At 65.6% G+C, this 457,834-nt stretch carries 417 protein-coding genes, 4 tRNA genes and 2 pseudogenes (2 of these 423 cut by a window edge); 229 read left to right on the top strand and 194 right to left on the bottom strand.

The genetic code is table 11. The annotated features are described in order from the left end of the window. The 4 genes from OKW87_RS06255 to OKW87_RS06240 all read right to left on the bottom strand — a co-directional run. A protein-coding gene (locus OKW87_RS06255; RefSeq protein WP_265543158.1) for a DUF808 domain-containing protein crosses the window boundary here: on the bottom strand, positions 1-373 show its 5' portion. It extends 569 nt beyond the left edge of the window; only the first 373 of its 942 coding nucleotides appear in the window; its start codon is at positions 371-373; its stop codon lies beyond the left edge, outside the window. A gap of 96 nt (positions 374-469) precedes the next feature. Beyond that, complete coding sequence (gene rplL / locus OKW87_RS06250; protein WP_265543156.1) at positions 470-847, bottom strand: 50S ribosomal protein L7/L12; 378 nt, start codon at positions 845-847, stop codon at positions 470-472. Positions 848-900: 53 nt separating this feature from the next. Then, entirely contained in the window at positions 901-1,416 is a 516-nt protein-coding gene (rplJ, locus tag OKW87_RS06245; protein ID WP_265543154.1) for a 50S ribosomal protein L10, read from the bottom strand. A gap of 267 nt (positions 1,417-1,683) precedes the next feature. Continuing rightward, positions 1,684-2,742: a serine hydrolase domain-containing protein gene (locus OKW87_RS06240; RefSeq protein ID WP_265543152.1), complete on the bottom strand. Its 1,059-nt coding sequence runs from the start codon at positions 2,740-2,742 to the stop codon at positions 1,684-1,686. A 94-nt stretch (positions 2,743-2,836) separates the two neighbouring features. Between OKW87_RS06240 and OKW87_RS06235 the strand changes: the two genes are divergently transcribed. Together OKW87_RS06235 and OKW87_RS06230 are read left to right on the top strand one after the other, a co-directional pair. Then, complete coding sequence (locus OKW87_RS06235; protein WP_265543150.1) at positions 2,837-3,652, top strand: hypothetical protein; 816 nt, start codon at positions 2,837-2,839, stop codon at positions 3,650-3,652. A 486-nt stretch (positions 3,653-4,138) separates the two neighbouring features. Next, positions 4,139-4,753 (top strand): hypothetical protein, encoded by a 615-nt coding sequence (locus OKW87_RS06230; RefSeq protein ID WP_265543148.1) that lies wholly within the window; start codon positions 4,139-4,141, stop codon positions 4,751-4,753. 331 nt (positions 4,754-5,084) lie between these two features. On the opposite strand, the gene OKW87_RS06225 is transcribed toward OKW87_RS06230, so the two are convergent. The 3 genes from OKW87_RS06225 to rplK form a co-directional block, all read right to left on the bottom strand. After that, on the bottom strand, positions 5,085-5,486 hold the full coding sequence (locus OKW87_RS06225) for a hypothetical protein (RefSeq protein WP_265543146.1): 402 nt from the start codon (positions 5,484-5,486) through the stop codon (positions 5,085-5,087). A 110-nt stretch (positions 5,487-5,596) separates the two neighbouring features. After that, a complete protein-coding gene (gene rplA / locus OKW87_RS06220; RefSeq protein ID WP_265543144.1) occupies positions 5,597-6,289 on the bottom strand; it encodes a 50S ribosomal protein L1 in 693 nt (230 codons plus the stop codon). Positions 6,290-6,293: 4 nt separating this feature from the next. After that, positions 6,294-6,725: a 50S ribosomal protein L11 gene (rplK, locus tag OKW87_RS06215; RefSeq protein ID WP_265543141.1), complete on the bottom strand. Its 432-nt coding sequence runs from the start codon at positions 6,723-6,725 to the stop codon at positions 6,294-6,296. 375 nt (positions 6,726-7,100) lie between these two features. On the opposite strand from rplK, the gene OKW87_RS06210 reads away from it, so the two are divergent. Further along, positions 7,101-8,489, top strand: a complete 1,389-nt coding sequence (locus OKW87_RS06210) for a hypothetical protein (RefSeq protein ID WP_265543139.1) — start codon at positions 7,101-7,103, stop codon at positions 8,487-8,489. Here OKW87_RS06210 and OKW87_RS06205 read toward each other — a convergent pair. Further along, positions 8,486-9,862, bottom strand: a complete 1,377-nt coding sequence (locus OKW87_RS06205; RefSeq protein WP_265543137.1) for a glycoside hydrolase family 88/105 protein — start codon at positions 9,860-9,862, stop codon at positions 8,486-8,488. The two genes, OKW87_RS06210 and OKW87_RS06205, sit on opposite strands and share 4 nt — an antisense overlap. Before the next feature lie 121 nt (positions 9,863-9,983). Here OKW87_RS06205 and OKW87_RS06200 point away from each other — a divergent pair, with 121 nt between their 5' ends. The 3 genes from OKW87_RS06200 to OKW87_RS06190 all read left to right on the top strand — a co-directional run bounded on the left by OKW87_RS06200 (position 9,984) and on the right by OKW87_RS06190 (position 11,019). Then, positions 9,984-10,160 carry a hypothetical protein gene (locus tag OKW87_RS06200; protein ID WP_265543135.1) on the top strand — a complete coding sequence of 59 codons (177 nt, stop codon included), beginning with the start codon at positions 9,984-9,986 and terminating at the stop codon, positions 10,158-10,160. A gap of 68 nt (positions 10,161-10,228) precedes the next feature. Then, positions 10,229-10,708 carry an SRPBCC domain-containing protein gene (locus OKW87_RS06195; protein ID WP_265543133.1) on the top strand — a complete coding sequence of 160 codons (480 nt, stop codon included), beginning with the start codon at positions 10,229-10,231 and terminating at the stop codon, positions 10,706-10,708. Then, entirely contained in the window at positions 10,705-11,019 is a 315-nt protein-coding gene (locus tag OKW87_RS06190; protein WP_265543131.1) for an ArsR/SmtB family transcription factor, read from the top strand. Before OKW87_RS06195 ends, OKW87_RS06190 begins: the two co-directional genes overlap by 4 nt. A 231-nt stretch (positions 11,020-11,250) precedes the next feature. Here the strand turns inward: OKW87_RS06190 and nusG are convergent, their stop codons facing one another. The 7 genes from nusG to OKW87_RS06155 form a co-directional block, all read right to left on the bottom strand. Beyond that, on the bottom strand, positions 11,251-11,787 hold the full coding sequence (gene nusG, locus OKW87_RS06185; RefSeq protein WP_265543129.1) for a transcription termination/antitermination protein NusG: 537 nt from the start codon (positions 11,785-11,787) through the stop codon (positions 11,251-11,253). Positions 11,788-11,796: 9 nt separating this feature from the next. Beyond that, the gene (gene secE / locus OKW87_RS06180) at positions 11,797-11,994 is read right to left on the bottom strand and encodes a preprotein translocase subunit SecE (protein ID WP_265543128.1); all 198 of its coding nucleotides are present in this window, start codon (positions 11,992-11,994) and stop codon (positions 11,797-11,799) included. A gap of 253 nt (positions 11,995-12,247) precedes the next feature. Then, positions 12,248-12,508: a hypothetical protein gene (locus OKW87_RS06175; protein ID WP_265543126.1), complete on the bottom strand. Its 261-nt coding sequence runs from the start codon at positions 12,506-12,508 to the stop codon at positions 12,248-12,250. A gap of 102 nt (positions 12,509-12,610) precedes the next feature. Then, positions 12,611-13,189: a YqaA family protein gene (locus OKW87_RS06170; RefSeq protein ID WP_265543124.1), complete on the bottom strand. Its 579-nt coding sequence runs from the start codon at positions 13,187-13,189 to the stop codon at positions 12,611-12,613. A 30-nt stretch (positions 13,190-13,219) separates the two neighbouring features. After that, a tRNA-Trp gene (locus OKW87_RS06165) sits at positions 13,220-13,296 on the bottom strand. A gap of 100 nt (positions 13,297-13,396) precedes the next feature. After that, positions 13,397-15,754, bottom strand: a complete 2,358-nt coding sequence (locus OKW87_RS06160; protein ID WP_265543122.1) for a putative bifunctional diguanylate cyclase/phosphodiesterase — start codon at positions 15,752-15,754, stop codon at positions 13,397-13,399. Between the two features lie 91 nt (positions 15,755-15,845). Beyond that, entirely contained in the window at positions 15,846-17,615 is a 1,770-nt protein-coding gene (locus OKW87_RS06155) for a fatty acyl-AMP ligase (protein WP_265543120.1), read from the bottom strand. A gap of 115 nt (positions 17,616-17,730) precedes the next feature. Between OKW87_RS06155 and OKW87_RS06150 the strand changes: the two genes are divergently transcribed. The 6 genes and pseudogenes from OKW87_RS06150 to OKW87_RS17460 form a co-directional block, all read left to right on the top strand. Then, positions 17,731-18,273 (top strand): regulatory protein RecX, encoded by a 543-nt coding sequence (locus OKW87_RS06150; RefSeq protein WP_265543118.1) that lies wholly within the window; start codon positions 17,731-17,733, stop codon positions 18,271-18,273. Between the two features lie 65 nt (positions 18,274-18,338). Further along, entirely contained in the window at positions 18,339-18,923 is a 585-nt protein-coding gene (locus OKW87_RS06145; protein WP_265543117.1) for a cold-shock protein, read from the top strand. 4 nt (positions 18,924-18,927) lie between these two features. Then, positions 18,928-19,431, top strand: a complete 504-nt coding sequence (locus OKW87_RS06140; protein WP_265543114.1) for a DUF192 domain-containing protein — start codon at positions 18,928-18,930, stop codon at positions 19,429-19,431. Positions 19,432-19,433: 2 nt separating this feature from the next. Further along, positions 19,434-19,916 carry a DUF192 domain-containing protein gene (locus OKW87_RS06135; RefSeq protein WP_265543112.1) on the top strand — a complete coding sequence of 161 codons (483 nt, stop codon included), beginning with the start codon at positions 19,434-19,436 and terminating at the stop codon, positions 19,914-19,916. 49 nt (positions 19,917-19,965) lie between these two features. Next, positions 19,966-20,358 carry an NADH:ubiquinone oxidoreductase subunit NDUFA12 gene (locus OKW87_RS06130; protein ID WP_265543110.1) on the top strand — a complete coding sequence of 131 codons (393 nt, stop codon included), beginning with the start codon at positions 19,966-19,968 and terminating at the stop codon, positions 20,356-20,358. Then, positions 20,355-20,786 (top strand): annotated as a pseudogene (locus OKW87_RS17460) (DUF2155 domain-containing protein); the annotation flags it as partial. The gene OKW87_RS06130 and the pseudogene OKW87_RS17460, both read left to right, overlap by 4 nt. Before the next feature lie 35 nt (positions 20,787-20,821). Here OKW87_RS17460 and aat read toward each other — a convergent pair. The 7 genes from aat to OKW87_RS06090 all read right to left on the bottom strand — a co-directional run bounded on the left by aat (position 20,822) and on the right by OKW87_RS06090 (position 25,487). After that, positions 20,822-21,574: a leucyl/phenylalanyl-tRNA--protein transferase gene (aat, locus tag OKW87_RS06120; RefSeq protein WP_265543109.1), complete on the bottom strand. Its 753-nt coding sequence runs from the start codon at positions 21,572-21,574 to the stop codon at positions 20,822-20,824. 7 nt (positions 21,575-21,581) lie between these two features. Further along, a complete protein-coding gene (locus OKW87_RS06115; RefSeq protein ID WP_265543107.1) occupies positions 21,582-22,313 on the bottom strand; it encodes a ParA family protein in 732 nt (243 codons plus the stop codon). A 93-nt stretch (positions 22,314-22,406) separates the two neighbouring features. Further along, on the bottom strand, positions 22,407-22,712 hold the full coding sequence (locus OKW87_RS06110) for a hypothetical protein (protein ID WP_322740336.1): 306 nt from the start codon (positions 22,710-22,712) through the stop codon (positions 22,407-22,409). Between the two features lie 192 nt (positions 22,713-22,904). After that, the gene (locus OKW87_RS06105; RefSeq protein ID WP_265543103.1) at positions 22,905-24,236 is read right to left on the bottom strand and encodes a DNA polymerase Y family protein; all 1,332 of its coding nucleotides are present in this window, start codon (positions 24,234-24,236) and stop codon (positions 22,905-22,907) included. A 116-nt stretch (positions 24,237-24,352) separates the two neighbouring features. Beyond that, positions 24,353-24,847: a DNA-deoxyinosine glycosylase gene (locus OKW87_RS06100; RefSeq protein ID WP_265543102.1), complete on the bottom strand. Its 495-nt coding sequence runs from the start codon at positions 24,845-24,847 to the stop codon at positions 24,353-24,355. Beyond that, entirely contained in the window at positions 24,844-25,233 is a 390-nt protein-coding gene (locus tag OKW87_RS06095) for a type II toxin-antitoxin system VapC family toxin (protein ID WP_265543100.1), read from the bottom strand. The genes OKW87_RS06100 and OKW87_RS06095 overlap by 4 nt, the downstream gene beginning before the upstream one ends. Beyond that, positions 25,230-25,487 carry a type II toxin-antitoxin system VapB family antitoxin gene (locus OKW87_RS06090; RefSeq protein WP_265543098.1) on the bottom strand — a complete coding sequence of 86 codons (258 nt, stop codon included), beginning with the start codon at positions 25,485-25,487 and terminating at the stop codon, positions 25,230-25,232. The genes OKW87_RS06095 and OKW87_RS06090 overlap by 4 nt, the downstream gene beginning before the upstream one ends. A gap of 69 nt (positions 25,488-25,556) precedes the next feature. Here OKW87_RS06090 and OKW87_RS06085 point away from each other — a divergent pair, with 69 nt between their 5' ends. The 21 genes from OKW87_RS06085 to OKW87_RS05985 all read left to right on the top strand — a co-directional run bounded on the left by OKW87_RS06085 (position 25,557) and on the right by OKW87_RS05985 (position 49,982). Next, positions 25,557-25,886: a DUF962 domain-containing protein gene (locus OKW87_RS06085; protein ID WP_265543096.1), complete on the top strand. Its 330-nt coding sequence runs from the start codon at positions 25,557-25,559 to the stop codon at positions 25,884-25,886. 402 nt (positions 25,887-26,288) lie between these two features. Next, the gene (locus tag OKW87_RS06080; protein WP_265543095.1) at positions 26,289-27,281 is read left to right on the top strand and encodes a cysteine synthase A; all 993 of its coding nucleotides are present in this window, start codon (positions 26,289-26,291) and stop codon (positions 27,279-27,281) included. After that, complete coding sequence (locus OKW87_RS06075; RefSeq protein ID WP_265543094.1) at positions 27,281-27,637, top strand: hypothetical protein; 357 nt, start codon at positions 27,281-27,283, stop codon at positions 27,635-27,637. Before OKW87_RS06080 ends, OKW87_RS06075 begins: the two co-directional genes overlap by 1 nt. A 341-nt stretch (positions 27,638-27,978) precedes the next feature. Continuing rightward, positions 27,979-28,464, top strand: coding sequence for a division/cell wall cluster transcriptional repressor MraZ (locus tag OKW87_RS06070; protein ID WP_265543093.1), 486 nt, complete (start codon positions 27,979-27,981; stop codon positions 28,462-28,464). After that, positions 28,461-29,408 (top strand): 16S rRNA (cytosine(1402)-N(4))-methyltransferase RsmH, encoded by a 948-nt coding sequence (gene rsmH, locus OKW87_RS06065; protein WP_265543091.1) that lies wholly within the window; start codon positions 28,461-28,463, stop codon positions 29,406-29,408. The genes OKW87_RS06070 and rsmH overlap by 4 nt, the downstream gene beginning before the upstream one ends. Beyond that, on the top strand, positions 29,408-30,007 hold the full coding sequence (locus tag OKW87_RS06060; RefSeq protein WP_265543090.1) for a hypothetical protein: 600 nt from the start codon (positions 29,408-29,410) through the stop codon (positions 30,005-30,007). Before rsmH ends, OKW87_RS06060 begins: the two co-directional genes overlap by 1 nt. Then, on the top strand, positions 30,004-31,701 hold the full coding sequence (locus tag OKW87_RS06055; RefSeq protein ID WP_265543088.1) for a peptidoglycan D,D-transpeptidase FtsI family protein: 1,698 nt from the start codon (positions 30,004-30,006) through the stop codon (positions 31,699-31,701). Before OKW87_RS06060 ends, OKW87_RS06055 begins: the two co-directional genes overlap by 4 nt. Beyond that, positions 31,698-33,113: a UDP-N-acetylmuramoyl-L-alanyl-D-glutamate--2,6-diaminopimelate ligase gene (locus OKW87_RS06050; protein ID WP_265543087.1), complete on the top strand. Its 1,416-nt coding sequence runs from the start codon at positions 31,698-31,700 to the stop codon at positions 33,111-33,113. Before OKW87_RS06055 ends, OKW87_RS06050 begins: the two co-directional genes overlap by 4 nt. Continuing rightward, positions 33,110-34,501 carry a UDP-N-acetylmuramoyl-tripeptide--D-alanyl-D-alanine ligase gene (locus OKW87_RS06045; protein ID WP_265543086.1) on the top strand — a complete coding sequence of 464 codons (1,392 nt, stop codon included), beginning with the start codon at positions 33,110-33,112 and terminating at the stop codon, positions 34,499-34,501. Before OKW87_RS06050 ends, OKW87_RS06045 begins: the two co-directional genes overlap by 4 nt. Further along, the gene (gene mraY / locus OKW87_RS06040; RefSeq protein ID WP_265543085.1) at positions 34,489-35,559 is read left to right on the top strand and encodes a phospho-N-acetylmuramoyl-pentapeptide-transferase; all 1,071 of its coding nucleotides are present in this window, start codon (positions 34,489-34,491) and stop codon (positions 35,557-35,559) included. Before OKW87_RS06045 ends, mraY begins: the two co-directional genes overlap by 13 nt. After that, positions 35,556-36,968, top strand: a complete 1,413-nt coding sequence (murD, locus tag OKW87_RS06035; RefSeq protein ID WP_265543084.1) for a UDP-N-acetylmuramoyl-L-alanine--D-glutamate ligase — start codon at positions 35,556-35,558, stop codon at positions 36,966-36,968. The genes mraY and murD overlap by 4 nt, the downstream gene beginning before the upstream one ends. Next, the gene (locus OKW87_RS06030) at positions 36,965-38,188 is read left to right on the top strand and encodes an FtsW/RodA/SpoVE family cell cycle protein (protein WP_265543083.1); all 1,224 of its coding nucleotides are present in this window, start codon (positions 36,965-36,967) and stop codon (positions 38,186-38,188) included. Before murD ends, OKW87_RS06030 begins: the two co-directional genes overlap by 4 nt. Further along, entirely contained in the window at positions 38,185-39,348 is a 1,164-nt protein-coding gene (murG, locus tag OKW87_RS06025) for an undecaprenyldiphospho-muramoylpentapeptide beta-N-acetylglucosaminyltransferase (RefSeq protein WP_265543082.1), read from the top strand. Before OKW87_RS06030 ends, murG begins: the two co-directional genes overlap by 4 nt. Before the next feature lie 12 nt (positions 39,349-39,360). Beyond that, the gene (murC, locus tag OKW87_RS06020; RefSeq protein WP_265543081.1) at positions 39,361-40,779 is read left to right on the top strand and encodes a UDP-N-acetylmuramate--L-alanine ligase; all 1,419 of its coding nucleotides are present in this window, start codon (positions 39,361-39,363) and stop codon (positions 40,777-40,779) included. A 43-nt stretch (positions 40,780-40,822) separates the two neighbouring features. Beyond that, the gene (gene murB, locus OKW87_RS06015) at positions 40,823-41,725 is read left to right on the top strand and encodes a UDP-N-acetylmuramate dehydrogenase (RefSeq protein ID WP_265543080.1); all 903 of its coding nucleotides are present in this window, start codon (positions 40,823-40,825) and stop codon (positions 41,723-41,725) included. Between the two features lie 119 nt (positions 41,726-41,844). Then, positions 41,845-42,768 (top strand): D-alanine--D-alanine ligase, encoded by a 924-nt coding sequence (locus OKW87_RS06010; RefSeq protein ID WP_265543079.1) that lies wholly within the window; start codon positions 41,845-41,847, stop codon positions 42,766-42,768. After that, on the top strand, positions 42,765-43,667 hold the full coding sequence (locus tag OKW87_RS06005) for a cell division protein FtsQ/DivIB (protein ID WP_265543078.1): 903 nt from the start codon (positions 42,765-42,767) through the stop codon (positions 43,665-43,667). The genes OKW87_RS06010 and OKW87_RS06005 overlap by 4 nt, the downstream gene beginning before the upstream one ends. Before the next feature lie 3 nt (positions 43,668-43,670). Next, entirely contained in the window at positions 43,671-44,933 is a 1,263-nt protein-coding gene (gene ftsA / locus OKW87_RS06000; protein ID WP_265543076.1) for a cell division protein FtsA, read from the top strand. A gap of 108 nt (positions 44,934-45,041) precedes the next feature. Further along, positions 45,042-46,526: a cell division protein FtsZ gene (ftsZ, locus tag OKW87_RS05995; RefSeq protein WP_265543075.1), complete on the top strand. Its 1,485-nt coding sequence runs from the start codon at positions 45,042-45,044 to the stop codon at positions 46,524-46,526. A gap of 137 nt (positions 46,527-46,663) precedes the next feature. Further along, positions 46,664-48,772 (top strand): SPOR domain-containing protein, encoded by a 2,109-nt coding sequence (locus OKW87_RS05990; protein ID WP_265543072.1) that lies wholly within the window; start codon positions 46,664-46,666, stop codon positions 48,770-48,772. Between the two features lie 43 nt (positions 48,773-48,815). Continuing rightward, positions 48,816-49,982, top strand: a complete 1,167-nt coding sequence (locus tag OKW87_RS05985) for a deoxyguanosinetriphosphate triphosphohydrolase (RefSeq protein ID WP_265543070.1) — start codon at positions 48,816-48,818, stop codon at positions 49,980-49,982. 39 nt (positions 49,983-50,021) lie between these two features. Here OKW87_RS05985 and OKW87_RS05980 read toward each other — a convergent pair whose 3' ends face one another. Continuing rightward, complete coding sequence (locus tag OKW87_RS05980; RefSeq protein WP_265543068.1) at positions 50,022-50,300, bottom strand: hypothetical protein; 279 nt, start codon at positions 50,298-50,300, stop codon at positions 50,022-50,024. 172 nt (positions 50,301-50,472) lie between these two features. On the opposite strand from OKW87_RS05980, the gene OKW87_RS05975 reads away from it, so the two are divergent. From OKW87_RS05975 to tatC, 10 genes are all read left to right on the top strand, one after another. Then, entirely contained in the window at positions 50,473-51,984 is a 1,512-nt protein-coding gene (locus OKW87_RS05975) for a DUF1800 domain-containing protein (RefSeq protein ID WP_322740335.1), read from the top strand. A 4-nt stretch (positions 51,985-51,988) separates the two neighbouring features. Continuing rightward, positions 51,989-53,140, top strand: coding sequence for a DUF1501 domain-containing protein (locus tag OKW87_RS05970; protein ID WP_265543066.1), 1,152 nt, complete (start codon positions 51,989-51,991; stop codon positions 53,138-53,140). A gap of 167 nt (positions 53,141-53,307) precedes the next feature. After that, positions 53,308-55,032, top strand: coding sequence for an arginine--tRNA ligase (argS, locus tag OKW87_RS05965; RefSeq protein WP_265543064.1), 1,725 nt, complete (start codon positions 53,308-53,310; stop codon positions 55,030-55,032). A 1-nt stretch (position 55,033) separates the two neighbouring features. Further along, positions 55,034-55,756, top strand: coding sequence for an SPOR domain-containing protein (locus tag OKW87_RS05960; RefSeq protein ID WP_265543062.1), 723 nt, complete (start codon positions 55,034-55,036; stop codon positions 55,754-55,756). Positions 55,757-55,815: 59 nt separating this feature from the next. Next, a complete protein-coding gene (gene nagZ, locus OKW87_RS05955) occupies positions 55,816-56,823 on the top strand; it encodes a beta-N-acetylhexosaminidase (RefSeq protein ID WP_265543060.1) in 1,008 nt (335 codons plus the stop codon). A 68-nt stretch (positions 56,824-56,891) separates the two neighbouring features. Beyond that, on the top strand, positions 56,892-57,626 hold the full coding sequence (locus OKW87_RS05950; RefSeq protein WP_265543059.1) for a segregation and condensation protein A: 735 nt from the start codon (positions 56,892-56,894) through the stop codon (positions 57,624-57,626). After that, positions 57,623-58,195: an SMC-Scp complex subunit ScpB gene (gene scpB / locus OKW87_RS05945; RefSeq protein ID WP_265543057.1), complete on the top strand. Its 573-nt coding sequence runs from the start codon at positions 57,623-57,625 to the stop codon at positions 58,193-58,195. Before OKW87_RS05950 ends, scpB begins: the two co-directional genes overlap by 4 nt. Positions 58,196-58,280: 85 nt before the next feature. Continuing rightward, a complete protein-coding gene (locus OKW87_RS05940) occupies positions 58,281-58,532 on the top strand; it encodes a twin-arginine translocase TatA/TatE family subunit (RefSeq protein WP_265543055.1) in 252 nt (83 codons plus the stop codon). Between the two features lie 61 nt (positions 58,533-58,593). Continuing rightward, positions 58,594-59,028: a Sec-independent protein translocase protein TatB gene (gene tatB, locus OKW87_RS05935; RefSeq protein ID WP_265543053.1), complete on the top strand. Its 435-nt coding sequence runs from the start codon at positions 58,594-58,596 to the stop codon at positions 59,026-59,028. After that, the gene (gene tatC, locus OKW87_RS05930; protein ID WP_265543052.1) at positions 59,025-59,792 is read left to right on the top strand and encodes a twin-arginine translocase subunit TatC; all 768 of its coding nucleotides are present in this window, start codon (positions 59,025-59,027) and stop codon (positions 59,790-59,792) included. Before tatB ends, tatC begins: the two co-directional genes overlap by 4 nt. A gap of 58 nt (positions 59,793-59,850) precedes the next feature. Here the strand turns inward: tatC and OKW87_RS05925 are convergent, their stop codons facing one another. From OKW87_RS05925 to OKW87_RS05915, 3 genes are all read right to left on the bottom strand, one after another. Next, entirely contained in the window at positions 59,851-59,985 is a 135-nt protein-coding gene (locus OKW87_RS05925; protein ID WP_265543051.1) for an entericidin A/B family lipoprotein, read from the bottom strand. 299 nt (positions 59,986-60,284) lie between these two features. Continuing rightward, positions 60,285-61,853: a sensor histidine kinase gene (locus OKW87_RS05920; RefSeq protein ID WP_265543050.1), complete on the bottom strand. Its 1,569-nt coding sequence runs from the start codon at positions 61,851-61,853 to the stop codon at positions 60,285-60,287. 9 nt (positions 61,854-61,862) lie between these two features. Continuing rightward, positions 61,863-61,991, bottom strand: a complete 129-nt coding sequence (locus OKW87_RS05915) for a NepR family anti-sigma factor (RefSeq protein ID WP_265543049.1) — start codon at positions 61,989-61,991, stop codon at positions 61,863-61,865. Between the two features lie 310 nt (positions 61,992-62,301). On the opposite strand from OKW87_RS05915, the gene OKW87_RS05910 reads away from it, so the two are divergent. From OKW87_RS05910 to OKW87_RS05900, 3 genes are all read left to right on the top strand, one after another. Next, the gene (locus OKW87_RS05910) at positions 62,302-63,099 is read left to right on the top strand and encodes a response regulator (RefSeq protein WP_265543048.1); all 798 of its coding nucleotides are present in this window, start codon (positions 62,302-62,304) and stop codon (positions 63,097-63,099) included. A 71-nt stretch (positions 63,100-63,170) separates the two neighbouring features. Then, positions 63,171-63,308, top strand: coding sequence for a hypothetical protein (locus tag OKW87_RS05905; protein ID WP_265543047.1), 138 nt, complete (start codon positions 63,171-63,173; stop codon positions 63,306-63,308). Between the two features lie 89 nt (positions 63,309-63,397). After that, positions 63,398-64,063: a sigma-70 family RNA polymerase sigma factor gene (locus OKW87_RS05900; RefSeq protein ID WP_265543046.1), complete on the top strand. Its 666-nt coding sequence runs from the start codon at positions 63,398-63,400 to the stop codon at positions 64,061-64,063. A gap of 15 nt (positions 64,064-64,078) precedes the next feature. Here the strand turns inward: OKW87_RS05900 and OKW87_RS05895 are convergent, their stop codons facing one another. Beyond that, complete coding sequence (locus tag OKW87_RS05895; RefSeq protein ID WP_265543045.1) at positions 64,079-64,210, bottom strand: hypothetical protein; 132 nt, start codon at positions 64,208-64,210, stop codon at positions 64,079-64,081. A gap of 131 nt (positions 64,211-64,341) precedes the next feature. Between OKW87_RS05895 and OKW87_RS05890 the strand changes: the two genes are divergently transcribed. The 9 genes from OKW87_RS05890 to OKW87_RS05850 all read left to right on the top strand — a co-directional run bounded on the left by OKW87_RS05890 (position 64,342) and on the right by OKW87_RS05850 (position 71,787). After that, positions 64,342-67,017 carry a bifunctional [glutamine synthetase] adenylyltransferase/[glutamine synthetase]-adenylyl-L-tyrosine phosphorylase gene (locus OKW87_RS05890; protein WP_265544015.1) on the top strand — a complete coding sequence of 892 codons (2,676 nt, stop codon included), beginning with the start codon at positions 64,342-64,344 and terminating at the stop codon, positions 67,015-67,017. 11 nt (positions 67,018-67,028) lie between these two features. Next, positions 67,029-67,502, top strand: a complete 474-nt coding sequence (locus OKW87_RS05885; RefSeq protein WP_265543044.1) for a peroxiredoxin — start codon at positions 67,029-67,031, stop codon at positions 67,500-67,502. After that, positions 67,499-68,293 (top strand): ferritin-like domain-containing protein, encoded by a 795-nt coding sequence (locus OKW87_RS05880; RefSeq protein WP_265543043.1) that lies wholly within the window; start codon positions 67,499-67,501, stop codon positions 68,291-68,293. The genes OKW87_RS05885 and OKW87_RS05880 overlap by 4 nt, the downstream gene beginning before the upstream one ends. A 116-nt stretch (positions 68,294-68,409) precedes the next feature. Beyond that, complete coding sequence (locus OKW87_RS05875) at positions 68,410-69,588, top strand: M23 family metallopeptidase (RefSeq protein WP_265543042.1); 1,179 nt, start codon at positions 68,410-68,412, stop codon at positions 69,586-69,588. An 86-nt stretch (positions 69,589-69,674) separates the two neighbouring features. Beyond that, a complete protein-coding gene (gene relB, locus OKW87_RS05870; protein WP_265543041.1) occupies positions 69,675-69,869 on the top strand; it encodes a type II toxin-antitoxin system RelB family antitoxin in 195 nt (64 codons plus the stop codon). Continuing rightward, positions 69,844-70,116: a type II toxin-antitoxin system RelE/ParE family toxin gene (locus OKW87_RS05865; RefSeq protein WP_265543040.1), complete on the top strand. Its 273-nt coding sequence runs from the start codon at positions 69,844-69,846 to the stop codon at positions 70,114-70,116. Before relB ends, OKW87_RS05865 begins: the two co-directional genes overlap by 26 nt. Positions 70,117-70,156: 40 nt before the next feature. Beyond that, positions 70,157-70,498, top strand: coding sequence for an iron-sulfur cluster insertion protein ErpA (gene erpA / locus OKW87_RS05860; protein ID WP_265544013.1), 342 nt, complete (start codon positions 70,157-70,159; stop codon positions 70,496-70,498). A gap of 2 nt (positions 70,499-70,500) precedes the next feature. Next, entirely contained in the window at positions 70,501-71,274 is a 774-nt protein-coding gene (gene xth / locus OKW87_RS05855) for an exodeoxyribonuclease III (protein ID WP_443025082.1), read from the top strand. A 231-nt stretch (positions 71,275-71,505) separates the two neighbouring features. Then, the gene (locus tag OKW87_RS05850; protein ID WP_265543039.1) at positions 71,506-71,787 is read left to right on the top strand and encodes a hypothetical protein; all 282 of its coding nucleotides are present in this window, start codon (positions 71,506-71,508) and stop codon (positions 71,785-71,787) included. A 45-nt stretch (positions 71,788-71,832) separates the two neighbouring features. Here the strand turns inward: OKW87_RS05850 and OKW87_RS05845 are convergent, their stop codons facing one another. Then, positions 71,833-72,984 carry an N-acetyltransferase gene (locus tag OKW87_RS05845; protein WP_265543038.1) on the bottom strand — a complete coding sequence of 384 codons (1,152 nt, stop codon included), beginning with the start codon at positions 72,982-72,984 and terminating at the stop codon, positions 71,833-71,835. Between the two features lie 142 nt (positions 72,985-73,126). Here OKW87_RS05845 and OKW87_RS05840 point away from each other — a divergent pair, with 142 nt between their 5' ends. Then, entirely contained in the window at positions 73,127-74,221 is a 1,095-nt protein-coding gene (locus tag OKW87_RS05840) for a fatty acid desaturase family protein (RefSeq protein WP_265543037.1), read from the top strand. A 46-nt stretch (positions 74,222-74,267) separates the two neighbouring features. Here OKW87_RS05840 and lptG read toward each other — a convergent pair whose 3' ends face one another. Both lptG and lptF read right to left on the bottom strand, forming a co-directional pair. Continuing rightward, entirely contained in the window at positions 74,268-75,365 is a 1,098-nt protein-coding gene (gene lptG, locus OKW87_RS05835; RefSeq protein WP_265543036.1) for an LPS export ABC transporter permease LptG, read from the bottom strand. Beyond that, the gene (gene lptF, locus OKW87_RS05830) at positions 75,362-76,564 is read right to left on the bottom strand and encodes an LPS export ABC transporter permease LptF (RefSeq protein WP_265544010.1); all 1,203 of its coding nucleotides are present in this window, start codon (positions 76,562-76,564) and stop codon (positions 75,362-75,364) included. The genes lptG and lptF overlap by 4 nt, the downstream gene beginning before the upstream one ends. A 175-nt stretch (positions 76,565-76,739) precedes the next feature. Between lptF and obgE the strand changes: the two genes are divergently transcribed. From obgE to OKW87_RS05795, 7 genes are all read left to right on the top strand, one after another. Beyond that, positions 76,740-77,789, top strand: a complete 1,050-nt coding sequence (gene obgE, locus OKW87_RS05825; protein ID WP_265543035.1) for a GTPase ObgE — start codon at positions 76,740-76,742, stop codon at positions 77,787-77,789. A 30-nt stretch (positions 77,790-77,819) separates the two neighbouring features. Then, positions 77,820-78,374 (top strand): Uma2 family endonuclease, encoded by a 555-nt coding sequence (locus tag OKW87_RS05820; protein ID WP_265543034.1) that lies wholly within the window; start codon positions 77,820-77,822, stop codon positions 78,372-78,374. Between the two features lie 48 nt (positions 78,375-78,422). After that, on the top strand, positions 78,423-79,529 hold the full coding sequence (gene proB / locus OKW87_RS05815) for a glutamate 5-kinase (protein WP_265543033.1): 1,107 nt from the start codon (positions 78,423-78,425) through the stop codon (positions 79,527-79,529). A gap of 220 nt (positions 79,530-79,749) precedes the next feature. Further along, entirely contained in the window at positions 79,750-80,655 is a 906-nt protein-coding gene (locus OKW87_RS05810) for an NAD-dependent epimerase/dehydratase family protein (RefSeq protein ID WP_265543032.1), read from the top strand. 62 nt (positions 80,656-80,717) lie between these two features. Then, the gene (locus tag OKW87_RS05805) at positions 80,718-80,960 is read left to right on the top strand and encodes an acyl carrier protein (protein WP_265543031.1); all 243 of its coding nucleotides are present in this window, start codon (positions 80,718-80,720) and stop codon (positions 80,958-80,960) included. A 76-nt stretch (positions 80,961-81,036) separates the two neighbouring features. Next, on the top strand, positions 81,037-82,227 hold the full coding sequence (gene spt / locus OKW87_RS05800; RefSeq protein ID WP_265544008.1) for a serine palmitoyltransferase: 1,191 nt from the start codon (positions 81,037-81,039) through the stop codon (positions 82,225-82,227). A gap of 53 nt (positions 82,228-82,280) precedes the next feature. Further along, positions 82,281-84,245 (top strand): ATP-binding protein, encoded by a 1,965-nt coding sequence (locus OKW87_RS05795; protein WP_265543030.1) that lies wholly within the window; start codon positions 82,281-82,283, stop codon positions 84,243-84,245. Here the strand turns inward: OKW87_RS05795 and OKW87_RS05790 are convergent, their stop codons facing one another. Next, positions 84,246-84,833: a TetR family transcriptional regulator gene (locus OKW87_RS05790; RefSeq protein ID WP_265543029.1), complete on the bottom strand. Its 588-nt coding sequence runs from the start codon at positions 84,831-84,833 to the stop codon at positions 84,246-84,248. A gap of 53 nt (positions 84,834-84,886) precedes the next feature. On the opposite strand from OKW87_RS05790, the gene OKW87_RS05785 reads away from it, so the two are divergent. Then, on the top strand, positions 84,887-85,726 hold the full coding sequence (locus OKW87_RS05785) for a metal-dependent hydrolase (RefSeq protein ID WP_265543028.1): 840 nt from the start codon (positions 84,887-84,889) through the stop codon (positions 85,724-85,726). A gap of 121 nt (positions 85,727-85,847) precedes the next feature. On the opposite strand, the gene OKW87_RS05780 is transcribed toward OKW87_RS05785, so the two are convergent. The 3 genes from OKW87_RS05780 to rplU form a co-directional block, all read right to left on the bottom strand. After that, entirely contained in the window at positions 85,848-86,408 is a 561-nt protein-coding gene (locus OKW87_RS05780) for a GNAT family N-acetyltransferase (protein WP_265543027.1), read from the bottom strand. Positions 86,409-86,582: 174 nt separating this feature from the next. Beyond that, positions 86,583-86,852, bottom strand: a complete 270-nt coding sequence (rpmA, locus tag OKW87_RS05775) for a 50S ribosomal protein L27 (protein WP_265543026.1) — start codon at positions 86,850-86,852, stop codon at positions 86,583-86,585. Positions 86,853-86,879: 27 nt separating this feature from the next. Next, positions 86,880-87,260 carry a 50S ribosomal protein L21 gene (gene rplU, locus OKW87_RS05770; RefSeq protein ID WP_265543025.1) on the bottom strand — a complete coding sequence of 127 codons (381 nt, stop codon included), beginning with the start codon at positions 87,258-87,260 and terminating at the stop codon, positions 86,880-86,882. A gap of 194 nt (positions 87,261-87,454) precedes the next feature. On the opposite strand from rplU, the gene OKW87_RS05765 reads away from it, so the two are divergent. Continuing rightward, complete coding sequence (locus OKW87_RS05765) at positions 87,455-88,000, top strand: GNAT family N-acetyltransferase (RefSeq protein WP_265543024.1); 546 nt, start codon at positions 87,455-87,457, stop codon at positions 87,998-88,000. A 219-nt stretch (positions 88,001-88,219) separates the two neighbouring features. Beyond that, a complete protein-coding gene (locus OKW87_RS05760; RefSeq protein ID WP_265543023.1) occupies positions 88,220-90,892 on the top strand; it encodes a TonB-dependent receptor plug domain-containing protein in 2,673 nt (890 codons plus the stop codon). A 43-nt stretch (positions 90,893-90,935) separates the two neighbouring features. Here the strand turns inward: OKW87_RS05760 and hspQ are convergent, their stop codons facing one another. Next, a complete protein-coding gene (gene hspQ, locus OKW87_RS05755; protein WP_265543022.1) occupies positions 90,936-91,316 on the bottom strand; it encodes a heat shock protein HspQ in 381 nt (126 codons plus the stop codon). 124 nt (positions 91,317-91,440) lie between these two features. Here hspQ and OKW87_RS05750 point away from each other — a divergent pair. The 4 genes from OKW87_RS05750 to OKW87_RS05735 all read left to right on the top strand — a co-directional run bounded on the left by OKW87_RS05750 (position 91,441) and on the right by OKW87_RS05735 (position 95,697). Continuing rightward, positions 91,441-91,530, top strand: a tRNA-Ser gene (locus OKW87_RS05750). A 565-nt stretch (positions 91,531-92,095) separates the two neighbouring features. After that, on the top strand, positions 92,096-93,532 hold the full coding sequence (locus OKW87_RS05745) for a DNA modification methylase (protein WP_265543021.1): 1,437 nt from the start codon (positions 92,096-92,098) through the stop codon (positions 93,530-93,532). A 27-nt stretch (positions 93,533-93,559) separates the two neighbouring features. Continuing rightward, the gene (locus tag OKW87_RS05740) at positions 93,560-94,192 is read left to right on the top strand and encodes a DUF5681 domain-containing protein (RefSeq protein WP_265543020.1); all 633 of its coding nucleotides are present in this window, start codon (positions 93,560-93,562) and stop codon (positions 94,190-94,192) included. Continuing rightward, entirely contained in the window at positions 94,189-95,697 is a 1,509-nt protein-coding gene (locus OKW87_RS05735) for a phage terminase large subunit family protein (protein WP_265543019.1), read from the top strand. The genes OKW87_RS05740 and OKW87_RS05735 overlap by 4 nt, the downstream gene beginning before the upstream one ends. Before the next feature lie 385 nt (positions 95,698-96,082). On the opposite strand, the gene OKW87_RS05730 is transcribed toward OKW87_RS05735, so the two are convergent. From OKW87_RS05730 to OKW87_RS05700, 7 genes are all read right to left on the bottom strand, one after another. Then, complete coding sequence (locus OKW87_RS05730; protein WP_265543018.1) at positions 96,083-96,748, bottom strand: PDZ domain-containing protein; 666 nt, start codon at positions 96,746-96,748, stop codon at positions 96,083-96,085. Positions 96,749-96,759: 11 nt separating this feature from the next. Beyond that, positions 96,760-97,464 carry a PDZ domain-containing protein gene (locus OKW87_RS05725; RefSeq protein ID WP_265543017.1) on the bottom strand — a complete coding sequence of 235 codons (705 nt, stop codon included), beginning with the start codon at positions 97,462-97,464 and terminating at the stop codon, positions 96,760-96,762. Continuing rightward, positions 97,461-98,672 (bottom strand): hypothetical protein, encoded by a 1,212-nt coding sequence (locus OKW87_RS05720; RefSeq protein ID WP_265543016.1) that lies wholly within the window; start codon positions 98,670-98,672, stop codon positions 97,461-97,463. Before OKW87_RS05720 ends, OKW87_RS05725 begins: the two co-directional genes overlap by 4 nt. A gap of 547 nt (positions 98,673-99,219) precedes the next feature. Beyond that, the gene (locus tag OKW87_RS05715; protein WP_265543015.1) at positions 99,220-100,539 is read right to left on the bottom strand and encodes a hypothetical protein; all 1,320 of its coding nucleotides are present in this window, start codon (positions 100,537-100,539) and stop codon (positions 99,220-99,222) included. 8 nt (positions 100,540-100,547) lie between these two features. Continuing rightward, complete coding sequence (locus OKW87_RS05710; protein WP_265543014.1) at positions 100,548-101,468, bottom strand: restriction endonuclease; 921 nt, start codon at positions 101,466-101,468, stop codon at positions 100,548-100,550. Then, entirely contained in the window at positions 101,465-101,776 is a 312-nt protein-coding gene (locus tag OKW87_RS05705; RefSeq protein WP_265543013.1) for a hypothetical protein, read from the bottom strand. The genes OKW87_RS05710 and OKW87_RS05705 overlap by 4 nt, the downstream gene beginning before the upstream one ends. Beyond that, on the bottom strand, positions 101,773-104,076 hold the full coding sequence (locus OKW87_RS05700) for a hypothetical protein (protein WP_265543012.1): 2,304 nt from the start codon (positions 104,074-104,076) through the stop codon (positions 101,773-101,775). The genes OKW87_RS05705 and OKW87_RS05700 overlap by 4 nt, the downstream gene beginning before the upstream one ends. Between OKW87_RS05700 and OKW87_RS05695 the strand changes: the two genes are divergently transcribed. Beyond that, the gene (locus OKW87_RS05695; protein ID WP_265543011.1) at positions 104,038-105,723 is read left to right on the top strand and encodes a hypothetical protein; all 1,686 of its coding nucleotides are present in this window, start codon (positions 104,038-104,040) and stop codon (positions 105,721-105,723) included. The two genes, OKW87_RS05700 and OKW87_RS05695, sit on opposite strands and share 39 nt — an antisense overlap. A gap of 395 nt (positions 105,724-106,118) precedes the next feature. Next, entirely contained in the window at positions 106,119-107,381 is a 1,263-nt protein-coding gene (locus OKW87_RS05690) for a hypothetical protein (RefSeq protein WP_265543010.1), read from the top strand. A gap of 476 nt (positions 107,382-107,857) precedes the next feature. Here OKW87_RS05690 and OKW87_RS05685 read toward each other — a convergent pair whose 3' ends face one another. The 9 genes from OKW87_RS05685 to OKW87_RS05645 all read right to left on the bottom strand — a co-directional run bounded on the left by OKW87_RS05685 (position 107,858) and on the right by OKW87_RS05645 (position 120,977). Continuing rightward, entirely contained in the window at positions 107,858-108,604 is a 747-nt protein-coding gene (locus tag OKW87_RS05685) for an IclR family transcriptional regulator (protein WP_265543009.1), read from the bottom strand. A gap of 40 nt (positions 108,605-108,644) precedes the next feature. Further along, entirely contained in the window at positions 108,645-110,561 is a 1,917-nt protein-coding gene (locus OKW87_RS05680) for a hypothetical protein (protein WP_265543008.1), read from the bottom strand. Between the two features lie 102 nt (positions 110,562-110,663). Continuing rightward, complete coding sequence (locus OKW87_RS05675; RefSeq protein ID WP_265543007.1) at positions 110,664-112,574, bottom strand: hypothetical protein; 1,911 nt, start codon at positions 112,572-112,574, stop codon at positions 110,664-110,666. Between the two features lie 103 nt (positions 112,575-112,677). Then, positions 112,678-115,896 (bottom strand): TonB-dependent receptor, encoded by a 3,219-nt coding sequence (locus tag OKW87_RS05670; protein WP_265543005.1) that lies wholly within the window; start codon positions 115,894-115,896, stop codon positions 112,678-112,680. A gap of 94 nt (positions 115,897-115,990) precedes the next feature. After that, positions 115,991-116,974, bottom strand: a complete 984-nt coding sequence (locus tag OKW87_RS05665; RefSeq protein WP_265543003.1) for a FecR family protein — start codon at positions 116,972-116,974, stop codon at positions 115,991-115,993. Next, positions 116,967-117,518, bottom strand: coding sequence for an RNA polymerase sigma factor (locus tag OKW87_RS05660; RefSeq protein ID WP_265543002.1), 552 nt, complete (start codon positions 117,516-117,518; stop codon positions 116,967-116,969). Before OKW87_RS05660 ends, OKW87_RS05665 begins: the two co-directional genes overlap by 8 nt. Before the next feature lie 723 nt (positions 117,519-118,241). Beyond that, positions 118,242-119,477, bottom strand: a complete 1,236-nt coding sequence (locus tag OKW87_RS05655; protein ID WP_265543001.1) for a rhamnogalacturonan acetylesterase — start codon at positions 119,475-119,477, stop codon at positions 118,242-118,244. Positions 119,478-119,626: 149 nt separating this feature from the next. Further along, positions 119,627-120,559 carry a polysaccharide deacetylase family protein gene (locus tag OKW87_RS05650; protein WP_265542999.1) on the bottom strand — a complete coding sequence of 311 codons (933 nt, stop codon included), beginning with the start codon at positions 120,557-120,559 and terminating at the stop codon, positions 119,627-119,629. Between the two features lie 34 nt (positions 120,560-120,593). Further along, positions 120,594-120,977: an EF-hand domain-containing protein gene (locus OKW87_RS05645; protein WP_265542997.1), complete on the bottom strand. Its 384-nt coding sequence runs from the start codon at positions 120,975-120,977 to the stop codon at positions 120,594-120,596. Between the two features lie 114 nt (positions 120,978-121,091). Here OKW87_RS05645 and OKW87_RS05640 point away from each other — a divergent pair, with 114 nt between their 5' ends. Beyond that, on the top strand, positions 121,092-121,916 hold the full coding sequence (locus OKW87_RS05640; RefSeq protein ID WP_265542995.1) for a sialate O-acetylesterase: 825 nt from the start codon (positions 121,092-121,094) through the stop codon (positions 121,914-121,916). 278 nt (positions 121,917-122,194) lie between these two features. Here the strand turns inward: OKW87_RS05640 and OKW87_RS05635 are convergent, their stop codons facing one another. Beyond that, on the bottom strand, positions 122,195-122,329 hold the full coding sequence (locus OKW87_RS05635; RefSeq protein WP_265542994.1) for a hypothetical protein: 135 nt from the start codon (positions 122,327-122,329) through the stop codon (positions 122,195-122,197). Positions 122,330-122,534: 205 nt separating this feature from the next. Between OKW87_RS05635 and OKW87_RS05630 the strand changes: the two genes are divergently transcribed. The 3 genes from OKW87_RS05630 (at position 122,535) to OKW87_RS05620 (ending at position 125,389) form a co-directional block, all read left to right on the top strand. Beyond that, entirely contained in the window at positions 122,535-123,245 is a 711-nt protein-coding gene (locus OKW87_RS05630) for a DUF899 family protein (RefSeq protein ID WP_265542993.1), read from the top strand. A 36-nt stretch (positions 123,246-123,281) separates the two neighbouring features. Continuing rightward, the gene (locus OKW87_RS05625) at positions 123,282-123,908 is read left to right on the top strand and encodes a glutathione S-transferase family protein (protein ID WP_265542991.1); all 627 of its coding nucleotides are present in this window, start codon (positions 123,282-123,284) and stop codon (positions 123,906-123,908) included. A 248-nt stretch (positions 123,909-124,156) separates the two neighbouring features. Further along, a complete protein-coding gene (locus tag OKW87_RS05620; RefSeq protein ID WP_265542990.1) occupies positions 124,157-125,389 on the top strand; it encodes a hypothetical protein in 1,233 nt (410 codons plus the stop codon). Positions 125,390-125,952: 563 nt separating this feature from the next. Here OKW87_RS05620 and OKW87_RS05615 read toward each other — a convergent pair. After that, positions 125,953-127,089, bottom strand: a complete 1,137-nt coding sequence (locus tag OKW87_RS05615) for a GGDEF domain-containing protein (protein ID WP_265542988.1) — start codon at positions 127,087-127,089, stop codon at positions 125,953-125,955. Between the two features lie 461 nt (positions 127,090-127,550). Here OKW87_RS05615 and OKW87_RS05610 point away from each other — a divergent pair, with 461 nt between their 5' ends. Continuing rightward, complete coding sequence (locus OKW87_RS05610; RefSeq protein ID WP_265542987.1) at positions 127,551-127,742, top strand: hypothetical protein; 192 nt, start codon at positions 127,551-127,553, stop codon at positions 127,740-127,742. A gap of 316 nt (positions 127,743-128,058) precedes the next feature. Here OKW87_RS05610 and OKW87_RS05605 read toward each other — a convergent pair whose 3' ends face one another. The 5 genes from OKW87_RS05605 to OKW87_RS05585 all read right to left on the bottom strand — a co-directional run bounded on the left by OKW87_RS05605 (position 128,059) and on the right by OKW87_RS05585 (position 133,050). After that, entirely contained in the window at positions 128,059-129,729 is a 1,671-nt protein-coding gene (locus OKW87_RS05605; RefSeq protein WP_265542985.1) for a recombinase family protein, read from the bottom strand. Beyond that, entirely contained in the window at positions 129,726-130,139 is a 414-nt protein-coding gene (locus tag OKW87_RS05600) for a DUF2924 domain-containing protein (RefSeq protein ID WP_265542983.1), read from the bottom strand. The genes OKW87_RS05605 and OKW87_RS05600 overlap by 4 nt, the downstream gene beginning before the upstream one ends. A 1-nt stretch (position 130,140) precedes the next feature. Further along, positions 130,141-130,647 (bottom strand): DUF3489 domain-containing protein, encoded by a 507-nt coding sequence (locus tag OKW87_RS05595; protein WP_265542981.1) that lies wholly within the window; start codon positions 130,645-130,647, stop codon positions 130,141-130,143. A gap of 277 nt (positions 130,648-130,924) precedes the next feature. After that, positions 130,925-132,169 (bottom strand): acyl-CoA dehydrogenase family protein, encoded by a 1,245-nt coding sequence (locus OKW87_RS05590; protein WP_265542979.1) that lies wholly within the window; start codon positions 132,167-132,169, stop codon positions 130,925-130,927. An 11-nt stretch (positions 132,170-132,180) separates the two neighbouring features. Continuing rightward, on the bottom strand, positions 132,181-133,050 hold the full coding sequence (locus OKW87_RS05585; protein WP_265542977.1) for a crotonase/enoyl-CoA hydratase family protein: 870 nt from the start codon (positions 133,048-133,050) through the stop codon (positions 132,181-132,183). 121 nt (positions 133,051-133,171) lie between these two features. Here OKW87_RS05585 and OKW87_RS05580 point away from each other — a divergent pair, with 121 nt between their 5' ends. Together OKW87_RS05580 and OKW87_RS05575 are read left to right on the top strand one after the other, a co-directional pair. Further along, a complete protein-coding gene (locus tag OKW87_RS05580; protein WP_265542975.1) occupies positions 133,172-133,975 on the top strand; it encodes a crotonase/enoyl-CoA hydratase family protein in 804 nt (267 codons plus the stop codon). A gap of 1 nt (position 133,976) precedes the next feature. Next, positions 133,977-136,136: a molybdopterin-containing oxidoreductase family protein gene (locus OKW87_RS05575; protein ID WP_265542974.1), complete on the top strand. Its 2,160-nt coding sequence runs from the start codon at positions 133,977-133,979 to the stop codon at positions 136,134-136,136. Here the strand turns inward: OKW87_RS05575 and OKW87_RS05570 are convergent. From OKW87_RS05570 to OKW87_RS05545, 6 genes are read right to left on the bottom strand one after another with little or no spacing between them, the layout of a single operon-like run. After that, on the bottom strand, positions 136,133-137,338 hold the full coding sequence (locus tag OKW87_RS05570) for a CoA transferase (protein ID WP_265542971.1): 1,206 nt from the start codon (positions 137,336-137,338) through the stop codon (positions 136,133-136,135). The genes OKW87_RS05575 and OKW87_RS05570 overlap by 4 nt on opposite strands. After that, the gene (locus tag OKW87_RS05565; protein WP_265542969.1) at positions 137,338-138,516 is read right to left on the bottom strand and encodes an acyl-CoA dehydrogenase family protein; all 1,179 of its coding nucleotides are present in this window, start codon (positions 138,514-138,516) and stop codon (positions 137,338-137,340) included. Before OKW87_RS05565 ends, OKW87_RS05570 begins: the two co-directional genes overlap by 1 nt. After that, positions 138,509-139,717 carry an acetyl-CoA acetyltransferase gene (locus tag OKW87_RS05560; protein ID WP_265542966.1) on the bottom strand — a complete coding sequence of 403 codons (1,209 nt, stop codon included), beginning with the start codon at positions 139,715-139,717 and terminating at the stop codon, positions 138,509-138,511. The genes OKW87_RS05565 and OKW87_RS05560 overlap by 8 nt, the downstream gene beginning before the upstream one ends. Continuing rightward, positions 139,717-141,168 carry a hydroxymethylglutaryl-CoA synthase family protein gene (locus tag OKW87_RS05555; protein WP_265542964.1) on the bottom strand — a complete coding sequence of 484 codons (1,452 nt, stop codon included), beginning with the start codon at positions 141,166-141,168 and terminating at the stop codon, positions 139,717-139,719. Before OKW87_RS05555 ends, OKW87_RS05560 begins: the two co-directional genes overlap by 1 nt. Further along, complete coding sequence (locus tag OKW87_RS05550) at positions 141,165-142,001, bottom strand: MaoC family dehydratase (protein WP_265542962.1); 837 nt, start codon at positions 141,999-142,001, stop codon at positions 141,165-141,167. The genes OKW87_RS05555 and OKW87_RS05550 overlap by 4 nt, the downstream gene beginning before the upstream one ends. Then, positions 142,001-142,912 carry an SDR family NAD(P)-dependent oxidoreductase gene (locus OKW87_RS05545; protein WP_265542960.1) on the bottom strand — a complete coding sequence of 304 codons (912 nt, stop codon included), beginning with the start codon at positions 142,910-142,912 and terminating at the stop codon, positions 142,001-142,003. The genes OKW87_RS05550 and OKW87_RS05545 overlap by 1 nt, the downstream gene beginning before the upstream one ends. Positions 142,913-143,094: 182 nt before the next feature. Here OKW87_RS05545 and OKW87_RS05540 point away from each other — a divergent pair, with 182 nt between their 5' ends. Continuing rightward, positions 143,095-143,964: an SDR family NAD(P)-dependent oxidoreductase gene (locus OKW87_RS05540; protein ID WP_265542958.1), complete on the top strand. Its 870-nt coding sequence runs from the start codon at positions 143,095-143,097 to the stop codon at positions 143,962-143,964. On the opposite strand, the gene OKW87_RS05535 is transcribed toward OKW87_RS05540, so the two are convergent. Then, entirely contained in the window at positions 143,961-144,665 is a 705-nt protein-coding gene (locus OKW87_RS05535; protein WP_265542957.1) for an SDR family oxidoreductase, read from the bottom strand. The two genes, OKW87_RS05540 and OKW87_RS05535, sit on opposite strands and share 4 nt — an antisense overlap. 1 nt (position 144,666) lies before the next feature. Beyond that, positions 144,667-145,089: a GlcG/HbpS family heme-binding protein gene (locus OKW87_RS05530; RefSeq protein ID WP_265542955.1), complete on the bottom strand. Its 423-nt coding sequence runs from the start codon at positions 145,087-145,089 to the stop codon at positions 144,667-144,669. 135 nt (positions 145,090-145,224) lie between these two features. Between OKW87_RS05530 and OKW87_RS05525 the strand changes: the two genes are divergently transcribed. From OKW87_RS05525 to OKW87_RS05510, 4 genes are all read left to right on the top strand, one after another. Then, positions 145,225-147,672, top strand: coding sequence for a TonB-dependent receptor (locus OKW87_RS05525; protein WP_265542936.1), 2,448 nt, complete (start codon positions 145,225-145,227; stop codon positions 147,670-147,672). A gap of 74 nt (positions 147,673-147,746) precedes the next feature. Further along, positions 147,747-149,009, top strand: a complete 1,263-nt coding sequence (locus OKW87_RS05520; protein WP_265542934.1) for a spinster family MFS transporter — start codon at positions 147,747-147,749, stop codon at positions 149,007-149,009. Further along, entirely contained in the window at positions 149,006-149,767 is a 762-nt protein-coding gene (locus OKW87_RS05515) for an SDR family oxidoreductase (RefSeq protein WP_265542932.1), read from the top strand. The genes OKW87_RS05520 and OKW87_RS05515 overlap by 4 nt, the downstream gene beginning before the upstream one ends. A 69-nt stretch (positions 149,768-149,836) precedes the next feature. Continuing rightward, positions 149,837-150,499 carry a GntR family transcriptional regulator gene (locus tag OKW87_RS05510; protein ID WP_265542930.1) on the top strand — a complete coding sequence of 221 codons (663 nt, stop codon included), beginning with the start codon at positions 149,837-149,839 and terminating at the stop codon, positions 150,497-150,499. A 7-nt stretch (positions 150,500-150,506) separates the two neighbouring features. Here the strand turns inward: OKW87_RS05510 and OKW87_RS05505 are convergent, their stop codons facing one another. The 6 genes from OKW87_RS05505 to OKW87_RS05480 all read right to left on the bottom strand — a co-directional run bounded on the left by OKW87_RS05505 (position 150,507) and on the right by OKW87_RS05480 (position 156,105). Next, positions 150,507-151,487 (bottom strand): alpha-ketoacid dehydrogenase subunit beta, encoded by a 981-nt coding sequence (locus OKW87_RS05505; protein WP_265542928.1) that lies wholly within the window; start codon positions 151,485-151,487, stop codon positions 150,507-150,509. After that, complete coding sequence (locus OKW87_RS05500) at positions 151,487-152,467, bottom strand: thiamine pyrophosphate-dependent dehydrogenase E1 component subunit alpha (RefSeq protein WP_265542926.1); 981 nt, start codon at positions 152,465-152,467, stop codon at positions 151,487-151,489. Before OKW87_RS05500 ends, OKW87_RS05505 begins: the two co-directional genes overlap by 1 nt. A gap of 4 nt (positions 152,468-152,471) precedes the next feature. Then, complete coding sequence (locus tag OKW87_RS05495; RefSeq protein ID WP_265542924.1) at positions 152,472-152,705, bottom strand: biotin/lipoyl-containing protein; 234 nt, start codon at positions 152,703-152,705, stop codon at positions 152,472-152,474. A gap of 21 nt (positions 152,706-152,726) precedes the next feature. After that, positions 152,727-153,122, bottom strand: coding sequence for a hypothetical protein (locus tag OKW87_RS05490; RefSeq protein ID WP_265542922.1), 396 nt, complete (start codon positions 153,120-153,122; stop codon positions 152,727-152,729). Positions 153,123-153,135: 13 nt separating this feature from the next. Beyond that, the gene (locus OKW87_RS05485) at positions 153,136-154,623 is read right to left on the bottom strand and encodes a flavin-containing monooxygenase (protein ID WP_265542920.1); all 1,488 of its coding nucleotides are present in this window, start codon (positions 154,621-154,623) and stop codon (positions 153,136-153,138) included. Positions 154,624-154,773: 150 nt separating this feature from the next. Next, positions 154,774-156,105: a spinster family MFS transporter gene (locus OKW87_RS05480; RefSeq protein WP_265542919.1), complete on the bottom strand. Its 1,332-nt coding sequence runs from the start codon at positions 156,103-156,105 to the stop codon at positions 154,774-154,776. A 208-nt stretch (positions 156,106-156,313) separates the two neighbouring features. On the opposite strand from OKW87_RS05480, the gene OKW87_RS05475 reads away from it, so the two are divergent. After that, entirely contained in the window at positions 156,314-158,050 is a 1,737-nt protein-coding gene (locus OKW87_RS05475) for a thiamine pyrophosphate-binding protein (RefSeq protein WP_265542918.1), read from the top strand. A gap of 59 nt (positions 158,051-158,109) precedes the next feature. Here OKW87_RS05475 and OKW87_RS05470 read toward each other — a convergent pair whose 3' ends face one another. Genes OKW87_RS05470 through OKW87_RS05460 form a run of 3 tightly spaced genes read right to left on the bottom strand, consistent with a single transcriptional unit; the run spans position 158,110 to position 161,322 of the window. Continuing rightward, entirely contained in the window at positions 158,110-158,514 is a 405-nt protein-coding gene (locus OKW87_RS05470; protein WP_265542917.1) for a hypothetical protein, read from the bottom strand. Then, a complete protein-coding gene (locus OKW87_RS05465) occupies positions 158,498-160,222 on the bottom strand; it encodes a class I adenylate-forming enzyme family protein (protein ID WP_265542915.1) in 1,725 nt (574 codons plus the stop codon). Before OKW87_RS05465 ends, OKW87_RS05470 begins: the two co-directional genes overlap by 17 nt. Continuing rightward, positions 160,219-161,322 carry a phosphotransferase family protein gene (locus tag OKW87_RS05460; protein ID WP_265542912.1) on the bottom strand — a complete coding sequence of 368 codons (1,104 nt, stop codon included), beginning with the start codon at positions 161,320-161,322 and terminating at the stop codon, positions 160,219-160,221. The genes OKW87_RS05465 and OKW87_RS05460 overlap by 4 nt, the downstream gene beginning before the upstream one ends. Before the next feature lie 177 nt (positions 161,323-161,499). Here OKW87_RS05460 and OKW87_RS05455 point away from each other — a divergent pair, with 177 nt between their 5' ends. Continuing rightward, on the top strand, positions 161,500-162,936 hold the full coding sequence (locus tag OKW87_RS05455) for an NAD-dependent succinate-semialdehyde dehydrogenase (RefSeq protein ID WP_265542911.1): 1,437 nt from the start codon (positions 161,500-161,502) through the stop codon (positions 162,934-162,936). After that, positions 162,926-164,170, top strand: a complete 1,245-nt coding sequence (locus OKW87_RS05450; RefSeq protein WP_265542910.1) for a CaiB/BaiF CoA transferase family protein — start codon at positions 162,926-162,928, stop codon at positions 164,168-164,170. Before OKW87_RS05455 ends, OKW87_RS05450 begins: the two co-directional genes overlap by 11 nt. Positions 164,171-164,200: 30 nt before the next feature. On the opposite strand, the gene OKW87_RS05445 is transcribed toward OKW87_RS05450, so the two are convergent. From OKW87_RS05445 to OKW87_RS05435, 3 genes are read right to left on the bottom strand one after another with little or no spacing between them, the layout of a single operon-like run. Continuing rightward, on the bottom strand, positions 164,201-165,079 hold the full coding sequence (locus tag OKW87_RS05445) for a hydroxymethylglutaryl-CoA lyase (protein WP_265542909.1): 879 nt from the start codon (positions 165,077-165,079) through the stop codon (positions 164,201-164,203). Next, complete coding sequence (locus tag OKW87_RS05440) at positions 165,076-166,221, bottom strand: acyl-CoA dehydrogenase family protein (protein WP_265542908.1); 1,146 nt, start codon at positions 166,219-166,221, stop codon at positions 165,076-165,078. The genes OKW87_RS05445 and OKW87_RS05440 overlap by 4 nt, the downstream gene beginning before the upstream one ends. After that, complete coding sequence (locus tag OKW87_RS05435) at positions 166,221-167,237, bottom strand: acyl-CoA dehydrogenase family protein (RefSeq protein ID WP_265542907.1); 1,017 nt, start codon at positions 167,235-167,237, stop codon at positions 166,221-166,223. Before OKW87_RS05435 ends, OKW87_RS05440 begins: the two co-directional genes overlap by 1 nt. A 196-nt stretch (positions 167,238-167,433) precedes the next feature. Between OKW87_RS05435 and OKW87_RS05430 the strand changes: the two genes are divergently transcribed. From OKW87_RS05430 to OKW87_RS05420, 3 genes are read left to right on the top strand one after another with little or no spacing between them, the layout of a single operon-like run. After that, positions 167,434-167,979 (top strand): molybdenum cofactor guanylyltransferase, encoded by a 546-nt coding sequence (locus OKW87_RS05430; RefSeq protein WP_265542906.1) that lies wholly within the window; start codon positions 167,434-167,436, stop codon positions 167,977-167,979. Next, positions 167,967-168,623 (top strand): carboxymuconolactone decarboxylase family protein, encoded by a 657-nt coding sequence (locus OKW87_RS05425; protein WP_265542905.1) that lies wholly within the window; start codon positions 167,967-167,969, stop codon positions 168,621-168,623. Before OKW87_RS05430 ends, OKW87_RS05425 begins: the two co-directional genes overlap by 13 nt. Then, on the top strand, positions 168,620-169,990 hold the full coding sequence (locus OKW87_RS05420) for a spinster family MFS transporter (protein ID WP_265542904.1): 1,371 nt from the start codon (positions 168,620-168,622) through the stop codon (positions 169,988-169,990). Before OKW87_RS05425 ends, OKW87_RS05420 begins: the two co-directional genes overlap by 4 nt. On the opposite strand, the gene OKW87_RS05415 is transcribed toward OKW87_RS05420, so the two are convergent. Continuing rightward, complete coding sequence (locus OKW87_RS05415; protein ID WP_265542903.1) at positions 169,939-170,709, bottom strand: SDR family NAD(P)-dependent oxidoreductase; 771 nt, start codon at positions 170,707-170,709, stop codon at positions 169,939-169,941. The genes OKW87_RS05420 and OKW87_RS05415 overlap by 52 nt on opposite strands. Positions 170,710-170,977: 268 nt before the next feature. On the opposite strand from OKW87_RS05415, the gene OKW87_RS05410 reads away from it, so the two are divergent. The 4 genes from OKW87_RS05410 (at position 170,978) to OKW87_RS05395 (ending at position 176,697) form a co-directional block, all read left to right on the top strand. Beyond that, complete coding sequence (locus tag OKW87_RS05410) at positions 170,978-173,290, top strand: TonB-dependent receptor (protein WP_265542902.1); 2,313 nt, start codon at positions 170,978-170,980, stop codon at positions 173,288-173,290. Between the two features lie 22 nt (positions 173,291-173,312). Then, on the top strand, positions 173,313-175,121 hold the full coding sequence (locus OKW87_RS05405; RefSeq protein WP_265542901.1) for a flavin-containing monooxygenase: 1,809 nt from the start codon (positions 173,313-173,315) through the stop codon (positions 175,119-175,121). 424 nt (positions 175,122-175,545) lie between these two features. Further along, complete coding sequence (locus tag OKW87_RS05400; protein WP_265542900.1) at positions 175,546-176,433, top strand: hypothetical protein; 888 nt, start codon at positions 175,546-175,548, stop codon at positions 176,431-176,433. 93 nt (positions 176,434-176,526) lie between these two features. After that, on the top strand, positions 176,527-176,697 hold the full coding sequence (locus tag OKW87_RS05395; RefSeq protein ID WP_265542899.1) for a hypothetical protein: 171 nt from the start codon (positions 176,527-176,529) through the stop codon (positions 176,695-176,697). A 17-nt stretch (positions 176,698-176,714) separates the two neighbouring features. On the opposite strand, the gene OKW87_RS05390 is transcribed toward OKW87_RS05395, so the two are convergent. Beyond that, a complete protein-coding gene (locus OKW87_RS05390; RefSeq protein WP_265542898.1) occupies positions 176,715-176,969 on the bottom strand; it encodes a hypothetical protein in 255 nt (84 codons plus the stop codon). Positions 176,970-177,210: 241 nt separating this feature from the next. Here OKW87_RS05390 and OKW87_RS05385 point away from each other — a divergent pair, with 241 nt between their 5' ends. The 6 genes from OKW87_RS05385 to OKW87_RS05360 all read left to right on the top strand — a co-directional run bounded on the left by OKW87_RS05385 (position 177,211) and on the right by OKW87_RS05360 (position 185,518). Continuing rightward, positions 177,211-177,906: a FadR/GntR family transcriptional regulator gene (locus OKW87_RS05385; RefSeq protein ID WP_265542897.1), complete on the top strand. Its 696-nt coding sequence runs from the start codon at positions 177,211-177,213 to the stop codon at positions 177,904-177,906. 144 nt (positions 177,907-178,050) lie between these two features. Beyond that, positions 178,051-178,662, top strand: coding sequence for a TetR/AcrR family transcriptional regulator (locus OKW87_RS05380; RefSeq protein ID WP_265542896.1), 612 nt, complete (start codon positions 178,051-178,053; stop codon positions 178,660-178,662). A gap of 404 nt (positions 178,663-179,066) precedes the next feature. After that, on the top strand, positions 179,067-179,480 hold the full coding sequence (locus OKW87_RS05375) for a hypothetical protein (RefSeq protein WP_265542895.1): 414 nt from the start codon (positions 179,067-179,069) through the stop codon (positions 179,478-179,480). Further along, complete coding sequence (locus OKW87_RS05370; protein WP_265542894.1) at positions 179,458-180,729, top strand: efflux RND transporter periplasmic adaptor subunit; 1,272 nt, start codon at positions 179,458-179,460, stop codon at positions 180,727-180,729. The genes OKW87_RS05375 and OKW87_RS05370 overlap by 23 nt, the downstream gene beginning before the upstream one ends. 92 nt (positions 180,730-180,821) lie before the next feature. Continuing rightward, positions 180,822-184,001, top strand: a complete 3,180-nt coding sequence (locus tag OKW87_RS05365) for an efflux RND transporter permease subunit (RefSeq protein WP_265542893.1) — start codon at positions 180,822-180,824, stop codon at positions 183,999-184,001. A 104-nt stretch (positions 184,002-184,105) separates the two neighbouring features. Then, positions 184,106-185,518, top strand: coding sequence for an efflux transporter outer membrane subunit (locus OKW87_RS05360; protein WP_265542892.1), 1,413 nt, complete (start codon positions 184,106-184,108; stop codon positions 185,516-185,518). A 125-nt stretch (positions 185,519-185,643) separates the two neighbouring features. On the opposite strand, the gene OKW87_RS05355 is transcribed toward OKW87_RS05360, so the two are convergent. From OKW87_RS05355 to lldD, 4 genes are all read right to left on the bottom strand, one after another. Further along, entirely contained in the window at positions 185,644-186,825 is a 1,182-nt protein-coding gene (locus tag OKW87_RS05355; protein WP_265542891.1) for a dipeptidase, read from the bottom strand. 213 nt (positions 186,826-187,038) lie between these two features. Further along, the gene (locus OKW87_RS05350; protein ID WP_265542890.1) at positions 187,039-189,333 is read right to left on the bottom strand and encodes a hypothetical protein; all 2,295 of its coding nucleotides are present in this window, start codon (positions 189,331-189,333) and stop codon (positions 187,039-187,041) included. Next, positions 189,261-190,724, bottom strand: coding sequence for a Gfo/Idh/MocA family protein (locus OKW87_RS05345; protein WP_265542887.1), 1,464 nt, complete (start codon positions 190,722-190,724; stop codon positions 189,261-189,263). Before OKW87_RS05345 ends, OKW87_RS05350 begins: the two co-directional genes overlap by 73 nt. Positions 190,725-190,769: 45 nt before the next feature. Then, positions 190,770-191,927, bottom strand: a complete 1,158-nt coding sequence (gene lldD, locus OKW87_RS05340; protein ID WP_265542885.1) for an FMN-dependent L-lactate dehydrogenase LldD — start codon at positions 191,925-191,927, stop codon at positions 190,770-190,772. A 358-nt stretch (positions 191,928-192,285) separates the two neighbouring features. Here lldD and OKW87_RS05335 point away from each other — a divergent pair, with 358 nt between their 5' ends. The 4 genes from OKW87_RS05335 to OKW87_RS05320 all read left to right on the top strand — a co-directional run bounded on the left by OKW87_RS05335 (position 192,286) and on the right by OKW87_RS05320 (position 198,798). Next, positions 192,286-195,420, top strand: coding sequence for a TonB-dependent receptor (locus OKW87_RS05335; RefSeq protein ID WP_265542884.1), 3,135 nt, complete (start codon positions 192,286-192,288; stop codon positions 195,418-195,420). A gap of 137 nt (positions 195,421-195,557) precedes the next feature. Continuing rightward, complete coding sequence (locus OKW87_RS05330; protein WP_265542882.1) at positions 195,558-196,280, top strand: SapC family protein; 723 nt, start codon at positions 195,558-195,560, stop codon at positions 196,278-196,280. A gap of 5 nt (positions 196,281-196,285) precedes the next feature. Next, positions 196,286-197,317, top strand: coding sequence for a cupin-like domain-containing protein (locus OKW87_RS05325; RefSeq protein ID WP_265542880.1), 1,032 nt, complete (start codon positions 196,286-196,288; stop codon positions 197,315-197,317). Then, a complete protein-coding gene (locus tag OKW87_RS05320) occupies positions 197,314-198,798 on the top strand; it encodes a tryptophan halogenase family protein (protein WP_265542878.1) in 1,485 nt (494 codons plus the stop codon). Before OKW87_RS05325 ends, OKW87_RS05320 begins: the two co-directional genes overlap by 4 nt. 66 nt (positions 198,799-198,864) lie before the next feature. Here the strand turns inward: OKW87_RS05320 and OKW87_RS05315 are convergent, their stop codons facing one another. Then, entirely contained in the window at positions 198,865-199,284 is a 420-nt protein-coding gene (locus OKW87_RS05315; RefSeq protein WP_265542876.1) for an RcnB family protein, read from the bottom strand. A 170-nt stretch (positions 199,285-199,454) separates the two neighbouring features. Here OKW87_RS05315 and fabD point away from each other — a divergent pair, with 170 nt between their 5' ends. From fabD to mltG, 7 genes are all read left to right on the top strand, one after another. Continuing rightward, a complete protein-coding gene (gene fabD, locus OKW87_RS05310; RefSeq protein ID WP_265542874.1) occupies positions 199,455-200,390 on the top strand; it encodes an ACP S-malonyltransferase in 936 nt (311 codons plus the stop codon). A gap of 42 nt (positions 200,391-200,432) precedes the next feature. Further along, positions 200,433-200,759, top strand: coding sequence for a GxxExxY protein (locus OKW87_RS05305; RefSeq protein WP_265542873.1), 327 nt, complete (start codon positions 200,433-200,435; stop codon positions 200,757-200,759). A 17-nt stretch (positions 200,760-200,776) separates the two neighbouring features. Then, a complete protein-coding gene (gene fabG, locus OKW87_RS05300; RefSeq protein ID WP_265542870.1) occupies positions 200,777-201,514 on the top strand; it encodes a 3-oxoacyl-[acyl-carrier-protein] reductase in 738 nt (245 codons plus the stop codon). 28 nt (positions 201,515-201,542) lie between these two features. Then, positions 201,543-202,070, top strand: coding sequence for a hypothetical protein (locus tag OKW87_RS05295; RefSeq protein ID WP_265542869.1), 528 nt, complete (start codon positions 201,543-201,545; stop codon positions 202,068-202,070). Positions 202,071-202,171: 101 nt separating this feature from the next. Next, on the top strand, positions 202,172-202,420 hold the full coding sequence (locus OKW87_RS05290) for an acyl carrier protein (RefSeq protein WP_265542867.1): 249 nt from the start codon (positions 202,172-202,174) through the stop codon (positions 202,418-202,420). 135 nt (positions 202,421-202,555) lie between these two features. Continuing rightward, on the top strand, positions 202,556-203,815 hold the full coding sequence (fabF, locus tag OKW87_RS05285) for a beta-ketoacyl-ACP synthase II (protein WP_265542866.1): 1,260 nt from the start codon (positions 202,556-202,558) through the stop codon (positions 203,813-203,815). Between the two features lie 43 nt (positions 203,816-203,858). Continuing rightward, entirely contained in the window at positions 203,859-204,821 is a 963-nt protein-coding gene (gene mltG / locus OKW87_RS05280) for an endolytic transglycosylase MltG (protein ID WP_265542864.1), read from the top strand. Positions 204,822-204,826: 5 nt separating this feature from the next. Here mltG and OKW87_RS05275 read toward each other — a convergent pair whose 3' ends face one another. The 9 genes from OKW87_RS05275 to OKW87_RS05235 all read right to left on the bottom strand — a co-directional run bounded on the left by OKW87_RS05275 (position 204,827) and on the right by OKW87_RS05235 (position 213,961). Beyond that, on the bottom strand, positions 204,827-206,134 hold the full coding sequence (locus tag OKW87_RS05275; protein ID WP_265542862.1) for a cation:proton antiporter: 1,308 nt from the start codon (positions 206,132-206,134) through the stop codon (positions 204,827-204,829). Positions 206,135-206,219: 85 nt separating this feature from the next. Continuing rightward, positions 206,220-206,804 carry a bifunctional 4-hydroxy-2-oxoglutarate aldolase/2-dehydro-3-deoxy-phosphogluconate aldolase gene (gene eda / locus OKW87_RS05270; RefSeq protein WP_265544006.1) on the bottom strand — a complete coding sequence of 195 codons (585 nt, stop codon included), beginning with the start codon at positions 206,802-206,804 and terminating at the stop codon, positions 206,220-206,222. Between the two features lie 14 nt (positions 206,805-206,818). Continuing rightward, complete coding sequence (gene glk / locus OKW87_RS05265; protein ID WP_265542861.1) at positions 206,819-207,787, bottom strand: glucokinase; 969 nt, start codon at positions 207,785-207,787, stop codon at positions 206,819-206,821. Positions 207,788-208,013: 226 nt separating this feature from the next. Further along, positions 208,014-209,834: a phosphogluconate dehydratase gene (edd, locus tag OKW87_RS05260; protein WP_265542859.1), complete on the bottom strand. Its 1,821-nt coding sequence runs from the start codon at positions 209,832-209,834 to the stop codon at positions 208,014-208,016. Positions 209,835-209,957: 123 nt separating this feature from the next. Further along, entirely contained in the window at positions 209,958-210,665 is a 708-nt protein-coding gene (gene pgl / locus OKW87_RS05255) for a 6-phosphogluconolactonase (RefSeq protein WP_265542856.1), read from the bottom strand. A gap of 53 nt (positions 210,666-210,718) precedes the next feature. Next, complete coding sequence (gene zwf, locus OKW87_RS05250) at positions 210,719-212,176, bottom strand: glucose-6-phosphate dehydrogenase (protein ID WP_265542854.1); 1,458 nt, start codon at positions 212,174-212,176, stop codon at positions 210,719-210,721. Between the two features lie 183 nt (positions 212,177-212,359). Continuing rightward, positions 212,360-213,301: an N-acetyl-gamma-glutamyl-phosphate reductase gene (gene argC / locus OKW87_RS05245; RefSeq protein ID WP_265542852.1), complete on the bottom strand. Its 942-nt coding sequence runs from the start codon at positions 213,299-213,301 to the stop codon at positions 212,360-212,362. Further along, positions 213,298-213,555, bottom strand: coding sequence for an SH3 domain-containing protein (locus OKW87_RS05240; RefSeq protein WP_265542851.1), 258 nt, complete (start codon positions 213,553-213,555; stop codon positions 213,298-213,300). The genes argC and OKW87_RS05240 overlap by 4 nt, the downstream gene beginning before the upstream one ends. 52 nt (positions 213,556-213,607) lie before the next feature. Further along, a complete protein-coding gene (locus OKW87_RS05235; protein ID WP_265544005.1) occupies positions 213,608-213,961 on the bottom strand; it encodes a MarR family transcriptional regulator in 354 nt (117 codons plus the stop codon). A 220-nt stretch (positions 213,962-214,181) separates the two neighbouring features. Here OKW87_RS05235 and secG point away from each other — a divergent pair, with 220 nt between their 5' ends. From secG to OKW87_RS05215, 4 genes are all read left to right on the top strand, one after another. Next, the gene (secG, locus tag OKW87_RS05230; RefSeq protein ID WP_265542850.1) at positions 214,182-214,583 is read left to right on the top strand and encodes a preprotein translocase subunit SecG; all 402 of its coding nucleotides are present in this window, start codon (positions 214,182-214,184) and stop codon (positions 214,581-214,583) included. A gap of 96 nt (positions 214,584-214,679) precedes the next feature. Continuing rightward, positions 214,680-216,311, top strand: coding sequence for a CTP synthase (locus OKW87_RS05225; protein ID WP_265542849.1), 1,632 nt, complete (start codon positions 214,680-214,682; stop codon positions 216,309-216,311). A 124-nt stretch (positions 216,312-216,435) separates the two neighbouring features. Then, the gene (locus tag OKW87_RS05220; RefSeq protein WP_265542846.1) at positions 216,436-217,272 is read left to right on the top strand and encodes an alpha/beta hydrolase; all 837 of its coding nucleotides are present in this window, start codon (positions 216,436-216,438) and stop codon (positions 217,270-217,272) included. Between the two features lie 46 nt (positions 217,273-217,318). Continuing rightward, a complete protein-coding gene (locus tag OKW87_RS05215) occupies positions 217,319-217,969 on the top strand; it encodes a peptidylprolyl isomerase (RefSeq protein ID WP_265542845.1) in 651 nt (216 codons plus the stop codon). Here OKW87_RS05215 and OKW87_RS05210 read toward each other — a convergent pair. Both OKW87_RS05210 and OKW87_RS05205 read right to left on the bottom strand, forming a co-directional pair. Beyond that, a complete protein-coding gene (locus OKW87_RS05210; protein WP_265542843.1) occupies positions 217,966-218,541 on the bottom strand; it encodes a PAS domain-containing protein in 576 nt (191 codons plus the stop codon). The two genes, OKW87_RS05215 and OKW87_RS05210, sit on opposite strands and share 4 nt — an antisense overlap. Before the next feature lie 143 nt (positions 218,542-218,684). Continuing rightward, positions 218,685-219,149 (bottom strand): Hsp20 family protein, encoded by a 465-nt coding sequence (locus OKW87_RS05205; protein WP_265542841.1) that lies wholly within the window; start codon positions 219,147-219,149, stop codon positions 218,685-218,687. Between the two features lie 244 nt (positions 219,150-219,393). Between OKW87_RS05205 and OKW87_RS05200 the strand changes: the two genes are divergently transcribed. The 4 genes from OKW87_RS05200 to OKW87_RS05185 all read left to right on the top strand — a co-directional run bounded on the left by OKW87_RS05200 (position 219,394) and on the right by OKW87_RS05185 (position 224,698). After that, the gene (locus OKW87_RS05200) at positions 219,394-221,820 is read left to right on the top strand and encodes a TonB-dependent receptor (RefSeq protein ID WP_265542840.1); all 2,427 of its coding nucleotides are present in this window, start codon (positions 219,394-219,396) and stop codon (positions 221,818-221,820) included. A gap of 442 nt (positions 221,821-222,262) precedes the next feature. After that, positions 222,263-223,513, top strand: a complete 1,251-nt coding sequence (locus tag OKW87_RS05195) for a lipoprotein-releasing ABC transporter permease subunit (protein WP_265542839.1) — start codon at positions 222,263-222,265, stop codon at positions 223,511-223,513. After that, positions 223,506-224,225, top strand: a complete 720-nt coding sequence (locus tag OKW87_RS05190; protein ID WP_265542838.1) for an ABC transporter ATP-binding protein — start codon at positions 223,506-223,508, stop codon at positions 224,223-224,225. Before OKW87_RS05195 ends, OKW87_RS05190 begins: the two co-directional genes overlap by 8 nt. Beyond that, positions 224,222-224,698: a glutathione peroxidase gene (locus tag OKW87_RS05185; protein WP_265542837.1), complete on the top strand. Its 477-nt coding sequence runs from the start codon at positions 224,222-224,224 to the stop codon at positions 224,696-224,698. Before OKW87_RS05190 ends, OKW87_RS05185 begins: the two co-directional genes overlap by 4 nt. A gap of 45 nt (positions 224,699-224,743) precedes the next feature. On the opposite strand, the gene OKW87_RS05180 is transcribed toward OKW87_RS05185, so the two are convergent. Continuing rightward, entirely contained in the window at positions 224,744-225,157 is a 414-nt protein-coding gene (locus OKW87_RS05180) for a hypothetical protein (RefSeq protein ID WP_265542835.1), read from the bottom strand. Between the two features lie 202 nt (positions 225,158-225,359). Here OKW87_RS05180 and dnaE point away from each other — a divergent pair, with 202 nt between their 5' ends. Next, positions 225,360-228,911 (top strand): DNA polymerase III subunit alpha, encoded by a 3,552-nt coding sequence (dnaE, locus tag OKW87_RS05175; protein WP_265542833.1) that lies wholly within the window; start codon positions 225,360-225,362, stop codon positions 228,909-228,911. Between the two features lie 179 nt (positions 228,912-229,090). Further along, positions 229,091-230,692, top strand: coding sequence for a long-chain fatty acid--CoA ligase (locus OKW87_RS05170; protein ID WP_265542830.1), 1,602 nt, complete (start codon positions 229,091-229,093; stop codon positions 230,690-230,692). Between the two features lie 109 nt (positions 230,693-230,801). Here OKW87_RS05170 and OKW87_RS05165 read toward each other — a convergent pair whose 3' ends face one another. Beyond that, the gene (locus OKW87_RS05165; protein WP_265542828.1) at positions 230,802-233,423 is read right to left on the bottom strand and encodes a M1 family metallopeptidase; all 2,622 of its coding nucleotides are present in this window, start codon (positions 233,421-233,423) and stop codon (positions 230,802-230,804) included. 149 nt (positions 233,424-233,572) lie between these two features. On the opposite strand from OKW87_RS05165, the gene OKW87_RS05160 reads away from it, so the two are divergent. Then, the gene (locus OKW87_RS05160) at positions 233,573-233,866 is read left to right on the top strand and encodes a hypothetical protein (protein ID WP_265542826.1); all 294 of its coding nucleotides are present in this window, start codon (positions 233,573-233,575) and stop codon (positions 233,864-233,866) included. Between the two features lie 76 nt (positions 233,867-233,942). Here the strand turns inward: OKW87_RS05160 and OKW87_RS05155 are convergent, their stop codons facing one another. Then, positions 233,943-235,142, bottom strand: coding sequence for a GGDEF domain-containing protein (locus OKW87_RS05155; RefSeq protein WP_265542824.1), 1,200 nt, complete (start codon positions 235,140-235,142; stop codon positions 233,943-233,945). 118 nt (positions 235,143-235,260) lie between these two features. Here OKW87_RS05155 and rutB point away from each other — a divergent pair, with 118 nt between their 5' ends. From rutB to OKW87_RS05130, 5 genes are all read left to right on the top strand, one after another. Beyond that, positions 235,261-235,986 carry a pyrimidine utilization protein B gene (gene rutB, locus OKW87_RS05150; RefSeq protein ID WP_265542823.1) on the top strand — a complete coding sequence of 242 codons (726 nt, stop codon included), beginning with the start codon at positions 235,261-235,263 and terminating at the stop codon, positions 235,984-235,986. 137 nt (positions 235,987-236,123) lie between these two features. Further along, positions 236,124-236,507 carry a pyrimidine utilization protein C gene (rutC, locus tag OKW87_RS05145; RefSeq protein WP_265542821.1) on the top strand — a complete coding sequence of 128 codons (384 nt, stop codon included), beginning with the start codon at positions 236,124-236,126 and terminating at the stop codon, positions 236,505-236,507. Positions 236,508-236,637: 130 nt separating this feature from the next. Further along, a complete protein-coding gene (rutD, locus tag OKW87_RS05140) occupies positions 236,638-237,417 on the top strand; it encodes a pyrimidine utilization protein D (RefSeq protein WP_265542819.1) in 780 nt (259 codons plus the stop codon). A gap of 3 nt (positions 237,418-237,420) precedes the next feature. Then, positions 237,421-238,485, top strand: coding sequence for a pyrimidine utilization protein A (gene rutA / locus OKW87_RS05135; protein ID WP_265542817.1), 1,065 nt, complete (start codon positions 237,421-237,423; stop codon positions 238,483-238,485). A 26-nt stretch (positions 238,486-238,511) separates the two neighbouring features. Beyond that, entirely contained in the window at positions 238,512-239,741 is a 1,230-nt protein-coding gene (locus tag OKW87_RS05130) for an SGNH/GDSL hydrolase family protein (RefSeq protein WP_265542815.1), read from the top strand. 120 nt (positions 239,742-239,861) lie between these two features. Here OKW87_RS05130 and OKW87_RS05125 read toward each other — a convergent pair whose 3' ends face one another. Then, entirely contained in the window at positions 239,862-240,932 is a 1,071-nt protein-coding gene (locus OKW87_RS05125) for a PA0069 family radical SAM protein (RefSeq protein ID WP_265542813.1), read from the bottom strand. A gap of 47 nt (positions 240,933-240,979) precedes the next feature. Here OKW87_RS05125 and OKW87_RS05120 point away from each other — a divergent pair, with 47 nt between their 5' ends. Further along, positions 240,980-241,330 (top strand): VOC family protein, encoded by a 351-nt coding sequence (locus OKW87_RS05120; protein WP_322740334.1) that lies wholly within the window; start codon positions 240,980-240,982, stop codon positions 241,328-241,330. A 69-nt stretch (positions 241,331-241,399) separates the two neighbouring features. Then, a complete protein-coding gene (locus OKW87_RS05115; RefSeq protein WP_265542811.1) occupies positions 241,400-241,891 on the top strand; it encodes a YbjN domain-containing protein in 492 nt (163 codons plus the stop codon). Positions 241,892-241,987: 96 nt separating this feature from the next. Here OKW87_RS05115 and arsH read toward each other — a convergent pair whose 3' ends face one another. The 7 genes from arsH to OKW87_RS05080 form a co-directional block, all read right to left on the bottom strand. Continuing rightward, positions 241,988-242,758 (bottom strand): arsenical resistance protein ArsH, encoded by a 771-nt coding sequence (gene arsH, locus OKW87_RS05110; protein ID WP_265542810.1) that lies wholly within the window; start codon positions 242,756-242,758, stop codon positions 241,988-241,990. Between the two features lie 40 nt (positions 242,759-242,798). Beyond that, on the bottom strand, positions 242,799-244,085 hold the full coding sequence (locus OKW87_RS05105; RefSeq protein ID WP_265542808.1) for an arsenic transporter: 1,287 nt from the start codon (positions 244,083-244,085) through the stop codon (positions 242,799-242,801). After that, positions 244,085-244,513, bottom strand: coding sequence for an arsenate reductase (glutaredoxin) (gene arsC / locus OKW87_RS05100; protein WP_265542806.1), 429 nt, complete (start codon positions 244,511-244,513; stop codon positions 244,085-244,087). Before arsC ends, OKW87_RS05105 begins: the two co-directional genes overlap by 1 nt. Before the next feature lie 11 nt (positions 244,514-244,524). Next, a complete protein-coding gene (locus tag OKW87_RS05095; RefSeq protein WP_265542804.1) occupies positions 244,525-244,857 on the bottom strand; it encodes an ArsR/SmtB family transcription factor in 333 nt (110 codons plus the stop codon). A 281-nt stretch (positions 244,858-245,138) separates the two neighbouring features. Beyond that, positions 245,139-245,666 carry a molybdenum cofactor biosynthesis protein B gene (gene moaB, locus OKW87_RS05090; RefSeq protein WP_265542803.1) on the bottom strand — a complete coding sequence of 176 codons (528 nt, stop codon included), beginning with the start codon at positions 245,664-245,666 and terminating at the stop codon, positions 245,139-245,141. After that, complete coding sequence (locus tag OKW87_RS05085; RefSeq protein WP_265542801.1) at positions 245,656-247,404, bottom strand: lytic transglycosylase domain-containing protein; 1,749 nt, start codon at positions 247,402-247,404, stop codon at positions 245,656-245,658. Before OKW87_RS05085 ends, moaB begins: the two co-directional genes overlap by 11 nt. A 44-nt stretch (positions 247,405-247,448) precedes the next feature. Then, positions 247,449-248,174, bottom strand: a complete 726-nt coding sequence (locus tag OKW87_RS05080; protein WP_265542799.1) for a uracil-DNA glycosylase family protein — start codon at positions 248,172-248,174, stop codon at positions 247,449-247,451. 127 nt (positions 248,175-248,301) lie between these two features. Between OKW87_RS05080 and OKW87_RS05075 the strand changes: the two genes are divergently transcribed. From OKW87_RS05075 to OKW87_RS05045, 7 genes are all read left to right on the top strand, one after another. Beyond that, entirely contained in the window at positions 248,302-249,951 is a 1,650-nt protein-coding gene (locus OKW87_RS05075) for an electron transfer flavoprotein-ubiquinone oxidoreductase (protein WP_265542797.1), read from the top strand. 6 nt (positions 249,952-249,957) lie between these two features. Further along, positions 249,958-250,779: a 4-(cytidine 5'-diphospho)-2-C-methyl-D-erythritol kinase gene (locus OKW87_RS05070; RefSeq protein ID WP_265542796.1), complete on the top strand. Its 822-nt coding sequence runs from the start codon at positions 249,958-249,960 to the stop codon at positions 250,777-250,779. 444 nt (positions 250,780-251,223) lie between these two features. Continuing rightward, on the top strand, positions 251,224-252,117 hold the full coding sequence (locus OKW87_RS05065) for a phytanoyl-CoA dioxygenase family protein (RefSeq protein WP_265542795.1): 894 nt from the start codon (positions 251,224-251,226) through the stop codon (positions 252,115-252,117). A gap of 76 nt (positions 252,118-252,193) precedes the next feature. Further along, the gene (gene ilvD / locus OKW87_RS05060) at positions 252,194-253,915 is read left to right on the top strand and encodes a dihydroxy-acid dehydratase (RefSeq protein ID WP_265542794.1); all 1,722 of its coding nucleotides are present in this window, start codon (positions 252,194-252,196) and stop codon (positions 253,913-253,915) included. Next, on the top strand, positions 253,896-254,300 hold the full coding sequence (locus OKW87_RS05055) for a hypothetical protein (protein WP_265542793.1): 405 nt from the start codon (positions 253,896-253,898) through the stop codon (positions 254,298-254,300). The genes ilvD and OKW87_RS05055 overlap by 20 nt, the downstream gene beginning before the upstream one ends. Beyond that, the gene (locus OKW87_RS05050) at positions 254,297-255,703 is read left to right on the top strand and encodes an NAD(P)H-hydrate dehydratase (protein WP_265542791.1); all 1,407 of its coding nucleotides are present in this window, start codon (positions 254,297-254,299) and stop codon (positions 255,701-255,703) included. The genes OKW87_RS05055 and OKW87_RS05050 overlap by 4 nt, the downstream gene beginning before the upstream one ends. After that, the gene (locus OKW87_RS05045) at positions 255,694-256,890 is read left to right on the top strand and encodes a class I SAM-dependent RNA methyltransferase (RefSeq protein ID WP_265542789.1); all 1,197 of its coding nucleotides are present in this window, start codon (positions 255,694-255,696) and stop codon (positions 256,888-256,890) included. The genes OKW87_RS05050 and OKW87_RS05045 overlap by 10 nt, the downstream gene beginning before the upstream one ends. Positions 256,891-256,905: 15 nt before the next feature. Here the strand turns inward: OKW87_RS05045 and rmuC are convergent, their stop codons facing one another. The 3 genes from rmuC to recR form a co-directional block, all read right to left on the bottom strand. Beyond that, complete coding sequence (gene rmuC / locus OKW87_RS05040) at positions 256,906-258,291, bottom strand: DNA recombination protein RmuC (RefSeq protein WP_265542787.1); 1,386 nt, start codon at positions 258,289-258,291, stop codon at positions 256,906-256,908. 191 nt (positions 258,292-258,482) lie between these two features. Further along, positions 258,483-259,010 (bottom strand): peptide deformylase, encoded by a 528-nt coding sequence (gene def / locus OKW87_RS05035; RefSeq protein WP_265542785.1) that lies wholly within the window; start codon positions 259,008-259,010, stop codon positions 258,483-258,485. A 285-nt stretch (positions 259,011-259,295) separates the two neighbouring features. After that, the gene (gene recR / locus OKW87_RS05030; RefSeq protein WP_265542784.1) at positions 259,296-259,892 is read right to left on the bottom strand and encodes a recombination mediator RecR; all 597 of its coding nucleotides are present in this window, start codon (positions 259,890-259,892) and stop codon (positions 259,296-259,298) included. A 136-nt stretch (positions 259,893-260,028) separates the two neighbouring features. Here recR and fmt point away from each other — a divergent pair, with 136 nt between their 5' ends. Next, positions 260,029-261,033 carry a methionyl-tRNA formyltransferase gene (gene fmt / locus OKW87_RS05025; RefSeq protein WP_265542782.1) on the top strand — a complete coding sequence of 335 codons (1,005 nt, stop codon included), beginning with the start codon at positions 260,029-260,031 and terminating at the stop codon, positions 261,031-261,033. Then, a complete protein-coding gene (gene truA, locus OKW87_RS05020) occupies positions 261,030-261,770 on the top strand; it encodes a tRNA pseudouridine(38-40) synthase TruA (RefSeq protein ID WP_265542781.1) in 741 nt (246 codons plus the stop codon). The genes fmt and truA overlap by 4 nt, the downstream gene beginning before the upstream one ends. Positions 261,771-261,885: 115 nt before the next feature. Here truA and OKW87_RS05015 read toward each other — a convergent pair whose 3' ends face one another. Genes OKW87_RS05015 through OKW87_RS04990 form a run of 6 tightly spaced genes read right to left on the bottom strand, consistent with a single transcriptional unit; the run spans position 261,886 to position 266,552 of the window. Further along, the gene (locus OKW87_RS05015; RefSeq protein WP_265542778.1) at positions 261,886-262,689 is read right to left on the bottom strand and encodes a TrmH family RNA methyltransferase; all 804 of its coding nucleotides are present in this window, start codon (positions 262,687-262,689) and stop codon (positions 261,886-261,888) included. Then, entirely contained in the window at positions 262,689-262,961 is a 273-nt protein-coding gene (locus tag OKW87_RS05010) for an HPr family phosphocarrier protein (RefSeq protein WP_265542777.1), read from the bottom strand. Before OKW87_RS05010 ends, OKW87_RS05015 begins: the two co-directional genes overlap by 1 nt. Then, on the bottom strand, positions 262,958-263,365 hold the full coding sequence (locus tag OKW87_RS05005) for a PTS sugar transporter subunit IIA (RefSeq protein ID WP_265542775.1): 408 nt from the start codon (positions 263,363-263,365) through the stop codon (positions 262,958-262,960). Before OKW87_RS05005 ends, OKW87_RS05010 begins: the two co-directional genes overlap by 4 nt. 16 nt (positions 263,366-263,381) lie before the next feature. Further along, positions 263,382-264,302 (bottom strand): RNase adapter RapZ, encoded by a 921-nt coding sequence (rapZ, locus tag OKW87_RS05000; protein ID WP_265542773.1) that lies wholly within the window; start codon positions 264,300-264,302, stop codon positions 263,382-263,384. After that, the gene (locus tag OKW87_RS04995; RefSeq protein ID WP_265542771.1) at positions 264,299-265,876 is read right to left on the bottom strand and encodes a sensor histidine kinase; all 1,578 of its coding nucleotides are present in this window, start codon (positions 265,874-265,876) and stop codon (positions 264,299-264,301) included. The genes rapZ and OKW87_RS04995 overlap by 4 nt, the downstream gene beginning before the upstream one ends. Further along, positions 265,845-266,552: a response regulator transcription factor gene (locus tag OKW87_RS04990; protein WP_265542769.1), complete on the bottom strand. Its 708-nt coding sequence runs from the start codon at positions 266,550-266,552 to the stop codon at positions 265,845-265,847. Before OKW87_RS04990 ends, OKW87_RS04995 begins: the two co-directional genes overlap by 32 nt. Positions 266,553-266,730: 178 nt before the next feature. Between OKW87_RS04990 and OKW87_RS04985 the strand changes: the two genes are divergently transcribed. Both OKW87_RS04985 and OKW87_RS04980 read left to right on the top strand, forming a co-directional pair. Next, positions 266,731-268,344, top strand: a complete 1,614-nt coding sequence (locus tag OKW87_RS04985) for a phosphoenolpyruvate carboxykinase (protein ID WP_265542767.1) — start codon at positions 266,731-266,733, stop codon at positions 268,342-268,344. 122 nt (positions 268,345-268,466) lie between these two features. After that, positions 268,467-268,937 (top strand): hypothetical protein, encoded by a 471-nt coding sequence (locus tag OKW87_RS04980; RefSeq protein ID WP_265542765.1) that lies wholly within the window; start codon positions 268,467-268,469, stop codon positions 268,935-268,937. A 14-nt stretch (positions 268,938-268,951) separates the two neighbouring features. On the opposite strand, the gene OKW87_RS04975 is transcribed toward OKW87_RS04980, so the two are convergent. From OKW87_RS04975 to mtaB, 3 genes are read right to left on the bottom strand one after another with little or no spacing between them, the layout of a single operon-like run. Further along, positions 268,952-269,572, bottom strand: a complete 621-nt coding sequence (locus OKW87_RS04975; protein ID WP_265542763.1) for a septation protein A — start codon at positions 269,570-269,572, stop codon at positions 268,952-268,954. Further along, positions 269,565-270,503 (bottom strand): signal recognition particle-docking protein FtsY, encoded by a 939-nt coding sequence (gene ftsY / locus OKW87_RS04970; protein ID WP_265542762.1) that lies wholly within the window; start codon positions 270,501-270,503, stop codon positions 269,565-269,567. Before ftsY ends, OKW87_RS04975 begins: the two co-directional genes overlap by 8 nt. After that, positions 270,500-271,756, bottom strand: a complete 1,257-nt coding sequence (gene mtaB / locus OKW87_RS04965) for a tRNA (N(6)-L-threonylcarbamoyladenosine(37)-C(2))-methylthiotransferase MtaB (protein ID WP_265542760.1) — start codon at positions 271,754-271,756, stop codon at positions 270,500-270,502. The genes ftsY and mtaB overlap by 4 nt, the downstream gene beginning before the upstream one ends. Between mtaB and OKW87_RS04960 the strand changes: the two genes are divergently transcribed. Continuing rightward, entirely contained in the window at positions 271,756-272,334 is a 579-nt protein-coding gene (locus tag OKW87_RS04960; protein WP_265542758.1) for a DUF924 family protein, read from the top strand. The two genes, mtaB and OKW87_RS04960, sit on opposite strands and share 1 nt — an antisense overlap. On the opposite strand, the gene OKW87_RS04955 is transcribed toward OKW87_RS04960, so the two are convergent. Next, the gene (locus tag OKW87_RS04955) at positions 272,309-273,943 is read right to left on the bottom strand and encodes a putative bifunctional diguanylate cyclase/phosphodiesterase (RefSeq protein ID WP_265542756.1); all 1,635 of its coding nucleotides are present in this window, start codon (positions 273,941-273,943) and stop codon (positions 272,309-272,311) included. The two genes, OKW87_RS04960 and OKW87_RS04955, sit on opposite strands and share 26 nt — an antisense overlap. 269 nt (positions 273,944-274,212) lie before the next feature. Between OKW87_RS04955 and ffh the strand changes: the two genes are divergently transcribed. From ffh to rimM, 4 genes and pseudogenes are all read left to right on the top strand, one after another. After that, entirely contained in the window at positions 274,213-275,700 is a 1,488-nt protein-coding gene (ffh, locus tag OKW87_RS04950; protein WP_265542755.1) for a signal recognition particle protein, read from the top strand. Positions 275,701-275,798: 98 nt separating this feature from the next. Then, a pseudogene (rpsP, locus tag OKW87_RS04945) lies at positions 275,799-276,233 on the top strand (30S ribosomal protein S16); the annotation flags it as partial. A 186-nt stretch (positions 276,234-276,419) separates the two neighbouring features. After that, the gene (locus tag OKW87_RS04940; protein WP_265542751.1) at positions 276,420-276,569 is read left to right on the top strand and encodes a hypothetical protein; all 150 of its coding nucleotides are present in this window, start codon (positions 276,420-276,422) and stop codon (positions 276,567-276,569) included. A gap of 62 nt (positions 276,570-276,631) precedes the next feature. Beyond that, positions 276,632-277,105, top strand: coding sequence for a ribosome maturation factor RimM (gene rimM / locus OKW87_RS04935; protein WP_265542749.1), 474 nt, complete (start codon positions 276,632-276,634; stop codon positions 277,103-277,105). 46 nt (positions 277,106-277,151) lie between these two features. Here rimM and OKW87_RS04930 read toward each other — a convergent pair whose 3' ends face one another. Further along, positions 277,152-278,057 carry an NAD(P)/FAD-dependent oxidoreductase gene (locus OKW87_RS04930; protein WP_265542747.1) on the bottom strand — a complete coding sequence of 302 codons (906 nt, stop codon included), beginning with the start codon at positions 278,055-278,057 and terminating at the stop codon, positions 277,152-277,154. 35 nt (positions 278,058-278,092) lie between these two features. On the opposite strand from OKW87_RS04930, the gene trmD reads away from it, so the two are divergent. The 4 genes from trmD (at position 278,093) to ybaL (ending at position 281,586) form a co-directional block, all read left to right on the top strand. Beyond that, the gene (trmD, locus tag OKW87_RS04925) at positions 278,093-278,821 is read left to right on the top strand and encodes a tRNA (guanosine(37)-N1)-methyltransferase TrmD (RefSeq protein WP_265542745.1); all 729 of its coding nucleotides are present in this window, start codon (positions 278,093-278,095) and stop codon (positions 278,819-278,821) included. Between the two features lies 1 nt (position 278,822). Beyond that, entirely contained in the window at positions 278,823-279,215 is a 393-nt protein-coding gene (rplS, locus tag OKW87_RS04920) for a 50S ribosomal protein L19 (protein ID WP_265542743.1), read from the top strand. Between the two features lie 107 nt (positions 279,216-279,322). Beyond that, complete coding sequence (locus tag OKW87_RS04915) at positions 279,323-279,706, top strand: hypothetical protein (protein ID WP_265542741.1); 384 nt, start codon at positions 279,323-279,325, stop codon at positions 279,704-279,706. A 260-nt stretch (positions 279,707-279,966) separates the two neighbouring features. Further along, a complete protein-coding gene (gene ybaL / locus OKW87_RS04910) occupies positions 279,967-281,586 on the top strand; it encodes a YbaL family putative K(+) efflux transporter (RefSeq protein ID WP_265542740.1) in 1,620 nt (539 codons plus the stop codon). A 3-nt stretch (positions 281,587-281,589) separates the two neighbouring features. Here the strand turns inward: ybaL and OKW87_RS04905 are convergent, their stop codons facing one another. Continuing rightward, positions 281,590-282,042 (bottom strand): PA2169 family four-helix-bundle protein, encoded by a 453-nt coding sequence (locus tag OKW87_RS04905; RefSeq protein WP_265542739.1) that lies wholly within the window; start codon positions 282,040-282,042, stop codon positions 281,590-281,592. Between the two features lie 165 nt (positions 282,043-282,207). On the opposite strand from OKW87_RS04905, the gene OKW87_RS04900 reads away from it, so the two are divergent. Both OKW87_RS04900 and OKW87_RS04895 read left to right on the top strand, forming a co-directional pair. Continuing rightward, on the top strand, positions 282,208-284,433 hold the full coding sequence (locus tag OKW87_RS04900; protein ID WP_443025080.1) for a DPP IV N-terminal domain-containing protein: 2,226 nt from the start codon (positions 282,208-282,210) through the stop codon (positions 284,431-284,433). 122 nt (positions 284,434-284,555) lie between these two features. After that, positions 284,556-285,581, top strand: coding sequence for an aspartate-semialdehyde dehydrogenase (locus OKW87_RS04895; protein ID WP_265542738.1), 1,026 nt, complete (start codon positions 284,556-284,558; stop codon positions 285,579-285,581). Positions 285,582-285,759: 178 nt separating this feature from the next. On the opposite strand, the gene OKW87_RS04890 is transcribed toward OKW87_RS04895, so the two are convergent. The 3 genes from OKW87_RS04890 to OKW87_RS04880 form a co-directional block, all read right to left on the bottom strand. Continuing rightward, on the bottom strand, positions 285,760-287,355 hold the full coding sequence (locus OKW87_RS04890; protein ID WP_265542736.1) for a DHA2 family efflux MFS transporter permease subunit: 1,596 nt from the start codon (positions 287,353-287,355) through the stop codon (positions 285,760-285,762). Between the two features lie 103 nt (positions 287,356-287,458). Next, positions 287,459-288,565, bottom strand: a complete 1,107-nt coding sequence (locus OKW87_RS04885) for an HlyD family secretion protein (RefSeq protein WP_265542735.1) — start codon at positions 288,563-288,565, stop codon at positions 287,459-287,461. Continuing rightward, the gene (locus OKW87_RS04880) at positions 288,558-289,004 is read right to left on the bottom strand and encodes a MarR family winged helix-turn-helix transcriptional regulator (protein WP_265542733.1); all 447 of its coding nucleotides are present in this window, start codon (positions 289,002-289,004) and stop codon (positions 288,558-288,560) included. Before OKW87_RS04880 ends, OKW87_RS04885 begins: the two co-directional genes overlap by 8 nt. Positions 289,005-289,089: 85 nt before the next feature. Between OKW87_RS04880 and OKW87_RS04875 the strand changes: the two genes are divergently transcribed. Genes OKW87_RS04875 through OKW87_RS04865 form a run of 3 tightly spaced genes read left to right on the top strand, consistent with a single transcriptional unit; the run spans position 289,090 to position 292,169 of the window. Beyond that, positions 289,090-289,533, top strand: a complete 444-nt coding sequence (locus tag OKW87_RS04875; RefSeq protein ID WP_265542731.1) for a GFA family protein — start codon at positions 289,090-289,092, stop codon at positions 289,531-289,533. Then, positions 289,514-290,275 carry an alpha/beta fold hydrolase gene (locus tag OKW87_RS04870; protein ID WP_265542728.1) on the top strand — a complete coding sequence of 254 codons (762 nt, stop codon included), beginning with the start codon at positions 289,514-289,516 and terminating at the stop codon, positions 290,273-290,275. The genes OKW87_RS04875 and OKW87_RS04870 overlap by 20 nt, the downstream gene beginning before the upstream one ends. A 52-nt stretch (positions 290,276-290,327) precedes the next feature. Further along, entirely contained in the window at positions 290,328-292,169 is a 1,842-nt protein-coding gene (locus tag OKW87_RS04865; RefSeq protein ID WP_265542726.1) for a M2 family metallopeptidase, read from the top strand. A gap of 3 nt (positions 292,170-292,172) precedes the next feature. On the opposite strand, the gene OKW87_RS04860 is transcribed toward OKW87_RS04865, so the two are convergent. The 4 genes from OKW87_RS04860 to OKW87_RS04845 form a co-directional block, all read right to left on the bottom strand. Beyond that, positions 292,173-292,313 carry a hypothetical protein gene (locus OKW87_RS04860; RefSeq protein WP_265542724.1) on the bottom strand — a complete coding sequence of 47 codons (141 nt, stop codon included), beginning with the start codon at positions 292,311-292,313 and terminating at the stop codon, positions 292,173-292,175. A gap of 58 nt (positions 292,314-292,371) precedes the next feature. Continuing rightward, entirely contained in the window at positions 292,372-293,826 is a 1,455-nt protein-coding gene (locus OKW87_RS04855; RefSeq protein WP_265542723.1) for an AMP nucleosidase, read from the bottom strand. Between the two features lie 75 nt (positions 293,827-293,901). After that, positions 293,902-294,165 (bottom strand): hypothetical protein, encoded by a 264-nt coding sequence (locus OKW87_RS04850; protein WP_265542721.1) that lies wholly within the window; start codon positions 294,163-294,165, stop codon positions 293,902-293,904. Positions 294,166-294,235: 70 nt separating this feature from the next. Further along, positions 294,236-294,718, bottom strand: a complete 483-nt coding sequence (locus tag OKW87_RS04845; protein ID WP_265542719.1) for a peroxiredoxin — start codon at positions 294,716-294,718, stop codon at positions 294,236-294,238. Between the two features lie 95 nt (positions 294,719-294,813). Between OKW87_RS04845 and OKW87_RS04840 the strand changes: the two genes are divergently transcribed. The 16 genes from OKW87_RS04840 to trxA all read left to right on the top strand — a co-directional run bounded on the left by OKW87_RS04840 (position 294,814) and on the right by trxA (position 312,512). Then, complete coding sequence (locus OKW87_RS04840; RefSeq protein WP_265542717.1) at positions 294,814-295,374, top strand: YqgE/AlgH family protein; 561 nt, start codon at positions 294,814-294,816, stop codon at positions 295,372-295,374. Positions 295,375-295,492: 118 nt separating this feature from the next. Next, positions 295,493-296,446, top strand: coding sequence for an IS1595 family transposase (locus tag OKW87_RS04835; protein WP_265542715.1), 954 nt, complete (start codon positions 295,493-295,495; stop codon positions 296,444-296,446). 173 nt (positions 296,447-296,619) lie between these two features. Then, positions 296,620-297,777 (top strand): XRE family transcriptional regulator, encoded by a 1,158-nt coding sequence (locus OKW87_RS04830; RefSeq protein WP_265542713.1) that lies wholly within the window; start codon positions 296,620-296,622, stop codon positions 297,775-297,777. Beyond that, a complete protein-coding gene (locus tag OKW87_RS04825) occupies positions 297,761-298,216 on the top strand; it encodes a DUF4411 family protein (RefSeq protein ID WP_265542711.1) in 456 nt (151 codons plus the stop codon). The genes OKW87_RS04830 and OKW87_RS04825 overlap by 17 nt, the downstream gene beginning before the upstream one ends. Then, positions 298,203-298,340, top strand: coding sequence for a hypothetical protein (locus OKW87_RS04820; protein ID WP_265542709.1), 138 nt, complete (start codon positions 298,203-298,205; stop codon positions 298,338-298,340). The genes OKW87_RS04825 and OKW87_RS04820 overlap by 14 nt, the downstream gene beginning before the upstream one ends. Before the next feature lie 44 nt (positions 298,341-298,384). Beyond that, positions 298,385-298,531: a hypothetical protein gene (locus tag OKW87_RS04815; protein ID WP_265542707.1), complete on the top strand. Its 147-nt coding sequence runs from the start codon at positions 298,385-298,387 to the stop codon at positions 298,529-298,531. A gap of 311 nt (positions 298,532-298,842) precedes the next feature. Next, positions 298,843-300,261, top strand: a complete 1,419-nt coding sequence (gene ahcY, locus OKW87_RS04810) for an adenosylhomocysteinase (RefSeq protein ID WP_265542706.1) — start codon at positions 298,843-298,845, stop codon at positions 300,259-300,261. Positions 300,262-300,372: 111 nt separating this feature from the next. After that, positions 300,373-300,609, top strand: a complete 237-nt coding sequence (locus OKW87_RS04805) for a hypothetical protein (protein WP_265542704.1) — start codon at positions 300,373-300,375, stop codon at positions 300,607-300,609. Between the two features lie 3 nt (positions 300,610-300,612). Next, complete coding sequence (locus OKW87_RS04800; protein WP_265542702.1) at positions 300,613-300,876, top strand: hypothetical protein; 264 nt, start codon at positions 300,613-300,615, stop codon at positions 300,874-300,876. A 78-nt stretch (positions 300,877-300,954) separates the two neighbouring features. Next, complete coding sequence (locus OKW87_RS04795) at positions 300,955-303,294, top strand: sensor histidine kinase (protein WP_265542701.1); 2,340 nt, start codon at positions 300,955-300,957, stop codon at positions 303,292-303,294. 142 nt (positions 303,295-303,436) lie between these two features. Continuing rightward, entirely contained in the window at positions 303,437-303,883 is a 447-nt protein-coding gene (tsaE, locus tag OKW87_RS04790; protein WP_265542700.1) for a tRNA (adenosine(37)-N6)-threonylcarbamoyltransferase complex ATPase subunit type 1 TsaE, read from the top strand. Positions 303,884-303,888: 5 nt separating this feature from the next. Beyond that, positions 303,889-304,869 (top strand): aminoglycoside phosphotransferase family protein, encoded by a 981-nt coding sequence (locus OKW87_RS04785; RefSeq protein WP_265544000.1) that lies wholly within the window; start codon positions 303,889-303,891, stop codon positions 304,867-304,869. Further along, positions 304,866-305,618, top strand: coding sequence for a nucleotidyltransferase family protein (locus OKW87_RS04780; protein ID WP_265542699.1), 753 nt, complete (start codon positions 304,866-304,868; stop codon positions 305,616-305,618). The genes OKW87_RS04785 and OKW87_RS04780 overlap by 4 nt, the downstream gene beginning before the upstream one ends. Positions 305,619-305,632: 14 nt before the next feature. Beyond that, a complete protein-coding gene (gene addB / locus OKW87_RS04775; protein ID WP_265542698.1) occupies positions 305,633-308,566 on the top strand; it encodes a double-strand break repair protein AddB in 2,934 nt (977 codons plus the stop codon). Positions 308,567-308,697: 131 nt separating this feature from the next. Then, the gene (addA, locus tag OKW87_RS04770) at positions 308,698-312,138 is read left to right on the top strand and encodes a double-strand break repair helicase AddA (RefSeq protein WP_265542696.1); all 3,441 of its coding nucleotides are present in this window, start codon (positions 308,698-308,700) and stop codon (positions 312,136-312,138) included. A gap of 53 nt (positions 312,139-312,191) precedes the next feature. Beyond that, complete coding sequence (trxA, locus tag OKW87_RS04765) at positions 312,192-312,512, top strand: thioredoxin (protein WP_265542695.1); 321 nt, start codon at positions 312,192-312,194, stop codon at positions 312,510-312,512. A 118-nt stretch (positions 312,513-312,630) separates the two neighbouring features. On the opposite strand, the gene argJ is transcribed toward trxA, so the two are convergent. After that, entirely contained in the window at positions 312,631-313,854 is a 1,224-nt protein-coding gene (argJ, locus tag OKW87_RS04760) for a bifunctional glutamate N-acetyltransferase/amino-acid acetyltransferase ArgJ (protein ID WP_265542694.1), read from the bottom strand. Between the two features lie 79 nt (positions 313,855-313,933). On the opposite strand from argJ, the gene OKW87_RS04755 reads away from it, so the two are divergent. The 4 genes from OKW87_RS04755 to secA all read left to right on the top strand — a co-directional run bounded on the left by OKW87_RS04755 (position 313,934) and on the right by secA (position 317,809). Next, positions 313,934-314,248: a type II toxin-antitoxin system Phd/YefM family antitoxin gene (locus OKW87_RS04755; protein WP_265542693.1), complete on the top strand. Its 315-nt coding sequence runs from the start codon at positions 313,934-313,936 to the stop codon at positions 314,246-314,248. Beyond that, complete coding sequence (locus OKW87_RS04750) at positions 314,232-314,606, top strand: type II toxin-antitoxin system VapC family toxin (protein ID WP_265542692.1); 375 nt, start codon at positions 314,232-314,234, stop codon at positions 314,604-314,606. Before OKW87_RS04755 ends, OKW87_RS04750 begins: the two co-directional genes overlap by 17 nt. Positions 314,607-314,694: 88 nt before the next feature. After that, positions 314,695-314,955 carry a hypothetical protein gene (locus tag OKW87_RS04745; RefSeq protein WP_265542691.1) on the top strand — a complete coding sequence of 87 codons (261 nt, stop codon included), beginning with the start codon at positions 314,695-314,697 and terminating at the stop codon, positions 314,953-314,955. 109 nt (positions 314,956-315,064) lie between these two features. Continuing rightward, positions 315,065-317,809 carry a preprotein translocase subunit SecA gene (gene secA / locus OKW87_RS04740; RefSeq protein ID WP_265542690.1) on the top strand — a complete coding sequence of 915 codons (2,745 nt, stop codon included), beginning with the start codon at positions 315,065-315,067 and terminating at the stop codon, positions 317,807-317,809. 42 nt (positions 317,810-317,851) lie between these two features. Here secA and OKW87_RS04735 read toward each other — a convergent pair whose 3' ends face one another. The 3 genes from OKW87_RS04735 to OKW87_RS04725 form a co-directional block, all read right to left on the bottom strand. After that, positions 317,852-318,466, bottom strand: a complete 615-nt coding sequence (locus OKW87_RS04735) for a CC0125/CC1285 family lipoprotein (protein WP_265542689.1) — start codon at positions 318,464-318,466, stop codon at positions 317,852-317,854. A gap of 132 nt (positions 318,467-318,598) precedes the next feature. Continuing rightward, positions 318,599-319,120, bottom strand: coding sequence for a phosphoribosyltransferase (locus tag OKW87_RS04730; protein ID WP_265542688.1), 522 nt, complete (start codon positions 319,118-319,120; stop codon positions 318,599-318,601). After that, positions 319,117-320,133 carry an adenosine deaminase gene (locus OKW87_RS04725; protein ID WP_265542687.1) on the bottom strand — a complete coding sequence of 339 codons (1,017 nt, stop codon included), beginning with the start codon at positions 320,131-320,133 and terminating at the stop codon, positions 319,117-319,119. Before OKW87_RS04725 ends, OKW87_RS04730 begins: the two co-directional genes overlap by 4 nt. 65 nt (positions 320,134-320,198) lie before the next feature. Between OKW87_RS04725 and OKW87_RS04720 the strand changes: the two genes are divergently transcribed. Further along, positions 320,199-320,396, top strand: a complete 198-nt coding sequence (locus tag OKW87_RS04720; protein WP_265542686.1) for a KTSC domain-containing protein — start codon at positions 320,199-320,201, stop codon at positions 320,394-320,396. 61 nt (positions 320,397-320,457) lie between these two features. Here OKW87_RS04720 and OKW87_RS04715 read toward each other — a convergent pair. From OKW87_RS04715 to moaA, 3 genes are all read right to left on the bottom strand, one after another. Further along, positions 320,458-320,532, bottom strand: a tRNA-Asn gene (locus OKW87_RS04715). Between the two features lie 48 nt (positions 320,533-320,580). Beyond that, entirely contained in the window at positions 320,581-321,348 is a 768-nt protein-coding gene (locus OKW87_RS04710; protein WP_265542685.1) for an NAD kinase, read from the bottom strand. Further along, positions 321,345-322,358, bottom strand: coding sequence for a GTP 3',8-cyclase MoaA (moaA, locus tag OKW87_RS04705; RefSeq protein WP_265542683.1), 1,014 nt, complete (start codon positions 322,356-322,358; stop codon positions 321,345-321,347). The genes OKW87_RS04710 and moaA overlap by 4 nt, the downstream gene beginning before the upstream one ends. Positions 322,359-322,438: 80 nt before the next feature. Here moaA and OKW87_RS04700 point away from each other — a divergent pair, with 80 nt between their 5' ends. Then, positions 322,439-324,424: a putative bifunctional diguanylate cyclase/phosphodiesterase gene (locus OKW87_RS04700; protein WP_265542681.1), complete on the top strand. Its 1,986-nt coding sequence runs from the start codon at positions 322,439-322,441 to the stop codon at positions 324,422-324,424. A gap of 59 nt (positions 324,425-324,483) precedes the next feature. Beyond that, positions 324,484-325,707 (top strand): glycoside hydrolase family 172 protein, encoded by a 1,224-nt coding sequence (locus tag OKW87_RS04695; RefSeq protein ID WP_265542680.1) that lies wholly within the window; start codon positions 324,484-324,486, stop codon positions 325,705-325,707. A 213-nt stretch (positions 325,708-325,920) separates the two neighbouring features. Here the strand turns inward: OKW87_RS04695 and mfd are convergent, their stop codons facing one another. Next, on the bottom strand, positions 325,921-329,376 hold the full coding sequence (mfd, locus tag OKW87_RS04690) for a transcription-repair coupling factor (RefSeq protein ID WP_265542678.1): 3,456 nt from the start codon (positions 329,374-329,376) through the stop codon (positions 325,921-325,923). Positions 329,377-329,472: 96 nt separating this feature from the next. Beyond that, a complete protein-coding gene (locus OKW87_RS04685; RefSeq protein WP_265542676.1) occupies positions 329,473-329,739 on the bottom strand; it encodes an FAD assembly factor SdhE in 267 nt (88 codons plus the stop codon). Between the two features lie 72 nt (positions 329,740-329,811). Between OKW87_RS04685 and recG the strand changes: the two genes are divergently transcribed. Next, complete coding sequence (gene recG / locus OKW87_RS04680) at positions 329,812-331,863, top strand: ATP-dependent DNA helicase RecG (protein ID WP_265542674.1); 2,052 nt, start codon at positions 329,812-329,814, stop codon at positions 331,861-331,863. Here recG and OKW87_RS04675 read toward each other — a convergent pair whose 3' ends face one another. From OKW87_RS04675 to OKW87_RS04665, 3 genes are all read right to left on the bottom strand, one after another. Continuing rightward, positions 331,864-332,184, bottom strand: coding sequence for a PilZ domain-containing protein (locus OKW87_RS04675; protein ID WP_265542671.1), 321 nt, complete (start codon positions 332,182-332,184; stop codon positions 331,864-331,866). A gap of 108 nt (positions 332,185-332,292) precedes the next feature. Beyond that, positions 332,293-333,519 (bottom strand): tyrosine--tRNA ligase, encoded by a 1,227-nt coding sequence (tyrS, locus tag OKW87_RS04670; RefSeq protein ID WP_265542669.1) that lies wholly within the window; start codon positions 333,517-333,519, stop codon positions 332,293-332,295. Then, entirely contained in the window at positions 333,516-333,932 is a 417-nt protein-coding gene (locus OKW87_RS04665; RefSeq protein ID WP_265542667.1) for a hypothetical protein, read from the bottom strand. The genes tyrS and OKW87_RS04665 overlap by 4 nt, the downstream gene beginning before the upstream one ends. 114 nt (positions 333,933-334,046) lie before the next feature. Here OKW87_RS04665 and OKW87_RS04660 point away from each other — a divergent pair, with 114 nt between their 5' ends. Then, the gene (locus OKW87_RS04660) at positions 334,047-334,541 is read left to right on the top strand and encodes a DOMON-like domain-containing protein (RefSeq protein ID WP_265542666.1); all 495 of its coding nucleotides are present in this window, start codon (positions 334,047-334,049) and stop codon (positions 334,539-334,541) included. A gap of 13 nt (positions 334,542-334,554) precedes the next feature. Here OKW87_RS04660 and OKW87_RS04655 read toward each other — a convergent pair whose 3' ends face one another. Both OKW87_RS04655 and OKW87_RS04650 read right to left on the bottom strand, forming a co-directional pair. Beyond that, the gene (locus OKW87_RS04655; RefSeq protein ID WP_265542664.1) at positions 334,555-334,731 is read right to left on the bottom strand and encodes a hypothetical protein; all 177 of its coding nucleotides are present in this window, start codon (positions 334,729-334,731) and stop codon (positions 334,555-334,557) included. 18 nt (positions 334,732-334,749) lie between these two features. Next, positions 334,750-335,250: a DUF4126 family protein gene (locus tag OKW87_RS04650; protein WP_265542662.1), complete on the bottom strand. Its 501-nt coding sequence runs from the start codon at positions 335,248-335,250 to the stop codon at positions 334,750-334,752. 83 nt (positions 335,251-335,333) lie between these two features. Here OKW87_RS04650 and OKW87_RS04645 point away from each other — a divergent pair, with 83 nt between their 5' ends. The 4 genes from OKW87_RS04645 to OKW87_RS04630 are packed head-to-tail and all read left to right on the top strand — an operon-like array spanning position 335,334 to position 340,323. After that, positions 335,334-336,530 carry an exo-beta-N-acetylmuramidase NamZ family protein gene (locus OKW87_RS04645; RefSeq protein WP_265542659.1) on the top strand — a complete coding sequence of 399 codons (1,197 nt, stop codon included), beginning with the start codon at positions 335,334-335,336 and terminating at the stop codon, positions 336,528-336,530. A 56-nt stretch (positions 336,531-336,586) separates the two neighbouring features. Then, complete coding sequence (locus tag OKW87_RS04640) at positions 336,587-337,762, top strand: hypothetical protein (RefSeq protein ID WP_265542658.1); 1,176 nt, start codon at positions 336,587-336,589, stop codon at positions 337,760-337,762. A gap of 36 nt (positions 337,763-337,798) precedes the next feature. Next, positions 337,799-338,920 carry a DUF2336 domain-containing protein gene (locus OKW87_RS04635; protein ID WP_265542657.1) on the top strand — a complete coding sequence of 374 codons (1,122 nt, stop codon included), beginning with the start codon at positions 337,799-337,801 and terminating at the stop codon, positions 338,918-338,920. After that, positions 338,917-340,323, top strand: a complete 1,407-nt coding sequence (locus OKW87_RS04630; RefSeq protein WP_265542656.1) for a sensor histidine kinase — start codon at positions 338,917-338,919, stop codon at positions 340,321-340,323. The genes OKW87_RS04635 and OKW87_RS04630 overlap by 4 nt, the downstream gene beginning before the upstream one ends. Positions 340,324-340,329: 6 nt before the next feature. Here the strand turns inward: OKW87_RS04630 and OKW87_RS04625 are convergent, their stop codons facing one another. The 3 genes from OKW87_RS04625 to gltX are packed head-to-tail and all read right to left on the bottom strand — an operon-like array spanning position 340,330 to position 343,317. Next, the gene (locus OKW87_RS04625; protein WP_265542655.1) at positions 340,330-340,536 is read right to left on the bottom strand and encodes a hypothetical protein; all 207 of its coding nucleotides are present in this window, start codon (positions 340,534-340,536) and stop codon (positions 340,330-340,332) included. 29 nt (positions 340,537-340,565) lie between these two features. Beyond that, positions 340,566-341,849 (bottom strand): citrate synthase, encoded by a 1,284-nt coding sequence (locus tag OKW87_RS04620; protein WP_265542654.1) that lies wholly within the window; start codon positions 341,847-341,849, stop codon positions 340,566-340,568. Positions 341,850-341,874: 25 nt separating this feature from the next. Beyond that, the gene (gene gltX / locus OKW87_RS04615) at positions 341,875-343,317 is read right to left on the bottom strand and encodes a glutamate--tRNA ligase (RefSeq protein ID WP_265542652.1); all 1,443 of its coding nucleotides are present in this window, start codon (positions 343,315-343,317) and stop codon (positions 341,875-341,877) included. 79 nt (positions 343,318-343,396) lie between these two features. On the opposite strand from gltX, the gene OKW87_RS04610 reads away from it, so the two are divergent. Then, positions 343,397-345,517: a ComEC/Rec2 family competence protein gene (locus tag OKW87_RS04610; RefSeq protein WP_265542651.1), complete on the top strand. Its 2,121-nt coding sequence runs from the start codon at positions 343,397-343,399 to the stop codon at positions 345,515-345,517. Further along, a complete protein-coding gene (gene bla / locus OKW87_RS04605) occupies positions 345,514-346,362 on the top strand; it encodes a subclass B3 metallo-beta-lactamase (protein ID WP_265542650.1) in 849 nt (282 codons plus the stop codon). Before OKW87_RS04610 ends, bla begins: the two co-directional genes overlap by 4 nt. Here bla and lexA read toward each other — a convergent pair. The 4 genes from lexA to OKW87_RS04585 form a co-directional block, all read right to left on the bottom strand. Beyond that, positions 346,356-347,030, bottom strand: coding sequence for a transcriptional repressor LexA (lexA, locus tag OKW87_RS04600; RefSeq protein ID WP_265542649.1), 675 nt, complete (start codon positions 347,028-347,030; stop codon positions 346,356-346,358). The genes bla and lexA overlap by 7 nt on opposite strands. 56 nt (positions 347,031-347,086) lie before the next feature. Then, a complete protein-coding gene (locus OKW87_RS04595; RefSeq protein ID WP_265542647.1) occupies positions 347,087-348,268 on the bottom strand; it encodes a molybdopterin molybdotransferase MoeA in 1,182 nt (393 codons plus the stop codon). Between the two features lie 42 nt (positions 348,269-348,310). Continuing rightward, positions 348,311-349,264, bottom strand: coding sequence for a PilZ domain-containing protein (locus tag OKW87_RS04590; RefSeq protein WP_265542646.1), 954 nt, complete (start codon positions 349,262-349,264; stop codon positions 348,311-348,313). Between the two features lie 86 nt (positions 349,265-349,350). Continuing rightward, positions 349,351-350,004 carry a glutathione S-transferase family protein gene (locus OKW87_RS04585; protein ID WP_265542645.1) on the bottom strand — a complete coding sequence of 218 codons (654 nt, stop codon included), beginning with the start codon at positions 350,002-350,004 and terminating at the stop codon, positions 349,351-349,353. A 53-nt stretch (positions 350,005-350,057) separates the two neighbouring features. Here OKW87_RS04585 and OKW87_RS04580 point away from each other — a divergent pair, with 53 nt between their 5' ends. Then, positions 350,058-350,615, top strand: coding sequence for a DNA-3-methyladenine glycosylase I (locus OKW87_RS04580; protein WP_265542643.1), 558 nt, complete (start codon positions 350,058-350,060; stop codon positions 350,613-350,615). Positions 350,616-350,885: 270 nt separating this feature from the next. On the opposite strand, the gene moaC is transcribed toward OKW87_RS04580, so the two are convergent. The 3 genes from moaC to trpD all read right to left on the bottom strand — a co-directional run bounded on the left by moaC (position 350,886) and on the right by trpD (position 353,285). After that, positions 350,886-351,341, bottom strand: coding sequence for a cyclic pyranopterin monophosphate synthase MoaC (gene moaC, locus OKW87_RS04575; protein WP_265542641.1), 456 nt, complete (start codon positions 351,339-351,341; stop codon positions 350,886-350,888). A 142-nt stretch (positions 351,342-351,483) separates the two neighbouring features. Further along, complete coding sequence (trpC, locus tag OKW87_RS04570) at positions 351,484-352,293, bottom strand: indole-3-glycerol phosphate synthase TrpC (RefSeq protein WP_265542639.1); 810 nt, start codon at positions 352,291-352,293, stop codon at positions 351,484-351,486. Next, complete coding sequence (trpD, locus tag OKW87_RS04565) at positions 352,290-353,285, bottom strand: anthranilate phosphoribosyltransferase (RefSeq protein WP_265542638.1); 996 nt, start codon at positions 353,283-353,285, stop codon at positions 352,290-352,292. The genes trpC and trpD overlap by 4 nt, the downstream gene beginning before the upstream one ends. 92 nt (positions 353,286-353,377) lie before the next feature. Here trpD and OKW87_RS04560 point away from each other — a divergent pair, with 92 nt between their 5' ends. The 4 genes from OKW87_RS04560 to OKW87_RS04545 all read left to right on the top strand — a co-directional run bounded on the left by OKW87_RS04560 (position 353,378) and on the right by OKW87_RS04545 (position 355,588). Beyond that, the gene (locus OKW87_RS04560) at positions 353,378-354,031 is read left to right on the top strand and encodes a hypothetical protein (RefSeq protein ID WP_265542637.1); all 654 of its coding nucleotides are present in this window, start codon (positions 353,378-353,380) and stop codon (positions 354,029-354,031) included. 97 nt (positions 354,032-354,128) lie between these two features. After that, the gene (locus OKW87_RS04555; RefSeq protein WP_322740344.1) at positions 354,129-354,680 is read left to right on the top strand and encodes a GbsR/MarR family transcriptional regulator; all 552 of its coding nucleotides are present in this window, start codon (positions 354,129-354,131) and stop codon (positions 354,678-354,680) included. Positions 354,681-354,762: 82 nt separating this feature from the next. Further along, entirely contained in the window at positions 354,763-355,143 is a 381-nt protein-coding gene (locus OKW87_RS04550; RefSeq protein WP_265542635.1) for a hypothetical protein, read from the top strand. Between the two features lie 52 nt (positions 355,144-355,195). After that, on the top strand, positions 355,196-355,588 hold the full coding sequence (locus tag OKW87_RS04545; protein ID WP_265542634.1) for a hypothetical protein: 393 nt from the start codon (positions 355,196-355,198) through the stop codon (positions 355,586-355,588). 16 nt (positions 355,589-355,604) lie between these two features. On the opposite strand, the gene OKW87_RS04540 is transcribed toward OKW87_RS04545, so the two are convergent. Continuing rightward, entirely contained in the window at positions 355,605-356,189 is a 585-nt protein-coding gene (locus OKW87_RS04540; RefSeq protein WP_265542633.1) for an anthranilate synthase component II, read from the bottom strand. Positions 356,190-356,297: 108 nt separating this feature from the next. Here OKW87_RS04540 and OKW87_RS04535 point away from each other — a divergent pair, with 108 nt between their 5' ends. Beyond that, positions 356,298-356,699 carry a hypothetical protein gene (locus OKW87_RS04535; RefSeq protein ID WP_265542632.1) on the top strand — a complete coding sequence of 134 codons (402 nt, stop codon included), beginning with the start codon at positions 356,298-356,300 and terminating at the stop codon, positions 356,697-356,699. Positions 356,700-356,843: 144 nt separating this feature from the next. Here OKW87_RS04535 and trpE read toward each other — a convergent pair whose 3' ends face one another. Both trpE and OKW87_RS04525 read right to left on the bottom strand, forming a co-directional pair. Beyond that, on the bottom strand, positions 356,844-358,406 hold the full coding sequence (trpE, locus tag OKW87_RS04530; protein ID WP_265542631.1) for an anthranilate synthase component I: 1,563 nt from the start codon (positions 358,404-358,406) through the stop codon (positions 356,844-356,846). Further along, positions 358,351-360,297, bottom strand: a complete 1,947-nt coding sequence (locus OKW87_RS04525; RefSeq protein WP_265542630.1) for a peptidylprolyl isomerase — start codon at positions 360,295-360,297, stop codon at positions 358,351-358,353. The genes trpE and OKW87_RS04525 overlap by 56 nt, the downstream gene beginning before the upstream one ends. Before the next feature lie 115 nt (positions 360,298-360,412). Here OKW87_RS04525 and tpiA point away from each other — a divergent pair, with 115 nt between their 5' ends. Next, on the top strand, positions 360,413-361,168 hold the full coding sequence (gene tpiA, locus OKW87_RS04520; protein ID WP_265542629.1) for a triose-phosphate isomerase: 756 nt from the start codon (positions 360,413-360,415) through the stop codon (positions 361,166-361,168). On the opposite strand, the gene OKW87_RS04515 is transcribed toward tpiA, so the two are convergent. Then, positions 361,131-362,498, bottom strand: coding sequence for an MFS transporter (locus OKW87_RS04515; RefSeq protein WP_265542628.1), 1,368 nt, complete (start codon positions 362,496-362,498; stop codon positions 361,131-361,133). The genes tpiA and OKW87_RS04515 overlap by 38 nt on opposite strands. Before the next feature lie 83 nt (positions 362,499-362,581). Between OKW87_RS04515 and OKW87_RS04510 the strand changes: the two genes are divergently transcribed. Next, positions 362,582-363,622: an alpha/beta hydrolase gene (locus OKW87_RS04510; protein ID WP_265542627.1), complete on the top strand. Its 1,041-nt coding sequence runs from the start codon at positions 362,582-362,584 to the stop codon at positions 363,620-363,622. Here OKW87_RS04510 and OKW87_RS04505 read toward each other — a convergent pair. The 7 genes from OKW87_RS04505 to OKW87_RS04475 form a co-directional block, all read right to left on the bottom strand. Beyond that, positions 363,610-365,004 carry a leucyl aminopeptidase family protein gene (locus OKW87_RS04505; protein ID WP_265542626.1) on the bottom strand — a complete coding sequence of 465 codons (1,395 nt, stop codon included), beginning with the start codon at positions 365,002-365,004 and terminating at the stop codon, positions 363,610-363,612. The genes OKW87_RS04510 and OKW87_RS04505 overlap by 13 nt on opposite strands. A 163-nt stretch (positions 365,005-365,167) precedes the next feature. Next, a complete protein-coding gene (locus OKW87_RS04500; RefSeq protein ID WP_265542625.1) occupies positions 365,168-365,500 on the bottom strand; it encodes a TFIIB-type zinc ribbon-containing protein in 333 nt (110 codons plus the stop codon). A gap of 3 nt (positions 365,501-365,503) precedes the next feature. Continuing rightward, the gene (locus OKW87_RS04495) at positions 365,504-366,142 is read right to left on the bottom strand and encodes a Bax inhibitor-1/YccA family protein (protein ID WP_265543998.1); all 639 of its coding nucleotides are present in this window, start codon (positions 366,140-366,142) and stop codon (positions 365,504-365,506) included. Positions 366,143-366,234: 92 nt separating this feature from the next. Continuing rightward, positions 366,235-366,441 (bottom strand): DUF465 domain-containing protein, encoded by a 207-nt coding sequence (locus tag OKW87_RS04490; RefSeq protein ID WP_265543996.1) that lies wholly within the window; start codon positions 366,439-366,441, stop codon positions 366,235-366,237. A 231-nt stretch (positions 366,442-366,672) separates the two neighbouring features. After that, on the bottom strand, positions 366,673-367,023 hold the full coding sequence (locus OKW87_RS04485) for a hypothetical protein (RefSeq protein WP_265542624.1): 351 nt from the start codon (positions 367,021-367,023) through the stop codon (positions 366,673-366,675). Positions 367,024-367,100: 77 nt separating this feature from the next. Then, a complete protein-coding gene (gene astD, locus OKW87_RS04480) occupies positions 367,101-368,516 on the bottom strand; it encodes a succinylglutamate-semialdehyde dehydrogenase (RefSeq protein WP_265542623.1) in 1,416 nt (471 codons plus the stop codon). A 68-nt stretch (positions 368,517-368,584) separates the two neighbouring features. After that, a complete protein-coding gene (locus tag OKW87_RS04475; protein ID WP_265542622.1) occupies positions 368,585-369,937 on the bottom strand; it encodes a protein adenylyltransferase SelO family protein in 1,353 nt (450 codons plus the stop codon). An 18-nt stretch (positions 369,938-369,955) separates the two neighbouring features. Here OKW87_RS04475 and OKW87_RS04470 point away from each other — a divergent pair, with 18 nt between their 5' ends. The 3 genes from OKW87_RS04470 (at position 369,956) to OKW87_RS04460 (ending at position 373,584) form a co-directional block, all read left to right on the top strand. Then, positions 369,956-370,825, top strand: coding sequence for an alpha/beta fold hydrolase (locus OKW87_RS04470; protein ID WP_265542621.1), 870 nt, complete (start codon positions 369,956-369,958; stop codon positions 370,823-370,825). A gap of 155 nt (positions 370,826-370,980) precedes the next feature. Beyond that, positions 370,981-372,114 (top strand): glycosyltransferase, encoded by a 1,134-nt coding sequence (locus OKW87_RS04465; protein WP_265542620.1) that lies wholly within the window; start codon positions 370,981-370,983, stop codon positions 372,112-372,114. 66 nt (positions 372,115-372,180) lie between these two features. Next, positions 372,181-373,584 carry an NAD(P)H-dependent flavin oxidoreductase gene (locus tag OKW87_RS04460; protein ID WP_265542619.1) on the top strand — a complete coding sequence of 468 codons (1,404 nt, stop codon included), beginning with the start codon at positions 372,181-372,183 and terminating at the stop codon, positions 373,582-373,584. Between the two features lie 33 nt (positions 373,585-373,617). Here OKW87_RS04460 and OKW87_RS04455 read toward each other — a convergent pair whose 3' ends face one another. Beyond that, positions 373,618-374,613, bottom strand: coding sequence for a 2-hydroxyacid dehydrogenase (locus OKW87_RS04455; RefSeq protein WP_265542618.1), 996 nt, complete (start codon positions 374,611-374,613; stop codon positions 373,618-373,620). Positions 374,614-374,704: 91 nt separating this feature from the next. On the opposite strand from OKW87_RS04455, the gene OKW87_RS04450 reads away from it, so the two are divergent. Next, positions 374,705-375,181 carry an SH3 domain-containing protein gene (locus OKW87_RS04450; protein ID WP_265542617.1) on the top strand — a complete coding sequence of 159 codons (477 nt, stop codon included), beginning with the start codon at positions 374,705-374,707 and terminating at the stop codon, positions 375,179-375,181. 137 nt (positions 375,182-375,318) lie between these two features. On the opposite strand, the gene OKW87_RS04445 is transcribed toward OKW87_RS04450, so the two are convergent. Next, a complete protein-coding gene (locus OKW87_RS04445) occupies positions 375,319-376,506 on the bottom strand; it encodes an acetyl-CoA C-acyltransferase (RefSeq protein WP_265542616.1) in 1,188 nt (395 codons plus the stop codon). 83 nt (positions 376,507-376,589) lie between these two features. Here OKW87_RS04445 and OKW87_RS04440 point away from each other — a divergent pair, with 83 nt between their 5' ends. From OKW87_RS04440 to OKW87_RS04405, 8 genes are all read left to right on the top strand, one after another. Then, entirely contained in the window at positions 376,590-376,850 is a 261-nt protein-coding gene (locus OKW87_RS04440; protein ID WP_265542615.1) for a hypothetical protein, read from the top strand. After that, positions 376,837-377,589, top strand: coding sequence for a prepilin peptidase (locus OKW87_RS04435; RefSeq protein WP_265542614.1), 753 nt, complete (start codon positions 376,837-376,839; stop codon positions 377,587-377,589). The genes OKW87_RS04440 and OKW87_RS04435 overlap by 14 nt, the downstream gene beginning before the upstream one ends. 77 nt (positions 377,590-377,666) lie before the next feature. Then, positions 377,667-379,073 (top strand): coniferyl aldehyde dehydrogenase, encoded by a 1,407-nt coding sequence (locus OKW87_RS04430; RefSeq protein WP_265542613.1) that lies wholly within the window; start codon positions 377,667-377,669, stop codon positions 379,071-379,073. A 195-nt stretch (positions 379,074-379,268) separates the two neighbouring features. Beyond that, the gene (locus OKW87_RS04425; RefSeq protein ID WP_265542612.1) at positions 379,269-379,724 is read left to right on the top strand and encodes a MarR family winged helix-turn-helix transcriptional regulator; all 456 of its coding nucleotides are present in this window, start codon (positions 379,269-379,271) and stop codon (positions 379,722-379,724) included. Between the two features lie 68 nt (positions 379,725-379,792). Continuing rightward, positions 379,793-381,886 (top strand): malate synthase G, encoded by a 2,094-nt coding sequence (locus OKW87_RS04420; protein WP_265542611.1) that lies wholly within the window; start codon positions 379,793-379,795, stop codon positions 381,884-381,886. An 89-nt stretch (positions 381,887-381,975) separates the two neighbouring features. Next, entirely contained in the window at positions 381,976-384,120 is a 2,145-nt protein-coding gene (locus OKW87_RS04415) for an autotransporter assembly complex protein TamA (RefSeq protein ID WP_265542610.1), read from the top strand. After that, entirely contained in the window at positions 384,120-388,340 is a 4,221-nt protein-coding gene (locus OKW87_RS04410) for a translocation/assembly module TamB domain-containing protein (protein WP_265542609.1), read from the top strand. Before OKW87_RS04415 ends, OKW87_RS04410 begins: the two co-directional genes overlap by 1 nt. Before the next feature lie 44 nt (positions 388,341-388,384). After that, positions 388,385-389,851, top strand: coding sequence for a flavin-containing monooxygenase (locus OKW87_RS04405; protein ID WP_265542608.1), 1,467 nt, complete (start codon positions 388,385-388,387; stop codon positions 389,849-389,851). Here OKW87_RS04405 and OKW87_RS04400 read toward each other — a convergent pair. The 5 genes from OKW87_RS04400 to OKW87_RS04380 form a co-directional block, all read right to left on the bottom strand. Further along, a complete protein-coding gene (locus OKW87_RS04400; protein ID WP_336390208.1) occupies positions 389,848-390,390 on the bottom strand; it encodes a MaoC family dehydratase in 543 nt (180 codons plus the stop codon). The genes OKW87_RS04405 and OKW87_RS04400 overlap by 4 nt on opposite strands. Positions 390,391-390,414: 24 nt before the next feature. Next, the gene (locus OKW87_RS04395; RefSeq protein WP_265542606.1) at positions 390,415-392,280 is read right to left on the bottom strand and encodes an acetyl/propionyl/methylcrotonyl-CoA carboxylase subunit alpha; all 1,866 of its coding nucleotides are present in this window, start codon (positions 392,278-392,280) and stop codon (positions 390,415-390,417) included. Beyond that, positions 392,277-392,585: a DUF3088 domain-containing protein gene (locus tag OKW87_RS04390; protein ID WP_265542605.1), complete on the bottom strand. Its 309-nt coding sequence runs from the start codon at positions 392,583-392,585 to the stop codon at positions 392,277-392,279. Before OKW87_RS04390 ends, OKW87_RS04395 begins: the two co-directional genes overlap by 4 nt. Then, positions 392,582-393,082 (bottom strand): nuclear transport factor 2 family protein, encoded by a 501-nt coding sequence (locus tag OKW87_RS04385; RefSeq protein WP_265542604.1) that lies wholly within the window; start codon positions 393,080-393,082, stop codon positions 392,582-392,584. The genes OKW87_RS04390 and OKW87_RS04385 overlap by 4 nt, the downstream gene beginning before the upstream one ends. Before the next feature lie 257 nt (positions 393,083-393,339). After that, positions 393,340-394,941, bottom strand: a complete 1,602-nt coding sequence (locus OKW87_RS04380; RefSeq protein WP_265542603.1) for a carboxyl transferase domain-containing protein — start codon at positions 394,939-394,941, stop codon at positions 393,340-393,342. Between the two features lie 120 nt (positions 394,942-395,061). Here OKW87_RS04380 and OKW87_RS04375 point away from each other — a divergent pair, with 120 nt between their 5' ends. After that, positions 395,062-397,134: a M13 family metallopeptidase gene (locus OKW87_RS04375; RefSeq protein ID WP_443025079.1), complete on the top strand. Its 2,073-nt coding sequence runs from the start codon at positions 395,062-395,064 to the stop codon at positions 397,132-397,134. A gap of 132 nt (positions 397,135-397,266) precedes the next feature. Here OKW87_RS04375 and OKW87_RS04370 read toward each other — a convergent pair whose 3' ends face one another. From OKW87_RS04370 to OKW87_RS04345, 6 genes are all read right to left on the bottom strand, one after another. Continuing rightward, the gene (locus OKW87_RS04370) at positions 397,267-398,415 is read right to left on the bottom strand and encodes an isovaleryl-CoA dehydrogenase (RefSeq protein ID WP_265542601.1); all 1,149 of its coding nucleotides are present in this window, start codon (positions 398,413-398,415) and stop codon (positions 397,267-397,269) included. Positions 398,416-398,427: 12 nt separating this feature from the next. Continuing rightward, on the bottom strand, positions 398,428-398,781 hold the full coding sequence (locus tag OKW87_RS04365; protein ID WP_265542600.1) for a Rieske (2Fe-2S) protein: 354 nt from the start codon (positions 398,779-398,781) through the stop codon (positions 398,428-398,430). Positions 398,782-398,934: 153 nt separating this feature from the next. Beyond that, on the bottom strand, positions 398,935-400,212 hold the full coding sequence (hmgA, locus tag OKW87_RS04360; RefSeq protein WP_265542599.1) for a homogentisate 1,2-dioxygenase: 1,278 nt from the start codon (positions 400,210-400,212) through the stop codon (positions 398,935-398,937). 160 nt (positions 400,213-400,372) lie between these two features. Further along, complete coding sequence (gene hppD, locus OKW87_RS04355; protein WP_265542598.1) at positions 400,373-401,413, bottom strand: 4-hydroxyphenylpyruvate dioxygenase; 1,041 nt, start codon at positions 401,411-401,413, stop codon at positions 400,373-400,375. A 179-nt stretch (positions 401,414-401,592) separates the two neighbouring features. After that, entirely contained in the window at positions 401,593-402,936 is a 1,344-nt protein-coding gene (locus OKW87_RS04350; RefSeq protein ID WP_265542597.1) for an FAD/NAD(P)-binding protein, read from the bottom strand. 1 nt (position 402,937) lies between these two features. Further along, entirely contained in the window at positions 402,938-403,204 is a 267-nt protein-coding gene (locus tag OKW87_RS04345) for a DUF6356 family protein (protein WP_265542596.1), read from the bottom strand. Between OKW87_RS04345 and OKW87_RS04340 the strand changes: the two genes are divergently transcribed. Together OKW87_RS04340 and OKW87_RS04335 are read left to right on the top strand one after the other, a co-directional pair. Continuing rightward, a complete protein-coding gene (locus OKW87_RS04340) occupies positions 403,190-405,016 on the top strand; it encodes an ATP-binding protein (protein ID WP_265542594.1) in 1,827 nt (608 codons plus the stop codon). The genes OKW87_RS04345 and OKW87_RS04340 overlap by 15 nt on opposite strands. 195 nt (positions 405,017-405,211) lie before the next feature. Next, positions 405,212-405,835 carry a PilZ domain-containing protein gene (locus OKW87_RS04335; protein WP_265542592.1) on the top strand — a complete coding sequence of 208 codons (624 nt, stop codon included), beginning with the start codon at positions 405,212-405,214 and terminating at the stop codon, positions 405,833-405,835. Here the strand turns inward: OKW87_RS04335 and OKW87_RS04330 are convergent. The 3 genes from OKW87_RS04330 to OKW87_RS04320 form a co-directional block, all read right to left on the bottom strand. Further along, positions 405,832-407,064 (bottom strand): MFS transporter, encoded by a 1,233-nt coding sequence (locus OKW87_RS04330; protein ID WP_265542590.1) that lies wholly within the window; start codon positions 407,062-407,064, stop codon positions 405,832-405,834. The genes OKW87_RS04335 and OKW87_RS04330 overlap by 4 nt on opposite strands. Positions 407,065-407,270: 206 nt before the next feature. Continuing rightward, positions 407,271-407,540 (bottom strand): helix-turn-helix domain-containing protein, encoded by a 270-nt coding sequence (locus OKW87_RS04325; protein WP_265542589.1) that lies wholly within the window; start codon positions 407,538-407,540, stop codon positions 407,271-407,273. Between the two features lie 196 nt (positions 407,541-407,736). After that, the gene (locus OKW87_RS04320; protein ID WP_265543994.1) at positions 407,737-408,234 is read right to left on the bottom strand and encodes a gluconokinase; all 498 of its coding nucleotides are present in this window, start codon (positions 408,232-408,234) and stop codon (positions 407,737-407,739) included. A 253-nt stretch (positions 408,235-408,487) separates the two neighbouring features. On the opposite strand from OKW87_RS04320, the gene OKW87_RS04315 reads away from it, so the two are divergent. The 6 genes from OKW87_RS04315 to OKW87_RS04290 all read left to right on the top strand — a co-directional run bounded on the left by OKW87_RS04315 (position 408,488) and on the right by OKW87_RS04290 (position 420,902). Next, positions 408,488-411,466, top strand: a complete 2,979-nt coding sequence (locus OKW87_RS04315; protein WP_265542588.1) for a glycosyl hydrolase family 28-related protein — start codon at positions 408,488-408,490, stop codon at positions 411,464-411,466. 131 nt (positions 411,467-411,597) lie between these two features. Then, a complete protein-coding gene (locus tag OKW87_RS04310; RefSeq protein WP_265542587.1) occupies positions 411,598-414,579 on the top strand; it encodes a TonB-dependent receptor domain-containing protein in 2,982 nt (993 codons plus the stop codon). Between the two features lie 75 nt (positions 414,580-414,654). Beyond that, positions 414,655-417,717 (top strand): glycosyl hydrolase family 28-related protein, encoded by a 3,063-nt coding sequence (locus OKW87_RS04305; protein ID WP_265542585.1) that lies wholly within the window; start codon positions 414,655-414,657, stop codon positions 417,715-417,717. Positions 417,718-417,816: 99 nt separating this feature from the next. After that, positions 417,817-418,908: a LacI family DNA-binding transcriptional regulator gene (locus OKW87_RS04300; protein ID WP_322740333.1), complete on the top strand. Its 1,092-nt coding sequence runs from the start codon at positions 417,817-417,819 to the stop codon at positions 418,906-418,908. 261 nt (positions 418,909-419,169) lie between these two features. Further along, positions 419,170-419,601: a DUF2231 domain-containing protein gene (locus OKW87_RS04295; protein WP_322740332.1), complete on the top strand. Its 432-nt coding sequence runs from the start codon at positions 419,170-419,172 to the stop codon at positions 419,599-419,601. Beyond that, positions 419,598-420,902 (top strand): PQQ-dependent sugar dehydrogenase, encoded by a 1,305-nt coding sequence (locus OKW87_RS04290; RefSeq protein WP_265542579.1) that lies wholly within the window; start codon positions 419,598-419,600, stop codon positions 420,900-420,902. The genes OKW87_RS04295 and OKW87_RS04290 overlap by 4 nt, the downstream gene beginning before the upstream one ends. An 18-nt stretch (positions 420,903-420,920) precedes the next feature. On the opposite strand, the gene OKW87_RS04285 is transcribed toward OKW87_RS04290, so the two are convergent. From OKW87_RS04285 to coxB, 3 genes are read right to left on the bottom strand one after another with little or no spacing between them, the layout of a single operon-like run. Next, positions 420,921-421,238 carry a hypothetical protein gene (locus tag OKW87_RS04285; protein WP_265542577.1) on the bottom strand — a complete coding sequence of 106 codons (318 nt, stop codon included), beginning with the start codon at positions 421,236-421,238 and terminating at the stop codon, positions 420,921-420,923. Next, positions 421,235-423,688, bottom strand: coding sequence for a cytochrome c oxidase subunit I (gene ctaD / locus OKW87_RS04280; RefSeq protein WP_265542575.1), 2,454 nt, complete (start codon positions 423,686-423,688; stop codon positions 421,235-421,237). Before ctaD ends, OKW87_RS04285 begins: the two co-directional genes overlap by 4 nt. Beyond that, complete coding sequence (coxB, locus tag OKW87_RS04275) at positions 423,685-424,473, bottom strand: cytochrome c oxidase subunit II (RefSeq protein WP_265542573.1); 789 nt, start codon at positions 424,471-424,473, stop codon at positions 423,685-423,687. Before coxB ends, ctaD begins: the two co-directional genes overlap by 4 nt. Here coxB and OKW87_RS04270 point away from each other — a divergent pair. Beyond that, a complete protein-coding gene (locus OKW87_RS04270; RefSeq protein ID WP_265542570.1) occupies positions 424,375-424,887 on the top strand; it encodes a DUF2231 domain-containing protein in 513 nt (170 codons plus the stop codon). The two genes, coxB and OKW87_RS04270, sit on opposite strands and share 99 nt — an antisense overlap. On the opposite strand, the gene OKW87_RS04265 is transcribed toward OKW87_RS04270, so the two are convergent. From OKW87_RS04265 to OKW87_RS04255, 3 genes are all read right to left on the bottom strand, one after another. Further along, positions 424,854-425,354, bottom strand: coding sequence for a CopD family protein (locus OKW87_RS04265; protein WP_265542569.1), 501 nt, complete (start codon positions 425,352-425,354; stop codon positions 424,854-424,856). The two genes, OKW87_RS04270 and OKW87_RS04265, sit on opposite strands and share 34 nt — an antisense overlap. Next, positions 425,351-426,049 (bottom strand): cytochrome c oxidase assembly protein, encoded by a 699-nt coding sequence (locus OKW87_RS04260; RefSeq protein ID WP_265542567.1) that lies wholly within the window; start codon positions 426,047-426,049, stop codon positions 425,351-425,353. Before OKW87_RS04260 ends, OKW87_RS04265 begins: the two co-directional genes overlap by 4 nt. A gap of 362 nt (positions 426,050-426,411) precedes the next feature. Beyond that, entirely contained in the window at positions 426,412-428,196 is a 1,785-nt protein-coding gene (locus OKW87_RS04255; RefSeq protein ID WP_265542566.1) for a glycoside hydrolase family 2 protein, read from the bottom strand. A gap of 504 nt (positions 428,197-428,700) precedes the next feature. Here OKW87_RS04255 and OKW87_RS04250 point away from each other — a divergent pair. Then, entirely contained in the window at positions 428,701-431,544 is a 2,844-nt protein-coding gene (locus tag OKW87_RS04250; RefSeq protein ID WP_265542564.1) for a TonB-dependent receptor, read from the top strand. 11 nt (positions 431,545-431,555) lie between these two features. Next, positions 431,556-433,133 carry a sulfatase gene (locus tag OKW87_RS04245; protein ID WP_265542563.1) on the top strand — a complete coding sequence of 526 codons (1,578 nt, stop codon included), beginning with the start codon at positions 431,556-431,558 and terminating at the stop codon, positions 433,131-433,133. A 23-nt stretch (positions 433,134-433,156) separates the two neighbouring features. Here the strand turns inward: OKW87_RS04245 and OKW87_RS04240 are convergent, their stop codons facing one another. Then, on the bottom strand, positions 433,157-433,894 hold the full coding sequence (locus tag OKW87_RS04240) for a FadR/GntR family transcriptional regulator (RefSeq protein WP_322740331.1): 738 nt from the start codon (positions 433,892-433,894) through the stop codon (positions 433,157-433,159). A gap of 238 nt (positions 433,895-434,132) precedes the next feature. Between OKW87_RS04240 and OKW87_RS04235 the strand changes: the two genes are divergently transcribed. From OKW87_RS04235 to OKW87_RS04215, 5 genes are all read left to right on the top strand, one after another. Further along, positions 434,133-435,341, top strand: a complete 1,209-nt coding sequence (locus OKW87_RS04235; RefSeq protein WP_265542562.1) for an MFS transporter — start codon at positions 434,133-434,135, stop codon at positions 435,339-435,341. Positions 435,342-435,702: 361 nt separating this feature from the next. Next, the gene (locus tag OKW87_RS04230; RefSeq protein WP_265542560.1) at positions 435,703-437,175 is read left to right on the top strand and encodes an alkaline phosphatase family protein; all 1,473 of its coding nucleotides are present in this window, start codon (positions 435,703-435,705) and stop codon (positions 437,173-437,175) included. A gap of 101 nt (positions 437,176-437,276) precedes the next feature. Next, positions 437,277-439,880 carry a TonB-dependent receptor gene (locus OKW87_RS04225; RefSeq protein ID WP_265542559.1) on the top strand — a complete coding sequence of 868 codons (2,604 nt, stop codon included), beginning with the start codon at positions 437,277-437,279 and terminating at the stop codon, positions 439,878-439,880. Between the two features lie 224 nt (positions 439,881-440,104). After that, on the top strand, positions 440,105-441,280 hold the full coding sequence (locus OKW87_RS04220) for a serine/threonine protein phosphatase (RefSeq protein WP_265542557.1): 1,176 nt from the start codon (positions 440,105-440,107) through the stop codon (positions 441,278-441,280). Positions 441,281-441,306: 26 nt separating this feature from the next. After that, positions 441,307-442,875 carry an alkaline phosphatase D family protein gene (locus tag OKW87_RS04215; RefSeq protein WP_265542555.1) on the top strand — a complete coding sequence of 523 codons (1,569 nt, stop codon included), beginning with the start codon at positions 441,307-441,309 and terminating at the stop codon, positions 442,873-442,875. A 383-nt stretch (positions 442,876-443,258) separates the two neighbouring features. Here OKW87_RS04215 and OKW87_RS04210 read toward each other — a convergent pair. From OKW87_RS04210 to OKW87_RS04180, 7 genes are all read right to left on the bottom strand, one after another. Then, positions 443,259-443,333, bottom strand: a tRNA-Glu gene (locus OKW87_RS04210). A gap of 57 nt (positions 443,334-443,390) precedes the next feature. Beyond that, the gene (gene recJ, locus OKW87_RS04205) at positions 443,391-445,154 is read right to left on the bottom strand and encodes a single-stranded-DNA-specific exonuclease RecJ (RefSeq protein WP_265542552.1); all 1,764 of its coding nucleotides are present in this window, start codon (positions 445,152-445,154) and stop codon (positions 443,391-443,393) included. A gap of 159 nt (positions 445,155-445,313) precedes the next feature. Next, positions 445,314-446,045 (bottom strand): prolyl hydroxylase family protein, encoded by a 732-nt coding sequence (locus OKW87_RS04200; RefSeq protein ID WP_265542550.1) that lies wholly within the window; start codon positions 446,043-446,045, stop codon positions 445,314-445,316. A gap of 103 nt (positions 446,046-446,148) precedes the next feature. Beyond that, positions 446,149-447,039 (bottom strand): RcnB family protein, encoded by an 891-nt coding sequence (locus tag OKW87_RS04195; RefSeq protein WP_265542548.1) that lies wholly within the window; start codon positions 447,037-447,039, stop codon positions 446,149-446,151. Between the two features lie 371 nt (positions 447,040-447,410). Next, positions 447,411-447,947: a (2Fe-2S)-binding protein gene (locus OKW87_RS04190; protein WP_265542546.1), complete on the bottom strand. Its 537-nt coding sequence runs from the start codon at positions 447,945-447,947 to the stop codon at positions 447,411-447,413. A 158-nt stretch (positions 447,948-448,105) separates the two neighbouring features. Further along, positions 448,106-448,864: a class II aldolase/adducin family protein gene (locus OKW87_RS04185; protein WP_265542544.1), complete on the bottom strand. Its 759-nt coding sequence runs from the start codon at positions 448,862-448,864 to the stop codon at positions 448,106-448,108. A gap of 190 nt (positions 448,865-449,054) precedes the next feature. Continuing rightward, on the bottom strand, positions 449,055-450,455 hold the full coding sequence (locus OKW87_RS04180) for a helix-turn-helix domain-containing protein (RefSeq protein WP_265542542.1): 1,401 nt from the start codon (positions 450,453-450,455) through the stop codon (positions 449,055-449,057). Positions 450,456-450,720: 265 nt separating this feature from the next. Here OKW87_RS04180 and OKW87_RS04175 point away from each other — a divergent pair, with 265 nt between their 5' ends. The 7 genes from OKW87_RS04175 to OKW87_RS04145 form a co-directional block, all read left to right on the top strand. Beyond that, positions 450,721-452,247: an acyl-CoA carboxylase subunit beta gene (locus OKW87_RS04175; protein ID WP_265542540.1), complete on the top strand. Its 1,527-nt coding sequence runs from the start codon at positions 450,721-450,723 to the stop codon at positions 452,245-452,247. Then, a complete protein-coding gene (locus OKW87_RS04170; RefSeq protein WP_265542537.1) occupies positions 452,228-452,581 on the top strand; it encodes a hypothetical protein in 354 nt (117 codons plus the stop codon). Before OKW87_RS04175 ends, OKW87_RS04170 begins: the two co-directional genes overlap by 20 nt. 9 nt (positions 452,582-452,590) lie before the next feature. Then, the gene (gene mce, locus OKW87_RS04165) at positions 452,591-453,010 is read left to right on the top strand and encodes a methylmalonyl-CoA epimerase (RefSeq protein WP_265542535.1); all 420 of its coding nucleotides are present in this window, start codon (positions 452,591-452,593) and stop codon (positions 453,008-453,010) included. A gap of 129 nt (positions 453,011-453,139) precedes the next feature. Then, positions 453,140-453,913, top strand: a complete 774-nt coding sequence (locus tag OKW87_RS04160; RefSeq protein WP_265542533.1) for an enoyl-CoA hydratase-related protein — start codon at positions 453,140-453,142, stop codon at positions 453,911-453,913. Positions 453,914-454,061: 148 nt separating this feature from the next. Further along, positions 454,062-456,314: a methylmalonyl-CoA mutase gene (gene scpA, locus OKW87_RS04155; protein WP_265542531.1), complete on the top strand. Its 2,253-nt coding sequence runs from the start codon at positions 454,062-454,064 to the stop codon at positions 456,312-456,314. Continuing rightward, positions 456,311-457,405 carry a biotin synthase BioB gene (bioB, locus tag OKW87_RS04150; protein ID WP_265542529.1) on the top strand — a complete coding sequence of 365 codons (1,095 nt, stop codon included), beginning with the start codon at positions 456,311-456,313 and terminating at the stop codon, positions 457,403-457,405. The genes scpA and bioB overlap by 4 nt, the downstream gene beginning before the upstream one ends. Before the next feature lie 127 nt (positions 457,406-457,532). Then, positions 457,533-457,834: the 5' end (the start) of an acetyl-CoA carboxylase biotin carboxylase subunit gene (locus tag OKW87_RS04145; protein ID WP_265542527.1), read on the top strand. Its footprint extends 1,678 nt past the window's final position; 302 of the gene's 1,980 nt are visible here — the first part of the coding sequence; the start codon lies at positions 457,533-457,535; its stop codon lies beyond the right edge, outside the window.

Here is a 457,834-nt window from a genome sequence, read left to right as displayed (position 1 = left end):
CCTCGGCATGGCCCGCGCCGCCCAGCGCCTCGATGACCTTTTCGGCGCCCTCGAAGCAGAGATAGGCGCCGCCCAGCATCAGGATCGGGGTGATCGCCCAGGGCGCGAAGGCGCTCAGGATCAGCGCAGCGGGCAGCAGGATCAACAGCTTGTTGCGCAGCGATCCTATCGCGATCTTGGCGATGATCGGCAGCTCGCGCGCGGGCGTCAAACCGACGACGTAGCGCGGGGTCACCGCGGCGTCGTCGACCACCACGCCGATCGCCTTGCTCCCCGCCTTGCCCGCCGCGGCGCCGATATCGTCGAGCGAGGCGGCCGCCAGCTTGGTGATCCCGGCAATGTCGTCGAGCAGCGCTACTAGTCCGGAGGGCATGGCAATTCCTGTCAGGCGGGGATCGGGGCTGGGAACGCACGAAAAGGGCGGCCCGTTGCCGGACCGCCCCTTTTGCTAATGCCGTAAGGCAGAAGCTTACTTGATCTCGACGGTCGCGCCGGCTTCTTCAAGCTGCTTCTTGACCTTCTCGGCCTCTTCCTTGTTCACGCCTTCCTTGACGGCCTTGGGAGCCGACTCGACCAGCGTCTTCGCTTCGGTCAGGCCGAGACCCGTCAGGGCGCGGACTTCCTTGATGACGTTGATCTTCTTGCCACCGTCGCCGGTGAGGATCACGTCGAACTCGGTCTGCTCTTCGGCAGCAGGCGCGGCGCCGGCACCGCCGCCGGCGGCGGGGGCTGCGACAGCGGCAGCAGCAGAGACGCCCCACTTCTCTTCGAGAAGCTTCGACAGCTCGGCGGCTTCGAGAACGGTCAGCTCGGAGAGAGCGTCAACGAGCGAATTAAGGTCAGCCATGATATACTCCAGTCAAATCAGATGATGGTTGTGGTCGCGAGAAAGGGCACCGCTCAGGCGGCTTCCTTCTCCGCATATGCCGAAAGAACACGCGCAAGCTGTGCTGCCGGCGCCTGGGTGATGGTTGCGATCTTGGTCGCGGGTGCAACGAGCAGCCCAACGATCTTGGCACGCAGTTCATCCAGCGACGGAAGCGTCGCGAGCGCCTTCACGCCCTCCGCGTCGAGCAGCTGCGCGCCCATGGCTCCGCCGACGATTTCGAGCTTGTCGTTCGTCTTGGCGAATTCCGCGATGACCTTGGCCGCAGCCACGGGATCGGCGGACGTGGCGAGCGCCGTCGGACCTGTCAGCAGGTCCGCAAGCACCGCATAATCGGTGCCCTCAGCGGCAATCTTGGCAAGCTTGTTCTTCGAGACCCGATAGCTCGCACCGGCGGCGCGCATCTTGTTGCGGAGGTCCGTCGATTGCTTGACGGTCATCCCGAGATTGCGGGTGACAACCACCACGCCAACCTCGCCAAAGGTGCGGTTCAGCTCGGCTACGGCGTCGGACTTCTGGGAACGATCCATGCCGGTCTCCTCCTCATGAAGCCCCCTTGCGGGCGCTTCGGTTACAACTTGTCCGAGGGGCTGGATCGTCGCGACCGAATAGCATCGGCGTGACCCGGACGCTCCCGCAGCTAAGGGGGAGACGGCCGAAAAAAATCTGTCCCCGTCTTGGCGAGAAATCAAGACCGGCAAATCCCGGTCACTCGCTGTCTCGGACGGAACGCAGGCGAGGCAAGCCCCGCATGCGAAGGCGCGCTCATAGCGCGAATCGGGGGGAAGTCAATCGATCTAGGCGCCCGCCACCGCGGCGGGAACGATCCCTTCGGCCAGCAAGGCGTGCAGCGCATCGATATGCCCGCCGTCGCGCGCGGCGCCCGATTCGGAGGTCATCACCACGGTCAGCTTCAGGCTGGGCAGGATATAGACCATCTGCCCGCCATAGCCCCAGGCGAAGCGCACGGGATGGCCGGCGGCTTCGCCGACGAACCAGCCATAGCCATAGCGCCCGCCGCTCCACGGCGAGACGGCGCGAGGAGTCCAGCTTTGCTCGATCCAGGCGGCGGGGACGATGCGGCGGCCGTCGATCGCGCCGCCCAGCCGATAGAGTTCGCCGAATCGGGCGAGCGCGCGCGGGCTCATCAGCATATCGTTGCCGCCGAAATAGACGCCCTGCGGATCGCGCGGCCACTGGGGAATGGAGATACCGAGCGGCCCCGCCAGCCACTCCTGCGCCAGCGCATGCGTGCTGCGGCCCGAGGCGCGGGTGAGCATCGCCGAGAGCAGATGCGAGCTGCCGGTGGAATAGAGCATCCCCCCGCCGGGCTCGTCGACGAAGGGGCGCGACAGGGCGAAGCGCACCCAGTTCGGGCTCGAGACCCAGCGGCCATAATTGGGCCCCGAGGTGCGATCGAGCCCCGCCTGCATCGACAGGAGATTGCCGACGGTGAGCCGCTGGAGCCGTGGATCGGGACTGGCCGGGGCATCGGCGCGCAGCACCGACAGCACCGGCTGGTCCGCCCCCTCCAGCACCCCGCGCTGGATGGCGATGCCGACCATGGCCGAGAGCACCGACTTCGACGCCGACTTGATGTTGACCGGCCGATCGAGCGGCGGCCCGCCGTTGAAGCGATGCTCGGCCAGCGTCTCGCCATCGCGCAGCACCACCAGCGAGCGCAGCCGCGGCAGCCGCTGCGCCGCCTCGACCGTGCGCGCCATCGCCGCGGCGTTCAGGCCCTGGGTGGCGACGGGCGTCTCGACCTGAGCCTGCGCGGGGGCGGAGGATTGCGGCGCGGCGCCGCAGCTGGCGAGCAGGAGGAAGGGTAGAGCGACCAAGGTACGTTGTTGCATCCTGCGCCATGTAAGGTGCGGAAGAGGCTGGATAAAGGGCAAGGGTGCCGGGCAGGCGGGGGCGGCGGCGGGCGCGCGGCTTGACTAGTAGGATTTGAGCGGCAAGCTCTTCGGGCTCCATTCGCCGGAAGAGGAGCAGATCGTGGCCGCGATGACCCGCGAACAGGCGCTGGAATGCGCCAGGTTCCTGAGGGAACTGCGCCGCACCGCCAATGTGAGCCTGGCGGCCGAGCAGGCCGGGGTCCATCGCAACACCCTCGACAAGCGCCGCCGCCGCCATCCCGACTTCGCCAGCGACTGGGATGCGGCGCTGGCCTTTGCCCAGGTGCGGCTGGCCGAGGGGGGCGCGATCCGGCCGACCGGGGAGGGGGTGCGCACCGAGGGCGGCGAATATAGCGTGCGCGCCAGCCGCGGGCGCCAGATCCAGGTGCGCCGCGCGAAGCCGGGGCTGCTGACCCCGGCGGGCGAGCGCACCTTCCTCGCGCATCTCGCCGCGACCGCCAATATCCGGCTTTCGGCGCAGGCGACGGGGATTGGCTGGAGCGCGATCTATGCGCGCCGCCGCATCTCACCCGAATTCGAGCAGGCGATGGATGCCGCGCTGGCGGAGGGCTATGACCGGGTCGAGCTGGCGCTGCTGGAGAGCGCCACCCACGGCCTGGCCCCCGACGGCGGCGACCGCGACGCCTGGCGCGACGACGCGGCCGAGCTGCCCAACCCGCTGACGCGGATGACCTTCGAAGATGCGAGGCTGCTGCTGGCGATGCACTTCCGCAATGTGAAGCGCACGGATGCCTTCGACAAGCGGCGGGTCTATCGGGCGACGCGGGAGGAGACGAATGCGGCGCTGAAGAAGGCGATCGCGGCGGCGCAGAAGCGGATGGCGCGGGCTGCGGCGCGGGGGGAGTGAGGGGAGAGAACGGATGCGGACCGGCAGCCCATAAAAGCCGAACTTCGAAAGAGGGAGGTTACTGCGGCTGGCACCCGCCGCGCCAGAGGTCGTCTCGAAGCACGCCTTCAAGCGAGCTCACATGCCCGCAGAAAACTATCTCGCGGATTCAAAGCTCTGCCTAAATAAGCTTGACTCTACTGGCCTAAGTCACGCTTGATCATCAATAGTCAGTTCTGAGTCGGGGGCAAAGCTATGTTTCGTTCAGTAGTATTTCTATCGTCTGCGTTGCTTGCTCTCACGGCCTGCCAGGGTCCTAAGATCCTGGGTACAAAAATGAGCAAAGCGGTCGTGTGCCCTAACGCTGACACATCGAAGTGTGTTCAGTCGGCGGGCGGGAATACACCGCTCTACATTGAGAAGCCTCAACGTCTCCTTGGATTGGAGGCAGATGGCACCCCGAGATACTGGGATGTTCTTGGGCATGAGTTTGACCCCGGGGGTGATTTGAGCACGCCTGTTTGCGGCGGTGACCCATTTAACATTCCATTTCAGAAGCTCGCAGCGGCGCGCAAGATCAACCCGCTCAATTCTACGGCTGAGCGAAAGTTCAGTTTCTCGCGGAAGGCCAGCACCCGATGGGGCGTCGCCGATACCGGTGCCGATGCCACTGCAATTTTGGCCGCCGCCGGAGTACCGCCGACTGTCGGACCGATAAACGTGAAGGCAGAAGTAAAAGGCGCTCTTGATCGCTTTAAAACCACAACCGTCAACATGACGGGCACGTACTACTTCGTCGTAGTCGATCTTCGCATCGTCCAATCGCTCCGAAACCCAGAGACCGCTCCGGAACTTGCGACTTGCAATGCGTGGCTTCGGAAAGCCCCAAGCAACAGTGTAATCACATCGCTTACCGGAGTGAAGATCGAAACAGCGACCGACAGCGGGTCCTTGGCGAGCACGCTAACTGCAGGGCTTGATGCCAAACTAGCGACGGCGTTAACTAACACTCAGTTTGCCAATTTGAAGGCCGAGATGGAGCGAAAGGTGAATACAGACTACTCTGGAGCATTTGCCCCCACGTTCCAGATTTTGTCGATCGGCCACAATTCATTGAAATAACCTGGCCTAGTGCTTCTTTGTGGCTAAGCAGATAGTGTCACTGCGGCGATAGTCGAACATACCTCGCGCCTGTCCCCTCTACGGAGGCAAAGCAAATCGATTACACAGTGCGCTGTTACAGACCCATACGGGAGCTGTATTATAGGAGGCAATTGGCTGTGACCGATCGCTTTTGGCGGACGTCCATTGGCTCGTGCTGTCGAGGCGGTCGAAACTGGTTCGAAGTTGGCTTTAAAGGTGATCGCGCGATGCTCACTGACAGCTAAAGCGGGGCGCACAAATTGCCGCTATGAGGCAATTGCCCAACTTTGGGGGTTAGCCCAACGCCCCGTCACTCCCCCCGCTTGACCTTCGAATAAGGCACAAACTTCCCCAGCATCACGAACCCGCGCGGAAACTGCGCCCCCCGGTCCACCAGCTGCACCGTATCGATACTGCAGAGTTGCGAGCCGTTGGTACGGGTGACGAGCACGTCGTCGTCGCGCAGGGTGCTGGCGCCCGATCGGGGCTCGTTGACGTAGAGGCGGTTGCCGGAATGGTAGACGATCGCCTTGCCGTCGATGATCTCGCTGGAGCGGGTGGTGCTGAGATTGATGCAGTCGACCGGCGCGCCGGCGGTGCGGCCCTCGAGCAGCTTCGCCAGCTTGACCTCCGGCGTGTCGCGCTGCGCGAGCGCGGCGGGGGTGGCGAGAAGGGCGGTGCCCAGTGCAAGGGCCTGGAGGAGCTTGGTCATAGGGGACCTATGCACGGCCGCGCATGAACGGGGGCTGACCGCACGCCCAAAGCGAAAGGGCCGGAAGTTTCCTCCCGGCCCCTTTTGCTTGGTCTGGCGAAGGAGGAGGCTTACGCCGCGGCGACTTCCGCGGTGTCGACCTTCACGCCCGGTCCCATCGAGGACGACAGCGCAACCTTGCGGACATATTTGCCCTTGGCGCCGGCGGGCTTCGCCTTGACCACGGCATCGACGAGCGCGTCGAAGTTCGCGCGCAGGTCTTCCGCCGGGAACGACACCTTGCCGATGCCCGAGTGGATGATGCCGGCCTTTTCGACGCGATATTCGATCTGGCCGCCCTTGGCTGCCTTCACAGCCTCGCCGACGGCCATCGTGACCGTGCCGAGCTTCGGGTTCGGCATCATGCCCTTGGGACCCAGGATCTTGCCGAGGCGACCCACCAGGCCCATCATGTCGGGCGTGGCGATGCAGCGATCGAAGTCGATCGTGCCGCCCTGGATGGCTTCCATCAGATCCTCGGCACCGACGACGTCGGCGCCGGCTGCGGTGGCTTCGTCGGCCTTGGCGCCGCGGGCGAAGACGCCGACGCGGACGGTCTTGCCGGTGCCCTTGGGCAGGGTGACGACGCCGCGGACCATCTGGTCCGCGTGGCGCGGATCGACGCCCAGGTTGAGCGCGACTTCGACGGTCTCGTCGAACTTGCTCGTCGCGTTCGCCTTGACGATGCCGATCGCCTCATCGACGCCGTGCAGCTTCTCGCCGTCGACGGCCCAGTTCTTCTGCTTCTTGGTCAGCTTTGCCATGATATCAGCCCTCCACAACCTGAAGGCCCATCGCGCGGGCAGAGCCCTCGATGATCTTCGTGGCTGCCTCGATGTCGTTTGCGTTCAAATCCTTCATCTTCGCCTCGGCAACCGCCTGGACGGCCGAACGCTTGATGGTGCCCGCGGACACCTTGCCCGGCTCCTTCGAGCCCGACTTCAGGTTCGCGGCCTTCTTGAGCAGATAGGTCGCCGGCGGGGTCTTGGTCTCGAACGAGAAGGAACGATCCGCATAGACGGTGATGACGGTGGGGAGCGGGGTGCCCTTTTCCGTATCGCCGGTCTGGGCGTTGAACGCCTTGCAGAATTCCATGATGTTCACGCCGCGCTGACCCAAAGCAGGGCCGATCGGGGGCGAGGGGTTTGCAGCGCCCGCGGGCACCTGCAGCTTGATATAGCCGGTAATCTTCTTTGCCATGTCACTCTCTTTCGCTGGGCCTGGCGGCCCGGATCAAGTTTAGCGGTCCAGACGGGCGCTGGTTGAAGGCGCCCTCCCGCAGGATTCCATCGCTGTCACGCTGGAAGGGGGCGCCGTTAGCCTAAAGCGGGGGAAAGTGCAACGGCCGCGCTACTTGCGCCGCTCCCTGAAAGGGAGGGGCTGGGGGTGAGTGCGCGCGTCAGCGCGCCTGGAAGACTCATCGGCGTCGCGCAGGACAGCATCGGCGAGGCATCGCGCTCGCCCGATGCTGGACCCACCCTCTAACCTCTCCCTTGCAGGGAGGGGAATGAATTTCCGAAATCGCTTAAGCCAATCTTGGCGGGTTGTTGGTAGTGGGCCCGGGGAGTTTGGGGAGTGACAATGCGCCTTGGCTGGCTCGATAAGGGGACGATCGCGCTGCTGGCGTTCGCGCTGGCGGTGACGGCCTATCTTTGCTTCGCGGGCGCCTTGTTCAACGATGGCGATACCAGCTGGCATCTGGCGGCAGGACGGCTGATCCTGGCGACGGGGGCGGTGCCGCAGGGCGATCCCTTTTCCTTCACCTTTGCCGGACATGCCTGGACTGCGCATGAGTGGCTGGCCGAGGTGGTGATGGCGGGGGTGTATCGGCTGGCCGCGTGGGGCGGGCTGGCGGTCTTGTTCGCGGGGGCGGTGGGGGCGCTGATCCTGCTGTTGGGCGGCGCGCTGCGCCGCTGGCTGCCGATGCGGCGGGTGGTGATCGCGCTGACGCTGGTGGTCGCGATGCTGGCCCCGTTCATTCTCGCGCGCCCGCATGTTCTCGCTTGGCCGCTGCTCGCGGGGTGGACGATCCTGCTGCTGCGCGCCCGGGAAGAAATGCGGCCGCCGCCGATTCTTGCCGCGCTGCTGATGGTGGTCTGGGCCAATCTGCATGCGAGCTTCATCGTCGGGCTGGGGCTGGTGGGGGTCTTCGCGCTCGAGGCGCTGATCGACGAGCCGGACAAGCGCCGGGTGGTGCTCGGCTGGGGCGTCTTCGGCGTCACAGCGCTGGCGGCGTCGCTGCTGACCCCGCACCTGGGGCAGGGCCTGCTCTATCCGCTGCAGGTCAGCGGGATGAAGGCGCTGCCGCTTATCCAGGAATGGCGGCGGACCGATCCGGCGCAGGACTGGCTGTTCCTGGCAGTGGTGGCGGGGACGGTGCTTCTGGTGGCGGTGCGGCGCCCGCGACTGGCGGTGGTGCGGTGGCTGCTGCTCGCCGCGATCCTGTATTTGGCTTTCGCGCATGTCCGCCATCAGCCGCTGGTGGCGATCCTGGGCGTGCTGCTGCTTGCCCGGCCCCTGGGCTCAGCAGCCCCACCGCATTCCGCCCGCGCGTCTTTGCTGGGCTTCGCGCTGGGACTGCTGCTCATCGCCGCGATCCGCGTGCCGCTGGCGCTGCCGCGGCAGGATAGCGAATCCAACCCCGTCACCGCGATCGCGCAACTCCCAGCCGAGCTCCGCGCACGGCCTCTTCTCAACAGCTACGGCTTCGGCGGCCCGCTGATCCTCGCCGGCATCCGTCCCTACATCGATGGCCGCGGCGACATGTATGGCGACGCTTTCCTGTTCGAGCACCAGCGCATCGTCGACGGCGACGCCGCCGCCTTCGCCCGCGCGGTCCGGCGCTGGGGGATCGGCTGGACGATGCTGAGCCCCGATGCCCCGCTCGTCGCCGCGCTGGACCGCGCGCCCGCCTGGCAGCGCATCTATGCCGACCGCTGGGCAGTGGTGCACGTCCGCCGCTAGAAGCTCACCGCGCCGCCGCTGTTCGGCCGCGGCCCGGGGCTCTTGAGCATCGTGAGGATCTCCGCCCCCGCCAGCAGCACCGGGCCGTAGCCGTGCGCCGCGCGGACATGGACCGGGCGGTAATAATAGAAAGCCGGATCGAACCCCATGCCGGTGCCCACGCATACATCCTCGACTTCGCCTGCCGGATTCACCTTGGTCGTCACGCCGTTCCACGCCAGCATCGCCACCGGTCCATAGGCGCTGCGATCGATCCAGCCGCGATTGACCGAGCGTGCGATCGCGAAGGCGAAGATCGCCGTCGCCGAGGTCTCCTTGTAGCTATCGTTGCGATCGAGCAATTGGTGCCACAGGCCGGTGCCCGACTGCAGCCGCGCCAGCCCCGCGACATGCGCGCGCAGCAAGGCGAGGATCTTGCCGCGCCCCGGATGGTCCGCCGGCAGCACGTCGAGCAGCTCGACCATCGTCATCACCGCCCAGCCATTGGCGCGGCCCCAGAAGAAGCGCGGATGCGGGTCCATCCCCTGGACCCAGCCATGCATGTACAGCCCGATCTCGGGCACGAACATGCGATCGGAGAATTGCACCACCTGGCGCACCGCATCGTCGAACCAGCGCCGCTCACCGGTGAGCGCGCCCATCTGCGCTAGCGCCGGCACGCTCATATAGAGGTCGTCGAGCCACAGCGTGTCGGGATAGGGCCGCTGGCGCGCCAGCGTCCCGTCCGCCAGCCGGAACTGCTTGTTGCTGACGAAGTCGAGCCAGATATCGATCTGCGGTCGCACGGCGGCGCCCGCCAGCCCGGCGCGCTGCGCCTTGATCAGCGCCGCTGCCATCGCCCCGGAATCGTCTAGCGATTCGGGCGCGTTCATCGCGCGGATCTGCCGGTTCTCGGGCCGCCCGCCCAGCGTGCGATAATGCGCCGCGACATCGGCGACGAAGTTGATCCGGTCGGCGGCATAGCGTGTGTAGCGCGCGTCCCCGGTCACTGCGCCCGCCAGCATCGCCCCCGAATAGGTCACGCCCCATTCGTAGCTCACCAGCCGATAATGGCCCGGCGCGAAAAGGCTGGCCAGCCCCGCCGCCTGACGCCCGGCAAGCGCACCGCCATCGGCGCGGACATAGGCCATCGGCGTGCTGCCCTCGATATGGGTCAGCACCCGATCGAGCACCGCCTTGACGCTTGCCGCCTCGGTGCCCGGATAGGGGATCGGATAGCGGGGCGGGTTGCGGTGGATCGGCGCTTCGCTGGCGGCGACCCCGGGGGTGGCGACGGCCTGTTGCGGGGCCGGGGCCTGGGCCGCCGCCTCGCTGGTGCAGAACCCCAGCATCAGCGCCCCCGCCGCGATCGTGCGCAATCGTCTTTGCCGCATGTCATCCTCCCCATTTCGGCTGTGCCGCTAGGCGCCAGAAGGCCGGATCGCGCGCGCGAAGACAAGCGAATTCCGCCGCGCAGCGCCCACCGCGCCGGGCCCTTGCCAAATAGGATTTCGCTTGGGGCGCCGTCCCCATGCCGCGCCGCTCAATCGCCGCCACCAGCTCGCGAACCAGGCCTTCCTGAAGGCGCTGCGCCGCACCGCCAATGTCCGCCTCGCCGCCGCCGCGGCGGGCTTCTCGCACTCGGCCTTCTACCAGCGCCGCAGAGCGTGCAGCAATCGCCCGAGAAACTGAAGTCCGGACTTGACTAATGCAGCGAGTCGAATACAGAAGCAGACACTTCAGTGTTCAGGAGAAAGACGTTGAACGATCCAGCCGTAACGCATGCCACTTTTGTCCTCGAACGCAGCTTCAAGGCCGAACCATCGACGGTGTTCGCGGCACTGACCGACCCTGCCATCAAGCGAGGCTGGTATGCCGAGAACAACACGCACGAGGTGCTCCAGTTCGACAGCGATTGCCGCCCGGGCGGCGCCGACAATCTGCACTACCGCTTCGGCGAGAATACGCCCTTTCCCGGCGCGATCCTCGCCAATGATGGTGCGTATCAAGACGTCGTGCCCGACGCGCGTATCGTCACGACCAGCACGATGTCCCTCGGCGGTCGAGCGATCTCGGTGTCGTTGACGACGTTCGAACTGGTACCGACCGAATTGGGGACCGACCTGATCTGCACGAACCAGGTGGCATTCTTTGCGGGATCGGATGGTCCGGTCATGCGCGAGGAGGGTTGGCGCATCCAGCTCGACAATCTTCGCAAGGCGATCGAAGGCAAGGCATGAGCAAGGGCGTTGATCGGCTATTCCACGCGCTCGGCGATCCGACACGGCGTGCGATAGTCGATCAGCTGACGGCCGGCCCGCTGTCCGTGTCGGGCTTGTCGGAACCGCTCGGAATTACCCTCACTGCCGTTTCGCAACATCTGCGGGTGTTAGAAGAGTGCGGCGTGGTCGCGACCGAAAAGCGTGGCCGCGTCCGCGTGGCAAGCCTCGTGCCGGACGGGCTCGTCCCGCTGGAGGCCTGGGCGCGACAACGGCGTTCGACGCTGGAGCGGCAGCTCGATCGCTTGAGCAAACTGCTCGACGAGCACTGAGGACGGCCATCTTCTTTAGTCAGGCAACTATCCTCTCAATCGCAGTCGTCCCACGCGGCTTCCGTCCAGGCCGATCGTCGCCCCTTGGTTCGGTTTGAACGGACGTCCGTTTCTTGGAATCTTCGAACAAGCCGCCGACGGCGCGAACCGGGCGCGAAGCCGTCGGTGCCGACGAAAAAGGCCGGGGCGCTTCCACCCCGGCCTCCCATATTCCAGCAAAAGGCGAAAAGCCTACTTCACGCGCTCGACATCCTCGAACCCCAACTCCAGCGGGGTCGCGCGGCCGAAGATCGAGATCGAGACCTTGACCCGGCTCTTGTCGAAGTCGAGCTCCTCGACCACGCCCGAGAAGGTCGCGAAGTTGCCGTTGGTGACCTTGACGGTGTCGCCGATGTCGAAGTCGACGCTGACCTTCTGCTTCGGCGCGGCGGCGGCTTCTTCCTTGGTGTTCAGGATGCGCGCGGCCTCGCCTTCACTGATCGGCTGGGGCTTGCCCATCGATCCCAGGAAGCCGGTGACTTTCGGGGTGTTCTTGACGAGGTGATAGACGTCGTCGTTCATGTCGAGCTTCGCCAGCACATAGCCGGGGAAGAATTTGCGCTCGGACTGGATCTTCTTGCCGCGGCGGACCTCGGTGACAGTCTCGGTCGGCACTTCGACCGATTCCACGAAGCGCTCGAGCCCCATGCGGGTCGCGTCGGCCATGATCTGGTCGCGGACCTTGCCCTCGAAGCCGGAATAAGCGTGGATGATGTACCAGCGCGACATTGGAATTCCTTACTGGGCCAGCGAGAGGAGGAAGCGGACCAGCGCGTCGAAGACCGAATCGACCCCCAGGAAGAACAGGCCCAGCAGCGTGGCCATGATCAGCACCATGACGCCGGTCATGATCGTTTCCTTGCGCGACGGCCAGACGACCTTCGCGGTCTCGGCGCGCACCTGGCGCATGAATTCGAGGGGACTGGTCTTTGCCACGTGTCGGCTCTCGCTTTGAAAATGATCGCCCTCCAGCGGGGCATGGGTCCGCTGCCCGGTCCTTCGGAAGGAACCGGCGCTTTTCCATCACGCTGTCGGATTGGCTATCGTATCTAGCGACGGCCCGGGGGAAAGGCAAGCGGCGCGGCGGGGCAGGCGACATGCGGGCGCGCGGACGAGCAAAAGGCGCCCCGGCAGGGCCGGGACGCCTTTTCCTTCGCTGGCCGGGGCCCGTGGGCCCGGGCCGGAACGGTTAGGGGCTGTCGGGCGAATCGTCGCCGAAGATGTTGATGACTTCGGTCAGCTCGAGCAGCGCGACGATGCCGACGACGCCCAGGATGAGGAAGAGCGGGCTGCCCGGTACCAGGCTGCTCTCTTCGGTGGTCGCGACCGTCGCGGCGCGTGCGGCCGGCGCATTGCGCAGGCTGAGCGACGATGCCGAAGCGGCATGTGCTGCAAGCGGGGCGAAGGTCATCGTGGTTGCTGCGGCGATGACCGCGATTTTCTTGAACATAATATTCCCTTCAATCCATGCTCGCGATGCAGCGTGCACTCCGAAACCTGTTAGCTCAGAATATGCTGCAATGCAACATGCCCAAGTAACGACAAACGACGGCTAAATCAACGCGATCAGTGCGAAGCCGCCAACCAGCAATGCTAGAAAGATCCAGGCGAACAGGTTCAAGCGTTTTTCGATGAACGCCTGCACCGGCTCGCCGAAACGTTTCAGCAAGGCCGCGATGATGAAGAAACGCGCTGCGCGGGTGATGGTTGCGAGGATGACGAATAGCGGGAAGTTGAAGGCGAAGAACCCGCTGGCGAGCGTGACCAGCTTGAACGGGATCGGCGTGAGCCCCTTCAGCAGGATGATCGCGGCGCCATATTGGTCGTAGCCGTGGCGCAGCGTCTCGATCTTGCTCTCCATATGGTAGAGCCGAACCAGTCCCTGGCCGACGCTGTCCCACAGGAAATAGCCGATCGCATAGCCGAAAATGCCGCCGAGGATCGAGGCGACGGTGCAGACGGCGGCGATGCGATAGGCCTGGTCGCGGCGCGCGAGCACCATGGGGACGAGCATCGCATCGGGCGGAATCGGGAAAAAGCTGCTTTCGGCGAACGAAACCGCGGCCAAAGTGCGCATCGCGTGGCGATGATGCGACATGCGCAGGACCCAGTCGTACATTGCGCGGAACATGAGCGTCTCCGGACGGCAGACTGGGGAAAATGGCAGGGGCGCTCGGATTCGAACCGAGGGCCTTCGGTTTTGGAGACCGACGCTCTAACCAACTGAGCTACGCCCCTATGCGGTGCGCGGATGTAGCTTGGGGTTGGGATTCGGGCAAGAGCGCACAGCATCTGCCTGAAACATGCCACGACGCAGGCCGCAGCTCGGGCGCTTGGCTCAGGCGGCGACGCTTCCTTCGGCCGGGCGCACCGTGAGCGCGCGTGCCTCCAGAACCGGGAGGGGCCGGCCGAAATAATAGCCCTGGACCTTCGTGCAACCGAGCTTCTGGATCATCAGATGCTCCTCTTCGGTCTCGACGCCTTCCGCTGTGGTGGCCATGCCGAGGCTGTCGGCGAGCGCGACGACGGCGCGGATGATCGCGATCGCCTCCTTGACCCCTTTCGACGCGCTCTGGACGAAGCTGCGGTCGATCTTGATCGACGAAAAGCGGGTGTGGGCGAGATAGCCCAATGAGGAATAGCCGGTGCCGAAATCGTCGAGGCTCAGACGGATGCCGAGATCGAGGATCTTCTCGAGCACCTGGATCGCGGTGGTGCCCTCGCGCATGAACACGCTCTCGGTCACTTCGAGCTCGAGGCGATTGGCGGGTAGGCCCGACTGCGCCAGCGCCTGCGCGACGACGTTGACGAACGAGGGGTTGAGCAGCTGTTCGGGGCTGACATTGACCGCGACGCGCGCTGGCGATTCCCAGCGGGCAGCCTCGTCGCACGCCGTACGGAGGACCCACTCGCCGATCGGGCCGATCAACCGCGCCTCTTCGGCGAGCGGCACGAACTTGGCTGGGGAGATGTTCCCCATTTCGGGATGCGTCCAGCGCAGCAGCGCTTCGAACCCGGTGAGCTTGCCCGAGGCGGCATCGACGACCGGCTGGTAGTTGAGGTGCATCTCGCCCTTTTCGACTGCCTGACGCAGGGCGATTTCGAGGACACGGCGCTCTTCGGCGGCCATGTGGAGTTGGGGCTCGTAGGAATGGAAAACGCCACCGCCGGCATCCTTCGAGCGATAGAGCGCGAGATCGGCCGAACGGATCAGCATTTCCGCGGTGCGGCCGTCGCGCGGGCCGACCGCAAGCCCGACCGAGCAGCCGATATAGAGGGTGTGCTGATCGACTTCATAGGGTTTGGACAGCGCGTCGATGATCGTCTGGGCGAGCGCTTCGGTGCGTTGGGTGTCGCTGGCGTCGCGGACGACGACGGCGAATTCATCGCCGCCGAGCCGTCCGATCATCTCATTGTCCGACATGAGATATTTGAGCCGTTCGGAGACGCGGCCGAGCAGGCGATCGCCGATCGGGTGGCCAAGTGTGTCGTTGACTGCCTTGAAGCGATCGAGATCGATCATCATGAAGGCGCAGCGCGATCCCCATTTTTCGGAATCGGCCATCGCGCGGACGAGCGCCTCGTTAATCAGCAGGCGATTGGGCAGGCCGGTGAGCGTATCGAACCGCGCCATCTTGTTGATCTTGTCGGCCGACTTGCGCGCCTCGGTGACGTCCGAGCCCACGCCGCGGAAGCCCATGAAGGCGCCGCCCTCGTCGAAGCGCGGCGATGCCGACATCTCCCACCAACGCTCGTCGCCATTGACCTGCACCGGAAGCAGCAGATCGTGGAACGGTTCGCGAACCTTCAGTTTCTCGGCCAGATCGCGGAGTCCGGCGGCGAAGTTGCCGGCTTCCCAGGTCGGACCGGCTAGCACCTGAAGGAAGGGCGTGCCGTTGATCGTCTTCGGATCGACGCCGAGCGACACGGCGAATCGCGAATTGGCGCGCTTCACTCGGCGCTGCGCGTCGATCTCCCAAAGCCAGTCGGCGGCATGTTCCTCGGTTTCGCGCAGGAGCAGGCTCACCGTCTCGTCGCGTTCGGCCAGCGCGATCTCGCTCGCGCGGATGACTACCAGCGCCTTGCCGCGACCGTAGGTCGACATGGCCAGCAGGACGGTGAAGATCGCTCCGGCGCCTGCGAGTACCGGCGAGGCGACCAGCCCGAGGGTCGTCACGATAGAAGCGCCGACGATCGTTACGAAGGTTATCGTCGCGAGCGGCAGTGCGGCCATCGCCACTGCCGATGCGGTCATGAGCAAAGAAAGCACGATCCACAGTCCGAGCGCCGCGTTGGCGTTCGCGAGGTGACCGAATGCGAGCGTGGGAATCGACCAGACCGCACCGAGCGCAATGCCGTCGAGCACGGTATCCTGCACGTCGCGGAGCGTCGCATTGACGGCGGCACGATGTCGCTTCGACAGGCGCCGGAACGCGACCGCGCAGCCCACCGCTGCGACTAGCGCGCTCCAGCTTGCCATTTGCCATAGCGGCACCACCGGCGCGAGAATCATTGTGACCAGCAGCGCGCCGACCAGATTAGCCGCCAGCATGAAAAGCGCGAGCTGGCTGCCGGCGTGGAGTTGGGCCGCGCGAATTGGGCCCCAATCGGTGGTATCCGCGGGGTCGTACAGGCCGAGCAGCGCGCGCGCGTCGATGCGTGGCTTGGCGAATTGCGAGGTAATCTGACTAGTCACCGGACAAGGATAACCTGGCGGAGGTTAGCGAGAGGTTAGGCCCGGGGGAATATGACCGAAAATTCTCACGTCCTACGCCGATCCGCGGGGTTCAGGCTGCCAGGTCGTAGGGCTTGATGTCGCCGTTGAGATACAGGTTGCGGGCCTTGGCGCGGCTGAGCTTGCCCGAGCTGGTGCGCGGCAGGGTCCGGGGGGGGACCAGTTCTATCACGCAGTTCATCCCAGTGACCGAGCGGACCCGCTCGCGGATCTCATCCCGCAGGCGCACGCGCTCCGCCTCGTCGGACGTACGACACTGGACTAGAACGGCGGGGGTCTCTTCGCCGCCGGGGGTGGTGATCGCGAAGGCGGCGATGTCGCCCTGCTTGAAGCCGGGCAGCTGCTCGACCGCCCATTCGATATCCTGCGGCCAATGGTTGCGGCCGTTGATGATGATCATGTCCTTGGCGCGGCCGACGATGTAGATGTAGCCATCCGACAGATAGCCCATATCGCCGGTATCGAGCCAGCCGTCGACCAGGCAGGCGTCGGTCGATTCCTGATCGCGGAAATAGCCCACCATCACCGACGGGCCCTTGCACCAGACCTTGCCGATCGCGCGCTCGGGAAGCGGGGTGCCGTCTTCCTCGCGGACTTCGATCACCATGTCGCGCGCGGGCTTGCCGCAATTGACGATGGCGCGGAAACGCTGCGGGCGATCGGCGCGCGAGGCGCCGCCCGAAAGCTGGGTTTCCTCGACGAGCTCGACGACGATGCCTTCGCCCGGGGGCATGATCGACACGGCGAGGGTTGCCTCGGCGAGACCGTAGCTCGGCAGGAAGGCCGACGCCTTGAACCCGGCATCGGCGAAGGCGTCGACGAAGGACTGCATCACGTCGGGGCGGATCATGTCGGCGCCGTTTCCGGCGACCCGCCAGCGCGAGAGATCGAAGCGGTCGCTCGCCTTGGTCTGGCTCGACATGCGGCGCGCGCAGATATCGTAGCCGAAGGTCGGCGAGTAGCTGAGCGTGGTGCCGGGGTTGCGGCTGATCAGATCGAGCCAGGCGAGCGGGCGGCGGGCGAAATCCTCGGTCTTGAGATAATCGGTCGAGACCTGGTTTGCGATCGGCGAGAGCAGGCAGCCGACCAGCCCCATGTCATGATACCAGGGCAGCCAGGACACGCAGCGATCGCCCTCCTCGACCTGCATCCCGATCGAGTGCGCGGCGAGATTCGAGAGCAGTGCGCCATGGGTTATGGCGACACCGTGCGGGAAGCGAGTCGAGCCGCTGGAATATTGCAGATAGGCGATGTCGTCGGTCGCGGCCTGGGGGAGGACTGCCCCAAGGGCATCGCGCGTGACGAATTCGGACCAGTCGATCCCCTCGACGTTCGAGACGCGCGCAGCTTCCGCGCACATCGCCCCGATCTCCGGCGGATAGATCAGCATCGTCGGATCGCAGCTGTCGAGCTGGACGCGGAGCTGATCGATATAGGATTGCGCGCCGCCGAACGAGGTGGGCAGCGGCAGCGGCACCGGCCAGGCGCCCGCATAGACGACGCCGAAGAACAGCGATGCGAACTCCGGTCCGGTCTCCGCGATCAACGCGATGCGATCGAGCGGCTTTACGCCGGCGGCGATCAGACGATCGGCCTGCGCCAGCGCGTCTGCCCTAAGCTCGGCGAAGCGATAGGGACGCACCAGATTGCCGCGGGCATCGTGGAAATTCAGGCCGCGCGCGCCCTTGGCGGCATAATCCAGCGCTTCGCCAAGCGTGGCGAAGTCGGCGAGACGACGCGGCAGGCGGTCCTCGGTCGGCGTGGGGGCGAGCTTTGCCGCTTCCGCCTTGCTTTCGAGCGATACCGAAACGTCCAATTCCATTCTTTCTCTGCCCTGCGCGCCGCAGCCCCAGGCGTCGTCCGTGCAAAAATATGCCGTCCGCTCTGCTACGCACTGTCGTTCAAAATCGGTTGCTACTGTGGCACAATCATGGCGCATGCCCCGTCCATCCCGCATCCTCCCCCCGCTCACGGCAGCCGATCTCGACCGGTTCGCGCTGCGTTACGTAGAGCGCTATGCGACGACTCGGGCGAAATTGTCCGATTATCTGCGCCGCAAGATTCGCGAGCGCGGCTGGGCCGATGAGAAGGCGGCGGACACCGTGGCGCTGGCCCAGCGTATGGCGGACCTGGGCTATGTCAACGACCGGCTGTTCGCCGAATCGAAGGCAGGAGCGATGGGGCGGCGCGGGTTGGGCGCGCGGCGGGTTAGCGAGGCGCTGCGCCATGCCGGGATCCGGACCGAGGATGCTGAGGCTGTCGCCCCCGTGGTCGAGGCGGATGTGGCGGCGAGTGCGGTGGCATTTGCGCGGCGCAAGCGGATCGGCCCCTTTGCCCGCGAGGCGGCGGACGCACCGCTGCAGCAGAAGCATCTCGCGGCAATGCTGCGTGCCGGACACGGTCTTACATTGTCACGCACGATCGTCCGGATGGCGCCCGGCGACGAGGTCGAATCGCTGCTCGACCCGTATCGGGACTGAGCCGCACAAAGCGATTCCATTTTAGGACAAGCCTGTGTTAGCATCGATCCTTGGGGGAAACGACTATGCGTGCTGACCCACAGCTTGCGTCCAGCGACTTTGCCGTCGCACCGTCGCAGAGGCAAGGCTTCGATGCGGATGACGCGTCGGAGGGTCAGGTCTATTCCGGCGTGGTAAAATGGTTCGACGTGACCCGCGGGTTCGGCTTTCTGGTAGCCGACGGGCCCGAAGCCGGCGATATCCTGATCCACTTCACCGTGCTTCAGGAGCATGGCAGGCGCAGCCTGCCCGAAGGCGCGCGAGTCGAATGCGTCGCCGTACACCGGCAGCGCGGGCTGCAGGCCAAGGCGATACGGTCGATCGACCTGAGCGAAGCGGTCGAGCCGCCCAAGCGGCAGAGCGAGCGCGGCGATCGGCTGAGGCTGATCGTCGATGCCGGACCTTTCGAGGCAGTCACGGTCAAATGGTTCAATCGGCTCAAGGGCTACGGATTCCTGGTGCGCGATGCCGACTCGGCGGATATATTCGTCCATATGGAGACGTTGCGCCGTGCCGGAGTCGACGAAGTCGAGCCCGGCGAGCCGTTGCAGGCACGCATCGTCGAAGGCGATAAGGGGCCTCTCGCGGTAGAGGTCGAAAGGACCAGCTGAGACGATGATCGTGAAGCGTACGATGATGGCGGCCCTGGCTGCCACGATGCTGCTCATGTCGAGCGCATGCAATGGCGATACCGGCGCGAATGCTGCCGGCGTAGAAACCGTCGCGGGCAAGCTCGCGGTTACCGTCCAGACCAGCGCCGGGCCGAAGCTGTTCAACGTCGACGTCGCGCGCACCGCGGCCGAGCAGGAGCGGGGGCTGATGTTCCGCACCGATCTGGCGCCGGACGGAGGCATGATCTTCACGCCCTATCCGGCGGAGGGTGGCGGACCGCGCGAAGCGAGCTTCTGGATGAAGAATACGCCGACCGCGCTCGACATTCTCTTCATACGCCCCGACGGTTCGATCGCGGCGATCGCGGAGAACACCGTGCCTTATTCGGAAGCGCCGGTTAAATCGGGCGAGCCGGTTAGCGCGGTGCTGGAGATACTGGGCGGCAGGGCAGCCGAACTGGGTATCGCGCCGGGGGATAAGGTGACCTGGCCGAGCCAGGGGAAATAAGCGTGCGACGCGGGATCATCGTCGCAGGTCTGCTGACGCTTGGCGCTTGCCAGGGCGGCGGCAGCGCGGTTGCGGGAGAAACTGCGGTCGCCGCGAAGGTGGTCGTCACGGTGCATACGGCCACGGGCGAGCACAGGTTCAACGTCGACCTGGCCGAGACCGAGGCCAAACAGCGCCAGGGGCTGATGTATCGCACCAGCCTGGCCGCCGACGGCGGAATGCTGTTCGCGCCGTATCCGCCCGAGGGCGGCGCCCCTAGGGAAGCAAGCTTCTGGATGAAGAATGTGCCGATTCCGATCGACATAATTTTTATCCGGGCGGACGGCACGATTGCACGGATCGCGGAAAATGCGGTGCCTCTGGTGGAGGATCATATCCGGTCGGGAGAGCCCATCGCGGCCGTTCTGGAGATCGCGGCCGGGCGATCGGCGGAGCTTGGCATTTCCCCCGGCGATAAAGTGAGCTGGCCGGGTCAGCGCAAGTAAGCGCATTCGCGCGTTGCAAGGCGCGGCAAGGTCACGCTAAGGGGCGGGCATGGGTCTTTTGATGTCGATCTTCACCTGGTGGGAAGGTGCCACCATCGGCACCTCGTTCGGGCTTCGCGGCAAGTCGCGGATGGGCGAGGATTCGCTCGGCAACGTCTATTATGCGGGCGGCAGCGACGCCAACGGCATCACCCGCCGCTGGGTGATCTATAACGGCCCCAACGAGGCCAGCCGCGTGCCGGCCGAATGGTTCAGTTGGCTGCATCACCAGATCGAGGACGTGCCCGACCAGGCGCTGCCGGCGCCGCGGATCTGGGAAAAGCCGCCCGAACCCAACCATACTGGGACGCGGCTTGCCTATCGCCCGTCCGGTGCGCTGGAGGCGGGCGGACAGCGCGCGCGCGGCACCGGCGATTACGAGGCCTGGACTCCCGACGCATGACCCTGCGCGCCGGACAGGCGGCGGGGGCGGCGCTTCTGCTGCTGGCGCTGGGCGCGTGCAACGGCGACCCCGAGGTCGTCAACAATAGCGCCGACGATATCGTCATCACCCCAGGCGCCAGCGCGTCCTCGGGGGGCGCCGAAGTGGTTTCGGTGAATGTCGACCGGGGGGTGATCGATGCCGCCGCGACGCCGATGAACGAGCGAGTCGCGGTGCTCGGCTTCCTCAACAAGCGCAACGGCGAGTCGCGCGAATTCAAGCTCAAGCCCGGTACCGCGGTGCGGATCGGCGACGTGATCGTGCGGCTGCGCGCCTGCGACAAGACGGCGCCGTTCGAGACCGACCAGCTGACCGGCGCCTTCGTCCAGGTCGATGTGCTCCAGCTCGACAAGCGCTGGCATCGGGTCCATTCGGGCTGGCTCTACAAGGAGCGGCCGGCGCTCAACGTCGTGCGCCACCCGATTTACGACGTCTGGCCCAAGAGCTGCGCGATGACCTTCCGCGAGAGTGGGCCCGAAACGGTTCCTGCGCCTTCGGCGGGCGGATCGGCGGGCGGCAAGTCGAGCGCGAAGAAGTCTCCGTCGACCAGCGGCACCCCGAGCGCGAGCCCGGCCGAGGTTTCCCCGAGCGCGGCGCCCAGCAACGCGACATAATCGTCGCGCGGGACTTCGACCGCGCCGAGCGAAGCGAGATGCTCGGTCTGGAACTGGCAATCGAGCAGCGTGAAGCCCCCCGCCTTCAACCGCGCGACGAGATGCGCGAAGGCCACCTTGGAAGCATCGCGGACTCGGGTGACCATTGATTCGCCGAAGAAGGCGCGGCCCAGTGCCAGCCCATAGAGGCCGCCGGCCAGCCGATCGCCGTCCCAGCATTCGACCGAATGGGCGAAGCCGCGCCGGTGAAGTGCGACGAAGACTCGCTCGATCGGGCCGTTGATCCAGGTATCCTGCCGGTCGCTGGCGGATTCGGCGCACAGGCTGACGATGCGCTCGAATTCGGTGTCGACGGTGACGCGGAAGCGATCGGCGAGGATCGTCTTGCGCAGCGAGCGCGAGAGACGGAAGCGATCGAGCGGCAGGATGCCGCGCAGCTTCGGCTCCACCCAATAGACGCTGGCGGCGCGGCGATGATCCGCCATCGGGAACACGCCCATCGCATAAGCGCGCAGCACCAGATCGGGATCGAGATCCAGTGGCGGCGGCAGCGGGGGGCTCATCGCCTGCTCAACGCCGGGCGGCGAGGCGGCGCTCGATCGCCTGCCACAGCGTGGCGAAGGCGCGCGCGCTTGCCGACCGCGCGGCGAACTGGCCGACCGGAAGCCGGCGCACCGCCATGGTCTCGACGATGCTCGCCATCGGAATGACCGGCCAGTCGGGATGCGCCTCCAGCGTGGCGGCGTGAAGCTTGCGCCGGCGATCGACCATCGAATGGACCGGCATCAACGGCGTCTTGTAGCCCCTGCGCCCCAGATGCGCAGCGGCTTCGTCGAACGCGCGCGTCGACAGCGGGGAGGGGTTGACGGGAACGACGATCAGGTCGGCGGCGCGCATGACCTGTTCGCTGGTCTCGCTCAGCCCCGGGGGGCAATCGATGAGGATGCGATCATAGGCTTTGCCGAGGTCGCCGGCTAATTTGGCCAGCCGCTTTTTCTTGTCGAGTTCGTGGAAGAGGCGGTCGAGCGAGCGCAGCGACGTATCGGCCGCGATCAGATCGAGCCGATCGATCCGGGTGCGCCGAACCAGCCGGGCCGGCGGGAGATCGCGGGTGAAGATGGCCTGCGCCTGGTCCGACGATCCGGTGGTGGGGCCAATAAGCAAGGTCGACGCGGCCTGCGGATCGAGATCCCAGAGCAAGGTGCGGCGGTTGGACAGGGTCGCGGCGGCCCAGGCGAGATTGACCGCCAGCGTCGTCTTACCGACGCCACCCTTCGGGCTGTAGATCGCGATCGCGGCCAATCGATTCCTTCCTCTTGGTAACCGACAGGCTGGCATGAAAAAGGGCCGGCGGGAATGCCCGCCGACCCTGGGGAAATCGAAAGGAGAAGGCGATCAGGCCTTGCAGGTCTTCGCCGACTGGCCGGGCGTGGTCACGCTGACCGACTCGGCGTTGCCGGTGAGCGAATAGCCACCCTCGGCGACATAAGGCTGGCCGGCCTCGGGCGCCTTGAGCATCGTCGCGACGCCGCCCTTCTGGGTGCGAAGATTGACCTGCTTTTCGCCCTGGAAGAAGTCGACATAGATCAGGCTATTGTCGCCGCAACGCAGCGTAGCGCTGGACGAGATCGCCGGCGGCAGCTCGACGGGCGCAGCATTTGCGAGCTGCGACGCCATCGGATCGGGAGCAGTGCTGCTCACTTCCTCGGGGGCGTTTTGACAAGCGCTCAGGGCAAGGAACGCGGCGGCGGTTGCGACAATATGGATATTTTTCATAGCGAGGCGTGCTTTCGGGCAGAGGGCAATAATCGTCAAGCCGATTCCGGCTAGCGGGTCATAACATTCTTGTGCGCCGCAATGTAACAATCGGCTTGTTACGCCATGATGAACCGTTCACTCATGAAATTCATTCATTTCGGGGATGCGGCCGAAAGCGATCTTGGTGCCCACGGCATCGACCCGCCCGCCGTTCAGCGGGCCGACGCTGACCGCGTGGCGACCGAACTTCTCGTTGATTCGATCCATTGCCCGGCTGAGCGCCAGCGTGCGCGTTTCGCGGGCGAGCGGATCGTCTGGATCGAGCGCGGCGAACAGCGAGCCCTGTTCGCCCTCGACCGCCTCGATTTCGGACAGCGTGACGCCGACCATGCGCAGGCGGAAGCCGCCGGGGCGCTTGCGACCGGCCTCTGCCAGGCGCGGAAAGAGCGAATCGAGCGCCGCCAGGATGACGAAACTATCCTCGGTGCAGGGCAGCTTGATCGCGGCGCGCCAGTTGCTCTTGTCGTCCTCGAACTTGCCGTGGAGGACGAGCAGCCGGCTGCGATAGCCCTTGCGCCGCAAGCGGCTGGCGCATTTGAGTGCGAGGCGGCGCGCGGTGACGCGGGTGGGCTCGAGCGCGCGCTTGTTGGGCGAGAGGACGTGGCTATGGCCGATGCTACGGCTCTGGCTGGGCTTTTCGGGCAGATCGACGCCGTGCAGCTGATACCAGAGCCGATCGCCGTTGGTGCCGCCCCAGGCCGTGCCGGCGTCGCGCGGGCGGCGTTCGCAATATTGGCGGATATCGAGGATGCCGTCCTGCGCCAGCCGGCGCTCCATCTTGGCGCCGATGCCGGCGATGTCGCGCAGCGGCATGTCGAACAGGCGATGGGGTAGCTGGTCTTCGGTGAAGACGATCAGGCCGTCGGGCTTCTGCATGTCCGATGCGAGCTTGGCGAGGAGGCGATTGGGGGCGATGCCGACCGAGCTGGTGAGACATTCGCCGACGTTCGCGCGGATGCCCGCCTTGATCCGCCTGGCCAGCGCTACCGCGGCTTCCCTGCTATTCTCGTTATCGAGCAGGCGGCAGGCGACTTCGTCGATGCTGCAGACATGGGTGACGGGGATGTGGCGCCAGATCTCGGCGACGATCGCGTCGTGAAACTCGACATAGCGTGCATGGCGGGCGGGGGTGACGATGATGTCGCGGCATATTTGCTTCGCCTCCCAAACCGGCGTGCCGGTGGAAATGCCGTAGCGCTTTGCCTCGATCGAAGCGGCGATGGCGACGGTGGTATCGGCATCGACCGGCGCGACGATGATCGGCTTGCCGCGCAGCGCGGGATCGAGCTGCTGCTCGACGCTGGCGAAATAGGAATTGAGATCGAGGAACAGCCAGCGCAGCGGTCGCGGGGGGAAAGCGAGCAGGTTCGCGGGCTTAGCTTCCCACTTTTCCTGTGTTTTCGGCAATAGAATTGCGCGTTCGGGTTCGTTCGTTGCGTGCGTCGCAAAGCGCACGTGGGGAGCGATAGGCAGCGAACGACTCATGACTGGAACATTACCAGAACAAGGCGCTGTAGGAAAGTTTAGGCCGAGTAGGTGGCGAGCGCCCGCCAAGCGGCAAGCTTGGCGGCGAGGCCGACGGTGTGGAGCGGGCTGCTCGAGGGAAGGGCGATGATCGCGTAGCGGTGCGCGGCCGATCCCAGCTGCTTGACGCCCTGCTTGTGCGCGGTGGCGCCGTTGAAGGCGATCGCGCGCAAGTCCGGCAGGCTTGCGGCGAGCCCTGCCACGTCATGACCCTCCGCATCGCGGATCGCCGCATCGGTGCTGCCGGCGCGGGCGGCGCTGGCGATCACGTCCCACAGCCCGATATGCGCTTCGAGCAATGCGGTCAGCCGGGCTTCGTAGGGGAGGGCGGCGAGATCGCGGCCGGCGGCGGGGGAGAGCAGGTGCCAGAATTGGTTCTGTGGATGGGCATAATAGCGATGCGCCGCGAGCGAGGCCTCGCCGGGGAGCGAGCCCAAGACGAGCAGGCGGACGTCCGGATCGACGACGGGGGGAAAGCTGTGCTTGCGGGTCACGCGGCGGCGATATCGGTCTGCGCGAAATCGCCGCCCTTGAAGAGCAAGGGTTCGTTGGTGGCCTTGGCGAGGGCATAGGCGAAACAGTCGCCGAAGTTGAGGCGGGCGGGGTGGTTGCCCTTGCCATAGGCGCAATAAGCTTGGCGCCCGATTTCGGCCTGCTCTTTGGTCACAGGCACAATCTCGACTGCGAATGCCTTGATCAACGCATCGAACCGGGCGCTCAATTCGGCGCTGCCGTTGCGATCGATCACGATCGTGGCCTCCAAATAGTTTGCAGCAGACAGCCTTATGGCTCCCCAATGATCGGCGAGCGCTTCTATCAAGGTCGCGGCTTCGGGCTCTTCCTGGAGAATGGCGACCAGGACCGAGCTATCGAGGATCATCTGGGGAGACCGCGCTCATCATATATGAGGTCATCCAGATCGGCGTTCAGATATTCCGGCTTCCAGAGCGAGCGTGCGTCTCGCACAATCTCTCGCAGTTGCTCCATACGTTCGGCGCGCTCGGCCTCGGTTGCGCGTAGTTCGCGTTCGAGTGCCCGACGGATCGCCTTGGTGACCGGCTGACGGGTTGCCTCGGCAAGCGCATGCGCGAGACGGACGGTCTCGGCATCCTTGATGTTGAGCTGCGCACCCATCGTCTACCTCCGCCTCGATGCCTTCTACCATGGCTTGCGCAGGGGCGAAAGAAGCGTAGCATCGGGGCCATGGCGCGCACGATCACCCGCTATCGCGACTTCTGGCCACATTATCTGCGCGAGCATGCCAAGCCCGAGACGCGGCGGCTGCATTATATCGGGACGGCGCTGACCTTCCTGTTCCTGATCGTCGCGCTGCGTTCGGGGGGCTCGTGGTGGCTGCTGGTGCCGCTGGCGGGATATGGCTTCGCCTGGGGCGCGCATTTCGGCGTGGAGAAGAACCGGCCGGCGACCTTCACCTATCCGCTCTGGTCGCTCGTTTCGGACTATCGGATGTTCTTCCTGTGGCTGAGTGGGCGGCTGGGGCCGCACCTCAAGCAGGCAGGGGTCGCGGCTTGAAATATTCACGCGAGTCGCTTAAGTAGCGGGTGCTACGTTCATTGGTTTCCAATGCTCTGACACGAGCCCCGGCTGTTGTAGCAGCCGGGGCTCAAATCGTTTGGGGGATGCGTTGTAGCGCACCCCCCGCCCGGTACGCTACTTCTTGCGAGACACTTCCACGACCTTGAGAATCAAGGCCGCGAAGGCGCACATCGCAACAAGGATCGCGCACAGCTCTGCTACATTCATACGTCTCCTTTGCTCCGACGACGGCACGATTGCCGTCGGGTGCTTTGGATCAGCAATGAAAGTGCCGCGCAAGCTGGGCGCGCTCGTAGAGAGGGTCTCTACAAGCGCGGCTCCCAAGCCTGACAGCATCGCTTGCTTGCGATGCGCGGGCGGGCACCCCTATCTAGGGCGATGCATGTGACATCCGATACGCTGGGCCTGATCGGCAACACCCCGCTGGTGCGCCTGAAGGGGCCGAGCGAGGCGACCGGCTGCGATATTTACGGCAAGTGCGAATTTGCCAATCCGGGGGCGTCGGTGAAGGACCGGGCGGCCTTGTTCATCCTGCTCGACGCCGAGGAGCGTGGGCTGATCGCGCCCGGTGGCACGATCGTCGAGGGGACCGCGGGCAACACGGGCATCGGCATGGCGCTGGTCGCCAATGCCAAGGGTTACAAGACGATCATCGTCATGCCCGAGACCCAGAGCCGCGAGAAGATGGACACGCTGCGCGCGCTGGGCGCCGAGCTGATCCTGGTGCCGGCGGCACCCTATTCGAACCCCGGCCATTTCGTGCACACCTCGCGGCGGATCGCCGAGGAGACGCCGAACGCGATCTGGGCGAACCAGTTCGACAATATCGCCAATCGCCGCGCGCATATCGTTGGCACCGCCGAGGAGATATGGAGCCAGATGGACGGGCGGATCGACGGCTTCACCTGCGCGGTGGGCACCGGCGGAACGCTGGCGGGCGTCGGGCTGGGGCTCAAGGCCAAGGACGAGAATGTCTGCATTGCGCTGAGCGATCCCTATGGCGCCGCGCTCTATGATTATTATGCGCATGGCGAGCTCAAGAGCGAAGGGTCGTCGGTCGCCGAAGGGATCGGGCAGGGGCGGATCACCGGCAATCTCGAAGGCGCGCCGGTGGACACCCAGTTCCGCATTTCCGACGAGGAAGGGCTGGAATGGGTCCGGCGGTTGCTCTCCGAAGAGGGGTTGTGCCTGGGGCTGTCGTCGGGGATCAATGTCGCCGGCGCGGTTCGGCTCGCGCAGCAATTGGGGCCGGGCAAGCGGATCGTCACGATCCTGTGCGACACTGGATTTCGCTACCTCTCGACGCTCTACAATGCCGATTGGTTGCGCGCCAAGGGCCTGTCGGTTCCGGAGCCAAGCGAGGCGGGCTGATGGCTCGGCTCGACAAGGCGCGATTTCGCCGTTACATTTATATCACAGGTATGAAGTCGGGATCGCATCAGGACTCTGCCCAGGCCATCCAGCGAGTTCGCGTCGGCATGACGGGGCTGGCGATGGTACTGGTGCTCATCGGGCTCGCGAGCCTGATCTTTTCGTCGGCCAATCGCGACGCGCCCGTCACTGCGATCGGCGCCTCCAACGCCACCGTCGTCGCCAACATGACCGAGGAAGATGCCGTCCGCGCCAAAGCGAAGGACGAACCGCTCGCGGCGCTTGGGGTGGCACCCAGCACCTCGTCGACGAATACCCCCGTCGACGAGGGTTCGGGAAGCGCGACGCCGCGCTAAGGCCCCTCCTCGGGCGCAACGCTTCGCTCCGCGCGGCCATTCGTCCGCGCCTGCATCTATTTCGAACATCTTCGTCGGGATGTGCGCTTCAGCCTGCGCGCGTCGAAACAGAGCGAGAACAAAGCATAAGCATATGCAAAACATCGCCGAGCAAGTAGTGAAAGTGGGGGTTTTTCCCGTGAAATCCCCATTTCACCCGTTGTGTCCCCACGGCATCTATGATTAAACGCGATCCTTAAGGGGGCACTCACCCTTCCACCGTCGATTCAAGGCCGGTTTTTGCGGCAGGGAAACCGCGATTCCGGAGACGGGGAAGATGTGCCCAAAGGGGATTGGGGCAATTGGCGGACAGGGAGCTCTTCGAGGGATTTGCGCTCCAGGCGGTGGACCTGAAGGGTCGCGTCGCCATTCCCGCCGACCTCCGCGCCGCCGCCGAGCGCAATTCGGACATCCGCCAGATCGTCGTGGGATACCGCGCCGAGGATGGCTGCCTCTCCGCGCATGATCTCAGTTGGTCCAAGGAAAAATATGAGCGGATCGATCGCCGCGAGCAGATCGCGGTCGATCGCGGCGACGAGGCCGATCGCAGCGCCAAGCGCCGCGCCTTCGGCCAGGTCGAGAAGGCGCCGTTTGACGATTCGGGGCGCTTCGTGATTCCGCCTTTCTTCAAGATGAAGGCGGGCATCCAGAAATGGGCCTTCTTCAACGGCAATGGCGAGACGTTCGACATCTGGGCGCCCGAAGTGCTGCTGAAGGACGATCGCGCCGATCCGGGCCTGCGCGAAATCTGCGAATTTCTCTGCCATTCGAAGGGGGTGAAGCTGTGAGCGACGCCCCGCATATCCCCGTCTTGCTCGACGAAGTGATCGATGGGCTCGCGATTCTGCCCGGCGAGCGCCATGTCGACGCGACCTTCGGTGCGGGCGGATATACCAGCGCCATCCTCGCGCGGGGTGCCGAGGTGGCCGCTTTCGATCGCGACTCGTTCGCGATCGAAAGCGGCCGAACCCTCGTCGCCGCGTCCGACGGACGGCTGATCCTGATCGAAGCGCCGTTCAGCGCGATGGAAAGCGAGCTGGCGCAGCGCGACCTGGTCCCGGTCGACGGCGTCACGATGGATATCGGCGTGTCGTCGATGCAGCTCGACCAGGCCGACCGCGGCTTTTCGTTCCAGCAGGACGGTCCGCTCGACATGCGGATGAGCCAGTCGGGGGTTACCGCCGAGGAATGGCTGAACAGCGCCGAGGAGGAAGAGATCGCCGATATACTCTTCCAATATGGCGAAGAACCGCGTTCGCGGCGGGTGGCGCGGGCGATCGTCTCCGCACGACCCCTTAAGCGGACGACCGAACTCGCGAACGTGGTTAGGAAAGCGTTAAATCATAAGGCGCACGAGAAGAAGGACCCGGCGACTCGGACCTTCCAGGCGATCCGAATCCATCTCAACCGGGAGCTCGACGAGCTGTCGGAAGGGCTGGCAGCGGCTGAGCGCGTCCTTAAGCCTGGCGGAAGGCTGGCGGTGGTTACGTTCCACAGTCTCGAGGACCGCATTGTGAAGCGCTTCTTCCGCGAGCGCAGCGGCAGCGAGCCGGCCGGCTCGCGGCACCGCCCTACTATCGGCCCCCGGGCTGAACCTAGTTTCGAACCGCCCGCCAAGGCCGTGAAGCCTGGCGAAGCGGAGATCAACCGTAACCCGCGCGCACGTTCAGCGACGCTTCGGGTGGCGCGGCGCACCGCCGCTTCTGCCTGGTCGAGTGAGGGAGTGAACTGATGGCAGTGCAAGGATTCAAGGGGCTGGGCTGGTTCCTGTGCGGCGTCGTGGTCGCGCCGGCCTGTTATCTGGTGAACTCGAACGGCGCCGCCGAACAGGCGAAGCTGAACGCGACGAAGGCGGCGATCGTCCAGGCGCAGCGCGATATCCGCGCGCTGGAGACCGAATTCAACACGCGCGCCAACATGGCCCAGCTCGAGCGTTGGAATGGCGAAGTGCTGGCGCTCGCCGCACCGTCGCCGCAGCAATATCTGGCGAACGAGCTGGCGCTGGCGAGCCTCGGCGCGCCCGGCGCCGACGCCGAGATCCAGATGGCGTCGCTGGTGGTGCCGGCAGGGGTTCCCGTTGCCGCGCCGGTCGCTCCGGCTCCTGCGGTCCAGACGGCTGCGGTTGAGGCGGCTCCGGCCAAGCCTGCCGTGCAGACTGCCTCGCGCGACCCGGGCGCGGCGGTCGCCGCCCGGCAGGACAAGGAATTGCGCAAGCTGATGAAGCGGGCCGACAAGCGCGCGGTGGCGATGGTCGGCGATGGCGTGCTGAGCGCCTCAACGATGAGCGACCTGCAAAAATTGGCGAAGCGCGAGCAGCTGGCACTCCGTTGATCCTGGTGGTGGCCCCGCCGGCGCGATCGCGCCGTTCGGGCGGCGCCCGGCAGGCGCTCGTCGCCGTTGCGCAGGTGCGGCTGATGATCCTGAGCCTGTTGTTCGGATTCGGCACGCTGGTGCTGGTCGGCAAGCTGGCGCTGCTCGCGCTGTGGGCCGAGCCGGCGACGGCGCGCAACCTGAACGCCGTGCTGCTGCCGCCACGCGGCGACATCGTCGATCGGCACGGCGCGCCGCTCGCGCGATCGATCGACGCCTGGGCGATCGCGGTGCACCCCAACCAGGTGATCGGCGACAAGACTGCGCTGGCGCAGAAGCTCGCCGCCCTCATCCCCGAACAGAGCGCAGGCCATTATTATGCGATGCTTAACTCGGGAGGCAATTTCGGCTATCTGAAGCGCCGGGCGATGCCCGAGCTGGTCAATGCAGTGAATGCGCTGGGCGAGCCGGCGATCGAATTCCAGCGCGAGCCCGATCGGCTCTATCCGCAGTCGGCGCTGGCGGCGCATGTGCTCGGCTTCCTCGACGTCACCGGCCACGGCAAATATGGCATGGAGCGGGTGCTCGACGCGCAGCTGACCGATCCGGCGCGGCGCGGACAGCCGGTGCCGCTGTCGCTCGACCTGCGCGTGCAGGCGGCGCTCGAAAATGAGCTGGGCTCGGCAATGGCGTCGTTTCAAGCGGCGGGGGCTGCCGGGGTGATCCTGGACGTGCGCACCGGCGAAGTGATGGCGATGGTGTCGCTTCCCAGCTTCAACCCGAACGCGATCCAGGGCGAAGTGCCGCGCAACAATGTGACGCAGGCGCGCTACGAGCTGGGCTCGACCTTCAAGCCGCTGGCAATGGCGGCGGCGATCGACAGCGGCACGGTCACGTCGATGGCGCGGCGTTTCGACGCCACGGCGCCGATCCGGATCGGGCGCTTCTCGATCAGCGACGATCATCCCCAGCGCCGGTTCCTAAATATTCCCGAGACGCTTATCTATTCGTCGAACATCGCGACTGCGCGGATCGCGGACCTGATGGGTCAGGCGCCTATGGAGGCCCTGTTCCGCCGCCTGGGCTTCGACGCGGCGCCCGAGGTCGAGATCGAGAAAGCGGGTACCTTGTGGCCGAGCCATTGGGGCCGGTTGACGACGATGACGACCGCTTATGGCCATGGCATCGCAATCACGCCGCTCCAGCTGGCGACCGCCTATGCGGCGATGATCAACGGCGGCATCCACCGCCCGGCGACGATGCTGAAGGTGGACAAGACACCGACCGGCACGCGCGTCTTCAGCGAATCGACCAGCGCGCGGATGCGCCAGTTGCTGCGCCTGATCGTCACCGACGGCACCGGCAAGAAGGCCGACGCGCCGGGCTTTCGCGTGGGCGGCAAGACCGGCACCGCCGAGCGCCCAGGCAAGGGCGGATATTCGGCGAACATGAACGTCTCGACCTTCGCGGCGGCTTTCCCGATGGACGCACCGCGCTATGTGGTGATCGCTATGCTCGATTCGCCCATTGGCAACGCCCAGTCCGCTGGCCAGCGGACCGCAGGCTGGACCGCCGCGCCGGTGGTCAGTCGCGTCGTGATGCGCACCGGTCCGCTGCTCGGGGTGATCCCCGACTCATCGCGCGACGTCGACCTTTCCGAACTGAAGCGCCTTATCTGGACCGGCCCGCACGGCGTCGTGGCCTCCGATCGATGAAGCTGGGCGCGCTGACGGGCGGTGACGAGACCGCCATCGTCACCGGGTTCGCGATCGACAATCGCAAGGTGGCGCCGGGAACGGTGTTCGGCGCGTTCCAGGGGCTGCAGGTCAATGGCGAGGACTATATCCCCGCCGCGGTGCAGGCCGGCGCGATCGCCGTGGTCGCGCGGCCCGAGGCGTTGGTCGAGGGTGCGGTGCATATCGCGCACGACAATCCACGCGAGTGTTTCGCCCGGTTGGCGGCACAATATTTCGCGCCTTTTCCCGCCACTGCGGTGGCGGTGACGGGCACAAACGGCAAGACCTCCACCGTCGAGATGACGCGGCAGCTGTGGCGGATGGCGGGGCATCACGCCGCGTCGATCGGCACGCTGGGGGTGACGACTGCCGACGATACGGTGAGCACCGGGCTGACCACGCCCGACGCGGTGACCTTCCTGGCGAATGTAGCGGGGCTGGCGCGCGAGGGGGTGACGCATGTTGCGTTCGAAGCGTCGTCGCATGGCCTCTCGCAATATCGCACCGAGGGGCTGCCGGTCCGCGCGGCCGCCTTCACCAATCTCAGCCGCGACCATCTCGATTATCATGGCGACATGGCGACCTATTTCCATGCCAAGCTGCGGCTGTTCGCCGACGTGCTCGACATGGACGGCGCGGCGGTGGTGTGGGCCGACGACCCCAATGCGATGCGGGTCGAGGATCTGGCGCGCTCGCGGGGCAACCGGTTGGTGACGGTGGGCGAGCATGGCGATACGCTGCGCCTCGTCGCGCGCGATCCGACCCTGCTCGGGCAGGGGCTGACGATCGCGGCCGAGGGCCGAACCTTCCAGGTGATGCTGCCGCTGATCGGCGCCTACCAGGCCGCGAACGCGCTGACCGCGGCGGGGCTGGTGATCGCGACGGGCGGCGAGGTGCCTGCCACGATCGCGAACCTGGCCCGGCTGCAGCCGGTGCGCGGGCGGCTGGAGCGCGCGGTGATCACGCGGACCGGGGCGCCCGTCTATGTCGATTATGCGCATACCCCCGATGCCCTCGATGCGGCGATTGCGGCGCTGAAACCGCATACCAGCGGGCGGCTGATCCTGGTGTTCGGCGCCGGCGGCGACCGCGATCCGGGCAAGCGCGAACTGATGGGGCAGGAAGCGGCGGCGGGCGCGGACGTGGTGATCGTCACCGACGACAATCCGCGCGGGGAGGACCCGGCGCTGATCCGAGCCGGGATATTGAAGGGCGCGCCTGGAGCGACCGAGATTGGCGGGCGGCGCGATGCGATTGCCGCGGCGGTGGCGATGGCCGAGGCCGAGGATATCGTGCTGATCGCCGGCAAGGGGCATGAGCAGGGGCAGATCGTCGGCGATCGCATGCTGCCGTTCGATGATGTGAGCGTTGCGCGGGAGTGCGCGGCGTGAGGGACGCTGCGACGCTTTGGACCTCCGAGGAGATCGCGCTCGCGACCGGCGGAACCGCTTCGGCTCCGTTCGACGTTTCCGGCGTCACCTTCGATTCGCGCGAAGTCGGGCCCGGGGACCTGTTCCTCGCGCTCAAGGGCGAGGCGACCGATGGGCATCGCTTCCTCGACCAGGCGTTCGCGCAAGGTGCGGCGGGGGCGGTGGTTTCCGAAGCCGCGGCGCATCCGCATGTGCTGGTTAGCGACACGATTGCCGCGCTCGACGCGCTGGGAATTGCCGCGCGGGGACGCTGCGCCGCCAAGGTGATCGGCGTCACCGGATCGGTGGGCAAGACCGGGACCAAGGAGGCATTGTTCGCGGCGCTCGATCGCCCCGAGCCGGGGACCGCGCACCGTTCGGTCAAGAGCTACAACAACCATACCGGCGTACCGCTGAGCCTGGCGCGGATGCCGCGCAGCGCACGGTTCGGCGTCTTCGAGATGGGGATGAACCATGCGGGCGAACTCGCCGCGCTGACTCGGCTGGTGCGGCCGCATGTCGCGATGGTGACGACGATCGCGCCGGCGCATATGGGCTTTTTCGAGAGCGAGGCCGCGATCGCCGACGCTAAAGGCGAAATCTTCCAGGGGATCGAGCCCGGCGGTACCGCGATCATCCCCTTCGACAGCCCGCATCGCGACCGGTTGATCGAAGCGGCCAAGCCCTATGCGGGCGCGATCATGACCTTCGGCAACGGCGACGGCGCCGACTATCGCGCGGTTGAAGCGATGCGGACGCGTACCGGGGGGACTTTCGTCACGGCGCGCTTCGGCGTGCGCGAGCTGAGCTTCACGATTGCACAGCCCGGCGCGCACTGGGTCTCGAACGCGATGGGGATCATCGCCGCGGTGGATGCCGTAGGCGGCGATCTGGAGATGGCGGGGCTGGCGCTGGCCGAGATGGGCGGGCTCGCCGGGCGCGGCGCGCGGTTCCTGGCGCGGCTGCCCGAAGGCGAAGCGTTGGTGATCGACGAAAGCTACAATGCCAACCCCGCTTCGATGCGCGCGACGCTGGACGTGCTGGCGCAGGAGCCGGGTCGCAAGATCGTCGTACTGGGCGAGATGCGCGAGCTGGGCGACCATTCGCAAGCCTTTCATGCCGAGCTTTCCGGGCCGATCGAGGCGGCTGGCGTCGGCTACGCCATTCTGGTCGGCCAGGACATGGCGCCGCTGGCCGAAGCGCTTGAGGGGCGGATCGATTTCGTCCATGTGGCCGACGCAGACACTGCCTTGGCGCGCCTCGAATCGATACTGGCGCCGGGCGACGCCGTGCTCGTAAAGGGATCGAACGGCGTGCGGCTTTCCGCGGTCGTCGCCGCGCTTGGGACACTTCGAACATGCTCTACCTGATCGCCGAGCAACTGGGCTTTCCGGGTGTCCTGAACCTCATCCGCTATCTGTCGTTCCGCACCGGCGCGAGCGTGGCGACGGCCCTGTTCCTCGGGCTGCTGATCGGGCCGAAGTTCATCGGCTGGCTGCGGCTGCGGCAGGGCAAGGGCCAGCCGATCCGCGCGGACGGGCCGCAGAGCCATCTCGCCAAGCGCGGCACGCCGACGATGGGCGGGCTGATGATCCTGACCAGCCTGATGCTTGCCGTCTTGCTGTGGATGGACCTGCGCAACCCGCTGGTCTGGGCGTGCATGTTCGTGACCTTCGGCTTCGGAATGATCGGTTTCCTCGACGATTATGACAAGGTGCGCAAGGCGAGCACCGCGGGCGTATCGGGCAAGGTCCGGCTGCTCGGCGAGTTCCTGATCGCGGGCGCCGCGGCGTGGATCATCGTGTCGCAGACCGGCACCCAGCTCTACGTGCCCTTCTTCAGCTGGATCCATCCCGATCTCGGCTATTTCTACATCCCCTTCGCCGCCTTCACGATCGTCGCCTTCGGCAATGCGGTGAACCTGACCGACGGGCTCGACGGGCTGGCGACGATGCCGGTGGTGATCGCGAGCATGGCGTTCATGCTGATCGCCTATGTCGTCGGCAACAAGGTGTTCGCGACCTATCTGGGCATCCCGCACGTTCCGGGCGCGGGCGACCTGGCGATCCTGTGCGGCGCGATCGTGGGGGCCGGGCTGGCGTTCCTGTGGTTCAACGCGCCGCCGGCGGCGGTCTTCATGGGCGATACCGGCAGCCTGGCGCTGGGCGGCGCGCTGGGCGCGATCGCGGTGGCGGCGCAGCATGAGCTGGTGCTGGGGATCATCGGCGGGCTGTTCGTGATCGAGGCGCTGAGCGTGATCATCCAGGTCTTCTTCTTCAAGCGCACCGGCAAGCGCGTCTTCAAGATGGCGCCGATCCACCATCATTTCGAGCAGCTCGGCTGGTCCGAGCCGACGGTGGTGATCCGTTTCTGGATCATCGCGTTCGTGCTGGCGCTGGCGGGGCTCTCGACGCTGAAGCTGCGGTGATTACGGGCTCGGCCTTTGACGGAAAGCGGTACGCGGTGCTCGGGCTTGCGCGGTCGGGGGGGGCGACGGTGGAGGCTTTGCTGGCTGGCGGGGCCAGCGTTGTTGCGTGGGATTCGAACGAGGCTGCGCGGAACTCGCTCCTCCCCGGCACGGGGAGGGGGACCGCGCTCGAAGAGCGTGGTGGAGGGGGGGCGCCACAAGCGACTTCCGATGAGGAGAGCCCCCTCCACCAGCCTTCGGCTGGTCCCCCTCCCCGTGCCGGGGAGGATCTGGTGGTTGCCGATCCGGCGGACCTCGACCTCGCCGGCTTCGCAGGGATCGTCGTATCGCCCGGCGTGCCGCTCAACCGGCACCCGATCCGGGCGCAGGCGGCCACCGCGCGCGTCCCGATCATCGGCGACATCGAGTTGTTCGCGCAGGCGCGCGCGGAGCTTCCGCCGCACAAGGTGGTCGGGATCACCGGCACCAACGGCAAATCGACCACCACCGCGCTGATCGAGCATATCTGCCGCACCGCAGGGCTGCCGGCGCTGGCTGGGGGGAATATAGGACTGCCGATCCTCGGGCGCGATCCGCTGCCGGCGGGGGGCGTCTATGTGCTCGAGCTTTCGAGCTATCAGATCGATCTCACGCACAGCCTGGACTGCGATGTCGCGATCCTGCTCAACATCACGCCGGATCATCTCGACCGTTATGACGGGTTTGCGGGCTATGCGGCGTCGAAGGGGCGGCTGTTCGGGATGCAGACGCCCGGGCATGCCGCGATCGTCGGGATCGGTGACGAGGCGTCGGCGGCGATCGCCCGCGAGGTGGCGGTCGGGGGACGATCGCAGGATCTGACCAAGATCGCGCCCGGCGTCTGCATGGACCAGTCGCGCTGGCCGGCGCTGCAGGGGCCGCACAATGCCCAGAACGCGCTGGCGGCGATCGCGGCGTGCGAGGCGCTCGGGATCGGCAGGGACGCGATCGATCGCGGGCTGGCGAGCTTTCCGGGGCTCGCGCACCGGATGGAGCGGGTGGCCAAACGGAACGGCGTTTTGTTCGTCAACGACAGCAAGGCGACCAACCCGACCTCGGCCGCGCCGGCGCTGGCGGCGTTCGAGCGGATTCACTGGATTTTGGGCGGGGTCGCCAAGACCGACGAGCTCGATGCGTGCCGGCCGGGCTTCGGCAATGTCGTGAAAGCGTATACGATCGGCGAAGCGGGCGACCTGTTCTCGAGCATTCTCGAAGGCGAGATGCCGGTCGAGCGTTCGGGCACGCTCGAGGCGGCGGTGCGGAGCGCTGCTAGCCAGGCGAAACCGGGCGAGACGGTGTTGCTGTCGCCGGCCTGCGCGTCGTTCGACCAGTTTCGGGATTATGAGGCACGCGGGGCGGCATTCCGTGCGGCAGTGGAGGCGCTCGGATGAGCGAGGCCGCCGAAGTGGAGCCCGTCGAGGCGAGAAGCCGGGTCGGCAACCAGCTGGGCCGGGCGAGCACGACGCGCGCGGGCATGTGGTTCTGGGAAGTCGATCGAGTGCTGCTGCTGCTGGCGCTGCTGCTGATCGCGATCGGGCTGGTGGCGGTGGCGGCGGCATCGCCCGCTACCGCGCGGCGCTATTCGGACGCGACGCATATCGTGCCGCCCATGTATTATTTCTGGCGGCAGCTGATGTGGGTCTGCGTTTCGGTGCCGATCCTCATCTTCGTCTCGATGCTGCCGATCACGCTGGCGCGGCGGCTGTCGCTGATCGGGGCGGCATTCTTCCTGCTGCTGCTGGTGCTGGCGCCGGTGATCGGGAAGGAAGTGAACGGCGCGCGGCGTTGGATCGATGTCGGCGTTTCCGACCTGCAGCCTTCGGAATTTCTAAAGCCGCTGTTCATCGTCGCGACGGCGTGGATGCTGTCGTTCCGCGCCAAGGATCCCGAGCTGCCGGTCTTGTTCGTCACCGGAGCGATGACCGCGCTGATCGGGGTGCTGCTGATGCTGCAGCCCGATTTCGGGCAGACGATGGTGTTCGCCGCGGTGTGGCTGATCCTGCTGACGCTTTCGGGCATATCGGGGGTGGCGATCGGCGGGCTGATGGGCACCGCGGTGGCGGGGGTGATCGCGGCCTACATATTCTACGACACCGCGCGAATCCGCATCAACAGCTTCCTCTTCCCGACCAAGGAAGCGGCGCTGGCCGATCGCTACCAGATCGAGATGGCCCACGACACGCTGACCGCGGGCGGGCTGACCGGAACCGGGCCGGGCGGCGGCCAGGTGAAGTTCAAGCTGCCCGAGGCGCATACCGATTATATCTTCTCGGTGATCGGCGAGGAGTTCGGGCTGCTCGCCTGCGCGGTCATCGTTATCCTCTATGCCGCGATCGTGATCCGGGTGTTCATGAAGCTGCTCGACGAAGAGGATGCGTTCCGCTTGCTCGCGGCGGCGGGGCTGGCGGCGCAGTTCGGCGTGCAGGCGCTGATCAATATGGCGGTGAATACGGGGATCGCGCCTTCCAAGGGGATGACGCTGCCGTTCATCAGCTATGGCGGCTCCTCGATGATCGCGCTTTCGGTGGGGATGGGGCTGCTGCTCGCTTTCACGCGGCGAAACCCGTATCTGAAGCGCTCTCCTTACACGGGGCGGTGGAGCAAGACATGAGCAAGGCGCGCAGCTACGTTTTGGCGGCAGGAGGTACCGGCGGGCATATGGTGCCCGCGGCGGCGCTGGCGGTGGAGCTTGCCAGCCGGGGACATCATGTCGCCTTGGTGAGTGACGATCGCGGGGTGCGCTTTCCCGGCCTGTTCGAGGATGTCGAGACGCATGTCTTGCCGGCCGGACGGCTGGGCGGAGGGCCGCTCGGCTATCTGCGCGCGGCGGGCAAGATGATGGCCGGGCGTTCGATGGCGCTGCAATTGTACAAGGGCTTGAAGCCTTCCGCAGTGATCGGCTTCGGCGGCTATCCGGCGCTGCCGGCGCTGCTCGCGGCGTTTCGCGCGGGCATCCCGACGATCGTCCATGAGCAGAATGCGGTGCTGGGGCGGGTGAACCGCTTCGTCGCGGGGAAGGTGGATGCGATCGCGACCTCCTATGCCGATGTCGAACGGCTTAAGGACAGTTGGAAGATCAAGACGCATCTGGTCGGCAACCCGGTGCGCGAGGCGGTGCTGGCGCTGCGCGACCGGCCTTATCCGGTGCTCGACGAGGACGGCATCTTCCGCGTGCTGGTGACGGGCGGGAGCCAGGGGGCGTCGATCCTGAGCCAGGTGGTGCCCGATGGGCTCGCGCTTCTGCCGGTGCATTTCCGGCGCCGGCTGCAAGTGACGCACCAGGCGCGGATCGAGGATATCGACGCTGTGCGCGCCAAATATGCGGCGCATTCGATCCCCGCCGATCTGGCGACCTATCTGCCCGATCTGCCCGAGGCGCTGGCCTGGGCGCATATCGTTATCGCGCGCGCCGGCGCCTCGACGATCGCCGAGCTGACCGCGGCGGGGCGTCCGGCGATCCTGGTGCCGCTGCCCAGCGCCACCGACGATCACCAGACCGCCAATGCGCGCGAGATCAGCAGGGCCGGTGGCGCGCGGACGATCCCGCAGCGCCTGTTCACCGCGGCCGAACTCGCCAAGCAGATCCAGAAACTGGGGCTCGACACGCAGGGGCTGGAAAATGCGGCGGCGCGGGCGCGCGAATGCGGCCGTCCGCACGCCGCACGCGACCTGGCCGACCTGGTCGAATCGATCCACGCACCGAAGGCGCCGATCGGATCGACCACGAAGCGCCGTGCCGTCGTCCAGACCCAGAAGCCGTCTTATGCATAAGGAATTTGGCGCATGAGGGGCGTCGCCACCGACATCGGCACGATCCATTTCGTCGGGATCGGCGGGATCGGCATGTCCGGCATCGCCGAGGTGATGCACAATCTGGGCTATAAGGTGCAGGGATCGGACGTGGCCGAGGGCTATGTGATCCAGGGCCTGCGCGCGCGCGGCATCCAGGTGACGATCGGCCACAAGGCCGAGAATCTGGGCGATGCAGCGGTAGTGGTGACCTCGACCGCGATCGTGCGGACCAATCCCGAAGTCGAGGCGGCCTATGAGCGGCGCGTGCCGGTGGTGCGGCGCGCGGAAATGCTCGCCGAGCTGATGCGGCTGAAGTCCACCGTCGCGGTGGCGGGCACGCATGGCAAGACCACGACGACCTCGATGATCGCGGCCTTGCTCGACGCGGGCGGGGTCGATCCGACCGTGATCAACGGCGGCATCATCAATCAATATGGCTCCAATGCGCGGCTGGGCGACAGCGAGTGGATGGTGGTGGAGGCCGACGAGAGCGACGGCAGCTTCCTGCGGCTCGACGGCACGATCGCGGTCGTCACCAACATCGATCCCGAGCATCTCGACCATTATGGCAGCTTCGATCGGGTGAAGGATGCGTTCGTCGAGTTCGTCGAGAATGTGCCTTTCTATGGCGCGGCCTTGCTGTGCCTGGATCATCCCGAGGTGCAGGCGATCATTCCGCGCGTGCGCGACCGGCGGATCGTGACCTATGGCTTTGCCGCCAGCGCCGATGTGCGCGGGGTCAATGTGACGCCGCATGCCGGGGGCAATCGCTTCGAGGCGATCATCCGCCAGCGCGACGGGACGACGCGATCGATCGAGAATATCGAGTTGCCGATGCCGGGGCGGCACAATGTCCAGAATGCGCTCGCCGCGATCGGCGTGGCGCTCGAGCTCGGCATCCGGGATGCTACGATCCAGAAGGGCTTCGCGATGTTCACGGGCGTGAAGCGGCGCTTCACCAAGGTGGGCGAGACGCAGGGCGTGACGGTGATCGACGATTATGGCCACCATCCGGTCGAGATCCGCGCGGTGCTCTCCGCCGCGCGCGAGAGCGCCGAGGGGCGGGTGATCGCGGTGATGCAGCCGCATCGCTTCTCGCGGCTCGAGAATCTGATGGATGATTTCGCGCAGGCGTTCAACGACGCCGACATGGTGCTGGTGACGCCGGTCTATGCCGCGGGCGAGGCGCCGCGCGAGGGCGTGGATGCCGAGGCGTTGGTCGAGGGGGTGAAGCGGCGCGGGCATCGTTCGGCGGCGGTCGTGGCTGATGCGGATGCTTTGGCGCGGGTATTGGCCGAAGTGGCGGTGCCGGGGGACATGGTGGTCTGCCTGGGGGCAGGCGATATTACGAAGTGGGCGGCGGGGCTGGCCGAGGGGATTGCTGCCGCCCGGGTTGAGGCGGTGGCGTGAGCCTGCGCCATTTTTCTCCCCTCCCCTTCAGGGGAGGGGTTTTATGAGTAGCGTCTGCATGGCCTTGCCGCCACTCCGGGGCACCTCCCAGCCTCAGGGCAGCCTCGCCGACTTCATCTGGTTCCGCACGGGCGGGCCTGCGGAGTGGCTGGTGCGGCCCGACGACGTGCAGTCGCTTGCGGCCTTCCTCGCGGCGCTCGATCCCGAAACCCCTGTGCTGCCGGTCGGCGTCGGCTCGAACCTGATCGTGCGCGACGGCGGGGTGCCGGGGGTGGTGGTGCGGCTGCCCAAGGCGATGGCCAAGGTTTCGATCGAGCCCGGAAATCGGGTCCGGGCGGGCGGGGCGGCGATGGGGATCAGTGTTGCCAGTGCCGCGCGGGACGCGGGGATCGCCGGACTCGAGTTCTTGCGGGGCATCCCCGGAACGGTCGGCGGTGCTGTGCGGATGAATGCCGGCGCTTATGGCCGCGACACATCGAATATATTGGTCGAAATCACGCTGGTGACTCGCGATGGGACAGTCGAGACCTGGCCGGCGGCGCGATTGGGCTATACCTATCGCCATTCGGAGCTTCCCGAGGGGGCGATCGTGGTCGAGGCTTTGTTCGAGGGCGTGCCCGGAGACCCCGCCACGATCGGCGCGGAGATGGACCGGATCGCGGCGGAACGCGAGGCTTCGCAGCCGCTTAGGTCGCGCACCGGCGGCTCGACCTTCAAGAATCCGGAAGGCCACAAGGCCTGGGCGCTGATCGATGCGGCGGGCTGCCGCGGTTTGCGGCGAGGCGATGCGCAGGTCAGCGAAAAACACTGCAATTTCCTGCTCAATCTGGGCAATGCTTCCAGCGCCGATATCGAGGCGCTGGGCGAAGAGGTCCGCGCGAAGGTGAAGGCGCATTCCGGCGTGGAGCTGGAATGGGAAATACAGCGGATCGGGGTTTTGAAGTGAGTTTCTTTTTCCGTTCCCCGGCGAAGGCCGGGGCCCAGCCCGTCAACAAGCTCGTGCGCGGTAGCGCATTCGGCGCTGCGCGCCGAGTCTGGGCCCCTGCCTCCGCAGGGGAACAATAGATGTCGGCTTCACCCCTCCACATCGCCGTGCTGATGGGCGGCTGGTCGGCCGAGCGTGAGGTTTCGCTGATGTCGGGCGCGGGGATCGCCGATGCGCTCGAGAGCCTGGGGCATCGCGTCACCCGCATCGACATGGGCCGCGACGTGGGCGTGAAGCTGGCCGAGGCGAAGCCGGACCTGGTTTTCAACGCGCTCCACGGCACCCCCGGCGAGGACGGGACGGTGCAGGGCATGCTCGACCTGATGGGATTGAAATACACGCATTCGGGGCTGGTCACGTCGGTGATCGCGATCGACAAGCAACTGACCAAGCAGGCGCTGGTGCCGCACGGCATCCCTATGCCCGGCGGGCGGATGGTGCGCAGCGCGGACCTCTACGAGCGCGATCCGCTGCCGCGGCCTTATGTGCTCAAGCCGGTCAACGAGGGCTCGTCGGTCGGCGTGGCGATCGTCACCGACGAGGGCAATTACGGCAATCCGATCGGGCGCGACGTGCGCGGGCCGTGGCAGGAATTCGACGAACTGCTCGCCGAGCCGTTCATTCGCGGGCGCGAGCTGACGACCGCGGTGCTGGGCGATCGGGCGCTCGGCGTGACCGAGCTTAAGCCCAAGAGCGGCTTCTATGACTATGACGCCAAATATACCGACGGGCTGACCGAGCATGTCTTCCCGGCCAACGTGCCCGACGACATTGCCGATGCCTGCAAGCGGATCGCGCTCGACGCGCACCGGCTGCTCGGCTGCAAGGGCGCGTCGCGTTCGGACTTCCGCTGGGACGATGGCCAGGGGGTCGACGGGCTGTTCCTGCTCGAGGTCAACACCCAGCCGGGGATGACGCCACTCAGTCTTGTACCGGAGCAGGCGCGGCACCTGGGAATAGGCTATGCCGAGCTGGTGCAACGCATCGTGGAAGACGCTCTGTGAGCAGAAGGCCCGCCCAGCGGACCGCGACGCGGCGCGGAGCGAGCCCAGCGAAACGCAAGGCCGCGTCGCGCCGTCCGAAGCGGCCTAGCCTGCTCGACCAGGCAGTCGCGGCGCTGCCGTTCAGCCAGGCGACGCTGCAGAAAATCGCGACCTGGGGCATGGTGGGCACCGCCGCTGCGGTGGCGCTCGGTATTGCCTTGTGGTTGGGGCTGCCGGGGATGGCGGGGGTCGCGGCGTCGCAGGTGGTCGGCGAGGCCGGGCTGCGGGTCGACGAGATCCAGATCGACGGGCTCAAGCGGATGGACCGGATGACGGTCTATCAACAGGCGCTAGACCAGGATTCGCGGGCGATGCCGCTGGTCGACTTGGCGCTGGTGCGCGAGCGGCTGCTCAAATATCCGTGGATCCAGGATGCGCAGGTTTCGCGCAAATTGCCCAATACGCTGCGGATCAACATCATCGAGCGCGAGCCCGCGGCGATCTGGCAGAGCAATGGCCAGTTGATGCTGGTCGATCCCAGCGGGGTGCTGCTCGAGCCGGTTTCGCGTGAATCGATGCCCGATCTGCCGCTGCTGATCGGCGACGGCGCCAATGCCCAGGAGCCCGCGCGCGCCAAGCTGCTCGACGAGGCGCCGGCGCTCAAGCCGCTGGTGAAGGCGGCGACCTGGATCGGCAATCGGCGCTGGGACCTGATCTTCGATACCGGCGAGAAATTGCAATTGCCCGAGGGCGAGATCGAGGCGGCGTCGGCGCTGCGCAAGTTCGCCGATCTCGACGCCAAGCAGCGGCTGCTGGGCAAGGGCACGATCAAGTTCGACATGCGCGTTGCAGGCAATATGGTGATGCAGCGGCCGGCGGCGGCATCCGCCCCGCTGGTCGCGGGTGAGACAGGGGAATAAGCGATGGCCAAGGTAGCACCCGAGGGACTGATCACCGCGCTCGACGTCGGCTCGTCCAAGGTATCGGCGCTGATCGCGCAGAAGGGCGATGCGGGCGAGCTGATCGTGCTCGGCACCGGCCAGCGCGAGAGCCGCGGCGTCAAGCGCGGCTATGTCGCCGATATGGGCGCGACCGAAATCGCGATCCGCGAGGCGGTCGAGCAGGCCGAGCGCATCGCCGGGTTCAACATCGAGGATGTCTGGGTCAGCTTCTCGGCGGGCGGGCTGGTCTCCGACATCGTCAAGCTCGAGGCCGATCTGGGCGGACACCGGGTGGAGCAGGGCGATATCGACGAACTGCTCAAGGCCGGGCGCGGCGCGATCGATCCGCAGGGCAAGATGGTGCTGCACGCGCAGCCGACGCGCTACACGGTGGACGGGCTTTCGGGGGTCAAGCGGCCGCTGGGGCTGCATGCCGATCGGCTGGGGGTCGACATCCATGTGGTGTCCACCGACGGTTCGCCGGTGCGCAACCTCGATCTGTGCGTGCGATCGGCGCATCTCGAAGTTCGTTCGATCATCGCCGCGCCGGTGGCGACCGGGCTGGCGACGCTGACCGATGAAGAGCGTGAGCTGGGCGTGGCGTTGGTGGAGATCGGCGCCGGGGTTACCAACGTGTCGGTGTTCGCGGGCGGCGTGCTGGCGGGGCTCGCGTCGATCCCGATGGGCTCGGCCGACATCACCGACGATATCGCATCCGCGTTCGGCACCGCCCGGCACTGGGCCGAGCGGACCAAATGCTTCCACGGGTCGGCCAATCTGAGCCCCCGCGACAATCACGAGATGATCGACGTGGTGCCGGCGATCCCCGACGATAGTACGGAAGGGGCCAAGATCACCAAGACCCAGCTCAACACGATCATCCGCCAGCGGCTCGAACGGCTGATGGCCGAGATCACCCGCGAGTTGAAGAAGCTCGGTTTCGCGGATCCGGTCGGGCGGCAGATCGTGCTGACCGGCGGCGGCGCGGAGCTGAAGGGCGTGGCCGATTATGCGCAGCAATCGCTGGGCAGCGCGGTGCGTGTCGGACGCCCCAAGGGACTGATCGCGCTGCCCGAGGCGCATTCGGGACCGGCCTTTGCGACGCTTGCGGGACTGGCACGCTTTGCCGCGTCGAATCCGATCGACCTGCGCGCGCTTGAGCCGAGCCACCACCAGATGGTCACCAAGGCGAGCCCGGGCGCGGTATTGCAGCGTCTGATGGCGGCATTTCGAGCCAATTATTGAAGAAATGCGACATCCGGGCCTCTTTATACTAGAGTCGTCCCAGTGCTTGGTGCAGATACGGGTTCAAGCTGCCGCTCTACCGCGTAGGCGGCGCCAGGGAGACATGGAATGAGTATCGATTTTCTTCCCGCCGAGGTGGATGAGCTGGCCCCCAAGATCACCGTGATCGGGGTCGGCGGCGCGGGCGGCAATGCGATTGCGAACATGATCCGCGCAGACGTGCAAGGGGTCGAGTTTCTCGTCGCCAACACCGACGCGCAGGCGCTGAAGCAATCCTCGGCCGGACATCGCATCCAGCTGGGCGCGAAGATCACCCAGGGGCTGGGCGCAGGCTCGCGGCCGGAGATCGGGCGCGCAGCTGCCGAAGAGACGATCGAGCAGGTCCAGAAGGCGCTCGAAGGCGCGCATATGGTGTTCATCGCCGCCGGCATGGGCGGCGGCACCGGAACCGGCGCGGCGCCCGTGATCGCCAAGGCGGCGCGCGAGATGGGCATCCTGACGGTGGGCGTGGTGACCAAGCCTTTCGCCTTCGAAGGTCGTCGTCGTGCGCAGAGCGCCGAGGCCGGCATCGAAGACCTGCAGAAATATGTCGATACGCTGATCGTCATTCCGAACCAGAACCTGTTCCTGATCGCCAACGCCAACACTACCTTCAAGGAAGCGTTCGAGCTGGCCGACGAAGTGCTCCAGCAGGGCGTGCGCGGGATCACCGACCTGATGGTGATGCCCGGCCTGATCAACCTCGATTTCGCCGATATCCGCGCCGTGATGCAGGAAATGGGCAAGGCGATGATGGGCACGGGCGAGGCCGATGGCGACGACCGCGCCCTGGTCGCCGCGCAGAAGGCGATCGCCAATCCGCTGCTCGACGGTGTCTCGATGAACGGCGCCAAGGGCGTGATCGTATCGATCACCGGCGGCGAGGACATGCGCCTGCTCGAAGTCGACGAAGCCGCGAACCATATCCGCGAGCTGGTCGATCCCGATGCCAACATCATCTGGGGTTCGGCGTTCAACCCGGACCTGGAAGGCCGCATCCGCGTGTCGGTGGTCGCGACCGGCATCGACGCCGATGCCAAGGCGCGGCCCGCCCCGGCTGCCGAGCAGCCGCGCGTCTTCTCCTTCTCGACTCCGCGCCGCAGCGGCAGTGTCGATCCGGCGCCGGCAGCAGCCAGCGAGCCCGAGCCCAGCTATGAGCCGGCCCCGGAAGCCGAGCCCGTTAGCGAGGAAGTGCGCGTCCCGGAGCCTTATGAGCCCGCGCCGGCAGCGCCCGAGCCCGTGATCGAGGCAAGCGAGCCCGACGAACTTCTGCTCGGCGAGGACAATGCAGTGCCGGAGGCGCCTGCCGCTCCGCAGCCGGCCGCGGCGGCCGAGCCTGCGCCGGCGCCCGAATTCGGCAGCCGCCGGCGTTGGCTGACCGGGGCGAGCGACGATGAACCCGAGCCCGAGGCGAAGCCCGCAGGCCGCAGGGCCGGCGGCACCTTGTTCGAGCGGATGGCATCGGCATCGCGCGGAGCCCCGAAGCCGTCGGACGACGACGACAAGGATCCGCTCGATATTCCGCGTTTCCTGCGCAGCCAGAACAATCAGTAACGCCAAACTGGCGTTCGTCGCCGGCGTGTCTCGCTTCGGCGAGCCGCCGGCGATGCGTCATTGGCGGTTCACCCAAAGTCGCGTCTAGGCTGATCCACATGCAGCAGATTCGCTTCTTGCGTTCGATTTCGCTGGCAATGGCTCTTGCAGCCGGAGCGAGCGGCATCCCCGCCGCCGCCCAGTCGCAATTCGTGCCTACCGCCAATCCCGACGTGGACAAGCTCGCCCAGGAAATCCGCGTGCTGGCGGCGGATCCGCGCAACGTGCGCGCGTTGCTCGAGGCCGGCTTGCTGAGCGCGCGGCTCAACGATACCGCGGCCGCCTTCGCTTTCTTTGCGCGCGCCGAGGCGCTCGATCCAACCAATCCGCGGATCCTGGCCGGGCGGGGCTCGACGCTGGTGCGGATGGAGCGGCCCGGCGAAGCGCTGCGGCTGTTCCAGGCGGCCGAGGCCAAGGGGCTGCCCCCTCGCGAATATGCGTCGGATCGCGGCTTCGCTTATGATCTGCTCGGCCAACCGGGACTCGCGCAACAGGATTACAAGCTCGCGCTGCAATCGCAGCAGGACGAGGAAACGATCCGGCGATACGCGCTGTCGCTCGGCGCGACGGGGCGCAGCGACGATGCGATGCGCCAGCTCGATCCGCTGCTTCGTCGCAGCGACCGTGCGGCGTGGCGGGCGCGCGCCTTCATCCTGGCGATGAACGGCGATATTGCGGGGGCCGAGCGGATCGCCGCCAACATGATGCCGAACAATATGGGGGCGTCGTTGACACCCTTCTTCCGGCGGCTGGGCGGTATGGCTCCCGCAGACCGCGCCTTTGCGGTGCATTTCGGTTCGCCCTCGGCGACGCAGGCGCGACTTGCCGATGCCCGGCTCGCGCCGGCGCTCCCGCGCTATGTGCCCGATATCCGGCCGGTGCAGCTGGCCGCAGCGCAGCCGAACCGCGCGGCTGCCGAAAAGCCTAAGGACCGGCGATCGCGCCGCGAACGCGAGCGTGACGAACGGGCGGCGCGCGAACGCGCGGAGCAATTGGCCCGCGACGCGCGCGATGTCCGCGAACGCCAAGCGCGCGCAACGCAGGCGCGAGAAGTGCAGGAAGCGCGTCAGCGCGAGGTCCAGGAAGCGCGCCAGCGCGAAATTCAGGAGGCGCGCCAGCGCGAGGCGGTTCGGGTGGCGGCGGCTCGACAGGCGGCCGTGCAGACCGCTGCCGCATCGCTTCCCGTCGTACCGCGCACTATGCCGAACCCGGTTCGGGAAGCGCCGCCTGCGGCAAATCCGGTCGAGACCGCGCTTGCCGCACGTCTGGCGGCGCGGGATGCCGGCCCTCGGCCGGTGCCGACCGTGCAGGCGGCCCAGGGTGGGCCCGCGGCTATCGCGACGACGCCTCAGCCGCCCCTCCCGGCGCCTACCCCTGCTCCTGCACCGGCCGCCCCTGCCAGTGCAGCGCCCGTCGTCACAGCGAGCGCGGCCCCCACCGAGCCGGTCGATTTGCCCGCGACTGCACGTCCGGAAACGGCAACGGTCGCCGCCGCACCGGAGCCGGAGCCCGCACCGCCCGGGCCGGCGCGTGTCGGGCAGGAGGATTCGGTGCTCGCCTCGATCGTCGCGGGAATTACCATCCCCGGCGAAGAACTCGCCGTCGTAACCGCGCCGCCGCTCGATCCGGTGCTTGCGCCTGCAGGGGAGCCGGAGCCGGTACCCGTGCGTGCCGAGGCCGTTGCCCCGGCGGCAGCCGCGCCGGTCAAGGCCCCCACGAAGCCCGAAGCGAAGGCGAAGCCCGAGGTCAAGAAGCCCGACGCGACGGCCGTGGCTGCCGCCAAGGCAAAGGCCGACGCAAAGGCGAAGGCAGACGCCAAGGCAAAGGCCGACGCAAAGGCGAAGGCAGACGCCAAGGCCAAGGCAGATGCCAAAGCAAAGGCCGAGGCCAAGGCCAAGGAGGCGGCCAAGGCCAAGGAGGTCGCGAAAGCCGATGCCAAGCGGGTCTGGGTCCAGGTAGCCGGCGGCGCGAACGAGGTCGACCTGCCCAAGGCGTGGAAGGCGACGGTTGCCAAGGCGCCGGCCGCATTCAAGGGCAAATCGGGGTGGTGGACCCCGCTGCGAGCCACCAACCGGGTCCTGGCGGGGCCGTTCAAGACGTCTGCCGAGGCGCAGGCGTTCGTCAACGTGATCGGCAAATCGGGCATTTCGGGCTTCGTATTCACCAGCGACGCCGGGCAGAAGGTCACCAAACTTGCCGCCAAGTGACTTGGCTTCGACAAGGCAGTCGTGACGCGGTAGGGGCGGCGCGGTGAGAGAGATTTCCCCCTGGGGCTGCACCGCCGAGGCCAGTCGCGGTCGTTTGCATCCGGAGCGCGACGGCACGGTTCGCGGGCCGCGCGACGCCTTCCAGCGTGACCGTGACCGGATCATCCATTCGATCAGCTTCCGCCGGCTGCGGCACAAGACGCAGGTGTTCCTGGCGCCCGACGGCGACCATTTCCGGGTGCGGCTGACGCACAGCCTGGAGGTCGCGCAGATCGGGCGGACGGTGGCGCGCGCGCTGGGGATCAACGAGGACCTTACCGAGGCGCTCTGTCTGGCGCACGATATCGGCCATCCGCCCTTCGGCCATGCCGGCGAGGATGCACTGAAGGCGGCGCTCTCCGCGCAGGGCGGGTTCGACCATAATGGCCATACGCTGCGGACGCTGACCAAGCTGGAGAGCCCCTATCCGGCGTGGGACGGGCTCAACCTGACCTGGGACATGCTGGAGGGGCTGGCCAAGCACAACGGCCCGATCGCCGCGCCGCAATGGGCGCTGGCGGCGGCGGATGCCGAATATCCGCTCGAGCTGGAGCGCTGGCCGTCGCTGGAGGCGCAGGTCGCGGCGCTGGCGGACGACATCGCCTATGACAATCACGATATCGACGACGGGCTGCGCGCCGGGCTGCTGACGCTGGATCAATTGCTGGCGGTGCCGATGATCGCCGAGGGCTGGCGCGCGGTGGAGGCGAAGTTTCCGGGGGTTGCCCCCAAGCGGCTGATGGGCGAGTTGATCCGCGCGCAGATCGGGGCGATGGCCAACGATCTGATCGCGAATACGCGTGCGGAGTTGAGCGCCGCCGATATCGGATCGGTCGAGGATGTGCGCGCGGCCGGGCGCTGCCTGGCGCGCTTCTCGGACGGAATGCGCGAGGCCGAGCGCGACCTGAAGCGCTTCATGTACGCCAATCTATACCACCATCCGGCGCAGCTTGCCGCGGCGGAGGCGGCGCATGCGGTGGTGGCGGGGCTGTTCGCGGCTTATGCAGGCGATCCGGCGCTGATGCCGCAGGAATGGCGCGATGCGCTGCCCGATGCCGAGCCATGGCGGAGCCGGCACATCGCCGACTTCATCGCCGGGATGACCGATCGCTATGCCGTCACCCGCTACCGCGACGTGATCGGGCCGATCGACTTGCCCGAGGGCTTCTGAGGGAAGGAGCCCCCGCCCGCAGGCGGAGGCCCCTTGATCTCAGCGCTGTGCGAGCGTGACGGGCGCGGCCGACTTGGGCGCGCGGAACGATACGCGGGCGTTGCCGGCATAGCCGCTCACCCAGCCCTTGCGGACGGTGAGGCGGAACTTGCCGCCTTCGGACGCCGAGCCTTCGAGGATCGTCGCATCGCCCTTGGGGGTGGCGGTGTAGGCATAAGTGACGCCCTCATGCGTGAAGACGCGTTCGGCATCGCGGGCAAGTGCCGGGCCGGCGAACAGGATCGAGGCGGCGGCAGCTGCGGTAAGAATGCGGATCATGGTCACTACTCCTTCTGGTTGATCGAAAGAGCCCGACCTGCATCCCCTCTTCTTGTTCGATGCGGCCATCCTGCTGCGATGCAACATAAGCGGCAAACGCAAAGGACGATGCCTGCGCTTGCAGCGGACGCATCGCTTGCGAAAAGCTGATGCTGACAAACTTCTGCGACAAGTGACGGCTATCGCTGGCACGCTGGTCATCGAAGGACATGCCGTGGCAGACGCTAGTATCGCGCTGAATCGTTTCGGCCTCGGCGGTCGGCCTGGCGAGGATCCGGGGGCGAACCCCAGAGCATGGCTGCTTGCACAGCTCGACAAATATGCGCCACGGCCCCCGGCGATCGCGACCTTGCCCTCGAGCGGCACGATCGCCGCCGAGTTGAGCGACTATCTCCAGGAGCTGCGGATGCTGAGGCGGGAGCAGGCGACTGCGCCGATGCCGGCGGAGCCCGTGGCTATGCAGGACATGGCAGGCTCGGCGATGACCGAACCGGTGCGGCGTCGCGACCGCAGCGATCCCGTGGCACAGGCGCGGCGAGAGTCGCGGCAGCAGGGGCGCGACCATTATGGCGCCGCGGTTTCGGCAAGGGCGCTGACCGCGGTGACCTCGCCGGCGAGCTTCGTCGAGCGGCTGGTACATTTCTGGGCGAATCATTTCGCGGTCTCGGCCGACAAGATGACGATGATCGGGCTGGCCGGCACGCTCGAGTTCGAGGCGGTGCGGCCGCATGTGCTCGGGAAGTTCGGCGACATGCTCCATGCGGTGGAGCGGCATCCGGCGATGCTGGTCTATCTCGACCAGGCGCAATCGGTGGGGCCGAACAGCGTCGCGGGGCTGGCCGCCGGACAGCGCGGCGGGAAGGCCGGGCTCAACGAGAATCTGGCGCGGGAGATCATGGAGCTCCACACGCTGGGGGTCCGATCGGGCTACAGCCAGGCCGACGTGACCGAATTCGCGCGGGCGATGACCGGCTGGACGGTGGCGGGACTCGGACGGGGCAAAGCGGTGCGCCGCGGCGAGCCGGGCGGCTTCGCCTTCGCGCCGCGCCTGCACGAGCCGGGCGCACGGACGATCCTGGGTAAGAGCTGGGCGCAGCAGGGCGAGGGCCAGGCGGCGGCGGTGCTCGATATGCTCGCGGTGCATCCGGCGACGGCGAGGCATGTCGCCACGAAGCTGGCGCGGCATTTTGCCGGCGACGAGCCGCCCGCGACCCTGGTCGGCACGCTGGAGACGGCCTTCCTGCGATCGGGGGGCGACTTGCCGACCGTGTATCGCGCACTGGTCGAGGCGCCCGAATGCTGGAGCGCGGCGCCGGCCAAGTTCAAGTCGCCCTGGGAGTGGACGATCTCGGCGATGCGGGGGCTCGGCACCCAGCAGATGCCGCAGCAATCGATCCAGGGACTGATGACCCAGCTCGGCCAGCCCGTGTGGCGGCCGGGGTCGCCCGCGGGCTGGGACGATGTCGCGGCGACCTGGGCCGGGCCCGACGCCGTGATGCGGCGTGTCGAGGCGGCGGAGCGGATGGCGCAGCGGACGCGCGACACGGTGGATGCGCGGGCGCGGGCGGCGGAGCTGTTCCCGGCGGCGTTGAGCAATTCGACGGCGCAGGCCATCGCGCGGGCGGAAAGCCCGGGGCAGGGCGTCGCGCTGATGCTCGTCGCCCCTGAATTTATGCGGAGATAGCAGCATGTTCACACGCAGAAGCTTCGTGGCGCTGGGCGCCTCCGCGATCGTCAGTTCGGGGCTGGGCGCCAAGATGGTGCTGGCGCGCGCCAATACCGAGCGGCGATTCGTCTTCATCATCCAGCGCGGCGCGGCGGACGGGCTGGGGACGCTGGCCCCGGTCGGCGATCCGGCCTTCGTGGCGCAGCGCGGGCTGCTGGCGCAGGATTTCGTCAACGCGCCCAAGCTCGACTCGATGTTCGCGCTGCATCCGTCGATGACGACGGTGAACGGGCTGTATCGCGCGAAGCAGGCGCTGTTCGTGCATGCGGTGGCGTCCCCCTATCGCGATCGATCGCATTTCGACGGGCAGAATGTGCTCGAGACGGGCGGGAGCGCGGCTTATGCGCTGAAGGACGGCTGGCTCAACCGGCTGCTGTCGCTGCTGCCCGCCGACGAGAAGGCGATCGCGCTGGCGGCGACGATCCCGATGGCGCTGCGGGGCAAGGTCGAGGTGGCGAGCTATGCGCCCTCGGCGCTGCCCGACGCCTCGGACGATCTGCTCGCGCGGGTGACGGCGATGTATCAGGGCGATCCGCAGCTCCACGCGGTGTGGGAGCAGGCGACCGCGACGCGGATGCTGACCAGCGACATGGCCGCCGACAATGGGCGGAATGCCGCGGCGACGGGGTCGCTCGCCGCCAAGCTGCTCGCGGCAGAGGGGGGCGCGCGGATCGCGATGATCGAAACCGGGGGCTGGGACACGCATGCGCAGCAGCGCGGGCGGCTCGGCGCGCAGCTCAAGGGCCTCGATGCGATGATCGGCGCGATCCAGTCTGGGCTGGGGCCGCTTTGGGCGAACACGATGGTGGTGGTCGCGACCGAATTCGGGCGGACGGTGAAGGTCAACGGGACGCAGGGGACCGATCATGGCACCGGATCGATGGCGATGCTGCTGGGCGGCGCGGTCAATGGCGGGCGCGTGGTGGCGGACTGGCCGGGGCTTTCCGACGCGGCATTATATGAGGGGCGCGATCTGAAGCCCACGGTGGGGCTGGATACGGTGCTCAACAGCGCGGTGGCCTCGCATTTCGACCTGTTGCCGGTGCGCAGCGCGGCGAAGCTGTTTCCGGATATGCGAAGCGCGCGGGTGATGGGGGATTTGGTGCGGGCCTGAGCCGCGCCGTCGCCCCGACCCCCACCGTCGTCATCCCCGCGAAGGCGGGGATCCAGGGTCAAGCAGGACTGGCGGGGCAGAGTCATCCTGGAGTCCCGCCTTCGCGGGGATGACGGGGAGGGGGCATTGGGCTAATGGCCGCGGTTCCTTCTGAAGCTGGAACCCCGATGACGCTCTATACCCGTTTCGCTGCCCATCTCGACGCCGCGCTCGATGCCCTTGTGGCGTCGGGCGACCTGCCCGCCGGGCTCGAGCGCCGCGCGGTGACGGTGGAGCCGCCGCGCGACGTGACGCATGGCGATCTGGCGACCAACGCCGCGATGGTCCTCGCCAAGCCCGCGGGCACCAATCCGCGCGCGCTGGCCGAGAAGATTGCCGCCGAGCTGGAGAAGCTGGCCGAAGTCGCGTCTGTGGGCGTGGCGGGGCCGGGCTTCATCAATCTGAGCCTGACCGACGATACGTGGCGCGGCGAGCTGAGCGAAATCCTCACCGCCGCCGACGATTATGGCCGCTCGGCGATCGGCGCGGGGGTGAAGGTCAATGTCGAATATGTCTCGGCCAACCCGACGGGGCCGATGCATATGGGGCATTGCCGCGGTGCCGTCGTGGGCGACGCATTGGCGACCCTGCTCGAATATGTCGGGCATGACGTGGTGCGCGAATATTATGTCAACGATGCCGGCGGGCAGGTCGACGTGCTCGCGCGCTCGGCGCACCTCCGTTACCGCGAGGCGCTGGGCGAGACGATCGAGATACCCGAGGGCCTCTATCCCGGCGAATATCTGAAGCCGGTGGGCGAGAAGCTTGCGGCCGAATTTGGCGACAGGTACGTCGATGCGCCCGAGGACGAATGGCTGGCCTTGTTCCGCACCGAGGCGGTGGCGGCGATGCTGGTGATGATCCGCGCCGATCTGGCCTTGCTGGGCATCCACCACGATCTCTTCTCGTCCGAGGCCGAATTGCAGGCGGCGGGCAAGCCCGAGGCGGCCGAGGCGTGGCTGCGCGAGCGCGACCTGGTCTATGACGGCGTGCTCGAGGCGCCCAAGGGCGAGATGCTCGACGACTGGGAGCCGGTCGAGCTGCCGCTGTTCCGCTCGACCAGGTTCGGCGACGACCAGGATCGACCGATCAGGAAATCGAACGGGCAGTGGACCTATTTCGGCGCCGATCTGGCCTATCATTTCCAGAAGGCGCAGTCGGCCGACCAGCTGATCGACATCTGGGGCGCCGACCATGCCGGGACGGTCAAGCGGATCGTCGCGGCAGTGCAGGCGCTGACTGAGGGCAAGACGCGGTTCGACGTCAAGCTGGTGCAGATGGTGCGGCTGCTGCGCGCCGGCGAGCCGGTGAAGATGTCCAAGCGCTCGGGCAATTTCGTGACGCTGGCCGATGTCGTGAACGAAGTCGGCAAGGACGTCGTCCGCTTCACGATGCTGACCCGGAAAGCCGATGCGCAGATGGACTTCGACTTCGCCAAGGTCGTCGAGGCGTCGAAGGACAATCCGGTCTTCTATGTGCAATATGCCCACGCCCGGATCGCCTCGCTCCACCGCAAGGCGGCGGAGGCGGGAATCGACTGTCCCGATGCGGCACTGTCCCTGCTTGATACGGAAGAGCTGGCGGTGGTGAAGCTCGCGGCGCAGTTCCCGCGGGTGGTGGAAAGCGCCGCACTGGCCCGTGAGCCGCACCGAATTGCCTTCTATCTCTATGACTTGTCGGCAAGTTTTCACGCGCTGTGGAATGCCGGCAACGATCGGCCCGATCGCCGCTTCCTGCTGACCGACCAGCCCGAGCTCACCTGCGCACGGCTTTTCCTGGCGCGCGCAATCGGGCAGATTGTCCGCAACGGCCTGGCCCTGATGGGCGTCGAGGCCGTGCAGGAGATGCATTGAGATGAATATCGGCGCCGCGGACACGGATCGCTCGGACGACGATCGGCTCCCCTGGCTGGAGACGGTCGACGAGGACTATCGCGAGGGCTCCTCGATCGGGCGAACGCTTTTATACGTTCTGCTCGGGCTCGTGCTGATCGCGGCGGCGGTGTTCGGCTATAGCTGGTATCGCGGACAGCAGGGCGCGACCGGCAATGGCGAGCTGATCGCGGCGCAGGAAGGCGATTACAAGGTCAAGCCCGACGAGCCCGGCGGGATGAAGGTCGACGGCGAGGGCGACAGCGTCTTCGCGACCAGCCAGGGTGCGGCGAGCAACGCCAGCATCAATGTCGGCGCGCTGCCCGAGGCACCGGTCGAAGGCACGCGGGCCAAGACGGGCGCAGGCGCGGAAGGTACCAAGAATGCCAAGTTGGCGGTTCCGGCCGCTACCAGCGCGCCCACGCGGGCTGCCGCGCCGGTGCGCGCGCCGGCTGCGGCCAGCGCCGGATCGGGCGCGCTGATCCAGCTCGGCGCCTTCCCGAGCGAAGGGCGCGCGAACGTGGCATGGGCGCAGCTCTCGAAGCGCTTCGCCTATCTCGCCCCGCTGGGAAAATCGATCGAACGCACGGAACGCGACGGCGAGACCTTCTATCGCCTGCGGGTGAATGCCGGCAGCAACGGCCAGGCGCGCTCGCTGTGCGGGCGGCTCAACGTCGCGGGCGAGAGTTGCTTCGTCGCCAACTAGGGCGGGTGGTCGACGGAGATTCGGCTTTAATTTGCCGGTGCGCTCGTTAAGCCGCGCGCATGAAACCTGTAATCTTCGGCATTTCCGGGGCCACGCTGAGCGCCGACGAGCGCGCCTTCTTCCGCGACGCGAATCCGCTCGGCTATATTCTGTTCAAGCGCAATTGCGTCGACCGCGGGCAGATGAAGGCGCTGACCGACAGCCTGCGCGATCTTTCGGGGCGTGACGATCTGCCGGTCCTGATCGACCAGGAGGGTGGACGCGTCTCTCGGATGCAGCCGCCTGAATGGCCCGACTTCCCCGCCGGGGCTGCCTTCGACGCGCTGTATGAGGTCGCGCCGATCTCGGCGATCGAAGCGACACGAGCGAGCGCGCAGGCGCTGGGGATGATGCTGGCCGAGGTCGGCGTGACGGTGAACTGCGCGCCGTTGCTCGACGTGCGGCAGGCCGACGTGACTCCGGCGATCGGCGATCGCGCCTTTGGCGGCGAGCCGATGCGGGTGGCGGCGCTGGGGCAGGCGATGCTCGAGGGGATGCGCCGCGCGGGCGTCGTCGGCGTGGTCAAGCATATGCCGGGGCATGGCCGCGCGCTGGTCGACAGCCACCATGCCCTGCCGCACGTTTCCGCCGACGCGGCGGCGCTGGACGTCGATCTGGAGCCCTTCGCGAGGCTCAAGGACGCGCCGATGGGAATGACCTGTCATGTCGTGTTCGAGGCATGGGATGCCGAGCGGCCGGCGACGCTCTCGCCGACGGTGATCGGCGACATCATCCGCAAGCGAATCGGCTTCGACGGGCTTCTGATGTCCGACGATATCGACATGAAGGCGCTGTCCGGCACTGCCGGGGAGAAGGCCGTGGGGGCGCTGGCCGCCGGGTGCGACGTGGTGCTCGATTGCTGGGCGCGGATGGACGAGATGGTGGAGATTGCCGGGCTGTTGCCCGATGCGAGCCCGGCGTGCCTGACGCGGCTGGAGCGGGCGATGGCGACGGTTTCCGGTGGGGGCGAGGCGGGGGACTTTGCCGAGCTGGTCGCGAAGCGGGATGCGTTGCTGGGGTTGGTCTGAAAAGCCCTCTCCCCTCCGGGGAGAGGGAGCGTGACAGCCGCTCCCTGGGCTGCTTAATCTCCCACGAGATGACCGACGATCCCGCCGAAACCCTCAAACTCGACATAGACGGCTGGGAGGGCCCGCTCGACCTGCTGCTGGCGCTCGCCCGCAACCAGAAGGTCGACCTGCGCCAGATCTCGATCCTCGAGCTGGTCGAGCAATATCTTACCTTCGTGAACGACGCGCGCGAACTGCGGCTCGAGCTGGCGGCCGATTATCTGGTGATGGCCGCATGGCTTGCCTATCTCAAATCGGCGCTCCTGCTGCCGCGCAACCCCGAGGAGAGCCCGAGCCCCGAGGAGCTGGCGCTGCGGCTGCAGCTGCGGCTCGAGCGGCTGAATGCGATGCGCGAGGCTGGCGCGCGGTTGGTGGCGCGCGATCGGCTGGCGCGCGACGTGTTCCTGCGCGGCGCGCCCGAGGGGCTGCGGGTGGTGCGGCAGGCGCAATATCAGGCGGAGATCTATGACCTGATCGCCGCTTATGGCCGGATCAGCGCGCGGACCCGGCCGGTGATGCATGTCGTCGCGGTGCGCGACGTGATGACGCTGGAGGAAGCGATCGAGCGCGTCTCGGCGCTGATCGGCGCGCGGATCGAGTGGAGCAGCATCGAGACCTTCCTTCCTGACGGCGCAAGCGGCCTCTATCGCAAATCGGCGCTGGCATCGTCCTTCGTCGCGGCCCTGGAGCTGGCGCGGCAGGGGCGGCTGGAGATGCGCCAGAAATCGGCGTTCGCGCCGCTCTATCTGAAGGCGAGCGCATGACTCCACAGGACGATCTGGGGCGGGCGGTGGAGGCGGTGCTGTTCGCCGCGGAGGCGCCGCTGTCGGTGGACGAGATCAAGGCGCATGTCGGCGCGGAGGCGGACGTGCGCGGGGCGCTGGCGGCGCTGGCGGCGCTCTATGCCGGGCGCGGGATCGAATTGGTACGGCGGGGCGAGCGCTGGCATTTCCAGACCGCGGCCGATCTGGCGCACCTGTTGCGGCGCGACCGCGAGGAAAGCCGCAAGCTCAGCCGCGCCGGCATCGAGACGCTGGCGATCATCGCCTATCACGAGCCGGTCACCCGCGCCGAGATCGAGGCGATTCGCGGGGTGCAGATCAGCAAGGGGACGATCGACGTGCTGATGGAGGCGGGCTGGGTGCGCCCCGCGGGGCGGCGCGAAGTGCCGGGACGACCGCTCACCTACGCGACGACGCAGGGCTTTCTCAGCCATTTCGGGCTGGCAAGTCGCCGCGATTTGCCCGGAATCGACGATCTGAAGGCCGCCGGGCTGCTCGATCCCGCCGACCTGGCGCTCGACGTGGGCGAAACTGTCATGGAAGACGAATAGGCGGCCCACTTCGCCCGTTTGCGTACCAAGCGTTGCCCGAAGCGCATGCGAGGCCTAGATAGAGTCGGATAGAGGAGAATTTCCCATGGGTAGCATGAGCCTGATGCACTGGCTGATCGTCGGCATCCTGGTCATATTGTTGTTTGGCGGCAGCCGTTTTTCCAACATGATGGGAGACGTCGCCAAGGGCATCAAGCAGTTCAAGAAGGGCATGTCGGAGGATGACGAGGCTGCGGCCGCCGCCAAGCCGGTCGCGCCGACGCGGCTCGAGGGCAGCGCTGCCCCCGAAGCGACGGTGTACAAGACCGAGGCCGAGCCGGTCCGCGAAGAGCGCTGAGGCGCTTTCCCTATCCACTGACGTGCGCGCGCCGTTGCGCGTGCGCTTGAGGCACTGTTGAATGCTTGACGTCGCGCCGACCGAATTGCTGCTTGTCGCCGTAGTGGCGCTGCTGGTGATCGGTCCCAAGGACCTGCCGAAGGCGATGCGCTTCGTCGGCCAATGGGTTGGCAAGGCGCGCGGCGTCGCGCGGCAGTTCCGCGCGGGCATGGATACGATGATGCGCGAGTCCGAGCTTGCCGAGATGGAGAAGCAATGGGCCGCGGAGAATGAGCGGATCATGCGCGAGCATCCCTCGCCGTCGCCCGCGCTGCCCGCGCCCCAGCCCGAGCAGTTCGCGGCTTCGGCCGACCAGGAGGCCGATGCGGGCCCGCTGATGGTCGAGCAGCCGGCGTTCAAGGACGACGAACCCCCGGCGGCTGCGCCCAAGCCCAAGCGCGTGCGCAAGCCCAAGGTCGTCGCCGCGGCGGTCGTCGAAGGCGATCCGCAGCCGTGACCGAAATCGACGACACCCAGGCGCCGCTGCTCGACCATCTGATCGAATTGCGGCGGCGGCTGCTCTGGTCGGTGGCGGCGATCGTCCTGACATTCGCCGGCAGCCTTTATTTCGCGCGGCCGATCCTGGCGTTCCTGGTCGCTCCGCTGAAGAAAGCCGGGCAGGCCACGATCATCAATACCGAGATTTACGGCGCGTTTCTGGTCGAGATCAAGGTCGCCTTCTTCTCGGCGCTGATGCTGTCCTTTCCGGTGATCGCGAACCAGCTCTGGCAGTTCGTCGCGCCGGGTCTGTATCGCAAGGAGAAGCGCGCGCTGCTGCCTTTCCTGCTTGCCACCCCGGTCTTGTTCACGATGGGGGCAGCGATGGCCTATTTCGTGGCGATACCGGTCGCGTTGAAATTCCTGCTGGGCTTCCAGGGCGATCTGGACGGCGTCCAGCAGCAGGCGCTGCCGGATGTGGGCAATTATCTGAAGTTCGTGATGCAGTTCATCTTCGGCTTCGGAATTTCGTTCCTGCTGCCGGTGCTGCTGATGCTGCTCGAACATGCCGGAATCGTGACCTACGAGCAGCTCAAGGGCGCCTGGCGCTATGCGGTGGTGGGTGCATTCGCCATCGCCGCGGTGCTGACCCCGCCGGATATCGGTTCGCAGCTGCTGCTCGCGATCCCGCTCGTCGCGCTCTATTTCCTGGCGCTCGTTGCGATCAAATTCACTCGGCGCCGGCGCGAGCGTGCGGCGGAGGCCGAAGAGACCGCGGCCTAGATCATAGGAAAGGGCGCCCCGGTCTCCCGGGACGCCCTTGTTGCTTCGTTCGGGGGAATTACTTGGCCTCGTCCGCCACGTCGGCAACCGTATCTCCGGCCGAGGAAACGTCGCGGCCAACGCCTTCGACGGTGTTGCAGGCCGAGATCAGGATCGCGCTGGCGAGCGCGGCACAGGCAAACATCTTGCGCATTCAATTTCTCCAATAGGCCAACAGGGCTGAAGGGAAAATGCCCGGTGCTGCAAAATCGTTCCGCAACAGGCATGATTGCGCAGCCAGGCCCCGCCGATCGACGATACGGGGATAAGAATCCGGCTGGAAAAGAATTGGGCCCGAAAGCACCACCGGGGGGGAGGGTTGATGCTTTCGGGCCCATGTCTTGGATAGCGAGAGCGGGGGGGCAAAAGGTCACTATCCGAACTATAAAACACCCATCTCGAAGGGGGGTTCCAAGGATCGCCCAAAAAAGTTTTGAAAAGTTTTGGCCGGGCTCAGGGCCGGCCGGTGATCGCGATCGACGCCTCATAGGCGCCGACCAGCGGATCGTGGTGGAGCTTGGTCCGCAGTTGGCGCGCCAGGCCCCCGATGATCCGCCCGTAGCGATTCTCGAGCAGGCTAGCGAGCTCGGCGCCCTCGACCAAAGCGGGGGAATTGACGCGGAGCGTTGCGCGATCCTCCTCGGGACCGCCGCGGATCGAGATGCTGATCTGCGTCGTCGGATTGCAGTTCACCGCCAGCTCGACCAGTTCGGTGATCAGGAAGGCGACGGCGATCGCAACGTCCTGATTGACCAGCAGCGGCTCGATATCGAGGGTTATGCCCAGGCCCGCCGCACGCTCGGGCGCCGTGGCGCGGATGCTGGAGGCGAGCTCGCCGATGACCGAGCGCAGCTCGAGCCCTCGATTCTCCTCCATTTCGGCATAATGGTGGCGATGGACGACCGCTAGCGCGTCGACTCGGCGCTGGATCGAGGCATAGGCCTCGGCCGCCTCGACATTCTTGGCGCCGCGCGCGTGGAAATTGATCAGGCTGGAGATGACCTGGAGGTTGTTCTTTACCCGATGATGGACTTCGCGGGTCAGCTTGGTCTGGCGGACCAGCCCCTCGGCGAGATCGGCCTCGTGCAGCTTCACCGTGCGGGTGATGTCGCGGAAGGTGTCGCCCAGCTCGCGAATCTCCTGCGCGGGCATCGCGCCGAATCGCTTCATGTCCAGGACTTCGCCGGGCCGATAATTGCCGACGCTCGTGCGAAGCCGGCGGAGGGGGCGGATGAGCAGCCGATCGACGACGAACCAGCCGATCGCCGCGGCGGCGATCCACATCAGCACGAGCAGCACCGTGGCGAACATCAGCGGCGAGCTGATCGGCGCGCCCGGAATCGACATCTCGACCGCGAGATCGTCGATCGACAACGCACTGCGCGCAGTCTCGCGCCGGTTGAACGGGCCGAGCCCGTTCAGATTGCGCAAGACCAGCCGCTGATCTCCCTTGACCAGTGCCGCGCCATATTCGGGGACGAACCCGCTGGGGCGCGCGAGCGTGCCAAGCGTCGTCACTGGATAATAGGCGCTCGCCTTCGCGCCGTCCCGGCCGCCGACCCGCAGGATCAACCCGCCGTCGACGATCGAGCCGAAGATCTGCCCGGGCTGGAGGACCACCGATCCCGCCGCGGTGAACCGCGCCCCGCACAACACGCGCCCGCGGCCGTCGGCGACCGCGAAGCGCACGCCTTCCTGAAGCGACATGGTCTCGGTAAGGCTGGAGCAGCTCTCGGCATCGGCCGGATTGTTGCGAAGCGCGGCCAGGGCTTCCGCAAGCTGCGCAACATGCGTGGCAAGGACATTCTCGACCACGCTGGAACTCTCGTCGGCGAGAACGCGAAGGCGCTCGCGGGCCTCGGTCTCGGCGTTGCGCGTGGTCTGCAAGGTGGTGAAGAGTGCGATCAGCGCGAGAGGGAGCAGTGCGCCAACCAGGATCAGGAAGACCTTGGCGCCGGTCGGCATGCGGCTCAACCTCGCCGCTAGCCCCTTGGCGCGCGGCACCTGATCCGGGCTATCCATCGGCGTGGGTTAATCGAGCTTCTTGAGCAGGTCGAGAAGATCGTCAGGCACGGCTTCGCTTACGGCGTCGTCATAGGCCTGACGCAGCGCATCGCCGATGTCGCGGCTCGGCTTGCCGTCTTCAGGCTTGGGCCGCATCTGCGGCTGCCTCCCATTTTCTTCGTTAGCGGAACCCACCAATTCCCCCCTGAGGACCGGACCGAGCCGGAACCCGAGCTGTAAATCTGCCGGGCGCATTACCCGATTAACGTCGTGGCGCTGGAGCGCAAGCGCCTGCGCGGCACTTGATGAACCGCGTGGCTTGGGCGATGAAACCAAATAGCGCGCCGATTGTTCCACAGGCGATGCGATATCCGGGAGGGGTACCTTCGGATTGCCAAATCGTTTGCAATGGGGACGAGCGGGCGCGACTAAGCGACCGCATCCCACGAAGGAGAATGTTTCGCTTATGTCGCTCGGCCAGCAACTCGCGCCCCATCTTCCCCTGCTGCGGCGCTATGCCCGTGCATTGACCGGCAGCCAGACCGAGGGCGATCGCTACGTCCGCGCGGCGCTGGAAGCGATCGTGGCGGCGCCCGACCAGTTTCCGCGCGACGTCGATCCCCGGCTCGGGCTCTATCGCACCTTCCAGGCGATCTGGCAGTCGACCCATCTCGATGACGACGACATGATCGACGACGGCTCCAACGAGGCCGAGGCGATCGCCCGCAAGCGGCTCGCTCGGCTCGCGCCGCTTTCGCGCCAGGCATTGCTGCTCACCACGGTCGAGGGCTTCAGCATCGAGGATGCGGGCTATCTAATCGAGGAAGACAGCAAGAGCGTGACCGCGCTGGTCGCCGAAGCCGTGGCCGAGATCGAGCGCCAGACGCGCACCCGCGTGATGATCATCGAAGACGAGCCGCTTATCGCGATGGACCTCGAGCAGATCGCCCGCGATCTGGGCCATGAGGTGACCGGCGTCGCCGTGACCCGCGACGAAGCCGTGGCGCTGGCGATGGAAGACCGTCCCGGCCTGGTGCTGGCCGACATCCAGTTGGCCGACGACAGCTCGGGCATCGACGCGGTCAAGGACATCCTCGCCGAGTTCTCGGTGCCTGTGATCTTCATCACCGCATTCCCCGAGCGCCTGCTGACCGGCGAGCGGCCCGAGCCGACTTTCCTGATCACCAAGCCCTTCCAGCGCGAGACCGTGAAGACCACGATCAGCCAGGCGCTTTTCTTCGATCAGGCGACCGTACCGGTCTGAGATAGCAAATAAATCCGGCGCGGGTTCCATCTGGTACGGACCCAAAACGGTTTCCATGGGTTTGAGCGAATATGGCTGACAATGAAGAACCTATCCGCGTGAATACCGATCGTGCCCGCGCCGGCACGACGCCGCATATGACTCGCTATGTGCTGGGCATCGGCCTGGTGCTGGTGATCGTCGCGTTCGCCTTCATCCTGTACGTTTGAAGAGCAGGCTGGCTCGATAACGCTGGCAATCGCGGCTGCGATGCCTATCTCCATGACTGGCCTTTCGGCGCGCTTTTGAACGGGGTAGAATGACTGAGTCCGCAACGCCCGACGACGGGGAGGATGGCCGCGAGGATGGCGCGGAAGCCGAGGCTCCGCATGTCCACGTCGCGCTCTCGGACCCCGAGTTCAAGAAGCAGCTTGCGACGGTGATCCCCCATCTGCGTGCGTTCGGTCGCTCGCTCTCGGGCAGCCGCGATCTCGCAGACGACCTGGTGCAGGAGACGTTGCTCAAGGCCTGGGCGGCACGTCAACGCTTCCAGGCCGGCACGAATATGCGCGCCTGGACCTTCATCATCCTCCGCAACCTTTATCTTTCCCAGATGCGCCGCGCGCGCTTCAAGGGCGAGTGGGACGATCTGGTGGCCGACCGGCTGCTCGCCGCGCCGGCCAGCCAGGATCGCCACGTCGAGCTTGCCGACATGCAGCGCGCGCTGCTCCACCTTCCCCAGCCGCAGCGCGAGGCGCTGATCCTGGTCGGGGCAGGGGGCTTCGCTTATGAGGAAGCGGCTGAGATTTGCGACGTCGCGGTCGGCACGATCAAGAGCCGGGTCGCGCGTGGCCGCGTCGCTCTTGAGGCGCTGATGACCGACGGGCAATTGCCTTCTCGCCGCGATAGCGTCACCAATCCGGACGGCAAGGGCGCGCTCGATACGATCATGGACGAAGTCGACGATCTCAGTCGCGATCGCTGATCCGCTCGGCGCCCGTCAGTGCGCGCTTCCAATATCCCGATCCAGCTCGCGCAGTAGCGACAGCATATCCTCCGGTAACTCGATGTCGCGCACATAGACGTTGCGCAACGACCGCTCGATCGCATCGCTCGCGCGTGGACCGCGCACGCGATATGCAGCGGCGTGAGGCTTGGAGCTGGAAGAGCATGAGGAAATCACGTGGGTAAAACGACGCGCCGGGCAAATTGTTGCTTGACAGTTGCTGTTTTCCTTGAAGCGCGCATTTAGCCGTGTCCTTGGTGGTTGAGCCGACGACGCTGGACGACGCGATCTCGCGGATACGGGCGCACAGCGACTTTCTCTCGAACCTCCTCGATCGCGAGGCGGCGCTGGTTGCCGAGCTGGAGTCCGCGCTCGAAGATCCGCTGGCCGCCGCCCGTGCGGTCGACGGCGAGATGAACGAAGCGCGGCGGCTGCGGCTCGAGCGGCGGCGGCTGGCCCTGCTGGTGGCGATCGGCGATCTTTCCGGCCGGTTCGATCTGACCCGCGTCACCCATCTGCTCAGCGACTTTGCCGATGATGCGCTCGATCGGGCGATCCGCACCGCAATCCTCGAGCGCAGTCCCGACGCCGAACCGCGCGGCTTCGCGGCGATCGCTTTGGGCAAGCAGGGCAGCCGCGAGCTCAATTATTCCTCCGACATCGATCCGATCCTGGTCTTCGATCCCCAGACGCTGCCGTGCCGCCCGCGCGAGGATCCGCAGGAAGCGGCGGTGCGGATCGGCCGCCGGGTGATCGAGCTGCTCCAGTCGCGGGACGGCGACGGCTATGTGATCCGCGTCGACCTGCGGCTGCGGCCCTCGCCCGAGGCAACGCCGATCGTGCTGCCGGTGGAGGCGGCGATCTCCTATTATGAATCGCAGGCGCTGCCGTGGGAGCGCGCCGCTTTCATCCGCGCGCGGGCGGCGGCGGGGGACCGCGGCCTGGGGTCGAGCTTCCTCGAGGCGATCCGGCCGTTCGTGTGGCGCCGCGCGCTCGATTACGGGACGATCCGCGAGATACGCGATATCTCGCACCGCATCCGCGACCATTATTCGCAGTCGCAGGCCTTCGGCCCCGGCTACGATCTGAAGCGCGGGCGCGGCGGCATCCGCGAGGTCGAATTCTTCGCGCAGATCCACCAGCTCATCCATGGCGGACGCGATCCCGCACTTCGCGCGCCGGCGACGCGCGATGCGCTGGCGGCATTGGCCGCGGCGGGGCGGATCGATGCGGCCGATGCGACGGCACTGAGCGACGGCTACACCTTGTTCCGGACGATCGAGCATCGCCTGCAGATGGTCGACGACCGCCAGACGCATTCGCTGCCGGCCAATCCGGAGGCGTTGGATACCGTCGCGCAGCTGCATGGGCTGGCGGACGGCCAGGCGCTGCTCGCCTTGCTGGCGCCGCATGTCGAGCGGGTGGGGCGAGTCTATGACGCGCTGGCCGATGAAGGCGAAGCGCGGGTTTCGGGCGATTCCGAGAGGCTGGAGACGCGGCTGACCGAAGCGGGGTTCGACAATCCGGCGGGGGCGCTGCGGATCATCGAGGGCTGGCGCGGCGGAAGCTATCCCGCGCTGCGCACCCCGCAGGCGCGCGAGGCGCTCGAAGCGGTGCTGGGCGGGCTTATCGAGGCTTTCGCACAGGCGCCCGACAGCACGCATGCGATCACCCGCTTCGATGCGATGCTGTCGCGGCTGCCCAGCGCGATCAACTTCTTCCGTCTGCTGGAAGCGCAGCCGGCGCTGGCGCGGCTGTTGAGTGCGATCCTGTGCCACGCGCCGACGCTGGCCGAGCAACTGGGGCGGCGGGCAGAGCTGCTCGACGGACTGATCGACGCCAGTGCGTTGAAGCCGGTGCCCGATATCCCCGGACTGATCGAGGAGATGGCCGCGCGCGAGCGGGGCGCCGACTATCAATGGCTGCTCGAGCATGTCCGCCGGGTGGTGGGCGAGCGGCGCTTCGCGCTGGGCGCGCAGATCGTCGCGGGGACGAGCGACCCGCTCGAAGTCTCGGCGGGCTATGCGCGGGTGGCGGAAGCGGCGGTCGAGGTGCTGGCCAAGGCCACCGTGGCCGAGTTTGCGCAGGCGCATGGCCGGGTCCCCGGCAGCGAGCTTCTGATTCTCGCTCTCGGGCGAATGGGGGGCGGGGCCCTGACCCACGCCTCCGACCTCGACCTGATCTATCTCTTCACCGGCGATCATTCAGCCGAGTCCGACGGTGCAAAGCCGCTGGGGGCGGTGACCTATTACAACCGGCTTGCGCAGCGGGTGACCGCCGCGCTCTCCGTCGCGACCGCGGCAGGGCCACTATATGAGGTCGATACTCGGCTCCGGCCTTCGGGCACCCAGGGGCCGCTGGCGGTGTCGCTCGACGGGTTTCGGCGATACCAGCGCGAGGATGCGTGGACCTGGGAGCATATGGCGCTGACCCGGGCGCGGGCATTGTTCGGGTCGGACGCGGCGCGCGCCGAGGTTCGCGCGATCATCGACGACGTGCTCAACGGCGCGCGGCCCGCGCGCGACGTGGTGGCCGACGCCGCGAAGATGCGCAGCGAGATGGCGGCGCACAAGCCGCCCGCCGGTCCGCTCGATGCCAAGATGCTCGAGGGCGGGCTCGTCGACCTGGAGTTCGCGGTGCACACGCTGCAGTTGCAATATCGCACCGGCTTCGACACGCATCTTGGGCGCGCGGTGGATGCGCTGATCGCGGAAGGGCGGATGCCGGCCGGGATGCGCGCGGCGCATGATCTGCTTTCGCGGCTGCTGGTGACGCTGCGGCTGGTCGCGCCCGATGCGCAGCCGCCGGGAGCGCCAACGCAGGCACTGATCGCGCGCGCGGTCGGCCTCGGCTCGTGGGACGAGGTGGTTGCGTCGCTGGAGCGGACCCGGCAGGAGGTCCGCGCCTGCTGGGAGGGCATCCGCGGCAATTGAGGGAGGCGATTATGGCGATCGAGCAAGGCGACAGGCTTCCGGCGGTGGCGCTCGACACGCCCAGCGGCGACACGATGACGCTGACCGATCTGGCCGGGCAACCGCTGGTCGTCTATTTCTATCCCAAGGACGATACCGCAGGATGCACCCGCGAGGCGCAGGACTTCACGGCGCTGCTGCCCGCGTTCGAGGCGCTGGGCGCGCGCGTGCTGGGCATCTCTAAAGACAGCCCCGCCAAACATCAGAAGTTCACGGCGAAATATGATCTCACCGTGCCGCTGGCGACCGACGCTTCGGGCGCGGCTATGGAGGCGTTCGGCGTGTGGGTGGAGAAGCAGCTTTACGGTCGCCGCTATATGGGGATCGAGCGGGCGACCTTCCTGTTCGCCGCCGACGGCACGCTGCATCGCGCATGGCGCCGGGTGAAGGTGCCCGGGCATGCGGCCGAGGTGCTCGAGGCGCTCAAGGCCATGCTCGGCCGATGAACAGCGTTGCGGCGGCGGCACGTGCCGTGCTCGACGCCGGCGATCCGGGCGCCAAGATCAAGGCGGCGCGCGCCGCCGCGCGCGACTGGCGGCTGGGGCGGCTCGAGCACGCCTTCGACGTGGCGATGCCCGATCGCCCGGCGCGACCCGAATTTCCCGAATTGCTGCCCCCCAATCGGATGCCCAAGCGGGGGAAGGGCGGTACCGAGCGCGGGCGGATCGCATTGATCCATGCGTTGGCGCATATCGAATTCGTGGCGATCGATCTTGCGTTCGACGCGGTCGGGCGTTTCGGCGGGGAATTCCCGCGCGGTTTCACCGACGATTGGATGCAGGTCGGCGCCGACGAGGCGATGCACTTCGCCTTGCTCGAACGGCGGTTGAAGCAGCTCGGCAGTTTTTATGGCGCAATGCCGGCGCATGACGGATTGTGGGAAGCGGCGGCCGCGACCGCGCATGATCCGCTGGCGCGGCTCGCGGTCGTGCCGATGGTGCTGGAGGCACGTGGACTGGACGTCACGCCAGCTACGATCGAGCGCCTGGCCGCCGGCGGCGACACGGCCACGGTGCGGATTCTCACTCGCATATTGAGCGACGAGGTCCGCCACGTCCGGGCCGGCACAACCTGGTTCGAATCGGCCTGCATCCGCGACGGTTGCGTTCCCGAAACGACGTGGCAGGCGCTGGTGACAAAGCATTACGGGGGCTTGCTTAAGGCTCCATTCAACGACTCGGCGCGCGACGAAGCCGGTCTGACCCGGGAATATTATCAGGCCCTTGCCGTTCCCTGACGGGTCTGGGCAAAAGCACCCTGCGTCCAAGCGCGGAGGGGCTCCGTCTGGGACTTTGGGGATTATCAAGCGGCGTCGGGTATTTTCCGGCGTTGCTTTTACGGCACCGGGGACTCATGTCGAACGCTTCCAAGATCAAGAATGCGAACCTCGGGCAACGGTTCCGCAAATTTTTCACTACCCGCGATTTCATTCTTCACGACGGCCGCGATCTGCGCCGTTTCAGCATTGCCGGCCGCACCCAGGCGTTCATGGCGAGCGTCGCGACGGTTACCGTCCTTTTCTCCGGCTATGGCGTCGCGCAGGCGATGGTCGGCGCGATCGCGATCAGCGGTGTGACGGCATCGCCTGAGGATCAGGTCGCCCAGATGCGCCAGCAGGTCGCGCAGATGCAGGCAGATGTCGCCGCCGCCAAGGAAGCCGCCCGGCTGCACGCCGCGCGCGTCGAGCAGCGTCAGGCGCTTATTTCTGCGACGCTGAACGGTACTGCCGATCGCGGCACGATCGAGCGCGCGCTGCCGAACGGCGCGCCGCAGACCAGCGCCGTCGCCAACGAGATGCTGGCACCGCTGCGCAAGGTCGAGCAGCGCCAGTTGGCGCTTGCCGGCGAGGCCCGCGCCGCCGGCGAAGCACGCTATGCGCAGACCGCCAGCCACATGCGCCGCCTGGGCCTAGCGCCCGAGCGCTATGTTCGCACCAGCGGTGCGATGGGTGGCCCGTTCGAGCCGATGGACGGCAATGACGGCGCGACCGGATCGGCCTCGGCCGAAAATTCGGATGCGCAGTTCCGCGCGCTGTTCCTCACCTGGAAGAAGCTCGACCTGCTCGAGCAGACGGTGATCTCGATCCCGTCGATGCAGCCGGTCGACAAGCTGATCTTCACCTCGAGCTTCGGCGTCCGCTCGGATCCGTTCCGCGGCACCGCGGCGATGCACGCCGGCGTCGATATCCCCGGCGCGATCGGCACGCCGATCTATGCCACCGCCGACGGCGTGATCTCGCATGCGGGTCGCCAGGGGGGTTACGGCAATCTCGTCCAGGTCAATCATGGCCGCGGCATCGAGACGCGCTACGGCCATCTCTCGAAGATCCTCGTCGCCGACAATAGCCGCGTCCGCCGCGGCCAGATCATCGGCCTGATGGGCTCGACCGGCCGCTCGACCGGCAGCCATCTCCATTATGAAGTCCGGGTCGACGGCAAGGCGGTCAACCCCGTGCCGTTCCTCCAGACCGGCGAATATCTGGCCTCGGTCCAGGATCGCGCGCAGGGCGGCATCGGCGGCCCCGCGAAGTAGGAGACAGGGAGAGGCGGGGCGGCTCATGGAGGCGGTCCCCACCTCCACATCTTTCCAGATAGCGCTTTCTGCGTTATATTCGGTGGATGACCAAGCTCTCGCCGATCGAGTCGGAATTCGAGACTACCGAGGAAGCCGATGCGTACGACGCTTGGTTTCGCGCCAAGATTGCCGCGGCCCTCGCTTCGACCAAACCAACCATCCCGCATGACGAAGTGATGGCGGAAACTCGGGCGCTCATCCAAGCAAAGCGCGATGCTGCCGCTCGTTTGGCTGGCTGAGGCACGCGCCGACCTTCGGGGCATATCCGACTATATTTCCGATCGAAATCCAGCGGCGGCCGAGCAGTTGGTCGCACGCATCGAATATGTCGCGCAGGCGCTGCCGAAGCATCCCTATCTCTATCGCCCCGGTCGCTTTCCCGGCACTCGGGAGGCGGTCGTACATCCCAACTATATCCTAGTCTACAAGGTCGGCGACGCGATAGAGATCCTCGCCGTCAATCACGCCCGTCAGCAATATCCCTGACCGCATTGCTCCCGAGCGGATGCCGCCCTATCTCCATGCCATGGCCACCGTCACCCAGTCCGACATCGCGCTGACTCCCTCCGCCGCCGCACGCGTCGCGTGGATTGCGGAGAAGCAGGGCAAGCCCGCGATCCTGCGGCTTTCGGTCGAGGGCGGCGGCTGTTCGGGCTTCCAGTACAAGTTCGGCATGGCCGATGCGATCGAGGGCGACGACACCGTTGCGGAAACCGCGGGGGTCAAGCTGGTCGTCGATTCGATCAGCCTCGATCTGGTGCGCGGATCGCAGGTCGATTTCGTCGACAATCTGGGCGGCCAGGCGTTCAAGGTCGAAAATCCCGGCGCGGCCTCGGGCTGCGGCTGCGGCACAAGCTTCTCGGTCTGATCTTGCCGCGGATAGTCTCCTACAATGTCAACGGCATCAAGGCGCGGATGGAGCGCCTGCTCGAATATCTTGCCGAGCAGAAGCCCGACATCGTCTGCCTGCAGGAACTCAAGGGCGCGGACGAGACGCTGCCCGTCAAGGATATCGAGGCCGCCGGCTATGGCGCGGTGTGGCACGGGCAGAAGGGCTTCAACGGCGTCGCCGTGCTCGCCCGCGACGCGCAACCGATCGAGCGCCAGCGCGGCCTCGCCGGCGATCCGGAGGACGCGCACAGCCGCTATATCGAATGCGAGGTGGGCGATCTGATCGTCGCTTCCATCTACCTCCCCAACGGCAATCCCCAGCCGGGGCCCAAATTCGACTATAAGCTCAAATGGATGGACCGTCTGGCCGAGCGCGCGCGCGCGCTGCTTGCCGAGGAGCGGCCGGTGGTGCTGGCGGGCGACTTCAACGTCATCGCCAATGATGACGACACCTTCTCGGTGCGCGCGATGGCCAGCGACGCACTGATGCAGCCCGAATCGCGCGAGCGCTATCGCCAGTTGCTAAGCCAGGGCTGGACCGATTCGCTGCGCACGCGATACCCCGCCGGCGGGGTCTGGACCTTCTGGGACTATCAGGCCGGCGCCTGGCAGCGCGACGCCGGCTTCCGGATCGATCACTTGCTGCTGAGCCCCCAGGCCGCCGACCGCTATCTGGGTGCCGGAGTCGACAAGGACTATCGCGGTCGCGAGCGGGCCAGCGACCACGCCCCGACCTGGGTACGGCTGCGCTGAGCGCCCAGGCGCTGCAGGAATGCGGCGTCAATCCCATCCCTGACCGGGTCGATCGCAAACCGCGCTAATTTCTAGCGTGTATTGCTGATGTATAGCAGTGACTCTGTGAGGCGGGGTTGGCTAAACCATTGAGATATAGGCATCCGAGTGTCTGGCACGACTAATGCACTATCCTCCTTGCAGGCGGAACGAGGGAGCGCCTGGGGTTCTGCACAAAGAGGAGAGATCAACATGACCAACCGCACCACCTTCGCCCGCGGCTTTGCCTTCGTCGCTGCCGCCGCATTCGCCGTAGCCAGCGTCGCGCCCGCAAGCGCTGCTGATCCCGGCAGCGATGCGGCCAAGACCGTACGCGTCGATCCGAGCAACGAGACGGTGAAGCCCACCAAGCCGTCGAAGGAGCGGCGCTATTGCGTCAAGCCCGCGTCGACGACGGGGACCATCCTGACCAAGTCGGTCTGTCGGACGCGCGCCCAGTGGATCGCCATCACCGGGGTCGACCCCGCTCAATGAACGCGCAGGCCCGCGGCGCAAAAGCGTCCGCGGGCCCCGCTCGCCCTAGAGCGGCTTCGCGTAGATCAGATATTCGCGGTTGATGCGGCTGTTGATCGCATCGGCGATCGCGATCATCCCCTGATTGTCGTCGAGGATCCAGCCGATCTCGCCGCGGCTGCTGCCATAATGCTTCACTGCCTCGATCCGGATCAGTTCGATCATCATGAAGGCGAGCTGGCTGGCGAGCCGTGAGCTTTGCAGCCGCTTGACCACCCCCATCAACGGTACCCGCATCGTCACAGCCTTGGGCTTGCGCAACCACAGCAACAGCTTCGCCCAGCCGAACGGGAACAGCGAGCCCTTGAGCGGCTTCAGCGCTTCGTTGAAGTCGGGCAGGGTGATCATGAAGGCGACCGGCTCGCCGTCATATTCGGCAATCCGGATCAGGTCCTCATAGACCAGCGGTTTCAATTTCTTGCCGACGTCGTCGATCTCGGGCTGGGTCAGCGGCACGTAGCCCCAATTGTCGGACCACGCATCGTTGAGGATGCCCAGGATGATCGCGGCTTCTTCCGCGAAGCGCTTCTTGTCGACCTGGCGGATGTGGATCCGCTTATTCTTGTGTCCCGCGGCAATCACGCGCTGGATCAGCGGCGGAAACGGCCCCGTGATGTCGAGCTCATAGGTGACTAGCTTTTTGACCGGCGCGTATCCGGCAGACTCGATCCAGTCCCGATAGCGGGGGGGATGATGCCCCATCAGCACCGTCGGCGGATGATCATATCCCTTCACGAGCAGGCCGGGCTCTTCCCAGATGGAAAGGCTGACCGGTCCGATCGCGCGAGCCATTCCTTTGTCGCGCAGCCATTGCTCGGCGCGGGCGATCAGCGCATCGGATGTTTCGCGATCCTCGGCCTCATACAGGCCGAAAAAGCCGGTGCCGGGGCCGAAGCCCTGCTCGGGCGGCATTTCCAGTGCGAGGCGGTCGATATGCGCCGAAATGCGGCCGATCACCTTGCCGTCGCGCTCCGCCAGAAACAGCTGCGCCTCGGCATGGCTGAACCAACCATTCTTCGCGGGATCGATCGTGGAGGCGACTTCATCGCGGAGCGGCGCGACCCAATTCGGGTCGTCGCCATTCAGGCGGTAGGCGAGGTCGATGAACGCCTTTCGGTCGGGCTTCGAGGAGACGGGACGGATCGAGAGCGAAGACATGGACCGGGCCTTTCTGGAAGCGGCATCACGTCCCGCGCGGCATGCTTCATGTCAAGCCGCAACGTCGGTGGTGTCCGGGCAAGGCCCTGCGCCCCTGTTACTGCCAACATTGAGCCACTATCTACTTGCAATGGCCTATGGAATGAACAGCAGTCTCGCATTTGATGCCGCCACCGAAGTGCCGGCAGTTGCAGCCCGCGCGACGCGTGAACGGATCGCCGACGACAAAGCGATGCTGCGCGCCGCCGCCGAGATGGCGCGCGAATTCGCCCTTCACAAGCCGGCTATCTATTGGGGAGACCTGATCGCCTCCGTCGTTGTCGGTTACGGAGCCTTGTTCGTCGCCTTGACCGCCGGCAGCCTCGCGCTTGGCCTTTTTGCGGGTCTCGTCTCGGCGCTCGCTTTGTACCGTGCCGCGAGCTTCATTCACGAAATCTCGCATATGAAGCCCGGCCAGGTGCCTGGCTTCCGGCTGGGGTGGAATCTGCTGGTCGGCGTGCCGATGATGGTGCCGTCCTTCATGTATGAAGACGTGCACGTCCACCACCACGCGCGCACCAAATATGGCACGGTCGAGGATCCCGAATATCTGCCGCTGGCGCTGATGAAGCCATGGACGCTGCCTTTGTTCGTCGCGCTCGCCGCGCTCGCGCCGATCGGGCTGCTGATCCGCTACGCCGTTCTCGCGCCGCTCTCGCTGCTCATCCCGCCGCTGCGCAAGCTGGTGATCGAGCGCTATTCGGGCTTGGTGATCAATCCCGCTTATCGTCGGCGACTTCCTGAAGGCCGTTTCCGCCGCGAATGGCTGGCGATGGAATTCGGTGCCAGCCTTTGGGCGATCGCGCTGATCGCCATGGTCGCGACCGGCGTGGTTGCACTCAACGCCTTCCTGATTTTCCTTGCCGTGCTTTCGGCGGCCACGGTGATCAATCAAGTTCGCACCCTCGTCGCCCATCTCTGGGAGAATGAGAGCGAGGCGATGACCGTAACCGCGCAGTATCTTGACAGCGTCAACGTGCCGCCGCCGGCCTTGCTGCCCGCTTTGTGGGCACCCGTCGGGCTGCGCTATCATGCGCTGCACCATTTGCTGCCGAGTGTTCCCTATCATGCGCTGGGCGCGGCCCATCGCCGTATCAGCGCGGCGCTGGAGCCCGGCTCGCTTTATCACAAGGCCAGCCACACCGGCCTGCCCAAGCTGGTCACGCGGCTTGCGCGCAGCACGATCACGAAGCGCTGAAGCGAATAGGTCTGGCTGAGCCCGGAGACTATCGAAAGTCGGGCGGCTATTCTTCGCTTCGCAGCAAGACCGCTTCGCCGATCATCAGGAACAGCAGGAACGGGGCCCAGGCGGCGAGGAACGGCGGGTAGGCGCCCAGATTGCCCATCGCGAGCGCGAAATTGTCGGCGACGAAATAGAGGAAGCCAAGCCCCATCCCCATAACGGCGCGGACGAACAGCTTGCCGGATCGGGCAATGCCAAAGGCGGCGACCGCGCCCAGCAAAGGCATCAGGATCGAGGAGAGCGGCCCCGATAGCTTGTGCCAGAGCGCGCCCTCCAGCGCCTTGGTGGGTCGACCCGCCTGGTTCAAATCGGCGATCACTTCGCGCAGCGCGACGAACGAAAGCCCGTCGGGATTGACCGAACTGAGTGTGAACTGATCGGGGCGCACGCCGGGTGCGATCCGCACGGTGCCGAGCCTGGCCATCTGCCCGCCCTCGATCGTGAAGCGCTGGGCGTCGGTCACCCGCCAGCCGTCGCCGTCGCGGGCCCCGCGCGGTGCGGTCAGGATCGAGCGGAGCGACTGGCCGTCGCGTTCGTAGACGGTGACATTGTAGAGCAAGGCGGCATTGCCGCGCCCCTTGATCTGATCGACGACGATCAGATCGTTGCCCGATTTCACCCAGACATTGGCGCGATCGCCGCGATCGACCGGCATGGGGCCGTAATCGACCTTCTTCCATTGCTCGAGCGTCGCGGTGGAACGCGCGACGATACGCTCGTTGAAGCCGAACGAAATCACCGCCACGCCGAGCGCCGCGACGATCAGCGGCGCCAGCACCTGGTGCGCCGAAAGCCCCGAGGCCTTGAGCGCGATGACTTCGCTATTCTGGTTGAGCTGCGACAGCGCCAGGATCGTGCCGAGCAGCACCGAGAAGGGCAGGAAGCGCGAGATGATCTCCGGCGTGCGCAACCCGACATAGCGCCACACCTCGGCATCGCCATTGCCGGCAACGGCGAGGATCTTGCCCGATTCGCTGAGCAGATCGAGCGCCTGGAGGATCAGCACGAGCCCGGCGAGGATCGCGAAGGTCCGCACCAGGAACATCCGCCCCATGTAGAGCGATACGGTGGGCGAGGGGAAGAAATTCACCCAGTTCACGCCGGGATCTCCGTGGTCTTGCGGCGTCCGCCGGGCAGGCGCCGGCGGACGACGGTCCATGCCTTCGAGATCGCCTTCTCGAGCGCGCCGATCGGCTGGCCGCCGGGCACATAGGCCACGGTGTGATACATCCAGATCGTCAGCCCGGCGAAGATCGTGAAGGGCACCCACAAGGCGATGATCGGATCGATCCGCCCCAGACTGCCGATCGCCTGGGCATATTCGTTGACCTTGTGATAGGTCACGATGATCACAATCGACAGGAAGACGCCGAGCGCCGAGGTCGATCGCTTGGGCGGAATGCCGAGTGCCGCGGCCAGCATCGGCAGCAGGAACATCGACATGACTTCCGCCAGACGGAAGTGGAAGGCGGCGCGGCTGGTGTCGCGCTGGGTATCGCTCACGCCCTTATTCTTGCCGATCACCGCCAGCTCGGGGAGCGTGAGCTCGAGATTCTTGTCGCCGCGGCGGCGGAAATTCTCATATTTGGGCAGCGGGATCGGCAGATTATGCGTGTCGAAGGTCAGCACCCGCGGTACGGGCGAGCCCTTGTCGTTGTGCACGAGCGTGCCGTTGGTCAGGCGGAAGATGATCGTGTCGGGATCGTCGCTGCGCAGGAAGCGGCCCTTCTCGGCAGTAACCGCGAGCGGGCCGTCGGCCGTGGTCATCCGCACGAAGATGCCCGAGAGATCGCGGCCTTCGTTGGCGCTCTCTTCGATCCGAAGCGTCATCCGGCTGCCGAAATTGGTGAACTCGCCCACCTTGATCGAGGCGCCGAGCGTGCCCGAGCGCAGTTCGTAGCGCAATTGCTCGTAATTGTAGCGCGCCCAGGGCTGGACGAAGCCGACGATCGCCAGATTGAGCGCCGCCAGCGCCATCGCATACATGAAGGGCACCCGCAGCAGCCGGGTATAGCTGATCCCCACCGCGCGCAGCACGTCGAGCTCCGACGAGGTGGCGAGGCGGCGGAAGGCCAGCAGGCAGCCGAGCATCAGCCCGATCGGGATGCCGAGCCCCAGATATTCGGGAAGCAGATTGGCGAGCATCCGCCATACGACGCTGACCGGGCCGCCTTCGGTCGCGACGAAATCGAACAGGCGCAGCATGCGATCGAGGACGAGCAGCATCGCCGAGATCAGCAAGGTGGAGATCAACGGAACCGCGATCAGCCGCGCCATGTAGCGATCGATCAGTTTCATGGCGTGCGAGGGGTGCCTTGTGCTGGTCCCGGCGGCGGGCGCCGTGGCCTTCATACTCCAAGCCTATAGCCCGGCTCTCTCCGCGCGCCACCCCCGAAAGTAGCAGCGCAGACCAAGTATCAAACAGTTTACTGCCGTGGGGTGACTGATTTGCGTCAGCGTCTATAGCGGGCGCATGCATTTTCTCGACCAAGCAAAGATCTTCGTGCGTTCCGGCGCGGGCGGCCCAGGCGCCGTCAGCTTCCGGCGCGAGAAATATATCGAATATGGCGGCCCCGACGGCGGCAATGGCGGCAAGGGCGGCGACATCATCTTCGAAGCCGTGGCCGGGCTCAATACGCTGATCGATTTCCGCTACACCCAGCATTTCCGGGCGCCGCGCGGCCATGGCGGCTCGGGCCAGAACCGCACCGGCGCGGGCGGCGACGATCTGGTGATCAAGGTGCCGGTCGGCACGCAGATACTCGCCGACGACGAGGATCGCACCTTGCTCGTCGATATGACCAAGGTCGGCCAGCGCAGCATCTTCTTCCGCGGCGGCGACGGCGGGCGCGGCAATGCCAGCTACAAGACCTCGACCAACCGCACCCCGCGCCAGCACGGTACCGGCTGGCCGTCCGAAGAGGCATGGGTCTGGCTGCGGCTCAAGCTGCTCGCCGATGCCGGGCTGGTCGGGCTGCCCAATGCGGGCAAATCGACCTTCATCAACGCCGTCACCAACGCGCAGGCCAAGGTCGGCGCCTATGCCTTCACCACCACCCGGCCCCAGCTGGGCGTCGTGCGCCACCACCAGCGCGAGTTCGTGGTGGCCGACATTCCCGGGCTGATCGAGGGCGCCGCGGACGGCGCGGGCATCGGCGATCGCTTCCTGGGGCATATCGAGCGCTGCCGGGTGCTGCTGCACCTGGTCGACGCCAACGATACCGACGTGGCCGAAAGCTATCGCATCGTGCGCGACGAGCTGGAGAATTACGGCGCCGGGCTGACCGACAAGAAGGTGATCGTCGCGCTCAACAAGATCGACACGCTCGACGAGGAGCTGATCGAGGCGCTGGTGGGCGAGCTCGAGGAAGCGAGCGGGGCGGAGGTCATCCCGCTCTCCGCGGCGGCGGGCACCGGCGTCGACTGGGTGCTCGACAAGCTGCTCGAGGCGATCGGATCCGACGCTTCGGGGGTCAGCCCCGACGATGAGGGCGAGGATGCGATCGAGTGGTCGCCGGTTTGAAGCGCCACATCGATATGATATGACGCCCGGATGGCGACGCAACCCGATTATCCGCTGCTGAGCGCCGAGGAATTCCTCGAAATCGACTTCGGTGATCGCAAGGCGGAGCTCGACAATGGCGTGATCCGCTTGATGGCGGGGGGGACGGCCCGTCACTCGGAGGTGCAGACCAATATCATAATCGCGCTTGCGTCCCGCCTACGAGGAACCGGCTGCAAGCCCTATAATTCCGATATGGCTGCACGCACTCGCGATCGATCCGTGCGTTACCCGGACGTCACCGTCTATTGCGACCGGAACAATTCATCGAACGATGGTCTGAAGGCATTCGACGATCCGCGTATCGTTTTCGAAGTGCTGTCTGCGGGGACGGCGCGTACCGATCTGCGGGTAAAGTTGGAGGAATATAAGGAACTGCCGAGCATCGACACGATCGTGTTCGTCGATATCGTGACCGAGCGTTTGCGCGTGGTGCAACGCACAAGCGACGGTTGGGCAGAGTCGCTCCCTCGCGAACCTTCCAGCCTGTCGCCACCTTTGCTCGATCTTACCTTGTCGCACGACGAGATTTTCTCGCGCGAATAGTCGGCCCGCGCATTGGCGGCCGCATCATGGACGGCTAAGCGGAGCGCCATGTCCCTCTTCCCGCCCGCTTCCTGTCCGCGGCTGATCGTCAAGATCGGGTCGGCTTTGCTCGTCGATGGCGAGGGGGGAGTGCGGCGCGCATGGCTTGCCGGGATCGTCGCCGATATCGCCGAGCGGACGAAGGCCGGTCAGCAGATTGCGGTGGTATCCTCCGGCGCAATCGCGCTGGGCGCGCGGCGGCTGGGGCTCGCCAAGGGCGGTCGCGCCAGCCTCGAGGATGCGCAGGCGGCCGCTGCCGTCGGGCAGATCGCGCTTTCGCAGGTCTGGGCCGAGACGCTGGGGGCCGAGGGCCTCACGGCCGCGCAGATGCTGGTGACGCTCGACGATCTCGAGGATCGGCGGCGCTATCTCAACGCGGCGGCGACGCTCGATCGGTTGCTCGGGCTGGGCGTGGTGCCGGTGCTCAACGAGAATGACAGCGTCGCCACCGAGGAAATCCGCTTCGGCGATAACGATCGCCTCGCCGCGCGGGTGGCGCAGGCGGCGGGGGCGGGGGGCGTGGTGCTGCTGAGCGACGTCGACGGGCTGTATGATCGCAACCCGGCGCTGCCCGGCGCCGTACATATCGAGCGGATCGAGCGGATCGACCCCGTTATCGAGGCGATGGCGGATGGCGGATCGGCATCGGGCATGGGGTCGGGTGGCATGGTCTCGAAGATCGCCGCGGCGCGGATCGCCAATGGGGCGGGGGCGCATCTGGCAATCGCTTCGGGACGAGTCGATCGGCCGCTGTCGGGCGATGCGCGGCACAGCCTGTTCGTGGCGGAGAAATCGGCGCCGGCGCGCAAGGCGTGGCTGGCGGGTGGACTCACCGCGAAGGGCATGATCCATGTCGATGCGGGCGCGGCGAACGCGCTGGCGCAGGGCAAGAGCCTGCTCGCGGCGGGAGCGACTCGGATCGAGGGCAGCTTCGCGCGGGGTGACCTGATCGTCATCGCCGACCTTTCCGGAACGCCTATCGCGCGCGGGCTCGCCGAATATCCGTCGGAAGATGCGGCGCGCATCATCGGCAAGCGCAACGAGGCGCAGGCCGGGATCCTGGGCTACGCGCCGCGCTCGGCGCTGGTGCATCGCAGTCACATGGCTTTGTTGTGATTAGGTTTTTCGTGCGACGACGCGACGACGCGACGAGAAGAAGTGGGTTCGCGCGGAGGCGCAGAGAGCGCAGAGTAGGGCGGTCGCCGCGTCAGCGGCAGGGCTTACCTCTATCGCTAGATGGGCTGACGCTTCGCGTCGGCGATCTTCTCTGCGTCCTCTGCGCCTCTGCGCGAACAAAACTTCGTCGCGTCGTCGCGTCGTCGCGCGAGTCGATCTTATGACCAGCCTGGCCATCACCGGCGGCACCGGTTTCGTCGGCAAGCGCCTGATCGCGCTCGCCCTGGAAGCGGGGCACCAGGTCCGCGCACTCACCCGGCGCGAACAGTCGACGTGCCCGGGGATCGAATGGATCGCCGGCGATCTCGAAAACCACAGCGCGCTCGCCCGCTTGGTCGAAGGCGCCGATGCCGTCATCCACGTCGCGGGCGTCGTCAACGCCCCCGACCGCGAAGGCTTCGCCCGCGGCAATGTCGAAGGCACGCGTAACATGCTCGGCGCAGCGCAGGCGGCGGGCGTCCAACGCTTCGTCCACGTCTCCTCACTCGCCGCGCGCGAGCCGGGCATGTCCGACTATGGCTGGTCGAAGGCCGAGGGCGATGCGCTCGTCCAGGTGTCTCCGCTCGACTGGACGATCGTCCGGCCGCCGGCAATCTATGGCCCCGGCGACATGGAGATGCTCGAACTGTTCAAGCTCGCCAAGCGCGGCCTGGCGCTGCTTCCTCCCGGCGGCCGGCTCTCGGTGATCGAAGTGGGCGACCTGGGTCGCCTGTTGCTCGCGCTGGCGGTGAGCGACAATTGCAGGCGGATCCTCGACGCCGACGACGGCGCCGACGGCGGCTGGAGCCACCGCGACTTCGGCGTCGCGATCGGTACTGCGGTCGGCAAGCGCGTCGCCGCCTTCGCGCTTCCCCGTCCTCTGATGACGGCGGGCGCGCATCTCGATCGGCTGATGCGCGGGAAGAACGCCAAGCTCACCCCCGATCGCGTCGCTTACTTCTGCCACGAGGACTGGGTGATCGATCCGGCCAACCGTCCGCCCGCCAATTTGTGGACGCCGCAAGTGGAGACCAAGGCGGGGCTGGCGGCCACGGCGGCATGGTATCGCGAGCAGGGGCTGCTATAGGCGCCCAACAGGTGCCGCATTTGCTTGGCACCACGGTCAGACAACAGAATAGGGAACGCCGAGTGAGCGACCGCTCCGAAATCTTCGATACCGTCACCGCCCAGATCGAACCGTTCAACAAGAAGGGCGTGGCGCTGAGCGATGCGACCACCTTCGCCGGCGATCTCGAATGGGACAGCCTGACCGTCATGGATTTCGTCGCGGCGATCGAGGACGAGTTCGACATCATCATCACGATGAACATGCAGGCAGAGATCGAGAATGTCGGCCAGCTCGTCGATGCCGTCGTCAAGCTGAAGGGCTGAGGCGGTGACCGAAGGGGCGAACCTCGCCGACGCGCTGCCCGAGAACCCGCCGCTGGTCGCGCCGGAACGCGATCTGATGAGCAAGTTCGATCCGATCATCGCCGAGCGACAGGCGCTGATCGATACCGGCGTCACCGATCCCTTCGCGATCGTGATGGAGCAGGTCAAGTCGCCGACCGAAGCCGTCATCTCCGGCCGCGATACGATCCTGCTCGGCACCTATAATTATATGGGCATGACCTTCGATCCCGACGTGATCCAGGCGGGCAAGGACGCGCTCGACCAGTTCGGCTCGGGCACCAACGGCAGCCGGATGCTCAACGGCACCTTCCGCGATCATATGGAAGTCGAGCAGGCGCTGCGCGACTTCTACGGCGTGTCGGGCGCGATCGTCTTTTCGACCGGCTATATGGCCAATCTCGGCATGATCAGCACGCTGGCGGGGAAGGGCGAATATGTCATCCTCGACGCCGACAGCCACGCCTCGATCTATGACGGCTGCAAGCAGGGCAATGCCGAGATCGTCCGCTTCCGCCACAATGATGTCGAGGATCTCGACAAGCGTCTTGGCCGCCTGCCCAAGGATGCCGGCAAGCTGGTGATCCTCGAGGGCGTCTATTCGATGCTCGGCGACGTCGCGCCGCTCCGCGAAATGGTCGCGGTCGCCAAGAAGCATGGCTGCATGGTGCTCAGCGACGAAGCGCATTCGATGGGCTTCTTCGGGCCCAACGGCCGCGGCGTTTACGAGGATCAGGGGTGCGAGGCCGATGTCGATTTCATCGTCGGCACCTTCTCCAAATCGGTCGGCACGGTCGGCGGCTTCTGCGTCTCGAACCATCCCAAGTTCGAGGCGATCCGGCTGGCGTGCCGGCCCTATATCTTCACCGCGTCGCTGCCGCCGTCGGTCGTGGCGACCGCCGCGACCTCGATCCGCAAGCTGATGCACGCCCACAACAAGCGCCAGCATCTGTGGGAGAATGCCCGGCGCGTGCATGGCGGGCTGAAGCAGCTTGGCTTCAAGCTCGGCACCGAGACCCCCGAAAGCGCGATCATCGCGGTGATTCTGGAGGATCAGGAACAGGCCGTGGCGATGTGGCAGTCGCTGCTCGAGGCCGGGCTGTACGTCAACATGGCGCGCCCGCCGGCAACCCCCGCCGGCACCTATCTGCTGCGCTGCTCGCTTTGCGCCGAGCATACGAGCGAGCAGATCGATCGCATCCTCGAAATGTTCGCCGCGGCAGGCCGGACAGTGGGCGCGATCGGCTGAGCCGGATCGCACTCCTTTCCAGGATTCGCAGTCTCGCTTAAGAGGGCGCAGTCATGAGCGAGGGGCTGACCATAGCGCTGGACCGCGCGCGCCGGGCCACCAACTGGCGCATGTTGCTGCTGGGGGCATTGTCGCTGCTCGGCATCGGCGTGCTGGTGGCGCTGATCGTCATCCAGCAGCGCACCGATCGCGCGCGGGACGAGGCGATCGCGCTCCAGCAGCATACGTTCGAGGTCGTCATCCGCACCAACCAGCTGGCCGGCGCGATCTCCGCGGCGGAGGCGGCGCTGGGCCGTTACGTGGTCAGCGCCGATCGCACCCTGGGCCGGCAATATGCCGGGCATTGGGATCGCGCGCGGGAGCACCTTGCCCGGCTCAAGCAGCTCACCAGCGATAATCCGTCGCAACAGGCCCAGGTGGTCCAGCTCCAGCGCGGTTTTGACATTCGCGGCAAGGAGTTGAACGAGACCGCGCTATATTCGACCTACAAGCGGCATAGCGACGCCTGGGGAAGCTATTATCGCGTCCGCCAGAGCGATGCCCGCGAGACTGTGGAAGGCCTGCTGCAGCAAGTCGTGGATACCGAACGGGTGCTGTTGCGCGAACGTACCGCGGCGGCATCGACGCTGATCGCCAATTCCAGCTTCGCGTCGCGCATCCTTACCGCGTTCGGCGTGCTGATCGTGCTCGGCGCGGTGATCCTCGGCTGGCTGGCGATCCAGGCGCAGGGTGAGCGTGCGCAGGCCGATGCCGACGCCGATGCGGAGCGCGAGCGCGCTGCAGAGTTGCAGCAAGCGGTCGAGGCGGCCACCGCGCAGCTTCGCGCCGAGGCGCAGGAGCGCGCGCTGGCCGAGGCGCAGCTGCGCCAGGTCCAGAAGATGGAGGCGGTGGGGCAGCTCACCGGCGGGATCGCGCATGATTTCAACAATATGCTCGCCGTCGTGCTGGGCGGGTTGGAGCTTGCCAAGCGCCACCTCCACAGTGGCGGGCCCGACGCGCAGCGGCATATCGAGAATGCGATGGAAGGTGCCAATCGCGCCGCCGCGCTCACCCGCCGCCTGCTCGCTTTCTCGCGGTCGGAGCCGCTCTTGCCCGAAGCGGTGGAGGCCGGCGCGCTGATCGCCGGGATGTCCGATCTGCTCGATCGCACGCTGGGGGACACGATCCGCGTCGTTACGCGCGATGCCGGGACCGGCTGGCGGGTATGGGCCGATCGACACCAGCTCGAAAACGCGCTGCTCAACCTCGCCGTGAATGCGCGCGATGCGATGGAGGGGCGGGGCACGCTTTCGATCGTCACCGGCGGCGCGACCCTGGCGCAGGACGAGGTCGGCGAATGCCCGGCGGGCGATTTCGTCACGATCACGGTCGGCGATACCGGCAGCGGAATGACGCCCGAAATCCTCGACCGGGTGTTCGAGCCCTTCTTCACCACCAAGCCGGTGGGTAAGGGGACCGGGCTGGGACTCAGCCAGATCTTCGGCTTCGTCCGGCAATCGGGCGGCGAGATCGCCATCGACACCGCGCCGGGCAAGGGGACGCGGGTCACCGTCTATCTGCCGCGCCACATCGGCGAGGCGGCGCCGGCGGTGGGCGAGGCGCCGGTCGCCGAAGTCGCAGCAATCGCCCGGACGCTCGACATATTGGTGGTGGAGGACGATCCGCGCGTGCTGGCCGCGACCGCCGCCGCGCTGGGGGAACTAGGCCACCGCGCGACGCCCTGTGCCGATCCGCTCGTCGCCGGCGCGCTGATCGCCGACATGCCGGCGCTCGACCTGATCGTCTCCGACGTGCTGATGCCGGGGCAGACCGGGCCCGAGATGGTCGCGGCGCTGGAGGATCGGATCGAAGGCGTGGCGATCCTCTTCGTGACCGGCTTCGCGGGCGAAGTGGATGCGGAGATCTTCCACGGCCGCCCGGTGCTGCGCAAACCCTATACGATGGCGGGGCTGGCGCGGGCGATCGACGATGCGATCGCGCAGGAAGCCCGCCGAACGCCGCGCGCCGCCGCCGAATAGTCAGATCCCGTTGGCGACCGATTTGCGGAGCTGGCACGCCGCCATCTCGCGCGCCTTGTCCCGCGCCAGGCCCAACGCGCGTGCCATCGGTCCGCCGAGCAACGCGTCGCCCAGCGCCATCAGGGTAAGCTGGAGCGTCTCTTCGTGGAGCGACATCACGTCTTCGCCATGCCCGTCGCTGATCTCGTCGACCAGGTTGTGGATCGCCTCCAGGATCGGATCGAGCGCATCCTCATTGCCGTTCAGGATCATCCAGCTCGCCAGCGCGCCGGCGCCTTCCTTGCCGAACGCATCGAAGGTCAGATCGACCACCTCGCGCGGATTGTGATCGGTCGTCCGGGCGCGCAGCACCGCGGCGCTGATCTTGGCGCTCACATTGGTGGCGATGTTGGCCGCCAGCGCCTTCTGCAGCCCGGCCGCCGAGCCGAAATGGTGGAGGAGATTGGCATGCGTCCGCCCGATCCGCGCCGCGACCGCCTTCAGGGTCACGGCCTGCGGTCCCGCCTCGAGCAACAAGGCGCGGGCGGCTTCTAATGCGGCGTCGCGCGATTCACCGGGTGACAGCCGCTTGCGTGGACTTATTGACATTGGTGTAAGTAAACTCTAGGCCCCGAAGCTACCGGCTTAGTGGAGGTTTCTCCTTGGCGAAAGCAAAGACTCCCGCGGACCTGACCATCACGCCGCGCGACCGCCGCTTCGGGCGCGACGCGGCACAGACGCGCTGGTGGTTCAACGGCGATCCGGTCGCCACCGCGTTCCACAACGCACTCTCGATCACCTTCCCCAAGGGCGAGGCCTTCTTCATCGAATCGGTGAAGGCGTTCCGCGACGGCGCATCGCCGCGGCTTGCGGCCGAGATCAAGGCATTCACGCTGCAGGAAGTGATGCACAGCCGCGAGCATGTCGCGTTCAACAGGCGCGTGATCGAGGCCGGCTACGATCTCGAGCCGCTCGAGCGCGTGGTCGACGAAGTGCTGGCGGTGATCCGTACCCGTCCGTCGGTGGTCAACCTCGCCGCGACGATGGCGCTGGAGCACTATACCGCGATCCTGGCGTCGATGATCCTGAAGGACGATCGCTACTTCGCCGGCGTCGACCGCGAACAGGCCGAGATGTGGCGCTGGCACGCGATCGAGGAGCTCGAGCATAAGGGCGTGGCGTTCGACACCTGGATGCACGCGACCGCCGGCTGGAGCCGCTGGCGGCGGTGGAAGCTCAAGTCGATCATGATGCTGCTGGTGACGATCAACTTCTGGCGCAAGCGCGTGGCAGGCACGCTGGAGCTGCTGCGCCAGGACGGCATCACCGGAGCGGGCGCGGTGGCGCGGGTCTGGTGGTATCTGCTGGGCAAGCCGGGGCTGCTGCGCCGGATCTTCCCGGCCTGGGTCGGCTATTTCCTGCCGGGCTTCCACCCCTGGAACCATGACGATCGCGCGCTCATCGGCAAGGCCGAGAGCGCCTATGCGGCGGCGGTGGCGTGACTCAACAAAGCCCCTCCCCTTCAGGGGAGGGGTTGGGGGTGGGGGCGGTCTCACCGAGACTGTCGCCCGCGGGTAGCCCCCACCCTAACCCCACCCCTGAAGGGGAGGGGCTTTCAGAAGATCAAGCCGCCATTCGCGCGTGCGGGTCTTCGTCGCATCGATTGTCGTCCTCCGAGAGGTCGAGCTCGAAGCGGGCGCTGGGCACCTCGGCCCCGCGGCCGCGCGAATATTGCGGGACGATGCGCCCGGTGGGCCGGAAGCCCAGCTTGCGCAGGACTCGGCCCGAGGCGGGATTGTCGATGAAGTGCCCCGCGGTCACCCGGCGGACGCCGATTGCCTTGGCCACCTGGAGCACCGCCTTGCCGGCCTCGGTCGCATAACCGCGGCCCCAGGCGTTCGGCGTCACCCAATAGCCGAGTTCGTGCGGCTCGTCGCCGATCGCGTGCAGGCCGATCCCGCCGACCAGCCGTATCGCGCCTGCGTCATGCTCGAACAGCAGGAATACCGGCTCGTCGGACGTGGCGAAGCTGGCGGCGAAGGTCTCCGCGGCTTCTATCGGGTAGGGCCAGGGCGCGCGGGCGAGATTGCGCACCACGCATTCATGCCCGATCGCCTGCGCCAGCGCGGGCGCGTCCTCGGGCCAGCCGGGCCGTAATGTCAGTCTTGGCGTACGCGCGAACATGACCACTCTCCTCGAGTCGGCGAGACTGCCCTGCCGCGTCACCGTGACGCATTCGAGACAGTCCGCAGGGGAGGGAGCATGAAAAAAGGGAGCCGGGGTGACCCGTCTCCCTTTTTCGGATTTCGTGCGAAACCCCGGATCACCCTGGTGGGCAACCCGGCTGGTTACCCGATGTTATTCGGCCGCTTCCGCAATCATGTCTACCGAACAGAATTTACGGCCGAGGCGGCCTTCCTTGAACGAGACGCGACCGTCGGTAAGCGCGAACAGCGTATGGTCCTTGCCCATGCCGACATTCGTACCCGGATAGAATTTGGTGCCGCGCTGACGCACGAGGATGTTCCCCGCGATCGCGACTTCGCCACCGAACTTCTTCACGCCGAGACGACGGCCTGCCGAATCGCGACCGTTGCGCGAAGAGCCGCCTGCTTTCTTATGTGCCATTTGCTCTAACTCCTGACTTTGAAAGGCTTACGCTTCCGCGGCCGGGGCGGGTGCCTCGGCGGGAGCTGCGGCTGCCTTCTTGGCCTTGGGGGCCTTCTTCTCTTCCTGCTGCGCACCGATCGCGGTGATCTTCAGGATCGTGTGATTCTGGCGATGGCCGTTCTTCCGGCGATAGTTATGCCGGCGGCGCTTCTTGAAGATGATGACCTTCTCGCCCTTCGCCTGGGCGACGATCTCGGCGGCGACCGTAAGGCCCTCGACCGACTTCAGCTCGCTGCCTTCGCCTGCGAGAAGGACGTCGCCCAGCGTGATCGACGCGCCGGCTTCACCGTCGAGCTTCTCGACTACGATTCTGTCTCCGGCGGCTACGCGATACTGCTTGCCGCCCGTGCGCACGATAGCGAACATGGGTCTCTTCTCTAACAAAAGCATGTGCCCGCCAGGGAAGACCCCGGCAGGAGGAAGGGCGCAGCTAAGGGAAGCGGCCTGCGCTGTCAAGCCGGGTGGGCGCAACCGAAGCGGCGAACCGGCTTGTGCGGCCGCATATTTTATGGCCGCTTATGGCATCCACTATATCGGGGACATTGCCGTGAGAGAAGAGCATGCATAGCGTCCCGCTCCCGGCGCCGCGCGTTGCCGGCCGGGACGACATTCCCGCGCTGGAGGCACTGATCCGACTGTCGGCGCGGGCGCTGAGCCAGGGTCATTATGAAGAAGTGCAGATCGATGCGGCCATCACTTATGTCTTCGGCGTCGACTCGGAACTGGTCGCCGACCGCACCTATCTGATGATCGAGGAAGCCGGCGTGCCGATCGGCTGCGGCGGTTGGAGCCGGCGGCGCACCCTCTTCGGGGGCGACCGCTTCGGCGGGCGCGACGATGCGATGCTCGATCCGTCGCGCGATGCGGCGCGAATCCGCGCCTTCTTCGTCCACCCCGATCACGCCCGGCGCGGGGTGGGCGCGGCCTTGCTTGCCGCCAGCGAGGCCGCGGCGATCGCTGCGGGGTTCGGCGCGCTCGAATTGATGTCGACGCTTCCGGGCGTCGCTTTCTATCGCCGCGCAGGCTTCGTTCCGGGCGAGCAGATCCTTCACAGGGCGGGGGGTGTCGCAATTCCCTTCGTGCCGATGCGCAAGCGGATCGGCTGATCCGGCCGCAGTGTCACAAACCCGTGCAAATGCGGGTGACCCAAATGTCACCATGACGCGCCTGCGACGGGCTACAAGCATAGAGCATTGCCTAAGGTGTTGCGAAAACAGGAAAACCTTCCGATCTTCATAGAATTGACAACGTTACAACTTCGCGTAGCTTTGATGTCGGAGGGGATGCCCGAAGGCGGTTGGAAACCGTAATCAGGGGGTATCTCGATGAGGCAAGGAAACACCGCTTCTGGTCGTCGCGCGCTGTTCGCGTCGACGGCAATCGCAACCTCGCTACTGCTGGCCGATGTCGCCAGCGCCCAGACCACCGAACCGATCGCCGAAGTTACAAGCGCGCAGGACGAGGATCCCCGAACGGGCAGCGAAATCATCGTGCTGGGCACGCGCCGCACCGACCGGACCTCGACGACGTCGGCATCGCCGGTAGACGTCATCAGCTCGGAGGAACTGGCCACACAGCCCGCCGCCAACCTGATGGACTCGGTCAAGAATATCGTCCCGTCCTTCTTCGTCGGCCAGAACACCATCTCCGACGCATCCACCTTCGTCCGATCGCCTTCGCTGCGGGGCCTTTCGGGCGATCAGGTGCTCGTGATGGTCAATGGCAAGCGCTACAATCGATCGGCGCTGGTCCAGGTCTATGGCGGCAGCGATACCGGCCTGGGTCGCGGCGCGCAGGGTCCGGACATTTCGGCGATTCCGTCGCTCGCGATCGGCAGCCTCCAGGTGCTGCGCGAAGGCGCCACCGCGCAATATGGCTCGGACGCGATCGCCGGCGTGCTCAATTTCGGGCTGAAGGAAGGCACCGGCTTCGAGATCGTCGGCCGCGCCGGGCAATATTATGCGGGCGACGGCGAAAGCTATCAGATCGCCGCCAATGCCGGGGTCGCGGGGAGCTGGGGATTCATCAACCTGACCGGCGAATATTATGACGATGCGCAGACCAGCCGCGGCGTGACGCGGCCCTCCGCCGCCAATTTCGCGACCAACTTCCCGGCGCTGGCGGCACAGCTGCCCAATTATCCGCTGCCGGTGCAGATCTGGGGCTCGTCGCCGGCGCACGGCTATAAGGGTGTCCTGAACGCCGCGCTCAACGTCACCAGCGACAGCAAAATCTATTTCTTCGCCAACTATGCGAAGTTGCACGGCAATCAGAGCTTCAACTATCGCCCCTCGGTCACCAGCAGCGCGGTCGATTCGAACGGCGTGGTCCGGAGCCAGGGCGCCAATGCGCTGTTCAACAACACCTTCTATCTGACGCCATGCCCGACCGGGAACGCGACCTGCCCGGCCGGCGGATTCGTGACCGGCGGCCAGACGTTCCGGTTCAGCACGCTTTATCCCGCGGGTTTCACCCCGCGTTTCGTCGGCGAAACCGAGCAGATCTATGGCGTGCTCGGCTACAAGGGCACGATGGGCGGCCTGAACTACGATCTTTCGGGTACGTGGGCGCGCAACAAGCTCACCTTGTCGATGTATGATTCGCTCAACGCTTCCTATGGCCCGGCCACCCAGACCAGCTTCGAGTTCGGCGATCTGGTGCAGGAGGAAATCAACGCCAATCTCGATCTGAGCTATCCGCTCGAAGTCGGCTTCGCCAGCCCGCTGACGCTTTCCGCGGGCGCCGAGTTCCGCAAGGAAACCTATGAGCAGACGGCAGGCGATCCGCAATCCTATGGCGCGGGCCCCTATGCGGTCGCACAACGGCTGTACACGCTGACCGCAACTCCGGGCGTATATGTCGCGGCTGGAACGTCGAATGCCCAGGGCGTCGGCGCGAGCGGCTATGCCGGCACCAGTCCACAGACCGCCGGATCGTTCAGCCAGGAAAGCTATGGCGGCTATATCGGCGTGGAAACCGATCTGACCGATGCGTTCACCGTCGGCGCTGCAGGCCGCTACGAACATTACAACACGTTCGGCAGCGCCTGGGTCGGCAAGGTCAACGCGCTCTACAAGTTCAGCGACGTCATCTCGATCCGCGGCAGCATCGGCACCGGCTATCACGCGCCGTCGCCGGGCCAGTCGAATGTCTCGATCGTCACGACCTCGTTCAACAACGGCGTCGCGTTCCAGGCCGGCACCTATCCCGTGAACACCGCAGTCGCGCAATATTATGGCGCCACCACCCTGACCCCGGAAAAGTCGACCAATTACGGGCTGGGCTTCATTCTCGAGCCGGTTTCGGCGATGACGCTCACCGTCGACGCCTATCAGATCAATCTGCGCGACCGGATCGGTCTTACCTCGCCCCGCGTCGTCTCCGCGGCAGACTTGATCGCACAGCCTTCGCTGATCGCCGTGGGCCTGGGCGGGCAGGTGCAATATTTCACCAACGGCTTCGATACGCGGACGCGCGGCGTGGACGTGGTCGCCACGTATCGCGCCACGATCAGCGAGGCCGATCTCGCATTCTCGCTGGCCTATAATTACAACAAGACAAAGGTCACCGAGTTCGACGCACGGGTGATCAGCCAGGCGCAGCGGATCGATGCCGAAAATCTGGCGCCGAACCACCGCGCGGTGTTCAACGTCAACTGGTCGCTGGGCGCGCTGAGCCTGAATGTCCGGGAGAACTATTACAGCTCCTGGGTGAGCGCGCAGGATTATGGGCAGACCAACGGCGTCGCCAATCAGACGTTCGGGGCGAAATTCACCACCGATCTCGAGCTGAATTACAGCTTCGGCGAGCATTATACGCTGAGCGTCGGCGCGCAGAACTTTACCGACGAGAAGCCGGATCGGCTCAAGGCCACCTCCACCGTCTTCCTGTATCCGGTCACCGGCGGTACCGCCGATGGACAGGTCTATCCGCGCAGCGGCGGGCCGTTCGGCGTCAATGGCGGCTTCTATTACGCCAAGTTCCGCATCAAATATTGATGGCCCGGGTCCCGGGGGCGGCGCTCCCGGGACAAATTCTGTATCAGTGCCGGTGCTCGCGCTTCAACTTGTAGCGACCGCCGGCAAAATCATCGAACAGCCCCCCGATCGCCGGATGGTCGACCGGCTCGTCGCTCTGGTCGACCACCAGGTTCTGCTGGCTGACATAGGCGATGTAGCTCGACTCGGCATTCTCGGCGAGAAGGTGGTAGAATGGCTGGTCCTTGCGCGGGCGCACGTCCTCGGGGATCGAATCGTACCATTCGTCCGAATTGGCGAAGACCGGATCGACGTCGAAGATCACGCCGCGGAAATCGAACAGCCGGTGGCAGACGACATCGCCGATCGCGAAGCGCGCGTGCGAGACCGGCGGCATCGGCACCGCGGCATCATAGGGCAGGGGGGCATTGGGCGCACGCGTCATACCAACAATCTAGTGTCTCCGCCGCGCCGCACAAGCGCCGCGCTTGTACAGCCGAAATCATTGCGCTAAGGGCCCCCGCTCATCGACCGGTGGCGCCCCCAGGGATGGCATCAAATGACCTCGCGGAGAGGTGGCAGAGTGGTCGAATGTACCGCACTCGAAATGCGGCGTGCCCTCACGGGTACCGTGGGTTCGAATCCCACCCTCTCCGCCACCTAGTCCTCCTCTTGAGGACATTCCCAGACCTCAGCGCCAAACTCGCGCCGAACTGCGGCGTTTCGAGTCTCGTTCGGTACTTCGGAGAGCAGCGTCGCTGCCAGATTTCCCGCAATCTCCTCAAAATTCTCCGCGGCCTATCGAGGCGGTACCGAATCGAATTCGATCGCCTGCGCCGCACAGCTTTTCTCTGCCACGGGACCTACGGCAGGCAAATCTATCGAATTTGCAGCGACGCAGTCACGTGGCGCCCATGAATTCCCATTGAGAGTCAGGCACTTTGGTCTCGTTTTCCCTGTCGGCGCTGGCAGCGAAGCGGCAACGAAGCAGCAGGGAAAGTACAGTACAGAAATCACGGCCACTAAGTTGATTGACAATGAAAGTCGTCTGTCTTAAGTTGTCGGAGCCTAGCTATCAGTTTCCTGTAGTATTGATCGTTGAGCGATGGTACTGACCCGACGTCGATCATGTTTGATCGGCGTTGCGCGTTGGTATGTTGATCGCTTGGATCGGACAAGCTCCACCGTTGCAACCCGTTGCACTATCGTGTGGAGCTTAGGACTATGAAAACAGACAATGGTCGCACGCAATTAGGCTTGGCATCGCAAGGTGCTGTGCCACCGCGTCATCACAACTTCCGGCTTGGCCCAGTTGAGTACGTCAATATCGAGCTGCTAAAGAGCTATGATCGCAAATTGCGGAAGCGCTCGCCGCAGGCGCTCGACAAACTCAAAGCCTCGGTATCGGCATTCGGCGTCGTCTTGCCGATCCTCATTGATAAACATCGGGTCATCGTTGGAGGGGAAGGCATCGTCGAAGCCGCACGCGCGGCTGGGCATCGCGAGGTGCCGACGCTGAGCATCGAGCATCTCGATGCTGCTGATGTTCGGCGGCTGCGCATTGCGCTGAACAAGCTCGGGGAGACGTCGGAGTGGGATAAGGTCGAACTCGCGCACGAGTTCGGCGAACTATTGTCGCTCGATGTCGACCTCGACCTCACCGACACCGGGTTCGACACAGTCGAAATCGACAATCTGGTTCATGCGCCTGTGACGCTGGACGAGGAAGACGCGGATGACGAACCCGTTCCGATCGGCGTTCCGGGTAGTGCGGTCTCGCGGCTAGGCGACCTCTGGGACTTGGATGTGCACAGCGTCATGTGTGCATCCTCGCTCGAGCCTGAGAGCCTAGCGGTGCTGATGGGTGCCGAGCGCGCTCGGATGGTGCTCACGGATAGTCCCTACAATGTGAAAATCGACAAAAACGTCAGCGGCCTTGGCCAGAACAAGCACCGCGAGTTCGCACAAGGCAGCGGCGAAATGAGCGAAGCTGAGTTCATCGACTTTCAGACGCGCAGCACCAAGACGTTGGCTGCCTTCTGCGTCGAGGGCGCGCTGCTTTATCTGTATATGGACTGGCGGCACATTTGGGAGATCACTTCCGGTATCCGGGCCGCAGGGTTGTCGATGGTCAATCTGGCCGTCTGGGTGAAGAGGTCCGGCGCGATGGGCTCGCTGTACCGTTCACAGCATGAGTTGGTGTTTGTCGCGAAGAAGGGGGATGCCGCTCACCGGAACAACGTCCAGTTGGGAAAATACGGTCGCAATCGGACAAATTGCTGGTTCTACCCCGGCATGAACACGTTCAGCGCGGAACGCGCCGAACTTCTCGCGATGCATCCCACCTGCAAGAATGTCTCCATGCTGTCGGACGCAATCCGTGATGCATCGGATCGCGGAGAAATCGTGCTCGACGGGTTTCTCGGCAGCGGGTCGACCTTAATCGCTGCTGAGCGAACGCATCGCGTTTGCCGGGGGGTTGAGCTCGACCCCCTCTATGTCGATGCGATCATTGCTCGCTGGGAGAAAGCAGCCGGCAAGCGCGCGACCCTGCGTTCGACCGGTGAGACTTTCCTCGAAGTCGCATCGCGACGCGCTTCGGAGGTGGAGGTCCCCCGGCCCGATGTGATCGCCCGCCCGCGACTGCGCGCCGCTGCTTGATTGCTACCCTTATCGAAAGATCTGACCGTGCCTATCCGTCCCAAGAACCCGCAGACCTCTGCCACTTCGCCTTCCATTGTTCCCGCTATCGGGCCCAGCATTTCGCCCCGGTTTCGCAAACGCGTCATCACCCCCGCGCGACCGCCGTCGCCGCCGCAATTCCAAGCTTCTGACAGCCCTCACGCCAGCCCGAACCGGCCGCACCACAAAGTCGACCGCTCGACCGACAACTGGGACGAGAATGGTGAGTACATCGTGGGCAAGGGCCGCCCGCCCAAGCGGCACCAGTGGAAGAAAGGGCAGTCGGGCAACCCTGAGGGGCCGAAGCCGCGCGAGAAGCTCGACCCAGATGCTGAGTTCAGCCAGCTCGTCCTTGCACCGTTCACGATACGTTCTAACGGCGCTGAGGTGACGACGACCCTCGGCGCGTTCGCGCTGAACCTCCTCAAGGCGAATGCCGCCAAGGGTAACAGGACCGCGCAGATGGACCTGCTCAATCTCTATATTGGGCGAATGGCTGGCGCATCCCGAGACCCGGCCTCGGGAGAGACTTCCGCACAAGAGCAGGAAATGATCGAGGCAATTCTCGATGCGGCCGGCTTCTCCTCCGATCCAGTATTTCGCGCTTCTCGAGGCCAGAATGAAGAGCCGGAGCAATGAGCGCGCCTATTCTGCTGACGCAGGCAGCAAAGCGCCGATTAGCTGACGAGCTAACCCGGCGCTCGCTCAGTCATTTTCATCGAGAGGGATTTCGCATTCTCAAGGGCGAGGCGATGACACCATGTTCGCATATCGAGGCGATGGTGCATGTGTTGGAGCAAGTCGCGCTGGGAACGATAAAGAAGCTGATTATCACACTGCCGCCCCGTCACGGGAAGTCGGTGTTGGTATCGGGCACATTCCCTTCGTGGGTGCTTGGCCATGATCCGAATGCTAAGATCACCATCGTCAGCTACGGCCGAGAATTGTCAGTGCCGTTGGCGGATCAGTCGCGAACCATCATGCGCGATGCGCGGTACCAGCGGCTGTTTCCGGCCACGAAGTTCAAAAAGGGCAAGGACAAGAGCGAGCATTTCGAGACCACGGGCGGAGGGGGCGTTCGCGCCGCGTCCAAGTCCGGTGCGATGACCGGGCTCGGCACCCACCTCATGATTATTGACGATTTTCACAAGGCTGGAGAAACGCTGTCGCCGGTCGAGCGCGAGAACGCCATCGAGACTTTCCGCACGACGTTCCTCAACCGCTTCGACAATCTGAATGACGGCCGCATCGTAATCGTGCAGCAGCGCATTCACGAGGAAGATTTGGTTGGATGGGCGCTGCGCAACGGCGACTGGCACCATCTGTCGTTGCCCGCTTATGCCGAACAGGACGAAGAAATCCTCCTGCCGCGGGGGCAGGTCTGGCTCCGCAGGAAGGGCGATGTGCTTGCGCCCGCATTGGCCTCGCGCGAGTATCTCGAGGAGATGCGTACCGCTATGGGGCCACGCAACTTTGGCGCCCAGTTTCAGCAAAACCCGACTGTCGCCGATGGCGGACTTATCGATCTCAACTGGTTTGGCCAGTACGAGGATCTGCCGCGCAACTACTTCCACAAGCTCGTCCAGAGCTGGGATCCCGCGGCTACCGATAGGATAACGTCCGATTTTTCCGTGGGTCACACATGGGGGTTCCGCGACGGACAATGGTATCTGCTCGATGTGATCCGCCAGCAGCTCGCCTTTACCGATCTGACCTCTCGCGTGCTTGCATGGCATCGCCGCTGGAAGGCCGATGCCCTGATTATCGAAGGCGCCTCAATAGGGCACGCGCTCTTCGATCAGGTCCGCGCCGCGCGGCTGCCCGGCATCCTGCGTTGCCCTAGCCCACGGTTGTCAAAGATTGATCGGCTGGCAAACTGCACGGTGCAGCTTCAGTCGGGAGACTTTTCCCTGCCAGCTTCGGCCGATTGGCTGCCGGCTCTGCGCCATGAGTTGCTGGCATTCCCAGATGGTCGAAATGACGACCATGTCGATGCACTGACGCAGTTCGTGGAATTCGCCTTCGCTGAGGGCGCGTGGGTGCAGGAGCAATACGGTCCGAATGGTCGCCGCATTCGTCCGTCGAGGCCCGCTCGCCAGCCCCGCTATTACGATGGAGATACTCCGTCAGGCCGGTCGTGGTGAGGCGGAAGCCCCTCGGGGTAGGTGTCCGCGAAAGGCTGTCGAAGGGACGCAGGGTCCATCGACAGCCTTTCGTACCATCGGTTGCCGTCCCCCGACCGGTGAAGCTCAAGCAGGCTCAGCCACGACTCTGGCTTCTCGAACCGGTCATGTAGCGCGCGGTGACAGTACCGGCAGACGTGGTAGGCGGCGAGCGGGTCGGCGTAATTCTCGTCGTGGAGCCAGACATAGTTGGCGGAGCCGCGCTGCGGGGTGATGTTACAGATCGAGCAGGTGCGGGGTTTAGCAATTGCTCCGGATCGAATGGCCTCGCGCTGCACCGGCAGTGGAGCTAGCCGCTCCTCCGGGCTCCAGCCATTATACCAGTCCATTTGCCAGCGGCCGCCCATCAGAGTGCTCGTTTGATTTCGATTGGGTTGCCGGCCGCGGTTTCGAGGCTCAGTGTCGGGGCAGGGCTTTCGAGGATCTTGGCCATCGCGGATCCCAGGCCGCCCAGCGCGATACCGTTGACCTTGGTGATTACGGTGCCGGCGGTGAGCCCTGTGCCGTCGGCCGCTGACCCTTTGCCGATGGCGAGCACGTACGCGCCCTCGGGCATCGCTCGGATCGTTAGGCCGAGCGCTGCGATCGACACGTCCTTTGGCGCATCCATGACTGAAGCCGGCGGCAGCGTGCCGCGCGAAACCAGTTCTGCGCAGACGAGGTTGGTCAGGCTGTTGGTTGACTTGTCGCTGATGTGGACCTTCTTGACCTGATCATAATCGATCACGATGCCAAAGTTGATCACGGAGCGGCGGCCTTGGCCTGGCACGGTCGCGCGCAGGAGCCCGCAGGTGGCGTAACCTGGGAACTTGCCTTTGTGAAACCAGATGAACTGCGCGTAGCCGTTGGGCCACTCAACCGCCCAGTTTTGCGGGTCGGGAAGCTTGGCGCGAACAGCTTCCTCGCCAAGCTTCTTATAGCGTTCCCACTCCGGCTCTGGACCGTAGACATATTTGTCGCGAGCGAGCGCAGGCAAGCCTGTCAGTAGCGCCAGGGCGGTGGCCAGCATCATTAGCGCTCGCGTCATTGCGTGCTCCCCAGCTTCAGAGCCTTGCCGCCGATGATCGTGAGCTCTGCGCTGGCGCCTGCTGCATCAAGTACCTTGAGCATGGCGTCGCCCATACCTTGGAGCGGGATGGCGTTGACGCTGGCGATGACCATGCCGGGCTTGAGCCCCGCCAAGGCTGCTGGGCTGTCCGCGACGACTGCGCTCACATAAGCACCATCAGGCATCGAGCGAAGCGTCAGCCCCGACGCCGCGCCTTGGGTTGTTGATGCTCCAGTGGTTGGCTGAGCAGCCGCGAGGGGCGGCAAGAGACCCGAGCGAAGGGCCGATCCACATTGCTCGGAGATCATCCCGCCCGCGCGCTTGTCGATCTCGGAGTAAATCACCCGGTCGTAGTCGATCACCACCACAAAGGTGCTGGCGCCGGTGTATCCGCCCATCCGGTTGCGCGCATTGACCGTGCCGCACGCGACATAGCCTCGCACCCTGCCTTCGAGAAACGGTTTGAACCCGCCCTTCATATAGCCGCCAAGCCAGTTGATGCGGGCGGACTCAGGATCGATCAGGCGAGCGGTTATGGCCGCTTCCCCCTGTTGTCGGAACGTCTCCCAGGCCGGCGCTGGACCATGTTTGTGGCTCTCGTCCTGCGCCTGAGCGTTGCTGGAGTAAGCCCCGAGCAGCAGCGCCGACGCGGTGACAGCGGTTCTAAGCGTCCCGGTCATGCCGCCAGCTCCTGATTGAGCCGCTGCAATCGCGGGCGCAGGCTGTTGACGAACTGGTTGGCGGCCCGAGCCATCCATTGGCGCTGCTCGGCTTCGCCGGCTTCATTGTAGGGCTGGGGGGAGGGTGTGGTGAGGCTCAGCATCGGCGCGACCCCGGTCGTCCATTCAGGCGCTTCCAAGCCTGCTGCTGCAAACTCAGCGTCGATAACGTCACGCTCGCTCAGGAGAGGATCGAACGCTGCGCGCGCCTCGACATCGGGAAACCGGACCTGGGCGCCGAGCTGACCAGCTCCAGCGCTGCTACGATAGACGTTGACGTACAGCCCGTCCGGCAGGGGCACGCGGATCCAGCCATTGCCGCCGTTGCGCGGCGGGGGCTGTCCAGGATCGTCGAAGTTGGTCTCAGCGATGAAGCGATCTGCGAACATCCGCCAGCGACCACCCGTGTCAGACGTAGCGCGAGGGGAGGGCGCCGCCGGCGAGCCGCTCTGCGCCTGTTCCAAGACCTCGAAAACGATGCCGGGCACTTCGCTGCGGATAACATGTCGCTCGATCGTGGTCGTCTGTGCGAGCACCCGCGGCTGCACGATGGCGTGCTCGGTGCCGGCAGAATCGGTCAGGCGATATTCTGCCATCTCCACCAGCCCGAAGCTGAACGCGAGTCCAGGCTGGTTGCGTAGATATTCGCCGATCCGCCGCGTGCCCTCAGCGATGCCGTCGCCGACCACCAGTAGCAGGAAGCGTCCTGCGGCAAGGTCGCGAGTTACTCGGTCGACAAACTCGGCCTCCTCGAGCGTGCCACCAGCTTCCTGTGCCAGCGCGTAGAGGACATTGCCGTGCCGCCGGGTGGCGATGCTGACTTGGCGCTGCAGATCCTCATAACCGTAGCGGCTAAGCTCGCGGGCATAGTCGAGTATCTGGCCGACGACTTCGCGACGTGCCTGCGGGTTGCGCCAGAGTTTGCACTCGACAACCACCAGCCGGCCGGCCTCGTCCATCAGCAGCACATCGACAAAACCGACCCCCGGGATCGAAAGCTCGCGCGTGACGGTGACTAGCCGACCGTAGCTGGGATCGAGATCATGCACTGGCAGGATCGCCGGATGATCCGCGATTAGATCGCGCAGGGTCGCTTCGCGCCGCGCCTCACCTTGCGGCACCCGGCGGACCACCTGTGCCGTGTCGTCATTAAGCAAAACCAGCGTCATGGCGCCTCTCCCGTCTGGGTGCGCCACTGACCTGCCTATCGGCTTCCGCGTCGCACCTATGTCCTCTCGGGGCGACGGCCTGAAGCCGGATGTTGAGAACCTGGTCAGTGATCAGGCGCATGCGCCTTTACCGTTGCCGGCTGGACATACGCGCATGCCACCCGGCCTCCAGCATCGCTGGTGACCGAGTTTCACTGTTCGAGGTTCTCACGCCCCGCCTTCGGGCTTTCACCGAAGGCAGGGGCAATTTGCTCGCTATGCGAGACGACGCAAGTCAATTCGACGGAAGGGGGATTGAATGACCCATGTTCGCGGACGACCGCTATGCGTGGACGCATCAGATGGAGGATCGTCTCTGTGCGCCGTGCAACCACCTCCGCCCCGCGTGAGATTGTCCCGCCGATGAAAGGATATTTAGCTCTATATTATTTTCATAGCCCGCTACGGCAGCTTTGCGCCCATATCGGTCGTTCGCCCGCCAAATCGGCGCTCCCGAAAGCTGCCGTTTACCGCGACCGTCATGACGGTTCTGCTCCGCAACGACTTTTTACCTTCTAAGTTTACCATCTAAGAGGGTAAGCAAGCTCAGGCCATCGGACGCGCGGGCGGGATTAGCTGGAGTTCGGTCGCAGCCGGTCCGGTCCTGCGATGAGCTTACGGCAGAGCCCATTACGCGCGGATAGTGCCCATCTGCAATGGGTTCAGTGAGCGACCTCCACCAATTCAGCAGAACCCCGCGGGTGATGTAGGCGAAGGTGTGGAGATACATCGGAAGGTCTTCGGCGAGCCACGTCGCGCTGTAAGACGAAGCTGCGAGGCCGGTCGGCCTTTCCTCTACGCGACCGTCGTCGCTGTAGGACATTGGCGGCATACACATCGGATGCGGAAACGGCGACCCGCCATGTAGCGCTCTCGATCGATAGTCGTAAATCTTGTCGATAGCGTCGCGATAATTCGCGTCATCAAAATCGAACTGGCCAAATTGGGGTCTGTCGGCCGGAGGATGAGGCTTAAAACGCCGACAAAAGCCACGAAACTTGCTCGTGGCGCCGATCACCTTGCGCATCTCGGCTGCAACATCTGCGACAAGCTTTTCATCCGCCTTTTCACGCAACCGCCGGACCATCTTTGGATAGCTAAGTTCTAGTCGCTCGACCGGCGATAGTTCGACTATATCCCAATGGCTGGCGGCGGTTTCGATCGCCGACACAAACAACAGCCACGCCAGCTCAGGTGCGGTGTCGGACAGCCATAGCGCTTTCTGGTAGCTGCGGGCACTTTTCACGAGCGCCGTCACAGTCTCCACCGTCATATCCGGCAGGGTCGACAGAAGCTCGATTTCTCTGAGATCGCGCTGCCCTAATAACGTCGGAATCTGCGCTGCCTGGACACGCGGCGGCTGCACCGGCAATCGCCCTGCTGAATGGGTACGTGGTCGGCCGAGCGGATCGCCATGAACCTCAAATTCACGGGTCACCGGCCCTGCAATGACTCGAGCACCGAATATCACGGCAACGAGAGCTGCCACTTCGTCTTCTAGCCAGCCGCCATGATAATGCTCGGCATCGGTCACCGTCATATCGGGGTGTTCGCCCGTCAGATGCTGGTCCACCCGCAAGGTCAGCGCCGGCTTCCACTCGTACCTGCCGCCGTCAAACGTGGTCCGCGCGACAGGATTCAGAAGACTATAGGGACCGTAGCCAATTGCCTCGGCGACAAACCAGACATCGGAAAACAAGCTGCATTCGGTAATCCCAAGGCGTGGCGCGCCGCTGCGAGCCGCGCGCCAATTGCGCCATATGCGGGGCGCCCGAGGTGTTGGCACCTCGACCAACGCCGGTTCTTCTCCATCATCGTGCTCGGACATCTCGCCTCCTACCTCATCGCACTTTGGTGATCGGAAATGGCGAGCGCGCCCGATGCCAACGCTGCGAACGCAGGCCCGCTGTCTTCCAGGAAGCGGTAGAATTTTATCGTGTTACCCATGCCGACCTCGTCTTCGCTAATCGGCTCCCAGCCAGGCCCTGGAACAGAACTCCAGGTGTCGATCGAAGGAGTTGCGATGCTCCCTTTGAAATCTTCCCCGGTGAAATTGTATGACCCGTTTACCAGCCACGCTTCGGTGCGCGCACGGAAGATCGCCCATTGGCTTTGAACACCAACGCGCACGGTCTCAACGCCATCAGCCTCGGCGAGAGTGACAATATTCACGCGCACCGGCATCGCCTTTTCGCCGACCGCCTCTTGCAATGCCGGGAGGTCGCTGGCGAACGCCGCCGCCAGCGCGCGATGGACCGGCAGCGTCTCGCCGTCGATCACCGTGTCCGCATTGAGCAACGCCTTCCAGTCGACCGTTCCTGTCAGGCCGGTCGCCACGAGCTGGATACGCTCATCCAGAAAATAGGCGTCGAAGAGCAGGATCGCGGGGATCGGCGGCGGCTGATTGGCCAAAAGCACGCAGGCTGAGATGCCCCGCGCTTTCGCCTTGGCGAGCGCATCTCTCGTGAAGCCCGACGCGCTGTAAATGATCCCCATGTTCGCGCCGGAAGAGCCAAGCTCGCCAAGGAAGGCATCCACCTGCTGAACGGTGACCTTGCGCGCATATCGCTTGCAGCTGACGAGGATCTTGACAGCGAAGTGGCCGCCGATCAGCGCTTCGATCCAGACATCGCGCTGGCGTCGCGAGCCGATATCGACATCGAGGGTCTTCGCGTCGTGTGTCACCTTCGCATCGGGCGCAAGCGCCTGACATAGGGCGGCGACGGCCCGTTCGAAATCTTGCCACGGTGCGCTCATTTGCCGCTGAGCCCGACGATCGGACGCAAATGACCGCTGCCATCGCGCAGCACGAGTAGAAACACCGTTCCCGCGAGCCCGGCGATGTCGGCGAGAATGGCGACCGACGCGAGGGTGATGGTCGTCTCGGAATATTGCGACGGCGTGGGAACGACCCGCGCCGCCACGAACAGGACGACCAGCAACGCGACAATCGCGACGAGGCCGGTCGTCAGTCGAAGCTTGAACCACAACGAATCGTGCGCTTTCAGCTGGTCGAACGTCTCGCGTTCCTGACGCAGCCGCTCAGACGCACGACGCCCCATCATTCCTCATCCTCGGCATCGAGTGCCTGACCTTCACGGATGGCTTGCGCGATATCACGCTCCGCATCCTTCAGGATCGCCTCGTAGAGAGGATAGGCGGGTGAGAGACGAGGCATGGTGCTGAGCACGGCCTGCGCGTCATCCCGGGCTTTCAGATCGCGCGGCATCGGTTCGCCTCGCGTACCCGATTTCATACCGGACATAGCGGCCGCAGCAAGCGCGTCGATCGCCCAATTCAATGCCTCGCTATCGGCTGCCGCACACCGGTCGAGATAGCGTTCCACAAAGCGCCGCTGCTTGAAGGCGAACAGATGGTGCGTGTGGCGCACCAGCTTCGAGATCCACTTCAACTCGACAACGCCTGCTGCGTCGAGCTTGCCATCGAGAAACTCGACCACGAGATCGGCGTCGATGTCGAACATGCCTGCGACCAGTTCAGCCGCGCGATAGACTTTATAGCCGTCGTCATCATCGTGCTGGCGAAGCCATGCCCAAGCACGATCGAGCACCCGCGCTGCGTCGGCAGACTTGTGAAAGCCAAGCTTGCCCTCGTGGAAGCGGTAACCGAGCAGTTCGATGTCACCTTCCTCCTCGCGGAGCGCTCGGTCAGTGCGCTGGAACAGGAAGTCGGCGAAGGGCACGGGGAAGTGCTCGGCAAGTCCGCCGAGCAGCGATTCCACCCAGTGACCCTGGAAATCCTTGATGTCGCGCATCCGCGCCAGCAGCTCTTCCACGTCGTTCGTGTCGAGAAGCGCTACAAGTTTGCGGCGCCGTTCCAGCAGCAAGGACGCGACTTCGCTGAGCAAATCGGGATGTTGCTCAAATGGCGCCAGGAGGGCGATCGCCTTCACCTGCTGATCGGTAAGGTCTTTCGACCAGCGAAGGGCCGCGAGCGCCGAGCGGGACACAGCCACCTCGGCACTCGACACGGCGCGGCGCAGCAACCGAAGATCTTCCGCGGTGAAAGCTCGCGTCAGCGACCCGAGCGCTGCCACGGCGCGCGCTGCCATGTCTGCGTCGCGCTCGAGAAATCGCTCGATCTGGCGGCGACCATCGGCAGGCTCAAGATTGAGCAACTGGGCCATGGCGCCCCAAACGAAGCTGCGAAACGGTGATCTGGGATCGGTCGCCGCACGCACCAGCAGCGCGCGGACGAGCGGTAGGTCATCCTGCAAAAGGGTGTTGACCAGCATGTAAGCGGAGCCATCGCCGACTGCGGCCCGAGCCAAGTCGGCCAGCGCGTCCTCGAGCTGATCGAGCAGGTTCTCCGCTTCTGGCCATGTTTCCTTCAGCTCGTTTGCGAGCGCTGGCAGCCATTTCTCGACATCGTCCTCTTCCGCCTCACGGGCGATCTGGCTGCGAAAAGCAAACCGGGCACGATCGACCATCGCTGCGCGCAGGCGGAAGTTCAGGTCGTTAGGAAGGCCGTCGAGGAAGCGGTTCGCTGCGTCGCCAGGCTTCCCGCCGCCATATTGAGCGTACCAGCTGACCGCATCCGCGATGGCGAGCATCGTCGTGGCCGATAGGCCGCCGCGATCCATGATCGCGGTGACCACCTCGATCGTGGCGGCGAACTCCGCCTGATATTGTTCGCGCAAATTCTCTGGCGGCGACATGCTGCCGATGCCGTAGGGCATCCTCAGCGCATCGTGGAGATAGCGGGCAGCGATAGCGCCGACTCGCGGGTTGCTATGTTCCAGCAAGCCGACAATCCGGTCGATCACAGCGCGCCGCAGCGGGAGCGCATATTCGTAGGTTACGAATGCGCTCGAGAGCATGATTGCCCGCGCACTGGCGCGCGATTTGTCTATCGTACCTTTCAGTAAGGGAGCGACGATCGAGAGTGGCGTGTGCGCACCGTCCCACGCCCGATCGTCGTCCATCAAGTCAAACGCAAAGGCAGCAATCTCTTCGTTGAATTCGCGCGGCTTGTGCTCGGCAAACTCGCAAAGCTCGGATAACGCCCGGATCGGATGACCCGGGTTGGAGCCGGTTTCGCGCGTATCGGTTTGTCCCATCTCCCAAAGCAGCTGCAATGCCTCGCGACGGTAGCGCTCGGTGTGCGCGATATTCGAGAGAATCGGCGCTGCCTCACGGAAGGCCTTACCGCCACGGAGCCGGTCGCTGACGAAGCGTAGCGCCTGCGCCGGCTGATAGATCGCTACCGCGCGTACAGCCTCGATACGAGGATCCCAGTCATAGTCGATGTCGCGGAAGCGAGCCCAAGCGGCCTTGAGCAAATTGCTGTTTGTGGGATCACCGCCATGTCGGCGCCAATCGAGACGCCCCAGATTGACCATCACCTGAGTGAGCAGGCGATCGTCGATGGCATTGATGACACGTTCGGCGAAGAGGCTGAGCCGCCCGTCGTGCTGGATGCAGATATCGCCCTGTCGCTCGCCGACCTCTTGCGGATGGTCGCCGAAGCCGCGCCCAAGCAGACCTACCTGTTCATCGACGCGTGCCAGTCAGGGGGGTTAATCTCCGATCTCAACGTGATCCTGAAGTCGGAGGTGATGGGAGAGCTTGGAACCCCCGGAGTAACCCTCGTCGCGACTGCCGCCGCCAATCAATCAGCATATGAGGTGGGCGGGCACGGCATAGGCACCACCGCTCTCCTCGACTGCGTACGTGGCGACGTCTTCCTGCAGGATGCTACGCCTGCACTCGACCTGGTCGAGATCGGACGCGCGGTGTCGGAGCGAGTGGCCGCCGGCGGTCAAACGCCAGTCGTGTGGGGTCTGAACCTCTACGGCCCTTCCAGTTTCTGTCGCAACCCGCACGCCGGATCCGGTGATGCTCCGCTTAGAAGCGTGCTCGTCGGGTGGCCGGACTCCGCTACCTCCGCCGCGATCCGGGAGGGGCTGCCGCAGTTGTGGGAGCCCTACGTCGACGTCGCGACGGATTGGGAGCCCCGCAAGTTCCTCGCCCGACTCGAGCCCTTGCTGGCACGTCTCGGCGAAGATGCCGAAACGGCGATTGGGCTGGTGGCGCGGATCGAGGAGTCCTTTTCCAACCGCGCGCGAAGTTCGAGGGACCGATTCCGTGAACTCGAGGTCCGCGCAGCGTGTGCGGTGGCGCTGCTTCCTAGATCAGGACAGCCGGCGGTGGACCAATGGCTAGCCACGTCATGCAGCGGTCTTGCGGGTATGGCGGAGGACGCAGTGGGTGACGTCGTCGCTGCGATCGCCGGATACGAGTTCGCGCTGATCAACGGAGGTCTTGGCGAACTCTACCGTCTTCCCCTGAGGCTGTCGAAGTTGCTCGGCTGGGCCGCCTTCGCCGTTCACGCTCGGCGGATCGCAGGCGAATGCGGATCGTCTGCGGCGGAGAGGCTCGACGATCTCTACTCACGGATTTTCGCGACGTATTCCCTGTCGCTGGTGTCGATGAGCGATTGCCAAGCTCCTGACGTTCTCATCGCGCTCACGGCATCGTCGCATGCAGGTCTTCTGGATCATGGCGAGCGGCTACTGAGCCACATGTTCTCGTCAGCAGTTCTTTGCGACGGGCGGGTCGCCCGGTCCGACCTCGATCCAAGCAAGCAGCTGTCGTATCTGGTCGCGCGGACAGGGTCCGGGACGGAGCCAAACCTCGAACTCGTCGCCCAGCCGACCGAACTGGTTCTGGCCTTGCTTAGGGCGTCACGGCTTTTCGACCTGTCCGAGCATTTCGATCGGTCGCTCGCTCAGCTCGACCACCTCGCTCTGAACGCCTACCTTCCTGAGACTTATCTGACCTTCGGCGAGGAACATATCGCGAGCGGTGTGAACTCCGTCTTCCAAATTGGACATGACGTATGGAGCGTTGCCGAACTGGAGGCGGCCTGGCCAGACTTCCCAGCACCTTCCGGATCTGGGCAGGCGATGGCGGCGATTTTAAGTTCGCTGCTCTTCTCGGATCGCGTCCCATGGTTCCTGTTGCCGGTTCCGCAGCTCATTGAGCGTTAGCGCAATATCCTCGGCGCTCGGTTCCTAGCCGATCCGCTACAATCATTACGACGTGGAAAAAGAGGAATGGTAGGTTCAGACAAATGCCGACGCGTTGCACTCTGCGGCGGAATGGCGACATCTGGTTGAAAACGGTGGAGCGCGCGGCTCAGCTCTGAAAAGCAGCTTTCCTTCTTCGATCGTCTGAAACCCGCCAGTCCGCAATTGGTCCAGCTCCCGCCTCCAGCTTGCACATGAACTAGCGGCAGCTTTCGGTGGCCGAATTCGCGCCGCTGAAGGTCACCTTTGTTGGCAATGCTCGTCACTGACCGAAATCTGAGCCAAATGCACTTGTCGAATTCGCCACCGCACCCTTTTTACAGCCATTCTGTCCGTCCCAACCGTCTGGATGCCCGATGCCGATCAAGCGCAATCTCAAGCTGGTCTCGAACGAGCAATTGCAGGAGTTCTTCGACCTTTTCGAAAGCATGACGACGGTCGTCGAAGGTGGAATCAGCTTTCCGTCCTTTCGAGCATTCGACAACTTTGAGGAAATTCTTCCCGACGCCTTCACCGTCAAACCAGGGCTGAGACGGTCGGCGGCAATTCGAATTTTTCGCAAAGCACTCTACGATTGCCGTCGAGAAGGTCCTCTAACGGCCGACGCCCTGATCGCGCGAGCTGAGGAAATCTATCGGCAAAACCGCGATGTCCGTTTGAAGGAGTTCACCCTGTGGACCAAGATCAGGATTCACGGGATCGACCAGACCCAGATTCTGAAGTTTAAGTGGGGCGATGTTTCGATCCGTCTTTGCGGGCAAATGCCGAAATGGCTTCGGCTAGCGCCGTTCCACAACTCCAACATTGGAGCTGTCGTCCCCGATACTCCGACACGGTCCGGTTACATAATTCTGAGCTGCCGCGAACGCAAGGAAGACGACGCGGTCGACCGGATGTTGGACGCACTCAACCTGCTCATGGCCTTGATGAACATCTACCAAACCCGGGGCAGTTGGACGATCATGTCGGGCAATACCTGGACGGCGGGCCAGTTGCGCATGGGGCCCTTCCAATTTGTGTTTCAAGATCGCAAGTTCCTCGGCGAAAACCGTATCTGGTACGACCCGAATTACGACGAGGCGGCGTGGAATGCGCCGCACCCCGGTATGGACAAGTATCTCCAGATCGTGCCGTTCACCCGAAAGGCACTGTCCGCGCTCAACAGCCATCCTCTCAAGCACGTCCTCGTACCTGCTTTACAAATCTCGCAGGATGCCTTCGAAGCGAGCGAAGGAAACCACCGGCTCCTCCGGTTTTGGACAGCGCTGGAGAAAATCTATGTCGAGGACGGGGCCAGAGATCGCTCGAACCAAAAGGTCATAGATCGAGCCACGTTTTCAGACGCCGATCATCACCTGACGCGTTGGCAACTCGGCCATATCTCCCGACTTCGAAACGAGCACGTCCACGCCCGCGGGCACGGCGATGCATTCATGGAGCAAAGCCAGGTTCTGCGCGACCTGTTCACGCGCCACATCCTGCACTGGATCTTCCATGGTCGCACGTTTGATAGCCATGAGGAGCTTCTCGCCTATGTCGATCTTCCCCGAACGGACAAGGCCTTGAAGCGAGCGCGAAAGTTGGTGGATCGGCGGCTGGCCTTGAACAGGAACAAGTGAGTCAACCGCGCTTCACGAGAGGCAGGACACTCTCACAATCGTGGCATGCGGATGGGCATCTAACCGTGCCAATGGGCATCGCGGTGCGACGCCAGAGTAAGGTTGCTGGGACGACTATTCGGCGCCGTCGGTACCGCCAAAGGCTTGCCGGCGAGACCGGCATAGTCGGTGAACGCTCGTCTGCTATCAGGGAGCCAATAAAACGCTCTGGACGTCTGCTATGTCGGCGCGTCCCGGCGGACGGGCTGAAGAGACCCGAATGACTGGTATCGTCTGGAGCAGACGTTCGCGTCGGCCGATCTGAATGACCGGCTCTGGTCGTTTCCCGCCGTTTGAGGATATCTCGCACCAACGGCAGCTATCGGCTGGTGGCGGTCCAAAAGCGGACCGGCGGCTAGCGGCCCAATAGCGGTCGCTCCACCTCGCGTATATGTACCCAGAAGCGGCCGTAACGCAGCACGATGATCCGTACTTTGCTACTTACCCCGAGCGTATCCCAACTGAAAACTTATTGCCTCCGCGGCGTCGCGGACCAGAGGTCCGATGCGATCCAGCTCCGACTCGTCGACATATTGCATCGCGCCGACGATGCTGATTGCGGCAATGATCGTGCCCAATGCATCTCGTACCGGCGCGGCGACCGCTCGGGTACGGTCGGACGAAGGACTGTCGAAGACGATCAGGCCTTCGGCATGTGCCGCGCGCATCGCCTGCTTCCATCCCGGTGCGCGATGTTCCGGGGCCGCCTTGGCGAACAAGCGCTGCCATTCGTCGTCGGAGTCGTCGAGAAGCAGCGCGCGCCCTAGGCTAGTCTCGGGCAAGCTACTGCGCGCGCCGACTGAGGTGCTCACCCGCACCCGCTGCGTGCCGGGTTCGCAGTGCAAATGCACAGATTCATCATGGAATCGCTCGCCTAGAAAGGATGGCGTGCCGGTCGCCGCGGACAGAATCTTGAGATACGGCCGCGCGACATTGACGAGGTCGAGCTGATCGCGCCCGCGTGCGCCCAATTCGAGCAGCTTCGGCCCGGCCAGGAAGACGCGGTTATGATTGATCGTCAGGAAGCCCTTATCGACGAGGCTCGCCACCAGCCGCCGGGTCGTTGAGAGGCCCAGCCCCGCTTGTCCAGCGAGGTCGTGCACGTTCATAGGCTCGCCGACGACGCGCTCGAGCAGATCAAGCCCCCGCTCAAGCGTTCGTGCGCCGTGCCGGCCTACGTCCAATTCTATGTTCGTCATTTCAATCTTCCCAATACGCAGCCGATCAGGGATTGGGCGTGGTGAATAGCCGATCGTAATCGCGCCAACGATTATTCATCGTGCGCACCTTGTTCTGCAACGCGCGGCGCAGATTGGGGCCGAGCCGCATCGCTGTCTCGTCGCCGGGGAGTGCCGCCTGGTCGAGGATCGGGATGTCCGAACTGGCCAGCAGCTGCTCGAGATTGACCGCCGTGTCGATCTCGCGCCGCGCCAAGTTGACGAGATCGGTTCGCGCCCAATCCGACTGGGTGCCCAGCACGGGGTCCTTCTCGGGGGCAATGCCCAGCCCCTTCACGCGATCGAGCTGCGCCTGATACTGGACCATGTTGTCGGCCGATCGCAGCAGGTAGATCAGCGCCTGGACGCGCTTCTCCATCACCTGCCAATGCGCGCGCGCGGCGGCATCCTGTTGCTTGGCGGCGATATCCTGAATCAGGCTGCGGGCGCGCTCGGCGCGGGGCACGGCCAGCTCCACGGTGCGCTGGAACAGGAAGCGGCCGCCCCAATCGCCATACATGCGCATCGCCTGGATATCGATCAGGTTCGCGGCCTGCTCCTCGCCCTTCGCCTGGAACAGGAAGGGACGATAGTCGGTCTTTTCCGCATCGCTCAGCTCGAGCGGAAAGGGAACCATCGGCCGCGTCATCCAGCGGTTCAGCACATGGCCGAAGCGCAGCAGCCCGCCGAAATTGAGCACGTTGAGATACTGGCGCACGTCGTCGAGCGCGGTCCACGCCTCGATCAATCCGTCGGCGTTCGCCTCGCCGACTTCGCTCACCGCGAACACGCGTAGGGCGCGGATGCGCTCGACGCGGCTGGCCATCGGCAGCGCCGTAGTCGCCTTGAACATGCGATAGTTGAAGTCGACGCTCTGCCGGTCGCCGAGATTAAAACCGCGGCGCGCGCTGTTGCTGGCGGGGATCGGCGCGAAGTCGGGGACCACGAGGCCGATTATCGGATAGAAGGGTGCAGCGGTGCCGCCTCGGGTCTCGCTGGTGTCGAACGCTCGGCCATCGGGGCCTTCCTTGCCGTTGACCGAGAGGCCGCGCGGCAGCTTGCGGACGAGATTCTCTAGGACGTCCGAGCTGAAGGTCGGGATCATCCATTGCCGCGGATCGATCTGGTTGATGTTGATTCGCACTTCGTGCCCACCAGCCTTGGCGGCCAGCTGCAAGTTGATCATGAACGCGCTCACGCGATCGGACAGGCGCGTATCGGCATAATTGCTGTTGCCGTTGGCGCCGGGATAGAGCGCCGGCGTCCAGTCGAACCCCGAGCCGGCATCGGTGGTGACCCACATGAAGGTATCGATCTGGGGGCACAGATCGAGCAGCGCGGTCACCGCACCGCGATACATGCGGGCGATGTCCGGATGATCGACCGTCGGCGAGAAGTAGATTTTCCGCGAGCGCGTGACCTGATCGATCCGCGGTCCACGATATTGGGGATAGGCCTGGAAGAAGGGCTCGGGCAGCACTGCCGGCTCGTTGGCGCTCCACACCGCCTGGAGCCCGTGCCGCGCCAGAACCGCGCAGCGCTGCACGACGACGCGCTGGAGGCGGCGAGTATAGGCCATGTCGACAAAGCGCTTCAGCTCTTCCGGCGGCGCGATCTTGAACAGCGAGATGTGGTAAGCGAACCAGTTCGGATAGGGATCGTCGGCATCGAGCTCATAGGTTGCGATCGGCAGTCCTTCGGTCATCTGCATCTGCGTCGCGCCGAGTTCGCGCTGGAGCACGGCCTTGCGCTCGAATTCCTGCAGGTCCGCCGCGTCCGCCGCCGCCAGCTGCGACGGCGTGGGCGCCGGACGGCCAGCGTTGAGCGACAAGTCGCGTGCGCCTTGGGCGAATGCCTGGGCGCTGGCCATGATCGACATGGCGGCGATGATCGCGAGGCGGCTGGTCGAGCGGCTCCAACGCATTGTTTTCTCCCGGTCTATGGCGTCACCGACCCGCCGTGCGGCACGCAGGTGCCGCACGGACGAAGTCGTCATGTTCTCGAGGATTGAGGGGCGGTTATCGGCTCAGGGATTGGGGACCGTGAACAGGCGATCATAGTCGCGCCAGTGCGCGTTCATCGTCTTCACCTTGCGGCGGAGCACTTGCTGAAGGTCGGGGCCGAGGCGCATCGTATATTCGCCGCGCACGGTGGGTGCCAGATCAAGGATAGGCGCGCTGGTGCTGGCCAACAGCTTGTCCATCGCGATGGCGAAGTCGATCTCGCGTCGCGCCAGGTTCATCATGTCGGCGCGGGCCCAATCGGACTGGACGCCGAGCACGGGGTCCTTTTCCGGCGTGATACCGAGCGCCTTCACGCGATCGAGCTGCGCCTGATAAGCGACCATATTGTCCGCCGAGCGCATAAGCAGGATCAGCGCCTGGACGCGCTTGGCGCTGAGATCCCAATAGGCGCGCGAGTCCCCATCGGTGCGCGACGCGGCGATCTTCTGGAGGATCGAAAGGGCCTTTTCGGCATCGGGCATCGCGGTCTCGATCGTGCGCTGGAACAAAAGCCGCGCGCCCCAGCCCTCGTACATCCGCATCGCCTGGATATCGGCAAGGTTCGATGCCTGCTCCGGGCCCTTCGCCTGGAACAGGAAGGGGTCATAGTCGGCCTTTTCCGCATCGCTGAGCTCCAGCGGGAACGGCACCATCGGCCGTTCGATCCAGCGATTGAGGACGTGGCCGAAGCGCAGCATGCCGCCGAAGTTCAGCACGTCGAGCCGCTCCGCGACGCTGTCGAGCGCCTGCCATGCTTCGACCAATCCGGATGCCTGATCCTCGCCCACTTCGCTTACCGCGAAAGCGCGGATCGCCGCGAGGCGCTGGAGGCGGTCGGCCATCGGCTTGCCGGAGGTCGACTTGAAGAAGCGGTAGTTGAACTGGACGCTCTCTCGCTCTCCAAGGCCAAAGCCACGCCGCGTGCTGTTGCTCGGACGCTCGGGCTCGAAGCTCGGCACCGCCAGCCCGACGACCGGATAGAAAGGGCTGTTGGCCGGACGCTTGACGCCGGTCTCGAACGGCTTGCCGTCAGGGCCTTCTTCGCCGTTGACCGCGAGGCCGGCCGGCAGCTTGCGGACGATATTCTCTTGCACATCGGGCTGGAAGGTGGGGATCATCCACTGGCGCGGCTCGATCTGATTGATGTTCATCCGCACGGTGTGGCCGGAAGCAGCCGCCGCCTGCTGGATGTTGGTCATGAAGCCGACAACGCGGTCGGCGAGCGGCTTGCGCTCGCCCTCGCTCGGCCCGTTGGCGCCGGGGTAGAGCGCGGGGCTCCAGGCGAAGCCCGAGCCGGCATCTGTGGTCACCCAAATGAACGTATCGATCTGCGGGCAGATGCGCAGAAGGCTGGTCACGGTCTCCCGATACATCGCCTTGATGTCGGGGTTGTCGACATCGGCCGAATGGAACACCTTGCGCGAGCGGTTGGCCTGATCGATCCGCGGTCCGCGATATTCGGGATAGGCGTCGAAAAAGGCCTCGGGGAGCACGGTCGGCTCGTTTGCGGTCCACACCGCGCTCAGGTTGTTCTGCGCGAGGATGCGGCACCGCTCGGTGATGAGATGCTGCAGCCGGCGGCTGTGCGTCTTGTCCATGAAGGGCGCCATGACCGCGCTCGGGAAGACCTTGAACAGCGAGATATGATGCGCGAACCAGGCGGGGTAGGGATCTTCCGCGTCGAGCTCGAAATGCGCGAAGGGCAGTTCCTCGGTGATGTTCATCTGGGTCGCGCCCAGGTCGCGCTGGAGCGCAGCCTTCTTGGCGAACCGCTCGATATCGTCGCGATCGGTCGCGGCATCCTCGGCATCCTGTTGCCGAGTGGTCTGCTGCTGTTGCTTGTTCTGCGGCAGGGGTGCCGATGCAGTGGCGACCGTCGCCGTGCCTGCGAGCAGCGCGGTCATCATCAGTGCGCTGAATCTAGTCTTTGCCATTGCTCTCGTCCTTTGCAAGCGCACGCCGTCGAAGGCCGCGCGGAGGGGTTGGCAGCCCCACCCAAGGTGGGGCCGAATATGCGGGAAACCGAAATAGGGGCGCTCAGAACTTGTAGCGCGCGCCCAGAAAGAATTGCCGGCCCGTGGTACTGAAAACCGCCTGGCTCCTGCGGTCTTTGCCGTCCCAGAAGCTCGTCGGCTGGTTGCTCAGGTTGATCGCGTCCAGCGACAGCGTCAGCTCGTCGGTCAGTTTATACGAAATCGACGCATCGACGTTGGTCGTCGAATAAGAACCGGCATAGTCCGCCAGTCCCGAACGCGCCGGCACAACGCGAAGATACTCGTCGCGATAGGCGACCGAGACACGCGCCGAGAGCTTGCTGTCCTCGTAGTAGAGCGTGCCGTTGGCCGAATTGGGCGAGACGTTCACCAGCGGCGCAGTGAAGGTCGGGCTGTTGAGGTTCGACGAGACGACGTAGCTAATGTTCGACTTGATATGCGTGTAATTGAGGATCGCGCCGAAATTCTTGAGGATGCCCGGCAGGAAGGTGAACGGCTGCTGGTACTGGAATTCGAAGCCGTCGATCTTGCCGCCACTGGTATTCTCGAACGTGGTCAGGTTGGTCGGTGTGTTCGGGTCCTGACCAGGCTGGAGGATGTTCGTCGGCAGGCCCGCGGCAGCATAGGTCGTCGTCGTGCCGAGCTGCTGCACGAAGCTATCGATATTTTTGTGGAAGAAGGTCGCCGAGAGCAGCGAGCCAAGCTGGAAATACCATTCGACGCCGAGATCGAGATTGGTCGCGCGATACGGATCGAGATCGGGATTTCCGAGCGTCGCGCTGAATGGCGGGAAGCGCACGTCGATCGCGCCACCCGGAGTCAGCTGGCTGAGCGCGGGCCGTGACATGACACGGGCGGCCGCGGCGCGCACGGTCAGCTTGCTCGACAGATCTAGCGCTGCGTTCGCCGAGGGCAGCCAGTCGTTATAGGTCCGCTCGACGACGCGTAACACGCCGGCACCGACGAAGCCGCGGGCGATCTGGTTGGTGCTGGCGTAGCGAAGGCCAAGATCGCCGCGCAACGTCATGCCGTTGGCGAAATCGAGCTTGAAGTCGGCCTGAACATAGGGGCTGATGTCGCGCTCGGTGACCGACCGATTGTCGCCCTGCGCGCCGGTGCCGACGCTACCGATCCGGAAATCGCCGAACTCGTTGACGCAGTTGCAGCCAACATTGAACGCCGCACTGATCTTCTCGAGATCGGGGACGATGAAGCTGTCCGTCGATCCGGGCAGCAGATTGAGCGAGCCGAGGGTGATCGGATTGGAGCTGACATCGCCGATCGTCAGCCCGGCGGAGGCGAGCGTCGGGATGACGGTGGTGGCGGCGAACCGCTGCTGGCGCTGCGATTCAAACTGGAAGCGCTTAACCGCGACGCCGGCCTTGGCAGTGAACCAGTCGGCCACCTCGTAGCTGGTATCGAGCTTCACATTGTCGAGCCGGCTGGACACGCGGTTCGTGAACAGGCGGATATTGTCGTAGCCGGGCTGGAACTGCCAGTTTCCGGGATTGGTGGCATCGAACCCGTAGTTCATGATCGGGCGGTGCCGATCCTCGCGCGCGTCGTAGGCGAACCCATCGACGTCGAAGCGGCTGAACGTGATCTGGCGCGAATAGGGGTTGTCGTAGACCGAGGACGAATGCCCGAACAGCGCGCGCATCTTGCCGCGCGAGCCGAGCTCCTGCTCGAGGATCAGATCCGCCTGGAAGAATTCGGTGGTCGACTTGTCGAGGCCGGCGGTGACGCTGAAATCGGTGTCGTCGAACAGGCCGTAGACCATCTGCCCGGCCGGGCTGATCTCAACTTCGCGCACCTTCATGTTAGGGCGTCCGGTGAGCTGCGCTGCGGTGAGGCCGGCGGCGGCGGTGCCGTTCGGGCGGTTGAACGAGGTTGGATTGGTCGCGATGTCGGTCCGCTCTTGCTTGAAGCGAGAGTAGGCCGTGTCGATGGTTATCACCGTCCCGTCGAAAGGCTTGAGCTGCAACGTGCCAGTCAGGCCCAGCCGCTCCTGCTCATTCTCGAACCGACCATAGCCCGGATTCTTGGGCACGAAGACGTTGGGCTGGTTGATCGCGTTGTAGGCGGCCGGGGTCGAGCCCGGCACCGCGCCCGGGGCGGCGATACACAAGGGCAGGAAAGAAGCGCTGCCGACCAGCGGATTGACCGGGTTCACGCGGCTGCCGGGGACGATCGGGCAGAAGCCGTTGTTGATGTCGCTGAAATCGGAGCCGCTCGTCGCCGAGAAGGCGTCTTCCTGCACCTTGCGCTTGTTCCAGGCCGCCGACATCAGGATGCCGACCGTGTCGTCGGCGAAGGTCTTGCTGACGAGTCCCACCAGCCGCGGCGAGACATTGTTGTTGATGTCGTAGTAGGCAGCCTGCGCGGAGATCGCGGCCTGGAAGCCGGGATTGTCGAACGGGCGGCCCGTGGTCAGATCAATCGTGGCACCCAGTGAACCCTCGTCTACTTCGGCCGACTGCGTCTTGCGCACGACGATCGAGTTGAACAGCTCGGACGCGAAAACGCTGTAATCGAACGAGCGCCCGCGGTTAATGCCGCCGCCCAACGTTGAGCCTGAGGTGGAGGAGATCGCTTCAAGCCCGTTGAAGCGGGTGCGGCTGAAATCGCCACCCAAGCCGCGGACGGTCACCGAGCGCCCCTCGCCGCCATCGCGCTCGATCGCGATACCAGGAATGCGCTGGAGCGAATCCGCCAAATTGGCGTCGGGGAAGTCGGCGATATCCTGCGCATTGATCGCGTCGACCACGCCCGCCGCCTGCTTCTTGATTGAGATCGCCGAGGCGAGGCTGCCGCGGAAGCCGCTGACGACGATCTCCGCGCTTTCCTCCTCCTGGGGCGCTTCAGCGGCCGCTTCGGGAATGTCCTGCGCGGGGGCAGGCGCCGGGGCCGGACGAGCGACTTCCTGAGAGATGGTGACCCGGCGCGCCTCGCCGAGGATCAGATAGCCACCGCCCGACGTCGCGCGGAAGCTGAGGCCCGAGCCCCGCAGAATCTCGGCAAGTGCCGCGTCGAGATTGCGCTGGCCGTTGACCGGGTTGGCCATCTTGCCGCGCACCAGCTCGGGCGCGAACAGGATCTGCCGTCCGCTTTGGCGCGAGAAAGTGAGGAGCGCGGTGCTCATGTCCTGGCGCGTGATCGAGATGCCGACTGCAGCCTGCGCTTCGGCGCCGAGCGGCACGCTCATCGCCATTCCCAGCGCCATCGTGACTGCGCCATGCAGCAGCCTGCTTTTCGTCTTCATTGCGATCCTCTCCGCGTTTTGCCTTTCTGTCGAAGGCCGTCACGTGTTGAGACGCAGCGATTCCGAAAGTCCGAACCTGCCGGCGGAACTTTTTTCAGCGACGCGAAGAAAGGTGCGCAGTGCCGTCGGCGCTGCGCTCGACGCGCACCGGGAAGCCCAGCTCGAGCATCTCGAGGAACGGCCGCACGTCGCCGATGCGGAACGAGCCGCTGATGCGCATTTGCGCGGCGCGGCTGTCTGCAACAACGATGCGCGAAGATCCGTAGCGGTTCATCTCGGCGACCGCGTTGGCCAGCGTCTCGTCCATGAAGACGAGGCGGCCGGTGGTCCAGCTCGCCAGCGCTTCGGCGCGGCCGGGCATGTGGCGCACCGACACGCCCTTCGCAGTAGCGGTCAGCACGTCGTCGGGGCGCAGCAAGACCGGGGCGGCGCGTGCCGTGCCCGCCGCGGCGACGCTGACCTTGCCTTCGACCAGCGCCACCTGCACCGCGTCGGCCGCGTGCCGGACGTCGAAGACGGTCCCGTGCGCAGTGACGGTCTGCCCGCCCGACGAGACCCGGAAGGGACGCTTGGCGTCCTTGGCCACTTCGAATAGGCCCTGTCCCTGATCGAGTTCGAGACGTCGCTCATTGTCGCTATAGGCGACGCGGACTCGGCTGGCGGTATTGAGCGTCAGGCGCGAGCCGTCGGGCAACGCCACCGTGAGCCGCTTGCCGGGCGCAGTGCGATAGACGAGCGCCTGCTGCGCCGGGGGCGCGATCGGATTGCCGGCAAGCTGCCACAGCGCAAGCGGCGCGACCGCAGCGACGCAGGCCGCGGCAGCCAGCACCCACAACGGGCGGCGACGCGCCGCGAAGCGCGGTTCGTCATGGTCGATCAGGCCGTCACGCAGCGCCTGCAATTCGGGGTGACTGGCGAGCACGGCGATCGTGTCGCGTGCGGCAGCCACGCTGTCCCAAGCCTCTTTGCTCCCGGGCTTGCGCCGCCATGCTGCGAACCGCGCACGCGTGATCGCACCGGGTGCTTCTGCCAGGCGTTCGGACCAGGTCGCTGCCTCGATAAGGCGCGGATCAGTCACGACGCCATTCCCGTAACCGCTCGGCGACATGCGCGAGCGCGCGCGCCTGGTGCTTTTCAGCGGCGCGCGTGGAGATCATCATGACGTCGGCGATATCCGCCATTTTCATTCCCTCGATCATCCGACGCACGAACACGGCTCGCGTACGATCAGGAAGCTCCGCCAGTGCCCGGCGGATCAGATCGGCAGCCTGCTTGCTTTCCAAGACGCGGTCCGGCGCAAAATCCGAACCTTCCATATCCATATCGTCGATCGGATCGGTTGCAGACCAAGCGGCGCCGGTGCGCTCGCGCCGATATCGGTCCTTCAGTACATTCGCAGCAGTAACGAAAATGAAGCTGTCGCGCTGGCGGATGCTGGCGGGATCGTCGAGCGTGCTCAGCCGCAGAAACACTTCCTGGACGAGATCGGGCACGTCCTGTCCCGACGATACGCGGCGAGCGAAATATCGACTTAGCGGCCGGCTGTAGGTGTCGATCAGCGACCGTAACAGGCTTGACCGATCGTAAGTGGCGTCGTCGCTTCGATGGGCGTTGCCGCTCACCGCCGGGGTGCCGTTAGCTGCCGGATAGACCGCCGCACTTATTTCAAGCCTGTCGGTCGGTGCATGCAGTCGTGCATGGCGCTATGCGATTTAGGTTCGAACCGGCTGTGCAAGGCACTAAGGCTGCACCGATCAGCGCTACTGCGGTAGGCGTCATTGCTCAGAATCCCCCCGAACCAAAATACCGCGACCGTACCACTATTTGGTATCTGATGTCGTATAATGCAAATTACGCCTCGCAGAGCGAAAGGTCAATTCAACTTGGGCCTATCCGGCCGTCGCCTAGACAAGTAGCCCTTTGCGTTCTGCTTGGCGTTATGGCCGCACAGACGTGTTCGAGGATGTCATCTTCGTTCGGGGCCACAGGCTCTACGAGACAATATTTCGCGTCTAATCGATGCCGCTATCAATGGCTTCGTCGAGCGATATCTGGCTACATCGTGGCCAGGCCACGACAGGAACGCTGCTCCATTGTTCTCGCCATATCTCACACATGGCGGAGATAGAACGGCCAATAACGCGTTGTTGCATTCGCGCCGCTTGAAAATAGCCGGACTGCTTTCGGCCCAAAAGCGGGCATCGTACCGCCGAGCGGACGGAACGGCTGAAAGTGGGCCGTAAGCGGTCTGGCATCTTTAAACCGAAACTGATCGGAGAGCAGACGCTGACCATCCGAAATGTGATGCAGCGGCACGCACAGGACGCCACACTAATTCCAGCGTTCTAATTGTCGCCTAGTGGCCGCTCGCTCGCGAACGTGTGGCTCGGCGGAACCTTGAAGTTCTTCTCGGCCAGGGGTCGGGCGGGATCGTAGCGTTCGAAATCAGTCAGGACCTCGCTGGCAATGGGTGCGTTCGCGTCGCGCAGGCCCTGGACGACGATCTTTGCGAGTTCGTACGCGCCGTACGGGCCGTGATGCGTGCCATCTTTTTGCGAATAGTCGGCATTGTGTTCGAACAGTGCGTTGGTGCCCTGCGGCCCAAGCGCCTCGTAGAGAATCCGGCTTTTGGCATGCAGGTCGATGAGCAGAGCTCCCGATTCGGCCGCTGCCGCGCGGGCCAATTCGGGAAAGTTGCCCAGCGTGTCCTGAACCTTGCCGCCGATCATCCGGTTGCGGTGCATCGGCGTCACGATCACCAGGGTTGCACCCTTTGCTTTTACGCGGCGGGCCCAATCGACCAGGATCGCCTTATATTTGTCTTCCTTGTCCGGCGCCTTGGCCTTTTGATCGTTATGGCCGAACTGCACGATGAAGGTATCGCCAGGACGGATCAGCGACAGGATCTTCTCGAACCTGCCGGCGCCCGTGGCCGACAAGGTCGATTCGCCGGATTCGCTATGGTTGGCAACTGCCACGGTCGGCTTGAAGAAGCGCGGAAACATCTGCCCCCAGGATGCAAAAGGCTCGCCGGATTGATCGGCCACCGTCGAATCGCCGAGAATATAGATCGTCGGTACGGTGACCGGCTCGACCTTGATTGCGCGAACGGCGGGGGTGCCGGCGAATTCCAACGTGACGCGCTTGTCCCAAGCGCGCGCCTCGGTCTCGACTTCGCGCGGCCTTTTCAGCTTGACGCGGCCTCCGGGAAAATCGGGCGTCCGGACATTGACGATGAAACTGCGCGTGGCAGAGCCGCGGGCCGGGACCCGGACGCGTTCGAGCATCAGCCGACGCAACTCAGCGCGGGCGGTCGTCTCGGATGCGCGATCACCGCCAAACGTCACCGTCACGCGATAATTGCCTTCAGGCACATCGACCGAGAAGAAGAAAGGCTGCCCACCCACACTGTCCTTGCCGATCTGCGGCACGGCTCCCTCGAAGCCATAGCCCGCTTCCGCAGTATAGACCCTGGTGCTCGCCGGGGCGCCGGGGCCGAAGCTGAAGCTCTGGGCGGATGCGGCGGGCGAGCAGGCAATTGCGACTATAGCGGCGAGCGAAGCAATATACGGGGCGAGCATGCCGGAGACGTTAATGCACGATGACGGCCGAACACGCATGAGGCGGCGCACGCCAAAGGAAAATTTCATGCAGTCGCGGCCTTCGGAGAATAGTGGAATCCAGATCGCAGCGCGTGCCCGATACGCAAGCGGACGATTTTTCGGGTGGCTCATCGGCAGAGTTGCTTGACGTCCACGCCCACGCGCAGCGGCGCGATGCTGGATAGGTCGATGTTCCGCGCCTTCGCCGTGCGCTCCATAATGCTGCCGCCGCCGGGCAGGGCCGCGGCTGCGGCATATGCCGGATCCGACTGCGCCTGGGGCAATGTCACATATTTCGCACCGGCGGCGTCGAGCTTGGCCATCACCTCCCGCATCGTCGCAACAGACCAAGCGCCCAGGTGCGTCAGCAGAACCTGGGGGATGACGCGGCCATAAATGCGCTGCGAAACCGCCTTCATGTGCGCAATCCCGTCATCTACCCCCGCCAGATATTGCGCCTTCATCGTCACGATGCTCGCCTGGTCCCCCTTTTCGAGGCATCGGACATAGGCGTCGCTATAGACCCAATCGCCAAAGGCCACGCTCACGTCCGCCAGGCGATAGCCCCGCCCCTCCAGGAACTTGGCGGCGGCGGCTTGCTGTTCGCCTGCTCCCCTCGCGAGATTCGGAAAACGGAAAAAGTGCCAATCCCGGCCGCGCATGCGCCTGGCGACCGCCGGCTCGCCCTTTTCGACATCGGTCTTCCACGCGTCGAAAGACGCCGCCCGACCGATGTTGAGGTGACTGAAACTGTGGTTGCCAAGTGGATATCCTGCCTTGCGCCAGATATCGAGCACCGCCTCGCTGCCCGGTTCGCGGTCGATCCTGGCGGCGTTGACGAACCCGAACGCCCCGGGGACGCGATGCGCCTTCAGGACCGCGACATAGGCCTGGGCAATCGCGGCGCGGCTGATCGTCGCCGGCAGGGGCCCATGCGCGGGCAGGTCGTCGACGGTAATGGCAATCAGGAAGGGGGCTTCGCTGCGGGTCGGCGGCGGCGCGGCAGCGCCGCTCGCGGAACACGCAAGCCCGATCACCACCGGCCACAACAACGTGATCAAGTTGACCCTACGTCCTTCGGGGGACGCACATCGATCAGCCCGCAGCGTCATCGCCGCCGATGAACCCGTCGCCATTCTTGTCGCGCTTCTTGAATTCGGCGTCGCTGGCAATTTTCGCTTCGGCCGCTGAAACCTGGCCATCGCCATTCGTGTCGGGAGCCATGATCTTCGCCACTCGGCTTTCCAGCTTCGGATCTGCCGCAGCGCCACCCTTTTGATAACGGACTACGGCCTCGCCTCGGACTATCGCGCCGTCCTTGTCGGCGTCGGTCTTCTTGAAGATCGCAGCGGAGTCCGCCGCCCATTCGGCGAGGCTCAACTTGCCGTCCTTGTCAACGTCCATCCGCGCCAAGCTGGCCGATATTGATTGGACCTGCGCCGCGGCAGGAACGGTTATCAAGATGGTGATGACAGCCACGCCGATTCTCAAACTGTCTCTCCCGGAAAAGCGATGATGAGTCGCTTGCTCAATAACTAGAATGCAATTCCAACATATGGCAAGACAAATTGGTATTACCAGTTTCGGAAAGCGATGCGCGTTATGCTGATAAAATTAGCCTTGGGCATTGTAGCCTTGGGTCCACCAACGGCGGCTGCGACTACGCAAGATGGTGGCGCTGCGGAAGTTTACGTGCTTGCCGGTCAATCGAACATGTCAGGCCGCGGTTCGCTCGACGAGCTTACGCCTGCTGAGGAAGAGGCAGATCCTGCCATTAGAGTTTATGGCAATGATGGTGTCTGGAAGGAAGGTATCGAGCCGCTCGACGATGCACGAAAGCAGGTTGATGCTGTATCGGCAGACGCTCAGGCTGGCGTCGGGCCAGGGCTTTTCTTTGCGCGTGAGATCCACCGGTTGCGCCGTCGTCCGATAATCGTCATCCCCTGTGCAAAGGGGGGATCGTCGATCGGCAGATGGAAACCTGCGGAAGCGCGAGACACTCTATATGGTTCGTGTCTCGCACGCATCCGGGAGGCTGGGGGACGTGTGTCTGGGATCCTCTGGTATCAGGGCGAGAGCGATGCCGACACACCCGAACGCGCGGGGCGATGGGCGCAAACCTTCACTGCGTTGGTCGCTCAGTTTCGCAAGGACTTAGGACAGGCAAAGCTCCCCATTGCGTTCGTACAGATTGCCGACCCGGCACGAAGCAGAGATCGTGCAGTAAAATATCCGGCTTGGATTCAGCTTCAGAACGCACAGCGAAAGGTCGCGCTTCCGTGCGTCACCATGGTGGCAGCCGCGGGCCTGCCGCTGAACCAGGACGAACTTCACCTGACGACCGAGGCGCATCGCTCGCTTGGAATAAAATTGGCGCGAACCATGGATCAACTCCAAAGGCGCCGATGCGCAGGATAGCAAATGTCAGCTTCCTTTGCTCGGTCTACAAAGGCGCTCGCCGTTTCCCACCTGCTATCAGCCATCTAATCACAAGACCTCGTTTCGGATGTGGTCAGTCTGCTTATAGGGCAATGCCATAGGCACGAGAACGGCGGCAATTCGGCGCTTAGCGGCCGCGTGAGGCCGATATGAATGGGCGTCCGCTTCTGAGGAGCGGAAAGGGCGGCCTGATCGTCCGAGTATGGGTCTCATTGTTACATCAGGTGAGCTAGGGCCGGTACCGACCGGCCCCTAGCTCATTTCTTTTTATCGGGACGCTGCGTGAGGGCCGATCCCGCTGCAGTCTTCGAGTCCTTACCGGTTCGGCCGTCCTTCAGGACCTTCGAAGCGGCTTTGCCGGCCTTCTCACTCGTGTGCTCGTTCTTCGCCATGACTTGGGCTCCAAGCAAACACCATCTTGTGGTGCAACCTCATAAACCATCTATTAGTTGATGGGTTCCCGACTTGTTCTGATGAAAGAGCGGCAGTTTCGAAAGCGGCGAAGGCAGTCTGAAAAAAAACGACTGTGGCTTCGGCTACCCGTGGACACCGCGTCTGTGTTAGCATGCGCCTGGAAAGACGAGCAGGAGAGATGTGTTGAAAATCGGCAATGGCTCGCTACCCCCTTCCGACGAATTAGCCGCCACACGTTCGGCCATCTTCCCCGGCGAGAGCGAGGCCTATGCCTCTGCGAGACAAACATTGTTGGCGGAGGAAATCGACCTGCGTCGCCAGCTCGCCCGGGTCGCCGAGCACCGCCGTTCCTTGCCCCCAGGCCCGATCATCGAGAAGTCTTACCGGTTCATCGACGCTGCCGGGGCCGAGGTCGGCCTTGTCGATCTTTTCGGCGAGCACAACACGCTGGTCACGTATTTCTGGATGTACGGCCCGGAGCGCGCGCGCCCTTGCCCGATGTGCACCAACTTGCTTGGTCCACTCGATGGCAATGCTGCCGACATCAAGCAGCGAGCGGCTCTCAAGGTTTTCGGTCGCTCCTCAGTCGAGCGGCAGGTAGCCTTTGCCCACGAGCGCGGTTGGACTGAACTCGATTTCGTGCAGACGGTCGGGGACGACTATGCCCGCGACATCGGCGCGCTGACTCCCGAGGGCGACGAGTATCCCGCATTGGTCGTTTACCGGCGCGAACGCGCACAGGTCAGGCTCTTCTGGGCTGGGGAGATGAGCGGAACAATGGCCGACCCCGGGCAGGACCCGCGCGGCGCGCCGGATCTCGCGCCCTTGTGGAATGTGCTGGACCTCACACCAGAAGGACGGGATCCGGATTGGTATCCCAAGCTGAGCTACTGAATGGCGGGCCACTTCCGCATGGGAAAACCTAAGACGATGATCACGGTCTGGGGCGGACAGACTTCGCGCTCAATCCGGGTCGTCTGGGTCTTGGAGGAAATGGGCCTGCCCTACCGCTTGCGGCAGGTGGACATGCTGGCCGCGAAGAGCGATCCGACGTGGCTCGCCGTCAATCCCGGCAATTTCCTGCCCGCGATCCAGGACGGCGACGTCACCATGGTCGAGTCCGTGGCGATTATGGAGTATCTGATGGGCCGCTATGGGCCCACGCCGCTTCAGCCGGGGCCCAACGACCCCTCTTTTCCAACGTACCAGCAGTTCCTCCACATGGGCGAAGCGGGCCTTGCAACTTTGATCATGGTGCCGCTGGTGAGCGGCTTCATCGCGCCCGAGACGGAACGGGACAACTGGGGTGCCCGCTGGGCGCGCGAGTGCGTCGAACGACGGCTGCTGCTCGTCAGGCGGCAGCTCGCAGGAGCACCCTACATGGCCGGCGATAGGTTCACCGCCGCTGACATCTCCGTAACCTACGCACTGAAACTCGGCGCAAACCGCGCTGGGTTCGCCCTCGGCGACGCAGAACAGGCTTACCTTGCCCGCACCACGAACCGCGAAGCGTACAAGCGCGCCTTCAACCGCTCGCATGAAGGCATGGCAGCGTAGGCTGGCTAGGATGGTCGCTAACCAGTGGCTCAAGCTGCCACGGGTGCTAGCTGAATGTACGACCGAAGTTGGGAAGCGCTCAGATCTCATTGAACGACCGGCTTTGGGTCGTACCTCCGGCACGTCGCCAACACGAGGCTGCGACGCCGTTGTCCTTTCGCCAACAGTCATTAAGATTGTTTGCCATGCCACTTCCCGTCTTGCCCCAAACCAGCACACTCGGCAGCTTAGACCCACACACGCTAGTCTTGGAACTTCCGACGACCAGCAAGGCGGGTCTGGAAATCTCGCTTGCTGGGCGTGACGACGGAGGCGTCGCCCGGATACATGCACACGAGCTTAGACATTTTGACGATCTAGTCGGGACCGTCTGGGGACAGGACTATCTCGACCTACTCTTCCGCGCCTACGACGCAATGCTGCACCGCCCCACCGCAGAACTCGCATACCCTCAACTCCTGCGGCTCTTCGACGCCGACCGATCGATCCTTTTTCCGAGCTACTACAAGTACGTGATGCAGGGTGCCCCCGCGGGCAGCGCCGGCGACCGCTGGAGGATGTCATTCAGCACGGGCACACGGATTCGCCCGGACGGAGTTGCCGACGAGACGGACCCAATCTTGTTCGTGCGTTTCGACAAGGGGAACGTCCACGTCGCCCGTCAGCCGCTCACGGTCGGGTCGCTGCTGGAATTGCGCGCAATCGGCTGCGAGATGGGCCCGCTGGCGCGCAGCTTAGCGCGCCTGCCGGCTGCGGAGGCGGTCGTAGAGGAGCGCCTGCGGTCACGCGAACTGCTGTCGGCGATCTATGATCCAGAATTGACCACCTACTCAGTAGGTGCCCACGTGGCAGCCAGGGCGCTCGGGCAGGAGGATCTCGCCGCGATGCTCGACGCGGGCTTCAAGGTGGCCAGCCTCGCTCTCACCCTCACCGGGACCTCCTTCAGCCGACTGCGACCGGCGGACGGCTTTGTGCGCGAGATGGGGCGGCAGAGGCAGCGCGCCTTTGGCGTGCGCCGTGATCGCGGATACGCCTACGCGACGCTGCTCTTCCACATGCGCGGCCTCGCGACGGACTTCGTTGGGGAACATGCTATCGCCGCCACCCTGGCGCGGGCCGGTCTGCGCCCGATTGAAGAACTCTATGCGGCCGCAAGAAGGCACTTCGAAGCTAAGCGGAAGCCCGAACTGATTGATGTCCGGCTACGAGAGACAAGAGAGCGGCTCGCCGAAGTCGGCTTGGCGAAGCTCGGCAGACCCGATTTCGACCGGATGGCCATAACCACCCCGGCGTCGTCGATGCCGGGACCGCTGGTTATGACCGGAGAGGATCTTGCCGAGTTCCATGTCGGCGAGCCCGCGCTGGATGCTGCCCAAACGGCGTTCCTAGTTGATTGCTATTCGCAGTTGAGAACGGAGACCCGGCAGGCGTTACGAGCTGGAAGGGGCATGGATTTCGGCGGTTCCGACTTTGTCTACTAACAAGCGCGTGAAGGGCGTCCTGTGCACGGAACCGCTGCGCCGGCTAGGCGCAAGGGAAGCGCATGACCTACCTGTCGTTTGTGGGAAACTGAATGGCCCGCGCCGATAACTATCGTAATCCGCTTTGTGTAGATACACACTACCAAGATGAACGAACGGCCGGAGTTGGGGAGCGGCAGACCGGCCTCGAATGTCCGGGTCTGGGTCCTTCGCGCCCTCAACAGGTAATGAACGAAGGTCCGCTTCCCGCATACCGCCACTCCAAAGCGGCCGGTCGAAAATCGGCTTCCAAACAGCCGTTCGCTTCCGAAGGACGAGGAGATCCAATGTGGGTCAGCTTCCAGTTTTGGGGCGCGTCCATGAGTGACGATCTCTTCCATCGGGATCTACCGTGGATTAGCCACGCGCGACCGTCGATCGCGTACTACGAGTCATGTAAGTCGGGTATTATTGTATGCTGATTTCCGACTACGACTGGGTGAATCTCAACGGACCATCCCACTTTTGCCTGCCCGGTTTAATCAGAACGAGATTAGACGATAAACCGCGTGTCGTATGTGGTTCTAGGCCGAGAGGGGTAGCGCCGGGCGAGAAGCGTTGGGGTCGTAGGGTGCCACGCCCCCGCCTGCGCGCTTGATGCGGATCAGCGCTTTGTCGGCTCGCACGATGAGCTCGTCGAGATCGTGACCGTGCTGCGGATGAACGGCGTAACCTACGCTGGTGCTGATCGAGATTGGGTGCCCGAGAATCGAATAGGGCTCGGCGACCGCGCGGGCGATGCGGCGCGCAAGCAGGTCGGCCTCGCCCGGGTGCTGAGCTCCCGCCTGTAGAACAACGAACTCGTCTCCACCGACGCGGGCCGCCACATCGCCCCCGCGCAATATGCAGCGCAGCCGGTCGGATACCGCTTTAAGCAGCGCGTCGCCCACGGGATGGCCATAGGTATCGTTGACTGCCTTGAACCGGTCGAGATCAAGGCAATGTATTACCAGCAGCCCATCACGTCCGGTGCGGTCGAAAGCTAGTTCGTACGCTTCGCGCAGCGACAGACGGTTTTTGAGCCCCGTCAGCGCATCGACACGCGCGAGCGTCGCGAAAGCTGCGCGCGCGGTAATCTCCATGGTGGCCGAGCGGTAGTTGCGCATCATGCTGTGAATGCCGCCGGCGAGAAACAGGAGCAGCAGCGCGCCGGTTGCGAAGTAAGTCGGGTCGGGAGTGGCCAGTGCTATCGCGCCAGTCGGGATCACCGCCACTGAGATGCTTGGCAGGGCGATCCATGGGCGTAGGTAGATACCTGCGGCGACGCCCGCGGCATAGCCGAAGACCAGCCCGATCACGAGCATGTGCGATTCGGGGGTTGCGACTTGAAACGCGCGCGCGCTGAAGGCCCCGAAAGCGGTAGCGAATGCCAGGTACGGGATTGCGAATAGCCGCTCGACGTGACGTGCGACGGAGAGATTGAATGCCGGGCCGCCCGCAGTCGTGCGATGGCGGAGCAACACCGCAAGCCGTGCAACGACAGAAACGGCGCCGGCCGCGATCAGCAGCGTGAGGAGTAGGTCCGAGGTTTCGAACGCCACAAGGGTGCCGACGCCTACGAAGGCCACCGCCATGATAACGCTTGGCGTGAGCGTCGCATAGAGCGAGCGCACGGCCACGATATAGGTGCCTTCTGACAGCGGTTTCGAGCGATCGAACATTTAAGGCCTCTTCTTCAGGGCCTAGCCGGGTGCCGTTAACAAGTGATGCGGGTTCAAGCCCGTAGATTGCCGGCGCGAAGAAGCGGGCGATTCTCACGCTATGTTGCGCAAAACCATATCAGTCGTGACAGGCCACTGGATCCCGAAACTCGACCCATGTCGAGAAAGTAGCCCGCCATGCGACAGCCTCTAACCGGGATACTCTGGGTGCGTCCGAAATACGGTAAGCAGCCAAATGAGCACCGTGTTCACGTGGCGGCGCGACGGCGATGCCGCTGACATCAAGCAGCGAGTGGCTCTGAATGTACGACCAAAGTGGGGAAGCGCTCAGATCTCACTAAACGACCGGCTTTGGGTCAGTACCGCCGTTCGATCGATGGGCGCCAGCGCGGTTACGGAGCCTTGATAGTGTAGCCGCGTCTGATTCGACGCGGCATGGGATTTCGGCGATAGGGCGCGCGATGACGATAATTGAAACCTATCTAGCGAACGCCGCAGCTCAACGCGCGGCAGCCGAAAAGACGACCCTGCCTAATCGCCGGGAAATGCATGAGCGCTCCGCGGTCACGTGGGAAACCATGGCGCGCGCCGCGGCAGACACACAGGGCTTGGCGGCAGTCAATCTCGCGGCAAAGACGGGTGCCGGCGCCTGAGAATAAACTGACCATCGCATCCGGGAGCTGACGAAGCTCGCGGCCTACAAAGCCACCCAACCGCCCACGCTGCCTGCACGTTAAAGCGATAGTCGGCCCCACCCAAGTCGGTGCTGGAGGGAGCTTCAAGCGAACTGTCTTCGCTCCAGAGCAGAATTCCGGGGCATCCTTTGGGGCAGGCGGGACCGCACGGGTTGGAGAGTGCATGAGCGAGACCGACACCGACAGACCGGCCCCACCGCGGTTTCCGCTTCACCTTAAGATGCTCGTGGGTTTTGCCATCGTCCATGAACCACCGCTAATCGGCGCAAAGCGGTCACTGATCACGCGCGCTGGGCGATAGGACAAGAGCCGCCTGCTTGGCCCATGCAGCCGGGATGGCGTTCGGGGACGTAAGCAGTCGGCGATCAACGCTGGCTTGCTGCTCCCCGCGAAGGATCGCGTCGACGATCGACGGAGACAGAAACGCCAGCCGCACAACCCGCGAGATGTAGGAGGTGCAAAGCCCCTCACGCTTTGCCAACGAGGTGACGTCGATGCCCCCGGTTCGCAGCTCCTCCCACCAGCGACGTGCTTGAAGGATCGGCTTTATCAACGAAGCGGCAGGCTTCTTGGAGACCCTGGCCCCATCATTATGGATGAGCCGCATCACGTGCCCCGACCGGGTGAGGCGCACATCGGCAGTAATAGTGAAGCTGGGGGACGCGTGCTGCTCGTGCGGCATGTTAAGCGCTGCGGTCACAGCCGCGCTGTCGCATTCGATTTCGATACGGCGATCGTAGATGCGGACATGGCTGACGAGATCCCGAACCTGCTTCCGGCTGCGGGAGCGCAACCCAGGCGATATCTGCCGGCTTCGCTCGTAGAATCCGCCAAGCTGTGATGGGTGAACGGCGAGGGAAGCGGCTGCGGCGAGGCAGAGCGGGTCATCGAACAGCTGTGCCAACCGTTCGGCCACCGCCGTCTCAATCTCCGTTGCGGGTATCCGCAGTCCGTAAGTGGCCTCGGCCCGCTGGAGGGAGCGGCTGACATAATAGCGGTAGCGGGTCTGCCCCTTGGAGGCGTGCACCGCAATCAGGCGCTCGCCATCGGCGTCGCTGATCTTGCCTGCGAATAGGCTGACATTCTCAGCCCGCTGGCCTTGACGGGCGCCCTGGACGTTGTCCGCGAGCCGTTCCTGAACCTTGTCCCAGACTTCGCGATCGATGATCCCGTCGTGAAGCCCCGGAAAGACGTGCTCGCGGTGAGCTATTTCGCCCACATAGGTTCGGCACTTGAGCAGCATATAGAGCTGACCGCGGGAGAAGGGGTGGCCGCCGATCGCTTTGCCCGATGCGGTCATGCGTTCAGGGGCAATGACGCCATCTCGCTCCAGCTGCTCGGCGAGCTGCCGCACGTTGCCGAGTACCAGATAGCGCGCGTAGATCTCCCGGACGACCGCGGCATGTTCGTCGACGATGGTCAGGGTACGTCCATTGGCCTTGTAGCCAAGCGGCGGGATGCCACCCATCCACATGCCCTTGGCCTTTGACGCCGCGATCTTGTCGCGGATCCGCTCGGCGGTCACCTCGCGCTCGAACTGCGCGAAGGAGAGCAGCATGTTGAGCGTGAGACGCCCCATGCTGGTGGTGGTGTTGAACGACTGCGTAACCGACACGAACGAGGTGCCTGCCTTGTCAAACGCCTCGACCAGCTTGGAGAAGTCGATCAGCGAGCGGGTGAGGCGATCGACCTTGTAGACGACGATGATATCCACTCGGCCAGCTGCTACTTCGAGCAGCAGGCGCTGCAGGGCGGGGCGCTCAAGCGACCCGCCCGACAGACCACCGTCATCATAGACCTCGGGGAGGGCGGTCCAGCCCTCGCTGGCCTGGCTGAGAATATAGGCAGCGCAGGCCTCGCGCTGCGCGTCGAGCGAGTTGAACGCCTGCTCGAGGCCCTCCTCGCTGGATTTGCGAGTATAGATCGCACAGCGGACCGTCTTCATGCCGCGGCCCTCCGCTTGAGGCCGAAGAAGGCGGGACCCGACCAGCGCGTGCCGGTGATCGCGCGCGCGACCTCGCTCAAGGAACGCCACTCCCGCTCGTTCCAGCGGATCGCATTATCCTCGCCGATAAGGACCACATGCGTGGTGCCGTTCCATTCCCGCACCAGTCGCGTCCCAGGCAGGGCAGGGGTGGTGCGCGTCTTTGCCGCCGCCAGCTGCTTCAGCCGCTGCTGCGTGGCGCGAGAGAGCCCGCCATAAGCCCGCGCCTGGATCTCGTAGGCGAGCGCGAGGCGGAGCAGGGCAGGGCTAATCCGCGGCACCTGCTCTCCGGTGAGCTTAGTCCACTGCTCGCGCAGGGTCGCTGGCGACGCCGCTTCGAGCGTCGCCAGTTGGTGCTCCACATTCGCCATGTCAGGCGACCGTGATGCGGTAGCAGGTGGTGTCGCCGCGCTTGGAGCGCTCGATGATGTGGCCCTTCTTGCGAAGTCCGGTGAGCGCCGCTCGCGTGGTGTGCGGAAGCCAATCGGTCGCCGCTATCAACTCGGCAAGCGTCGCGCCATCGCCTCGCTGGAGGAGAGCGATGACGCTGGCTGATTTAGTGGCGCGCTCCGGAGTCGGGGAAGCTGGAGAGGGCAGAGCACCAGCCTGCTCACCTTTGTCGACGCCATCGTCGATCGCCTTCTCGCCTGCCGCCGTGATGAACACGCCGAAGCATAGGTCGCCATCAATGCGGCGGACAAGTTGGTTATCGCTGGTCGCACGTTCCTCGACCAACCCCCGCTTGATCAGTGCATCGATCGCCTTGGATGCTGGCGGGCCGGCATCGAGCAAGGTCGCGGGCAGGGGGAACAGGCTCTTGCTGTCGCGCGCCGCGGCGGCGGAAAGCAGGATCAAATGGGTGTCGCTGAGCTTAGGCATGGTGGTCTCCTCATCGGATGAGCGGCACTGTGCCACCCCACCACCTGCAGCCCCGTCAGTCGCGCTGGCGGGGCACTCGCAGCCGCCTCGAGGACTGCGATTCAACGTCCACAGCATTTGCTCGGGTGCGCAGCGAAGTCGAATGGTTTGTGGTCAGTTGGGGAGATCCCATGTCTCCACGGTTGGCCAACCGCTGCCATCACCCCGAACATGGCGCCACCTGTGGCGTTTCCGGGAACATTGCCCTTCTGTTTGCTATTCGATTAGGCGACGCGAATTAGGCCGACGGATATCGCCCGAGCTCCTTCCGCGAAACGACGCGCGAATGTACCTCGTCCGGTCCATCCACCAAGCGCATTGTACGAATCTTGGCATAGGAGGCCGCGAGACCGAAGTCCGCGGCCACGCCGGCGCCGCCATGCGCCTGGATCGCATCATCGATCACTTCGAGCGCGGCGCGAGGTACGGCCAGCTTGATCATCGATATGTCGTGCCGCACGTCCTTAGCGTCGTGGCGGTCGAGCAGGTCCGCGCAGCGCAGCGTGAGCAGCCGCGTCATCTCTATCTCGGTGCGGGCCCAGGCGATGCGCTCCTCCCAGATCGATTGCTGGTCGAGCCGCTTGCCGAATGCTGTGCGCGATTTGAGCCGCTTGCACATCGCCTCCAGCGCCGCCTCAGCCGCACCGATCGTGCGCATGCAGTGATGGATGCGGCCGGGGCCCAGGCGCCCCTGCGCGATCTCGAACCCGCGGCCTTCACCCAAGATCAGATTCTCCGCCGGCACGCGTACATTTTCGAGCAGGACCTCGCCATGCCCGTGCGGCGCGTCGTCATAGCCGAACACCGTAAGCATCCGCCCGATCGTCACGCCGGGCGTATCGCGCGGTACGATGACCTGGCTCTGCTGGGCGTGCGGCGCCGCTTCGGGATCGCTCTTGCCCATCACGATCAGCATTTCGCACGCCGGATCGCCGACACCGCTCGACCACCATTTCCGCCCATTGATCACATAATGATCGCCGTCGCGCAGGATGCTCGTCTCGATATTGGTCGCATCGGAGCTCGCCACCGCGGGCTCGGTCATCAGAAAGGCGGAGCGGATCCGCCCCTCCATCAGCGGAGTCAGCCAGCGCGCCTGCTGCTCGGTCGAGCCATAGCGCAGCATCAGCTCCATATTGCCGGTGTCGGGCGGCGAGCAGTTGAACACGCGCGAGGCAAACTCGACGCGGCCCATCAGCTCGGCGACTGGCGCATATTCGAGATTGCTGAGGCCCGGCGTCTCGAAGGCGAAGCCGTTGGCCGCGTGGGCCAAGGCGGCGGGGGGCATGAACAAATTCCATAACCCCGCCTCCTTCGCCCGCGCCTGAAGCTCGGCGATCAGCGGCGCCTGGCGCCAGCGGGTCTCGGGCGTGCTGCCCTGTTGCTCGTGATAGAGTGGAATAGCGGGATGGACCCATTCGTCCATGAACGCCGAGACGCGTTCGATCCAGTGAAGCTGGCGATCGGAATAGCGGAAATCCATTTGGGAAGCCCTTAATAGAAGCGCGTGTTGAGGGGGTCGGGCCAGATGTCGGGCAAGCCGTCGGACACCTTCTCCGCGAAGTTCGGATTTCGTTTTTCGAGGAACGCCTGGACGCCCTCGCGCGTGTCGGGAGCGCCGCCGCGGGCACGCATCGCGCGGCTGTCGACGCGGTGGGCTTCCATCGGGTGCGATGCGCCGAGCATCCGCCACATCATCTGCCGCGTGACCGAAACGGCGACGGGGGACCCGGCATGCGCCAGCTCGTGCGCCAGCGCCATCGCGGCGGGCAGCAGATCCTCGGGCGCGTGGAGCGAGCGGACCAGTCCTGCCTCCACCGCTTCCTCCGCAGACACCATCCGCCCCGCCAGCGTCCATTCGAGCGCACGCGAGATGCCGACCAGCCGCGGCAGGAACCAGGACGATGCCGCCTCGGGCACGATCCCCCGCCGCGTGAAGACGAAGCCGAACTTCGCAGTGGTGCTGGCCAGCCGGAGATCGGCCGGCAGCAGCATCGTCGCGCCGATGCCGACCGCCGGACCGTTGATCGCGGCGACCACCGGCTTGAGGCTGTCGAAGATTCGCAGCGCCGCCACGCCGCCGCCGTCGCGGCTCAGATCGCCATAGCGCAGCGCCGCCCGCGCGGGATCCTCCGCCAGCCGCTCGAACGCGGCATTGCCGCTCGAGATATCGGCTCCCGCGCAGTAGGCCCGCCCGGCGCCGGTCAGGACGACGCAGCCGACATCATCGTCGGTGTCGCTCGCATCGAATGCGGCCACCAGTTCGCCCATCATCTTGGTGTTGTACGCGTTGAGCTTGTCCGGCCGATCGAGCGTGATCACCGCCACGCGATCCGCCACATCGTATCGCAATGTCTCGTACATGGCCTCTCCTGACCTTGCCGCGCACCGGCAAATTGCATGCAATCATGGGATGGCGATGCGGAAACGGCTTGTCTAGCGCGAAATTTGTATGCACGCTTAGCCAAATCGTTAGGAGAGCAGAATGAGCGAGTTGGTCCGGATCGAGCAGGAAGGCGCGATCGCCACGGTTACGCTCAACCAGCCCGAGAAGCGCAATCCGATCTCCGGGCTCGACATGATCGACGCGCTGGAGGCGGCGATGCGCACGCTGGATGGCGATCTCGGCGTGCGCGTGGTGATCCTCACCGGCGCAGGCTCGGCCTTCTCGACGGGTGGCGACTTGAAGGCGATGATCGCACCCAAATCGAGCCTCCGCGATCCGCTCCCGGCGCAAACCCGGCGCAACTACAAGGTCGGCATTCAGCGCTTGCCCCTGTTGTTCGAATCCCTCGAAGTGCCGGTGATCGCCGCGATAAACGGCCCCGCGATCGGCGCCGGCTGCGACCTCGCTTGCATGTGCGACGTGCGGATCGCGGGCGAGAGCGCCAAGTTCGCCGAGAGCTTCGTCAAGCTCGGGATCGTCCCGGGTGACGGTGGCGCCTGGCTGCTGCCGCGGATCATCGGCTTCGCCAAGGCGAGCGAATTGGCGCTGACCGGCGACATGCTCGATGCCCAGCAAGCGCTGGCATGCGGGCTGGTCTCGCGCGTCGTGCCCGACGATCAATTGATGGACGAGGCCCGCATCGTCGCCAACAAAATCGCCGCCAATCCCCCGCACGCCGTGCGCATGACCAAGAAGCTGCTCCGCGAAGGCTATCGCGCCACACTCGCCAATATCCTGGAGCTTTCCGCGGCGATGCAGGCGCTCGGCCATGCCACCGCCGACCATGACGAAGCGGTGAGCGCGTTTCTCGAAAAACGGGCGCCGCAATTCTCGGGGAGCTGAGATGCTGGAAATCAGAACCTCCACCTGCCGGATGTGCATGGCCTATTGCCCGATCGACGTGACGCTCGACGACGGGCGCGTCGTGGCGGTCGGGGGCAATCGCCGGGCGCCGCTCTATGGCGGCTTCATCTGCCCCAAGGGCCGCACGCTGCCGCAGCTTCACGCTCAGCCCGGCCGGCTGATGCATAGCCTGAAGCGGATGCCCGACGGCAGTTACCAGCCGATCGCGACCGAAGTGGCGATCGAGGAGATCGCGGAGCGGCTCCGCGTGATCATTGCCGAGGATGGCCCGCGCGCGGTCTCCGCGTTCATCGGCTCGGCGGGCAATGAGCAGCACGCCAGCGCGCCGATGATGGCCGCGTTCATGCGGGCGATCGGTTCGCCGATGGTCTTCTCGATTGCCACGCTTGACCAGCCCGGGCTGATGATCGCAGATGCGCTTCACGGCACCTGGGAGGGCGGCCGGATGCGGCCCGAGACGCTCGATGCGTTCCTGCTGATCGGCGGCAATCCGATCGTCTCGAAGCAATATTTCGGGCAGAATCCGGGGCAGCGGCTGAAGGAATTGCAGCGGCAGGGCATGCAGCTGATCGTGATCGATCCGCGCACCACCGAGACCGCGCGCCGCGCGGCGATTCATTTGAAGGCGATCCCGGGCGAGGACGCGACGATCCTTGCTGGCCTGATCCACTTGCTGATCGTGCGAGGCGGGGTCGATAGCGCGTTCGTCGAGGCGGATGTCAGCGGCCTCCAGGCGCTTGCCGACGCTGTGAGCGCGTTCACCCCCGACTATGTCGCCGCGCGCGCCGGAGTAGGGGAGGCGGACCTGGTGGCCGCCGCCGATATTCTCGCCCGCGCCAGGACCGGCGACACCGGCCCCGGCACCGGCATGTCCTTCGCGTCGCGAGGTTCGCTCACCAGCTATCTCGTGCTCTGCCTGCAGACGATCCGCGGCTTCTGGGCGCGCGAGGGGCAGGAATATGTGAACCCGCCCGTGCTCGGCCCGCCCATCGCTGTCCGCGCCCAGGCCATTGCACCGCGTCCGGCGATGGGTGGCGAGAATATGCGGGTGCGCGGGCTCCAGCAGTCGGTCGCGGGCCTGCCCGGCGGCGCCTTTGCCGAAGAGATATTGACGCCGGGCAAGGGGCGGGTGCGCGCCAGCTTCCTGCTGATCAGCGGCGGGCTCAATCTGCCGCAACAGGCGCTGAGCCAGGAGGCGCTTGAGAGCCTCGACCTGCTGGTGACGCACGACGTGGAATCCTCGCCCACCGCGCGGCTGGCGCATTATGTGATTGCGACCAAGCTCCAGCTCGAGCTGCCGATCATGACCTTCCAGCCCGAAATGGCGCGCAAGGTGCACCATGGCTATGGCTGGGCGGTGCCCTATGGCGCGTACCGCCCAGCCGTGATCGATCCGCCCGCGGGCGCCGATGTGATCGACGTATGGCGGCTATATTATCGCCTGGGGCAGCGGTTTGGCCTGCCGCTCTCGCTCGCGGCGTTGCGCTCGGCCGACACCGTCCCGCTCGACATGGAGCGGGAGCCGACCACCGAGCAAGTGTTCGAGGCACTGTGCACCAATTCCGCCGTGCCGCTCTCCGAAGTGGCGAAGCATCCCGACGGTCATGTGTTCGACGAGGCGCGCGTCTTTGTCGGTGCCAAGGACCGGGCCTGCACCGTGCGGCTGCGGCTCGACGATCCCGATATGCTCGCCGAACTCGCGGAAGTGCGCGCCGAAGACCCGGTGCGGCGCCGTGGGACGGACGCGGACTATCCCTTCCAGTTGGTCGCGCGCCGTGTCCAGAACAGCACCAATGCCTTCATCCGCGTCCATCCCCCGCTGCCGGGCGTCGAGACCAACCCGGCCTATATGCACCCGGAGGACATGGCGGAGGTCGGCGCGGTGGCCGGCGAACTGGTCGAGCTGCGCTCGCGCTGGGGCAGGATCGAGGTGGTGGCCGAGGTCGAGCCCAGCTTGCGCCGCGGCGTCGTGGCACTCACCCACGGCTTCGGCCGCAACCTTGGCGAGCCGGACGATCCGCGCAAGCATGGCGCCAACGTCAATCGGTTGACGCATGTCGAGGACGGCGTGGATCACTGGACCGGCATGCCGCGCCTCGGCGCGATCGCGATTGCGGTGACAGCGCGCCCGGGGCGCTAGCCGAGCGCTACTACGCCGTCTCCCGCGAGCACGCCGATCTCGGCGTCGCTCAGGCGGAGAAGCTGCGACAGCATTTCGCCGGTATGCTCGCCCAGCCGCGGTGCGCGCAACGGTGCCCCGCGTTCCTGCGACGGTAGCGTGACGAACGGCCCCGGCGCGGGATAGTCCAGCCCGCTGGGATTGTCGGTGCGCCCGAAGATCGGGTTATTACCCACCAGCACCGGATCACTGGCCGCCTCGGTCATCGTCGCATAGCCGCCATAGCAGCAGCCCTTAGCCTCCAGCGCGGACTCTAGGGCGGCACGATCCCAGCCGCGGACGCGCGCCTCGACCAGCTGGAACAGCGCATCGCGATGGTCGTAGCGCAGGCCCTCGTCGGTCGCGAAGGAGACGCCGCGATCGCGCTCGATCGCGTCGATTTCCGCGCCGATGCCGAGCACTTCGACCATGCCCGTCCACTGCCGCGGCGTGATCGCCATCAGCATCAGCCGCTGCCCGTCACGTGTCACGAAATCGCGGCCGAACGCGCCGTAGACGGTGTTGCCGAGCCGGGGGCGGTCGTGCCCCTCTTGCACCGTCTCAGCGAGCATGCCGAGATTGGCGACGGTGCCGATCGCTACATCGGCGAGCGGAATGCGCACCTCCTGGCCCTGGCCGGTCACCACTCGGTGCTGGATCGCTGCGAGCATCGCAAAGGCGGCATAGGCACCGCTGAGCAAGTCCCAAGCCGGCAGCACATGATTGACCGGCGCATCGCCCAGCTCGGCGGGCCCCGTCATGCCGGGAATGCCCACCGCTGAATTGACAGTATAATCGAGCGCAGGACCGCCATTGGCCTGGCCCATCACGCGGATCGTCACCAGCTTCGGGTTGATCGCCGCCAGCTTTTCGTGCGCCAGGAAGCCTTCGATCGGGAAGTTGGTGATGAACTGCCCGGTCGATGCCGCCAGCCGCTGCATCAGCGCGCGCCCCTCCGGCCGCGACAGATCGATCGCCACCGACTTCTTCGCCCGGTTCAAATTCTCCCAATAGAGGCTGAACCCACTCGGGCCCCGCGGCCAGCGGCGGAAGTCGGGTCCCCCGCCCGATTGGTCGATGCGGATCACTTCCGCCCCCATCTGCGCAAGATAGAGCCCGGCGGTGGGGGAGGCGACGAAGGACGATGCCTCGATCACGCGCAGCCCGGAAAGCAGCTGGTACATCAGGCCGCCGCCGCTTCGCGGAGTAGCCGCTTGGCGATCACGAGCTGGAGCACCTGAGTCGTCCCTTCATAGATGCGATAGACGCGCGAATCGCGGAAGAAGCGTTCGGCATCATATGCCCTGAGATATCCCGCCCCGCCGTGAATCTGGACGCAGCGATCGGCGATACGCCCACAGGCTTCGGATGCGAACATCTTGGCGCTCGCCGCCTTGACCGTCACTTGCTCGCCCGCATCGATCCGCCGGCACGCATCGGCGATCATGCATTCGGACGCATAGATCTCCGCCTCGCTGTCGGCGATCATCGCCTGGATCAGCTGGAAGTTTGCAATCGCTTCGCCGAACGCTTTTCGGGACAATGCATAGGCAATCGCGGTGTCGAGGATCCGCTGCGCATATCCCGCACTGGTCGCCGCGATCGACAGCCGGCCATTGTCGAGGCTCTGCATTGCCGCGGCGAAGCCCTTGCCCTCCTCACTCCCCAGTAACGCGCTTGCGGGCACGCGAACTTCGTCCAGCACGAGATCGGCGATCTGCGACCCCGCTTGCCCCATCTTCTCCTCGGGCGGCCCAGCCGTAACCCCCGGCGTGTCCATCGGCACCAGGAACGCACTGATATGCGCGTTGCACGGCAGCGGCTCGACGGAGGTCCGCGCCATCACCAGCGCAAGCTTCGCAAAGGGCGCGTTGGTGATGAACCGCTTGGTCCCGCTCAGCACATAGCCGTCGCCCTCCCGCACCGCCCGCGTCCGTAGCGCCGCCGCGTCCGATCCCGCATCCGGCTCGGTCAGCGCAAAGCAGGCGATGTCCCCCGCCGCCAGCCGCGGCAGCCACTCCGCCCGCTGCGCCTCGGTCCCGTGCCGCACCAGCGCGGCGCAAACGATCCCGACGTTGATCGAAATGATCGATCGAAACGCAGGCAACCCGTAAGCGAGGATCCGCACCGCCTCGACATATTGGCCGACGTTCATTCCCGATCCGCCATATTCGGCGGGCACCGTCAGCCCGAAAAGCCCCATAGCGCGCATCTCGGCCAGGATCGGCTCGGGGATCGCGTCGCCCGCGATCACTTCCCGCTCGGCGGGGATCAGCCGCTCGCGAACGTATCGCCCCAGCTCTTCGACAAATGCCTCGAACGACACCGCATCGATCCCGCCGCGATGGCTGATTTCAGGCATCCTCCAGCCCGACAATTGCGATCGACGACACATTCTGGATCGGCGACCCGCCCAGATTATGGCTCAGCGCGATCGCCGGCGGGTCCTTCCGCTGCCGCTCGCCCGCGCGGCCGAGCAATTGCAGGTAATTCTCATAGATCATCCGCAGCCCCGAAGCCCCGATCGGATGCCCGAAGCATTTGAGGCCGCCGTCGATCTGGCACGGGATCGTCCCATCGGCGTCGAAAAAGCCGTTGCGCACGTCTTTCCAGCCCTGGCCTTCTTCGGAAATGAACAGATCCTCCATCGTCACCAATTCGGTGATCGAGAAACAGTCGTGCACTTCCATCAAGTCGATCTGTTCGCGGGGCCTGGTGATGCCTGCTTCCTCATAGGCCTTGGCCGCCGCCACCCGCGTGGTATGGAAATAGCTGCCGTCCCATCCGCCCGCCTGCTGCAATTCCCAGCCGTTGGAGGAGGAGACCTGCAGTGCCTTGACCGTCACCAGATCGAGCTTGCCCAGCGCCCGAGCAATCTCCGGCGTCGTCACGATCGCGCATGCCGCCCCGTCCGAGACACCGCAGCAATCGTACAGCCCTAGGGGCTCGGCGATCATCGGCGCGTTGAGTACCGTTTCTTCATCGACTGCCTTGCGCAGATGCGCCTTGGGGTTCCTGACGCCATTGGCATGGCTCTTGACCGAGACATGCGCCATCGCGCGCTTCAAATCGTCCTTCGCCACCCCATGCTTGGTGCGATAGGCTGCCGCCAATTGCGCGAAATTCCCCGGAGCGGACCCGGTCACGCCGACCATGTCGAACAGCAATCCGCGGCTGCGCACCGGCAGCCCGCCATAGCCCGTGTCCTTCAATTTCTCGACGCCCATCGCCAGCGCGATATCCGCCGCGCCGCTCGCCACGGCATAGACTGCGCCGCGGAAGCTCTCGGTCCCGCTCGCGCAATAATTCTCCACCTTGGTCACGCCGATATTGGGCAGCCGCAGCGCGATCGAAAGCGGGATGCCCGAGGGCCCGATGTTGATCCCGTCGAACGCCACGCCCAGCCAGGCCGCGTCGATCTGGCTGGTTTCGATGCCTGCGTCGGCAATCGCCTCCTCGAACGCCTCGACCATCAGCGTATCGGCATCGTCGCCCCAGCGCTCGCCGAAGCGCGCGCAGCCCATGCCCAGGATCGCCACCTTGTCCTTGATGCCGCGTGCCATCACTGGCCTCCTTCGCTGGCCGGCGTGGCCTTCCAGAAATATTTGATGAAATCGCGCTGCTCGTCGGCGGCGTTGATGCGGAACACCATTCGCATCGGCCGCCCGACCTCGACGTCGTCGGCGCTCACTTCGGCGAAGATCGCCACCAGCCGCCCGCCGCCCTCGAAATCGATCGTGCCGTAATAGGTCGGCGGGTCGGGCGAGAAGCTGAGGCTGTCCGCAGTGTAGGTGACGATGTGTGCCAGCCGGTCGGCCAGCGGATAATCCTCCTGCGTCCCCATGGCGCGATCGTTTGGATTGACGCTGATGTCGGACTTGGGAAATTGCACCGTGCCCGTCTTGATGCAGCGCCCGCCGACCAGCCCTAGCACGGCCTTGCGGTGGCGATAGAGCGTGCTCCCCGGCTGCTTCTGGTCGAGTTCGGCGCGCATGCCGCGCTCCAGCCCGATCAGCCCGCGGTGAAACAGGAAGCGCTGGTAATTGCTCTCCTCCTGCCGATCGGCCAGATGCCCGCGCACGCCGCGCCGCGCCGGCAATCGCGCCAACGCCTCGGTTGTCTCGAGCACGATCACGTCCACGCCCTGACCGAACCCCGCGAGCAGGATGCGCTGCCCGGGCTCTGCGCGCTCGAGCGCGGTGGCGAGCAACAGCAGCGGATGCGCCGCGCCGGTGTCGCCCACCGTCGCTGTGAGCGAATCGACCACCGCCTCGGCGCGCACGCCCAGCGTCTTGGCGATCCCCGCCGCCACGCCGCGCACGCTCACCGGGATGATCGCATGGTCGATCAAGGCCGCGTCGATCCCGGCCTTTGCCAATGCATCGCGCAGCGCACCGCCGAGCAACTTCGTATAGCCCTCGTCGCGGATCCAGCGGCTTTCCCAGCCATAATCGAAGTCTGCGCCCGAACTGCGGTAATGATCGACCATGTCGACCGTCACGCTATACGTCGCCACCACGCGCGCGATCACGTCGCCTTGGCCAACCAGAATAGCCGCCGCGCCATCGCCCTGCACCATTTCGCCTTCGGAGGCCGGGCGGGCTTTCCGCAGATCCGAGGCCACGCACAGCCGCGTCTGCTTGCCCTCCAGCGCCGCGAGCAACGCACTCGTCCCTGCGCGCAGGCTGCCGGTGGCGTCGGATGCCGGGACGGCGTCGGGCAGGGTGAGCGCCTCTTTCACTACGCCCGCATTCAGCCGGTCGGCGAAAGGCAGGGTGGTGGAGGCCAGGGTCACGCCGCCCGCCGCGGCCCGGTCCAGGCCGGTTAGGCAGTCGCGCGACGCTTCCACGGCCATGGTGATCGCATCCTCGTCCCAATTGGCCACTGCGCGCTCGCCCTTGGCAAGTCCGCTCAATCCCGGGGCGAACCATTTGTTGACGGCATGCACTGCCGCGCGCTGCAGCCTGCGCCGGGGGATATAGGCGCCGAATGCGAGGATCCCGATTTCCGTCATGCCAGCTCCGCATAGCCATGGGTGAGGACGCGCACATCGCGCTCGACCACCCGCGCCTCGAAACGCGCTGCCGCATCGCTTTCGCGCCATATCTGCGTCTCGATCGTCTCGCCAGGATAGACCGGCGCGGAGAAGCGCGCATCCAGCCGCTTCAGTCGCGCGGGATCGTCGCCGGCAAGCAACCGCAGGATCGCCCGCCCGGCCACACCATAGCTGCACAGCCCGTGCAGGATCGGCCGATCGAAGCCGGCGGCGCGCGCCACTTGCGGATCGACATGCAGCGGATTGAGATCGCCCGAGAGCCGATAGAGTTTGGCCTGGTTCGCCGCGGTGGGGATCGACACCACGGCATCGGGAGAGGTATCGGCAGGCGCCGGCTCGGGGCGGGGGATCGCCGCCCCGGCGCTGCCGCAGCCGCCGTCGCCGCGCAGGAATGCCGTGCGCCGATCGGTGGCATAGTGAATGCCGTCCGCGCCGTGGATCGTGCGTGTCACCAGCACCACCGCGCCCTTGTCCGCGCCCTTGTCTTCGACGCCGTCGAAGCGGGTGTGGCCAATGAATTCGCCTCCGCTGGGCAGCGGCCGGTGGAGCATCACGCTCTGCTCGCCGTGCAGGATCCGCTTCCAGTCCGCGCCATATCGAGGGTCTCGCCAGAAGAAGCCCGGATAGGCAAGCGTCACTGCCATCATCGGCAGCGCACGCAATTCCGCCTCATAGACGAAGCGCAACTCCTCCGCGCCGATGCCCAGCGCATAAAGGATGCTGTCCTGAGGCGTGAGGCTATGCCGCGTCTCGATGGGGGCTCGCGCTACCAGGGCGGCGGGATCGATCATCAGACCGGATCCCAGGGGAAGATGTCGGTCGAGCGCTCCATGGCGTGAAAGCTGGAGCGAAATGCCGGAAGCAGATCGCTGGCGATGGTCTCGACCGTCCAGCCCTCGGAGCGGTGTAGCGAACGGATCGGGCGTGGCTTGGAGAAGAGGAAAATCTCGTTCTTGCGCACGGCGAAGACTTCATTGGTCACTTCGGCCGAAGCATCGGAGGCAAGGAACGCTACCAAGGGCGCGATCTTGTCCGCCGTCATCGTCTTCATTCGCTCGACGCGGGCAATCTCTTCGGGCGTGGTCGGTGGGATCGTCGCGATCATCCGGCTCCAGGCGAAGGGGGCGATGCAGTTCGATCGGACGCCCGCGCGCGCCATGTCGAGCGCGATCGATTGGGACAGGCCGACGATGCCCATCTTCGCCGCCGAATAATTCGCCTGGCCGAAATTGCCGATCAGCCCGCTGGTCGAAGTGAAGTGGATGAAGCTCCCCGATCCCTGGTCACGGAAATAGGGCGTCGCGGCCTTGGAGACATTGAACGCGCCGTTCAGATGCACGTCGATCACCGCGCGCCAATCCTCATGGCTCATCTTGTGCCAGATCCGATCGCGCAGGATCCCTGCATTGTTCACCACCGCGTCGATCCGGCCGAACTGCTGCATGGCATCATCGATGATCGACGCCGCCCCAGCGGGATCGGTGACGCTGGCGGTGTTGGCCCAGGCGCGCCCGCCAGCTGTCTGGATGTCCGCCACGGTCTGCGCCGCGGGGCCGGCATCGCCGCCTTCGCCTTCGGACGAGACGCCGGGATCGTTGACCACCACAGCCGCGCCCTCGCGCGCGCAAAGCAGTGCAATCTCGCGCCCGATTCCCCGGCCGGCGCCGGTGACTGCGACTGTGCGCCCTTCGAGCATTGCCATCGTCTCTCCCAACATGATCCAGCGTTTCGTGAAGCCATACGCAAAGGCAGATTGCATGCAAGATGGATTCGTTCTGTGGCGGGTTTTCCAAGAACAGGGCGCACTACAATTGCAGGCATAGCCTTGTCTTGCATGCAGTCTGGCGCAACAATACGCGAAACACCGCTTCCGGAGAGATGTCCATGCCCCAGCCAGCCACCACAAACGCGCGCCGTTTCGAGGGCCGCGTCGCGGTCATCACCGGGGCGGGACGCTCGGGCGGTATCGGCGAAGCGATCGGGCTGCGGCTGGCGCAGGAGGGCGCGAACATCGTCCTCGCCGATCTCTGCCGCGATCGCCCCGATCTGCCGCGCGAGAAGTTCGGCGGGTGGGAGGAACTGCAGCACGTCGCCGAAGGGCTGCGCCAGACCGGCGCGCAGGTGCTTCCGGTAAAGGCCGACGTTACCGACGAGGTGGAAGTCGCCGCACTGATGGCGCAGGCCGAAGCGGCCTTCGGGCGGATCGATTGCCTGTTCAACAATGCCGGCGGCGGCACCGGCGCGGGGCCGGTCGATCAAACCCCGGTCGCCGATCTCGATTACGAGGATTGGGACTATACGCTGCGGATCAGCCTGGATTCGGTGTTCCTCTGTTCGAAGCACGCCGTCCCGCATCTCGTGCGCGCGGGGGCGGGGGCAATCGTCAACACCAGCTCGATCTCGGCGCACCACGGCGTGGCCGGCATCTCGGCCTATGCCGCCGCGAAATACGGCGTGATCGCGCTCACGCGAAACCTGGCGATGGAGCTCGCCCCCCAGAATATCCGCGTGAACGCATTTTCACCTGGCATGACGCTGACGCCCTATGTCCAGCAACGCTACGAGCATCTCGCGCAGCAGGATCGGAGCCATACCGCCCAAGAGCACATGGAGCGCGCGGTCTCCGCCCGCATCCCGCTGCGCCGCCCGGCACGCCCCTCGGAAATGGCGGCGGTGGCCGCATTCCTGGCCAGCGACGATGCGAGCTACGTCACGGGCCAGACTATCCAGGTAGACGGTGGCATGCGAGTCTAGCGCCAGTCCTCGAACGCGGCAGCATTAAGCCGCTGCCCCGCGAATCTCCCCGATCGATCCTCGGCAAGACGTACGATCGCCTCGGCAACCCGCTCCGCTGAGATCGTGGCCGCGCCGGGTGTCGGAGTCACGCCTGCGCGCGCCAGCCCCGGCGTTTCGACGATCGCCCCTGGCGTGATCGTGCTGGCAAAGATCCCCGCCGCCGCAAGCTCCGGCGCGACACCCGCCACCCAACGATCGAGCGCCGCCTTGGACGCGCCATAGAGCGCGAACCCTTGCTGGAACGGATCGACCGCGGACGCGAGCAATCCGCTTCCGGACGTCAGAAAGACCACCGATCCGTTGCTGCACATCGCCCGGGCGGCATGCAATGTCAGCTGCACCGCGGCGCGCAGATTGACGGCCATCACGCGATCGAAATCGCCGATACGGGTGTCCGCCAGGCTGATGCGGGGAAAGAGCGCCGCGCAATGCACGACCGCCGTCAACGAGTCAGCGGATGCAATCAGCGCGGCAAGCGCGTGGTCATCGGTGATGTCCGCGGTCACCGGACTTGCAGCCCCCCCGGCGTCCGCCGCGGCCCGTGCCGCAGCGTCGCCATCGATATCGCAGAGCAGCACGCGCCAGTCGCGTGCAGCAAGCGCGAGCGCAACGGCGCGGCCTATCCCTGCGCCCGCGCCGGTTACGATCGCGCTCCGCAACTCAGCCGGCAAGCGCCGCCAGCGCCGCTTCGGCCACGACCATATCTTGCTCGTAGTGCCCGCCACTGATGCCGATGCCGCCGATCGTCTGGCCGTCTTCGGTCACCGGATAGCCGCCGCCGAACACCACCAGGCGCGGCGTATGGACGATGCCGTGGAGCAAAGGCGGGTCGTTCTTGATGAACTCGAACCAGCCATGCGTCGGGAAGCCATAGGCTGCCGAGGTATAGGCCTTGTTGGTCGCGATCTCGATCGACAGCAGCGGCGCGCCGTCCATGCGGCGCAACGCCTTCAGAGCACCCGATTCGTCCACCACCACGATCACCATGTTGACGCCGATCTCCAGCGCCTTCGAGGTCGCTGCTTCGATCAGCTTGTCCGCCGCCGATTGTGTGATCGACAGCCGGGACACAGAGTTAGACATCCTTCTCTCCTTCTAGACTTGCATACATAAATGCTAAAAATAGCATCAAATCATGCGTAATGGCGGCGTCACGAACTACTATTGCATCCAACTCAGGCCATGTCTATGCATATGGAATAAGCCGAGAGCATAGCAATGGCCGCGGCACACAGGACTGGGGAGGATATAATGAAATTGCTCGGTGTTCGCGCGCTTCTCGTCACCACGAGCCTCTTCGGCCTGGTGCACTCCGCTCGTGCTCAGGATGCTCCGGCCGCACCTGATGCTGCGGAGGCTGCACAGGAACCGGAGCGGGCCGATGGCGAAATCATCGTCACTGCCCAACGTCGTGAACAGGCCCTGCAGGATGTGCCGATCGCCATCTCGGTGATCAGCTCGGAAGGACTCGAAAAGAGCAATTTCACTACCATCGCCGACGTCCAGTTCCTGTCTCCAGGTGTCAATTATAACGCCAATTTCGGCGGCGGCTTCAACGTTCGCGGCGTAGGCACGCAATCGTTGCTCATGTCATCCGAGCAATCGGTTGCGCTCGTGATCGACGACGTGATCCAGGGTCTGCCAGAAGTGTCGTTCGCCGGTCCCAGCTATCAATCGCTCACCGATATCGAGCGCATCGAAGTTCTCAAGGGCCCCCAGGGCACCCTGTTCGGCAAGAACAGCTCCGCAGGCGTAATCCATATCATCACCGCCAACCCGAAGCTTGGCCAATATTCGCTCAGGGGCTCATTTTCCTACGGCACCAAGAACGAAGTGAACGCGCAGTCCGTCGTCAACTTGCCGCTGGGGGATGCGCTGGCGCTGCGCGTCGCGGGCGGGGTGCAGCGTCGCGATGGCTTCGTGAAGGATCTGTTCAGCGGCGAGGACCATTGGGGTTATGAGCGCTATTCACTGCGGGCCAAGCTATTGTGGGAGCCGACCTCCGCGTTGAGTGTCCTGCTCCAGGGCGAGTATCGATACCTAACCGACAATGCGAATGGGCTGTGGACGCTGCGCAATTGTGGCAGCGGCTTCGGCAGCTTCAGGCCATGCGCGGTCAACGCCCCCTACGGTCTAGTGCCAGGACCTCAAAATCTCGAGGTAGCGACCGACGGTCTGAGCGCCACCGAGCAAAAGGCTTACTCGCTGCAGGGTCGGGTCGATTACGATCTCGGCGGTGCGACGCTCACTGCGATCACCGCGTATCGCGATCTTTATCAGCCGATTAGTCTCGATACCGACGCCACGCCCCGCCGGGTATATTCGCGCAATGAGAATGTCTCTGGGGGTACGCAGTTCACCCAGGAATTACGCATCAATGGCGACGCCGGCATCCTGAATTACACGCTGGGCGGCTTCTATTACGACGCGCGACCGTTCCAGCGCGGCTCGAACGGCGGCACACAGAATGCGCTGCCCGAGAGTTCGCCGATCCTTGTCTCGTTCAACGCGATCGGGCCCTTTGCCAATCAGGGCTATGGCTCGTGGGTGAAGGCCAAGATCAACAGCTGGGCGGTCTTCGGCCAGCTCGAAGCCGAGGTGACGCCGGGGCTCACGCTGATCGCGGGCGGCCGCTACACCAACGATATCGTGCGCCAGCGGGTCGATTATTTCGATGAGCCCTGGCTTTGCCGCGCGGCCTACGCCTCGGGCGGGAGCTGCCACGCTTTGGCGCTCCCGCTCACTTCAGGCGATACGCGGGTCAAGGCGAGCAAATTCACTTATAAGGGCACGGTGAAGTTCGACATCACCTCCGACGTCAACGTCTATGCCACCTATGCCACGGGGTATAAGGGGCCGATGGTCTCGCATCCGGCGAACCAGCCGCAGCTCGCGCTGCGTCCGGAGCTTTCGACCTCTTATGAAATCGGCCTCAAGGCGCAGCTCTTCGATCGCGCCCTCACATTCAATCTCAATGCATTCCAAGTCGATTACGAGGATTTCCAGGGCCAGCAGCGCGTCGGCGTCGCCCCCATCTTCTATTACACCACCACCAACGCCGGCGGTCTGCGCACCCGGGGCGTGGAGGCGGACATGTCTTGGCGCGTGGCCCCTGGCTTCACGCTCTCCGGCAACATTGCCTATATCCCCACCGAGTTCACAGAATTCGCGGTGCAATGCTATGATCTCTACGCCAATCCGGCGACGACACCCGGGCAGTGCAACTATGTGCAGCCGGGGCTCCCGGCGGGGACGCCTCCGCAGTTTAATGCGGCGGGCTATCCGCTCATCTATTCGCCTGAATGGACCGGCGGCGTCACTGCCGATTACGACGCAACCCTGGGCGGCGACCTGACGTTAAACGCGCATGCTTCGTGGAACTATCGCAGCAGCAGCTATGGCGTCGTCGCCGATCCCAACAGCGTCAATCCCGGCTATGGCCTGGTCAACGGGCAGTTGAGCATCGGCGCCGTGGACGAGAGCTGGACGCTGGCGGTTTTCGCCCGGAACCTGTTCGACCAGCACTTCGTCGGGGGTATATTTCGCACGCCGCTGGATTCGGGCGCAAACAACTCCACGCCGCTCTCGACGATCGGTTACTCGAACATCCCGGCGCTGGATTCGCAGCGGACGGTGGGCGTGAAGCTCAGCTTCGCGTTCAATTGAGCCAAAAGGTGGATCCCGCTGGGTCGGCTACGCGGGAGCAACGTATAAACGCGAGCGCGGGGTGGATGGTCGGCGTGCTGACCATCGGCTTCGCGCTCAACCTTCTCGATCGCCAGATCATCAATATCCTGGCGGAACCGATCAAGCGCGACTTAGGCCTCGCCGATTGGCAGCTCGGCGCGCTGAGCGGCCTTTCCTTCGCGTTGCTCTACAGTGTCGCCGCGCTGCCTATCGCGCGCTTCGCCGATCGGTCGAATCGCGTGCATGTCGTCGGTGCCGCTATTCTGGTCTGGAGCGCCTTCACGGCTGCCACTGCACTTGCGGGCAGCTTCGTCCAGATGCTCCTGCTGCGGCTGGGCGTCGGCATCGGCGAGGCAGGCGGCGCGCCGCCCTCGCAATCGCTGATCGCCGACCGTTTTCCGCCTCATAAGCGATCCGGTGCGCTCGCAATCTTTGCCATCGGAGCGCCGGTGGGCGCCGCGGTGGGCCTGATTGGCGGCGGCATGCTGGAGGGGATGATCGGCTGGCGCTGGACGATGGTCTGCGCCGGGCTGCCGGGCGTGGTGATCGGCCTGGTCGTCCTTCTCACGCTGCGTGATCCGGGTCATAAGACGGTGCCGAACAACGAAATAGTACCTTCGCTTCCCGCGGCGATGAAGATGCTCCTGTCGCGCCGCACCTTCATGCTTATCGCGCTCGGCTCGGCGCTACTCAGCTTTTGCAATTACGGCGCGATGGCGTTTGCCGGCTCTTATTATCTCCGCAACCATCTCGACGAACTGACCCAGATTGGCGACTCGATCGGCCAGACTCCGCTCGGCGTGATCGGTCTCGGTCTTGGATTGTTCGGTGCGGCCGGCGGGACGCTCGGTGCTTTGGTCGGCGGACGGCTGGGCGACCGGATGGGCACGGCCAACATTCGCGCGCTAGCGCAGATTCCGGCCGCAGGCTCGCTGTTCGGCACGTTCAGCTATATCGCGATGTTCGCAGTTCCCAGCGCCGCGGCGTCGCTCGTCATCTTCACCGCCGCCGCTTTCTGCACCAGCCTCTGGTATGGGCCCGGCACGCTGGCGATGCAGCGCCTCGCCGGCCCGCATGCGAAAGCGACGGCGCTGGCGGTCGCCTTGTTCCTCAACAGCGCAGTCGGCCTGAGCATGGGGCCGCTGCTGATCGGTGCGGTTAGCGATGCCCTTGCGCCAAGCCTGGGGGCAGGGGAGGGGTTGCGCGCCGGAATTCTGCTCGGCTGTCTAATGGGGCTTCTCTCGACATTGCTCTACTGGTTGGCCAGCCGCCGCATCGCCGCCGACGTTGCCGCAGTCGAGGGGACGACTCCATGAAGATCGAAGGCAGCGGCGTCATCGTCGCCGGCGGCGGCTCGGGCCTGGGCCACGCTACCGCAGTCGCGCTGCGCGAAGCCGGGGCAAGGGTCGGCGTGCTCGATGTGAAACCGGGCGCCTGGGACGGTGCCTTTGCCGAGGCGGATGTCTCGGACGAGAAAGCCGTTGAGCTTGCGTTCGACGCGCTGGCGCGAGAGATCGGGACGCTTCGCGCGATCCTCAATACCACAGGCACCGGCCACTCCGGCCTCTCGGCGGGGCCGGGGCGCAAGGTGACCGCCGCGGGTTTTCGCCGTGTGCTCGATGTCAACACGCTCGGCAGCTTCATCTTGGCGCAGGCCGCCGTTGAACGGATGATAACCGCCGAGCCCGACGATCAGGGCGAGCGCGGCGTCATCATCAACACCTCCTCGATCGTCGCACAGGAAGGCCAGATCGGCACCGCCGCTTATGCCGCGGCCAAGGCCGGGATCGACGGCATGACCCTGCCCCTGGCGCGCGAGTTTGCCCGATATGGTATCCGCGTGCTCACGATCGCGCCTGGCATCTATGAAACGCCGATGTTCTCCAATGCGAAGGGGCCAATGGTGGATTGGCTTCGGGAGCAAGTCCAGTTCCCGAACCGCCCAGGCCATGCCAGCGAGTTTGCCGAGGCTGTGCTGCACCTCATTCACAACCGCATGTTCAACGGGACCACGTTCCGCATTGATGGCGCCTATCGCGTGCCGCCGGGGCGCAGCGACTGGTGGGTGGACTAAAAGGTCACCAGCCTCGACCTCGGCCCGAGTCTGTAATAGGCAAGGGCAGGCAAGTATTACGGAGGAACAATGGCGAAGGCGGTGGGAAGCGCATATCGCGCAATTCGCGAGGGAATCCTTGCGGGCACCTTCGCGCAAGGATCGCATATCACTGCTCGCCAGCTTGCTGAAGCGACCGGGCTCAGCCGCACGCCGGTGCGCGAAGCGATGCGCCAGCTCGATGCCGAAGGTCTGATCACTTTGATCCCCAATCGCGGGGCTTTCGTCGCAAGCTTTACCGAGAATGAGATTGAACAGATTTACGAGTTGCGCGTGCTGCTCGAAAGCTTCGCAGCCCAAGTTGCCGCGGAACGAATCAACGATACCCAGCGTGCCGAGCTTCACTCGCTTGCCGAGGAAATGGCGGAATTGGTCGAACAGCGCTCGATCGATGTGGAGGCGATCGCCGCGGTCAACGATCGCTTTCACAAGGGCGTGCTGGAGGCATGCGGCAATCCCCGCCTGCGCGACCTGTTGGGTGCGATCACCGAAGTCCCGCTGCAGCTGAGCACGTTTCGGCGCTATTCGATCGATCAACTACGCCGCAGCGCCGCGCAGCATGCCGAACTGGTCGCGGCATTGATGGCTGGCGATGCAGCCTGGGCGGGAAGCGTGATGACGGCGCATATTCGCTCGGCTCGGCACACGCTGCTCCAGGCGCCGGCGGCGGTTCCGCTGTCGGCGGTCAGCTAGCTCTGAACTACAGGATCCGGCGGACTGCTGCCGCGATGCTGTCCTTCGTTGGATAAAGCTGCTTCTCCACCGTCGGATTATAGGGGATGTGGACCGAGGGAGTGGTGACGCGTTGGATCGGCTTCCGTAGGCTTTCGAAGCCATCCTCGCTTACCACTGCCGCGATTTCGGAGGCGATGCTGCCGATTCGGTGCGAATTGTCGGCGATTACCAGGCGCCCCGTCTTGGCAACGGAGGCAAGGATCGTCTCCTTGTCCATTGGCACGATCGTGCGCAGGTCGATCACTTCGACGTCCACCCCCTCCTTGCTGAGCAGTTCGGCCGCGGCGAGCGACGGGGGGAGCGAACCGGCGAAGCCGACGATCGTCACGTCCGATCCAGCGCGTTTCACGTGGGCCTTGCCGATCGGGATCAGGAAATCGGGATCAACCGGAACCTCTTCCTTCTTCCCCCACAGGTTGATATCTTCGAAAACGATCACGGGGTCGTCGTCGCGGATCGCTGACTTGAGCAACCCTTTCATGTCGCTCGCGGTCGCAGGCGCGATGACCTTCAGGCCGGGAGTGTTCATGAAGAGCGGGTAGGGCCGGTCGGCATGCTGCGCAGCGGTGCGATTGTTGTAGAAGGTGCTGAGCCGGACCACGAGGGGCACGCGCAGCTGCCCGCCGGTCATGAAGCGCAACTTGGCCGCCTGGTTGATGATCTGGTCCGAAGCTAGATAGGCGAAGCTCGCGATCGTCAGATCGACGATCGGCCGGAGCCCCGTAAGCGCTGCGCCGACGCCCACGCCGGTAAAACTGCCCTCCGATATCGGCGTGTTCCACAGCCGGTTTTCGTCGAATTCGTCGAACAAAGTCTGTGCGCCATAGACGGCGATATCCTCGCCAATCAGGATGACACGCTCGTCGCGGCGCATTTCCTCGCGCTGCGCCTCCACAATCGCCTGGAGATAGGAAAGCTTCTGTGTCGAATTGCGCAGCTCCGACATCAGGCGAATCCTGCATCGGCGGGGAAGTGGATGGGATTGCTGTACATATTGTCGATCAGATCCTGCATATCGGGCTCGCGACTGTCCTTGGCGAACTGGACCGCCTCTTCCATCAACTGCGTCACCGCCACTTCGACGGCTTGCGCCTCGGCGAGCAGCCCGCGCTCGTCCAGAATGTCGCGGTAGAGTATGATCGGATCGCGGTTCGTCCGGTGGTGCGAAATCTCCTCATCGCTGCGATATCGGATCGGGATGGCGAGCCGGTTCGAATGCTCGTCGAAGCGATAGGTCTTGGCTTCAATCAGGGTCGGGCCCTCGCCGGCGCGGGCGCGGTTAACCGCAGTTTGCGTCACCTCATAGACAGCTTCGGCGTCTTGGCCGTCGACGATTATGCCCGGAATGCCATAGCCGTCGGCGCGGCGCGCGATGTCAGGCTGGCCGTGCGATTTTTCCACCGAGGTGGTGACCGCATAGCCGTTGTTTTCGCAGAAATAGATCACCGGCAGCTTCCAGATCGCCGCCATGTTGATGCTCTCGTGGAAGGTGCCCTGGTTGGTCGCGCCGTCACCAAAGAAGCACAGGCTGACCTGGTCGGTCTTGCGCACCTTGATGCTGAGCCCCGCGCCGGTCGCGAGGGGGAAGCCGCCACCGACGATCGCCGATTCGCAGATCAGCCCCTTGCTGGTGTCGGTCAGGTGCATTGATCCGCCAAGCCCCTTGCAGATGCCGGTCTGCTTACCAAAAATCTCCGCCATCAGCGGCAATATGTCAGCGCCCTTTCCGATCGGATGGCCGTGCGATCGATGCGTGCCGGTGACGTAATCCTCTTCGCGCAACGCCATGCACGCGCCGACGATCGCGCCTTCCTGACCAATGCTGAGATGCCCCACTGGATTATGGGCGATAATCGCTTCCTCAAACTTGCGGATGCGCACCATTCGCGTGAAGAGTTCGAGCTGCTGGACACGGTCGAGCGGCATGGCTTTATTCCTCAATCGTCGCGATCTCGATTCCGACCTCGACTTCGCTATCTTCCTCGAAATGGATCTGCGAGAGCGTGCCGCTGACCGGCGCCTCGACTTCCACGGTCGATTTCGCAGTCTCGATTTCGGCTACTGCCTCACCTGCTTCCACACGGTCGCCCACGGCCTTCAGCCATTTTACGATGGTGGCTTCCGAAATCCCCATGCCTACATTGGGGAGGTATACGCTGGCCATAACGAGACTCCGATCAATTGCTTACGAGCGGTAGGTGAAGTCCGCCGGATTGAAATACATCCAGTAGCGCTGGACGCGGCCCTCGCCGTTGAACTCGAAATTTGAGCAGCCCGAAGCGGCGATCTGCTGTCCCTGGAAGGTCCCGCGGATCGTCCAGGTGATGCACGCAAGCGGCGCCTCGATGATCATCAGCTCGAACTGGCGGTTGTAGTCCACAAGGGCTCCGAACGCCTTTTGCTCGACTTCACGCTCGCTCGCGCGGCTGGGGACATGCACGCCGTTGCGCCAGCCCTCGACATCGGGCGCCATAATCTCGTCGATGCGGGCGCTGGTCGCCTCCACCGTAGTGTTGATGCGGTCATTCTCCGCGGCGTTCAGATTGCGGAGAGCGGCTTCAATTTGGTCGCGGCTGATCATCAGTTTCTCCAGGTCACTGCGTCTCGAAATCCTGCATGCGGGGGGCGGCCATTTCCTGGACGAAGCGATCGTAGGAGAAGGTCCAGGAGGTCGGGACGCCCTTCTTGTCCAGGTACCAGCTGTCGCAGCCGGTCACCCAAACGGTGTTGCGTCCGGCCTCCTGCCGCTCGTCCTCGAAGCGGCGTAGCGCTTCGTGGGTGACGCTCACTTCACGGTAGTCGCCGCGGATTAGGCCGTCGATAAGCTGCATGACATAGCCCGCCTGAAACTCGGACGTCTCGATTGCCGAGAAGTTGCCGAACGGACTGCCCGGCCCGTTGACCAAAAAGAGATTGGGAAAGTCGGGCACCGACACAGAAATATAAGCCTCTGGGCCATCGGCCCAGGCATCGTCGAGGTCGCGGCCACCGCGCCCGATCACCTTGGTTGGGCGGATGAAGCGATCGACCTGGAAGCCGGTGGAGAGCACCAGCACGTCGAGCTCGTGCAGCGCGCCATCGGCGGTTCGCACGCCCTCGGGCTCGATCCTATCGATGCGTGATGTCACCAGCTCGGCGTTCGGCTGCTGGATCGCCTCATAAAAGCCGTCGGACATAACCAGCCGCTTGCACGCCGCTCGATAATCGGGAGTCAGCTTGCGCCGCAATTCGGGATTGCGCACCTTTTCGAGATTCTCCTGGCACAGGTGCTCGATCGCCGCCAGCTGCGGCGAATCCTGATCAATCACCGCGGTCGCATAGCCTTCGACCGTGCGGGTGCGCAGTTCCTGCACTAGGCTGTCCAGCGTTGCGGGATCGGCGCGGAATGCGGCCTTTTCCGCTTCCGTATAGGCGGGGTTGGGCCGGTGCATGACCCATTGCGGGGTGCGCTGGAACAGGGAGAAACGCGAGGCCCTCGGCACCAAAGCGGTGACCAATTGCGCAGCAGTCGATCCTGTGCCGACCACGCCGATGCGTTTGCCGTCGAGCGCGACGGAATGATCCCAGCGCGCCGAGTGGAAGACAGCGCCGTTGAATGTCTCGACACCGTCGAAATGCGGGACGTTCGGATGGTGAAGTACGCCGGTCGCGACGATGACGACATCGAAGCGGTCCTCGTGCCCGGTCGCGGTGGCGAGGCGCCAGCCGGGCCCCTCATAATCCAGCCGCACGACCTCTTGGCCGAAACGGATGCGGGGGAGAACGCCTCGATCACGCGCGACGCCTTCGAAATATTCGCGGATCTTGGGGCCAGGCGCCATCAGGCTGTCCCACTCGGGATTTCGCGCGAAGGAATAGGTGTACCAATGCGCCGCGACGTCGCAGGCCAGTCCCGGGTAAGTATTTTCACGCCAGGTCCCGCCGACGCGGTCGCCCTTTTCGAAGACGACGACATCGATGCCGCGCTCATTCAGCTTGATCGCGGAAAGAATGCCGGCCATCCCGGCGCCGATCACTGCGGCGCGGATCGGCTCCTTGCCTGCCGAATGCGATGAGGCTGCGCTTTCCGAGACGTCGTCCACCCGATCCACTCTCCTTGCGCACATTCCCCGGCGCTAGTTTCCGGACCTCTAACCCAACTGCCGCAACCTGGCAATATTGTATCCAATCAGCGCATATTATCGCGACAATTGAGGGAAATTCTGCGCTCATGCATGCAATTTAGAATCCGCTTATGCATCGAGGACTGCCTCGGCTCGCCTCCGCGCCTGCTTCATGCCAAGGATGATCAGCAGCGAAGCCAGGCTCAACGCGATCGCGCTGGTCGCGGCAAGGGATTTGCCTATCTCCGCCGGCCCGCCGAACACATAGTCGGTCATTGCCGCAGTTGCGATCGGCGCAAGTCCCAAGCCAAGGACATTGACCACAGTGAGGTAGATGGCGCCGGCCTGCCCGCGCATTCGGTTCGGCGTCAGCACCTGCACCATAGCGCCCTGCAGTCCGCCGATCATGCTTGCGGTAAACATGCCGCAGCAGAACAGGATGACCGCGAGCGTGGCGTCAGGAACTAGATAGGCGCCCAGGAAGAAGGGCAGCTGGATCCAGGCGATATAGAGCGCCACGCGAATCGGCGCCTCTCGATGCCCAGCCTTCTGCACCCGGTCTGCCCACATGCCGCCGACCAGCGCGCCGCTGCTCCCGAAGATGACGAAGCCGCCACCCATCAAGATGCCGACATCAGCGATGCTCAGCTGATGCACGCGCATGAAATAGGTCGGGCCCCATACCGTGAAGGCATAATTGCTGATCGCGAAGCCGGCAAAGCCCAGGAAGATCAGCGTGAACAATCGGCGATTTTCGCCGAAATATGCCGCCACATCACGCGAGCTGGCGGGCGCGGCGCCCGCCACCCGGCGCGGCGGATCGCGCAGCGCGAGGTGGACGAGCAAGGCGACGAGCAATCCGGGCAAGCCGAGCCCGATGAACAGCACTTGCCACGGCGCCAGTTGCCCCACCAGCGGCAGCACGGGCTGTGTCCGTGCTGCCCACTCGAGCAACAGGCTGCCCAGATAGACGCCCAGCCCGCCGCCGATTGTCGATCCCGTCGCGAAGATCGCCATGGCGAAGCTGCGCCGCTGCGGCGGGAAGCTGTCCGGTATCGACGAATAGGCGACGGGGTTTACGGCCGCTTCGCCCACGCCGACCAGCATGCGCCCGACGAAGAGCTGCCAGAAGTTCGTGGCCAAGCCGCATCCAACCATCGCCAGGCTCCACACACCGATGCCCAAGGTGAGCGCAGGGGGGCGGGCATTGCGGTCAACCCAGCGGCCGAATGGGAAGGAGAAGAGGACGTAGCAGACCACAAAGGCCAGCCCGGCCAGCGCGCTGACCTGAGTGTCGTTCAGCCCCAGATCGGTGCGGATCGGATCGACCACCAGGCTCAGCGCCATCCGATCGACGAAGGCGAAGACATAAGCCAGCATGAGGATGCCGACGCTGAAATAGGCGTAGGGCAGCGGCGGATAAGGCTGCTCGAAACCCGCGCCCGGATCCGACTCCGACATCACCCCTCCTCACTGCGCCATTGATCGCCGCAATCTGCATGCACATGCCACAGATTTCGTCGAAAGCTAGGGCGATCAGTGCCATTCCTTCATCAACGATATCACAAGGCGCGGGATCCTGCTGCCGGAATTGCATACAATAACCTTGCGTTGCGCACAGGCGCCGCATACGACATGCGCATCGCAACAAGCGTGAACGGAGAGGTGCATGACGAAGAAGCGCGCTGCGGGCGAACTGGTCGCCGCGGCCTTGGCGGGGCTCGGTGTTGAAGAAGTCTTCGCGCTGCATGGCAGCCACCTCGATCCCCTGTTCATGGCCTGCGAGGAGTTCGGCATCCGGCTGACTGACACGCGGCATGAGGCTTCTGCTGGCCATGCCGCCGATGCTTATGCCCGCGCCTCGAACGGCAAGCTCGGAGTCTGCGCAATCACCGCCGGCCCCGGCTTTACCAATGCGCTGACCGCGATTACCAATGCCTATCTTGATCGCATCCCGACCCTGTTCATAGCGGGTGCCGCGCCGATCCGCGAGGCGGAGGGCAATACGCTGCAGGGCGGCTTCGACGCTGTCGCGATGGCCCGACCCGTGACGAAATGGGCGCAGCGCGTCGCCGAGCCTGGCCGCATCGTGGAATATGTTCGCCGCGCCGGCGAGATCGCACTGAGCGGCGCGCCCGGCCCTGTCTTCCTCGAAATTCCCATCGACGTCATGTTCTGGCCGACCGAAGAGGCCGTGCCCGACGTTTCGACCTGGAAGCGGCCTGCCGCAGCCGCACCGCCCGCCGATGCAGTTGCCGGCGTTATCGAAATGTTCCGCAAGGCCGAGCGCCCGGTGATCATCGCCGGCGGCGGCGCGATGTTGACCGATTCGGGCGATCGGCTGCGGCGGCTGGCCGAGCTGGTCGGCGTGCCGGTGATCGCCGGCCAGAAGGCGCTGGGCGTGCTCCCCGACGATCATCCTTATTATGGCGGTCCTGCCGCCAGCCTGGGCGCGGCGGCCGGATCGGGCACGCCGGCCGATGCCGTGCTGCTCGTCGGCGTGCGCATGGGCATGTTCCTGGGTGGCGCAATGGGAGCGATCGTTCCCCCCAAGGCATTCGTCGCGCAGATCGAGGCCAATCCGGAAGAGATCGGCCGCGTGCGCATGGCCGATCTGCCGATCGTCGCCGATGCCGGCGCGACGCTCGACGCACTGATTGCCGCGGCCGAGGGCGAGACCTGGCCCAAGCGCGAGGAATGGGCCGCCAAGCTGCGCGGCTTCCGCAGCAACGCGCGCAAGGCCTTCGCCGACGAGCCGTGGAACACCCGCCCGGGCAAGATCCATCCCGGCCATGCCGTGGCCGCCGTGATGGACGCGCTTCCCGCGGGCACCGCCGTGGTCGCCGATGGCGGCGAGGCGGGCAATTGGGTGGGCGATCTGGTTCGCTCCCCAGGTGCGGGCCAGCATCTCCGCTGCGGTTATCTCGGCTGCCTGGGCATCTCCCCCGGCTTCGCGATCGGCGCGGCGCGCGCGAACCCGGATCGGCCGGTGGTCTGCTTTGCTGGCGATGGCGGCGCGGGCTTCAACATCCAGGAACTTGACACGATGGTGCGGCACAAACTGCCGATCGTCACAGTCGTGCTGAACAATGCCGAATGGGGCATGTCGCGTAACGCGCAGAATTTGCTCTACGGCAAGAACCGCGAAGTGATCGTCGCGCTCGAAGAGACCAAATACGAGACCGTCGGCGAGGGCTTCGGCGTCCAATCGGTGCGAGTTGATCGCTATGAGGATATCGAGCCTGCGGTGCGCGAGGCGTTCGCTTCGGGCGAGCCGCGACTGATCAACCTGATCATCGACGCCGCCGTGATGCATCCGCGGACCCGGATGATGGTCGGCGATGTCAGCGGGGCGGACGGCGTGCCGATCCCCTATTACGCGAACATTCCGAAGCGCCCCGCCTAACCCCTCGGTCGCCCAAAAGCCTGGCCGGGGAGGGGCTCCCCCCGGCTGGCTATATTATTTCATTCGCCGTCGGCCGCCTTGCGGTGCGCCATGCCGTTGACCACTGCGGAATCGTGATAGGCGTCCATGTGCGCGATCCGTCCGCCTTCGACGCGGCAGATGCAGCAGGCCAGATCGCGCATGCTGCGCCCGTCTTCCATCTCGACGATCAGCAGATGCTGCTGGACGAAGCCGCTCGGCGTCGGCTCGCGCTTGATGTCGGTGTAGTGGAAGACCTTGGCGCCGGAGCGGATCTTCTCGAGATTGCGGATGGTCGTCTCGACGTCGGTCAGTTTCTCGTCGGTGTTGTGCCACACCATCGCGCCTTCGGTGAAAATCTCGCGCAGCTCCGCTAGGTCGCCATGCTCCACCGTGTGGAACAGCCGCTCGCCTGCCGCCAGCGCCGCCTCAGATCGTTCGTCCATATGACTCTCCCTTTGAAATCAGCGCCGCCTTCATTTCGCGCTTGAGCAACTTGCCCGCGGCGTTGCGGGGCAGGGGCGCGTCGTGGAAGTCGATCACGACCGGCACCTTGTGCGAGGCCAGCCGCGCGCGGACGTGATCGGCGAGCGTTTCAAGATCGGCGGTCGATTCCGCGCGCAGGCATACGGCGGCTCCAACCACTTCGCCCATCACGCGCTCCGGGACACCGAACACCGCAACCTCGCGCACGTCGGGATGGCTTGCCAGGCAATCCTCGATCTCGACGCAATAGATGTTCTCACCGCCGCGGATCAGCATGTCCTTCACGCGATCAAGGATCGTGATGAAGCCTTCCGCATCGATTCTCGCGACATCGCCGGTGCGATACCAGCCCTGGCCGAAGCTTTCGGCGGTCGCGTCGGACATCTTCCAGTAGCCGGTGACGATATTGGGCCCGCGCACCCATAATTCGCCGCTCTCGCCGGCTGGCGCCTCGTTGCCCACGCCATCGACGATCCGCACGTCGCAACAAGGCACGGCGGTGCCGACGCTGCCGGGGCGGGCCATCATATCCTCATGGCTGTTCGCCGCGACCAGCGAGGAAGTCTCGGTCGCGCCATAGCCCTGGCCGGGCCAGGCATTTGGGAAGGCATCGCGCATCCGCTGGGCAAGCTCGGGCGCCGCCGCGGCGCCGCCATAGCCGGCGGTATCGACGCTCGACGTGTCGAAATCACCCTCGCCGATCGCATCGGACAATTGCCACGCCAGCGCGGGCACCAGGTTGAGCGCGTTGATCCGCTCGCGCTCGATGATCTGGAGCGCCTTGGCGGCATCCCATTTGTACATCAGATGGATCGTCGATCCGTTCGCGATCGCCGGCATCAGCGTCGAGTGGAATCCGGTCACATGGAAGAAGGGCATCGGCAGCAGCATCTGCCGCGGCGCAGTCGATGGGCCGGCGGGAACAGCACCGCCGCGCCGCACCGCCGCCCGGGCCGCGCGGAAGCCTGTGTTGACATAATTGGTCAGGATGTTGCGGTGCGTCCCCGCGGCACCCTTGGGACGGCCGGTGGTGCCCGACGTGTAGAAGATCGTCGCCAAATCGTCGGGGGCGAGCTTGGGATCCGGCAGCGGCGCGTCCGGCAAGGCGCCATAGTCGGCCCGCGGGCCGATCAGCCTGTCCAGTGCCACTGTACCTTCAGGCGTGCCGCGCGCCACGATCAGCGTCGCCGTGTGGGGCCCCGTCTCCTCCAGCCGGGCAAGCCGCTCGGCATCGACCACCGCTATCGCCGCGCCGCAATCCTGCAGCAGCAGCGCCAGGGTGGCGCTCGATTCCCAGGCATTGAGCGGCACCGCCACCGCGCCGATCGCCAGCGCCCCCCAGGCGCACACCGACCATTCGGGATAATTGCGCATCGCGATCGCCACACGGTCGCCCTTGCGCACGCCGAACTGCTCGCCCAGCGCGCGCCCGAAGGCGTTCGCCGCCCGCCAATGCGCCTCGAAGCTCAGCCTTTCGCCTTCGAACACCAACAGGTCCCGATCGCCAAATTGGCGGCTGGCGTCGAACACTGCGCGCAAGTTGCTTGGCATCCGCACATAGTTGCGCACCTGGCGACCCAGCGCTTCGACTTGCATGGTCTCGAACGGTGCGCCGGGTGCGGTCAGCATCGCCAGCGTCTCGGCCATGCTGCGCGCGGGCCAGGTCACGCCTGCGTCCCCAGTTTCTCGGCGAAGCGCCACGCCGTCTCTGCCAGCGGCGCGACGCGACCCTGGGCGAGCCCGGCGCGGGCATTGTTGGCATTGCCCGCGCGTCCGCGCGCCGCCACGCCATGCAGGATCGCGGCGAATCGGAAAAGGTTATAGGCGAGATACCATTCGAGCGGCGCGCCCAGCGTGTCTCCCGATGACTTGAGATAACGATCTAGCATCGCGTCCAGCGTCGGTATTCCCAAGGCCGCGAGATTGAGCCCGGCGAGCGAATTGCGCTCGTGCGGCGGCGTTACCCAATGCATCAGCAGATAAGTGAGGTCGGCGATCGGATCGCCCAGCGTCGAGAGCTCCCAGTCCAGCACCGCCAGCACGCGCGGCTCGCTGGGGTGCAGCACCATATTGTCGAGCCGATAATCGCCATGGACGATTCTGGCGGGGCGGTCGGCGGGGAGCCGCTGGGGCAGCCATTCGATCAGCCGGTCCATCGCCGCGTAGCGTGGTCCGTCCGATTCGACATATTGTCTGGTCCAGCGCGCCACCTGCCGCCCGAAATAATTGCCGGGCCGCCCGTAATCGCAAAGTCCGATCGCTTGCGGATCGATTCGATGCAGCGCGGCGAGCGTGTCGATTTCGGCCTCGTAGATCGCCCGGCGCTCCGCCGGGATGGAATCGGGCAGGCGCCCGTCCCACAGGATTCGTCCGTCGACCATCCCCATCACATAGAAGACCGATCCGATCACCGATTCGTCCTCGCACAGCGCGTAGGCACGGGGCACGGGGAAGCCGGCATGCCAAAGTGCATGCATCACGCGAAATTCCCGGTCCACTGCATGCGCCGATGCCAGCAACTGACCGGGGGGCTTGCGCCGCAGCACATAGCGCTCGCCAGGGGTGGAAAGCTGATAGGTCGGGTTGGATTGGCCGCCTGCGAAGCGCAGTACTTCCAGCGGCCCCTCGAACCCTTCGACCGCCTGTTTCATCCATTCCGCAAGCCGCGCCGCATCCAAATCCTCGGTCGGGCGCGGCGGCTCGTTCTTGACCGCGTCGAGCACCACGGGGGCGCCCTCTGTCGAATTCTGCAAGGATTCCTGTACCAAGAAGCTGCGCCTTTCACCCTCAACGGCGCTTTTCGTCGTTGGGCGACGCGCCGTTTCTTTTCACGCTACACTTGCCATTTGCATGCAATCTAGTCAAAACCTAGTTGCACGGTCCGAAAGGTCGGCAGTAAGTGGAGAGGCGCCCGCTGGTCTTGCCGGCGGCATGAGGGGTTTCAAATGGGCGTTGGGGCGCTGCCTGAATTGCAGCTTTATATTGGCGGAGAGTGGCGCGGCCCGAACGGGCGCGACACCCAGGCCGTGCTCAATCCGGCGACCGGCGAAACGCTCGGTGCGCTGCCGCTGGCGACGTCGCAGGATCTGGACGATGCGCTCGATGCGTCGCAGCGCGGGTTTGATGCATGGCGTTCCACGCCTCCGGAAGCGCGGGCGGCGATCCTCGACAAGACGGCGGCGCTGCTTCGTGAACGCGCCGATGCGCTGGCCGCCATCGCGACGCTCGAGCAGGGCAAGCCCTTGGCCGAAGCGCGCGGCGAGGCATTCTACGCCGCGAGCATCCTGGAATTCCATGCCGGCGAAGCGGTGCGCAACTATGGCCGCGTCCTGCCGCGTGCGCCGGGGTTGCGGTCGTTGGTGACCAAGCAGCCGGTCGGCCCCGTCGCGGCATTCTGCGCGTGGAATTTTCCGATCATCAATCCGGTGCGAAAGATCTCGCCGGCGCTGGCCGCGGGCTGCTCGGTGATCCTCAAGCCCAGCGAGGAAACGCCTGCCAGCGCGATCGCGGTGGTGCGCTGCTTTTTGGATGCGGGCCTGCCGGGCGACGTTGCTCAGCTCGTTTTCGGCCTGCCCGACATGGTCTCGCGGACGCTGCTGGCCTCGCCCATTACGCGCAAGCTGAGCTTCACCGGATCGGTGCCGGTCGGCAAGCAGCTGATGCGCCTCGCCTCCGATACGGTGATGCGGATGACGATGGAATTGGGCGGCCACTCGCCCGTCCTGGTCTTCGACGATTGCGATCTGGAGAAGACGCTCGACACGCTGGTCGCGCACAAATTCCGCAACGCCGGCCAGGTCTGCGTCTCGCCGACCCGCTTCCATGTCCAGGAAGGCATTTACGATCGCTTCGCTGCCGGCTTTGCCGAGCGCGCGGGCCGCATCAAGACCGGCGACGGCCGCGACGCCGATACCGTGATGGGCCCGACCGCCAATCCGCGCCGCTCCGCGGCGATCGAAGCGATGGTCGAGAATGCCCGCAGCATCGGCGCCAAGCTGCTGGCCGGCGGCGGCCGCGCGGACGGCGCCGGCTTCTTCTTCCAGCCCACCGTGCTCGGCGACGTGCCCCTCGAAGCTGCGGCGATGAACGAGGAGCCCTTCGGCCCGCTCGCCTTGCTCCGCCGCTTCGCCACCGTTGAGGATGCGATCGCGCAGGCCAATCGGCTGCCGTTCGGCCTCGCGGCTTATTGCTTCACCGAAAATGGCCGGCGCCAGAATCTGCTTGGCGACACAGTCGATGCGGGCATGATCGTCATCAACAATGTCCGCACTTCATGGCCTGACGCACCGTTTGGCGGGATGAAGGAAAGCGGCTTCGGATCGGAAGACGGTCCCGAGGGGGTAGAGGGACACATGGTCACCAAGGCGATTCATGTCAGCTAACGGCAAGACCCCCGCTGCTTCCGGAGGGCCCCTGGCGGGCATCCGCGTCGTCGAGCTTGGCCAGCTGATCGCCGGGCCATTCTGCGGCCAGTTGCTTGGCGATATGGGCGCCGAAGTGGTCAAGCTGGAGCAGCCCGGCATCGGCGATCCGATGCGCCATTGGGGGCAGGGCAGCACGCCCACCTGGTGGCGCGTAATCGGCCGTAATAAATATTCGGTCGCGGCGGACCTGCGCTCCGAAGCGGGGCAGGCGCTTGCCCGCGAACTGATTTCGCGCGCCGACATATTGGTCGAAAACTTCCGTCCGGGCACGCTGGAACGCTGGAATCTCGGGCCCGATAAGCTACGCGCCGAAAACCCTGGGCTCATTGTGGTGCGCGTGTCCGGCTATGGCCAAACCGGGCCTTACGCTACCCGCGCTGGCTTTGGCGGCATTGCCGAGGCGATGGGCGGTTGGCGCAAAATAGTTGGATTTGCGGATCGCGCGCCCGCGCGGATGGGCATCTCGATCGGCGATACTCTCGCCGCGACCTATGGCTGCCTGGGCGCCGTTGCAGCGCTCCATCATCGTGGCAAAACCGGCGAGGGGCAGGTCGTCGACGCCGCGCTCTATGAGAGCGTGCTGCAGGTGATGGAAGGCCTGATCCCAGAATGGGCTGTTGCCGGCCACAAGCGCGACCGAACAGGCTCTAAGCTGCCTCGGATCGCGCCGTCCAATGTCTATCGTTGCAAGGATGGCGAGTTCTTGATCGGCGCGAACCAGGACAGTGTATTCGTGCGTTTATGCGAAGCGATGGGCCGCCCCGAGCTTGGCCGCGACCCACGCTATGTCACCCATACGGCGCGGGGTGCAAATCAGGACGAGCTTGACGCGATTGTAGAGGAATGGACCTCGCGCCACACCATAGCCGAGGTCGAGGCGGCGATGATCGAGCACGCCGTACCCGCGGGCCGTATGTTCGACGCCGAGGACATGTTGGGCGACCCCCATTTTGCGGCGCGTGAGGCAATCGTCACGGTCGACGATCCGGTGCTTGGACCCACGCAAATGCAGGGCGTGTTCCCAAAATTGTCAGTCACGCCCTCCAGCATTCGCAGGCCGGCGCCCAACACCGTCGGGCAGGATACACGGGAGATACTGGAGCGCTGGCTCGGGCGTTCTGACGATGGGGCGGGCGCCCCTATGTCAGGCGAGCTGCGGCTGGTGCCGGGCGAAGCGCATATTCCGGATTGACGCGTGGCGCGGGGGCGATGGCGGGTCAGATTACCCGCTGGCGAAGGCTCGCGCAACGGCGCTGGTGGTGTCGCGGCCCAGGCGGGTGTTGAGCCACGCGGCGGTATCCACCAGCTTTGTCAGATCTGCGTCCATCGCATCGCTCAGCGCGTAAGCTACGTTCTCGCTTGCCACATTTCCCGCGGCGCCAGGTGCGAAGGGGCAGCCGCCGGTGCCGCCGATCGACGCATCGACGGTCGAGGCGCCGGCGCGGACTGCGGCCATGACGTTGGCGACGCCCATTCCGTGGGTGTCGTGGAAATGTACCCGGAGCGGCAGCGGGGCGACGGCGGCAGCTATCTGCGCCGACAGCCGTTCAACTTCGCCGGGGCGGGCGATACCAATCGTGTCGGCAATCGCGACTTCGATCGATCCGGCCGCGGCGATCCGGCGGGCCATGGCGACGACCCTCGTGGGATCGATCGCGCCTTCGAACGGGCAGCCGAACGCCACGGCGATCGTCACTTGCGCAGGACGTCCATGCTCGTGGCAGAAACGAAGGACGTCGCACGCCATGTCCAGGCTCTGCGCTGAATCCATCCCTTGGTTCCGCATGCCGAAGGCATCGCTCGCGGTGCAGACGACGCCGATTTCGTGGATTTCCGTCTCCAGCGCCCGCAGCGCGCCGCGCTTGTTGAGCACCAGCCCGACATAGCGCGCCGCGCCGCGAGGCAGGCCGGCGACGACAGCCTCGGCATCCGCCATCTGTGGCACCTTGGCCGGGTGGACGAAGCTGGCGACTTCCAGCCGTCGGGCCCCCGCATCGATGGCGCGGCGGACCAGCTCGATCTTGTCCTCGGTCGGCAGTACCCGCGGCTCGTTCTGCAAGCCGTCGCGTGGGGAGACTTCGACCAGTTCGATTCTGCTCATCGTACGCCAAGCCCCCGGGCGATGATCCCGCGCAATATCTCACGCGTTCCGCCGCGCAGTGAGAAGCTGGGCGCGCTCATCATCGTATAGGCCAGTACGGCGAGCAGGTCGCGAGTCGATTGGCGGTCAGGCTCGGCATCGATCAAGCTGCGGGCGATCTCGGGCAGATCCTGCTCGAAAGTCGCGCCCAGATCCTTGACGATCGCCGCATGGGTGGATGCATCCTCACGCGCTTCAAGCAAGGCCGCAACCCCACGCGAGAGCTGGCGCAGCGTCAGCAGATGTGCGGTGAGGCGGCCGATCGTAATCTGCGCGAGCTCGCTGTCGCTGCCCCGCAGCGCCTCGATCAATTCGAGCAGCAACTGGATCGAGGAGAGGAACCGCTCCGGCCCGCTGCGCTCAAACGCGAGTTCGCTCATCACCTGGTTCCAGCCAGCGCCTTCGGTGCCGATTAGCGCGGTTTCCGGGACGAAGGCATCGTTGAAATGAACTTCGTTAAAGTGATGCTGGCCGGCGAGATCGAGCACCGGGCGGACGGTCATCCCTTCGGTGCCCCTCATGTCGATCAGCAATTGGCTCGTGCCCTTGTGCCGGTCCGCGGGGGTGCCCGAGGTTCGGCAGAAGAGGATCATATAGTCCGCTTTATGGGCGTTGGTGGTCCACAGCTTGGTGCCCGTCACACGCCAGCCACTCTCGACACGCTCGGCACGGGTGCGGGTGGCGGCGAGGTCCGAGCCCGAATCAGGCTCGCTCATACCAATGCAGAAGACGCAATCACCCGCGGCGATGCGGGGAAGGATTTCCTCGCGCTGTTGCTCCGTGCCAAACTTGAGCAAAGTGGGCCCGCTTTGCCGCTCGGCGATCCAGTGCGCGGAGACGGGCGCGCCTGCTGCCAGCGTCTCCTCCACCACGACATAGCGTTCGAAGGCCGAGCGCTCATGCCCGCCATATTGTTTGGGCCAGGTCATGCCTAGCCAGCCGCGCGCGCCCAGCGCCTTGCTGAAGTCGCGATCGAAGCCGTTCCAGCTTTCGGCGCGCTGGAGCGGAGTGCGGGTGGCGATGGCGGAGGACAGGAATTCGCGCACTTCGCCGCGCAATTGCTCGGCGGCGTTATGGCGGGGCGGGGAGGGGAAACGTAGCATCAGGACACCGACGTGACGAAGGGCCAAAAGCCCTGTTTGGAATGGCGGAGCGACTCGACGCCCAGCCGGCGCGTCCACCAGACAGCGCTGCCAAATTCGTCGCGCCAGCTCCACAGCGCCGTGGTGAACCAGTGGAGGCGATGCTCTTCAGTGAAGCCGATCGCGCCGTGGAGCTGGTGCGCGATGCCGATCGCGCCGCCGGCCGCCTCCGAGATGCGGGTCCGGGCGGCAGCAATTGCGATGGGCGTTTGCGGGCTGGCGTGGGCAAAGGCGTCGGCCGCGAGATCCGCGGCGGCGGAGGCCGCGGCCGCTTCGCCGGCTAGCCGTGCGAGCGCATGCTGAATGGCCTGGAAGGCGGAGAGCGGACGCCCGAACTGCACGCGTTCAGTAACATGGGCAATGGTGAGTTCGACCAGAGTTTCGAGCGCGCCGGCCATCGCCAGCGCGCGGACCAGCGCGCCGGCTTCGAGGAGCGATATGCCCGGGAGCGGGGCGACCTCCGTCGGACCGTCGACCGTTACGAGGTCGCGCGGCATATGGGCGAGGTTGGTGCCTTGCTCCGCGACATCGAACCCGGCAGTCATCAGCGCGATGTTGCCGTCGCTCTCGATCAGCAGGGCGCGCGCATCGCGGCCCCAGGCGACGCGGTTTGCTTCGCCGGATGCGCCGTCCTGCCGCAGCACTATGCCCGAGCATTCCGGAACAAGCGTCACGGGGCCTTCGGGGACCGTCAGGCCGGCCTGCGCAATCATGGCGTTGGCGATCATCGTCTCGGCAAGCGGCAGCGGCACGGCGTGGCGACCGAGCGTGCGGATCAGCGCAAGGCCTTCACCGAGCGGAATGTCGAAGCCCTGTTCGCCCTGGACCAGAGCCAGCGGCAGGCCCTGTTCGACAGCGGCATCCCATCCTGCTTGGGGCCAGATGCCGGTGCGTGCCGCGCGCATGACATTGTCGTCGAAATGCTCGGCGAGCAGGCGCTCGGTCATATCGGCGAGCAAGGCGCCCGTATCGCTCAACATCGTCTCCCAGCATCGCCACCGTTACCGTCACAGTCCATAGCGCCGGGAAATTTGCATGCAATCATATTTGACGCGATAAGGGCGTGTCCCTCGTGCAGCACTTGAATTCCCGGTCGGCGCGGCGCATCAAAGTCCAAAGAATGCATATCATCTTGGAAGAGGTTGGCATGGGCAAGGCTCGCAGCACACGCGAATGAGAACGCTGGGCGTCGTCCTGGCAAGGGGGCAATCGCGCCGCTTCGGCTCCGACAAGGCCGCGGCATTGCTGGGCGGATGCCCGTTGCTGAACCACGCCCTCCAGGCGCTGCGCCCGCATTGCGACTCGGTGGCGATAGCCGGACGGGGTTCCATGCTCGCCCTCGCCTTGCCGGATTGGCCCACGCCCGGAATGGGGCCGCTCGGCGGCCTCGCTGCGGGGCTGCGTTATGCGTGTGACCATGGGTTCGACCAGCTCCTGAGCCTGCCCGTCGATTGCGCGCACCTGCCGGCGAACCTGCGCCGCCTTCTCGATCCTGCGCCATCCTTTATCGCCGCTCAGCCCGTCATCGGCCTGTGGCCCGCCGGGGCCGCGGCAGCGATCGAGGCGAATCTGCGCGGTGCCGGCGGCCACACGGTGCGCGCCTTTGCCGAAGCGATCGGCGCGCGTGCCGTCACCGGCACCGTCATGCCCGACAATATCAACACGCCACAGGATCTCGCGCGCGTCGCGAAGCAAAGGGACCGCATATGCCAAGGCTGAGACTGGTGAGCCGAGCCGAGACGACCGACCCGCTCGTCCTCTTCATGTACGACCGCAAATTCCCCGGCCGCGATCCCGCGACCGATCCGGGGGTCACCGCATCGGGGGCACCGGGCAATTACGAGGCGGTGCTGGCCCATGCGCCCGATATCCTAGAGCATTCGGTCCGCGGGTTCTATCTCAAACAAACCAAGCAGCGGAAACTGCCGCTGCGCTATATGGAACTGGCAATCACACGGATCGGCTGGGATTGCGGCTGCCGCTGGATGTTTTCCGAGCATAGCAAGATCCTGCGTGGCCTCGACTATTCGGAGGCGGCGCTGGCGGCGATCCCGAACTGGGCGATCTTCGATGGGTTCGACGCCGCCGAGCGCGCCGTATTGGCCTATGCCGATTGCATTGCACTCGATCATGGCCGCACGCCCGACGGGTTGTTTGCCGAGCTTCGGAAGCATTTCGACGCGGAGCAACTGATCGAACTCACCTATATCGCGTCGATGTTCATGATGAACGCCGGGATGATCCGCGCGCTGCGGCTCGAGCATGACGATTATGACGAGCGCGTGCAGGAAATGCCGTCGCCGCCCGAATATCGCTTTATCGATCGAGAACCGACGCCGCTGCCGAGCCGGGGCGCGGCATGACGGACGCCGATTCCGCGCGGCCGGGCGTGCCGCTTTACGCATATTATGTCGTCTTGTGCCTGATGCTGGCATCGGCATTCTCGTTCCTCGATCGGCTGGTGCTCAGCCTGCTGATCGATCCGATCCGCGCCGACATGGGGCTGACCGACTCGCAGGTGAGTCTGCTCGCGGGGCCGGCCTTTGCGCTCTGCTATGTCGCCTGCGCCTTCCCCTTCGGCCGCTGGGTGGATACCCGAAGCCGGCGCTCGGCGATCGTGCTGGGCATATCCTTGTGGAGCCTGGCGACTGCGGCGTGCGGGCTGGTGCGCGGCTATTGGGCGCTGTTCACTGCGCGGATGGGCGTGGGGGTGGGGGAGGCGAGCCTCAATCCCGCGGCCTATTCGATGATCCCGGATTATTTCCCGCCGCATCGCCGCGGGCTGGCCACGGCGATCTTCGCATGCGGTGCCTCGATCGGCGGCGGGGTGGCGATCCTGGCGGGCGGGATCGTGGTGCAACGGGCGATGGAAACGCGGCCGACGCTGCCCGGGCTCGATTCGATCGCGCCCTGGCAATTCGTGTTCGTCGCGGTGGGCCTGCCCGGGCTGCTCGTCGCGCTCCTGTTCTGGCTCACCGTGCGCGAGCCGGCTCGGCGCTTCACGCCGCTGGAGACGGGCGAGGCGCCCAAAATGTGCGAAGTGTTCGGTTTCGTCGGCGCAAACCGGGCGGCGATCGTGCCGATGTTCCTCGGCTTCGGGGCGTTCGCGGTGAGCGGCTATGCGTTTCAGCTCTGGGGCCCGGCCTATTTCATGCGGCTGCACGGGCTGACCGCGGGCGAGGTCGGAATGGTGTTCGGCCTGGGCTATGGTCTGGGCGGCACTGCGGCGATCCTGCTTGGCGGCGTGCTGTCCGACGCTTTGGTGAAGCGCGGGCGGAGCGATGCGCCAATCCTCGTCTCGATCGGCGCGGCGATGCTCCAGGCGCCGTGTTTCGTCACGGCCTATCTGATGGGTGACACGACGCTGGCGATCCTGTTCTTCGTCGGCGGGATCTTCGCCGCCAGCCTGGTCGGCGGATTACAGGCGACGATCGTCCAGTCGCTCGCGCCCAATCGCATGCGCGGGCTGCTCGCGGCATTGTTCGGCGCGACGGTTAATGTGGCTGGGCTGGGCATCGCGCCGACGCTCACGGCGTTGCTCTCCGATAATGTGTTCGGCGGGCCGATGGGGATCGGCAAGGCGTTGGCGGTGACGACGGCGCTGGCGATGGCGGCGTCGTTCACACTGCTGGTGACCGGCCGTAAATCGGCGCGGGCGCTGGCCGCGCAGCTTGCGGGTCAGCCGATCAGCAGCCCACCGTCGATGACGAGTTCGGTGCCGGTGACGTAGCGCGCCTCGTCGCTGGCGAGATAGAGCACGCCGTGCGCCACGTCCTCCGGCGTGCCGGCATGGCCGAGCGGGACGAGCCGCGCGGCGGTAGCGGCGGCGTCCGCGGCATTGCCGGGCACGCCCTCCAGCCGCGCGAAGATCGGCGTCTCGATAACGCCGGGCGCGACGGCGTTGACGCGAACCCCGTCACGCGCTGCGGCGCACTGCTTGGCCATCGCCCGCGTGAAGGCGAGCAATCCGCCCTTCGACGCGGCATAGGAGACGAACACGCCCGATCCGCGAATTCCGGTGACCGAGGCGATGTTGACGATTGATCCGCCGCCGCCTTCGCGCATCAGCGGCAGGCAATGCTTGATGCCGAGGAACGGCCCGTCGAGGTTCACTGCTTGTTGCCGCCGCCAATCCTCCAGCGACAGATCTTCGATCGGTCCGCCGATCCCGATCCCGGCATTGTTGACGAGGATATCGAGCCGACCGGCCTGTTCGCGCACTGCCCGCGCCGCGGCCTGCCAATAGGCTTCGCTGGCGACGTTTAGATTCAGATAGGTCGCGCCAAAGCCGGCAGCCTCCAGCGCAGCGGTCTCGGCGCGGCCGGCTGCATCGTCCACGTCGCCCAGGAATAGATGCGCACCTTGTTCGGCCATCAGCTGCGCACAGGCCCGGCCGATGCCGCTTGCCGCGCCGGTTACCAAAGCCGTCTTGCCCGCCAATCGCATCATCATCATCTCCGCTCGATTGTATCCATTTAGACGAACCTGCCAAAACGGCTGTAAACCTGTCATTTGCGCGGTAACCACCGTAAAATTGGCAATTATGCAACATATGGAGTCCGAAGTGAGACTCGACGGTTTCGCGGCGTGTTGCAATATGCATCCAATCATGTAACTTCAAAGCAAGGCTGGCGTTTCCGCGAAAGAGGGAGTGACCGGCTTCTAACGGCACAGCCCGCACCTCGAAGTGCAGGCGGCCAACCAGGAGAGGGTCAGGATGCGCATGCGGATCGAGCTCAATTCAACGACGCGCATATTGTCGGCGTTGTTCGCCGGGGGAATTGCGATGAGCGCGGCATCGGCCGCGGCGCAGGATGCCGCACCGGCGCCGGCAGAGGCAGTGATGCAGGACGCCGAGCCCGCCGAAAATTCCAACGTACTGGGCGAAATCGTCGTCACCGCGACCAAGCGCGCGCAGCGTCTGCAGGACGTGCCGGTCTCGATCGCCGCGATCGCGGGCGAGGACATCACCGAGCGCCAGATCACCGATCTGCGCAGCCTCCAGGCCTATGTGCCCAACATGGCGATCCTGAATTCGGGCGTGAACCCGGTCGTCTATATCCGTGGCTTCGGATCGGGGCCGAACAATGTCGCGTTTGATCAGGAAGTCTCGGTCTATCTCGACGGCATTTATGGCGGCCGCGGCGCGCAATTCTCGGCACCCTTCTTCGATCTCGAGCGCGTCGAAGTGCTGCGCGGGCCGCAGGGTGCGCTGTTCGGCCGCAACACCGCGGCAGGCGCGATCAGCCTGATCTCCGCCGGCCCCACCAAGACGCTGAAGGGCTCGCTTTCCGCCGCCTATAATTTCGAGCGCAAGGGCTATGAATTCACTGGGTTCGCCAGCGGACCGCTAAGCGACACGCTCGGCCTACGCGTCGCCGGCAAGTTCGTGCGCCAGAAGGGCTGGCTCCGCAATGTCGCGACCGGTGAGGACGATCCCCGGCTCGACCAGGAACTGATCCGCGCCACCCTGCGCTGGGAGCCGAGCGCTGGCGTGGATGTGACGCTGAAGGGCGAATATGGGCGGCATCAGCTGATGGGCGGCATCACCCATTCCGGATCGCTGACCGAGAAGACGAATTTCACCGATACGCGCTATGTCTCCGATCCCTATGGCCCCGCGCCGATCCCCGAGCAGAGCGGGATCAAGAGCACCAATGTCGCACTCACCGCGAACATCGCCTTGGGCGAACATACGCTGACCTCAATCTCCGGCTGGTCGCATTTCACGACCAAGCGCCTGAGCGCCTATGACGAATACAGCCCCGATCGGACCGTCCCGGCCAACGGCTCCAACCGGCGCTATGCCAATGGCTTCCCCGAGGCGTTCGATCAATATTCGCAGGAAATCCGATTGGCATCGCCGACCGGGGGCACTGTGGAATATGTGATCGGCGGCTACTTCGACACCGCCGATTATCATCTTCACCAGGACAGCTATTACCAGAATCTGGGGGCGACCAATACGATCACGGGCGCGCAGTCGACGGACTTCGATCAGACGAGCTGGTCCTATTCCTTCTTTGGGCAGGCGACGGTCCGCCTAGCCGATGCGGTTCGTGCGATCGGCGGCCTGCGCTACTCGAACACCACCAAGCATGGCGATTTCACCTCGCGCACCGTCTCAGGATCGGTGTTCAATGCGATCGGACCCGACGTCAGCGGTCGGCTGAACGAGGATTATGTCGATCCTTCCGCGACGCTGCAGTTCGATGCGTCGAAGGACATCATGTTTTATGCGACCTATGGCCGCGGGTCAAAATCGGGCGGGTTCGTCTCGAACACCTATAACGTCACGCCCGCGGGCTTCCAGTTCAAGCCGGAGCGCTCGACCAATTACGAAGCCGGCATGAAGGCGACGTTGGCCGGGGGTAGGGCGACCTTCAACGTGTCGGTCTTCAAGACCAAGTTCAAGGACTTGCAACAATCGGCCTATGATCCCGATCGCCGCACCTTCTTCACGCGCAACGCTGCCATCGCGTCATCGACGGGTGTCGAGGCGGAAGCGCAGTGGCTGGTGGCTACGGGACTGCAATTGAGCGCTTCGCTTGCGTATCTCGATGCGAAGTTCGACGATTATCCCGGCGCGCCGTGCCTCAGCCTTGAAACGCTGGTGCAGTGCAACTCGGCCGATCCGGTGAGTATCGCCGCGCACAATATCAAGGGCACGCCGCTGCAGTTCGCACCAAAGTGGAGCGGCAATGTCGGCTTCCGCTTCGATCGCGATCTCAGCGACAATCTGAACTTCCTCGTGACGGCGAACACCTTGTTTCGCTCGAGCTACTTCATCGCCGACGGTTATAACCCCATCTGGGGCAAACAAGACGGCTGGGCCAAGATCGATGCGCGCGTTCAGCTTGGCGGCACCGACGATAAGTGGAACGTCGCCTTGGTGGGCCGTAATCTGACGGACAAGAAGACCGCAGCGGCCTCGATACGCTTCCCGGCCTCGATCACCGGTGTTGCGCGTGCGATTTATGGCATGGACGAATATCGGTCGCTCGCGCTCGAAGGCACGATCAAGTTCTGAGTTACGCAGAAGGAAGCGGTTAGTGCGTAAAGACCTGCCGGGCGGGAACGAACTCGACTTCGATCCCGATGAGCTCCGCGCGAAATATCGCGCGGAGCGCGACAAACGGCTTCGGGACGAGGGCGGCAGCCAGTTCGTTGCCCCGACCGGAGATTTCGCGCGCTTCGCTCAAGACCCTTATGTGGAGCCGGGCTTTACGCGGGCGCCGGTGACAGACGAAGTCAATGTCGTGATCATAGGCGGCGGCTTTGCCGGTCTCTCCGCCGGCGCCGCTTTGCGCAAGCAAGGGATCGGCGGCATCCGTTTTGTCGAGAAGGCGGGGGATTTCGGCGGCACCTGGTATTGGAACCGCTATCCTGGCATCCAGTGCGACGTCGAATCCTACATCTACATGCCTTTGCTCGAAGAGACGGGGTACATGCCCGTCGAGCGGTATTCGCGCGGCCCCGAGATCTGGGGGCATGCCAAGCGGATCGGCAGGCATTTCGAGCTTTACGAAGATGCGCTGTTCCAGACCGCCGTCACCGAGCTCCGGTGGCTGGAAAACGAGCGCAAATGGCTGGTCCGCACCGATCGCGAAGACGCCTTCAAGGCGCGGTATGTCATCCGCACCAACGGCATCCTCGATCGGCCCAAGCTGCCCGGCATCCCTGGCATCGAGCGGTTCAAAGGGCATATCTTCCACACCAGCCGCTGGGACTATGAATATTCGAAGGGCGATTCGAACGGCGGGTTGACGGGCCTGTCCGACAAGCGCGTGGCGATCGTTGGCACAGGCGCCACCGGCATCCAGGCGGTGCCGCACGTCGCGCGCTATGCCCAGCATCTCTATGTCGTGCAGCGGACGCCTTCAGGGATCGACGAACGCGGCAATCGGCCGACCGATCCGGACTGGTGGCAGACGCTTGAGCCGGGCTGGCAGCGCCGCCGCCGCGACAATTTCGTCGCGCTGACGACAGGCGTGCCGCAGGACAAGGATCTGGTCGCCGATGGTTGGACCGATACGGTGCGCGCTCTCAACGCATTCGCGCTGGCGCCGGACGCCCCGCTCGAGGAGAAACGGGCCAAGGCCGAGCTCGCCGACTTCGTCAAGATGAACCAGATCCGCCACCGCGTGGACGAACTGGTCGAGGACCCCGCTACCGCGGAGGCGCTCAAGCCGTGGTATCGCCAATTCTGTAAGCGGCCGTGCTTCAACGACGATTATTTGCCTGCATTCAATCGGCCGAATGTCGATCTTGTCGATACCGATGGCAAGGGGCTGGACGGCTTCACCGAACAGGGCTTCCTGGCGGGCGGGACGCTGTATCCTGTGGACTGTGTGATCTTCGCGACCGGCTTCGATTTCGGCAATGCTTATGGCGCGAAGGCGCAGCAGAAGGGGCATCCGATCTATGGGCGGGGCGGGGTTTCGTTGGCGGAAGAATGGAGCGGGGGGATGCGAACCCTGCACGGGTTCTACTCGGCGGGGTTCCCCAATCTCTTTCACATGGGCGGTTCGCAGAACGGTCTCGCCTTCAACCTCACCTACTGCCTCGACGAGCAGGCCGAGCATATCGCGGACGTGCTGAAGGTCGCCGAGGACCGCGGTGCGACGCTCGTGGAGCCGACGGCCGAAGCCGAAGCCGACTGGGTCTCGACGATCCGTGCTAAGGACAAGAGCTTCCACGACTTCCAACGCGAATGCACCCCCGGCAACTTCAACGACGAGGGCCAGGTGGGCGAGGGGATAAGCCGGTCAGACGAATATTATGGCGCCGGGCCGATCGCTTTCTACACGCTCATCCGGGAGTGGCGGGCCGAGGGGCTCCGAGGGTTGACCATCGCCTGACCGAAAATGGCAGTTCAAGCACTGCCAAGGGCTCCGTCAAGCTCATCCATCGAGCGGTAAGTTTGGGGAGAGTACCCGCCCGCACAAGAGACCCGGAATTAAAGGCAATGGCCCGAGCATCAGAGGCGCTGAAGCGTCATGGCTCACCGACTAGATGGCAATTGCGAGCTAAGCCATCGCGCTCAGGTGCCCAGCCACATCGTGGGGGAGAGCGGTTCGCATTAGACTGGCAGCGCCGCCACTTCCCGACAGCATGGGCTAGCCGGCGCGGCGACCTCGCCCGTTGACTGCCTGCGGGCCTGCTCTCAGAATACCCAAAATGGCGAATCTGGCGCCGGTCGGCTTCGACGGGCGATGCGGGCTCTGTAAGCATGGGCCACGTATGACGGTCTCGCCTTCTTCCCATTCCCTTCCCGTGCGGCAAGTGACGCGTCTCCTGGCGGAGATGCAGACCAATATTCTGGCGACCGCGCTGCCGATCTTCGACGGAAACCTGGATCGCTTCATCCTCTATGCGCTGATCGTGCGGCAATCCTATTCGGGCGGGGTGGGCGCGGGGGATGCCGGCGCGTCGCGGGCGATATCGACCCACTCGATCGCAACTTCCCTGTCGCGCTCGTTCGAGACCGTCCGCCGCCACATCAACGGGATGATCGACGAGGGGCTGTGCGTCCGCGTCGAGGGCGGCATTGCGGCGAACCCGCAGACCCTGTTCCGCCCGGAATTCGAACGCGCGCTGGCCCGGGCGCATGACAGTTTCGTGCGGTTCGTCGAGGACCTCAAGCATTTCGGGCTGGCGCTGCCGGAGGAGCGGAACGGCGAGCGCTATGTCGCCCTGACCGGTATCCAGAGCGTCGTCGATATCATGCTCGCCGTCGCGGAATCGAACCGCACCATCCATCACGACTGGCTGGAACTGGTGATCTTCTCGACGATTCTCTGCGCAAACTCGCGCGACATCACTTATTCGCCGGTCCTCGCGCCGCTTCACGGCTATGCCGGCGCGGTGCCTCCCGACGAACTGCGACGGCCGGTGCGCGTGGTGGCGGTCGCGCGGGTCCTGGGTATTCCCGAGGCGACGGTGCGGCGGAGAGTCGAATTGCTGTTGCGTGACGGACGCGCGGTTCGCGTACGCAATGGACTGCTGATCTCCGAAGAATGGTTGAACGCCCGCGAGCCGCAGGCGACCAGCGCGAACATCTTTCACACGATCCGGATCGTGCTCAACCGGCTGGCGACCGCCGGCTTTCCCTTCGCGGCGCCGAGCCGCGCCTATCTTTCGGGGCGACCGACGCCGGTTCGTTTCGGCTGACGGAGGTGCGAAAGCGCCATTCTGAGTAGCGGAACCCCGCCGGAATTGATGCAGGTACGTGCATCGTCGCCCGGAACCGTCCAATGGGGGCGGATGACTGAGCCCAGCGATGATGCGAAGCGACTGATCAATTCGCACGGCGGCAAGGCGCCGCAGCATATCGTAGATCGGATAACCGCGGCCGTTCGGCGCGGCGACGATGCCGAGACCAGGCGGCTCGATGCACTGCTGCGCGAAGTCGACCGCCTGCGCCGCGGCGGCTGATCAGGACGCCTCGCGGCTCAGGTCGCGCGCTGGATCAGCCCCGCCCGATCCGCTGCGATCACATCGGCGAAGGAAATCCGGCCGGTCTCGCTCTGGATCCAGCATTCGCTTTCGCCGTAGCCGCCCTGCCGCAACAGGACGAAGGCGCAGTCGCCGAACGGGCCGAACATCGCCGCGACGGGGCCGCCGCGTGCGGCGGGCCGGCTGACATAGACTTCGGCCAAAGCATCCATTGGCGGCAGATCGACCGCGGTCGCGCATATCATAGCCATTCCCTCCTGATTTCTTCGCCATCTGCGCCGGGTCTTCCTGGTCGCCGTGGCATTTTCGTGGGTCTCGTCGATCTGCCGCGCTTCTCGGGCTGTTCAGAATCGGTTGGACAGATTTCGAGTATGCCGCAGCCGATCGGAACGTCAATGCTCGAATTGCCTGAAGCGCCGCCCAATCTGTCCGACAGATTTGATCGGCAAACCATTCGGCGCTATCATTCTCGAAACAGGGGAGGGGCGGCGCTTGGCGCGACTATCTGCGACGAACGAAGGCCGTCTGGCGGACCGGGCCTACACCCAGATCGTCGAGATCATCAACAACCAGGATCTGGATATCGGCGATCGGCTCCCCTCGGAGGCGCGGCTGGCCGAGACCTTCGGCATGTCGCGAACCGTGGTGCGCGAGGCACTGGTCCGGCTGGCGTCCGACGGGATCACCGAGGCGCGCCGCGGCGCCGGCTCCTATGTGATGCGACGCCCGTCGGAACGGCTCGGCGCGCATATGCCGATGGAGGAATTGTCGGCGACTCTCGGCACCTATGAGGTCCGCTTCGTGCTCGAATCGGAGGCGTGCCGGCTGGCGGCTACCCGGCGCTCGCCCCAGCAGATGGAAGCGATCGCGGATGCGATGGACGCGCTGCGGGGTGCGTTGCATTCGAACGGGCCGGCGCACGACGAGGATTGGAAGCTGCATCGGGCGATCGCGCTGGGGACCGCAAACACCGCGTTCGTGGTCGCGCTCGATCATATGCGCGAAGACATCCACAAGGTGTTGCGCGCGGGCGTGGACATCTCCCGCTCGCGGCCTTCCTCCGCGATCCAGGCGATGCTGCGCGAACATGAGATGATCGTCGAGGCGATCCACGCACAGGACGGCGACGGCGCTGCGCTCGCGATGCGCTGGCATCTGTCGCAGGGGCGCAAGCGTCTGATGCCCTAGCCCGGCCGGGTCCGGTCGCATATCATATTGTAGTTGTTCAGCTTTGCCATGGCATGGCAGAGGTTCCGGCCATGCCGGGGCGCAGGAGCCTGCCGCTCAACTATCGCTGGATTTTTCCGGGATCATGCTTATGTACCGATCAATATGAAAACCCCGTTCTGCGCTCCCAAGGGCCGGCCCCGCGAATTTTGCACCGAAGAGGCGCTGGCAGCGGCGCTGCGCGTCTTCTGGAGCAAGGGCTATGAGGGCGCGTCGCTGTCTGACCTGACCGAGGCGATGGGGATCACCCGGCCGAGCCTTTATGCCGCGTTCGGCAACAAGGAGGCGCTCTTCCGCAAGGCGCTCGATCTCTACGAGCGCGAGAAGCTTTCCTACATGCGCCCCGCGCTCGAGGCGCCCACTGCACGCGGAGTCGCCGAGCGGCTGCTGCGCGGCGCGCTCGAAATGCAGACCGGCGATGTCAGCGAGCCCAAGGGCTGCCTGCGCGTGATCAGCTCCGTCGCGTGCGGCGTCGAGGCCGAATCGATTCGCGACGAAGTCATTGCCCGTCGCAAATCCTCTTCGGATGCGCTGATCGAGCGGTTCGAGCGGGCGAAGGCCGCGGGTGAACTGCCCGACGATATGAGCGCCGAGGGGCTCTCCGCTTATCTAAGCGCGCTGCTACAGGGGCTGTCCCTTCAGGCGGGCGGCGGCGCGAGCCGCGAGGAGCTTACCCAACTCGTCGAGACCAGTCTTGCCGTATGGCCTACGCGCTGATTCCATTTTTCGTTTCGACGATGGACAAAAAATACCGCACGGTATAAAAAGCCTCTTGACGCACCGCAGCGCGATTTCTATACCAGTCAGTATGGAAATGACCCGCGGTTCTCTGGATCCCGGATCGAAACGACAGGGGTGACCGGATGAGCCGGACGGACGAGCGAAAACGCAAAGGGGGCTGACCCCCCGGAATTTCCGATAGCAGGACGACTATCTCCGCAAAGGCATGGCCTTTCGCGATAGACGGCTCACACCCTGGTATTAGCGGGACGACGGCAGGCATAGTTACGATGCCGCCGAACCTGCCGCATCATGAAGAAGCAAGCCGATAGCCGGCGGCCCAGGGCCGATTCCGGGATCGAGGCGGCATGCCTCCGGCACAGCGACAAGGGAGACGAACGATGGCCTATCTGAACCTCGCCGAATATCAGGGCACCCCGATCGCCACGCCGGCGGACGTCATCGCCGCACGCCCCGCCAGCAGCCTCACTGCGCTGGAATGGCAGGTCGTGGCGATCGCCCAGCGCGATCGGCTGTCGACGCTGGAGGAGCCGGGCCGGATGGCGATCGCGCTCGGAGCGATCTTTGGGGGCCAACGCGCCAATCCCAAGCTCGCCGATGCCCGGCTGGAGGCGTTGCGTCGCCTGGCGGTGCTCGCATGGCACCGCGGCTATGCGCTGCCGCCGCACGAGATCCGGGCCTTCCACGCGGCGGGCTTCACCACCGAACAATATGAATCGCTGCTTGCCAGCATCAGCCGCGGCCGCGCCGCGCTGAACCAGGGGAAACGACATGAACATGATCTCACCCATTGAGAGCGAGCCCGACACGGCGACCGCGCATAAGGACGGGGCGTTCGGGCGCATGCCGCTATGGCAACGCGGCGCGCTGATCGCCTTGCCGGTGGCGCTGCTGGCCGGCGGCGTCAGCCTGGCGAACCGCGAGGCACCCGCCGTTGCCGCGCCGCCGCCACCGACCGTTACCGTCGCGTCGCCGCTGGTGCGCGAAGTCAACGAATGGGACGATTATGTCGGCCGCTTCGAAGCGAGTCGCACGGTCGAGGTGCGTCCGCGCGTCTCGGGCGCGATCGTCGGCGTGCACTTCACCGACGGCGCGATCGTGCGCAAGGGCCAACTGCTCTTCACGATCGACCCGCGCCCGTTCGGCGCAGCGCTTTCGGAAGCACGCGCCGGGCAGGCAAGCGCACAGAGCGAATTGGCGCTGGCGCAATCCGATCTGGGCCGCGCTGAGCGGCTGATCGCGGTGGAAGCCGTGTCGAAGAGCGATGTCGAGCGGCTGCGGGCGCGGGTGCGTGCGGCGCAGGCGGCGGTGGCCGGCGCGCAGGCGCGGGTCCGGGCGCGGGCGCTCGACATGGAGTTCACCCAGGTCCGCGCGCCGATCTCGGGCCGCATTTCCGATCGCAAGGTCGACGCCGGCAATCTGGTGGCGGCGGGCGAAGGCGCGGGGGGCTCGCTGCTCACCGTGATCAACGCGCTCGATCCCATCTATTTCGCGTTCGATGGATCGGAGGCGCTGCACCTCAAGACCAAGCGCGCGCAGGCGGCCGGCGCCAAGGCGTCGCCGGTTGAAGTGCGGCTGCAGGACGAGACCGACTATCGCTGGCAGGGCCGGCTCGACTTTACCGACAACGGCCTCGATCCCAAATCCGGCACGATCCGAGGCCGCGCGGTGATGGCGAATCCGGGCATGTTCCTGACCCCCGGCATGTTCGGTAACATGCGGCTGGCGGCGGGCGGCACGACGACGGCGCTGATGATCCCCGATGCGGCGATCACCACCGATCAGGCGCGCAAGCTAGTCGTCGTCGTAGGCAAGGACGGCACCGTCGAGCCCCGGCCGGTCGAACTCGGGCCGGTGCTCGACGGACTTCGGATCATCCGTTCCGGGCTGACGGCGCAGGATCGCGTCGTCATCGCTGGCGGACAGATGGCCCCTCCGGGCGCCAAGGTGACGGTGAAACCCGGCAGGATAGCGCCCCTTCCTGCCGCGGCGACACCGGCCATCAGCGCCCCGGTCACGGGTGAGGCGACCTTCGCCCGCTGACCAGCTGCCGCCGGGCCCGAAGTCCCCAACCAGGGCCCGGCGGCAGACCCCTATTCGCAAAAGATTCAAATCCCTCACACGAGGAGTAGGCCATGCGCCTCTCGCGTTTCTTCATCACGCGCCCGATCTTCGCGGCGGTGCTATCGATCGTGATCACGATCATCGGTGCGATCGCCTATCTCGGGCTGCCTATCTCGCAATATCCGGACATCGTGCCGCCGACCGTCACGGTCACCGCCGGCTATCCCGGCGCGTCGGCCGAGACGGTAGCCGAGACGGTAGCGGCGCCGATCGAGCAGGAAATCAACGGCGTCGACGACATGCTCTACCAGTCGTCGCAATCGACCGGTGACGGCGCGGTGACGATCACCGTGACCTTCAAGCCCGGCACCGATCTCGATGCCGCGCAGGTACTGGTGCAGAACCGCGTCGCGGTGGCGGTGCCGCGGCTTCCCGAGGAAGTGCAGCGGCTGGGCGTGGTGACGCGCAAGACGACGCCCGACTTCCTGATGGTCGTCAATCTGATCTCGCCCGACAACAGCGTCGATCGCAGCTACATCTCCAATTATGCGCTGACGCAGGTCAAGGACCGCCTCGCCCGCGTCGAGGGCGTGGGCGACGTGCGCATGTTCGGCGCGCGCGATTATGCGATGCGGATCTGGATCGATCCGGGCCGCGCCGCGGCGCTCGATCTGACCGCGGGCGACATCGTCCAGGCCTTGCGGGCGCAGAATATCCAGGTGGCGGCGGGTTCGCTCGGCCAGCCCGGATCGAGCGCGAGCGGAAACGCCTTCCAGCTCAACATCGAGACGCAGGGACGGCTCAAGGACCCCGGCGAGTTCGGCCAGGTCGTGATCCGCACCGACAGCGACGGCCGCCAGGTCCGCGTGAGCGACGTGGCGCGTGTGGAGCTGGGCGCTGCGGACTATTCGTCGAACACCTATCTCTCGAACCAGCCGACGGTGATCCTGGGCGTGTTCCAGCGGCCCGGCTCCAACGCGCTGGCGGCCGCGCAGGCGATCGAGCATGAGCTCGAAACCATGTCCAAGACCTTCCCCAAGGGCCTGGAATATCGCGTTATCTACAACCCCACCGAGTTCATCGCCCAGTCGATCGACGCGGTCTATCACACGCTGGCCGAGGCGATCCTGCTGGTCGTGCTGGTGGTGATCGTCTTCTTGCAGAAATGGCGCGCGGCGATCATCCCGGTGGTGGCGATCCCCGTATCGCTGATCGGCACGATGGCGGTGCTGCTGCCGCTCGGCTACTCGCTCAACAACCTCTCGCTGTTCGGGCTGGTGCTCGCGATCGGTATCGTCGTCGACGATGCGATCGTCGTGGTCGAGAATGTCGAGCGAAACCTGGCCAAGGGGATGACCCCGCTCCGCGCGGCGCAGACCTCGATGGACGAGGTTTCGGGCGCGCTCGTGGCAATCGTGCTGGTGCTGCTCGCGGTGTTCCTGCCGACCTTGTTCCTCAACGGCCTGTCGGGCGCTTTCTACAAGCAGTTCGCGGTGACGATCTCGGCGGCGACGGCGATCTCGCTGCTGGTCTCGCTCACGCTTTCCCCGGCACTCGCGGCACTTCTGCTGCGCGGGCATGAGGACAAGCCCAGGGGCCGGATCGGACGCGTCACGCAGCGCGCGGCCGACTGGTTCAACCGCGGCTTCGAGCGGATGAGCGCCGGCTATTCGCGGCTGACGCTGGCGCTGGTCACCCGGCCCAAGCGGATGATGGTCACCTATGTGGGCCTCATCGCGGCGACGGTCGGCATGTTCTGGGTGACGCCGGTCGGCTTCATCCCGGCGCAGGACCAGGGCTATTTCCTGACCGTCATCCAGCTGCCGCCGGGCTCGTCGCTCGAGCGTACCGACGAGGTGATGCGCAAGGTCGTCGCGCGGATCCTCCCGATCCCCGGGGTTAAGGGTTCAGTGATGCTCGCGGGCTTCGACGGCCCGTCGCAGACGCTCGCGCCGAACAGCGCCGCGGCCTATGTCCCGCTGCAATCGTTCGAGGAGCGCGCAAAGCTCGGCGTGACCTATGCCGGGATCATGGACGAGGCGCGCAAGCGCACCGCCGACATCAACGAGGCGATGCTGCTCGTGGTGCCGCCCCCGGTAATCCAGGGCATCGGCTCGGCCGGCGGCTATCGGATGATGGTCCAGGACCGCGCCGAGCATGGCTATGACGCGCTCGGCAAGACCGCCTACGGGTTGATCGGCAAGGCCAACCAGACCGAGGGCTTGGCCCAGATCTACACCTTCTTCAACACCGCCACGCCGCGAGTCTTCGCCGATATCGATCGGCGCAAGGCCAACATGCTCGGCGTGCCGCCCGAGCGGGTGTTCGAGGCGCTCAACGTCTATCTCGGCTCGACCTTCGTCAACGACTTCAACATGCTCGGCCGCACCTATCGCGTGACTGCGCAGGCCGATGCCCCGTTCCGGGCGACCGAGGCGGACATCGCCAACCTGAAGACGCGGTCCAACTCGGGGGCGATGGTGCCGATCGGATCGGTCTCGACCTTCGAGAACAAGACCGGGCCCTATCGGGTGACTCGCTACAATCTGTTCCCCGCGGTCGAAGTCGATGGCGATACCGCGCCGGGATACAGCTCGGGCCGCTCGCTGGTGACGATGGAGAAGCTCGCGAGTGAGTTGCCCGCCGGTTATGAGGCCGAGTGGACCGGAATCGCCTTCCAGCAAAAGGCGGCGGGAAGCACCGCGGGGCTGGTCTTCGGACTGGCGGTGGTCTTCGTCTTCCTGGTGCTCGCCGCGCAATATGAGAGCGTGACGTTGCCGCTGTCGATCATCCTGATCGTGCCGATGTGCCTGCTCGCGGCGATGGCCGGGATCAATTTGCGGGGGATGGACAATAATGTCCTCACGCAGATCGGACTGGTGGTGCTGATTGCGCTGGCCGCGAAGAACGCGATCCTGGTGGTCGAGTTCGCGCAGCAGGCCGAGAAGATCGACGGGCTTTCGCCGGTCGAGGCGGCGGTGCGCGCCGCGCACGATCGCCTGCGCCCGATCCTGATGACCTCCTTCGCCTTCATCCTCGGCTCGGTGCCGCTGCTGATCGCGACCGGGGCAGGGGCCGAGCTTCGCCAGGCGCTGGGCACCGCGGTGTTCTTCGGGATGATGGGGGTGACCGCATTCGGCCTGCTCTTCACCCCGACCTTCTACGTCGTGTGCCGCGCGCTGGGCGAGCGGTTCGCGCGCAGGCGGCGGCGCGGGGCGGCACCCGAGCCCGCGATGCTGCCGGCTGAATAAACGCCAACCGTCATCCCGGCGGAAGCCGGGATCCAGAGCCACGAGCGCATCGCCTTGCGACTCTGGATCCCGGCCTTCGCCGGGATGACGAAAAGGAAAATGACATGACGAACTATCGCATCATCCTGAGCACGGCCTCCGCACTCGCGCTCGCCGCCTGCGCGGTCGGCCCGGACTATGCCGCGCCGACGCATCCCCAGACCGCCGCCGGCGCCTTCCTCTCGACCAGCCCGGCGGTCACCGTCGAGCCCGTCCAGGGCGACTGGTGGCGGCTCTACAACGACCCGGTCCTCGATCAGCTCGTCGCAGACGCCCTGACCGCTAACACCGATGTCCGCGTCGCAGTCGCCCGCATCGCCCGCGCTCGCGCGGTGCTCCGCGGCGCCCGCTCGGACCGGCTGCCCCAGGCAAGCCTCGGCGCCGGCGCCAATTACGGTCGACTCCCCGAGGGCCAGCGCTTGCCCAGCGCCCCGCGCGAGGATTGGCAGGTCGATACCGGGCTGGACGTCAGCTACGAAGTCGACCTGTTCGGCCGGGTCAGCCGCAATGTCGAAGCCTCGCGTGGCGACGTCGACGCGGCGCAGGCCGATGCCGATGCGGTGCGCGTGATCGTCGCGGCGGATACTGCGCGGGCCTATGCCGACGCGGTGTCTGCGGCCGAGCGGCTCAGCGTTGCCGAACGGATCGTCGCCTTGCTCGACAAGTCGATCGACTTGACCGAGCGCCGCCGCGGCGTCGGGCTGGGCACCCGGCTCGATACTGCGCGGATCGGGGCGCTGCGCAACCAGCGCCAGGCCGAAGTTCCGGCGTTTGCCGCGGAGCGCGATGCGGCGCTCTTCCGCCTGGCGACGCTGACCGGCCGGACTCCGGCGGATCTGCCGCAGGCGGCGCGCACGCGCACCGCGACGCTGCGGCTCGATCAGCCGATTCCGGTCGGAGATGGTGCGGCGCTGCTCGCCCGGCGCCCCGATATCCGCGCGGCCGAGCGGCGGCTGGCGGCAGCGACCGCGCGGATCGGCGTGGCGACCGCGGACCTCTATCCGCGGATCACGCTGGGCGGTTCGGGCGGATCGACCGGCGCGGGCTTCGGTGATATTTTCGGCGGCGGGCCGCTGCGCTGGCTGCTGGGCGGGCTGATCAACTGGGCGGTGAACCCCGAGCCGGCGCGCGCCCGGATCGCCGCGGCGGAGGCGGGCAGCCAGGAGGCGCTGGCGAATTTCGACGGCGTCGTGCTCGGCGCGCTGCAGGAGACCGAGACCGCGCTGTCGACCTATGCCCATGCGCTCGAGCGGCGCACCGCGCTGCAGGCGGCGTGGAACGAAGCGCAGGCGGTGGTCAACATCGCCCGCGCGCGGCAGCGCGAAGGGGATATCGATTCGCTGCAATTGCTCGACGCAGAACGCACCTTCGCCGATGCCGAGGCTGCGCTGGCTGCGGCCGACGCGGCAATCGCAAGCGCGCAGGTGGACCTGTTCCGCGCGCTTGGGGGAGGGTGGCAGGCGACGCCAGCCGCCTGAAGTCCAACCGTCACCCCCGCGAAGGCGGGGGCCCATCTCCTGCCCAGGCAGCGCATACTACGGTGGTGGTGGTGGCGAGTACTGGAGATGGGCCCCCGCCTTCGCGGGGGTGACGACAGGGCGGGCTAGCGCCCCTTCCGCTCCTCGGCAGTCCGCAGCAGCCGTAGCACGTTCCCGCTCCACATCTTCTCCAGATCCGCCCGCGAATAGCCCGCCGCGCGCAGCCGCGCGGTGATCTTGGGATGCGCTTCGATATCCTCGAAGCCGCGCACCCCGCCGCCGCCGTCCCAGTCGGCCCCGAAGCAGACATGGTCGACTCCGGCGACCTCGATCAGGTGGAGCAGCCCGCGCATATAGGTCTCGAAATCGGCGTCCTGGACCGGCTGGGTCTGGTCCAGCACGCGTAGCTGGCGGACGAGCTCGACCTGTTCGGCGGCGGTCACTCCCGGCGCTTCGAGCTTGTCCCCCAAGGCGCTGCGCTCCGGCGTCGAGCGCATCGTCGCGAGATAGGCGCTGTTCATGCAGATCGCGCCGCCCGACGCGGCCAGCTTGCGGATGCGCGTATCGTCCAGATTGCGCGGATGATCGAAGATCGCCTTCGCCCCGGTGTGCGACAGGATAACGGGGGTGCGCGAGGCCGCGATCATCTGGTCGAGCACCGCGTCCGACGCATGGCTGGCGTCGAGCACCATGCCCAGCCGGTTCATCTCCGCCACCCACTGCCGGCCCAGCGGGCTAAGCCCGTTCCAGCGCGGCTTGTCGGTGGCCGAGTCGGCGAACTGGTTGTTCCGGAAATGCACCGGGCTCGCCATCCGCACGCCGCGGCGATAAAATTCGGCAAGCCCCGCCACGCTCTCGCCCAACGGATAGCTGTTCTCGATGCTGATATAGGCGCTGCGCTTGCCGGCCTTGTCGAGCCGGGCGGCGTCGGGGGCGGCGGTCGCCAGGCCGATCCGCTCCGGATAGCGCGCAAGCATCGTCTCGATCTCGCCGAGCCGCTTGGAGGCGAAGGCGCCGGCAGCGGCATAGCCTTCCGCCGTTAGCGGGCCCTGCGCGATATAGACGACGAAGAAGCCGCCATCCAGATTGCCGTCGTCCATCCGCGGCAGATCGACCTGGGCGATGTCGGTCGCATAGGAATGGCGATCGGCGAAGCTCCAGCCCGGGCGGCTGAACATTGCCGGCGTATCGAGATGCGTGTCGAGGGTAAGAATCTCGCGGTGGAGCGCCGCATCGTCGGGCGCGCTCGCCTGGGGCGTTACGCAGGAGGTGGTGGCGAGCAGGGCAGAGACGAGCAGCTTCTTCATTCGAACACCTCAGGCATGGATTCGAAGGAAGCATAGCCCGGTCGCGGCGCAGGCGCGAAACCTATCGTCTGGATCCAAGTCACGGGCGAAGGCCGAACGGTGGAAAAGGGAGTTAAACACCGCCCGGCCCGTCCCAAAGGGGGCGACCCTCAAGGCGAAACCTTCATAGCGTTGAAGGTGTGGGGGGTGCAATATTATTCGCCAAAGCGGGCCTCAGTGGAGCGGCCGGATTCTCTCGACGCGCACGTTCCAGCCCTTGCGCGGAAAGCCGGGGGCAGGTTCGCTCGATCCCTCCCAGCCGGCGGCCATCATTCCCGTTGCGAGGAGCAAGGCGCCGTTGGAGGGGAAATAGGTCTCGGCCGCACGAGCGAAGCCGGGGCCTTCGGGACCCGCCTTTTCTCCGGCGGCGGCGGGGCCGACCAGTTGCCGCTCTGCCTCCAGATGTACGCGCGGCGTCATGCCGCTGACACCCCAGCGATTGTTCGGGGCATCGCGCAACAGCCAGTCGATCGCTGCTTCGGGATCGCCAAGTCGGGCTGCGGTCATCGCGACGATCGGGAAATCCCAGCCCCAGGTCTGGCGCAGGTCCCAATGGCGCGTGGTGGTGGCGAGGGTGCGGCGCATGATCTCCCGGTCCACCCGCCCGGGAATCAGCCCATAGGCCATCAGGAAGGAAGGGTGATCGCGGTTGAGGCAGCCGTGCCCGGCATGACCGCTGCAGCCGGGCGTGGCCGCCAGATGCCAGAAATCGGGAGCGCTCTCGACCGGCAGATAGAGACCGTCGCGCTGCGGCGGCGGCGCAAGCTGCGCGATCACCCGATCCCAATGCGGTTCGCGCGCCAGGCCGCGCCGTTCGCGCCATTGCTGCGCGGTCGCGAGCGCCCAGCGATAATATTCGAGCTCGAACGTCGGGTTCACGGTGGTGAGCGGCGGATGATTTTCCTGCACGGGAATGATCGGCGGGCCGAGCACGAAGCGCCCGGCCGCTTCGTCCCGGCGCGGCCAGCTGGCGAGCAGCCGCGCGGTCTGATCGACCAGCTCGGCATAGCGGGCGAGCGTGGCGGGGGTTGCGCGGGCGCGGTAGACCAGTTCCGCCAGGTAGATCGGGTGCGGCTGCTGCCACATGATGAAGGGATTGACCGTGCTTGGGCTGTTGCGCCCCTCCGGCCCCGTCATCTTGCTCCACCAGGCACCCTGTACGCCCTGTGCGCGCGCGGTCTCGCGGGCATGCGGGAGCGCTTCGAGGTACCAGGCGAGGCTGCGTTCGAGCAGGTCGGGCCGTCCCCAGCTTGCCCAGTGCGCGGCGTGGAGCGGGTGCATTTCGAGGTGGAACTTGCCGTTCCAGCTGTTGGAGAAGAGACCCTCTTCCTGTGGGGGGAGGCTGCCCGCCTGGTTGATCGCCGCGAGATATTGCGAGAGGACGATACGCCGCTCGAGCTCGGCGGCGCGCGGATCGCTGCTGCCGGAAAAGTCGATGATGCCGCCGCGGGTCCAGTAATCGCGCCAATGACGGCTGACGGCGGCGGGATCGTAGCCGCCCGGAGGCTTCGGAGCGCGGTCGAAACTCACCGTCACCGTGAGCGTATCGGTTCGGCTCGTGGCGCGGAACGCGTGCGGACCGCTCTGGGCGATCGGCCCGTTGGCGGCGATCGCCGAGTGATAGCGCGAATCGTCGAGCGAGCGTTCGAGCCGAAGAGCGCCCGGGCGCTGGCTGACGATATGGGTCCGGTGGCCGGCGTCATTGCCCCAGTCCGAAGGATCGGGATTCAGCTGTGCCGAAATCCCCGGATAGCGCAGGTCGACGCCGATCCGGCCGCTGGCCACCAGCCGCGAGCGGATCCGCACCATTACCATGTCGCGGTTCGGGTGGACGCGTGTCTCTACCGTCACCGGCGCGCCGTCGAACGCAAAGTTGCTCGTGAGCGCGCCGCTCCACAGATCGAGCCGCTGGCGCGGGCTGGCGATGTCCGCGAAGGTGGCGCGGCTGCCGTCGCGGCGCAGAAATGCAAGGCCGATCCGTCCGAGCGAGAAGCGGTGCGGATTCTCGCGAAGCCACTTGAGCGCGGGGCGCGCTTCGATCTCGGCCCAGTCGCGGATCCAGGGGAAGGGCCGTGCGCCGCGGCCGGGGACGGGGACCATCACCATCCCGTCGCGCTCCCCATAGCCGATGGGATTTGGAAAGCTGTGCCACGCCCATTGCGCCATCGTCAGCAGCGGCGCGATCGACGAATATTGCTCCGGGAAGGTCTGCAGCCCGGTGATGTCGGCGGTGAAGCCAAGATTGCCGTTGCCGAGCATCAGCGGCGCATGGCGATCCACCCGGTCGAGGAGCACGGCATGCCGCCCGACCAGCGCCCGCCGGTCGATCGGCTGGGCGGGGGCGGGGGAGGCGAGGGACGCCGCTGCCAGGGCGAGCAGCGTCCAGCGCATCGCGATCAGCCCCGCATGATCCGCGGCGGCATCGGCACGCGATCCTTGTGGTTGGGCATCGCCGGATAATCGGGCCATTCGAGCCCTTTCACCAGGTCGGCGATCTCCACCGGCTGTCCGGTCTCGAAGCAGCGATTGGCTGCTACCCCGACCAGGATGGAAGCAGCGCCGCTGCGCTCGTCGGCGGCGCGCAGCAAGGGGTCCTTGGGCGCGCCTGGATCGAAGATGTCGGCGAGCATCACCGCGTCGCCGCCGCCATGGCCGCCCGCGGCGCCCATCCGCGGTTTCAGGTCGCGCGGTTCGCCGCGCATCGGGATGATCCGGGTCTTGATCCGATCTTCGTCGGAATGACCGCTCGCGCCTGCGACGCCGGCTTGCTCGACCACGCTATGCTCGATCCGCCCCTTCGTGCCGTTGAAGGCGATATGATAGCCTTCCCAGGCGTTGAACGCGTTGAGGCTGTAGCTGAGCGTCGTACCGCCGGCATAGCCGACGATGACGTTCATCGTATCCTCGATGTCGATCTCGGGGCGCCAGACGCACTGATCGCGGAAATAGCCGTCATATTTCTCGTTATCGAGATAAAGCGACTTGAGCCCCGGATCGGCGGCGAGATCGAAGAAAAAGCTGCATTCGGCCTTTTCGGGGCAGGTGCGACAGCGCTGGTGCGGGCCGTCGAGCCCGAAGCGGCGCGCCATTTCGGGCGTGTAGAATTCGCGCTTGCCGGTGGCATCGACGCGCACGGGCATGTCCGAAAGCCACCAATTGACCAGGTCGAAATGATGCGTCGCCTTGTGGACCATCAGCCCGCCGGAGATTGCCTTGCTCGAATGCCAGCGGCGGAAATAATCCGCGCCGTGGACCGTGTTGAGCAGCCACTGGAAATCGACCGACAAGACGTCGCCGATCTCGCCCGACATCAGCAGCTCCTTCACCTGGCTGCGATAGGGCGCGTAGCGATAGTTGAAGGTCACGCGGATGTGGCGGCCGCTGCGCTTGACCGCGTCGAGGATGCGCTGCGCCTTTGCCGCCGTCGTGGTCATCGGCTTTTCGGTGATGACGTTGCAGCCGGCGTCGAGCGCGCGGACGACATAGTCGTCGTGAAAGGCGTCGGGGGTGGTGACGATCACCGTGTCGACCTTCTGCTCGCGCAGCATCTTCTCGAAATCGGCGGCGAGATAGGATCTGGGGGCGGGGGCACCCTCCCGGATCGCGCGGGCGGCGACATTGTCGAGACGGCCGGGATTGACGTCGCAGGTTGCCACCAGCAGCCCGTGCGCCTTGTGCGGACCCCATAGCGCCGACTGGAACATCCGGCTGCGGCTGCCCACGCCCACCGCCGCATAGCGTTCGCGCGTGTTCGATGCGGCCAGCGCGACATTGTCCATCGCGGTCGCCACCGCCGCGCCCGCTGCCAGCGCGCGCACGACGTCGCGGCGACGGATTCCGGGATTCGCCTTTTCGTCCATCCTCAATCCCCTGTTTTCGCCGGACTTATGCCCGGTCGATTCGGTTTAACGGTAACCGGTTTCCACGAGCGCGTCGCGGCTGATCTTGTCGATGCTGGTGCAGCCGGTAAGCGCCATCGCCACGCGCATCTCGGCCTCGATCAGCTGGAGCATGTGGGCAACCCCGGCCTCGCCGCGCGCGGCAAGCGCATAGGCCCAGACTCGCCCGAGCAGCACGCCCTTGGCGCCGAGCGCGAGCATACGGACGACGTCGAGTCCGGTGCGGACGCCGCCGTCGGCGAGCACGGTCAGCTTGTCACCCACGGCATCGGCGATCGGCGGCAGCGCCTGCGCGGTGGAGGGGACGCCGTCGAGCTGGCGCCCGCCATGATTGGAGACGACGATGCCGTCCGCGCCCGCCTCGGCGGCGGCGCGTGCATCTTCCGGATCGAGGATGCCCTTGATGATCAGCGGTCCGCTCCAGCGCGAGCGGATGAACTCCAGGTCGCTCCAACTCACCTTGGGGTCGAAATTGTTGCGCATCCAGGCGAAGAAGTCCTCGAGCCCGCTATTCTTGCCGAGCACCGGCGCGACATTGCCGAGCTGGTGCGGGCGGCCGTGCAAGCCGACGTCCCACGCCCAGGCGGGGCGCTGGACCGCCTGCCAGGCGCGGCGTAGCCCTCCCGCCATGCCGCTCGCGCCGGCCAGCCCCGAGCGGTAGTCGCGGTAGCGCGAGCCGGGGACCGGCATATCTACTGTGAACACCAGGGCGTCGCAGCCGGCGGCGGTGGCGAGATCGAGCAGCTCGGCCATGAAGCCGCGATCGCGGATCATGTAGAGCTGGAACCAGAAGGGCGCGCTGGTGCCCGCCGCGACTTCCGGCAGCGGGCAGGCGGAGACGGTGGAGAGGCAGAAGGGGATGCCCGCTTTCTCGGCGGCGCGCGCGGCCTGTACCTCGCCGCGGCGCGCGTTCATCCCGGCGAGCCCAATCGGCGCGAGCGCCACCGGGAGCGCCACCGCGCGCCCGAACAGGCTGGTCGTCAGATCGAGCGTGGAGACGTCGCAAAGCACGCGCTGGCGCAGCGCGATCGCGGAGAGGTCGTCGACATTCCGGCGCAGCGTCACCTCGGCATAGGAACCGCCGTCGATATATTCGAACAGGAAATGGGGGAGCCGACGGCGAGCGAGCTCGCGATAATCGAGGGTGGAGGCTGCTTGTCTCATCGCGTGATATGCGGTGCCATAAACTGGAAGCTACTGTCGAGCCGCTTCCGCGTCCGATAAGCGATTCGAAAATCGCCGGGGTGCGCCTAGGCATCTTCTGTTTCGCCGCGCGCCGTTGGGCAGACGGCTGTGTGATTTTTGTCGCAGCGAACGAAAATCCTTCACAACCTTGCGTTTAAACAACGCAAACAACTGATCCCAAATGATAAAATCTGACCCTCTTGGTAGCGCTTTCAGGCCATTGTTCCCGTTGACAACGCCGGACAGCATGGTAGCGTTAACATCGAGCGGTAACGGCCGACTCATAAAATAAACGGCATGCGGCGAGCCCTGGGCGCGCTGATTTAGGAGGGGACCTATGAAGAGCATTCGGCTTTCGTCGGCGCTTGTGCGCTCGGCATCCGCTATAGCAATCACCACCAGTTTGATGATGCCCGGCATGGCGCTGGCGCAGGATTCGGGCGCAGCCGCGCAGCAGGACCAGGCGAGCGACGAGATCGTCGTCAGCGGCATCCGCGCCGCGCTGGACGCCGCGATTGAGATCAAGCGCAACTCCGCCGGCGTCGTTGACGCGATTTCCGCCGAGGATATCGGCAAGTTCCCGGACACCAACCTCGCCGAGTCGCTCCAGCGGATTACCGGCGTATCGATCACGCGCGCAAACGGCGAAGGTTCGCAGGTCGCGGTCCGGGGCTTTAGCGGCGGTTTCAATCTGGTAACGATCAACGGTCGCCAGCTGCCCTCGACGAGCATCGACACCAGCACCGGCAACGCCTTTGCGCGCGGCACTGGTCGCTCGTTCGACTTCCAGAACCTGGCGTCGGAAGGTGTCTCTAGGCTCGAGGTTTACAAGACCGGTCGCGCCAGCATCCCGTCGGGCGGCATCGGTGCCTCGATCAATATCGTCACCCGCCGCCCCCTCGATTCGGCCGAAAGCGGCTTCTCGGGCTCGATCGGCGCGAAGGCGCTCTACGACAGGACGGTCGAGAATGCCGAAGCAGATTTGAGCAAGATCACCCCCGAAGTATCGGGCCTGCTCAACTGGAAGGATCCGAGCGAGACCTTCGGGGTCACGGTGTTCGGCAGCTACCAGCTGCGCGAATCGACTTCGATCCAGTCGAACCCCAACTATTGGAACATCGTGCCGCTGGCCGATTTTCTGAACACGGGCGGCGCCTATATCCGGCCGACGACGAACATCACCAACCGGCCGACGACGCCTTATGTTCAGATCCCGAACGATAGCCGCTATCAGTTCTCGGAGAATCGCCGCGAGCGCATGAACGGCCAGGCGGTCGTCCAGTTCAAGCCAAGTGACAGCTTCGAGCTCACGGTCGACGCTCTTTATGCGCGCAACAAGCTGAGCGACGAGCGCAGCGAGCAGACCAACTGGTTCCAGCGCCCATTCACCAACGTCACATTCGACTCCGACCCGCAGATGCAAACCGCGATCATCCTGGCGGAAGCCGTCCAGGCGGATAAGGGGTACGAGCAGCAGCGCTTCGCCACCGACACCGAACTGTATTCGTTCGGCGGAAACCTGAAGTGGAATTTCACCGACAGCCTGTCGCTGACGCTCGACGCCAACCATTCGAAGTCGACCACCGATCCGGACAATTCGAATGGCTCGTCAGCGACGACCATCTCGATCGGTGCGCCGGTGCGCGCCACGCATCGCGTCGACTTCAGCAGCGGCTTCCCGCAGCAGTCCGAGACGCTCAACGATTGCAACGCGACCAATGGTGGACGCGGCGGCAATTGCAACAACCAGCTCGACCTCGGCGACGTGGGAACCCAGATCGCGCGCACCATCACCTCGGCGCAGGAAGCACGGATCAATCAATATGGGGCGGAATTCGCCTGGGATCTGGGCGAGGGAAGCCGCTTCAGCTTCGGCGGCGACTTTGTCGATGCCAAAATGCGGTCGGTGACGTCGAACACCCAGCAGATGCTGGGCGACTGGGGGATCACCGACACCGGCATCGTCAGCCAGAGGGCAGGCGACCTCGTCAAGACCTTCTGCATGACCTGCAAGTTCGACAGATATGATCCGGCTTCGACCGGATCGGCCTTGGTCGCCTTCCGCGGCAATGCAGTCGATCTTCTCGACGTGTTTTCGCCTTATTACCAGACCAGCGGGATTGCCGGTCGTACGGTGATGAACCAAGGTTCGGCGGACGATACCGTTGGGGAGAAGACCTGGGCCGTGTACGGCCAGATGGCTTGGGGCGGCGAAATCGCCGGCCGGCGTGCGAACGCACTGTTCGGCGTCCGCTACGAGCGCACCTCGGTGACGGCCGTGGCGCTTCAGTCGGTCCCTGCCGCGCTGCGCTGGCAGTCGGACAATGACTTCCTGGTCGATGGCGGCCCTGTCGGCGGCGCACTGGTCCAGAAGGCCAAGTACGAGAATCTGTTGCCGTCGATGGACTTCAACATCGAAGTGCTCGACAACGTGGTCGCACGTACTTCGTTCAGCCGGACGCTGGCGCGCGCGGACTATGGCAACCTGTTCGCCACAGTAACCGCAAACGCTCCGAACCGTCCGACGGCGCTCGGTGCCGCACCTGCCGGTGCCACCCGGAACGATCCCGGTCTGCTGCCGCTCGAATCGGACAATTTCGACGTTTCGCTGGAATGGTATTACAAGCCCTCGAGCTTCTTCTCGGTCGGCTTCTTCAACAAGAACGTGCGTAACTTCATCGGCAACCAGGTGACCAACGGCAGCCTGTTCGGGCTGCGCGATCCGAGCGCCGGTACCGCGGGTTCGCGGTCGGGCATCGCGTTGAACTATCTGCGCAACAACGGCATCTCGCTGAGCGACATCAACCTGTTCGGCTATACCGCGCTGCTGGTGCAGAATGGTGGCAACCAGGCAGCGGCCACCGCCGCCTTCCAGGCGAACCTGGATCCGGTGACCGGCAACCTTCGCGACACCTACTATAATCAGCAGCTCGCGACGCCCACCGACATCCTGGGCGACGCGAACGATCCGCTGGTCACCTTCGCGATCAGCGGCCCGGTCAACAACCGTGAAGGCAATGTTCACGGCTTCGAAGTCGCCTGGACTCACTTCTTCGGGCGCTCCGGCTTCGGCTTTGCGGCATCGTACACCAAGGTGGACGGCAACGTGAACGTCGACCCCTATGCCGATCCGAACGTGAATATCTTCGCACTGACGGGCCTCGGCGACAGCGCCAACTTGACCGCGATCTATGACAAGGGCGGTCTCTCGGCTCGTGTCTCGTACAACTGGCGCGACAAATATCTGTCGGGGACGAACCAAGGCGGCAACCGCAATCCGCTGTTCACCGATACCTTCGGTACGCTCGATGCGAATATCAGCTACGACGTCACGGAGAACTTCGCCGTGTCGCTCGAAGCGGTCAACCTGACGAGCGAGCCGTTCCGTCAGTACGCCCGTACGAAGACCAACCTCGTATATGTGCAGGAACTCAAGCCCCGCTTCTGGCTGGGTGCGCGCTTCCGCTTCTAAGCGAATTCGGGAGTGGGCCGGCGCCCACTCCCGATAAAAGGGGGGAGAAAGGCCGCCGCGCGCTGCGTGCAGCGGCCTTTTTCTTTTGTCCATTGCCCGCGCGCTGCTAGATTTGCGCGATAACAGGACCGGAGCGGATGAACCCCGTACAGATCAACAATATCGACCATGCCGCTCTCCGCGTCAGCCCGAGGGCGGGAGCCGACTTCGGCGACGCGGCCAATCAGGCGCTGGTCTTCCCCGCCGAGTTTGAGGAATTGCAGCGCGAGTTCGCGATCATCTTCCGTCGTCGCGAGACCGGGCTCCAGGCCTTTGCGTTGCTGGGGCTCGATCGCGACGAAAATCTCTTCCTCGCGGGCGATCGATGGGCGAGCCGCTATGTCCCCGCCACGCACAGACGCGGACCCTTTTCGATCGGCATTTCGCGCAACTCCGTCGGCGACGAGGCAAGCGAGCCCATGGTCCATGTCGATATGGACGATCCGCGCGTCGGCGACGCCCAGGGCCTGCCGTTGTTCCTCGAACATGGCGGCAATACCACCTATCTCGATCATATCACCGCCGTGCTGCGGCTGCTCTACGATGGCATGGAAACCGCCCCGGCCGCATATTCCGCGCTCGACGAAGCGGGATTGCTTGCGCCGGTCACGCTCAGCATCGATGTCAGCGAGGATCGCCGCTACACCGTACCCGACGTCTTCGTCGTGGATATCGAGGCGCTGGCCGCACTTGCGGGCGAGCCGCTCGAGCGATTGCATCGATCGGGCCTGCTGCGACTTGCCACCTTGGCCGCGGCGTCGCTCGGCAACGTCCAGCAGCTGATCGCCCGCAAGCAGAAGCTACTGGACGAAATCGGCTGACGATGATGCCTGCCATCACCCGCCGCACGCGCGTGATCGAGGGCGCCGACGCGCGCAGCCTGCCCGTGGCGGAGCTGATCGCCGAGGGTCGCCCGGCTATCCTGCGCGGCATCGCCCGCGATCTGCCGTTGGTGGCCGCCGGGTTGCAGGGCGCGGAGTCCGCGATTGCCTGGCTGAAGCAATTCGACGGCGGCCGCCCCGTCACCGCCTTCGTCGGCGAACCGGCGATCGGGGGACGCTGGGGCTATCAAGAGGATTGCACCGGGCTCAATTTCGCCCGCGAGCGCGGCGCATTGTCGGCCTATCTCGACGCGATCCTCGCCCATATGGGCGATCCGCAGGCCCAGTCCGTCTTCATCGGCTCGACCGACATCGACCTGTATCTGCCGGGGCTGCGGGCCGAGACCGCGCTTTCCTTCGGCGACCCGCAATTGGTGGCGCATCCGCCGCTGGTCAGCATCTGGATCGGCAACCGGACGACGACTTCGGCACATTACGACATGTCGAACAACATCGCGGTCACGATGGTCGGGCGCCGGCGCTTCACGCTGTTCCCGCCCGATCAGGTCGCCAATCTCTATCCAGGCCCGCTCGACCTGACGCCGGCGGGCCAGGTGGTCTCGATGGTCGACTTCGATGCACCCGATCTCGCCCGCCACCCTGGCTTCGCCGAAGCGCTTGCCGCGGCCGAGGTGGCCGAGATGGAGCCCGGCGATGCGCTGATCTATCCCGCTTTATGGTGGCACCAGGTCGAGGCGCTCGACGGCTTCAATGCGATGATCAACTATTGGTGGAACACTTCGCCACGCTTCATCGACACCCCCCAGACCACCTTGCTCCACGCGTTGCTCAGCCTGCGCGACCGGCCCGAGCATGAGAAGCAAGGGTGGAAGGCATTGTTCGATTTTTACGTGTTTGGCGACGCGGAGCGCGGGGGCGCGCATCTGCCGGAGCAGGCGAGGGGAGCACTGGGAGTGATGGACGAGATGAACGCACGGCGCTTGCGCGCGCAGCTTCTGCAGAGGCTCAACCGATGAGCGCGATCCGGCGGGTTGTGATCGCGGGCGGCGGCACCGCCGGCTGGGTCGCGGCGGCGGCGTTGGTCAAGCAATTGGGTCCGCTGCTCGACATCACCCTGGTCGAATCGGACGACATCGGCACGGTCGGCGTGGGCGAATCGACGATCCCGACCTCGCGCACCTTCCACCAGTTGCTCGGCCTCGACGAGGCAACCTTCATGCGCGAGACGCAGTCGACCTTCAAGCTGGGCATCGTCTTCGAAAACTGGGGGAAAGTGGGCGATCGCTACGTCCACAGCTTCGGCGAGATCGGGCGCAAGTCGACGTGGATGGCGCCCTTCCACCATTTCTGGATGGAGGCCAAGGCGCAGGGATTCGGCGGCAGTTTGAGCGACTATTGCTTCGAACTGCAGGCGGCCGAGGCGGGACGCTTCGCCACCGGCGAGGGCGCGACGATCAACTATGCCTATCACCTCGACGCCACGCTCTACGGCCGCTTCCTGCGCAAGCTTGCAGAGCCGGCGGGGGTCAAGCGAGTCGAGGGCAAGATCGCCAGCGTCGACCAGGATCCCGAAAGCAGGCATTTGACCGCGCTTGTGCTGGAATCGGGCGCCCGGATCGAAGGCGACTTCTTCCTCGACTGCACCGGCTTTCGCGGGCTGCTGATCGAGCAGACGCTGCAGACCGGTTTCGAGGATTGGACCCACTGGCTGGCGACCAACAGCGCCTATGCGGTGCAGACCGAGTCGGTGCGTCCGCCGGTTCCCTATACGCGCGCGATCGCGCATCAGGCAGGCTGGCGGTGGCAGATTCCGTTGCAGCACCGCGTCGGCAACGGCATCGTCTTCGCCAGCGACTTTATGTCCGACGACGAAGCAAAGACGAAACTTCTCAACGAGATAGAAGGTAAACCTCTCTTCGATCCGCGGTTGATCCGCTATCGCACCGGGCGGCGCCGGAAAGTGTGGAACGGCAATTGCGTCGCGCTGGGGCTCGCGAGCGGGTTCATCGAGCCGCTCGAATCGACGAGCATCCATTTGGTCAAGATCGCGATCACCCGGCTTATCCAGTCCTTCCCCTTCGGCGGGGTGAGCGAGGCGGTGGCCGATCGCTTCAACGATCAGTCGCGCCAGGAACTGGAGAATATCCGCGACTTCATCATCCTCCATTATCATCTCAACCAGCGCGACGATTCGGCTTTCTGGAAGCAATGCCGCGAGATGGCGGTGCCCGACTCGCTGACCGCGCGCATCGCCGCCTTCCGCGAGGCGGCGGAGGCCCATCAGGACGGGATCGAGCTGTTCCGCGTGGATAGCTGGGTGCAGGTACTGATGGGGCAGGGGATCGAACCGCAAAGCTATCACGAACTCGCCAGGATGATGCCGCCCACCGATCTGCGCGACGCCCTCGGGGCGCTTGCGGCCAATGTCGGCGCCGGAGTCGCCAAACTGCCGCCGCATGCGCAGTTCCTGCAGAGCTATTGCCCGGCCGCCGCCTGATTGCCTGCTGACGCGAAAACGGCGGGGCCGAAGCCCCGCCGTTCGCTTGCCGGTCTGCCGGCAGGTTTAGCGGATCAGGTTGGCGAACACCGCGCCGATGATCCCGCTGGTGATGCCCACCAGCACCGCGTCATTGCCCGACTGGACATAGCGGTAGCCGCTGGGAGGTGCGCCCAGGCCGCGGTACTGGCGATAGTCGATCTGCCGATAATTGGTGGCATAGCGGCTGTCGAAGCGCTGGCCGCGCTGCCAGTTGCGTGCCTGGTTGCGGTTGTTGACCCGCACGACCTGACCGCGCTGGTTGCGGTTGTTGATCTGGACGACCTGGCCGCGCTGGTTGCGCTGCTGGACCACGACGGTGCCGTTGGGGCGCTGCTTCACCACCGTCTGCTGGCGGGGTGCGTCATAGCCGCGCTGGGGAGCTGCGGCGAGGGCGGGCGTTGCGGCGATCGATGCGGCGACCAGGCCGAGAATGAGCTTCTTCATGACTGCTACTCCTGAATGGACGCCGTCATTGGCGTTGATCAATAAATAGGAGTCGGGTGTCGCAGACCTGTCCCGGAGATGGGGCGAAATGGTCGCAGTTTGTAACCGGGCCGAACTTGCCCCGGCATGCCATCGGCTCTACCGCGCGGCCCCAGACATAGGAGAGCGAGATGCGTGCATTCATTTTCCCCGGCCAGGGCAGCCAGGCCGTCGGCATGGGGAGCGCCCTGAGCGCCGCCAGCCCGCACGCGCGCGAAGTGTTCCAGGAAGTCGACGAGGCGCTGGGGCAGAAGCTTTCGAAGCTGATGGCCGAGGGCCCCGAGGACCAGCTCACGCTCACCGCCAACGCCCAGCCGGCGATCATGGCCAATGCGATCGCAGTGCTGCGCGTGCTGGAGAAGGAAGCCGGGCTGTCGCTGGCCGACAAGGCCGATTTCGTCGCGGGCCATTCGCTCGGCGAATATAGCGCGCTGTGCGCGGCGGGCGCGATCGATCTCGCCACGACCGCGAAGCTGCTGCGCACCCGCGGCGAGGCGATGCAGGCCGCGGTGCCGGTGGGCGTCGGCGCGATGGCGGCGTTGCTGGGCGTCGACGTCGAGAAGGCACAGGCGATCGCCGATGCCGCGGCCGAGGGCCAGGTGTGCACCGTCGCCAACGATAACGATCCGAGCCAGGTCGTAATCTCCGGCCACCGCGAGGCGATCGAGCGCGCGATCGGCATGGCCAAGGAAATGGGCGCCAAGCGCGCGCTGCTGCTGCCGGTATCGGCGCCGTTCCACTGCCCGCTGATGCAGCCCGCCGCCGACGCGATGGCGGAGGCGCTTGGCGGCGTGGCGATCCAGGGCGCGCTGGTGCCGCTCTACGCCAACGTCACCGCCGCGCCGGCAGGCGATCCGGAGCTGATCCGCGCGCTGCTGGTGGAGCAGGTGACCGGAATGGTCCGCTGGCGCGAGTCGGTGCTGGCGATGCAGGCGGCGGGGGTCACCTCCTTCGTCGAACTCGGCGGCAAGGTCCTCGGCGGAATGGTCAAACGCATCGCCGCGGATGCGGCGGTGATCAGCGTGGTCTCGATGGACGATATCGAGGCGCTGGCGAAAACGTTGTAGAGTGGTTCGCGCAACGACGCGACGACGCGACGAGGTTTGGACTTGAGGGATATCGAGCAGATCGCCAGCGACGTTCTGGATATCTCGGTGCGGTTGCACCGGGATCTGGGACCTGGCCTGCTAGAGTCCGTCTACGAAGCCGTCCTTGCGGCCAAGCTGACGTCGTTGGGCTATGTGGTCGCGCGGCAGCGCGCCGTCGATATTGAATTTGAAGGGTTGCGGTTTGAGGCGGCGTTCCGGATCGATCTGCTGATCGATGACCGGTTGCTTCTGGAGATTTTCGGCGGCCCCACGCTGATGGAAGGCGTTCGAAGGTTGGCCAACAACTACAACCCCGTTGCGTCGTCGCGTCGTTGCGCGAACCCATAATTCTTCTGGAGACTCAAATGTTCGACCTTACAGGCATGACCGCACTCGTCACCGGCGCTTCCGGGGGGATCGGCTCCGCCATCGCCAAAAGCCTCGCCGCCCAAGGGGCGCGGCTCGCGCTGTCCGGATCCAATGCCGAGAAGCTGGAGGCGTTCCGCGCCGAGCTCGGCGACGGGCATGTCGCGCTCGCCTGCAATCTTTCCGACGGCGCCGCTGTCGATGCGCTGGTGCCCCAAGCCGTCGAGGCGCTCGGCAAGCTCGATATCCTCGTCAACAATGCTGGCGTCACCCGCGACAACCTCGCGATGCGGATGAAGGATGAGGAGTGGGACACGGTCATCCGCGTCAACCTCGAAGCCGCGTTCCGGCTGATGCGCGCCGCTGCCAAGCCGATGATGAAGGCGCGCTACGGCCGGATGATCTCGATCACCTCGGTCGTCGGCGCGACGGGCAATCCGGGGCAGGTAAACTATGCCGCATCGAAAGCCGGGCTGGTCGGCATGTCGAAGGCGCTGGCGCAGGAACTGGCGAGCCGCAACGTCACGGTAAACTGCGTCGCTCCCGGCTTCATCCGCTCGGCGATGACCGACGGGCTGCCCGAGGCGCAGAAGACCGCCTTGCTCGGCCGCATCCCCAATGGCGATCTCGGCACGGGCGAGGATGTCGCCGCCGCGGTGGTCTATCTGGCGAGCAGGGAAGCGGGCTACGTCACCGGACAGACCTTGCATGTCAACGGCGGGATGGCGATGCTCTGATCCGAACCTGGGGGCAGGAGTGAACATCATGCGTATCCTAGCAATTGCCGGCCTGTTCCTGGTCGCAGCACCCGCCCAGGCGGCCGATCTGGCGACGATCGACTGCGTCGCCGGGAAGGTCGACGCGGCTATCGTCGCCAGGCTGCACGCCGATGTGGCGCGAAACCTGGCAGAGACGGGCAAGCGGCCTAATTACGATCCCGCGGTGGGCGCGGGCATCGCCCGGGCGGCGGCGGCCTGCGCGACCGAGTATGAATGGTCCGAGGCGGCGGTGAAGGCGGCGCGAGTCTATACGCTCGCCAAGCTGGGAATGTCGGTCGCCGAGCGGGTGATGGGCGAGCGCGGCTTCGAGCCCGCCGCGCTGGAAGAGCAGTTCCAGGCACTGCCCGAGGAGTCGCGCAACCGCCCGCTCACTGCCGAGGAAAATCAGGGGTTGGTGCGCGCGGCGGTGACCGACGAAGCGAAGCAGACCCGCGAATATGCCGAGATGGTCAACGAATATTTCGCGTTTCTGAGCACGATCCAATATGCCAGCTTCGACTTTTCGCAGGCCTGAACGTTACGCGTGCAAGGGTGTCACCCCTTGCAACGGCACCAGCGGCGATCTAGGTGCGTTCACAAGCTGATTAGAGCCCCAGACAAAGGAAAACAGGGACCATGGCCAACCAGGAAGAGATCACCCAGCGCGTCTCGGCGCTCGTTGTCGATCATCTCGGCGTAGACGCCGGCGAAGTGAAGCCCGAAGCGAGCTTCATCGACGACCTGGGTGCGGACAGCCTCGACATCGTCGAGCTGGTGATGGCCTTCGAGGAAGAGTTCGGCGTGGAAATCCCCGACGACGCTGCCGAGAAGATCACCACGGTGGGCGACGCAGTGTCGTACATCAGCGAACATCAGGAAGACTGATCGCCTTTCGGCGATCCCGGCATGGACCGGTACTGCCTTTCAACGGCTTCCCGTCCGGGCTCGAAAGAGAGGGCGGGGAGCCGTTTCGTTTTCAGCGCTTGTCGCGATTGAACAGAATATGACGGAGAGAGTGCCATGCGCCGCGTAGTTGTGACCGGGCTCGGGCTCGTCACCCCGCTGGGTGCCGATGTCGAGACGGCCTGGAAGAACATCATCGCCGCCAAATCGGGCGCGGCGACGATCACGCGCTTCGACGCGACCGAGTTTCACAGCAATTATGCCTGCGAAGTGAAGCCGGCCGGGCACGAATATGGCTTCGATCCGAACCTGCGCGTCGATCACAAAGTCCAGCGCCAGGTCGATCCGTTCATTATCTTCGGCATCGATGCCGCGGGCCAGGCGATCGAAGATGCCGGCTTGCTCGACATGGATGAGGCAACCCGCTTCCGCGCGGGCTGCTCGATCGGCGCGGGCATCGGCGGGCTTCCGGGGATCGAAAGCGAGTCGCTCGTGCTCGCCGCAAAGGGGCCCAAGCGGGTTTCGCCGCACTTCGTCCATGGCCGGCTGATCAACCTGATCTCGGGCCAGGTCTCGATCAAATATGGCCTGATGGGCCCCAATCACGCCGTGGTCACCGCCTGCTCGACCGGCGCGCATTCGATCGGCGACGCGGCGCGGATGATCGCGATGGACGATGCCGATATCATGCTGGCGGGCGGCGCCGAGGGTGCGATATGCCCGATCGGCATCGCCGGCTTCGGCCAGGCGCGCGCGCTCTCCACCAACTTCCGCGATGATCCCACCAGGGGCAGTCGCCCCTGGGACGAGAATCGCGACGGCTTCGTGATGGGCGAGGGCGCCGGCGTGGTGGTGCTCGAGGAATATGAGCATGCCAAGAAGCGCGGCGCGAAAATCTATGCCGAAGTGATCGGCTATGGCCTGTCGGGCGACGCCTATCACGTCACCGCGCCGCATCCCGAGGGTTCGGGCGCGTTCCGTTCGATGCAGATGGCTATGAAGAAGTCCGGGCTCGATTTCGCCGACATCGACTATATCAACGCCCACGGCACCTCGACGCCGCTTGGCGACGAGCTTGAGCTGGGCGCAGTGCGACGGCTGTTCGGCAGCGCGATCGACACCTTGTCGATGAGCTCGACCAAGTCGGCGATCGGTCATCTGCTCGGCGGCGCCGGCGCGGTTGAGAGCATCTTCTGCATCCTGGCGATGCGCGACCAGATCGCCCCCCCGACACTCAACCTGGACAATCCGAGCGAGAATTGCGTCGGAATCGATCTGGTGCCGTTCAAGGCCAAGGAGCGCAAGATCAAGGCCGTGCTCAACAACAGCTTCGGCTTCGGCGGCACCAATGCCAGCCTGGTGATGAAGGCTGTCTGAGAACGGGCCGTCGCCGGCCACGGCCGTACCGCGGCGGCGACGCTTGGGCGGATGCGCGCTGCTGGTAGCAGTGCTGGCGCTGCTCGCTCTCGGCGTGGGGGTGCTGCAGCTGTGGGGCGGGGCCGGCCCCGCGCCGACCAACCTGACCGTGATGATCCCCGAGGGCGCGACCCTCACCCGCGCCGCGACCGAGCTTGAGAAAGCCGGAGCGATCACGTCAGCGCGCCGTTTCGTCTTGCTCTCGAAGTTTCTCGGCAGCGGCGAGGCGATCAAGGCCGGCGAATATCGCGTACCGGCGCGGCTCAGCCAGGCCGACATCCTCAAACTGCTGCAGGGCGGACGCACGCTCCAGCGCTTCGTCATGATTCCGGAGGGCATGCCCTCGATCCTCGTTCACGAAAGGGTGATGGCGGCACCGCAGCTCAGCGGCCCGGTCACGGTGCCGGCTGAGGGAAGCGTCCTGCCCGACAGCTATTCCTACAATCGCGGCGACACCCGCCAAGCGATCCTAGATCGGATGCAGAAAGCGATGTCCGATTATCTCGCCAAAGCGTGGGAGAAGCGCAAGCCCGGCATCGCGGTGAACACCCCGCTCGAGGCGCTGACGCTGGCGTCGATCGTCGAGAAGGAAACCGGCAAACCCGAGGAGCGGCGTACCGTGGCCGCCGTCTATTCGAACCGGCTGCGGCGTAACATGATGCTCCAGGCCGATCCGACGATCATCTACCCGATCACCAAGGGCAAGCCGCTGGGTCGCCGCATCCTCCAGTCCGAACTGCGCGCGGTAAACCAGTATAATACCTATGCGATGACCGGGCTGCCGGCCGGGCCGATCGCCAATCCGGGCCGCGCCAGCATCGACGCGGTGCTCGATCCGGCGCAGACCAGCGCGCTCTATTTCGTGGCCGACGGCACCGGCGGGCATGTTTTTGCCGATACGCTCGAACAGCATAATGCCAATGTCCAGAAATGGTATGCACTGCGGCGGGCGCGCGGGGAGATGTGAGACGCTCAGTTCGCGGCCGGTCCCTGTAGCCCCGGCGGCGGCGTGGCATCCTCCGCATCGGGGTCGCGCCCCTGCTCGCGATCGAGCGAGCGCATCGCCTGGGTGACCGAAAGTCCGTGCAGCAGGATCGACAACAAAGCGACGAGTCCGACGATCGCCCAGAGCCGCTCTCCCATCCCAAGCTCCATATGGTTCAGGCCATAAGCGAGATAATAGAATGACCCCACCCCGCGAATGCCGAAGAAAGCAAGGGTGAGCTTTTCGGTCTTGCTCGCCTTGAAGCCGATCAGCGCGATCAGACCCCCCGCCGGGCGGACCACGAGCAGAATGAACAGCGCGGCGGCGATATCGACCCATTGTAGCGCGCTCAGCAGCCCGCTCACCATCGCGCCGCCGAACAGCAGCAACAGCACCATCATCGCCAACCGTTCGATCTGCTCGGTGATGTCGTGCATCTGCCGGTTGAAATCATGGTTGCGGTGCGACCGGCGCAGCGTCAGCGCCGTGATGAAGACGGCCAGGAAGCCATAGCAGTGGATCACTTCGGTCAGGCCGTAGGAGACGAAGGTCGCCGAGATTGCGATGAGCCCGTCACCGGTCTTGGCCAGCTTGGTGTCGGCGGGCACGTGGAAGGTGAGCCAGCCGAACGCCTTGCCGATCAGCCAGCCCGCAGCGACGCCGCCGACGATCTCCCACAGCACATTGTACAGCACCCATTCCCCCAGCCACGGCTCGCCGGTCGTCGCGGCGAGGCCAAGGACGATGGCGAGGTGCACGAACGGAAAGGCAAGGCCGTCGTTGAGCCCAGCCTCGGACGTGAGCCCGAAGCGCACCTCATCCTCCTCGCCCGATTTGGGCGGCCCGACCTGAACATCGGAGGCAAGCACCGGATCGGTTGGCGCCAGGGTGGCCGCGAGCAGCAGGGCCGCGACCCAGGGCAGCCCCAGCAGCCCGCCGCCCAGCAGGGTGATCGCCAGGATGCCCAGGGGCATCGTGATTGCCAGCAGTCGCCAGGTTACGCTCCACCGCTTCCAGCCGAACGGCCGATCCAGCTTCAGGCCCGCCCCCATCAGCGCGATGATCACGACGAATTCGGTGAAGCGCTCGGTGATCTCGGGATAGTCGAGCGGTAGCGGGCGCAGCGTGACCATTGGCAGCGAGAAGATCGCGGCGCCGATGCCGATGCAGATGATCGGCAGCGACAGCGGCACGCGCTTGAGCGCCAACGGCAGCCAGGCGACCAGCGCGATCAGCACGCCGGCCCCCGTCAGGATCAGGATATAGGGATCGGGGGCCAGGTCTTTGATTTCCACCGACGCCCAACGACGCATGGGCCCAAGCGTTCAGATATCGTGGGCCGAAGACGAAATATATCCCGGCGCCCGCCGATCGGCCGCCCTATCGCGGCAGCGCGGCGGCGGCCCTCGCCTTGGCTTCGACATCGTCCATCGTGCCGGTCGCGATCCAGCTGCCGCCGACGCACAGCACCGGGTCGAACGCCAGCCACTCGGGTGCGCTCGCCAGCGTGACGCCGCCGGTGGGGCAGAATTTCCCCTGATAGAAAGGCGCGGCGAGCGCCTTGAGCGCCTTGAGCCCGCCCGAAGTCTCCGCGGGGAAGAATTTGAAATGATCGAGCCCCAGATCGAGCCCGCGCATGATGTCCGCGGCGCTGGCGATGCCGGGCAGATAGGGCACGCCGCTGGCGATGATCGGCGCGGCGAGCGTCTCGGTCAGCCCGGGCGAGACGATGAACTCGACATCGGCATCCATCACCTGATCGAACTGGGCCGTATTGACCACCGTGCCCGCGCCGACGATCGCGCCGGGAACCTGCTTCATCTCGCGGATCGCGTCGAGCGCGGCGGGCGTGCGCATCGTCACTTCGAGCACGCGCAGGCCACCGCGGACCAGCGCCTCGGCCAGTGGGCGGGCGGTGGCGGCATCCTCGATCACCAGCACCGGGATGACCGGCGCGGTGCGCATGATGTCTTCGATGGTCAACGGGCATGCTCCTGGGCGAAGGCCGCGGCGGCGCCATACAGGCCCGGCTGCGGATGCGTGATCAGCTTGACGGGGATCGACGCCATCAGGTTGCGGAAGCGACCCTTGGCAACGAAACGCTCGCCGAAGCCCGATTGCAGCAAATGATCCTTCAGGCGCAAGCCCAGACCGCCGGCGATGACGACTCCGGTGGGCCCATGGGTGAGCGCCAGATCGCCCGCGACCGCGCCCAGGCTCAGGCAGAAGCGATCGAGCGCGGCGGCGGCCAGGCTGTCTTTGCCCTCGAACGCCAGGTCCCACAGTTGCCGGTCGTCGTGCCGCGGGACGGGGCGGCGCTCGAGCTCGGCCAGCGTCTCGTAGATCGCGACGATCGCCGGCCCGGCGACGATCCGCTCGGTCGAGACGCGCGTATAGGTCTTGCGCAAATGGCGCACGAACGCGTCCTCGATCGCATCGAGCGGGGCGAAATCGACATGCCCGCCTTCGGTGGCGATGATGTGATAGCCGGCGTCGTGGCGAAACACCTGCGCCACGCCGAGCCCGGTGCCGGGGCCGCAGACCGTGATCGATCCGCGATCGGGCAGGGACTTTTCGGGCCCGCACAGATGCAGGAAGGAATCGTCGTCCAGCTGGGCAACGGCATGGCCGATCGCCTCGAAATCGTTGACCAGCGTCCAGGTCTCGGCGCCGAGCCGCTCGGGGATCAAGGCGGGGCGGATGATCCAGGGATTATTGGTAAGCTTGATGATGTCGCCGCTGATCGGCGAGGCGAGCGCGATCGCGGCAGCCTTAGGCATCGGGCGATCGAGCGTGGCGGCGAACGCCTGCCAGGCGAGCTGCAGGCTCGGATGCTCGGCGACCTTCTGCGTCACCGGCTCGCTGATCGAGACCACGCGACCTTTCGCCACTTCGGCCAGCGCGAAGCGGGCATGCGTTCCGCCGATATCGACTGCGACGACTTCCATGCGCTCTCCTGGCCCGTCCTGATTTATGTCTGTCAACGCTGACAATCGGGCTATGCCCTTCTTGTCGGAAGCGCGGCGGATGTAAAGGCCGGACTCCCCTCCCTGAAAGGGAGGGGTTGGGGGTGGGTGCGAGCGAAGCGAGCCGCTTCTTCCGCGTTGGCAGAAGCGCCGGCCGGGGCATCGAGCCCCGCCCGACGCAACCCACCCTTTCAGGGAGGGGTACCCATCACAGCCCAGCGGCGGCCAGCATCGCCGACGCGCCAAGCTCGGCCTCATCGGCCCCAAGCCGCATCATCGCGAACAGCTCGCGCCCCGTGCCCTCCGCCGCCGCTGGCGCCTCGGCATGTTCGCGCGCTGCCCATTCCGCCGGATCGACCAGCGCCTCGATCGTGCCGGCCTCGGCATCGACACGGATCATGTCGCCGTCGCGCACCAGCCCGATCGGTCCGCCGCCCAGCGCCTCGGGGGACACGTGGATCGCCGCCGGCACCTTGCCCGACGCGCCCGACATCCGCCCGTCGGTCACCAGCGCGACACGATAGCCCTTGTTCTGGAGCACCCCGAGGGGCGGGGTGAGCTTGTGCAGCTCGGGCATGCCATTGGCCTTGGGCCCCTGGAAGCGCACCACGACCACCACGTCGCGATCGAGTTCTCCCGCCTGGAAGGCGTCCTGCACCGCCTGCTGGGTGGAGAAGACGCGGGCAGGGGCCTCGATGATCCAGCGATCGGGATCGACCGCGCTCACCTTGATGCAGGCGCGGCCGACATTGCCGGTCAGGATCCGGAAGCCGCCTTCGGGGGAGAAAGGTGCATCGAGCGTGCGGACGATCGTCTCGTCACCGCTCTTCTCGGGCAAGTCGCGCCAGATCAGCCGATCCTCCTCGATCGCCGACTGGCGCGCATAGGCCGGCATGCCGTCCTTCGCGATCGTCAGCGTGTCGCCGTGCATCAGCCCGCCCTTGAGCAGTTCGCGGATCACGAAGGCGGGGCCGCCGGCATCCTCGAAGCCGTTCACGTCCGCCGAGCCATTTGGGTACACTCGCGTCAGCAGCGGCACCGCGCGCGAGAGGCGGTCAAAATCCTCCCAGTCGATCACGATCCCCGCCGCGCGGGCGAAGGCGGGGACGTGGATCAGATGGTTGGTCGAGCCGCCGGTGGCGAGCAGCACGATCGCCGCGTTGACGATCGCCTTCTCGTCGACGACATGGCCGATCGGGCGATAGTCATTGCCGTTCCAACCGATCTCGGTGAGGCGCTGGACCGCGGCGCGGGTCAGTTCCTGGCGCAGCTTGGTGCCGGGGTTGGCGAAGGCCGCGCTCGGCATGTGGAGCCCCATCGCCTCCATCATCATCTGGTTCGAATTGGCGGTGCCGTAAAAGGTGCAGGTGCCCTTCGAGTGATAGGCGGCGATTTCGGCTTCGAGCAACTCGGGGCGTCCGACCTCGCCCTCCGCATAGGCCTCGCGGACCGCGGCCTTGTCCTTGTTCGCGAGGCCTGAGCGCATCGGTCCACCGGGAATCATCACCATCGGCAGATGCCCGAAGCGCAGCGCCCCCATCAGCAGCCCGGGCACGATCTTGTCGCAGATGCCGAGCAAAGCGGCGCCTTCGAACACGCGGTGGCTGAGCGCGATCCCGGTGGAGAGCGCGATCGTATCGCGGCTGAACAGCGACAGCTCCATTCCCGAATAGCCCTGGGTCACGCCGTCGCACATCGCCGGCACGCCGCCCGCCACCTGCGCGGTGGCGCCGGCCTCGATCGCCCAGACCTTCATCTGCTCGGGGTAGCGGTAATAGGTCGCGTGCGCCGAGAGCATGTCGTTGTACGAGGTGACGATGCCGATGTTCATCGCCCGCCCGTCCTTCATCCGGTCGCGCTGTTCGTCCGTTCCGGCATAAGCATGCGCCAGGTTGGCGCAGCCCAGCTTGGGCCGGTCCGCGCCCGATTCGCGCTCACGGCGGATCAGGTCGAGATAGGCGGCGCGGCGCGGCTTCGAACGCTCGATGATGCGATCGGTGACGGCGGCGATTTCGGGGTGGAGGGTCATAGCTCAGCCTTGGAAAGGAGTATCGCCCTCACCCTTCCCACTCGCTGCGCGATGGGCCCCTTCCCTCTCCCGACGGGAGAGGGAGGGAGGCGCGAAGCGCCGGAAGGGTGAGGGTGACGGTCTTCACGCCGCCCAGTGCACGTCGACCGGCAGCTCGACATCCGCCAGGATCCGCCCAACCGGATAGGGCGAAGACGCCCCCTGCTCGATCGCAGCTTCCAGAACTTCGCGCTTCTTCGCGCCCGTGATCGCAATCATCAACGCACGCGCCGAGACGATCGCCTCCCGCGTCAGTGAAATGCGATCGACCGGCGCCTCCGGCGGCATCGGATCGGGACGCACGCCGATCGCGCGCCGTTCCTTCGGCCCGTTGAGCGCCTCGTCATAATCCGGGCCGGGGAAGATCGAGGCGGCATGCCCGTCGCCGCCCACGCCCAGCAGGCACAGGTCGAGCGGCCAGTGCAGATCCTGCAGCAGCGCATCGGCCGATCGGCCCGCGGCCTTGTAATCGGTGATCGTCGCGCTGATCAGCGGCTTCACCCGCGCGCCCTTGGGGATGAAGACCTTGCCGATCGCGGTAACGTTCGACAGCGGATCGCCCAGCGGCACCATGCGATCGTCGCCGGGCACGATCGTCACGCGCTTCCAGTCGAGTTTGGCCTGGGCGAGCTTCTCGTAGATCGGCAGCGGCGTCTTGCCGCCGGCGAGCGCTACGACCGCGCCGCCGCGCGCATCCAATGCACTTTCGATGATGAACTGGACGTCGCCGGCCACGGCCGCGGCCATTTCCTCGACATCGTCATATTCCCACCATTCGATCTCGGTCGTCATGCTCATTCCTTGAATTTCGAAAGACTCGCTCGCGTCCCATATGGGTGGCGCGGCTATTCGTTCCACGTCACCCCGTCGCGTTCGGTCAGCGCGACCGAGGCCGAGGGTCCCCAGCTGCCCGAGGCATAAGGCTTGGGTTTCACGTCATTGGCTTCCCAGCCGGCGCGGATGCCGTCGATCCATTCCCACTGCGCCTCCACCTCGTCGCGCCGGACGAACAGCGTCGGGTCGCCCTCGATCAGATCGAGCAGCAACCGCTCATAAGCGATGCGGCGGCGGGTGCCGGCGAACTCATTCTCGAGGCTCAGGTTCAGCGGGACCTCGCGAAGCCGCACGCCTTCGCGGTCGAGCCCCGGCTGCTTGGCCATGACCAGCAGCCGGACATATTCCTCGGGCTGGAGCCGGATCACCAGCTGGTTGGGCTTCAGCGCGCCGCCGCGCTCGGCGAAGATCGAATGCGGCACCGGCCGGAACTGGATGACGATTTCCGAGCGGCGCTCGGCGAGCCGCTTGCCGGTGCGCAAATAGAAGGGCACTCCGTGCCAACGCCAATTGTCGACATGCGCCTTGATCGCCACGAAGGTCTCGGTAGTCGAACCTTTCTCCAGATCGGTTGCATAATCGCGCACGATCTCACCCTTCACCGCGCCGCCGCCATATTGGCCGGTGACGGTGAGCGTAGGCACGTCGCCGGCATCGATACGGCGCAACGATCGGAAAACCTTGACCTTCTCGTCGCGGATCGCGGTCCCGTCGAAGCGGGCGGGGGGCTCCATCGCGATCAACGCGACCAGCTGGAGCATGTGGTTCTGCACCATGTCGCGCAGCGCGCCGGTCTCATCGTAGAAGCCCGCACGCCCTTCGAGGCCAACGGTTTCGGACACGGTGATCTGGACGCTTTCTATGCCTTGCGCGTTCCAGACAGGTTCGAATAGTGAATTGCCGAAGCGCAGCGCGAGGATGTTCTGAACCGTCTCCTTGCCCAGATAATGGTCGATCCGGAAGGTGCGGTCCTCGGGAAATGCCTGCGCGACGATGTCATTGATCTCGCGGCTCGATTCGAGGTCGCGCCCCAGCGGCTTCTCCAGACCGATGCGGACGTTGGCGCCGGTCAGTCCGGCAGATTCGAGACCCTTGATCGTCGGACCGAACAGGCGCGGCGCGGTGGAGAGGAAGATAGCCAGCCCGCCCGAAATGTCGCCGATCTTCTCCTTCAGCGAATCGAAGCCTTCGAGCGTCGAAGCGTCGAGCGCCTGATAGGATAACCGCTCGAGAAAGCTCGCGACAGCGCTGTCATCCTGCCGATCGGAAGGGAGGAATTCGTCGAGCGCGGCGCGAGCGAAATCGCGGAACGATGCGTCGTCCTTGTCCGAGCGCGCGGTGCCGGTGATCGTCAGTCCCGCAGGCAGCAGCCCATCGGCGTGCAGCGCATAAAGCGACGGCAGCAGCATCCGCTGCGCCAGATCTCCGGTCGCGCCGAACAGCAGCAATTTGCCCACGGGCTGGTGCATCTTTCGCCTCTCATCTGCTTTGGAGTGCGAGACACCAATGGGGGGGAAAGATCAAGGTGTGGACGGCTTTACTGCCCAATTCGTCGTCATCCCGGCGAACGCCGGGATCCAGAGTTTCTCTGCCTTATCGCCTGTGACCCTGGATCCCGGCGTTCGCCGGGATGACGGTAGCGGGGTAGGGGCCTAAAGCACCAGCCCCGCGACGGGATCGAGTCCCGCCATGATATTCAGATTCTGCACCGCCGCGCCGGCCGCCCCCTTGCCGAGATTGTCGAGCGTCGCGACCAGCCGAGCCTGCCCGGTCTCGATATTGCCGAACACGCGCAGGCTCAGCCGATCGGTGCCGGCATCCTCCTCGATCCTGACGAGCGGGACGTCCGCGGGAAGAACGCGCACCAGCGGCGAATCCTTATAGGCTTCGCGCAGCACATTCTCGCACGCCTCGATCGACGGACGCCGGGTGAAGGCATGCAGCGGCAAAGGCACTTCGACGACCATGCCGCGATAGGTGTTGGCCACCGCGGGCAGGAAGATCGGGGCATGCTCGATCCGCGCATGCTTCTGCATCTCGGCGACATGCTTGTGCGCGAGCCCGAGGCCATAGATGCGAAAGGCGGTGTCGGTGAATCCTTCCGACGCCCGGTCCTCGAACTCGGCGATCATCGATTTGCCGCCGCCCGAATAGCCCGAAACGGCGTTGACGCTGAACACATGGTCGAGCGGCACCATGCCGGCGCGGATCAGCGGCCGGACCAGCGCCAGGAAGCCAGTGGGGTAGCAGCCCGGATTGCTCACGCGCGCGGCCTCGGCGATCGCGGCGGACTGGCCGGGTTCGAGCTCGGCGAAGCCATAGGTCCAGTCGGGCGCGACGCGGTGCGCGGTCGAGGCGTCGATCACGCGGACCTTTTCGTTGCGGATCATCGCGACGGCCTCGCGCGCGGCATCGTCCGGCAGGCACAGGATCACGAAATCGGCCGAGTTCAGCGCATCCTCGCGCTTGGCGGGGTCCTTGCGATCCGCTTCTGCCAGAATCAGCTGCTCGATCCCGTCGCGGCCGTCCAGCCGCTCGCGTATCTCGAGCCCGGTGGTGCCCACGGCACCGTCGATGAAGACACGAATGGTCATTGCGAATCGCCGATTGCGGTTGCGGGAATATAGCCGACCAGTCCGTGCGTGGGCGCCACCCCCCAGGCATGGACCCCGGCCAGTTCGAGCACTTCGAATGTCTCGCCGGCCGCCAGCTGCGCCATTACTTCCGAATCGATCGGCGATGCGCAGCGCAGCGTCGTCGCCACGAGAAGGGTGCGGGGAAGCGGGGCTGCATAATGCGGCGCGAAGACGCGATCGGCGAGGCGGACGTCGGCGAGGTCGCGACGCACGGCATCGACTCGCGGATCGATGGGAGCGGACCGCCCCCGCAGCGAGAAGCGCTTACGCGTTAGCTCGGCGGACGAGCGGCTCGCTGACGTTGTCCCCAGCGAGGAAATGCCCGAATTCTGCAAGAAACTCTGCCCCTTCCGGTGTGCGCGCGACGAAGATGTTTCGTTTGTCGCTATCATCGCGCTGGCGGCGCAGATAGCCGAGCGTGCCCAGTCGATTCAAGGCTCGGGTTACTACGGGTTTCGAGACGTTGAGCGCGCGGGCCAATCCGCGCACCGTATGGGGCCCTGCGTCCAGGTAAACCAGCATCAGAAGCGCCATCTGGCGATTGGTGAGATCGGGTTCGCCCGAACGCACATAATCGATCAGCGTGTTCTTCCATGACGACAATGACTGTTCTGACAATGCGTTCACGATTTCCACTCATCGTTACGTGCCCGGCACATTACGGGATCATCACTCAAACGCGCTGGGTGCATAGTGGTTTCAGTGCGTTGGCGAAATGTTACGGCTTTGTTTGGGAGGTTGTCCGGTCGCGCGGCGCGGCGGGGACGCGCGGCAAGCCGGTTGATCCGCGCGGCGCCGTCCCCTATGTCGCCGCTTTCCGCAACAGGTCCTGTCTTAGATGTTCACTTTCCTGCTCGTCGTCCACGCCATCATCGCGGCCCTTCTGGTCACGGTGATTCTCATGCAGCGCTCGGAAGGCGGCGGTCTCACCACGGGTGGCAGCCCGTCCGGGCTGATGTCGGCCCGCGGCGCGGCCGATTTCCTCACGCGGGCGACGGCGGTGCTTGCGACGGCGTTCATCGTGATGGCGATCGTCCTCGCCTTCATCGCGGCGATGCGGCATTCGACGACGATCGATACTTCGCTGCAGCGTGCGCCCGTGGCGCCGGCGGCGGCGCCCGGCGCGGCCGGGGTACCCTTCGCGATCGGCAACACGACCGCGCCGGCCCCGATCGGCGCACCCGCAGCGCCCGAGAACAGCGCTGCGCCGGCCAACGGCCAGGTCCCGCTCGCCGAATAAGCGCCCGCCGCTCCCCTCCGTGGGGAGTGCCTCGATAAAAAATATGGAGTCGCGCGCTTGTCGGCGTGCGCCCAAACCCGTTAGGCCTCTGCTCCCATGGCGCGGTACATCTTCATCACCGGCGGCGTGGTCTCCTCGCTCGGCAAAGGTCTCATGGCAGCGAGCCTGGCGGCGTTGCTCCAGGCACGCGGCTATCGCGTGCGGATCCGCAAGTTCGATCCCTATCTGAACGTCGATCCAGGCACGATGTCGCCGCACCAGCATGGCGAGGTCTATGTCACCGACGACGGGGCGGAGACCGATCTCGATCTCGGCCATTACGAGCGTTTCACCGGCGTCGCCTCGCGCCAGTCGGACAATGTCACCTCGGGCCGCATCTACCAGACGATCATCACCCGCGAGCGCAGGGGCGACTATCTCGGCGCCACGGTGCAGGTGATCCCGCACGTCACCGACGCGATCAAGGCGTTCGCCCAGGCCGACACCGCCGACCTCGATTTCGTGCTGTGCGAGATTGGCGGCACCGTCGGCGATATCGAATCGCTGCCCTTCATCGAGGCGATCCGCCAGCTCCGCAACGATCTGGGCCGCGGCAATACCGTGAGCATCCATGTCACGCTGGTCCCCTATATCTCGGCGGCGGGCGAGCTGAAGACCAAGCCCACCCAGCACAGCGTGCGCGAGCTCGCCGCGCTCGGCGTACAGCCAGACGTGCTGGTCTGCCGCTCCGAGCGCGAGCTGCCCGCGAGCGACCGCGCCAAGATCGCCCAATTCTGCAACGTCCCCACCGCCGCGGTCATCCCCGCGCTCGATGCGAAGAGCATCTACGCGGTGCCGATGCAATATCATCGCGAGGGGCTCGATTCGGAGGTGCTCCGCGCCTTCGGCATCGATCCCGGCGAGCCCCCCGCGCTCGATCGCTGGGAAGACATCACGCGCCGGCTGAACAATCCAGAGGGCGAAGTCACGATCGGCGTGGTCGGCAAATATATGGGCGTGCCCGATGCCTATAAGTCGCTCCACGAAGCGCTGGTCCATGGCGGCATCGCCAACAAGGTGAAGGTCAACATCCGCTGGCTCGACGCCGAAGTGTTCGAGCAGGACGAGGAAGTCGTCGCGGCCCAGCTCGAGCCGATGAACGGCATCCTCGTCCCCGGCGGGTTCGGCGAGCGCGGCAGCGAGGGCAAGATCGCCGGCGTCCGCTTCGCCCGCGAGCGCGGCGTGCCCTTCTTCGGCATCTGCCTCGGCATGCAGATGGCCTGCGTCGATGCGGCGCGCAGCCAGGGCATCGCCAATGCCTCCACCACCGAATTCGGCCCGACCGAGGAGCCGGTGGTCGGCATGATCACCGAGTGGATGACGCCTGAGGGCATCCAGAAGCGCGAGGCAGGCGGCGACATGGGCGGCACGATGCGGCTCGGCGCCTATCCGGCGCGGCTCTCGGGCAACAGCGTTGTAGCTTCCATCTACGGCTCGAACGACATCAGCGAGCGGCACCGCCACCGCTATGAGGTCAACACCCATTACAAGGACGTGCTCGAGAGTGGCGGCCTGGTCTTCTCGGGCATGTCGCCCGACGGCGCGCTCCCCGAAATCGTCGAGCGGCCCGATCATCCCTGGTTCGTCGGCGTCCAGTTCCACCCGGAGCTCAAGTCCAAGCCGTTCGAGCCACATCCGCTGTTTGCAAGTTTCATCGAGGCTGCCGTCAAGCAGAGCCGCCTGGTTTAAGGTCGCCCCCACACCCACACTCCCTCCGTCATCCCCGCGAAGGCGGGGATCCAGGGTCGCGGGCGGTGCGGCAGAGTAACTCTGGATCCCCGCCTGCGCGGGGATGACGGATTTGAGGATGCAAATGCTGAACGCCGACACCGCCTGGCCGCTCTGGGAAGACGCCCCCCTCGACGGTGCCTTCACTCTCCAAGACCCCGAGGCGGCCTCCGACGCCGCGATCGTCACCGCCGTGGATCGCCCCTGGCTGTTCGGCTTTGCGCCCGCACGGCCAAGTGGCCGCGCGATGCTGGTCCTCGGTGGCGGCGGCTACACCCAGCTCATGGCGGGCCGCGAAGGCGTCGCGGTCGCGCGCTGGCTCACCGGGCTCGGCTATCATGCCTATGTGCTGATCCACCGCTTCCCCACTGCCGCGCACGGCATCGCCGCCCCGCTCGACGATGCGAGGGAAGCGATGCGGATGATCCGCGCCGGCGGCTTCGAGCATGCTGGCGTCGTTGGCCTCTCCTCCGGCGGCCATCTCGCCGCCTGCCTGGCCGCCGACTATCCCGCGGACTGGCCCCCACCGGCAACGCGCCACGCCGGCCAGCCCACGCGCCCCGATGCGCTGATCATCGGCTACGCTCCCATCTCCACCAACGCCAAGGGCCGCACGATCGTCGCGGACAAGCCCCCGCTGCCGCCGCCCGAGAAACAGGCGATGTACGATCGCCTCCAGCCCGACGCGCAGCTAAGCCCGAGCCCGCCGCCCGCCTTCCTCGTCTATTCGGGCAACGATCCCGTCGTCCCGGTCGAGAATGGCCGCCGGCTGCACGCGGCGTTGGAGGCGGCGGGGGCAGGGGCCGAGCTGCACATCTTCGCCGACGCCCCGCACGGCTTCGCGCTCGACACGCCGGACCTGCCGGTGTCGATCTGGCCGCGGCTGTGCGAGGCGTGGTTGCGGCAGATCGGCTTTCTCTGAGGAAAGTCCTTCACCCGCGCCGACGCTTCGATTAGCGACACGCGCCATGCCTATCCGCTTCGCCTTGTTGGCTTTCCTGCTCCTAGCCCCGGCTTCGGCCGCCGCCCAGAACCGGCCGATCCCGGGGATGGTCCGCGTCCGCATCGATACGTCGGAGGGCCAGATCATGCTCGCGCTCGACGCACGACGCGCCCCCAGGACCACCGCCAACTTCCTGGCCTATGTCGACGACGGGCGGCTGGACGGGACCAATTTCTACCGCTCGGCGCGCCGCAAGACAGATCCCAGGCTCGGCTTCGTCCAGGGCGGCGTCGGCACCGACGCGCGGCGCATCCTGCCCTCGCCGCCGCTCGAACCGACCAACCGCACCGGCATCCGCCACACCGACGGCGCGGTCTCGATGGCGCATGGCAGCAATCCCGATTCGGCGACGGGCAACTTCTCGATCATGGTCGGGGACAATCCCTCGCTCGACGCGCGCGGCGCCTCGCGCGGCTATGCGGCGTTTGGCCGCGTGATCGCGGGGATGGCGACGGTGCGAAAGATCCTCGCCAAGCCGAACGGCGGGGGCAGGGGGCCGATGCGCGGGCAGATGATCCTGCCGAAGCCGGTGACCATTCTGCGCGCAGTGCGGCTCGATGGCGCACCAAAGCCGACCGGCCGGGTCAAACCCTGGCTGCTGATGCAGCGGCGCTAGTTCAGCGTGGCGACCAGCCGCTCGGCCTCGGCGTCATATTCGGCGGCCAGCGCGCGCAGCGCCTCGATCGCCTGGCTATCCGACGTGCAGGTCAGCAAGCGGCGGCAGCGCGCCGCCTGGTAGCGCAGATCCTCGGCCCGGCGACGATCTGTCACGTCGATCATCACATTGACTGCCCCGGCAAAATCGCCGTCTTCGGTATAAAGCGGGGTAGGGAAGGGGCGGAAACGCACCCGGCTTCCATCGGGTCGCTCGGCAAGTGCTTCCATGCCGCGCACCTCGCGCCGCTCCCGAACGGCAACCGCCATGGGACATTCCTCGTGCGGCAACGGGTGCCCCGCGGTGGTGTAGAGTCGCCACGTTACGCACCAGCGATCCTCTCCCGGCGTCGGCACGCGTCCGGCGAACGAGATGCAGGCGGCGTTATAATGGGTGAGGCGGCCCGAAGCGTCGGTGAGATAGACCGGCGCGGCGATGGATTCGAGCGCCCCGGCCCGAATGTCGGCCGGCAGGCGCGCTGCGGATAATGCGGCGCTCAACAGAACGTCCGCTGTTTCCAAATTGCACTTCATGCTCGATTTCCCGCCACCCCGTATTAGCCAAACGTTGATCTGGATCAATCGTTCCACGGAAATGCAAAAGGCGCCCGGACCGCGGTCCGGACGCCCCTGCCGCGGCGCCAAAGGGAGGAAAGCGCCGCAAAGTCGTAATGGCGTCAGGCCGCGTCGCGATGCTCGATCGCGCTCGGCTGGCCGCCGCCGTTTACGGTGATCTTCTTCGGCTTCATCGCTTCGGGCACTTCGCGGACCAGCTCGACGGTGAGCAAGCCATCCGACAGGCTCGCATCCTCGACGCGGACGAAGTCGGCGAGTTCAAAACGACGCTCGAAGCTGCGGTTGGCGATGCCGAGATGCAGATACGAGCCCTGATTGTTCTCATTCTCCTCGCGCTTCTTGCCGACCACCAGCAGCAGATTCTGCTGCGCGGTAATGTCGATTTCCTCGGGCTTGAAGCCGGCGACCGCCAGCGTGATGCGATAGCGATCCTCGGCAATGCGCTCGAGGTTGAACGGGGGATAATTCTCGCTCCCGGCCTGACGCGCGCTGGTCTCAAGCAAGTCGAACAGACGGTCGAAGCCGATCGTCGAGCGGCGGAAGGGAGTAAAGTCGAACTGACGCATTTCAAATCCTCCATATGAGCAAGTTGAACGTCCGACCGGCGCCCGGATTCCGCGGCGCGGTCTTGCCGCAGCCCTGGCGGCACTGCGGTAAGCGCTATTTGGTATCGACCGGTACGGTTTCAAGAGGGTCGGACTGCTGTCGGCGCGGCGACCAATCTGAGCTTTGCGCGCCCCAATATTCGCTTGTTCGCTAATGTCCCCTGAATCAGTGGAGATTAAACCTGACACATTGAAAGGGGATTTGATGCGGCATCTCTCACTCACGCTGGCACTGCTCGCCGGCACCTCGCCGATCGCGGCCGCGGCCCAGACGGCGCCGGGTAATCAGGCCCGCACCCCCGAGGAAGTCCAGCGCAGCTCGGTCGCCTCCGACATCGTCGTAACGGCGCGCCGCCGCGAAGAGCAGGCGCAGGATGTGCCGATCCCGATCTCGGTCGTCGGCGTGAAGGAGCTCGACAGCACCGGCAGCTTCAACGTCCAGCGGCTCCAGCAATTGCAGCCGACGCTGCAATTCTATTCGTCGAACCCGCGCAACAGCTCGGTCAACATCCGCGGCCTCGGCGCGCCGCTGGGCCTGACCAACGACGGCATCGATCAGGGCGTCGGCGTCTATATCGATCAGGTCTATTTCAGCCGCGTCGCGGTCGCCACGCTCGATTTCCTCGACGTCCAGCAGGTCGAGACGCTGCGCGGTCCGCAGGGCACCCTATATGGCAAGAATACCGTCGCCGGCGCGATCAGTATCACCAGCAAAGCGCCTAGCTTCACCTTCGAAGGCCGCAGCGAAGTCACGATCGGCAATCTCGGCTTCAAGCAGGGCAAGGCTTCGGTCTCGGGCCCGCTCGGCGACGATGTCGCTGCGCGCTTCGGCATCTCGTCGACCAGCCGCAAGGGCACGATTCTGAACGTCGCGACGGGCAATTACGTCAACGAGCAGGACAATATCGGCCTGCGCGGCGCGATTCTGTGGCGCGCAAGCGACAGCCTGAACCTAACGCTCTCGGGCGACTATAACCGCCAGGATCCCGAATGCTGCGCGCAAATCTATGTGCGCTACGGCCCCACCCAGCGCCCGGCGAACCGCCAATATCCGGCGCTCACCGCCGCGCTCAACTACACCGTGGCCAGCACCGATCCGTTCGATCGGGTGACCGATCTGGATGCCGATCTCAATGCGCGCAACGTCCTGGGCGGCGTATCGCTGCGTGGCGAGCTCGATCTCGGGTCGGGCACGCTGACTTCGGTCTCGGCCTGGCGCTTCTGGGACTGGGGTCCGGCCAACGATCGCGACTTCACCGGCCTGCCGATCACAACCAAGTCGAACAACCCTACGAAGCAGAACCAATTCACCCAGGAGTTTCGCTACGCCGGCGAGGGCAGGGGCTTCGACTATGTGCTCGGTGTTTTCGGCTTCTATCAGGACATCCACACCACCGGCATCCAGCAGCAGGGCTCGGCCGCGAGCCGCTTCCTGCTCAATCCCACCAGCGCGCTCTCGAACGATCCGAGCGTGCTCGCAGGCCTCACCGCGAACAACGACATCCGCCTCAAGAATTTCAGCGGCGCGCTGTTCGGCAAGCTCAACTGGAACGTGACCGACGCCTTCACCCTCTCCCCCGGGCTGCGTGTCAATTATGACGACAAGGTCGGCAGCTATGTCAGCGTGGTGACCGACAGCGCCGGGGTGCTCGTCCCCTATAGCGGCGGCACCGCCCGCCAGGCGGCGCAGCGCGAGGCGATCCAGCCGCAGGCCTTCAACGACGAGGCCTATCGCGCCTGGAACCTCTCCTACGATCTGACCGCATCCTACAAGCCGTCGCGCGACGTGCTGGTCTATGCGACCTACGCCCACACCTTCAAATCGGGCGGGCTCAATCTTAACGGTGTGCCGGTGGTCAACGGGGTCGTCCAGACCGATCTCGCCCAGATCGATCCCGAGAAGGTCGACCATTTCGAGCTCGGCGTGAAATCGCAATTCTGGGATCGCAAGGCGACGCTGAACCTCAGCGGCTATTGGACGATCATCAAGGACTATCAGGCGATCGTGAACAACAGCTCGACCTCGACGCTGCGCGGCTATCTCGCCAATGCCGGCGAAGTCCGCGTCCGCGGTGTCGAGGCCGATTTCTCGCTGCGCCCCTCGGATCGGTTCAGCTTCTACGTCAACGGCGCGTATACCGACCACGAATATGTCGAGTTCGCCAACGCGCCATGCCCGCCCGAACGCTCGGGCGGCAGCGCCGCACCGCTGGGCAGCGCGGGGGGCACACCGGGCGTGCCGGGCCAGCCGAGTCCGGTGGTCTGCGACATCTCCGGCCAGTGGCTCCCCGGCATCTCGAACTGGGCCTTCTCCTACGGTGCCGAATATAAATTGCCGGCCAACCTGTTGGCGCAGGACGGCGAATTCTATCTCGCCGGCGACGCCAATTCGCGATCCGAATTCTCGTCCAACGCCTCGCGCTCGATCTACACCGACATCCAGGGCTACACGCTGGCCAACTTCCGCCTCGGCTTCCGGACCGAGGACTTCAATCTGTTCGGCTGGGTCCGCAACGCGTTCGACCAGGACTATTTCGAGCTGCTCGCCACCACGCCCGGCAATACCGGCCTGATCGCCGGCAATCCCGGCGATCCGCGCACCTATGGAATTACGATCAGCAAGTCCTTCTGATCGAAACCGCGCTTCGATCTCTCGCCATGGCCGGGGGAGATTGGAGGGAAGGGGAGACGGAGCCCGCACCGTCTCCCCTTTTTCGGGTTGCGATAGAGCCCGGAAATGCAAACGGCCGGACTGTTTCCAGCCCGGCCGCCTGCGTGACGATCGCTCGTCAGCCCCCTTTGTCAGGCCCTGCCCACGCGCTCATACTTGCCTATGAGCGGGACTGGAGCCCTCCCCGAACCACGGCCATTACTGCCTGCGTTTCGACAAGGTTTCGCTACGGCGGCGCGGGGCCTTTGTCACCGCTTTTGCTACACCGCGAAACGGTTTCGCGGACCCCTGTGGCGATTTGGCAACATAAGCTAAGGTCGCGGCAACACGCAGACGCATTGCCAGTGCCGCCTGCCTTGCCCTAGAGGACGGCCTCGCACTTATCAGGGCAGCCACCAGCCGCATGCTACTATCGCGCTACGAGCGAATGATCGCCCGCCGCTATCTGTTGCCGGGCCGCAGCGAGGCGTTCATCGCCGTCGTCGCCGGGTTCAGCCTGGTCGCGGTGATGCTTGGCGTCGCTGCGCTCATCGTCGTGATGAGTGTCATGAACGGCTTTCGCGCCGAGCTGTTCGACAAGATCACCGGGCTCAACGGCCATGCCGTGGTCCAGGGCTATGGCGGCCAGTTGCGCGACTGGCGCCAGATCGTCCGGCAGGCGGAGGCCACCCCCGGTGTCACCAGCGCCACGCCGTTGATCGAGCAGCCTTTGTTCGCCAGCTTCAACGGCCGCGTCGAATTCGCCCAGATCCGTGGCATGCGAGTCGAGGATATCCGCAGCAATCCGGCACTCAAGGGCAAGGAAGTGCTCGGCTCGCTGAACAAGCTCGAGCCCGGCCGCGAGGAAGTCGCGATCGGATCTCGGCTCGCCGAATCGCTCGGCGCCAGCATCGGCAGCAAGATCACGATCATCAATCCCGCGGGCAGCGCCACGCCGTTCGGGACGATGTATCGCTCGGTGAGCTACACCGTCGCCGCGATCTTCGAAGTCGGCATCTATGATTTCGACAAGATCTTCGTCGTCATGCCGATGGAGGATGCGCAGACCCTGCTGCTGCTCGGCGACGCGGTGAGCATGGTCGAGATCGACACCAACGATCCGGACAATGTCCAGCAGATCGTCGCGCCTCTGGTCCAGAAAGTCGGTGGTCGCGGCCAGATCGTCGACTGGCGGCAGATGAACCGCGAACTGTTCGAAGCGCTGTCGGTCGATCGGGTCGTTTCGTTCACCGTCCTGTCGATCATCCTGATCGTGGCCTCGTTCAACATCGTCTCCTCGCTGATCATGCTGGTGCGATCGAAGACCCGCGACATCGCGGTTTTGCGGACGATGGGCGCGAGTCGGGCTGGGCTGATGCGCATCTTCGTCACCGTCGGCGTCATCATCGGCACCTTCGGCGTGGCCGCGGGCGCAGTGCTCGGCTTCCTGTTCATCACCTTCCGCGCACAGGTGGTCCAGTTCATCGGGCTCGTGACCGGTCAGAACGTGTGGGACCCGCAGATGCGCTTCCTCACCGAGTTGCCCGCGCGCACCGATACGTTCGAGACGATCGGCATCTGCCTGATGGCGCTGCTGTTCAGCTTCCTGGCGACGCTGTACCCGGCGTGGAAGGCGGCGAGCACCGATCCCGTGCAGGTGTTGCGCTATGAGTAGCTTTGAGGGACGCGCCGTAAACGGCGCTGGGCCGATCCTCCAGACCCGCGGGCTGAAGCGCAGCTTCAAGCAGGGGGAAACCGTGATCGAGGTCCTGCGCGGCGTCGATCTCGACGTCCAGCCGGGCGAGATCGTCGCCTTGCTCGGCCCCTCCGGCTCGGGCAAGTCGACGCTGCTCCAGGCGGTTGGTCTGCTCGAGGGCGGATTCGAAGGCTCGATCCGCATCCTCGGCAGGGAAGCCGCGCAGCTCGACAGCGGCGGTCGCACCACGGTCCGCCGCGACAGCCTGGGCTTCATCTACCAGTTCCATCACTTGCTCCCCGATTTCAACGCGCTCGAAAATGTCGTGCTGCCCCAGATGATCCACGGCGCCACCCGCGCCGACGCCGACAGGCGCGCCGAGGATCTGCTCGGCGCCCTGGGCCTTGCCTCGCGCATCACCCATCGGCCGAACCAGCTTTCGGGCGGCGAACAGCAGCGAGTCGCAGTCGCCCGCGCGCTGGCCAATCGTCCGGCGCTGGTGCTGGCCGACGAGCCCACCGGCAATCTCGACGAAGCGACCGCCGACCGCGTCTTCGCCGAATTCGTCAGCCTGGTCCGCGACGAGGGTTCGGCCGCACTGGTCGCCACGCATAACGAGCGGCTCGCGGCGCGGATGGACCGCGTCCTGCGCCTCCATGAAGGCCGGCTCACTCTCGCGGAGGTAGCATGAGCATCACCGAACTCCCCGTCCGCGCCGCCGACGGCCATGAGACCGACCTGTCCGACTATGCTGGACAGGTGCTGCTGGTCGTGAACACCGCCTCCAAATGCGGCTTCACCCCGCAATATGCCGAGCTGGAGGCGCTCTATCGCGCGCATAAGGATCAGGGCTTCGCGGTGCTGGGCTTCCCCTGCAACCAGTTCGGCGGCCAGGAGCCCGGCGACGCCGCCGAGATCGCGAACTTCTGCTCGCTTACCTATGACGTGACCTTCCCGGTCTTCGCCAAGATCGATGTCAACGGCGCCGATGCCGCGCCCCTGTTCGAGCATCTGAAGCAGGAAGCGCCCGGATTACTGGGCTCGAAGGCGATCAAGTGGAACTTCACCAAGTTCCTCGTCGATCGATCGGGCAAGGTCGTCGATCGCTACGCGCCGACCACCGCGCCGCGCGACATCGAAGCCGATATCGAGAAATTGCTCTAAAGGCGTCCCTTCTTCCGCAGGGAAGTTACCTGCGCCGGAACAACCCTAGCGGCGCTCGCCGGGAAGTCGGATCACCGACGGCGGCCGCGTGAGGGTCTTGGAGCCGTCATCGCAATCGTCGCCTGCCAGCCAGCCCAGATTGGCGAGCAGCAATACCGTGCCCGGCCCACCCTTCGACGCCCGGCCCCGGCGGTCGCGGTGTGGCGCAGGACGCGAGATGCGCGGATCGCGGCGGGGTGGGGGCGGCGCAACGCGGTGCAGCCGCTGCGCGACCGAATCGGCATCGCGCCCCGCGGCGCGCCGGACGACTCGCTGGCCCGCTGGAACCGTGCTCCAATCGCTGTCTTCGGATCGGATCAGATCGGTGCCGCAATAATGGCAGATGCTGAAATCCATATCCTGATTGTGCTCGCGGGCGGCGAAGGGGATGTGACCGATCAATGCGCAAAGCAGGGACATGGCAAGCTACTCCGAACAGGCCGGCGACTGCCGGCGTTAACCAACTTTCTCCTGCCGTATCGGCACATCGACCACCATTACGGACGAGTCCGCTCCGCGCATCTGCGCTAAGGGCTTCAACGGGTGCCGCAGGCGCGATGAAAGCTGTTGATAGCGCGGCAAGACGGGTGGCGATTCCGCGCGCGCCTGCCTAGGGTCGGGCATGGTGCATTCGGGTTTCGTTCCCCTCCGGGTCTTCTCCTCCTACACGATGCTGGAAGGCGCGATCGAGCCCAAGGCGATCGCCAAGCGGGCGCGCGAGCTCGGCTTCCCGGCGGCGGCTTTGGCCGATCGCAACGGGCTGTACGCAGCGATGCCCTTCTCCGAAGGCTGCAAGAAAGCCGGGGTCCAGCCGATCATCGGCACGCTGCTCGCGGTCAAGCGGCCCAACATGCCGGATGGCGTCAAGGCGCCGATCGACTGGCTCGCGCTGCTCGCGCAGGACGAGACCGGCTACGGTCATCTCTGCAACCTCGTCTCGCTCGCGCATCTCGATCGCCCGATCGAGGAAGACGCCCATGTCACATTCGATCAGCTAAACGGCCGCACCGACGGGCTGATCGCGCTCACCGGCGGCGCCGAGGGCGGGCTGACGCGGCTCTATGCCGAGGGGCAGGATTCGGCCGCCGAAGCCTATGCCGAGGCGCTGCAGGCGCTGTTCCCCGATCGCCTCTATATCGAGATCGTCCGCCGACTCGACGAAGTCGAAGGCCGCGCCGAACCCAAATTGCTCGATTATGCCTATGCCCGCGATCTGCCTCTGGTCGCGACCAACCCCTGCTGCTTCGCCGAGGAAAGCTTCCACGAAGCGCATGACGCGATGCTGTGCATCGCCAACTCGTCCTACATCGCCAGCGACGACCGCCCGCGCAGCTCGCCCGACGCGTGGATGAAGCCCGCCAACGAAATGAAGTCGCTGTTCGCCGATCTGCCCGAGGCGATCGCGAACACGCTGGTGGTAGCCCAGCGCTGCGCGGTCGCCGCGCCCAAGCGCAAGCCCATCCTCCCCAGCCTCGCCGGCGACCGCGAAGGCGAAGCCACGATGCTGCGCGAACTCTCCCGCGCCGGCCTCGATCGCCGCCTGGCGAAGATCGCCCAGATCGAGGGAAGGTCGTTCCCCTCCCGCTTGCGGGAGGGGCTAGGGGAGGGGAGTCCCGTGGCCGGAAAGGGGGAAGAGACCGACTGGACACAGCCCTATCGCGATCGCCTCGAATTCGAGCTCGACGTCATCATCCAGATGGGCTTCCCCGGCTATTTCCTGATCGTCGCCGATTTCATCCAATGGGCGAAGGCGCACGACATCCCCGTCGGCCCGGGCCGTGGTTCGGGCGCGGGCTCGGTCGTGGCCTGGGTGCTGACGATCACCGATCTCGATCCGCTGAAGCTCGGCCTGCTGTTCGAACGCTTCCTCAATCCCGAACGCGTGTCGATGCCCGATTTCGACATCGATTTCTGCGAAACCCGGCGCGGCGAAGTGATCCGCTACGTCCAGCAGAAATATGGCACCGGCCAGGTCGCGCAGATCATCACCTTCGGGACGATGAAGGCGCGCGCGGTGCTCAAGGACGTCGGGCGCGTGCTGCAGATGAGCTATGGCCAGGTCGATCGCCTCGCCAAGCTGATCCCCAATCTGCCCGCCGATCCCTGGACGCTCGAACGCACGCTCAACGGCGTCAGCGACTTCCACTCGGAATATAAGAACGACCCCGGCGTCCGCCATCTCGTCGATCTGTCGATGCGGCTGGAGGGGCTGCCGCGGCACAGCTCGACCCACGCCGCCGGCGTGGTGATCGGCGATCGCCCGCTCGCCGAGCTCGTCCCGCTCTATCGCGATCCGCGTTCGGACATGCCGGTCACCCAGTTCGACATGAAATATGTCGAGGCGGCGGGGCTGGTGAAGTTCGACTTTCTCGGGCTCAAGACGCTGTCGGTGCTCAAGAAGGCAGTCGAATTGCTCGGCGATCGCGGCATCGAAGTCGATCTCGAAACGCTCAGCTGGGACGATCCGCAAGTCTACGACCTGCTCCAGCGCGGCGACACTGTCGGCGTGTTCCAGCTCGAATCCGAAGGCATGCGCCGCACCCTGACGGCGGTCCGCCCGACCAATTTCGGCGACATCATCGCGCTCGTCTCGCTCTATCGCCCGGGCCCGATGGATAACATTCCGATGTTCGGTCACCGCAAGGGCGGCCGCGAGCCGATCGTCTATCCGCACCCCCTGCTGGAAACGGTGCTCCACGAGACCTACGGCATCTTCGTCTATCAGGAACAGGTGATGCAGGCCGCGCAGATCCTGGCCGGCTACAGCCTCGGCGGCGCCGATATGCTCCGCCGCGCGATGGGCAAGAAGATCAAGGCCGAGATGGACGCCCAGCGCGCCGGCTTCGTCGAGGGCTGCCTGAAGGTGAACAACATCCCGGCCAAGCAGGCGAACGAACTGTTCGACTTGATCGACAAGTTCGCCGGCTACGGCTTCAACAAGTCGCACGCCGCGGCCTATGCGCTGCTGGCCTACCAGACCGCCTGGCTCAAGACGCATTACCCGCACGAATTCTACGCCGCGTCGATGGCCTATGACATCCACCAGACCGACAAGCTCGCCATCTTCGCCGACGATATGCGCCGGCTCGACGTCGAATGCCTGCCGCCCGACATCAACGCCAGCCTCGCCGATTTCTCGGTCGAGAAGCATGGCGAGGGTCTTGCGGTGCGCTATGCGCTGGGCGGGCTCAAGGGCGTCGGCGAGCGTGCGATGGAATTGCTCGTCGAGGAGCGAGACGAAAATGGCCGCTTCCAGTCGCTCGACGATCTTGCGCGCCGCGTCGATCCACGCCTGCTAAACAAGCGCCAGGTCGAGACGTTGGCCGGGGCGGGGGCGTTCGACAGCATCGAGCCCAATCGCGCCGGGGTCTTTGCCGCCGCCGAAACGGTGCTCGCGGTCGCGCAGCGCACGCAGGACAGCAAGACAAGCGGGCAGGGCGGCCTGTTCGGCGAATCCGAAGCCGGCGGCGGCGCGATTGCGCTGCCCAAGAGCGCGCACTGGTCGCTTGCCGATCGGATCAACGCCGAGAAGGAAGCCTTCGGCTATTATTTCTCGGCGCACCCGCTCGATCGCTACCAGCATCTCGCCCGCGTCCACGGCGCGCGCGACCTGAGCACGCTCGGCGAAATCCCGATCCCCGAAGGCGCCCGCATCGGCGCGACCGTTGCCGCCCTGATCGAGGATGCGCGCTGGCGCACCTCGGCGCGCGGCAATCGCTATCTGATGGCGACCATCTCCGACACCAGCGGCCAGATCCCCGTGACCTGCTTCGAGGAGTTGGCCGCGAAGGACATGGAAGAGGCCGCGCGGGCAGGCGGGTGCGGCGTGCTGACCGTAGAGCTCGACAAGCGCGCCGGTGAAGACACGCCGCGCGTGACCGTCAAGCGCGTCCAGCCTTTCGAGACGCTTGCCAACACCGCCCAGCTCCTGCTCGAGGTGGTGGTCGATGATCCGCGCGTGCTCGGCGTGCTCGCAGAGCTGATGGCCGATCAGCGCGGCGGCCGCGGCGAAATACTGGTGCGCGCGCCCCTCGCCGAGGGCGAGGCGACGGTGGTGCTGGGACGCAACTTCCGCCTGGACGGCGAACTCGCCCAGAAGATCGAGAAGCTGCACGGCATCCGCCACGCGGCGCTCAAGACTGCCGAAAGCCAGCGCCTGGCCGCCGCCGCCTAATCCCCCTTCTGCTTGCGGGAGGGGTTAGGGGAGGGGCTGTCGGCGCGCGAAGATCTCGATGAGACGGTCACGCCCCACCCCAACCCCTCCCCTGAAGGGGAGGGGCTTTTAGCTACGCCACTCTCGACACCCACTATCTACCGACGCTAGGTTCTCGAAAAACCGGTATGGAGAGAGCAATGCTGGGTGGAATGCAGGATTTCGAGCTCCGCGTGATGCGCCTGCTCGATCACGCCGCGCGCGAGCATGGGTCGCGGGAGATCGTCACCCGCTGGGCCGACGGCGGCGAGACCCGCACCGACTGGGCCGGAATCGCCCGCGATTCGCGCAAGCTGGCGCAGGCGCTCGAGCGGCTGGGGGTCAAGGTCGGCGATCGCGTCGCGACGCTGGCGATGAACCATAGCCGCCATTTGGTAGCCTGGTATGGCACGATCGGGATGGGCGGGCTGATCCACACGATCAATCCGCGGCTGTTCGACGATCAGCTCGCCTTCATCGCCAACCATGCCGAGGATCGGGTCCTCCTCTACGACAAGGCCTTCGCGCCCCTGGTCGACAAGATGAAGCCGCACTGGCCGACGATCGAGCATTATGTCTGCTTCGACGCGGACCCCGATGACGCCGCCAGTTTCGAAGCGCTCATCGCGCGCGAGGACGGCGACTATGCCTGGGTCGAGGGCGACGAACGCGAACCCTGCATGCTCTGCTACACCAGCGGCACCACCGGCAATCCCAAGGGCGTGGTCTATACCCACCGCTCCACCGTGATCCACGCGATCACCGAACTCCAGCCCGCCGAATTCGATCTCTCCACCCAGTCGGTGGCGATGCCGATCGTGCCGATGTTCCACGCAGTCGGCTGGGGACTTCCCTTCGCCGGCGCCGCGGTCGGCGTCAAATTCGTCTTCTCGGCGATCAACGAGCCCAAGATCCTCTGCGACCTGATGAACCGCGAAAAGGTCACCCACAGCGCCGGCGTGCCCACCGTCTGGTTCGGCATGTTCCAGTATATGGACGCCACCGGCGCGGCGCCCGAGCATCTCAAGATCGTTACGATCGGCGGCTCGGCGGCGCCGCGCGCGATGATCGAGCGGCTGATGAAGATGGGCATCCGCGTCAACCATGCCTGGGGCATGACCGAAACCTCGCCGATCGGCACGATGGGGGCGCCGTCGCACGATTGGGACGATCTCTCGTTCGAAGAACAGGTCGGCCAGGTGGCGATGCAGGGCAAGGTCCCGTTCGGGGTCGAGCTGCGCGTAGTCACCGACGAGGGCGTGATCCAGCCACGCGACGGCAAGAGCTCGGGGCGGCTTCAGGTCCGCGGCCCCTGGGTGATCCGCCAATATTTCCAGGACGAAAGCGGGCCCTGCGTCGACGCCGAAAATTGGTTCGACACCGGTGACGTCGCGGTCCTCCATGCCGACGGGACGATGCAGATCACCGATCGCGCCAAGGACGTCATCAAATCGGGCGGCGAATGGATCAGCTCGGTCGAGCTCGAAAATGCCGCGGTCGGCTGCGCGGGCGTCGCCGAAGCCGCGGCGATCGGCGTCCATCATCCGCGCTGGGAAGAACGGCCGATCCTGCTCGTCGTCCGCAAGCCCGGCGCCGAGGTGACCCCCGAGGAAATCCAGGCGCATCTGGCGCAGCATGTCGCCAAATGGTGGCTGCCCGACGAAGTCCATTTCGTCGACAGCCTGCCACACACGGCCACCGGCAAGCTGCTCAAGACCGCGATCCGCGAGCAGTATAAGGATTTCCGGCTGGCGGCTGCCTGAGGCCCGCCCCCGCCATAGCCGTCATCCCGGCGAAAGCCGGGATCCAGGGCGGCTCAGCGCAGCCCTGCTTGGCTCTGGGTGACGGCTTTCGCCGGGATGACGGCCTTACTCAGCGGGCCGCCAAAATCGCAGCACTAACTTCCGCCGCCTTCGCATCGCGGAACCGCGCGCAATTGCGGATCGATTCCACCGCCCGATCGAGGCTCAGCGTGTTTCCCCCGGCCAGCTGCGGGCGAAGCTTGGCGTCGACCGCCGCGGCCTGGTCCACGGTGCACAGCACGTTGAACATCCCCGCCGCCCGCGCCGAGAAGATCCCGCCGCCGCCAGCACCCTTCGAGAAAGCGTCGAAATTGGCGAGCATATAGTCGACCGCGATGTCGCGGGTGCCGGGTGCGCCGAGGAAGCCGGCGGTGGCGTAAAGCCGTCCGATCTGCGGCAGCCGCGGATCCTTGAAGTCGTTGAAAAACCAGCGCGCTACCTCCGGATTGCCGGAGGCTGCGACCGCCTGCAGCCCGGTCTGGCGCAGCGCCGGGATTGCCCCGCTCAGCGCCTTGTCCGCGATCAGCTGCGCCTGCGGCACGCCTTTTTCCTCGACGGAAATCGCCAGCGCGAGCTGGGCGAATTGCGGATCGAGTGCCTTGGCGTCACCGGCCAGATAGGCGTCGGCAGCAGCGCTGAGCTTCGCGCGGATCGCCGCGTCGCGGCCTCCCAAGGCCACGAGCTGGACGATATCCGCGCGCAGCTTGCGCCGATCCGGGCCATCGGTGGCGAAGGCCCCCGCCGCCGGATCGAAGCCGAGCTTCGCGAGCATCGGCGCGTAGATATCCGCGATCAGCTTGCGATGCGCCGGCAGCGCGGCATCGCTGACCAGCCCGCGCCGGACCAGCCCGCGCAGCCGCGCGCCGTTATCCAATGCCGCCGCCGAAGCGGGATGCGCCGCCATCGAGCGGGTGAGCGCGATCACCTGCGCGGTGCTCGCCTTGCCCGCGAAGAAGGAGGCCCACAGGCTGTCGGTCACCGCCAGCGCCTCGCCCTCGGGCAGGGTCGGCGCGGCGGCGATCAGCGCAGTCCAGTCGGCCGGATCGAGATCGAAGCGATAATAGCCCAGCCCCCCGGCATTGGGCACCACCACGCCTTCGCCCTTGGCATCGATCGCGCCGCCCGCTTTGTCGATCAGCGTGCAGCTGCGCACCGCGCTCCGGCGCACGCACAGCGGTACGATCCATTCGCCCGGCCCCGGCTGGGTGCCATAATAAGCATAACGCGATTGGCTCGCGACGAGCCCGGCCCCCTGCCGCTTGAGCGTCACCACCGGCACGCCCTGCTGGTCGACGAAGCTCTTGAGCGACGCCAGCACCCGCGGGTCCTTCGCCGCATCGGCAAGCGAGGCGAAAAACTGGTCGGTGCTGGCGTTGCCATGGTTATGGCGCTGCATATGCAGCCGCACGCCCGCGCGAAACTTCTCGTCGCCCAGATAGGCCGCGATCATCGCGACCACCTGTCCGCCCTTGCCATAAGTGATCTGGTCGAACGCGGCGTCGACATTGGCGTCGTTGGTGATCCGTTCGTGGATCGGCCGACCAACGCTGAGCGCGTCGAGCTGCATCGCGTCGAACGCCTCGTCGATCGCGCCCGTGCCGATGTTGAGGTCGGGCCGCCATTCGTTGCCGATGCGATAGCCCATCCAGTTGGCGAAGCTCTCGTTCAGCCAGATATCGTCCCACCAGGCCGGGGTCACGAGATCGCCGAACCACTGGTGCGCCAGCTCATGCGCGACCACCATGCCGAAGGTCTGCTTCTCCTCGGTCGGCGAGGCTTCGTCGACGAACAGGATGCTGTCGCCATAAATGTCCGCCCCGGCATTCTCCATCGCGCCGGGCATCACCGGCGAACCGATCTGGTCGAGCTTGGGGTAGGGGAAGCCCTGGCCGAAATAGCCCTCCAGCAGCGCGACGATCTTGGCCGATCCGTCGAGCGCATATTGCAGCTGCCCGGCATAAGGCTTGGTGCCGACGATGCGTAGCGGCAGCGGCTTGCTGCGCTGGGCGGTCGGCGGAACCACGCCCTCGGCGGTCGCGAACGGGCCGACGACGAAGGCGACCAGATAGGTCGGCAGCGGCTCGGTGGGGATGAAATTGTGCTTCACCAGCGCGCCCGCGGGCACCGGCTTGCCGGTGTCGGGCGCGTTGCTGATCGCGACGAAGCCCGGCTTGGTGGTTACCGATACGGCGAACGGCGTCTTGTATCCCGGCTCGTCGAACGAAGGGAAAGCGGCGCGCGCGTCGATCGACTGGAATTGCGACCAGCTATACCAATCGTCGCCCACCTTGATGCGATAGATGCCCGACGGCCCGTTGCCGAACGCCGCGTCATAATCGAACTTCAGCGTCACTTTGCCCGCGGGCACGGTCCGGCCGAAATCGACCTGCGCCAGCCCCAGCGGATTCTTCTGGGTGAAGGTGACCGGCGTCTCCTTGCCGCCGATCCGCACCACCGCCTTGCTGACCTTCAGGTCGCGCCCGTGCATGAAGATCGAAGCCGCCGGCTTCTTGAGCTGCACGTCGATCTCGGCATGCCCGCTGAACCGCTCCTGCTCGGGCACCACCGTCAGGTCCAGCCGATAGGCGATCGGCGCCGCCGTGTCGGGCAGCTTGCCGGTCGGCAGCGGCTCGGCGGTCTGGGCAACAGCGGCGGGGGTGAGGAAGAGGGCAAACGCAAAGAAGACGCGCATCGAGATTCCTTATGGGACAGCGATGCTTAAGGGCGCGAGTGGCCTAGAGCAATAGCACACCGTCGTGCCCAGACGTTCCTTGGCGGGGGCTGATTCAATTGCGGATGTTGGCTCGAGTGCGTAGATCCGAGCCGGACAGGGAGGCTTATATGCGCGAGATCGGTACGGATCGCCTATCGGCTGGATCAGTTTTCAAATTTGGCTATCTGGCCAATCTGGCGCTCATGATGCCGGTCATGCTCTTCTTCGGGATTCTGGGGATGACGGGCGGCACCGCAGTCTACCAAAACGGCCAGCCTGTTTACGGCATCACGGCTCTAGTCACCGCGGTCGCCATGGGGATCGCGTTTCCAGCGATTCTTGCCACATGGCTCATGTTGGGAACGCTAATTCTGAGATTTTTCAAGGCGCGAGCCCCGTCACTTCGTCTTAGAGGTGAATGACTACAGTCGCGATGGATCAATCCATGTCGGCTTACCACCCACTTCCTGACTCCCCACCAAGCCCCAAAAGCGCCCTTCAGGCCGCCAGTCGCGTGCGGTTCCGCCCGGAATGCTTCGCCTCATACAGCGCTTCGTCGGCGCGGATGATGAGCTGGTCGCGGGTCTCGCCGGGAATGTAGTGGGCGACGCCGACGCTGACGGTGATCGGCACGAGCACGCCGGTCTCCAGCACGATGTGGCGGCGGGCGATGCCTTCGCGCAGCCGTTCGCCGGCGATGCCCGATTCCACCTTGTCGGTATCGGGCATCAGCACCGCGAACTCCTCGCCGCCGATGCGGCCCAGCATGTCGGCGGCGCGCATCTTCTCGCGCGCGATTTCGGCGAAGCGGCGCAACACCTGGTCGCCGGCATGGTGACCGAAATTGTCGTTCACTTTCTTGAAATAATCGAGATCGACCAGCGCGATCGCCAGCGGCGCGCCGCTGCGGCTGACGCGCGCGATCTCGGTATCCAAAGCCGCCAGAAAGGCGCGGCGATTGAGCAGGCCGGTAAGCTCGTCGATTGTGGCGGCAAGGCGGAGCTGTTGCGCCAGTTCCAGCGCCTGCTGTCGCGCGCGCGACGCCGTATATCCTGCCCAGGCGACGATCAGCAGGAAGAGAAGCGCCACTGCCGACATTGCCAGGCTGGCCACATCGGCGATGAACGCGGCGCGCGCTCCGGCCGCCTCCCGCTCGGCGAGCAGGCGGCGCTCCTCATTCTCGAGCTGCGCCGTCATTGCGAGCAGCGTTTCGATATGACGCCGGCCGATTCCGGATTGGACCATTCCAACCGCCTCTGCACGCCGGCCCGCGCGATACAGGTTCACGGTCCGCTCGATGACGGCGAGATAGCGATTGAGCCGGGGAAGCAGGTTCATCAGCTGGGTGCGGGCGGCGGGCCGATCCCGGGTCAGCGCGAGCAGTTCTTCGGCAGCGACAGGCGCGTTGCGGACGCCGCGATCATAAGCGTCGAGAAATCGCGGATCGCCGGTGATCAGGTAGCCCCGTTCTCCACGCAGCGATTCGTTGATCGAGGACCGGAATTTCTCGGTGACCAGCAGCACTTCCAGCGTGTGCATCTGCCAGTCCGTCGCGGCACGGCGCTGCTGCGAGGTATAGTGCGATAGGCCGGTCGTCACGATCAGCATCAGCAGCAGCGCCACGAGTGACGCAAAGCCGAAGACGTGGCGTTTGCGGCTGGCGAGGTCGTCGTTGAGCGACGGGGCGAGGGCAGGCACGGGCGTCCTTTCGCGTCCCCCCTGCACACGGCCTTAAGCGCGCAAGTGTAAACAAGGGCTTGCGGCCTACTTGCGGGAACGCGAGCGCTGGTTCACCTTCGCGAGCGAAGGGACAGACATGAGCGACGGCGTGGCAGTGGGATCGGCAGCAGCAGGCGACGCGGCGGTAACGCTGCCGGCGCGGCCCGAGCCGATGCGCCTCGTGCCGGGGGAGACTGCGGTCGTCGTGATCGATATGCAGAATGCCTATGCCTCGCCCGGTGGCTATGTCGATCAGGCCGGGTTCGACATCGGCGGCGCGGCCGGCACGATCGGCCGGATCGGACAGGTGCTTGAAACGGCGCGCGGGGCGGGGATCCAGATCGTCTACCTCCAGAACGGCTGGGACCCCGATTATGTCGAGGCGGGCGGGCCCGGCTCGCCCAACTGGCACAAGTCCAACGCGCTCAAGACGATGCGCGCGCGGCCCGAGCTTGCCGGGACTTTGCTCGCGCGCGGCGGGTGGGACTATGCCCTCGTCGATACGCTCAAGCCGCAAGCAGGCGACATCGTCCTCGGCAAGACGCGCTATTCGGCCTTCTTCAATTCGCAGCTCGATAGCGTGCTCCGCTCGCGCGGCATCCGCACGATCGTGTTCGTCGGGATCGCCACCAATGTCTGCGTCGAAAGCACGCTGCGCGACGGCTTCCACCTCGAATATTTCGGGGTGATGCTGGAAGATGCGACCCACCATCTCGGGCCCGATTTCATCCAGCGGGCCAGCGTCTACAATGTCGAGAAATTCTTCGGCTGGGTGTCCACCAGCGCGGATTTCTGTGGATCCTTTGGCCAGAGGCCCGAGTGACGCGCTGCGTTCGCCCCACCTACACCGTCATCCTGAACCCGTTTCAGGATCCAACCCTCCCCATGCGATGCGCTAGCCCGTTACGCGATGGATGCTGAAACAAGTTCAGCATGACGGGGCTGAATAGGAGACCGAGAATGCCCTTCGAACCGATCAACCCACCCCAATTCCCCACCCCGATCGCACCTTATTCGGCAGGCGCGAAGGCGGGCAACACCGTCTATGTCTCGGGCGTGCTCGCGCTGGGCGAGGGCGGGGCGGTCCTCCACATCGGCGACGCCGCGGCGCAGACGCGGCACGTGCTGGAGGTGATCAAGACCACCCTCGAAGCGGCCGGCGCGACGCTGGCCGACGTTGCGATGAACCATATCTTCCTCAAGGACCTGGCCGATTACGCCGCGTTCAACCAGGTTTACGCCGAGTACTTCCCGGGCGCGAAGCCTGCGCGCTACTGCATCAAATGCGAGCTGGTGAAGCCCGATTGTCTCGTCGAGATCGCCAGCGTGGCGCATCTTGCTTAGATCCTCCCCGGAACGGGGAGGGGGACCAGCCGCAGGCTGGTGGAGGGGGCTCTCCACCAGCGATACCCCTCGCGGCACGCCCCCTCCGTCAGCCCTCGGCTGCCACCTCCCCGTGCCGGGGAGGATCTAGGTGTCGCGTATCGAAGGCCTCTATTACGAGCAGCACGGCACCGGCCCCCCGCTTATCCTCTCCGCGGGCCTCGGCGGCTCCGCAAACTACTGGCTTCCCAACCTCCCCGCGCTCGTCGCAAACCACCGCGTCATCCTCTACGACCACCGCGGCACCGGACGTAGTGATCGCACGCTCCCCGAACAGGTCACCGTCGAGCAGATGGGCGCCGACCTGCTGGCGCTGATCGAGGGCCTGAACCTTGAAAAGGCGACGATCATCGGCCACGCCGCCGGCGGCGTCGCAGCCCTTGCGCTGGCGCTTGCCGCCCCCGAGCGAGTCGACCGCCTCGTCCTGGTCAACGCCTGGTCCAGGCCCGACCCCCACTTCGCCCGCTGCTTCGAAGCCCGCCTCGCGCTCCTGCGCAGCAGCGGCCCGGACGCCTATATCCGCGCCCAGCCCATCTTCCTCTACCCCGCCAACTGGATCTCCGAAAACGCCGCTCGCCTCGCCGCGGAAGACGCGCACCACCTAGCCCATTTCGCCGGCGCCGAAGCCTATGAAAAGCGCATCGCCGCGCTCAAGGCGTTCGACGTCGACGCCCGACTCCACGAAATCGCCGCGCCGACCCTTGCGCTGGCCGCCGAGGATGACATGCTCGTGCCATCGAACTGCTCGCGGCGCCTCGCCGAGGGCATCGAGGGGGCAGAGCTGAGCATGATGGGTTGGGGCGGGCACGGCTGCAACGTCACCGATCCGAACGGTTTCAACCAACGCGTGCTCGAATTCCTAGGGAGCTAACACATGCAGGTCGGCGTCTTCGTCCCCATCAACAACAACGGCTGGCTGATCAGCGAAAACGCCCCGCAATATATGCCCAGCTTCGATCTCAACAAGGCGATCGCGCTCAAGACCGAGGAGCATGGCCTCGATTTCCTCCTCTCGATGATCAAGCTGCGCGGCTTCGGCGGCAAGACAGAATTCTGGGAATATGGCCTCGAAAGCTTCACGCTGATGGCCGGGCTCGCCGCGGTGACCAGCAAGATCAAGATCTACGCGACCTGCCCGACGCTCGTCATCCCGCCCGCCTTCGCCGCGCGGATGTGCAACACGATCGACAGCATCAGCCACGGCCGCTTCGGGCTCAACCTGATCACCGGCTGGCAGCGCCCCGAATATTCGCAAATGGGGCTCTGGCCCGGCGACGAGCATTTCCGCAATCGCTACCAGATGCTCGACGAATATGCCCGCATCCTTCGCGAACTCTGGGCCGAGGGGGTTAGCGATTATAAGGGCACCTATTACCAGATGGAGGATTGCCGTGTCCGGCCCAAGCCGGAGGGCGATATGAAGATCATCTGCGCCGGGTCTTCGGACGAGGGCCTCGCTTTCTCGGCCAAATGGGCCGACTACGCCTTCTGCCTCGGCAAAGGCGTCAACACCCCCACTGCCTTCGCCTTCAACAACGAACGCCTCGCCGCCGCCACCGCCAAGACCGGGCGCGACGTCTCGGTCTTCGTCCTCGTCATGATCATCGCCGACGAGACCGACGAAGCCGCGATGGCCAAGTGGCAGTCCTATAATGACGGCGTCGATCATGACGCGATCGCCTGGCTCAAGGACCAGGGCGCGGCCGACAAGGTCAACGCCACCACCAATGTCCGCCAGCTCGCCGCCCCCGAAGGCGCGGTGAACATCAACATGGGCACCCTTGTGGGAAGCTACGAAAGCGTCGCCCGCATGCTCGACGAAATGGCCGAAGTTCCCAACACCGGCGGCGTCCTGCTCACCTTCGACGACTTCCTGGAGGGCGTCGAGAATTTCGGCACCCGCATCCAGCCGCTGATGAAGAGCCGGCAACCGGCCTGAACACCCAAGAAAGAACGGAGAGGCAAATGTTGAAGCGCATGCTGCTGGCGATGCTGTTGCTGTGCCTGGGCACCGCGCCCGCGCATGCCCAGAGCCGCGAACATTGGGTGGGAAGCTGGGCCACTTCGCAGATGGTCCCCACCGCGGAAAATATCGCCCCCACCGAAGACCTGACCGACGCCACGCTGCGCCAGATCGTTCGCATCTCGATCGGCGGCAAGCAGCTGCGGATCCGCTTCTCCAACGCCTTCGGCACCGCCCCGCTCGAGATCGGCGCGGCGAGCGTCGCGCTCTCCGCCGCGCATGACAGCGCCCGGATCCAGCCCGCGACGCTGCGTCGCCTCCAATTCGCCGGCCATCCCAGCGCGACGATCCCGGCGGGTGCGGACTATTGGTCCGATCCCGTCGACCTCCCCGTCGCCGCGGGCGCTGATCTCGCGATCAGCCTCTATCTCCCAACGGCGCCCGATCGCCAGACCAGCCACCCCGGCGCCCGCGCCCACATCCACCTCGTTCACGGCCAGCAGGTCGAGGCCGCGGACCTCCCAGGCGCGAAAACCTCCACCCGCTGGTATTTCATCGGCGGCGTCGAGACCGACTCCCCCGGCGCCTCCGCGCTCGTCATCCTCGGCGATTCGATCACCGACGGCTACGGCGTCCAGCCCAACACCAATTTGCGCTGGCCCGATCGGTTGATCGAGCGGATGCGCGCCAACGCCGCCACCCGCAACATGGCTGTGCTCAACGCAGGGATCGGCGGCAATCGCTTGCGGCTCGACGGCGCCGGCCCCAACGCGCTCGCCCGCTTCGATCGCGAAGTGCTGAGCGTCCCCGGCGTGACGCACCTGCTCATCGTCGAGGGGATCAACGATCTCGGCACGCTCACCCGCGACGCCCCCGCCACCCCCGCGCAACACGCCGCGCTGGTCCGCGAGATGATCGGCGTCTTCCAGCAAATGGTCGCCCGCGCCCGCGCGCACGGCATCAAGGCGATCGGCGGCACGATCATGCCCGACGGCGGCTCGGAATATTACCACCCCGACGCCGCCAACGAAGCCGGTCGCGCCGCGGTCAACGCCTGGATACGCACCCCCGGCAATTTCGACGCGGTGGTCGATTTCGACAAGGCGATGCGCGATCCCGCCAAGCCGACGCTGCTGCGCGCGGAGCTCGACTCGGGCGACGGCCTCCATCCCTCGATGGCGGGCTACAAGGCGATGGCCGACGCCGTGCCCTTGGCGCTCCTAGCGCGCTAACCTATCGTCACCCCCGCGAAAGCGGGGGCCCATCTCGGAGAGAAGCCAGGAGCGACAACAGCCGTCGTCCTTCCTGCGCGCGCAGGAGATGGGCCCCGGCCTTCGCCGGGGTGACGGGAATTAGAACAACTCCCCCTGCGGCCCGGCAGGCGCCCGAAACAAATCCGTCCGCACATTAACCCGCGGCCCATCCAGACCATATTTGCGGCACGCGATCAGGAACCGCGTCCGCAGCAAGTCCGACCAAGGCCCTTGCCCCCGCATCCGCGTGAAGAAATCCCCGTCATTGTCCTTCCCCCCGCGGATCGACTGGATCGTCGCCATCACCTTCGCCGCGCGATCTGGAAAATGCGCGTCGAGCCAGGCGCGAAACAGCGGCGCCACTTCCCACGGCAGCCGCACCGGCAGGAAGAAGGCCGATCGCGCCCCCGCCTCCGCCGCGCGCTCCAATATATGCTCCATCTCATGATCGGTAATCTGCGGGATCACCGGCGACATCGATACGAACACCGGGATCCCCGCGTCCGAAAGCTTCCGCATCGCCGCCAGCCGTTTCTCCGGATGCGGCGCGCGCGGCTCCACCGTCATCGCCACCCTGGGATCGAGCGAAGTGACCGAAATCATCACTGCCGCCAACCCCTTCGCCGCCATCGGCGCCAGCAAATCGATATCGCGCACCACCCGGTCCGATTTGGTCGTGATCGTGATCGGATGGTCGCATTCGGCCAGCACTTCGATGCAGCCGCGCGTGATCCGCCACTTGGCCTCGATCGGCTGATAGGGGTCGGTATTGGTCCCGAACGCGATCGGCTTGCATTCATAGCCCGGCTTCATCAGTTCCTGCCGCAGCAGCGCGGGCGCATCGGGCTTGGCGAACAGCTTCGTCTCGAAATCCAGCCCCGGCGAGAGATCGAGATAGGCATGGCTCGGCCGCGCGAAGCAATAGATGCAGCCATGCTCGCAGCCGCGATACGGATTGATCGATCGATCGAAGGCGATATCGGGCGATTGGTTGCGGGTGATGATCGTGCGCGGCGTCTCCACCGTCACCGTCGTGCGCAGCGGCGGTGCCTCGCCGTCCACCGCCAGGCGATCGTCGAGCCAGTCGCCATCCGCCTCGCGCGCGGGCAGGTTGAAGCGCGCGCTCGCCCGGTTGAGCGTGGCGCCACGGACGGGGCGATTCTTTGCCATTGCCCGACGCTAGGCCCGGCGCTAGAACGAAGCAAGAACATTGGGGGATGAACATGCCAAGAATCAGCTATGTCGAATTGCCGGTCCATCAGGTGGCAAAGGTGCGTGATTTCTACGCGCAGGCCTTCGGATTCGGCTTCACCGATTTCGGGCCCGACTATGCCGCGACCACCAGCGGCGATGTCCACCTCGGCCTGAACGGCTCGGACGAGGGAAGGCCAACGCATCCGTTCGCCCTGGTCGAGGTAGACAATCTGGAGGCGGCCGAGGAAGCCGTCTTCAACGCCGGCGGCACCGTCACCGTGCCGATCTACGCCTATCCCGGCGGCCGCCGCTTCCACTTCTCCGATCCCGACGGCAACGAGCTCGGTGTGTTCGTGAACGAGCCCGAGGCCTGAACGGCGCCGATTGCGGCCCCGTGCAGGGCTGCTAGAGTTCAGGTTCGAAGGGGCAAAGAGGGGAAATTCATGCGCAGATTGATCGTGGGCGTCGTCGGCGCCTTGTTTCTGGCGCCGTTCGCGCAGGCGCAGGATCGCGTGGTGGATGTCAGCTCGCTGCCTGCAATCGCCAAGATCCTGCAGGAGGAAGGCTATAAGGCGGCGCTGAAGAAGAGCGAGGCGGGCGAGGAATTCCTCGAAAGCGCGGCCGGTGGCGCAACTTTCACCATCCAGATGTTCGGCTGCGAACCGGCCAAGGGCTGCACCTCGGCGCAATTCAACAGCTGGTACAAGAAGGCACCCTGGTTCTCGACCGACGTCGCCAACCGCTGGAACGCGCGCAACCGCTTCATCAAGGCGGCGATCGACAAGGACGGCGATCTCTCAATCTATCTCGACGTCTCGACGCTGGGCAAGACGACCTACGCCAACTTCGCCGACACGATCGACTGGTGGGCAGTGATGACCGCCGAACTGGCCAAGTTCATCGAAGCCGAGCGCGTGGCGGCGGAGGGGAAGTAGGTCCCGTCAGCGGGACCCGACCGTGCCGTGAACTCGTGAAAGCGGTCGGTCGGCAAGCGACCCACTTGCGGCCATTCAGGGACCGTCGGCCCTGACCTAAAAGCTGCCCTTGGTTCGGCGAGAAGGCTGTGGCGCCGTCGCTATGCTTGACAGGTCGGTTGTGGCGTCAATCGCGACACCGGCGCCCTTTCGCTCCGAATAGCGGTCGACGAGCTGGGCGGCGTGGGGTCGCAGCAAGACAGTGAAGCGAACCAACTCCTCCATGACGTCTACGATCCGGTCGTAGTAGCTGGACGGCTTCATCCGGCCGGCATCGTCGAACTCCTCGAACGCCTTGGCGACGCTCGACTGGTTGGGAATCGTCACCATCCGCATCCAGCGGCCGAGGATGCGCAGCGTGTTCACGCTGTTGAACGACTGCGACCCCGCCGACACCTGCATAACGGCGAGGGTCCGGCCCTGCGTCGGCCGCATCCCGCCCATCGACAGCGGCAGGTGATCGACCTGTAGCTTCATGATCCCGGTGATCTGGCCGTGCCGCTCGGGGCTGCACCACACATGTCCCTCCGACCACATCGACAGCTCGCGCAGTTCGTGGACGGCCGGGTGATCGTCGCCGGCCACCTGGTCGGGCAGCGGCAGATTCGAAGGGTCGAAGATGCGCGTCTCCGCACCGAAGAACCGCAGCAGGCGCGCCGCTTCTTCGACGCACAGCCGGGAATAGGACCGCTCCCGCAGGGAGCCGTAGAGCAGAAGGATGCGCGGGGGTGGGTCGGCCGCCCCCAGGCAGAGGGCGGGACGATCCAGCGCGTAGCGGCGATCGAGGGCGGGCAGGTGGTTGGGGTCGGAGAGGAGGCGCAGGGGCATCAGGCAGCGTGTCCGATCAGGTTGGATGGTTTCCGGGGCATCAGGCGGCACCGAGGCGCAGCGCGAGCGCGGCGAGCGTCACCAGCAGCACCGGAATGGTCAGGGTCGTGCCGATTCTGAAATAGTAGCCCCAGCCGATGCGGATGCCTTTCTCTCCAAGGACGTGCAGCCACAGCAACGTCGCGAGCGAGCCGATCGGCGTGATCTTGGGGCCCAGGTCGCAGCCGATCACGTTGGCGTAGATCATCGCTTCCTTGACCGCGCCCGTGGCGTCGGTCGCCTCGATCGACAAAGCGCCGATCAGGACCGTCGGCATGTTGTTCATCACCGACGACAGGAGCGCGGCGATGATGCCGGTGCCGAACGCCGCGCCCCAGACGCCGCCTTGGGCGGCGCGATCCAGGAGACCGGCAAGGTGATCGGTGAGGCCGGCGTTACGCAGGCCGTAGACGACGAGATACATGCCGAGCGAGAAGATAACGACCTGCCAGGGCGCGCCCCGCAGCACCTTGCGGGTTTCGATGACCTGGCCTCGTGCGGCGACCAGGAGCAGCAGGACCGCGCCGGCAGCGGCGACCGCGCTGACCGGAACGCCGATGGGTTCCAGTAGGAAGAAGCCGGCCAGAAGGGCGGCGAGAACAACCCAGCCGGCCCGGAACGTGGCCCGATCGCGGATGGCATCGGCCGGCGCGCGTAGCTGCGCCACGTCGTAGCGGGTCGGCACGTCGCGGCGGAAGAACAGCAGCAGCACGACCAGCGTAGCAGCGATCGATGCAAGATCCACCGGTACCATCACGGATGCGTAGTCGGCGAATCCGATGCGGAAGAAGTCGGCCGATACGATGTTGACCAGGTTGGAGACGATCAGCGGCAGGCTGGCCGTGTCGGCCACGAATCCCGCCGCCATGACGAACGCCAGCGTCGCCTTGTCGCGGTAGCCGAGCGCCCGCAGCATCGCGATGACGATCGGCGTCAGGATTAATGCCGCGCCGTCGTTTGCGAATAGCGCTGACACGGCCGCGCCGAGAATCACGATCAGGACGAACAGCCGTCGGCCATGCCCGCCGCCCCATCGGGCGACGTGCAGCGCTGCCCATTCGAAGAAGCCGGCCTCGTCCAGCAGCAGGCTGACGATGATGATCGCCACGAACGTCGCGGTTGCATTCCAGACGATGCCCCACACCACCGGGACGTCGGAGAGCGAGACTACTCCGACGAGCAGGGCCACCGCCGCGCCGCCCAGCGCGCTCCACCCGATGCCTAGGCCTCGGGGCTGCCAGATGACGAGCGCGATCGTAAGGAGGAAGATCGCGAGGGCGAGGAGCATCAGGCGATGCGCTGGCCGGAGGCGTCCACAACCTGTTCGCCATCCTCCTTGGCGAACGCGCCCCGCTGCGCATTGGGCAGCAGATCCAGGACAGCTTCGGACGGGCGGCAAAGCCTTACGCCGAGGGGTGAGACGACCAGTGGCCGGTTGATCAGGACCGGGTGCGCCATCATGGCGTCGAGCAGGGCGTCGTCGGTCAGCGAGCCGTCGGCTAGGCCGAGTTCAGCGTAGGGCGTGCCCTTCTGGCGCAGCAGCTCGCGTGGCGTGATGCCCGCGCGATTGACCAGCTCGGCCAGCAGGGCGCGGGAGGGCGGGGTCTTGAGATACTCCACGACGTGGGGCTCGATGCCGGCGTTGCGAATCATCGCCAGCGCATTGCGCGACGTGCCGCAGCCGGGGTTGTGATAGATCACGACGTCGACGGCCACAGGATGTCCTTTCAGCAGCAAGGGGTGAGTTCGGCCAGGAGGGGTGCGCACAGCTTCGGCGAGCCGGCGCAGCAGTCCTTGACCAGGAACAGCGTTAGGGCCCCCAGGCCGTCGAGGTCCGCACGGTAGATGATGGACCGGCTGTGCCGCTCGGATCGGACGATGCCGGCGCGGGCAAGGATGCCCAAATGCGCGGACATGGTGTTTTGGGGCACGTCGAGCTCGCGGGCGATCTCACCCGCCGCCATCCCGTCCGGCTCCTGTCTCACCAAGAGGCGGAACACGTCGAGGCGGGTGCCTTGCGCGAGCGCGCCGAGCGCGGCAATGGCCGATTCGTTATCCATATATCGAGCATAGCAGATATATGGACTGCCGCTAGTCCATGATCTTCAAGGGCGGCTCTTTACCGCTACAGGTGTGAAAAGCTGACTTGTAGCTAGCCGCCCAAAGTCGGCCGAGCCCCTGCGCCGAAAGCGGTCACTCATGGGTTCACGACCTAAATTTGCCCACCCCCGGCGAAGGTCGGGGCCTGGCTGCGCGCCATTCGTGGTTCGGGGTGCCGCGCGCAGGATCCGTCGATGCTGGGCTCCGGCCTCTGCCGGGGGGCCGCAAAGCGCCACCCCCCTCAGCGCTCCAGCAACCGCGGCATCAGCTCGACGAAATTGCACGGCTTGTGCCGGATATCGAGCTGGCTCGCCAATATCCCGTCCCACGCATCGGTAACCGCCCCGGTCGATCCCGGCAGCGCGAAGATATAGGTTCCCCGCGCCACGCAGGCGGTCGCGCGCGATTGGATCGTCGACGTCCCGATCGTCTGGTAGCTCAGCCAGCGAAACAGCTCGCCGAAGCCCGGAATTTCCTTGTCCCACACTCGCGCTAGCGCCTCGGGCGTGATGTCGCGCCCGGTCACGCCGGTGCCGCCAGTGGTCAGGATCACGTCCACTTGCGGCGCGTCGATCCAGGCCTGCAGCTTGCTCACGATCGCCTCGACATCGTCGGTCACGATCGCGCGATCGGCCAGTTCGTGCCCCGCGCCGGTCAGCCGCTCGACCAGCCGGTCGCCGGAACGGTCGTCGGCCAGCGTGCGCGTATCGGAGATGGTGAGAACCGCGATCCGAACCGGGCGGAACGCGATGCTTTCGTCAATTGCCACGCGCGACCTTCGGATCGGGCACCATCGAAACCTTGCGCCCGCCGATCTTTACCGACTGGTTCCCCGGAAGCCCCGGGAATTTGGGCCACAGCCCCTGCGCCAGCGCCGCACGGCTGACCGACTTGCGCCCCTCCTGGCCCTCGTACATCCAGTAATTGCGCAGCACGGTCATCACATAGCCGCGCGTCTCCCAATAAGGGATGCTCTCGATATAGAGCAGCGGATCGCCGCCATCGCGCGACATCGTGTTCCACAGCGCCACCGGCGTCGGCCCGGCATTATAAGCGGCGATCACCTTGGGCAGCAGCCCCCCCGTGAAGGGCAAATCGCGCAATTGCTCGAGATAGGATTGGCCGATCTCCATATTGACCGACGGCTTGGTGAGGTCCGCGCTGGCATAGGTCACGCCCTTGCGCCGCCCGACATCGGTCGCCGCGCCGGATTTCACCTGCATCAGACCCATCGCCCCCGCGGCACTGCGGATTTCGGCGTTGAAGCGCGATTCCTGGAGCGTGTGGGCAAAGACCAGCGCCTTGTCGACGCGCCAGCCGCCCGCGGGCGTCCAGTTGGGGGAGGGGTAGCGCGCCTGCACCAGTGGACGTGCGCCCGCGGGGCCATTGTGCGAGAGCCACAGCTGCGTCGCGGCAAGGCTCAGCCGCCCGGCGATGCGGGTCAGCGCGCCATGTTCGGTCGGATTGCAGAATTTCGCCTGGTGGCGCAGCACTTCGTTCGCGAGGCGATCCTCGCCGATTTCGACCAACGCCGCGGCGACGCGAACATTCGGCCGCCGCTCGAGCACCTGCCAGTCGGCCGCGACAAAGGCCTCGCCCTTTACCGGCTTGTCCTCGACCCCCAGCGCGGCCTTGGCCAGCAGCCCATAATAGGTCTCGCCGAACTGCGACGCGCTCTTGAGCTTGGCGGATACCTTTTCGGGCCGCGCGCACGCCATGTCGGCGCGCGATCCCCAATAGAGCCCGGCCGAGCGCAATTCGGTGTCGGTCGCCCGTGCCGCAACCCGCTCGAAGGCGAGCCCGGCGGCGGTGCAATCCTGTTGGCGCCATGCGGCAAGCCCCGCGACCCAATCGGCCTGTCCGGCCCATTCGCCCATCCCGGCCTGCGCCTTGGCGGCCATGCGGCGCGCGTTCGAATCGTCGCCCGCGACATAATAGATCCAGGCGACCTTCTGCTGCCATTCGGTCAGCGCCTCGGGGGTGAGGTCGGCGGCGAACTTCTCGACCACCATCTCGGCCTGGATGCCGTCGTCGGCCTTGACATAAGGCTGGATCGCCAGCGCGATCTCGGTCGCGGCGGTGTCGCTCTTGATCGAGCGCGCGCGCTGGCGCACCGGCGCGGCGTCGAACCACATCAGCCGCTGGGCGAGGGGAAGGGTGGGGGTCTCGAGCGTCCCGCGCGCCTTCGCCATGCGGACAAGCTGCTCGGCCTGGGGAAGCTCGGGCGCCTCGCCGAGCACCGCCATGATCGCCTCGATCCCGGCCTTCGGTGAATTCTTCGCGGTGAGGATTTCGGCGCGGGCGATCGCATGCAGCGGACCGGGCTTCATCGCCGCGAGCGCGATCTCGGCGTCGGCCCATTGCTCGCCGCGGATCGCCGCGAACACCTTGCGGTAGCCCTCGCGCTGGTCGCCATCCAGCTGGTCGGGTACCCCGTCGCCGCTACGTTGGGGCGCGGCCACGGCGTCGCGCGGCGCCGCGGAGGTCAGATCTTCGGCATGGGCCATGGCAGGCATCGCAAGCGCCGCGGCGGCTAATAGATAACGCATCTTCACTCGACCAATCCCCGGTTCAACTGCAGCAGGTGCTTCCAGGCTTCGCTCTTGAATGCGGGCTTCCCTATCAGAAAACGCGGGTGATAGCTCGCAACCGATGCCATCTCTCCCGCAAATTGGTTAACGCTCTCTTTACCGTGGCTAGGGTCCGAACCGGAAGGCGGCGCCAGGATGCGCGCCGTGGCATTCCCCAGCAGCAGCAATCTGCGCGGCTTGAGCAGCGAGAGATGGTGCCGCGCCAGCTGCACCAGCCGCGCTTCCTGGTCGCCCGGTATCTGCCCCCCCAGCGGATGCGCGACCGCCAGCGAGGCAAGATAGACCGAATCGCGCCGCAAACCGATCGCGCCAAGCATCCGATCGAACATCTTTCCTGCCGAACCGCCCAGCAGCCCCTCCGAATCGTCAGCTTCGGGCATGTCGACGAACACCACCCACTCGGCGTCCGCCGGCCCCTGCGGTGCGATCCGCGGGGTCATCCAGTCGGCCTCCGGCGCACCTTCGCCCAGTCGCCAGGCAAGGAATGCCTCGAGCGTAGCCGGCAAGACCTCCGCAACCGGCGCCGCTACGTCCGCCGCGACCGTTGCGGTGGCGGCCCGCGCCACCGGCACCGCCAGCCAGTCGCGCGCGTCGTCGTCGACGAGCATGTCGACCCCGGCGTCGCTCCACCAGTCGAGCGTGCTCGCCAGGCTCTTCCGCCATTCCTGAACCGGTTCTGCCCCCATACCCCACCTTTGAATCCCTGTTGACGCCACAGTCAATCTGCCTTCATCGACGCAGGGACAGGGCGGTGCCGACGCGCGACCACAAGCGCGAAGCGTCGTCCCCGGAAGCAGTTCGAAGGATTTGAGGATGAACGAACGCGAGTCGATGCCCTATGACGTCGTGATCGTCGGCGCCGGCCCCGCAGGGCTGGCCGCGGCGATTCGGCTGAAGCAACAGGCGGCCGCCGCGGGCTCCGACCTGTCTGTCTGCATCCTCGAAAAGGGCTCCGAAGTCGGCGCGCATATCCTCTCGGGCGCCGTGATCGACCCCCGCGCGCTCGACGAACTGCTCCCCGATTGGCGCGACGATTGCCCGCTCGCCCAATGCCCGGTGACCGAGAACCACCATTGGGTGCTGAGCAAAACGGGCAAGGCGGCGATGCCCGAATTCCTCACCCCGCCATACCTCCACAACAAGGGCACCTACACCGGCAGCCTCGGCAATCTGTGCCGCTGGCTAGCCGGCAAGGCCGAGGAACTGGGCGTCGAAATCTTCCCCGGCTTCGCCGCCGCCGAGATCCTCTATCACGACGACGGCAGCGTGAAGGGAGTCGCCACCGGCGACATGGGCGTCGCGCGCGACGGCACCCACAAGCCCGATTACGCCCCGGGCCTCGAACTCCACGCCAAATATACCTTCTTCGGAGAGGGCGTCCGCGGCCATCTCAGCAAGCAGCTCCAGCGCCAGTTCAACCTGTGCGAAAATGCCCAGCCGCAGGTTTACGGCATCGGCATCAAGGAATTGTGGGACATCGACCCCGCCAAGCACGTCCCCGGCCGAGTCATCCACACCCAAGGCTGGCCGCTGACCGAGGGCACCAACGGCGGCAGCTTCCTCTATCACCAGGCCGACGGACAGGTCGCGCTCGGCTTCGTCGTCTGGCTCAATTATACCAACCCCTGGCTATCGCCCTTCCACGAGATGCAGCGCTGGAAGACTCACCCCGAGATCGCCAAGATCCTCGAAGGCGGCAAGCGCGTCTCCTACGGCGCCCGCGCGATCAGCGACGGCGGCTGGCAGTCGGTGCCCAAATTGGTCATGCCCGGCGCGGCGTTGATCGGCGACACCGCCGGCTTCCTCAACGTGCCGCGGATCAAGGGCACGCACACCGCGATGAAGTCCGGCATGATGGCCGCCGAGGCCGCCTTCGCCGCGATCCAGGCCGATCGCGCCTCGGACGAGCTCACGGCCTACCCGGAGGCCTATGCAACAAGCTGGGTCGAGAAAGAGCTGCGCGGCGTCCGCAACGTCGTGCCGCTCGTCAAGAAGTTCGGCGACACCTGGGGCACCGCCGTCGCCGGCGTCGCGATGTGGATGGAGCATCTGGGGCTGCGCTGGCCCTTCACGATGAAGCACCACCCCGATCACGAAAGCCTCCACCGCGCCGATCAGTCGAAGCCGATCGACTATCCCAAGCCCGACGGTGTGCTGACCTTCGACAAGCTCTCCTCGGTGTTCATCTCGAACACCAATCATGCGGAAGACCAGCCGGTGCACCTGACGCTCAAGGATCCGGACATCCCGATCGGCTACAACCTTCCGGTCTATGCCGAACCGGCGCAGCGTTACTGCCCCGCCGGCGTCTATGAAGTCGTGGGGGAGGGCGCTGACCTGCGCTTCCAGATCAACGCGCAGAATTGCGTCCACTGCAAGACCTGCGACATCAAGGATCCGACCCAGAACATCAACTGGGTCGTCCCCGAAGGCGGCGGCGGTCCCAATTATCCGAACATGTAGCCCGGCATGATCCGCGAACCTGCCCGCGCCAAGCTCAACCTGGCGCTCCACGTCCGTGCCCGCCGCGCCGACGGCTATCATGAGATAGAGACGCTGTTCGCCTTCGTCGCGCTGGGGGACGTGCTGCACGTCGCGCCCGCCGAACAAGCCAGCTTCACGATTGGCGGTCCCTTCGCCGCCGGGCTCGCAGGCGAGGGCGACAATCTGGTGACTCGCGCGGCCACGCGCTTCGCCGAGCGCTTCGGCGGTGGCACGCATGCGATCGCGCTGGAAAAGCATCTCCCGGTCGCCTCGGGCATCGGCGGGGGATCGGCCGACGCCGCCGCCACGCTGCGCGCGCTGGCGACGCTGCACGACGTGGCCCTCGACGATCCCGCTCTGTTCGCCATCGCCGACAGCCTCGGCTCGGACGTCCCGGCCTGCCTCCTCGGCCAGACCGCGATCGGGCGGGGCAGGGGCGAGCGCCTCCAGCCGATTTCGGGCCTGCCCGGCACCCCGGTCCTGCTGGTGAACCCCGGCGTCGCGGTCTCCACCGCGGAGATATTCCGTCGATGGGACGGAATCGACCGAGGCCCGATGGCAAACGGCCCGCTGCTCGACGTCGCGCGCGCGGGTCGCAACGATCTGGAGGCCCCCGCACGCGCCGTCGCTCCCATGATCGGCGAAGTGCTCGCCTCGCTCTCCGCGCAGCCCGGCGTCGTGCTGGCCCGCATGTCCGGCTCCGGCGCCACCTGTTTCGCCTTGTTCGAGAGCGAAGCTGCCCGCGCTGCCGCTGCGCACGCGCTCGCCCACCCCGGCTGGTGGTGCGCCGAAACCCATTTGGTATGAGCGCCGTTTACCACCCCTATAGCCAACTTGTTATCGAACCGCGCTTATTCGCCCTTGCAGCGGATCAGACGCCCGGCGCGGGACGTCCGCCAATGGCCCGGCCATGCTGCGCCATGCGCGTGACAGGCTCTGCTCCAATGGGGCAGAGCCTGCACATGACCCGCATCGGGCAGGAGAGCCCCGTCGCGGTTCTCGCACCTGCCCGTCTCGAAGCTCGCAAATGCGTTCCCGAACGCAGCTCGTGAAGCGCTCGACGCTGCCACCCATGACTTCGGCGCAGCCCGTGCGCTAATCCTGCCCCCTCCGACTGCGTGAGGCGATGCGCGTCGCGATCGATGCGCTCGCCGCGCTGCAGCTAAAGCAGGCTGGCGCCACCGGATAGGTGAAGCGGCGATCTGGAAACCCCAGGCCGGATCGGTTATTCCGCACTCTGGTGGAGGAAGCATGGCGGACGCTACGGGTACGATTGCCAGGGATATCGGCAGCGAAGCCTTCTGGCGCGCGCACTTTCCCAATCTCCACATCGGCCAGCTGCTCAGCCAGGAGCTCCGCGAGAAGACGCTCGACGCACCGCCCCGGAACAGCCTCGCGCTCAATGTCGAGCGAATGAAGGTCGATGGTTACTTCCAGGACCGCGACGATACGGTCGCGCGCCTCGCGCCAATTCTGGGCGATGCGGTTCGGACCTGCAACAGGATTGATATCCCCCCGGCGTTCATCTTCCTGTTCGACGAAGCCTGGGAATGCTTTTACGCGCTGCACCAGCATTTGACGCCGTTCCTTGGTGACTATCAGATCCTGCCCGATTTCTGGGCGTGGCATGTCGATCCGAAGGCATCTGAATCCGGATGGTCACCGCACCGTGACAAGGGCTATGGCGCGCTGGATGTGAACGGCAACCCGCTGTCCCTGACGGTCTGGATTCCGCTTTCGGAAGCGACGCCACTGTCCAGCTGCATGTACGTCCTCCCCAAGAGCAGGGACCCGGTCTACGGCACCCCAGAAGACAAGAATTGGAAGATCGACTATCCCTCGATCCGCGCGCTGCCCGGGAAGCCGGGCGACTTTTTCTGCTGGGATCAGGCAGTGCTGCATTGGGGCAGCGCTTCCAGCCCCTTCGCCAACGGTCCACGCATCAGCATGGCGCTAGAATTCCAGCGAACGGACGCCGCGCCCTTCAACAAGCCGCTCCTGCCTGCCTTCTGCAACCTCGATTTCAAATCACGCCTGTGGCTGGTGGGCAAGCAGATCATGCAATATCGGCACATGTATAAGGTCCGGCCGGAGTTCGAGGCACTGGCCACCTCGCTGTTGAAGGTCGGACAGGGCACTGCCTAACCGGTAATTCCCCTCGTCCGACGATTGCGGCAACTCTCTTGCGCTGAACATGCCTATCGCGACATAGGCTTGCGCCATGAGTGAACGATTCGACAAATCCCGCCTGCCCAGCCGCCACGTCTCCGTCGGCCCCGAGCGCGCACCGCACCGCAGCTATTATTATGCGATGGGCATATCCGAGGAGGATATCGCCAAGCCGTTCGTCGCGGTCGCTTCCGCGGGCAATGACAGCGCGCCCTGCAACACCACGCTCAACTTTCAGGCCGACGCCGCGCGCGAAGGCGTGATCGCCGGCGGCGGCATGCCGCGCCGATTCAATACGATCACCGTCACCGACGGCATCGCGATGGGCCATCAGGGCATGAAATCCTCGCTCGTCAGCCGTGAGATCATCGCCGATTCGGTCGAAGTCTCGGTCCGCGGCCATTGCTATGACGCGCTGGTCGCCTTCGCCGGCTGTGACAAGTCGCTCCCCGGCATGATGATGGCGATGCTCCGCCTCAACGTGCCGAGCATCTTCGTTTACGGCGGCTCGATCCTCCCCGGCCGCTACGAAAATCGCGATGTGACGGTGGTCGATGTGTTCGAGGCGGTCGGCCGCTATGCCGCCGGCACTTGCCCGGTCGCCGAACTCACTGCGCTCGAAAAGGTCGCATGCCCCGGCCACGGCGCCTGCGGCGGCCAGTTCACCGCCAACACCATGGCCTGCGTCGGCGAGGCGATCGGGCTCTCGCTGCCCAATAGCAACATGGTCCCCGCGCCTTATCAGTCGCGCGAGCAGATCGCCGTCGCCGCCGGCGCGCAGGTGATGGAACTGATCGCGCTCAACCTGCGCCCGCGCGACATCTGCACCCGCGAGGCGTTCATCAACGCCGCGCGCGTCGTGGCGGCCACCGGCGGCTCGACCAACGCCGCGCTGCATCTACCGGCAATGGCCAGCGAAGCGGGGATCGACTTCGATCTCCACGACGTTGCCGAAGCCTTCAAATCAACACCTTACATCGCCGATCTGAAACCCGGTGGGAAGTATGTCGCCAAGGATATGCACGAGGCCGGCGGCGTCTACATGTTGATGAAGACGATGCTTTCGGGCGGCTTCCTCGACGGCAATTGCATGACCGTCACCGGCCGCACGCTCGGCGAGAATATCGATCAGGTTACCTGGAACCCTGATCAAAAGGTCATCTACGACGTGAAGGCTCCGCTCTCGCCGACCGGTGGCGTCGTCGGCCTGCGCGGCAGCCTCGCTCCCGAAGGCGCGATCGTGAAGGTGGCCGGCATGCATCGCCTTCAGTTCAGCGGCCCGGCGCGCGTGTTCGACTGCGAGGAGGAATGTTTCGAGGCGGTCGAGCATCGCCTCATCAACGAAGGCGAAGTCATCGTCATCCGCTACGAAGGCCCCAAGGGCGGTCCCGGCATGCGCGAGATGCTCTCCACCACCGCCGCGCTCTACGGCCTCGGCCTGGGCGAAAAGGTTGCGCTCATCACCGACGGCCGCTTCTCCGGCGCCACCCGTGGCTTCTGCATCGGCCATGTCGGCCCCGAAGCCGCCGAGGGCGGCCCGATCGCGCTCGTGCAGGACGGCGACACGATCCGCATCGATGCCGAGGCCGGCACGATCGATCTCGACGTCCCCGAAGACGTCCTCGTCGAACGCCGCGCCGCCTGGCAACCGCGCGTCAACGATTACCAGTCCGGCGCGCTCTGGCGCTATTCCCGTACCGTCGGCCCCGCCTATAAGGGCGCCGTAACACACCCGGGAGCCAGCGCCGAACGCCATGTATACGCGGATATCTGATAGAGCTCTGCTGGCCGCGCTCCTCCTCCTCACCGCCTGCAACGGCAAAATCCCCGACAAGGCCACGATCGCCAAGCAGCAAGCCCACCAAAAGGCAGTCGACGAAGCCGAAGGCAAGATCCTCTGCGCGCCCCCCGGCACCGAGGATTTCGCCCTCGTCTGCGCGATCGACCGCGTCGAATCGCAGGACGGCCTGTTCCTCACCCTGCGCCACCCCGACGGCGGCTTCCGCCGCCTGCTGGTAACCCGCGACGGCCGCGGCGTGATTGCGGCGGACGGCGCCGAGCAGGCGGTGGTAACCCCGCTCGCCCCCGATCGCATCGAAGTCGCCCTGGGCGGCGCCCGCTACCGTCTCCCCGCCACCGTCCGCCAGGCCAGGCCGTGACGATTCCCGCCGGCGCCCCGATCGTCACTGCCGCCGAGATGCGGCTCGCCGAGCAGGCGCTGTTCGCCGCCGGCATGTCGCAAGACGCCTTGATGGAGCGCGCCGGCGCCGCGGTCGCGCGCGAAGTCGCCCGTTTCGCGATTGGCCGGCCGATCCTCATCCTCGCCGGCCCCGGCAACAATGGCGGCGACGCCTATGTCGCCGCGCGCCTGCTCCAGCAGGAGGGCCACGACGTCGCCTTGGTCGCCACCGGCGCCCCCAAACCCGGCGCCGCAGAGCGGATGCACGGCTTGTGGAACGGCCCCACCACCTCGCTCTACGCCGCGCGCCCGCGCGCCGTTCTGGTCGACGGCCTGTTCGGCACCGGCATGGAGCGCCCGCTCGAGCGTGGCCTTGCCGCCGTGTTCGCCGATCTCACCGCCAATGCCGACTTCACGCTGTCGATCGATCTCCCCTCGGGGCTGGAGACCGACACCGGCGCAGACCTCGGCGCCCCCCGCGGCATCGACGCCACCATCGCGCTCGGCGCGCTCAAGCCCGCGCACCTGCTCGACTGCGGGCTCGAACGCTGCGGGCAGCTGATCCTCGCCGATATCGGCATCCCGGTGCCCGACGAGTGGCGCACCGCAGCCCGCCCCAGGCTCGCCACCCCCCACGTCCACAGCCACAAATATACCCGCGGCCTCGTTGCCGTGATCGAAGGCGCGATGCCCGGCGCCGCGCGCCTGTCCGCCCGCGCGGCGATGGCCGGCGGCGCGGGCTATGTCGTCCTTGCCGGCAGCGAGCCCTGGGCCAGCGCCCCCGACGCCCTGGTCCGCCGCGGCGTCGGCACCAGCGACGATCTGTCCGAGTTCCTCGCCTGGGACCGGATCGACGCCGTCGTGCTCGGCCCCGGCCTCGGCCGCGATCGCAGGGCCGAAAGCTTCCTGCGCGCAGCCTTCGCGGTGAACAAGCCGCTGATCGTCGACGGCGACGCGCTGACCCTGCTCGGCGACGGCGCCGCCAAGTGGCTCGACACCCGCACCGCCGCCACCTGGCTGACCCCCCATTCGGGCGAGTTCGACCGGATGTTTCCCGGCGAAGGCAGCAAGATAGAGCGCACGCTTGCCGCCGCGTCGCAAGTCCGCGCGACGATCGTCCACAAGGGCGCCGACACCGTCATCGCCGCGCCCAACGGCGATGTCCGCATCCTCGCCGGCGCCTCGCCCTGGCTCTCCACCGCCGGCACCGGCGACGTCCTCGCCGGACTCGTGGCGGCGCAGGTCGCGCAAGGCGGGAAGGGGGCCGCCCCCGCCGAAGCCGCCGCCTGGCTCCACGCCCGCGCCGCGCGGCTTGCGGGACCCGCTTTCTTCGCCGACAGGCTGATCGACCAGCTACCGGAAGCGATCGACGAATGCCTGTAACCGATGATGAAGTGATCCGCGTCGCCGCGCGCGGCGATGGCGTGACCGCCGACGGCCGCCACGTGCCCTTCACCGCGCCCGGCGACCGCGTGCCGATGGAGGGCATGGTCCTCCCCGGCCCGCACCACCAGCGCCCCCCCTGCCGCCACTTCCCCGAATGCGGCGGCTGCCAGCTCCAGCATCTCGACGACGAATCGTGGAGCGGCTTCATCGTCGATCGCGTCCGCGATGCGCTCGCCGCGCATCATCTCGAGACCGAGATCCGCGCGCCGATCCTCTCGCCCCCGCGCACCCGCCGCCGCGCCACCCTCCACGCCGAGCGCCGCGGCCGCCAGGTCCGGCTGGGCTTCACCGAGCAGAACAGCCACACGCTGATCGATCTCGACGAATGCTGGGTGCTCGCGCCCGAACTCTTCGCGCTCGTCGCACCCTTGCGCGGGCTGCTCGCCGCGCTCCTCCCCGGCACCCGCCGCGTCAACGTCCACCTCGCTTTGGCCGATCAGGGCCGCGACGTGCTGATCGACGGCATGGAAGCCGAGGGCCTCGCCGCCGCCGAGGCGATCACCGCCTTCGCCAGCCGCCACAAGCTGGCCCGCTTCGCGATGGACGAGGGCTTCGGCCCCACGTCGCGCTGGGAGCCCGAGCCGGTCACCATTACCCTCGCCGGCGTCCCCGTCGGCTTCCCCCCCGGCAACTTCCTCCAGGCGACGCCCGAGGGCGAGGCCGCGTTGATCGCCGCGGTCCAGCAAATCGGCGGCGCCGCGCGCACCGTCGCGGACCTGTTCGCCGGCCTCGGCACCTTCACCTTCGCCTTCGCCGACGCCAAGGTCTACGCGGCGGAGGCCGCCCGCGATCCGATCCTGTCGCTGAAGGCGGCCGGCACCCGCGCCCAGCGCCCGATTTTCGCCGATCACCGCGACCTATTCCGCCGCCCGGTCACCGCCACCGAACTCGCCAATTTCGACCTCGCTGTCCTCGATCCGCCCCGCGCGGGAGCCCGCGAACAGGTGATCGAAATCGCCGCCGCTAAGACCCCGCTCGTCGCCTATGTCTCCTGCAATCCCAACACCTTCGCCCGTGATGCCGAGACCCTGTGCAAAGGCGGCTACCGCCTCGACTGGGTCCAGCCGGTAGGCCAGTTCCGCTGGTCGACCCATGTCGAGCTGGCGGCGAAGTTCAGCAAATAGGCGCGGCGCGAAAGCTCATTCCGCAGCGCGCACCTCGGGCAGATCGGGCTCCCCCGCATGGCTCGCCAGCAATTCGATCGGCGGGATCGACTCGATCTCGCGCGCGCCCGTCTCGATGTTCAGCTCCTTGAGCTTGCGCGCGCTCACCAATGCGCGATTTTCGAGGCTGCTGGCGAAGGTATTGAAATTCTTGACCGCGGTGTTGAGCCCGCTGCCCACCACGCGCAGGTCGCCCAGCGCCTTGGCAAGCCGATCGTACAGTTCCTTGCCCAGCTCGCCGATCTGACGGGCTTCCTTAGCGAGCTTTTCCTGACGCCAGACCGCGGCGACCGTGCGGGCGATCGCGATCAGATTGGTCGGGGTCGATAGCAGGACGCGCTTGTCGAAGGCGAAATCCCACAGCGTCGGGTCGTGCTCGAGCGCGGCGGAGAGGAAATGTTCGCCGGGGACGAACATGATCACATAATCGGGCGCATCCTCGAACTGGTTCCAATAGGCCTTGTTGCCGAGGCCGTTGATGTGCGCGCGCATCGAATCGGCATGCGCCTTGAGCCCGGCGAACCGCTCGACATCATCGACCGCGCCGAACGCGTCCTGATAGGCGTTGAGCGAGACCTTGGCGTCGATGACGAGCGCGCGGCCGCCGGGGACGCGGACGATCGCATCGGGGCGCAGCCGGCCGCCATCCTCGCTTGCGGCGTTCACTTCGGTCTGGAAATCGGTGTGTTCGGACAGGCCGCAGGTCTCCAGCACATTCTTGAGCTGCTGCTCGCCCCAGCGCCCGCGCGACTTGGGGGCGTTGCGGAGCGAATTGACCAGCTTGGCGGCCTCGCTGCTGACCTTTTCCTGGCCGATCCGCATCTGCTCGATCTGCCCCTTGAGCTCGCCGAACGCGTCGCGTCGCTCGGCCTCGACCTTGGCGACGCCCTCCTCGTAGCGCAGCAAGCGCTCGCTGACCGGCTGGAGCATCGATTTAAGGTTGAGCCCGGCGACCTCCTCGGCCTCCTTGAAGCGGGCCGAGGCGCGTTCGAGGAACTTCTCCTGCGCCTTGTCGAGCAATGTATTGGCGACTTCGCCGAACTGGGCGGCCATCACTTCCTTGGCCTCGCGCATCTCGATCAGCCGGGCCTCGAAGGCCTCGGCCTTGGTCCGCAATTCGGTGAGCTGGAGGCGGGCGAGATCGCGCTCGTCGCGAAGGGCGGCGGCTTCCTCGCGGATCGTCGCGACTTCGCGCGCGCGCTCCTCGGCGCCGGCGAGATCGATGATCGCCGCCTTGAAATCGGCCTCGCGCGCATCGCGCTCGGCGCGCATCTGGGCGGCGCCGCGGGTGCCGAGAAACCAGCCCAGAGCGACGCCGGCAAGCAGGGCGGCGATCGCCAGAATGATGAAAATGGGGTCCACGACGCCTCCTGGGAACAGAAGGCGAACCTAACGGGGGATGCGAGTCAGGGCAACACCTACTCCGTCACCCCGGCCTTGTGCCGGGGTCCAGCATGCGGCTGGGCTGAACCCTGCAGCCTCTCCCCTGTCGATTGCGGAGAGATGGACCCCGGCACAAGGCCGGGGTGACGCCCTATTTCGTTGGCGCGATGTTACGCCGCAGCCTTACGCGCCTTGGCCAGCTTCTTCAGGATCATGTCGCGCTTCAGCCGCGAGATATGATCGAGGAACACGATCCCCTCCAGATGATCCATCTCATGCTGGATGCACGTCGCGAGCAGCCCGTCGAAGCGCTCGTCGTGGGGCTCACCCTTCTCATCCAGCCACGTCACCCGGCAGCTGGCCGGGCGCTCGATATCGGCGAACTGGTCGGGGATCGACAGGCAGCCCTCGGTATAGACCGACAGCTCTTCGGAGGGTTCGAGGATTTCGGGGTTGATGAACACGCGGGGCTGACGGATCGGCTTGCCCTCCTCGTCTTCCTCCTCCTGCAGGTCCATGACGACGACCCGCTTGGGCACGCCCACCTGGATCGCGGCCAGCCCGATGCCGGGGGCGTCATACATCGTATCGAACATATCGGCGACGAGAGTGCGCACCTCGTCATCGACCGTGTCCACGGGGGTGGAGATCAGGCGAAGGCGCGGATCGGGTACTTCTAGGATTTGCAGGACGGCCATGGGGGGAATTTAGGGGAGCCGCGGGTTTGTCGCAAGCTTTTGGGCAATTTCGGTTCACGCGAAGGTGCGAAGGCGCAACGAAGACAGCTTTGTTCGCGCAACGACGCGACGACGCAACGATGTGCCGCAGCTGCTGAGCGAAATCGCCGCGCAGCGGCATCAATGCCGGCGGTATCGAATCAAAAAGTCGGCGGGTGCCTCAGGGGCGAACATCGTCGCGCCGCGGCGTCGTTGCGCGAAAAAATCTTCGCGCCTTCGCGCCTCCGCGCGAACCAGTTAGTCTTTCTAGGCCACCGGCCGACGCGCCCGAAGCGCCTGCGCCAACGTCCCCTCGTCGAGATAGTCGAGCTCGCCCCCCACCGGCAGCCCATGCGCGAGCTGCGTCACTCGGACCGGAAAAGCCTCGATCCGCTCGGCAATATAATGCGCGGTGGTCTGCCCCTCCAGCGTGGCGTTCATCGCCAGGACGACTTCGTCGATCCCGCCCTCGGCGATGCGGCGCACCAGGCTGTCGACGCGCAGATCCTCGGGACGTACGCCTTCGAGCGCCGAGAGCCGCCCGCCGAGGACATGGAACTTGCCCGGAAACAGCCGTGAGCGATCGAGCGCCCAGAGGTCGGCGACTTCCTCCACCACGCACAGCGAACGGGCGTCGCGGCGCGGATCCGCGCAGATCGCGCAGGGGTCGATCGTGTCGACATTGCCGCAGATCGTGCAGGTGCTCAGCCGCTTGCTGACCGCGGTCAGCGCGGCGAGCAGCGGATCCAGCGCAGTCTCGCGCTTCTTGAGCAAGTGCAACACCGCGCGCCGCGCCGAACGCGGGCCAAGGCCGGGCAGGCGGGAGAGGGCCTGGGTGAGGGCTTCGATTTCGGGGGAGGCCATGGGTTGGAGATAGCTATGCGTTGCAAGGAAGCCAATCACCTCCCTCCCTCTCCCATTGGGAGAGGAGGGAGGCGCGCAGCGCCGGAAGGGTGAGGGTGACTGGCATATCTCCGGCGAGTGCGGCTAAGGGCAAAGCATGCGGATCATCTTCATGGGAACCCCCGATTTCGCCGTACCGGTGCTCGATGCACTCGTGGCCGCCGGGCACGAGATCGTCGCCGCCTACAGCCAGCCGCCGCGGCGCGGCAATCGGGGCAAGGTCGCGCCTTCGCCCGTCCAGGCGCGCGCCGAGGCGCTGGGGATCGAGGTGCGGACTCCGCTCTCCTTTCGCAAGGAGCCCGAGGCGATCCATGCCTTCGCCGCGCTCGGCGCCGATGTCGCCGTCGTCGCGGCCTACGGACTGATCCTGCCCGTGCCGGTGCTCGATGCGCCGCGGCTGGGCTGCCTAAACGTTCACGGCTCGTTGCTGCCGCGCTGGCGGGGTGCCGCCCCTGTGCAACGCGCGATCCTTGCCGGCGATGCCGAGACCGGCGTCGGCATCATGCAGATGGAAGCGGGGCTCGATACCGGCCCGGTGCGGCTCGAGGGACGCACTCCGGTGGGGTGCAAGACCGCGGGCGAACTGGCCGCGGAGCTCAGCGCGATGGGTGCACGGCTGATGGTCGAGGTGCTCGCCGATCTCGACGCCTATCCCCCGGTGGCGCAGCCCGAAGCGGGCGTCACCTATGCCCCCAAAGTCGACAAGGCCGAGCTAAGGCTCGATTTTGCGCAATCGGCGGAGCAGGTCGAGCGGCAGGTCCGGGCGTTCCACCCCGGCGCGTTCTTCGAATTCGGGGGCGAGCGGATTCGCATCCTCGCCGCCTCCGTTCTCTCTGCCACCATTCTCTCCGCCTCAATTCGTCATCCCCGCGAAGGCGGGGATCCAGAGTCGCAGGCGGCGTCGTCGATTGCTCTGGATCCCCGCCTTCGCGGGGATGACGGCGTGGGGTTGGACAATGCTGTAGTTCTGGACGACGCACTGACCATCGCCTGCGGCCAGGGCGCACTCCGCCCCACGCTCGTCCAGCGCGCGGGACGTGGCGTCATGACCCCGGCCGAACTGCTCCGCGGCTTCCCGATCCCGGCGGGCACCCGGCTTTGACTCGCTTCGCACTAACCGTCGAATATGACGGCCGCCCCTTCATGGGCTGGCAGCGGCAGGATCATGGGCCCAGCGTCCAGCAGGCGCTGGAGGACGCCGCTTTCGCGGTGACCGGCGAGCGGACCGCGGTGCATGCCGCGGGGCGCACCGACGCGGGGGTCCATGCGCTCGGCATGCGCGCGCATCTCGACATCGCGCGCGCGATCACGCCGTTCCGGCTGATGGAGGCGTTGAACGCGCGGGTGCGGCCGCATCCGGTGGCGGTCCTCGATTGCGTCGCGGTGCCCGACGATTGGCATTCGCGCTTCTCGTGCCTCGGCCGCCATTACGAATATCGCATCGTCCAGCGCCGTGCGCCGCTCACCTGGGAGGCGGGGCTGGCGTGGCGGATCGCCGCCGAGCTCGACGAAGCCGCGATGCAGGCGGGCGCGCAGCAGCTGGTCGGGCGGCACGATTTCACCACCTTCCGCTCCGCCCATTGCCAGGCGGACAGCCCGTTGCGAACGCTCGATCGGCTCGATGTGACGCGGGAAGGCGACCGGATCGTGGTGCGGGCCTCGGCGCGGTCCTTCCTGCATCACCAGGTGCGCTCGATGGTGGGGTGCCTGGCGCTGGTGGGGCAGGGGAAGTGGACCTCCGCCGACATGCGCTCGGCGCTGGAGGCACGCGATCGTGCCGCCCTGGGTTTCAATGCGCCGTCGGACGGGCTGTTCTTCGTGGCGGCGGACTATCCCTGACGGTCGGCTTGCGCAGTAGGATTTCCTGTGAGAGCATCCAAAAGCGTCGCATTCCGCGCCAAACCGAGACCAAAGTGCGCAATTTTATGTCACAAAACACGCGAAAAGTGGGAATCTAAGCCCGGCGTTGCTGGTTGAGCACCTCATAGGCCATCACCGCGGTGGCCACCGCCGCGTTGAGGCTGTCGGCCTTGCCGAGCATCGGGATCTTGACCAGCAGGTCGCACGCCGCGGCCATGTAATCGGGCATCCCCTGCGCCTCGTTGCCCGTAAGCAGGAACGTAGGCGTCGCATAGTCGGCGGCCTGATAGTCGACCTCGGTATCGAGGCTGAGCCCCACCAACTGCCCCGGCCCCGAACGAAGCCAGGTCGCAAATTCCGCCCAAGGCGCCCGCGCCACCGGCACCGTGAACAGCGCTCCCATACTCGCCCGCACCGCCTCCACCGAAAAGGGATCGACGCACTCGTCAACCAGGATCAACCCGCCCGCCCCGATCGCGTCGCCCGTCCGCAAAATCGTGCCCAGGTTGCCCGGATCACGCAGCCGCTCGGCGACGAGCCAGATCGGCGCACTGGCGCGGTCCAGGTCTATGAGCTTCGTCTCGAACTCCGGATAGACCCCCACCACCGCGCCGGGATTATCCTTGCCCGAAAGCTTGGAAAGGATGTCGGCGTTGGTCTCGATCGCCTCGCCGCCCGCCGCCTCGGTCGCCTCGACCAGCGCCTCGACCAACGGATGGCTACCGCTGTCGCCCGCGAAAAACAGAAACTCGGGCAGCCGCCCCGCCTCGCGCGCCTCGGTGAGAATGCGCAGGCCTTCGGCCAGGAACAGCCCCTCGTCGCGGCGATGCTTCTTGTCGCGCAGCAGCCTGACGCGCTTGATCAGCGGGTTGGAAAAGGCAGTGATCTCGCGCGGCATCAGTCTTCGCCGAAGCGCGCCTCGACCAGCTCGGCCAGCGCCTGCACCGCCTCTTCGGCCCCGTCGCCCTCGGCGCTGATCGTGATGCAGTCGCCCTTGGCGGCGCCCAGCATCATCAGGTCCAAGATAGACGTACCCGATGCACTCGAACCGTCCTTTTCGACGGTGAGCTCAACGCTATGGCCGCTGGCGAGAGTGACGAACGCCATGCTCGCGCGGGCGTGCAGCCCTCGCCGATTCTCGATCGTGACGGTGCGCGTCGAGCGGCTCACGCAGCCGCCTCTCCCAGTACTTCGGACGCGATTGTGATATATTTGCGGCCAGCGTCCCTTGCAGCCGCCACCGCATCGGTGACCTTCATCGTCCTGCGCGCGCTGCCAAGGCGGATCAGCATGGGCAGGTTGATCCCCGCAATCACTTCGATCCGCCCCGCTTCCATCAGCGAGATGGCCAGGTTCGAAGGGGTACCGCCGAACAGGTCGCTGAGCACGATCACCCCGCGGCCTTCGTCGACGCGCGCGATCGCCGCGGCAATGTCGGCGCGGCGACTTTCCATGTCATCGTCGGGGCCGATGCTGATCGATTCGATCCGCTCCTGCTGGCCCACGACATGCTCCATCGCGACCACGAACTCTTCGGCGAGCCGTCCGTGCGTCACGAGCACCAAACCGATCATTTGCAACTCCGCCCCTTCATATGGTCACCGGGGCCCCTTCCAGCGAGTCCTGCGGCGCGGTCTTCAAATCGCGGTGCGATACCGTGGGCGAAAATCCGTCCTCGCGCAACCGCCGCGCCATCCGTTCGGCGACATGGACCGAGCGGTGTCGTCCGCCCGTACAGCCAAATGCGACAGTGACATATGCTTTTCCTTCAGCCTGATAGCGAGGAAGGAGCAGTCGCAGCAGCGACTCTATCTGTGCCATCGCCTGTCCGTAAGCGGGATCCTCGGCAATATATTCGGAGACTTGCGGGTCGCGGCCGGTCCCCGGGCGCAATAGCTCGACCCAATGCGGATTGCGCAGGAAGCGCATGTCGAACACCAGATCGGCGTCGCGGGGCAAGCCGCGTGCGAAGCCGAACGAGGTGATCGTGAGCACCGTGTCGCCCGATCCCTCGCCCGAAAAGGTCGAGCGGATTTGTTGGGCGAGTTCGTTCGACGAAAGGTTGGTGGTGTCGATCAGCCGGTTCGACCATTCGCGCAGCGGCATCAGCAGCTCGCGCTCGCGGGCAATGCCGTCGCTGGCCGGACGGTCCTGCGCCAGAGGGTGGCGGCGCCGAGTTTCCGAATAGCGGCGTTCCAGTTCCGAGCCGGCACATTCGAGGAAAAGGGTGCCGATCTCATGGCCCTCCTCCTCGCGCATTTTCTTGATGCGCCGCACGATGCTTTCTGCGTCGAAACCGCGGGTCTGGGTGCCTATGCCGAGCGCCAAGGGCCTGGCGTCGCCGTCGGCGCCTTCGCCGGGCGCAGTGTCGAGCAGGCTGTGGAGCAGCAAGAGTGGGAGATTATCGACGACTTCCCAGCCTAGATCTTCGAGCGTCCGCAGGACCGTCGATTTCCCCGCGCCGGACATCCCGGTCACCAGCAGGATATGCTTGGGACTTAGCCGGCTCATCGATCGCGTTCCACCAAAGGCAACCGCACCACGAACTGCGCTCCGTTCACCTGATTCCCTCGGGACTTCACCACGATGCTTCCCTGATGGCCTTCGACAATCGTGCGCGCGATGGCAAGTCCAAGTCCGGAATGCTGGCCGAACGCCTCGCTTTCGGGGCGCACCGAGTGGAAACGTCGGAAGACCGCGTCACGCGCTTCCTCGGGGACTCCAGGCCCCTCATCCTCGACGCATATCGTGAGCATGTCGCCGTCGCTGGAGGCTACGAGCGTCACGAGCCCACGGTCGGGAGAGAAAGACAAGGCGTTGTCGATCAGATTCTCGAACACTCGCTCGAGCCGCGCGCCTTCACCGAGGACGTTAAGCGGACGGCGATCAGGGCGATCGAAATGGATTCGGATTCCATGGGGAAGCCCACGCGCTTCGCGCTGGGCGAGGAGCGCGGCGATCATCTCGCCTATGTCTATCTTCTCGAAGGTCGCCCGGCTGAGCTGTGCGTCGAGGCGCGATGCCTCGGATATGTCGGTAATGAGCCGATCGAGGCGGTGAACGTCGTCGCGGACGATGGCGAGGAGACGTTCCTGCAGGACTGGGTCCTTGACGTGAGTCAGCCCCTCGACCGCGGAGCGGAGAGAGGCGAGAGGGTTCTTGAGCTCGTGGGTGACGTCGGCGGCGAAGCTTTCGGTCGCGTCGATACGCGCGCGTAGGGCCTGGCTCATGTCGGACAGCGCGCGGGCCAGCATTCCGATCTCATCATGCCGGTCGGGAAGGCGAGGGACCACAACTTCGCGGGCGCGGCCTAGCCGCACCCGGACTGCGGCGCGCGCGAGCCGGCGCAAGGGTCGGACTATCGTGCGCGCAAGAAACAGCGAAAGAAGGATCGAGGCGATGCTGACGATCAGCAGCACCACGCCGAGTCGATAGCGCTCAACTCGCACCGTCTCGGTGATGTCGCGCGCGTTGACGGTAGTCATGACCACGCCGAGCTGGGTTATCGGGGCAGCGGCAGTGATCACCGGGGTACGATCGGGCGCACGCCAGACGGTAGCGGGAGTGCCGTGGGTCGATCGCGCCGTGTTCACGTCGGGCCAATCCAGCCCCTTGTCTGGTGGAAGCTCGCGATAGAGCGGCGCCCGGTCGGCGCCGACGACTGTGTCTATCACCGCGTCCAGAAAGCGGGCAGTGGCCTGCCCCCAGGGATCCTTGTCCGGGTCGCGCAGCACGAGGGTCCGGAGCCCAAGTTTCTGACTGTCGGCCATCAACTCGCCGCTCTCGGTATAGAGGCGGATACGGCTGCCGGTGTCGCGCGCGAGACTGAGCACCAGCAGGTCCCGCCGCTCCGGGGTGGCGGAGGCGATTGCCTGGGCGATCAGTCGTACCTCGCGGGTCGCCTGCTCGACGCGGCTGTCGACGATCCGGCTGCGATAGGAATCGAGGTAGAAGAATCCGCCCGCGAGCAGCGCCAGCGCGAAGATGTTGACCGCCAGGATCCGCGGCGTGAGGCTGACGCGGTTCGACCATTTGAGCGCCAGATCGGGCTCTTCATTCGTCGGAGAAGCGATAACCGGCGCCATAGAGGGTTTCGATAGCATCGAACTCGGGATCGACCTGCCGGAATTTCCGGCGGACGCGCTTGATGTGGCTGTCGATCGTGCGATCGTCGACGTAGATATCATCCTGATAGGCCGCGTCCATCAGCTGGTTGCGAGTCTTCACGATGCCCGGGCGCTGCGCCAGCGTCTCCAGGATCAGAAATTCGGTGACGGTCAGCGTTACGTTGACGCCACCCCAGGTCACCCGATGGCGGGCAGGGTCCATGGTGAGCCGCCCGCGCTCCAAACTCTCGGCAGGCGCGACTTCGCCGCCCTCGACGCTCGGATGGGGCACTTCGGTTCGCCGCAGAATCGCGCGGATGCGAGCGATCAGCAGCCGCTGGCTGAACGGCTTGGCGATATAGTCGTCGGCGCCCATTGCTAGCCCAAGCGCCTCGTCGAGCTCGTCATCCTTCGACGTCAGGAATATGACCGGGATCGCGCTCTTCTCGCGCAGGCGGCGGAGCAACTCGAGCCCGTCGAGGCGAGGCATTTTGATATCGAGTACGGCGAGATCGGGCGGATTTTCGATCAGCGCCTTCAACGCACTTTCGCCATCGGAATACACGCGGGTCAGAAACCCTTCGGCCTGGAGCGCGATCGAGACCGAGGTCAGGATATTGCGGTCGTCGTCGACCAGCGCGATCGTGGCGGTCATGCGAAGAGAGGGGAACTGCAAGGCATCGACTGAGGGGGTTAAACCAAATCGGACAACGGTCAATCGCCTGACACCGCTTACCTAGATTGACGCGATTTCCGCGGGCCTCCATGCGCATTGTTACACGATATAGCGGGCCCGCCGAAAATGAGGCCCGCGACTTTTGGAGGGTATGGCCTTGGACACGCGGATTTCGCGTCACGGTCTCGATGCGCAGGGCATCGGGACGAGCGCGCAGCTATTCTGGAACCTCGAGGCGCCGCAGCTGGTGGAGCATGCCGTCCGGCGCGGCGAGGGCAAGCTATCGCGCCACGGCGCGCTGGTGGTCAGCACCGGCAAGCATACCGGGCGATCGGCCAAGGACAAATATATCGTTCGCGATGCCGAGACCGAGCCAAGCGTCTGGTGGGGCAAGGTCAACAAGGGCATGTCGCCCGAACATTTCGCCGCGCTAAAGGCTGATTTCCTCGCCGAGATCGCGCAGCGCGATACGCTATACGTCCAGGATCTGTTCGGCGGCTCGCAAGCGGAGCATCGCGTTCAGGTGCGCGTGATCAACGAGCTGGCGTGGCACAGCATGTTCATCCGCACGTTGCTGGTGCGACCGGGTGCTGAAGCGCTGGCAGATTTCGTGCCCGCATATACGATCATCGACCTGCCCAGCTTCCGCGCCGATCCCGAGCGTCATGGCTGCCGCAGCGAAACCGTGATTGCAGTCAACTTCACGGAGAAAATGATCCTGATCGGCGGCACCGCTTATGCTGGCGAAATGAAGAAGAGCGTGTTCGGGCTACTCAACTATCTGTTGCCGCAGGACGGCATCATGCCGATGCATTGCTCGGCCAATATCGGCCCGAATGGCGACACCGCGGTCTTTTTCGGCCTGTCGGGCACCGGCAAGACCACGCTCTCGGCCGACGCCAGCCGAACGCTGATCGGCGATGACGAGCATGGCTGGTCGGACACGGCCGTCTTCAACTTCGAAGGCGGCTGCTACGCCAAGATGATCCGCCTCTCGGCCGAGGCGGAGCCCGAGATCTTCGCGACCACGCGACGCTTCGGCACCGTGCTCGAAAATGTCGTGATGGACCCCGATACGCGCGAGCTCGATTTCGACGACAACAGCCTCGCCGAGAATAGCCGCGGCTCCTATCCGATCGACTTCATCCCCAATGCCTCGCGCGACAATCTCGGGCCGGTCCCGACCAATATCATCTTCCTGACCGCCGATGCCTATGGCGTGCTGCCGCCGATCGCCAAGCTGACGCCCGACCAGGCAATGTATCACTTCCTGTCGGGCTACACCGCGCGCGTGGCGGGGACCGAGATCGGCGTGACCGAGCCCGAGGCGACCTTCTCCACCTGTTTCGGCGCACCGTTCATGCCGCGGCATCCCTCGGTTTACGGCAATCTGCTCAAGTCGCGGATCGCCAAGGGCGGTGTCGATTGCTGGCTGGTCAATACCGGCTGGACCGGCGGCATGGCGACTCAGAAGGGCATCAGCCGGATGCCGATCAAGGCGACCCGCGCATTGCTCAACGCGGCGCTGGACGGCAGCCTCAACGACGCCGATTTCCGGCGCGACCCCAATTTCGGCTTCATTGTGCCCGTGGAGGTGGCCGGGGTCGATCCGGCGATGCTCGATCCGCGCGAGGCGTGGGCGGACAAGGCCGCCTATGACGCGACCGCGGCGAAGCTGGTCGACCAGTTCGTGGAGAATTTCGCGCAGTTCGAAGGCGAGGTGGACGAGGGCGTGCGACAAGCCGGACCGCGGACGACGGTGCTGGCCTAGCATCGATACGCCGTCGTCTTGCGCGGTACGAGAAGTCCTTAAGGTGCGCAGACGCGAACACGCACCCCCAGCCCCTCCCTTTCAGAGAGGGGGGTAAGTTGGTCCCCGACTTGCCCGTCCCTATGCCAGGCCGTTACTATGCCTATCCAATGCCGATCCACGCTCCCCGCCTGTTCGCATCCGACGCAGAGATAATCCGGCTCGGCGAAGGCCTGCTCGCCTGCGCGCTGCCCCGCGAAGACTGGACCCATGAGGCGCATCTCGCCGCCTGTCTCTATCTGCTGCGCGAGCGGCCCGACGTTGACGTGGACGTGGAGATCGCCGGAATCATCTCGCGCTTCAACGAGAGCGTCGGCGGGGTGAATGACGATAGCGGCGGCTATCACGATACGATCACGCGCGCCTATCTGGCAGGCGTGAAGCTGTTCCTGCGCGCCTATACCGGCGGCGGGCTCGCCGAACGGGTCAACGCATTGCTGGAATCGCCGATCGGGCGACGCGACTGGCCGCTGGGCTTCTACAGTCCCGAACTGCTCTTCTCGGTGCCCGCGCGCCGCGACTTCGTGCCGCCGGACCTCGCGCCCTTGCCGTAGGCGTCGGAAGGGGATCAGCCCTCCGGCGGCAGCGGCGCGTCGGTTGGCTTCTCCAGCTGAAGCCCGTGGCGCATCAGCATCGGGATGTTGAGCATCGCGAAGACCAAAGTGAGCGGGATTACCGCCCAGGTCTTGAAGGTCACCCATTGGTCCCAGCTCAAGACCTGGCGCATGACTTCGTTGAGCAGCGCCATCGCGATGAAAAAGCCGGCCCAGTTGATCGTCAGGATTCGCCAGCCCTTGGCCGAGAGGCCGGGATAGGCGCTTTCGAGCAGCATCTGGAGTAGCGGCTTGCCGGTCGCCAGCCCATAAGCCAGCACGACCGCGAACATCGAATAGACGATCGTCGGCTTAATCTGGATGAAGCTTCGATCGTGGAAATAGAGGGTCAGGCCGCCGAATACGAGCACCAGCGCACCCGAGATCCACAGCATCGGCGAAATGTGCCGGACCTTCCAATAGGAAAGCGCCATCGCCGCGCCCATCGCGATCATGAACGCCGAAGTCGCCGCGAAGATACGACCGAACTCGGGGCCACCGGCGAGGCTGTTGACTGCGAAGAAGACCGCGAGCGGGCCGAAATCGATCAGCATGCGCAAGCCCGGGGGAAGGGCGGGTTTGGTGGTTTCAGCCATTGGTCAGCTCTCCCACGCCGGCGATGATCCGCGCAACCTCGTTCGCATCGAAGGGGCGCAGATCGTCGACTTTCTCGCCGACCCCGATCGCGTGGATGGGGAGGCCGTATTTCTCCGCGGCCGCGACGAGGACGCCGCCGCGGGCGGTGCCGTCCAATTTGGTCATCACGAGGCCGGTGACTCCGGCGACTTCCTTGAAGACTTCGATCTGGTTGAGTGCGTTCTGGCCGGTGGTGGCGTCGAGCACGAGGACCACGTCGTGCGGGGAGGCGGGATTGATGCGGCCCAGCACGCGACGGATCTTGCCGAGCTCGTCCATCAGCTCGCGCTTGTTCTGGAGGCGGCCGGCGGTATCGACGATGAGGACGTCGATGCCCTTGTCGGTCGCCTGCTTGACCGCTTCGAAGACGATGCCGGCGGCGTCGCCGCCCTCCGGCCCGCTGACGATCGGTACGCCGATGCGATCGGCCCATGTGCGCAGCTGGCCGATCGCGGCGGCGCGGAAGGTGTCGCCGGCGGCGAGCATCACGCCATAATCCTGCTCGACCAGCAGGTTCGCCAGCTTGGCGATCGTGGTGGTCTTGCCGCTGCCGTTGACGCCGATGACGAGGATCACCTGCGGGCGGGGAAAGGCCTCGATCTCCAGTTTCCGGGCGACGGGCTCAAGCACCTTGGCGACTTCCTCGGCCACCACCAGGCGGATGCCGAGTTCCTCCATGTTGCGCTCATATTGCCCCTCGGCAAGGCGGGCACGGACCTTTGCCGCCGTCGCGGGGCCGAGATCGGAGGCGATCAGCGCTTCCTCGATTTCGTCGAGCGTGGCGTCGTCGAGCCGCGCGCCCGAGAGGCCGGCAAGGTTGCCGAGCAGCCGATCCGAGGTGCGCTTGAAGCCGCCGAGCAGGCGATCGTGCCAGGAGGGGTTGGTGCTCATGCGTGGATACTCAGGTCGCGGGGGGGACGGACGGGGGACGCGACCAGCGCGCCGTCGGCTACGCTGCCAATCTGGACCTGCACGATCGAACCAACCTCTTGTTCTGGAAAATGAACTTCGGCGAAATTGCCAGCATGGCCCCGGTCGCCTGGGCGCTCGACGAGAATGTCCTGCACGCTGCCTACCAGGGCTTCCAGCCATCGCGAGCGGCGAAGCGCCGCCGCCGCGCGCAACCGTGCCGCGCGGGCCTTCACCACTTCGGGTTCGACCAGCGGCATCCGCGATGCAGGCGTGCCGGCGCGGGGGCTATAGGGGAAGATGTGGGGGTGCACGATATCGCAATCGTCGAGGAGAGCCAGGGTGTTGCCGAACATCGCCTCGGTCTCGGTCGGGAAACCGGCGATCAGATCGGCGCCGATCGCGATTTCGGGGCGCGCCGTCTTGAGGCGCTGGATCAAAGCGACGCTCTCGGCGCGGCTGTGGCGGCGCTTCATGCGCTTGAGGATCATGTCGTCGCCCGCCTGGAGCGACAAATGGACGTGGGGCATCAGCCGCGATTCTTGCGTGAGGAGCGCGAACAGGCGGTCGTCGATCTCGATGCCGTCGAGCGAGGAGAGGCGGAGGCGCTGGAGTCGGGGCACATGCGTCAGGATGCGCTCGACCAGCTGGCCAAGCGTGGGCGCGCCGGGGAGATCGGGGCCGTAGCTGGTGAGATCGACCCCGGTCAGGACGATCTCGGCATGGCTTTCCGCCAACTGGGCGATGCGATCGATCACCGCGCCGGCGGGGACCGAGCGGCTGTTGCCGCGGCCCTGGGGAATCGCGCAGAAGGTGCAGCGATGGTCGCAGCCATTCTGGACCTCGACGAAGGCGCGGGCGTGGGTGGAGAAGCTGGCGGCCAGGTGCGGCGCGGTATCGCGGACCGCCATGATGTCCTGGACAAGCACCGGCTCGGCCGACGCCCAGGCGGCGGGGCGCAGCTTCTCGGCATTGCCGACGACGCGATCGACCTCGGGCATCGAGGCGAAGGCGGCGGGATCGATCTGCGCGGCGCATCCCGTGACCACCAGCTGCGCGTGCGGGCGCTCGCGGCGGGCGCGGCGGATCGCCTGGCGGGTCTGCTTGACCGCTTCATTGGTCACCGCGCAGCTGTTCACCACGATCGTGTCACGGCCCGGCAGCAAGGCACGGATCGTCTCGCTCTCCGCGAGGTTCAAGCGGCAGCCGAGAGAGATGATATGAGGGGATGCCATTGCGCGACGATCTAGGGACCCCGGGGAGCGATGTCCACGCGGAGGCGGAGCGGGTGCTCGCCTTCTGGTTCGACATGCTCATGCCCGAACAATGGTTTTCCAGAGCGAGCGGAGTCGACCAGGAGATTCGCGACCGCTTCGCTACACTGCGGGAGGAGGTGCTGGCGAACGATGCGGCCGGGTGGCGCGAGGATCGGCGGACGCTACTGGCGGCGATCCTGCTGCTCGACCAATTCAGCCGCAATATTCACCGCCGCTCAAGCGAGGCCTTTGCCGCCGATGCGCTTGCCCGCGAACTGACGCTGCAGGCGATCGACAAGGGCTGGGACGAAGGGCTTTCGCGTGAGCAGGCGCAATTTCTCTACATGCCGCTGATGCATGCCGAGGATATCGAATGCCAGGCGCTCTCGCTGGCGAAGTTTGCGCTGCTCGGCGATGAGAAGGTGCAGGCGTTCGCGCGCGAGCATTTCCAAGTGATCGAGCGCTTCGGCCGCTTCCCGACGCGCAACGAGGCGCTCGGCCGGCAATCAACCGCGGCCGAGAAGGACTATCTCAGCCAACCAGGCGTTGGCTGGTAGCAGCATCCGGGACGAGGGCGGCGGGCGCGGGCGCGGAATTCTGGAGGAGGCGACGCTCGGCAAGCAGGCGCCGTGCGGCAGTTACCGAGAGCGGGCGGCCATAGAGCCAGCCTTGCGACTTAGAACAGCCGAGCGCGCGCAGCCGCTCCTCGATCGCGGCATCCTCGACGCCTTCGGCGGTGATCGGCAGGTTGAGGCTTTCGCCGAGCGATATGATCGCGTTGACGATCGCGGCAGAATCGGCGCTCTCGTTGAGCGACATGATGAAGCTCTTGTCGATCTTGATCCGATCGAACGGCAATGCGCGCAGATGCGCGAGCGACGAATAGCCGGTCCCGAAATCGTCGAGCGCAAGCCGGACGCCCTGATTCTTGAGGCTGCCGACGATCGACTGGGCGAGCGGCAGATTGTCGAACAGCGAGCTTTCGGTGATCTCGATCTCGAGCCGGCTGGCGGGAAAGCCTGTTTCGGTGAGGACCTTGATGATCTTCTGCGCGAGCCAGGCGTCGCGCAGCTGCGAGGGTGAGATGTTGATCGAGATCGACAGGCCCTGGTCCCAGTCTCGCGCCGCCATGAAGGCCTGGCGCATGATCGACAGCGACAACTCGGCGATCATGCCGGTTTCCTCGGCAATCGGGATGAACAGATCGGGTGCGATCAGGCCGCGTGTGGGATGCTCCCAGCGCGCGAGCACTTCGAAGCCGTGGAGGCGGCCGGTCGAAAGATCGACCTGCTGCTCGAAATAAGGGACGATCTCCTGACGCGGAATGGCGAGGCGCAGGCCGCTTTCGAGTTCGTTGCGGACCTGAAGCTCGCGCTCCATCGACTGATCGAACCAGGCATAGCGATTGCGACCCGATTTCTTGGCGGCGTACATCGCGATGTCGGAGGAGCGCATCAGTGCGTCTATGCTGGCGCAGTCGAAATCCGAGCGGGAGATGCCGAGCGAGCAACTGATGTGGAGCCGGAGCCCTTCGGCCTCGAACGGCTGCGCCATGCGGCTGACCAGCTTCTCGGCGATCCGCTCGACGGTGCCGGGCTCGGCGGGATCGAACATGAAGCCACAGGCGAATTCGTCGCCGCCCAGTCGCGCAGTGAGCGCAATCGGCGGCATTACATGCGCGATTTCGCGCGCGACCGCGCGAAGCAGGGCATCGCCAACGGCATGGCCGTGCATGTCGTTGATCGTCTTGAAATGGTCGAGATCGAGCATCATCAGCGCCATGCCCTTGCGGCGGCGCTGGGCGCGGACGAACATCGCCGCGCCTTCCTCGGCCAGGCTGCGGCGGTTGAGGAATCCGGTGAGCGGATCGCGGCTGGCGAGATGCTGGGCGCGCTCCTCGGCGGCCGCTCGGATCTGTACTTCCTGGCTGAGCGCGGCGTGGCGGCGCCACCCGAAGAGGATCAGCGCGACGTTGAGCAGCAAGGCGATGACGAGGGTGCGATCGGCCGGCGCGCCGCCTTCGAAATAGTGCTGGAGCGTCTTCGAAAGCACCGAACTGCCGGTGCCGACGAAGAGCAGGATTGCCGCGACGCTGATCGCGCCGGTCAGCAGGCTGGGGCGCGGTGCGTCCGCCTGCTTCTTTTCTTCTTCCTGATCCAGCTGCATTGCCGGCACGTGCCCCTTGTTGGTAATTGGCGGGTTCTGGCACGGCTAGAATGTAGATCGGGTTAAATCCGGACCTTTCCGAAAGGTTATCTTCACGGCCCGACGTGAGGTTGCGCGAAAGCGCTTTGCCCGCTATGTGCCGGCCCGACCGTTCCCTTGGAGCGTGAAGCGATGCCACCCATGCGGTGACGCCGGCCGACGAGGTTTCGTCCGCCGGCTCGTTTTGCGTTTGGCGGATTCGGTGCCGATTTTGGAGTGATGTTGGTCCCATGTTCGAAAGTCTGAGCGATCGGCTAGGCGGCGTCTTCGAGCGACTGCGGGGCCGCGGCGCGCTCAACGAAGCCGATGTCCGCACCGCGATGCGCGAAGTGCGGATCGCACTGCTGGAGGCCGATGTCGCGCTTCCGGTGGCGCGCGACTTCGTCGACAAGGTGACCGAACAGGCCGTTGGCCACCAGGTGCTGCGTTCGGTGACGCCGGGCCAGCAGGTGGTGAAGATCGTCCACGACGCGTTGGTCGAGATGCTGGGCTCGGACACGTCCGAGCTCGAGATCGCGGTCACGCCGCCCGCGGTGATCATGCTCGTCGGCCTCCAGGGCTCGGGCAAGACCACGACGACCGCCAAGCTCGCCAAGCTGCTGGCCAAGAGCCAGGGCAAGAAGGTCCTGATGGCGTCGCTCGACGTCAACCGGCCGAACGCGCAGGAGCAGCTGGCGGTGCTCGGCACCCAGACCGATACGGCGACGCTGCCGATCCTGGCGGGGCAGCAGCCGGTCGATATCGCCCGCCGCGCGCTCCAGTCGGCGAAGCTCCAGGGCTTCGACGTCCTGATGCTTGATACCGCGGGCCGTCTCCACGTCGATCAGGCGCTGATGGACGAGATGAAGGCCGTGGCCGACATCGCGAGGCCTGCCGAAATCCTGCTCGTGGTCGACTCGCTGACCGGCCAGGACGCGGTTAACGTCGCAAAGAACTTCTCCGACCAGGTGCCGCTGACCGGCGTGATCCTGACGCGGATGGACGGCGATGCGCGCGGCGGCGCTGCGCTCTCGATGCGCGCGGTCACCGGCAAGCCGATCAAGTTTGCGGGCATGGGCGAGAAGCTCGACGCGATCGAGCCCTTCCATCCCAAGCGGGTTGCGGGCCGCATCCTGGGCATGGGCGACGTCGTCAGCCTGGTCGAGCGCGCGGCCGAGGCGGTCAACGAAGAAGACGCCGAGCGGATGGCGAACCGGCTCGCCAAGGGCCAGTTCGACATGAACGACCTGCGCAGCCAGCTGGCGCAGATGCGCCGGATGGGCGGCATCGGCGCGCTTGCCGGCATGATCCCCGGCATGAAAAAGGCGCAGCCGGCGATGGCCGGCGGCGCGGTCGACGAGAAGATATTGCTCCGGATGGACGCGATGATCGGATCGATGACGCCCAAGGAACGGTCGAGGCCCGAACTGCTCAACGCCAAGCGCAAGATCCGCGTCGCCAAGGGCAGCGGCGTGACCGTTCAGGACGTCAACAAATTGCTCAAGATGCATCAGGAAATGCAGACCGCGATGAAGCGGCTGAAGAAGATGGGTGGATTGAAGGGCATGCTGGGGATGCTCGGCAAGGGTGGCCCCGGCGGCGGCATGGGCGGCGTCGGCAACGCGCTGGGCGGCGCCGAGCTGGGCGACATGATGGGCAAGATGGGCGGAAGCCTGCCGGGACTCCCCGGTGGGCCCAATCTGCCCGCGGGGCTCGAGAATCTGCTCAAGAAGAAATAGCGCCCCCCGTCATCACAGCGAACGCTGGGTCTCGTGAGGCAGAACATCAACCAAAAAGCCCCAGTTCGCTGGGATGACGATAAACAGAAGGAAAATTAATGGCTCTCTCTATGCGTCTTTCGCGCGGCGGCTCCAAGAAGCGCCCCTATTACCGGATCGTGATCGCGGACGCCCGCAGCCCACGCGACGGCAAGTTCATCGAGAAGATCGGCACCTATAATCCGCTGCTCGCCAAGGAAGACGAGAAGCGCATCATCCTCGACACCGATCGTGCGAAGCATTGGCTGAGCGTCGGCGCGCAGCCGACCGACCGTGTCGCCCGTTTCCTCGACGTCACCGGCGTCAAGGAGCGCGCCGCGCGCAGCAACCCGAACAAGGGCAAGCCCGGCGAGAAGGCCGTCGAGCGCGCCGAAGAGCGTGCCGAGAAGGCCAAGGCTGCAGAGGAAGCCGCTGCCGAGGCAGCCGCAGCACCTGCGCCCGAGCCCGTTGCCGAGGAGGCACCTGCCGAGGGTTCGAACGAAGAGACCGAGGCGGTGATGGCAGCCGAAATCGAAGCGGCCACCGAAGAGCCCACCCCGGAGGCCACCCAGGTCGCCGAGGCGGTTTCGGAAGAGACCCCGCCGACCGACGCGCCGGCTGCCGAAGAAAAGGCCGAAGGCTGAGGCATTTGGTGGCCATCATGCGTTCCCCCCGGACCGCAATGTCCAAAGGAGCGCATGATGGCCAGCCAACCGCCCACCGGCCCCGATTCGACCGACCGCGAGGAACCGGGTGATACCCAGACCAACCCCGCCGGCGTTTCCAACGATGAGCCTGCCGAAGGCAATGACGATGCCGCGCCCAAGCTTCCGGGTTCGCCCGAGGGGTGAGACCGATGGTCCTCTGCTCCGCCATTCCGGGGAAAGCCGGGATGGCGATTGAGGAGGGCGTTATGACAGACAAACCGGTCACTCTGGCCGCCGTGATCGGTGCGCATGGCATTGGCGGCGAGGTTCGGCTCAAGGTCTTTGCGGACGACCTTTCCGACCACACAAGCTTTAACCAAGGCGCGTTAACGCTCAAGAGCCTGCGCCCAGGCTCAAACGGCGCGATCGCGCGCTTTGTCGAGGTCACCGACCGCAACGCGGCGGAGGCCCTGCGCGGCACCGCGCTGACGGTGCCTCGCTCTTCGCTGCCGCCGCTGGCGGAGGGGGAATATTATCATGTCGACCTGCTGGGCCTGCCCGCCGTCTCCGACGCGGGCGAGGCACTGGGAGCGGTGATCGCGATCGACAATTTCGGTGCGGGTGACGTGATCGAGATAGAGCGGCCCGACGGCAAGCGCTTCATGGTGCCGATGCGTCCCGAAGCGGTGCCCGAATGGGACGGCGAGCGGATGGTGATTGCCCGCGATTTCATCGTCTAGGTGGCCCGCCTGCGGGGCGGTATCGAGCCTTCCGGCGCACCTCGACCTAGCGACGGATCGGACGTTCTTCGTTGAGCATGTTGCGAATCGTGGTGGCGGCAACGCCCGCTTCGCCCATCGCGTGACTGATCTGGTCGAGACCCTTGGCGACGTCGCCCGCGGCGAAGAGGCCGGGGACGGAGGTGCGCTGATGGTCGTCGACTTCGAGGCAGCCGTCCTCGGCCGCCCGCGCGCCGGCCTGAACAGCAAGGCGGGAGCGGATCCGCGAACCCAGCGCGGGATAGATGCTGTCGAACGCCATGCGCCCCTTGGCGGTGCCGGTGCTGATCTGGTCGCCTTCGATACGGAAATCGCCGCAGGGGCCGTCGATATGGGCGATGCCGGCGTCGTCGAGCGCCTTCTGGCAGCTTTCGGGAAGCTCGTGCGCGGCGCCCGGGGCGATCAGCGTCACGTCGGCGGTGAAGCCGCGAATGAACAGCGCCTCCCGCATGCCGTGATCGCCGGTGCCGACCACGCCGACGCGCTTGTCGGTGACTTCATAGCCGTCGCAGACCGGGCAATAGCGCAGCAGCCCGCGCTGGAGCGCTTCGTTGTGGAGCGAGTCGGGCATGTCAGGGCGATGGTTTACGACGCCTGTCGCGAGCAGGATCGAGCGGGCGGGATAGGTGCGATCACCGACGCGCACTACAAACCCTTCCTCGGCGACGTGCAGCCCGGTGACTTCGGCCAGATCGCGGGTGGCGCCATATTTCTCGGCCTGCTCGAGCATCCGCGCGAGAAGTTCCTTGCCCGAAATGCCGTTCGGGTAGCCGGCATGGTTGTGCGTGCAGGGGATCATTGCGCAGCGGCTATTGCCGGAGTCGAACATGCGGATCTTGAGGTGATAGCGCGCGAGATAGATCGCCGCGGTGAGGCCGGCGGGGCCGGCGCCGATGATGATGCAGTCGTCCATCTTGCCAATCTATCCCGAGCAGGGGAAAGGCCCTTATGGCCTTCGCCGCAACCGTCCTAACGCTTTATCCCGAGATGTTTCCCGGGCCGCTCGGCATTTCTCTTGCGGGCCGCGCGCTGCGCGAGGGGCTGTGGAGCCTCGACGCCGTCCAGATCCGCGATTTCGCGACCGACAAGCATCGTTCGGTGGACCATACGCCGGCGGGCGGCGGGGCGGGGATGGTGATGCGGGCGGATGTGCTGGGCGCGGCGCTGGACAGCGTGCCGGCGGGGCGGCCGGTGCTGGCGATGACGCCGCGCGGCCGGACGCTCGACCAGGCGCGGGTGCGCGCGCTGGCTGAGGGGCCGGGGGTCACGATCCTGTGCGGGCGGTTCGAGGGGATCGACGAGCGGATATTCGAGGCGCGCGCGATCGAGCCGGTGTCGATCGGCGACTATATCCTGTCGGGCGGCGAGATGGCCGCGCTGACCCTGCTCGATGCTTGCATTCGCCTGCTCCCCGGCGTAATGGGCGCGGCTTCAAGTGGCATGGACGAGAGCTTCGAGACGGGGCTGCTCGAATATCCGCAATATACCCGACCCGTCGAATGGGAAGGGCGCACGATCCCCGAAGTGCTGCGATCGGGGGATCATGCGCGGATCGCGGCATGGCGCAAGTCGATGGCCGAGACCGATACACGGCTAAGGAGGCCGGACCTTTGGGAGCGCCATGAGGGCGCTCGGGTCCTGTCTCCCTCTGGTGCGCGGCGACAGAAGGAAGAATGACATGAACGTCATCCAGACGATCGAGGCGGAAAACATCGCCAAGTTCAACGAGACGAAGAAGATTCCCGAATTCCGCCCCGGCGATACGCTGAAGGTCGGCGTGAAGGTCGTCGAAGGCGAGCGCACCCGCGTGCAGAATTATGAAGGCGTGTGCATCGCACGCTCGAACAAGGGCATGGGCTCCAACTTCACCGTGCGGAAGATTTCGTTCGGCGAGGGTGTCGAGCGCGTATTCCCGCTATATTCGCCTAACATCGACAGCATCGAAGTCGTCCGCCGCGGTGTCGTGCGTCGTGCGAAGCTCTATTATCTGCGTGGCCGCACCGGCAAGTCGGCCCGCATCGCCGAGCGCCGCGATCCGCGTCCGGCCAAGGATGCGACCGCAGCCGAATAAACTTCGGGAAGTTTGCGATTTGGGGCGCGGGGCGAAAGCTTCCGCGCCCTTTTCGTTTCGGGCGAGGATATTTCCGTCCTTCGGCCCGTTCGGCTATCATGGCATGCATGGAACAGGCGACGAGCAGGAGCGGGTGGGGGCAGCTGAAGCTGTTCGTCGCGTCGCTCTGGCTGACGCTGGCCACTGCCGTCTTCTGTGCGGTCGTGCCGGCAGGCTTGCCGCATACGGCGCCGCTGGGGTCGGCATTCAACCCATCGACGAGCGCCGTCGCGCTGCATCCATCGGATCGTCTCCGCGTGCAGCTCGAGCGCGCGGACCGAAAGGAGCCTGTCGCCAAGAGCGCGGGCGCCGGGGTTGCGATCGCGGCTGCGGCTCCCATGGTTATTGCCTGGATCGGCGCGCGCGCGTCGGTCGTCGGCGGCGCGCCGGCCACGCTTTCCTTCATACGAATCCTCGCCGCGCGTTTCCCGCGTGGACCGCCGATCGCCTGACCCCTCGCCGCGGCGCTTCATGTGCCGCCTGTGCCCGCAACGCCCCGAGGGGCTTGTGGCAACTCTCCTATGAGGGACAGGTCATGCGAAAAAATAGACGCAAGCGCCCGCCATGGTGGTTCGTGACCGCCATCTGGGGCGGAATAGCAGCATCGGCGGCGGCATTTGCCGCAATCGTCGGCGCGACGGTGGAGTAGCCGTCGCGCCAGGAGGAAGGCGCCGGGTGGGAATGGCCCGCCCGGCGAAGGATGGATTTGACTATGCACCACACACCCCTGATCGCGATGATCGTCGCGGGGCTCGTCATCGCTTTCGTGATGGGATCGATCGCGCATCGGCTAAAGGTCTCGCCGATCGCAGGCTATCTCGTCGCGGGCGTGCTGGTCGGGCCGTTCACGCCGGGCTTCGTTGGCGATGCCGATCTCGCGGGCGAGCTCGCGGAGATCGGCGTCATCCTGCTGATGTTTGGGGTGGGGCTGCATTTCTCGCTGAAGGACCTGCTCTCGGTGCGGAAGGTCGCGATCCCGGGCGCTGTCGGTCAGATCACGGTCGCGACGCTGATGGGCATGGCGCTGGCGTGGAGCCTGGGCTGGAATTTGCTGGCCGGCTTCGTCTTCGGGCTGGCCTTGTCGGTGGCCAGCACCGTGGTGCTGCTGCGCGCGCTGCAGGGGCAAAATCTGGTGCAGACCGAGCGGGGCCGGATCGCGGTCGGCTGGCTGATCGTCGAGGATCTGGCGATGGTGCTGGCGCTGGTATTGCTGCCTGCGCTTGCCGGAGCCCTCAATAGCGCGGAGGGCGCGACTCTTGCCGATGTCGCGGCGCCGATCGCGAGCACCTTCTTCAAGGTGGCCGGTTTCGTCGCAGTGATGTTGCTGATCGGGCGGCGGCTGATCCCGGCGGTGCTGCAATGGGTGGTCGACAGCGGCTCGCGCGAACTGTTTCGCCTCGCAGTGCTGGCGATCGCGCTGGGCGTGGCGTTCGGCGCGGCGTTCGTGTTCGACGTGTCGTTCGCGCTTGGGGCATTCTTCGCCGGCATGATTCTGGGCGAGACGCCGATGAGCCGCCAGGCGACGGAGGAGACGCTTCCGCTGCGCGACGCCTTTGCAGTGCTCTTCTTCGTGTCGGTGGGCATGTTGTTCGATCCGGCGGTGCTGATCGAGCAGCCCCTGCCGCTGCTGGCCACCGTCGCGATCATCATCGTCGGCAAGTCGGTCGCGGCCTATGCGATCGTCCGCGCGCTGAAACATGGTGGAATGACCGCGATCACTGCCGCGGCGAGCCTGGCGCAGATCGGCGAATTTTCCTTCATCCTGGCGACGCTGGGAACCAGCCTGAACATATTGCCGCCGGAGGGCCGCGACCTGATCCTGGCCGGCGCGATCATCTCGATCTTCCTGAACCCGTTCCTGTTCAGCTGGCTCGTTCCCGGGCGGCAGGATCCAGCGGCGGTGGCGCACGATGCCCCGATCTTGCAGCGCGAGCATGAGGGGCATGTGGTGCTGATCGGCTATGGCCGGGTGGGCCGGCTGATCGCCGCCGACTTGAAGGCGGCGGGGCAGGCCTTTGCACTGATCGAGGACCAGAGCGACGTCGCCCGCCAGGCCGAGGAAGCGGGGATCGACGTGGTCCGCGGCAACGCGCTCGACAGCGACACCCTGGCCGCCGCCAATATCGGCGCGGCGAGCCGGCTGCTGATCGCGATTCCCGAAGGCTATGAGGCGGGGGTGATCGCCAAGCGAGTGCGCGAACTCAATCAGGAACTGCAGATCATCGCGCGTGCGCATTCGGACGCCGAGGTGGCGCATCTGCGCAACCTCGGCGTGCTGGAAGTGGTAATGGGCGAGCGCGAGATCGCGACGCGGATGCTCGCTCTCTGCTGAGCGTCAGCTTGTCGCTTCGAGTGCGTCGCGGAACTTGCGCGACTGGTCATGGCCCTCGATCACCGAGCGGTAGCAGGTCTGGACGACGCCTCGCACGCCGGGCGACATGCGCTCGTCGGCGAGCACGCGGTCATATTCCTCCTTGAGATAGTCCTCGCCGCGCTCGATCTCGCTCAGGATGGCTTCGTCGCCGCCGCCGAGTGCGCGGCGCAGATCTTCCCAGCGGCGGTGAAGCGTCGCAGCGGTGGAGCCATAATCGGCGGGCGTGCCGCCGAGCTCTCGGCTCTTTTCCGATAGCGCCTCCACGACGCGGCGACGCTCCGCCGCCATTTCGGTGAAGAACTGCGCGAAGCGACTGGTCTTGGCGTGCTCGGCGGAATGCTCGTAGCCGCGGATGCTGTCGATCGTGGTGACGATGAGGTCGTCGAGCTTCGAGACGTCGTGATTGTCGGACATAGTGCATTCTCCTTTGGGGATACCGTCCCGGCTAGAACCGGCACGGCGGCGTATGGCTCCGGTCAAAGAGAGTGAATGGGAGGTTAGCGGCAGGTTGCGAAGACCGCCTCCGGCCTTGCAAGCCCGCGATGCGACCGCGATAAGCGCCGCCAAGGAGAGTTTGGAATGCGCAAATGGCTGCTGGGACTGGCTTTGTTGGGAGTGCCGACGATGGCGAATGAGGCCGCCGCGCAGACGCGCGACCTGACGCTCGAGCGCGTCTTCGCCAGCCCCGATCTGGCGGGAAGCGCGCCGCTCCAGCCGAGACTTTCGCCCGACGGCAAACTTCTCACACTGCTGCGCAACCGTGCGGACGAGAAGGAACGCTACGATCTGTGGGCGATGGACACGACCAGCGGGCAATGGCGGATGCTGGTCGATTCGAAGAAATTGGGGACCGGCGCCGAACTTTCCGAAGCCGCGAAGATGCAGCGCGAGCGCAACCGCTCGATCGTCGGCAAGACCGGCATCGTCGGCTATGATTGGGCGCCCGACGGCAAGGCGATCCTCGTGCCGCTGGACGGTGACCTGTATCTCGCTTCGCTCGACGGCAAGGTGCGCCGGCTGACCAGCAGCGAGGCGACCGAACTCAATCCGGTGATCAGCCCGCGCGGCGGCTATGCCAGCTATGTGCAGGACCAGAATCTGGTGGTGATGGACCTGGCGACCGGCAAGCCGCGTCAGATCACCACCGAGGGCAAGGACACAGTTCACTGGGGCGAGGCCGAGTTCGTCGCGCAGGAAGAGATGGGGCGCTATACCGGCTATTGGTGGTCGCCCGACGACCGGCGGATCGCGGTGGAGCGGTTCGACGAGGCACCGGTGGGGATCGTCGCCCGTGCCGCGATCGGCGCGGAAGGCACCAAGATCTACAACCAACGCTATCCGAAGGCGGGCACGCCCAACGCGCTGGTCGTGCTCTATCTGATGGGGCCGGCGGGCGAGGACAGAGTCAAGGTCGATCTCGGCCGCGAGACCGACATCTATCTGACGCGAGTCGATTGGGCAAAGGATGGAAGCGCGCTGTTCGTCCAGCGGCACAATCGCGCGCAGAGCGTGCTCGACATCCTCAAGGTCGATCCCGCGACGGGCAAGTCGGAGCTGCTGTTCAGCGAGAAATCGGGGCCGAAGAGCTGGGTCAACCTTTCCAACGGGCTCACCCCGCTGGCCGATGGCAGCCTGATCTGGTGGTCGCAGCGCGACGGTTACGGGCATCTCTATCGCTGGAATCGCGGCAAATGGACCCAGCTGACCAAGGGCGGTTGGGAGGTCGACGGCGATTTCGTCGCGGTCGACGAGGCAAAGGGCCGCATCTTCTTCCGCGGCAACAAGGATGGCGTGCTCGAGCGGCACATCTATTCGGTCGATATCGCCAAGCCCAACGCGCTCACCCGGCTGACCGAGGCGGGCTGGTGGAACATGGCGACGATGGACGCGGCGGCGAGCCGGATCATCGTCTCGCGTTCCAACACCAATCAGCCGTCGCAAGTCTATCTGGCCGATGCAACGGGCAAGCGGCTGGCATGGGTCAACCAGAACGACGTCACGGCGTCCGATCATCCCTATAACGCCTATCTCGCGAGCCACCGCGAGCGGAGCTTCGGCACGATCAAGGCCAAGGATGGCTCGACGCTGCACTGGGAGATGATCACGCCGAAGCGGGAGCCGGGCAAGCGCTATCCCGTCTTCTTCCAGCATTATGGCGGCCCGCATTCGCAGACGGTCAGCCGCGCCTGGGGCGGGGCGTTGCAGCAATATATCGTCGACCGGGGCTATGTCTGGTTCCAGATCGACAATCGCGGCTCGGCCAATCGCGGCAAGGCGTTCGAGGACCAGATTTTCCAGGCGATGGGATCGGTCGAGGTCGAGGATCAGCTGGCGGGCGCCGCCTATCTCCAGTCGCTCGACTTCGTCGATCCGAAGGCGATCACCACCTATGGCTGGTCCTATGGCGGCTATATGACGCTCAAGATGCTCGAGGCGTCGAAGGGCGTGTTCGCCGCGGGGGTCGCGGGTGCGCCGGTGACGAAGTGGGAATTGTACGACACCTATTATACCGAGCGCTACATGGGGAACCCGACCAAGGTGCCTGCGGCCTACAAGCGCTCGGACACTATCACCGACGCGGGCAAGATCGGCGATCCGCTCCTCATCCTCCACGGCATGGCCGACGACAATGTCGTGCTGGAGCATACCACCGCAATGGCAGCGACGATGCAGCAGCAGGCGGTGCCGTTCGAGATGATGCTCTATCCGGGCAAGACCCACCGCGTGGGCGGGCCGGGCGTGAGCGAGCATCTGTGGACGACCATCCTGGATTTCACCGATCGGCATGCGGGTCTAAAAAAGTAGAAGCGGGCGCCCGCCCGAGCGCGGCTTTTCCCACGTAAAGCAAAAGGGGCTTTACGCGGGCGCCGCGCGCCAGCATTTGCGCGCACACCGGCGAATGGGTGCCGGCTCTGGAAGGAATGACGATGGGGTACCGTGTCGTGGTCGCGGGAGCGACCGGCAATGTCGGGCGTGAGATGCTGAACATCCTGGCCGAGCGGGAATTCCCGATCGACGAGCTGGCGGTGCTCGCCTCCTCGCGCAGCCAGGGCGACATGGTCGATTTCGGCGAGACCGGGAAACAGTATAAAGTCCAGAATATCGACAATTTCGATCCGGCGGGCTGGGATATCGCGCTGTTCGCGATCGGCTCCGAGGGCAGTGCGCTTCACGCGCCGCGCTTCGCCGCGGCCGGCTGCACGGTGATCGACAATGCCTCGCTCTACCGGATGGATCCGGATATCCCGCTGATCGTGCCCGAAGTGAACCCCGAGGCGATCGACGGCTACAAGGTCCGCAACATCATCGCGAATCCGAATTGCTCTACCGCGCAGATGGTGGTGGCGCTGAAGCCGCTGCACGATGCCGCGACGATCAAGCGGGTGGTGGTCGCGACCTACCAGTCGGTCTCCGGCGCGGGCAAGGCGGGGATGGACGAGCTGTTCGAGCAGAGCCGCAACATCTTCGTCGGCGATCCCGCGGTGCCGTCCAAGTTCACCAAGCAGATCGCCTTCAACGTGATCCCGCACATCGACAGCTTCCTCGACGACGGATCGACCAAGGAAGAGTGGAAAATGGTGGTCGAAACCAAGAAGATCATGGGCGCCAAGATCAAGGTCACCGCGACCTGCGTGCGCGTGCCGGTGTTCGTCGGCCATTCGGAAGCGATCAACGTCGAGTTCGAGGACGAGATCAGCGCCGAGCAGGCGAAGTCGATCCTGCGCGAGGCGCCGGGCATCATGCTGATCGATAAGCATGAAGATGGCGGTTACATCACGCCGATCGAATGCGTCGGCGAGTTTGCGACTTTCGTGAGCCGGGTGCGCGAGGATCCGACGGTGGAGAGCGGGCTGAGCCTGTGGTGCGTCAGCGACAACCTTCGCAAGGGCGCGGCGCTCAATGCAGTGCAGATTGCCGAACTGCTCGGGCGGCGGCATTTGCAGAAGGATTGAGCTCCAAGGTCACACCGGGGTCACACCAGGGTCAAACTATCAGCCACGCTCGGCGATATCGATACGGTTGCGTAACGACCTTCGAGAGCCGGGGCGGCCTTGAGGCTGCCTCCGCCCCTCGATCCTTTCACATTCGATAGTGCAAGCAGGATGCTGCGTCTCGCGATGCTCCTGACCCTCAATGCCCCGCCGCGCCGGGATCGGGCTTGGCCATCGGGCCCTTGGGCTTGCGCAGGAAAAAGACCAGGGGGACGCTGAGCGCGGTGAGGATCATCATCGCGTAGAAATCGTTGAGATAGCCGATCATCAGCGCCTGGCGATTGATCTCGAGATCCGCCATCGCCATCACGGCATCGCTCGATCCGCCCAGCATCTGGAGCAGGTTGGGATCTATCGTGTTCAGCGTTTCGGCGCGGATGTTGGGGACCAATGCCTCATGGCTGGTCTGGATGCTGCGCGCGAGCAGGGTCGTCACCAGCGAGATGCCGACCGATGCGCCGATGTTGCGCGACAGATTGGTGAGCGACGCAGCCTCCGTGCGGAAGCGCGGCGACAGCGTCGAGAAGGCGATGCCAGTGAGCGGCATGAAGACGAGTCCCATGCCAAGGCCCTGGACGAAGCCCGACACGATTACCGGCCAGGCGTCCATGTCGAGCGACCAATGGGTCATCTGCCAGAGCGAGAAGGCCGCGATCGACATGCCGGCGCCGACCAGATAGCGCGGATCGAAGCCGCGCTGGGTGAGCTGTGCGGAAACCGCCATCGTCAGCACGACGCCAATTCCGCGTGGCATCAGCAGCAGGCCGGTATCGAGCACCGAATGACCGTACAGGGTCTGCATCATCGGTGGCAGGAGCGCCATCGTCGCCATCATCACCACGCCGACGACGAGCATGAAGGCGATCGCGGTGACGAGATTGCGATCCTTCCAGATCTCGCGATCGAACATCGGCTGCTTGGCCGTCGCCATGTGCACGGTGAACATCCAGATCGCGATGACCGCGATCAGCATCTCGACCCAGACTTCGGTCGAGCTCAGCCAATCCTCGCCCTGGCCGCGATCGAGCATCAGCTGGAGGCCGGCGATCCCGAGCGATAGCATCGAAAAGCCGAACAGGTCGAAGCGCCTTTTGGTGATCGGGCGGGAGGGCAGCAGGAACCAGAGGATCGCGACGCAGATCACGCCGATCGGAAGATTGACGTAGAACACCCAGCGCCAATCGAAATTGTCGGTCAGCCAGCCGCCGATCACCGGACCCATGATCGGGCCGACCATGATCCCCATGCCCCAGATTGCCATCGCCTTGGCCTGGCGCTCGGGCGGATTGATATCGAGCATGACCGTCTGGCTGAGCGGGTTCATGAACGCCGCCGAAATGCCCTGGAAGATGCGGAAGATGACCATCTGCTCGAGATTCTGGGCCATGCCACAGAGTGCCGATGCGACGATGAAGCCGACGGTCGAGACCAGGAACAGGTTGCGCGAGCCGACCCGATCCGAGAGCCAGCCGGTGATCGGGATCGCGATCGCCGACGCCACGATATAGCTGGTGAGCACCCAGGTGACGGTATCGGCGGTGGCGCCGAGCGCGGTCGTCATGTGGGGGAGGGCGACGTTGGCGATGGTCGAATCGAGGATCTGCATGATCGTCGCCAGCATCACCCCGAGGGTAAGCAGGCCGCGATTGGCGACGGGCAGCGCCGCGACGCCGTGTTGCGGGCGCGGGGGAGCGGCTGGGGCGGGGGTACCGCGAGGGGGAGCTGCAGTGGCCATGTCAGATCCATTTTCGTCACCCCGGCGAACGCCGGGATCTTTGGTCGGCGGCGCAGCGCCTGCGGCAGGAGACCCCGGCTTTCGCCGGGGTGACGGTTAAATTCTACTTTGTCGGCGTGTCCTCTACGTCCACCTTCACGTCGGCCGAGAGGCCGGCGATCAGCGGGCGGGGGCTGGCTTCGTCGATGGCAATGCGGACGGGCACGCGCTGAGTGACCTTCACCCAATTGCCGTTGGCGTTCTGCGCCGGCAACACTGCGAATTCGGAGCCGGTACCCGCGCCGATGGAGGCGACGTGGGCCTTCAGGTGCAGGCCCGGATAGGCATCGAAGCTGACTTCGGCCTTTTGCCCGACGCGCATCCTGTTGAGGTCGGTTTCCTTGAAATTGGCCTCGAGCCAGGCGCCCTGGCCGCGGACGATCGTGACGGCCGGAAGCCCGGTCATCATCATCTGACCGACCTGGAGCCGATCCGCCTGGCTGACGATGCCATCGGTGGGCGCATAAACGCGGGTACGGCTCAGATCGAGCAGCGCCTTTTCGCGCTGGACGCGGGCGGCGGCGAGCTGCGGATTTTCCCCGGCCGAGCCGGTCGACAGTTTCGAGCGCGCTTCGGCGGCGTCGGCGGCGGCGCGATTGACGGTGGCGCGGGCCTGCTCGACCGAATGCTCGGCCTGCTGGAGACGGGCGCGCGTGGTGAAGCCACTCTTCATCAGCTCGGCCTGGCGGCCATAATCTTCCTGTGCGGCCTGGAGCGTATCGCGCGCCGCCTGAATGTCGGCGCCGGTGCCGGCATAGCTGGTCTGGAGCGTCTGGACCTGGACCTGTGCCGCGGCGATCGCGGCGTTGGCCGAGGCTACGGCGATGCGATACGGTTCGGGATCGATCTCGAACAGCAGATCACCTTTCTTGACGACCTGATTCTCCTTCACCGCGACCGTGACGATGCGACCCGCGACGTCGCTCGAGACCGAAACCTTGTCCTGGCTGACATAGGCATTGTCGGTCGAGACGGTGCCCCCGCCGGTGAAGTAGAAATAGCCGACGATCGCCAGCAGCAGCGCTGGCACGCCGAACTTGAGCAAGGGCGCCAGCCAGCGCCGCCTGGTGCGGACTGGGGCTTCGGCCTCGGCGACCGGGTCGGGCATAACGACAGGATCGATCGCGATCGCCGCTTCCGACTTGCTGAACTTGGGATCTGCGTCAGCCATTTGCGGCCTCTTTGCTTTCTGGAGTCTGGGAGATGTTCGATCGGACGATGTTGAGAAGTGCGACCAGTTCGTCGCGCTGGGCGGAACTCATCCCCTGGAGCGCGTCTTCGATCATGCCGCCGGCGACATCCTTGAGATCGGCGAGGACCGGGCGTGCCTTTTCGGTCAGATGGATCCGCCAGGCACGGCGATCGGCGGGATCGCGGCGGCGTTCGACGAACCCGGCCTCCTCCACGCGATCGATCATCCGGCAGCAGGTAATCGGTTCGACTTCGAGCAACTCTGCGAGCTGTCCCTGGTTCAATCCCTCGTGCCGTTCGAGTATCTTGAGCATTCGCCATTGCGCACCCGTCGCGCCGCTGCTGCGTGCGCGCTCGTCGAAACGGCGGCGCATCAGGCGGGAGGTGTCGCTTAACAGAAATCCCAGAGTGTCGGTCATGGCGCGCATATAATAAGCAGGCTTATTGATTGCAACACGCAACCTAGTTGCGTTGTGCGGCGCAGCAATTGCAGAGGAGACAAGCGTGACGGAGAGCATGAGCGGCGGATGCCAGTGCAAGCGGGTTCGCTATCGCGTGACGATCGAGGACGACGCGGCATATCTGTGCCATTGCCGGATGTGCCAGCGCGCGACCGGCGGCGTCTCGATCGCATTCAAGGGGGTTCGCAAGGCCGACGTGACGTGGGAGCGGGAGCCCGACCTCTATCGATCGTCGGTGATCGCCGAGCGCGGCTTCTGCGCGCTTTGTGGGACACCGCTGACCTTCGCCTTCCTGGACGGCGACGGGATGGACCTGACCGTCGGGAGCTTCGACGATCCCTGGAGGTTCAAGCCTGTATCGCATTCGGGCAGCGAAAGCTGGCATCGCGACTGGCTTGACACCAGTCCGCTGCCTGCATCACGGACCGACGAAAATCCCAACGTCACGAACCGCTGGATGGAAAATCTTGGCAAGCTTCCCGACTGAAACGCATCATTTCACCAGCTTCGACGGAGTCGACCTGGCGTGGCACGAAGTCGGGACGGGGCGCCCGGTGGTGCTGATCCACGGCTATTTCTCGAACGCGTTCATCAACTGGATCCGCTATGGCCATGCGGCCATGCTTGCCGAGCGTGGCTTCCGGCTGATCCTGCCCGATCTGCGCGCGCATGGCGAAAGCGCGAAGCCGCACGATCCGGCGGCCTATCCCCCCGATGCTCTGATGCGCGACGGGATGGCGCTGATCGCGCACCTGGGGCTGACCGATTACGATCTTGGCGGCTACTCGCTTGGAGCGCGGACGGTGGTGCGGATGCTCGCCAACGGCGCGGCGCCGCGGCGCGTCGTGCTGGCGGGGATGGGGCTCACGGGGCTGGAGAAGACCGGCGGACGCGGCGAATATTTCCGGCGGGTGCTCACCAATCTCGGCAGCTTCGAACGTGGCAGCACCGAGTGGATGACCGAGGCATTCCTGAAGACGACGAAGGGAGATCCCGAGGCGTTGTTGCTGATCCTGGAGACTTTCGTCGATACGCCCGTGGAAGCGATCGGTGCGATCGTGCAGCCCACGGTGGTGATCTCGGGCGCCGAGGATTTCGACAATGGCTCGGCGGAGGAGATCGCCGATTTGCTGCCCCGAGGCAGCTTCGTCGAGATACCGGGAAACCATATGAGCGCGGTGAGCCGGCCCGAGCTTGGACAGGCGATCGCCGAGTTTCTGGGCGGTTGACGGGGCGGGGGCAGGGGCCGACTGTCGGGCATCTCCGCTCAAGGGCACCCCCATGAAACATATCGGCATTTCCACCTTCGCACTTGCCGCGGTGCTCGCTGTCTCGCCCGCTTCGGCGCAGGCGCAGGCGCAGACCCCGGCCTCGACCCAGGCCGCGCCGACCGCCGCCGAGGCTCAGGCCTTCATCGAGCGTGCCCAGGCCGAAGCGACTGCGTTCAGCCTCGAAGCCTCGCGGATCGACTGGATCAATGCGACCTATATCACCGACGATACCGATGCGCTGGCCGCGACCTATGGCGCGCGGCGTACCGAGATGGCGGTACGGTGGGCGCTGGAGGCGGCGCGGTTGCAGAAGGCGCCGGGGCTTTCCGCCGAGCAGAAGCGCCAACTGACGATGCTGCGCGGCGCGCTGACGCTGCCTGCGCCGACCACGCCGGGCGCCGCCACTGAGTTGAGTGCGATCGCGACCAAGCTCGGCTCGCAATATGGCAAGGGCAAGGGCACGCTGAACGGCAAGCCGATCAACGGCAGCGACATCGAGGCGGCGATGGGCGAAAGCCGCAACCCGGCCGAGCTCAGGGAGATGTGGACGAGCTGGAACGACCAGGTCGGCGCGCCGATGCGCGGCGATTATGCCAAGATGGTCGGGATCGCCAACCAGGGCGCGGTCGAGCTAGGCTTTGCCGATACCGGGGCGATGTGGCGATCGGGCTATGACATGCCGGCCGACGATTTCGCCAAGCTGACCGACAAGCTCTGGGCCGACGTCAAGCCGCTCTATCTGGCGCTACACAGCTATGTCCGGCGCAAGCTCAACGAGAAATATGGCGACGCCGTTCAGGCCAGGACCGGGCCGATCCGCGCCGATCTGCTCGGCAATATGTGGGCGCAGGAATGGGGCAATATCTATGATGTCGTAGCTCCCGCCGGAGCGGGCGATGTCGGCTATGACGTCTCTGACCTGTTGAAGGCACAGGGCTTTGATCATCTCAAGATGGTGAAGGCGGGCGAGAATTTCTATTCGTCGCTGGGGCTTGCGGCCTTGCCCGCCAGTTTCTGGGAACGTTCGCTGTTCCTCAAGCCCGCGGACCGCGAAGTCCAGTGCCATGCCTCGGCCTGGGATATCGACGAGAAGGACGACATCCGGATCAAGATGTGCATCAAGGTGAATGCCGACGATTTCGTCACGATCCATCACGAGCTGGGCCACAATTACTACCAGCGCGCCTATAAGGCGCAGCCGCAGCTCTATCGTAACGGCGCGAATGACGGCTTCCATGAGGCGATCGGCGATTTCGTCGCACTTTCGATCACGCCCGAGTATCTCGTCCAGATCGGGATGCTCCAAAAGAACAAGGTGCCGAGTGCCGACAAGGATATCGGGCTGCTGCTGCGCCAGGGAATGGACAAGATCGCGTTCCTGCCGTTCGGGCTGCTGATCGACAAATGGCGCTGGGGCGTGTTTTCGGGCGCGATCCCGGCGGGGCAATATCAGGCGGGTTGGGACAAGTTGCGGCTCGACTATCAGGGCATCGCCCCGCCGGTGGCGCGCGACGAGACCCGGTTCGATGCGGGCGGCAAATATCATATCCCGGGCAACACGCCTTATGCGCGCTACTTCCTCGCGCGCATCCTGCAGTTCCAATTCTACAAGGCGGCATGCAACCAGGCCGGGTGGAAGGGGCCGCTGCATCGCTGCTCCTTCTTCGGCGACAAGCAGGTCGGCGCGCGGCTCAATCAGATGATGGAAATGGGGGCATCAAAGCCTTGGCCCGATGCGCTGCAGGCGTTCACCGGCAGCCGCGAGATTTCGGGCAAGGCAATGGTCGAATATTTCGCGCCGCTGAAGAAATGGCTCGATCAGCAAAATAAGGGTCAGCCGCAGGGGTGGTGAGGCTTATTCCGGGATCTGATCGGGGATCGTGTTTTCGTCGGCGATCCCCGCGTCGAATTCGGCCGAAGAATCGGTGCCGTCGGGCTGGTGGGCGTGGGTTCCCTCTTCGTTGGCGGGCTTGGGGGCTGTGGGCTCGGGGTTCATGCTGGGCTCCTTCCGGAGGCTGAACGCTCCGAAGACGAACAGATATCCCGCTCAGCCGTTAGCGAAACGGCGGCTCGTTGAACGCGCGCAGCTTGCGGCTGTGGAGCTTGGCGCCTTCGCGGCGGAGTTCTTCGCACGTCTCGATGCCGATGCGGAGATGCTCGTTGATCGCGCGCTCGTAGAAACGGTTTGCTTGCCCCGGGAGCTTGAGCTCGCCGTGGAGCGGCTTGTCCGAGACGCAGAGCAAGGTGCCGTAGGGGACGCGGAAGCGATAGCCCTGGGCGGCGAGGGTGGCGGACTCCATGTCGACGCCGACGGCGCGGCTTAGCGAGAAGCGGAGTGCGGTCGCGGAGTAGCGCAGCTCCCAGTTGCGATCGTCGGTGGTGACGATCGTGCCGGTGCGCAGGCGCTGCTTGAGCTCGTCGCCCGACTGGCCCGAGACGGTCTCGGCGGCGCGGGCGAGCGCGAGCTGGACCTCGGCAATCGCGGGGATCGGGATTTCGGGGGGCAGGACGTCGTCCATGATGTGATCGTCGCGCAGATAGGCGTGGGCGAGGACATAGTCGCCGATCCGCTGGCTGGGACGTAGGCCGCCGCAATGCCCGATCATCAGCCATGCCTCGGGGCGCAGCACTGCGAGGTGATCGGTGATCGTCTTGGCGTTGGACGGGCCGACGCCGATGTTGACGAGGGTGATGCCGGTGCGGCCCTCGGCCATCAGATGGTAGGCCGGCATCTGGTGGCGGCGCCAGGCGCTGCTGTCGTTGAGCAGGCGATCGGTGTCGTCGCCGGCCTCGACGAGGATGCCGCCGGCGCCCGAGACGGAGGTGAAGCGGCTCGGCTGGCCATTTTCCTGAGGACCGAGCTGGTTGCAGGCGAAGCGCACGAACTCGTCGACATAGCGGTGATAGTTGGTGAACAGGATATATTGCTGGAAATGCTCGGTCGGCGTGCCGGTATAGTGGCGGAGGCGGGCCAGCGAGAAATCGGTGCGCAGCGCATCGAACAGCGCCAGCGGGCGGGTGTCGTCGCTGGAGATCCACAGGCCGTCGGCGATCTCGTCGCCGATATGGGCGAGCTCGGTGGCGGGGAAGTGGCGGGCAATGTCGATCGCCGAGACTTCGTCGAGGCTCAGCGCGTGGCCCGGATCGAGGACATAGGGGAAGGGGATTTCCTGGCGCCCCGGGCGGGCAGAGACCTCGACCTCATAATCCTCGATCAGGAAGGTGAGCTGTTCGGTGAGATAGTCGGCGAACATCGCCGGCTTGGTGACGCTGATCCGATAGTCGCCCGGCTCGACGAGGCGACCGAACGAGCGGCGCGGGACGGGGCGATTGGTGCCGCCGCGATAGCGGACGCTGATTTCGGGGTAGGCGAAGCTGCCGTCATGCCGCGATTGCGGGTCAGGCGGGGTGCCTTCGGTGAGGTATAGCGTGAGAGAAGCCTGGAGCCGCTCGACCGATGCGCGGTACAGGCGATCGAGTTCGGCGACGATATCGGATGCTTGGGTCATCTTCGACGGCTAATGCGCGAAAATGACTCTGGCAAGACCGACGGCCCCTCCCGCACGAGGAGGGGCCGGCTCGGATTACTTCTTGGTGGACTTCGAAGGGGCTTCCTTCTCGCCGCCAAGCTGGGTCGCCGCATAGACTGCGCCGCCCACGGCCGCCGCCGCGCCGGCCGCGATGGCCGCCGCCGCCACCGGATGCTCCTTCACGGCGCCGACGGTCGCGTCGACCGCGCCGCTGATAGCTTCCTGAGCGGTATCGAGGAAAGACTTGCTCGAATCCGAGGCCGCGCCGGCAGTATCGCCCGCCGACTGGCCCGATTGATTGCTGTTAGTGTTGGCCATGGTGCTTCCTTTCAACAAGTTCCGTCATTCAACTCACGCGGCAGCGCAGCGTTCCGTTACGGATGCGATGTTACAGCCGGCCGAGCATATAATCGGCCGAACTGACTTCGAACTGGCCCGGCGCCTCCACATTGAGTTGCTCGACGACGCCGTCATTGACCAGCATCGAGAAGCGCTGGCCGCGGCCGCCCATGCCGAACTTGCTGCCGTCCATCTCGAGCCCGACCGCCTTGGGGAAGGCGCCGTTGCCGTCGGCGAGCATCGTGACCTTGCCGTCGACCCCCGAGGCCTGGCCCCAGGCGCCCATCACGAAGGCGTCGTTGACCGCGGTGCAGGCGATCTCGTCGACGCCCTTGGCCTTCAGCGCGTCGGCCTTTTCGACGAAACCCGGCAGATGCTTGGCCGAGCAGGTCGGGGTGAAGGCGCCGGGGACCGAGAAGAGCGCAACCTTGCGGCCCGCGAAGAAGCTGTCCGAATCGACCGGCTCGGGGTCGCTCTCATTGACCTTGATGAAGGTGGTGCTGGGAATGCGATCGCCGATCTGGATGGTCATAGGTCTCTCCATTGTGAGTCCCGGCTCCAATCGGCGTGCGCGCGACCTTTTTCAAGCATGGCGGAGCCGAAGCCGCCCCGGTAAGTTGGTCCGGCATGGAGTCGACGCCCTATCTTACCGGACAATTTCTGCTGGCGATGCCCGGCATCGGCGACCCGCGCTTCGCCCGCGCGGTGATCGCGATGTGCGCGCATGACGAGGATGGCGCGCTGGGCATCGGCATCGGCGAGACGATCGACGGGCTGGGGCTGCACGATCTGCTCAAGCAGTTCGAGATCGATCCGGGCGAGGCGCCCGACCGGCCGGTGCATTTCGGCGGGCCGGTGGAGCCGCGGCGCGGATTCGTGCTGCATTCGACCGACTGGGGTGGGCAGGACACGATCGACGTCGGCGGCCGCTGGGCGCTTTCGGGCACGATCGACGTGCTGCGGGCGATCGCCGAGGGCAAGGGCCCGAGCCAGTGGCTGGTCGCGCTGGGCTATGCCGGCTGGGACGAGGGGCAGCTGGACGAAGAGATGACGCGGCACGGCTGGTTCAACACCGAGGCGGATACCGAGCTTCTGTACGGCGTGGAGGCCGATGACCGCTGGGCGAAAGGATTCGCCGCGGCGGGGATCGATCCGCGGTTGTTGGCAAGCAGCACGGGAACCGCCTGAAGCGAAGATCCGCCTTAGCTTCCCACTTTTCATGTGTTTTGTGAAATTTCGTGGCGATTACGTATTTGACAAACCCAATAGGAAGGTGTAGATATTTCGGCACAGGAGCAATGCCGTTATGTCCGTCCTTTCCCAGCCCCGCTTTCACGACGAAGCCAAGGCTTTCGAGTATCTGGAAGACCTGATCTGGGCGGACGGCAAAGTCTGCCCGCACTGCGGCATTGTGAACGGTCGCGTTTACGATCTCGCGGGCGTCCGCTCCAAGCCGAGCAAGAAGAATCCGGAAGGCGTTGTGCGCCACGGCCTCAAGAAGTGTGGCGAGTGCCGCAAGCAGTTCACGGTCAAGGTCGGCACGGTTTTCGAGGATGCCAAGCTCCCGCTCCACAAGATGCTCCAGGCCGTTCACCTGATGATGTCGAGCAAGAAGGGCATCAGTTCGCACCAGCTCAGCCGCATTCTCGAAATCCAGTATAATTCGGCGTGGTTCCTGTCGCATCGCATCCGCGAAGCCATGCGCTCCGGCGATCTTGCCCCGTTCGGTTCGGGCGGCGGCATGGTTGAGGTCGATGAGACCTACATCGGTCGCAAGAAGGGCGCGGGCTACAAGGGTGGCGGCGGAAGCCACAAGATGAAGGTTCTGGCGCTCGTTGACCGCGAGACTGGCCGGTCGCGCGCTATGGTGATCGACTCCACGACGCGCGCCGCGATTGAGCCGATCGTACTGGCGAACCTCGCCAAGGAAGCGCGCCTGATGACCGACGAAGCGCTGCTCTATAAGAAGATTGGCGTGAACTTCGCGGACCATCAGGTCGTACGCCACTACGGCAACGAATACGTTCGTGGCGAGGCTCACACCAACACCGTCGAGGGTTATTTCAGCATTTTCAAACGCGGAATGCGCGGCGTTTATCAGCACTGCGGCGAGCAGCACCTTCACCGCTACGTTGCGGAGTTCAATTTCCGCTATGACAACCGCGTCGGCAACGGCGTGGATGATCGCCAGCGCGCCGACATCGCGCTCAAGGGCATCGTCGGCAAGCGTCTCACTTATAAGTCAGCTGACGAGCAATAGGCCGTCCGCCGAGACTGCCTCGAAAAAGACTAGAACTCGATGGATTACTAAGGCTCATCGCAGATATCGGTTTACCGCTTGATTCTGCTCTGATAGAATCCGCCTATGGCGGATTTTGATACCATAGTTTTATTGATTCCGGTCGGGGTGATTTTCTCTCAGGACGTTGGTTTGTGACGCAAATTGCCGTCAAGAAAGAGATGCTGACTTGGGCTAGAGAGTTCCGCGGCCTCACGATTGATGAGGCCGCGGAGCGGCTATCTCTGCCCGCCGAGGATATCGTTGCGCTTGAAGCGGGCGCACCCATGAATCTTACGCAATTCAGGCGCTATGCGAACAAGCTGCGCATCCCACTTGCTACATTCTTAAGGCAGACCGCACCCGAGACCCCGCCGGTCCCGCTCGACTTCCGCACATATGAAGGGAGACCAGCGACGCTCGGTTTCGACGCCCGGTTGGCGATCAGTTACGCTTACACAATCGAGCAAAACATCCTCGAATTGGTCGAGACCGACGCAGCTCCTCCCACGCCAGTGCTGCCAAGATTGCGGCTCACCGAAGACGCAGCCGAGGCTGGCGAGCGAGAGCGACGAAGGCTCAACGTTGGACATGCTGCTCAAATCAGCTGGGACACACAAAGCGCTTTTCGCACTTGGCGGACGGTCATTGAAGACGCTGGCGCTTACGTGCTGCAACGCAAGTTTGAATTGAAGGACTGCAAAGGGTTCACGATATTCAGAAACCCGAACGCTCCGATTATTATGATCAATAAGTCGGAGGAGTTTGAGACCGCCAAGATTTTCACGATGGCCCACGAATACGCCCACCTCCTTTTGCGTCAGCCTGGCATATCTGATCTGAACGAACGAAACCCTGTCGAGGCGTTCTGCAACCGCTTCGCCGCAGGGTTTCTGATGCCGCGCGCGTTGATTCGAGAATTGTTGCCGTATTGGCCTGATCACCCGATTCAGTGGGCGTTTGACGATATAGCTCGTTGGGCGCGCAAGCTTAAGGTCAGTCAGCAAGCCCTGTCTCTTCGGCTTGAGCAGTTGGGGGTCGCCCCCGTTGGATTTTTCCAAATGCTGGTCAGTCAGCAAGCGCACGCTAACACCCGCGAAAGTGCGGGCGGAAACGCCGTATCCACTCAGGTCTCAGAGATCGGATATCGTTTTACGCGCGCTGTGCTGAATGCGGAGGATGAGGCTCGAATAAGCGCTTCAGAAGCATCTGAAATGCTTGACGTCGCCCCTAAGCATTTCGCCTTGATCAAGGATCGGCTTGATCAGCAATTTTTCAACGTAAACGCGGGGCTCGGTGCCTTACCTTATTGATACCGACGCCATCGTGCATATCGCTGATAGGCCCGACGGAGATGCGGTCTATCAAACCTTGATTCACCTTGTCGGGGCGGGTGAACTTAGGACTGTCGAGCAAGTCTTTGATGAGCTTCGAAGGTGGCCGGATATCCAATCATTGTTTCAGCCGCTAAAGAAGGAAATGATAGTCGAGCAATACATTCCGGAAGTGATGAACCACGTTGGGTACATTTCGGAGAATTTCGACTTCTTGTTTGATCTCACTGGAGCAAAAAATCCCGATCCCGCTGATCCTTGGCTGATTGGATGTGCAAAGCACTATGACTATACCCTTGTCACCGATGAGCGAAAACAGAGCACCAAACGGATCCCGTTTGTCTGCCGACAGCAAGGCGTGGACGTGCTATGTATCTCGGGCACCGAACTCGTTTGGAGCGTGCATGGAAAATCCTGAAAAAACCCAACTCGACAAGTTCAAGCAAGCCGCGCGCGAGCTAGAGACGGACGACGACGAGCAGCGCTTTGACGAGCGGCTAAAGAATCTGGTGAGGCATAAGCCGGTGGAGAAGCCGGAGTGACGGATGTTGTTTTTGGCCCCTGTTGCTTTTGCGCGAAGGACATCGTGGAGACCGATACCGACCCTTGCTCGGTGACAGTCGCCACGGCGGGCGACAAATGGCAGGTTTGGTCCGCGCACGGAGATTGCTTCAAAAGACTGCTCACCGATCCCGATTACGCGCCCGGCTTCTTCGAACCCGCCCATTTCTAGCGGGTTTGTAAACTACGCAATCGCCAATTTCGTTTCCGGAAGGCGCAAGAAAGTACCGGCGCGGTCACGCGATGGGTCGAGCGCAGGACGAGCGCTCCTGAGAAACGCGGTGCGAACATAAGCAGAACATAACAGAAAGAAGCGCTGTTGGAAAGCTCTGCTGGGCACGTTTGCGCCGGCTAATTCGAACAGCATCATATAAAGATATCTTTATATCCGACTTGCGAATTCCCATCTTTCTCTGTAGTGCGCGCCCATCGTGATCGGCGAGTCCGGCGCGCATCCTATTATCTCTCGTGGAGAAGCAGCTCGTGGCAACCGTGCTCGACAAAAAGAACGACTATGTGATCGCGGACATCGCGCTCGCCGAATTCGGCCGCAAGGAAATCGAAATCGCCGAGACCGAGATGCCCGGCCTGATGAGCCTGCGCAGCGAATTCGGCGCATCACAGCCGCTCAAGGGCGCGCGGATCACCGGTTCGCTCCACATGACGATCCAGACCGCGGTGCTGATCGAAACGCTGACCGCGCTAGGCGCGCAGGTGCGTTGGGCGACCTGCAACATCTTCTCGACCCAGGATCATGCCGCCGCCGCGATCGCCGCGACCGGCGTGCCGGTGTTCGCCGTGAAGGGCGAGAGCCTGGCCGATTATTGGGACTATGTCGGCGACATCTTCAACTGGGGCGCCGATACCGACGGCACCACCGCCAACATCATCCTGGACGATGGCGGCGACGCGACGATGTTCGCGCTCTGGGGCGCCAAGCTCGAAGCCGGCGCGACTCTGGGCGAGCCGGAGAATGACGAGGAAGTCGAGTTCCAGCGCGCGCTCAAGGCCTTCATCGCGAAATATCCGGGCTACCTGACCGAGACGGTCAAGAATCTGAAGGGCGTTTCGGAAGAGACGACCACCGGCGTGCACCGCCTGTACGAGATCGCGAAGAAGGGCGAGCTGCCTTTCCCCGCGATCAACGTGAACGATTCGGTGACGAAGTCGAAGTTCGACAATCTTTATGGCTGCAAGGAATCGCTGGTCGACGCGATCCGCCGCGCCACCGACGTGATGCTCGCCGGCAAGGTTGCCTGCGTTGCCGGCTTCGGTGACGTCGGCAAGGGTTCGGCCCAGTCGCTCCGCAACGGCGGCGCGCGCGTGATGGTCACCGAAGTCGATCCGATCTGCGCATTGCAGGCGGCGATGGAAGGCTTCGAAGTCGTGACGATGGAAGAGGCCGTGCAGCGCGCCGACATCTTCTGCACCGCGACCGGCAATGCCGACGTGATCACCGCCGATCATATGCGCGCGATGAAGCCGATGGCGATCGTCTGCAACATCGGCCACTTCGATTCGGAGATCCAGATCGCCGCGCTCAGCAATTATGAGTGGGACGAAGTGAAGCCGGGCACCGACCTGGTGAAGTTCCCCGACGGCAAGCAGATCATCATCCTCGCCAAGGGTCGTCTCGTGAACCTCGGCTGCGCGACGGGCCATCCGTCGTTCGTGATGTCGGCATCGTTCACGAACCAGACGCTGGCGCAGATCGAGCTCTTCACCAAGGGTGAGAACTACAAGAACGAAGTCTATGTTCTGCCGAAGCATCTCGACGAGAAGGTCGCAGCGCTACATCTCGAGAAGCTGGGCGTGAAGCTTTCGAAGCTTACCCCCAAGCAGGCCGGCTATATCGGCGTGCCGGTCGAAGGGCCGTTCAAGCCCGACCACTACCGCTACTAAGCCTTTCGGCTTCAGGCTATCGGGCCGCGTTTCCACCAAGGAGGCGCGGCCCTTTTGCATTCAGCGGAACGCGCCACGGCGTGCGACGTTAGTCCCTTGAGGGAGGCACGAATGCTGCGCGGGTGGATGGCCAAGGTTGCACTGGGGTTTGCCGGTGCGTGCACCGGCGGAATGCTCGCCGGGATGGCGCTTGCCAATTATGTCGCGTCCGGCAGCTTCGATTTCTACAGGCAGTCTCATGTAGCGGAGTGGAGGCCGGATCCGGCCAGCGATGGTTTTGCGACCCGAGAGTTTGGATCGATATCCAACGAGCATCCCGATCTGCTTGCCGCTTCCTACGATCGCTGAGGGGTGAGCGACGAGCCGCCCGAGGTCGATCCGGCACGTGCGCGCATCGGCGAGATTTTGCGCGGCGCGATCGAGCCCCCCGACGACGAAGTGCTGGAGGACGAGACGCGGCGGCTGATGCTGCATCTGTCGCTCGAGCCCGTCGCCCGCGCGGAGCCTGCGCGTTCGGAGATCGTCGTCAGGCCGCGTCGGCGCTGGCGGTTGCGCGGGATCCTTGGATCGCTGCTGCGGCGACTGTGGGGAAAGCGCTTCTCCCGCCCCGATTGAGCGCAAGCCGCTTTGCGATCCGCGGTGCTTTGCCTAAGGGTTGGGCATGATGGTGCATGCTGGCCGCGGAGGCGCGGTTTGATTGAAATTCCGCAATCGGCGGCGGTGCTCGCGGGCGCCGCCCTGGCGCTGCTCGTGTTGGGCGCGACATGGATGCTGTTCGTCGGCTTGCGCGCGCGTGCGACGGCGAGCGACCTGGCCGACGGCAATGCGCGGCTGACCGCCTTGGTGGGCGGATCGCCGGCGCAGGCGATGGTGGTGCGCGCCGACGGACGGATCGAGCTTTCGCGGCGGCTGGGCGACTGGCTGGGGCTCGACGCCTTGCCGCGCGAGTTGAGCGAACTTTCCGGCGCGGAGAATGGGTTGATCCCCGAAGATGCCGAAGCGCTCGCGGCGCAGGTGACCGCCGCGCAGAAGGCGGGGCAACCGTTCAGCCTGTCGGTGCGTGCGCGCGGATCGGAGCGCGCGCTGCTGGTGATCGGCGAGCGCGCCCCCGAAGACGTGCATGCGCCGGGCGGGGTGGTGCTGTGGTTTCTCGATGCGACCGAGGCGCAGGACGAGATCAACCGGCTGCAGCGCGAATCGACCCGGCTGCGCGCGGCATTCGATGCACTGACTTCGCTGATCGAGGCGGCGCCGATGCCGATGTGGTATCGCGGCGGCGATCTGAAGCTGCTGATGGTCAACAGCGCCTATGTCCGCGCCGTCGAAGGCAAGGACGGCGAGGATGTCGTGGAGCGCGGGCTGGAGCTGGTCGAGGGCGCGGGGCTGGGCGGGCCGCTGGCCAATGCCGCGATCGCGCGCGATACCGGCGAGCCGCAGACCGCGGCGATGCCGGCGACGATCGGCGGCGCGCGGCGGATGCTGCGGCTGCACGACATACCGCTGCCGATCGGGGGCGTGGCGGGCTTCGCGGTGGACATCGAAGAACTGGAGCAGCTGCGCGGGGGGATGAAGCGCTTCGGCGAGGCGCAGCGGGCGATGCTCGACCGGATGTCTGCAGGCGTGGCGCAGTTCGCATCGGACCGCAGCCTGGTATTCTGCAACCAGCCGTTCCGCCGCATGTTTGCCATGAAGAATGAGTGGCTCGCCGACCGGCCGGAGTTCGATCGCGTGCTCGAGCGGATGCGCGAGGCCAACCGGCTGCCCGACGTGCGCGACTTTCCCGCCTGGAAGGCCGAGCGGCGCGAATGGTTTACCGCGCCCGAAGCGGTCGAGGAGACGTGGAGCGTGGGGGGCACGCATCTGCGGGTCGTCGCCCAGCCCTTGCCCGAGGGTGGGCTCTTGCTGATCTTCGAGGATCGCACCCAGCAGTTCGAGCTGCAGCGCGAACATGGCGAGATGCAGCAGGTGCGTACCGCGACGCTGGAGAGCCTGGCCGAAGCGGTCGCGGTGTTCGGCAAGGGGCGGCTGCAATTGTGGAACCGCAAGTTTCGCTCGGTCTGGGGCTTCGAGGATGCTTTCCTCGACGGGCATCCGCAGATCGCCAATATCGTCAAGGAAGCGGGACCGAAGCTGACCAACCCGGCGCGGGCGGAGGTGATGGGCGACCTGATCCGGATGGCGACGAAGGACCGGCAGCAGCGCGGCTCCAGCATCGCCTTTGCCGATGGGCGCCATTTCGAGCTGACCGCGGTGCCCCTGCCCGACGGCAATGCGCTGGTGACGATGCTCGACACCACCGATCACCACCGCGCCGAGCGGGCGCTGCGCGATCGCAACGAAGCGCTGGAGGCGTCCGACCGGGTGAAGACCGCGTTCGTGGCGAATATGAGCTATGAGCTGCGCACGCCGCTTACCTCGATCAAGGGCTTTACCGAGATGCTGCACGGCGGCTTTGCGGGGGCGTTGAGCGAGGACGGGCTGGGCTATGCCGAGGCGGTCCTGTCGTCGGTCGATCGGCTGGGGGCGCTGATCGACGATGTGCTCGACCTGACCCAGAGCGAGGGCGCGCCGATCGACAAGGTGCCGGTGGACCTGGAGCTGGCGGCGAACAGCGCCGCCGAGGCGATCGCGCCTCTGGCGAAGGCGAAGGGGATCGAGCTGGTCGTCGAGGATCTGGGCAGCGTGGGCACGGTGACCGGCGATCCGCGGCGGCTGCGCCAGGTGATCGAGCATCTGCTGCGCCACGCGGTGGCGGGGACGCGCGAGAAGGGGCGGGTGCTGCTGCATCTGGATGGCACGGCGAAGGCGGCGCGGATCGTGGTTTCGAACGACGGGCCGGGGATGGCGCCGGATGCGGTGGCGCGGGCATTCGATCGCTTTGCGCAGGGCGGAATTTCGCGCAGCGGCGATCGCGCGCTGGGGCTGGGGCTGCCGATCGCGAAGCAGTTCGTGGAAGCGCATGGCGGGCGGATCGAATTGCTGTCCGAGCTGGGCGAGGGGACGCTGGTGACGGTGGAGTTGCCGCGGACGTGATGGGTGGCCCGCAATATCCTCCCCGGAACGGGGAGGGGGACCGCGAAGCGGTGGAGGGGGCTATCCGCGAGGGGCGTCGCCTGTTGAGAGCCCCCTCCACCATGCTGCGCATGGTCCCCCTCCCCGTGCCGGGGAGGAACTGATGCGGCTCGCTTTGCCCCAGGATTCGCATCTTCTTGGCGAGCGGCTGGCGGGGGTCGTCCGCCCGGGCGATGTTATTGCGCTCACGGGGCCGCTCGGGGCGGGGAAGACGAGCATCGCGCGGGGGTTGCTCGCGGCGCTGGGGCTGGAGGAAGAGGCGCCGAGCCCGAGCTTTGCGATCGTTCAGCCTTATGCGCCGCCCGAGGTGCGGATTCCGGTGCTGCATGTCGATTTGTACCGCATCGACGATCCGGACGAGGCGGAGGAACTGGGGCTCGACGAGGCGCGCGCGGACTCGCTGCTGATCGTCGAATGGCCCGAGCGGCTGGGCAACGCGGCGTGGCAGGATGCGCTGTGGCTCAGCCTGGAAGTGATGCCGGACGGCGCGCGCGCCTTGACAGCGAAGGTGCCTGCGGCATGGAAGGATCGATGGCCCCAAATTTCCTAGTCGACATGAATCCGCCCGCCGCGGCGCCCGCATTTCTGATTTCTGCCGGATGGGACGGGGCGGAGATACGGCCGCTCGCAGGCGATGCCTCGTTCCGCCGCTATTTCCGCATCGTCGAGCATGACCGCACCGCGATCCTGATGGATTCGCCGCCCGACAAGGGCGAGGACCCGCGCCCCTTCATCGCGATCGCGCGCTGGCTGACGCGGCGGGGCTTTGCTGCGCCCGAGATCTTGCACGAGGATCTGGAGCAGGGACTCGTGCTGATCCAGGATTTCGGCGATGCGCGGATGCGCGAGACGGTGGACGCCGCGCCCGAGAGCGAATTGCGGCTCTACGAGGAGGCGGTCGACCTGCTGATCCGGCTGCGCGACTATCCCGCGGCGGAAGAGATCGGGCCCTACAGCCCCTCGCAATATCACCGCGAGGCCAAGCTGTTGCCCGAATGGTATTGCCCGGCGGTGGGGATCGAGACCGACGACGACTGGTATAACGACGCGTGGAATGCGGCGCTCGAGCCGGTGCTGGCGGGTCATACGCCCGTCACGGTGCTGCGCGATTACCATGCCGAGAATATCATGCTGATCGAAGGTAGCGAGAGTTTGGGCCTGCTCGATTTCCAGGACGCGCTTTCGGGGCATCCCGCGTACGATCTCGTATCGCTGCTCCAGGATGCGCGACGCGACGTGCCCGCCGAGCTCGAGATCGCGATGCTCGATCGCTACAAGCGCGTGACCGGGGTGGGCGACGATTTCGACGTGGCCTATCATGTGCTGGGCGCGCAGCGGAACGCGAAGATCATCGGCATCTTCACGCGATTGTGGAAGCGCGACGGCAAGCCGCGCTATCCGGGGCTGTGCCCGCGGGTCTGGGGCTATCTGGAGCGCGATTTGAAGCATCCGGCGCTCAAGCCGGTGGCCGACTGGTTCGATGCGCATGTTCCGCTTGCGATGCGCGGCGATCCGATGACCCTCGCCGGCGAATGACCGTCTATTCGATCCGGCCGCAGCCCGCGGCCGCGGTGCCCGAGACGGCGATGGTGATGGCGGCCGGGCTCGGCAAAAGGATGCGTCCGCTGACCGCGACGCGGCCCAAGCCCCTGGTCGTGGTGGGCGGCAAGGCGCTGATCGACCATACGATCGATCATCTGCGCGAAGCGGGCGTCAAGCGCGCGGTGGTCAACGTCCATTATCTGGCGGACCAGATGGAGGCGCATCTGCGCGCGCGGGAGAATGGCGTCGCGATCGTCATTTCCGACGAGCGCCGGCAGCTGATGGAGACCGGCGGCGGGATCGTCCAGGCGCGCGACCTGATCGGCGATGCGCCCTTCCTGTGCGTCAACAGCGACAATCTGTGGATCGACGGACCGGTGGACGCGATCCGGGCGCTGGCGGCGCAGTGGGACGACGCCAGAATGGACGCGCTGCTGCTGCTGGTGCCGCTGGCGCGCGCGAACTGCCATCGCGGGCAGGGCGATTTCCGGATGGATGCGCAGGGTCGGATCACCGAGCGGCGCAAGCCGGGGCGGCTGGCGCCGTTCGTGTTCATCGGGGTCTCGATCCTGTCGCCGCGGCTGATCCGCGACTGGCCCGAGGGGCCCTTTTCGACGAACCTGTTCTTCAACCGGGCGCTGGCGGCGGGGCGGCTGTTCGGGGTGGTGCATCAGGGGCTCTGGTTCGACGTCGGCACGCCCGCGGCGGTGGGGGCTGCGGAGGCGGTGTTGGCGGAGATTTGAACTTTAGAGGACCCATGCCCGAACGCCCCCATCTCTACACCATCCCGCCGCATCGCGCCTTTGCCGATGCGCTGGCGATCGGGCTGATCCGGCGGTTCGGCGGGGATCCGTTGCGGCTGGCGCGGGGGACCGTGTTGCTGCCCAATAACCGTGCCAAGCGATCGATCCAGGATGCATTCGTGCGGGCGAGCGCGGGCGGATTGCTGTTGCCGCGGCTGGTGGCGGTGGGCGATCCGGAGCTGGACGAGGCGCTGTTCGATAGCGACGAAGGCGAGCCGATCCCGGCTGCGGTCGATCCGCTGCAGCGGCGGATGATCCTGGCGCGGCTGATCCAGGAATCGGGATCGCCGGTGGATGCGGCGGAGGCGGTGCGGCTTGCCGGCGATCTGGCGGCGACGCTGGACCAGTTGCTGATCGAGGAAGTCGCACCGACGAAACTGCGCGAGCTGGAGCTGACGCAGGAGCTTTCGGCGCATTGGGAGCGGTCGCTGGCGCTGTTCGAAGTGGTGCTGGAGCGCTGGCCGCGCGAGCTGGCGCGGCTGGGGCGGATCGATCTGGCCGAGCGGCGCACCTTGCTGCTCGATCGCGTCTCTAAACGCTGGCGGACGGCGCCGCCGCCGGGCTTCGTCTGTGCGGCGGGCATTACGGCCTCCGCGCCGGCCATCGCCAAGCTGCTGCAGACCGTCGCCGGGATGGCGCAGGGGATGGTCGTGCTGCCGGGGCTGGCGACGGGGATCAGCAAGGAAGAATGGGACTCGCTGGGTCCATTCGAGCCCGATCCGGTGACCGGACGGCGGCGGCGCAGGCTGGAGACGCATCCGCAATATCATCTGAAGCTGCTGCTCGAACGGATGGGCGTGCACCGCGACGAGTTCGAGCCATGGCGCGCGGCGAGCGAGCATGATGCGCCGCCGGCGCGGAGCAAGGCGATCGCCTCGGCGATGGCGCCGCCCGAGCTGACGCATGGCTGGACCGCGCTGCCGGCGGCGGAACGGCGGCTCGCAGGAGTGCGCGCGCTCGAAGTGGCGACCCCGGCGGAGGAGGCGCAGGCGATCGCGCTGGCGCTGCGCGGGGCGCTGGAAGTTCCGGGCAAGACCGCGGCGCTGGTGACCCCCGATCGCGTGCTGGCGCGGCGGGTGGCGGCGCATTGCGTGCGCTGGGGGCTGACGATCGACGATACGGCGGGGCAGCCGCTCTCGATCCTGCCGCCGGGAACGCTGCTGCTCGCGCTGATCGACGCGGCGGCGCAGGGTTTCGCGCCGTTGCCGCTGCTGACGCTGCTCAAACATCCGCTGGTGATGCCCGAGCAGCGGCTGGAATGGCTGGAGGGTGCGAGGCGGCTGGATCGCGCGCTGCGCGGGCCGCGGCCGGCGCCGGGGCTGGCGGGGATCGACCGGCATCTGGCGGAGCAGAGTGGGCGCGACGGGCATTTGCGGCGCGCGGCGGCGCGATGGTGGCCAACGGCGAAGGCGATATTGGCGCCGCTGGAGGCGGTGTTCGATGCGGGATCGCAGCCGGTGCCCGCTTTGCTGGCGGCGCTGCGCGAGACGGCGCAGGCGCTTGCCGGAGACGGGCTGTGGAGCCGGGCGGACGGGCGCGCGGCGGCGGACTTGCTCGATTCGCTCGAGCGCGAGGGCGCGCACGGGCCGCCGCGCACCGAGCCCGAGGCGATGGGGCCGTTGCTGCGGACCTTGATGGAGGAAAATGCGGTGCGGCCGCCGCAGGGCGGGCATCCGCGGGTGGCGATCCTGGGCGTGCTCGAGGCGCGGCTGCAGACCGCCGACCTGATGATCCTGGGGGGATTGAACGAGGGCGTGTGGCCGGGGCTGCCCGCGCCCGATCCCTGGCTCGCGCCGCGGATCCGATCCGAGCTGGGGTTGCCGGGGCTGGAGCGGCGGATCGGGCTTTCGGCGCATGATCTGGCCGGCGCGCTGGGTGCGCCCGAAGTGCTGCTGACGCGGGCTCGGCGCGATGCGAGCGCTCCGACGATCGCCTCGCGCTTCTGGCTGCGGCTCGAGGCGCTGTCGGGCGGGCTCGAGCGGGCGGGCGAGCTGGCGCAGTGGCTGCGCGGGCTCGACGATCCGGGGGATCACCAGCCGGCCAAGCGCCCCGAGCCCTCGCCCCCGATTGCGGCGCGGCCCAAGGAGATTTCGGTGACCGAAGTCGATCGGCTCAAGGCCGATCCCTTCGCTTTCTATGCGCGGCGGATGCTGCGGCTGATGCCGCTCGACCCGGTCGACGCCGATCCGAGCGCGGCGTGGCGCGGGACCGCGGTGCATGATGTGCTGCAGCGCTGGTTCGAGGCGGACGATTGCGCGCCCGACAAATTGCGCGCGCGGGCGGAGGCGATGCTGACGGACGAGCGGACGCATCCGATGATGCGGGCCTTGTGGCAGCCGCGGCTGATGGAGGCGATCGACTGGATCGCGAGCGAGATTGCGGCGAAGCTGAGCGAGGGGCGCGCGGTGCTCGCGGTGGAGCAGCGCGGGGTGATCCAGTTCGACGGGGTGGAGCTGAGCGGGACCTTCGACCGGGTGGACCGGCTGGCCGACGGCAGCCTGGCGATCGTCGACTATAAGACCGGCAAGCCGCCGTCGCTTGCCGCGGTGCGCGAGGGGTTCAGTCTGCAGCTGGGGCTGCTCGGGCTGATTGCCGAGCGGGGGGGATATGACGGGATTTCGGGGCGCGCGAGTGGATTCGAATATTGGTCCTTGTCGCGCAATCGGGCGGGGGGCTTCGGCTATGTGGAGAGTCCGTGCGATCCGCGGCGGCGGGAGTATCTGCCGGCGGACGAGTTCGTCGATCGTGCGGTGGCGCAGTTCGAGGGGGCGGCGCGGACCTGGCTGACGGGGGAGGCGCCGTTCACCGCCAAGCTGCACCCGGATTACGCGCCTTATGCGGAGTATGACCAGCTGATGCGGCGGGATGAATGGTATGGGCGTGAGTAGAGTCGGCATCATTCCATCTCTTCCCACCCCGGCGAAGGCCGGGGCCCAGTTGCCATCCTTGTGGGGCAGCGGCCGGGTGATCTCGATAGTGCGTTGCGACTGGGCTCCGGCCTTCGCCGGGGTGCGATAATATGGCGGAAGTTCGGGCGCTCCACCGGCTCAAGGGCAACCAGCGGATCGCGAGCGATCCGCATCGCCATGTCTGGCTCTCGGCCTCGGCGGGGACGGGAAAGACGCAGGTGCTGGCCGCGCGAGTGTGGCGGCTGCTGCTCGCGGGGGTCGATCCGAGTGCGATCCTGTGCCTGACCTTTACCAAGGCAGGCGCGGCGGAAATGTCCGAGCGGATCACCAGCCGGCTGGCGCGCTGGGTGCGGGCGGGCGACCGCGAACTGGTCGAGGATCTGGAGGCGCTGGGCGAGAGCATTTCGCCCGAGGGGCGCGCGCGGGCGCGGACGCTGTTCGCCAAGGTGCTCGACGCGCCGGGCGGGGGGATCCGCATCCAGACGATCCACAGCTTCTGCCAATCGCTGCTCGCGGCCTTTCCGCTGGAGGCGGGGCTGGTGCCGGGCTTCCGGCCGCTCGACCAGCGCGAGGAGGCGGTGCTGGCGCGCGAGGCGCTGGCGGAGATGCTGGTCGATGCCGAGCGCGAGGGGCGCGGCGGGCTGATCGATGCGGTGGGCGCGCTGAGCCTGCGGCTGGGCGAGGGGAAGGCCGAGGCGTTCCTGAAGGCCTGCGCGCATGCGGCGGGGGCGATGGACATGCTGCCGAGCGGGATCCAGCCATTCCTGCGCGAGGCGATGGGGCTGCCGCGCGGCGATATCGCGCTCGAGATCGAGCAATGCTGCGGCGACGAGGGGTTCGATTGCGCGGGGCTGCGCGAGATTGCGGCGATGAATGCGGCGTGGGGGACCAAGTCCGGGCTCCAGCGCGCCGAGGAAATCGCGATGTGGCTGACGTTGCCGCCGGCCAAGCGCGCGCTGCGGCTCGAGGATCTGCACCTGGTATGGGCGAAGAAGGATCGCGAGATCCGGTCGTTCGGCAAGGGGCAGGCGCCGCAGGATGCGGCCTATGCCGAGCTGGCGACGCGGCTGCACGGCCATTGCGGCGAGCTGCTGGCGATGAAGGTGCAGGCCGACTTTGCCGATCTGCTCGCGCGCGGGCTGGAGGCGGGGCGCGTCTACGCCGACACTTATGCGCGTGCGAAGCGGCGGGTGGGCGCGGTCGATTTCAACGATCTGATCCGCAAGACCGTCGAGCTGCTCGGCCAGCCGGGGATCAGCGAATGGGTGCGCTTCAAGCTCGATCAGGTGACCGAGCATGTTTTGATCGACGAGGCGCAGGACACCAATCTGAGCCAGTGGGAAATAATCCGAGCCGTAGCGGATGAGTTTTTCGCGGGAGAGACGACCCGTGCCGAAGGGGTCCGGACGATCTTTACTGTCGGAGATTATAAGCAGGCAATATTTGGGTTTCAGGGGACTGACCCTAAGAATTTCGCGCTAGCCCACCGGCACTTCGAGAGGCTCGCCGAAGCCGCCTTGGCACGCGATCGCTATGAGCCGAGCCACGATCGTAGGCGTGCCGAAGGACTGGACACGCTATCTCTCGTTGAGAGCTTCCGCTCGACCCGACCGGTGCTCGAATTCGTCGATGCGGCGATCGGGGTGCTGGCGGTGCCGGGGATGGGCGATCTCAGCGATGTCGAGCCGCATGCCAGCGAAGTGCCCGGGCCGGGGACGGTGACGCTGTGGCCGGTGACCGTCGAGGGCGGGAGCGAGGCCGAGGAGGAAGGGTGGGCAGGGGAGGCTACCCGCAAGCTCGCCGGGCAAATCGCCCGGGCGATCAAGGGCTGGCTCGATGGCGGGCTGATGCTGGAGAGCAAGGGGCGCGCGTTGCGGCCCGAGGATGTGATGATTTTGGTCAAGCGGCGCGGCGAGCTGGCGTCGCTGATCGTCGCGCGGCTCTATGCCGAGGGGGTGCCGGTGGCGGGGGTCGACCGGCTTCGGCTCAATGCGCCGCTGGCGGTTCAGGACCTGCTCGCGGCGGTGCGCTTCGTGCTGCAGCCGGAGGATGATTTGTCGCTCGCGTCGCTTCTGGTGTCGCCGCTGATCGGCTGGAGCCAGGACGCATTGATGGCGGCGGCGGTGCGGCCCAAGGGGGTCGGGCTGTGGCGCTATCTGCGCGAGACGCAGGCGAGGGAGCGGCTGGCGCCGCTGGAGGCGATGCTGGCGCGGGCCGACTTCACGACGCCCTATCGTTTCCTGGAAGAGATATTGTCGGGGCCGCTGCAGGGGCGGCGCAAGATGCTGTTGCGGCTGGGCGAGGAAGCGCGTGATCCGATCGAGGAACTGCTCAACGCCGCGCTTAATTTCGAGACCGTCGCGACGCCTTCGCTGCAGCGGTTCCTGGATTGGTTCGATCGCGGGGATGTCGAGATCGTGCGCGATTCGGCGCAGCCGCAGGGCGCCGTGCGGGTGATGACCGCGCATGGGGCGAAGGGGCTGCAGGCGCCTTTGGTGATCCTGGCGGACGCTACGGTCGATCCGACGCGGAGCCCGCGCGATTTCCTGTTGTGGGGGCCGGAGGGGCATGATGGACCCGCCTTCCCGATCTTCCGGCCGCGGGCGAGCGAGCGGGGCGGGCCGCTGGATGCAGTGGTCGAGCAGGTCGATGCGCGCGAATTGCAGGAGCATTGGCGGCTTTTCTACGTCGCGGCGACGCGGGCGGAGGAGCGGCTGGTGATTGCGGGGGCGCTGGGGCCGATGGCGAAGGGGGTGCCGCCGGAGGCGAGCTGGTATGCGGCGGCTTCGCGGGCGTTCGATGCGCTCGGCGTGGAAGGCGAGGGCGAGCGGCGTTTCGTGGGGCTGGAGCCGGCTGCTCCCGTGGCGGTGGCGCGCGGCGGTGCTTTGGCTCAGGATGCGGGGGCTGCGCTGCCCGATTGGGTTGCGCTGCCTGCGCCGGTCGAGGCACGGCCGCCGCGGCCGTTGGCGCCGTCTTCGCTGGGCGAGGACCTGGTGTCCGATCCGCCGCCGTCGCCGGCGATGCGGCTCGCGGCGGAGCGGGGACGGTTGCTGCATGGCTTGTTCGAGCGCTTGCCGAGCGTGGCGCCCGACGCGCGTCGGGCGGCGGCGGGGCGCTGGCTGGCGGGGCAGGTTGAGGAAGCGGACCGCGACGCTTTGATCGAGGCGGCGCTGGCGGTGACCGAGGATGCGCGCTTCGCCGAGCTGTTCGGAGCGGATGCGCTGGCCGAGGCGCCGATCGCGGCCGTGGTGGAAGGCGTGGTGGTATCGGGCACGGTCGATCGGCTGGTGGTCGGCGCGGATTTCGTGCGGGTGGTGGATTTCAAGACCGGGCGGCGGGCGCCGGCGCGGACCGAGGATATTCCGGCCTATCATCTGCGGCAGATGGCGGCCTATGCGGCGGCGCTGGGGGTGATCTTCCCGGGGCGGCGGGTGGAGGCGGCGTTGCTTTATACCGCCGGGCCCGTGCTGCACATGCTGCCCGAGGCGCTGCTCGCGGCGAACAAGCCGGGCTTTGGCGGCTCGGAGCAAAGCTTGGCTTCGCGCGCTTGAGCCGGGGGCGCGGCGTCCATAGATAGATGCTCGATACTTTCAGGAGAATATCAATGGCCACCCAGGCAACTACCGACGCCAGCTTCGACACCGATGTCCTCCAGGCGGACCTGCCGGTCGTCGTCGATTTCTGGGCCGAGTGGTGCGGACCGTGCCGGATGATCGCGCCTGCGTTGGAAGAGCTTGCCGACGAGCTGGGTGAAAAGGTGCGGATCGTGAAGATCGACATCGATGCCAATCCGGACGCTCCGACGAAGTATGGCGTGCGCGGCATCCCGACGATGATCCTGTTCAAGAACGGCCAGCAGGCGGCGACCCAGGTCGGGGCGCTGCCGAAGAGCGGGATCAAGCAGTGGATCGAGCGCGAGCTTTAAGTCCGCTGCCCCCCTTCACTACCGTCATCCCCGCGAAGGCGGGGATCCAGGGTCGCGAGCGATGTCCTGCTTGGCTCTGGATCCCCGCCTTCGCGGGGATGACGGTGTAAGGAGGATCTCAGCTGCGATAGTCGGCGTTGATCGAGATGTAGCCGTGGGTGAGGTCGCACGTCCACACGGTGGCGCGGCCGTCGTCCAGGCCCAGGTCGACGCCGATCTCGATCTCATGGCCCTTCAGATGCGCCGCGACCGGGGCTTCGTCATAGCCTTCGACCGCGAGCCCGTGCCGCGCCACCTGGGTTGCGCCGAAGCGGATCGAGAGATTGTCGCGCTCGGCGGGTTCGCCGGCCTTGCCGACCGCCATGACGACGCGGCCCCAATTGGCGTCCTCGCCGGCGATCGCGGTTTTCACCAGCGGCGAATTGGCGATCGACATGGCGATGCGGTGTGCGCTCCGGTCGGACTCGGCGCCTTCGACATGGATGGTGATGAACTTGCGCGCGCCTTCGCCGTCGCGGACGACGAGATGCGCGAGCTGGAAGCAGAGATCGGCGAGCGCGGCGGCGAAGGCGTCGGCGCCGGCATCGTCCTCGCTGGACAGCGGCGCGTTGCCGGCCTGGCCGGTGGCGAAAGCGAGGATCGTGTCGCTGGTCGAGGTGTCGCCGTCGACGGTGATGCAGGAGAAGCTCTTGGCGTTGGCGTCGCTGAGCGCCTTTTGCAGGAAGGCGGGCTCGACCGCGGCGTCGGTGAAGACGAAGCCGAGCATCGTCGCCATGTCGGGCGCGATCATCCCTGAGCCCTTGATGATCCCGACCAGGCTGATCGTGCGGCCATCGACCACGGCGCGGGTGACCGCGGCCTTGGCGAAGGTATCGGTGGTCATGATCGTCTCGGCGGCGGCTTCCCACGAGCAGGGCTCAGCGGTGAAGGCGGCGTCGAGCCCGGCTTCGGCCTTGTCGATCGGCAGCGGCACGCCGATCACCCCGGTGGAGGCCACGAAGACGTCCGAGGGCTTGCAGCCGAGATGCCCGGCGGTGCGCGCGGCGATCGCCTCGACCGCGCTGCGGCCGCGGCTGCCGGTGAAGGCGTTGCTGTTGCCGGCGTTGACGACGAGCGCGCGCGCCTGGCCCAGCACCATCGCATCGCGGCACCATTCGACTTCGGGGGAGGGGCAGCGGCTCTGGGTGAGCACGCCCGCGACGCTGGTGCCCGGATCGAGCGTGACGAAGGTCAGGTCGCAGCGATCCCAATTCTTGTACTGCGCGCGGGCGATGCGCGGGGTCACGCCGCGGACGGCGGGGAGATCGGGGAACCCGGCGGGGGCGAGGGGGGAGCGTTCCATGCGTGGCGCTTAGCGGGCATGGCCCGTCAGTGAAAGGGACGCGCTTGACCTAGGGCAGGACGAGGGACATCTTCGCTGGATGACGATCCAGGTGCCTCTCGAGGATTTTCAGCGCCGATTTGCGGAATTGGCGGACGCCGCGGAGCGTGGGGAAAGTGTGATCGTCTGGACGAGCGGGCGTCCGCCGCTTCGGGTCGTGCCGGTGGAATCGCGTACGGTGCCGGGCCCCGACACGCGAAGTCACGAGCAGCGTGTGGCCGATGCGAAGAAGCGCGCGTCTGCGATCGGCATGTTCCGCAAGGAGATGGAGGGCTGGGACGGCGTGGTGCCGCCTTCCATGACCGACGCGGAGGTAGAGGAGCGTTGGCGGAGGAAATTTGGACCTGCTGATTGATACGCAGGCGCTTGTCTGGACCATAAGCGAGGATCGTCGCTTTACCGCGAACATGCGATCCGCGATCGAGAGCGAGGCTAATCGAATTTTCGTCAGTGCGGTTACGGCTTTCGAATTTCATGACCTGGAGCGGCGGGGCAGATTGCCACCTGAGGCACTGCTGGAAAGGGTCGTGGAGCGATTGAGGGCAGTTGTCCTCGACTATCCGGGAGAAGCATGGCGCCTGGTTTCGCAGCTTCCGCTGCATCACCTAGACCCCGTCGATCGGATGCTGATCGCGCACGCAATCTACGCCGACCTAACCCTCGTCACCGCTGACGAGACGATCCGCCGCTATCCGGTGCGCACGCTCTGGTGACCCAATCCCCGATTCGATTGGACGAAGCGGGGGTGAAACCCTATGTGCAAGCCGCTGGGCGACAGTCCGTGCCAACCGAGAGATACGTTTGAACCTGCTGCTTCTCCTCACCGCGTTGTTCGCGAGCCTGACCGGGACCGGTTCGGGCGACCGCGTGGTGCGCCAGGTGCAGGGCGTGGCGGTGGTCCGGGCGGCGGGCGTGGCGCAAGCGGCGGTGCAGCCGTCGCAGCGCGTGGCGCAGGTGCACGCAGCCGCGATTTCGGCGCGGCCGGATCGTGCGGCGCAAGCGCTGCCCGAGGCGGCCTTGCTCCCCACGTGCTATTTGCCCTTCGAGCGTCGGCTCGAGTGAGGCTCTGCGCGGTTCGCTGAAGCGGGCCGCTTTTCTCTATTTCAGATGATGCGGGTGTCCCTTCGCGACGCCCGCCCCCACAGCCATTCAGATACAGACAGGAATTCCCATGCTCGGCGGCCTGGCCAAGACCCTTTTCGGCTCCTCGAACGAACGCTACGTGAAGTCGCTCGGAGCCATCGTCCAGAAGATCAACGCGTTCGAACCGACCATCTCGGCATTGTCCGACGAGGAACTGGCTGGGCAGACGGTGAAGTTTCGCGAGCGGCTGGCGGGCGGCGAGAAGCTCGACAACCTACTGCCCGAGGCGTTCGCGACGGTGCGCGAGGCGGCGGTGCGGGTGCTGGGCATGCGGCATTTCGACGTGCAGATGATCGGCGGCATCGTCCTCCATCGCGGCGAGATCGCCGAGATGCGGACAGGCGAGGGCAAAACGCTGGTGGCGACGCTGGCGACCTATCTCAACGCGCTGCCGGGCGACGGCGTGCATGTGGTGACGGTCAACGACTATCTGGCCGCGCGCGACGCCGAGTGGATGGGGCGGCTGTATCGTTTCCTAGGGATGAGCGTGGGCGTGATCGTGCCCAATCTGACCGACCAGATGCGGCGCGACGCCTATAATTCCGACATCACCTATGGCACGAACAACGAGTTCGGCTTCGATTATCTGCGCGATAACATGAAGTTCGACCGGGCGTCGATGACGCAGCGGGCGTTCAATTTCGCGATCGTCGACGAAGTCGATTCGATCCTGATCGACGAGGCGCGCACGCCGCTGATCATCTCGGGGCCGACCGACGATCGTTCGGACCTGTATCGCAGCGTCGATCTGGTCGTGAAGCAACTCGCGCCGGCAGATTATGAGAAGGACGAGAAGCAGCGCTCGATCATCCTGACCGAGGACGGCACCGAGAAGGTCGAGCGGATGCTCGAGGATGCCGGGCTGCTCGAGGGCGCCAATCTCTATGACTTCGAGAATACCCAGGTCGTGCACCACCTGAACCAGTCGCTGCGCGCGAACATGATGTTCAAGCGCGACATCGATTATATCGTGAAGGACGACAAGATCGTCATCATCGACGAGTTCACCGGCCGCATGATGGACGGACGGCGCTGGTCCGAGGGGCTCCACCAAGCAGTGGAAGCCAAGGAAGGCGTGCAGATCGAGCCCGAGAACCAGACGCTGGCGTCGATCACCTTCCAGAATTATTTCCGCATGTACCCCAAGCTTTCGGGGATGACCGGGACCGCGGCGACCGAGGCGCCCGAATTCTTCGACATCTACAAGATGAACGTCGTCACGATCCCGACCAACCTGCCGGTCAGCCGGGTCGACGAGGAAGACGAATTCTACAAGACGACCGAGGAGAAGTTCGGCGCGATCGCCAAGAAGATCCGCGAACATTCGGCCAAGGGGCAGCCGGTGCTGGTCGGCACCGTCTCGATCGAGAAGAGCGAATTGCTGTCCGAATTCCTCAACAAGGAAGGGGTGGCGCACGAGGTTCTCAATGCCCGGCATCACGAGATGGAGGCGCGGATCGTGGCGCAGGCGGGTCGTCTGGGCGTGGTGACGATCGCGACCAACATGGCGGGCCGCGGCACCGACATCCAGCTGGGCGGCAATGTCGAATATCGCGTCGAGGACGAGCTTGCCGGGCTGGAGGAAGGCGAGCAGCGCGAGCGCGCGATCCAGCAGATCAAGGCCGAAGTCGCCGCCGAGAAGGAGCAGGTGATCGCGGCGGGCGGTCTGTTCGTGCTCGGCACCGAGCGGCATGAGAGCCGTCGCATCGACAACCAGCTGCGCGGCCGATCGGGCCGCCAGGGCGATCCGGGGCTCAGCCGCTTCTATCTGAGCCTGGACGACGACCTGTTGCGCATCTTCGGGTCGAACACGCTCTTCAGCCGGATGATGCGATCGAACATCGAGGATGGCGAGGCGATCGGATCGAAGTGGCTGTCGAAGGCGATCGAGACTGCGCAGAAGAAGGTCGAAGCGCGCAACTACGATATCCGCAAGCAGGTCGTCGAATATGATGACGTGATGAACGACCAGCGCAAGGTCATCTACGAGCAGCGCAGCGACATCATGGATGCCGATACGGTGGGCGAAGTCGTGGTCGACATGCGTGCCGAGACGGTGAATGCGATCGTCGGCGCGGCGTGCCCGCCCAACAGCTACCCCGAGCAGTGGGACGTCGAAGGGCTCAAGCAGAAGGTCGCCGATACGCTCAATGTCGAAGCGCCGGTCGATGAGTGGATCGCGGCCGAGGACGGGCTTGAGCCTGAGCAGGTCGAGACGCGGATCCAGGAGGCGGCCGATGCGCTGATCCTCGCGAAATCGTCCGAGCTGGAAACCGAGACCTGGACGCAGATCGAGAAGTCGATCCTGCTGCAGAATCTCGACCATCACTGGAAGGAGCATCTCGCGATGCTCGATGCGCTGCGCCAGGTGATCCATCTGCGCGCTTATGCGCAGAAGACGCCGATCAACGAATATAAGCATGAGGCGTTCGCGCTGTTCGAGCGGATGCTGGCGAATATCCGCGAGGATGTGACCCGCACGATCGCCTTCGCCCAGTTCCGCATGTCGGCGCCGACCGACCTGCCCGAGTTGCCGGACTTTCTGACGACGCATATCGACCCGCTGACCGGCGAGGACGACAGCTATGATTATGATGGGGGCGCGATGGGTCTGGTGACCACGCGGCTGCCGCAGCTGGGGATTCCGATGCCGTCGGGTGAGGATCTGGGCAGCGATCCGGCGACGTGGGACGGGCTGGTCAGCCGCAATGCGCCGTGCCCGTGCGGTTCGGGGCGCAAATACAAGCATTGCCACGGGGCGCTGACCGCCTGAGGCGAGAAATCCTCCCCCGCCGTGGCGGGGGAGGAGTTTGGCTTAGCGCTGCGAGGGCACCTGGATGGTCGGGCCGATCCGATCGATCACGTCGCGCGCATCGAAGGCGCGGACATTATCAGCCGGCTTGGGGCCGCGGCCGATGACGATTTCGGCCATCGCCTCGTAGCGATCGACGGTGCGATAATCCCAACTGCGATCGTTCCAGAAGGGATCGTCGTAGAAGGGGTTGAAGCTGCGCCAGCCAAAACCGCCGCGGCCAAAACCAGCGCCGCGACCGTAGAAGCGCCAGCGCGGGCTCCAATAGCCCCAGGGTCCGGGACCATAAGCGCCGGGGACGCGATAGGTGTCGGTGCGGCGCTCGGTATCGCGATCGGCGAGGATGAAATAATCCCCGCCATTCTGGACGGTAAGCTCGGCCGCACGGAACAGCAGATAACGCTCGACGGTCTCACGCGCGGTGAGGCTGTTGCCGGCGAAGCTGACGCGGAAGCGGTTGCTCTCGATCTGCTCGTCCATATAGCCGGTGCGATATTGGCCGCTGCCGGTCGCGGGCTGGTAGGGCGTGGCAGTCATGCAGGCGGCGAGCGTGAGACTGCTCGCGACCGCAAGGCCGAGCGCGAACAGGCGCCGGCGCTTTGATGTGCTTTTCAGCATGTTGGCGATCCTTTGATCATAGGGGTCGATGCATTGCCTATCGCGGGACGAACGCGTGCGAAGGGGGTTTATGTCCCTGTCGCGACACGATGAATCGTGCGCCTTTGTCGATTGACCGTGGGTGAACAGCGGTCAGGCCAATCGCTCGGGCACTTCGACCGCCTCCAGCGCGATCGTTTCGCGGGGCGCCATCGCTTCCCAGGGGAAGACGAACCAGTCCTTGGTGATGCTGCGGTCGATCCGGCGGAAATGATAATCGACGCGCTGGGCGGAGCGGCTGTTGTCGAGCAGCACGCAGAAGCGGATGTTCGAAGAGATTGCTCCTTCGGCGGCAAGCGCGGTGCGAAGCTCGCCGATGGTCTTGCCGCTGTCGTTGATATCCTCGACGAACAAGAGCCGCTCGCCCGTCCGGCTCCGCTCGGCGAGGACCGCGACCAATTCCTCGCCGAATTGCGCGATCCGGGTCGAATAGTCGATCGAGACGAGCTGGATCCCCATGCGGTGCGAGAGGAATACCGCGGGCGTGAGGCCGCCGCGTCCCACGCCTACCAACAGCGACGGGCGCCACCCTTCGGCTTCCATCGCCACAGCGATCGCCTCGACGCCTTCGACCATCGCGTCGTGCGGGAAGGGGGTGAAGACGATCTCGCTCATGCGTGGGCCTCCGCATAGGCGTCGAGCGCGGCGAGGTGCCGGGAAACCTCCTCGTCGGGGAGGAAGGAGCCGAGGAAGCTGTTGCGCGCGAGCGTGACGAGGTCTTTGCGATCGAGCCGGCGGCCGGCGGCGGCGGCGCGGTAATTGTCGGCGACATAGCCGCCGAAATAAGCGGGATCGTCGGAGTTGATCGTCGCGCGCAGGCCGAGCGCCAGCATGCGATCGATCGGATGCTCGTCGATCGATGCGACGTTGCAAAGCTTGACGTTCGACAAGGGGCAGACGGTGAGCGTCATCCCCGAGCGGGCCAGGCGGGTGACGAGGTCCGGATTTTCCAGCGCGCGATTGCCGTGATCGAGGCGATCTATCTTCAGCAGGTCCAGTGCCTCATAGATATATTCTGGGGGGCCCTCCTCGCCGGCATGGGCGACGCGCTTGAGCCCCATCGCGGCGGCCGCGGCGAAGACTCGCTCGAACTTGGAGGGGGGATGGCCGACCTCGGACGAATCGAGCCCCACCGCTTCGATGCGATCGATCCAGGGCTGGGCCTGTCCGAGCGTCTTGAAGGCCTCTTCCTCGTCGAGATGGCGCAGGAAGCAGAGGATGAGCTTCGAGGTGAGGCCATGCTTCGCCTCGGCCTCGGCCATGCCCGCGAGCAGGCCGTTGGCGGCGACTCCGAAGGGGATGCCGCGATCGGTGTGCGTCTGGGGATCGAAGAAGATTTCGGCATGGCGGACGCCGTCCGCCGCGGCGCGATCGAAATAGGCCAGCGCCAGGTCGCGGAAATCCTCCTCGGTGCGCAGCACGTCGGCGCCGGCATAATAGATGTCGAGGAAATCCTGGAGGTTGGAGAATTGATAGGCGGCGCGCACCTCCTCGACCGAGGCATAGGGGATCGCGACCTGGTTGCGGCGAGCGAATTCGAACATCTGCTCGGGCTCGAGGCTGCCCTCGATATGGAGATGCAGCTCGGCCTTGGGCAGGCCGGCGATGAAGCTGTCGGTGTCGATCATGGCGCGGAGCATCGCAGGGCAGGCGAGCGAGTGCAACGGCGGGACTCGGCATGCGTTGATGCGCCATGCCTTCGACTGTGATCCGGCGGTGGGACTATGACGAGGCCGATCGTAGGCTCGACGTCGAGTTCGTGACCGGGAAGCGCTATTCCTATCACGACGTGCCGGCGCAGATTGCGGAGGCGATGCAGGCGGCGTATTCGAAGGGGAGCTATTTCAACGGCGAGATACGGGACCGATTCCGCTTCACCCGGCGGCGATGAGCCGTTTTCATCCGGCCAATCCGGACCATCAAGGGGACCCTGGTCCCACGGTCTGACCGGCTGGCTCCCTGAGTTGGATTCGAACCAACGACCAAGTGATTAACAGTCACCTACTCTACCGCTGAGCTATCAGGGAACAGCCGTGGGGGGCGTCTATAGGCCCCGATTTGAGGATGCAACCCCCTCACGCAATGAATTGCTCCATCGTGATGCGGTCATCGAGCGCGTGCTCCGGATCGAAGAGCAGGGTGAGGTCGCGATTATGGTCGATCGCTATGTCTACCTGCGATACTTCGCGGACTTCGCGCTGGTCGGCGACGGCGCTGACGGGGCGCTTGTCTGCCTCGAGCACCCGGACGGCGATGCGGGTTTTCTCCGGCAGGATCGCGCCGCGCCAGCGACGGGGACGGAAGGGGCTGATCGGGGTCAGTGCCATCAGGGCCGAGCCCAAGGGCAGGATCGGGCCGTTGGCGGACAGATTATAGGCGGTGGAGCCCGCGGGGGTGGCCACCAGCATGCCGTCTGCGATCAGTTCGGGCAGGACGATTCGATCGTTGATCGTGACTTCGAGCTTCGCGGTCTGGCGGGTCTCGCGCAGCAGGGAGACTTCGTTGATCGCGGGGAGGATATGCTGCTCGCCGCCGACCGTGGTCGCTGTCATGCTGAGTGGCGAGACGCGGAACGGCTTGGTGCGGGCGAGGCGTTCGTCGAGATGCTCGAGGCGCCAGTCGTTCATCAGGAAGCCGATCGTGCCGAGATTCATCCCGAAGACCGGCAGGATCCGATGGCGCTCGAGCATCGTGTGGAGCGTCTGGAGCATGAAACCATCGCCGCCGAGCGCGACGACCTGTTCGGCCTCCTCGATCGGCACCCACTCATACGCGGCGCGCAGCTCAGCCGCCGCCGCCAGCGCGGGCGGGGTGGGGGAGGCGAGCAGCGCGCGTGCGGTCATCCGCCGGTGACGCTCATGTGGCGGGCAACCGCCGGGGCGCTGCCCGCGGCGATGCTGAAATCATGTGCAGCGGGCTTGCGGCCGAGCGCCTCGAGGATGCGGGCGTCTACCGCGGCGAGTCCGCCGGTGCGGATTGCCGCGCGCAGATCGACCGAATCCTCATGGCCGAGGCACATGTGAAGCTTGCCGTCGGTCGAGACGCGGACGCGGTTGCAGGTGGCGCAAAAGTTCGCGGTGAGCGGCGAGATAAGGCCGAGCCGGGTGCCGGTGCCCGCCACGCGCCAGTAAAGGGCCGGGCCGCCGGTCTTGTGATCGTCCGGCTGCAGGTCGAAGCGCTGGCGGAGGCTGTCCATCACCGCGGGGAGCGGGAGGAAGCGATCGGCGCGGTCTTCGTCGATCTGGCCCATCGGCATCGTCTCGATCAGGGTCAGGTCATGTCCTTCGGCCGCGCACCAGGCCAGCATCGGGCCTATCTCATGCTCGTTGAGGCCTTTGAGCGCGACCATGTTGATCTTGATCGCCATCCCCGCCGCCTTGGCGGTGGCGATTCCGCCGAGCACCTTCGCCACGTCGCCGTGGCGGGTGATGTGGCGGAACAGCGCGGGATCGCGGCTGTCCATGCTGACGTTGATCCGGCGGATGCCGGCGGCGAAGAGGTCATCGGCATGCAACGCGAGGCGGGTGCCGTTGGTGGTCAGGGTAAGCTCGTCGAGCGCACCGCCGACCTGGCGCCCGAGGCGGCGCACCAATTCGACCATGTCGCGCCGGACCAGGGGCTCGCCGCCGGTCAATCTGATCTTCCGGACGCCGCGGGCGATGAAACGCTCGGCGATCAGCGCGATCTCCTCCAGCGTCAACACTTCCTCACGCGGCAGGAAGGTCATCGCCTCCGACATGCAATAGCGGCAGCGCAGATCGCATCGATCGGTGACCGAGATGCGCAGATAGGTGATGGCGCGGCCGTGGCGGTCCACCAGTTTCTCGGCACTCAAGGCGGGGATGGTGGCCATGTTAGCTGGGTAAGCACTCGAACGGCTGCAAACAACCCTAGCGATGGCGGGGGCGGGCGGTTCCCGCTATCGAGACGTTGATGCAAGATGTTTTCAAGATCGTCGAGACCAACGCCGAGACGTCCGAGACGCCGGTGTTCGTGCTTTCCTTCCGCCAGCGCGACGAGGTTGCGGCGGCCACGGCCGGCGGCGGCTGGCGCGTCGTCGCGGCGCGCCGGGCGGACGGGCTGGAGCAGCGCTTCCTGGCGAGCGGCGCCAGCGTTGCGGTGATCGATGCGCGCGGGGCGCTGAGCGACGGGCTCGAGGCGACCAGGGCGCTGGGCAAGACGATCGATTCGCATGGCGGGGCGATGCTGATCCTCGTGTCGCAGAGCGACACCGTCCATATGCGCCATTTCTTCGATGCGGGGGCGACGCATTTCCTGGGCAGCCCGATGTCCTCCTCGGCGATGGCGCATGCGATTCGCTTTGCCGAGCGGCATGTCGAACGGCTGGCGCGGTGGAACGGCAAGGCGGCGGGGCCGCCCGAGCCGCTCGGCTGGCGTTATGACGCGGCGATGCGCTCGCTCCAGCTGACGCCTGGGCTGGGCAATCTGCTGGGGCTAAGCGAGGCGCCGGGGCTCGGCGCGGTGCTGCGTCGGATCGATCCCGCGGACCGCAGACTGGCGCGCGCGGCGCTCAAGCGGCTGAGTGCGGATCGGGTATCGACCGCGTTCGCGCATGATCTGCCCGGCGTCGGCCGCGTGGTGCAGCATCTGCAATATGACGCGCGCACCGGCGGGCTGCACGCGCTGGTCGAGGCGCTGGGGGTCGCACCCGATGCGAGCCTGGCGGTGCGCGACGCGCTGACCGGCGCGCGCGACGGGCCCAGCGCGCGACGTTGGATCGATCGGCAGCTGAGCGAAGGCGAGCCGGTGAGCGTGATCCTGATCGGGATGAAGCGCTTCGAGACGGTGAACACGGCCTATGGCCGGCTGGCGGGGGACGAATTGCTGCGCAGCGTATCGCGGCGGGTGGCCGAAGTGGCGCGCGAGACGCTGGGGCGCGATGCGATCGTGGCGCGGATCGGCGGTTCGGAATTTCTGGTCGCGAGCGGCGCCACCAGCGCGTCGACGCTGAAGGCGGCCGAGGCGCGGCTGGAGGAGGCGCTGAGCCGGCCGTTCGTGGCGGGGGGCGAGATCGCCCCGCTGGGCGCGCGGCTGGCGAGCGCGGTCACGGTGGCGGGCGATTCGGCGGCGAGCCTGTTGCGGCGCGCGAGCGAGGCGCTGATCGGCGATATTCCATCGGCGGCGCCCGATGCGCCGCCGATGGAGGAGCTGGTCAACGACCTCCACTTCGCGCTGGAGCGCGGCGAGATCGGCATTCTCTATCAGCCGCAGGTGGCGATCGCGACGGGCAAGATCATCGGCGTCGAGGCGCTGGCGCGCTGGCAGCATCCAACGCTGGGCGAGATCGGCGCCGAACTGCTGTTCGCGGCGGCCGAGCGGGCGGGGCTCGAGGCGCAGCTGAGCGACCATGTCCAAAGGCGGGCCTTGTCGGGCGCGGCGCAGTGGCCGCAGCGGCTCAACATGCTGCGGCTTTCGGTCAATGTTACCGCGGGCGACGTGGCGCGGGCGGGCTTTGCCGACACGCTGCTGGGGCGCGTCGACGCCAGCGGATTTCCGCGCGCGCGGCTGACGATCGAAGTCACCGAGAGCGGGATCATGGCCGATCTGGGCGAGAGCGCGCGGCTGCTCGGCGAATTGCGCAGCGCCGGCTGCCGCGTGGCGATCGACGATTTCGGGACGGGCTATTCAAGCCTGGCGTATCTGAAGGCGCTGCCGCTCGATTATCTGAAGATCGACAAGAAATTGAGCCAGGACATCACCGGATCGCACCGCGACCGGGTGGTGGTGCGCGGCGTGATCGACATGGCGCGCTCGCTGGGGATTTCTGTGGTGGCCGAGGGAGTGGAGACCGAGGCGCAGCTGGACCTGCTGGCGAAGGAGGGGTGCCAGTATTTCCAGGGATATCTGTGCGCCGAGCCGCTGGATGTGCCGGCTTTGGCGAAGCTGGTTACGGGGTGAGAGAAGCGCCGGGCCCTCCGGGGCTTTTGCGGACCGTGCTGCGCCGTTAGAAGGGTCCGATGCTCAAGACCCGTATCGCGTTTGCCCTCACCGCCAGCCTGTTCGCCAGCCCCGCTTATGCCCAGGAAGTCTATGAGCTTCCCAAAAGCGAGGAGAGCCGCTGGATCAGCCCCGAAAATCCGACCGGCGCCAAGGGCGCGGGAGCGAAGGAGAATCGCGGCGGCAAGGGGCATGCCTTCGATACGATCCCGGTGGGTGGGACGCTGGCGCTGGCCGACATCAAGGGCATGGGCGTCATCGACCGGATCTGGATGACGATCGAGGATCGCTCGCCCGAGGCGTTGCGCGGGCTGAAGCTCGAAATGTTTTGGGACGGCGCGGCGCGGCCCGCGGTGTCGGTGCCGTTCGGCGACTTCTTCCTGCACGGCGCGGGCGAGATGGTGCCGATGGAAACGGCCCTGTTCTCCAGCGCCGAGGGGCGCTCGTTCGTCTCCTACGTGAAGATGCCGTTCCGCAAGGGCGCGCGGCTGGCGGTGACCAACGAATCGGGCAAGCCGGTCAATCTGATCTTCTTCGACGTCAATTATCGCGCGGTCGACAGCCTGCCCAAGGACGCGCTCTATTTCCACGCCTGGTGGAGCCGCGAACCCGCGACCGCGCTGGGCCGCGACTTTCGCATCCTGCCCAGGATCGAGGGGCGGGGCCGCTTCCTCGGCACCAGCGTCACCGTGCTGACCAATCCGGTCTATGAAAAGACCTGGTGGGGCGAAGGCGAGGTCAAGATCGCGCTCGACGGCGACGGCGAACATCCGACGTTGGTGGGCACCGGCACCGAGGATTATATCGGCACCGCCTGGGGCCAGGGCGCCTATATCAACCGCTATCAAGGCGCGCCGATCGCGACCTGGGACGATGGGGGCCGCTGGACCTTCTATCGCTTCCATCTGCCGGACCCGGTCTATTTCCGCCGCGGCATCGAAGTCAGCCTCCAGCAGATGGGCGGTGCGCGCAAGCCGCTGGTCCTGGGGCTGTTGAAGAAGGGCGCGCCGATGATCCCGGTGACGATCGACCCGGGCTCGCGCGACAATTTCCAGCAGCTGCTGACCAACGGCAAGCGGCTCGACGATCCCTCGTTGCCGGATGGGCACACCAATTATTACCGCAGCGACGACGTGGCGGCGGTGGCCTATTTCTACCTCGACCGGCCCGAGGGCGTGCTGCCGCCGATCGCGGGGGCGGAGATGCGGATGTCGGGCATCCGCAAGCCGGCGAAGAAGCCTTGATCTGTCGCCGGGGGGAAGCGGCCGCTGCGATCTCGGTCAAAAAATCGCGTGACGATTCAGCCACCGCGGGCGGGCGGATGCGGGAGGGAGCCGATGAAATCGGCGGAAGGGTGAGGGGGAGTGAGACTCACATCCCCCTCATCCTTCTCCCTCGCTACGCGAGCGGGCCCCTTCCTTCTCCCACAAGGGGAGAAGGAGGTTTAGCTGGCATCCTCAGGCTGCAGCCCGGGCCAGCCCCCGCGAGATCTGGAGCGCGCCGTGGAGGCGGGCCTTGGGGTTCGCCCATGCCCGCGTGATCACCAGCTTCATGTCGGGGCGCAGGCGGGCGGTGCCTTCCAGCTTTTCGACATAGGCCATCAGGCCCTCGACATTGGGGAATTTGTCTTCGTGGAAGGTGACGAGCGCGCCCTTGGGGCCGACGTCGATCTTGGCGATGCTGGCGCGCTTGGCGTTGAGCTTGGTCTCGATCAGGCGGAGGAGATTCTCGGTGGCGTCGGGGAGCTTGCCGAAGCGATCGATCAGCTCGGCAGCGAAGCTTTCGATGCCGGCGCTGTCTTCGACGTCGTTGAGGCGGCGGTAGAGGCCCATGCGCAGATCGAGATCGGGGACATAGTCCTCGGGGATCATGATCGGGGCGTCGACGGTGATCGAGGGCGAGAGGTCCTTGGGGCGATCGTCGCGCAGGCCGCCGGCCTTGGCGTCCATGATCGCCTCCTCCAGCATCGACTGGTAGAGTTCGTAGCCGACTTCCTTGATGTGGCCCGATTGCTCGTCGCCGAGCAGATTGCCCGCGCCGCGGATGTCGAGATCGTGCGCGGCGAGCTGGAAGCCGCCGCCGAGCGTCTCGAGGTCGGAGAGAACCTTCAGCCTTTTGTCGGCGGCTTCGGTCATCTGGCGTTCGGGCGGGGTGGTGAGATAGGCGTAGGCGCGAGTCTTGGACCGGCCGACGCGGCCGCGGATCTGGTAGAGCTGCGCCAGGCCGAACTTGTCGGCGCGGTTGACGATCAGCGTGTTGGCCGACGGGATGTCGAGGCCCGATTCGATGATCGTGGTCGAGACGAGCAGATCGTAGCGACGATCGTAGAAGGCCGACATGCGCTCCTCGACCTCGGTCGGCGACATCTGGCCGTGGGCGACGACATGGCTGATCTCGGGCACGTCCTTGCGAAGGAAATCCTCGATCTCGGGCAGGTCCGAGATTCGCGGGGTGACGAAATAGGCCTGGCCGCCGCGATAATGTTCGCGCAGCAGCGCCTCGCGCAGGACGACGGGGTCCCAGGGCATGACATAGGTGCGCACCGCGAGGCGATCGACCGGCGGGGTCTGAATCACGGAGAGCTCGCGCAGGCCCGACATCGCCATCTGGAGCGTGCGCGGGATCGGCGTGGCGGTGAGGGTGAGGACGTGGACGTCCGCCTTGAGCGCTTTCAGCCGCTCCTTGTGGGTGACGCCGAAGCGCTGCTCCTCGTCGACGATGACGAGCCCCAGCCGCTTGAATTCGATGCCCTTGGAGAGGATCGCGTGGGTGCCGATGACGACGTCGATCGTGCCGTCGGCGAGGCCTTCCTTGGTCGCCTTGGCCTCGGCGGCGGGGACGAGGCGCGAGAGGCGGCCGATGTTGATCGGGAAGCCCTGGAACCGCTCGGTGAAGTTGCGGTGGTGCTGGCGGGCGAGGAGGGTGGTCGGGCAGACGATCGTGACCTGCATGCCCGCCATCGCCGCGACGAAGGCGGCGCGCAGTGCGACCTCGGTCTTGCCGAAGCCGACATCGCCGACGATCAGGCGGTCCATCGGGCGGCCCGAGGCGAGATCCTCGAGCACGTCGTTGATCGCACGATCCTGGTCGTCGGTTTCCTCATAAGGGAAGCGATCGACGAAGGCGGGGTAGCCGCCCTGATCGGGCTCGAGTATCTCGCCGGGGCGGACGGCGCGGCGCGCGGCGGTGGCGATGAGCTCGCCCGCAATCTCGCGGATCCGCTCCTTCATCTTCGACTTGCGCCGCTGCCAGGCTTCGCCGCCGAGCTTGTCGAGCGTCGCGCCTTCCTCGCCCGAGCCGTAGCGCGAGAGGACTTCGAGATTTTCGATGGGGACGAACAATTTGTCGCCGCCGGCATAGCTCAATGCAACGCAATCGTGCGGGGCCTGCTGGACGGGGATCTGGGTCAGGCCCTCGTAACGGCCGATGCCGTGATCGACATGGACCACGAGATCGCCGGGGGAGAGGGTGGCTAGCTCCGCGAGGAAGGCGTCGGTATTCTTGCGGCGCTTGGCGCGGCGGACGAGGCGATCGCCGAGCATGTCCTGCTCGGTGAGCACGGCGACGTCGCGCGCGGTGAAGCCGTGATCGAGCGGGAGGACGATGAGGGCAACCGCGCTGTCCGCGGTGCCCAGAGCCTCCTGCCAGGATTCAGCAGAGCGGGCGCCCTTGAGGCCGTGGTCGTTGAGCAGGCCGGTGAGGCGTTCGCGGGCGCCGTTGGAGTAGCTGGCGAGGATCGGCTTCTTGCCGGCCTTGCGGACCTTGGCGAGATGCTCGACCACGGCTTCGTAGACGTTGGCGGCACTGGCGCGTTCGGGGGCGAAGTCGCGCGGGCCGTCGACCGCGAAATCGAGGACGGTGGCCGATTCGGGTTCGTGGAAAGGGGTGGCGGTGTGGACCGGGCCGTGCTCCTGCGCGCGCTCCCATTCCTCCGGGGAGAGATAGAGCGAGGCGGTGTCGAGCGGGCGATAGCTGCCGGGGGCGGTCGATTCGGCGCGGACGCGGTTGGCCTGATAATCGGCGATCGCCTCGAAACGCTGCTCGCCTGCGCTGTGCGCGGCGACGTCGCGGACGAGGATTGCAGCGTCGGGGAGGTGATCGAACAGGGTTTCGAGGCGGTCCTCGAACAAGGGCAGCCAATGCTCCATGCCGGCGAGGCGGCGGCCGTCGCTGATTGCCTGATAGAGCGGATCGGCGGTGGCGTTGGCGCCGAATTTCTCGCGGTAGCGGCTGCGGAAGCGCTTGATCGATTCCTCGTCGAGGAGGGCTTCGGAGGCGGGGAGCAGGGTGAAGCCGTCGACCCGGCCGGTGGTGCGCTGGTCCTGATGATCGAAGGTGCGGACCGATTCGATCTCGTCGCCGAAGAAATCGAGGCGCAGCGCCTGGTCGGCGCCGCTCGGGAAGAGATCGACGAGGCCGCCGCGGACGGCGAATTCGCCGGCATCGTTGACCGTGTCGACACGGTGATAGCCGTTGGCCTGGAGCAGAGAGGAGAGCTTGGGCAGGCTGATCCGCTCGCCGGGGGCGAGCCGCGCGACGAGCTGGCGGATACGGAAGGGGGTGAGGGTGCGCTGGGTGGCGGCGTTGACGGTGGTGACGAGGAGGCGGGGGGCCTTCGAACCTGTCTGCAGCGCGTGGAGGGTGGCGAGCCGCTCGGACATGATGCGCAGCGTCGGGGACGCGCGATCGTAGGGGAGGCAGTCCCAGGCGGGATAATTGAGGATTTCGAGCTCTGGCGCGAAATAGGTGGCGGTGGAGGCGATGGCGCGCATTGCGGCTTCGTCGGGGGCGATGAACACGGTGGTGCCGGCGGCGCGCGCGAGATCGGCCAGCATCCAGGGGAGGAAGCCGGTGGGGGCGCCGGAGAGGGTCAGCGCGCGCTTGGCGGAGAGGATGGTTTTTAGGTCGGGCATTTATTCTCTTTTCCGTCATCCCGTCGAAAGGTGGGATCCAGGGTCACGAACGACGTCCTGCTGGGCTCTGGATCTCGGCTTTCGCCGGGATGACGATCATTGGGCGATCGGCACGTAGCTCAGCGTCTTGAGCGCAGTGATCAGCGTGCCCGCGTAGCGATCGGGCACGGGCGCCGTCCCCATGGCCCAGGCCATGATGTCGACGTCCTGTTCCTCCATCATTTCCTCGAACAAGCCGATTTCGGCCGCGTCCCACGATTCGCCATGCGCGTCGAAGAAGCCGCCGATCAGCAGGTCGGCTTCCTTGGTGCCGCGGTGCCAGGCACGGAAGCGGAGGCGCTTGAGACGATATTCGCGGTCCATGGGGCTTCCCAACGGGCTATAGCCGGCCGCGCTGGAAAGCGCAGTCGGCTTGGGTGTAGAGGCGAGATAGTCATGCGGCCCGAGATACTCAATCCACTGTTCGCCGAAGTCACCGCGCTGAAGGGCGTGGGGCCGGCGCTGTCCAAGCCGATGGAGCGGCTGGGGATGGCGCGGGTGGTGGATGTCGCCTTCCATCTGCCGACGGGATATATCGATCGGCTGGAGCGCGACGAACTGATGCAGGCAGATGTCGGGCAGGTGGTCGCGATTCCGCTGACCGCCGTGAACTATCGCTTCGGGGGCAGCGCGCGGGCGCCGGCGCGGGTGCAGGCGGTGGATGCGCTCGGCAACCATGTGACCTTGGTGTTCTTCGGCGGCAATTCTGGCTGGGCGAAGAAATTGCTGCCGCTGAACGAGAAGCGCTGGGTATCGGGGCGGCTCGATCAATATGGCCAGGAATTGCAGATCGTCCATCCCGAGGTTTCGGAAGAGGCCGAGGGGGGTGGGCGCGAGGCGGTCTATCCCTGTTCGGAAGGGATCACCTCGAAGCGGATCGCGGCGATGGCGGCGCAGGCGATCGAGCGGGCGCCGGAGCTTCCCGAGTGGATCGAGCCCAGTCTGCGCGATCGCAATCAATGGCCGGGGTGGCGCGATGCGCTGGTGCGGATTCATGCCGATCCCGCCGACGCCAAGGCGCGCGAGCGGCTGGCCTATGACGAGGTGTTCGCCAACCAATTGGCGCTGCTGCTGGTGCGCGGCGAGGCGCGATCGAAGCGCGGGCGGGCGCTGGCCGGGGACGGGCGGCTGCGCGATGCGCTGAAGCTGCCTTATGCGCCGACGGGGGCCCAGACGCGGACCGTGCGCGAGATCGAAGGCGACATGGCGCAATCGCGGCCGATGCTGCGGCTGCTGCAGGGCGATGTGGGGTCGGGCAAGACGCTCGTCGCGTTGATGGCGTTGCTGATCGCGGCGGAGGCGGGGGCGCAGGGGGCATTGCTGGCGCCGACCGAGATATTGGCGCGGCAGCATTTCGAGAATTTGAGCCGGATGTTCGCCGGGATCGACGTGCGGATCGCGATCCTGACCGGGCGCGACAAGGGGCGCGCGCGGGAGTCGACGCTGATGGGGGTGGCCTCGGGCGAGATCGATATCCTCATCGGCACGCATGCGATCTTCCAGGAGGGCGTGGCCTATCGCGACCTGGGGCTGGTGGTGGTGGACGAGCAGCATCGCTTCGGCGTGGCCGAGCGGATGATGTTGCAGGCCAAGGCGCAGGTGCCGCCGCATCTGCTGGTGATGACCGCGACGCCGATTCCGCGGACGCTCCAGCTGGCCTCGCACGGCGAGATGGACGTCAGCCGGCTCGACGAGATGCCGCCGGGGCGCGAGCCGATCCAGACGACGGTGATCGCCGAGGACAAGATCGATGCGGTGATCGAGGGGCTGGGGCGGCATCTGGCGGCGGGCAAGCAGGCTTATTGGGTGTGTCCGCTGGTCGAGGAGAGCGAGAAGAGCGACCTGCAGGCGGCCGAGGACCGCGCGGTGAAGCTGCGCGCCCGGTTCGGCGAGAAGGTCGGGCTGGTGCACGGTCGGATGAAGGGGCCCGAGAAGGATGCGGTGATGGCGCGCTTTGCCGCGGGCGAAACCGGTGTGCTGGTGGCGACGACGGTGATCGAGGTGGGCGTCGACGTGCCCAATGCGACGCTGATTGTGATCGAGCATGCCGATCGCTTCGGGCTGGCGCAGCTGCACCAGTTGCGCGGGCGCGTGGGGCGCGGGGGGGGGCAATCGCATTGCATCCTGCTGCGCGGCGAGCGGCTCAACGAGACGTCGCGGGCGCGGTTGGGGCTGATGCGCGATACGACCGACGGCTTCGTGATCGCCGAGCGGGATCTGGAGCTGCGCGGGGCGGGCGAATTGCTGGGGACGCGGCAGTCCGGAGACCAGACCTTCCGGCTGGCGACGCCGGAGAGCCTGGCGTCGCTGATCGTCGCGGCGAATGCCGATGCGCGGTTGCTGGAGGACCAGGATCGGGGGTTGAAGAGCGCACGGGGGGAGGCGGCGCGGGTGGCGCTCTATCTGTTCGAGCGCGATGCGGCGGTGGGGCTGCTACGGTCGGGCTGACTATTTTCCCCGCACCATCACCGTGATCAGCTCATAATAAGTGGCGAGATCGATCGCGGTTTCGAACTGGCAGCCGAGGCGCCCGCCCAGCGACCAGCGCACCGTGGCGATCATCGCGCCGGCGATCGGCAGGACGACGCGGATGCGATCGCCCGGATCGAAGCAATTGTCGCATCGGGCCATCAGGCCGTGCGGCGAAATATTGACCACCAGAAAGGAGAGCGACTTGGCATCGGGACCATAAGCTCGGGCGCGATAGTGGACGTCCTCGCGATATTCGCGGCGGACGTCGGCGTAAGCGAGATTGTCGGTTCCGAGCATCGCATTGCCCCACATACGCTGAAGGTCGGGCCGCAGTGATAGGGCACCCCGAATGAACTACCTTCAAACGAGGCTGCTTAACAGTAACTTAGCGGGGCATCGGGACTTCTACGCAGGGACCAGCAGGCCGTGGCGCTTCTTGCCGAAGCTGATCTTGACCTGGCTTGCCACCGAAACGATCGCCGCGGGATCGGCAACGGGCTGGTCGTCGACGCGGATCGCGCCTTCGGCGATCTTGCGGCGGGCCTCGCCCTTCGACGCGCAAAGCTCGAGCGCGATGAGGGCGTCGACGATCGCGATGCTGCCGCCGGGGACAAAAATGCTGGGGAGCGAGCCGCCGGCGCTGCCTTCCTCGAAGGTGCGGCGTGCGGTCTCGGCGGCCTCGTCGGCGGCAACGCGCCCGCGGCACATTGCTGTGGCTTCTGTGGCGAGGATCTTCTTGGCTTCGTTGATCCCCGCGCCTTCGAGCGATTCGAGGCGGGCGATCTCGTCGAGCGGAAGATCGGTGAACAGCCGCAGGAAGCGGCCGACGTCGCGATCGTCGGTGTTGCGCCAGAATTGCCAATAATCGAAATGGCTGAGCTGATCCTCGTTGAGCCAGACCGCGCCCGACATGGTCTTGCCCATCTTTCCGCCGTCGGCGGTGGTGATGAGGGGGGTAGTGACGCCGAACACTTCGGTGGCGTCGACGCGGCGCGAAAGCTCGATGCCGTTGACGATATTGCCCCATTGATCCGATCCGCCCATCTGTAGACGGCAGCCGGCGCGGCGCGAAAGCTCCAGGAAATCATAGGCCTGGAGGATCATGTAGTTGAACTCGAGGAAGCTGAGCGATTGCTCGCGATCGAGGCGCAGCTTCACCGAATCGAAGCTGAGCATGCGGTTGACCGAGAAATGCTGGCCGTAATCGCGCAGGAAAGGCAGATATTCGAGCGCATCGAGCCATTCGGCATTGTCGAGCAGGATGGCGTCGGTCGGGCCGTCCCCGAAGGTGAGGAAGCGTTCGAATACCGTCTTGATCGAGGCGATGTTGGCGGCGATCGTATCGACCGTCATCAGCTTGCGCGCTTCGTCCTTAAAGCTGGGATCGCCGACCTTGCCGGTGCCCCCGCCCATCAAGACGATCGGCTTGTGCCCGGCCTGCTGCAGGCGGCGGAGCAGCATGATCTGGACGAGGCTGCCGACGTGGAGCGAGGGCGCGGTGGGATCGAAGCCGATATAGCCGGGGACGACCTGCTTGCTCGCGAGCGCATCGAGCGCCGCGGCGTCGGTGACCTGGTGGATATAGCCGCGCGAAGAGAGCGAGCGGAGGAGTTCGGAGCTGTATTCGGTCATGGTGCTGGGCGCATAGCCCAGGCCGGTTGCTGCGTCATCCCCGCGGGCTGGCCCGTCTCGTCGAGCCAGTGCCGCGCGTCGTCGATCGAGAGGAAGACCTTGAGACGGGGGTGGGCGAGGGTGCGTTCGGCCTGGAGACGATTGAGCTGGCTGCCGACGACGACGGCGACGTTGCCTGAGGTGAGGGTGGTGCCGCCGCGCATCACGTTGGTGAGGAGATCGGCAACGTCGTTTGCCTGGACGGGGAAGTCGAGCGATTCGACCATCACGTCGAAATCGTCGCGGATGGCCCGGGCTTCGTGGGCCTTCGCGCCGATTGCGCGGGCGAAGTCGGCGACGTCTTCGGGCTTCCAGAAGCCGCTGACATGGATGTCGAGGACGTTTGCGCGGGGATCGTAATCGATACGGAACATCGAGGATGCTGCCTCCTGGATTCAGGGGCGCACTTCCGCCACCGGATAGGGATTGCGTCAAGCCGTCGCGACACGGGATTGGCTGTTTGGGGCTTTTCGACTTAGTCGGGACGGATGAAGTTGATCCCGCATCCGGACTTCCCCCCGAAGGGCGTTGCTGCAGTCGATGTGGCAGGGGCGGTGGAGCGGGGGAGGACCTTGCTTACCTATCGGGTGAGCGGCGGCGCGGTGGCATTCCCGCCGCGAGCGGCTCCGGTAAGGACCGATGACCTGTGGAAGCGGACCTGCTTCGAGTTGTTCGTCCAGCCCGAGGGGAAGGCGGGCTATTGCGAGTTCAACTTCTCGCCGTCCGGAGAATGGGGGGCGTATCGCTTCGAGGGGTATCGCACGGGCATGGCGGATTTGCCGTTGGCCGCGCCGACGATCGAGATGCTGGACGACGGGGTGCGGGTGACGGTGGATCTGAGTGGGCTGTCGCCGGGCGCTTTGCGGGTGGGGATCACCGCGGTGATCGAAGAGCAGGACGGGACACGGTCCTTCTGGGCGCTGGCGCATCCGGCGGAGAAGCCGGATTTTCACGATCCGGCGGGGTTCGTGCTCCGCATTTGATCTTCGCGCTACATCAAGAGAGCGGGCGGGGCTGGCGCTTGCCCTTGGTGCGGCTGGTGAGGTGAAATTGGCGGCAGCGATCGCAGCGATACGGGCAAAGCGAGAGGTTCGCCTGCAACGTGAAGGCGCGTGCGTCGGCTTCGGTGGGGAAGCGCTTCTTTCTCAGGCACACACTCAGTTTGGTGCGCACTGCGCGATCCTTTCGCCCTTATTCTCCCTCAACTCGAACCGGAACGCCATCATGTCGCTTCACGACGTCGGGCAGAGGGGCATGGGCGGCGGCGAGGGCGGCGGAGACGCTGATCGCGTCCTCCACCAGCCCGATGGCGAACTGGCTGTGAGTGCGCATCGATCGCATTCGGGCGGCGTAGGTGAGATAGGAGGCGAGCACCGCGGTGGCGCCGGCGAGCGCGGCGGCGGGGAAGCGTTGACTGCGGGGGGCCAGCGCGACGCCGGCGAAGGCCGCGTTGAGGCTGCGGATGATCACTGCCGCCGGGATGATCCGATCGGGTGCGCTCTTCTGCTTGTCGCCGACCAATTCGTAGGCGGCAAGCGCAGTGGCGCCGAGCGACACCAGCGGGTGCGCGAGGAAGCGGGGCGCGCCGCTGTCGGGCGGGAGCGTGCCGGTGCGGGCGGCGTTGGCGACGACGGCGAGCGGGGTCATCGAACGGGCGCCTGCAGTCAGGCCTATCAGGATGGATCGGATCATCTGGGGGTAACAAGCGGGCGCGCGGTAAGTGCCGCGACAATCGCGCTTGCGTGTTCGGCGAAGTCGCGGCACCTCGCTGCCCCATGAAATTCGGTATCGACCGGCTGCTTGCCGACCCCGCGCTCCGTGCTCCGCTCGAGGGAAAGCGCGTCGCCTTGCTCGCGCATCCCGCCTCGGTGACGGCGGACCTGACCCATTCGCTGGACGCGCTGGTGGCGTGTGGGCTCAACGTCTCGGCGGTGTTCGGGCCGCAGCATGGCGTGCGTGGCGACCTCCAGGACAATATGATGGAGTCGCCCGACTATACCGACCCGACCTACGGGATGCCGGTGTTCAGCCTCTATGGCGAAGTGCGGCGGCCGACCGGGCAGTCGATGGGCACGTTCGACGTGATCCTGATCGACCTGCAGGATGTGGGGTGCCGGATCTACACCTTCGTGACGACGCTGCTCTATGTACTCGAGGCCGCGGCGGCGCATGGCAAGGAAGTATGGGTGCTTGATCGCCCTAATCCCGCCGGGCGCCCGGTGGAGGGGCTGACGCTGCTGCCGGGCTGGGAGAGTTTCGTCGGGGCGGGGCCGATGCCGATGCGGCACGGGATGACGCTGGGCGAAATGGGGCGGTGGTTCATCGATCGCGGCGGACTCGATGTCGCCTACCGGGTGATCGAGATGGAGGGCTGGGCGCCTGCGGCGGGGCCGGGCTTCGGCTGGCCGCCCGAGAAGGTGTGGATCAATCCGAGTCCCAATGCCGCCAACGTCAACATGGCGCGGGCCTATGCCGGCACGGTGATGCTGGAGGGGACCACCCTGTCCGAGGGGCGGGGGACGACGCGGCCGCTGGAGCTGTTCGGGGCGCCAGACGTGGATGCCAAGGCGGTGATCGCCGAGATGCGCGCGCTGGCGCCGGAATGGCTGGCGGGCGTGACGCTGCGCGACATGTGGTTTCAACCGACCTTCCACAAGCATGTCGGGCAGCTTTGCTCGGGCGTGTTCCTGCATGCCGAGGGGGCGGGCTATGATCATGCGGCGTTCCGGCCGTGGCGGGTGCAGGCTCTGGGGTTCAAGGCGATCCGGCGGCTGTATCCCGATTATGACCTGTGGCGCGATTTCCCGTATGAGTATGAGTTCGGGAAGTTGGCGATCGACGTGATCAATGGCGGGCCGGGATTGCGTGAGTGGGTGGACGATGCAGCGGCGGGGCCGGGGGACCTGGATGCGCTGACCTTGCCCGACGAGGCGGCTTGGGACGAGGTCCGCGCGCCTTATCTGCTCTACTGATCCTCCTGGGCGGGGAGGAATTGCAGTGCGCCGCCAATCCGCCTAACCCCCTGCCCATGTTGGCAGGCCTGATTTTTGCGGTGGAAGAAGCAAGCGACCGGCCGGGGGCGCTGGTCGCCACCTTGCCGTTCGGGGGGATGACCCTGCTCGAATATCAGGTGCGGCTGCTGGCCGGGGCCGGGGCCGAGCATGTGCTGATCGCGGTGGGGCGGATGACGCCTGCCTTGCTCGCGGCGGTGAACCGCGCGGCGAAGCGCGAGCTTACCGTAGAGGTCGTCCGATCGGCCGAGGAAGCCTCCGAGAAGATCGACGATGGCGCGCGGGTGCTGGTGATGGCCGACGGGCTGGTCACCACCGATCCGGTGATGGACCGGATGGCGAGCGAAGGACCCGAGGCACTGCTGGTGACTGACGATGCCGGCTCGCCCGCGGCGATCGAGCGGCTCGACATGCGCGACAGCTGGGCGGGGGTGGCGCGGATCACGATCGACCAGCTCAAGCAGATCGCGCAGATGCCCGAGGATTATGATTTCCAGTCGGCGCTGCTGCGCGTGGCGGCGCAATCGGGCGCCGAGCATGTGCCGTTGACGCCGGGCTGGGTGCGCGGCGGCCATGCGGTGGAGCGCAGCGTCGCCGGCCTGGCGTCGCGCAACACCGGCATACTCGCGGCGCTGACCGAGCGGCGAATCGACTGGGCCGACCGCTGGGTGTTCACCCGGATCGCCCGGCTGGTATTGCCCGAGCTGGTGACGCGCAATTTCCCGGCCTGGGGGTTGGTCGCGATCTCCGCGGTGCTGGCGCTCGGTTCGCTGGCGGCGATCTGGATGCAGTGGGTGGGAAGCGGAGTCACGCTCTCGCTGCTGTCCGCGGCGACGCTGGCGACCGGCGCGGCGATGGCGGCTTTGCGCGGCGAGGAGCCGCGCGCGCGGGCGCTGGAATGGGCGATCCTGCTGCTGTTCGGCGCGGTCTGCCTTGCTTGCGGCTGGATCGAGCAGGCGGCGCTGCAGACCGCGACTCCGATCGTGCTGGCCCTGGTCGGCGTGGGCGCGCAATTGCTGGTCGAGCGCGCGCCGTCGCGGCACCGGCGCTGGTGGGCGAGTCCGTCGGCGCAGCTGCTGCTGCTCACCCCGTTCGCGCTGGCCGGGCTGACCGAGTTCGGCCTGGCCGCGATTGCAGGCTATGCATTCGTCACGCTCGCCGCCGCGGTTGAGGGCACGCGCGAAAAAGCTTAGTCTCGTCTTAAGGACAGTTCGGCTAGTTAGAGTTCGATGTCGGATAATCCCATCGACCTGCGCAGTGGCGCGACCATAAGCGCACAGGAGCTGCTCGCCCGCGCGGCGGCTTCGGAAAACCGCGCCTGGCGCGGATTGCACGTCGCGATCGCCGATTTCTTCCTGCCCGATTCGGCCCGGCTGGACGAGCGGACGCGATCGTCGCTCGACATTCTGGTGCGCGAAATGGTGCACAGCGTCGAGGCGGAAATCCGCGAGCATGGCGCGCGATTGCTCAGCGGCAAGGGCGAAAGCGGCCTCGCGCGAGCCTTGAACGGGCCCGGCAATCTGCAGATACTCTCCCGGCTTTCGCAATCGGACCTGCTGCACGATCCCGAACTGATGGCCGAATTGCTCGGCAGGGTTCGGCAAGAGGCGGTGGCGGCGGCATTGCCGATGCAGGCGCCCGACGATCCGGAGCGCCCCAGCCTGATCAACCGATTCGTCCAGCATCCCGATCGGGTGCTCGCGGCAGGCGCGATGGCGGTGCTGATCGCCGAAAGCCGGCGTCGCCCGAGTCCCGAAGCGGGACAACCTTTGCGCACCGACTTGCCTGCCGAGCTGCATCACCGGCTGGTCTGGTGGGTGGCGGCGGCATTGCGCGAGCGTCTCGAACCCTCGGCCGGCCGCCAGCTCGCCTTGCTCGACCAATGCCTGACCGACGCCGCGCGGCGCAGCCTGGCGACCTATGACGAGCATGATCGGCTCGAGGCGGCGGTGATGCGCTTTGCCGCGGCGATCGACGCGCAGCCGCAGGAATTGCCGCAGATGCTGGTCGAGGCGCTGGGTGACCGGCGCGTGACGCTGTTCATCGCCTTGCTCGCGCATGCCCTGGGCGTGGACTATGTGCTGGGCCGCGAACTCACGCTCGATCCGGGCGGCGAGCGGCTGTGGCTGGCGCTGCGTGCGCTGGGGCTGGGCCGCGGACCGATCGCCCGGATCGGCTATGCGCTGTGCGAAGCCGATCCGCGGCGCGACGTCGAAATCTTCGCCGACCTGCTCGATGCGGTCGTCGCGACCGACGCCCGGGAGGCGCGCGACGGGTTGGGACTTTTGCGGCTCGACCCGGACTATCGCGCCGCGGTGCTGGCGCTGAAACGTGCGAAGGGTTCCGAATGAACGCCATCGATCCCGCGATGCCGCTCGCGATCGGCCGGCTCGACCCCGAGGGGCGGCTGACCGATGCCGAATCGCGGCTGATCGAGCTGAACGAGCGCGCGGGCGGGGCGGTGGGCGCGCCGCTGGCGGTGCCGCAGATCGCGACGCTCGCGCGGCTGGCGCGGCGGCTGGGGATTGCGATTTCGCGCAACGTCATCGCCGCTGACGGCGACGAGGATCTGGAACTGTGGGTCCGCGCCGAACCGACCGACGAGGGCGTGCGGCTCGAAGTCAGCGGGTGGAAGCCGCGCGCGGGATGGCGCGCGCCGGCAAGCGAGCCCGAGCGCGAGGGCGATTTCTTCCGATCGGCGGCCGACTGGCTTTGGGAAACCGACGCGGCGTTGCGGATCACCTTCCTCTCGATCGAGGCGGGTGCGCGCTACGGATTCGATTCGAGCGCGATGCTGGGGCAGCCGCTGACCCGGCTGTTCAGCCTGGAGCAGGACGAGAGCGGCAATCTGCCGATCCTGACCGCAGTGGCAGCGCAGGCGCGCTTCGACGGGCAGAAGGCCGAGCTGCGCGGGACCGGGCGGATGGTGCGGCTGGGGGCTTCGCCGCGGACCGATCCGGGTGGGCGATTCGCGGGCTTTGTCGGCGCGACGACGATGATCGACGGCACCGCGCCGGCACCGACGCCCGATGCGCCGCTGCCGCCGCTCGCGGCGCCCTTTGGCGGCTTTCCCGATTCGTTCAGCCAGCGGCTCGATCGGGCGCTGCGTGGGCCGCTGAGCAAGATCATCGCCAATGCCAACAGCATCAGCGCGCAGACCGAGGGGCCGGTGAAGCCCGATTATGCCGATTATGCGAACGACATCGCCAATGCGGGGCGGCATCTGCTCGGCCTGGTCGACGATCTGGTCGACCTGCAGGCGATCGAGCGCGACGATTTCACGACGCTGCAGGAGCCGATCGATCTGGCCGACGTCGCCCGGCGCGCGGGCGGGCTGCTGGCGGTGCGCGCGGCCCAATCCGACGTTCGAATCGACAAGCCGCCGATCGAGGAGACCTTCCCGGTGACCGGCGAATTCCGCCGCGCGCTGCAGGTATTGGTCAATCTGATCGGCAATGCGGTGCGCTATTCGCCGCGGGGCGGGATGGTGTGGATCCGGCTCGAGCGCGACGGCAGCATGGCGCACGTCATCGTCGCGGATCAGGGCAAGGGCATCGCCAAGGAAGATCAGGTGAAGATCTTCGAGAAGTTCGGGCGAGTCGATCCCAGCGAGCCGGGCGGCAGTGGTTTGGGGCTCTATATCGCGCGCAGGCTGGCGCGGGCGATGGGGGGCGACCTGACGGTGGACAGCGCACCGGGGATGGGCGCGCGCTTCGTGTTCACCCTGCCGTGGCGCCGGACGGACGACTCGTAGCTTCGCTCAGCGTCGGCGCGACGGCAGGAGCCGCGTGCCGGCCACCAGGACTGCGCCCAGCAGGGCCAGCACGCCGCCACGAACTACCCAGACCTGATTGTCGATCATCATGCTCGACAGCGGCCAGCGAATCACGCCGAGCCCCTGGAGCAGGAACAGTATGCCGAACAGGAAAGCGAGGATGCCGGCGAGGAGGAGCAGGGTTCTGATCATGCTCTTCTCCTCGCCCGGCGGATCGGGGTTCAGCGCTTGTCGACGCTCACATAATCGCGCTGCGTCGGGCCGGTGTAAAGCTGGCGCGGGCGGCCGATCTTCTGCTCGGGATCCGAAATCATCTCGTTCCACTGCGCAACCCAGCCGACGGTGCGGGCGAGCGCGAAGAGCGCGGTGAACATCGTCGTCGGGAAGCCGATCGCCGAGAGGATCACGCCCGAATAGAAATCGACGTTCGGGAACAGCTTCTTCTCGACGAAGTAAGGATCCTTGAGCGCCATTTCCTCGAGCTGCAGCGCGACTTCGAAGACGGGATCGGAGACGTTCAATTCCTTGAACACTTCGCGGACGGTCTTCTGCATCACCGTCGCGCGGGGATCGTAATTCTTGTAGACGCGGTGGCCGAAGCCCATCAGGCGGAACGGATCATTCTTGTCCTTGGCGCGGGCGATGAATTCCGGGATGCGATCGGGGGTGCCGATCTCGTGCAGCATGTTGAGCGCGGCTTCGTTGGCGCCGCCATGCGCCGGACCCCACAGGCAGGCGATGCCCGCCGCGATGCAGGCGAAGGGGTTCGCGCCCGACGAGCCGGCGAGCCGCACGGTCGAGGTCGACGCGTTCTGCTCATGATCGGCGTGGAGGATGAAGATACGGTCGAGCGCGCGCTCGATCACCGGGTTCACGACATATTCCTCAGCGGGGACGCCGAAGGTCATGCGCAGGAAGTTGCCGGTGTAGGACAGGTCGTTCTGCGGATAGAGGAACGGCTGGCCGATGCTGTATTTGTACGCCATCGCCGCGATCGTCGGCATCTTGGCGATCAGCCGGTGGCTGGCGATCATCCGCTGAGTCGGATCGGTAATGTCGGTCGAATCGTGATAGAAAGCCGAAAGCGCGCCGGCGACGCCGCACATAACAGCCATCGGATGCGCATCGCGGCGGAACCCGCGATAGAAGGTCGCGAGCTGCTCGTGGAGCATCGTGTGGCGGGTGATCGTGTAGCTGAACTTGTCGAGCTCGTCCGCGGTTGGCAACTCGCCGTTGAGGAGCAGATAGGAGACTTCCATGAAGCTCGAATGTTCGGCGAGCTGGCCGATCGGATAGCCGCGATGGAGCAATACGCCCTCGTCGCCGTCGATATAGGTCAGCCCGGATTCACACGAGGCGGTGGAGGTGAAGCCCGGATCATAGGTGAACATGCCGGTCTGCGCGTAGAGCTTGCGGATATCGACCACATCGGGGCCGACGCTGCCGTTCAGGACCGCAAAATCGACGTCCTTGCCCGGAACCTGCAGCTTCGCAGTATCGCTCATAAAAATCGTCCTTGTCTGGCCCGACTCAGGCGGGCTGGGTCATCTGATCGGCGATGCGAGCCAGGCTCTCTTCCCGTCCCAGCAGCGCCAGAACGTCGAAGATGCCCGGAGAGGTCCGCTTGCCCGTCAACGCTGCGCGCAAAGGCTGCGCAGCGGCTCCGAGCTTGACTCCCGCATCGTCCGCCACGGCGCGAACCGCCGCTTCGAGCGTCTCCGTATCCCAGGTCGCAGCCCCGTCAAGCGCCGCATGCACCCGGGCAAGGAGTGCCCGCGCGTCGCCCTCTAGCAGAGCCGCGCCGCCTTCGTCCAATATCAGTGGGCGCGTGCGAAAGAGAAACATCGACGCTTCGGCCAACTCGATGAGATTCGCGGCGCGCGGCTTCAGCGCGGCCATGCTGCGGCGCAGAAGATCGCGCTGGTCCGGGGTGGGTTCGAAGGCGAGCAAAGGCGCGACCAGAGCGGCCAGGCGATCGTCGTCTGTGGCGCGGATATAATGGCCGTTGAGGTTCTCGAGCTTCTTCAAATCGAAGCGCGACGGCGATTTGCCGACCCCCGCGAGCGTGAACCACTCGATTGCCTGTTCGCGGCTGATGAACTCGTCGTCGCCATGGCCCCAGCCCAAGCGGAGGAGATAGTTGGAGAGCGCTTCGGGGAGGATGCCCATCTCGTCGCGATAGGCATCGACGCCGAGCGCGCCGTGGCGCTTCGAGAGCTTCGCGCCGTCGCTGCCGTGGATCAGCGGGATATGCGCATATTCGGGCGCGTCCCAGCCGCCCTCGATCGCGTCCATCGCGTGGTAGATCGGCAGCTGGCGGAAGGCGTTGTTGAGATGATCGTCGCCGCGGATGACATGGGTGACGCCCATGTCATGATCGTCCACCACCACCGCGAGCATATAGGTCGGGGTGCCGTCCGAGCGGAGCAGGACCATGTCGTCAAGCTCGGCATTGGCGACGGTGACCGAACCCTGGACCTTATCGTCGATCGTGACGCTGCCTTCCTTCGGCGCGCGCAGGCGAACGACGAAGGGCGCATCGGCGGGGGCTTCGCTCGCGTCGCGATCGCGCCAGCGGCCGTCATAGCGCAGCGGCTGCTTGTTGGCGCGCTGTCCGGCGCGCATTGCCTCGAGCTCCTCGGCGGTGGCGAAGCATTTATAGGCGTGGCCGCCCGCTAGCATCTGGTGCGCGACCTCGGCATGGCGCGCGGCGCGCGAGAATTGATAGACGACGTCGCCGTCCCAATCGAGGCCGAGCCAGGTCATGCCGTCGAGGATCGCGGCGATCGCCGGCTCGGTGGAGCGGGCGCGATCGGTGTCCTCGATCCGCAGCAGGAACTTGCCGCCATGGTGGCGGGCGAACAGCAGGTTGAACAAAGCGGTGCGCGCGCCGCCGATGTGGAGGAAGCCCGTGGGGGACGGCGCGAAACGGGTTACGACCGGCTTGGCGCCGGCATCAGATGTTGCGCCCAACCGCGCTTGCTCCCAGACTATGTGATCGATGGCCAGCTCAGCCGCCGAGGCCCCTAGCACGGGGTTTTCCTCCCTACAAATGGGGGCGGGGGGCGCTTTTCGCCAGTTTCGGGACAAGGTCGAGCGCTGGCTGGAGGCCGAGCGCGAACAATTGGTGCTGTGGCTGCCGGTGATGCTCGGGGCGGGAATCGTCGCCTGGTTCCTGCTGCCCGATGCGGGGCGCTGGATCGGGTTCATCGCAGGCGGGGGCGCGATCGGGCTGGTCGGGGTGGCGGCATCGGGGGCGGGGCGGGCGGCGCGCGTGGTGGCGATCGCCGGGCTGGCGATGGCGGCGGGGTGCCTGCTGGTCTGGTGGCGCGCGGAGCGGGTGGCGGCGCCGGTGCTGGCGCGGCCGGCGGTGGTGAGCCTAACGGGGCGAGTCGAACGGGTCGAGGCGTTGCCGGCGCGGGACATGGTGCGGGTCACGCTGGTGCCTTTGGGCCGGGCGGACCTGCCTTCGCTCGTTCGAGTCAATCTGGCCGAGGCCGACGCGCCGAAGGGGCTGGCGCGCGGGGCGGTGGTGCGGCTGCGCGCGCGGCTGATGCCGCCGCCTCCGCCTTCGGTGCCGGGTGCCTATGATTTCGCGCGGGTGGCGTGGTTCATGGGGCTGGGGGCCACGGGGAAGGGGTTTGCGCCGATCGAGGTGGTGCGCGCCGGCGATCCGCCGGGATCGGACCTGCGGGCGCGGCTTTCGGGGCATATCCACGGGCAAATCCCCGGTAGCGGGGGCGGCATTGCGAGCGCGCTGGCGACGGGGGACCGCGGCGCGATCGACGATGCCGATGCCGAGGCGATGCAGCGATCGGGGCTGGCGCATCTGCTCTCGGTGAGCGGGCTGCATGTGACCGCAGTGACCGCGGCGGCGATGCTGGTGGTGCTGCGGCTGCTGGCGCTGAGCCCGACGCTGGCGCTGCGCTGGCGGCTGCCGCTGGTGGCTGCTGGGGCGGGAGCGCTGGCGGCGGTGGGCTATACGCTGCTGACCGGCGCCGAGGTGCCGACGATCCGATCCTGCGTGGCGGCGCTGCTGGTGCTGCTGGCGCTCAGCCTGGGACGCGAGGCGATCACCTTGCGGCTGGTGGCGGCGGGGGCGCTTCTGGTGTTGCTGCTATGGCCCGAGGCGCTGGCGGGACCGAGCTTCCAGCTTAGCTTCGCCGCGGTGACGGCTATCGTCGCGCTGCATGAGAGCCCGCGGGTCCGGGGCTGGTTCGCGCGGCAGGAGGGGGACGGATTCGGGCGGCGGCTGTTGCGCGGACTCGGGTCGCTGCTGCTGACGGGGGTGGCGGTCGAGCTCGCGCTGATGCCGATCGCCTTGTTCCACTTTCACCAGGCCGGGCTGTATGGGGCGCTGGCCAATATCGTTGCGATCCCGCTGACGACGTTCGTGATCATGCCGCTCGAGGCGCTCGCCTTGACGCTCGACCTAGTGGGGTTCGGTGCGCCGGTCTGGTGGCTTACGGCGCGGGCGCTCGATCTGTTGCTGTGGTTGGCGCACACCACCGCTTCGGCGCCGGGGGCCGTCGCGGCGCTGCCGGCGATGCCGGGCGGCGCCTATGCGCTGCTGGTCGGCGGCGGGCTTTGGGTGGCGCTTTGGCGGACGCGGGTTCGCTGGGCGGGCGTCGCGCCGGCGACCATCGGCCTGGTCTGGGCGATGCTGACGCCACCGCCGGACCTGCTGGTGACGGGGGACGGGCGGCATCTGGCGATCCGGGTGGCCGGGGGCGGGATGGCGCTGCTGCGCGAGCGGGCGGGGGACTATACGCGCTCGATGCTGAGCGAGAATAGCGGCGCCGAGGACCAATTGGCCGAGCTTGCCGAGCAGCCCGATGCGCGGTGCAGCCGTGATCTGTGCCTGGTCGAGGTGCGATCGGGCGCGCGACGCTGGCGGGTGGCGGCGACGCGGAGCGCGTATCTGGTGCCCTGGGCCGAGATGATCGCCTTGTGCCGATTGGTCGACGTGGTGGTGAGCGAGCGGCGGTTGCCGCCGGGCTGCACGCCGCGCTGGCTCAAGCTCGATCGGGAGACGCTGGCCAGGACAGGGGGCGTGGCGATCGCCTTTGCGAGCGGGGAGGTGCGCACCGTGCGCAGCGGCGGATCGCATCCCTGGGTTGACCCGCTTACCGTGCAGCCGCCATTTCAGCCCCGAACGGGAGAGCGACGATGATGCGATCGATGGCATTGCTGCTGGGGGCGGCGCTGGCGGGGCCGGCGGCGGCGCAGGACGACTGGGCGAAGATCAAGGCCGAGTGGAACCAGCCGATGGCGCCGTTCCGGATCGTCGGCGACGTCTATTATGTCGGGACGGCGGGGCTGTCGGCGTTCCTGATCACTTCGCCGCGCGGGCATATCCTGATCGACGGGGCGATGGCGGAGAGCGTGCCGCAGATCGCGGCGAATATCGAGACGCTCGGATTCAAGCTGCGCGACGTGAAGATATTGCTGATCAACCATGCCCATTGGGACCATAGCGGCGGGCTTGCCGCACTGAAGCGGCGGACCGGCGCCAAACTCTATGCCAGCGCCGCGGACCGGCCGGCGCTGGAGGCGGGGTGGATGGACTATCGGCCCGAGCAGGAGCGAGTCGCGCCGGTGAAGGTCGACAAGGTGATCGCCGATGGCGAGGTGATCGCTTTGGGCGGGAACAGGCTGACCACGCGGCTGACCCCGGGGCACACCAAGGGTTGCACGAGCTGGACGACATCGGTCCCGGCAGGCGCAGACACGCTGAACCTGCTGTTTGCCTGCAGCATCACGGTCGCGGGCCAGCCGCTGACGCCCGGCAAGGGCTATGACGCGGCGGCCAGCGATTTCAGCGCGACCTTTGCCAAACTGCGGACCCTGCAGGCCGACATCTTCCTGGCATTTCACCCCGCCGCATTCGACATGGCTACGAAGCGGGCCAGGCAGGAAGCGGGCAATGCAAATGCCTTTGTCGACCCGACCGAACTGCCCCGGCGCATCGCCGCGGCGGAGACGGCGTTCGAGGCCGAGCTCGCCGCGGCTCAGTAGCGGCGGAGCAGCCCGGCGAGCTTGCCCTGGACGCGGATCTGATCGGGGCGATAGCGCTGGGCGTCGTAGCTGCGGTTGGCCGGATCGAGCCGGACCATCGCGCCTTCCTTGCGGAAATATTTGAGCGTCGCTTCCGAATCGTCGATCAACGCCACGACGATCTCGCCGTCGCGGGCGACGTCGGTGCGGCGGATGAGCGCGAAATCGCCATCGAAGATGCCGGCCTCGACCATCGAATCGCCGGCGACTTCGAGCGCATAATGTTCGCCCGAACCGAGCAGAGCGGCGGGGACGGGGAGCATCGTCGAGCCTTCGAGCGCCTCGATCGGGGTGCCCGCGGCGATCCGGCCGTGCAGCGGAATCTCGACCACATCGTTGGCGGGCGACGGCAAGGACGACGGACGTGGCGTGGATTTGTCAGCCTTGGCCGGAGTGGCGACCTTGGCGTCGCCGCGCTCGGGCATGCGCAGCACTTCGAGTGCGCGGGCGCGATTGGGCAGGCGACGGATGAACTCACGTTCCTCGAGTGCGCTGATCAGGCGGTGCACGCCCGACTTGGACTTGAGATCGAGCGCCTCCTTCATCTCCTCGAACGAGGGCGACACGCCGGTCTCGTTCAGACGATCGTTGATGAAGCAGATCAGCTCGTGCTGCTTGCGCGTAAGCATGCGGTTCCTCCGTCCAGAACAGACTGGGAACGTTTATGCAATGTTCCGCGCCCATGTCAAGCGATGTCGAGGATTTGCACCGAGTCGCCGGGATTCGCGGCCGGAGCATGCGGCGGACGCAGAATGAGGCACCGGGCGCGCGCGAGGGTGCGGAGCATCGAACTGTCCTGGATCGTCGAGGCGAAGGCGCGGCCGTCGCGCAGTTCGGCGCGGAGGTAATCGGTGCGGTGATCGTTGGCCGGGAGGGGCTCGCCGAGCGGCGTCGCGCGGGTGCGCGGCAGCGGATCGGCGGCGCCGGAGAGAAGGGCGACCAAAGGGCGCACGAACAAAAGGGTGGTGACGAAGGCCGAGACGGGGTTGCCGGGGAGGCCGACGACGAGCGTCTTTCCGAGCCTGCCCGCCATCATCGGCTTGCCCGGGCGGAGTGCGACGCGCCAGAAGTGGACCGCGCCGCCGGCGGCTTCGAGGGCGGGGCGGACGAGATCGTGATCGCCGACCGAGGCGCCGCCGCTGGTGACGAGCAGATCGGCACGGACGGCCCGGAAAGCGGCCTCCAGCGCGTCGGCTTTGTCCGGAAGAATGCCGAGATCGAGAATTTCGACCGGCAGGTCGGCGAGCTGGGCTGCGAGCATCAGCCGATTGGTCTCGGGCAATTGGGCGTCGGCAACGGGTGCGCCGGGGGGTACGAGTTCGTCGCCGGTGGCGGCGATCGCGACACGGACCCTGCGGCGAACCAGCACCCTGCCGTGGCCGGCGGAACCGGCGACGGCGAGACGCGCGGGGGTGAGACGCTCACCGGCGCGGATCAGCGGGTCGCCCTCGGCGAAGTCGAGCCCGCGGCGGCGAACGTTGCGGCCAAGCCGTGCCGGGCCTTCGCCGGCGAGCGCGAGCGCCTCGCCCTCGCGCGATGCCTCTTCCTGGATCAGGACGGTGTCCGACCCCGCGGGCAGCGGCGCGCCGGTAAAGATACGGGTGGCCTGGCCCGACGCCACGATACCAGCAAAGGCGCGCCCCGCGGCACTCTCGCCGATCACGGTCCAGGGGCCGGGCATGTCGGCGAATCGGATCGCATAGCCGTCCATCGCCGAAAGGTCGGCGCTGGGCTGGGTGCGCAGGGCGATGACGTCCTCAGCCGCCCAGCGGCCGGCTGCCTGGGAAAGCGCGACGCGTTCAGCCTCGAGCGGGGCGCCCAGCGCCAGGAGCCTGGATTGCGCTTCTTCGACGGGGAGCAAAGCCATGGGTGCAGCCTTGGGGCCACAGGGTGCCCCGGCGCAAGGCCCTCAAGGGGTCAGGCGGCCGCCGGTGAGCAGGCCCAGCTCGCGCGGGCGCAGCGGCAGGCGGAATTCGCAGAGGATGCGACCGTGCCCGGCTTCGACCACGCTGGCCGGTCCGCCGCCGATTTCGGGCAGCGAAATCCACAGCTGGGCGCCGGGGAGCACCGAGGCCTGGGTCTCCAGCTCTATGAGATGGGTGGTGAGCGCGCGGACGCGGGCGTTCCACCAGCGTGCGCCTTCGCGGATGCTGGCAGGAGAATTGACCGGGATGGCATGCTTGTCGGGGATCATGCTGGCCGGCTCGCTGCCGATCGGTGGCGGTGCGGGGGCGGGGCGGATGCGCTGGACGTTGCGCAGCCAGGGCATAAGCGTCTGCCAGCCTAGACCTTCCTCGAATTCCACGCCGGCCTGACCGTCCTGGATCCAGCGGATCACTCCCTCGAGTGGACGCAGACCATCGAAGGTGACCTCGATCTTGTCGTCGCGCGAGAGCGCGAGGCGGGTATCGATGCCCACGCCGCCCTGGGAGATGTTGCGGGTGCGCGCGAGCTCGACCTGGGCGCCCGCGCGGACGAAGATAGTCTGGTGGATTTCGACACGCGGCATCGTCCGTCGTTCGTCGGGCAGGTTGACGAGGTTGCGCGCGAGCGTACCGATCACGTCGATCGGCGCGTCGAACAGGAAGCCCGCCTCGCCATCGGCGCACCAATCGACCTTGCCGGCGAGGCTCTGGCCGTTGGCGAGCTCGAGATGCATCTCCTCATGCTGTTGCAGTTCCGCCTCGATCGCGAGCGTGGCGCCGGCGGCGCTGAGCTTCTGCAGCGCGCAGGGCAGCCTCATTTCCGCGCCGACCAGGCACGCCGAATCGAGTTCGGCATGCGGTTCGGCGCGATCGAGCAGCGCGCGAGGAGGATCGGCCGCCAGCGAGAATATCGTTGCCGACCTGAGTGGTTGCGTCATCAAAGCCTGTTCCGCCCCCAAGGGCCCCGCTGCGACGCTAGCGGCCGCCGTTGAAGGTGGGGTTAAGCGACGAGGTTGCGGAAACCCTAATCGCGGTCGGGCGCGCCGAGCGGGAAGAAGTGGCGATAGGGCCGCCCCTCGTCGACGGCGCGGGCCACGCTGGGGCGGGACAGCAGCCGCGCGCGATAGGCTATGAGGTTCGTCCATTGCTCGGCGATCGGATGGACCCAGTCGGCGTAGAAAAGCGACGGCGCGGCGGCGCAATCGGCGAGGCTGAACGCGCCCGCGGCCCATTCGCGCCCTGCCATGCGGGCGTCGAGCCAGGCATAGACGGTGTCAAGCGCGGCGACGGCATCGGCCATGGCGCGGGGATAGCGATCCGCCTCCGGGCGCAGGCTATCGAACACAGGCCCCTGCATCGCATGCATCACATAATTGTCGAAGATGCGGTCCATCATCCGCACGTCGATCGCGGCATCGGGATCGGCCGGGATCATCGGCCTGGCACCCGGATGGTGGAGCTGGAGATGCTCGATGATCGTGCTGGTCTCGAGGATCGTGCGATCGCCGTCGACCAGGATCGGGAATTTGCGCAGGGGCCAGCGCGCCGCGAGTTCGGCGCAATTCGCCTCGTGCGCGCCATCGAGCATGCGGAGTTCGAAGACCGTATGATTCTCGTAGAGCGCGATCAGCACCTTCTGGCAGTAAGAGGAGAAGGGATGGGCGAAGAGCTGGAGCATGGTTTCGCCATGCTATTGCGCGAAGCTGCAGGTGTCGAGACGGGAGGCGCGGAATGACGGAGCTGGTGCGGTGCGGCTGGGCGCAGGGCGATCCGGTGATGGAGGCCTATCACGATGCCGAATGGGGCGTGCCGGTGCGCGATTCGCGGATGCTGTGGGAGATGCTGATGCTCGAGGGCTTCCAGGCGGGGCTTTCGTGGCGGACGATCCTGCACCGGCGCGAGGGGTTTCGCCGCGCCTTTGCCAAGTTCGATCCGGCGCAGGTGGCTGCGTTCGGCGCAGAGGATGTCGAGCGGCTGATGGGCGATGCCGGGATCATCCGGGCGCGGGCGAAGATCGAGGCGACAATCGGCGCGGCGCGGATCTATTGCGCGATGGAGGCGGCGGGGGAGAATTTCTCGGACTGGGTCTGGGGGCTGGCGGGGGGCGTGCCGCAGGTCAATGACGGGGTCCATGTGCCGGCCAGCACGCCGGTTTCCGAAGCGATGTCGAAGGCGTTGAAGGCGCGGGGGTTCAAGTTCGTCGGGCCGGTGATCGTTTATGCCTGGATGCAGGCGGTGGGGATGGTGAACGACCATGCGCCGGACTGTTTTCGGCGGGGGGAGGTTTAAGGCTTTCCCTCTCCCCTTGTGGGCGCATCGGGTCGGTCATGCCCCCAGCATGATCTAAACAGCGCGGGGCGCTGTTTACCCGATGCGGGAGGGAGCCGACGAAGTCGGCGGAAGGGTGAGGGGGAGTGAGACTCAGTCCCCCTCATCCTTCCCACTCGCTTCGCGAGCGGGCCCATCATCAGGTCGGCCATGCTCCCAGCATGGCCTGAACAGCGCGGGGCGCTGTTCACCTGATGATCTTCTCCCACAAGGGGAGAAGGAGTTTAAGCCTTAATCCCCTGATTTGCCGCCGGTCTTGGAAAGCAGCCGGACGCCGTCGATCACCATGGCTTTGTCGATCGCCTTGGCCATGTCGTAGACCGCCAGCAACGCGACGCTGGCGGCAGTTAGGGCTTCCATTTCGACGCCGGTCTTGCCTTCGGTGGCGGCGGTGGCGGTGACGGTGACGCCGGTCTCGTCGGGGGCGAGGTCGATCGCGACCCGAGTGAGGGGGAGCGGGTGGCAGAGCGGGATCAGCTCGGCGGTCTTCTTGGCGGCCATGATGCCGGCGATGCGCGCGGTGGCGAGGACGTCGCCTTTCTTTGCCGCGCCTTGCCGGATCGCGGCGGCGGCTTCCGCGGACATGGTGATGCGGCCGGTGGCCACGGCTTCGCGGGCGGTGACGGGCTTGCCGGCGATGTCCACCATGTGCGCGGCGCCGGTTGCGTCGATATGGGTGAGGGTCATGACTCCCTCTCCCGTTGGGAGAGGGAAGCGGTGGGAAGGGTGAGGGCAGCAGCAGGAAGCGCGAGATTGTCCTCACCCTCCCCCGCCTTCGGACCTCCTTCCCTCTCCCAAAGGGAGAGGGACAGTGAAGGCAATACCCCCCTCAAGCCACCAACTCCCGCGTCGCGGCTTCGATATCGTCCTGGCGCATCAGCGCCTCGCCGATCAGGAAGCAGCGGATGCCGTGCCCGGCCATCGCGTCGAGGTCGGCGCGGGTGGTGAGGCCGGATTCGGCGACGAAGGTCACGCTCGGCGGGGCCAGCCGCACAAGTTCATAGGTCTTCTGAAGATCGACTTCGAAGGTCTTGAGATTACGATTGTTTACCCCGATCAGCCGCGAATGGAGACGGAGCGCGCGTTCGAGTTCGTGCGCGTCGTGCACCTCGACCAGTACGTCCATCCCGAGTTCGAGCGCCGCGGATTCGATTTCGGCCATCTGCGCATCGTCGAGCGCCGCCACGATGATCAGGATCGCGTCGGCGCCGATGCCGCGCGATTCCCGGACCTGCCAGGGGTCGACCATGAAATCCTTGCGGAGCACCGGCAGCGTGCAGGCGGCGCGGGCGGCGATTAGATAATCTTCATGGCCCTGGAAATATTCCCGGTCGGTGAGCACCGAGAGGCATGCGGCGCCGCCGGCCTGATAAGCGCGGGCATGGGCGGGGGGATCGAAATCAGGGCGGATCAGGCCCTTGGAGGGACTAGCCTTCTTGATCTCGGCGATCAGGCCGTAGCCGCCCGCCGCCGCCTTGGCTTCGAGCGCGGCCTTGAAGCCGCGGGGCGGCTCGCATTCGGGGATGGCGAAGCCTTCGGCAATATATTCGTGGGCATAGCCCGGCATTGCCAGGCCGCGGCGCTTCCGCTCGGCGACTTCGGCGCGCTTGGTCTCGAGGATGCGATCGAGGATGGTCATGCGAAGGCGATCCAGCAGTCGAGCAGCGTGTTGGCAAGCCCCGCGTCGATCGCTTCGGCTGCATTCTCGGCGCCTTCGGGCAGGCTGTCGGCCTGGCCGGCGACCATCAGCGCAGCGGCGGCATTGAGGAGGACGGCGTCGCGATAGGCGCCCTGCTCGCCCTTGAGCAGGCGACGGAGCGCCACGGCGTTATGCTGGGGGTCGCCGCCGCGGATCGCGCTTAGCGGGTGGCGGGGGAGGCCGGCATCCTCAGGGACGATGCGCGTCGGGAGGCAGGCGCTGCCGACATTGACCGCGATGCTGGCGCCGGCGGTGGAGAGTTCGTCGAGGCCTTCCTCGCCGGCGATCACCGCGGCAGCGTCGCTACCGAGCTGCTCGAGCGCTTCGGCATAAATGTTGGCATAATCGGGGCGGGCGATGCCGATCAGCTGGCGGGTGACGTGCGCCGGGTTTGCGAGCGGGCCCATCAGGTTGAAGATCGTCCGACGGCCGATGCGGCGGCGGATGGGGGCGAGGCGCGCCAATGCCGGGTGGTGGTGCTGCGCGAAGAGGAAGGCGATGCCGAGTTCGTGCAGCGATTCCTCGGCGCGCGCGCCGGCGCGATCGAGATTGAGGCCCAGCGCCTCGAGCGTGTCGGCGGCACCCGCTCGTGACGAGGCGGCGCGGTTGCCATGCTTGGCGACGGGGACGCCGCAGGCTGCGACGACGAGGCTGACCGCGGTGGAGACGTTGAGCGTGTGGTGGCCGTCGCCGCCGGTGCCGCAGACGTCGATCGCGCCGGGGGGCGCGCTGACCGGGATCAGGCGGTTGCGCATCGCGCGCGCGGCCTCGGCGATCTCGATGCTGGTCTCGCCGCGTTCCGACAGGCCGATGAGGAAGGCTTCGATCGCTTCTTCGGGCACGCTGCCGTCGAGAAGATCGGCGAAGGCCCGCGCCGCGGATTCGCGGCTGAGCGGAGAGGAAGGGTCCGGGAGGAGCGTGTGGGTGGTCACGCCGTCTCTATTCCGGGGTGGGCGGTGCGAGTCGAGCAAATCCTGCTGGTGTGTGTCGATGGCTGAGCTATCTCGGCACCGAGGAGAAGGGCATGCGCACTATCGATATCAGCTCGTGGCAAAGCATCGTCGCGACGCTGGTCGGGCTGGCGCTGGTGACGCTCATCGGCGTCGGCATCCGGCTGGTGGTGATGATGACGATCCAGCAGCGCCGCGAACGGATGAACCGGCAGATCAACGAACGGCTGCGCACGCTCATCGCGGCATACCGGACGCTTGGCGGCTCGTTCACTGGCAATCTTTCGGTCGATCCGCGGCATCTCCGCGACCTGCGCGGCGAGGGCGGCGATAGCGGATCGGACCGACCACGGCGGATACGCGACGCGGTGGAAGCATCGCTGTCCGACATCATCCTGCTCGGAACCGAGGAGCAGGTGCGGCTGGCCGAGCAAGCGGCGCGCGAGCTCGTGGCCGGCAAGCCGGTGCACACGCACGCGCTGGTGGTCTCGCTGCGCGACTTCATCCGCGAGGCGCTTGATCTCGATCCGGTGCCGCGCGACCTCGCGATCCCGCTGCAGGGGCCAACACGCCCCGGCGGCGCAGGCGGAGGGCGCGGCGGCAAGGGCGAAGGCGGCGGTGGACGAGGCGGTGGCAGTAGCGGCGGCGGCGGGATGGGCGGCGGCGGAACCGGCGCGGGCGGGGGAATGGGCTGCGGCGCGGGGGTCGAAACAGATCCGAAGCCTTAAGCGATAGGAGCGGGAGCGGTGCGAGCCGACTCATTTCTGCGGACCATTGCACAATAAGAGTATGTCTGCTATTTCTGAAATTACAGAAAGGATCAGCATGTCGTTGATGGATCTTCCCGCTGCCAAGGCCTTCATCTTCCATTGGGGAGAGATGGGGACGCAGTGGGGAGTCAACCGCTCGGTATCGCAGGTCCACGCGCTGCTATATCTCAGCGATAGTGCCTTGCCCGCAGACGACATCGTCGATCAACTCGGTCTTGCACGCTCCAACGTCTCAACCGCGCTGAAGGAACTGCAAGGCTATGGCATCGTCCGCCGTGTCCATGTCGAGAATGACCGGCGCGACCATTTCACCGCAGAAGCCGACCTGTGGGAGATGCTGATGCGGATTTCGGCCGAGCGGAAGCGGCGCGAAATCGACCCTACCATCGCCTTGCTGGCGGAACTGGCCGAGCAGCTCGCGGAAGACAAGGCCGCGCCGGCGCATGTACGCGAGCGCATCACGCGGATGCATGAGTTTATCTCGACGCTTAGCGACTGGTACGATCAAGTCCGCCGATTGCCAAAACCCACCCTCGTCACGCTGATGAAGCTAGGCGGGAAGGTGGCCCGCTTCGTGGGGCCGGGCAAGAGCGCCAGCAAGGATTGAGAGGAACAGGCCACAAAGATTTGAAACGTCGCGTCATAAACATTCTGAAATTACAGAAACATCGGAAAAGAAAGGACGGATCATGGTTGAGACTGCATATGCTTTGTACCTGCTGATCGCGCTGGCGATCACCATCTGGGTAGCGCGTACCTTGTCCAAGAATGGCGAGGTATTCCTGATCGAGTGCTTCGGCCACGATGGGCCGCTGGCGCATTCCACCAACCATTTGCTGGTGGTAGGCTTTTACCTCGTCAATATCGGCTTCATCACGCTGACGCTGAGCATCGGTGCCGAGCCGCATACTGTACCCGAGGCAATCCGCTTTCTGAGCGGAAAGGTCGGGCTTGCGGTCGTCGTGCTGGGCGGCATGCACTTCTTCAACATGGGAGCGATCGCGCATTTCGGTCGCAAAGTGAACGGCTGGATGGGCGAGCAGCAGGATCGAGCCGTGACCGTGGCGTGAGCCGACGCTCGCAGTGCGACACGAGGAGGTTGCGATGTACGAACGTGGCAGAATGTCATCCGGGATCGGGTATGCCGGAGTCGCCGCGGGCCCGATGTTCCTGATTACCACCGGCGCGGCGATGTTGTACCTGTCCCTGCCTGCGCCGATCCTGATCGAGCCCTATGAGATCGTGATGGCCGCCGTTCTTCTGCTGCCCGCTTCGATCTTCGGGGCATTCATCGGCCTGCCGGTCAGCGCACTCGGCTGTCTTGCAATGGCGAGGCTGGGATATTCGTTTGCCGCTGCGCGCTCGCCGCTTGCGTGGGGGCTGGCGGGCGCGCTTGCCGGCGGGACCGCTGCCTATTTGCTGCAGGCCGAGGGCGCCTGGCTGTTCGGGCTCGTGGCGACCTCGGCGGCTTGCGGGCTGTTGAGCCGCCGCGGCGTGAGCTGGGACGAGCGGTGACGTCGTCCCCGAACGACTATGCCAGCGCCTTCGCCCCGATCCCGGCCTCTCGCAGGAAGTTCGCCAGCATCGCATGGCCATGCTCCGTCGCGATGCTTTCCGGGTGGAACTGGACGCCATGGATGGGCAAATCGCGGTGGCGGACGCCCATGACCGAGCCGTCGGCGGCGGTGGCGTTGACGACCAGTTCGTCTGGAATGTCGGTGACGATCAGCGAGTGATAGCGGGTGGCGGTGAAGGGCGAGGGCAGGTCGGCGAACAGGCCGGTGCCGTCATGTTCGACGGGGCTGGTCTTGCCGTGCATCAGCCCGCCGCGGACGACCTGGCCGCCGAAATGCTGGCCGATTGCCTGGTGGCCGAGGCAGACGCCGAGCAGCGGCTTCTTCAGATCGGCGCAGGCGGCGACGAGATCGAGGCTGATGCCGGCTTCGTTGGGGGTGCAGGGGCCGGGCGAGATCAGGAAGGCCTGGGCGTTGCTGGCGATGGCGTCGCGTGCGCTGAGCGAATCGTTGCGGACGACCTGCACCTCGGCGCCGAGCTCCATCAGATAATGGACCAGGTTCCAGGTGAAGCTGTCGTAATTGTCGATGACGAGGATCATGCCAGCGCAGGTAGGGGCTTTCACGCTTTCCCACAATTGCCTTGGCGCGGCCACAGTAGGGCGCAACGGTGCCGGGACAGGGGCGTTGTATCCGCCAAAGGAGTTTGCATGCTTACCACGATGCTGTTCACGGCTTTGTTCGCCGGCCCGATAGCGGCGCAGGACCGGGGGCCGCTCCAGGACCCGCCCAGGCGGGTGCGCTCGATCCTGGTCTATGGCGACGAAAAATGCCCCACCAGCGAGGATCCCGATGAAATCGTGGTGTGCGCGAATGCGGGCGAGTCACCGTATCGGATCCCCAAGCAGTTCCGCGATCAGCCTAAAGAGGGAGCGACGTCGCAGGCCTGGACGAACCGTGTGGAGACGATCGAGGAAGTGAACCGCGCGGGGCTGCCCAACAGCTGCTCGCCGATCGGAACCGGCGGGCAGACCGGCTGCACGCGCGCGGCGATCCGGCAATGGTATCAGGAGAAGTTGGACCAGAAGGCGAAGGCCGGGCGGGTTCCCTAAATCCCTCTCCCCTTGTGGGAGAGGGGGGGAGCCGATGAAATCGGCGGAAGGGTGAGGGGGAGTGTGTCTTGAGACGTCCCCCTCATCCTTCCCACTTGGCTTCGCCTCGCGGGCCCTTCCTTCTCCCACAGGGGGAGAAGGAGCTTACTGGCCGAAGCCTGCTTCGCCGGCCCTGGCCACTGCCTCGCGGGCGGCGGCGAAGAGGGCGCCGGCTTTGGCTTCGCATTCGCGCTGTTCGTAGGCCGGGTCGGAGTCGGCGACGATGCCGGCGCCGGCCTGGACGTGCATGACGCCGTCCTTCACCAGCGCAGTGCGCAGGACGATGCAGCTGTCCATAGAACCGTCGGGGGAGAAATAGCCGACGCCGCCGGCATAGGGTCCGCGCGTCTCGGGCTCCAATTCCGCGATGATCTGGCAGGCGCGGACTTTCGGCGCGCCGCTGACGGTGCCGGCGGGAAAGCCGGCGAAGAGGGCGTCGAGCGCGTCGCTGTCTGGCGTGAGGGTGCCGACGACGTTCGAAACGATATGCATGACGTGGCTGTAGAATTCGACGGAATAGCTGTCGGTCACGCGGACGCTACCGGCCTGGGCGGCGCGGCCGACATCGTTGCGGCCGAGATCGAGCAGCATGAGATGCTCGGCGCGTTCCTTGGGGTCGGCAAGCAGGCTGGTGCGGTTGGCCTCGTCTTCGGCGGCGGTGGCGCCGCGCGGACGGGTGCCGGCGATCGGGCGGATCGTGATCTCGCCGTCGCGCGCCCGGACCAGGATTTCAGGGCTCGATCCGGTGAGCGCGAAGCCGGGCAGATCAAGATGGTAGAGGAAGGGGGAGGGGTTCACCCGGCGCAGCGCGCGATAGAGTTCGAACGGCGGGAGCGCAAAGGGGGTGGTGAAGCGTTGCGCGAGGACGACCTGAAAGATGTCGCCGGCGGCGATATAGTCCTTCGCGCGGGCGACCATATCACCATAGCGGCCGGGGGCGAGGACGGGGGTGAGCTGGACCTCGGCGGGCTCGGCGCGGACCGGCGTGGGGAGCGCGGCGGTGGCCAGGCGGGCGGCGGCTGCCTCGATCCGCTCGGCGGCGGCACCGACCAGCGCTTCGGGGGAACTCGCCGCGTCGGGCCAGACCGGGGCGACGAGAAACAGCGTGTCGGCGAGGCGATCGAAGATCAGGATGACCGTCGGGCGCATGAACATCATGTCGGGCACGCCGACCGGGTTCTCGGGAGGGCGCGGCAGTTTCTCGACCAGGCCCACGGTCTCGTAGCTGAAATAGCCGACGAGGCAGGCGAGCGCGCGGGGGAGCTCGGCGGGGACTTCCATGCGGCAGGCGGCGACGAGGGTGCGCAGCGACTCGAGTGCGGGCGCATTGCAGCGGACGAATGCCTCGCGATCCGTCAGCCATTCGGGGTTGATCGCCGCCTCGCCCGCGGTGGCGCGGAAGACCAGATCGGGGGCGAGGCCGATCAGGCTGTGGCGCCCGCGCGTCGCGCCGCCCTCGACCGATTCGAGCAGGAAATCGCCCCGGCCCGGCTCGATCAACTTGAGGGCGGCGGCCACCGGAGTCTCGGTGTCCGCGACCTGGCGGCGCCAGAGCAGAGCGGGCCGGCCGGCGGCGAGCGCCGCCTTGGCGGCTTCGACGCCTTGGGTCACGTCAGCGCGCCGCGCCCTGGCGGGCGAGATCGGCGCGAAGCTGCGCGATCGCCGCATCGTTGCGCTTCACTTCGACATGGTTGCGGATCGACGCGATGAACTGGCGTGCCATTTCGGGGCCGATCTGCGGCGCGATGTCGGCGCGGACGCGCTCGATCGCGGGGCGATTGCCGGCGGCGCTATGCTCCTCGACCGCGTCGAGATAGACGACATAATAGCCTTCGCGATTGGCGCCTTCGACGAGCTTGGCCTTCTTGGGCGCCATGCTGAACGCCATCTGGAGATAGGGCGCCATCTGGGTGCCGAGAACTTCGGAGCGCTTGAAGTCGAACGGCTTGGGCGGCGGGCCGCGCTTGACGCCGGCTTCGGCCAGGGCCTGCTGCATCGGCACACCCTTTTCGAGCTTGGCGATCATGCCGACCGCGGCGGCGCGCGCCTTTTTGAGCGCCTCCTCGACCAGATAATCCTTGCTGACACTCTCGCGAATTTGCGCGAGCGGGCGTGGCGCGGCGGGGACGATGCGTTCGAGCGTCACCAGTGCGAAGCTGCCATCGGCGCCGAGCGGGACGAGCTGCGGCTCGTCGCCGGTCTGCTCGATCGCGAAGCCGGCGCGCATGATCGGGGCGAGCGCAGGGTTGGGCTGGAAAGCGGGATCGTCGGGATTGGTGCCGTTCGCGGCGAGTGCCGGGGTGCGCTCGGCGGCGAGCTTTGCCTCGGCGACCAATTCGTCGAAGGTCTTGTTGTCGGCAATCCCGTCGTCGAGCAGCTGGCGGCGGCTCGCCAGCGCCTGGGCGAGCTTGGCGGCGGCGAGCTCGGTCGAGAGTTCGGCGCGCGCCTGGTCGAGCGTCTTGGCGGCGACGGCCTCGATCTTTTCGACCTGGAGGAGATGCCAGCCGAGCGGCGAACGGACCGGGCCGACGAGCGCGCCCTGCGTGGCGGCGAATGCGGCATCGGCGACGGCGGGGGCGGTCTGGCGCGCCAGTGCGGCCTTCTCCACCCCGGGGAAATTGGTAGCTTCGAGCCCTGCCGCGGTCGCGGCGGCGGCGAGCCCCTGGCCACCCTTCACTGCCGTCCCGATACGATTGGCAGTGGCCTGATCGAGCACGACGAGCTGGCGCACGTCGCGCTTCTCGGTCGCGGCAAAGCGTGCGCCCGCCTTGCGATAGGCATCGGCGATCTCGGCGTCGCTGGGAGCAGTCGAGGCGCGCAGCGCGTCGGGGCTGACCCGCGCGAAGCGGACGATGCGACGCTCGGGGATCATGTAGCGCGCGCGGCGGCTGTTGTAGAAAGCGGTGAGCGTCTTGTCATCGGGATCGGGGCCCGGATCCATCGCGATCGTCGAGACCAGCCCAACGATGCCGGTGCGGCGTTCCAGCAGCAAGGAAGCGTAAGGCAGCACGACGCCCTCGGGGATCTGGCTGCCGATCGTCGCGCGGTTGACGAGCCAGTTGGCATAGCGCTCGTTGGTGATGCTGTCGCGGAAAGCGGCGGGCGCGATGCGATTCTGCGCGAGCAGGTCCTCGAACGCCTTCTGGCTGAACTTGCCGTCGAGCCCTGCGAATGCGGGGTTGCTGGCGATATCGCCATCGATCAGCCGCTTGCTGACCTGCATGCCGCTATCCTGGGCGAAGGCGACCATCGCGGTGCTGTTGATGATCTCGTCGATCGCCAGTTCGAGGCCGCCCTGCGAGAGAAACTGCTCCATCGTGACATTCTGGCCGTCGCGCTGGAGGTTGCGCAGGAACAGGTCGATCCGCTCACGCACCTCGGTGTCGGTGATCTTCTTGTCGCCGACTTCGGCGATGACCTTGCCGCCCTGCGTTCCGCCGGTCGCGCGAATGCCGGTTATGTCACCGGCGGCGAAGGCGATCGCGATGAGTGCCAGGAATGCGAACACCACGATCAGGCCGTAACGCGACTTGGTGAAGTTCCGGAAGAAGCTGAGCATGAAGGGCCGTTCGCAAGAGGGTTTGGCGGTGCTTTAGGGCGGGAGCGCGCGGCCTTCAAGCTTGTGCGCGGCGATGGGCTTGCTATCGCGGCGGCCAACCTAGGGAGGATCGCAGATGCGCCGCAAGCTGGTGGCCGGGAATTGGAAGATGCACGGGCTGAAGGCGCAGCTGGGCGACGTGGTGGAGATCGCCGCGGCGGCGGCCGCGGCGCCGCGGGTCGACGTGAATTTGTGCCTGCCCTTCACCTTGATCGAAGCAGCGGTGGCCGTTGCGGGTGCGATGCCGATTGGCGCGCAGGACGTTCACGAGGCCGACAAGGGCGCGCATACCGGCTGCATCTCGGGCGCGATGCTGCGCGATTGCGGTGCTTCGCTGACGATCGTCGGTCATTCGGAGCGGCGCGCCGACCAACATGAAACCAGCCACGACGCCTGGGCCAAGGCCACAGCGGCGCGGCGGCACGGGCTGCAGGTTATCCTGTGCTGCGGCGAGACCGAGGCCGAGCGCGATGCCGGCCGCGCCGAGCGGATCGTGCAATCGCAGATCGAGAAGTCGCTGCCCGAGGGGGCTTCGGGCGACTGGCTGACGCTGGCTTATGAGCCGCGCTGGGCGATCGGCACAGGCAAGACCCCGACGCTCGACGATATCGCCGCGATCCACGCGATCGCCCGCGCCAAGCTGCGGCATATGGTGGGCGATGCCGCGGACGGGATCCGGATCCTGTATGGCGGATCGGTGACGGGGGCGAATGCCGAGACCATATTGGCGACCGAGAATGTCGATGGCGCGCTGGTCGGCGGGGCGAGCCTGACCGTGGAGAAGTTCGGGCCGATCATCGCGGCGGCGGCGGAGATTGCGCGCCGAGGGTGAACCAGGCGGCGGCGCCCGAAAGCGCCGCCATCGCGCCGCCGACCAGAGCGGCCGCGTGGAAGGCGGCGATCAGCGCGCTGCCGGCGGAGGCAATCACTGCGCCGGCGACGGCGGTGGCGATCAGCCCGCCGGTGCGGGCGATCGCGCTGTTGAAGCCCGAGGCGGTGCCGCTGTGGCGATCGTCCACCGAGGCGAGCACGGCGGTGGTCAGCGGGGCGGCGACGCACGACATGCCCAGCGCGATGATCGTGACGCCCGGAAAGACGCTGGTCCAGTAATCGGCGCTGGTCTCCACCAGCAACAGCGCAGCGAAGCCCGCGGCGACGATGAGCGGGCCGATCGACAAGGGCAGATGCGGGCCGAGCCGGGTGGTGAGGCTGCCCATCAGCCGCGAGGCGAGGCCGATCCCTATCGGCAGCGGCAAGAGCGCCAGTCCCGCCTGCAGCGCCGTGTAGCCGCCCGCCTCGATCAGAACATAAGGCAGCAGGAGCAACACCCCACCGAGCGCGCCATAAAGCAGGAAGGTGAGCAGCGTCAGCCCGGCAAAGGCTCGCGAGGCGAACAGCGAGAGCGGCATCATCGCGCGCGGGCCGCGGCGGCGCTCGATCCAAACGAAGGCGGCAATCAGGGCCAGGCCGGCCGCGAGCGCGGCAGCGGTCTGCAAGTCGAGCATGCCCTGGCTCGACCAGAGCGTCAGGCCCCAGGTGAGCGCGCCCAGCGCAAGCGTCGCGGTGGCGGCGCCGGGCCAGTCGAGCGGGAGCGTGCCTTCGACCTTCTCGTCGACATACCGCCAGACGATCCCGATCGCGACGGCGGCGACGGGCAGGTTCACGAAGAAGATCGCGCGCCAGCCGACGGCGTCGACCAGCCAGCCGCCAAGCGGCGGGCCGACTGCCCCGGCAATGGCGCCCGCCGCCGCCCAGGTGCCGATCGCCTTGCCGCGCTCGGGGCCGGTGAAGGCGTTGCTGAGCACCGCGAGGCTGTTGGGCAGCAGGATGGCCGCGCCGATCCCCTGGAGCGCGCGGGCGGCGAGCAGCAGGCCAAGATCGGACGCTACCGCGCAGGCAGCCGAGGCGAGCGCGAACAAGGCGATGCCGGCGATCAGCAGCTTGCGCCGGCCGAAATGATCGCCCGCGCCGCCGCCGAGCAAGAGCAGCGCCGAAAGCGGCAGGAGATAGGCGTTGATCGTCCATTGCAGCTCGGCCGGGGTTGCCCGCAGATCTGCGCCGATCGCGGGCAAGGCGACATTGGTCACCGAACCGTCGATGAAGGCGAGGCTCGAGGCCAGGATACAGGCGGTCAGGGTGAGCCGGGGATGCGCGGTCGTCATCGCGTGGCCCTAGCAAGTTGCGAGGGATAGCGAGAGGGGGCTGGCGCATGATAGGCTCGCTTTTCCTGACGAGGAGGTGGCCGATGCTCCGCTGGTTGGTGACATTGCTTGCGTTGTCGTTCGTGCCAGCCGCTGCGGCGAGCAGCCTCGAACACGGGCGGATCGAATCGGCTGCCCTGGCGGGGAACGCGGCGGGGATCTCGGCGACGCGGGGCGTCACCGTCTATCTGCCCGACGGCTACGCCGCACAGGGCGCGAAGCGTTTTCCGGTCGTCTATTATCTGTCAGGCTTCTTCGAGGACGATCGCGCGCCTTATGCGCAGAATGGCGCGCAGGCCCTGTTCGACCGGGCGATCGCGCGGGGGGTGATCGGTGACGTCATCGTCGTCACCGCGGATTTCGGGACGCCGGCCGGGGGCTCCTGGTACGTCAATTCGCCGGCGACCGGCAATTGGGACGACTTCATGGTCCGCGAGCTCGTGCCGTGGGTCGATCGGCGTTATCGCACGATCGCGCGGAGCGATGCGCGCGGCGTTGCAGGGGACCGGATGGGCGGACATGGCGCGATCCGCTTCGGGATGCGGCATCCGGACATTTTCGGCGCGGTCTATGCGCTGCATCCGATCGGCACCGGGCCGGGGCTGCAGACGATGTTTTCGCGGCCCAACTGGCAGTTGCTGCAATCGGCCAAGGGGATGGCCGACCTGCAGGGCGACGGCTTCTCGCTGATCTTCACCTCGATTTTCCAGGCGCATCTGGGCAATCCGGCGCGACCCTTATTGTTCGACCCGCCCGCGCTCTGGGAGAATGGCAGGCTCAGCGTGGATCCGGCGGTGGCCGAGCGGCTCAATGCGAGCTTCTTTCTGGAGCGGCAGGTGGCGGCGCATGCGGCCAACCTGAAGCGGCTGCGCGGCCTGATGTTCGATTGGGCGCGCGGCGACGCGAACCCCGATCATATCGTCTCGAATCAGGCGTTCACGCGCGTGCTCGACAGTTTCGGGGTGCCGTATGAGGCCGAGGAATATCGCTGCGGCTGGGGCGAGCGCCATTGGGGCGAAGGCGGGCGCATCTACACCGAGATGCTGCCTTTCTTCGCCCGGACGCTGGCGTTTCAGCCCGCGTAGCGGTCCTTCAGCAGCTTCCAGGTGGCGCGCAGGCTGACCGCTTCGGCGCCCTTGGGGCGGCCGGGTTTGGGGCTGCCGTTCCAGCAGAAGATGTCGAGATGCGCCCATTGCGCCTTTTCGGGCGCGAACTCCTTGAGAAAGAGCGCCGCGGTGATCGCGCCGCCGAACGGACCCTCGGCGGCGTTGACCATGTCCGCCACGTCGGACTTGAGCAGATCCTTGTAGGGATCCCACAGCGGCATGCGCCACATCGGATCGGCCTCGGTCTCGGCGGCGGCGAGCAGTTCGGCGGCGAGCGTGTCGTCGTTGGTGAACAACGCCTGGAGATCGGCGCCCAGCGCGACGCGGGCGGCGCCGGTGAGCGTGGCGAAATCGAGGACCAGCTCGGGATCGCTCTCGCCTGCCTTGGTGAGCGCGTCGCCGAGGATCAGTCGGCCCTCGGCGTCGGTGTTGCTGTTTTCGACCGTGGTGCCCTTGCGCGAGACCAAGACGTCGCCGGGGCGGAAGGCTTCGCCCGAGATCGAATTCTCGACCGCGGGGACGAGCATGTGGAGGCGTACGGGCAGGCGATTCTGCATCACCAGTTCGGCAAGCGCGAGCGCGTGCGCGGCGCCGCCCATATCCTTCTTCATCAGCCGCATGCCGGCGGCGGGCTTGATGTCGAGGCCGCCGCTGTCGAAGGTCACGCCCTTGCCGACGATGGCGATGCGGGGATGTTCGGGATTGCCCCATTCGAGCTCGATCAGCCGCGGCTCGCGGCCGATGCCAGCCGCGCGGCCGACCGCCCAGAGCATGCCATAGCCCTTTTCGAGCTCGCGGCCCTTGGTGACGGTGAGCGTCGCGCCATACTCGCTGGCGAGATCGGCGGCGCCGGCTTCGAGCTCCGCAGGGCCCATGTCGCCCGCGCCGAGATTGATCCGGTCGCGCAGCTTGAAGGTGACCGCAGCCATGCGGATCGCGTCTTCCATCTTCGCGGGATCGCCGGTGAGGAGGATGCGCGGGCCCTGCGCATTGTCGTCCTTCTTCTTGTAGGCGGTGAACTTATATTGCGCAGCGAGCCAGCCATAGAGCGCGGTGCCGGGCTCGCGGCCTTCGACGCGGTATGTGCCTTCAGGAAGCGTCTCGGCGAGCTTGGCGAGGCACCAGGGCGAGAGCTTGTCGACATTGGCGACGACGGTGACGACCGACCAGTCGTCCGGCGCGTCGCCGGGGAGGATGGCGCTGGCATTGCCGGTCGGCGCGAGCTTCTGGGCGAGCGCGGCGGCGCGATGGCGCGGCGGCTGCGCGGCGAGCCAGGCGTCGTAGCCCTTGGCATCGATGAGGTGGATCGTGCGGGCGCTCTGGCCGCGGTCGGGCTGGATCAGCGTGGTGAGTTCGGGCATCGCTCCGATTTAGGGACGGCGGGCGCGCAGGGCTAGGGCGAAGCGCCGAATTTCGTCGACCGAACCGCGTCTCGCACGCGACCTGATCGCCCTGAATGAAAAAAATGCCCGCCGCGCGGGGGAGCGGCGGCGGGCAAGTTTAGCTGTTCGGGGACAAGGGGGATTAGTCGAACAGCTCCTCGAAGAAGGATTTCTTCTTCTTCGGATAGTGGCCGCCATGGCTGCGATGGTCGCCATGGCTGCGATGGTCGCCCCGATAGGGCTCCGCATAGCGCTGGCGTTCTTCGCGATAGGGTGCCGACGGCGGAACCGAGGTCGGCGGAGGGGCCGGAGCCGCGGCGGCGGCGACCGGGGCAGTGCGCTCGATGATCTTGTCGAGCTCGCCGCGATCGAGCCATACGCCGCGGCAGGTGGGGCAATGGTCGATCTCGATGCCCTGGCGCTCCATGGCGACAAGCTTGGTGCCGTCTACGGGGCAGGAAAAGGTGCCGGTCATCGATTAATCCTCCTGTTGGCCCATCAGTCCCAGCAGCAGCTGGAACATGTTGATGAGGTTCAGATAGAGCGACAGCGCGCCCATGATCGCGAGCTTGTCCGCCGCCTGGGTGCCGGCATAGGCAAGATATTCGCTCTTCAGGCGCTGCGTGTCCCAGGCGGTGAGGCCCGCGAAGACGATGACGCCGACGACCGAGACGACCATCTGCAACAGGCTGGAGCCGAGGAACAGATTGAGCAGGCTCGCGCCGATCACCGCGATCAGGCCGACGAAAAGGAAGCTGCCCATCGAGGTGAGATCGCGATTGGTGGTGTAGCCCCACAGGCTGAGGCCTGCGAACATTGCCGCGGCGGTGAAGAAGGCGGTGGCGATGCTGGTGCCGGTGAAGACCAGGAAGATACTGGCCATCGACACACCCATCACCGCGGCGAAGGCGAAGAAGGCCGTGCGCGCACCGCTCGTGGTCATCCGCTCCACCCGGAAGGTGAAGAAGAAGATGAAGGCGAGCGGGGCGAACATCGCCACCCACTTCAGCGGGGTGCCGAAGATGAGCGCGACCAGCGCCGGCGTGTTGGCCACCGCGAGCGCGACCAGGCCGGTGATGGCGAGGCCGATGCCCATATTGCGATAGATGCCGAGCATGTGGCGGCGCAGGCCTTCGTCGAAACGGGCCTGGACGCCTGCCGCTGCACTGCGGTTGAAACTCGAAAGATTGTCCACTTTGGTACGTCTCCTCAGGCGTGGCGCATCTGGCCGAGCGCCAGGCGGGCGACACGGCGCATCTCGGCCGCATCGGGGAAGTGACGGAAAAGCCGATCCTTGATCGCGAGCCGCTCCTTCTTCAGCTGGGTGAGGCGAAGACGATCGGGGGCGCGTCGCGTACGTTCGCGGCGAATCTCGCGGTTCAGGATGCGGTGTGCGGCAATCAGCCGCTGGATCATAGGGTTCACAAGCCACTCCAATCGATGATGTATCGATCGAGCTCGTTCGGTGGGGGGTGGAGGCATGGCCGCCGAAACCTGCACCGAGCTAGCTCGATGCGGTCCGACATCACGAGGGCTTTGGAAGCTCTCGCCAGAGGGGCCCGGTCCGCTTCTGGAATTTAGGCAAGGGGGCGGTGGAGTTCAAGGGGCTCGATAGATCCTCCCCCGCCCGGGGAGGCTCTCGATCCGCTAGTGCTGCGGCGTACGCCCGTTACTGGTCGCACCCGTGCCCTTGATATTGACCGCAGGGTCGTGGGGCGTGGGCGAAGATGTTGGCGACGCCACGCGGCCGTTAACGCCGCCGGTGCCCTTGGTGTTGATCGCGTGATCCTGCGAGATCGGCGTGGAAGTCGGCGTAGGCGTCGTCATTGCCATGCGTCCGTTGGTCGCGCCCGTTCCCTTCGTGTTGATCGCATGGTCGTGCGGCTGCGGGGCGGGCGACGCAGTGGGCCTCGGCTGCGTGTCCTGCGGGGCGTGGAGCGCGAACGCCGAGAGCGGCACGGCCAGCGTCAGCGCGAGGAAGGGGATTTGCTTGAGCATGGCTCTTCTCCCGTGCCGCGTCTCCAGCGGCGCGGTGATCCCGGATACCATAATCCCGCAGCGGGGTATATTCGCCCTTAGGCGTCGCGGAGGCCGAGGCCGATCGATACGCGCGCCTGCTCGGACTCGGAGGACACCACGGGATAGGCGCAATAATCGGCAGCATAGTATGCGCTAGGGCGGTGGTTGCCCGACCAGCCGACTCCGCCGAATGGGGCGGAGGAGGAAGCGCCGTTGGTGGGCCGGTTCCAATTGACGATGCCGGCACGGATATTGGCCCAGAATTGATCGTAAAGGCGCGGATTCTGGCTCACCAGGCTGGCGGACAGCCCGTAGCGCGTGTCGTTGGCCTCGGCGATCGCTTCCTCGAAGGTCGCCTTGCGATAGATTTGCAGGATCGGGCCGAACAGCTCGACATCGGGCTTGTCGTTGGCCTGGGTCATGTCGATCAGGCCGGGGGTGAGGAAGGGGCGGCCCTCGATCGGGCGCGCCATGTGGCGCAGCGGGCGACCGCCCATCGTCGAGAGCGCGACGAAGCTCTCGGTCAGCATGTCGGCGGTATCGTTGTCGATCACCGGGCCCATGAAGGGGGCGGGATCGGCGTGCGGCTCGCCGATGATCAGGCGCCCGATCAGCTTCTCGACCTCGACCATCAACGGATCGAAGATCGTCTGATCGACGATCAGCCGGCGCGCGGCGGTGCAGCGCTGGCCGGCCGTGGTGAAGGCCGACTGAATGACGAGGACCGCGGCCGAATAGAGATCGGGCGTGTCCCACACGACGATCGGATTGTTGCCGCCCATCTCCAGTGCGAGGATCTTTTCGGGGCGAGTGGCGAACTGGCGGTTGAGCGCGATGCCGGTATTGGCCGAACCGGTGAACAGCAGTCCGTCGATATCGGGGTGGCCGGCAAGCGCCTTGCCCTCCTCCGCGCCGCCGACGAGCAGGCGGATGCAACCCTCCGGAATGCCCGCAGCGTGGAAACAGTCGACCAGGAACGCGCCCGAGGCAGGAGCCTTTTCCGAGGGCTTGAAGACTACTGCGTTGCCCGCAAGCAATGCCGGGACGATGTGGCCGTTGGGCAAATGCGCCGGGAAATTATAGGGGCCGAGCACCGCTAGCACGCCGTGCGGCTTGTGGCGGAGCGCCAGCCGCGTGTTCATCGGCGCTTCGATGCGGCGCTGGCCGGTGCGCTCGGAATAAGCCGTGACCGAAACGTCAACCTTCGCGATCACGGTCTCGATCTCGCTGCGGGCCTCCCACAAGGGCTTGCCCGTCTCGCGCGCGAGCAGATCGGTGAAGGTGTCGGCCTTTTGCCGCACCACATTGGCGAAGCGGCGCAGCGCCTCGATCCGATAGGCGAGCGGGCGGGCAGCCCATTCCGCCCAGCTGCGGCGGGCGTGGGCGACCTCTGCGTCGACATCGCCGACAGGCTGCCGCCAGAGGACGGCACCCGTGGCGGGCTCGGTGGAGATGATTTCCTGACCCGGCATTACGGCTTGGTTCTAGTCCCCGGAAAGTTTCGATGCTCTTGCACGAAATCCCTGATGGTTGCCAACCCCTAGGCGAGCGCGTCGCCCATCGTGCGGATCTGATCGACCTTTGCAGTGAGCGCGGACCAATCGTCGTCGGCTGGGATGGGCGCCCAGATCGCTTCGACTTCATCGATCGGCATCGAGCAGGGGGCATTGCCCGACCAATAGGGATGATCGCGGGATTTGCGGGGTGCGTGGGCGGCGAGCAAGGCGCGGAGCTCGGCGAAGGGTCCGCCATAGGCTTCGGGCAGCTGGCCGGCGAAGGCGTCGAAGTAGAAGCGATCGAGGGGGATTTCGGAGGTGCGCAGCGTGCGCTCGAGCGCCTGGATAAGGGAGCGGTCCTGCTCGGGGCTGTGCGGTTCGAGGCCAAGCCGCCACAGGATCGCGGCCTCCAGCTCGCGCTGGAAGCGTTCGGGGAAAAGGTCCATCGCCTCCACCAGCGGCGCCTCGTCGGCGATCAGGCGAAGGGAGCCGGCGAGCTGCATGACGTCCCAATAGATCGCCTCGGGCTGGCGGCCGAAGGCGTAGAGGCCGGCATGGTCGAAATAGGCCGCGGTAAAGGCGGGGTCCCAGGTCGGCGTGAAGCGCCACGGACCATAGTCGAAGCTTTCCCCGGTCACGTTGATATTGTCGCTATTGAGCACGCCGTGGACGAAGCCGGCCGCCATGAACTGTCCGGCGAGGCGCGCGGTTCGAGCGGCAACGTGGGCGAGCAGGCGCTGGGGGGCATCGGGGCCGGCTTCCTCACCGTAATAATGGTTGAGGACATAGGCGGTCAGGCGCTCGATATTTTCGGTCTCCTGGAAATAAGCGAGCCGCTGGAAGGCGCCGATGCGGATATGACCATGGTTGAGCCGGACCATCACCGCGGAGCGGGTGGGGGAGGGCTCGTCGCCGCGGTGGAGTTCCTCGCCTGTCTCGATCAACGAAAAGGTGCGCGAGGTATCGACTCCCAGCGCCTCTAGCATTTCGGTGGCGAGAATCTCGCGGACGCCGCCCTTGAGCGTGAGGCGACCGTCGCCGAAGCGGCTATAGGGGGTCTGACCGGAGCCCTTGGTGCCGAGGTCCATCAGCCGGCCCTGCTCGTCGCGCATCTGGGCGAAGAGGAAGCCGCGGCCATCGCCGATCTCGGGATTGTACACGCGGAACTGGTGGCCGTGATAGCGCAGCGCCAGCGGCTGCCGGAGCGTGCCGTCGAGCGGCTGGAAGCGACCGAAATGCGCGATCCATTCGGCGTCGCTCAGACCGTCGAGCCCGACCGAGGCCGCGGCGCGATCGTTGCGGAAGCGCAGGATGGTCTGAGGGAAGTCGGCGGGCGCGACCGGATCGTAGAAGGCGTCGCCGAGTTCGAGGATCGGCTGTTGCGGAGTGAAGGTCATCCGGCGATATGGGGAGCGATGGGCGAGCGGCGCAACTATAGTGACGGCTTTTGGTGGTCCAATGACGGGCTGCGGCTGCATTACCGCGATTATGCGGGGGGCGAGGGCAAGCCGCCCTTGATCTGTTTTCCTGGGCTGACGCGTAACGCGCGCGACTATGAGGCGCTGGCGGATCGCTTCGCGGGCGACTGGCGGGTGATCCTGGTGGAGTTTCGCGGGCGCGGCGAAAGTGCCTTCGCCAAGGATCCGATGACCTATGTGCCGCTGACCTATCTGCAGGACGTCGAGGCGCTCATGAGCGAACTGGGGATCGCGCGATTCGTGGCGGTGGGCACGTCGCTTGGCGGGCTGGTGACGATGCTGCTTGCGGCGACCGACGGGACCAAGCTTGCGGGCGTGGTGCTCAACGATGTGGGGCCGGAGCTCAATCCGGTGGGGCTCGCGCGGATCCGCACCTATGTCGGCAAGGCGGTCTATCACCCGACCTGGATGCACGCGGCGCGCGCGGTGGCCGAGGCCAATGCCGACGTCTATCCCGGCCGCACGATCGAAGAATGGCTGCGGATGGCCAAGCGGCTCTACCGGGTGAACAATTCGGGGCGGATCGTGCTTGATTACGACATGCGGATCGCCGAGCCGTTCCGGGTGCCGGGCAACGAGACCGGGCCCGACATGTGGCCGACGATCGACGCGCTTTCCGGGCGGCCGCTGCTGGTGGTGCGCGGCGAGCGGTCGGATATTTTGAGCGCGGATATCGCCGATAAGATGGTGGCGCGCGTGCCGGAAGCCGAGCTCGTGACGGTGCCGGGGGTGGGGCATGCGCCCACGCTCGAGGAGCCCGAGGCGCTTGCGGGGATCGAGCGGCTTCTGGCGCGGGTAGCAGCATAATATTCGTCATCCTCGCGCAGGCGAGGACCCAGAGTTACTCGGCCCGATCCTCCGCCACCCGGGATGCCCGCCTGCGCGGGGATGACGTTCCGTTGTGAGGGCAGGGCCGGTGGGCCGGGATGACGGCGCGGGAATAGCCCGCTAAGGCCGCGCGCATGTCGATCCACATCCTCCACCTCCACTCCACCTTCAACCTGGGCGGCAAGGAAGCGCGCGCGGTCGCGCTGATGAATGCGTTCGGGGATCGGGCACGCCATACGATCGTGTCGGCGATGCCCGATCAGCTTGCGGCGCGCGAGTCGATCGCGCCGGGGATCAAATATGAGATCGCCCAGAACCCGCCACCGCTCTCCGGGCGTCCGTCGGCGCGGCGCTACGAGGAAATCGCGCGATTCATGCGGCGTTTCGACCTGGTGCTTACCTATAATTGGGGCGCGATCGACGGGGTGATGGCGGCGCGGGTCTTCGGCAAGGGATTGCCGCCGATCATCCACCACGAGGATGGCTTCAACGCCGACGAAGGCGAGCGGCTGAACCCGGTGCGCAACATGTATCGCCGGATCGCGCTGCCCGCCGCAAATGCGCTGGTGGTGCCTAGCAGGCTATTGGAGCAGGTCGCGCTCAAGCACTGGCGCCAGCCAGCGGATCGGATCGTCCGGATCGCCAATGGCGTGCCAACCAAGCTCTATGCCGGAGCGCCGGACCCGACGCGCATCCCCCAGCTGCAGACGCGGCGCGAGGGCGAGGTGTTCATCGGCTGCGTGGCGGGGCTGCGGCCGGTCAAGGACCTGCCGATGCTGGTGCGCGCCTGCGCGGGGATGAATGCGCGGTTCAAGCTGGTGATCGTGGGGGAAGGCCCCGAGCGGCAGAACATCCTCGACGCGGCCGAGAGCATGGCGATCGAGGACCAGGTGATCCTGCCCGGATTCCTGCCCGATCCGCACCAATATATGGGGCTGTTCGATATCTTCGCGCTCTCGTCGGTGAGCGAGCAGGCGCCGATTTCGGTGATCGAGGCGATGGCGGCGGGACTGCCGGTGGTGGCGCCGCGGGTCGGCGATATCCCGCTGATGGTCTCCGAGCAGAACGCGCCCTATCTTGCGCCGCGTCGGCACGAGGTGGATATCCGAGATCGGCTGGATACGATCGCCAAGCATCCCGAGGGGCGCCGCTACATCGGCGAAACGAACCGGCAGCGCGCGCGTTCACTATTCGACGAGTCCGCAATGATCGCCGCTTATGCGCGGCTCTATGGCGACGCGATGGGACGACCGGACATATTGGGGTAACGAAGTTGCTCGCATGTTGGAGTCGATGCCGCTAGCTACGCGGTGTTTTTTCTTGCCGGAGGTCATGTGTTCAAGGGTTTGGCGCCTATCCAATATAATGGCCGCGAAGTTTGGCCGCTGGTCGAGGGTGGAAAAGGCGTAGCGGCGACGAATCACGCCAGCGCAGGCGCCTGGGCGGCGGCGGGCGGCATCGGCACGGTCAGCGCCGTGAATGCCGACAGCTATGACGCCGAAGGGAAGATCATCCCACAAGTCTATAAGGCGCTGACGCGGCGCGAGCGCCACGAAGAGCTGATCGAATATGCGATCGAAGGCGCCGTCACCCAGGTCAAGAAGGCCTGGGACATTGCCGGCGGCAAGGGCGCGATCAACATCAACGTGCTGTGGGAAATGGGCGGCGCCCAGCGCATCCTGCACGGCGTGCTCGATCGGACGCGCGGGCTGGTGTCGGGCGTCACCTGCGGCGCGGGCATGCCCTACAAGCTCAGCGAGATCAGCGCTTCCTACGGCGTGACCTATCTGCCGATCGTGAGTTCGGGCCGGGCATTCCGCGCGCTGTGGAAGCGGGCATATTCGAAGGCTTCGGAATGGCTTTCGGCGGTGGTATATGAGGATCCCTGGCTGGCGGGCGGGCATAACGGCCTGTCGAACGCCGAGGATCCGCTCAAGCCGCAGGACCCCTATCCGCGCGTCAAGGAATTGCGCGACGTGATGCGCGAGGGCGGCATATCGGACAGCGTGCCGATCGTGATGGCCGGCGGCGTGTGGTATCTGCGCGACTGGAACGACTGGATCGACAATCCCGAGCTCGGCCAGATCGTCTTCCAGTTCGGCACGCGGCCGCTGCTGACGCAGGAAAGCCCGATCCCGCAGGAGTGGAAAACCAAGCTGATGGAGATCGAGCCCGGCGACGTGCTGCTCCACCGCTTTTCGCCCACCGGTTTCTATTCGTCGGCGGTCCGCAATCCCTTCCTGCGCAGCCTCGAGGCGCGTTCGGAGCGACAGATCGCTTACTCGACCGAGTCTGCTGGCGATCATGTCTTCCAGCTCGACGCGGGCGTAAAGGGCCGCAACTTCTGGGTGACGCGGGGCGACCTGTTGCGCGCGCGCGAATGGGTCGGGCTCGGCTATACGTCGGCGCTGAAGACCCCGGACAACACGCTCATCTATGTCGGCGAGGAAGAGAAGGCGCTGATCCGCAAGGATCAGGCCGATTGCATGGGCTGCCTCAGCCAATGCGCCTTTTCGAGCTGGGCGGACAGCGAGACCAACTCGACCGGCCGGCTGGCCGATCCGCGCAGCTTCTGCATCCAGAAGACACTGCAGGACATTGCCCACGGCGGGCCGACCGACGAGAACCTGATGTTCGCGGGCCACGGCGCCTATAATTTCCGGAAGGATCCCTTTTATTCCAACGGGTTCGTGCCGACGGTGAAGGAACTCGTCGATCGGATCCGCACGGGGGATTGATCCTTTCCCTCTCCCTCCGGGGAGAGGGAGTAGCTACAACCACCCCTCCAGCACCTGATCGGGCGGACGATCGCCCCCCGTCCAGATTCGGATGTTGCGGATAACCCGCTCGCCCGCCGCGGCGCGGCCCTCATAGGTGGCCGAGCCCATATGCGGGGTCATCACGACGTTGGGCAGCGCCAGCAGGCGCGGGTCGATGCTCGGCTCGTGCGCCCAGACGTCGAGCCCGGCGCCGGCCAGTCGGCCGCCTTCCAGCGCCTCGACCAGCGCGTCTTCGTCGACGATGCCGCCGCGCGAGGCGTTGATGAGGTGCGCATGCGGCCGCATCAGCGCGATGCGGCGGGCGTCGATCAGATTTTCGCTCTCGGGATTGCGCGGGGTGTGGATCGTCAGGATGTCGATCGTAGCAAGCATCGCGTCGAGATCGGGGTGCCAGGTGGCGGCGAGTTGCGCCTCGAGCACCGCGGGCAGACGGTGACGATTATGATAATGGATCGATAGGCCGAAGGCGCGGGCGCGCGCGGCGACGGCCTGGCCGATCCTTCCCATGCCGACGATGCCCAGCGCCTTCCCGCCGATCCGGTAACCGAGCATCCCGCCGGGGCTCCAGCCCTTCCATTCGCCCGAGCGGACCAGTTTCTCGCCCTCGGCCAGCCGGCGCGGCACCGACAGGACCAGCGCCATCGTCATGTCGGCGGTGTCTTCGGTGAGCACGCCGGGGGTGTTGGTGACGGGGATGCCGCGCGCCCGGGCGGCCGCGAGGTCGATATGGTTCACGCCGGCGCCGTAATTGGCGATGAGCCGCAGCCGATCGGGCACGGCGGCGATGAGCTCGGCGTCGATGCGATCGGTGACGGTGGGGACGAACACGTCGCAATCGGCCATTGCCGCGGCCAGCGCGTCGCGGCTCAGCGGCGCATCGCCGGGATTGAGTATGACGTCGAACAGTTCGGCCATGCGCGCCTCGACCCCGTCGGGCAGCGAACGCGTGACGGCGACGCGAGGTCGGGCGGGGCGCGGCTGTGCCATAAAGGGCGGATTGAACGGCTCCAGCGCGCCAGTCAACGGTTGAAGGGCGCGGCTCGCTCGCGGTATGCGGGGCGGAAGCTAAGGGGATGACATGCGATTTTGGAGTTGGTTGTTGCTGGGCGTGTTCGCGCTGGGACTCGCCTTGCCCGCGCTGGCGCAGCGCAAGCCGCCTTATTATGCCTCGATTTCGGCGGACAAGGCGCGGATGCGGACCGGGCCGGGGCGCAACTATCCGGCGAGCTGGCTCTATCAGCGCGCCGACCTGCCGATCAAGGTGGTCGACATCTATGGCGAGTGGCGCAAGGTCGAGGATCCCGACGGCACGCAGGGCTGGATGCAGGTAAACCTGCTGAGCGACACGCGTAGCGCGATCGTGCGCGGCGCGATCGCCGAGATGCGCGCGGCGCCGCGCTTCGACGCGCCGATCAACTTCCGTGCGGCGCCGGGCGTGGTCGGGCGGATCAGCAAATGCGCGAGCGGCTGGTGCTGGCTCGATGTGCGCGGGCGCGGGGGCTATGTCGAGCTGTCGCACATCTGGGGCGTGGATGCGGGCGAGGCGGTGGACTGAGCTTTATCCTCCCCGGCACGGGGAGGGGGACCAGCCGCAGGCTGGTGGAGGGGGCGTGCCACGAGATTGTCGCTCGCGGAGAGCCCCCTCCACCACCGCCTTCGGCGGCGGTCCCCCTCCCCGTGCCGGGGAGGAGTTTAGTTCAGCATCTCCACCGCCACCGCCGTCGCCTCGCCGCCACCGATGCAGAGCGAGGCCATGCCGCGCCTCTGGCCGCTGGTTTCCAGCGCGGAAAGCAGAGTCGCCATCACGCGCGCGCCGCTGGCGCCGATCGGATGGCCGAGCGCGCAGGCGCCGCCGTGGATGTTGAGCACCTCGTGCGAAATGCCGAGATCGCGCATCGCGATCATCGCAACGACTGCGAAGGCTTCGTTGACTTCGAACAGGTCGACGTCGCCGATCTGCCAGCCGGCTTTCTCCAGCGCCTTGCGCATCGCGAAGACCGGGGCGGTGGTGAAGCGGGCAGGGGCGTGGGCGTGGGCGGCATGCGCGACGATGCGCGCGACGGGGGTGAGGCCGAGCTTGTCGGCGACGCTGCGCCGGGTGAGGACGAGCGCGGCGGCGCCGTCGGAGATGGACGAGGCGTTGGCGGCGGTGATCGTGCCTTCCTTTGCGAACGCAGGCTTGAGCGTCGGGATCTTGGCGATGTCGCCGCGCGCGGGCTGTTCGTCGAGCATGACGGTGGTGATGCCCTTGCGGCCCTTCACTTCGACCGCGACGATCTCGCGCTCGAACGCGCCCGAGGCTTGCGCAGCCTGCGCGCGTTGGAGCGACTGGATCGCGAAATCATCCTGCGCCGCACGCGTGAACTGATATTCCTGCGCGGTATCCTCGGCGAAATTGCCCATCAACTTGCCGGGTTCATAGGCGTCCTCGAGCCCGTCGAGATACATATGATCCTTGAGCACGTCATGGCCGATCCGCGCGCCGGCGCGGTGGCGCAGCGACAGATAGGGGGCGTTGGTCATGCTCTCCATGCCGCCGGCGACGAGCAGGTCGACCGAGCCCGCCGCGAGCGCCTCGGCGCCCATGATCGCGGCCTGCATGCCCGATCCGCACATCTTGTTGATCGTCGTCGCCTCGATATGCTCGGGAAGCCCGGCGTTGAGCGCAGCCTGGCGCGCGGGGGCTTGGCCGAGCCCGGCGGGGAGGACGCAGCCCATATAGATGCGCTCGATCGCCTCACCGCTCACGCCGGCGCGCTGCACCGCGGCGGCCACGGCGGCGGCGCCCAGATCGGTAGCCGAGGCGCCGGTCAGGGAGCCCTGGAAGCTGCCCATCGGGGTGCGGGCATAGGAAGCGATGACGATGTCGTCGGCGGACATAAAGTTCCTTTCGGGGGTTGGGGGCGATCTAGTGATCCCGAGCCCGGTTTGCAAAAGCCGCGCGGCGCTTCCAAGGAGCCAGCATGCCGCTTGTCGAAATCCTGAAATGGGCCGCGTCGATCAGCGGGGTGATCGCCTGCCTGATGGTCTCGCTCGATTCGGGGCGGCGGGTGACCGGCTGGGGGTTCGCGCTGTTTGTGGCGTCGAGCATCTGCTGGATCACCGGCGCCTTCCTGACCGACGACAATCCGTTGCTGTCGCAGAATCTCGTGCTCTTCTTCATCAACGTGTTTGGCGTGTATCGCTATCTGATCCGCAAGCGTCCGCCGCGTGACGACGACTGAGGCCTGGCTCTGGCCCGTGTTGCTGGGGGTGCTGGGGCTGGTCTTCGGCAGCTTCATCGCAACGGTGGCGCTGCGCTGGCCCGAGGGGCGTTCGCCGTTGAAAGGTCGTTCCGCATGCGATTCGTGCGGCAAGGGGCTCAAGGCGCACGAGTTGGTGCCGGTGGCGAGCTTCGTGCTGCAGCGTGGGCGCTGCCGGGGCTGCGGGGGCGCGATTCATCCGAGCCATTTGCTGACCGAGCTGGCGGGGCTAGCGATCGGCGCGACCTCGGGCTGGGTTGCGCCGGGTGCGGAAGGCATGGCGGGGGCGGTGTTCGGCTGGCTGCTGCTGGCACTGGCAGCGCTCGATCTGGCGGCCTTCTGGCTGCCGAACGCGCTTACGGGTGCGCTGGCGGGGGCGGGGCTCGCGGCCGGCGCAGTCGGGGTCGGCGTGCCGCTGGAGGCGCGGGCGATCGGCGGGGTTGCCGGCTATGGCGTGCTCTGGGCGGTTTCCGCCGGCTATCGCGCGCTGCGCAGGCGGCAGGGGCTGGGCGGGGGGGATCCCAAATTGTTCGGGGCGATCGGCTTCTGGCTGGGCTGGCAGGCGTTGCCGATGGTGCTGCTCGCCGCCTGCCTGATCGGGCTCGCGGCAGTGCTCGGGCTGCGTAGCGCCGGACGAAAGCTGGTGGCGACCGATCGTCTGCCCTTCGGGGTGATGCTGGGGGCAGCGGGCTTCGCGGTGTGGGTAGGGATGTACGTCTAGCTTGTCCAAGCGGGCTTCTTTGGTCATCTTCACGGCAAAGGCCCGGCGATCCGCTGAGGCGACCGGAGAGGGATGGGATGCAGCAGATATTGGAGCGCCAGCGCGCCGCCTATATGGCCGAGCTTCCCGTCCCCATCGCGGTGCGCAAGGATCGGCTCAAGCGCGCGATCGCGATGCTGTCCGACAATGCCGAGAAATTCTGCGACGCCCTGAGCGAGGATTTCGGGCATCGCAGCCGCGAGCAATCGATGATCACCGATATCGCCGCCTCGGTGGCGCCGCTTCGCCACGCGATCAAGCATGTCGAGCGCTGGGCAAAGCCGGACAAGAAGCCGGTGATGTTTCCGCTGGGCCTGCTCGGCGGGCGCGGCTGGATCGAATATCAACCGCTGGGTGTGGTCGGGGTGATTGCGCCGTGGAATTTCCCGGTCAACCTGGTGATGAGCCCGCTGGCGGGGATTTTCGCAGCGGGCAACCGGGCGATGGTGAAGACCAGCGAGTTCACGCCCTGCGTCGCCGCCTTGTTCGAGCAACTCGCGCCGGGGTATTTCGACGTGGAGGAACTGGCCTTCGTCAGCGGCGGGCCAGAGGTGGGGAAGGCCTTTGCCGCGCTGCCCTTCGATCACCTGCTGTTCACCGGCGCGACGGGCATCGCCAAGCATATCCTCCATGCCGCCGCCGACAATCTGACGCCGGTTACGCTCGAGCTGGGCGGCAAATCTCCCGTGGTGGTGGGACGATCGGCGGACGTTGCGCGAACGACCGAGCGGGTGGCGCTAGGCAAGATGCTCAACGCCGGCCAAATCTGTCTTGCGCCCGATTATATGCTGGTGCCGGCGGAGAAGGAGGCGGAGGTCGTCGCGGGGCTCGTCGACGCCGCGACGCGGATGTATCCGACGCTGCTCTCCAACCCCGATTACACCGCGCTGATCAACGATCGCCATTATCAGCGGCTGACCGAGTGGCTCGACGACGCCCGCGCCAAGGGCGCCGAGGTGATCGCGGTAAACCCGGCGAACGAGGATTTCGCGACCTCCAATTCGCGGAAGATGCCGCTGCACATCGTTCGCGGCGCGACCGACGACATGATCGTGATGCAGGAGGAGATATTCGGGCCGATCCTGCCGGTGCGCAGCTACGAGCATATCGACGGCGCGATCGACGAAGTGAATCGCCGCGATCGTCCGCTCGCGCTTTATTATTTCGGTTCGGACGGCGCCGAGCGGCGGCAGGTAATGGACCGCACCGTCTCCGGCGGGGTGACGCTGGACGACGTGATATTCCATGTCAGCCAGGAGGAATTGCCGTTCGGCGGAGTCGGACCGTCGGGAATGGGAGCTTATCATGGCGAGGCCGGGTTCCGGACCTTCAGTCATGCTCGGAGTGTCTACAAGCAGCCTCGGATCGATGTGGCCAAGCTCGCCGGGATGAAGCCGCCTTACGGAAAGGCAACACGGGCGACGATCAAGCGACAGATGGGCTGAAAAAAGACAAAAAAAGGGGCCGCCCCGGAGGGCGACCCTTTGAAAGGTTTAGGAGAGGATGCCTGAAAGGCCTCCGCTAATTGGGTGCCGGGGGCTTATGTTGCAAGTGCGAAATGATACCGGTAGCATTGCATAAATTGCAATCGTACAACGTTGTCACTTGCAACGGACGCTATGGACCGGAACGGAGCTGCGATGCCTACGACGCTCAAGCTTGAAGCATTTCTGCCCTACCGGCTTTCGATCGCTTCCAATGCGGTCTCGGATGCGGTCGCATCGGCCTATCGCAACCTTTTCGGGCTGCGCATTCCGGAGTGGCGGCTGGTGGCGGTGCTGGCGGAGGGCGGGGCGATGAGCCAGCAGGCGCTATGCGGCCGCACCCGGATGGACAAGGTGACGGTGAGCCGCGCGGCGATCGCCCTTGCCGAACGCGGGCTCATCCAGCGCGGGGCCAATCCGGGCGACCAGCGCTCGCGCCTGCTGACGCTGACCCCCGACGGCTGGGGGCTGTACGAACAGATCGCGCCCAAGGCGCTGGAATTCGAGCGGCGGATCTTCGACGTGCTCCCGCGCGCGGAGCAGGAGCAGTTGCGCGCCATGCTCGAGCGGATCGAGGCGGCGGCGGGGGCATTGCAGAGCGGGGTTGATTAGCCGGGCGTTGCTGGACTAATCGCGTGCCGTCCTCCCCAGGCCGTTTCCTTGTGTCAGGAGGGTATTCCATGTCCGCTTATGTTGATCGCGCCGGTTCGCAGGTGGCGGAGGTGCTCGCGCATTTCGTCGAAGACCGGGTGTTGCCGGGGCTCGGTTTCGAGCCAGCGCGCTTCTGGACTGGTGCGGCGGAACTCTTCGCCCGGTTCGCGCCGGAGAATCGGGACTTGCTGGCCAAGCGCGAGCTGCTGCAGGCGCAGATCGATCACTGGTGCGAAGAGGATCCCCGGCGTGCGACCGATCCTTCGGCGCAGGAGGCGTTCCTGCGTGGGATCGGCTATCTGGTGCCCGAGCCCGCGCCCTTCACGGTGATGACAAGCGGCGTGGACGACGAAGTCGCCCGGATGGCCGGGCCGCAGCTGGTGGTGCCGGCGCTCAACGCGCGCTTCGTGCTCAATGCCGCCAACGCGCGATGGGGGAGCCTGTACGACGCGCTGTACGGGACCGATGCCTTGCCGGGTGCCGCCGAGCCCGGCGGCTATGATCGCGCGCGCGGGGCGCAGGTGATCGCCTTTGCCAAGGCCTTTCTCGACGAAGCGGTGCCGCTCACGGGCATGCGCTGGGCGGAGTTTGCGAAGGGCGATTTGCCGCTCGCCGATCCCGGCCAGTTCGTCGGGCATCGCGGCGATTCGCTGCTGTTCCGGCACAATGGCCTGCACATCGAAGTCACGATCGACCGGACGCATCCGATCGGGCGCGACGATCCGGCCGGGATCGCAGACGTGGTGCTGGAAGCGGCGCTCTCGACGATCGTCGACCTCGAGGATTCGATCGCGGCGGTGGACGCCGAGGACAAGGTCGCGGCCTATGCCAACTGGCTGGGGCTGATGCAGGGCGATCTGGAGGAGAGCTTCGACAAAAGCGGCGTGCGCATGACGCGGCGGCTTGCCGAGGACCGCGTCTATCAGGTGCCGGGGGCGGCGGAGATCAGCCTGCCGGGGCGCGCTTTGCTGTTCGTGCGCAATGTCGGGCATCTGATGACGACGCCGGCGCTGTTGCTGCAAGACGGTCAGGAGGCGCCCGAGGGCATTCTCGACGCGATCCTGACGAGCCTGATCGCGCGCTACGACCTCCGCGCGCGGCGCAACAGCCGGGCGGGATCTATCTATATCGTCAAGCCGAAGATGCACGGGCCCGAGGAATGCGGTTTCGCCGATCGGCTGTTCGACGCGGTCGAGGATCTGTTGGGGCTGGCGCGGCACACGATCAAGCTGGGGGTAATGGACGAGGAGCGGCGGACGTCGGCCAATCTTGCGGCCTGCATCCATGCGGTGCGGCACCGGATCGCCTTCATCAACACCGGTTTCCTCGATCGCACCGGCGACGAGATCCACAGCAGCATGCGCGCCGGGGCGATGGTGCCCAAGGCCGAGATGAAGGCGTCGAGCTGGATCCAGGCCTATGAAGCGCGCAATGTCGGCATCGGGCTGGCGTGCGGGCTTTCGGGCAAGGCACAGATCGGCAAGGGGATGTGGGCGGCGCCGGATCGGATGGCGGACATGCTCGCGCAGAAGTCCGCGCATCCGCGATCGGGCACGAACACCGCCTGGGTCCCGTCGCCGACCGCGGCGACGCTGCACGCGATGCACTATCATCAGGTCGACGTGTTCGCCCGGCAGCGCGCGATTGCCGCCGAGGCGGTGCCGGGGCTGGCACCGCTGCTGACGATCCCGGTGGCGGCGGGGCGCAACTGGAGCGCGCAGGAGATTGCCGACGAGCTCGACAACAATGCCCAGGGCATCCTCGGCTATGTCGTGCGCTGGATAGACCAGGGCGTGGGCTGTTCGAAGGTGCCCGACATCCACGATGTCGGGCTGATGGAGGATCGCGCGACGCTGCGCATCTCTTCGCAGCATATGTCCAACTGGCTGCTGCACGGTGTGGCGACCGCCGAGGACGTGGACGCGTCGCTGCTGCGGATGGCGGCGAAGGTGGATGCGCAGAATGCGGGCGATCCCCTCTATCGCCCGATGGCGGGCAATGCCGAGGCCAGTCTGGCGTTCCGCGCCGCACGCGCGCTGGTGTTCGAGGGGGTCACCCAGCCGAGCGGCTATACCGAGCCCTTGCTCCACCGATTCCGCGCCGAGGCGAAAGCGAGATATTGATATCAGGCGTTTTTCGCTTGCACATGGAGCGAAACAACGGTTCGGGGGTTCCAACAGGGGGCCGGGGTCGTGGCGCCCGAAGGAGGCGCGTGAGTAAAAGGGTCAAGGCGTTGGCGTGTGCCGCGCTGGCAGGAACTGCGTTTCTGCCGGCGATCGCGTGTGCGCAGATCGCCGACCCTTCGCCCGAGCAGAGCGCGCCGGCACCTGCGCCTGCCCCCGAACCGACACCCGGCGCGAGTGCCGATGACGAGACGATCGTCTCTGACGCCGAATTCGATGCGGCGATGCCGCGGATCAGCGATGACATCAACGCGCCGCTCGAGCCGATCACCAACGCCCCGCCGCCGGTCGAGTCCGCGACTCCGCAGGCGGTGGCGGCCGAAATCGAAAGCTTTCCGCCGCCCGCCGCCGAAGCGCCCGAATTCGCGCAGCCGCTGCCGCCGCTCGGCGAGTTCAAGCTGGAAACGGTGACGATCGAGGGGATCGACAACGAGAAGGTCGGCGAGATCCGCTATACGACGGCGGTCGAGGGGCTCGATGCGGTCGGGCTCGATGATCGCTTCCGCAGCCTCTCGGCGCTGGAGGATGGCGACGGCAAGGCGGCCAATGCGGCGATGGTCGCGGCGCGCGCTCGCGAAGATGAAGGCCTTGCGCTGCGGTTGATGCAGTCGCTCGGCTATTACGACGGCAGCGCGATCTCGACGCTCGAGCAGAATCCGCGCAACTCGGGTAATGTGAAGGCGACGATCATCGCGACGCCCGGCGCGCTCTATCGGCTGGGCACAATCAAGATAGTGAGCGATCCGACCGTGCCGGCCGGGCTGGTCGACGCCGAGCTCAACCTCAACCCGGGCGACGCGATCCAGGCCGAGCGCATCCAGGGCGCCGAGGCCAATGTCAGCCTGCGGCTGCCGCAGCAGGGCTATCCCTTTACCAAGGTAGGCGAGCGCGACATCCTGCTCGACGAGGAAACCCATCTCGGCGATTATACGCTGCCGGTGGAGCTGGGACCGCGCGCGAGCTTCGGCGCGATCCGCACCGAGGGCCGGCGTCCGGTGTTCGAGGTCGACCATCTCGAGCTGCTGCGCCGCTACAAGCCGGGGCAGATCTACGACAGCCGCAAGGTGGACGATCTGCGCGAGGCGCTGATTGCGACCAGCCTGTTCTCGACGGTGGCGGTGGAGCCGGTGAAGACCGGCGTGACGGGCCCTGACGGCACCGAAGTGGTCGATTTGCTGGTGCGGCAGAATGCCGGCCGCCCGCGCACGCTGGCGGGCGAAGTCGGCTACAGCACTGGGCAGGGATTCCGTGCCGAGGCGACCTGGACGCACCGCAACTTCTTCCCCCCCGAAGGCGCTTTGATCGCAAGCGGCGTGCTCGGCACGCAGGAGCAGGCGATTTCGGGAACCTTCCGCCGATCCAACGCCGGCCAGCGCGATCGCACTTTTCAGGCGATCGCCGCGATCAACCATTCGGACTATGCAGCGTTCGAAAGCTACACCGGCACGCTATCGCTGCGCTGGTCGCGCGATTCGACCCCGATCTGGCAGAAGCGCTGGACCTATTTCTATGGCGCCGAGATCGTCGGTTCGAACGAGGACCGCTATAATTTCAATCGCGGGATGCGCGATCGCGGGACCTGGGCGATCGGCGCGCTGCCGCTTTTCCTGGGCTATGACGCGTCGGACAATCTGCTGAACCCGGTGCGCGGCTTCCGGATCAAGGCCAATGTGAGCCCCGAGACTTCGGTCCGCGGCGAAATACGGCCCTATGCGCGGCTGATGCTGGAGGGGACCGTATATTACCCGGCGACCCGCAACATCGTCATTGCCGGGCGCGCGCGCGTTGGCGCAATTCCGGGGATCGCCCGCGACGATCTGCCGCCCTCGCGGCGCTATTATGCCGGCGGCGGTGGTTCGGTACGCGGCTTCGGCTATCAGGAACTGGGCCCGCGCTCGCCGGACGGCAGGCCCGTGGGCGGGCGCAGCATGAACGAGTTCGCGATCGAGGCGCGTTATCGCTTCGGCAATTTCGGGATCGTGCCGTTCATCGATGCCGGGCAGGTGTATGAAGGCCTGTACCCGACCGGCAAGAACATGCGCTTCGGCGCGGGAATCGGCGGACGGATCTACACCAATTTCGGGCCGCTGCGCGTCGATGTGGCCACGCCGATCGGCCGCAAGCCGGGTGAATCGCTGGTCGCCTTGTACATCTCCATCGGCCAGGCCTTCTGATGGCGAGCGAAGCGCCCGCAGGGGATGCGACCGAGCAGGTCGTGGTCGTGAAGCCGCCGGTCTGGCAGCGGATCGTCAAGTGGAGCGCGATCGCACTCGGCTCGCTGGTGCTGCTGGCCGGGCTGCTGATCGTCGGGATCAACACCGGCCCAGGGCGTGGCTTCGTCGTCCAGCAGATCAACAATTTCTCGCTCGCCTCGGGCCTCAACTTCCGCGTCGGGCGGATCGAGGGCTCGCTTTATGGCGCGATGGTGCTCCACGATGTCGAGGTGCGGGACAATAAGGGCGTCTTCGCCACGTCGCCCCGGATCGCGGTCGACTGGCGACCGTTCAGCTATTTCAACAAGCATATCGATATCCGCAGCCTAACGAGCCCCGAAGTACGGCTGGCGCGGCTGCCCGAGCTCAAGCCTTCGGGCGATCCCGATGCGCCGTTGCTGCCCGATCTCAACATCGACGTGGCCAAGCTGGCGATCGCGCGGATCGACATCGCCCCGGCGGTTACCGGGCAGCGGCATATCGCCCGGCTGAGCGGCAGCGCGCATCTTGCCGGTGGGCGCGCCCAGATCGTCGCCGACGCACAGACGGTCGCGGCGCCCGGCGTGGCGGGCGGGGACCAGCTCAAGCTCCGGCTCGATGCCGTGCCCGAGCAGAACAAGCTCGATATCGACATGCAGCTTAACGCGCCGGTCAACGGCTTCGTGACCGGGCTCGCCGGGCTCGAGGCGCCGGTGACGCTGGCGGTGAACGGCAAGGGCAGCTGGAAAAGCTGGACCGGGCGTGCGCTGGGCACCTTGGGCGGGCAACAGATCGCGAACCTCAATGTGATCGCGCAGGACGGCCGCTTCCAGGTGCGCGGACCGATCCGCCCGGGCATCTACATGCCCGGATCGGTCGAGCGACTCACCTCGCCGCAGCTCGACGTCGCGCTGGATGCCGTGCTGGCCGATCGTACCGCGAAGGGTTCGCTCTTCGTGCGGTCGAAGGCGCTCTCGGTCGAGGCGAAGGGGCTGATCGATCTCGCGAACAATCGCTTCGGCGATGTGCGAGTCGAGGCGATGCTGCTCACGCCGGGCTCGATCGCGCCCAATCTGAACGGCCGATCGGTGCGCGCGGCGCTGGCGCTGAACGGGCCGTTCGCGACCCCGGTGGCGGATTACAAGATCCAGGCGGCGGCGCTCGGCTTCGGCGAGACGGTCGTCGAGCGCTTTTATGCCGAGGGTCGGGCACGGGTCGATTCGGATCGCATCCTGGTGCCGGTCCGGGCACGCGCGGCGCGGGTGACCGGGCTCAATGCTGCGGCGGGCGGCCTGGTTACCAACCTGACGATCGCCGGCGATCTGGCGATCTCGGGCTCGCAGATCCTTTCGGACAATCTGAGGCTGCGTTCGGATCGAGTCGATGCGACCGCGATCATCGCCGCTGACATGAGCACCGGCCGTTACACGGGGGCGCTCAAGGGCCGCGTCAACGATTATGCGATCAACGGCGTCGGCGTGGTCAATCTGACCACCGACGCCGAGCTCTATGCCGCCCCCGGCGGCGGCTGGGGCATTCGCGGGCAGGTGGGTGCCGAGACCCGCCGTATCACCAACGAAGCGGCGCGCGATTTCCTGGGCGGCAATGCCGTCGCTTCGGCGCGGCTGGCGCTGGACCCGAGCGGTATCATCGCGATCAGCGACGTGCGGCTGCGCGCGCCGCAATTCCGTATCCTGCGCGGCTCCGGACGCTACGACCCGGCAGGGCCGATCCTGATCAACGCCGATGCGGTGTCCACCGCTTATGGCCCGTTGACCGCTCGGGTGACGGGCACGCTGACTGCGCCGGTCGTCCTGCTACGCGCGGAACGTCCCGGGCTTGGCGTGGGATTGGTCGGCCTTCAGGCGCAGATCCGGGGCCGCGGCGACTCCTACGCCGTCATCGCCAGCGGAGAGACCGATTATGGTCCGTTCAACGCCGATGTGGTGGTGCGCACGGGCGCCCTGCTCGCAGTGGATATCGAAAGCGCGCGCTTCGCGGGCATGGATATCGGCGGGCGCGTCCAGCAGACCCGTGCGGGGCCCTTTGCCGGGCGGTTGACCTTCGTGGGGTCGGGCGTGAACGGGAGCGCCGATCTGAGTGCGCAGGGGGACTTGCAGCGCGCCGACGTGCAGGCGCGGGCGCTGAACGCGACGATTCCCGGCAATGCCGGGCTGACGATCGGCCGCGGGCTGATCTCGGCCAGCGTCGTATTGGCCGATACGCCGCAGGTGCTCGCCGATGTTCAGCTCGCCAATATGCGCAGCGGGCAATTCGTGCTCAAGACCGCGCGGGCGAAGATCGATTATCAGGGCGGCAACGGTACGGCGCAGCTGTTCGCGACGGGATCGTCGGGCGTGCCCTTCCAGATCGCCGCGAACGCGCAGCTGGCGCCCGAGCAATGGCTGGTGGCGCTGCAGGGGCAGGGGAGCGGGATCCAGTTCCGCACGATCAATCCGGCGCGGATCGCAATTCGGGACGGCGTCTATCGCCTGATGCCGACGCAGGTCGATTTCGACCGTGGAAGCGTGCGGCTGGCGGGCAGCTACGGCGACGGAATGGCGCTGCAGGCACGGCTCGACAAGCTCGACCTGGCGGTGGTCAACGGCTTCGTACCGGGGATCGGCATCGACGGAACGGCGACCGGAAGCATCGACTTCGCGCAGGCCAGTTCGGGCGCCTTCCCGAGCGCCGACGTGCGGCTCGAGGTGGACAATTTCACGCGCTCGAGCCTCGCGACGGTATCGGCGCCGGTCGATGTCAGCTTCGTCGGGCGCCTGCTGCCGGATGGCGGCGATGCCCGCGCGATCATCAAGCGCGGGACCACCACGATCGGCCGCTTGGTCGCAACGATGCGACCGCTGAGCGCGGGTGCCGGCTCGTGGTTGCAGCGGGTGATGGAAGCGCCGCTTTCCGGCGGGATCCGCTACAACGGGCCGGCTGCGGTGCCCTTCTCGCTCGCCGGGCTCACCAACCAGCATCTATCGGGCGGGATCGGCATCGCTGCCGACTTTTCCGGACGGGTCAGCGCGCCGCAATTGGCGGGCATCGTCCGCGGCGAGAACCTGACCTATGGCAACGAGACCTATGGCACGCAGGTCACCAATCTGAAGATTGACGGGCGCTTCTCGAACGACGAATTCATCCTGACCCAGGCCAGCGGACGCGCCGGCGACGGCACGATCACCGCGCAGGGCCGGATCGGGCTTTCGTCCGAGGCAGGCTATCCGATAACGATCGCAGCCGAATTCACTAACGCCCGGCTGGCGCGCAGCGAGTCGCTGGGCGCGACTGCCACGGGCAGGATCACGATCACCAAGACCAACGAACTCTCGAAGATCGAAGGCGAGCTGACGATTCCCGAGGCCAATTACGAGATCATCCGCCAGGGCGCGGCGGAAGTACCCGAACTGACCGGCATCCGCCGGAAAAGCCAGCTGGTCGCGGCGGGCAACGAGCCGGCGGCGCCCCCGCGGCGCGCGTATGGCATCTTCGACCTCGACCTGCGGATCCGCGCCAACAATCGCCTTTTCGTGAGCGGGATGGGGCTCGAATCGGAGTGGAGCGCGCGGATCAACGTGACGGGCACCAACGTCGCGCCGCAGGTACGCGGATCGATGCAGATCATCCGCGGCACCTATAGCTTCGCCAGCCGCCGCTTCGAAGTGACGCGCGGCAACATTACCTTCCAGGGATCGGCGCTCTCCAATCCGGGGATCGACATTTCCGCGACCACCACGGCCGAGGGCGTGACCGCGATCCTGAACGTCACCGGGACGGCGCAGCTTCCCCAGATCGCCTTCTCCTCGTCGCCGGCGCTGCCGCAGGAGGAAGTGCTGGCGCGACTGTTCTTCGGGACCAACGTCACCAATCTCTCCGCGACCGAGGCGATCCAGCTGGCGGCGGCGGTGAACTCGTTGCGCGGCACCGGCGGCGGGCTCAATCCGCTCGGCAAGCTCAAATCGGCGACCGGGATTGATCGGCTCCGCATCCTCGGCGCCGACGATGCGAGCGGCCGGGGCACGTCGCTGGCGGCGGGCAAATATATCACCGACGATATCTATGTGGAGATCATCACCGACGCCGAAGGGTTTACCGCGACGCAGATCGAGATCGCGCTGACCCGCGCGCTCAGCCTGCTCTCGCAGACCGGATCGTTCGGCGGTTCGAGCGTGAGCCTGCGTTACTCGCGCGATTATTGACCCTGTTACTTACATCGCTGTAAGCAATTGCGGTGGAGGGCAGAATGATCGAGCATTTCGACGTCGTGGTGGTGGGCGCCGGCATTTCGGGCATCGGCGCGGCCCATTACCTGCAGGCGAACAGCCCCGACCGCAGCTTCGTGATCCTGGAGGGTCGCGAGCGGCTCGGCGGCACCTGGGACCTGTTTCGCTATCCGGGCATCCGCTCGGATTCGGACATGTACACCCTAGGCTTCTCGTTCCGGCCGTGGACCGAGGCGAAAGCGATCGCCGACGGGCCGGCGATCCTCAACTATCTCGACGAGACGGCGCGCGAGCATGGCCTCGACGCGCATATCCGGCTGTCCCACAAGGTGACGAGCGCCTCCTGGTCGAGCGCGGACTCGCTGTGGACGGTGACCGCGGATCAGGGCGGCGAAGAACGATGCTTCACTTGCTCCTTCCTCTTCATGTGCAGCGGCTATTATAATTACGAGCGGGGATATCTCCCCGATTTCGCGGGTGCGGCCGATTTCGGGGGGCGGATCGTGCACCCGCAATTCTGGACGCCCGATGTGGACTATGCCGGCAAGAAGGTCGTCGTGATCGGCAGCGGGGCGACCGCGGTGACGCTGGTACCAGAACTCGCGCGCGAGGCGGCGCATGTAACGATGCTGCAGCGCTCACCGAGCTATATCGTCGCCCGGCCTTCGGAAGACAGGTTTGCGAACTGGTTGCGGCGGACACTGAACGCCCGGATCGCCTATGCGATCACGCGGTGGCGAAACGTGCTGGTCACGCAATATTTCTATCGGCTGATGCGCAAGCATCCCGCCAAGTCGAAGGAGCGGCTCGTCGCAATGGTGCGCGAGCAGCTGGGCGACGCGTATGATGTCGGCACGCATTTCACGCCGCGCTACGATCCGTGGGACCAAAGGCTGTGCCTGGTGCCCGACGCCGATCTGTTCGCGGCGATCCGCGAGGGCAAGGCGGAGGTGGTCACCGACACGATCGAACGCTTCACCCCGACTGGGCTGAAGCTGGGTTCGGGGCGCGAGATCGAGGCCGATCTGATCGTCACCGCGACGGGGCTCGAGATCCGGCTGCTGGGCGGGATCCCGGTGACGGTGGACGGGGCGCCGTTCGCGCCGGTCGAGCATCTGACCTACAAGGGCATGATGTTTTCGGACGTGCCCAATTTCGCGATCTCGTTCGGCTATACCAATGCCAGCTGGACGCTGAAATCGGACCTGACCGCTTATTATGTCACGCGGCTGCTCAACGCGATGCGCAAGCGCGGGATGCGCCAGGTGACGCCGCGGCTGGCGGGCCCGGTGGAGGAGGCGCCGTTCCTCGACTTCACCTCGGGCTATATCCAGCGGGCGGCACAGCAGCTGCCGCGACAGGGCACTCGCAAGCCGTGGCGGGTTCACCAGAATTACACGCTCGACGTGATGGCGCTCAAATATGGCGGGATCGACGAGGAGATGGAATTCTCCAATCCCGTGCCGGCGCGCGAAAAGGCCGCTTAGGCCGCGCGGCTTCGCAGAAGCGCCGAGCGCAGGCATTCGCAGACCAGCTCGTCGCGCTGGTTGTGCATCTGGTGCCGCCAGGTGACGATGCCCTGGTTGGGGCGCGACTTGCTCGGGCGCAGGTCGACGACTTCGCTCGAGGCGTGGAGCGTATCGCCGAGGAACACCGGCTTGGGCATGACCAGCTTGTCATAGCCCAGATTGGCGACGAGCGTGCCCGCGGTGGTGTCCCCCACGGTGATGCCGACCATCAGGCTGAAGGTGAAGGTGCCGTTGACGAGGATCTGTCCGAACTCCGACGCGCGCGCGGCCTCGGCGTCGAGGTGGAGCGGCTGGCTGTTGTGGGTGAGGGTCGAGAAGAGCAGATTGTCGGTCTCGGTGACGGTGCGGCGCAGGTCGTGCTCGATTCGGTCGCCGATCTGCCATTCGTCGTAATATTTTCCGGGCATTGCCTTGTCTCCTCTATCACCCTCACCCTTCCGGCGCTTCGCGCCTCCCTCCCTCTCCCGTTGGGAGAGGGAATGGGCCCGCCGCCGCAAGGCGGTGGGAAGGGTGAGGGCGAATTAATCTTCCAACCGTTCGATCCGCACCAGCAATGTGCCTTCGCTGACCTGCGCGCCGGGCTCGGCGTTAAGCTCGGCGACGACGCCGTCGAACGGCGCGATCAGGCTGTGCTCCATCTTCATCGCCTCGAGCGTGACCAGGCGCTGGCCCTTGGTGACGGTGTCGCCGGGGACGATTTCCACCGCAGTGATGCGGCCGGGCATGGGGGAGAGGATGGCGCCGTCGCTGGCTGCCGCGGCGCCTGCCTGCACCGTCCGGACCGGCTGGACTTGCCAGGTCTGTCCGCCATCGGTGAGCCACAATGAGGCGGGCGCATCTTGTGAGCCGGCCAGGCGCCGCTGATCGACATAATCGTGGATCGACATGCGGACGGGGACGGGCTGGCCGTTGACCGCCAGGACCATTTCGCGCCGCAACGGCGCGTTGAGCCTGAAACCGGCCAGGGACTGGCGAGAATAGGTTTCAGCGACCGCTTCGAGCTCGTGATCCGGCGGCATCAGCGGCGGGATCAACGCCTCGCCTTCGCGCGCGATGAGGCCGGTGTCCATCTGGCCGGCAATGAAGTCGGACTGTTCGAGGCAGCGGATCAGGAAGCCGGCATTGGTTCGGACCGGCCAGATAATGCTTTCGTTCAGCGCCCAGCTCAGGCGTTCGCGAGCCTCCTCGCGGTCGCTCGCGTGCGAGATCATCTTGGCGATCATCGGATCGTAGAAAGGCGATATCGCCGCGCCCTGATAGACGCCCTTGTCGATCCGAACGCTGCCATCGAGCAGGAACTGTTCGAGTTTTCCCGTGGAGGGAAGGAAGCCCTTGGCGGGATCCTCGGCGTAGAGCCGCGCTTCGATGGCGTGACCGTTGATCCGCAACTCGTCTTGCGTCTTGGGCAGCGGTTCGCCGCTGGCGACGCGCAGCTGCCATTCCACCAGATCGACCCCGGTGATTTCCTCGGTCACCGGATGCTCGACCTGGAGGCGGGTGTTCATCTCCATGAACCAGATGCGATCGGGGTGAATATGACCCAGCGAGCCGTCGGCGATGAACTCGATCGTGCCCGCGCCGACATAGTCGACCGCCTTTGCAGCGCGGACTGCGGCCGCACAAACGATGTTGCGCGTATATTCGGTCATCCCGGGTGCCGGGGCTTCCTCGATCACCTTTTGGTGGCGGCGCTGGAGTGAGCAGTCGCGCTCGAACAAGTGGACGACGTTACCGTGGCTGTCGCCGAACACCTGCACTTCGATGTGGCGCGGGGAGAGGATGTACTTCTCGATCAGCACGCGGTCGTCGCCGAACGAGGAGGCGGCCTCGCGCTTGCACGACTGCAGCATTTCGGCAAATTGCTGCGCAGCATCGACGCGGCGCATGCCCTTGCCGCCGCCGCCGGCCACGGCCTTGATCAGCACCGGATAGCCAATCGCATCTGCCTCCTGCTGGAGCCGATCGGGCGACTGATCCTCACCGAGATAGCCGGGGGTGACGGGGACTCCGGCCGCGATCATCCGTGCCTTTGCGGCGTCCTTGAGTCCCATCGCGCGGATGCTGTCGGGATGGGGGCCGACCCAGATCAGGCCCGCATCGAGCACCGCCTGGGCGAAATCGGCATTTTCCGAGAGGAAGCCATAGCCCGGATGAATTGCTGCGGCATCCGTCGAATTTGCTGCGGCAATGATGCGCTCGCCAACAAGATAGGATTCGCGCGCCGGCGAGGGGCCGATGTGCACCGCCTCGTCGGCCTGGCGAACGTGGAGCGCTTGCGCGTCGGCATCCGAATAGACCGCGATCGTGCGGATCCCCATCGCCCGCGCGGTGCGGATGATGCGGCACGCGATCTCGCCGCGATTGGCAATGAGCAATGACTGGATCATGGATGCGGTTCCGGAAAGCCGTGGCGCGCATGCAGCGCGCGCAGGAGGCCCGGCTGGTCATTGACGAAGCCGCCTTCGGCAAAGGCCAGCGCGGGCAGGTTCTGGTTCGCCTCGCCCAGTGCCGCGACCACCGCCGCGCGGGGCCGCGGATAGGCGATGCGGACGATGTCGAGCTTCGCGGCGAGCTCCGGGAAGGCGGCAAGCAGACCCTCCAAGGTGATGCAATCGGTGCAATAGAAAGTGCGCCCCGGCAGCGCGGGGTCCTCGAAGCTGGGATCGAGCAGGAAGAGCGTGTCGCGGGTCACGGGCGCTCGCACCCGGTGGTGCGGGACGAGAAGGTGATGTTCAGCAACTTCCAGCGCCCTGCTTCTCGGACCAGATCGAAATGGTCGATCCCGCAATTGCTGGTTTTGCCGTCGACCTGGACGTCATATGGCGCCCACACCATCGCGATATCGTCGTCTATCTCGATCGCGGGGTTCCAGATGCGCTCGCGAAAGCCTTTGCCGGGCTGCAGGCGCGCGCTGAACTGGGCCCAGCTTTCCTGCCGGATGCGCGGCGTCCCGTCGGTCGCCTTGCCCACGGCGGTGACACGGCCTTCCGGGAAAACATGCTGCGCGATCGCCGCGCCGTCGCCTCGCTCGAGCGAGGCGAACAGGGCATTGATCGGCGCCAACACGGCCGCCTCGTCGCTGCTGGGCGGGGGGAGGGCGGTGCCCTTCTGGATCGGGGTGACCGGAGTGGTTTGCGCTAGCGCCGGGAGGGGCGCGAGGAGGGCCAAGGGGAAGAGAAGGTGGCGCATGAAAGAGCCTTTCATTTCCTCCCCGAGCTTGTCTCGGGGAGGGGGACCATGCGGAGCATGGTGGAGGGGCCGCGCCGGAGGCGCGGGGGCGGGGCTGGAGCCATGATCAAAGGGACGGGTAAATCGTACCGCCGCTCCAAGAGGCTTCGCGCGGCAACCGAGCATGCGCGCGAACGCGCGCCCCTCCACCATCCTTCGGATGGTCCCCCTCCCCCAGCGGAGCTGGGGGAGGATTAAGAAGGGGCCATCGCCTCGCATCACATCCGGAACACCCCGAACGCAGGGCGTTCGGGGATCGGCGCGTTCAGCGTCGTCGCCAGCGCCAGGCCTAGAACATCCCGCGTCTGCGCCGGATCGATGATCCCGTCGTCCCATAGCCGCGCCGTCGCGTGCCAGGGATTGCCTTCATCCTCATATTTCTGACGGATCGGCGCCTTGAAGGCCTCGGCCTCCTGGTCGCTCCATTTGTCGGCGTCGCGGTGGACCGTCGCCAGCACGCTCGCCGCCTGCTCGCCGCCCATCACGCTGATCCGGCTGTTGGGCCAACTGAACAGGAACCGTGGAGAGTAAGCCCGGCCGCACATGCCGTAATTGCCCGCGCCGAAGCTGCCGCCGATGAGTATGGTGATCTTGGGCACCGTGGCCGTGGCGACTGCAGTGACCAGCTTGGCGCCGTGCTTGGCGATGCCCTCGGCCTCATATCTGCCGCCGACCATGAAGCCCGAAATGTTCTGGAGGAAAAGCAGCGGAATGCGCCGCTGGCAGGCGAGTTCGATGAAATGCGCGCCTTTCTGGGCGCTCTCGCTGAACAAGATGCCGTTGTTGGCGATGATTCCGACCGGCATGCCCCAGATATGCGCGAAGCCGCAGACAAGGCTCGAACCGTACAGCGCCTTGAACTCGTGAAACTCGCTGCCGTCGACCAGCCGGGCGATGACTTCGTGGACGTCGTAGGGCGCGCGAACGTCCTGGGGGATGATGCCGTAGAGGTCGTCGGCGGGATATTTGGGCGCGCGCGGATCGAGCAGCTTGGTGTCCGGCGTGCGGTCGGCGGGCAGGTGGCTGACGATGTCGCGTACGATCGTCAGCGCATGTTCGTCATTCTCCGCGAGATGATCGACCACGCCCGATTTGCGCGCGTGAAGATCGCCGCCGCCCAGATCCTCGGCGCTGATTTCCTCGCCCGTTGCCGCCTTCACCAGCGGCGGGCCGGCGAGGAAGATCGTGCCTTGGTTGCGGACGATGATGCTCTCGTCGCTCATCGCGGGGACATAGGCGCCGCCCGCCGTGCAGCTTCCCATCACGCAGGCGATCTGCGGGATGCCGAGCGCGGACATATTGGCCTGGTTGAAGAAGATACGGCCGAAATGATCGCGATCGGGGAAGACTTCGGCCTGGTGCGGGAGGTTCGCGCCGCCGCTGTCGACCAGATAGATGCAGGGCAGTCGGTTGGCCTCGGCGATCTCCTGCGCGCGGAGATGCTTCTTGACCGTCATCGGATAATAGGTCCCGCCCTTCACCGTGGCGTCGTTGCAGACGATCATTACCTGGCGGCCCGATACGCGGCCTATGCCGCAGATCAGGCCGGCGCCGGGGACTTCGCCCTCATACAGGTCGTGCGCGGCGAGTTGGCCGATCTCGAGAAAGGGCGAACCGGGATCGAGCAGCCGCTCGACGCGATCGCGCGGGAGCAGCTTGCCCCGACCCTCGTGTCGCTCGCGCGAGGCCTGCGATCCGCCCAGCGCGGCGCGGGCCACGTCGGCGCGAAGCCGCTCGGCCAAGGCGCGGTTGTGCGCGGCGTTGGCGCGGAAGGCCTCGCTATCGCCCACCATCTTGGTGTCGAGCACCGGGGCACTCATTAGGGCATCCTTCCTGTCCTAGTTTTGACCCTGCCTACACTTGCCGGACGCGCTTGGGAAGGCACTGGCGCGGGGGCCTGCGCGAGTGTAGCAGACGCAAAACGCCGGAGAGTAGCCCAAGTGAATTGTCGCGCCTTGATCGTTGCCGCCCTTCTCGCAACCGCTGCATGCACAGCGGCCGATCCGGGAGGGAATAAGAGTTCCGTATCGGTGGGCGGCGGCATCGGCATCGACCTGGCGGGGCTAAACAAGCAGGTCCAGCCGGGCGACGATTTCGAAGAATATGCCAACGGCGGCTGGCGCGCGCGCGCGCAGATTCCGGCCGATCGATCTAGCACCGGCATTTTCCTCGAAGTGTTCAACAAGGCCGAGGCGAACAATGCGGCGATCGTAAAGGCTGCGCTGGAGGCGAACGCCGCGGCGGGCAGCGACCAACGCCGGATTGCCGATTGGTACAAGGCCTATACCGACAGCGCCGGCATCGAACAGCGCGGGCTCGCGCCACTTGGTGCGGAGATGGATGCGATCCAGGGTCTGGCCGACAAGAAGGCGCTTTCGGCGATGCTGGGCGGCAATGTCCGCGCTGACGTGGATCCGCTCAACGCCACCGATTTCGAGACGACCAATCTTTTCGGCCTGTTCGTATCGCAGGCGTTCGATCGGCCGGATACGACTGTGCCCTATGTGTTGCAGGGCGGACTCGGGCTGCCGGATCGCGACTATTATCTGTCCGAAAGGCCCGAAATGGCGACGATCCGGCGCCAGTATCGCGCTTATATCGGCAAGTTGCTCAGCCTGGCGAACATCACCGAGCCCGATACGCGTGCGCAGCGCGTGTTCGACCTGGAGGCCAAGATTGCCCGGGTCCATGCCGACATCGTCACGAGCCAGGATGCCAAGAAGGCGAACAATCCATGGAAGAAAGCGGATTTCGCGGCCAAGGGTCCCGGGATCGACTGGGCCGCCTTCTGGAGCGCCGCAGGCTTGGGCCAGCAGGACGATTTCATCGTATGGCAGCCTGATGCCGTGATCGGCATCGCCAGTCTCGTAGCCAGCGAGTCGCTGCAGACCTGGCAGGACTGGCTGACCTTCCACCGGATCGACGACGTGACCGACGTGCTCCCCGCCGAATTTGACCAGGCGCATTTCGACTTCTACGCCAAGACGCTCGCGGGCACGCAGAGCGCCCGGCCGCGCGACAAGCGGGCGATCGGCAGCATCAACGAGCATCTCGGCGATGCGATGGGGCAGCTCTATGCGAAGGGCTATTTCCCGGCATCGTCGAAGACGGACATCCAGGCGATGGTGAAGAATATCCTCGCCGCGTTCGACAAGCGGGTCGCCGCTTTGCCGTGGATGGCAGAGGCGACCAAGGCCGAGGCACGCAAGAAGATCGCGACGATGCAGGTCGGCGTCGGCTATCCCGATGCGTGGCGCGACTATTCCGGTCTGGAGGTGAAGGCCGACGATCCGGTCGGCAATCGCCGCCGCGCCGAACTGGCCGAGACGCGGCACCAACTCGCCAAGATCGGCAAGGCGCCCGATCGCGGCGAATGGTGGATGACGCCGCAGACGGTGAACGCGGTCAACCTGCCGCTTCAGAATGCGCTCAACTTCCCGGCGGCGATCCTCCAGGCGCCTTTCTATGATGCGGGCGCGGATGCCGCGGCCAATTATGGCGCGATCGGCGCGGTAATCGGGCATGAGATCAGCCACGGCTTCGACGATCTCGGCGCCGGTTTCGATGCGAGCGGGCGGTTGCGCAACTGGTGGACCGCGGCGGACATGGCGCGCTTCAAGGCGAGCGGGCAGGCGCTGGTCGCGCAGTATAATGCCTATGAGGCGCTGCCAGGGCTGAATCTGAACGGTCAGCAGACGCTGAGCGAGAATATCGCCGACGTCGCCGGACTGGCCGCGGCGCATGAGGCATATCGTGCGTCGCTGAACGGCAAGGAAGCGCCGGTGATCGATGGGCTGAGCGGCGATCAGCGCTTCTTCCTGGCCTATGCCCAGGCCTGGCGCGAGAAGATGCGCGAGCAGGCCCTGCGCGGTCGCGTGGCGACCGGGGCACATGCGCCGGGGCGCTGGCGGGCGCTGACGGTGCGCAACCTCGATGCCTGGTATCCGGCCTTTTCGGTGAAGCCCGGGCAGAAACTGTTTCTGGCGCCCGAGGCGCGGGTGAAGGTCTGGTGATACAGTCCCTCTCCCAGCGGGAGAGGGAAGGAGCCGCGTAGCGGCGGGAGGGTGAGGGTGATCGGACATCGACCTCACCCTTCCCACGCCTTCGGCGCGGGGCCCTTCCCTCTCCCAAAGGGAGAGGGAGTTCTATGCCCCGATCAGCTCGCGCCCGATCAGCATGCGGCGGATCTCGTTGGTCCCCGCGCCGATATCGAGCAGTTTGGCGTCGCGGGCGAAGCGTTCGACCGGCCAGTCCTTGGTATAGCCGGCACCGCCCAGCGCCTGGATCGCCTCGAGCGAAACCTTCACGGCATTTTCAGACGCCAGCAGGATCGCGCCCGCGGCGTCGAAGCGGGTGGTGCGGCCCGCGTCGCAATTCTTGGCGACCGTGTAGACATAGGCCCGCGCGGAATTGAGCGCGACATACATGTCGGCAACCTTGGCCTGCATCAGCTGGAAGGCGCCGATCGGCTGGCCGAACTGCTTGCGCTCGCGCAGATAGGGGAGGACCACGTCGAGGCAGGCCTGCATGATGCCGAGCTGGATTCCCGCGAGGACGGTGCGCTCATAATCAAGGCCGGACATCAGCACGCCGACGCCGCCGTTTAGCGGACCCATGACATTCTCGTCGGACACTTCGCAATCGTCGAAGACCAGTTCGGCGGTGGGCGAGCCGCGCATGCCCATCTTGTCGATCTTCTGGCCGATCGAGAAGCCCGGCATGTCCTTCTCGATCAGGAAGGTTGTGATGCCGCGGCTGCCGTCTCCGGTCTTGGCGTAGACCACCAGCGTATCGGCATAGGCCGCGTTGGTGATCCAGAATTTGGTGCCGTTGAGGCGATAGCCGTTGGCGGTCTTCTCGGCGCGGAGCTTCATGCTGACGACGTCCGAGCCGGCGCCCGCCTCCGACATCGCCAGGCTGCCGACATGCTCGCCGGAAATCAGCTTGGGCAGATATTTGGCCTTCTGTTCCGGATTTCCCCAGCGGCTGATCTGGTTGACGCACAGATTCGAATGCGCGCCGTAGCTCAGGCCGATCGAGGCCGACGCGCGCGAGACCTCCTCGCAGGCGATGACATGTTCGAGATAGCCGAGCCCGAGGCCGCCATCTTCCTCGGCGACGGTGATGCCATGCAGCCCGAGCTCGCCCATCGCCGGCCAGAGTTCGAGCGGGAACCAGTCCTCGGCGTCGATGCGCGCGGCGAGGGGCTCGATCTGCTCCTTGGCGAAGCGCTGCGTCGTCTCGCGGATCATGTCGGCGTTTTCGCCGAGCCCGAAATCCAGATTCTGGTCCATATCCATTTCCTCTCAGGCGGTCACGATCATCCCGTCGCGTACCGCGATCGGCCAGGGGCTTAGCGAAGCCCCTCCGCAGGGGCCACCCACGCAATAGCCATCGTCGATCCGAAACATCGCGCCGTGCCAGGAGCACATCAGCAAATCGCCGTTCGGAGTGACATATTCGTCGAGATCGCGCGCGAGGGGTAGGCCCATATGCGGGCAGCGATCGACATAACCATGGACCTGCTCGCCCTGGCGGACGACGAAGCCGTGAAAGCGGCCTGCGCGCATTTCGAGCACGAATCCGCGCGCGCGGCCGTCGACGACGAGGTCGAGCGGGCCGAGCGTGACGTTTGGGGGCGTCGTGGTCAGGCGTTCCATTCTAATTCCTCCCCCAGCTTCGCCGGGGGAGGGGAACCATGCAAAGCATGGTGGAGGGGCGGCGGGCGTAGCCCGCCGACTGCGTCGGCGGCCCCTCCACCACCGGCCTGCGGCCGGCGGTCCCCCTCCCCGAGACCAGCTCGGGGAGGATTTTCACGGCAATTGCGCCTTGGGGAAGCCCTTCCAGGCAGCGTCGTAATCGGGCTGGCTATGCTCGAGCGCGTAGCGGGTCGGGCGATAGGCCCAGCAGCTCTCGACCATGAACGCCATCGTGCCTTCGATCTTGTGCGGCTTCAGCTCGGCGTTTGACGCGCTTTGCCACGTCGCCAGATCGGGCCCGTGGCCCGCCATAAGATTGTGGAGGCTGAGCCCACCCGGCGCGAAGCCCTCGGCCTTGGCGTCATAGGCGCCGTCGATCAGCCCCATCGCCTCGCTCATCACGTTGCGATGGAACCAGGGCGGGCGGAACGTGTCTTCGCCGACCATCCAGCGCGGCGGGAAGATCACGAAATCGGCATTGGCACGGCCGGGGACGTCGCTGGGCGAGGTCAGCACGGTGAAGATCGACGGATCGGGATGATCGAAGCTGACCGTGTTGATCGTGTTGAACCGCGCCAGATCATAGCGCCACGGGGCAAGATTGCCATGCCAGGCGACGACGTCGAGCGGGCTGTGGTCGAGTTGGGTGGTCCACAGGCTGCCCATATATTTCTGGATCAGCTCGAACGGGGAATCGCTATCCTCGAACCAGGCGGCCGGCGTCTCGAAGTCGCGCGGGTTGGCGAGGCCGTTGGCGCCGATCGGGCCGAGATCGGGCAGGCGGAAGAGCGCGCCGTGATTCTCGGCGACATAACCGCGCCCCGCGCCATCGGGCAGCAGCGCGCGGAAGCGGACGCCGCGGGGGATGAGCGCGATCTGGCCGGGGGCCACGTCGATCCGGCCCAGCTCGGTGAGCAGTTGCAGCCGGCCGGCCTGGGGGATCAACAGCATTTCGCCGTCCGAATTGGCGAAGATGCGGGAATCCATGTCGCGGCTGGCCGCGTAGAGATGCACGGCGACGCCTTCGAGGTCGGCTGGGTCGCGGTTGACGAGCATCGTCGTCATGCCGTCGATCAGATCGGTCCCGGCTGCGGCATCGGCGATCGGGTCCCAGCGCAGGCGATTGGGGGGTAGGGGGGCGTCAATCGTGCCGGCGATGAAGCGGCTTGCCCCTTCATACGCGACGAAGGGGGGATGTTCGGCGGTGGGGCGCAGGCGATAAAGCCAGGAGCGGCGATTCTCGTGGCGCGGCGCGGTGAACGCCGTGCCGCTGAGCTGCTCGGCATAAAGGCCGAAGGCGGGCTTCTGCGGAGAGTTGCGCCCAACCGGGAGCGCGCCCGGCACGGCTTCGGTCGAGACATGGTTGCCGAAGCCGGGGAAATAATCGGTCATTGCCCTGCCTTGCTCCCCTCCCTGCAAGGGAGGGGCTGGGGGTGGGTGGCAAGCGCAGCGAGCCTCGCGACGCTCCGGCGGAAGCGAAAGCCGAGCATCGAGCCCGCCTTCCGCTGGACCCACCCCTTGCCCCTCCCTTGCAGGGAGGGGAAGGACGGGTTCAAGCGTCGACCTTGATCACGCCGCGGCGGATCTGGTCCAGCTCGATGCTCTCGAACAGCGCCTGGAAATTGCCGTTGCCGAAGCCTTCATTGCCCTTGCGCTGGATGATCTCGAAGAAGATCGGGCCGAACATATTCTCGGTGAAGATCTGGAGCAGCAGGCCTTCGCCATTCTCGACGCTGCCGTCGATGAGGATCCGGTTCTTGCGCAGTCGTTCCAGATCCTCGCCATGGCCGGGCACGCGCTTGTCGACGAGCTCGAAATAGGTTTCGATCGTATCCTGCAGGCGGACGCCGCGCGCGCGGAGGCGTTCGACGGTGTCGTAGATATCGTCCGTGGTCAGCGCGAGATGCTGGATGCCCTCGCCCTGATATTCGCGGATGAATTCCTCGATCTGGCTCTTGTCGTCCTGGCTCTCGTTCAGGGGGATGCGGATCGCCTTGTCGGGCGCGATCATCGCCTGGCTGAACAGGCCGGTCGCCTGGCCCTTGATATCGAAATATTTCTGTTCCTTGAAACCGAACAGCGTCTTGTAGAACTCCGACCAGACCCGCATCTGGCCGCGGCGGACATTGTGGGTGAGGTGATCGAGCAGATCGAGGCCGACATTGTTGGCCGCCTCGGCTTCCTGCCAGCCGGGGATTTCGGCCCAATCGGCATAGAGATCGATGCCGTCCTGGATGAAATAGAGGTAGGAACCGCCGATTCCCTCGATGACGGTGTCGTCCTCGAGCGTGCGCTTGGCACCATGCTCGAGCGCCCACTCCATCGCTGCGATGGGATCGGCGACGCGGAAGGCCATTGCACTGGCCGATGCGCCATGCTCGTTGCGGAACTGCGCGACGCGACCGTCGGCATCGCGGTTCAGCATCAGGTTGATGCGGCCCTGCTTGTAGCGGGTGATGTTCTTGCTGAGGTGGCGGTGCGACGGCACGAAGCCGAGTTGCTCGAACTGCCGCGCCATCGCCTCCGGATCGGGGGAGGTGAATTCGACGAACTCGAAGCCGTTCAGGCCGAGGGGATTTGCTGGATCGTTCATGGAGGTTGCGATACCGCGGCGGCGATTTAGTGTCAATTGATACTAGTTCGCGCGACGACGCTACGAGGTTGGTCGTGTGGCTAACGGCATCCCCCTGCCCACCGCAGAGAATGTGCCAACGGTTCGGACGGTGGGCCGCTGCGCGGCATGGACGACATCGTCGCGTCGTTGCGCGAAACCTAGAGCCCCTCGCCGCCGACCCAATGCGCATTGGAAAGGCGGCGCGCGACGTTCCAGGTTTGGTTGCGGATGTCGGGCACCGCGACGATCTCCCAAAAGGCCCCGCGCGTCATCGGGCCGAGCGCGTAGAGATTGGCGTTGGGGGTGCCGTCGGCGGCGATGGTCTGGCCCTGATTGTCCACGTCGATGCCGAGATGCGCGGCGTCGGGGCGGATCATGCTCTGGGCGACGAGCTTTTGCAGCAGCGGCTCTTGGGTGCGGGCGAGGTCGCCCAGCGGCCCGGTGCAATTGACGATGCGCTGGGCAAGGATTGTCTCCTTCGCGTCGCTGCCGCGGCGGCGATACTGGACGTGGATGCCCTCTGCCTGTTCGGCCACGTCGAGCGTCTTACCTGCGATGACGTCGAGCTGGCCACGCGCGATCACCGCCACCAGTCGCGCATGGACCTCGGGGGCGAGGCGGTGACGATGCACGTCCCACCAGGGGCGCAGATGGCGCAGGAAGCGGCCGCGTTCGGTGTCGCTGGCATTGCCCCACATCGATTGGGTGAAGGGGCGCAGCTCGTCGACCGCGTTGCGCCAGCCGATCGCTTCGCCGCGGGTTCGGACGCCTTGAAGGAGTTGGGAGGCCGCCGTCGCGGGCCGTTCGCGGATCTTGTCCCAGGCTTCGGTCGGCGCGTGAGGGCGTGGAAGCAGCCCGCGCCGCGACAGCGCCACGATCCGCCCGCGAAAGCCGCGCGCGTCGAGCAGCAGGACGACGTCGATCATCGTCAGGCCGGTGCCGACAATGAGTACGGTGTCGTCGTCCGCGAGATTCTCCGGCACGCTCGCGTCCCACGGGTCGCCCTTGTAGCGATCCGAGAGCTTGTCGGGATCGAGACCGGGCGGATCGTGCGGCGGCAGATTGCCCACCGCGAGCACCGCCGCGTCGGCCTGGATCGTGCGATCCGCGAGCCTGACGATCACCTTGTCCGCGAAGTCGAGATTGGTGACTTCGCCGCGCACCAGCGTCAGTCTTCCGCCAGGATCACGCAGCGCCGCCTCGAGCAGTTCGCGCAGATAGTCGCCATAGGTGACACGCGGGATGAAGGCGGCAGGCGCATCGGCCACGCCACGCGCTTCGAGCCAGCGGACGAAGTGCCCGGGATCGTCGGGAAATGCGCTCATGTTGGCGGCGCGGACGTTGAGGACATGGCTGGGATGCGCCGCGCCATAAGCCAGGCCGGTGCCCGCCACCGGCGCGCGCTCGATCAGCGTTGCGCGCGGGCCATCGTGACGGAGCAGGTTGATCGCCTGAAGCGTGCCCGAAAAGCCTGCGCCGATGATGGCGACATGCTCGATCACGTCAGATTTCGTAGTCGATCTGCCATTCGGGCTGCTGGAACGCCGGGCGCTGCTGCGAGAAAGCAGGCTGGCGCGCCTTCATCTGCCCGTAGAGCGTCTTGACGGTATCGCTGGCGGTGCGCGCGAACAGCGACGGCAGAATCGCATGGACGACGCAGGCGGCGCCGCCGACGATCATCGCGAAGCCGAAGCGCGCGGCGGTAACGGCATGCTCGGCATAGCTTTCGCCGACGCTTCGCGGGTGGGACAGGAAATGGCGTTCGATCATCTGCGCTCCTTACGCCTGCGCGCTCTCGCTGTGAAGCGCCCAGAGGCGAGTGTCGCCGCTACTTGGAACGAAGAATACTTACAAAAAAAGCTCGCTAGCTTGACCTATGTGCACTTCGAAACCGAATTATGCACTAAACAAAGTTTCAGAACCTGTGATGGTTACTTCGTCTTGAGGACGGTTGCAATGAACATCTCACACAAACAATTGCGAGCTGAACAAGAGATTAACGCTTTCAAAGAAGCGTTGGGCCCCTTTGTAGTGGCCGCAGAGACCGCGCGCATGGCGTTTGTTTTCACGAATGCGCTCGAGATCGGCCATCCGATCATCTTCGCGAACGACAGTTTCCTCAATCTTGTCGGCTACAAGCGCTATGAGGTGATCGGGGAACCGTTCGATTTCCTGATGAAGGCGACCTCGGACCCAGATGCGCGGGCGGCGGTCCGCGACCGCTTCGTGCAAAGCCTCGATACGCTCGATGTCGAGTTTCGGCGCGCGGACGGATGTCTCCTGTGGCTCGCCCTCAGCTTCAACCCGGTTCACGATCAACGCGGCGACGTGGTGCAGCATTGCGTGTCGTTCGTCGATCTCAGCGCGCAGATGAAGCGCATGCGGCGCGAGCGGATGGCGCTCCACATATTATACGAACATACGCCGGGCTTTATCGCGCTGACCGAGGGTCCGGATCATCGCTTCACCTTCGCCAACGCCGCCTATCACCGGCTGGTGGGCGCGCGGGACCTGATCGGACGACCCGTGGAGGAGGTGTTTCCCGAGCTGAAGGGGCAGGAGATATTCATGCAACTCGACGCCGTGTATCGGACGGGCGAGTCCTTTTCCGGCGCCGCGATGCCGATCCGCCTGCTGCGCGAGCCGGGCGCCGAGCCGGAGACCCGCTATCTGGATTTCATCTGCCAGCCGGTGCGCGAACTGGACGGCCAGATCGCCGGAATGTTCTGGGAGGGCCATGACGTTACCGAGCAGATGCGCGGTGCCGAGCAGATCGAAGTGCTTCAGGCAAAGCTGATCCATCTAGCGCGCGTGAGTGCGATGGGAACGATGGCGGGCACACTGGCGCACGAGTTGATGCAGCCGCTGGCCGCAATCTCGAACTATGCCTCGGCGTGCGATCAGCGGAACCGGTTGGAGGGTGGTAGCGAAAAACTGTCGCAGGACCTGGTCGAGATCGGCGAGAGCGCGCGCCGCGGCGGCGAGATCATCCGCCGACTGCGCGATATGACCATGCGACGCAGGGCGCGACGCGAACAATTCGACCTGAAGCAGGCGGTTCGCGAGTCGCTCCGGCTGGTCCGGGCCGGGACCGGGGCAGGGATAACGATCGAGGATCGGAGCCGGCCCCACATCATCCTCGAGGCCGATCGGATTCAGGTGCAGCAGGTGCTGATGAACCTCATCCGCAACGCGTGCGAAGCAGTCGCTGCGTTTTCGGGGAGAGTGCGCGTGACGACCTGTGTACGCGAAGGCGAAGTCATCATTTCGGTCACGGATAGCGGCAAGGGCGTTTCACCCAAGGCATCGAAGACGCTGTTCACCTGGGCAGAATCGTCGAAACCCCGTGGCATGGGCATGGGATTGTCGATCTGCCGCACGATCGTCGAGGCGCATGGCGGTAAGCTCTGGCTCGGCGATAGCCGGGGGGAGGGCGCGCGCTTCTCCTTCTCGTTGCCGGTACATGCGAGCAGCGGGCGCGCCACCCGCCAAGGCAGGGAGGCACTTGTGGAAGGTCCGCCTCGCTCTGCCGCGGATCCAATGAGCGGCGGCGCGATCCTGCGGAAGCGCTCGGCCGCCTAGCCTCCATTAGGGCACAAAATGGACCTCGCACGCCGGCACGCCCTCGCGACTCGCAAAGGAGCAGCGCCTTCCGACCATGCGCAAAGCGCGACCCGATCCTGGCAATTCTTACCAAGAAGTGACCAAGGCTTCCGTATTATCGCGTGATTTCAGACCTGCGCAGGTTATGCGATTCCCGATGGTTCGGAGGTACGCATGCAGAGCGAGACGCGGAACAGCTACGAACCGGAACCAACTCGGCCATCGCCCGCGATGGCCGACGAACGGCGCTCCTCAAATCGGGTGCAGACCGTTTTTCGCGTGGCCCGGGTCGTGACCAACACCGATCAGGGACTGGCGCGGGTTCAGAATATCTCTGACGAGGGCGTGCGCCTGCGGGTGCATCTGCCGGTTCTCCTGGGAGACACGCTGGCACTCGAACTGGCCGAAGGAATATCGATCAACGGCGACGTCGTGTGGTCGGACGGGCTGGATTGCGGACTGCGCCTGCAGAAGGAAGTCGACAGCGCGGCGCTTCTCACACGGCTCGCGGCCCAGGCCCGAGAGGCGGCCTCGCGCCCGCTCAGGCTACCGATCATCACTCCAGCGCTGACTCGCAGCGCGGCCGGGACACGGGTTGTGGAGATCGCGGACATCTCGCAGCGCGGAATGAAGCTCAAGCATGACGGCAGCTTCTCCGAAGGGCTGGGGGTCAAGATTACGCTACCTTCGGGGAAGGAACGGCGCGGCATCGTGCGCTGGTCGCACGAGATGATCGCCGGCGTCATGTTGCTGGAGCCGTTCAGTGTCGAGGATCTGGGATCGGCGAGCAGCCTCTAGGCGACGACCCCACGATCGCGGTTGGTGATTGTCGGAAGAAGCAGGAAGAAGCCGAGCGCGGACAGTGCCAGCGCGGCCGACAGCAGGGCCATCGGCGCCAGATTGCTTCCCGTGGCGTCGCGGATCGCTGGAACGGCGTTTTGCGCGACGAAGCCACCCAGATTTCCGACCGAGTTGATCACCGCGAGGCCTGCGGCGGCGTGCGCGCCGGTCAGCAGCCGCTGCGGAACGCTCCAGAACATCGGCTGGCCCGCGAAAACGGCGGCGGCCGCCAGGCAGAGGCAGGCGAACTTCACCGCGGCCCCCGGCAACACCACGCTCCCGAGCAGCGCCGCCGCGGCGATGAGCATCGGTGCCACGATATGCCAGCGGGTGGCGCCATAGCGTGCGGCGTGGCGCGGCACCGCCCATAGCGCGATCGCGACGCAGATCCAGGGGATCACGTTGATGACTCCATTCTGCAAGTTCGAAGCGCCGAAGCCCTTGACGATCGTCGGCAGCCAATAGCTCAGCCCGTAGGCGCCGAGCGGCATCCCGAAATAGAGTGCCGCGAGCAGCAGGACGCGCGGATCGAGGAGCGCGCGCCACGCCGAGCCTTCCAGCGCCTGCTTGGGCTCCGATGCGAGCTGCGCCGCGAGCCAGGCTTTGTCGGCGGCGCTGAGAAAGCGTGCGTCCTGCGGCGTGCTGGGCAGGGCCCACAGGACGACGGGGACCAGCAGGACCGCCGGGGCACCGGTTGCCAGGAACACCCATTGCCAGCCGGCGAGGCCGCCAACCCCACCCAGCTCCAGCAAGGCGCCACCAATCAAAGAGCCGACCGCATTGGCCACGGCGCTCGCGATCATGAACCAGCCCACCATCTGCGCACGCCGCGCCTGAGGGTACCACAAGGTGAGAATGTAGAGCACGCCCGGGAAGAAGCCCGCTTCCGCGACCCCCAGGAGGAAGCGCAGCACATAGAACATCGTCGCGTCCTGGGTGAAGCCGAGCGCGAGTGTGATCACCCCCCAGGTGCCCATGATGCGCGCGAACCAGAGCCGCGCGCCGACCTTCGCCAGGATCATGTTCGCCGGCGCCTCGAAAAGGAAATAGCCGAGGAAGAACAGGCTGGCGCCAAGGCCATAGGCCGCCTCGGAAAGGCCCAGCGCACCCACCATCTCGAGCTTGGCATAGGCGACGTTCTGCCGATCGATATAGGCGATCAGATACATCAGGCAGAGCAGGGGCATCAGGCGACGGCTGATGCGACGGAGTGTGTCTTCGCCCTCCCGCGTTATTGATGGCGCCCCGGCAGAAGTCGGATGATCGTGCACGTTTCGCCCCTATGAATTCGGCCGCGTGACGGAAGTCGGGCAGCTGCTCGACTCGTTAGCGGATGTTCCAACTGAGCCAGGATGCCCGCTAAAGGCAGCCGGCGAAAGTTGCTCCGTTCGCCTCAGGCGACCAGCTGGAGTTGCCCGGCCGCGATCGCGGCCTGCGTGCGATTGCGGACGTTCAGCTTGCGCATCACGGCGGTCATGTGAACCTTCACCGTCGCTTCGGCTATGCCGAGTTGATAGGCGATCTGCTTGTTCAGCAGGCCGCACCGCACGCAGCGCAACACTTCGAGCTGGGTCGGGGTGAGGTGCGGCAAGGGTGGAGAAATGTCCGGAGTTCCAAACTCCGGACGGCCGAGATCGCCATGCAAATCGGTCGCGCCGAGCATCCTTGCCTCCCCATCTGTCGATCCGTCGTGGCGGATACGTTAACGCTAACATAAGCGAACTTGTCGGACAGTTTCAAGTGATATTTCTCGGATATGTCCACTCGATGCCCCGAAAGGGAGGTTTTCGGCGATCTCGGCGATTGCACGTCAGAAACCTGTCCAACAGATTTTGTCGCGCGTTTCACCGCGCAGGGCCTTATTCAGGGCGCTGGGGCCGAGGCAGTTCCGCAAGCGCGCGATCGCGCAACCGCATGGCCGGCTCCTCGCTGACGAGGCGGAGCGCATCCTCGTCGGCAAGCGGTCGCTCGAGTGTGGCGAGCTGGCTGTCGAGCAGTCCGAGCGGCATGAAATGCCCGCTGCGCGTGGACAGGCGCTCGATCAGGCGCTGGCGGCTATTCTCCAGCAGAATCAGGCGCACTGGATAGCGGATCGTCGCGCGCAGGCGATCGCGGTAGCTGCGGCGCAGCGCCGAGCAGGCGGTAACCGCGACGCCTTTTTCGGCAACGGCGCGCGATGTCGCGTCGCCGAGCCGATCGATCCAGGGCCAGCGGTCCGCGTCGTCTAGCGGCTCTCCGCCGCGCATCTTCTCGATCGCCGCGTTCGAATGATAGTCGTCACCCTCGAGGAATCGGCACTGCAGCGCGTCCGCGAGGAGTGCGCCCAGCGTCGATTTGCCGCATCCGCTCACGCCCATGACGATCACGGCAAAAAGCGGGGTGGCGCGCGTGGAAAGCGGCAATCGACGCTCCTTCAAGGCTGGTCGTGCCAGGCAGCTTCCACCGTCATCGGTGCCTAGCGGTTTCTGGATCCGCAGCGATGCGTTGGAAACTACGACCTTGGTCGCAGATGCGATGCCTTGGCGACCGGGCTAGCCAGCGGAGGAACGACGAAGCGGAGGACCGAGCGTGCGTGGCATTTTGATCGCCTTCCTTGCAGCGACCCTTATGATGCCGACGTCCGCGGCGGCGCAGGGCAGGTCGGTTTTCCCTACGGCGCCTGCCGAACCCCAGGCCGTGATGGTGAGCGCCAAGGGCGACGGCGTCGCCGACGACGGCGACGCGCTGCAGCAGGCGTTCGACCGCGCCCGCGGCAAGACCGGGCACGGCCTCGTCTTCCTGCCTTCGGGCACCTATCGCATTACCCGAACCCTGATCGTGCCGCCGGGCGTGCGCGTCTACGGCGTCGGCGCGACCCGTCCGGTCATTCGCCTCGGCGCCGACACCCCCGGTTTCCAGCAAGGCGTTTCGACGATGATCGTGTTCGGCGGCGATCCGCAATATCAGCCCGGCGCGGTACCCGTGCCCGTGCCGACGATCGTGCCACGCGACAGGATCGTCCGCGACGCGCATTCGGGCACCTTCTACTCGTCGATGAGCAATATCGACATCGAGATTGGCGAGGGCAATCCGGCCGCGGCAGGAGTGCGCTTCCGCATGGCCCAGCACGCCTTCCTCAGCCATATGGAGTTCCGCCTCGGCTCGGCCTTCGCCGGCGTGTACCAGGCCGGCAACGTCCTGGAGAACGTCCATTTCAAGGGGGGCCGCTATGGCATCGTCACCGAAAAGACCTCGCCCGCCTGGCAGTTCACCTTGCTCGATTCGACCTTCGAGGGGCAGCGCGACGCCGCCATCCGCGAGCATGAGGCGCGGCTCACGATGGTCAACGTCGCGATCCGCGATACGCCGGTCGGGATCGAGATCGATCGCGGCTACAGCGATTCGCTGTGGGGGAAGGATGTCCGCTTCGAGAAGGTCGGCAGCGCCGCGGTGCTTGTCTCGAACGAGGATAGGGTCTTCACCCAGATCGGCTTCGAAAATGCGCTCGCGGTGGACACGCCGGTGTTCGCGCGGTTCCGCGAGAGCAAGCGGACCATCGCAGGCAAGGGCAGGGTCTATAAGGTCGCCTCGTTCAGCTACGGACTGGCCGTGCCCGAACTGGGGCATAGCGGCGCTTATGCAACCGAGGCCGACATCCAGCCGCTGCCGCGCATGCCGAAGCGGCGCAAGCCGGCGATCCGCGACCTGCCGAGGATGGCGGACTGGGTGAATGTCCGCACGCGGGGCGTGGTCGGCGATGGCGAGGCGGACGACACCGCGGCGATCCAGCGTGCGATCGACACCCGGCGCGTCCTCTATTTCCCGGCCGGCTTCTACAAGGTGACGGACGGCCTCCAATTGCGGCCCGACACCGTCCTGATCGGGCTGCATCCAGCGCTCACCCAGCTCTACATCCCCGACAACAATCCCCGCCACGCCGGCTTGGGCGCGGTGCTGCCGATCCTCGCGACGCCGCGGGGCGGGGACAATATCCTCTCCGGGCTCGGGCTGTTCACCGGCCGGGTGAATCCGCGCGCCGCCAACCTGCTATGGCGCTCGGGCGAGGATAGCCTGGTCGAGGACGTCAAGATCATGGGCGGCGGTGGCACCCCCACCCCGGACGGCAAGCCGCTCGGCAGCTTGTCCGCCCGCAGCGGCGATCCGGTGACCGACGGGCGGATGGACGCGCAATATCCAAGCATCTGGGTGACCGACGGCGGCGGGGGGACCTTCGCCAATATATGGAGCCCCAACACCTTCGCGGCTGCAGGGTTCACGGTGACCAACACCAGCACGCCCGGCCATGTCTACGAGATGTCGGTCGAGCATCATGCCCGCAACGAATTCGTGCTCGACAATGTCCGAAACTGGGAGTTCCTCGCGCCCCAGACCGAGCAGGAGGTCAGCGACGGACCGAATGCTGTGGGACTCGAGATCCGCAACTCGCGCGACCTGCTGTTCGCCAATTATCACGGCTATCGCGTGACCCGCAGCTACGCCCCGCAACGCAGCGCCGTGAAGCTCTACAATTCGAGCGACATCCGCTTCCGCAACGTCCACGTAAACGCCGAGAGCGGCTATGCCAGCTGCGACGACGAGGGCTGCGGGACCTTCCTGCGCGCCAGCAAATATCCGTTCGACAATGCGATCGAGGATGTCTCGCGCAAGCTGCTGGTCCGCGAACGCGAATTCGCGAAGCTCGACATCGGCCCGGCGGATCGCAGCATCGCCGCTCCGGCGCCGAGCATGGCGAGCGTCGAGAAGGTTGCGGACGGCTTCTGGTCGATCTCGGGCGCGACGGTGGATGCGAGGGGCGCGCTATACTTCGTCGACCGCCGCTTCCAGCGCATCCATCGCTGGAGCGAGGCCAAGGGGCTGGAGGTCGTCCGCGATCAGGCGCTCGATCCGGTCAACCTGGCGGTCGACGCATCGGGCCATTTGCTCGTGCTCTCGTCGCTCGGACCCAAGGGCGCGGTATATTCGATCGATCCCGATGGCCCGCCCGATCGTCTGAAGCGGATCGAACCGACTCCTGTGCGCAGCGATGCCAGGCGTACGACTCTTCTGCCGGTCAATTGGTGGAACAATGGCGAGTTTCGCGACCAGCTCGATCACCAAAGCTATCAGTTCACCACGCTCGCGGAGATGTTCGCGCGCGACGTCGGCACGCCCAAGCCGCGGGAATATGTCTCGCCCGACGGGAGCCTCGCGCTCCCGGCGTTCCGCGTCTGGCAACAGGGGCCGATCGACCATGTCGGGTGGCGCTGGTCGAACGGCCTCAACGCCAATGGGCTGGTCGGTGGCCGTCCGGGCGAGCGGCTCTTCGTCACCAACGGGTCCGAGAACGTCACCTATAGCGGCGCGATCGGAGCCGGGGGGACACTGACCGACCTCAAGCCGTTCGCGAATCGCGGCGGCGAGAGCGTCGCGGTCGATGGCCAGGGCCGCATCTATGTCGCGAACGGGCAAGTGTTCGTCTACGCCGCCGACGGCCAGGAAGTGGGACGGATCGACGTGCCCGAGCGGCCGCTGCAGATCCTGTTCGGCGGGCCCGACCGGCGGACGCTGTTCATCCTCACGCATCATGCGCTCTACGCCGCCCGGCCCTGAGCAGCTTGCTACGACCTATGTCGTACGTGCGGCGGGGAAAGGCGGGAGATAGTCTTCAGCGGCGGCCGAGATGGGCAAGGGCGACGTCGCCTCAAAACAAGACCGACAAAATTCTAGGGAGGGATAGACCGATGAAGGGGATTTTCGCACTCCGTCAGCAGCGTTGCGGCGTAAGCCTGACCGCGCTCGTCGCCATGGCAATCGCTGGCACTGCGCACGCACAGACCGCCCCGGCGGCTCAGGAGGCGGAACCGGCAGCGCAGATCGAACCGACGCCCGATTCAAGCCAGGAGCGCGAGCGCGATATCATCGTCACCGGCTCGCGCATCGTCGCCAGCGGCTTCACCGCGCCGACCCCGACCACGGTGATCGGCGAAGAGCAGATCGCCGCCAATGCGCAGCCCAACATCTTCAACACGATCGCGCAGCTACCGTCGCTGCAGGGCTCGACCGGCACATCGACCGGCACCTTCAGCACGTCGAGCGGACAGCAGGGGTTGAGCTCCTTCTCGCTGCGGGGCCTAGGCGCGATCCGGACGCTCACGCTGCTCGATGGCCAGCGCGTCGTCGGCGCTAACGTCACGGGCGTGCCCGACATCAGCCTGTTTCCGCAATTGCTGGTCAAGCGTGTCGACGTGGTCAACGGCGGCGCTTCGGCCACCTACGGCTCGGACGCGGTCGGCGGTGTCGTCAACTTCATCACCGATACGCGCTTCAAGGGTTTCAAGGGCAATGTCCTGGGTGGCGTCACCACCTATGGCGACAACGAGCAGATCCTCGCCCAGGCCGCGTGGGGAACCGCCTTGTTCGACGACAAGGTGCACCTCGTGGTGAGCGGCGAATATGCCCATGATGAGGGCGTCGGCCCCGGTGATTTCGGCGTCGATCTGGCCGGCAAGCGCGACTGGTACCGCGCCACCACCTTGCTGAACACCGGCCAGACCAACAACGGCCTGCCGCAGTTCGTCTACAGCGATTATGCGCAGCCTTATCAATATGCCCGCTACGGACTGATCAACAACGGCCCGCTGCAAGGCATTGCCTTCGACGTGAACGGTGCGCCCTACAACTTCAACTACGGCTCGGGCGGCGCCCCGCTGGGCAATGGCCGCGTTTCCAATTGCTATCCCGGCAACAGCTTTTGCGTCGGCGGCGATCTGACGGGCGCACCCGGCTCGGGCGCGTCGCTGGTCTCGGCGCTTCAGCGGGTCAACGGTTTCGGTCGGATCGGCTACGATTTCGCGCCCAACAACGAAATCTACCTGACCGTAGGCGTGGCGCAGGTGAAGACCAACAACCAGCCGAGCCCGGGCTATAACCGGCCCAATCTGACGGTCCAATGCGCCAATCCGTATCTGCCGCAACTGGTGCGAGATCGCTGCGCGACGGCTGGGATCACCAGCTTCAACTTCGGCTCGAGCAACGGATCGCTGCCCGATACGCGGGTCTACACCGACCGACGCCAGTATCGCTTCGTCGCGGGGCTGAAAGGCCAGTTCGGCGTCGGCGGGGGCGATTGGAACTACGACGCTTATTATGCGCACGGCACGACCATTTCCGATATCGACGTCAACAATATCGTCCTGCAAAATCGCTATGTCGCCGCGACCAACGCGATCACCCTGAACGGCGCCATCGTCTGCGCCGATGTGGGAGCGCGCGCAGCGGGATGCCAGCCGATCAACGTTTTCGGCGGCGCCGCTCCATCGACCGCCGCGCTCGCCTACGTCATGCCCCAGAACGGGCCGTTCCAGCACACCAAGCTTACTCAGGACGTCGCCAGCGTCAATTTCTCGGGCAATCTGCTCGACCTGTGGGCGGGGCCGCTCTCGCTGGCGTTCGGCGGGGAATATCGCCACGAATATTATCGCGTGAACGGCGATCCCTATGGCGCAGGCGTCAGCACGCTGAGCCCGAACAGCGAGGCCTACCCGGCGGATCCGCTGCTCAACGCCCCCTTGGGCAGCAACTGGGCGGCCGGCAACTACAAGAACGGGCAAGGTGCCTACGACGTCTATGAAGGCTCGGCTGAATTCAATCTGCCGCTGTTCGACGGCGGCGGCGCGGGCCGCGCGAACTTTAACGGCGCCGCCCGCGTCACGCATTACAGCACGTCGGGCACCGTCTGGGCGTGGAAGATCGGCGGCACCTGGGAGACTCCGCTCGACGGGTTCCGGCTGCGGGCGGTGACCTCGCGCGACGTGCGCGCGCCCAATCTCTCGGAGCTGTTCGCCGCGCCCACGGTGACGACGCTGCCGAGCTTCGCCAATCCCTTTCCGCCCGCCGGCGCGGTGCAGGCATTCCAGAACACGATCGGCAACCCGAATCTAAGACCGGAAATCGCGCGCAATACCGAAATCGGCGCGGCGCTCGCCAATCCTTCCTGGTTGCCCGGGCTGAGCCTGTCGTTCGACTATTACAGCATCAAGCTGGACAGCGTGGTTTCGACTTTGTCCGCGGATCAGATCGTCCGCTTCTGTTTCGAGGGTAACCAGGCCTTTTGCGGCGGCTTCGTGCTGAACAGCCCGGTGCAGGGCGGCAATTTCATCAATGTCCAGCCGTTCAACCTCGCCTCATGGAAAACCAGCGGGTTCGACATCGAAGCGAGCTATCGCTGGACCAGGCCGCTGGGACTGCCGGGCAGCTTCACGCTGCGCGCGCTCGGCACGCATATCCGCGAATTCCTGGTCGATGCGGGTATCGCCGGGGTCGATCGCGTCGACCAGGCGGGGGCGAATAGCGGCAACACCCCCGACTGGAAGTGGCTGGCGATCCAGAGCTACGAGAATGACAGTTTCGCGCTGACCGTCCAGGAGCGCTGGTTCTCCGACGGCGTGATCGGCAACCAATATGTCGTCTGCAGTTCGGGCTGTCCGGCCTCCACCGGAAACCACCCCACCATCGACCGTAACTTCATGAAGGGCGCCTTCTATGTCGATGTCGGCGGCTCCTACAACGTGACCTCGGCGGTCAAACTCTATTTCAAGGTCGACAATCTGTTTGATCATGATCCCGATCCATCGCCGCAGACCAATACCGGCCTCGATGTGAATCCGGCGCTCTACGATACGATCGGGCGAACCTATCGTGCCGGTTTCCGCTTCAATTTCTGATCTTCACCCACGTCCCCTGAAGACTCGTCCCGGCCGAAAGGCCGGGACCCTTTTTCGTTCTGGAGCAATTGCGTCATGTCCCAGCGACTGATCGGAGCGTGCGTGGCATTGCTGGCGCTCTTCGCGTTCCAGCCGGCCGCGGCGCAGTCGGTATATATCAGCCAGCCTGATGAGCCCGGCGCGATCAGGGTGTCCGGCGTCGGCGATGGCAAAGCGGACGACAGCGTTGCGCTCCAGCAGGCGATCGACAAGGCGGCGGACAAGGGTGGCGGCGGCATCGTCTTCCTGCCCGCAGGCAATTGGCGGATCACCCGCACGCTCTATCTATGGCCGGGGGTGCGCATCTTCGGCGTGGGCGCAAGGCGGCCCGTCATCCTACTCGGCGCAAATACGCCCGGCTTCCAGCGCGGCGTCGCGCATATGCTGATCTTCGCCGGCGCGCGGCCCGGCAGCGGGCCTCCATCGCGCTCCGGAAGCGCGCCGGCGCCCCGCGGTCCGGTCGCCTTCCCGCCGCCGGGCAGCGTGCCGTTTAACAAGGAGGTGCCCGATGCCAATCCGGGCACCTTCTATTCCGCGCTCGGCAATATCGACTTCCGCATCCTCGACGGCAATGCGGCGGCGACCGCGATCCGCTTCCATGCCGCCCAGCACAGCTTCGTCAGCCATGCCCGGTTCGACATCGGCTCGGGTCTGGCCGGCCTCTACCACGTCGCCAACGAAGCCGAGGACCTGCATTTCAGCGGCGGTCGATACGGCATCCTCGCCGAGAAGACTTCGCCCGCCTGGCCCTTCGCCCTGGTCGATTCGACCTTTGAAGGGCAGCGCGACGCGGCGATCCGCGAGCATGAGGCGGGGCTGACGCTGGTCAACGTCGCCTTCCGCAACGTGCCCGTCGGGATCGAGATCGATCGCGGTTATGGCGATTGGCTGTGGGGCCAGGATGTGCGCTTCGAGAATGTCTCGAAGGCGGCCGTCGTCATCTCCAACGAGAACAATGTCTACACCCAGGTGGGCTTCCAGAACGTGGTCGCCGCCAACACGCCGGTCTTCGCGCGCTTCCGCGACAGCGGAAAGATCGTGAAGGGCCTCGCGCCTGCCTATAGGGTCGCGTCGTTCAGCCATGGACTGACCTTGCCCGCCATGGGGCGGATGGGCACATTCAAGACCCATATGCAGGCCGAAGCAATCGCGGCGCTGCCCGCGCGCTCGGCGCCGGCGATCCGGCCGCTGCCGCCGGTGTCCGATTGGGTGAGCGTCCGGCGGATGGGCGCCAAGGGCGACGACAAAAGCGACGATACTGCAGCGATCCAGAAGGCGATCGATACGCATCGCGTCGTCTATCTGCCCACCGGCTTCTACCGCGTCAGCGACACGCTGCGGCTGCGCCCCGACACGGTGCTGCTCGGGCTGCACCCCAGCCTGACCCAGATCGTGCTGCCCGACGGTGCCCCCGGCTATCAAGGCGTCGGCGCGCCCAAGGCCCTGGTCGAAAGCGCCCGCGGCGGCGATGCGATCGTGGCGGGGCTCGGCCTCGACACCAACGGCGCCAACCCCCGCGCCACTGCCTTGCTATGGATGGCCGGCGCGAACTCGATGGTCAACGACGTGAAGTTCCAAGGCGGCCACGGCACCAATCGCTCCGACGGCAGCCGGGTCCTTCCCTACAACAACAACGCGACTGCCGATCCCGACGCGGCACGGCGCTGGGACGGCCAATATGCCAGCCTGTGGGTGACTGCGGGCGGCGGGGGCACCTTCGCCAACATCTGGAGCCCGAGCACCTTCGCCCATCCCGGCATTCTCATTTCGGACACCGAGACGCCCGGGCGGATCATCCAGGCATCGGTCGAGCATCATGTCCGCACCGAGATCGGGCTCAACCGAGTCGCCAATTGGGAATTGCTCGCGGCACAGACCGAGGGGGAAGCCGGCGAAAGCGGCGACGCCGTCGCGCTGGAGATCCGAAACTCGCGCAATATCCTCGTCGCCAATTTCCACGGCTACCGCGTCACGCGAACGCGCAAGCCTGCGCCCGCCGCGGTCACGCTCTACAATTCGCACGATATCCGCTTCCGCAACATGCACGTAAATGGCGAAAGTGGCCTCGGTACCTGCGACGAGAATGGCTGCGCGACCTTCCTGCGGCTGACAAAGTTTCCCTTCGACAATGCGATACGCCATGTGACGCACGGGATCGACGTGCGCGAACGCCAGTTCGCCGTGCTCGACGTGCCTGCGCGGCCCGAGCCGATAAAGCCTTCGACCCTCGACGGGGTAAAGCTCGAAAAGCTTGGCGAGGGCTTCCACTCGCTGGGCGGAGCGGCGGCGGACGGGCAGGGGAGGCTCTATTTTGTCGATCGCTTCTTTCGGCGCATCTGGCGCTGGTCGGACGTCGGCGGCCTCGAGATCGTGCGCGATGCTGCGCTCGATCCGGTCAACCTGACGGTGGACCGATCGGGCAACCTGCTGGTGCTCTCCTCGCTTGGGCGAAACGGCACGGTCTATAGCCTGAAGCCGGATGCGCCCGACCACCAACTGACAGTGATCCCGGCAACGCCCGTGATCGCTCGGCCCGAGGCGGCGATAGTGCTGCCGGTCAACTGGTGGAACAATGGCGAATTCCGTGACCAGCTCGATCCCGAAACCTATCGGTTCACAACGCTGGCCGAGATGTTCGCGCGCGACGTCGCCGTGCCGAAGACGCAGGAATATGTCTCGCCGGACGGCAGCGTTCGACTCCCCGCGTCGCGCGTGTTTCAACAGGGGCCGCCGGATCACCGCGGCCTGCGCTTCTCGGATTCGCTGGACAGCTATGGCTTCATCCAGGCCAGGCCTGGCGAGCGCGTTTTCCTGACCAATGGATCGGAAAACCGAACCTATTCCGCCCTTGTCGGTGCAGGTGGCGAGCTTACGAAACTCGAGCTTTTTGCCGATCGCGGGGGTGAAAGCGTGACGACCGACCGCAAGGGCCGGGTGTTCGTCGCGAACGGGCAGATATTCGTCTATGGTCGGGATGGCCGCGAAGTCGGCAGGATCGATGTGCCTGATCGTCCGCTCCAGCTCGTCATCGGCGGCAAGGAACGCGAGACCCTGTACATTCTGACGCACCAGGCTCTGTATGGACTTGCGCTGCGCTGAGCTCCCGTTTCAAGGCTCTGACTTGATATCGTCTGCTTGCCCGGCAAATCCGGTGTTGCCATCTGTGCGGGGTGAAACGGACCAGGTGAAGAGCGCCGCATGGATCGAAGTAGAGCTAAGGATATGAGCCGGCGCCCGCGCAGCGCCACGATAAAGGACGTCGCAGCGAGGGTCGGCGTGTCTTCGATGACCGTGTCGCGCGTGATAAATGGTCAATATGGTGTGGGAGCGGAAACCCGCGCCGCCGTCCAGGCCGCTATAAGCGCGCTCGACTACACGCCCAATGTCGCCGCGCGCAGCCTTGTGACCGCAGCGGAGCCCAAGATCGGCGTGATCTATTCCAATGCCAGCGCGGCGTTCATGAGCGACTTCCTGATCGGCGTATTCGAGGAGGCGTCGGCCAGGGGGGTTCGCCTCGTCCTGCTGCGAGGCGAGGGCGGGAAGCCGCCGCCGGAGGCACGGTTAAGAGAATTTGCCGCATCCGGGGTCGCGGGATTCATCGTGACACCGCCGCTGGGCGAGTCACCCGCCATGATCGAGTTACTCGGCGAAACGGGGCTGCCGATCGCCGCGGTCGGCGCGCACGCCGTGGAGAACGCCATCTGCGTCCGCATCGACGATCGCCGCGCCGCCTATGAGATGACACGGCACCTGATAGAGCTGGGGCATAGACGCCTGGGATTCGTTACCGGCAACCAGGACCAGGTTGCCAGCGCAGAGAGACTCGCGGGCTTTCAGGCAGCGGTGCAAGAAGTGGTGGAGGTCCGCACCGCGGTCGCGCAGGGGGACTTCAGCTTTGCCTCTGGGCTGACTGCAGCCGAACAATTGCTAGATGCCGACCCGATGCCGTCGGCGATTTTCGCCAGCAACGACGACATGGCGGCCGCCGTCGTCTCGGTCGCGCACCGGCGACAGATCGAGGTGCCGCAAGCCCTGACCGTCGTGGGCTTCGACGATACCCCGGCGGCGGTGATGCTTTGGCCGCCGCTGACGACGGTCCATCAACCTGTTCGCAAATTGGCGTCGGAGGCGCTCCGCTTTCTAATCGCAGAAATCGCATCCACTCAGCACCCACTCGAATCGCGGCCCGATCGCGTGCTCGCGCACATGATCGTCAAGCGGCAATCCACCGCCGCTGTTCCGCCGAATGACCGGGCGGACCCGGCAGGAGGGTCTCAAGCAGGTCAATAGCTTATCGGCGCTCTGCGTATCTAAACTGTCGGCCTGGCAACGGTTTGCCGTAACAGTGGGGTGGTCCGCCCACAGCTTTCCACGAAATCCGGATCGACGTGCAGGTTGCTTCGCGGGAATCCGCTCGAACTGGCGGCGATCGCCTTGACCGGAGCCGTGCCTTGCGTCGGTTCCGACCCGCGGGGGTGCAACCATCCCTGCTCTTGCTCATTATCCCATTATCGAGGTCGGTCCTTTCCGGGCGGGCGAACGGAGAGCCCGATGTCATCTGCGCCGGCGGTTGGTCCGCACTTGCACCCTATTCATGCCATCTTGCTGGCATTTCCGATTGCACTGTTCCCTTCGGCATTTGCGTCGGACATCACATATTTGAACAGCAGCGAGATCCAATGGTCCAACCTTTCGCAGTGGGCGATCACGGGTGCACTGATCTTTGGCGCGCCGGTCGTGGTCTGGGCGATCCTGATGCGAATCCGCAGTGATCGCTCCTCGACGCGCCGTCCGCTCAGCCTATATCTCGGCTTGGTCACGGCAATGTGGGTGTTGGGGTTGATCAACGCCTTCAAGCATAGCCAGGATGCGTGGAGTTCTGTGGGTACCACGGGCGTGCTGCTCTCGGCGCTGTGCAGCGCCCTTGCACTTGCGGCGGGGTGGGTCGCCCATGCCCGGCTCGCAGCGGGGGCAAGGGTATGACCGCGTTGCGCCAGTCCGGCATCGCCGCTCTATCACTTTCGTTGGCCGCCTGCGGGGGTGCCACCGAGGTACGCGACACCGGCCCCAATCCTGAATTGCCCGCTGTCCAGCAACAGTTGGTTCCCACGATCAAGGTCGCATCGCCACGGGGCTGGGAGGGTGCGTTGCCGACCGTTCCCGAAGGGTTCACGATCGTCCCGCTCGCGACCGATCTGCGTATCCCGCGTCAGATGCTGGTGCTTCCCAATGGCGACCTGCTCATCGCGGAGGGGCGCGGCGGCCACGCCCCGAAGCTCCGCCCGAAGGATGTAATCGCTGGCTATATCAAGGCGCTCGGCAATACGACCGTTGAGAGCGGCAACCGGCTGACGCTGGTGCGCGACGCCGATGGCGATGGTCGCGCGGAGGTGCGCACCGTGTTCATAGACGGTCTGGACGCGCCGTACGGTCTCGCCTTCGTCGACGGGCAGATCTATGTCGCCAATCAGGATGCGCTGCTGCGTTTCCCCTACCGCAATGGCCAAACGGCGGTGCCGCGTTCGGCGGGGGTCGAGGTGACCAAGCTGCCGTCGCAGGTCAATCACCACTGGACTAAGTCGCTCACTGCTAGTCTGGACGGCACCAAACTCTATGTCGGCATCGGCTCGAACAGCAATGTCGGCGAGCGCGGACTCGAAATCGAGGAACAGCGCGCGGTTATCTGGGAGATCGACCGGGCGACCGGCGCGCGACGCACCTATGCCAGCGGCATCCGTAATCCCACTGCGCTGGCGATCAATCCCTGGACTAACGGTGTCTGGGCGGTAGCCAACGAGCGCGACGAAATCGGCCCGCACCTTGTCCCCGATTACCTGACTTCGGTCCAGCCTGGCGCCTTTTATGGCTGGCCCTGGGCATATTGGGGCAAGAATGTCGATCCGCGCGTCCGGCCGGCCCGACCCGATATGGTCGCCCGTTCGATCGCGCCCGATTATGCGCTGGGCGCGCATGTAGCGGCGCTCGGGCTCACCTTCGTCCGAAACGGGCAATTCAAAGCCGGCTATGGCGATGGCGCGTTCGTCGGCCAGCATGGCAGCTGGAACCGCCCCGACCCATCGGGATACAAGGTCAGCTTCGTGCCGTTTGCAAGCGGTCGGCCTGCCGGCCCCCAGCGAGACTTTGTCACCGGCTTTCTGGTTGATGGCAAGGCACGCGGCAGGCCTGTCGGCGTCACATTCGACCCTCAGAAGAAGGCGCTCTACATCGCCGATGACTTGTCGAACACGGTCTGGCGGGTGTCTCCGACGGCTGTCCCACGATAGCAGCGGGGTCAACGGGCCCTAAACGCAGGTCGTCGTGGCCAATACCGGCATGCCGGTATAGACCGTGCTTACCAGTCCGATGACCGCGTTTATCAACGCGAGCGACGCCAGCAGGTCGGTTCGATTGGTGTGCGGACGGAAATACCAGCAGAGCCATCCGAGGGCGCCGACCCACGCCATGTAGACCAGGATCAGGAGCAGCCGCGCGGCGCTGATCCCGAGGAGCGGTTCATCGCCCCAGCCGCGTGCGCAGGAAAATCCCTGTACGGCGTAAAGCATCGAGAAGGCAGCCGCCCATCCGATCAGGCCGGCCACTGCCCGCAGCAGCGCGATCATGCCGACAAGCCCGGCAAATGCGTGCAGATCAAGGCGATTGCGCCGACCGCTATCGCATAGTCGGCCCACAGCCGCGCGATATGCGGTTCGGCCCCCCGGGTCGCTGCGACATAGCCCGCGCGCCGTCTATACGCGGCGAATAGGCCGATCAGCAAAGCAAGCGTGAGGTGCAATGTGGCATAGCCGAGCAGCACGGCCACCACTGCGCCATAGGCGTGCACTCGAGGGGACGGTGCTAGAAACCAAGCCGTCGCGATTAGTGCGGCGAGCAGGACCGCCAGGCCGATACCGGCGATGCCGGTGCCGCGCGTCGGGCGCGCGAACAGCGCGGCGATAGCGGCGCCTAGAATCCCCGCGACCACTATCGGGATAGACGGCGTCACCAGTGCCGGCGGCGGCCAGTTCGGCGCGATGGTCCAAAGAAACGCGTGCCCGAACAGCAGCGAGGCGAATAAGGTGCCGTTTGCGCTTAGCAGGAACACGCTCCCCCACCAGCCCAGCGATCGACGCACTTCGGCATGGACCGGGACTTCGATCCCGTGCCCGATGGAAAGCTTTCCATACGCGCGTTTGCCCCCCAGCACCCACCCCCAGCGCCAGCCCAGTACGGCCAGGATGACGAGCGGCAGCGGCGCCCAGAAATAGAGCTTCAGGAGCATCAGAACGAAGAAGCTGCCGGTCACCAGCGCGGTCCAAAGCGGCAGGAACGTGTTGCCGGGAAGCACGACGATATGTTCGATACGCCCGCTCGCCGTTTCCACGGCCAGCGTCTCGCGCCAGCCATTGCGCGGCTCGGCGAGATATCCCTCGCCGCGCGCGAGCGCGAGGGCCAGATCGGGCGTCTTTTCGAGCGGCTCCCGATCGTCGACATGCGGCAGGCTGGCGATATTGTACGACGGCGGAGGCAGCATCATCGTCCATTCTAGGGTGCCCGCCCTCCACGGATTGCGGCGCGTTCGCGGCGCGTGGAAGAACTGCAGCGCGATATCGATGATGAACAAGGCGATGCCGATCGCCATCACGAACCCGCCGATCGACGAGAGCAGATTATACGCCGTCCAGCCGATCTCTTCCGGATAGGTGTAGATCCGGCGCGGCTGGCCGAGCAGCCCGACCAGATGCATCAAGAGGAAGGTGAGGTGGAAACCGATAAAGATCAGCCAGAACGCCGCCTTGCCCAGCGTGTAGCTATATTGCCGGCCGGTGAAATGCCCGAGCCAGTAATAGGCGGCGGCGAGCATCGGGAAGACGAAGCCGCCGAACAACACATAATGGAGATGTGCGGTGACGAAGGCGCTGTCGTGCGCCTGCCAGTCGAACGGGACCATCGCCACCATCACGCCTGTCAAACCGCCCATCACGAAGGTGACGAAGAAGCCGATCAGGTACAGCATCGGCAGCTTCATCTGCGGCCGTCCCGCCCACAACGTTCCGAGCCAGGCGAAGATCTGCACTCCGGTCGGAACTGCGACCAAGGTCGATGCCGCCGAGAAGAAGGCGAGCGCCATGTGCGGGATGCCGACGGTGAACATGTGATGCACCCACAGGCCGAAACTCAGGAAACCGAGTGCCAGGATCGCGGCGACGATCCAGCCGTATCCAAGGATCCGGGTCCGCGCCATCACCGGCAATATCGTCGAAACCGCCCCCGCGGCGGGCAGGAAGATGATGTACACCTCCGGGTGCCCGAACAGCCAGAACAGATGCTGCCAGAGTAGTGGATCCCCGCCGCGCGCGGCGTCGAAGAAGGGCCAGCCGAATGCCCGTTCTAGCTCTAGCAGGATCGAGCCGAGGATTAGCGGGGGAAAGCCGATGAGCATCATCATCGCCGTCACCAGCATGTACCAGGCGAACAAGGGCATCTTGTCGAGCGACATGCCAGGGGCGCGAAGCTTCAGGATCGACACGACGATATCAACCGCGGTGATGATCGCAGAGATCTCGACGAACGTAATGCCGAGCAGCCAGAAATCGGAATTGATCCCCGGCGAATAGGGCTTCGACGACAGCGGCGTATACATGAACCAGCCGCTATCGGGCGCGATGCCGAGCAACATCGCCACGATTAGCATCGACCCGCCGAACAGATAGCACCACCAACCGTACGCCGTGAGGCGCGGGAAGGCGAGGTCGCGCGCGCCCAGCATCTTGGGCAGCATATAGATCGCAAATCCTTCGAACATCGGGATCGCGAACAGGAACATCATGATGCTGCCGTGCATCGTGAAAAGCTGGTTGTAGATTTCGGGCCCGGCAAAGGCGCTGCCTGGCGTCGCTAGCTGCGCCCGGATCAGCATCGCCAGCACGCCACCGATCAGAAAGAAGATGAAGGCCGTCAGCATCAGCCGGATGCCCATCGTGCTGTGATTGACGCTCGAGAAGGTGCCCCGCCAGCCGGGCGGGGTTCCCCAGATCGCCTCGAACGCGCGGTGGAGCTGAAGTGCCTTCACTGTGTTTCGCCTGCCTGGAAGCGCGCCCAGCCGGCGGCGTCATGCGCGACCACACGATAGCCGTGTTGCGAATGGCCGACTCCGCAAAACTCGGCGCACAGCCCATAATAGACGCCCGGCTGGCTCGCCTCGATGCGCAGCACATTGCGGCGACCGGGTATTGCGTCCATCTTCCCGGCGAGCCTCGGCACCCAGAAGGCGTGGATCACATCGAGCGTGGCAAGCTCGACATCTATTGGTCGATTGGCGGGAATGTGCAGCACATTTCGCGTGCGGATTGCACCCGCGGTTCCCGGCTGGGTGAAGCTCCACTCCCATTGGCGCGCCTCGGCAACGACGCGAAGGGTTCGCGGATCCTCGCGCGGTAACAGTCTTTCTCCCACGACGAGGCCGAAGCCGAGCAGGGCGACAAGCACCAGGGCGGGGAATAAGATGCCGCCGCCGATGATCCAGATACGCACCGACGCTCCGTCGCTGTGGCGGCGGCGGAATGCCAGCGCCAGCAGTGCACAGACCAGGAGCAAGATAGCTGCCGCGCCTGCCAGCATCACCCACCATAAGGGCGCGATTGCCCCCGCCGCCGGCCCCGCGGGGGCGAGCGTCGAATAGTCTCCGGAACAGGCCGTTGAAAGAAACGTCGCACCGGGCGTTAGACAGGCTACGGTTCGATTTCGAGGGGTACGGCGATGCCAAATACCGAGCAGCGTGAAAACGAGCTTACCGATCCGATCAGCGCCCGGCCCGCGTTCAATCGCGCCGAATCGAAGATCGCGGTAGCGGGGCATCCGGTGCACGCGATGCTCGTTTCCTTTCCCATCGGCCTGACCGCCTGCGCGCTGGGAGCAGATCTCTTTTATTGGTGGACGGGCGACAGCTTCTGGGCGCGCGCGGCGCTTTGGAGCACCGGCATGGCGTTCCTCATGGGCCTCCTCGCGGGCCTTTCGGGCACGGTCGAACTGCTCAGCGTGCCCGGCATCCGCGCGCGCGCCGCTAGCTGGACGCACTTCATCATCGCGATGGCGCTGCTGTCGATCCTCGGCGCCAACTGGGGCTATCGTCTCACGGGCTACGAGACGGCGGTACTTCCATATGGTTTGTTGCTGTCGATGCTCTCCGCGCTCTTTGTCGGCTTTGCGGGCTGGCACGGCGGCAAACTGGTGTTCGATTACCAAATCGGTACCTCCTCGACCGGCAATTGACGATCGCGGGGGCTGGTCATCCATTCGGGGAACAGCACAACATAATCGGGTTTCGCCAGCACGATGAAAAGGATACCGGCGCTAAGCGCTATCGCCAGGAACAACAGAGGCATGACCGGTGACGGCTGGCGCTTGTTGGCATGTTCGCCCATGCGGACCACCAGCCCCCCAATCCAGGCATGCAGCGTCACCAGCGCGCCCACCAGGACCAGCTTGGCGAACATCCAGGGCACGAACATTTCGCGCAGAAACAGCAGGGCGGTCCCCGCGGCCACTGCGATCACCGCCGCCGGGGTGAGCAGATGGGTATAGCCATAATGGGTGAACCGTCGCACGCGCTGATATTCGCTCTGCCCATGTCCACGCCTGTGTTCCGACAGCAGCAAAGGCAGCGCAATAAGGCCTGCGGCCCAAAGCGCGATGGCCGCGATGTGCACGCCCTTTATGATCGCGATGACGATGGTCATGCGGCTTGCCGCAGCCAGCCGGAACTCCAGGCGCGGCGCGCGAGCAACGCGGCGATTAATCCGTAGGGGATCATCGCCGGAACCCACATGATCAGCCCGGCAAGTTGCTGATCCTGGAGCGGGCCGATCCCGTAGGCCAGGGGCGGGATCATGTGATGCGGGTACAGCGGGGATGGCGCGAAGGTGAGCAGCGCCCCGAGCAGCCCCATTTGCCCGACCGCCGCGGCCAGCGCGACCATCGCCGCGGGAAGCGCCGCACGCGCCGAAAAGATCGATCGCCAGAACCAGATCGCGGTGCCGAGGAGCGAGGCCTGCATCAGCCAATAGAGCGCGTGATGATCGAGCGCTGCTGTGTAGAAAGCCGGGATGTGCCAGAACCACAGCGTAATCGTCGAAACGACGAAAGGCAGGGCGATAGCGATCGCGCGTTCGCGCTGCCCCAGCAGGGCGAAGAGTGGTGCCGCGCAGGCGACGAGCAGGACGTGATGCACCGTGCGCGCAGAGAATAGCGCACTGCTGAGCGCACACAGAGGTGAGACGAACGCCACGACCAGTAGCGCGACGGCAAGCGCGGCGACCGCGCGCTGGTCGCGCCGTATCAGGACCGCAAGCAGCAGTACGACCGCGGCAAGCGCCGCCAGCAGCCAGGGATCCAGATTCCAGCGGGAGAGAAGCTCCGTGGGATCTGGAGCCATGCCGCAGTAGGGACTTTTTGGCGCGACTTTACCCTCCCGCGAGAAGCGCGATACGCCCAGAATTGTGGCCCCGCAATTAAGCGAACGAGGCTGCATCCCCGCGGTTCCGCGCCTGTCCACAAGCAGGCGTCCTGCTCGGCGCTGGCGCGCCCCGGCTTGCGGGCCACATGACCGCAGTCCGCGAGCCGAGCACCGGATCCTTGTAGCTCCTCACTTACAATTGATTGTAGCTACCATGACGACCTGGAAGGGCTGATTTGCCCCGATCTCGGTCATTCGCCCGGTCTGCCCGCGATACGTTATCGACGGATACAAGCCGTCGCTCTTTCGTACCGGTTGGGCAAAGCTCCCTGCAGTTGCTACTACTTCTTCGAAAAAAGCGGCGCGTGCATCCTGTTATAGTCTTCGATCGGGATCTTGCTAACCTCGCGATCATAGGTGAGCAGGCCGTTTATTTCGCCCTCAACGTCGCTGGTCTGGGTGTAGACCGCAGCGCTGAGGCCCAGGTCGCGCGCCTGGCGGATCACTTCGTCATATTTGCGCTTATAGCGTGCGGCATAGTCCGCTTTGTCCTTTGCGGCCTGATAGCCCCAATTACGTTTGTCCGAGAACCATAGATGACCCTCGACCGGTAGGCCGATGCCGCCGAACTCGCCGAGCACGATCGCACGGTGGGGCTGATAGATGGGGGCGTTGGGGACATCTTCGTAGGTGTGGATGTCGAATACGTCCGATCCGGCGTCTCCCGTATCGAGCCAGCCGCTGACCTTGTTGACGACGCGGCTCGGGTCCAGGTCCTTCACCATCTTGCCGAGGCGGGTGGACGCATATTGGCCCCACCCTTCGTTGTTTACCACCCAGCTGACGATCGAAGGATGGTTGCGCAAGTCGCTGATCATGCGCAGCAGCTCATATTCGAATTCGTCGGTCACCGATTGCGGCATCACTGCCTCGGAGGTCGATTTCGGGCGAATGAACTGGTCGAGGCTTTCATCCTCCTCGCCCGACGGCATGTCCTGCCAGATCAGGATGCCCATCCGGTCGGCCTCATAATAATATTGGGCCGGCTCGACCTTGATATGCTTGCGCAACATGTTGAAGCCGGCTTTCTTGAGGAAGTCGATTTCGAAGCGGATCGCCTCTTCGGACGGCGGGGTCAGCAAACCGTCGGGCCACCAGCCCTGATCGAGCGTGCCGTTCTGGAAAACCGGCTTGTTGTTGAGCAGCAAAGGGGGCTGACCCGTCACGGTGCCGGGGCCGATCGAACTCTTGCGCATGGCGAAATAGCTGTCGACGGTATCGCGGGCACGGCCCTGGACCTGGGCGCTGGTGTAGAGCTGCGCTTCCCGTCCGTTGAGCATCATGTCGCCGCGCGTGCGGTGCGGGCTCTTGTCGGGCATGGTGGGCATCGGGTTGCGCACCTTCACGAGCTCGATCTTCAGGTCGTAAAGGAAGGGATCGTCGGGCGACCAGAGCCGCGCATTGGGCACCGACAGCGAAGCGGGTCGATTGCCGCGCACCACCACGCTCGAGATCTTGCGGCCGGCCGAGGAGGCCGTGATGCGCACGGCATCCTCGTCGCTCGCGCTGCGATTGAGCGCCACGTCGACGGCAAGCGTGCCCGCGTCGATGTTCGGGGTGATCTTGGCGTCGATAATGTGCAGATCGGGCACGGGTTCGAGCCAGACGGTCTGCCAGATGCCGCTCACCGGTGTGTACCAGATGCTGTTGGGCTTTAGCGTCTGCTTGCCCCGCGGTTGCGCGCCGTCCGATGTGGGATCGGTGACCTGTACCACCAGCTCATTCTGTCCGGGTTTCAGATATTCGGTGACGTCGAAAGCGAACGTGTCCGATCCACCGCGATGCGAACCTACCATCGCGCCGTTGACCATCACATGCGCTTCGAAATCGACCGCACCGAAGTTCAGCATCACGCGCTGGCCGTTCCAGGCGGCGGGGACCTCGAAGCTGCGGCGGTACCAGAGGCGGTCGTCGGGAGAGACCTTGCGCGCGACGCCGGACAGCTTGGATTCGACGGCGAAGGGCACCAGGATCTGGCCGTCCATCGCTTCGGGCCGCCCCGCGGCTTTCGGGCGGATGGCATAATCCCATTTGCCGTTGAGGTTGATCCATTGATCGCGCTTCAACTGGGGTCGCGGATAGCTCCGCCAGGCATTTTCGGCGGTAACGCGTTTGCCCCAGCGCGTGATCAGGTCACTCGTATAGACCCTGTCGTTTTGCGGGGCGGTAGGGCCGGGTTGCGCAATCGCTCCGGCCGGAATGGCAGCCGATATCAAGAACAACGAATGCAGCAAATACCTGGCCATATATCCTCCCCAGCGTGTCCGACCGATCTCGTTGCGGCTTGTCCTATCTATAAGACAAATTGATTTAATCGCAAGCGGGCTCGGAGACAGACAGTTGGTTATCATACAAGATATGGTTCGCGCGGAGCGTTGCTGTGCTGGCGAATGGCAGGTTTCCAAGGGTTGCTAGCAGGGTCGCCTAGCTCATGGCTCCTAGGCCGGGCCGCGGCAAAGCCTATTTATCATACTACAGTTGACAAGGGCTGTATCGATGTAGAGAGGCGGCGAATGGCGGTTTCGCCAAGACGCCGGCCGCGGCGCATTGTCACGATCTGGAGAGGGAATATGGGGACTTTCGGCACCACGGTTGGGTTTCGGGCTTTGGCGTTGTGTGGAACGGCCAGCCTCGCACTACTTCTCCCAGCGGCGGCATTTGCGCAAGTTTCTGCTTCGGACCCCGCCCAGCTCGATGTGCCGCAGGATCAGGCAGGTCTCGATGGCACAGCGGACGATATTGTCGTCACCGGTATTCGCGGCAGCCTTGCGGCGGCGCTCAACGAAAAGCGCAGTTCCACCAACATTGTCGATGTCATCAACGCCGAAGACGTCGGCAAGCTGCCCGATCAGAACCTTGCCGACGTCCTCGAGAACATTTCCGGCATCCAGGTCGATCGCGCGCAGGGGGTTGGCAGCAACGTCTCGATCCGTGGCTCCTCGCAGAATCTGGTATTGATCAACGGTCGCGCAACGACACCGGCGGGCGACGCGCGTGGCGGCGTGAGTTTTGGCGACGTGCCCGCAGAGCTGATCGCCTCGGTGGTCGTCACCAAGGTGGCGACCGCAGACCAGCTCGAAGGATCGGTGGGCGGCATTGTCGACCTGCGCACCTATCGCGGTCTGGGCCTGAAGGCCCCGATCGCCTCAATCCGCGCCGAGATGGAATATGCCGAATATTCCAACAGCTTCAATCCGCGCATCTCGGCCGTATTCGGCAAGAGTTTCGACACTGGGATTGGCGAGATCGGGGTGGTGCTCTCAGGCGGCTATAGCAACCAGACCGTCCGCGAAGATGCGCTTAACGTTCGCTATGCCGCGCGCACCAATGTCGATCTTACCGGCGATGGAACCCCGGACCCCTATCTGCGCCCCAATTATGCGCAGCAGTTCATGACCGTGCGCGAGCGCGAGAATAAATCGCTGACCGGATCGGCCGAATGGCAGCCGACGCCGAACCTGAAGCTGTTCGTCGACGGTACCTATATCGACCAGTCGGTGACGGGCAGCGAATATGGCGTCTTCTTCCACCAGCCGAACGACATTTCCGAGCTTCCCTATCTCGCGCAGGCCGACATCCAGCAACGCACGTCGAGTGGCTTCACCTATCGCCAGATGATGAGCGGACTGATCGCCGACACGCGATTGCGCCCGCGGAATAACAGCCCGGCGCGCTTCACGGAGACCTATCTGGCCGCCGGTGGTGGCGAATGGTCGATGGGCGACCTGGTCGCGAAGTTCGAAGTGAGCCGCGCGGGCTCGACCAGCCGCGAAGCCGGACTCGAGATCGTCGCGCAATATAGCGATCCCGCCAGCCCCAATTTCGGCAACGAGCGCGGCAAAATCAGTCCGCCGGTCTTCTTCGACCTGACCGACGACGAGCTCTTCTTCGCGCCCGACCGTTCGAGCCCGCTTTCCGCCAACATCGCCAATCCGGCTTATTATCAGGCGTTCATCGCGCGCGATAACGAGACCAAGTTTCGCAACACCGAGAACGCGCAGCGGCTCGATCTCGAATGGAAGGCGGGGCTGGGCCCGATCCAGTCGATCCAGGCCGGCATTCGACTGAACCAGACCGACTCCGTGCGCGATCGTTACACCCAGGCGTCGGCGACGTTCCCAGGCTTCACCGCGGCGGCGCGGCCCAATCTATTCTCGCTCGCGCCCGATGACGTGTTCGCGGATACGGGGCGTCAATATTTCGGCGGCTTCGTCGCACCCGCGTCGGTGACGCTCAACCCGGCTGAGACGCGTGCGGCGTTCAGGCTGTTGCCCGAAGCGCCGCTCGACGCGGCGGCAGCCTTCCGCGTCGAGGAGCGCTCGCTCGCCGCTTATGCCCGGGTCAATATCGAGACCGAGATCGGCGGCATGGGGCTGCGCGGCAATGCCGGCGTTCGCTATGTGCAGACCGACCAGACGACGATCGGCAACGCGATCAGCAGCGGCGTGGTGAGCGCCGTGACGCAGGAGGGCCGCTATCGCTTCTGGCTGCCCAGCGCGATGCTGACGCTGGAGCCGATGCGCGATGTCGCGCTTCGCGCCTCCTATGGCCGCTCGATGCGCAGGCCCGATTTTGCCCAGCTCTCGCCCTCGGTGAACTTTCCCTTGGTCGGCGACGTCTATGTCGGCACCGGCAATCCCGATCTGCGTCCCCAGACCGTCGATCAGTTCGATGCGGCGGTGGAATGGTATTTCGATCGAAACAGCCTCTTCTCGGTCGGCGGCTTCTACAAGAAGTATCAGGATCTGGTGACGACGGTCTCGATCGCACCGACGCTGATCAATCCGGCGGGCAGCCGCTTCGATCCGAACAATTGCGCGACGGGCATCTTCAATCCCGTGGCGGTCGATCTGACCGGCAATCGAGGCGTCTGCGTCGGCACGAACCAGCCGCAGAATGCCGGCAGCGCAACGCTCAAAGGCGTTGAGGTCGCCTTCCAGCACAGCTTCACCTATCTGCCCGGCTTCCTCGACGGGTTCGGCATCATCGCCAATTATACCTTCCAGGAAGGAGACCGGGACGCGACCTTCACGGTGCCGGGGATCGTGTCCGGCGGCGGCGCTCCGGTGCAGTTCGAGCTGCCGCTGCGCGACCTTTCCAGAAACAATTACAACATCACGTTGTTCTATGAAAAATACGGGATCAGCGCGCGCGTCCGCTACACTAGCCGAGATCCGTTCCTGCGCACAGAAGCGACCGATCTCAGCAACAATCTGCCCTGGTATCAGGACGATCGTGCCCAGGTGAATGCCAGCATCTCCTATGACGTGAACCCGAAATTTGCGGTCACGCTCTCGGGGATCAACCTGACCAATGCGCCCAGCATCGAACGGGCGATCTTTGCCGACGGGCCGATCGGCCAGTATCGCGCGGCGGATCGTCGCTTCGTACTCGGGTTCCGTGGCCTGTTCTGAGGAGTGAGACCATGAACATGCAGCGCAAAAGCAGGGCGGTCGGCGCGGTCTGCGCGCTGACCTCGCTGTTGCTGTCCTCCGCCTGCACGACGGCGGGGGGCATAGCGCCGCGGGCTCTTGCGCCGCCTGCCCGGACGCAGGCGTCGCGGCCGAACATATTGCTGATCCTGGTCGATGATCTGAAGCCCGCGATCCATGCCTATGGCGATTCGATCGCGGTGACCCCCAACATCGATCGGCTGGCAGCGCGCGGCACGCAGTTCAACCTGGCTTATGCCAATCAGGCAGTGTGCGCACCAAGCCGGATGAACCTGATGACGGGGGCGCGATCCACCTCCACCGGCATCTATGATTTCGGCCAGAACCTGCGCGAGTATTTGCCGAATGCCGTGACCCTACCGCAATATTTCATGGCGAACGGATATCGTGCCGAGAGCCTGGGCAAGACGTTTCACATCGGTCACAATACCGTGGGGGATCCGCAAAGCTGGTCGGCGCCGCCCTATAAGGATCATGTGATCGAATATGTCTCGCCCGAGGGCAAGGCAGCGGGAAAAACGCGCGAGGCGGCGCTGTTCAACGAGTTCGAAATACCCAGCGGCGACGTTTGGGAATATGCCCGCACGCTCAAGCGCGGCGTCGCATGGGAATCGCCCCACGTGCCCGACGAAGCCTATGCCGATGGCCGCGTCGCTGCAAAGGCGGTGGCGCGGATGGACGAGCTGAAGGCAAGCGGCCAGCCCTTCTTCCTCGCGGTCGGCTTCGCGCGGCCGCATCTGCCTTTCTCGGTGCCCAAAAAATACTGGGACAAATATGACCGCGCCAAGCTGCCGATGCCGAGCTTCGAGCGAATGCCCGAGGGAGCGCCGTCCTTCGCCGGCAAGGTAGGCGGCGAGATCAACGCCTACGCCCCAATCGACGACAAGGTGCGCGAGGCGGACTATCCCGAGGCGCTGAAGCGCACGCTGATCCACGGCTATTATGCCGGGGTAAGCTATGTCGACGCGCAGATCGGCAAGCTGCTCGACGAGCTCGACCGTTCGGGGCTTGCGAAGAATACGATCGTCGTCCTGTGGGGCGATCATGGCTATCATCTTGGCGACCACGCAATGTGGACCAAGCACACCAATTACGAACAGGCTACGCACCTGCCGCTGTTGTTTGCCGGACCGGGCGTCAGCGTCGGCAAGACGACGGCACAGCCGGCCGAGACGGTAGATATCTATCCGACCCTTGCCAGGCTGGCGGGACTGTCGAAGCCGACTGGACCGCAGCCCATTGACGGTATCGATCTAACGCCCGTGCTGCAGGATCCGGCCAAGCGCGTGCGCGGATATGCCTATCACGCTTATGGCCGGCCAGGCGGCCGCATCGGCCAGGCGATCCGCACCGAGCGATACCGTCTGGTCCGCTGGACCCGGGAGCAGACCGGCGAACGCGCCTATGAGTTGTACGACATGGTCGAGGATCCGCTCGAGACCCGCAATATCGCCAGCGAAGCACCGCAAATGAAGGCGCAGCTCGACGCATTTCTCGATGCGCAGCCCAAGCCTGTATCGGTAAAGGCATCGCAAGCGTCTCGCCGCTGACGCCAAGGCTTATCTGACGATATTCAGTCTCGGGCCGGCGAGCGGTTGATGAAATCGAGCACGTCGCCGATCAGCTTGGCCATGGCTTCTCTGGCCAGTTCAGGCTTCCCGGCAGCGATGGCCATGTAGACCGCTTCATGGTCGCCGATGCACGCCTTGCCACCCGCCTGCTGATTGGTCACTCGGATCGAGGTTCGCAAAGCGATCGTCACGATTTCCCGGAATTGGGACAGAAACGGATTGCCGGACGCGCGGAGCACCGCGACGTGGAAATCGATGTCCGCGCTCAGCGGATTGCCATTTCCCTCGGCGGCTTCGCGCATGTGGGTGAGGCCCAACCCGATCGCCGTAACCTGCGCAGGGGTAGCGCGGCGCGCTGCCAGGGCCGCGGCGTGGGGCTCGACCGTCATGCGCAATTCGTTGAACTCGCGTAGCAAGGCGTTGGACAATTTCTGTTCCATCAGCCAGCGCAGGACATCGACGTCGAACAGGTTCCAGCTTTCCTCTGGCTGGACGAAGGTCCCGACTTTCGGGCGCGCGATCAGTAACCCCTTGGCGGTGACCATCTTGATGGCTTCGCGCGTCACCGAGCGGCTGATGCCGTGCGTCTTGCTCAGTTCCGCCTCGGTCGGGAAAGGCTGCCCTTCATATTCGCCGCGAACGATCGCTGCGCCAACCGTATCCACCAGGTTGCGAGTCAGCGTCTGGGCGAACTGACTTACGCCATCCAATTCGTCGATCGGCTTGGTCGCCATCTTCATGCTCTTTCCCGTTTAGCGCCATGCCGCCGAGCGCGGCATCGTTGCTAGCGGAAAACGGCGTCGATGAACAACGCCCGCGGACGGTGACGGCGCTAGTTTGCAAGCCTATGGGGCGCACATGGACCATGTTGGCGATGAAGCGAAGCGCGCGCCGTCGCCGCGGGCGGGCAGGGGGCTAGGGCGCGTTGGAGGTCCCGTCGCGGGTGCTAGCGTAATCGCGGCGATCGTCGCGGCAATCATGCTCAACAACATCGATCGCCAGATGCTGGGCTTGATCAAACCGCTGCTCGATCAAGAGTTCGGCTGGCCCGGCGGCACCTATAGTCGGATCACTGCGGCGTCGCAGATATCCGCCGCACTGTGCTTGCCCTTGATGGGCTGGATCGCCGACAAGGTGTCGGCACGCCATTGCCTGGCATGGGGCGTCGCAGCCTGGAGCGCGCTGACCGCGGCGCAGGCGATGGCGTCCGGCATGCAGTCCATGCTGATCGTCCGCGTCTCGCTCACCGGTGCCGAAGCGATCGGTACGCCGGCGGCACTGAAGATGCTGGGCAGGCTCGCCCCCGCGCGACGGCGGGCGTTCGCACTCGGACTTTTTAACATGGCGCCAAGCCTTGGCGCGATGATCGGCCCGGTGGTGGTCCCGCTGCTCGCCTGGTCGTTCGGCTGGCGGTGGGCGGCGCTCGCCATGGGTGGGCTGGGGCTGCTGTGGGTCCTCTGGTGGCTTCGGGTCGCCCCCGCCGATCCAGCGCCGGTCATGCCGGAGCCGGGTATCGCGCGGCATGACGATGCTGTGCTCCGCAGGCCCGCCACGTGGCTGCTGATCGCCGCCAAGGGACTGACCGATCAGCTCTGGTGGGTGTTTCTCTACTGGCTTCCTGTCTTTCTGCATCAGAGCGGGAGCGATAGCGTGACGGGATGGGCAGGCAGCGTGACAGGCATCTATATCTGGGCCGCGCTCGGAAGCCTGATCGGTGCCTTTGTCCTACCGCACTGGCGCAGCGGCCCTTCGCTCCGGGCGCAGCTTTCGATCGCGGTGTGCAGCCTGGCGGTGGCAGGCCTGCTACTTCTCGCGACCGCGCCGGTGGCGGTCGTGAGCGTCGCCGCCTTCGCGCTTGCGATCTTCGGACATCAGGTGATCTCCGTCCTGATCTTCTCGCAGATCAGCGACAATCGGCATCGTGCGCGTACGGGAACGATCGCCGGCATTGCTGCCTTTGTCGGCAACATGCTTGCCGTCGGATCGGTAACGCTGGTCGGTCAGTCGGTAGCCGCCGGGATGGGCCAGGCGCCGGCGCTGATCGGGCTGGCGGCGGCATATGCCCTAGGTGGGGCCTGCATGGTCGCAGCGAGAATGCTGAGTGCCCGACGGTCAAACTGCTCCCCGCGCCTCTCCGATTATTCAGCGGCCGGTGACCATGCTGATGGGCCGGTCCTGATGCCGTAGCGACGGTGCGGTGCCGCAAGGCCTAGTCGCTACGAGCACAGGTCGTGAAAGGTTGGGCGAATCTCACCGTGGCGTAGCGGGTCTGCTGTTAGCGCAACCCGTGGTCCGGGTGTCGACTTCCCGGCCGCCTGCCTCGCGCTATGACCACTTTCCTGACCACGCCGCGTTTGAAATTCGCTCCGAGCGGCGGGAACTGCTGCGGTGCAACACAGACGCAACCCGCTCGTCATAAACCACGGTTATCCGGCCACTATTCATCCGAATCGGACTGAATATCGAGCATTCCGGGGCAGTGAATCCGGACGCAGATGCACGTCTGCTAAGCATGGGGGCCACAGTGACGAAAGTATCAGACGACGGCATGTTCACCCGCCGCCGATTGTTGAAAGGGTCGTCCCAGGTGGCGTCCTTTGCGGCCGCATCGTCGCTGATGCCGGCGAACGTGCAGAAGCTGCTTGCTCAGTCGCCCCGCCGCGCAGGGTCGCTGAGGGACATCAAGCATGTCGTGATGTTGATGCAGGAAAACCGATCGTTCGACCATTATTTCGGCACCATGCGCGGCGTACGGGGATTTGGCGATCCAGATGCAATGACGTTGGCCAGTGGCAGGAGCGTGTTTCATCAGCCGGACGCGGTGAACCCGAAGGGGTATCTGCTTCCCTTCCACCTCGACACATTCTCGACAAGTGCCCAACGGATTCCCTCGACCCGCCATTCCTGGGAGGTACAGCATGACGCATGGAACGGTGGGCGGATGGACCAGTGGCTGCCCGCGCATCGCAAGGCTGATGGCGCAAACGGCCCGTACACGATGGGATATTTCAACCGCGAGGATATCCCCTTCCATCGGGCGTTGGCCGAAGCTTTCACGATCTGCGATTCCTATCACTGCTCGGTGCTGGGTTCGACGCGGCCAAACCGGTTTTACTACCTCACCGGCACGATCGACGCAGATGGACGCCATGGCCTCCCTCAAACGACCCAGAAGTCGCCTGCTGAGGGACTGACTTGGAAGACTTACGCAGAACGGCTCGAGGAAGCGGGCGTAAGTTGGAAGGTCTATCAGCATGCGGACAACGGCACCGGCTTCAACGTGCTGCGCCTGTTTCGCGCGTTCATGGATTCGGCGCCGCACTCACCGCTCCGCGCAAAGGGAATGCCGTCGGCCTCGGACGGGCAGTTTGAGTATGACGCGCTGCATGACCGACTTCCGGCGGTAACTTGGCTCTGCCCGACCAACGAAGGCTGCGAGCACCCCGGCAACTCCAGCCCGGCCGCTGGCGCGGAATTTATTGCCAGCAAGCTCGATGCGGTCGCGGCCAATCCCGACGTGTGGGCAAAGACTGTCTTCATTCTCAACTATGACGAGAATGATGGCCAGTTCGATCATGTACCGCCACCGGTGCCGTCCGAGGGCGCCATCGACGAATTCGTTGACGGAGTCCCTGTAGGCGCCGGCTTCCGCGTTCCCTGCATCATCATCTCGCCATGGACGGCGGGGGGATGGGTGTGCAGCCAGCCCTTCGATCACACCTCGATCCTCCAGTTCCTGGAGCGCTTCACGGGTGTGAGAGAACCGAACATCTCGGATTGGCGGCGCGCGACCTTCGGCGATCTTACGGCCGCTTTTCGCTTCGGCGAACCCCGAGCCAAGCCGCCGATCCTACCGAGCACGGGCGGCCTGCTGCACCATGCGAGGTTCGCAGCAGCCAACCTGCCGGCGCCGGCGATACCGAGCGGCGACCAGACCCTTCCCGTTCAGGAAAGGGGAAAGCGACCGCACACCGCGCTCGCAAACCTGAAACCCGACACGCGGCCCGCAACGAAGGGCTGATCCACCAATCGAATTCGAATGACGGCCCGGCGGGAGGTAGCAGCCTTCCGCCGCGCAAAACACTGGGGAAAACAATGACTTTCGCTATCGCTCGCATATTCTTGACCACGTCCGTTCTGGCGCTGGCCACTGCCGCTCAAGCACAGGATTCGGGCGCTGCGCGCGCCGCCGGCGACGAAGAAATCGTCGTCATCGGCAGTGCCGCGCGTGCTGCCGAAGATGTAAACAACCGCCGCCAGGCGCTGGGTGTGGTCGACACGCTGACTCAGGATGATACCGGCGATCTTGCCGACGAAACGCTTGCCGATGCGCTGATCCGCGTGCCCGGCGTCAGTTCGATGCAGACGCTGTATGGCGAGCAGGAAGCTGCCTATGTGTCGGTGCGTGGGATCTCGCCCGATCTGAACTTCACCTCATTCGACGGCATGGCAATGTTCTCGTCCGCGAACGACGGCGACGGGTTGCGCCGCGTCGACCTCAATCTGATCCCGACGCAGATTTCGCGCACGACCCAGATCTTCAAGACCTTCACTTCCGATCTGGACGCCGGCGCGATCGGCGGCGTGACCAACATCGTCCCGCGCAGCGCCCTGAATGACAAGGACACTTTCTACATCGACGCCTTTGTCAGCCTGCAGACCGGCTATGGCAAATATGTGCCCGGGGACAATAGCCGCGGAAGCTACAGCGATACCCCGTGGGGCGGCGGCGTGAAGGGCCTGTGGGCGCGGAAATTCGGGGGCGAGGGGCAGTTCGGCGTAGTGCTCTCCGGCGTCTATCGCCAGCGGGCCTATGATTATACCAAGCGCAACCCGAACGGCCGCGTCTTCTATCAGCCAAACGGCGCGGCGGCGAACGCAAACCTGTCGAACTGGGATGGCTTGCATCCGCTGCCGACGCTCATCCGGCCGATGGATTATACCCATTTCACCCGCACCTTCGGTGGATCGGCGCAGCTCGAATATGAGCCTGCGCCGGGGCTGCAGCTATCGCTGCTGGGCTACGAATATAAGCAGCTCGAGGACCAGACGCTCAACCAATTCTATGTCGAGCAATATACCGGTCTCGTTCGCACTGGCCCCGAAACCGCCAGATTGAAGATTGGCCGCACACGGCCTTCTTATTCCTATGACCGGTTCGAGAATGAGACGCGCGGCTTCATCTTCAAGACCGTCAAGGAATTCGATTCCAACGCCGTCCTTGAAGCTCGCGCCGGCTGGAACATGAACAGGTTTCACGACACGGATTTGACCGCGATCTATGCCTATAGTCCGCCGAGTTCGTTCATCAATTATGACATGTCGGAATTGTCGGACCGGATCACGATCGACAATTATGATCCGCTGATCAACACGGCGAACTACCGGCTGTCGGCCGCCTCCGACCTGTTCGTCGATGCCAAGATGACTTCGGTCGAGGGCAAGCTAGATTACCGGAACAATTTCGGGCGCGGCAACAACGGCTTCGGCTTTGCGGTGGGCATCGATGCGCGCAAGGTCGAAGCGACGCGCAACCAGGCGCAGACTACCTACGTCAACAATAGCAGCGCGATGGGCGATATCGGCTTCGTTCCGGATGGCTTCCTGCCCTGGATGTATGACATGCCGGTGCTCTGGATCGACTATGCCAAGTTCGAGGCAAACGTGAAGCCCAACCTGGCGATCAACCAGGCCACCACCAACAACGCTGCCTGGTCGGGCGACTATACCTATAAGGAGCGCATTCTCGCCGGCTATGCATCGGTGACCTACGCTACCGACACCTTCAACGCGGTCGCCGGCTTTCGCTACGACGATGTCGATTATGAGGCGTCGTCGCCCCTCGCGGTCGGCGGTCGATATGCCGGCGCGTTCCAGCAATATGATGGGGGCTATCGCCACTTGCTTCCCTCTATTCTTCTCTCCCAGCAGCTCGGCGACAACTTCCGAGTCAAGGCCGGCTACAGCCGCACGCTCGGCCGCCCCGCATTCGAGCAGATCGCCCGCGCCGAGACCCGCGACGACGACGAACTCGTCATCTCGCGCGGCAATCCCGATCTCAAACCGCGCCGCTCGGACAATTTCGATCTCGCCGCCGAATATTATTTCGCGGGCAGCGGGCTGATCGCGCTCAGCGGATTCGTCAAGAACATCAAGGACGACATCTATACGATGCGGGGTGCCGATCTTGTCATCGGCGGCGTCACCTATGAGGTGACCCAGCCGATGAACGCACTGTCGTCGAAAATGAAGGGGATCGAGTTCCAGATCGTCAGCAGCGAGATTCCGGGGCTCCCCGGATTTCTGAAGAACAAGCTGGGTGTCTCCGCCAACGTCACGCGGATGTGGGCGAACATGGATTATCTGTCAGGCACCACCGAGGTTCATCTCGACGCGCTGCAATATCAGGCCGACTGGCTGGCCAATGCGAGCCTCTTCTATCGCCTTCCCGGAAACGGCGAGGTGCGGCTGGCGTATAACTGGAAGAGCAAGAGCCCGATCTCGCTCGGCGCCTATTCCTGGACCACCTACTGGCTGGAAGCGCGCGGCCAGCTCGATGCCGCGTTCCGCTACGCGCTGGGCGATAACATCATCGTCAAGCTGCAGGCGAATAACATCCTTCAGGACCCGATCGCCCAAGGCTATTATGACGTGCCGTACGAGATGCGTCGCTATGAGATGACTCGCAATCGCTCGTTCCAGTTGGATCTCATCTTCAAGATGTAGCCGGTCGCGGGGGGAGCGCCGCGCGCGCTTCCCCATTGCCGGGCAGCCCGCCGCAATCTCCCCCCCCCCCCGACACAAGATCGAAAGACGAGTTGATGGCCCATCGTGAAATAGTTGCGCTCCGGGCCGTAGTTGGCCTCACGGCCGCCCTTGTCGCCGCCTTCTCACCGACGGCTCATGCCGAAGCATATCGAAAGGGGAAATGCGGCGACTTCACGGTCGCGATGATTCCCGACACGCAGAACTACGTCGACTACCGGCATCAGAAATGGTCCGGATTCCCCTTCGATGCTGTCGAGCAATTCTATGCACAGATGCAGTGGGTTGCTGCCAACGCGAGAAGCGCTGGCGGCGACATCGTCTTCGCCACGCATATGGGCGATGTCTGGCAGCATTATTCCGAATGGATGGACCCCGAACATGCCGCGCGCGGCTTCAAATGGATCGCCAATGGCGGCTCGGAAGTCGCCATGTCGCCAAAGGCCCACACGCGATCGTTCGAAATCCCCGCCGCGATTGCCGCCTATCAGCTGATCGCGGGCAAGCTTCCTTTCTCGGTGATCCCCGGCAATCACGATTTTGATGCCTTATGGACCGATCCGGCTCACCCGCCGAGGCCGGAGCTCAAGAAAGCCGGCCTCCGCCATGTCGGCGGCCTGAGGGGTTTCCAGTCGGCCTTTTCCGACAAGTCGCAATTTTTCAGCGGCCAGCCTTGGTATGTCGGTTCGCACGAGGGCGGCGCCGACAGCGCGCAGATTTTCACCGCGGGGAAATGCCGCTTCCTCCATATCGGGTTGCAATATCATGCGCCCGACGCCTCGCTGGCCTGGGCGACCGCAATGCTCCGCCGCTTTCCCGGTCTGCCTACAATCGTCTCGACGCACGATTATCTGGCCCGCAACGGTTCGCGCAACCTGGCCTCCAACCCCGACAACAGCGTTCTCGACCGGCGCGACAACAACCCGCAGATGCTGTGGGATGCGTTCATCAGCCGAAACGACCAGATCTTCCTCGTGCTGAGCGGTCATGTCGGCGGCCAGGGCTTCAGTGTCGAGACCAACCGATCCGGCAAGAAAGTCTATCAGATGATGGCCGACTATCAGGGTCGCGGCCAGACCGCCAAGGACGGGGGCGCCGAAGGCAGCGACGTGGGCGACGGCTGGCTGCGGCTGCTGCGGTTCCGGCTGGACGCGGATCGGCCGTCCATCGAGGTCCGCACCTATTCCACCCATTATGGCAAGTTCGCGTCCGAGATTCCCGACTATGGCGCCTGGTACAAGACGCATGACGGGCAGGCGAAGCTCTCTGACCGCGAATATCTCGACCGCGAAGAGTTCAACATTGAGCTCGACGATTTTCACCGCAGGTTTGGCGCTCCCGCCCGCGCATCGGCGCGATAAGCCAGTCTCCAAACGAAGGATCAACCATGCAGTTCGATCGCCGCACCCTGGTCAAGAGTATGGGCTCGCTCGCCCTCTTTGCAGGCATCGAGAGCCGGGCGGTGTTCGCCCAGACGCTCGCCGGATATCCGTTCACGCTCGGCATTGCTTCGGGCGATCCGCATCCGGACGGCTTCGTGTTGTGGACGAGGCTGGCGCCCAAGCCGTTCGATCCGGGAAGTGGCATGCCGATGAAGTCGGTGCCGGTGCGCTGGGAGGTCGCCGAGGATGCGCGTTTCGCGCGCATCCTCCAATCGGGCGAGGCTCTCGCGCGGCCCGAACTGGGCCACTCGGTCCATGTCGAGGTGAAGGGACTCCACCCCGCGCGCCTATATCATTATCGCTTCCTGACGGGCGACCACGCAAGTCCGGTGGGCGCCGTACGCGCGGCTCCGGCGGCTGGCGCGGTGGTGGATCGGCTGCGCATCGGCGTTGCCGGCTGCCAGCATTATGAGAATGGCTATTTCACCGCATATCGCCATATGAGTGAGGAGCCCGATCTCGACGCCGTCTTCCATTATGGCGACTATATCTATGAGCATTGGGCCGGACGGCAGTGCCCGAAGGCCGGCGACGGCGAACGCAACTGCTTCCGCACCCATCATGGCGACGAGATCTATTCGCTCGACGATTATCGCCGCCGCTACGCGCAGTATAAGATGGACCCCGATCTGCAGGCGGCGCACGCGGCGGTCGCCTTTCTGCCCAGCTGGGATGATCATGAGATCGACAATAATTGGGCCGCGCAGTATGATGAGCAGGGGACGCCGCCCGAACTGTTCCTGATGCGCCGCTATGCCGCGATGCAGGCGTGGTATGAGAATATGCCCGTGCGTCGAGCGCAGTTTCCGGCGAATGGCGGCCTGCACATGCACCGCCGGTTGGACTATGGGCGACTGCTGCGCATCCATTTGCTGGATACGCGCCAGCACCGGACCGATCAGCGTTGCGCGCCTCGCAAGACGAACGATTGTCGGCCAGTTTCCGACGGCCGACCGTCGCAGATGCTCGGCGCAGCGCAAGAGAATTGGCTAAAGGGGGGGATGCGCGCGGACTTCGGATGGAACCTGCTTGCGCAGCAGGTGATGATGATGCCGTTCCGCTACCTCGAGAGCCGTGCCGAGGGCCGGGAAAACCTCGATTCCTGGAGCGGCTATCCAGATGCGCGGGCACGCATTGTGGATACAATCCTCGAAAAGAAGCTGACCAATGTAATCGTCGCCACCGGCGATGTGCACAAGCACCATGCCGGCGTCGTTCCCGCGCGCGAGAATGAATGGGAAGGGCCGGCCGTTGCCACCGAATATGTCGCCTCTTCCATCTCGACGGGTGGGGACGGATCGGACATTCCGAAGGGCTGGGAAAATGTCCTTTCCGAAAACCCGCAGACGAGCCTGCTGAACGATCAGAGGGGCTACCAGCTGTTTACCATCGGGAAGAAGGAGTGGCGCACGGACGTCATAGGCGTCGAAAAGGTGACAGCTCCCGGTGGCGAGAGGCGGAAGATTGCGACGCTAGTGACTGTGCCCCGGCAGCCGGGCGTCCATCGACTGTAGGATCGTAAGCGGATCAAAGGTCGCAGCGTATCAGCCCGCGCGGCAGTCTCGCGGTAATAGGGGGCCTGGTGTGTCCCACCCCCGTAGCTAGACGAAAGCATGGCCCCCGCCACCAAAGCTTCACGTCCGCGGCCGGCCCAGTGTCGCTGGGTCGGGCGACTGGTGCATCATGGCCGCTTCCACGGTTCCGGCCCAGAAGCGGTCAGGCCGCAACCGGCCGATCCCTCCACGCAAGCTTCCGGGCAGCGAGAAATCGCAATCGTCGTCCAAAGGCATGTCCGCGCAAGCCGATAGAGCCGCGAAAAATGTGTAAGACGAAATGTGGAATGCGATTCTGCCAGATCGTCCGAAATGGCGCGGTTTTGCTATTTTCCGTTAGACGATGGTGACCCCTACGGGAATCGAACCCGTGCTTCAGCCGTGAAAGGGCCGCGTCCTAACCGCTAGACGAAGGGGCCGTCGTGCGTGGAAGCGCCGGTTAGGCAAAGCGGGGCGGATGGTCAAGCGCTGTCCGCTCATTCTGCCCATGCGGCGTCGTCGATATGCAGTTCGGCGGCGGGGCGGGCGCCCCAATCGTCGATCTTGGCGCGACCGGCGAGCCAGAGCTTGCGGTGGCGGGGAGCGGAAAGGAGCGCGGCGCCGAGTTCGCTTTCGGCCTGGCGGAAAGCCATCGCCTTGATGCTGCGGCCGTCGTCACCGGCGACGATCGCACGGACATGGCCGTTGCCGACCACGTCGCACTTGATCACGCTGACCGGGCCTGCGGCGATGCGCGGGCCGGGCCAGCCCATGCCGTAGGGACCGCCGGCCTCCATCGCGGTGACGAGAGTGGGGACAACGCCGCCGGGGGCGACGACGGCGTCGAGCAGCAACGCGCGTTCGCCCATCGCCGCGGTTACGCGTTCCGCGAGTCGATCTTCGAGGAAATCGGCGAAGGCGTCCAGCCGATCCTCGGCGATGGTGAGCCCGGCGGCCATGGCGTGGCCGCCGCCGGCGTGGAGCAGGCCCGCATCCTTGGCGGCGAGGATCGCGGCGCCGAGATCGACGCCCGGGATCGAACGGCCCGAGCCCTTGCCGATGCCATGCTCGTCGATGGCGATGACGATCGAGGGGCGACCGGTCTTTTCCTTGAGTCGGCCGGCGACGATGCCGATCACGCCGGCATGCCAACCGCGCTCGGCGACGATGGTGATCGCGCGGTTGCCCTGTGCCTGACACATCGCCTCGGCGGTGAGCTGGACATCGCCTTCGATCGCGCGGCGATCGTCGTTGAGCAGGTTGAGCTCCTCGGCGATGGCGCGGGCTTCCTGCGGATCACGGGTGGTGAGCAAGCGGACGCCGAGATCGGAGCGGCCGACGCGGCCGCCGGCGTTGATCCGGGGCCCGAGCGCGAAGCCGAGATCGGTGCAGGTCGGGGCGCGGGTCAGTCTGGAGGCCTCGATCAGCGCGTTCATGCCGATGTTGCGGCGCTGCGCCATGACCTTGAGGCCCTGCGCCACGAAGGCGCGGTTGAGACCCTTGAGCGAGGCGACGTCGGCGACGGTGCCGAGCGCTACCAGATCGAGCAGGCCGAGCAGGCGGGGCTCGGGGCGGGTGGCGAACCAGCCGCGGGCGCGCAGCGTGCGGATCAAGGCGGCGCCGAGCAGGAAGGCGACGCCGACCGCGGCGAGATGGCCGTGCGCGGCGCCCTCTTGCTCGTCGAGCCGGTTGGGATTGACCACCGCATAGGCCACCGGCAGCTCGGCGGCGCATTTGTGATGGTCGCAGACGATCACGTCGGCGCCGGCATCGTGCGCCATCTGCAGCGCCTCGAACGCCTGCGCGCCGCAATCGACGGTGACGATCAGGCTGGCACCTTCGTTCTTGAGCCGGACCAGCGCCGCGCCCGACGGGCCATAGCCTTCCATCAGCCGATCGGGGATATAGGGTCGCGCCTCGAGACCGAGATCGCGCAGCAGCAGGATCATCAGCGCCGCCGAGGTGGCGCCGTCGACGTCATAGTCGCCGAAGATGGCGACCTGCTCGCGCGCCTCGACGGCGTCGGCGATGCGTTCGGCGGCTTTGTCCATGTCGCGGAAGATCGAGGGATCGGGCATGAAGGCGCGGATGCTGGGGCTGCGATGGTCCTCGAGCGTCTCGCGGGTGCAGCCGCGGGTGAGCAGCAACTGGGTCACCAGATCGTCGGGTGCGAAGCCGGGATCGCGCGCATCGGCTGCGAGCCCGCGCCAGCGCCACGGCTGGCCGAGGATCGAGCGGTGGATGTTCAGGACGGGCGACATGCGTTTGCTGTGGCTTGTGGCAGTTTGCTTGTCGAGGGGCAGGGCGCGGCAAAGGTCACACAAGGTCACACTAACGGCTATCATTTATTTTATTTCGATAGCGAAACAATAACAGATTAAGCTGTTGATTTGTGATGATTCTGTGGCCCGCGCTCCCGCCTACTCGCTTGTCGCCTTCTCGGTGCCGCCGGCGATGTAGGTCGTGATGTGGTCCTTGATCCAGGCGCCCTCGCGAAACCACTTGGTCACGATATATTTCATCCCCTCGATCACGCGCATGCCTTCGTGCAGCGTGTCGTAATTCGGAGTGCCGTCCGGTAGCATGTTGTTCCACACGACGAGCATGCCGCGCTTGGGCTTGAAACGCATGCCGGCGCGGGGGAACCAGGTCGCGCCGCCTTCTTCCACCTGGTTGAGATAGGCCATCGCGGTCCAGGTGCGCTGGCCGCCGGTCTCCTTCATCTTCGCCCAATATTCGCTCTGCTCGTGGAAATAGTCGCAGTGGGCGCGAAATTGCTGATCGACCGCGTAGCGCTGGCCCTGCAGCGTTTCGGCATTCTCCTCGGCGATGCCGAGCAGGTTGGCGATGCGCAGGTCGATCGTGCGGACCTCGTCGGACCAGCGATGCAGATCCGAGCTGTGGCTGGTTCGGTAATCGGGGTCGTCGCTCATCGCGAGCAAGGTGGAGGGGCGGGCAGCGGCGTCGATCAGGCCGATCAGCGTGTCGCACTCGGCATCGCTGATGAACGCATCGACGCTGTACATCTGGGCGGCTTCGGTGCGGGCGCGCTTGACCGCGGGGTTCGCCTCCAGCCGGGCGGAGACCTCGCGTCCGATGCGCGCGCGAAGGGGGGAGGGGCCTCCCGAGATGGTGCCGATATTCTTGCTCACGCGTGCGAAATCGCGTGCCTGTGTCCGGATTGCAAGCGCTCGAACGCCAAGGGGCCCGGCGTTTCCGCCGGGCCCCAGATCTCTGGTCAGGGAGCGGGCGCCCTTACCAGAAGATGTCGTAGATCGTGTCGACCACTTCGCCGGTGTAGATATCGACCAGGATCGCGTCGTTATAATAGCGCACCCAGCGATAGGGGCCGTCGACTTCGGGCAGACGATAGGAATAGGGATCGTTGATCCAATATTGCTGCGAATAGAGGATCGAGCTCAGCGTGAAGCCGATCCCGAAGCGGCGATAGCCGAAGCCCCAGCCGCTGGGCGCATAATAGCGCGGCAGGCGATAGAGGCTGCGGTTGCTGGTGCGATAGCCGCGCCAATCGTAGCGGCGATCGTTGCGCCAATTGTTGTTCCAGCCACCGCGACCGCCGCCGCGATTGTCGTTCCAGCCGCCGCGATTGCCGTTGCGATTGTCGTTCCAGTTGCCGCGATTTGCAGCGCGATTGCCGTTCCAGCCGCTATTGCCACGGTTGAACTGGGTGCGATCTTCGCGGCGCTCCTGGCGGAAATCCTGGCGATCGTCGCGACGATCGGTGCGGAACTGCTGACGCGTCACCTGGCCATTTTGTAGCTGGCTGCGATCCTCGCGGCGTTCCTGGCGAAAGTCCTGCCGGTCGTCTCGGCGCTCGGCGCGATATTGCTGGCGCGGTGCGGCCTGCGCCCCATTGAATGCCGAGCGGGCCTGGCGGCGCTGCTGGGCCACCTGTGGCGCTGCTTGCGGTGAAGCCTGGACCGGCGCGGCCTGCTGGCGCTGCTGACGCGCTTCCTGGCGTTGCTGGCGGAATTCCTGCCGCTGCTGCGGTGCCATCTGCTGGCGCTGCTGGCGGACTTCCTGGCGCGCCTGCTGCCGCGCTTCGCGGTTGCCGCGATCCTGGGCAAGCACCGGCGGAATGAGCGCCGTGGCGGCGATCAGCACCGCGACAATTGTCTTCTTCATCTCACTGTCTCCGCTCTTCCGACATGGCGCCGGTTACGTAACGCGTCGTTAAGGCCTGCCGGATGAGCGGTTGCTGAATTGCGGTGAAAGGTGATTGAAAGCTTAGGGTCTGAACTCGATACCGGCAACGCCCGAGATTGCCCTGTGAAGTCTGCTGGCAAGGCGGATTGCGCAGTCGCGTAGCGGCGCTACGCGCAAGCGATCCAACGCAGTCCAGCGGGCTTCACAGGGCAACCGCAGAGCGGCGGGCGAATTTTGGCCCAGGGCTGCGTTCCTCGTCGGTCACGATGCTCAGCATCGCTCCCTCCTCGCGCCTTGCCCTGAACCAAAATCCGCTCCGTCTCGGGCATTGCCGGTATCGAGTTCAGACCCTAGCCCTCCGGCAGGGGCGAAACATCTGCTTCGGGGAGTGCAGGGTCACCTCGGGCGAGGCGCGCCGCATCGGTGATCGCGCCAATCAGCCGCGGATAGATGCCGCAGCGACAAATATTGGGAATCGCCGCCTTTATGTCTTCCTCGGAGGGCATGCGATTGCTTCGCAGCAATACCGATGCGGCCATCACGATCCCGGGGATGCAATAGCCGCATTGGGGCACTTGGGCAGCGATGAGGGCCTGCTGGACGGGATGGCTGCGGTCGCTGGAGAGGCCCTCGATGGTGGTGACGAAGGTGCCTTCGAGCGCGCCGATCGTCTCCTGGCAGGCGAGCCGCAGCCCCCCGTCGACATCGACCGCGCAGGCGCCGCAGTCGCCGGTGCCGCAGCCATATTTGGTGCCGGTGAGGTTGGAGGCGTCACGCAACGCCCAGAGGAGGGGCGTGCGCGGGTCCATCTTATATTCGACGGGTTGGTTGTTGACGGTGAAGCGGGTCATGGCGGGGGTGTAGCGGGAAACGGGGTGGGGGGACAAATTCAGTGGCGAGAAAGAGCATGTAAACTCCCGCTCCCGCAGGGAGCGGGAAGGGGCCCGCCGCGCAGCGGTGGGAAGGGTGAGGGCAGCATTCCGCCTCGACCCTCACCCTTCCGCCGACTTCGTCGGCTCCCTCCCTCTCCCAATGGGAGAGGGACTTAGTCCCGCCAGCTTTTGTCGTTGCGGTCGACCAATCGCACCATCGCTGCAAAGTCGGCCGCGCCCGGGCCGCCGGGGACCTGGGCCATGTGGAGGTCGCGCTGGTGGACCGCGACGACCTCGTCCGACACCAGAAGCGGTTCGCCCATCGACATCGTCGCGACCTGGATCTCGCAGGCGCGCTGGAGCGCCCAATGCTTGACGAAAGCTTCGGGCACGGTCTTGCCCATCACCAGGATACCGTGGTTGCGGAGCAGCATCATCCGCTTGTCGCCGAGATTGGCGAGCAGCCGCGCGCCTTCCTCGTCGCGCACCGTCACCCCCTCGAAATCGTGATAGGCGATCTGGCCGATGAAGTTGCACGCATAGAAATTGACCGGCCGAAGCCCGCCCGCGACACTGCTTACCGCCATGCCGGCCGTGGTGTGGGTATGTGCGATGCAATGCGCGTCGGGCAGATGGCGGTGGAACAAGGCATGCTGGACGAAGCCGGCGCGGTTCACCGGATACGTGGAATCGTCGAGCTTGTTGCCGTCGATGTCGATCTTGACGAGGCTCGAGGCGGTGACTTCGCTGAAATGCAGCCCGAACGGATTGATCAGGAAGGCGCCTTCCTCGTCGGGCACCTTCAGCGTGATATGATTGTAGATCATCTCGGACCAGCCGAGATGATCGAACACGCGGTAGCAGGCGGCGAGCTGCTGGCGCGCCTCGCGCTCGGCCTGGGACATCTGCGCGGATGCGATCGCGGTGGCCATTGCATTCTCTCCCGGATTTTTCGTTGAGTCGGTATGCCATGGATCTGGCGGCGCGATCAATTCCTCCCCGGCACGGGGAGGTGGCACGCGAAGCGTGACGGAGGGGGCTCTCCTCTGGGGGCGTCGCTCGCGGCCCGCCCCCTCCACCACGCCCTGCGGGCGCGGGTCCCCCTCCCCGTGCCGGGGAGGATTAGCGGAACGCGTAGGGCACAACCGAGCGCCGATCCGCGTCGATCTCGATCACCGAGCCCGCGGGCGGGAAGGCGCGCTGGTCGCAGTCGGCGCGGGGGCAGATGCGGCATGAGGCGCCGATCGGAGTCGCCGCGCCGCCCGGACGGAGATCGTCGGCATAGACGAAGTCCGCGGCGTGCATTTCCTCGCAGCCCAGCGCCACCGCATAGCGTCGCGGCGGGCGGGCGTAGCTGCCCGAGGGTTTGACGAGCCCCTTGGCCATCGAGACGTAGCGCGTGCCGTCGGGCATTTCGGCGAGCTGGACGAGGATGCGATCGGGGATCGCCACCGCCTCATGCACCACCCAGAGCGGGCATGCGCCACCGAAGCGGGCGAATTGCAGGCGCGTGGCCGAGTGGCGCTTGGTGATGTTGCCCGCCATGTCCACGCGGCAGAAGAAGAAGGGCAGGCCCGCGGCGCCGGGGCGCTGGAGGGTGGAAAGGCGGTGACAGGCCTGCTCGAAGCTCACCCCGAAGCGCTGGCGCAGGCGATCGATATCGTGGCGGACGTCGCGCGCGGCGGTGCGGAAGGCGTCATAGGGCATCAGCAGCGCGCCGGCGGCATAGTTGGCGAGGCCGACCGACAGCAATTCGCGCGAGGCGTGGCTCGCGGCGCCCGATTGCGCGACCACGTGGCGCATCGCCTCGGCGAATTCGGTGCGGACGAGACGGTGCGCGAGCAGAAAATAGCGGCTTTCGGGCGGGAGCGCGGTGTTGAGCGCCAGCGTGCGCGCCGCCGGATCGAAGCGGCTGAGCTGGCTGCCGTCGCCATCCTCGCTGAGCGTGCGGATGCCGTGCCGGTCGCGCAGTCGCGCTTCGAGACCGTGCGTGCCGGGTTCGAGCAAACCCGACAGGGTTTCGGCGGCGCGATCGATCGTATCGACATAATTGCCCTCGGCCTGAAACCAGTCGCGTACTTCCTCCCAGGGGAGCGGGGCGGAATCGATCGAACCGGTGTCGAAGCGATCGTCGAGCGCGCGGAGCTGCTCCTGGGTGCGGCGATAGGCGTCGTGGAGCGCGACGAGGCGGCGGGCGAGGAGCGGCTGTTGTTCGAGTCCGCGGCGGACGTCGCCCTCGGCGACCCGGTCGGCAGGGACGCTGCTGTCGGTCGCGGCGTCGATCGTGCGGAGGAGGGCGGAGGTTTCGGTGGCGGCGCCGATCTCGGCTGCCTCGAGCGGGAACTCGCGGGCGAGCGCCAGAAGGACGACGTCGGTGATCGGGCGGTCGTTATTCTCGATCTGCGAGAGATAGGAGACCGAGATGCCGAGCCGCGCGGCCATCGCCGCCTGGCTCAGCACCAGGCGACGGCGGAGATCGCGGAGGCGGAAGCCCTCGAACAGGCGGCGGCGGGGGGTCACCATTCTTCTCCCCTCCCTGCAAGGGAGGGGTCGGGGGTGGGTGGCGTGCTCGCGTTACCGCGGTCCGGTCCCCGGCATATCCGTATCGCCCGGACGCGACCCACCCCCATCCCCTCCCTTGCAGGGAGGGGCGTGCTCTGGGGCTGGCGGGGCGCTTTTCTCATTCCCAATCCCTATTCTGCAAACCTACCCACTGCAACTTTGCAACATTGCATTTGCGTCGCAGCCCGCGCCCTGTGCACAAGGCGCGACCCTCTTGGAGACCTGCATGTCGTCGACGATCGAGGAACTGGAGCGCCGCCGCGCGGCTGCCCGGCTGGGCGGGGGGCAGAAGCGGATCGACGCGCAGCATGCCAAGGGCAAGCTGACCGCGCGCGAGCGGATCGAAGTCTTGCTCGACCAGGGTTCGTTCGAAGAGCTCGACATGTATGTCGAGCACAACTGCGTCGATTTCGGGATGGAGGACCAGATCGTCCCCGGCGACGGCGTCGTCACCGGCAGCGGTACGATCAACGGCCGGCTGGTGTTCGTCTTCAGCCAGGACTTCACCGTGTTCGGCGGCTCGCTGTCCGAGCGCCACGCGCAGAAGATCTGCAAGGTCATGGACATGGCGATGAAGGTCGGCGCGCCCGTCATCGGCATGAACGACAGCGGCGGCGCGCGTATCCAGGAGGGCGTCGCGAGCCTCGGCGGCTATGCCGAAGTGTTCCAGCGCAACGTGCTGGCCAGCGGGGTCGTCCCGCAGCTCTCGCTCATCATGGGGCCCTGCGCGGGAGGCGCGGTCTATTCCCCGGCCATGACAGACTTCATCTTCATGGTTAAAGACAGCTCATACATGTTCGTCACCGGCCCGGATGTAGTGAAGACCGTTACCAACGAGATCGTCACGCAGGAGGAGCTGGGTGGAGCGGTGACGCATACCACGAAGTCGGGGGTCGCTGATGTGGCCTTCGATAATGATATCGAGGCGCTGCTCGCGGCCCGCGACTTCGTGGACTTCCTTCCGGCTTCCAACAGGGAGCCCGTGCCCGAGCGTCCGTGCGACGATCCGTGGGACCGCGTGGAGGAGAGCCTCGACACGCTGATTCCGCCGAGCGCCAGCCAGCCTTATGACATGCACGAATTGCTCCGGAAGACGCTCGACGAAGGCGAGTTTTTCGAGCTGCAGCCGAGCCATGCGGGCAATATCCTGATCGGCTTCGGGCGGATTGAGGGGCGAACGGTGGGCGTGGTGGCGAACCAGCCGATGGTGCTGGCCGGGTGCCTCGACATCAACTCGTCCAAGAAGGCGGCGCGATTCGTGCGCTTCTGCGATGCGTTCGATATCCCGATCGTGACGTTCGTGGATGTGCCGGGGTTTCTGCCCGGGGTCGGGCAGGAGCATAGCGGGATCATCAAGCACGGCGCGAAGCTGCTGTTCGCTTATGCCGAGGCGACGGTGCCGAAGATCACGGTGATCACCCGGAAAGCCTATGGCGGGGCGTATGACGTGATGGCCTCCAAGCATCTGCGCGGCGATCTGAACTATGCCTGGCCGACCGCGGAGATTGCGGTGATGGGGGCGAAGGGGGCGGTGGAGATCATCTTTCGGGGGAAGACGCCGGAGGAAATTGCCGAGCGGACTGCGGAATATGAGGCGCGCTTCGCCAATCCGTTCGTGGCGGCGAGCAAGGGGTTCATCGATGAAGTGATCCTGCCGCATTCTACGCGTCGGCGGGTTGCGCTAGGGCTCAGGAAGCTGCGGAGGAAGCAGTTGGAGAACCCGTGGAAGAAGCATGACAATATTCCGCTGTAGCGTGGTCTTGGCAGGGCTGCTGGCGGCATGCTCGGCGTCACGCACCGACCCGCCGCCCGACCCAAGCACGCCGATCGGAAAGATTTTCGAGATCTCGAATTTCGCCGAACGCTCGGCAGCGCTAAAGCAGTTTGCCGACGCGCGGCTCAGCAATCGCGCGGCACTTCAAACCGAACTGCGGACCGCAGGTTTCGTCGAATCGAGATTCCGCAACGACACAGGCGTTGAATGCCAGGGGTTTCGCTGGACTGACAATGGCTCCTGGCCAGTGGTGGTGCTGCTCAACATCTGCGGCGAGGAGGTTTTTGCCAATGCTGGCCAGATCGCGCCTTAGGAAGGTCAAATGAAACTCGGCCGCCTCAACCATGTCGGGATCGCGACGCCTTCGATCGCGGCGTCGATCGCGCTGTATCGCGATACGCTCGGCGCGGAGGTTGTCCGCGAACCGTTCGACTTGCCCGCGCAGGGGGTGAAGGTGTGCTTCGTCGATACCCCGAACACGCAGATCGAGTTGATCGAACCGCTGGGCGAGGATTCGCCGATCCATGGCTTTCTGGCGAAGAACCCGGCCGGGGGGCAGCATCATCTTTGCTATGAGGTGCCGGATATTCTTGAGGCCAAGGCGTGGTTCGAGGGCAGGGGCGCGCGGTTGCTCGGCGAGCCGCGGATCGGGGCGCATGGGACGCTCATTTTCTTCGTGCATCCCAAGGATATGGGCGGGGTGCTGACCGAGATCATGGAGACGCCCAAAGATGCGCATTGAGCCCCTTCATCGTCACCCCGGACTTGTTCCGGGGTCCAGCGGGCGGCACGCGGCGCGTGTGGCGGGGAATGCATCGTGCGCGGCGCACTGGACCCCGGCACAAGGCCGGGGTGACGGAGTATTGTTTGGATGAGCGATCAACCGATCCTCTACACCCTCGACGGCGACGTCGCGGTTATCCGGCTCAACCGGCCGGACGAGCTCAACGCGCTGACGCTCGACATGCTCGATCTGCTCGCCGCGACGCTGCAGCGCGCAGTCGACGACGGCGCCCGCGCGGTATTGCTTACCGGCGAGGGCAGGGCCTTCTGCTCGGGCGCCTCGCTCAAGCAGTTCGGTGGGAGCGGCGATGCGGGCGATCGGCTGCGCAACCATTACAACCCGGTCAGCCAGGCGATGGCCGATCTGCCGATACCGATCGTCTCGGCGATCAACGGGCCTGCGGCAGGGGCGGGGGTTTCGATCGCGCTGGGGGCGGATATCGTTATCGCCGGCACGCATAGCTGTCTGCTGCTGGCCTTCGCCAATATCGGGCTGGTGCCCGATGCCGGCGCGACCTGGCTGATCGCCAAGGCGGCGGGGCGGGCGAAGCTGCTGGAAATGGCGCTGCTCGGCGAGAAATTGAGCGCGCATGACGCGAAGGAAGCCGGACTGGTCACGCATGTCGCCGACGAGACGGCGTTGTTCGACGTGGCGATGCATTATGCGCGGCGGCTGGCGTCGATGCCGACGCTCGCGCTGGGGCTGATCCGCAAGCAGGCGAAGGCGGCGCTGTCGGGCACGCTGGAGGAGACGCTGGCGCTGGAGGCCGCGCATCAGTCGGTGGCGGCGCGGTCCGAGGATTTCCAGGAGGGGGTTGCGGCGTTTTTGGGGAAGCGCGTGCCGGAGTTTAAGGGGCGGTGAGGTGCATCGAACTAAACTCCCTCTCCCGTTGGGAGAGGGAAGGGGCCCGCCGCGCTAGCGGTGGGAAGGGTGAGGACAGTTGCCCTCATTCGGCCCTCACCCTTCCGGCGCTTCGCGCCTCCCTCCCTCTCCCAACGGGAGAGCGAATTTGAGCACACTTGCCGAGTGGGAGGCCGCTGCCGCCAAGGAAGTGAAGGGCCGCGATCTGACCTGGCACACGCCAGAAGGTATCGCCGTCAAACCGCTCTACACGCAGGAAGACGTCGCCAATATCGACCCCGGCCTGCCCGGTTTCGCGCCCTTCACCCGCGGCGTTCGCGCATCGATGTATGCCGGGCGGCCCTGGACCGTGCGGCAATATGCCGGCTTCTCGACCGCGGAGGCCTCCAACGCCTTCTACCGCCGCAATCTCGCCGCGGGGCAGAAGGGGCTGAGCGTCGCCTTCGATCTCGCCACCCACCGCGGCTATGACAGCGACCATCCGCGCGTCACCGGCGATGTCGGCAAGGCGGGGGTGGCGATCGACAGCGTCGAGGATATGAAGATCCTGTTCGACGGCATCCCGCTCGACCGGATGTCGGTCAGCATGACGATGAACGGCGCAGTGATCCCGATCCTGGCCTTCTTCATCGTCGCCGGCGAGGAGCAGGGGGTCGACAAGAGCCTGCTCGACGGGACCATCCAGAACGACATCCTCAAGGAGTTCATGGTTCGCAACACCTATATCTACCCGCCCGAGCCGAGCATGCGGATCATCTCGGACATTTTCGCATATACCTCCGCCAACATGCCGAAATTCAACAGCATTTCGATATCCGGCTATCATATGCAGGAGGCCGGGGCGACGCAGGTGCAGGAGCTGGCCTTCACCATCGCCGACGGCATGGAATATGTGAAATATGGTGTGGCTTCGGGCCTCGATATCGATAAATTTGCCGGCAGGCTCTCGTTCTTCTTCGCGATCGGCATGAATTTCTTCATGGAGATCGCCAAGCTGCGCGCGGCGCGGGTGCTGTGGCATCGGGTGATGACCGGGCTCGGCGCCAAGGACGAGCGATCGAAGATGCTGCGCACGCATTGCCAGACGTCGGGGGTCAGCCTCACCGAGCAGGATCCGTACAACAATGTGATGCGCACGACGATCGAGGCGATGGCGGCGATGCTGGGGGGCACGCAGTCGCTGCACACCAACGCGCTCGACGAGGCGATTGCGCTGCCGACCGATTTCTCGGCACGGATCGCGCGGAACACGCAGATCGTGCTCCAGGAAGAGACCGGGATGACCAAGGTCGTCGATCCCCTGGGCGGGTCCTATTATGTCGAGGCGCTGACCCAGGAGCTCGTCGACAAGGCCTGGGCGATCATCGAGAAGGTCGAGGCCGATGGCGGCATGGCCAAGGCCGTCGCGCATGGCTGGCCGAAGCGGATGATCGAGGAGGCGGCGGCGGCGCAGGCGGCGCGGGTCGATCGCGGCGAGCAGGTGATCGTCGGGGTCAATAAGTATCGAAAGGCCGATGAGGACCCGATCGAGACGCTCGACATCGACAATCATGCGGTGCGGGAATCGCAGATCGCGCGGATCCAGCGGGTCAAGGCGGCGCGCGACGAAGCGGCGTGCCAGGCGGCGCTCGAGGCGCTGCGTAAGGCGGCTGCTGTTTCTCCCCGGAACGGGGAGGGGGACCATGCGCAGGCAAATGGAGGGGGCGTGCCACAAGCGACATCCTCCGTGGAGAGCCCCCTCCGTCAGCCTGCGGCTGCCACCTCCCCGTGCCGGGGAGGATCGAATCTGCTCGAACTCGCCGTCACGGCCGCCCGCGCGCGCGCCACGCTGGGCGAGATCAGCAGCGCGATGGAGGCGGGTTTCGGGCGTTACGCCACCCAGCCGACGCCGGTGCAGGGCATCTACGGCGGCGCCTACGAATTCGACGCGCAATGGGCGCGGCTCAAGGACGGGGTCGACGCCACCGAACGCCGGCTCGGCCGCAAACCCCGGATGCTCGTCGCCAAGATGGGGCAGGACGGGCATGATCGCGGCGCGAACCTGGTCTCTTCTGCTTTCGGCGATCTGGGGTTCGAGATCGTGCCCGGGCCGCTGTTCCAGACTCCGTCCGAAAGTGCGAAGCTGGCGATCGAGAAGGACGTCGATGTGGTCGGCGCCTCGTCGCTTGCGGCGGGGCACAAGACGCTGATCCCCGAGCTGATCCGCGCGCTGCACGATGCGGGGCGGGCGGATATCAAGGTGATCGCCGGCGGGGTCATCCCGGCGCGCGATTATGAGTTTCTGCGCGAAGCGGGGGTGCAGGCGATCTTCGGGCCGGGCACCAATCTGGTGCAGGCGGCGGAGGAAGTGTTGCGGCTGCTCGGGCATAATATGGCGCCGGTCGGGGAGGCTGCGGAATGAGTGACACCAAGTTCCCCTCCCGCTTGCGGGAGGGGCTAGGGGAGGGGCTGTCACCAGGCCGTCTCGAACAGGCCCTCCCCCGACCCCTCCCGCAAGCGGGAGGGGAGATCAGGAGCGACTGGACGCGCGCCGAGATCGCCGCGTTGTTCGATCTACCCTTCACCGAACTCGTGTTCCACGCCGCGGAGGTCCACCGCGCGCGCCATGATCCGCATGCCGTCCAGCGCTCGACCCTGCTGTCGATCAAGACCGGCGGCTGCCCCGAGGATTGCGGCTATTGCAACCAGTCGGCGAGCGCCGAGACCGGGCTGAAGGCCACCAAGCTGATGGACGTCCGCGCGGTGCTGCAGGCGGCGGCGCAGGCGAAGGACAATGGCTCGTCGCGCTTCTGCATGGGCGCGGCGTGGCGCGAGCCCAAGGATCGCGACATGCCCGCGATCGTCGCGATGGTGCAGGGCGTGCGGCAGATGGGGCTCGAGACGTGCATGACGCTGGGCATGCTGACGCCGGGGCAGGCCGAGCAGCTCGCGGCGGCGGGGCTCGATTACTACAACCATAATATCGATACTTCGCCCGAGAATTACGCGAACGTCATCTCGACGCGCAGCTTCGAGGATCGGATCGAGACGCTGGAGAGCGTGCGCGCGGCCGGGATCAACGTGTGCTGCGGCGGGATCGTCGGGATGGGCGAGACGCGCAGCGATCGGGTCGGCTTCATTCATGCGCTTGCTAGCTTGCCGCATCACCCGGAGAGCGTTCCGGTCAATGCGCTGGTGCCGGTGAAGGGCACGGTGCTGGGCGATATGCTGGCCGATACGCCGCTGGCGCAGATCGACGACATCGAGTTCGTGCGGACGATCGCGGTGGCGCGGATCACGATGCCCGCGAGCATGGTCCGGCTGAGCGCGGGGCGCGAGAGCATGAGCGATGCGACGCAGGCCTTGTGCTTCCTGGCGGGGGCGAACTCGATCTTTACGGGGGACAAGCTGCTGACCACGGGCAATGCGGGTGACGACAAGGATGCGGCGTTGTTCGCGCGGCTTGGACTGAGGTCGCTCGAGGCGGAACCGCAGCGGATGGCCGCGGAGTGAGCGCTTTTCTCATTCGTCATGCTGAACTTGTTTCAGCATCCATCCCACCACAAGCGCCGTCCGCCCCCGTGGAGCGATGGACCCTGAAACAAGTTCAGGGTGACGAACAAGAATTTGGGACCCGCTGATGTTCAAGAAGATCCTGATCGCCAATCGCGGCGAGATCGCGTGCCGGGTGATGCGCACCGCCAAGAAGATGGGGATCGCCACCGTCGCGGTCTATTCGGACGCCGATGCCCGCGCGCCGCACGTGCTGATGGCCGATGAGAGCGTGCGGCTCGGGCCGGCGCCGGCGGCGGAGAGCTATCTCAAGGCCGAATTGATCCTGCTCGCCGCGAAGGAGACCGGGGCGGACTGCATCCATCCCGGCTACGGCTTTCTTTCGGAGCGCGAGAGCTTTGCGCGGGCCTGCGAAGAGGCCGGGATCGC

Origin of the sequence: Sphingomonas sp. M1-B02 (assembly GCF_026167525.1) — a bacterium.
Classification (GTDB): domain Bacteria; phylum Pseudomonadota; class Alphaproteobacteria; order Sphingomonadales; family Sphingomonadaceae; genus Sphingomonas.
The sequence above is the reverse complement of the archived record's forward strand: the minus strand, read 5'-3'. Positions and strand labels throughout refer to the sequence as shown.

Bases quoted from the DNA above. Each gene is read 5' to 3' on its own strand.
- rplL (WP_265543156.1), bottom strand. From the start codon at position 847: ATGGCTGACCTTAATTCGCTCGTTGACGCTCTCTCCGAGCTGACCGTT.
- rplJ (WP_265543154.1), bottom strand. From the start codon at position 1,416: ATGGATCGTTCCCAGAAGTCCGACGCCGTAGCCGAGCTGAACCGCACC.
- OKW87_RS06240 (WP_265543152.1), bottom strand. From the start codon at position 2,742: ATGCAACAACGTACCTTGGTCGCTCTACCCTTCCTCCTGCTCGCCAGC.
- OKW87_RS06225 (WP_265543146.1), bottom strand. From the start codon at position 5,486: ATGACCAAGCTCCTCCAGGCCCTTGCACTGGGCACCGCCCTTCTCGCC.
- rplA (WP_265543144.1), bottom strand. From the start codon at position 6,289: ATGGCAAAGCTGACCAAGAAGCAGAAGAACTGGGCCGTCGACGGCGAG.
- rplK (WP_265543141.1), bottom strand. From the start codon at position 6,725: ATGGCAAAGAAGATTACCGGCTATATCAAGCTGCAGGTGCCCGCGGGC.
- OKW87_RS06205 (WP_265543137.1), bottom strand. From the start codon at position 9,862: ATGCGGCAAAGACGATTGCGCACGATCGCGGCGGGGGCGCTGATGCTG.
- OKW87_RS06190 (WP_265543131.1), top strand. From the start codon at position 10,705: ATGAGCAAGGGCGTTGATCGGCTATTCCACGCGCTCGGCGATCCGACA.
- nusG (WP_265543129.1), bottom strand. From the start codon at position 11,787: ATGTCGCGCTGGTACATCATCCACGCTTATTCCGGCTTCGAGGGCAAG.
- OKW87_RS06175 (WP_265543126.1), bottom strand. From the start codon at position 12,508: ATGTTCAAGAAAATCGCGGTCATCGCCGCAGCAACCACGATGACCTTC.
- OKW87_RS06170 (WP_265543124.1), bottom strand. From the start codon at position 13,189: ATGTTCCGCGCAATGTACGACTGGGTCCTGCGCATGTCGCATCATCGC.
- OKW87_RS06155 (WP_265543120.1), bottom strand. From the start codon at position 17,615: ATGGAATTGGACGTTTCGGTATCGCTCGAAAGCAAGGCGGAAGCGGCA.
- OKW87_RS06150 (WP_265543118.1), top strand. From the start codon at position 17,731: ATGCCCCGTCCATCCCGCATCCTCCCCCCGCTCACGGCAGCCGATCTC.
- OKW87_RS06145 (WP_265543117.1), top strand. From the start codon at position 18,339: ATGCGTGCTGACCCACAGCTTGCGTCCAGCGACTTTGCCGTCGCACCG.
- OKW87_RS06140 (WP_265543114.1), top strand. From the start codon at position 18,928: ATGATCGTGAAGCGTACGATGATGGCGGCCCTGGCTGCCACGATGCTG.
- OKW87_RS06130 (WP_265543110.1), top strand. From the start codon at position 19,966: ATGGGTCTTTTGATGTCGATCTTCACCTGGTGGGAAGGTGCCACCATC.
- aat (WP_265543109.1), bottom strand. From the start codon at position 21,574: ATGAGCCCCCCGCTGCCGCCGCCACTGGATCTCGATCCCGATCTGGTG.
- OKW87_RS06095 (WP_265543100.1), bottom strand. From the start codon at position 25,233: ATGATCCTCGATAGCTCGGTCCTGGTCGCCATTCTCCAGGAAGAGCCC.
- OKW87_RS06090 (WP_265543098.1), bottom strand. From the start codon at position 25,487: ATGGGTGCGCAGCTCAACATCAAGGATGCCGAGACCGTCCGTCTCGCG.
- OKW87_RS06085 (WP_265543096.1), top strand. From the start codon at position 25,557: ATGGCGCGCACGATCACCCGCTATCGCGACTTCTGGCCACATTATCTG.
- OKW87_RS06080 (WP_265543095.1), top strand. From the start codon at position 26,289: ATGCATGTGACATCCGATACGCTGGGCCTGATCGGCAACACCCCGCTG.
- OKW87_RS06075 (WP_265543094.1), top strand. From the start codon at position 27,281: ATGGCTCGGCTCGACAAGGCGCGATTTCGCCGTTACATTTATATCACA.
- OKW87_RS06060 (WP_265543090.1), top strand. From the start codon at position 29,408: ATGGCAGTGCAAGGATTCAAGGGGCTGGGCTGGTTCCTGTGCGGCGTC.
- OKW87_RS06050 (WP_265543087.1), top strand. From the start codon at position 31,698: ATGAAGCTGGGCGCGCTGACGGGCGGTGACGAGACCGCCATCGTCACC.
- mraY (WP_265543085.1), top strand. From the start codon at position 34,489: ATGCTCTACCTGATCGCCGAGCAACTGGGCTTTCCGGGTGTCCTGAAC.
- OKW87_RS06030 (WP_265543083.1), top strand. From the start codon at position 36,965: ATGAGCGAGGCCGCCGAAGTGGAGCCCGTCGAGGCGAGAAGCCGGGTC.
- murG (WP_265543082.1), top strand. From the start codon at position 38,185: ATGAGCAAGGCGCGCAGCTACGTTTTGGCGGCAGGAGGTACCGGCGGG.
- murC (WP_265543081.1), top strand. From the start codon at position 39,361: ATGAGGGGCGTCGCCACCGACATCGGCACGATCCATTTCGTCGGGATC.
- murB (WP_265543080.1), top strand. From the start codon at position 40,823: ATGAGTAGCGTCTGCATGGCCTTGCCGCCACTCCGGGGCACCTCCCAG.
- OKW87_RS06010 (WP_265543079.1), top strand. From the start codon at position 41,845: ATGTCGGCTTCACCCCTCCACATCGCCGTGCTGATGGGCGGCTGGTCG.
- ftsA (WP_265543076.1), top strand. From the start codon at position 43,671: ATGGCCAAGGTAGCACCCGAGGGACTGATCACCGCGCTCGACGTCGGC.
- ftsZ (WP_265543075.1), top strand. From the start codon at position 45,042: ATGAGTATCGATTTTCTTCCCGCCGAGGTGGATGAGCTGGCCCCCAAG.
- OKW87_RS05990 (WP_265543072.1), top strand. From the start codon at position 46,664: ATGGCTCTTGCAGCCGGAGCGAGCGGCATCCCCGCCGCCGCCCAGTCG.
- OKW87_RS05980 (WP_265543068.1), bottom strand. From the start codon at position 50,300: ATGATCCGCATTCTTACCGCAGCTGCCGCCGCCTCGATCCTGTTCGCC.
- OKW87_RS05970 (WP_265543066.1), top strand. From the start codon at position 51,989: ATGTTCACACGCAGAAGCTTCGTGGCGCTGGGCGCCTCCGCGATCGTC.
- argS (WP_265543064.1), top strand. From the start codon at position 53,308: ATGACGCTCTATACCCGTTTCGCTGCCCATCTCGACGCCGCGCTCGAT.
- OKW87_RS05960 (WP_265543062.1), top strand. From the start codon at position 55,034: ATGAATATCGGCGCCGCGGACACGGATCGCTCGGACGACGATCGGCTC.
- nagZ (WP_265543060.1), top strand. From the start codon at position 55,816: ATGAAACCTGTAATCTTCGGCATTTCCGGGGCCACGCTGAGCGCCGAC.
- OKW87_RS05950 (WP_265543059.1), top strand. From the start codon at position 56,892: ATGACCGACGATCCCGCCGAAACCCTCAAACTCGACATAGACGGCTGG.
- scpB (WP_265543057.1), top strand. From the start codon at position 57,623: ATGACTCCACAGGACGATCTGGGGCGGGCGGTGGAGGCGGTGCTGTTC.
- OKW87_RS05940 (WP_265543055.1), top strand. From the start codon at position 58,281: ATGGGTAGCATGAGCCTGATGCACTGGCTGATCGTCGGCATCCTGGTC.
- tatB (WP_265543053.1), top strand. From the start codon at position 58,594: ATGCTTGACGTCGCGCCGACCGAATTGCTGCTTGTCGCCGTAGTGGCG.
- OKW87_RS05925 (WP_265543051.1), bottom strand. From the start codon at position 59,985: ATGCGCAAGATGTTTGCCTGTGCCGCGCTCGCCAGCGCGATCCTGATC.
- OKW87_RS05920 (WP_265543050.1), bottom strand. From the start codon at position 61,853: ATGGATAGCCCGGATCAGGTGCCGCGCGCCAAGGGGCTAGCGGCGAGG.
- OKW87_RS05915 (WP_265543049.1), bottom strand. From the start codon at position 61,991: ATGCGGCCCAAGCCTGAAGACGGCAAGCCGAGCCGCGACATCGGCGAT.
- OKW87_RS05910 (WP_265543048.1), top strand. From the start codon at position 62,302: ATGTCGCTCGGCCAGCAACTCGCGCCCCATCTTCCCCTGCTGCGGCGC.
- OKW87_RS05905 (WP_265543047.1), top strand. From the start codon at position 63,171: ATGGCTGACAATGAAGAACCTATCCGCGTGAATACCGATCGTGCCCGC.
- OKW87_RS05900 (WP_265543046.1), top strand. From the start codon at position 63,398: ATGACTGAGTCCGCAACGCCCGACGACGGGGAGGATGGCCGCGAGGAT.
- OKW87_RS05885 (WP_265543044.1), top strand. From the start codon at position 67,029: ATGGCGATCGAGCAAGGCGACAGGCTTCCGGCGGTGGCGCTCGACACG.
- OKW87_RS05880 (WP_265543043.1), top strand. From the start codon at position 67,499: ATGAACAGCGTTGCGGCGGCGGCACGTGCCGTGCTCGACGCCGGCGAT.
- OKW87_RS05875 (WP_265543042.1), top strand. From the start codon at position 68,410: ATGTCGAACGCTTCCAAGATCAAGAATGCGAACCTCGGGCAACGGTTC.
- relB (WP_265543041.1), top strand. From the start codon at position 69,675: ATGACCAAGCTCTCGCCGATCGAGTCGGAATTCGAGACTACCGAGGAA.
- OKW87_RS05865 (WP_265543040.1), top strand. From the start codon at position 69,844: ATGCTGCCGCTCGTTTGGCTGGCTGAGGCACGCGCCGACCTTCGGGGC.
- erpA (WP_265544013.1), top strand. From the start codon at position 70,157: ATGGCCACCGTCACCCAGTCCGACATCGCGCTGACTCCCTCCGCCGCC.
- OKW87_RS05850 (WP_265543039.1), top strand. From the start codon at position 71,506: ATGACCAACCGCACCACCTTCGCCCGCGGCTTTGCCTTCGTCGCTGCC.
- OKW87_RS05845 (WP_265543038.1), bottom strand. From the start codon at position 72,984: ATGTCTTCGCTCTCGATCCGTCCCGTCTCCTCGAAGCCCGACCGAAAG.
- OKW87_RS05840 (WP_265543037.1), top strand. From the start codon at position 73,127: ATGAACAGCAGTCTCGCATTTGATGCCGCCACCGAAGTGCCGGCAGTT.
- lptF (WP_265544010.1), bottom strand. From the start codon at position 76,564: ATGAAACTGATCGATCGCTACATGGCGCGGCTGATCGCGGTTCCGTTG.
- obgE (WP_265543035.1), top strand. From the start codon at position 76,740: ATGCATTTTCTCGACCAAGCAAAGATCTTCGTGCGTTCCGGCGCGGGC.
- OKW87_RS05820 (WP_265543034.1), top strand. From the start codon at position 77,820: ATGGCGACGCAACCCGATTATCCGCTGCTGAGCGCCGAGGAATTCCTC.
- proB (WP_265543033.1), top strand. From the start codon at position 78,423: ATGTCCCTCTTCCCGCCCGCTTCCTGTCCGCGGCTGATCGTCAAGATC.
- OKW87_RS05810 (WP_265543032.1), top strand. From the start codon at position 79,750: ATGACCAGCCTGGCCATCACCGGCGGCACCGGTTTCGTCGGCAAGCGC.
- spt (WP_265544008.1), top strand. From the start codon at position 81,037: ATGAGCAAGTTCGATCCGATCATCGCCGAGCGACAGGCGCTGATCGAT.
- OKW87_RS05795 (WP_265543030.1), top strand. From the start codon at position 82,281: ATGAGCGAGGGGCTGACCATAGCGCTGGACCGCGCGCGCCGGGCCACC.
- OKW87_RS05790 (WP_265543029.1), bottom strand. From the start codon at position 84,833: ATGTCAATAAGTCCACGCAAGCGGCTGTCACCCGGTGAATCGCGCGAC.
- OKW87_RS05780 (WP_265543027.1), bottom strand. From the start codon at position 86,408: ATGTTCGCGCGTACGCCAAGACTGACATTACGGCCCGGCTGGCCCGAG.
- rpmA (WP_265543026.1), bottom strand. From the start codon at position 86,852: ATGGCACATAAGAAAGCAGGCGGCTCTTCGCGCAACGGTCGCGATTCG.
- rplU (WP_265543025.1), bottom strand. From the start codon at position 87,260: ATGTTCGCTATCGTGCGCACGGGCGGCAAGCAGTATCGCGTAGCCGCC.
- OKW87_RS05765 (WP_265543024.1), top strand. From the start codon at position 87,455: ATGCATAGCGTCCCGCTCCCGGCGCCGCGCGTTGCCGGCCGGGACGAC.
- OKW87_RS05760 (WP_265543023.1), top strand. From the start codon at position 88,220: ATGAGGCAAGGAAACACCGCTTCTGGTCGTCGCGCGCTGTTCGCGTCG.
- hspQ (WP_265543022.1), bottom strand. From the start codon at position 91,316: ATGACGCGTGCGCCCAATGCCCCCCTGCCCTATGATGCCGCGGTGCCG.
- OKW87_RS05745 (WP_265543021.1), top strand. From the start codon at position 92,096: ATGAAAACAGACAATGGTCGCACGCAATTAGGCTTGGCATCGCAAGGT.
- OKW87_RS05735 (WP_265543019.1), top strand. From the start codon at position 94,189: ATGAGCGCGCCTATTCTGCTGACGCAGGCAGCAAAGCGCCGATTAGCT.
- OKW87_RS05730 (WP_265543018.1), bottom strand. From the start codon at position 96,748: ATGATGCTGGCCACCGCCCTGGCGCTACTGACAGGCTTGCCTGCGCTC.
- OKW87_RS05725 (WP_265543017.1), bottom strand. From the start codon at position 97,464: ATGACCGGGACGCTTAGAACCGCTGTCACCGCGTCGGCGCTGCTGCTC.
- OKW87_RS05720 (WP_265543016.1), bottom strand. From the start codon at position 98,672: ATGACGCTGGTTTTGCTTAATGACGACACGGCACAGGTGGTCCGCCGG.
- OKW87_RS05715 (WP_265543015.1), bottom strand. From the start codon at position 100,539: ATGTCCGAGCACGATGATGGAGAAGAACCGGCGTTGGTCGAGGTGCCA.
- OKW87_RS05710 (WP_265543014.1), bottom strand. From the start codon at position 101,468: ATGAGCGCACCGTGGCAAGATTTCGAACGGGCCGTCGCCGCCCTATGT.
- OKW87_RS05705 (WP_265543013.1), bottom strand. From the start codon at position 101,776: ATGATGGGGCGTCGTGCGTCTGAGCGGCTGCGTCAGGAACGCGAGACG.
- OKW87_RS05695 (WP_265543011.1), top strand. From the start codon at position 104,038: ATGTCGGCGCCAATCGAGACGCCCCAGATTGACCATCACCTGAGTGAG.
- OKW87_RS05690 (WP_265543010.1), top strand. From the start codon at position 106,119: ATGCCGATCAAGCGCAATCTCAAGCTGGTCTCGAACGAGCAATTGCAG.
- OKW87_RS05680 (WP_265543008.1), bottom strand. From the start codon at position 110,561: ATGCGTTGGAGCCGCTCGACCAGCCGCCTCGCGATCATCGCCGCCATG.
- OKW87_RS05675 (WP_265543007.1), bottom strand. From the start codon at position 112,574: ATGGCAAAGACTAGATTCAGCGCACTGATGATGACCGCGCTGCTCGCA.
- OKW87_RS05670 (WP_265543005.1), bottom strand. From the start codon at position 115,896: ATGAAGACGAAAAGCAGGCTGCTGCATGGCGCAGTCACGATGGCGCTG.
- OKW87_RS05655 (WP_265543001.1), bottom strand. From the start codon at position 119,477: ATGCTCGCCCCGTATATTGCTTCGCTCGCCGCTATAGTCGCAATTGCC.
- OKW87_RS05640 (WP_265542995.1), top strand. From the start codon at position 121,092: ATGCGCGTTATGCTGATAAAATTAGCCTTGGGCATTGTAGCCTTGGGT.
- OKW87_RS05635 (WP_265542994.1), bottom strand. From the start codon at position 122,329: ATGGCGAAGAACGAGCACACGAGTGAGAAGGCCGGCAAAGCCGCTTCG.
- OKW87_RS05625 (WP_265542991.1), top strand. From the start codon at position 123,282: ATGATCACGGTCTGGGGCGGACAGACTTCGCGCTCAATCCGGGTCGTC.
- OKW87_RS05615 (WP_265542988.1), bottom strand. From the start codon at position 127,089: ATGTTCGATCGCTCGAAACCGCTGTCAGAAGGCACCTATATCGTGGCC.
- OKW87_RS05610 (WP_265542987.1), top strand. From the start codon at position 127,551: ATGACGATAATTGAAACCTATCTAGCGAACGCCGCAGCTCAACGCGCG.
- OKW87_RS05605 (WP_265542985.1), bottom strand. From the start codon at position 129,729: ATGAAGACGGTCCGCTGTGCGATCTATACTCGCAAATCCAGCGAGGAG.
- OKW87_RS05600 (WP_265542983.1), bottom strand. From the start codon at position 130,139: ATGGCGAATGTGGAGCACCAACTGGCGACGCTCGAAGCGGCGTCGCCA.
- OKW87_RS05595 (WP_265542981.1), bottom strand. From the start codon at position 130,647: ATGCCTAAGCTCAGCGACACCCATTTGATCCTGCTTTCCGCCGCCGCG.
- OKW87_RS05590 (WP_265542979.1), bottom strand. From the start codon at position 132,169: ATGGATTTCCGCTATTCCGATCGCCAGCTTCACTGGATCGAACGCGTC.
- OKW87_RS05585 (WP_265542977.1), bottom strand. From the start codon at position 133,050: ATGTACGAGACATTGCGATACGATGTGGCGGATCGCGTGGCGGTGATC.
- OKW87_RS05580 (WP_265542975.1), top strand. From the start codon at position 133,172: ATGAGCGAGTTGGTCCGGATCGAGCAGGAAGGCGCGATCGCCACGGTT.
- OKW87_RS05575 (WP_265542974.1), top strand. From the start codon at position 133,977: ATGCTGGAAATCAGAACCTCCACCTGCCGGATGTGCATGGCCTATTGC.
- OKW87_RS05570 (WP_265542971.1), bottom strand. From the start codon at position 137,338: ATGTACCAGCTGCTTTCCGGGCTGCGCGTGATCGAGGCATCGTCCTTC.
- OKW87_RS05565 (WP_265542969.1), bottom strand. From the start codon at position 138,516: ATGCCTGAAATCAGCCATCGCGGCGGGATCGATGCGGTGTCGTTCGAG.
- OKW87_RS05560 (WP_265542966.1), bottom strand. From the start codon at position 139,717: ATGGCACGCGGCATCAAGGACAAGGTGGCGATCCTGGGCATGGGCTGC.
- OKW87_RS05555 (WP_265542964.1), bottom strand. From the start codon at position 141,168: ATGACGGAAATCGGGATCCTCGCATTCGGCGCCTATATCCCCCGGCGC.
- OKW87_RS05550 (WP_265542962.1), bottom strand. From the start codon at position 142,001: ATGATCGATCCCGCCGCCCTGGTAGCGCGAGCCCCCATCGAGACGCGG.
- OKW87_RS05545 (WP_265542960.1), bottom strand. From the start codon at position 142,912: ATGGCAATGCTCGAAGGGCGCACAGTCGCAGTCACCGGCGCCGGCCGG.
- OKW87_RS05540 (WP_265542958.1), top strand. From the start codon at position 143,095: ATGCCCCAGCCAGCCACCACAAACGCGCGCCGTTTCGAGGGCCGCGTC.
- OKW87_RS05530 (WP_265542955.1), bottom strand. From the start codon at position 145,089: ATGTCTAACTCTGTGTCCCGGCTGTCGATCACACAATCGGCGGCGGAC.
- OKW87_RS05525 (WP_265542936.1), top strand. From the start codon at position 145,225: ATGGCCGCGGCACACAGGACTGGGGAGGATATAATGAAATTGCTCGGT.
- OKW87_RS05515 (WP_265542932.1), top strand. From the start codon at position 149,006: ATGAAGATCGAAGGCAGCGGCGTCATCGTCGCCGGCGGCGGCTCGGGC.
- OKW87_RS05510 (WP_265542930.1), top strand. From the start codon at position 149,837: ATGGCGAAGGCGGTGGGAAGCGCATATCGCGCAATTCGCGAGGGAATC.
- OKW87_RS05505 (WP_265542928.1), bottom strand. From the start codon at position 151,487: ATGTCGGAGCTGCGCAATTCGACACAGAAGCTTTCCTATCTCCAGGCG.
- OKW87_RS05500 (WP_265542926.1), bottom strand. From the start codon at position 152,467: ATGCCGCTCGACCGTGTCCAGCAGCTCGAACTCTTCACGCGAATGGTG.
- OKW87_RS05495 (WP_265542924.1), bottom strand. From the start codon at position 152,705: ATGGCCAGCGTATACCTCCCCAATGTAGGCATGGGGATTTCGGAAGCC.
- OKW87_RS05490 (WP_265542922.1), bottom strand. From the start codon at position 153,122: ATGATCAGCCGCGACCAAATTGAAGCCGCTCTCCGCAATCTGAACGCC.
- OKW87_RS05480 (WP_265542919.1), bottom strand. From the start codon at position 156,105: ATGTCGGAGTCGGATCCGGGCGCGGGTTTCGAGCAGCCTTATCCGCCG.
- OKW87_RS05475 (WP_265542918.1), top strand. From the start codon at position 156,314: ATGACGAAGAAGCGCGCTGCGGGCGAACTGGTCGCCGCGGCCTTGGCG.
- OKW87_RS05470 (WP_265542917.1), bottom strand. From the start codon at position 158,514: ATGGACGAACGATCTGAGGCGGCGCTGGCGGCAGGCGAGCGGCTGTTC.
- OKW87_RS05455 (WP_265542911.1), top strand. From the start codon at position 161,500: ATGGGCGTTGGGGCGCTGCCTGAATTGCAGCTTTATATTGGCGGAGAG.
- OKW87_RS05450 (WP_265542910.1), top strand. From the start codon at position 162,926: ATGTCAGCTAACGGCAAGACCCCCGCTGCTTCCGGAGGGCCCCTGGCG.
- OKW87_RS05445 (WP_265542909.1), bottom strand. From the start codon at position 165,079: ATGAGCAGAATCGAACTGGTCGAAGTCTCCCCACGCGACGGCTTGCAG.
- OKW87_RS05440 (WP_265542908.1), bottom strand. From the start codon at position 166,221: ATGCTACGTTTCCCCTCCCCGCCCCGCCATAACGCCGCCGAGCAATTG.
- OKW87_RS05430 (WP_265542906.1), top strand. From the start codon at position 167,434: ATGAGAACGCTGGGCGTCGTCCTGGCAAGGGGGCAATCGCGCCGCTTC.
- OKW87_RS05425 (WP_265542905.1), top strand. From the start codon at position 167,967: ATGCCAAGGCTGAGACTGGTGAGCCGAGCCGAGACGACCGACCCGCTC.
- OKW87_RS05420 (WP_265542904.1), top strand. From the start codon at position 168,620: ATGACGGACGCCGATTCCGCGCGGCCGGGCGTGCCGCTTTACGCATAT.
- OKW87_RS05415 (WP_265542903.1), bottom strand. From the start codon at position 170,709: ATGATGCGATTGGCGGGCAAGACGGCTTTGGTAACCGGCGCGGCAAGC.
- OKW87_RS05410 (WP_265542902.1), top strand. From the start codon at position 170,978: ATGCGCATGCGGATCGAGCTCAATTCAACGACGCGCATATTGTCGGCG.
- OKW87_RS05395 (WP_265542899.1), top strand. From the start codon at position 176,527: ATGACTGAGCCCAGCGATGATGCGAAGCGACTGATCAATTCGCACGGC.
- OKW87_RS05390 (WP_265542898.1), bottom strand. From the start codon at position 176,969: ATGGCTATGATATGCGCGACCGCGGTCGATCTGCCGCCAATGGATGCT.
- OKW87_RS05380 (WP_265542896.1), top strand. From the start codon at position 178,051: ATGAAAACCCCGTTCTGCGCTCCCAAGGGCCGGCCCCGCGAATTTTGC.
- OKW87_RS05375 (WP_265542895.1), top strand. From the start codon at position 179,067: ATGGCCTATCTGAACCTCGCCGAATATCAGGGCACCCCGATCGCCACG.
- OKW87_RS05370 (WP_265542894.1), top strand. From the start codon at position 179,458: ATGAACATGATCTCACCCATTGAGAGCGAGCCCGACACGGCGACCGCG.
- OKW87_RS05365 (WP_265542893.1), top strand. From the start codon at position 180,822: ATGCGCCTCTCGCGTTTCTTCATCACGCGCCCGATCTTCGCGGCGGTG.
- OKW87_RS05360 (WP_265542892.1), top strand. From the start codon at position 184,106: ATGACGAACTATCGCATCATCCTGAGCACGGCCTCCGCACTCGCGCTC.
- OKW87_RS05355 (WP_265542891.1), bottom strand. From the start codon at position 186,825: ATGAAGAAGCTGCTCGTCTCTGCCCTGCTCGCCACCACCTCCTGCGTA.
- OKW87_RS05350 (WP_265542890.1), bottom strand. From the start codon at position 189,333: ATGGCCCGATTATCCGGCGATGCCCAACCACAAGGATCGCGTGCCGAT.
- OKW87_RS05345 (WP_265542887.1), bottom strand. From the start codon at position 190,724: ATGGACGAAAAGGCGAATCCCGGAATCCGTCGCCGCGACGTCGTGCGC.
- lldD (WP_265542885.1), bottom strand. From the start codon at position 191,927: ATGAGACAAGCAGCCTCCACCCTCGATTATCGCGAGCTCGCTCGCCGT.
- OKW87_RS05335 (WP_265542884.1), top strand. From the start codon at position 192,286: ATGAAGAGCATTCGGCTTTCGTCGGCGCTTGTGCGCTCGGCATCCGCT.
- OKW87_RS05330 (WP_265542882.1), top strand. From the start codon at position 195,558: ATGAACCCCGTACAGATCAACAATATCGACCATGCCGCTCTCCGCGTC.
- OKW87_RS05325 (WP_265542880.1), top strand. From the start codon at position 196,286: ATGCCTGCCATCACCCGCCGCACGCGCGTGATCGAGGGCGCCGACGCG.
- OKW87_RS05320 (WP_265542878.1), top strand. From the start codon at position 197,314: ATGAGCGCGATCCGGCGGGTTGTGATCGCGGGCGGCGGCACCGCCGGC.
- OKW87_RS05315 (WP_265542876.1), bottom strand. From the start codon at position 199,284: ATGAAGAAGCTCATTCTCGGCCTGGTCGCCGCATCGATCGCCGCAACG.
- fabD (WP_265542874.1), top strand. From the start codon at position 199,455: ATGCGTGCATTCATTTTCCCCGGCCAGGGCAGCCAGGCCGTCGGCATG.
- fabG (WP_265542870.1), top strand. From the start codon at position 200,777: ATGTTCGACCTTACAGGCATGACCGCACTCGTCACCGGCGCTTCCGGG.
- OKW87_RS05295 (WP_265542869.1), top strand. From the start codon at position 201,543: ATGCGTATCCTAGCAATTGCCGGCCTGTTCCTGGTCGCAGCACCCGCC.
- OKW87_RS05290 (WP_265542867.1), top strand. From the start codon at position 202,172: ATGGCCAACCAGGAAGAGATCACCCAGCGCGTCTCGGCGCTCGTTGTC.
- fabF (WP_265542866.1), top strand. From the start codon at position 202,556: ATGCGCCGCGTAGTTGTGACCGGGCTCGGGCTCGTCACCCCGCTGGGT.
- eda (WP_265544006.1), bottom strand. From the start codon at position 206,804: ATGCGCACCGCGCCGGTCATCCCGGTGCTGGTGATCGAGGATGCCGCC.
- glk (WP_265542861.1), bottom strand. From the start codon at position 207,787: ATGGAAGTCGTCGCAGTCGATATCGGCGGAACGCATGCCCGCTTCGCG.
- edd (WP_265542859.1), bottom strand. From the start codon at position 209,834: ATGACCCTCCACCCCGAAATCGCCGCCGTCACCGATCGCATCATCGAG.
- pgl (WP_265542856.1), bottom strand. From the start codon at position 210,665: ATGACGACCGAGATCGAATGGTGGGAATATGACGATGTCGAGGAAATG.
- zwf (WP_265542854.1), bottom strand. From the start codon at position 212,176: ATGCACCAGCCCGTGGGCAAATTGCTGCTGTTCGGCGCGACCGGAGAT.
- argC (WP_265542852.1), bottom strand. From the start codon at position 213,301: ATGACCATTCGTGTCTTCATCGACGGTGCCGTGGGCACCACCGGGCTC.
- secG (WP_265542850.1), top strand. From the start codon at position 214,182: ATGTTCACTTTCCTGCTCGTCGTCCACGCCATCATCGCGGCCCTTCTG.
- OKW87_RS05225 (WP_265542849.1), top strand. From the start codon at position 214,680: ATGGCGCGGTACATCTTCATCACCGGCGGCGTGGTCTCCTCGCTCGGC.
- OKW87_RS05220 (WP_265542846.1), top strand. From the start codon at position 216,436: ATGCTGAACGCCGACACCGCCTGGCCGCTCTGGGAAGACGCCCCCCTC.
- OKW87_RS05215 (WP_265542845.1), top strand. From the start codon at position 217,319: ATGCCTATCCGCTTCGCCTTGTTGGCTTTCCTGCTCCTAGCCCCGGCT.
- OKW87_RS05210 (WP_265542843.1), bottom strand. From the start codon at position 218,541: ATGAAGTGCAATTTGGAAACAGCGGACGTTCTGTTGAGCGCCGCATTA.
- OKW87_RS05205 (WP_265542841.1), bottom strand. From the start codon at position 219,149: ATGCGTCAGTTCGACTTTACTCCCTTCCGCCGCTCGACGATCGGCTTC.
- OKW87_RS05200 (WP_265542840.1), top strand. From the start codon at position 219,394: ATGCGGCATCTCTCACTCACGCTGGCACTGCTCGCCGGCACCTCGCCG.
- OKW87_RS05195 (WP_265542839.1), top strand. From the start codon at position 222,263: ATGCTACTATCGCGCTACGAGCGAATGATCGCCCGCCGCTATCTGTTG.
- OKW87_RS05190 (WP_265542838.1), top strand. From the start codon at position 223,506: ATGAGTAGCTTTGAGGGACGCGCCGTAAACGGCGCTGGGCCGATCCTC.
- OKW87_RS05185 (WP_265542837.1), top strand. From the start codon at position 224,222: ATGAGCATCACCGAACTCCCCGTCCGCGCCGCCGACGGCCATGAGACC.
- OKW87_RS05180 (WP_265542835.1), bottom strand. From the start codon at position 225,157: ATGTCCCTGCTTTGCGCATTGATCGGTCACATCCCCTTCGCCGCCCGC.
- dnaE (WP_265542833.1), top strand. From the start codon at position 225,360: ATGGTGCATTCGGGTTTCGTTCCCCTCCGGGTCTTCTCCTCCTACACG.
- OKW87_RS05170 (WP_265542830.1), top strand. From the start codon at position 229,091: ATGCTGGGTGGAATGCAGGATTTCGAGCTCCGCGTGATGCGCCTGCTC.
- OKW87_RS05165 (WP_265542828.1), bottom strand. From the start codon at position 233,423: ATGCGCGTCTTCTTTGCGTTTGCCCTCTTCCTCACCCCCGCCGCTGTT.
- OKW87_RS05160 (WP_265542826.1), top strand. From the start codon at position 233,573: ATGCGCGAGATCGGTACGGATCGCCTATCGGCTGGATCAGTTTTCAAA.
- rutB (WP_265542823.1), top strand. From the start codon at position 235,261: ATGAGCGACGGCGTGGCAGTGGGATCGGCAGCAGCAGGCGACGCGGCG.
- rutC (WP_265542821.1), top strand. From the start codon at position 236,124: ATGCCCTTCGAACCGATCAACCCACCCCAATTCCCCACCCCGATCGCA.
- rutA (WP_265542817.1), top strand. From the start codon at position 237,421: ATGCAGGTCGGCGTCTTCGTCCCCATCAACAACAACGGCTGGCTGATC.
- OKW87_RS05130 (WP_265542815.1), top strand. From the start codon at position 238,512: ATGTTGAAGCGCATGCTGCTGGCGATGCTGTTGCTGTGCCTGGGCACC.
- OKW87_RS05125 (WP_265542813.1), bottom strand. From the start codon at position 240,932: ATGGCAAAGAATCGCCCCGTCCGTGGCGCCACGCTCAACCGGGCGAGC.
- OKW87_RS05120 (WP_322740334.1), top strand. From the start codon at position 240,980: ATGAACATGCCAAGAATCAGCTATGTCGAATTGCCGGTCCATCAGGTG.
- OKW87_RS05115 (WP_265542811.1), top strand. From the start codon at position 241,400: ATGCGCAGATTGATCGTGGGCGTCGTCGGCGCCTTGTTTCTGGCGCCG.
- arsH (WP_265542810.1), bottom strand. From the start codon at position 242,758: ATGCCCCTGCGCCTCCTCTCCGACCCCAACCACCTGCCCGCCCTCGAT.
- OKW87_RS05105 (WP_265542808.1), bottom strand. From the start codon at position 244,085: ATGCTCCTCGCCCTCGCGATCTTCCTCCTTACGATCGCGCTCGTCATC.
- OKW87_RS05095 (WP_265542804.1), bottom strand. From the start codon at position 244,857: ATGGATAACGAATCGGCCATTGCCGCGCTCGGCGCGCTCGCGCAAGGC.
- OKW87_RS05085 (WP_265542801.1), bottom strand. From the start codon at position 247,404: ATGGCCCATGCCGAAGATCTGACCTCCGCGGCGCCGCGCGACGCCGTG.
- OKW87_RS05080 (WP_265542799.1), bottom strand. From the start codon at position 248,174: ATGGGGGCAGAACCGGTTCAGGAATGGCGGAAGAGCCTGGCGAGCACG.
- OKW87_RS05075 (WP_265542797.1), top strand. From the start codon at position 248,302: ATGAACGAACGCGAGTCGATGCCCTATGACGTCGTGATCGTCGGCGCC.
- OKW87_RS05070 (WP_265542796.1), top strand. From the start codon at position 249,958: ATGATCCGCGAACCTGCCCGCGCCAAGCTCAACCTGGCGCTCCACGTC.
- OKW87_RS05065 (WP_265542795.1), top strand. From the start codon at position 251,224: ATGGCGGACGCTACGGGTACGATTGCCAGGGATATCGGCAGCGAAGCC.
- ilvD (WP_265542794.1), top strand. From the start codon at position 252,194: ATGAGTGAACGATTCGACAAATCCCGCCTGCCCAGCCGCCACGTCTCC.
- OKW87_RS05055 (WP_265542793.1), top strand. From the start codon at position 253,896: ATGTATACGCGGATATCTGATAGAGCTCTGCTGGCCGCGCTCCTCCTC.
- OKW87_RS05045 (WP_265542789.1), top strand. From the start codon at position 255,694: ATGCCTGTAACCGATGATGAAGTGATCCGCGTCGCCGCGCGCGGCGAT.
- def (WP_265542785.1), bottom strand. From the start codon at position 259,010: ATGGCCGTCCTGCAAATCCTAGAAGTACCCGATCCGCGCCTTCGCCTG.
- recR (WP_265542784.1), bottom strand. From the start codon at position 259,892: ATGGCCTCCCCCGAAATCGAAGCCCTCACCCAGGCCCTCTCCCGCCTG.
- fmt (WP_265542782.1), top strand. From the start codon at position 260,029: ATGCGGATCATCTTCATGGGAACCCCCGATTTCGCCGTACCGGTGCTC.
- OKW87_RS05015 (WP_265542778.1), bottom strand. From the start codon at position 262,689: ATGCCGCGCGAGATCACTGCCTTTTCCAACCCGCTGATCAAGCGCGTC.
- OKW87_RS05005 (WP_265542775.1), bottom strand. From the start codon at position 263,365: ATGATCGGTTTGGTGCTCGTGACGCACGGACGGCTCGCCGAAGAGTTC.
- rapZ (WP_265542773.1), bottom strand. From the start codon at position 264,302: ATGAGCCGGCTAAGTCCCAAGCATATCCTGCTGGTGACCGGGATGTCC.
- OKW87_RS04995 (WP_265542771.1), bottom strand. From the start codon at position 265,876: ATGGCGCCGGTTATCGCTTCTCCGACGAATGAAGAGCCCGATCTGGCG.
- OKW87_RS04990 (WP_265542769.1), bottom strand. From the start codon at position 266,552: ATGACCGCCACGATCGCGCTGGTCGACGACGACCGCAATATCCTGACC.
- OKW87_RS04980 (WP_265542765.1), top strand. From the start codon at position 268,467: ATGCCAGGCCGTTACTATGCCTATCCAATGCCGATCCACGCTCCCCGC.
- OKW87_RS04975 (WP_265542763.1), bottom strand. From the start codon at position 269,572: ATGGCTGAAACCACCAAACCCGCCCTTCCCCCGGGCTTGCGCATGCTG.
- ftsY (WP_265542762.1), bottom strand. From the start codon at position 270,503: ATGAGCACCAACCCCTCCTGGCACGATCGCCTGCTCGGCGGCTTCAAG.
- mtaB (WP_265542760.1), bottom strand. From the start codon at position 271,756: ATGGCATCCCCTCATATCATCTCTCTCGGCTGCCGCTTGAACCTCGCG.
- OKW87_RS04955 (WP_265542756.1), bottom strand. From the start codon at position 273,943: ATGCAGCTGGATCAGGAAGAAGAAAAGAAGCAGGCGGACGCACCGCGC.
- ffh (WP_265542755.1), top strand. From the start codon at position 274,213: ATGTTCGAAAGTCTGAGCGATCGGCTAGGCGGCGTCTTCGAGCGACTG.
- OKW87_RS04940 (WP_265542751.1), top strand. From the start codon at position 276,420: ATGGCCAGCCAACCGCCCACCGGCCCCGATTCGACCGACCGCGAGGAA.
- rimM (WP_265542749.1), top strand. From the start codon at position 276,632: ATGACAGACAAACCGGTCACTCTGGCCGCCGTGATCGGTGCGCATGGC.
- OKW87_RS04930 (WP_265542747.1), bottom strand. From the start codon at position 278,057: ATGGACGACTGCATCATCATCGGCGCCGGCCCCGCCGGCCTCACCGCG.
- trmD (WP_265542745.1), top strand. From the start codon at position 278,093: ATGGCCTTCGCCGCAACCGTCCTAACGCTTTATCCCGAGATGTTTCCC.
- rplS (WP_265542743.1), top strand. From the start codon at position 278,823: ATGAACGTCATCCAGACGATCGAGGCGGAAAACATCGCCAAGTTCAAC.
- OKW87_RS04915 (WP_265542741.1), top strand. From the start codon at position 279,323: ATGGAACAGGCGACGAGCAGGAGCGGGTGGGGGCAGCTGAAGCTGTTC.
- ybaL (WP_265542740.1), top strand. From the start codon at position 279,967: ATGCACCACACACCCCTGATCGCGATGATCGTCGCGGGGCTCGTCATC.
- OKW87_RS04905 (WP_265542739.1), bottom strand. From the start codon at position 282,042: ATGTCCGACAATCACGACGTCTCGAAGCTCGACGACCTCATCGTCACC.
- OKW87_RS04900 (WP_443025080.1), top strand. From the start codon at position 282,208: ATGCGCAAATGGCTGCTGGGACTGGCTTTGTTGGGAGTGCCGACGATG.
- OKW87_RS04895 (WP_265542738.1), top strand. From the start codon at position 284,556: ATGGGGTACCGTGTCGTGGTCGCGGGAGCGACCGGCAATGTCGGGCGT.
- OKW87_RS04890 (WP_265542736.1), bottom strand. From the start codon at position 287,355: ATGGCCACTGCAGCTCCCCCTCGCGGTACCCCCGCCCCAGCCGCTCCC.
- OKW87_RS04885 (WP_265542735.1), bottom strand. From the start codon at position 288,565: ATGGCTGACGCAGATCCCAAGTTCAGCAAGTCGGAAGCGGCGATCGCG.
- OKW87_RS04880 (WP_265542733.1), bottom strand. From the start codon at position 289,004: ATGACCGACACTCTGGGATTTCTGTTAAGCGACACCTCCCGCCTGATG.
- OKW87_RS04865 (WP_265542726.1), top strand. From the start codon at position 290,328: ATGAAACATATCGGCATTTCCACCTTCGCACTTGCCGCGGTGCTCGCT.
- OKW87_RS04860 (WP_265542724.1), bottom strand. From the start codon at position 292,313: ATGAACCCCGAGCCCACAGCCCCCAAGCCCGCCAACGAAGAGGGAACC.
- OKW87_RS04855 (WP_265542723.1), bottom strand. From the start codon at position 293,826: ATGACCCAAGCATCCGATATCGTCGCCGAACTCGATCGCCTGTACCGC.
- OKW87_RS04850 (WP_265542721.1), bottom strand. From the start codon at position 294,165: ATGGCCAACACTAACAGCAATCAATCGGGCCAGTCGGCGGGCGATACT.
- OKW87_RS04845 (WP_265542719.1), bottom strand. From the start codon at position 294,718: ATGACCATCCAGATCGGCGATCGCATTCCCAGCACCACCTTCATCAAG.
- OKW87_RS04840 (WP_265542717.1), top strand. From the start codon at position 294,814: ATGGAGTCGACGCCCTATCTTACCGGACAATTTCTGCTGGCGATGCCC.
- OKW87_RS04835 (WP_265542715.1), top strand. From the start codon at position 295,493: ATGTCCGTCCTTTCCCAGCCCCGCTTTCACGACGAAGCCAAGGCTTTC.
- OKW87_RS04820 (WP_265542709.1), top strand. From the start codon at position 298,203: ATGGAAAATCCTGAAAAAACCCAACTCGACAAGTTCAAGCAAGCCGCG.
- OKW87_RS04805 (WP_265542704.1), top strand. From the start codon at position 300,373: ATGCTGCGCGGGTGGATGGCCAAGGTTGCACTGGGGTTTGCCGGTGCG.
- tsaE (WP_265542700.1), top strand. From the start codon at position 303,437: ATGCGGCTCGCTTTGCCCCAGGATTCGCATCTTCTTGGCGAGCGGCTG.
- OKW87_RS04785 (WP_265544000.1), top strand. From the start codon at position 303,889: ATGAATCCGCCCGCCGCGGCGCCCGCATTTCTGATTTCTGCCGGATGG.
- OKW87_RS04780 (WP_265542699.1), top strand. From the start codon at position 304,866: ATGACCGTCTATTCGATCCGGCCGCAGCCCGCGGCCGCGGTGCCCGAG.
- addB (WP_265542698.1), top strand. From the start codon at position 305,633: ATGCCCGAACGCCCCCATCTCTACACCATCCCGCCGCATCGCGCCTTT.
- addA (WP_265542696.1), top strand. From the start codon at position 308,698: ATGGCGGAAGTTCGGGCGCTCCACCGGCTCAAGGGCAACCAGCGGATC.
- trxA (WP_265542695.1), top strand. From the start codon at position 312,192: ATGGCCACCCAGGCAACTACCGACGCCAGCTTCGACACCGATGTCCTC.
- argJ (WP_265542694.1), bottom strand. From the start codon at position 313,854: ATGGAACGCTCCCCCCTCGCCCCCGCCGGGTTCCCCGATCTCCCCGCC.
- OKW87_RS04755 (WP_265542693.1), top strand. From the start codon at position 313,934: ATGACGATCCAGGTGCCTCTCGAGGATTTTCAGCGCCGATTTGCGGAA.
- secA (WP_265542690.1), top strand. From the start codon at position 315,065: ATGCTCGGCGGCCTGGCCAAGACCCTTTTCGGCTCCTCGAACGAACGC.
- OKW87_RS04735 (WP_265542689.1), bottom strand. From the start codon at position 318,466: ATGCTGAAAAGCACATCAAAGCGCCGGCGCCTGTTCGCGCTCGGCCTT.
- OKW87_RS04730 (WP_265542688.1), bottom strand. From the start codon at position 319,120: ATGAGCGAGATCGTCTTCACCCCCTTCCCGCACGACGCGATGGTCGAA.
- OKW87_RS04725 (WP_265542687.1), bottom strand. From the start codon at position 320,133: ATGATCGACACCGACAGCTTCATCGCCGGCCTGCCCAAGGCCGAGCTG.
- OKW87_RS04720 (WP_265542686.1), top strand. From the start codon at position 320,199: ATGCCTTCGACTGTGATCCGGCGGTGGGACTATGACGAGGCCGATCGT.
- OKW87_RS04710 (WP_265542685.1), bottom strand. From the start codon at position 321,348: ATGACCGCACGCGCGCTGCTCGCCTCCCCCACCCCGCCCGCGCTGGCG.
- moaA (WP_265542683.1), bottom strand. From the start codon at position 322,358: ATGGCCACCATCCCCGCCTTGAGTGCCGAGAAACTGGTGGACCGCCAC.
- OKW87_RS04700 (WP_265542681.1), top strand. From the start codon at position 322,439: ATGCAAGATGTTTTCAAGATCGTCGAGACCAACGCCGAGACGTCCGAG.
- OKW87_RS04695 (WP_265542680.1), top strand. From the start codon at position 324,484: ATGCTCAAGACCCGTATCGCGTTTGCCCTCACCGCCAGCCTGTTCGCC.
- mfd (WP_265542678.1), bottom strand. From the start codon at position 329,376: ATGCCCGACCTAAAAACCATCCTCTCCGCCAAGCGCGCGCTGACCCTC.
- OKW87_RS04685 (WP_265542676.1), bottom strand. From the start codon at position 329,739: ATGGACCGCGAATATCGTCTCAAGCGCCTCCGCTTCCGTGCCTGGCAC.
- recG (WP_265542674.1), top strand. From the start codon at position 329,812: ATGCGGCCCGAGATACTCAATCCACTGTTCGCCGAAGTCACCGCGCTG.
- OKW87_RS04675 (WP_265542671.1), bottom strand. From the start codon at position 332,184: ATGCTCGGAACCGACAATCTCGCTTACGCCGACGTCCGCCGCGAATAT.
- tyrS (WP_265542669.1), bottom strand. From the start codon at position 333,519: ATGACCGAATACAGCTCCGAACTCCTCCGCTCGCTCTCTTCGCGCGGC.
- OKW87_RS04665 (WP_265542667.1), bottom strand. From the start codon at position 333,932: ATGTTCCGTATCGATTACGATCCCCGCGCAAACGTCCTCGACATCCAT.
- OKW87_RS04660 (WP_265542666.1), top strand. From the start codon at position 334,047: ATGAAGTTGATCCCGCATCCGGACTTCCCCCCGAAGGGCGTTGCTGCA.
- OKW87_RS04650 (WP_265542662.1), bottom strand. From the start codon at position 335,250: ATGATCCGATCCATCCTGATAGGCCTGACTGCAGGCGCCCGTTCGATG.
- OKW87_RS04645 (WP_265542659.1), top strand. From the start codon at position 335,334: ATGAAATTCGGTATCGACCGGCTGCTTGCCGACCCCGCGCTCCGTGCT.
- OKW87_RS04640 (WP_265542658.1), top strand. From the start codon at position 336,587: ATGTTGGCAGGCCTGATTTTTGCGGTGGAAGAAGCAAGCGACCGGCCG.
- OKW87_RS04635 (WP_265542657.1), top strand. From the start codon at position 337,799: ATGTCGGATAATCCCATCGACCTGCGCAGTGGCGCGACCATAAGCGCA.
- OKW87_RS04630 (WP_265542656.1), top strand. From the start codon at position 338,917: ATGAACGCCATCGATCCCGCGATGCCGCTCGCGATCGGCCGGCTCGAC.
- OKW87_RS04625 (WP_265542655.1), bottom strand. From the start codon at position 340,536: ATGATCAGAACCCTGCTCCTCCTCGCCGGCATCCTCGCTTTCCTGTTC.
- OKW87_RS04620 (WP_265542654.1), bottom strand. From the start codon at position 341,849: ATGAGCGATACTGCGAAGCTGCAGGTTCCGGGCAAGGACGTCGATTTT.
- OKW87_RS04610 (WP_265542651.1), top strand. From the start codon at position 343,397: ATGGGGGCGGGGGGCGCTTTTCGCCAGTTTCGGGACAAGGTCGAGCGC.
- bla (WP_265542650.1), top strand. From the start codon at position 345,514: ATGATGCGATCGATGGCATTGCTGCTGGGGGCGGCGCTGGCGGGGCCG.
- lexA (WP_265542649.1), bottom strand. From the start codon at position 347,030: ATGCTTACGCGCAAGCAGCACGAGCTGATCTGCTTCATCAACGATCGT.
- OKW87_RS04595 (WP_265542647.1), bottom strand. From the start codon at position 348,268: ATGGCTTTGCTCCCCGTCGAAGAAGCGCAATCCAGGCTCCTGGCGCTG.
- OKW87_RS04590 (WP_265542646.1), bottom strand. From the start codon at position 349,264: ATGACGCAACCACTCAGGTCGGCAACGATATTCTCGCTGGCGGCCGAT.
- OKW87_RS04585 (WP_265542645.1), bottom strand. From the start codon at position 350,004: ATGCTCCAGCTCTTCGCCCATCCCTTCTCCTCTTACTGCCAGAAGGTG.
- OKW87_RS04580 (WP_265542643.1), top strand. From the start codon at position 350,058: ATGACGGAGCTGGTGCGGTGCGGCTGGGCGCAGGGCGATCCGGTGATG.
- moaC (WP_265542641.1), bottom strand. From the start codon at position 351,341: ATGACCCTCACCCATATCGACGCAACCGGCGCCGCGCACATGGTGGAC.
- trpC (WP_265542639.1), bottom strand. From the start codon at position 352,293: ATGACCATCCTCGATCGCATCCTCGAGACCAAGCGCGCCGAAGTCGCC.
- OKW87_RS04560 (WP_265542637.1), top strand. From the start codon at position 353,378: ATGCGCACTATCGATATCAGCTCGTGGCAAAGCATCGTCGCGACGCTG.
- OKW87_RS04555 (WP_322740344.1), top strand. From the start codon at position 354,129: ATGTCGTTGATGGATCTTCCCGCTGCCAAGGCCTTCATCTTCCATTGG.
- OKW87_RS04550 (WP_265542635.1), top strand. From the start codon at position 354,763: ATGGTTGAGACTGCATATGCTTTGTACCTGCTGATCGCGCTGGCGATC.
- OKW87_RS04545 (WP_265542634.1), top strand. From the start codon at position 355,196: ATGTCATCCGGGATCGGGTATGCCGGAGTCGCCGCGGGCCCGATGTTC.
- OKW87_RS04540 (WP_265542633.1), bottom strand. From the start codon at position 356,189: ATGATCCTCGTCATCGACAATTACGACAGCTTCACCTGGAACCTGGTC.
- OKW87_RS04535 (WP_265542632.1), top strand. From the start codon at position 356,298: ATGCTTACCACGATGCTGTTCACGGCTTTGTTCGCCGGCCCGATAGCG.
- trpE (WP_265542631.1), bottom strand. From the start codon at position 358,406: ATGCGGCGATCGCGCAGCTTCGCGCCGATCTCGCCCGCCAGGGCGCGG.
- OKW87_RS04525 (WP_265542630.1), bottom strand. From the start codon at position 360,297: ATGCTCAGCTTCTTCCGGAACTTCACCAAGTCGCGTTACGGCCTGATC.
- tpiA (WP_265542629.1), top strand. From the start codon at position 360,413: ATGCGCCGCAAGCTGGTGGCCGGGAATTGGAAGATGCACGGGCTGAAG.
- OKW87_RS04515 (WP_265542628.1), bottom strand. From the start codon at position 362,498: ATGACGACCGCGCATCCCCGGCTCACCCTGACCGCCTGTATCCTGGCC.
- OKW87_RS04510 (WP_265542627.1), top strand. From the start codon at position 362,582: ATGCTCCGCTGGTTGGTGACATTGCTTGCGTTGTCGTTCGTGCCAGCC.
- OKW87_RS04505 (WP_265542626.1), bottom strand. From the start codon at position 365,004: ATGCCCGAACTCACCACGCTGATCCAGCCCGACCGCGGCCAGAGCGCC.
- OKW87_RS04500 (WP_265542625.1), bottom strand. From the start codon at position 365,500: ATGACCGGCACCTTTTCCTGCCCCGTAGACGGCACCAAGCTTGTCGCC.
- OKW87_RS04495 (WP_265543998.1), bottom strand. From the start codon at position 366,142: ATGCTCGGCATCTATCGCAATATGGGCATCGGCCTCGCCATCACCGGC.
- OKW87_RS04490 (WP_265543996.1), bottom strand. From the start codon at position 366,441: ATGATCCAGCGGCTGATTGCCGCACACCGCATCCTGAACCGCGAGATT.
- OKW87_RS04485 (WP_265542624.1), bottom strand. From the start codon at position 367,023: ATGCTCAAGCAAATCCCCTTCCTCGCGCTGACGCTGGCCGTGCCGCTC.
- astD (WP_265542623.1), bottom strand. From the start codon at position 368,516: ATGCCGGGTCAGGAAATCATCTCCACCGAGCCCGCCACGGGTGCCGTC.
- OKW87_RS04475 (WP_265542622.1), bottom strand. From the start codon at position 369,937: ATGACCTTCACTCCGCAACAGCCGATCCTCGAACTCGGCGACGCCTTC.
- OKW87_RS04470 (WP_265542621.1), top strand. From the start codon at position 369,956: ATGGGCGAGCGGCGCAACTATAGTGACGGCTTTTGGTGGTCCAATGAC.
- OKW87_RS04465 (WP_265542620.1), top strand. From the start codon at position 370,981: ATGTCGATCCACATCCTCCACCTCCACTCCACCTTCAACCTGGGCGGC.
- OKW87_RS04455 (WP_265542618.1), bottom strand. From the start codon at position 374,613: ATGGCACAGCCGCGCCCCGCCCGACCTCGCGTCGCCGTCACGCGTTCG.
- OKW87_RS04450 (WP_265542617.1), top strand. From the start codon at position 374,705: ATGCGATTTTGGAGTTGGTTGTTGCTGGGCGTGTTCGCGCTGGGACTC.
- OKW87_RS04445 (WP_265542616.1), bottom strand. From the start codon at position 376,506: ATGTCCGCCGACGACATCGTCATCGCTTCCTATGCCCGCACCCCGATG.
- OKW87_RS04440 (WP_265542615.1), top strand. From the start codon at position 376,590: ATGCCGCTTGTCGAAATCCTGAAATGGGCCGCGTCGATCAGCGGGGTG.
- OKW87_RS04430 (WP_265542613.1), top strand. From the start codon at position 377,667: ATGCAGCAGATATTGGAGCGCCAGCGCGCCGCCTATATGGCCGAGCTT.
- OKW87_RS04425 (WP_265542612.1), top strand. From the start codon at position 379,269: ATGCCTACGACGCTCAAGCTTGAAGCATTTCTGCCCTACCGGCTTTCG.
- OKW87_RS04420 (WP_265542611.1), top strand. From the start codon at position 379,793: ATGTCCGCTTATGTTGATCGCGCCGGTTCGCAGGTGGCGGAGGTGCTC.
- OKW87_RS04410 (WP_265542609.1), top strand. From the start codon at position 384,120: ATGGCGAGCGAAGCGCCCGCAGGGGATGCGACCGAGCAGGTCGTGGTC.
- OKW87_RS04405 (WP_265542608.1), top strand. From the start codon at position 388,385: ATGATCGAGCATTTCGACGTCGTGGTGGTGGGCGCCGGCATTTCGGGC.
- OKW87_RS04395 (WP_265542606.1), bottom strand. From the start codon at position 392,280: ATGATCCAGTCATTGCTCATTGCCAATCGCGGCGAGATCGCGTGCCGC.
- OKW87_RS04385 (WP_265542604.1), bottom strand. From the start codon at position 393,082: ATGCGCCACCTTCTCTTCCCCTTGGCCCTCCTCGCGCCCCTCCCGGCG.
- OKW87_RS04380 (WP_265542603.1), bottom strand. From the start codon at position 394,941: ATGAGTGCCCCGGTGCTCGACACCAAGATGGTGGGCGATAGCGAGGCC.
- OKW87_RS04370 (WP_265542601.1), bottom strand. From the start codon at position 398,415: ATGGACCAGAATCTGGATTTCGGGCTCGGCGAAAACGCCGACATGATC.
- OKW87_RS04365 (WP_265542600.1), bottom strand. From the start codon at position 398,781: ATGGAACGCCTGACCACGACGCCCCCAAACGTCACGCTCGGCCCGCTC.
- hmgA (WP_265542599.1), bottom strand. From the start codon at position 400,212: ATGACCGATTATTTCCCCGGCTTCGGCAACCATGTCTCGACCGAAGCC.
- hppD (WP_265542598.1), bottom strand. From the start codon at position 401,413: ATGAACGATCCAGCAAATCCCCTCGGCCTGAACGGCTTCGAGTTCGTC.
- OKW87_RS04340 (WP_265542594.1), top strand. From the start codon at position 403,190: ATGGCGTTCGATCATCTGCGCTCCTTACGCCTGCGCGCTCTCGCTGTG.
- OKW87_RS04345 (WP_265542596.1), bottom strand. From the start codon at position 403,204: ATGATCGAACGCCATTTCCTGTCCCACCCGCGAAGCGTCGGCGAAAGC.
- OKW87_RS04335 (WP_265542592.1), top strand. From the start codon at position 405,212: ATGCAGAGCGAGACGCGGAACAGCTACGAACCGGAACCAACTCGGCCA.
- OKW87_RS04330 (WP_265542590.1), bottom strand. From the start codon at position 407,064: ATGCCCCTGCTCTGCCTGATGTATCTGATCGCCTATATCGATCGGCAG.
- OKW87_RS04325 (WP_265542589.1), bottom strand. From the start codon at position 407,540: ATGCTCGGCGCGACCGATTTGCATGGCGATCTCGGCCGTCCGGAGTTT.
- OKW87_RS04320 (WP_265543994.1), bottom strand. From the start codon at position 408,234: ATGGGCGTGAGCGGATGCGGCAAATCGACGCTGGGCGCACTCCTCGCG.
- OKW87_RS04315 (WP_265542588.1), top strand. From the start codon at position 408,488: ATGCCGACGTCCGCGGCGGCGCAGGGCAGGTCGGTTTTCCCTACGGCG.
- OKW87_RS04310 (WP_265542587.1), top strand. From the start codon at position 411,598: ATGAAGGGGATTTTCGCACTCCGTCAGCAGCGTTGCGGCGTAAGCCTG.
- OKW87_RS04305 (WP_265542585.1), top strand. From the start codon at position 414,655: ATGTCCCAGCGACTGATCGGAGCGTGCGTGGCATTGCTGGCGCTCTTC.
- OKW87_RS04300 (WP_322740333.1), top strand. From the start codon at position 417,817: ATGGATCGAAGTAGAGCTAAGGATATGAGCCGGCGCCCGCGCAGCGCC.
- OKW87_RS04295 (WP_322740332.1), top strand. From the start codon at position 419,170: ATGTCATCTGCGCCGGCGGTTGGTCCGCACTTGCACCCTATTCATGCC.
- OKW87_RS04290 (WP_265542579.1), top strand. From the start codon at position 419,598: ATGACCGCGTTGCGCCAGTCCGGCATCGCCGCTCTATCACTTTCGTTG.
- OKW87_RS04285 (WP_265542577.1), bottom strand. From the start codon at position 421,238: ATGATCGCGCTGCTGCGGGCAGTGGCCGGCCTGATCGGATGGGCGGCT.
- OKW87_RS04270 (WP_265542570.1), top strand. From the start codon at position 424,375: ATGCCAAATACCGAGCAGCGTGAAAACGAGCTTACCGATCCGATCAGC.
- coxB (WP_265542573.1), bottom strand. From the start codon at position 424,473: ATGCCCCGCTACCGCGATCTTCGATTCGGCGCGATTGAACGCGGGCCG.
- OKW87_RS04265 (WP_265542569.1), bottom strand. From the start codon at position 425,354: ATGACCATCGTCATCGCGATCATAAAGGGCGTGCACATCGCGGCCATC.
- OKW87_RS04260 (WP_265542567.1), bottom strand. From the start codon at position 426,049: ATGGCTCCAGATCCCACGGAGCTTCTCTCCCGCTGGAATCTGGATCCC.
- OKW87_RS04250 (WP_265542564.1), top strand. From the start codon at position 428,701: ATGGGGACTTTCGGCACCACGGTTGGGTTTCGGGCTTTGGCGTTGTGT.
- OKW87_RS04245 (WP_265542563.1), top strand. From the start codon at position 431,556: ATGAACATGCAGCGCAAAAGCAGGGCGGTCGGCGCGGTCTGCGCGCTG.
- OKW87_RS04240 (WP_322740331.1), bottom strand. From the start codon at position 433,894: ATGAAGATGGCGACCAAGCCGATCGACGAATTGGATGGCGTAAGTCAG.
- OKW87_RS04235 (WP_265542562.1), top strand. From the start codon at position 434,133: ATGCTCAACAACATCGATCGCCAGATGCTGGGCTTGATCAAACCGCTG.
- OKW87_RS04230 (WP_265542560.1), top strand. From the start codon at position 435,703: ATGTTCACCCGCCGCCGATTGTTGAAAGGGTCGTCCCAGGTGGCGTCC.
- OKW87_RS04220 (WP_265542557.1), top strand. From the start codon at position 440,105: ATGATTCCCGACACGCAGAACTACGTCGACTACCGGCATCAGAAATGG.
- OKW87_RS04215 (WP_265542555.1), top strand. From the start codon at position 441,307: ATGCAGTTCGATCGCCGCACCCTGGTCAAGAGTATGGGCTCGCTCGCC.
- recJ (WP_265542552.1), bottom strand. From the start codon at position 445,154: ATGTCGCCCGTCCTGAACATCCACCGCTCGATCCTCGGCCAGCCGTGG.
- OKW87_RS04195 (WP_265542548.1), bottom strand. From the start codon at position 447,039: ATGAAGAAGACAATTGTCGCGGTGCTGATCGCCGCCACGGCGCTCATT.
- OKW87_RS04185 (WP_265542544.1), bottom strand. From the start codon at position 448,864: ATGGCCACCGCGATCGCATCCGCGCAGATGTCCCAGGCCGAGCGCGAG.
- OKW87_RS04180 (WP_265542542.1), bottom strand. From the start codon at position 450,455: ATGGTGACCCCCCGCCGCCGCCTGTTCGAGGGCTTCCGCCTCCGCGAT.
- OKW87_RS04175 (WP_265542540.1), top strand. From the start codon at position 450,721: ATGTCGTCGACGATCGAGGAACTGGAGCGCCGCCGCGCGGCTGCCCGG.
- OKW87_RS04170 (WP_265542537.1), top strand. From the start codon at position 452,228: ATGACAATATTCCGCTGTAGCGTGGTCTTGGCAGGGCTGCTGGCGGCA.
- mce (WP_265542535.1), top strand. From the start codon at position 452,591: ATGAAACTCGGCCGCCTCAACCATGTCGGGATCGCGACGCCTTCGATC.
- OKW87_RS04160 (WP_265542533.1), top strand. From the start codon at position 453,140: ATGAGCGATCAACCGATCCTCTACACCCTCGACGGCGACGTCGCGGTT.
- bioB (WP_265542529.1), top strand. From the start codon at position 456,311: ATGAGTGACACCAAGTTCCCCTCCCGCTTGCGGGAGGGGCTAGGGGAG.